General features: G+C 63.0%; 351 protein-coding genes and 3 riboswitches (2 of these 354 only partly in view). Of the genes, 192 read left to right on the forward strand and 159 right to left on the reverse strand.

Features of this window, described 5'->3' with window-relative positions; translation table 11 throughout:
- Positions 1-920 carry the 5' portion of an OmpA family protein gene (locus tag I6L33_RS06285; protein WP_302054594.1) on the reverse strand. 79 nt of this gene lie to the left of the window's left edge, so the window shows 920 of its 999 coding nt (coding positions 1-920); its start codon is at positions 918-920; the stop codon falls past the left edge of the window.
- A 364-nt stretch (positions 921-1284) separates the two neighbouring features.
- Here I6L33_RS06285 and I6L33_RS06290 point away from each other — a divergent pair, with 364 nt between their 5' ends.
- Entirely contained in the window at positions 1285-1896 is a 612-nt protein-coding gene (locus I6L33_RS06290; protein WP_254204961.1) for a fimbrial protein, read from the forward strand.
- Between the two features lie 37 nt (positions 1897-1933).
- On the opposite strand, the gene I6L33_RS06295 is transcribed toward I6L33_RS06290, so the two are convergent.
- The 9 genes from I6L33_RS06295 to I6L33_RS06335 form a co-directional block, all read right to left on the reverse strand.
- Complete coding sequence (locus tag I6L33_RS06295; RefSeq protein WP_216973726.1) at positions 1934-2296, reverse strand: 50S ribosome-binding protein YggL; 363 nt, start codon at positions 2294-2296, stop codon at positions 1934-1936.
- Between the two features lie 362 nt (positions 2297-2658).
- Positions 2659-3162, reverse strand: coding sequence for a hypothetical protein (locus tag I6L33_RS06300; RefSeq protein WP_216973727.1), 504 nt, complete (start codon positions 3160-3162; stop codon positions 2659-2661).
- A 3-nt stretch (positions 3163-3165) separates the two neighbouring features.
- Positions 3166-3636, reverse strand: a complete 471-nt coding sequence (locus I6L33_RS06305) for an inovirus-type Gp2 protein (protein ID WP_254204962.1) — start codon at positions 3634-3636, stop codon at positions 3166-3168.
- 275 nt (positions 3637-3911) lie between these two features.
- A complete protein-coding gene (locus I6L33_RS06310) occupies positions 3912-4136 on the reverse strand; it encodes an AlpA family transcriptional regulator (RefSeq protein ID WP_016349205.1) in 225 nt (74 codons plus the stop codon).
- Entirely contained in the window at positions 4136-4321 is a 186-nt protein-coding gene (locus I6L33_RS22185) for an AlpA family transcriptional regulator (RefSeq protein ID WP_016349206.1), read from the reverse strand. The genes I6L33_RS06310 and I6L33_RS22185 overlap by 1 nt, the downstream gene beginning before the upstream one ends.
- 113 nt (positions 4322-4434) lie before the next feature.
- A complete protein-coding gene (locus tag I6L33_RS06320; protein ID WP_216973729.1) occupies positions 4435-5469 on the reverse strand; it encodes a hypothetical protein in 1035 nt (344 codons plus the stop codon).
- 2 nt (positions 5470-5471) lie between these two features.
- Complete coding sequence (locus tag I6L33_RS06325; RefSeq protein ID WP_216973730.1) at positions 5472-6707, reverse strand: site-specific integrase; 1236 nt, start codon at positions 6705-6707, stop codon at positions 5472-5474.
- Between the two features lie 154 nt (positions 6708-6861).
- Positions 6862-7038, reverse strand: a complete 177-nt coding sequence (locus I6L33_RS06330) for a hypothetical protein (RefSeq protein ID WP_005308161.1) — start codon at positions 7036-7038, stop codon at positions 6862-6864.
- 471 nt (positions 7039-7509) lie between these two features.
- Positions 7510-8787, reverse strand: coding sequence for a sodium:proton antiporter (locus I6L33_RS06335; protein WP_017785993.1), 1278 nt, complete (start codon positions 8785-8787; stop codon positions 7510-7512).
- Positions 8788-8990: 203 nt separating this feature from the next.
- Between I6L33_RS06335 and metH the strand changes: the two genes are divergently transcribed.
- Positions 8991-12674 (forward strand): methionine synthase, encoded by a 3684-nt coding sequence (metH, locus tag I6L33_RS06340; protein ID WP_216973731.1) that lies wholly within the window; start codon positions 8991-8993, stop codon positions 12672-12674.
- Positions 12675-12899: 225 nt separating this feature from the next.
- The gene (gene rimK, locus I6L33_RS06345; RefSeq protein ID WP_016349212.1) at positions 12900-13796 is read left to right on the forward strand and encodes a 30S ribosomal protein S6--L-glutamate ligase; all 897 of its coding nucleotides are present in this window, start codon (positions 12900-12902) and stop codon (positions 13794-13796) included.
- 229 nt (positions 13797-14025) lie between these two features.
- Here the strand turns inward: rimK and I6L33_RS06350 are convergent, their stop codons facing one another.
- Together I6L33_RS06350 and I6L33_RS06355 are read right to left on the reverse strand one after the other, a co-directional pair.
- The gene (locus I6L33_RS06350; protein ID WP_216973732.1) at positions 14026-15261 is read right to left on the reverse strand and encodes a HAMP domain-containing sensor histidine kinase; all 1236 of its coding nucleotides are present in this window, start codon (positions 15259-15261) and stop codon (positions 14026-14028) included.
- A 43-nt stretch (positions 15262-15304) separates the two neighbouring features.
- A complete protein-coding gene (locus tag I6L33_RS06355) occupies positions 15305-15973 on the reverse strand; it encodes a response regulator transcription factor (protein ID WP_010635346.1) in 669 nt (222 codons plus the stop codon).
- Between the two features lie 90 nt (positions 15974-16063).
- Between I6L33_RS06355 and I6L33_RS06360 the strand changes: the two genes are divergently transcribed.
- The 3 genes from I6L33_RS06360 (at position 16064) to I6L33_RS06370 (ending at position 18762) form a co-directional block, all read left to right on the forward strand.
- A complete protein-coding gene (locus tag I6L33_RS06360; protein ID WP_010635345.1) occupies positions 16064-16480 on the forward strand; it encodes a hypothetical protein in 417 nt (138 codons plus the stop codon).
- Positions 16481-16565: 85 nt separating this feature from the next.
- The gene (locus I6L33_RS06365) at positions 16566-17039 is read left to right on the forward strand and encodes a hypothetical protein (RefSeq protein ID WP_216973733.1); all 474 of its coding nucleotides are present in this window, start codon (positions 16566-16568) and stop codon (positions 17037-17039) included.
- A gap of 259 nt (positions 17040-17298) precedes the next feature.
- On the forward strand, positions 17299-18762 hold the full coding sequence (locus I6L33_RS06370) for an aerolysin family beta-barrel pore-forming toxin (protein WP_201025869.1): 1464 nt from the start codon (positions 17299-17301) through the stop codon (positions 18760-18762).
- 258 nt (positions 18763-19020) lie between these two features.
- Here the strand turns inward: I6L33_RS06370 and I6L33_RS06375 are convergent, their stop codons facing one another.
- The gene (locus I6L33_RS06375; protein ID WP_216973734.1) at positions 19021-20544 is read right to left on the reverse strand and encodes an aryl-sulfate sulfotransferase; all 1524 of its coding nucleotides are present in this window, start codon (positions 20542-20544) and stop codon (positions 19021-19023) included.
- 93 nt (positions 20545-20637) lie between these two features.
- Positions 20638-20751: riboswitch (TPP riboswitch) on the forward strand.
- A 266-nt stretch (positions 20752-21017) separates the two neighbouring features.
- Here I6L33_RS06375 and thiC point away from each other — a divergent pair.
- The 6 genes from thiC to thiH all read left to right on the forward strand — a co-directional run bounded on the left by thiC (position 21018) and on the right by thiH (position 27760).
- Complete coding sequence (gene thiC / locus I6L33_RS06380) at positions 21018-23009, forward strand: phosphomethylpyrimidine synthase ThiC (protein ID WP_302054595.1); 1992 nt, start codon at positions 21018-21020, stop codon at positions 23007-23009.
- Complete coding sequence (thiE, locus tag I6L33_RS06385) at positions 23006-24613, forward strand: thiamine phosphate synthase (protein WP_216973735.1); 1608 nt, start codon at positions 23006-23008, stop codon at positions 24611-24613. Before thiC ends, thiE begins: the two co-directional genes overlap by 4 nt.
- On the forward strand, positions 24603-25397 hold the full coding sequence (locus tag I6L33_RS06390; protein ID WP_139433093.1) for a HesA/MoeB/ThiF family protein: 795 nt from the start codon (positions 24603-24605) through the stop codon (positions 25395-25397). The genes thiE and I6L33_RS06390 overlap by 11 nt, the downstream gene beginning before the upstream one ends.
- Entirely contained in the window at positions 25394-25600 is a 207-nt protein-coding gene (thiS, locus tag I6L33_RS06395) for a sulfur carrier protein ThiS (protein WP_042009043.1), read from the forward strand. Before I6L33_RS06390 ends, thiS begins: the two co-directional genes overlap by 4 nt.
- Positions 25601-25685: 85 nt before the next feature.
- Entirely contained in the window at positions 25686-26453 is a 768-nt protein-coding gene (locus I6L33_RS06400; RefSeq protein ID WP_216973736.1) for a thiazole synthase, read from the forward strand.
- Positions 26454-26488: 35 nt separating this feature from the next.
- Entirely contained in the window at positions 26489-27760 is a 1272-nt protein-coding gene (gene thiH, locus I6L33_RS06405; protein ID WP_216974105.1) for a 2-iminoacetate synthase ThiH, read from the forward strand.
- 429 nt (positions 27761-28189) lie between these two features.
- On the opposite strand, the gene I6L33_RS06410 is transcribed toward thiH, so the two are convergent.
- The 4 genes from I6L33_RS06410 to I6L33_RS06425 form a co-directional block, all read right to left on the reverse strand.
- Positions 28190-29230, reverse strand: a complete 1041-nt coding sequence (locus tag I6L33_RS06410; RefSeq protein WP_216973737.1) for an SH3 domain-containing protein — start codon at positions 29228-29230, stop codon at positions 28190-28192.
- A 225-nt stretch (positions 29231-29455) separates the two neighbouring features.
- Entirely contained in the window at positions 29456-29998 is a 543-nt protein-coding gene (locus I6L33_RS06415) for a GNAT family N-acetyltransferase (protein WP_216974106.1), read from the reverse strand.
- 32 nt (positions 29999-30030) lie between these two features.
- Positions 30031-30468, reverse strand: coding sequence for a GNAT family N-acetyltransferase (locus I6L33_RS06420; RefSeq protein WP_017787373.1), 438 nt, complete (start codon positions 30466-30468; stop codon positions 30031-30033).
- Between the two features lie 125 nt (positions 30469-30593).
- Positions 30594-31226, reverse strand: coding sequence for a Vat family streptogramin A O-acetyltransferase (locus I6L33_RS06425; RefSeq protein WP_216973738.1), 633 nt, complete (start codon positions 31224-31226; stop codon positions 30594-30596).
- Between the two features lie 221 nt (positions 31227-31447).
- Between I6L33_RS06425 and I6L33_RS06430 the strand changes: the two genes are divergently transcribed.
- Positions 31448-32029, forward strand: coding sequence for a penicillin-binding protein activator LpoB (locus I6L33_RS06430; RefSeq protein ID WP_139726122.1), 582 nt, complete (start codon positions 31448-31450; stop codon positions 32027-32029).
- 33 nt (positions 32030-32062) lie between these two features.
- On the opposite strand, the gene I6L33_RS06435 is transcribed toward I6L33_RS06430, so the two are convergent.
- From I6L33_RS06435 to I6L33_RS06445, 3 genes are all read right to left on the reverse strand, one after another.
- Entirely contained in the window at positions 32063-32578 is a 516-nt protein-coding gene (locus I6L33_RS06435; protein WP_216973739.1) for a hypothetical protein, read from the reverse strand.
- Positions 32575-32988 carry an N-acetyltransferase gene (locus I6L33_RS06440; RefSeq protein WP_216973740.1) on the reverse strand — a complete coding sequence of 138 codons (414 nt, stop codon included), beginning with the start codon at positions 32986-32988 and terminating at the stop codon, positions 32575-32577. The genes I6L33_RS06435 and I6L33_RS06440 overlap by 4 nt, the downstream gene beginning before the upstream one ends.
- Before the next feature lie 96 nt (positions 32989-33084).
- Positions 33085-33402 carry a hypothetical protein gene (locus I6L33_RS06445; RefSeq protein ID WP_005308203.1) on the reverse strand — a complete coding sequence of 106 codons (318 nt, stop codon included), beginning with the start codon at positions 33400-33402 and terminating at the stop codon, positions 33085-33087.
- 330 nt (positions 33403-33732) lie between these two features.
- Between I6L33_RS06445 and I6L33_RS06450 the strand changes: the two genes are divergently transcribed.
- Together I6L33_RS06450 and I6L33_RS06455 are read left to right on the forward strand one after the other, a co-directional pair.
- Complete coding sequence (locus tag I6L33_RS06450) at positions 33733-34662, forward strand: sensor domain-containing diguanylate cyclase (RefSeq protein WP_017786013.1); 930 nt, start codon at positions 33733-33735, stop codon at positions 34660-34662.
- Between the two features lie 436 nt (positions 34663-35098).
- On the forward strand, positions 35099-36373 hold the full coding sequence (locus I6L33_RS06455) for an amino acid permease (protein WP_216973741.1): 1275 nt from the start codon (positions 35099-35101) through the stop codon (positions 36371-36373).
- Positions 36374-36436: 63 nt separating this feature from the next.
- On the opposite strand, the gene I6L33_RS06460 is transcribed toward I6L33_RS06455, so the two are convergent.
- Positions 36437-37075 carry an exopolysaccharide biosynthesis protein gene (locus tag I6L33_RS06460; RefSeq protein ID WP_216973742.1) on the reverse strand — a complete coding sequence of 213 codons (639 nt, stop codon included), beginning with the start codon at positions 37073-37075 and terminating at the stop codon, positions 36437-36439.
- Between the two features lie 213 nt (positions 37076-37288).
- Between I6L33_RS06460 and I6L33_RS06465 the strand changes: the two genes are divergently transcribed.
- Entirely contained in the window at positions 37289-37909 is a 621-nt protein-coding gene (locus tag I6L33_RS06465) for an outer membrane beta-barrel protein (protein ID WP_017764633.1), read from the forward strand.
- A gap of 5 nt (positions 37910-37914) precedes the next feature.
- The gene (locus tag I6L33_RS06470) at positions 37915-38460 is read left to right on the forward strand and encodes a GNAT family N-acetyltransferase (RefSeq protein WP_216973743.1); all 546 of its coding nucleotides are present in this window, start codon (positions 37915-37917) and stop codon (positions 38458-38460) included.
- Here I6L33_RS06470 and I6L33_RS06475 read toward each other — a convergent pair.
- Positions 38441-38746, reverse strand: coding sequence for a monooxygenase (locus I6L33_RS06475; RefSeq protein ID WP_117405465.1), 306 nt, complete (start codon positions 38744-38746; stop codon positions 38441-38443). The two genes, I6L33_RS06470 and I6L33_RS06475, sit on opposite strands and share 20 nt — an antisense overlap.
- Positions 38747-38867: 121 nt before the next feature.
- On the opposite strand from I6L33_RS06475, the gene I6L33_RS06480 reads away from it, so the two are divergent.
- Entirely contained in the window at positions 38868-39233 is a 366-nt protein-coding gene (locus tag I6L33_RS06480) for a helix-turn-helix domain-containing protein (RefSeq protein WP_025202308.1), read from the forward strand.
- Here the strand turns inward: I6L33_RS06480 and I6L33_RS06485 are convergent.
- From I6L33_RS06485 to I6L33_RS06515, 7 genes are all read right to left on the reverse strand, one after another.
- Positions 39230-39664, reverse strand: coding sequence for an N-acetyltransferase (locus I6L33_RS06485; RefSeq protein WP_010635322.1), 435 nt, complete (start codon positions 39662-39664; stop codon positions 39230-39232). The two genes, I6L33_RS06480 and I6L33_RS06485, sit on opposite strands and share 4 nt — an antisense overlap.
- 125 nt (positions 39665-39789) lie before the next feature.
- Entirely contained in the window at positions 39790-40362 is a 573-nt protein-coding gene (locus I6L33_RS06490; RefSeq protein ID WP_010635321.1) for a hypothetical protein, read from the reverse strand.
- A 127-nt stretch (positions 40363-40489) separates the two neighbouring features.
- Positions 40490-41527 (reverse strand): acyltransferase, encoded by a 1038-nt coding sequence (locus tag I6L33_RS06495; protein WP_216973744.1) that lies wholly within the window; start codon positions 41525-41527, stop codon positions 40490-40492.
- 176 nt (positions 41528-41703) lie between these two features.
- On the reverse strand, positions 41704-42324 hold the full coding sequence (locus I6L33_RS06500) for a PepSY-associated TM helix domain-containing protein (protein ID WP_216973745.1): 621 nt from the start codon (positions 42322-42324) through the stop codon (positions 41704-41706).
- Positions 42325-42389: 65 nt separating this feature from the next.
- Positions 42390-44432 carry a TonB-dependent siderophore receptor gene (locus tag I6L33_RS06505; protein WP_216973746.1) on the reverse strand — a complete coding sequence of 681 codons (2043 nt, stop codon included), beginning with the start codon at positions 44430-44432 and terminating at the stop codon, positions 42390-42392.
- Between the two features lie 227 nt (positions 44433-44659).
- Entirely contained in the window at positions 44660-45571 is a 912-nt protein-coding gene (locus tag I6L33_RS06510) for an ABC transporter substrate-binding protein (protein ID WP_139726486.1), read from the reverse strand.
- A 117-nt stretch (positions 45572-45688) separates the two neighbouring features.
- The gene (locus tag I6L33_RS06515; protein ID WP_010635316.1) at positions 45689-46753 is read right to left on the reverse strand and encodes a porin; all 1065 of its coding nucleotides are present in this window, start codon (positions 46751-46753) and stop codon (positions 45689-45691) included.
- Between the two features lie 220 nt (positions 46754-46973).
- Between I6L33_RS06515 and glpX the strand changes: the two genes are divergently transcribed.
- Both glpX and I6L33_RS06525 read left to right on the forward strand, forming a co-directional pair.
- Entirely contained in the window at positions 46974-47984 is a 1011-nt protein-coding gene (gene glpX / locus I6L33_RS06520) for a class II fructose-bisphosphatase (protein ID WP_005308234.1), read from the forward strand.
- Between the two features lie 168 nt (positions 47985-48152).
- Positions 48153-48404, forward strand: a complete 252-nt coding sequence (locus I6L33_RS06525; RefSeq protein WP_005308237.1) for a YkgJ family cysteine cluster protein — start codon at positions 48153-48155, stop codon at positions 48402-48404.
- Positions 48405-48572: 168 nt separating this feature from the next.
- On the opposite strand, the gene I6L33_RS06530 is transcribed toward I6L33_RS06525, so the two are convergent.
- The 4 genes from I6L33_RS06530 to hemC are packed head-to-tail and all read right to left on the reverse strand — an operon-like array spanning position 48573 to position 52530.
- Positions 48573-49736, reverse strand: a complete 1164-nt coding sequence (locus I6L33_RS06530) for a heme biosynthesis HemY N-terminal domain-containing protein (protein WP_208200281.1) — start codon at positions 49734-49736, stop codon at positions 48573-48575.
- Positions 49737-49746: 10 nt separating this feature from the next.
- The gene (locus I6L33_RS06535) at positions 49747-50823 is read right to left on the reverse strand and encodes a uroporphyrinogen-III C-methyltransferase (protein WP_139396879.1); all 1077 of its coding nucleotides are present in this window, start codon (positions 50821-50823) and stop codon (positions 49747-49749) included.
- A complete protein-coding gene (locus I6L33_RS06540; RefSeq protein ID WP_216974107.1) occupies positions 50820-51554 on the reverse strand; it encodes a uroporphyrinogen-III synthase in 735 nt (244 codons plus the stop codon). The genes I6L33_RS06535 and I6L33_RS06540 overlap by 4 nt, the downstream gene beginning before the upstream one ends.
- Before the next feature lie 46 nt (positions 51555-51600).
- Positions 51601-52530, reverse strand: coding sequence for a hydroxymethylbilane synthase (hemC, locus tag I6L33_RS06545; RefSeq protein ID WP_216973747.1), 930 nt, complete (start codon positions 52528-52530; stop codon positions 51601-51603).
- 322 nt (positions 52531-52852) lie between these two features.
- Between hemC and I6L33_RS06550 the strand changes: the two genes are divergently transcribed.
- Positions 52853-55387 carry a class I adenylate cyclase gene (locus I6L33_RS06550; RefSeq protein WP_216973748.1) on the forward strand — a complete coding sequence of 845 codons (2535 nt, stop codon included), beginning with the start codon at positions 52853-52855 and terminating at the stop codon, positions 55385-55387.
- Between the two features lie 123 nt (positions 55388-55510).
- On the opposite strand, the gene I6L33_RS06555 is transcribed toward I6L33_RS06550, so the two are convergent.
- Positions 55511-56164 carry an alpha/beta hydrolase gene (locus I6L33_RS06555; RefSeq protein ID WP_216973749.1) on the reverse strand — a complete coding sequence of 218 codons (654 nt, stop codon included), beginning with the start codon at positions 56162-56164 and terminating at the stop codon, positions 55511-55513.
- On the reverse strand, positions 56161-56475 hold the full coding sequence (gene cyaY / locus I6L33_RS06560) for an iron donor protein CyaY (RefSeq protein ID WP_005308252.1): 315 nt from the start codon (positions 56473-56475) through the stop codon (positions 56161-56163). The genes I6L33_RS06555 and cyaY overlap by 4 nt, the downstream gene beginning before the upstream one ends.
- Positions 56476-56548: 73 nt before the next feature.
- Between cyaY and I6L33_RS06565 the strand changes: the two genes are divergently transcribed.
- The 6 genes from I6L33_RS06565 (at position 56549) to I6L33_RS06590 (ending at position 61371) form a co-directional block, all read left to right on the forward strand.
- Positions 56549-56725 (forward strand): lipoprotein, encoded by a 177-nt coding sequence (locus I6L33_RS06565; protein ID WP_017408874.1) that lies wholly within the window; start codon positions 56549-56551, stop codon positions 56723-56725.
- Positions 56726-56745: 20 nt separating this feature from the next.
- Positions 56746-57996, forward strand: a complete 1251-nt coding sequence (gene lysA, locus I6L33_RS06570; RefSeq protein WP_005308254.1) for a diaminopimelate decarboxylase — start codon at positions 56746-56748, stop codon at positions 57994-57996.
- 65 nt (positions 57997-58061) lie between these two features.
- A complete protein-coding gene (gene dapF, locus I6L33_RS06575; RefSeq protein ID WP_005308255.1) occupies positions 58062-58892 on the forward strand; it encodes a diaminopimelate epimerase in 831 nt (276 codons plus the stop codon).
- A gap of 79 nt (positions 58893-58971) precedes the next feature.
- Complete coding sequence (locus I6L33_RS06580) at positions 58972-59652, forward strand: DUF484 family protein (RefSeq protein ID WP_162518960.1); 681 nt, start codon at positions 58972-58974, stop codon at positions 59650-59652.
- Positions 59645-60622 carry a tyrosine recombinase XerC gene (xerC, locus tag I6L33_RS06585; protein WP_042051541.1) on the forward strand — a complete coding sequence of 326 codons (978 nt, stop codon included), beginning with the start codon at positions 59645-59647 and terminating at the stop codon, positions 60620-60622. The genes I6L33_RS06580 and xerC overlap by 8 nt, the downstream gene beginning before the upstream one ends.
- A gap of 38 nt (positions 60623-60660) precedes the next feature.
- Complete coding sequence (locus I6L33_RS06590; protein WP_216973750.1) at positions 60661-61371, forward strand: HAD-IA family hydrolase; 711 nt, start codon at positions 60661-60663, stop codon at positions 61369-61371.
- A 98-nt stretch (positions 61372-61469) separates the two neighbouring features.
- Here the strand turns inward: I6L33_RS06590 and I6L33_RS06595 are convergent, their stop codons facing one another.
- Together I6L33_RS06595 and I6L33_RS06600 are read right to left on the reverse strand one after the other, a co-directional pair.
- Positions 61470-61871 (reverse strand): STY0301 family protein, encoded by a 402-nt coding sequence (locus tag I6L33_RS06595; protein ID WP_216973751.1) that lies wholly within the window; start codon positions 61869-61871, stop codon positions 61470-61472.
- A 41-nt stretch (positions 61872-61912) separates the two neighbouring features.
- Complete coding sequence (locus I6L33_RS06600) at positions 61913-63439, reverse strand: mechanosensitive ion channel family protein (protein ID WP_216973752.1); 1527 nt, start codon at positions 63437-63439, stop codon at positions 61913-61915.
- Positions 63440-63554: 115 nt separating this feature from the next.
- Here I6L33_RS06600 and I6L33_RS06605 point away from each other — a divergent pair, with 115 nt between their 5' ends.
- On the forward strand, positions 63555-63968 hold the full coding sequence (locus I6L33_RS06605; protein ID WP_005308268.1) for a hypothetical protein: 414 nt from the start codon (positions 63555-63557) through the stop codon (positions 63966-63968).
- A gap of 9 nt (positions 63969-63977) precedes the next feature.
- Here I6L33_RS06605 and I6L33_RS06610 read toward each other — a convergent pair whose 3' ends face one another.
- The 3 genes from I6L33_RS06610 to I6L33_RS06620 all read right to left on the reverse strand — a co-directional run bounded on the left by I6L33_RS06610 (position 63978) and on the right by I6L33_RS06620 (position 67704).
- Positions 63978-64748, reverse strand: a complete 771-nt coding sequence (locus I6L33_RS06610; protein WP_216973753.1) for a gamma-glutamyl-gamma-aminobutyrate hydrolase family protein — start codon at positions 64746-64748, stop codon at positions 63978-63980.
- Between the two features lie 361 nt (positions 64749-65109).
- On the reverse strand, positions 65110-65919 hold the full coding sequence (yidA, locus tag I6L33_RS06615) for a sugar-phosphatase (protein WP_005308272.1): 810 nt from the start codon (positions 65917-65919) through the stop codon (positions 65110-65112).
- Between the two features lie 114 nt (positions 65920-66033).
- Entirely contained in the window at positions 66034-67704 is a 1671-nt protein-coding gene (locus tag I6L33_RS06620) for a FapA family protein (RefSeq protein WP_341536440.1), read from the reverse strand.
- 249 nt (positions 67705-67953) lie between these two features.
- On the opposite strand from I6L33_RS06620, the gene I6L33_RS06625 reads away from it, so the two are divergent.
- The 3 genes from I6L33_RS06625 to I6L33_RS06635 all read left to right on the forward strand — a co-directional run bounded on the left by I6L33_RS06625 (position 67954) and on the right by I6L33_RS06635 (position 71009).
- Positions 67954-68928 carry an HlyD family secretion protein gene (locus I6L33_RS06625; protein ID WP_126881006.1) on the forward strand — a complete coding sequence of 325 codons (975 nt, stop codon included), beginning with the start codon at positions 67954-67956 and terminating at the stop codon, positions 68926-68928.
- Positions 68921-69850 (forward strand): ABC transporter ATP-binding protein, encoded by a 930-nt coding sequence (locus I6L33_RS06630; protein ID WP_017787399.1) that lies wholly within the window; start codon positions 68921-68923, stop codon positions 69848-69850. The genes I6L33_RS06625 and I6L33_RS06630 overlap by 8 nt, the downstream gene beginning before the upstream one ends.
- 64 nt (positions 69851-69914) lie before the next feature.
- Positions 69915-71009, forward strand: a complete 1095-nt coding sequence (locus I6L33_RS06635) for an ABC transporter permease (RefSeq protein WP_099360393.1) — start codon at positions 69915-69917, stop codon at positions 71007-71009.
- A gap of 56 nt (positions 71010-71065) precedes the next feature.
- Here I6L33_RS06635 and I6L33_RS06640 read toward each other — a convergent pair whose 3' ends face one another.
- Both I6L33_RS06640 and I6L33_RS06645 read right to left on the reverse strand, forming a co-directional pair.
- The gene (locus tag I6L33_RS06640; RefSeq protein WP_216973754.1) at positions 71066-72211 is read right to left on the reverse strand and encodes a CinA family nicotinamide mononucleotide deamidase-related protein; all 1146 of its coding nucleotides are present in this window, start codon (positions 72209-72211) and stop codon (positions 71066-71068) included.
- Between the two features lie 58 nt (positions 72212-72269).
- Positions 72270-73508, reverse strand: coding sequence for an HD-GYP domain-containing protein (locus tag I6L33_RS06645; protein WP_005308285.1), 1239 nt, complete (start codon positions 73506-73508; stop codon positions 72270-72272).
- A gap of 144 nt (positions 73509-73652) precedes the next feature.
- Here I6L33_RS06645 and metA point away from each other — a divergent pair, with 144 nt between their 5' ends.
- Positions 73653-74600, forward strand: a complete 948-nt coding sequence (gene metA, locus I6L33_RS06650) for a homoserine O-succinyltransferase (protein ID WP_216973755.1) — start codon at positions 73653-73655, stop codon at positions 74598-74600.
- Here the strand turns inward: metA and I6L33_RS06655 are convergent, their stop codons facing one another.
- Positions 74601-75119: a cyclin-dependent kinase inhibitor 3 family protein gene (locus I6L33_RS06655; protein WP_206866309.1), complete on the reverse strand. Its 519-nt coding sequence runs from the start codon at positions 75117-75119 to the stop codon at positions 74601-74603.
- Between the two features lie 149 nt (positions 75120-75268).
- On the opposite strand from I6L33_RS06655, the gene I6L33_RS06660 reads away from it, so the two are divergent.
- A complete protein-coding gene (locus tag I6L33_RS06660; protein ID WP_005308292.1) occupies positions 75269-75739 on the forward strand; it encodes an Lrp/AsnC family transcriptional regulator in 471 nt (156 codons plus the stop codon).
- Between the two features lie 57 nt (positions 75740-75796).
- On the opposite strand, the gene I6L33_RS06665 is transcribed toward I6L33_RS06660, so the two are convergent.
- A complete protein-coding gene (locus I6L33_RS06665; RefSeq protein ID WP_216973756.1) occupies positions 75797-77761 on the reverse strand; it encodes an LTA synthase family protein in 1965 nt (654 codons plus the stop codon).
- Between the two features lie 259 nt (positions 77762-78020).
- Here I6L33_RS06665 and I6L33_RS06670 point away from each other — a divergent pair, with 259 nt between their 5' ends.
- From I6L33_RS06670 to I6L33_RS06680, 3 genes are all read left to right on the forward strand, one after another.
- Positions 78021-78278, forward strand: coding sequence for a DUF2442 domain-containing protein (locus tag I6L33_RS06670; protein ID WP_010635292.1), 258 nt, complete (start codon positions 78021-78023; stop codon positions 78276-78278).
- A 245-nt stretch (positions 78279-78523) separates the two neighbouring features.
- Positions 78524-80491: a TonB-dependent copper receptor gene (locus I6L33_RS06675; protein WP_216973757.1), complete on the forward strand. Its 1968-nt coding sequence runs from the start codon at positions 78524-78526 to the stop codon at positions 80489-80491.
- Between the two features lie 125 nt (positions 80492-80616).
- Positions 80617-82233 carry an alpha-amylase family protein gene (locus I6L33_RS06680; protein ID WP_216973758.1) on the forward strand — a complete coding sequence of 539 codons (1617 nt, stop codon included), beginning with the start codon at positions 80617-80619 and terminating at the stop codon, positions 82231-82233.
- 50 nt (positions 82234-82283) lie between these two features.
- Here I6L33_RS06680 and I6L33_RS06685 read toward each other — a convergent pair whose 3' ends face one another.
- Both I6L33_RS06685 and I6L33_RS06690 read right to left on the reverse strand, forming a co-directional pair.
- Positions 82284-82811 (reverse strand): MgtC/SapB family protein, encoded by a 528-nt coding sequence (locus I6L33_RS06685; RefSeq protein WP_216973759.1) that lies wholly within the window; start codon positions 82809-82811, stop codon positions 82284-82286.
- A gap of 24 nt (positions 82812-82835) precedes the next feature.
- Complete coding sequence (locus tag I6L33_RS06690) at positions 82836-84278, reverse strand: RimK family protein (RefSeq protein WP_216973760.1); 1443 nt, start codon at positions 84276-84278, stop codon at positions 82836-82838.
- Positions 84279-84464: 186 nt separating this feature from the next.
- Between I6L33_RS06690 and I6L33_RS06695 the strand changes: the two genes are divergently transcribed.
- The 3 genes from I6L33_RS06695 to I6L33_RS06705 are packed head-to-tail and all read left to right on the forward strand — an operon-like array spanning position 84465 to position 85989.
- Positions 84465-84944: a GNAT family N-acetyltransferase gene (locus I6L33_RS06695; RefSeq protein WP_042051521.1), complete on the forward strand. Its 480-nt coding sequence runs from the start codon at positions 84465-84467 to the stop codon at positions 84942-84944.
- Positions 84941-85186 (forward strand): DUF3624 domain-containing protein, encoded by a 246-nt coding sequence (locus I6L33_RS06700; RefSeq protein ID WP_005308310.1) that lies wholly within the window; start codon positions 84941-84943, stop codon positions 85184-85186. The genes I6L33_RS06695 and I6L33_RS06700 overlap by 4 nt, the downstream gene beginning before the upstream one ends.
- Positions 85187-85242: 56 nt before the next feature.
- On the forward strand, positions 85243-85989 hold the full coding sequence (locus I6L33_RS06705; protein ID WP_017764599.1) for an SDR family oxidoreductase: 747 nt from the start codon (positions 85243-85245) through the stop codon (positions 85987-85989).
- A gap of 61 nt (positions 85990-86050) precedes the next feature.
- Here I6L33_RS06705 and I6L33_RS06710 read toward each other — a convergent pair whose 3' ends face one another.
- The gene (locus I6L33_RS06710) at positions 86051-87523 is read right to left on the reverse strand and encodes a C69 family dipeptidase (RefSeq protein WP_216973761.1); all 1473 of its coding nucleotides are present in this window, start codon (positions 87521-87523) and stop codon (positions 86051-86053) included.
- Between the two features lie 465 nt (positions 87524-87988).
- Between I6L33_RS06710 and I6L33_RS06715 the strand changes: the two genes are divergently transcribed.
- Together I6L33_RS06715 and I6L33_RS06720 are read left to right on the forward strand one after the other, a co-directional pair.
- Complete coding sequence (locus tag I6L33_RS06715) at positions 87989-88441, forward strand: hypothetical protein (RefSeq protein ID WP_005308316.1); 453 nt, start codon at positions 87989-87991, stop codon at positions 88439-88441.
- Between the two features lie 167 nt (positions 88442-88608).
- The gene (locus I6L33_RS06720) at positions 88609-89784 is read left to right on the forward strand and encodes an iron-containing alcohol dehydrogenase (RefSeq protein WP_082038613.1); all 1176 of its coding nucleotides are present in this window, start codon (positions 88609-88611) and stop codon (positions 89782-89784) included.
- 139 nt (positions 89785-89923) lie between these two features.
- Here I6L33_RS06720 and I6L33_RS06725 read toward each other — a convergent pair whose 3' ends face one another.
- From I6L33_RS06725 to I6L33_RS06735, 3 genes are all read right to left on the reverse strand, one after another.
- Positions 89924-90553: a glutathione S-transferase family protein gene (locus I6L33_RS06725; protein ID WP_162518696.1), complete on the reverse strand. Its 630-nt coding sequence runs from the start codon at positions 90551-90553 to the stop codon at positions 89924-89926.
- Positions 90554-90662: 109 nt separating this feature from the next.
- On the reverse strand, positions 90663-91931 hold the full coding sequence (locus I6L33_RS06730) for an O-acetylhomoserine aminocarboxypropyltransferase/cysteine synthase family protein (RefSeq protein ID WP_216973762.1): 1269 nt from the start codon (positions 91929-91931) through the stop codon (positions 90663-90665).
- 130 nt (positions 91932-92061) lie between these two features.
- Positions 92062-92238 (reverse strand): hypothetical protein, encoded by a 177-nt coding sequence (locus tag I6L33_RS06735; protein ID WP_216973763.1) that lies wholly within the window; start codon positions 92236-92238, stop codon positions 92062-92064.
- Positions 92239-92338: 100 nt separating this feature from the next.
- Here I6L33_RS06735 and sgrR point away from each other — a divergent pair, with 100 nt between their 5' ends.
- From sgrR to I6L33_RS06750, 3 genes are read left to right on the forward strand one after another with little or no spacing between them, the layout of a single operon-like run.
- Entirely contained in the window at positions 92339-94072 is a 1734-nt protein-coding gene (gene sgrR, locus I6L33_RS06740; RefSeq protein WP_216973764.1) for an HTH-type transcriptional regulator SgrR, read from the forward strand.
- A gap of 35 nt (positions 94073-94107) precedes the next feature.
- Positions 94108-94503: a thioesterase family protein gene (locus I6L33_RS06745; RefSeq protein ID WP_010635278.1), complete on the forward strand. Its 396-nt coding sequence runs from the start codon at positions 94108-94110 to the stop codon at positions 94501-94503.
- Positions 94504-94534: 31 nt separating this feature from the next.
- A complete protein-coding gene (locus I6L33_RS06750; RefSeq protein ID WP_025202290.1) occupies positions 94535-95248 on the forward strand; it encodes a hypothetical protein in 714 nt (237 codons plus the stop codon).
- 64 nt (positions 95249-95312) lie between these two features.
- Here I6L33_RS06750 and I6L33_RS06755 read toward each other — a convergent pair whose 3' ends face one another.
- Both I6L33_RS06755 and I6L33_RS06760 read right to left on the reverse strand, forming a co-directional pair.
- Positions 95313-96056: a lipase secretion chaperone gene (locus I6L33_RS06755; RefSeq protein ID WP_216973765.1), complete on the reverse strand. Its 744-nt coding sequence runs from the start codon at positions 96054-96056 to the stop codon at positions 95313-95315.
- A complete protein-coding gene (locus I6L33_RS06760) occupies positions 96053-96964 on the reverse strand; it encodes a triacylglycerol lipase (RefSeq protein ID WP_005308335.1) in 912 nt (303 codons plus the stop codon). Before I6L33_RS06760 ends, I6L33_RS06755 begins: the two co-directional genes overlap by 4 nt.
- Before the next feature lie 291 nt (positions 96965-97255).
- Between I6L33_RS06760 and I6L33_RS06765 the strand changes: the two genes are divergently transcribed.
- Together I6L33_RS06765 and I6L33_RS06770 are read left to right on the forward strand one after the other, a co-directional pair.
- Positions 97256-97681, forward strand: coding sequence for a hypothetical protein (locus I6L33_RS06765; protein ID WP_216973766.1), 426 nt, complete (start codon positions 97256-97258; stop codon positions 97679-97681).
- A gap of 21 nt (positions 97682-97702) precedes the next feature.
- The gene (locus tag I6L33_RS06770) at positions 97703-98317 is read left to right on the forward strand and encodes a superoxide dismutase (RefSeq protein ID WP_216973767.1); all 615 of its coding nucleotides are present in this window, start codon (positions 97703-97705) and stop codon (positions 98315-98317) included.
- 53 nt (positions 98318-98370) lie between these two features.
- On the opposite strand, the gene I6L33_RS06775 is transcribed toward I6L33_RS06770, so the two are convergent.
- The 3 genes from I6L33_RS06775 to I6L33_RS06785 form a co-directional block, all read right to left on the reverse strand.
- Positions 98371-99351 carry a vancomycin high temperature exclusion protein gene (locus I6L33_RS06775; RefSeq protein ID WP_216973768.1) on the reverse strand — a complete coding sequence of 327 codons (981 nt, stop codon included), beginning with the start codon at positions 99349-99351 and terminating at the stop codon, positions 98371-98373.
- A gap of 211 nt (positions 99352-99562) precedes the next feature.
- The gene (locus I6L33_RS06780; protein WP_216973769.1) at positions 99563-102310 is read right to left on the reverse strand and encodes a collagenase; all 2748 of its coding nucleotides are present in this window, start codon (positions 102308-102310) and stop codon (positions 99563-99565) included.
- 493 nt (positions 102311-102803) lie between these two features.
- Positions 102804-103127: a fimbrial protein gene (locus tag I6L33_RS06785; RefSeq protein ID WP_211049410.1), complete on the reverse strand. Its 324-nt coding sequence runs from the start codon at positions 103125-103127 to the stop codon at positions 102804-102806.
- Between the two features lie 93 nt (positions 103128-103220).
- Positions 103221-103306, reverse strand: a riboswitch (cyclic di-GMP riboswitch).
- A 1311-nt stretch (positions 103307-104617) separates the two neighbouring features.
- Here I6L33_RS06785 and I6L33_RS06790 point away from each other — a divergent pair.
- From I6L33_RS06790 to I6L33_RS06815, 6 genes are all read left to right on the forward strand, one after another.
- Positions 104618-105160: a fimbrial protein gene (locus tag I6L33_RS06790; RefSeq protein ID WP_054543989.1), complete on the forward strand. Its 543-nt coding sequence runs from the start codon at positions 104618-104620 to the stop codon at positions 105158-105160.
- A gap of 99 nt (positions 105161-105259) precedes the next feature.
- Positions 105260-105649, forward strand: coding sequence for a hypothetical protein (locus I6L33_RS06795; RefSeq protein ID WP_010635268.1), 390 nt, complete (start codon positions 105260-105262; stop codon positions 105647-105649).
- 67 nt (positions 105650-105716) lie between these two features.
- Positions 105717-108251: a fimbria/pilus outer membrane usher protein gene (locus I6L33_RS06800; RefSeq protein ID WP_211027944.1), complete on the forward strand. Its 2535-nt coding sequence runs from the start codon at positions 105717-105719 to the stop codon at positions 108249-108251.
- A gap of 10 nt (positions 108252-108261) precedes the next feature.
- Positions 108262-108993 (forward strand): molecular chaperone, encoded by a 732-nt coding sequence (locus I6L33_RS06805; protein WP_017785836.1) that lies wholly within the window; start codon positions 108262-108264, stop codon positions 108991-108993.
- A gap of 5 nt (positions 108994-108998) precedes the next feature.
- On the forward strand, positions 108999-110027 hold the full coding sequence (locus tag I6L33_RS06810) for a fimbrial protein (protein ID WP_042051507.1): 1029 nt from the start codon (positions 108999-109001) through the stop codon (positions 110025-110027).
- Between the two features lie 11 nt (positions 110028-110038).
- Positions 110039-110590 (forward strand): fimbrial protein, encoded by a 552-nt coding sequence (locus I6L33_RS06815; RefSeq protein WP_017783618.1) that lies wholly within the window; start codon positions 110039-110041, stop codon positions 110588-110590.
- 2 nt (positions 110591-110592) lie between these two features.
- Here I6L33_RS06815 and I6L33_RS06820 read toward each other — a convergent pair whose 3' ends face one another.
- The 7 genes from I6L33_RS06820 to I6L33_RS06850 all read right to left on the reverse strand — a co-directional run bounded on the left by I6L33_RS06820 (position 110593) and on the right by I6L33_RS06850 (position 119199).
- Positions 110593-111828 carry a winged helix-turn-helix domain-containing protein gene (locus I6L33_RS06820; RefSeq protein ID WP_216973770.1) on the reverse strand — a complete coding sequence of 412 codons (1236 nt, stop codon included), beginning with the start codon at positions 111826-111828 and terminating at the stop codon, positions 110593-110595.
- Positions 111829-112129: 301 nt separating this feature from the next.
- Positions 112130-113536, reverse strand: coding sequence for an AMP-binding protein (locus I6L33_RS06825; RefSeq protein WP_216973771.1), 1407 nt, complete (start codon positions 113534-113536; stop codon positions 112130-112132).
- A gap of 10 nt (positions 113537-113546) precedes the next feature.
- Positions 113547-114476, reverse strand: coding sequence for an o-succinylbenzoate synthase (gene menC, locus I6L33_RS06830; RefSeq protein ID WP_206219358.1), 930 nt, complete (start codon positions 114474-114476; stop codon positions 113547-113549).
- On the reverse strand, positions 114476-115324 hold the full coding sequence (gene menB / locus I6L33_RS06835; RefSeq protein WP_019841092.1) for a 1,4-dihydroxy-2-naphthoyl-CoA synthase: 849 nt from the start codon (positions 115322-115324) through the stop codon (positions 114476-114478). Before menB ends, menC begins: the two co-directional genes overlap by 1 nt.
- Positions 115325-115328: 4 nt before the next feature.
- Positions 115329-116099, reverse strand: coding sequence for a 2-succinyl-6-hydroxy-2,4-cyclohexadiene-1-carboxylate synthase (gene menH / locus I6L33_RS06840; protein WP_216973772.1), 771 nt, complete (start codon positions 116097-116099; stop codon positions 115329-115331).
- The gene (gene menD, locus I6L33_RS06845; RefSeq protein ID WP_216973773.1) at positions 116089-117819 is read right to left on the reverse strand and encodes a 2-succinyl-5-enolpyruvyl-6-hydroxy-3-cyclohexene-1-carboxylic-acid synthase; all 1731 of its coding nucleotides are present in this window, start codon (positions 117817-117819) and stop codon (positions 116089-116091) included. Before menD ends, menH begins: the two co-directional genes overlap by 11 nt.
- 33 nt (positions 117820-117852) lie before the next feature.
- Positions 117853-119199, reverse strand: coding sequence for an isochorismate synthase MenF (locus I6L33_RS06850; protein WP_216973774.1), 1347 nt, complete (start codon positions 119197-119199; stop codon positions 117853-117855).
- A gap of 207 nt (positions 119200-119406) precedes the next feature.
- Here I6L33_RS06850 and I6L33_RS06855 point away from each other — a divergent pair, with 207 nt between their 5' ends.
- Together I6L33_RS06855 and I6L33_RS06860 are read left to right on the forward strand one after the other, a co-directional pair.
- Positions 119407-120312 carry a 1,4-dihydroxy-2-naphthoate polyprenyltransferase gene (locus I6L33_RS06855; RefSeq protein ID WP_005308387.1) on the forward strand — a complete coding sequence of 302 codons (906 nt, stop codon included), beginning with the start codon at positions 119407-119409 and terminating at the stop codon, positions 120310-120312.
- 103 nt (positions 120313-120415) lie between these two features.
- Entirely contained in the window at positions 120416-120631 is a 216-nt protein-coding gene (locus I6L33_RS06860) for a DUF6500 family protein (RefSeq protein WP_042051499.1), read from the forward strand.
- Between the two features lie 68 nt (positions 120632-120699).
- Here I6L33_RS06860 and I6L33_RS06865 read toward each other — a convergent pair whose 3' ends face one another.
- A complete protein-coding gene (locus I6L33_RS06865) occupies positions 120700-122097 on the reverse strand; it encodes a PepSY domain-containing protein (protein WP_216973775.1) in 1398 nt (465 codons plus the stop codon).
- Positions 122098-122371: 274 nt separating this feature from the next.
- On the opposite strand from I6L33_RS06865, the gene I6L33_RS06870 reads away from it, so the two are divergent.
- The gene (locus I6L33_RS06870; RefSeq protein ID WP_216973776.1) at positions 122372-122767 is read left to right on the forward strand and encodes a hypothetical protein; all 396 of its coding nucleotides are present in this window, start codon (positions 122372-122374) and stop codon (positions 122765-122767) included.
- A 37-nt stretch (positions 122768-122804) separates the two neighbouring features.
- On the opposite strand, the gene I6L33_RS06875 is transcribed toward I6L33_RS06870, so the two are convergent.
- The 3 genes from I6L33_RS06875 to dbpA all read right to left on the reverse strand — a co-directional run bounded on the left by I6L33_RS06875 (position 122805) and on the right by dbpA (position 124803).
- Positions 122805-122942 carry a hypothetical protein gene (locus I6L33_RS06875; RefSeq protein ID WP_185450643.1) on the reverse strand — a complete coding sequence of 46 codons (138 nt, stop codon included), beginning with the start codon at positions 122940-122942 and terminating at the stop codon, positions 122805-122807.
- 130 nt (positions 122943-123072) lie between these two features.
- The gene (locus tag I6L33_RS06880; protein ID WP_216973777.1) at positions 123073-123354 is read right to left on the reverse strand and encodes a YkgJ family cysteine cluster protein; all 282 of its coding nucleotides are present in this window, start codon (positions 123352-123354) and stop codon (positions 123073-123075) included.
- Between the two features lie 72 nt (positions 123355-123426).
- The gene (dbpA, locus tag I6L33_RS06885) at positions 123427-124803 is read right to left on the reverse strand and encodes an ATP-dependent RNA helicase DbpA (protein ID WP_017787432.1); all 1377 of its coding nucleotides are present in this window, start codon (positions 124801-124803) and stop codon (positions 123427-123429) included.
- 564 nt (positions 124804-125367) lie between these two features.
- On the opposite strand from dbpA, the gene I6L33_RS06890 reads away from it, so the two are divergent.
- On the forward strand, positions 125368-126573 hold the full coding sequence (locus tag I6L33_RS06890) for a NupC/NupG family nucleoside CNT transporter (protein ID WP_005308404.1): 1206 nt from the start codon (positions 125368-125370) through the stop codon (positions 126571-126573).
- Between the two features lie 68 nt (positions 126574-126641).
- Here the strand turns inward: I6L33_RS06890 and I6L33_RS06895 are convergent, their stop codons facing one another.
- The 4 genes from I6L33_RS06895 to I6L33_RS06910 form a co-directional block, all read right to left on the reverse strand.
- A complete protein-coding gene (locus tag I6L33_RS06895; RefSeq protein WP_042051494.1) occupies positions 126642-127142 on the reverse strand; it encodes a metal-dependent hydrolase in 501 nt (166 codons plus the stop codon).
- 91 nt (positions 127143-127233) lie between these two features.
- Positions 127234-127791: a cytochrome b/b6 domain-containing protein gene (locus I6L33_RS06900; protein ID WP_201971546.1), complete on the reverse strand. Its 558-nt coding sequence runs from the start codon at positions 127789-127791 to the stop codon at positions 127234-127236.
- A gap of 48 nt (positions 127792-127839) precedes the next feature.
- Positions 127840-128109 carry a PepSY domain-containing protein gene (locus I6L33_RS06905; protein WP_005308413.1) on the reverse strand — a complete coding sequence of 90 codons (270 nt, stop codon included), beginning with the start codon at positions 128107-128109 and terminating at the stop codon, positions 127840-127842.
- Positions 128110-128228: 119 nt separating this feature from the next.
- Positions 128229-128681 carry a YaiI/YqxD family protein gene (locus tag I6L33_RS06910; RefSeq protein ID WP_005308419.1) on the reverse strand — a complete coding sequence of 151 codons (453 nt, stop codon included), beginning with the start codon at positions 128679-128681 and terminating at the stop codon, positions 128229-128231.
- Between the two features lie 105 nt (positions 128682-128786).
- Here I6L33_RS06910 and zntB point away from each other — a divergent pair, with 105 nt between their 5' ends.
- Both zntB and I6L33_RS06920 read left to right on the forward strand, forming a co-directional pair.
- Positions 128787-129779 carry a zinc transporter ZntB gene (zntB, locus tag I6L33_RS06915; RefSeq protein ID WP_010635250.1) on the forward strand — a complete coding sequence of 331 codons (993 nt, stop codon included), beginning with the start codon at positions 128787-128789 and terminating at the stop codon, positions 129777-129779.
- A 9-nt stretch (positions 129780-129788) separates the two neighbouring features.
- Positions 129789-130307, forward strand: coding sequence for a mechanosensitive ion channel domain-containing protein (locus I6L33_RS06920; RefSeq protein ID WP_005308424.1), 519 nt, complete (start codon positions 129789-129791; stop codon positions 130305-130307).
- A 42-nt stretch (positions 130308-130349) separates the two neighbouring features.
- On the opposite strand, the gene I6L33_RS06925 is transcribed toward I6L33_RS06920, so the two are convergent.
- From I6L33_RS06925 to I6L33_RS06975, 11 genes are all read right to left on the reverse strand, one after another.
- The gene (locus I6L33_RS06925; RefSeq protein ID WP_005308429.1) at positions 130350-130598 is read right to left on the reverse strand and encodes a hypothetical protein; all 249 of its coding nucleotides are present in this window, start codon (positions 130596-130598) and stop codon (positions 130350-130352) included.
- A 63-nt stretch (positions 130599-130661) separates the two neighbouring features.
- Entirely contained in the window at positions 130662-131255 is a 594-nt protein-coding gene (locus I6L33_RS06930) for a DNA-J related domain-containing protein (protein ID WP_139752165.1), read from the reverse strand.
- Positions 131252-133039, reverse strand: a complete 1788-nt coding sequence (locus I6L33_RS06935; protein WP_216973778.1) for a sodium:proton antiporter — start codon at positions 133037-133039, stop codon at positions 131252-131254. The genes I6L33_RS06930 and I6L33_RS06935 overlap by 4 nt, the downstream gene beginning before the upstream one ends.
- Before the next feature lie 168 nt (positions 133040-133207).
- Entirely contained in the window at positions 133208-133729 is a 522-nt protein-coding gene (locus tag I6L33_RS06940; RefSeq protein WP_005308438.1) for an MltR family transcriptional regulator, read from the reverse strand.
- 113 nt (positions 133730-133842) lie between these two features.
- Complete coding sequence (locus tag I6L33_RS06945) at positions 133843-134988, reverse strand: mannitol-1-phosphate 5-dehydrogenase (protein ID WP_042008625.1); 1146 nt, start codon at positions 134986-134988, stop codon at positions 133843-133845.
- Positions 134989-135025: 37 nt separating this feature from the next.
- Positions 135026-136948, reverse strand: a complete 1923-nt coding sequence (locus I6L33_RS06950) for a PTS mannitol transporter subunit IICBA (protein ID WP_213344033.1) — start codon at positions 136946-136948, stop codon at positions 135026-135028.
- Between the two features lie 454 nt (positions 136949-137402).
- A complete protein-coding gene (locus I6L33_RS06955; protein ID WP_216973779.1) occupies positions 137403-138449 on the reverse strand; it encodes a DUF418 domain-containing protein in 1047 nt (348 codons plus the stop codon).
- 21 nt (positions 138450-138470) lie between these two features.
- Positions 138471-139064, reverse strand: coding sequence for a TetR/AcrR family transcriptional regulator (locus I6L33_RS06960; RefSeq protein ID WP_216973780.1), 594 nt, complete (start codon positions 139062-139064; stop codon positions 138471-138473).
- A gap of 188 nt (positions 139065-139252) precedes the next feature.
- Positions 139253-141274 carry an exoribonuclease II gene (locus I6L33_RS06965; protein ID WP_216973781.1) on the reverse strand — a complete coding sequence of 674 codons (2022 nt, stop codon included), beginning with the start codon at positions 141272-141274 and terminating at the stop codon, positions 139253-139255.
- 86 nt (positions 141275-141360) lie between these two features.
- Positions 141361-142260, reverse strand: coding sequence for a LysR family transcriptional regulator ArgP (locus I6L33_RS06970; RefSeq protein ID WP_216973782.1), 900 nt, complete (start codon positions 142258-142260; stop codon positions 141361-141363).
- 266 nt (positions 142261-142526) lie between these two features.
- Complete coding sequence (locus I6L33_RS06975) at positions 142527-143150, reverse strand: acyl-homoserine-lactone synthase (protein ID WP_019841081.1); 624 nt, start codon at positions 143148-143150, stop codon at positions 142527-142529.
- 62 nt (positions 143151-143212) lie between these two features.
- Between I6L33_RS06975 and I6L33_RS06980 the strand changes: the two genes are divergently transcribed.
- From I6L33_RS06980 to I6L33_RS06990, 3 genes are all read left to right on the forward strand, one after another.
- Positions 143213-143995, forward strand: coding sequence for a LuxR family transcriptional regulator (locus tag I6L33_RS06980; protein WP_005308457.1), 783 nt, complete (start codon positions 143213-143215; stop codon positions 143993-143995).
- A 213-nt stretch (positions 143996-144208) separates the two neighbouring features.
- Entirely contained in the window at positions 144209-144829 is a 621-nt protein-coding gene (gene lysE / locus I6L33_RS06985) for an L-lysine exporter (RefSeq protein ID WP_005308459.1), read from the forward strand.
- A 126-nt stretch (positions 144830-144955) separates the two neighbouring features.
- The gene (locus tag I6L33_RS06990) at positions 144956-146935 is read left to right on the forward strand and encodes a bifunctional 2',3'-cyclic-nucleotide 2'-phosphodiesterase/3'-nucleotidase (protein ID WP_216973783.1); all 1980 of its coding nucleotides are present in this window, start codon (positions 144956-144958) and stop codon (positions 146933-146935) included.
- Between the two features lie 65 nt (positions 146936-147000).
- Here the strand turns inward: I6L33_RS06990 and I6L33_RS06995 are convergent, their stop codons facing one another.
- The 8 genes from I6L33_RS06995 to hslR all read right to left on the reverse strand — a co-directional run bounded on the left by I6L33_RS06995 (position 147001) and on the right by hslR (position 154536).
- A complete protein-coding gene (locus tag I6L33_RS06995) occupies positions 147001-147474 on the reverse strand; it encodes a glycine zipper 2TM domain-containing protein (RefSeq protein WP_216973784.1) in 474 nt (157 codons plus the stop codon).
- A 137-nt stretch (positions 147475-147611) separates the two neighbouring features.
- Positions 147612-148064, reverse strand: coding sequence for an N-acetyltransferase (locus I6L33_RS07000; RefSeq protein ID WP_017765217.1), 453 nt, complete (start codon positions 148062-148064; stop codon positions 147612-147614).
- A 120-nt stretch (positions 148065-148184) separates the two neighbouring features.
- Positions 148185-148580, reverse strand: a complete 396-nt coding sequence (locus I6L33_RS07005; RefSeq protein ID WP_216973785.1) for a nitrous oxide-stimulated promoter family protein — start codon at positions 148578-148580, stop codon at positions 148185-148187.
- Between the two features lie 112 nt (positions 148581-148692).
- Positions 148693-150495, reverse strand: a complete 1803-nt coding sequence (locus tag I6L33_RS07010; protein WP_216973786.1) for an aminopeptidase P family protein — start codon at positions 150493-150495, stop codon at positions 148693-148695.
- A gap of 33 nt (positions 150496-150528) precedes the next feature.
- Entirely contained in the window at positions 150529-151194 is a 666-nt protein-coding gene (locus tag I6L33_RS07015; RefSeq protein WP_017783592.1) for a GntR family transcriptional regulator, read from the reverse strand.
- A 175-nt stretch (positions 151195-151369) separates the two neighbouring features.
- Positions 151370-152995, reverse strand: a complete 1626-nt coding sequence (pckA, locus tag I6L33_RS07020) for a phosphoenolpyruvate carboxykinase (ATP) (protein WP_216973787.1) — start codon at positions 152993-152995, stop codon at positions 151370-151372.
- Positions 152996-153144: 149 nt separating this feature from the next.
- On the reverse strand, positions 153145-154029 hold the full coding sequence (gene hslO / locus I6L33_RS07025; protein ID WP_216973788.1) for an Hsp33 family molecular chaperone HslO: 885 nt from the start codon (positions 154027-154029) through the stop codon (positions 153145-153147).
- Between the two features lie 108 nt (positions 154030-154137).
- Positions 154138-154536, reverse strand: a complete 399-nt coding sequence (gene hslR / locus I6L33_RS07030) for a ribosome-associated heat shock protein Hsp15 (RefSeq protein WP_017783591.1) — start codon at positions 154534-154536, stop codon at positions 154138-154140.
- A 214-nt stretch (positions 154537-154750) separates the two neighbouring features.
- Here hslR and exeC point away from each other — a divergent pair, with 214 nt between their 5' ends.
- The 12 genes from exeC (at position 154751) to exeN (ending at position 166212) form a co-directional block, all read left to right on the forward strand.
- A complete protein-coding gene (gene exeC, locus I6L33_RS07035) occupies positions 154751-155599 on the forward strand; it encodes a GspC family type II secretion system variant ExeC (RefSeq protein WP_302054596.1) in 849 nt (282 codons plus the stop codon).
- 21 nt (positions 155600-155620) lie between these two features.
- The gene (gene exeD, locus I6L33_RS07040) at positions 155621-157654 is read left to right on the forward strand and encodes a GspD family T2SS secretin variant ExeD (RefSeq protein WP_216973789.1); all 2034 of its coding nucleotides are present in this window, start codon (positions 155621-155623) and stop codon (positions 157652-157654) included.
- Positions 157654-159159 (forward strand): GspE family T2SS ATPase variant ExeE, encoded by a 1506-nt coding sequence (gene exeE, locus I6L33_RS07045; protein ID WP_216973790.1) that lies wholly within the window; start codon positions 157654-157656, stop codon positions 159157-159159. The genes exeD and exeE overlap by 1 nt, the downstream gene beginning before the upstream one ends.
- 1 nt (position 159160) lies before the next feature.
- Positions 159161-160381 carry a GspF family T2SS innner membrane protein variant ExeF gene (gene exeF, locus I6L33_RS07050; protein ID WP_011704542.1) on the forward strand — a complete coding sequence of 407 codons (1221 nt, stop codon included), beginning with the start codon at positions 159161-159163 and terminating at the stop codon, positions 160379-160381.
- A 116-nt stretch (positions 160382-160497) separates the two neighbouring features.
- Positions 160498-160929: a GspG family T2SS major pseudopilin variant ExeG gene (gene exeG, locus I6L33_RS07055; protein WP_005308483.1), complete on the forward strand. Its 432-nt coding sequence runs from the start codon at positions 160498-160500 to the stop codon at positions 160927-160929.
- A gap of 47 nt (positions 160930-160976) precedes the next feature.
- On the forward strand, positions 160977-161540 hold the full coding sequence (gene exeH, locus I6L33_RS07060) for a GspH family T2SS minor pseudopilin variant ExeH (RefSeq protein WP_017765227.1): 564 nt from the start codon (positions 160977-160979) through the stop codon (positions 161538-161540).
- The gene (exeI, locus tag I6L33_RS07065; protein ID WP_216973791.1) at positions 161537-161896 is read left to right on the forward strand and encodes a type II secretion system minor pseudopilin GspI; all 360 of its coding nucleotides are present in this window, start codon (positions 161537-161539) and stop codon (positions 161894-161896) included. Before exeH ends, exeI begins: the two co-directional genes overlap by 4 nt.
- Positions 161897-161940: 44 nt before the next feature.
- Positions 161941-162588 carry a GspJ family T2SS minor pseudopilin variant ExeJ gene (exeJ, locus tag I6L33_RS07070; protein WP_095591953.1) on the forward strand — a complete coding sequence of 216 codons (648 nt, stop codon included), beginning with the start codon at positions 161941-161943 and terminating at the stop codon, positions 162586-162588.
- Positions 162578-163603 (forward strand): GspK family T2SS minor pseudopilin variant ExeK, encoded by a 1026-nt coding sequence (gene exeK, locus I6L33_RS07075; RefSeq protein ID WP_216973792.1) that lies wholly within the window; start codon positions 162578-162580, stop codon positions 163601-163603. The genes exeJ and exeK overlap by 11 nt, the downstream gene beginning before the upstream one ends.
- 119 nt (positions 163604-163722) lie before the next feature.
- Positions 163723-164907, forward strand: a complete 1185-nt coding sequence (exeL, locus tag I6L33_RS07080) for a GspL family type II secretion system protein ExeL (protein ID WP_017783585.1) — start codon at positions 163723-163725, stop codon at positions 164905-164907.
- Positions 164904-165395: a GspM family type II secretion system protein ExeM gene (exeM, locus tag I6L33_RS07085; protein WP_216973793.1), complete on the forward strand. Its 492-nt coding sequence runs from the start codon at positions 164904-164906 to the stop codon at positions 165393-165395. The genes exeL and exeM overlap by 4 nt, the downstream gene beginning before the upstream one ends.
- A gap of 61 nt (positions 165396-165456) precedes the next feature.
- On the forward strand, positions 165457-166212 hold the full coding sequence (exeN, locus tag I6L33_RS07090) for a GspN family type II secretion system protein ExeN (RefSeq protein ID WP_017783584.1): 756 nt from the start codon (positions 165457-165459) through the stop codon (positions 166210-166212).
- Positions 166213-166272: 60 nt separating this feature from the next.
- Here the strand turns inward: exeN and I6L33_RS07095 are convergent, their stop codons facing one another.
- Positions 166273-167088: a helix-turn-helix transcriptional regulator gene (locus I6L33_RS07095; RefSeq protein ID WP_216973794.1), complete on the reverse strand. Its 816-nt coding sequence runs from the start codon at positions 167086-167088 to the stop codon at positions 166273-166275.
- A 161-nt stretch (positions 167089-167249) separates the two neighbouring features.
- Between I6L33_RS07095 and tyrS the strand changes: the two genes are divergently transcribed.
- A complete protein-coding gene (tyrS, locus tag I6L33_RS07100; protein ID WP_216973795.1) occupies positions 167250-168515 on the forward strand; it encodes a tyrosine--tRNA ligase in 1266 nt (421 codons plus the stop codon).
- On the opposite strand, the gene I6L33_RS07105 is transcribed toward tyrS, so the two are convergent.
- Complete coding sequence (locus I6L33_RS07105; RefSeq protein WP_216973796.1) at positions 168510-169415, reverse strand: LysR family transcriptional regulator; 906 nt, start codon at positions 169413-169415, stop codon at positions 168510-168512. The two genes, tyrS and I6L33_RS07105, sit on opposite strands and share 6 nt — an antisense overlap.
- Positions 169416-169530: 115 nt before the next feature.
- Here I6L33_RS07105 and I6L33_RS07110 point away from each other — a divergent pair, with 115 nt between their 5' ends.
- Entirely contained in the window at positions 169531-170637 is a 1107-nt protein-coding gene (locus I6L33_RS07110; protein WP_216973797.1) for an NADH:flavin oxidoreductase, read from the forward strand.
- Between the two features lie 69 nt (positions 170638-170706).
- Here I6L33_RS07110 and yrfG read toward each other — a convergent pair whose 3' ends face one another.
- Positions 170707-171375 carry a GMP/IMP nucleotidase gene (gene yrfG / locus I6L33_RS07115; protein ID WP_139725798.1) on the reverse strand — a complete coding sequence of 223 codons (669 nt, stop codon included), beginning with the start codon at positions 171373-171375 and terminating at the stop codon, positions 170707-170709.
- A 138-nt stretch (positions 171376-171513) separates the two neighbouring features.
- Between yrfG and nudE the strand changes: the two genes are divergently transcribed.
- From nudE to I6L33_RS07130, 3 genes are all read left to right on the forward strand, one after another.
- Entirely contained in the window at positions 171514-172122 is a 609-nt protein-coding gene (gene nudE / locus I6L33_RS07120) for an ADP compounds hydrolase NudE (protein ID WP_017765235.1), read from the forward strand.
- 35 nt (positions 172123-172157) lie between these two features.
- On the forward strand, positions 172158-172970 hold the full coding sequence (gene cysQ, locus I6L33_RS07125) for a 3'(2'),5'-bisphosphate nucleotidase CysQ (RefSeq protein WP_005308514.1): 813 nt from the start codon (positions 172158-172160) through the stop codon (positions 172968-172970).
- A gap of 412 nt (positions 172971-173382) precedes the next feature.
- Positions 173383-174654 (forward strand): aromatic amino acid transport family protein, encoded by a 1272-nt coding sequence (locus tag I6L33_RS07130; RefSeq protein WP_216973798.1) that lies wholly within the window; start codon positions 173383-173385, stop codon positions 174652-174654.
- 72 nt (positions 174655-174726) lie between these two features.
- Here the strand turns inward: I6L33_RS07130 and I6L33_RS07135 are convergent, their stop codons facing one another.
- From I6L33_RS07135 to metJ, 3 genes are all read right to left on the reverse strand, one after another.
- Positions 174727-175065 carry a tRNA-binding protein gene (locus I6L33_RS07135; protein WP_021470244.1) on the reverse strand — a complete coding sequence of 113 codons (339 nt, stop codon included), beginning with the start codon at positions 175063-175065 and terminating at the stop codon, positions 174727-174729.
- Between the two features lie 84 nt (positions 175066-175149).
- The gene (locus I6L33_RS07140) at positions 175150-175902 is read right to left on the reverse strand and encodes an AraC family transcriptional regulator (protein ID WP_216973799.1); all 753 of its coding nucleotides are present in this window, start codon (positions 175900-175902) and stop codon (positions 175150-175152) included.
- Between the two features lie 35 nt (positions 175903-175937).
- Entirely contained in the window at positions 175938-176261 is a 324-nt protein-coding gene (metJ, locus tag I6L33_RS07145) for a met regulon transcriptional regulator MetJ (RefSeq protein WP_005308521.1), read from the reverse strand.
- Between the two features lie 205 nt (positions 176262-176466).
- Between metJ and metB the strand changes: the two genes are divergently transcribed.
- Complete coding sequence (gene metB, locus I6L33_RS07150; protein ID WP_216973800.1) at positions 176467-177630, forward strand: cystathionine gamma-synthase; 1164 nt, start codon at positions 176467-176469, stop codon at positions 177628-177630.
- Entirely contained in the window at positions 177630-180098 is a 2469-nt protein-coding gene (locus I6L33_RS07155; RefSeq protein ID WP_216973801.1) for a bifunctional aspartate kinase/homoserine dehydrogenase II, read from the forward strand. The genes metB and I6L33_RS07155 overlap by 1 nt, the downstream gene beginning before the upstream one ends.
- A gap of 653 nt (positions 180099-180751) precedes the next feature.
- Here the strand turns inward: I6L33_RS07155 and ppc are convergent.
- Together ppc and argE are read right to left on the reverse strand one after the other, a co-directional pair.
- Positions 180752-183385, reverse strand: coding sequence for a phosphoenolpyruvate carboxylase (gene ppc / locus I6L33_RS07160; RefSeq protein WP_010635208.1), 2634 nt, complete (start codon positions 183383-183385; stop codon positions 180752-180754).
- A 215-nt stretch (positions 183386-183600) separates the two neighbouring features.
- Positions 183601-184746, reverse strand: a complete 1146-nt coding sequence (gene argE, locus I6L33_RS07165; protein WP_017784641.1) for an acetylornithine deacetylase — start codon at positions 184744-184746, stop codon at positions 183601-183603.
- A gap of 268 nt (positions 184747-185014) precedes the next feature.
- Between argE and argC the strand changes: the two genes are divergently transcribed.
- From argC to I6L33_RS07200, 7 genes are all read left to right on the forward strand, one after another.
- Positions 185015-186022: an N-acetyl-gamma-glutamyl-phosphate reductase gene (gene argC / locus I6L33_RS07170; RefSeq protein WP_216973802.1), complete on the forward strand. Its 1008-nt coding sequence runs from the start codon at positions 185015-185017 to the stop codon at positions 186020-186022.
- A gap of 23 nt (positions 186023-186045) precedes the next feature.
- Complete coding sequence (gene argB, locus I6L33_RS07175; RefSeq protein ID WP_017765244.1) at positions 186046-186825, forward strand: acetylglutamate kinase; 780 nt, start codon at positions 186046-186048, stop codon at positions 186823-186825.
- A 25-nt stretch (positions 186826-186850) separates the two neighbouring features.
- Positions 186851-187762 carry an ornithine carbamoyltransferase gene (locus I6L33_RS07180; RefSeq protein WP_026139149.1) on the forward strand — a complete coding sequence of 304 codons (912 nt, stop codon included), beginning with the start codon at positions 186851-186853 and terminating at the stop codon, positions 187760-187762.
- A 54-nt stretch (positions 187763-187816) separates the two neighbouring features.
- Positions 187817-189052: an argininosuccinate synthase gene (locus I6L33_RS07185; RefSeq protein ID WP_010635203.1), complete on the forward strand. Its 1236-nt coding sequence runs from the start codon at positions 187817-187819 to the stop codon at positions 189050-189052.
- A gap of 56 nt (positions 189053-189108) precedes the next feature.
- Positions 189109-189399, forward strand: a complete 291-nt coding sequence (locus I6L33_RS07190; protein WP_216973803.1) for a hypothetical protein — start codon at positions 189109-189111, stop codon at positions 189397-189399.
- Between the two features lie 43 nt (positions 189400-189442).
- A complete protein-coding gene (gene argH, locus I6L33_RS07195; RefSeq protein WP_216973804.1) occupies positions 189443-190825 on the forward strand; it encodes an argininosuccinate lyase in 1383 nt (460 codons plus the stop codon).
- Between the two features lie 144 nt (positions 190826-190969).
- Positions 190970-191605 carry an FMN-binding negative transcriptional regulator gene (locus I6L33_RS07200; RefSeq protein ID WP_216973805.1) on the forward strand — a complete coding sequence of 212 codons (636 nt, stop codon included), beginning with the start codon at positions 190970-190972 and terminating at the stop codon, positions 191603-191605.
- 72 nt (positions 191606-191677) lie between these two features.
- Here I6L33_RS07200 and I6L33_RS07205 read toward each other — a convergent pair whose 3' ends face one another.
- The 5 genes from I6L33_RS07205 to I6L33_RS07225 all read right to left on the reverse strand — a co-directional run bounded on the left by I6L33_RS07205 (position 191678) and on the right by I6L33_RS07225 (position 194951).
- Positions 191678-192139, reverse strand: coding sequence for a hypothetical protein (locus I6L33_RS07205; RefSeq protein WP_216973806.1), 462 nt, complete (start codon positions 192137-192139; stop codon positions 191678-191680).
- 199 nt (positions 192140-192338) lie between these two features.
- Complete coding sequence (locus tag I6L33_RS07210) at positions 192339-192551, reverse strand: hypothetical protein (protein ID WP_005308557.1); 213 nt, start codon at positions 192549-192551, stop codon at positions 192339-192341.
- Positions 192552-192679: 128 nt separating this feature from the next.
- Positions 192680-193021 carry a DUF1294 domain-containing protein gene (locus tag I6L33_RS07215; protein WP_010635199.1) on the reverse strand — a complete coding sequence of 114 codons (342 nt, stop codon included), beginning with the start codon at positions 193019-193021 and terminating at the stop codon, positions 192680-192682.
- On the reverse strand, positions 193018-193608 hold the full coding sequence (locus I6L33_RS07220; RefSeq protein WP_017787465.1) for a sugar O-acetyltransferase: 591 nt from the start codon (positions 193606-193608) through the stop codon (positions 193018-193020). Before I6L33_RS07220 ends, I6L33_RS07215 begins: the two co-directional genes overlap by 4 nt.
- Before the next feature lie 80 nt (positions 193609-193688).
- Positions 193689-194951, reverse strand: a complete 1263-nt coding sequence (locus I6L33_RS07225) for an MgtC/SapB family protein (RefSeq protein ID WP_010635197.1) — start codon at positions 194949-194951, stop codon at positions 193689-193691.
- 209 nt (positions 194952-195160) lie between these two features.
- On the opposite strand from I6L33_RS07225, the gene I6L33_RS07230 reads away from it, so the two are divergent.
- The 6 genes from I6L33_RS07230 (at position 195161) to cbl (ending at position 201020) form a co-directional block, all read left to right on the forward strand.
- Positions 195161-196162, forward strand: coding sequence for a sulfate ABC transporter substrate-binding protein (locus I6L33_RS07230; RefSeq protein WP_216973807.1), 1002 nt, complete (start codon positions 195161-195163; stop codon positions 196160-196162).
- Between the two features lie 56 nt (positions 196163-196218).
- Positions 196219-196794, forward strand: a complete 576-nt coding sequence (locus tag I6L33_RS07235) for an alpha/beta hydrolase (RefSeq protein WP_216973808.1) — start codon at positions 196219-196221, stop codon at positions 196792-196794.
- Positions 196795-197073: 279 nt separating this feature from the next.
- Positions 197074-197913: a sulfate ABC transporter permease subunit CysT gene (gene cysT, locus I6L33_RS07240; protein WP_193558424.1), complete on the forward strand. Its 840-nt coding sequence runs from the start codon at positions 197074-197076 to the stop codon at positions 197911-197913.
- Positions 197910-198806: a sulfate ABC transporter permease subunit CysW gene (cysW, locus tag I6L33_RS07245; RefSeq protein WP_017782258.1), complete on the forward strand. Its 897-nt coding sequence runs from the start codon at positions 197910-197912 to the stop codon at positions 198804-198806. The genes cysT and cysW overlap by 4 nt, the downstream gene beginning before the upstream one ends.
- 22 nt (positions 198807-198828) lie before the next feature.
- A complete protein-coding gene (locus tag I6L33_RS07250) occupies positions 198829-199896 on the forward strand; it encodes a sulfate/molybdate ABC transporter ATP-binding protein (RefSeq protein ID WP_216973809.1) in 1068 nt (355 codons plus the stop codon).
- Between the two features lie 176 nt (positions 199897-200072).
- A complete protein-coding gene (cbl, locus tag I6L33_RS07255; protein WP_005308577.1) occupies positions 200073-201020 on the forward strand; it encodes an HTH-type transcriptional regulator Cbl in 948 nt (315 codons plus the stop codon).
- A 72-nt stretch (positions 201021-201092) separates the two neighbouring features.
- On the opposite strand, the gene gbpA is transcribed toward cbl, so the two are convergent.
- Together gbpA and I6L33_RS07265 are read right to left on the reverse strand one after the other, a co-directional pair.
- Positions 201093-202517, reverse strand: coding sequence for an N-acetylglucosamine-binding protein GbpA (gbpA, locus tag I6L33_RS07260; protein ID WP_216973810.1), 1425 nt, complete (start codon positions 202515-202517; stop codon positions 201093-201095).
- Positions 202518-202578: 61 nt separating this feature from the next.
- A riboswitch (cyclic di-GMP riboswitch) is annotated at positions 202579-202664 on the reverse strand.
- Between the two features lie 265 nt (positions 202665-202929).
- Entirely contained in the window at positions 202930-204621 is a 1692-nt protein-coding gene (locus I6L33_RS07265; RefSeq protein WP_216973811.1) for a methyl-accepting chemotaxis protein, read from the reverse strand.
- Between the two features lie 291 nt (positions 204622-204912).
- Here I6L33_RS07265 and I6L33_RS07270 point away from each other — a divergent pair, with 291 nt between their 5' ends.
- Both I6L33_RS07270 and I6L33_RS07275 read left to right on the forward strand, forming a co-directional pair.
- Positions 204913-206760, forward strand: coding sequence for a M3 family metallopeptidase (locus I6L33_RS07270; protein WP_216973812.1), 1848 nt, complete (start codon positions 204913-204915; stop codon positions 206758-206760).
- A gap of 77 nt (positions 206761-206837) precedes the next feature.
- A complete protein-coding gene (locus tag I6L33_RS07275; RefSeq protein WP_216973813.1) occupies positions 206838-207629 on the forward strand; it encodes an ABC transporter substrate-binding protein in 792 nt (263 codons plus the stop codon).
- A gap of 16 nt (positions 207630-207645) precedes the next feature.
- Here I6L33_RS07275 and I6L33_RS07280 read toward each other — a convergent pair whose 3' ends face one another.
- A complete protein-coding gene (locus I6L33_RS07280; RefSeq protein ID WP_216973814.1) occupies positions 207646-209841 on the reverse strand; it encodes a glycoside hydrolase in 2196 nt (731 codons plus the stop codon).
- A 332-nt stretch (positions 209842-210173) separates the two neighbouring features.
- Here I6L33_RS07280 and I6L33_RS07285 point away from each other — a divergent pair, with 332 nt between their 5' ends.
- Both I6L33_RS07285 and I6L33_RS07290 read left to right on the forward strand, forming a co-directional pair.
- Positions 210174-210836, forward strand: coding sequence for a hypothetical protein (locus tag I6L33_RS07285; protein ID WP_216973815.1), 663 nt, complete (start codon positions 210174-210176; stop codon positions 210834-210836).
- Between the two features lie 20 nt (positions 210837-210856).
- Entirely contained in the window at positions 210857-212200 is a 1344-nt protein-coding gene (locus I6L33_RS07290) for a zinc-dependent metalloprotease (protein WP_216973816.1), read from the forward strand.
- A 95-nt stretch (positions 212201-212295) separates the two neighbouring features.
- Here the strand turns inward: I6L33_RS07290 and I6L33_RS07295 are convergent, their stop codons facing one another.
- Positions 212296-215442 carry a S41 family peptidase gene (locus I6L33_RS07295; RefSeq protein ID WP_216973817.1) on the reverse strand — a complete coding sequence of 1049 codons (3147 nt, stop codon included), beginning with the start codon at positions 215440-215442 and terminating at the stop codon, positions 212296-212298.
- Positions 215443-215702: 260 nt separating this feature from the next.
- Between I6L33_RS07295 and I6L33_RS07300 the strand changes: the two genes are divergently transcribed.
- The 6 genes from I6L33_RS07300 (at position 215703) to I6L33_RS07325 (ending at position 220426) form a co-directional block, all read left to right on the forward strand.
- Positions 215703-216179, forward strand: coding sequence for a murein L,D-transpeptidase family protein (locus I6L33_RS07300; protein ID WP_005308598.1), 477 nt, complete (start codon positions 215703-215705; stop codon positions 216177-216179).
- A gap of 135 nt (positions 216180-216314) precedes the next feature.
- Positions 216315-217034, forward strand: a complete 720-nt coding sequence (locus I6L33_RS07305) for an AzlC family ABC transporter permease (RefSeq protein ID WP_017782247.1) — start codon at positions 216315-216317, stop codon at positions 217032-217034.
- Positions 217035-217036: 2 nt separating this feature from the next.
- Entirely contained in the window at positions 217037-217378 is a 342-nt protein-coding gene (locus tag I6L33_RS07310) for an AzlD domain-containing protein (protein WP_017780431.1), read from the forward strand.
- 116 nt (positions 217379-217494) lie between these two features.
- Positions 217495-219021, forward strand: a complete 1527-nt coding sequence (locus I6L33_RS07315) for a YjjI family glycine radical enzyme (RefSeq protein ID WP_216973818.1) — start codon at positions 217495-217497, stop codon at positions 219019-219021.
- Between the two features lie 37 nt (positions 219022-219058).
- On the forward strand, positions 219059-219910 hold the full coding sequence (locus I6L33_RS07320; RefSeq protein ID WP_216974109.1) for a YjjW family glycine radical enzyme activase: 852 nt from the start codon (positions 219059-219061) through the stop codon (positions 219908-219910).
- Positions 219911-220102: 192 nt separating this feature from the next.
- The gene (locus tag I6L33_RS07325) at positions 220103-220426 is read left to right on the forward strand and encodes a DUF1820 family protein (RefSeq protein WP_005308607.1); all 324 of its coding nucleotides are present in this window, start codon (positions 220103-220105) and stop codon (positions 220424-220426) included.
- Positions 220427-220469: 43 nt separating this feature from the next.
- Here the strand turns inward: I6L33_RS07325 and I6L33_RS07330 are convergent, their stop codons facing one another.
- The 3 genes from I6L33_RS07330 to I6L33_RS07340 form a co-directional block, all read right to left on the reverse strand.
- Positions 220470-221393 (reverse strand): LysR family transcriptional regulator, encoded by a 924-nt coding sequence (locus tag I6L33_RS07330; protein WP_216973819.1) that lies wholly within the window; start codon positions 221391-221393, stop codon positions 220470-220472.
- Between the two features lie 58 nt (positions 221394-221451).
- Positions 221452-222648 carry an amino acid aminotransferase gene (locus tag I6L33_RS07335; protein ID WP_216973820.1) on the reverse strand — a complete coding sequence of 399 codons (1197 nt, stop codon included), beginning with the start codon at positions 222646-222648 and terminating at the stop codon, positions 221452-221454.
- Positions 222649-222816: 168 nt separating this feature from the next.
- Positions 222817-223092, reverse strand: a complete 276-nt coding sequence (locus I6L33_RS07340; RefSeq protein ID WP_005308614.1) for a metal/formaldehyde-sensitive transcriptional repressor — start codon at positions 223090-223092, stop codon at positions 222817-222819.
- 71 nt (positions 223093-223163) lie between these two features.
- Here I6L33_RS07340 and dmeF point away from each other — a divergent pair, with 71 nt between their 5' ends.
- Entirely contained in the window at positions 223164-224123 is a 960-nt protein-coding gene (gene dmeF / locus I6L33_RS07345; protein WP_216973821.1) for a CDF family Co(II)/Ni(II) efflux transporter DmeF, read from the forward strand.
- Positions 224124-224181: 58 nt separating this feature from the next.
- Here dmeF and I6L33_RS07350 read toward each other — a convergent pair whose 3' ends face one another.
- Positions 224182-224592, reverse strand: coding sequence for a hypothetical protein (locus I6L33_RS07350; protein WP_017784615.1), 411 nt, complete (start codon positions 224590-224592; stop codon positions 224182-224184).
- Between the two features lie 280 nt (positions 224593-224872).
- Here I6L33_RS07350 and pulA point away from each other — a divergent pair, with 280 nt between their 5' ends.
- Entirely contained in the window at positions 224873-228907 is a 4035-nt protein-coding gene (pulA, locus tag I6L33_RS07355) for a pullulanase-type alpha-1,6-glucosidase (protein ID WP_216973822.1), read from the forward strand.
- A gap of 195 nt (positions 228908-229102) precedes the next feature.
- Here the strand turns inward: pulA and I6L33_RS07360 are convergent, their stop codons facing one another.
- On the reverse strand, positions 229103-231508 hold the full coding sequence (locus tag I6L33_RS07360; RefSeq protein ID WP_216973823.1) for a zinc/cadmium/mercury/lead-transporting ATPase: 2406 nt from the start codon (positions 231506-231508) through the stop codon (positions 229103-229105).
- Between the two features lie 216 nt (positions 231509-231724).
- Between I6L33_RS07360 and tpx the strand changes: the two genes are divergently transcribed.
- On the forward strand, positions 231725-232225 hold the full coding sequence (tpx, locus tag I6L33_RS07365; RefSeq protein WP_216973824.1) for a thiol peroxidase: 501 nt from the start codon (positions 231725-231727) through the stop codon (positions 232223-232225).
- A gap of 68 nt (positions 232226-232293) precedes the next feature.
- Here tpx and I6L33_RS07370 read toward each other — a convergent pair whose 3' ends face one another.
- Complete coding sequence (locus I6L33_RS07370) at positions 232294-233103, reverse strand: transporter substrate-binding domain-containing protein (protein WP_213344002.1); 810 nt, start codon at positions 233101-233103, stop codon at positions 232294-232296.
- Positions 233104-233250: 147 nt separating this feature from the next.
- Here I6L33_RS07370 and I6L33_RS07375 point away from each other — a divergent pair, with 147 nt between their 5' ends.
- Entirely contained in the window at positions 233251-234471 is a 1221-nt protein-coding gene (locus I6L33_RS07375; RefSeq protein WP_216973825.1) for a DEAD/DEAH box helicase, read from the forward strand.
- 160 nt (positions 234472-234631) lie between these two features.
- Positions 234632-236113 carry an alkaline phosphatase D family protein gene (locus I6L33_RS07380; RefSeq protein ID WP_216973826.1) on the forward strand — a complete coding sequence of 494 codons (1482 nt, stop codon included), beginning with the start codon at positions 234632-234634 and terminating at the stop codon, positions 236111-236113.
- A gap of 37 nt (positions 236114-236150) precedes the next feature.
- Here the strand turns inward: I6L33_RS07380 and I6L33_RS07385 are convergent, their stop codons facing one another.
- The 5 genes from I6L33_RS07385 to I6L33_RS07405 form a co-directional block, all read right to left on the reverse strand.
- On the reverse strand, positions 236151-236939 hold the full coding sequence (locus tag I6L33_RS07385) for a hypothetical protein (protein ID WP_216973827.1): 789 nt from the start codon (positions 236937-236939) through the stop codon (positions 236151-236153).
- On the reverse strand, positions 236936-238252 hold the full coding sequence (locus tag I6L33_RS07390; protein ID WP_216974110.1) for a sphingomyelin phosphodiesterase: 1317 nt from the start codon (positions 238250-238252) through the stop codon (positions 236936-236938). The genes I6L33_RS07385 and I6L33_RS07390 overlap by 4 nt, the downstream gene beginning before the upstream one ends.
- A 172-nt stretch (positions 238253-238424) precedes the next feature.
- Complete coding sequence (locus I6L33_RS07395; RefSeq protein WP_216973828.1) at positions 238425-239255, reverse strand: CPBP family intramembrane glutamic endopeptidase; 831 nt, start codon at positions 239253-239255, stop codon at positions 238425-238427.
- Positions 239256-239417: 162 nt separating this feature from the next.
- Entirely contained in the window at positions 239418-239711 is a 294-nt protein-coding gene (locus I6L33_RS07400; RefSeq protein ID WP_005308637.1) for a hypothetical protein, read from the reverse strand.
- A 62-nt stretch (positions 239712-239773) separates the two neighbouring features.
- A complete protein-coding gene (locus I6L33_RS07405; protein WP_005308639.1) occupies positions 239774-240148 on the reverse strand; it encodes a YacL family protein in 375 nt (124 codons plus the stop codon).
- 321 nt (positions 240149-240469) lie between these two features.
- Here I6L33_RS07405 and I6L33_RS07410 point away from each other — a divergent pair, with 321 nt between their 5' ends.
- From I6L33_RS07410 to I6L33_RS07440, 7 genes are all read left to right on the forward strand, one after another.
- Positions 240470-241585, forward strand: a complete 1116-nt coding sequence (locus I6L33_RS07410; protein WP_010635163.1) for a sugar diacid recognition domain-containing protein — start codon at positions 240470-240472, stop codon at positions 241583-241585.
- A 119-nt stretch (positions 241586-241704) separates the two neighbouring features.
- Entirely contained in the window at positions 241705-242967 is a 1263-nt protein-coding gene (locus I6L33_RS07415) for a GntP family permease (RefSeq protein WP_005308643.1), read from the forward strand.
- A gap of 9 nt (positions 242968-242976) precedes the next feature.
- A complete protein-coding gene (locus tag I6L33_RS07420; RefSeq protein WP_010635162.1) occupies positions 242977-244110 on the forward strand; it encodes a glycerate kinase in 1134 nt (377 codons plus the stop codon).
- 210 nt (positions 244111-244320) lie between these two features.
- On the forward strand, positions 244321-244884 hold the full coding sequence (locus tag I6L33_RS07425; protein WP_216973829.1) for an NnrU family protein: 564 nt from the start codon (positions 244321-244323) through the stop codon (positions 244882-244884).
- 62 nt (positions 244885-244946) lie between these two features.
- On the forward strand, positions 244947-245483 hold the full coding sequence (locus I6L33_RS07430; protein WP_017782231.1) for a glutathione peroxidase: 537 nt from the start codon (positions 244947-244949) through the stop codon (positions 245481-245483).
- A gap of 82 nt (positions 245484-245565) precedes the next feature.
- Positions 245566-246501 carry a LysR family transcriptional regulator gene (locus tag I6L33_RS07435; RefSeq protein ID WP_043169442.1) on the forward strand — a complete coding sequence of 312 codons (936 nt, stop codon included), beginning with the start codon at positions 245566-245568 and terminating at the stop codon, positions 246499-246501.
- Between the two features lie 182 nt (positions 246502-246683).
- Complete coding sequence (locus I6L33_RS07440; protein WP_005308649.1) at positions 246684-247880, forward strand: NupC/NupG family nucleoside CNT transporter; 1197 nt, start codon at positions 246684-246686, stop codon at positions 247878-247880.
- Between the two features lie 347 nt (positions 247881-248227).
- Here I6L33_RS07440 and I6L33_RS07445 read toward each other — a convergent pair whose 3' ends face one another.
- Together I6L33_RS07445 and arfB are read right to left on the reverse strand one after the other, a co-directional pair.
- Positions 248228-248722, reverse strand: a complete 495-nt coding sequence (locus I6L33_RS07445; RefSeq protein WP_211049603.1) for a methylated-DNA--[protein]-cysteine S-methyltransferase — start codon at positions 248720-248722, stop codon at positions 248228-248230.
- A gap of 33 nt (positions 248723-248755) precedes the next feature.
- Complete coding sequence (arfB, locus tag I6L33_RS07450) at positions 248756-249172, reverse strand: alternative ribosome rescue aminoacyl-tRNA hydrolase ArfB (RefSeq protein WP_005308653.1); 417 nt, start codon at positions 249170-249172, stop codon at positions 248756-248758.
- A 201-nt stretch (positions 249173-249373) separates the two neighbouring features.
- Between arfB and glnK the strand changes: the two genes are divergently transcribed.
- The 5 genes from glnK to I6L33_RS07475 all read left to right on the forward strand — a co-directional run bounded on the left by glnK (position 249374) and on the right by I6L33_RS07475 (position 254718).
- Positions 249374-249712, forward strand: a complete 339-nt coding sequence (gene glnK, locus I6L33_RS07455) for a P-II family nitrogen regulator (protein WP_005308655.1) — start codon at positions 249374-249376, stop codon at positions 249710-249712.
- A gap of 206 nt (positions 249713-249918) precedes the next feature.
- The gene (locus I6L33_RS07460) at positions 249919-250926 is read left to right on the forward strand and encodes a Fe(3+) ABC transporter substrate-binding protein (protein WP_216973830.1); all 1008 of its coding nucleotides are present in this window, start codon (positions 249919-249921) and stop codon (positions 250924-250926) included.
- 39 nt (positions 250927-250965) lie between these two features.
- Positions 250966-252591: an iron ABC transporter permease gene (locus I6L33_RS07465; RefSeq protein WP_211049605.1), complete on the forward strand. Its 1626-nt coding sequence runs from the start codon at positions 250966-250968 to the stop codon at positions 252589-252591.
- A gap of 83 nt (positions 252592-252674) precedes the next feature.
- On the forward strand, positions 252675-253709 hold the full coding sequence (locus tag I6L33_RS07470) for an ABC transporter ATP-binding protein (RefSeq protein WP_211049607.1): 1035 nt from the start codon (positions 252675-252677) through the stop codon (positions 253707-253709).
- Positions 253710-253812: 103 nt separating this feature from the next.
- On the forward strand, positions 253813-254718 hold the full coding sequence (locus I6L33_RS07475; protein WP_211049610.1) for a Dyp-type peroxidase: 906 nt from the start codon (positions 253813-253815) through the stop codon (positions 254716-254718).
- Between the two features lie 82 nt (positions 254719-254800).
- Here the strand turns inward: I6L33_RS07475 and argR are convergent, their stop codons facing one another.
- On the reverse strand, positions 254801-255271 hold the full coding sequence (argR, locus tag I6L33_RS07480) for a transcriptional regulator ArgR (protein ID WP_005308670.1): 471 nt from the start codon (positions 255269-255271) through the stop codon (positions 254801-254803).
- Between the two features lie 201 nt (positions 255272-255472).
- On the opposite strand from argR, the gene I6L33_RS07485 reads away from it, so the two are divergent.
- The 6 genes from I6L33_RS07485 (at position 255473) to I6L33_RS07510 (ending at position 260513) form a co-directional block, all read left to right on the forward strand.
- A complete protein-coding gene (locus I6L33_RS07485) occupies positions 255473-256213 on the forward strand; it encodes an ATP-binding cassette domain-containing protein (protein ID WP_005308671.1) in 741 nt (246 codons plus the stop codon).
- A gap of 25 nt (positions 256214-256238) precedes the next feature.
- On the forward strand, positions 256239-256976 hold the full coding sequence (locus I6L33_RS07490; RefSeq protein ID WP_005308673.1) for a transporter substrate-binding domain-containing protein: 738 nt from the start codon (positions 256239-256241) through the stop codon (positions 256974-256976).
- Between the two features lie 3 nt (positions 256977-256979).
- Positions 256980-257630 (forward strand): arginine ABC transporter permease ArtQ, encoded by a 651-nt coding sequence (artQ, locus tag I6L33_RS07495; RefSeq protein ID WP_211049613.1) that lies wholly within the window; start codon positions 256980-256982, stop codon positions 257628-257630.
- Between the two features lie 2 nt (positions 257631-257632).
- Positions 257633-258295 carry an arginine ABC transporter permease ArtM gene (gene artM / locus I6L33_RS07500; RefSeq protein ID WP_201989699.1) on the forward strand — a complete coding sequence of 221 codons (663 nt, stop codon included), beginning with the start codon at positions 257633-257635 and terminating at the stop codon, positions 258293-258295.
- A gap of 221 nt (positions 258296-258516) precedes the next feature.
- Positions 258517-259452, forward strand: a complete 936-nt coding sequence (gene mdh, locus I6L33_RS07505) for a malate dehydrogenase (RefSeq protein WP_201989701.1) — start codon at positions 258517-258519, stop codon at positions 259450-259452.
- Positions 259453-259919: 467 nt separating this feature from the next.
- Entirely contained in the window at positions 259920-260513 is a 594-nt protein-coding gene (locus I6L33_RS07510; RefSeq protein WP_005308682.1) for a tetratricopeptide repeat protein, read from the forward strand.
- A 102-nt stretch (positions 260514-260615) separates the two neighbouring features.
- Here the strand turns inward: I6L33_RS07510 and hmpA are convergent, their stop codons facing one another.
- Positions 260616-261809 carry an NO-inducible flavohemoprotein gene (gene hmpA, locus I6L33_RS07515; protein WP_139396711.1) on the reverse strand — a complete coding sequence of 398 codons (1194 nt, stop codon included), beginning with the start codon at positions 261807-261809 and terminating at the stop codon, positions 260616-260618.
- Positions 261810-261919: 110 nt separating this feature from the next.
- On the opposite strand from hmpA, the gene I6L33_RS07520 reads away from it, so the two are divergent.
- Positions 261920-262387 carry an Rrf2 family transcriptional regulator gene (locus I6L33_RS07520; RefSeq protein WP_005308686.1) on the forward strand — a complete coding sequence of 156 codons (468 nt, stop codon included), beginning with the start codon at positions 261920-261922 and terminating at the stop codon, positions 262385-262387.
- Between the two features lie 54 nt (positions 262388-262441).
- Here the strand turns inward: I6L33_RS07520 and I6L33_RS07525 are convergent, their stop codons facing one another.
- Both I6L33_RS07525 and ccsA read right to left on the reverse strand, forming a co-directional pair.
- Positions 262442-263722 (reverse strand): HlyC/CorC family transporter, encoded by a 1281-nt coding sequence (locus I6L33_RS07525; RefSeq protein ID WP_216973831.1) that lies wholly within the window; start codon positions 263720-263722, stop codon positions 262442-262444.
- 43 nt (positions 263723-263765) lie between these two features.
- The gene (gene ccsA / locus I6L33_RS07530) at positions 263766-264557 is read right to left on the reverse strand and encodes an inner membrane protein YpjD (protein ID WP_005308690.1); all 792 of its coding nucleotides are present in this window, start codon (positions 264555-264557) and stop codon (positions 263766-263768) included.
- Positions 264558-264778: 221 nt separating this feature from the next.
- Here ccsA and ffh point away from each other — a divergent pair, with 221 nt between their 5' ends.
- The 5 genes from ffh (at position 264779) to rplS (ending at position 268296) form a co-directional block, all read left to right on the forward strand.
- Positions 264779-266155, forward strand: coding sequence for a signal recognition particle protein (gene ffh, locus I6L33_RS07535; protein ID WP_005308693.1), 1377 nt, complete (start codon positions 264779-264781; stop codon positions 266153-266155).
- A 182-nt stretch (positions 266156-266337) separates the two neighbouring features.
- Positions 266338-266586 (forward strand): 30S ribosomal protein S16, encoded by a 249-nt coding sequence (gene rpsP / locus I6L33_RS07540; protein WP_005308695.1) that lies wholly within the window; start codon positions 266338-266340, stop codon positions 266584-266586.
- Between the two features lie 24 nt (positions 266587-266610).
- Positions 266611-267132, forward strand: coding sequence for a ribosome maturation factor RimM (gene rimM, locus I6L33_RS07545; protein WP_005308697.1), 522 nt, complete (start codon positions 266611-266613; stop codon positions 267130-267132).
- Positions 267133-267166: 34 nt separating this feature from the next.
- Positions 267167-267916, forward strand: coding sequence for a tRNA (guanosine(37)-N1)-methyltransferase TrmD (trmD, locus tag I6L33_RS07550; protein WP_005308699.1), 750 nt, complete (start codon positions 267167-267169; stop codon positions 267914-267916).
- Between the two features lie 32 nt (positions 267917-267948).
- Positions 267949-268296, forward strand: coding sequence for a 50S ribosomal protein L19 (gene rplS, locus I6L33_RS07555; RefSeq protein ID WP_005308701.1), 348 nt, complete (start codon positions 267949-267951; stop codon positions 268294-268296).
- A gap of 103 nt (positions 268297-268399) precedes the next feature.
- On the opposite strand, the gene I6L33_RS07560 is transcribed toward rplS, so the two are convergent.
- Positions 268400-268729 (reverse strand): isoamylase early set domain-containing protein, encoded by a 330-nt coding sequence (locus I6L33_RS07560; RefSeq protein WP_043169272.1) that lies wholly within the window; start codon positions 268727-268729, stop codon positions 268400-268402.
- Positions 268730-268810: 81 nt separating this feature from the next.
- Positions 268811-269485 carry a DNA mismatch repair endonuclease MutH gene (mutH, locus tag I6L33_RS07565; protein WP_201892539.1) on the reverse strand — a complete coding sequence of 225 codons (675 nt, stop codon included), beginning with the start codon at positions 269483-269485 and terminating at the stop codon, positions 268811-268813.
- Positions 269486-270218: 733 nt separating this feature from the next.
- Here mutH and rppH point away from each other — a divergent pair.
- From rppH to I6L33_RS07605, 8 genes are all read left to right on the forward strand, one after another.
- Positions 270219-270746: an RNA pyrophosphohydrolase gene (gene rppH, locus I6L33_RS07570; protein ID WP_005308708.1), complete on the forward strand. Its 528-nt coding sequence runs from the start codon at positions 270219-270221 to the stop codon at positions 270744-270746.
- A 14-nt stretch (positions 270747-270760) separates the two neighbouring features.
- Positions 270761-273040 carry a phosphoenolpyruvate--protein phosphotransferase gene (gene ptsP, locus I6L33_RS07575; protein WP_216973832.1) on the forward strand — a complete coding sequence of 760 codons (2280 nt, stop codon included), beginning with the start codon at positions 270761-270763 and terminating at the stop codon, positions 273038-273040.
- A 67-nt stretch (positions 273041-273107) separates the two neighbouring features.
- A complete protein-coding gene (lgt, locus tag I6L33_RS07580; RefSeq protein WP_017765294.1) occupies positions 273108-273935 on the forward strand; it encodes a prolipoprotein diacylglyceryl transferase in 828 nt (275 codons plus the stop codon).
- Entirely contained in the window at positions 273932-274726 is a 795-nt protein-coding gene (thyA, locus tag I6L33_RS07585; RefSeq protein WP_017780268.1) for a thymidylate synthase, read from the forward strand. The genes lgt and thyA overlap by 4 nt, the downstream gene beginning before the upstream one ends.
- Positions 274727-274952: 226 nt before the next feature.
- Positions 274953-276143, forward strand: coding sequence for a Na+/H+ antiporter NhaA (nhaA, locus tag I6L33_RS07590; protein ID WP_010635142.1), 1191 nt, complete (start codon positions 274953-274955; stop codon positions 276141-276143).
- A gap of 20 nt (positions 276144-276163) precedes the next feature.
- Positions 276164-276547, forward strand: coding sequence for a hypothetical protein (locus tag I6L33_RS07595; RefSeq protein WP_005308716.1), 384 nt, complete (start codon positions 276164-276166; stop codon positions 276545-276547).
- Positions 276534-277466, forward strand: a complete 933-nt coding sequence (gene nhaR, locus I6L33_RS07600; protein ID WP_005308802.1) for a transcriptional activator NhaR — start codon at positions 276534-276536, stop codon at positions 277464-277466. Before I6L33_RS07595 ends, nhaR begins: the two co-directional genes overlap by 14 nt.
- 49 nt (positions 277467-277515) lie before the next feature.
- The gene (locus I6L33_RS07605) at positions 277516-277818 is read left to right on the forward strand and encodes a metalloregulator ArsR/SmtB family transcription factor (protein WP_005308804.1); all 303 of its coding nucleotides are present in this window, start codon (positions 277516-277518) and stop codon (positions 277816-277818) included.
- Between the two features lie 48 nt (positions 277819-277866).
- Here the strand turns inward: I6L33_RS07605 and rpsT are convergent, their stop codons facing one another.
- Positions 277867-278130 (reverse strand): 30S ribosomal protein S20, encoded by a 264-nt coding sequence (gene rpsT / locus I6L33_RS07610; protein ID WP_005308808.1) that lies wholly within the window; start codon positions 278128-278130, stop codon positions 277867-277869.
- Positions 278131-278321: 191 nt separating this feature from the next.
- Here rpsT and murJ point away from each other — a divergent pair, with 191 nt between their 5' ends.
- The 12 genes from murJ (at position 278322) to tppA (ending at position 292275) form a co-directional block, all read left to right on the forward strand.
- Positions 278322-279887, forward strand: coding sequence for a murein biosynthesis integral membrane protein MurJ (gene murJ / locus I6L33_RS07615; RefSeq protein ID WP_024942021.1), 1566 nt, complete (start codon positions 278322-278324; stop codon positions 279885-279887).
- A 142-nt stretch (positions 279888-280029) separates the two neighbouring features.
- Complete coding sequence (ribF, locus tag I6L33_RS07620; protein WP_216973833.1) at positions 280030-281004, forward strand: bifunctional riboflavin kinase/FAD synthetase; 975 nt, start codon at positions 280030-280032, stop codon at positions 281002-281004.
- Positions 281004-283865 (forward strand): isoleucine--tRNA ligase, encoded by a 2862-nt coding sequence (ileS, locus tag I6L33_RS07625; protein ID WP_124249365.1) that lies wholly within the window; start codon positions 281004-281006, stop codon positions 283863-283865. The genes ribF and ileS overlap by 1 nt, the downstream gene beginning before the upstream one ends.
- Complete coding sequence (gene lspA / locus I6L33_RS07630) at positions 283865-284368, forward strand: signal peptidase II (protein WP_017763995.1); 504 nt, start codon at positions 283865-283867, stop codon at positions 284366-284368. The genes ileS and lspA overlap by 1 nt, the downstream gene beginning before the upstream one ends.
- Entirely contained in the window at positions 284365-284817 is a 453-nt protein-coding gene (fkpB, locus tag I6L33_RS07635) for an FKBP-type peptidyl-prolyl cis-trans isomerase (RefSeq protein WP_005308818.1), read from the forward strand. Before lspA ends, fkpB begins: the two co-directional genes overlap by 4 nt.
- A complete protein-coding gene (gene ispH, locus I6L33_RS07640) occupies positions 284817-285752 on the forward strand; it encodes a 4-hydroxy-3-methylbut-2-enyl diphosphate reductase (RefSeq protein ID WP_124249364.1) in 936 nt (311 codons plus the stop codon). Before fkpB ends, ispH begins: the two co-directional genes overlap by 1 nt.
- Before the next feature lie 258 nt (positions 285753-286010).
- Positions 286011-286514, forward strand: a complete 504-nt coding sequence (gene tppE / locus I6L33_RS07645) for a type IVa pilus pseudopilin TppE (protein WP_005308824.1) — start codon at positions 286011-286013, stop codon at positions 286512-286514.
- Positions 286511-286924 carry a type IVa pilus pseudopilin TppB gene (gene tppB / locus I6L33_RS07650; RefSeq protein WP_005308826.1) on the forward strand — a complete coding sequence of 138 codons (414 nt, stop codon included), beginning with the start codon at positions 286511-286513 and terminating at the stop codon, positions 286922-286924. Before tppE ends, tppB begins: the two co-directional genes overlap by 4 nt.
- The gene (locus tag I6L33_RS07655) at positions 286921-288015 is read left to right on the forward strand and encodes a PilW family protein (protein ID WP_124249363.1); all 1095 of its coding nucleotides are present in this window, start codon (positions 286921-286923) and stop codon (positions 288013-288015) included. The genes tppB and I6L33_RS07655 overlap by 4 nt, the downstream gene beginning before the upstream one ends.
- A gap of 10 nt (positions 288016-288025) precedes the next feature.
- A complete protein-coding gene (locus tag I6L33_RS07660) occupies positions 288026-288502 on the forward strand; it encodes a PilX N-terminal domain-containing pilus assembly protein (protein ID WP_005308830.1) in 477 nt (158 codons plus the stop codon).
- A 9-nt stretch (positions 288503-288511) separates the two neighbouring features.
- On the forward strand, positions 288512-291865 hold the full coding sequence (locus I6L33_RS07665) for a pilus assembly protein (protein WP_216973834.1): 3354 nt from the start codon (positions 288512-288514) through the stop codon (positions 291863-291865).
- Positions 291866-291873: 8 nt separating this feature from the next.
- Positions 291874-292275 (forward strand): type IVa pilus pseudopilin TppA, encoded by a 402-nt coding sequence (tppA, locus tag I6L33_RS07670; protein WP_216973835.1) that lies wholly within the window; start codon positions 291874-291876, stop codon positions 292273-292275.
- A gap of 4 nt (positions 292276-292279) precedes the next feature.
- On the opposite strand, the gene I6L33_RS07675 is transcribed toward tppA, so the two are convergent.
- Positions 292280-292666: a type IV pilin protein gene (locus tag I6L33_RS07675; RefSeq protein WP_005308836.1), complete on the reverse strand. Its 387-nt coding sequence runs from the start codon at positions 292664-292666 to the stop codon at positions 292280-292282.
- A gap of 93 nt (positions 292667-292759) precedes the next feature.
- Between I6L33_RS07675 and I6L33_RS07680 the strand changes: the two genes are divergently transcribed.
- The 8 genes from I6L33_RS07680 (at position 292760) to luxS (ending at position 300355) form a co-directional block, all read left to right on the forward strand.
- Positions 292760-293293, forward strand: coding sequence for a GspH/FimT family pseudopilin (locus I6L33_RS07680; RefSeq protein ID WP_005308838.1), 534 nt, complete (start codon positions 292760-292762; stop codon positions 293291-293293).
- A 20-nt stretch (positions 293294-293313) separates the two neighbouring features.
- A complete protein-coding gene (locus I6L33_RS07685) occupies positions 293314-293901 on the forward strand; it encodes a PilW family protein (RefSeq protein ID WP_017785588.1) in 588 nt (195 codons plus the stop codon).
- A gap of 4 nt (positions 293902-293905) precedes the next feature.
- Positions 293906-295012: a hypothetical protein gene (locus I6L33_RS07690; RefSeq protein WP_005308842.1), complete on the forward strand. Its 1107-nt coding sequence runs from the start codon at positions 293906-293908 to the stop codon at positions 295010-295012.
- A gap of 8 nt (positions 295013-295020) precedes the next feature.
- Positions 295021-297129, forward strand: a complete 2109-nt coding sequence (locus tag I6L33_RS07695) for a prepilin-type N-terminal cleavage/methylation domain-containing protein (RefSeq protein WP_216973836.1) — start codon at positions 295021-295023, stop codon at positions 297127-297129.
- A gap of 73 nt (positions 297130-297202) precedes the next feature.
- Positions 297203-298825, forward strand: a complete 1623-nt coding sequence (locus I6L33_RS07700) for an NAD+ synthase (protein WP_017787513.1) — start codon at positions 297203-297205, stop codon at positions 298823-298825.
- A 9-nt stretch (positions 298826-298834) separates the two neighbouring features.
- Positions 298835-299173: a nitrogen regulatory protein P-II gene (glnB, locus tag I6L33_RS07705; protein WP_005308848.1), complete on the forward strand. Its 339-nt coding sequence runs from the start codon at positions 298835-298837 to the stop codon at positions 299171-299173.
- A gap of 60 nt (positions 299174-299233) precedes the next feature.
- Positions 299234-299827 (forward strand): transglycosylase SLT domain-containing protein, encoded by a 594-nt coding sequence (locus tag I6L33_RS07710; RefSeq protein WP_272943021.1) that lies wholly within the window; start codon positions 299234-299236, stop codon positions 299825-299827.
- An 18-nt stretch (positions 299828-299845) separates the two neighbouring features.
- On the forward strand, positions 299846-300355 hold the full coding sequence (gene luxS / locus I6L33_RS07715; protein WP_005308851.1) for an S-ribosylhomocysteine lyase: 510 nt from the start codon (positions 299846-299848) through the stop codon (positions 300353-300355).
- A gap of 61 nt (positions 300356-300416) precedes the next feature.
- Here luxS and I6L33_RS07720 read toward each other — a convergent pair whose 3' ends face one another.
- A complete protein-coding gene (locus tag I6L33_RS07720; RefSeq protein ID WP_024942009.1) occupies positions 300417-301439 on the reverse strand; it encodes a GGDEF domain-containing protein in 1023 nt (340 codons plus the stop codon).
- Positions 301440-301573: 134 nt separating this feature from the next.
- Between I6L33_RS07720 and rnr the strand changes: the two genes are divergently transcribed.
- On the forward strand, positions 301574-303967 hold the full coding sequence (gene rnr / locus I6L33_RS07725) for a ribonuclease R (protein ID WP_216973837.1): 2394 nt from the start codon (positions 301574-301576) through the stop codon (positions 303965-303967).
- Positions 303968-304188: 221 nt separating this feature from the next.
- Here the strand turns inward: rnr and I6L33_RS07730 are convergent, their stop codons facing one another.
- The 3 genes from I6L33_RS07730 to I6L33_RS07740 all read right to left on the reverse strand — a co-directional run bounded on the left by I6L33_RS07730 (position 304189) and on the right by I6L33_RS07740 (position 306423).
- Positions 304189-305055 carry a hypothetical protein gene (locus I6L33_RS07730; RefSeq protein ID WP_005308857.1) on the reverse strand — a complete coding sequence of 289 codons (867 nt, stop codon included), beginning with the start codon at positions 305053-305055 and terminating at the stop codon, positions 304189-304191.
- 134 nt (positions 305056-305189) lie between these two features.
- Positions 305190-305609, reverse strand: a complete 420-nt coding sequence (locus I6L33_RS07735; RefSeq protein WP_216973838.1) for a GFA family protein — start codon at positions 305607-305609, stop codon at positions 305190-305192.
- Positions 305610-305682: 73 nt separating this feature from the next.
- Positions 305683-306423: a PhzF family phenazine biosynthesis protein gene (locus I6L33_RS07740; RefSeq protein WP_216973839.1), complete on the reverse strand. Its 741-nt coding sequence runs from the start codon at positions 306421-306423 to the stop codon at positions 305683-305685.
- Between the two features lie 932 nt (positions 306424-307355).
- Here I6L33_RS07740 and rlmB point away from each other — a divergent pair.
- The 5 genes from rlmB (at position 307356) to I6L33_RS07765 (ending at position 311221) form a co-directional block, all read left to right on the forward strand.
- Positions 307356-308105 carry a 23S rRNA (guanosine(2251)-2'-O)-methyltransferase RlmB gene (rlmB, locus tag I6L33_RS07745; protein ID WP_216973840.1) on the forward strand — a complete coding sequence of 250 codons (750 nt, stop codon included), beginning with the start codon at positions 307356-307358 and terminating at the stop codon, positions 308103-308105.
- 10 nt (positions 308106-308115) lie between these two features.
- Entirely contained in the window at positions 308116-308682 is a 567-nt protein-coding gene (locus I6L33_RS07750) for a Crp/Fnr family transcriptional regulator (RefSeq protein WP_216973841.1), read from the forward strand.
- Between the two features lie 57 nt (positions 308683-308739).
- The gene (locus tag I6L33_RS07755) at positions 308740-309189 is read left to right on the forward strand and encodes a GNAT family N-acetyltransferase (RefSeq protein WP_005308863.1); all 450 of its coding nucleotides are present in this window, start codon (positions 308740-308742) and stop codon (positions 309187-309189) included.
- Positions 309190-309407: 218 nt separating this feature from the next.
- A complete protein-coding gene (locus tag I6L33_RS07760; RefSeq protein ID WP_213344047.1) occupies positions 309408-310268 on the forward strand; it encodes a DMT family transporter in 861 nt (286 codons plus the stop codon).
- A 116-nt stretch (positions 310269-310384) separates the two neighbouring features.
- Positions 310385-311221, forward strand: a complete 837-nt coding sequence (locus I6L33_RS07765) for a DMT family transporter (RefSeq protein ID WP_216973842.1) — start codon at positions 310385-310387, stop codon at positions 311219-311221.
- Between the two features lie 58 nt (positions 311222-311279).
- On the opposite strand, the gene I6L33_RS07770 is transcribed toward I6L33_RS07765, so the two are convergent.
- From I6L33_RS07770 to I6L33_RS07785, 4 genes are read right to left on the reverse strand one after another with little or no spacing between them, the layout of a single operon-like run.
- Positions 311280-312131: a glycine betaine ABC transporter substrate-binding protein gene (locus I6L33_RS07770; protein ID WP_216974111.1), complete on the reverse strand. Its 852-nt coding sequence runs from the start codon at positions 312129-312131 to the stop codon at positions 311280-311282.
- Positions 312132-312162: 31 nt separating this feature from the next.
- Positions 312163-312612, reverse strand: coding sequence for a VOC family protein (locus tag I6L33_RS07775; protein ID WP_206866395.1), 450 nt, complete (start codon positions 312610-312612; stop codon positions 312163-312165).
- Positions 312613-312655: 43 nt separating this feature from the next.
- On the reverse strand, positions 312656-313831 hold the full coding sequence (locus tag I6L33_RS07780; protein WP_216973843.1) for an MFS transporter: 1176 nt from the start codon (positions 313829-313831) through the stop codon (positions 312656-312658).
- A 10-nt stretch (positions 313832-313841) separates the two neighbouring features.
- Entirely contained in the window at positions 313842-314513 is a 672-nt protein-coding gene (locus tag I6L33_RS07785; RefSeq protein ID WP_017764020.1) for an SDR family oxidoreductase, read from the reverse strand.
- A gap of 124 nt (positions 314514-314637) precedes the next feature.
- On the opposite strand from I6L33_RS07785, the gene I6L33_RS07790 reads away from it, so the two are divergent.
- A complete protein-coding gene (locus I6L33_RS07790) occupies positions 314638-315528 on the forward strand; it encodes a LysR family transcriptional regulator (RefSeq protein WP_211049657.1) in 891 nt (296 codons plus the stop codon).
- Here the strand turns inward: I6L33_RS07790 and I6L33_RS07795 are convergent.
- Together I6L33_RS07795 and I6L33_RS07800 are read right to left on the reverse strand one after the other, a co-directional pair.
- A complete protein-coding gene (locus I6L33_RS07795) occupies positions 315519-316409 on the reverse strand; it encodes a hypothetical protein (RefSeq protein ID WP_211049660.1) in 891 nt (296 codons plus the stop codon). The two genes, I6L33_RS07790 and I6L33_RS07795, sit on opposite strands and share 10 nt — an antisense overlap.
- A gap of 66 nt (positions 316410-316475) precedes the next feature.
- Positions 316476-317699, reverse strand: a complete 1224-nt coding sequence (locus tag I6L33_RS07800) for an Nramp family divalent metal transporter (protein WP_005308882.1) — start codon at positions 317697-317699, stop codon at positions 316476-316478.
- A gap of 237 nt (positions 317700-317936) precedes the next feature.
- Between I6L33_RS07800 and rpsF the strand changes: the two genes are divergently transcribed.
- The 4 genes from rpsF to I6L33_RS07820 all read left to right on the forward strand — a co-directional run bounded on the left by rpsF (position 317937) and on the right by I6L33_RS07820 (position 319925).
- Positions 317937-318323, forward strand: coding sequence for a 30S ribosomal protein S6 (gene rpsF, locus I6L33_RS07805; RefSeq protein WP_005308887.1), 387 nt, complete (start codon positions 317937-317939; stop codon positions 318321-318323).
- Between the two features lie 30 nt (positions 318324-318353).
- A complete protein-coding gene (rpsR, locus tag I6L33_RS07810; RefSeq protein WP_005308890.1) occupies positions 318354-318584 on the forward strand; it encodes a 30S ribosomal protein S18 in 231 nt (76 codons plus the stop codon).
- A 52-nt stretch (positions 318585-318636) separates the two neighbouring features.
- The gene (gene rplI, locus I6L33_RS07815) at positions 318637-319083 is read left to right on the forward strand and encodes a 50S ribosomal protein L9 (RefSeq protein ID WP_005308892.1); all 447 of its coding nucleotides are present in this window, start codon (positions 318637-318639) and stop codon (positions 319081-319083) included.
- Positions 319084-319184: 101 nt separating this feature from the next.
- Positions 319185-319925, forward strand: coding sequence for a ferredoxin--NADP reductase (locus I6L33_RS07820; protein ID WP_017787526.1), 741 nt, complete (start codon positions 319185-319187; stop codon positions 319923-319925).
- Positions 319926-319978: 53 nt separating this feature from the next.
- Here the strand turns inward: I6L33_RS07820 and I6L33_RS07825 are convergent, their stop codons facing one another.
- Both I6L33_RS07825 and I6L33_RS07830 read right to left on the reverse strand, forming a co-directional pair.
- Positions 319979-320326, reverse strand: coding sequence for a hypothetical protein (locus tag I6L33_RS07825; protein ID WP_026139015.1), 348 nt, complete (start codon positions 320324-320326; stop codon positions 319979-319981).
- A gap of 18 nt (positions 320327-320344) precedes the next feature.
- Positions 320345-320623: a hypothetical protein gene (locus tag I6L33_RS07830; RefSeq protein ID WP_010635109.1), complete on the reverse strand. Its 279-nt coding sequence runs from the start codon at positions 320621-320623 to the stop codon at positions 320345-320347.
- 274 nt (positions 320624-320897) lie between these two features.
- Between I6L33_RS07830 and I6L33_RS07835 the strand changes: the two genes are divergently transcribed.
- On the forward strand, positions 320898-321902 hold the full coding sequence (locus I6L33_RS07835; RefSeq protein ID WP_162518947.1) for a Preprotein translocase subunit SecY: 1005 nt from the start codon (positions 320898-320900) through the stop codon (positions 321900-321902).
- 48 nt (positions 321903-321950) lie between these two features.
- Here I6L33_RS07835 and I6L33_RS07840 read toward each other — a convergent pair whose 3' ends face one another.
- Positions 321951-322118, reverse strand: coding sequence for a hypothetical protein (locus I6L33_RS07840; RefSeq protein ID WP_005308905.1), 168 nt, complete (start codon positions 322116-322118; stop codon positions 321951-321953).
- A 56-nt stretch (positions 322119-322174) separates the two neighbouring features.
- Here I6L33_RS07840 and I6L33_RS07845 point away from each other — a divergent pair, with 56 nt between their 5' ends.
- The 4 genes from I6L33_RS07845 to gshA are packed head-to-tail and all read left to right on the forward strand — an operon-like array spanning position 322175 to position 328074.
- Entirely contained in the window at positions 322175-323149 is a 975-nt protein-coding gene (locus I6L33_RS07845; protein WP_213343972.1) for an NADP-dependent oxidoreductase, read from the forward strand.
- The gene (locus tag I6L33_RS07850; RefSeq protein WP_017785611.1) at positions 323146-323583 is read left to right on the forward strand and encodes a YqaA family protein; all 438 of its coding nucleotides are present in this window, start codon (positions 323146-323148) and stop codon (positions 323581-323583) included. Before I6L33_RS07845 ends, I6L33_RS07850 begins: the two co-directional genes overlap by 4 nt.
- Positions 323584-323602: 19 nt before the next feature.
- Positions 323603-326416, forward strand: coding sequence for a pitrilysin family protein (locus I6L33_RS07855; RefSeq protein WP_216973844.1), 2814 nt, complete (start codon positions 323603-323605; stop codon positions 326414-326416).
- Positions 326417-326475: 59 nt separating this feature from the next.
- On the forward strand, positions 326476-328074 hold the full coding sequence (gene gshA, locus I6L33_RS07860; protein ID WP_017780236.1) for a glutamate--cysteine ligase: 1599 nt from the start codon (positions 326476-326478) through the stop codon (positions 328072-328074).
- Positions 328075-328138: 64 nt separating this feature from the next.
- Here gshA and I6L33_RS07865 read toward each other — a convergent pair whose 3' ends face one another.
- Entirely contained in the window at positions 328139-329929 is a 1791-nt protein-coding gene (locus I6L33_RS07865) for a long-chain fatty acid--CoA ligase (RefSeq protein ID WP_042051405.1), read from the reverse strand.
- A 185-nt stretch (positions 329930-330114) separates the two neighbouring features.
- Between I6L33_RS07865 and I6L33_RS07870 the strand changes: the two genes are divergently transcribed.
- Positions 330115-330660: a hypothetical protein gene (locus I6L33_RS07870; RefSeq protein WP_017786141.1), complete on the forward strand. Its 546-nt coding sequence runs from the start codon at positions 330115-330117 to the stop codon at positions 330658-330660.
- Between the two features lie 23 nt (positions 330661-330683).
- Here I6L33_RS07870 and rimI read toward each other — a convergent pair whose 3' ends face one another.
- Both rimI and I6L33_RS07880 read right to left on the reverse strand, forming a co-directional pair.
- Entirely contained in the window at positions 330684-331133 is a 450-nt protein-coding gene (rimI, locus tag I6L33_RS07875; RefSeq protein WP_005308924.1) for a ribosomal protein S18-alanine N-acetyltransferase, read from the reverse strand.
- 54 nt (positions 331134-331187) lie between these two features.
- Positions 331188-331667: a DNA polymerase III subunit psi gene (locus I6L33_RS07880; protein WP_216973845.1), complete on the reverse strand. Its 480-nt coding sequence runs from the start codon at positions 331665-331667 to the stop codon at positions 331188-331190.
- Between the two features lie 238 nt (positions 331668-331905).
- On the opposite strand from I6L33_RS07880, the gene I6L33_RS07885 reads away from it, so the two are divergent.
- Both I6L33_RS07885 and viaA read left to right on the forward strand, forming a co-directional pair.
- The gene (locus tag I6L33_RS07885) at positions 331906-333513 is read left to right on the forward strand and encodes an ATPase RavA domain-containing protein (protein ID WP_162519908.1); all 1608 of its coding nucleotides are present in this window, start codon (positions 331906-331908) and stop codon (positions 333511-333513) included.
- Positions 333514-333565: 52 nt separating this feature from the next.
- Entirely contained in the window at positions 333566-335020 is a 1455-nt protein-coding gene (gene viaA / locus I6L33_RS07890) for an ATPase RavA stimulator ViaA (protein WP_216973846.1), read from the forward strand.
- Here the strand turns inward: viaA and I6L33_RS07895 are convergent.
- A complete protein-coding gene (locus tag I6L33_RS07895; RefSeq protein ID WP_017764040.1) occupies positions 334967-335890 on the reverse strand; it encodes a DMT family transporter in 924 nt (307 codons plus the stop codon). The genes viaA and I6L33_RS07895 overlap by 54 nt on opposite strands.
- A 137-nt stretch (positions 335891-336027) precedes the next feature.
- Between I6L33_RS07895 and I6L33_RS07900 the strand changes: the two genes are divergently transcribed.
- Positions 336028-336480, forward strand: coding sequence for an Lrp/AsnC family transcriptional regulator (locus I6L33_RS07900; RefSeq protein ID WP_017764041.1), 453 nt, complete (start codon positions 336028-336030; stop codon positions 336478-336480).
- A 6-nt stretch (positions 336481-336486) separates the two neighbouring features.
- Here the strand turns inward: I6L33_RS07900 and I6L33_RS07905 are convergent, their stop codons facing one another.
- Positions 336487-337491 carry a sensor domain-containing diguanylate cyclase gene (locus I6L33_RS07905; protein ID WP_017764042.1) on the reverse strand — a complete coding sequence of 335 codons (1005 nt, stop codon included), beginning with the start codon at positions 337489-337491 and terminating at the stop codon, positions 336487-336489.
- A gap of 223 nt (positions 337492-337714) precedes the next feature.
- Between I6L33_RS07905 and I6L33_RS07910 the strand changes: the two genes are divergently transcribed.
- From I6L33_RS07910 to I6L33_RS07920, 3 genes are all read left to right on the forward strand, one after another.
- Positions 337715-339577 carry a diguanylate cyclase gene (locus I6L33_RS07910; protein ID WP_017764043.1) on the forward strand — a complete coding sequence of 621 codons (1863 nt, stop codon included), beginning with the start codon at positions 337715-337717 and terminating at the stop codon, positions 339575-339577.
- Positions 339578-339818: 241 nt separating this feature from the next.
- Complete coding sequence (gene prfC, locus I6L33_RS07915) at positions 339819-341408, forward strand: peptide chain release factor 3 (RefSeq protein WP_025202215.1); 1590 nt, start codon at positions 339819-339821, stop codon at positions 341406-341408.
- Between the two features lie 167 nt (positions 341409-341575).
- On the forward strand, positions 341576-341914 hold the full coding sequence (locus I6L33_RS07920; RefSeq protein WP_017764044.1) for a nuclear transport factor 2 family protein: 339 nt from the start codon (positions 341576-341578) through the stop codon (positions 341912-341914).
- A gap of 175 nt (positions 341915-342089) precedes the next feature.
- On the opposite strand, the gene I6L33_RS07925 is transcribed toward I6L33_RS07920, so the two are convergent.
- Positions 342090-343028, reverse strand: coding sequence for a bifunctional helix-turn-helix transcriptional regulator/GNAT family N-acetyltransferase (locus tag I6L33_RS07925; RefSeq protein ID WP_041203432.1), 939 nt, complete (start codon positions 343026-343028; stop codon positions 342090-342092).
- A gap of 205 nt (positions 343029-343233) precedes the next feature.
- On the reverse strand, positions 343234-344271 hold the full coding sequence (locus I6L33_RS07930) for an alkene reductase (protein ID WP_181969452.1): 1038 nt from the start codon (positions 344269-344271) through the stop codon (positions 343234-343236).
- A gap of 188 nt (positions 344272-344459) precedes the next feature.
- Between I6L33_RS07930 and I6L33_RS07935 the strand changes: the two genes are divergently transcribed.
- Positions 344460-345026 carry a TetR/AcrR family transcriptional regulator gene (locus I6L33_RS07935; RefSeq protein WP_010635088.1) on the forward strand — a complete coding sequence of 189 codons (567 nt, stop codon included), beginning with the start codon at positions 344460-344462 and terminating at the stop codon, positions 345024-345026.
- A gap of 391 nt (positions 345027-345417) precedes the next feature.
- On the opposite strand, the gene I6L33_RS07940 is transcribed toward I6L33_RS07935, so the two are convergent.
- Positions 345418-345753, reverse strand: a complete 336-nt coding sequence (locus tag I6L33_RS07940; RefSeq protein ID WP_005308961.1) for an endonuclease domain-containing protein — start codon at positions 345751-345753, stop codon at positions 345418-345420.
- A gap of 338 nt (positions 345754-346091) precedes the next feature.
- On the reverse strand, positions 346092-347045 hold the full coding sequence (locus I6L33_RS07945) for a LysR family transcriptional regulator (protein WP_216974112.1): 954 nt from the start codon (positions 347043-347045) through the stop codon (positions 346092-346094).
- A gap of 153 nt (positions 347046-347198) precedes the next feature.
- Here I6L33_RS07945 and aguA point away from each other — a divergent pair, with 153 nt between their 5' ends.
- Positions 347199-348296, forward strand: a complete 1098-nt coding sequence (aguA, locus tag I6L33_RS07950; RefSeq protein WP_216973847.1) for an agmatine deiminase — start codon at positions 347199-347201, stop codon at positions 348294-348296.
- A 163-nt stretch (positions 348297-348459) separates the two neighbouring features.
- Entirely contained in the window at positions 348460-350163 is a 1704-nt protein-coding gene (locus I6L33_RS07955) for an amidase (RefSeq protein WP_216973848.1), read from the forward strand.
- 85 nt (positions 350164-350248) lie between these two features.
- Here I6L33_RS07955 and I6L33_RS07960 read toward each other — a convergent pair whose 3' ends face one another.
- Complete coding sequence (locus tag I6L33_RS07960; RefSeq protein WP_216973849.1) at positions 350249-351202, reverse strand: DUF2971 domain-containing protein; 954 nt, start codon at positions 351200-351202, stop codon at positions 350249-350251.
- A 694-nt stretch (positions 351203-351896) separates the two neighbouring features.
- Between I6L33_RS07960 and I6L33_RS07965 the strand changes: the two genes are divergently transcribed.
- Together I6L33_RS07965 and I6L33_RS07970 are read left to right on the forward strand one after the other, a co-directional pair.
- A complete protein-coding gene (locus I6L33_RS07965) occupies positions 351897-352658 on the forward strand; it encodes a CphA family subclass B2 metallo-beta-lactamase (RefSeq protein WP_254204964.1) in 762 nt (253 codons plus the stop codon).
- A gap of 165 nt (positions 352659-352823) precedes the next feature.
- Positions 352824-354116: a lipopolysaccharide biosynthesis protein gene (locus tag I6L33_RS07970; RefSeq protein ID WP_216973851.1), complete on the forward strand. Its 1293-nt coding sequence runs from the start codon at positions 352824-352826 to the stop codon at positions 354114-354116.
- A gap of 60 nt (positions 354117-354176) precedes the next feature.
- Here I6L33_RS07970 and I6L33_RS07975 read toward each other — a convergent pair whose 3' ends face one another.
- The 5 genes from I6L33_RS07975 to I6L33_RS07995 all read right to left on the reverse strand — a co-directional run bounded on the left by I6L33_RS07975 (position 354177) and on the right by I6L33_RS07995 (position 358020).
- Positions 354177-354608, reverse strand: a complete 432-nt coding sequence (locus I6L33_RS07975; protein ID WP_010635080.1) for a carboxymuconolactone decarboxylase family protein — start codon at positions 354606-354608, stop codon at positions 354177-354179.
- Positions 354605-355246, reverse strand: coding sequence for an FMN-dependent NADH-azoreductase (locus tag I6L33_RS07980; RefSeq protein WP_216973852.1), 642 nt, complete (start codon positions 355244-355246; stop codon positions 354605-354607). The genes I6L33_RS07975 and I6L33_RS07980 overlap by 4 nt, the downstream gene beginning before the upstream one ends.
- Positions 355243-355677: a GNAT family N-acetyltransferase gene (locus I6L33_RS07985; RefSeq protein WP_065017926.1), complete on the reverse strand. Its 435-nt coding sequence runs from the start codon at positions 355675-355677 to the stop codon at positions 355243-355245. Before I6L33_RS07985 ends, I6L33_RS07980 begins: the two co-directional genes overlap by 4 nt.
- 126 nt (positions 355678-355803) lie before the next feature.
- Positions 355804-357048 (reverse strand): DEAD/DEAH box helicase, encoded by a 1245-nt coding sequence (locus I6L33_RS07990; RefSeq protein WP_216973853.1) that lies wholly within the window; start codon positions 357046-357048, stop codon positions 355804-355806.
- Between the two features lie 102 nt (positions 357049-357150).
- Entirely contained in the window at positions 357151-358020 is an 870-nt protein-coding gene (locus tag I6L33_RS07995) for a LysR family transcriptional regulator (RefSeq protein ID WP_017787549.1), read from the reverse strand.
- 219 nt (positions 358021-358239) lie between these two features.
- On the opposite strand from I6L33_RS07995, the gene I6L33_RS08000 reads away from it, so the two are divergent.
- Positions 358240-359472 (forward strand): MFS transporter, encoded by a 1233-nt coding sequence (locus I6L33_RS08000; protein ID WP_216973854.1) that lies wholly within the window; start codon positions 358240-358242, stop codon positions 359470-359472.
- Between the two features lie 6 nt (positions 359473-359478).
- On the opposite strand, the gene I6L33_RS08005 is transcribed toward I6L33_RS08000, so the two are convergent.
- Together I6L33_RS08005 and I6L33_RS08010 are read right to left on the reverse strand one after the other, a co-directional pair.
- Positions 359479-359628, reverse strand: a complete 150-nt coding sequence (locus I6L33_RS08005) for a hypothetical protein (protein ID WP_216974158.1) — start codon at positions 359626-359628, stop codon at positions 359479-359481.
- Between the two features lie 58 nt (positions 359629-359686).
- Positions 359687-360142: a hypothetical protein gene (locus tag I6L33_RS08010; RefSeq protein WP_216973855.1), complete on the reverse strand. Its 456-nt coding sequence runs from the start codon at positions 360140-360142 to the stop codon at positions 359687-359689.
- A gap of 171 nt (positions 360143-360313) precedes the next feature.
- Here I6L33_RS08010 and I6L33_RS08015 point away from each other — a divergent pair, with 171 nt between their 5' ends.
- Positions 360314-361222 (forward strand): S-adenosyl-l-methionine hydroxide adenosyltransferase family protein, encoded by a 909-nt coding sequence (locus I6L33_RS08015; protein ID WP_017788712.1) that lies wholly within the window; start codon positions 360314-360316, stop codon positions 361220-361222.
- Between the two features lie 193 nt (positions 361223-361415).
- A complete protein-coding gene (locus I6L33_RS08020) occupies positions 361416-364466 on the forward strand; it encodes a cytochrome c peroxidase (protein ID WP_216973856.1) in 3051 nt (1016 codons plus the stop codon).
- 69 nt (positions 364467-364535) lie between these two features.
- On the opposite strand, the gene I6L33_RS08025 is transcribed toward I6L33_RS08020, so the two are convergent.
- Together I6L33_RS08025 and I6L33_RS08030 are read right to left on the reverse strand one after the other, a co-directional pair.
- Positions 364536-364829, reverse strand: coding sequence for a hypothetical protein (locus I6L33_RS08025; protein WP_216973857.1), 294 nt, complete (start codon positions 364827-364829; stop codon positions 364536-364538).
- 144 nt (positions 364830-364973) lie between these two features.
- On the reverse strand, positions 364974-365534 hold the full coding sequence (locus I6L33_RS08030) for a carbonic anhydrase (protein WP_005309014.1): 561 nt from the start codon (positions 365532-365534) through the stop codon (positions 364974-364976).
- 230 nt (positions 365535-365764) lie between these two features.
- Between I6L33_RS08030 and I6L33_RS08035 the strand changes: the two genes are divergently transcribed.
- A protein-coding gene (locus tag I6L33_RS08035) for a ribonuclease (RefSeq protein WP_019839879.1) crosses the window boundary here: on the forward strand, positions 365765-366086 show its start. Its footprint extends 326 nt past the window's final position; 322 of the gene's 648 nt are visible here — the first part of the coding sequence; it begins with the start codon at positions 365765-365767; its stop codon lies beyond the right edge, outside the window.

Genomic DNA, 366086 nt, shown 5'->3' on the forward strand with positions numbered 1-366086 from the left:
TTGGATTTGATGCCATCGCACTGAGTGCCGGTGAGCGAGTCATCGGCGCCACGTCCCTCAACCCGGATTTTGCTGGCCGGCAGCCCCTGGGAGACCAGGAAATCAGCCACTGCCCGGGCGCGGGCCTCGGAGAGGCGCTGGTTCACCTTGGCCGAGCCGATGCGGTCGGTATAGCCGATCACGATGGCTTCACCCTCTTTGGGACGGGCGTTGGCCAGGTCCTGGTAGAGCTTGTCCAGGGTCTGCAAGCCCTCTTCCTTCAGGTCTGCCTTGCCAAAGGCAAACAGCACGTCAGAGCTCAGTTCGAAGGTCTTGTCGACCATGACGGGTTCCGGCGCCGGAATGGGGCGCTCTACCGCGACCGGCTCAACATAGCTGGAGCGGAAGGGGTGGTAGACCAGCTCCAGCGTGGTCATGTTCTGGTTGGGTTTGGTGCTGGTGTGGTAGTCACTGCTGTGCAGGTCTGCGACATCAGTGATGTAACGCCAACGGGCCTGCAGATCCAGCGCATCGGTCAGTTGATAGGTCAGGCCGGCGCCAAACAGGGAGGAGACCTTGGTGTCCTTGGTACCCAGCCCGTCGGTGTGGGCCCAGTAACCACCGACCTCACCGAACAGACTCAGGTCTGTGGCCAGCGGAACACGGCCGATCAGGGAGAGAGAGCCGCCCTGATTTTCAAAGCGGTTGCCATCGGTGTTGCCACGGCCGGCGTAGATGTAGCCCAGTTCGGCACCCAGATAGTCGTTAAGGTTGTAACCCGCAAAGGCGTTGGCGGCAGTGGCATCTTCGGTGCCGTTTTCGACACCATTGATTTTGTTCAGGCCTTGAAAGTGGGTGAAGCCGGCACCGGCACCGAAATAGAGATCGGCCGAGTCACCGTTCTCGGCAGCATTGGCAGAACCGGTACCAAGACCCAGCATCAAACTGCTTACGACAATGGCAAGCCTCTTTTGTCCAAATATCATGGATGACATCCTCATATTTTAATTTCTGGTTTTATTGTTTTGTTGCAAGCTGGCGCCAAGCCAAAAGTGAGCCATTCAGTACGAAGCTCGGGTTAATAAGGCAGCTTGGAGAGCACGTGGAGAACAGTAGCCTGCAAGATGAGATAGTCAAATTATTTAAAATTAATATTTGTTATTTCACAAGGGTAGGGGCAAATCAGCGGGTTGGTTTTATATGGGCGGCTAGTATATGACTTTAAAGGTATTTTTTCATATTTGTCGGATTCCTTTGATTCTATATATGATCAATGCTCGATAATTGGAAAATGAGGTTTGCAGTATGAAGAAAATATCGAACTTGCGTTTGGTCACTGCCTTGACGGTGGCAATGGTATCGGGGGGTTATGCTGCTCTTGCCTGTGCAGAGGATGACGGTGGTTGGAGTGATTTGGGGCCATCCAGTCCAGCTGCGTCTTCTCCTCAGGATCAGGGCCATGGCACCATCAAGTTTGTGGGTGCCATTATCGACGCCCCCTGCTCCATCGCGCCTGAAAGCGTGGATCAGACCGTGCAGATGGGGGAGATCGCCAACTCGCTACTCAAAAAGCAGGGTTCCACCCCGCTGCGGCCGTTCGAGATCCACCTGGAAGCCTGCGATTTCACCACTGCAGCCAGTGCGACCGTGACCTTCTCCGGGATCCCGTCTGATGACACCAAGCATGCGCTGGCATTGAACGGTGGGGGGTCTGGTGGTGCGATTGCTCTGGTCAACAAGCAGTCAGGGGAAGAGATTGTATTGGGTACGCCGACCAAGGTGTCCAGTTTGGTCAATGGCGACAACCACCTGAAGTTTGGTGCCAAGGTGGTCAGTACCGTTGCCGCCGATGGCAGCAACCCGCCCGTGCCGGGTGAGTTTGATGCCGCGGCAGACTTTGTCATGAATTATCAGTAATCCATCACCTTCATCGGGCGGCCACGTGGCTGCCCGTTCACTCCTCCCAGGGGCCATACCAGGCATCGCTCAGTGGTGCCAGCCTATGTTCAATCACCCAAGGTTGGGCGGTCAGCCAATTGGCTACCTCTTTACGATCCGATTCAGTCAGTGAGCCTTTCGCCGATTGACAGAGATAGCCGCTGATCTCATGACCCGATAAAGAACCGCCACCACCAAATATCCAGCCCTGGGGCTCGATATACTCCAACCAACGATCCAGTGCCTCCTCAAAATCGACCTGTGATGGCTTTATGGTGAAAACGAGGTGTAAGCCCAACTCCTGAAATTCATCGAGATGCAGTTTCTTGCGTAAGCGGCGGGAGCGTTTTTTCCTCAACTCAGAGGGTTGAAATGTCATGTCGATCCTCGACTCATGGTGCCTGGCTCAGGAAACAGTTCCAAACTGTCCCCTGAGGTCAGTGGGGAGAAATGTCTGGAGTATCAAAGGACTACTCTACAGGAATGGCTATGATGCAATCCAGTGCCTGCTTGCCAGTGGGTCTGGGTTACCTGTCATCGGGCCCTGGGATTCGCAGGATCATTTTCCCTGGCCATTTCATATCTGGAAGGCAAAAGGATCATTGGTGTGTTTTTATGATGTTGATATTTAATGGTTTTTATTTGTTTGGTAATTTTTTACAGGTAGTTTCTGACCTTGGCTTCTGATCCAAAATGATCGCTTTCATATACGCAAGCCAGAGGGATGGACCTTTGGCATTTTCACAAGGTAGATGTGCCCGTTTTTCGTATGTAGCGACGCGCAGTCGAGGGATTCAGTCCGTGCTCTACTGCGTATTGAGCAATGGTTATGTGTTTACGTTCTGACTGCAATGCATAGCGTCGGCAGTGGGTCTTCCACTCTTCACTCATAGGCAGTCGCTTCAACTCCAGTCTTGCTGTCTTATGATGCAGCTTATGCGTTTTTATATAGGCCTCGACCGACAAGCCGTTTTCAGCCCGTTCTGATTGGTATTGTTGACGGTGCCGTTCCCAGAAGCGTCGTCTCAGATCTGCACTGCCCAGCTCCCGGAACTTTACATAGGCGAGTCTCAAATCAAGCCGATATAGCTCTGCATAGGCCTTGATGCTGATACCTTGTAGCAGCACCAGAGTGGCAAAGTTCTCCTGATGATGGCGCCAGAATCGCTTGCGCTCCAATAGTCCCATTTCATTCGGCTGCCTGATCCTGGTTGGTATGCTGGGTGCATAAATTCGGCTTTTCATCGTTCATTGCTTCCTGATACTGCGACTGATTTGGTAGTCCTTGACCGCTGCTGGCCGCTTTCCCTTGTCTTTGGTTTTGGCCAAATAGCTCAAGCGGTAGACAAGCAATCTATGTTCATCCAGGCGATCACGGTGGACGAAGTAAAAGGGATTCATCGGCAGGGCTAGGTAGCCATATGTCCATTCTGCTTTGGCTAACCGGTAGACATTGTCAGAGTGCTTGACCTTTTGTCCGTCCAGCAGCAGAGCCAAATGGTAGTGTTGGGCTGCGGATTTGGCTTTCTCTCTGACCCAGATGTAACCGTGATAACAGGGGCCGTAGTGCTGGATCAGTGTTGATTTGAACTGTCTGCAGAACCGACTGATGGGTTGATTGTTGTCTGTGCCCTGTTGCATCTTCAGCTCCAGGCGGATGGCCAGCAACTTGCTGGTCTTGCTAAAGAATCTTTCCAGTAATCGGAAGATGCCATCCATGATATCCCGCCTGATACGTATGTTGTTCATGACCGCCCAAGCATGGCCTTGGTACTCATAGTTCAGGGGAAGAGTCAAAGAAGAATCATTATTAATACCGGGCATATATTATCAATATCCTGAAGCAGTGATGGCGGCTGGGCGCAGTTAACCCCCGCCACTTGTGGGCGGGGTGCTCTGCAAGTAGAGACTAGGCCTTGGAGAAAATCGGGAATGATGTGCCAGTTTGTTACATTCGGTGCCAAATAAAGGAGGCTGCTGCCCCCATTTATTCTTCAATCCACTGTTAACAGTGCTTCAATTTGCTGCCTTGTCCACCCCATGATCCGTCCGTTGCTATGTTTGAGCGGTGCCGGGAGCTTGGCCAAAGCGAGCCACCGGTAGATCGTCGTTCTGGAGCACCCCAGCACTCGCTGCAGGTCTTTGTGTTTGAGAATGGGTTGCAGCGTTCCGCTGTCTGCCGCCGCCAACGAACGATAGCTGAAGGGAGATTTGGCCATCACTTGCTCTCCATCAACTCTGCGAGCCATTGTTGGTATACCGACTCTGGCCAGCCGACTGTTTTGCCATGGATCTTGATGGGTTCGGGAAAAACCCCGTCACGAACCCATGCCCACAGAGTGCGGCGATTACGTCCGACAAGATCACAAACTGTTGTAATGGAAAGTATTTTTTGAGAAGTCATGGTTCACCTCGTCTCATTGGATTTGATGAGTGCATCTTCCCGGATTTATTCTGAGATGTGAGGTGAGCAAAGGCTAAATCACGGTGAGTTAGGTTAACTCACCGTGTTCGGCGTTAATTTAGCCAATTCTGGATGGTATTTTTGTCGACATTAGCCAACTGGCTCTGTATTTGGTCCCGCGACCTTGAGCACATCAGCGTTTGAATCGCTTCTGCAATTGCGGTATTCGACCACTCCTCGAACGGCTTGTTAGTCAGAAAGAGAAAACCTGCCGAGGTGTGAGCACACCGTTTTATAAGCTGCCGGATCAGTTCCTTATCAGGGCACTGCAGGGCCTGACAGAGTTTAATGACAAGTTGGTGATAGTGAGAGGATGTGAGGTTATTGCGTTCAACGGCGATGGTTGCCAGCGCGTCATCATGCTCCACCAGCAATTCCGTCAGGAAGATGAGCATGGCATGTTTTTTGGTGGAATATCTTGGGGACTTTTCGAGGGCGCTAGAGCCCGAACTGGATGAATGCCGGGCCGTGTTGCGTACTAGTTGCTTCATGCTCTCCTGAGTCAACCACAAGTGCTCGGGCAATACACGGCAATCTGGTACCTCGGGGTTCTTGGCAGAGGTCACTGGCACAATGGAGACTTGAAAGCCATCAATGGGATTGTCGAGGGTGAGCAGATAACCGTGCGCCACAAAGAAGGAGCGAAACTCCACCACCCCATGAGTTTCCAACTGCTTGGCAAAACTGTGGCCCACAGTCCAGAGTCCGGATGCTTTGGCCATCAAGGTCAATGGATAGGTAACCCCACCGTAACTGAAGCGGTAAAACATGGGGACGCCACCAAACAGTTTGCCTGGACGCACATCATTAAAGTGGAGTCGTGCCAGCCCAAATTCACCCTGAGTGATCTTCAACGTCGCATTGACCAACCGGTCCTGAGCTCCCACCTGCTTGTCGAAAGCATCATTTGGCTGTGCTGGGGTCAGGTTGCGTATGATAACGGCACATTCTGACTCTTCTAGCATCAAATAGAGCGTGGTCTTTTGATTGGCAGCCCAATGGATTATGTCTTCCACCTTGCAACCCAGTTCGCTGGCTGCCTTGGTAATCTTGAGGTAGTCGGTGTCCGGTAAATCGCATCTCTTCATAGCTATTGATGTCGCCCTGCAGCCTTATTTAAGTGGATGATATTGCTGCTGGCGGTGGAGTTCCAGATTATTGACTGCCAGAGCTCAAGGGTGGCTTTTTGTTCTGATAGCCGGTGGTCGTGAATATAATGACTCATGACTCCCTTTAGACTATGGCCGGCAATGATTTCGATCACATGTGGGGCGATCCCAGCAGTTGTGAGATGGGTTGCAAGAGAGCGTCGTAAATCGTGGAAGGTCCAGAAAGGGCTATGTCCAAGTCTTACTGACAACTTGTGGCCGTAGGTCGCCACCGTGCTCACTTTCTTTAGCTGGCCGAGAAGATAGGACGTTTTGTTCTTTTTTGCGGTTGCGATAAGTTCGGCGAGCATCGGTTTGAGTCGCTCAGGTATGGCGCGGACAATTTTGTGGTCCGTTTTTGAATGTTCGATAGGAACGGTCCATATCCCTGCGGCTAGATCCCACTCTGTTATATGGGATTCCCGCACTTCACGTGTTCTTGCTCCGAAAGATAGTAGCAAGAGAGATAGTGCACGATAGTAGGTGTTGGAGGAGGGGCTTTGGATCCATTCCATCAGAGCGTGGATTTCTGCAAGACTCAGAACGCGATCCCTTTTTCCACCCCGTTTACCTACATCTGCAATAGTCAGGTCATTGAGTACATTCGAGACGGCATAGCATCGAACACGGCAATACTTCAGCGCCTGTTTGGAGATCTGGAAGAGCATGCCAGCGGTAACAGGTACCTGCTTGTTGCATTCATCAAAAGCCACCAGCCAGTGTCTGGTCTCACAATCGATGAGTGGGAGATAGCCTATCTTGGGAAAGATCCATTTTTGGAATTGTTGCCGGATCTTTGGGGCATTCTTTCTGTTTTTAGCTGCGTAGTTATCCAGCCAATAACAAATCGCATCTTCTACCGTGACTGGTTTCAGTCGTTCTTCTTTGGCCAGTTTGAGCATCAACGCTGGATTGTGGCCGGCCGCTAGCCATCCTTTACATTGCTCGGTTTTCCTGCGGGCTTCTTCAATATCGATCCCTGCGCTGTTGTTGGTGAACTTCCCCAAGGTCACTTCCAGATTTTTCCCATTAAAGCGATAGCGGAAAACAAAGCTGACTGACCCGCTTGGATGCCAGAAGGCATTCAGTCCATCGCCGCGATCCACTTTACGGATGGGCTTCTTGCCGCCGTGGGGGGTGCCAAGCATTTTCCTGAGTGCAGTGACCACTAATGCCATTTTATACCCCCACAAAACCCCATAAAAAACCCCACATATGTATCCCTAACTGGTATCACCTCCCATCACCTGATGGGACATGAATTCTCAGTGGGCCTTATATATCATGGGGCTTTTGTAGGCAAGGCGGGTTTTAATTGGACGTAACGAAACGTCAGTTGAGTTCTTCGATGGAGAACTCGCCGGCAATGCCGTCACAGGAGACGGCGAAGCCGCCGCTGAAACGGGTGCTGAACTGGATCAGAAACGCATCATAGTCGTGCTCTTGCACGGGCAGGTTGATGGGCTTGCTGCGACGCAGGGGTTTGCGAGTTTGTACGCTTTTCATCATGGTATTTCTCTATATAAATTAAGTTTTTGCTCCTTGTATTGGCAAATGTCAGGTCGATGGGCGCGGCCAGCTGTAAGCTGACGGGCGCGCAGGAATACCCAGCCCGGTTCAGGGGCGTCTGCACTTTCAAGGAATGCGCCAAGGACCACGCGGATGCATGATGCTACTTGGGAGTGGGCAGATCGGGTCTGCACCGTGAGAGCCGGGCAACGCAGGCGGACAGCCTGAACGGTTCTCAGGGCGAGTAAATCAGAAGAAGGTTATGCGGGTACTGACAGGATTCATCGTGAGGTGAAGCATTGCAGGGCAAACATAAACAGGGCTGATTAACTAGCCGGCGCGCATTCTCTCCTCGTTATGGGTAAAAAGCAAACAGTTATTTGCAGTTTTTCTTTCACGGCCGTCTGGCGGCCACAAAAAGGGCTCCCGAAGGAGCCCTTTTTTCATCATCCGTTGACCTCAACCGACGGCTCAGTAGTCGCCGCAGGCCTTCTTGGCTGCGGTGATCATCGGGGTGATGGTCATGCCCTGCACCACGATGGAGAACATCACCACCGAGTAGGTCATCACCAGGATGACCTGGCGCAGGTCGACGCCGTGCTCCGGCAGCATCATGACGCCGGACGGCAGTGCCAGCGCCATGGCCATGGCCAGACCGCCGCGCAGACCGCCCCAGGTGAGGATCCGCACCGAGAAGGTGTTGTAGCTGCGGAACTTGCGGAAGGCCACATAGGGCAGCGACACGCTGATGAAGCGGGCGGCCAGGCAGAGCGGCACCGCGATGACCAGCAGGATCCAGTCTTGCCAGGCCAGATCCAGCAGCACCAGCGCCAGACCGATCAGCAGGAACAGCAGGGCGTTGAGGAACTGGTCCATCAACTCCCAGAAGTGATCCAGGTGATGGCTGCTCTGTTCGGAGAAGCCGCTGTGACGGGTCCAGTTGCCGATCATGATGCCGGTCACCACCATGGCCAGAGCGCCGGAGACGCCGATCATGTTGGCGAAGGCGAAACCGGCAGTCGGGATGCAGAGGGTCAGCAGCAGCTCCAGCGAGCCGTCATCGGTGGCGCTGATCATCACGTGAGCGATGAGACCCAGCACGGCACCGAACAGGATGCCGCCGAGGGCCTCATGCAGGAACAGGCCGGCCACGCTGCCGAAGGTGGGCTCGACGCCGCCAAAGGCCACGGCAAACACGGTGGCGAAGATCACCAGCCCGACACCGTCGTTGAACAGCGACTCCCCCTCGATCTGGATGGCGATCTGGGGTGGTGCCTTCATCTTCTTGACGATGGCCAGCACGGCGATGGGGTCGGTGGGGGAGATCAGGGCACCGAACAACATGCAGTAGACCAGCGGCACGTCCCAACCCAGCAGCTTGGCGATGAACCAGAAGCCATAGCCGATGAGGAAGGTGGAGAGCAGGGTCGCCAATATGGCCAGAATGGTGATTTCCCACTTCTGGCTGCGCAGGGCTTTCAGGTTGATCCCGAGACCACCGGCGAACAGCAGGAAGCCCAGGATCCCCTTCAGCAGGAAATTCTGGAAGTCGATGCTCTCCATGGTCTTGACGGCCAGGGGTTCCAGATTGAACCAGCCCAGCTTACCGAACAGCACCATCAGCGCGGAGATCAGCATGGAGCCCGCAGTGATGGCGATGGTGGTCTGGATCTTCACAACATACTGATTGGCAAAGGCGATAAAGATCGCCAACGCTGCCAGGAAGCAGAGTGTGTAGTAGACGCTCATAGTTATTTTTCTCTTTAGTAAACAGCAAGCACGTATCCCTATTGAGGACGGGCATAGGGTACTCTTGGGTCACATGTTACTCATTACCCATTTGTGAGTATATAGAGCGCCAATATAGACAGATAGACGGCTAGATTTCCATTTGATTTGTTTGCTGTTAGGATGCTGGTTACGCAGTTGCATGGATGTAAGAGGAACGAGCGGTGTCGAACAAAAAGTCGGATGTGACAAACAAGCTGGAAGCCTGTCTCAGGGAGCGGATCCTGATCATCGACGGGGCCATGGGCACCATGATCCAGGGCTACAAGCTCGGTGAGGCGGACTACCGGGGGGAGCGGTTTGCCGACTGGCACACCGACATCAAGGGCAACAACGATCTGCTGGTGCTGAGTCGCCCCTCTGTCATTCGCGAGATCCACGACCAGTACTGTGCCGCCGGCGCCGACATCCTCGAGACCAACACCTTCAACGCCACCCGCATCGCCATGGCCGACTACGAGATGGAAGATCTCTCGGCCGAGATCAACCGCGAGGCGGCCCGGCTGGCCCGCACCGTGGCGGACGAGTGGACCGCCAAAGAGCCCCACAAGCCGCGCTTCGTGGCCGGGGTGCTGGGGCCCACCAACCGTACCGCCTCCATCTCGCCGGACGTGAACGATCCGGGCAAGCGCAACGTTACCTATGACCAGCTGGTGGCCGCCTACACCGAATCGACCCATGCCCTGATCGAGGGCGGCGCCGACATCATCCTCATCGAGACCATCTTCGATACCCTCAACGCCAAGGCGGCCGCCTTCGCGGTGGATCTGGTGTTCGAGGAGCTGGGCTACAGCCTGCCGGTGATGATCTCCGGCACCATCACGGACGCCTCCGGCCGCACTCTCTCGGGCCAGACTACCGAGGCCTTCTACCATTCGCTGCGCCACGTCAAACCGGTCTCCTTCGGCCTCAACTGCGCGCTGGGCCCGGACGAGCTGCGCCAGTACGTGGAGGAGCTCTCCCGCATCAGCGAATCCTGTGTCAGCGCCCACCCGAACGCCGGCCTGCCGAATGCGTTCGGCGAGTACGACCTCGACGCCGCCGAGATGGCGGAGCATATCCGCGAGTGGGCGCAAAGCGGCTTTCTCAACCTGGTGGGCGGCTGCTGCGGCACCACCCCGGCCCACATCCGCGCCATGGCGGATGCGGTGGCGGGCATCAAGCCCCGCGCCCTGCCGGATCTGCCGGTAGCCTGCCGGTTGTCGGGCCTGGAGCCCCTCATCATTACCCCTGAATCCATGTTCGTGAACGTGGGGGAACGCACCAACGTCACCGGCTCGGCCAAGTTCAAGCGGCTCATCAAGGAGGGGCTCTACGACGAGGCCCTGGATGTCGCCAAGCAGCAGGTGGAAAACGGCGCCCAGATCATCGACATCAACATGGATGAGGGGATGCTGGATGCCGAGGCGGCCATGGTGCGCTTCCTGAACCTCATCGCTGGCGAGCCGGACATCGCCCGGGTGCCGGTGATGATCGACTCCTCCAAGTGGGAGGTGCTGGAGGCGGGCCTCAAGTGCGTGCAGGGCAAGCCGGTGGTCAACTCCATCTCCATGAAGGAGGGGGTGGACAAGTTCATCGAGCAGGCGAAACTGCTGCGCCGCTACGGCGCCGCCGTCATCGTGATGGCGTTCGACGAGGTGGGCCAGGCGGATACCCGCGCCCGCAAGTTCGAAATCTGTCAGCGCGCCTACCGCATCCTGGTGGATCAGGTGGGCTTCCCGCCGGAAGACATCATCTTCGACCCCAACATCTTCGCGGTGGCGACCGGCATCGACGAGCACAACAACTACGCGGTGGACTTCATCGATGCGGTGAAGGACATCAAGGATAACCTGCCCCACGCCATGATCTCCGGTGGCGTCTCCAACGTCTCCTTCTCGTTTAGGGGCAACGAGCCGGTGCGCGAGGCGATCCACGCCGTCTTCCTCTACCACGCCATCAAGAACGGCATGGACATGGGGATCGTCAACGCCGGCCAGCTCGCCATCTATGAAGACATCCCGGCCGAGCTGAAAGAGAAGGTCGAGGCGGTGGTGCTCAACCTCAACGACAACGCCACCGAAGAGCTGCTGGCCATCGCCGAGAAGTACCGTGGTGCCGGCGCTCAGGCGGAAGATCCGCGGGAGCAGGAGTGGCGCAGCTGGCCGGTGGGCAAGCGGCTGGAACACGCTCTGGTCAAGGGCATCACCGACTTTATAGAGGAGGACACCGAAGAGGCGCGCGCCGGGGCCGAGCGGCCGCTGCACGTCATCGAGGGGCCGCTGATGGACGGCATGAACGTGGTGGGTGATCTGTTCGGCGCCGGCAAGATGTTCCTGCCCCAGGTGGTGAAATCGGCGCGGGTGATGAAGCGGGCGGTGGCCTATCTGCAGCCCTACATCGAGGCGGAGAAGTCCGGCGGCTCCAGCAACGGCAAAATCGTGCTGGCCACCGTCAAGGGGGACGTGCACGACATCGGTAAGAACATCGTCGGCGTGGTGCTGCAGTGCAACAACTTCGAGATCATCGATCTCGGGGTCATGGTGCCTTGCGAGACCATCCTCAAGACGGCGCGGGAGGTAGGGGCTGACATTATAGGCCTGTCGGGCCTCATCACCCCGTCGCTGGACGAGATGGTGCATGTGGCGAAAGAGATGGAGCGCCAGGGCTTCAAGCTGCCGCTGCTCATCGGCGGCGCCACCACCTCCAAGGCCCACACCGCGGTGAAGATAGAGCAGAACTACTCCGAGCCCGTGGTCTATGTCTCCAACGCCTCCCGCGCCGTGGGGGTGGCCCAGAGCCTATTAAGTGCGGATCTCAAGGAGGCGTTTGTCGCCCGCATCGACAAGGAGTACGAGATTGCCCGCGAGCAGCACGCCCGCAAGCAGCCGCGCTCGCGCCCCATCACGCTGGCGGAGGCCCGCGCCAACCGCCATCAGCTGGACTGGGTGGGGTATGAGCCGCCCAAGCCTCGTGAGCCGGGCGTGCAGAAGTTCGAGAACGTGCCCATCTCGGTGCTGCGCCCCTACATCGACTGGACGCCATTTTTCCTCAGCTGGGAGCTGGCGGGCAAGTTCCCCCGCATTCTGGAAGATGAAGTGGTGGGGGAGGAGGCGACGCGCCTCTTTGCCGACGCCAACGCCATGCTGGACCAGCTGGAGAAAGATCAGAGCGTGCGCTGCGCCGGCATCATTGGCCTGTTCCCGGCCAACGCCGTGGGGGACAGCATCGAGGTCTACACCGACGAGTCGCGCACTGAAGTGAAAAGAGTGCTGCACCACCTGCGCCAGCAGAGCGAGAAGCAGGGTTTCCCCAACTACTGTCTGGCGGACTATGTGGCGCCGAAAGAGAGCGGCAAGCCCGACTGGATCGGCGCTTTCGCGGTGACCGGCGGCATCGGTGAAGAAGCCATCGCCAAAGCCTACAAGGCCGAGCACGACGACTACAACGCCATCCTCATTCAGGCGGTGTGCGACCGTCTGGCAGAGGCGTTCGCCGAGTACCTGCACGAGCAGGTGCGCAAAGTGCACTGGGGCTATGCCCCGGACGAGGCGCTCTCCAACGAGGAGCTGATCCGCGAGAACTATCGTGGCATCCGCCCGGCGCCGGGTTACCCGGCCTGCCCGGAGCACACCGAGAAGGGGAGCATCTGGGAGCTGCTGGACGTGGAACAGGCCATCGGCATGCAGCTCACCGAGTCCTACGCCATGTGGCCGGGGGCAGCGGTGTCCGGCTGGTACTTCTCCCACCCCGACAGCAAGTACTTCGCGGTGGCCCAGATCCAGCGGGACCAGGTGGAGGACTACGCCGTGCGCAAAGGGATGACCCTGGCAGAGGCCGAACGCTGGCTGGGGCCGAACCTGCACTGAGGCGTCGGCCCGATTGATCCTCGCTGAAGGAGGCGGCATCCAGACCCGGGAGACAGACCAGTCTGGTGCCGTCGTTTGACAAGCGGGTGACAGCGGGATGGCAGCGCACGTTTCTGTGTGGTTTGTCTTGTTGTCAGGAGAAACAATTGGCGTTGTCTTGGCGCTGTGGCACCTTATACTCTCCCGCCCCATCCTGCCCAGGCACTGCCTTCTAGCGGAATTGTCATGAAGATCGCCATTTTATCCCGTGAGCCCAACAACTACTCCACCCGCCGTCTGGTCGAGGTGGCGCAGGCGCGCGGTCATCAGGTCGAGGTGCTCGACACCCTGCGCTGTTACATGAACATCGCCTCCCACAACCCCTCCATCCACTACGAAGGACGGGAACTGGAGAGCTATGATGCGGTGATCCCGCGCATCGGGGCCAGCATCACCTTCTACGGCACCGCCGTGCTGCGCCAATTCGAGATGATGAACACCATGGCACTCAACAGCTCGGTGGCCATCTCTCGCTCCCGCGACAAGCTGCGGGCCATGCAGCTGCTCTCCCGCCACGGCATCGGCTTGCCGGTGACCGGCTATGCCCACAGTACCCACGACGTGCCCGACCTCATTACCATGGTGGGCGGTGCGCCGCTGGTGGTGAAGCTGCTGGAGGGAACCCAGGGGATCGGCGTGGTGTTGTGCGAGACCCAGAAGGCCGCCGAGAGCGTGATCGAGGCCTTCATCCAGACCAACAACAACATCCTGGTGCAGGAGTACATCCGCGAGGCCAACGGCGCCGACATCCGCTGTCTGGTGGTCAACGGCAAGGTGGTGGCCGCCATGCGCCGCCAGGCCCAGCCGGGGGAGTTTCGCTCCAACCTGCATCGGGGCGGCACCGCCGAGGCGATCAAGATAAGCCCGGAAGAGCGGGCCACCGCGGTGCAGGCCGCCAAGATCATGGGGCTGGACGTGGCCGGGGTGGATATCCTGCGCAGTGCCCGCGGCCCGCTGGTGCTGGAGGTCAATTCCTCCCCCGGCCTGCAAGGGGTGGAGGCTGCCTCCGGCAAGGACGTGGCCGGCAAGATCATCGAGTTTCTCGAGCTCAAGGCGAGTCGCAAGCACAAGCCGGCGGAGTGACGCCAAGCCTGCCGCCAACGCATTGCAAACAGGGCGCCTTCGGGCGCCCTGTTGTTATCTGGCGGGTGCCACAGCGCCCTCATCCTAAGGGAGAGGGAACAGTTCGGTGGTGCTGGGTCATCGTCGCTGGCCTGCGGTTGTCACCGCGAGCTGCGATGGCTTGCCAGGGGGAGCCTCCCTTCTCCCACCATTTTGAATAGACGGGGAGAAGGGCTGGGGATGAGGAGCGCTATGCCTTACCTTGCGCGGGGTCGTTGGTGATCATCGCCAATCGGGCACTGAAGATGCCCTCTTCCAGCCGGGTCTCTATCTGCCAGCCCAGCTTCTCGCAGATGCGCTGGATGATGGTGAGGCCGCAGCCGTAACCGAGGATCTGATCCGGCGCGGCGGCGGTGGGGTTGCTGATGGTGAGCAGGGGGCCGGCCAGCTCGATGTCGATGTGCCCCTCGGCGTAGCTGAGGGCATTCTTCAGCAGGTTGCCGAGCGCAATGGCGAGCAGAGAGAGGGGGGCCAGCGCCTCGCTCTCATCGTCCAGCTGCAGCCGGATATCCAGCTCCTCCCGCTGCAGCAGCGGGGCGAGGCGGGCCAGCTCCCGGCGTATGAGCGGCGCCACCTGCTGGGGCGGGCGCTCCACCTCTTCCTTGCGGCCCAGCAGCAGAAAGGTCTCGGTGAGCAGCGCCATCTCGTCGGCGGCGGCGCGAATGCGGGTGGTGGCGCGGGCGGCGGGGGCGGGCAGATCGCTCACCTTGCCGAGCAGGGCAGCCGAGCCCTGGATCACCATGTTGGGGGTGCGCAGCTCGTGGCTGGCGAAGCGGCTGAACTCCTGTTCGCGGGCAAACACGGCAGCCACCTCCTGCTTGCCGGCCAGCAGCGCCAGCTCGATGTCCCTGAGCTCCTGCCAGGGGGCATCGGGTACGAAGTCCGCCTGATCCGGGGTGAGGTGGGCAACCCGCTGCTGCAGCCGCTGCAGCGGCCGGGTGATGTGGCGCACCAGCCAGATGCCGAAGCCGATGCAGCCGAGCAGCAGGGCCAGCCCGATCAGCCGGGTCGCCAGGTGCAGCTGATCCTCGTAGGGATCCAGGTAGTCGTCGGCGTCGTCGTTGAACACCAGATAGAGCAGCCCCTTACCGGACGGATGGGGCCGCACCAGGAAGTGTTTGTCCTCGTCCCCCAGCACGTGTTCGTAGAAGCCCGGGCTCTGGTAGGGCTTGAGCCAGACCGGCAGGCGGCCGGCCTCGGTCCAGTAGCTGGAGAACTGGCGCGGGCTGGGGGCGGGGGCCGCCATGCCGAGCCGCAACCAGTCGTCGCTGTAGCGGGTCACCTCCGCCTCCAGCCAGTGGCGCAGGCTGAGCTCCTCCATCTTGTCCTCGGCCACCACCATCAGCAGGCTGATGATGATCAGCAGCAGCAGGCCGGCACCGCTCAGGGTGAGGATCAGGCGACGGCGCAGGCTGGGCAGGCTCATGACTGCCTCCCTGCGGGCAGGTTCAGGCAGCGCTGGCGGCCCATCATGGGGTCACCAGTCGATAGCCCTGGCCGTGCAGGGTTTCCAGCATGGGAGCAGGGAAGGGCTTGTCGAGGGCATTGCGCAGGGCATAGATGTGGCTGCGCAGGGCGTCGGAGTCGGGCTCCTCGTCGCCCCAGACGGTGTCGAGCACCTCCTGGCGGGTGACCAGGGCGGGGGCCCGGCGGGCCAGCAGGGTGAGGATCTGGAACGGGATCTTGCCGAGCTTGAGCTCGACCCCGGCCCGGGTGGCACGGCCGCTGGCGGGATCCAGGGTCAGCTCGCCCACGCACAGGGCCCCCATGTCGCTGCGGGGGCCACGCAGGGCCAGCGCCTGCAGCCGCACCTCCAGCTCCTCCATGGCGAACGGTTTGACCAGGTAGTCGTCGCCGCCAGCCTTGAAGCCCGCCAGCTTGTCATCCAGGCTGTCGCGGGCGGTGAGAAACAGCACCGGGGTCGGGATCCCCTGCTCCCGCAGGCGGGCCACCGTGCTGAGGCCGTCGAGGCGCGGCATCATGACGTCCATGATGATGACGTCGAAGCGCTGCTCGGCCAGCAACTGTAGGGCCGCCTGGCCGTGATAGGCGCAGTCCAGCCGGTGGCCCGCCAGCTCCAGATAATCCATGATGGTTTCCGCGACCTGGGGATTGTCTTCCACCACCAGTATTTTCATGCTTTGATCTCCTGGTCCTGACCGCCATTTCACGGTCATCTCACACCGGATGAGGCATCCTGTGTGGCAGTGTAACCCCGAGGATCCCCGATGAAGAAGTCTCTCTGCACTCTCCTGCTGCTGATCTTGTTGCCATTCGGCGCTGCGCAGTCGGCGGAGTTCAAATTGACCGGCCGCACCACCTGGCAGTTGGGCCAGCTGATGGTCAACGGCATTCCCTTTGTGCTCGACGAGCAGACCCGTTTCAAGGACGGGCTGAGAGAGGACGATCTCGGCGGCACCTGGGTCGACCTGGAAGGGGTGGTCGAGGGTGAACTGCGGCTTATTCGGGAGGTCGAGAAGCTGGAAGAGGATGACGAGATGGATCTGGAAGGGCCGGTGGAACAGGGGCGGATCTGGGGTTATGTCACCTCGGACGACAGCCTGGCCCCGTTCGAAGGACGCTGGCTGGAGCTGGAGTGCAAGTTTGACGGCATGCGCCTGAGCCGCTGCCGCGAGGATGATTGACGCACGACAAGACGAACCGGGCGGAAAAAACCACTCCCCGGGCCCATAGTTAAACCTCGCACGGTTTGACCATGGGCCTTTTGCTATGACACGCACCTCCCTCCTGCTGCTGGCACTGCCGCTCTGCGCTCTGGCCGCCGATGGTGAACTCTGGCTGGTGGAGCTGGAACACAACGATGGCCTGCGCCTGCAGTTTCAGGGGGCTGAGGTGGAGCTGGGGAGCGCCCCGGTCTGGCGGCTTGGTGAGCCGTGGCAGCACCCCTTGCGGCCGGGTGATCACCTGGCCCTGCAGGTGACTGATGGGGTGGCTACCCGGATTGAGCTGTTGGCGGCCGGATCTCCGGCGATATCAGGCCATTGGCAGCGGGCAGAGGATCGTTTGCGATCCTTCGATGGTCGGCACCTGGTGCTGGCTACACTCGGCACCTTGTCGCTCGACCGAAATGTGCGTTGGGTCAACGGTTCGGCTACCGACTTGCACGAGGGTAGTGCGCTGGTGCTGCTGCGTTCTGCAGATGGAATTTTACGTGAGATAACCATAATTAATCCGGAAGAGTAATTCAGGAACTTCTTATTTAATAAACGCCGTCATGTCCTGATTGATATTAAATTATCCTACCAGAACAATTATGATTAATCCCTCAATAAAGTTGCCGCTCTAATTATTTTCCCGCCTTATATATATTTTGTTTGTCATTGATGAATTTTGGTGGTTTATTTTGTCTGTGGCGGGGCTCATTGGAGTTCATGCCTGTCAAAATGAAAGGTGTTATTTCTGCATAATAAAAACTATCGTCTGTCTGAAAGAGGAATAAATGATGAATAAAATAATAACAGCCAATCTGGCGCTGTTGGCATCTTCATTGATGCTCGTCCAGGCCCAGGCGGCTGAGCCAGTCTATCCTGACCAGGTCAAATGGTTCGGTCTGGGGGAGGGGGTCTGTGCCAGCGGCTATCGCCCCCTTACCCGTGATGAAGCCATGAGCATCAAGGGCAATCTGGTCAGCCGTATGGGACAGTGGCAGATTACCGGGCTGGCCAATCGCTGGGTGATCATGGGACCTGGATATAATGGAGAAATAAAACAGGGAACGGCGGGTGAAACATGGTGTTACCCCAACTCCCCTATCTCTGGAGAAATTCCTTCCCTCTCCGCATGGAATATTCCGGCAGGTGATGAAGTCGATGTGCAATGGCGAATGGTGCATGACAAAGATTATTTCATCAAACCTGTGAGTTATCTTGCCCACTATTTGGGATACGCCTGGGTGGGCGGGAATCATAGCCCCTATGTCGGGGAGGATATGGATGTGACCAGGCTCAGCGATGGCTGGTTGATAAAGGGAAATAATGATGGTGGTTGCTCTGGATACCGTTGTGGGGAGAAAAGTTCCATCAAGGTGAGCAACTTCTCGTACACGCTGGAGCCGGATTCCTTCAGTCATGGCCAGGTTACCGAGAGTGGCAAACAGCTGATCAAGACCATCACCGCCAATGCGACCAACTACACGGATCTGCCTCAGCAGGTGGTAGTTACCCTTAAGTATGACAAGGCCACCAACTGGTCCAAGACGGATACCTACAGTCTCAGCGAGAAGGTCGGCATCAAGAAGACGTTCCAGATCCCGCAGGTTTCCAGCACTGAATACTCGGTCGAGATTTCTTCAACCCAGAGCTGGGCCGAGCAGAAGGGGGGAGCGACCACCGAGACCGTGTCGGTCGAGGCTCGTCCCACTGTGCCACCCCACTCCAGCGTGCCGGTGCGCGTCGCTCTCTACAAGTCCAACATCTCCTACCCCTATGAGTTCAAGGCCGAGGTGAATTATGACCTGACCATGAAGGGGTTCCTGCGCTGGGGAGGCAATGCCTGGTACACCCATCCGACCAATCGTCCAACCTGGGAGCATACCTTTGCCGTTGGCCCGTTCCGCGACAAGGCCAGCAGCATCCGTTATCAGTGGGACAAACGCTACATCCCGGGTGAAGTGAAGTGGTGGGACTGGAACTGGACCATCGGCGAGTATGGCCTGTCGACCATGCAGAACAACCTTGGCCGCGTGCTGCGTCCGACCCGGTCGGCCGTGACCGGCGACTTCTATGCCGAAAGCCAGTTTGCCGGCGATATCGAGATTGGGCAGCCCCAGACTCGCGCCGCAGCGGCTGTTCAGCAACGAAGCGCTTCTGCCGAAGGGGTGGCTCTCACCGCTCTGGAACTGGATCAGGATACGCTTGCCAGCGAAGGCTTTGGCAATGTGACCCTGACCATTACTCCAGCTCAATAATCCTCTTTAGCAGGCCACTTCATGGGGTCTGCTGCTGACGCTTGCGGTGAACCATTTTTCCATTGGGGAGACCTGGGCTCTTGCTATCTATGTCGCCCGGTTTTCTTGGCCTTCGATGATGCGACTTGCTGACGGAATGATTGCGGGTTGAGCTTCAGCCGGACTGAAAACGGGGACAGAGTGGTAGCGAATAGTGTCGTCTGACCGGGTGGAGATGCATAGCTAAAGCAGCGCCACTGAGTGGCGCTGCTTTTCCTGTCACTGAAAGTGCATGTTTTCGAGAGGGATCTGGATGGCGTTCCAGGAGGTGGCACAGGGGATTGCACTTGGATAGGTAAACTCGAAGAGTTTCTGCTTCTCCTTGTTTATGCCTTGAATGATAACCCTGGTCCGGTTGTCGGCTGCTGCATAGTTGATGAGATAATCCCCTTGAGCTGCCAGCTTGTCTTCATAGATGCTGGAACAGATATCGGAATAGATGCCATCGTCAAAACTCCAGACCACTTGAGCCGTCTTGCTCTGGCTGTCGATAGCAAAGATGGCGGTCTGGCTGGTGGCCAGATCTATGCCGCTCGGGGTGCCGATAGGGTTGTTGAAACTCCTTCGCCCGTTGTTGAACAACATCAGTTTGCCATCCTTGGTCATGGAGATGGCATGCTGTCCTACCGGCGTCTGTCCGGAGGAGAGCGACAACGCCAGCTTCTGCAGGGAAGGATAGGAGTACCAGTGTTTGGTTTCATCACCAAGCAACCAGATCAGCTTGCCGGTGTTGTAGTCCAGTTTGACGACAAAATTTTCCCGGCTGGAGACTACCAAAGTGTCATCGGACGGGTCATAGGTAGCTGCGTTCATGTGGAACCAGTCAGCACCGTTTCTGACAAAATTGCTGGGGTCGTCCCCCTCTTGCAACATGTATTCAGAAAATATCTTGCCGAGATCCCACTCCTTGATGACCTTGCCGTCAGTATCTATTTCACTGAGGAAAGATTCTAATTTCAGTGCACCATCAGTGGTTCCATCCAGTTCAATCAATATTCCATGCTTGCCCTGATCAATATTATGATGGAAATAGGCGTCACTTCCCATTTGGGTTCCATTGATTGATATCGGAGATGTTTTTCCATAAAGTGATAACGAATTTATACTTATGTTTTTTACATGCCCTGTAATGAACTTACCTTCTTTGAAAATAGTTGACATAGAGTCATCTTTTACATCGGCATCCCAGCGAACATTACCATCAATATCCATGATAATGGGGTTTTTAAGGCGACTTTTTAAATAAAAGTAGCTATAGGTCGGTGTGGCAGAGGGTTTGATACTGATGCCTACATTGTCATAGACACCTGCGCTGTCGACATAGGTATCGGTGGCAATTGTCTTTTGAAATGCATAGTTACTGGCATCAACAAACTGAATGTTGACCGTCACTTCATTGGTATAGGCGCTGTATAAACCAAATATGGGAAGCTGAACTCTGTTGCTGGATGCATCATACAGCCCATTGGTTAAAATATATTGCCAATCATAAGTGGCTGTTATCGGTTTGGCATAGCTGCCTATTTTTTGATTGATGGTGAAAGAGATGCTTTTAATTTTACTGTTATCCAACCCTGACAAGTCCAGTGCCGAAATAAAAACGGAGTCATGAATGTCATTTTCAACAACTTGGGTTGCAGGATCATACTTGAATTGTTCCGCCAGTGTTTTACTGTTGTCACTTCCTCCGTTACAACCATATAGTCCGAAACATACGAGGCTGAACAAAAATGACTTTTTCATGTACATAGCAAACACCATCCCTGTGTTAATGAACTGTCCCCAGTGTAGCGAAAAAATCATGGTTGAGTAAAAAAATAAGCCATATATACTGGCGCCATCTTGTCGGAGTGCTGACCGTCGAACGACGCTAAGCTGAGACCGTTAATTCGGGATCCGTGGAACCTGATCAGGTTAAGACCTGCGAAGGGAAACAAGGGTAACTTGCGGGTTACCGCGCCGGGGAAGGAGCACCTTCCCGCCAGCCAGAGGCAGACCGCATCTGACTGGTACAGGCGCACAGGGGGAGGCTGTCCCATCCGGTCGTCCATCAGGCGCCGGCTCTCCTGTCAGGGAGAGAGGGTCAGCAGGGTTGGACTGGGAAGAGAGACCCCATCGTCCACTCCCCCCAGCACACCCCGCCGCAAGTTCATCTTCTCCTCGAACTCCAGACAAGCAAACACCCATAACTTCAACCGGTTAATGTGAGTTTTGCTATGTCTACTTCCGTATCCGATACCACCAAATCCAGCCGCCGCGAGCAGCGCTCCAGCGCCCAGACCTTTATCGACAACCTCAAGGGGATGGCTCACCCCAATTCCCGCCGCATCTTTATTGAAGGCTCCCGCGCCGACATCCGGGTGCCCCTGCGGGAGATCCAGCTGGCCGATACCTTCGTCGGCGGCACCAAGGAAGCCCCCCAGTTCGAGCCCAACGAGCCGGTACCGGTTTACGACACCTCGGGCCCCTATGGGGAAGAGGCTGCCCCCATCGATGTGCGCCGCGGCCTGCCGCGCCTGCGCGAGGAGTGGGTGCTGGAGCGCGCTGACACCGAAGCGCTGGAAGGGCTGAGCTCCACTTTCACTCAGGAGCGCCTGGCCGACGAGGGGCTGGATCACCTGCGGTTCGAACACCTGCCGAGCGCTCGCCGCGCCAAGCCGGGCCGCCGGGTCACCCAGCTGCACTACGCCCGCGCCGGCATCGTCACCCCCGAGATGGAATTTATCGCCCTGCGCGAGAACATGGGCCGCGAGCGGGTTCGCTCAGAACTCTTGCGCACCCAGCATCCGGGTCAGGGCTTTGGCGCCAGACTGCCCCAGAACATCACCCCTGAGTTCGTGCGGGGTGAAGTGGCCGCCGGCCGCGCCATCATCCCCAGCAACATCAACCACCCGGAAGCGGAGCCCATGATCATCGGCCGCAACTTCCTGGTGAAGATCAACGCCAACATCGGCAACTCGGCGGTCACCTCCAGCATCGAGGAGGAAGTGGAGAAGCTGGTGTGGTCGACCCGCTGGGGCGCCGACACCGTGATGGATCTCTCCACCGGCCGCTACATCCACGAGACCCGCGAGTGGATCCTGCGCAACAGCCCGGTGCCCATCGGTACCGTGCCCATCTACCAGGCGCTGGAGAAGACGGGCGGCATCGCCGAGGATCTCACCTGGGAGCTGTTCCGCGACACCCTGCTCGAACAAGCCGAGCAGGGGGTGGACTACTTCACCATCCATGCCGGCGTCTTGCTGCGCTTCGTGCCCATGACCGCCAAGCGCCTCACCGGCATCGTCTCCCGCGGCGGCAGCATCATGGCCAAGTGGTGCCTCTCCCACCACAAGGAGAACTTCCTCTACGAGCACTTCCGCGAGATCTGCGAGATCTGCGCCGCCTACGACGTCAGCCTGTCGCTGGGTGACGGCCTGCGTCCGGGCTCCGTCTATGACGCCAACGACGAGGCCCAGTTCGCCGAGCTGCGCACCCTGGGCGAGCTCACCAAAATTGCCTGGGAATACGACGTGCAGGTGATGATCGAGGGCCCCGGCCACGTGCCCATGCACATGATCGAGCGCAACATGACCGAGCAGCTTGAGCACTGCCACGAGGCCCCCTTCTATACCCTGGGCCCGCTCACCACCGATATCGCCCCGGGCTACGATCACTTCACCTCCGGCATCGGCGCCGCGCTTATCGGCTGGTACGGCTGCGCCATGCTCTGCTACGTGACCCCCAAGGAGCACCTGGGCCTGCCCAATAAAGAAGACGTGAAGCAGGGGCTCATCACCTACAAGATCGCCGCCCACGCCGCCGATCTGGCCAAGGGCCACCCGGGCGCCCAGATCCGCGACAACGCCATGTCCAAGGCGCGCTTCGAGTTCCGCTGGGAGGATCAGTTCAACCTGGCGCTGGATCCCGACACCGCCCGCGCCTACCACGACGAGACCCTGCCCCAGGAGTCCGGCAAGGTGGCCCACTTCTGCTCCATGTGCGGCCCCAAGTTCTGCTCCATGAAGATCACTCAGGACGTGCGCGACTACGCCGCCAAGCTGGAAGCCGTAGAGATCAAGATGGTGGGCATGGATGGCCAGCAGGAGCGGGTCGTCGCCGAGGTGGAGAGCGGCATGGCGCGGATGGCGGAGACCTTCAAGGAGACCGGCGGCGAGATCTACCACCAGGCGGCGACCCTGAAGCAGGCCGCAGGGGAGGAGGCGTGAGCAGCGAGCGCGGGGCTGTCAGCCCCGCCGACCTGTCCGCCGTGACGCAGGCCCGCCCCGTGGTCTGGACCATCGCCGGGTCCGATTCCGGCGGTGGCGCCGGCATTCAGGCCGACCTGCACACGATGCACGACCTTGGCGTGCACGGCTGCTCCGTCATCTCCGCCATCACGGCCCAGAACTCGGTGGCGGTGAAGATGGTCGACCCCGTGCTGATGCAGACCCTCACCGCCCAGATCGATGCCCTGGGGCTGGATCTGCCGCCCGCCGCCATCAAGATAGGTCTGCTGCCGACCCGGCTGCACGTGGAGGTGCTGGCCCGCAGGTTGTCGACTGTCGATGCTCCCTTCGTGGTCTACGACCCGGTGGCCATCGCCAGCACAGGCACCCCCATGGCGGAGCCCGGCATGCTGGCGGCGGTGCGTGAGCACCTGCTGCCGCGCCTCTCTTTGATCACCCCCAACGGCCCCGAGCTGGAAGCCCTGACCGGTCTGCCCGCCACCAGTCCCGAGCTGGTGCGCCTCGCCGCACGGCGGCTGCGCGAACTCGGCGCTCGCGCCGTACTGATCAAGGGGGGCCACCTGGAATGGGGTGGCGATCTCTGCCTCGACTACTACCAGGACGAGACCCGCGAATTCTGGCTCGCCGCGCCGCGCCTCGATACCCGCCACGGCCACGGCACCGGCTGCTGCTACGCCAGCGCCATCGCCGCCGTGGTGGCGCAGGACTACCCGGTGGAAGACGCCATCACCCTGGCGCGTGCCTATCTGCAACAAGGCTTGGCAGCGGCGCAGGGGGTGGGGGCGGGCCCCGGCCCCATCGCCCATCTGGGCTGGCCAGACAATCTCGCCCACTTCCCCCGTGCCGTGCTGGCAGATTCAAAGCTCGATCGCCGCTTCGGCCTGTATGAAGCAAGCAGCGCCCGCTTGCCGGATGGCCCCTTCGCGCCGACCGAACACAACCTCGGCCTCTATCCGGTGGTCGATTCGGTCAAGTGGCTCAAGCGTCTGCTGGGGGCTGGGGTCAAGACCATCCAGCTGCGCATCAAGGACCTGCCCGCCGCCCAGGTGGTGCCGGCCATTCGTGATGCTGTGGCGCTCGGTCGCCGTCATGGGGCACGGCTCTTTATCAACGACTACTGGCAGCAAGCCATCGAGGCGGGCGCCTGGGGCGTGCACCTGGGGCAGGAGGACATGGAGACCGCCGATCTCGCCGCCATTCAGGCGGCGGGGCTGCGCCTTGGCATCTCCACCCACGGCTACTTCGAGCTGATGCGGGCCCGCGAGCTGGCCCCCTCCTATATCGCGCTCGGCCATATCTTCCCGACCAACACCAAGGCGATGCCTTCGCGCCCCCAGGGGCTGGAGCGGCTGCACTACTACCGTGCCCTGATGGCGGATTGGCCGACGGTCGCCATCGGCGGCATCAGCGAGGAGCGGGTCGCGGCGGTCAAGGGGAGCGGGGTCGGCAGCATCGCGCTGGTCTCGGCCATCACGGCGAGCGACGACTGGCAGGGAGCGACCGAGCGGCTGCTCGCCGCCGTAGGCGCGGGGGACGAGCCACGCTCGGCCACTGACATAAGAGAGGTGGAACATGCGCTCTGATGCCGCTTCTCTCAGTGACCAAGAGTATTTGCGATACGGCCGCCAGCTGATGCTGGCGGAAGTGGGCGAGGAAGGGCAGGCGCGGCTGAAAGGCAAATCCGTGCTGATCGTGGGCCTCGGCGGGCTCGGCTCGCCGCTCGCCCTCTATCTGGCGGGGGCCGGGGTGGGCACCTTGTGGCTGGCCGATGGCGATACGGTCGATTCCAGCAACTTGCCGCGCCAGATCCTGTTCGATAGCGAGGCGGTCAACCACTCCAAGGCGGAGCTGGCCCGCGAGCGCTTGGCCGCCCACAACCCGCTGGTGGAGCTGATCGCCATCAACCAGCGGCTCGATGCCGCCAGCCTGCCCGGCTTTGTGGAAGAGGTGGATCTGGTTGTCGACTGCTGCGACAACCTGGCCACCCGCCAGGCCATCAACGCCGCCTGCGTGGCTCAGGGCAAGCCCTGGATCTCTGCCGCCGCAGTGGGTTGGCAGGGGCAGCTGATGGCGCGCACAAGTACGGAGCACGCCTGTTACGCCTGCCTCTATCCGTTGGATACCAAGGTGAGCCAGAGCTGCGAGACCAGCGGCGTCACCGGCCCGCTGGTCGGGGTGATGGGCTCTTTGCAGGCGCTGGAGGCATTGAAACTGCTGTTCGGGATGCAAAGCCCGGTCGCCGGCACATTGCGCCGTTTCGACGCGCTGGCCCATCAGTGGCAGACCCTCACCCTGGCCCCCGATCCCGATTGCCCGGTTTGCGGGCAGCGCCGATGCCCGACAAACGATAAGGAAATCACCCCATGACCTTGACCATTCGACTCAACGATAAAGCCCAGCCGCTGGCGGCAGGGCAGAGCGTGGCCGACCTGCTGGCCGCCCAGGACGTCCATCCCCAGGGGGTGGCGGTGGCCCTTAACGGCGCCGTGCTGCCCCGTGGCCGCTGGGCCGAAACCCGTCTCAATGACGGGGACGAACTTCACCTCTTTACCGCCATTGCGGGAGGCTGACCCATGATGCTCACAGTCCCATCTTCGAGCGTTCTGCCTTGCGGCGGGGCCTCATCTCCTCTTATCGCAGTGGCCGGAGGCTGACATGCTGACAATTGCCGATCACACCTTCTCGTCGCGCCTCTTCACCGGCACCGGCAAGTTTGCCCGCCCGGAACTGATGGCCGCCGCCATTGAGGCGAGCGGCTCCCAGCTCGTCACCATGGCCATCAAGCGGCTCGAACCGGGCAAGGCCCACGACGATATCCTGAGCCCCTTGCTGCAACTCGGGGTCAAGCTGCTGCCCAATACTTCTGGTGCCAAGACCGCCGCCGAAGCGGTGTTTGCCGCCCACCTGGCCCGCGAGGCGCTGGGGACGAACTGGCTCAAGCTGGAGATCCATCCCGACCCGCGCTATCTGCTGCCCGATCCCATCGAGACGCTGAAAGCCGCCGAGCAGCTGGTGAAAGAGGGCTTCGTGGTGTTGCCTTACTGTGGCGCCGACCCCGTGCTGTGCAAGCGGCTGGAAGAGGTGGGCTGCGCCGCCGTGATGCCGCTCGGTGCGCCCATCGGCTCGAACCAGGGGCTGGTGACCCGGGAGTTTCTCTCCATCATCGTCGAGCAGGCGAACGTGCCAGTGGTGGTGGATGCGGGGATCGGTGCGCCAAGCCACGCGGCCGCCGCCTTTGAGCTGGGTGCCGACGCCGTGCTGGTCAACACCGCCATCGCGGTGAGCGGCGACCCGGTCGCCATGGGCCGCGCCTTCGCGTTGGCCTGTGAGGCAGGACGTAGCGCCTATAAGGCGGGCCTGGGGGCGCGCGGCGTGCAGGCCCAGGCCTCCAGCCCGCTGACCGATTTTCTGGGGGCGCTATGAGTCATGATGTGGGCTCAGGGCGAGAGCCAATGGCAATGGCCTCTTCCTCGGTTTCTCCCGAGGCTGATGTGTTTAGCCCCCCTCTCCCTCTGGGAGAGGGGCTGGGGGTGAGGGCAGAGGCTGATTCGGTGCTTGAAGGAGGCGAGTTCTGCGCTCCTCCCCCTCCCAAGGGGGAGGTCGGGAGGGGGTTGGATTTTGCCAATCGTTGGCAGGAGCTTGATTGGGACGATATCGGCATGCAGATCCGCGGCAAGACGGCCGCGGATGTGGCACGCGCCCTGAGCGCACCCCGCCGCACCCTGACGGACTTTATGGCGCTGATCTCGCCGGCCGCCGAGGCGTTTTTGCCGCAGATGGCGGCCGAGGCCGAGCGGCTGACTCGCCAGCGCTTCGGCAACACCATCGGCTTCTATGTACCGCTCTATCTGTCGAACCTGTGCGCCAACGACTGCACCTACTGCGGCTTCTCCATGAGCAACCGCCTCAAGCGCAAGACCCTGAATGCAGAGGAGATTGAGCGCGAGTGTCTGGCCATCAAGGCGCGCGGCTTCGACAGCGTGCTGCTGGTGACCGGCGAGCACGAGCACAAGGTGGGGCTCGGCTATTTTCGCGAAGTGATGCCCATCATTCGCCGCCACTTCAGCACGGTGGCGATGGAGGTGCAGCCCCTCTCGCAAGACGAATATGCCGAGCTGAAGAGCCTCGGCCTCGATTCGGTCATGGTCTATCAGGAGACCTACCACGCTCCCACCTACGCCCGCCACCACCTGCGCGGCAACAAGCGGGACATCGCATGGCGCCTCGCCACGCCGGATCGGCTCGGCCGCGCCGGTATCGACAAAATAGGGTTGGGGGCGCTGATCGGTCTCTCATCGGACTGGCGCGCCGACAGCTACTTTGTCGCCGAACACCTCGCCTGGCTTGAGCGCCACCACTGGCAGAGCCGCTATTCGCTCTCCTTCCCGCGTCTGCGCCCCTGTACCGGCGGGTTGGAGCCTGCCGTGGTCATGTCGGATCGCCAGCTGGCCCAGCTTATCTGCGCCTGGCGTCTCTTCTCGCCGACCCTGGACTTGTCCCTCTCGACCCGTGAATCGCCGGCGTTTCGCAACGGCGCGGTGCGCCTTGGCATCACCCAGATGTCGGCCGAGTCGCGCACCCAGCCGGGTGGCTATGCCGAGGGGGATAAAGAGGAGCTGGAGCAGTTCGCCATCCACGACGACAGACCGGTGGGGGAGGTGGCCGCCGCCGTGCGGCAGGCGGGGTTGCAGCCGGTGTTCAAGGACTGGGAACCCTTCCTGGGCCGATAGGGGGAGGAGTTAGGCCAAACTCCGTGCCTGTGGCATGCAGGCACGGCTGCGCCGTGCAATCGTAGGGGCGATTAGCCGGTAGGCGTAATCGTCCGCTTTGTGGTGTGTCTGATGGATGGCACGGCTGCGCCGAGCAGGACGCGAGGCTGTTGGCCTCGACGGGGTTTCGCCCGCCCTTCGGGCTTGGGCGAGTAACTTTTCTTTGCGTGGCCAAAGAAAAGTCACCAAAAGAAAGGCCACCCCCGCTTATTCGCCCGACTTACGTCGGGTTCCTTCGGCTCACCCACTTGTCCGACGGCACGCGCCGACGGGCCATCCATGGCCCGGCGCCGCTCGCTCGACATCCTGTCTCGCGGCCTGGACAAGCGGGCTCGCCTCTGCGAATAAGAGGGGGATCTAAGCTTCAGCCTAGTGGGTCATGCTCCCGGCTCAGATGTGCGATTTAAGCTCAAACTTCCGTAAGTATCTAGAAAATACCCAACCTATTTTACGCTCACCGGTCTCGTCACATATAAATTCAATCTGAGTCCAGCGTTTTGATTTGGTGACGAATTTAACTACCATCCCATTTTTCAATTCGTCAACAACCTCTGCTTTTGTTGATGGTTCTGCTCTAACATTTAAAATTGAAACCAAAACAAAACGATAATTACTTAATTCATAAATATCGTACTCTTTATTGGCAGATTGGGTAATTAATTTGGTTGCGACCCTTGGCGTTTCTCTTTCAAACAGATACTCCCAGTTTTTATATAGAGGCATAGATAAATTACTAAATACATTAAGGAAGTAACTTAAAAATAGGGTTACAATCAGTTGTATCGATGAGGGCTGATTGTCATACCAACTTAGAAACCCTTCATTACTATTTGATGATGTTACTTGAGCAAGCTTTACAAAGGTTTGTTCTACAGAATCATCTTTTATCTCTATACTGTCCGAACTTTCGGACAGTAATTTATTGATCTGCTCCGTAATTACAGATAAATCCTGTGCTGCGAACAGCAATGTCATTTCTCTTGCTGCTTTCATTGCAGGCGATTCTGGGAGTGCAAATGATTGAACAATTTCTCTTGCAGCTTTCATCGTAGGCGATTCTGGGATCGCAAATGATTGAACAATTTCTCTTGCAGCTTTCATCGCAGGCGATTCTGGGATCGCAAATGATTGAACAATTTCTCTTGCAGTTTTCATTGCAGGCGATTCTGGAATCGCAAATGACTGGGCAATCTCTCTTGCAGCTTTCATCGCAGGCGATTCTGGGATCGCAAATGACTGAGCAATCTCTCTTGCAGCTTTCATCGAAGGCGATTCTGGTATCGAATATGATTGAGCAATTTCTCTTGCAGCCTTCATCGCAGGTGATTCTAGTATCTCAAATAATTGAGACATCTCTTTTGATATTTTTAGAGCTGCTAATCCATGTGATGTTTTCATGTGTAGGTGATTTATTTTCCTAAGTTCTTTCATGAAGCACGTCCCTAAAAATATCTAAGTACTCATCTTAACTGGTAGAGCAGTGTACCTTTTCTTAGGGCTTGTATGAAGCCATTAAAACCTAGGCATAATTCATGAACACCACCCTTTTGGCAAGGGGCTGAGTTCTTTAACTAAAGGCTTACTGGAAGGGCAGTTGCCATGACCGTATTCCTTTGTCTCTCAAATAAGCCTGCGAGATACGCCCTGCTACAGAAATCAGTCTAAGGGAATAAGCGAATAGACATTCGCATCGAGGGGCTGCCCATGAAGAAAGATGCGGTTTTTTGCCCGGCACTCGAAGGTGGCGCCGGCTGCGATGGCAACGGCTTCGCTGGCGGTGTTGCCGACCCCCATCACGATCTCCAGCCGAAATAGCCCCAACTGCTGAAAGCCAAAGTCACGGAGCAGGGCGACAGCCTGCCGGGCGATGCCGCAGCCTTGGCGGGACTGGCGCACCCAATAACCGATATTGCCGTAGCGATGATGGGGCGACAGCTGGTTGATTCCGGCGCCACCCAAGAGCTGGCCGGTGGTGGCGCAGAAAAGGCCCATATCAAAGGCACGTCCCGCCTCGCGATCCTGATCGCAGGTGACAAACCAGGCCAGCGCCTGCTCCCGGTTGAACGAGGGAGTGCACCAGCTCATCCAGCTGCCGACCGTTTCGATGGATTCGTGGGCTGCGCGGACAAACTCGTCGGCATCGCCCGGTTCGAAGGGGCGAATAACGAGTGTGGCGTTGGCAAGGGGCTGGAATGTTATTGGCTGTCCTGCTTTTTCATCTGGATGATTGGTCAGGACTTTACGACGGCAACCCGCTTAAGCCCCATACCAACACTGGCAGGAGCCGTGAGCGAGAAACCGAATTGTTGATAGAGTCGGTAAGCCTCCCCATCTGCCAGCAAGCTGACATAGCCTGACTCCGGTACTTCGCGGGCGATATAGTCCGCGATCTCCGCCATGATCTTTTTGCCTACCCCCTGACCCTGATATTCAGGCAGTACTGCAATATCAACGACTTGATAAAATGTCCCGCCATCTCCGATGATGCGACCCATGCCGATGGCGGTCTGACCGCAAAATATCTGGACGGCAAACAGCGTATTGGGCAGACCAAGCTCTGCGGCTTCAAGCGTCTTTGGGCTGAGTCCGGCAGCGGTTCGAAGATAGCGATAGGTTTCGACGGGCGGCGTTGAGTGGACGACAGTGAAAACGGGTGTTGGTGCGGTCATTCGGGTAACTCCATGTAGGGCCTGATTGTTTTAAATGCCCATGTAACGCACTGATCTGGTGATGGATCCGTGCTCTCCAGGGCTGTAGGGGGAGGTTCTTATCAATGTCTCTAGGTGGGCAGCTATCACCCCACCCTCTCCAACTCGCCAATTTCCCCGCCGCCGATCAAGTTCAAATTCCGGCTGATCCTCTCCACCGGCCAGTCCCACCAAGCGAGGGCGTTGAGACGGGCGATGGTGTCGTCGTCGAAGCGGTAGCGGATCACCTTGGCGGGGTTGCCACCGACCACGGCATAGTCGGGCACGTTGCCGGTGACCACTGAGCGGGTGGCGATGATGGCACCGTTGCCGACCTTGACCCCCGGCATGATCAGGGCCTCGACGCCGATCCAGACATCGTTGCCGATGACGGTATCCCCCTTGTAGGGGAGGCTGCCCGGGGCGGGGGCGGCATGCTCCCAGCCGTTGCCGAAGATAAAGAAGGGGTAGGTAGAGACGCCGGAGGTCTGGTGGTTGGCGCCGTTCATGATGAACTTCACCCCGCGGGCGATGGCGCAGAACTTGCCGATGATCAGCTTGTCGCCGATGAAGGGGAAGTGGTAGAGGACGTTGCGTTCAAAGCCCGCAGAATCCTCCGGGTCGTCGTAATAGGTGTAGTCACCCACCTCGATATTGGGCCCCTTGATGGTGTTCTTTATAAAGCACACCTGGGGGAAGCCCGCCATGGGGTGCGGGTTGGCGGGGTCGGGTCCGTGCATGGGGGCACCTCTGGCGTCTGGGCTCAGGCTACCCTAACGGAATCGGGTGAAGCCTGGCCACCCTTTTGTGCCCTCCGCTTCGCCAGTCTCTGTCGCCCTGTGGTGGTGGGTGCATCGACCCCGCCTGGGTTTGTCTCTAGCATAAGGAGGATGCGGGGCAGGGGCTCCGCCATGCGGGTGGTGGTTGATGCCCGTTTACGGACTTCTGGCGGAGAGAAAAGATGAAGCTGCGTTCCTTGTTGATGGTGGGTGCCCTGCTGCTGGGCGGTTGTGCGGTCAATCCCTACGGCGGCACTCAGGCCCCGGTGAGCGAGCCGGATGCCCCCGTGGTGCAGCCGGACAAACCGGTAACCAAGCCGGATGCCGGGGCGCCGCTGCCCAAGTCGGTGGCGCCGACCGGGCTGGCGCTGGCCATGGCCGACGCGTTTGTGCAGGCACCCGAGGTGCGGGAGCTGGCGCAAACGGGCCAGCCGGTGCTGCTGCTCACCCCGCCCCAGAATGGCACCGGCGAGCCGGTGGACACCCGCGCCATGGCGGCGGCCATGAGCAAGCGCATCCAGAGCAAGAGCGGTTTTCGCTTTGTCGACCCGGGTCAGGTGGCGGCCATCACCGGCCAGCTGGAGTATCAGCAGGGCAGGATGAACCCGGCCTCCCTGGTGCGGCTCGGTCGCCAGACCGGCGCCGGTTACATGCTGTATGGGGATCTGGTGGCCGAGGGCAGCCGCTATCGGTTGTCGATGACTCTGATGGAGCTGCGCAGCGGCGAGCTGCTCTGGAGCGGCAGTCGCTCCGCCAGCCACTGAGGATGCCGAAGGGCTGACAAGTTTGTCAGCCCTTCACGCTTTGGACGGTGCCAGCAGGTTGAGGTAATCGAGCAGCGAGAAAGGGTACGCAAAGCCCGTCAGCTTGGCCAGTCTGTCCAGCTCTGTCTGTCCAACTTGCTGTAACTGTGCCTGCTGAGCCGGCGTGAGCGTCGTGTATCTTGCCTTGATCAGGGCATCGAGCAAGGCGCGGTCTCCGGCGACTGCCTGATGGAACGCCTTGATCGCCAGTGCCTCTACCTCTGCTGCTGTGCAGCGTTCCATGCTCTTCTCATGCAGGTAGACAAGCACAGTCACCTGCTGCTCTCTTTCCAGCAACCAGAAGCGATCCTCTTTGGGAGGCAACGCGGGTTTGTGGCGGGCCTTGCTTGCCTCACAACGCGCAAACGCCGGATCCAGATCGTGCAACGACAGGGCCATGGCGTTCTGGCTTGTGGTCAGCAACAGACACAGTGCACCCAAGGCCGAGCTGAGGAGCGTGGGTTTGGCCTTGCCCTTGCCCTTGGTGGTGAGTGGCGACAGCGACCTCATACCTGCTTTTTCAGAAAATAGGTGGTATGCCCGGGCGGCATGTCCGGCAGCTCGCCAAAGACCTTGTAACCCTGCTTCTGGTAGAAGGGCAGCGCCTGGAAGCTGGTGGTTTCCAGATGAAAGTTGCTGATGCCCTTGCTTCTGGCGTACTGCTCCATGGTAGTGAGCAGGCGGCCGCCCCAACCATCCTGGCGGATGCGCTCGTCAATCCAGAGCCAGTCCACGTGCAGCCAACCCCACTTGAGGTCGGCGGTGATGCCGCCGTGCACCTTGCCCGCTTCGTCCTTGATAAAGCTGGCGATGTGCTCGCGCAGGTGGGTGCCGGCCTGGTTGATGTTGTAACCCGACAGGCCGATACGCAGCGCGTCGACATCCTGCTCGGCAGGGGGGTGGGGTTGGGTCAGGTACATGGTCTCTCCAGAGCCGGGTAAAGGGCCTCTATCAATAACCGTTCAGACTCAATCTGGTCAAGCTATTGCCCCTTTTCGGCTGCCGCCGGCCCGGCGTCACAGCTGCGGGAAGTAGCAGGCGGCCATGTCGACCGGGTGATCGGGGCTGCCGGGCAGGTAGAAGTGCCAACCCGCATCGGTGAAGGCGCGCAGCTCGCTCTCCACGAACTTGAGGGCGAGGCTGAGGGCCTGCAGGGCATCGACGCCATAGATGAAGGTCTTGTTGCCAAGGCCGTCCAGCTTCACCTTGCAGCGCCAGTCACCGCCGGCGGACTTGGGATCCGGCTCGGGGGCTCCGATGGCAATCTTCACGGTCAGCTGTTCTCCCTCGATGCTGATGGCATCGAAGCGCGCTTTCACTATGGCTCTCTTCATCTGGACGATCCTTTTCCGGGGCCGGCGTCTGCCTGGCCGGGCTGATGGGGGGTGAGTCGGCCGGGAGGGCAGACTCAGGAAGGTCAGCCTAATGGATGCGGGCACCGCAGACAACGGGCATCGAGGCGGCTTGTGAGGTGGCTTGAAGATCCATGATTGCTGCTCTTTTGATCAGCGGGTGGCGGGGCAAGCGCTATTTTCCCGCATTGCTTGATGCGCATCCATGAATGGCCGGATTCGCTGCTGGTTTGGCGCCGCACCCGGCATGATAATTGGGGCAGGCGGCCAGCCCGGCGTGCGCCTCTCGTCCCCCGGATCCAAGGAAACCGCATGGCACTTTCGGTCGAGCAATTATATGAAGTGATGGCCCAGCTGCCCGATCCCGTCTTCATCCTGAGCGAAGACGGCTACTACATCGAATACATCGGCGGGGTGGAGCAGCAATCCTATCAGGATGGCAACCCGCTGGCGGGCAAGCGACTGGCCGATGTGCTGCCCGCCGACATGACCCGCTGGGTGATGGATCAGGTGACCCTGGCGCTGGATTCGGGCCAGGTGCAGGTGGTGGAGTACGAGCTGGCAGCGGTGGAGGTGGAGGGGATCGACGCCTCGGTCGGGCCGCAGGGGATGCAGCGCTTCGAGGGCAAGATTGCGCCGCTGCCCTCTCGCTACGACGGCAAGCGGGCGGTGGCCTGGGTGACCCGTAACATTACCGGCCAGCACGAGCTGCAGCAGCGGCTCAAGCTGCAGAGCGAAACCGACCAGCTGACCGGCCTCTACAACCGCCGCTATTTCTTCGAGCACTGCCGGCAGCGGCGGGAGAGAGAGGCCCCCTGCAGTCTGGTGATGCTGGACATAGACCACTTCAAGCAGATCAACGATCGCTTCGGCCATCAGCAGGGCGACCGGGCGCTGCAGCGCTTCTGCGACTGCGTGGCCGCCCAGCTGCGGGCGGACGATCTGTTCGTGCGCAGCGGCGGCGAGGAGTTTCTGATCCTGCTGCCCGGCATGAGTGAAATGGATCTGCAGGCGCTGGCGGAGCGGATCCGGGCCGCCGTGGCGGCGCTGCCGGCGGATCCGGTGGCCTTTACCGTCAGTCTGGGCACCACCCTGGTGCAGCCGGGGGAGGAGATCAACCAGGCGCTGGCCCGCGCCGACGAGTGGCTCTATCGGGCCAAGCGGGCGGGTCGCAACCGGGTCGCTCACTGCCCTGCGGGTGGCCAGCGCAAGGGGGCAAAACAGGGGAAGCCAACCCCCTGATATATGGCGGCAGGACCGGCACCAATATATTGGCGGCGGCCTGGGCCATTCATCGCATAATTGGCTGATATTGCCGGGCTGATGCTGTTAATATTAACGGGCCACTCTCTGGCCTTATTCAAGTTGTTGAGCAACTCATCGAGGTTTTGTCGTTATGTTATCAGACGGAGCTGAATTGATTATCTTGAGGCCAAAATGACACATCTTATTTCCTTTTGAAACAAGCTGATTCAAACAGTCATGAATTATTAACCTTGACCTTTATGGCGATTTCAACGATGGTAGCGTGGCATCCCCGTTTCCTCTTGGTGATCATGTTGATCGCAGGCGGGCTTGTTTTTTCTACGATCCGGTCGATATGCCGCGGCATGTCGCCACGCCTAATTACACGGGCCAATAAAATATAAGATGACAGATTAATAAGGTGTATATCGCAATGAGTGTTGCTATTGCTGAGAAGAGTAATTCCACATCAAAGTTGAAATGGGAGAAAAGTGATTCGGTATGGACCATGGGATTATATGCCACTGCAGTCGGTGCCGGTACACTGTTTCTCCCAATTACCGTTGGCAGTAATTCGCCGGTTATTTTGCTGTTTATATTATTGATGGCATTTCCGCTTTCTTATTATTCCCATCGGGCATTGAGTCGTTTCGTATTATCCAGCTCCCACCGGGAAGGGGATATTACCCACGTGGTGGAAGAGCACTTCGGTGCGCGGGCAGGCAAGCTGCTGATGCTGGTCTATCTGATGGCCTTCTACCCCATCATTCTGGTCTACAGCATCTCCATCACCAACGCGATCCAGAGTTTTGTGGTGCACCAGCTGGGCAATGCCGAGATCCCGCGCGGCCTGCTGGTGCTGGGGGTGATGCTGGGGCTGCACCTGGTGCTGCTGGCGGGCAAGCAGATCGTGGTGTCGGCCATCAGCGTGCTGGCCCTGCCCATGGTTGCCTTTCTCATCGGCCTCTCCATCTATCTGCTGCCCCAGTGGAGCCTCTCCTACTTCAGCGAGAGTCAGGGGGTGGACTGGCGCGACCCGGCGTTCTGGAAATCCCTCTGGCTGATCGTGCCGGTGATGGTGTTCTCGTTCAGCCACGCCCCCATCATCTCCTCCTTCAGTGCGGCGCAGAAGAAGCGCTGTCAGGCGAGCGCCGACCAGCGCGCCAAACGGATCATCAAGTGCAGCAGCCTGCTGATTTGCGGCAGCGTGCTGTTCTTCGTGGTGAGCTGCGTGATGAGCCTGAGTCAGGCCGAGATGGCGCAGGCCCGCATCGACAATATTTCGGTGCTGTCGGCGCTGGCGAACAAGTTCTCCAATCCGTTGATCGCCTACGTGGGGCCGCTCATCGCCATTCTGGCCATGTCCAAATCCTTCCTCGGCACCTCCATGGGGGTGAGCGAGGGGACGGTGAGCATGGTGAACGGTGCCTGCCAGGGGCTGGGGCTGTCGCTGCGTGAAGCGACCATAGCGCGGGTCTCGTCGGTCATCCTGTTCGTGGTGACCGGGGTCATCACCTACTTGAACCCGAACGTGCTGGAGATCATCGAGAAGGTGAGCGGGCCGCTCATCGCGGTGATCCTGTTCCTGCTGCCGGCCTGCTCCATCTATCGTCTGCCCGCCCTCAAGCGTTATCGCGGGGCGAGTACCCTCTTCGTGCTGGTGATCGGGCTGCTGGCCATCTCGGCCCTTATCTACGATCTGCTGTGACGGCGGATCCCGCACAAGTCAAAAAGGGCGACCCATGGGTCGCCCTTTTTCTTGGTGTTGCCGTTAGCCAAGCAGGGGGGAGACGCTCTGGCCGGCCATCAGCAGGCCGATGGCCAGCGCGCTGAACCAGACCAGGGTGGCGCTCACCAGCAGGTAGCCGCTGGCGACGAACAGGCCGTCGCGCTGCAGCATGCCGATGGCCAGCAGCAGGATGGCCCAGGCCGGCATGGCGTTGGTGAAGGGAATAGCGCCCAGCGGCAGCATCAGCAGCAGGGCCGCCAGCATGATCAGCAGGCCGTTGCAGCGGTTGATGGTGCTGCTGCCGGTCAGCAACAGCAGACGCGGGCGGATGAAGCGGTCGATGCGGGCCAGCAGGTCCGCCCCCTTGTGCAGGGTAGGCTTGAGCTGATCGGCGGCGAAGCGGCGCTCCATCAGGATGGCGGGCAGCCAGGGCACCCGGTTGAGGGTGATGCCGATGCCGATAAACAGGATCAACAGGCCAAACGGAGTGCTGACGCCGGGGATGGAGACCGGCAGCAGGAAGGGCACGGTGAGCAGCACGCAAAACAGCAGCATGCCCTGCTCGCCGACCAGGGCCAGCATCTGGCGCAGGCTGATATGGCTATCCTCGATGGCGTGGGCGGTGGCCCGCAGGGTGTCGGAGAGCTTGTTCTGGGGGTCGTTGAGTTGCGCGGCAACCATTCCCTGTGTCCTTCTGGTGAGTGGCACCGGCCCACCATGAGCCAGCTGCCGGCCAGCATACGGGGCAGAGGTTAATCGGGGATGAATAACGGGCGGGACGGCCGAGTGTGATCCTTGCGGCGAAAACGGCGCGATACAGGCTGGGTTTAGGATAGGGGCCAGGGGGCTCTGATATGCTTGACGGGCACTGGTGCAGCGCACGGAGGAGCCGTGATGAAACGAGCAGGGATCATGATGATGGGGCTGTTGTTGCCGCTGGGGCAGGCCTGGAGCGCCGAGGGAGAGGCCGCCCCCGGCTGGCAGGTGACGCCGTTCTTCGGTTACAGCTCGGCCATCGACTTCGAGGCCAATGACGACCCCCAACCGACGCCTGTCGCCACCCGGCTGGAGTCCTTGCAGGGGGAGCGCTCCGGCAGTTGGGGCCTGTTCATCAGCAGGGAGGTGGACGACCCCGGCATGATAGAGCTGCTCTACAGCCACCAGTCCACCCACCTCTCCCCCGATCAGCCGGAGCGGTTGACGGTGGATACCCTCCACTTCGCCGGGGCGCTCACCCTGTCGGACAACCTGATGGCCCCCTATATCGGCGCCGGGATCGGGGCGACCCGCTTCGCCGCCTACGACAGCGACGTCGCCCCCTCCATGTCGCTGGCGCTCGGGGTGCAGCCGCGCCTGACCGAACATCTGGCGCTGCGGGCCGAGGTGCGCGGTTATGGCGCCCTGGTCAACGACAACAGCCAGTTTCTCTGCAACCCGGACCAGTGCGTGTTCAAGGTGCGCGGCGAGCTGGTGACCCAGTGGCAGGCCAATATCGGCCTGACCCTGCGCTTTTGAGCCTGATGCACCGCAGCGCCCTGCCGCCCCTGCCCCGTACACTGCCTTCGTTGTCGACCCCGCGGCTGCTGTTGCGGGCGTTTGATGCCAAAGACAGCGCCGATCTGTTCGCCATCTACGGGGATCCTCTGGTGATGCGCTTCGTCGGCGAGCCGCCGTTTCCCTCCCTCGCCACCGTGGCGCAGATGCTGGCGAGCGTGGAGCGGTTGCTGGCCGCCGGCGAGTCGCTGGAGTGGGGGCTGGTGGCGCGCGACAGCGAGCGCCTTATCGGCACCTGCGGCCTGCACAGCTTTGCAAACGAGGCCGGTCTGCGCCAGGCAGAGGTGGGCTGCATGCTGGCTCGCCGACATTGGGGAGAGGGATGGATGGCAGAGGCGCTGACGGCCCTGATCGCCTATGCCCGCCAGCTCGGCCTTGCCACGCTGGTGGCGGATATCGAGCCGGACAATCTGCCCAGCCAGCGGCTGTTTGAGCGGCTGGGCTTTGTCTGGCAGCAGGATGGCTGCTACCGCCTGGTGCTGGGCAAGGGGATCACAGCAGACCACGGGTAAGGCGGCTGAGGGGCTCGTTGACGTCGAACAGCTTGAACTGCACCGCGCTGGCGCCCATGGCGAGCACCCGCTGCTCGTGCATGGTGGCGTAGGCGAGGGCGCTCGCCTCATCCTCGAACAGATAGATGCCGCCCGCCTCGCCGGTGCGCGGGTTTTCGGTCCAGATCTTGGAGATGAAGCCCGGCTCCCGGGTGATGGACTCGGCCAGCGGCATGGCCGCGCTCGTGAGGGCCGGCCCCATCAGCTCGGTGGGGAAGTTGAAATGGATCTGCAGCAGGCTGGGCATGGTGCACCTCTCGTGGGCGTTGATTGACGGAATCCGCATCATAGGAAGCCGGCAACTTGGCTGCAAGAAGGCACATTTTCGTGGCATAGTTACCGCAAAGTAACCACTCGCGAGCCATCCCTTGTCCTCATTGCCCTGTCCCGCCTATCGGGTGCTGCGCCTGCTGGCCGGCAAATGGAAACCGGCCATCCTGTTTCATCTGTGCGCGCAGACCCTGCGCTTTGGCGACCTGCGTCGCAGCCTGCCCGAGGTGAGCCAGAAGGTGCTCACCGCCCAGCTCAAGGAGCTGGAGAGCGACGGCGTCATCATCCGCACCCTCTACCCGGACGTGCCGCCCCGGGTGGAGTACAGCCTGAGTCCGCTCGGGGTCGCCTTGACCCCCCTGCTCCAGCAGATGCACGACTTCGCGCTGAGCCACGGCGATCTGCTGGCGCTGAGTGAAGCGGAGGCGGCCCGCGAGGAGCCCCATCCCGCCAAGCGCCGTTAAGCCTGCGCCGGCCAGACCATTACCCACTCGGCGCAGCCGGTGTGGGGATCCACGGCGTCGGCCGCCACCTGAAATCCTTGCGCGCGATAGAAGTCGCACGCGGTCCGGTTCTGCTGATAGACCTGCAGCCGCAGGGTCGGCAACTGCCCCTTGGCGTGCTCGAGCAGGGCCTTGCCCAACCCTTTCCCTTGCTGCGCGGGGGCCACGAAGAGGGCGGCCAGGGATCCCTCGTGCAGGGAGTAGAAGCCCAGTACCTGCCGATCCCGACAGATCAGCTGGCTGTCGGCGGCGGGCAGATAGATCTCCCGCATCGGCGCCAGGTTGGCGTGCCAGTAAGCGGGCTCGATGAAGTGGTGGGCCTGCAGGGAGGCCTCCAGCCAGATGGCGAGGACGGCCTCGGTGTCGGCCGGGGTGAAGGGGCGTATCTGCATGAGTGTCTCGTCTGGATTCGTCAAAAGAGGGGCATGGTAGCAGCACAGGCTCTGCCGTCACCCGCCAGCGGGCAAAAGTGGAGCCCTCGTAACAAAAAAGGCGACCCGCAGGCCGCCTGTTGCCGTTAGCCGGCGTAGGGGAGGGAGGAGTGGTGCAGCACGATGCGCACCTTGCCGTCGTCCCCCTTCTTGAAGCCCCAGGTCTTGTCGACCGTGGTCTGCTTGTTGTCTCGGTCGGTCAGGTGCACCTTGCCCATGGTGAGGGCCATGTCGCCGTTGATGTAGACGGCGGCATTGCTGTAGTCGTAGCTCTGCCAGTTCTTGAGGGCGAAGCCGCTGTCGGCGGGATAGGCCTTGTTGTTGCCGACGAAGTAGGCCAGCGCCCCCTCCCGGTTGATGCGAAAGGTCTGCTCGCCGCCGGCCAGGGTCGGCTTGAACAGTACCGGCCCCTGAGCGTAGCCGTAGGCACTGTCGAGCACGGCGCCGGCGGTGGCCCTGGCCTTGTCGATGCCGCCGCTGCGGTAGTCGTCGCTGATCTGGATCAGGGCCTTGCCCCAGGCATCCTGGGCGGCCTTGATCTCGGCTTCGGTGATGTTGTTGTTGGCGATTTCGGCGGCGCTGAGGGAGCCGCTGGCGGCGAGCAGAACGAGGACAAGGCCGGCTCGCTTGGTAAACAGGGTCTTGGTGAACAACGTCATGGGATGATGACTCCTGGGTTCGCGTTTAAGGAGTCCCGGAGTTTATCTATCCGCGATGAATAAAAATTGAACCCATCATTCAGCCTCGAGTGGGGAGGGATCTGCCTCCCTCCCATCCTCATCCCCCTCAGCGGGCCCGCAGCAGCCAGCGACTGGCCGGGATCGCCGCCAACAGCCGATAGCCGAGCAGGGTGAGCGCCAGCAGCGCCGGCACCTTCAGCAGCTCCCACCACAGCTGCTTGCCCTGCGGGCCGAAGATCATCAGCCACACCACCAGCATCATGTGCAGGCAGTAGAGGCCCAGCACCTTGGGGGCTTGGCGTTCGAGCCAGCTGCCCTTGCCCCAGCCCGGGTTGGCCAGCAGCAGGCCGAACAGCCCCAGCGCCCAGGGAAGCGAACCCAGCAGGAAGTCGTGGCGGTTGAGGGGCACGGCGGCCAGGTGCAGCAGGCCCCAAGCCTCCAGGGCGTAGAGCCCCATCCCGGCCGCCATCAGCAGGGCGCAGCGCCTGGCATCCGGCTGCCAGGCGCGCAGGCGCAGCTCGGTGCCAAGGGCCACGAACAGCAGGGAGAAGAAGGGGCCGTTGCGGGTCAGCAGGGCCCACTCGCCCCCCAGCAGCAGCGGGCCATAGGAGCCGCCGAGCAGGGCCAGCCCGTAGAGCAGAGCACCCAGCAGCGGGGCTAGCCTTGGCAGGCGGACCTGCTGGCAGAGCGCCAGGATCAGCACCGCCAGCATCAGGGCGGGCAGGAACCAGAGGTGGATCATGCCGCCCACCCACCAGACGTTGAGCGGATCCCCCAGCTGCATCTGCCACTGGCCTGCCATGGCTGGCAGGTAGCCCTCGCTCACCGCCGCGAGTGGGTTGAAGGGGATCAGCAGGTAGAGCAGGCTCCACGCCAGCCAGAGCCCCAGCAGGGGGCGGCAGTAGCGCAGCGCCACCGTCAGGGGGTGGCCTGCTGCGAGGGCGGGTTGCAGAAAGTAGCCGGCGCAGAGGAAGAACAGCGGCACCGCGAAGCGGCAGAGCTGGTTGATGATGGCCCCGAGCAGGGGGTAGGGCGTGCCGTCCCACAGGGTGGGATCGAAGGGGTTGCTGAAGGGGGAGAGGTGAATGGTCATCACCGCCAGGATGGCCACTACCCGTCCGCATTCGATGCTGGAGATGCGCATGCTGCCTCTTGCCGCAGGGATTGAGGGCGCACCCTAGCAGCTGCGGGCGGCCCCCATCCAGCCGCCAGGCCGGCAACTGTGAACCCCATCGGCGGCCGGTTACCCTTTGTTACCCGAGGTGCAGGCAAGGTTACCGCCGCCGAGAGGCCGATCCCGTTTTGTCGTCGGTAAACGCCCTAGAGCAGGGCCACCAGCACTGTGACCAGGGCGCCCAGCAGCAGCAGGGCGATGCCGCGCGCGGCCGGGCCATGCAGCTTGTTCCACATCAGCAGGCTGGTGAGGGCCAGCAGCAGCATGGCCAGCGCCGCCAGATCCCCCACCAGCTGCCACGGCAGGCCGGTGCCCATGCCACGGTGCAGCCGGTTGAGGCTGGCGGCGAAGTTGGCCTGTTGCAGTTCGGTGCGCACCAGCAGGGTGCCTTCCACATAGCTGGCGGCCACGCTTTCGCTCAGGGTGACGCCGCGCATCTCCCAGCGGGCCGGCAGGGTGAGCGGGCCGTCGGGGGTGGGCAGGGTCTGGGGCGGGCTGAGCTGGACGCGCCCCTCCTCGAACCCTGCTGGATAGCGTTGTTGCAGCAGGCTTTTCAGCTCATCCGGGCTGGTCAGCGGCGCGCTCAGTACTATCTCTTCACTGGATTTCTCGGTGTGGGGGCCGGGCAGCGGCAGCACGGCCCTGTGTTGCAGCCAGAGGCCGGTGAGGCCGTAGAGCAGCATCAGGGTGAGGGTGGCAAAGCCGGCCCAGGCGTGGATGCGGCGCACCCACTTGTTGTTGTGCAGGGGGAGTTTTCTGCGTCTCATTGCTCGGTGCTTCATAAAAATCTGGCCAGCAGGAGCTGGCCAGAGGGATCGGGAAAAGGGAGGGATCAGAAGCGGTAGGCGGCGCTCAGATGCAGCTGACGGGGTGTGCCCGGCATGATCTGGGAGGCGCTGGTGGCGCTGACGAAGTAGTCGTGATCGGTCAGGTTCTCCACGCTCAGCTGGGCTTCCCACTGCTGCCAGCGGTAGCCGGCACGGGCGTCGAAGCGGGCGTAGCCGGGCAGGGTGGTGGTGTTGGCGTTGTCGGCGAAGCGATCGCCCACCGCGGTCACCCCGGTCTCGCCGAACCAGCCCTGCTTGCCGCTCTGATAGCCGGCGAACAGCTCGCCGTTCTGGCGAGAGACGTTCATCGGCCGCTTGCCTTGCAGATCGGCGTCGGCCTTGACCTGCTCGGCATCCTGGATGGCGATGCCGCCGCGCAGGTAGATCTCGTCGGTCAGCTGGGCGCGGGCGCTCAGCTCGATCCCCTCGGTGCGCTGCAGACCGGTGAGGATCACCTTGGTGGGATCCAGCGGATCCTTGCTGCGCTTGTTGTACATCTCCAGCCGGTAGAGGGAGAGGGTGGTCGCCAGGCGGCCATCCAGCCAGTCGCTCTTCACGCCGCCCTCGTACAGCCGGGTGTGCTGGGGATCCAGGTTGTTGTTCTTGTCGCCCGGGGTGATGCCGATAAGTTCCCCGCCCACCGGGGTGAAGGTCTTGCTGTAGGAGGCGTAGAAGGCGTGCTCCTCGATCGGGTTCCACACCAGACCCAGACGCGGGCTCAGGCTGGTGACCGAGACGGTCTCCTCCTTGTTGAGGTCGTTGCGGCGGCTGGTGACGGTGAAGTCGTCGCGGCGCAGACCTGCCAGCAGGTGCCAGTCGCCCAGACTGAGCTGATCCTGCACATAGAGGCCGTAGCCGCGCACCTTGTGATTGGCGTCGCTGGAGAGTTTCATGGCGCCGTCGTAGGTGGGCAGGGAGCCCGGATCATAGAGGTTGCCGGCCGGGATCTCGGTGGCGTTCTGGTAGAGCTTGGGGGTGCGCTCCTGCCAGTTCTGCTCGAAGCCCACCAGCAGGCGGTGCTCGACGGGGCCGGTCTGCAGCTGGCCTTCGACCTCGGTGTTGCTGATCAGGCTGTTGGCCTTGAGATCCTGCTGCCAGCGGGCGCGGGTCACCTTGTCACCCTTGACGCTGGTGACATAGGTGTTGTCGAACTGGCTGTCGAGGCTGGTGTAGCCCAGCTGCTGGCGCAGTTGCCACTGATCGTTGATGTCCCAGCTGAGGCGCGAGCGGGTGGACTGGGCCACATCGTCGATGAAGTCGCGGCGGGTATCGCTGTAGACATACTCCTTGGGCACGTCGGCCGGGCGGCCGTTGACGCCGGGGATGCCGCGATCCGGGGTGCGGTCGTGCTCGTTGCGCTCGTACTGCAGCAGCCAGTTCAGCTTGTCGTTGATCTCCCAGTTGACGGAGGGGGCCAGCAGGGTGCGTTTGCTGGTCACGCCGTTGCGAAAGCTGTCCTTGTCTTCCTGAGCCAGGTTGAGGCGCACCTGCACCTGCTCACCCGCTTCACCGTTCAGGTCGGCAGCCAGCCGGCGACTGTCGAAGCTGCCGACCTGGGCGCTGACGCTGGACTCCAGCCCTTTCTGTGGCTTCTTGCTGACCCGGTTGACGATGCCGCCGGTGCTGCCACGGCCATAGAGCACCGCCGCCGGCCCCTTGAGCACTTCGACCCGCTCGGTGTTGCCAAGGTCGCGGGTGTACTGCATGTCGTCGCGAAAACCGTCCAGATAGAAGTCGTTGCTGGCGCTGAAGCCGCGGATGTTGACCCCGTCGAAGCGGGTGTCACCGCTGGCGTTGACGCCGGGGATGCCGGTCAGCGCCTCACTCAGGGTGGGCTGGCCGAAGGCGGTCAGCTCGCTGGCCTTGACGCTGTCGATGGCCTGCGGCACCAGCTTGGCCGGGGTGTTGGTACGGGTCGCGGTGGCGACCTCTTCATGTTGGCTGCGTTTGCCGACCACTGTCATGGTCTCGTCTTCGGCGTGCGCGCCGGCACTCAGGGCCAGCAGGGCGACACTCAGCAGAGTGCGCGGGTGGTGAGGTGTGTGCATGTTGCGTGTTGACTCTTGAAGAAGCGACCTGATGGTCTGAACTTGTTGATTTATTTGTAATTATTTTGTTCTCTCTCATTTGAGAGGATGCTAATGATATTGATTTTCATTAGCTGTGCAATAGAAACATGTTTTGATGATGGGGCTGGGTATCGGATGGCTCGCCCTGCCGGCAGGAGGCCCTGTCGGCAAGGTGACGGGAGGAGAGAAGAAGGGGGATGAGGGGCTCAGTGGTCGGCGGCGGCGGGGGCGATCCCGGCCAGCTGCTTGCCCAGCACCAGCCGCGGCGCCGGGTCGGTCTGCAGCGGGATATCCTGCAGCGGGGTGCCCTGCAGGTTGCGGTGGATGATGTTGGCCGCCATCCGGCCGAGGGCCTGATAGCTGCTGATGGTGCCGATGGTGCAGCCGTGCTCCACATAGAGCTCGGCGCTGCAGATGGTGGGGATGCCCGCCTCGTTGAGGGCGGCCAGTAGCTCGGGGGCGATGGAGAGCAGGTAGCTGTCGGCGGCGAGAAACACGATGCTCTCTTTGGCGTCGCGCTGCAGCCGCTTGAGCTCGTTGGCCAGTCGCCGCTTGTCCGGTGCGATGCGCCAGGTGGTGAGTTCCCACTGGTAGCGACGGGCCTCGCGCAGCAGCATCTCGCCGGTCAGCAGGGTGTTCTGCTCGCGCGGGTTGAATGGCAGCAGCAGCCCCTTGCTGGCGGGCAGATAGCGGCGGGCGTTGGCGAGCTGCAGCGCCATCGGCACCATGTTGCTGGTGCCGGCCACCATCCGGTTTTCCGTCTTGTCGTCGGACAGGAAGCCGGCCCCGACGGGGTCGGACACTATGCTGAAAATCAGCGGCTTGCGGTTGCCCACCAGGCTCTTGACCATGGCCGTGGCGGTGGTGCCGAAGCAGTAGATGTAGTCGTAATCGGCGAGGGAGGGCAGCAGCTGCTGGCGCAGCAGGGTGGCCAGCGCGGTTCTGTCCTGATTAGCGTTGAAGGTGACGAAGATGGGGTGATGGCCGAGCCGGTTGAGCTCGTCGCGAAAGCCGCGCTCGGCGTCCGTTTCGCCGCGCCACAGCACCATGGCGATGGTCAGCGCCTGAACGGGCAGGGCGCAGAGCAGGCAGCAGCAGATGAGCAGGCGTAGCGGCATGATGATCTCCTCGTCTTGGCTCTGTTGAGCCTAGATCATGGAGGGCCGGGCGCGTCGGGGCGGACCAAAAAGAGCGCGCCGGCATCAGCCGGCGCGCGCAGTGCAGAGGGGCCCGACTTAGAAGTCGTAGCGGGCCGCCAGCTGGAAGTCATCCTTGACGTTGAGCTTGCCGCTCTCTTTGCTGTCGAGATTGTTGATGCGGTACTCGCCGATGACACGCAGGTTCTTGTTGAACTTGTACTGGGCGCCCAGGGTGTAGTAGTCGATGGAGTCGTAGTCAGCCTTGCCGGACTGCTCCACCTTCTGCTTGTTCCACAGCGCCATCAGGCCGAAGCCGTTCTCGAAGTTGTAGCCGAGCGCCCCTTCCCAGCCGGTGTGATCCTTGCCGGTGGCCAGGAAGTCGCTGCCGTCCGCATAGCTCAGGGCGGCGTAGACGGCCTTGTTGTCGTACTTGGCGGAGAGCAGCCACAGCTTGGCATCCTCTTCTCCGTTCTTGTCGCGGATACCCACGTTATAGGCGGTACCCAGCGCCAGATTGAACGGGAAGGTGTAGGCCACGGCGGCGCCGTAGGCGGCATCGCTGTCCTTGCTGGTGGTCTCTTCGGTGTCACCGCCGTCGAACTTGTAGCTGGTATCGATCTGGAAGCCGTTGAACAGACCAGAGTACTTCAGCACGGAACCGGCGCGGTTGGTGGCGAAGGTGTCGGTCTTGGCGCCGAGGGCCTCGTTGCCGTAGCCGTCGGAGAGGGAGACGTCAGTCCAGTCGGCCAGGAAGCCAGGGGCCCCCTTCTGGCGACCGAAGGTGATGTTGCCCCAGTCGGCGCCGACACCGGCGAACGCCAGGCGGGTGCGCAGGTTGTCGGAGTTCTCGCTGATGGTCTTCTCGCTGTCGTTGATGTACATCTGCACTTCGTACTGGGCCAGCGCCTTCAGTTGGCTGTTGATCTGGCTGTCGACCTTGGCGCCGAAGCGGACGAACTGGTTGGCGCCCTGCTTGTCGCTGTACTCCTGGGTTCCGTTCGGATGGGTGCTGTCGACCCCTTCCTTCTTGTCACCGAAGAACTGGCCGGCGTAGATGCGGCCGTACAGATCCAGGGTGGTGGTGTCATTCTTGTAAACTTCAACGGCTTGAGCCTGGAAGGCCGCGGTGAGAGCCAGTGCCACTACAGTCAGCTTTTTCATCTTAATCCCTTGTGTTGCAAGCTTTGTTGTAAAAGACGGGGGCCATGCTAGGCAGGGGGGATGACAGCGGGGTGACACTCTCGTGAAGTGTCGGTGGCGGTTTGATGTCAAATTGGTGAAAGGGCCGTGTTTTGTGTGACGAACCGCCACTTTTGCGCGCAAAGGTTTGCCCTTGTGGTAGAATGCCGCCCGTTTTCGAGCTCCAAAGGTTGGATATGCGATGAGACGTGAACTGGCAATCGAGTTTTCCCGAGTGACGGAAGCGGCTGCACTGGCTGGCTACAAGTGGCTCGGACGTGGTGACAAGAATATCGCCGATGGGGCGGCCGTTGCGGCCATGCGCCATATCCTCAATCAGATCCAGATCGATGGTGAGATTGTGATCGGCGAGGGTGAAATTGACGAAGCCCCCATGCTCTACATCGGCGAGAAGGTGGGGACCGGCATGGGCGACGCGGTGGACATCGCGGTCGATCCCATCGAGGGTACCCGCATGACCGCCATGGGTCAGGCCAATGCCCTGGCCGTGCTGGCCGTTGGCGACAAGGGCTCCTTCCTCAAGGCCCCCGACATGTACATGGAGAAGCTGATCGTGGGTCCCAAGGCCAAGGGTGCCATCGACCTCGATCAGGCCCTCGAGCTGAACCTCAAGGCCGTGGCCAAGGCGCTCGGCAAGCCGCTCTCCCGCCTGACCGTGATCACTCTGGCCAAGCCGCGTCACGACAAGGCGATCAAGGAGATGCAGGGGCTGGGCGTGCGGGTGTTCGCCATTCCCGACGGCGACGTGGCCGCCTCCATCCTCACCTGTCTGCCGGACAGCGAAGTGGACATGCTGTACGGCATCGGCGGCGCACCGGAAGGGGTGATCTCGGCGGCGGTGATCCGTGCGCTGGACGGTGACATGCAGGCCCGCCTGGTGCCCCGTCATCAGGTCAAGGGCGACAGCCCGGAAGTGCGTGCGCTGGGCGAGCAGGAAATTGCCCGCTGCGAGGCGCTCGGCATCGACGTGAGCAAGGTGCTCAAGCTGGAAGACCTGGCCAAGAATGACAACGTCATCTTCTCGGCCACCGGCATCACCAAGGGTGATCTGCTGGACGGCATCACCAGCGACGGCGTCATGGCGACCACCGAGACCCTGCTGATCCGTGGCAAGTCGCGGACCATCCGTCGCATCAAGTCGATCCACTTCCTGGACCGCAAAGACAGCGTGGTGCGCGACATCATCCTGTAAGCCGGATGAGCGTGGGGCAACCCTCATGGTACCGCCTGAAAAGCCCGACGCTGTCGGGCTTTTTGTTGTCTGTTGGCAAGGGCACTATTTCATGGCAGGGCCGGGATAACAGTGAGGAAAATCCCCGCCCTTTGCTACACTGGCGCACCCTGCCGAGGAAAGCATTACATGGAATGTCGTCAAGGTTGCGGTGCCTGCTGCATCGCCCCCAGTATCAGCAGCGCCATTCCCGGCATGCCCGACGGCAAACCGGCTGGCGTGCCCTGCGTGCAGCTCGATGCGCGGCTGGGCTGCAAGATCTTCGGCCAGCCCGAGCGCCCGGCGGTGTGCAGCGGTTTTCGCCCCATGCAGGACGTGTGCGGCTACCACAGGGAAGAGGCCATCTGGCTTATCGGTGAGCTGGAGCGCATGACGGCCTGAGTCTCACCCTCTTCTTCAGGGAGAGGGTGGTTGCTGGTTTCCCCTCATCCCCGACCCTTCTCCCGCGAGGGGAGCAGGGAGTGCAGCCATCCGAAGCAATCCCAATAATCCCAATAGATAGAAAGAGGCCGCAACTGCGGCCTCTTTTTGTTTCGCGACGAACGGGTGTCAGACGTCGGCCAGCTGCAATGCCTGGCGGTAGTACTCGTTGGCCTTGTTGGTGAGGCGGCGCTTGTCCATCACCTGGCCGAGGGCGTGGTAGACGGCGGCATTCGGCGCCTTTGCCACCTCCTGCTCCAGCAGACGCTGGGCCTCGTCCAGCTGACCGGCCAGCAGGTAGACCTGGGCCAGCGCCGCGTCGACGCCCGGCTGATCCTGGATCTTCTGCAGCAGGGTCAGCAGGGGCTGGTAGCTGTCGAGCTTGAGCTTGGGCAGGCGGGCCAGCAACTGGGGCGAGACCTGCTTGCGCAGTGCATCCAGCCACAGCTCGGCGGCTTCATTGTCGGCCCCCAGCTGGCGCAGGCGATCACCATAGGCGGCCAGCAGCTCGGGATCCTGGCGCAGCTTGCGCGGCAGCGCCTGCCACACCGGGCGCAGGGTATCGAGGGCGCCGCTGGCTGCGCTGAGGCGGCCGCGCCAGGCCTGTTGCAGCAGATCCTCTTCCTGTTTGGGAGTGAGCTTGCCCACCTTGTGCAGCGCCGGAATGAGGTCGATGAGGGCGGTCCAGTCCTCGCGGGCCAGGTGTACCTGGCGCAGCTGGTCCAGCACCATGGGATGGCGCGGGTTGAGGGAGTAGACGGATTCCAGCATGGCCAGCGCGGTGTCGTACTGGCCCTGCTCGATCTGCAGCTGGGTCTGAGTCAGGGTCAGCGCCAGCTCGGCCTTGGGATTCTCCTCCTGCGCCTTTTGCAGGTATTGATCCCGGCGCACGTCATCGCCGCGGGCCTGGGCCGCCTTGGCGGCGCTCAGGTAGTTGAGCAGCGGGGTGTCGCTGTTGCTGGCGCCCTTGAGCATCAGCTTCTCGGCCTGGCTGTAGTGCCCCTCGGCCATGGCCAGAGTGGCGGCCACGGTCTGCTGGTTGGCCTTGCGGCGCCGGCGCGAGCCATACCAGCCCAGCGTCTTGCGGCGCAGGCCGAATACCCGGCCCAGCACCCACTCGACAATGAGCAGCAGACCGTAAAACAGCACCGCCAGGATCACCGCGCTGGTGACCGAGGACTCCACCGTGTAGTTGCCCAGCGAGATCAGCACATAGCCCTTGTTGCCGGAGGCCTGCGGGCCGAAGATGAGGCCGGCCACCATCACGGCCACCAGTACAATCAGACGAATCATGGTGCCCTCCTCAGTTGCTGGCCAGAATGCGCTGCAGGCGCTCGGTCAGCACCTCTTCCAGCATGGCCTGGGTCTTGAAGCGATCCGGATAGTTGAACTGGATCTGCTCCCCCTTGAGCTTGTCCAGCTCGGACTGCATGTAGTGGGTGGCGCTGTTGTCGGTGTCGAAATACTGAGTCAGCCAGCGCTGGGCCTTGTCCAGGCTGTCGTCATAGAGGGCCTGCTGCTCACGGTAGACGGCGAGCTGGGCCTGCAGCAGCTTGGTCTTGAGGTTCTCGCGCAGGAAGATCTCCTGCTGCGGGGAGAGCAGGGCCTCCACCGCGCCGTCACGACGGCGGATGGTGATGAAGTTCTCGGTGAATTTGACCCAGTTCTTCTTGAGATTGCTCTCCCACTCGTCCGGGTTGGTGCTGACGGCCTGATCGGGCTCGCTCTTGGCTTCCGGCATGCTGACGGTAGAGAGCGGCAGCAGCTCGATCTGATCGGAGAGGGCGGCCAGCTTCAGGGTCAGCCCTTCGCGGTCGATGCGCGGCATCCCCTTGAGCTGGGCGATGTCTTCGGCCAGCGCCTTGCGGATGGGCATCAGGCTGGGATCGTTGAGCGCCTTGATGCGCTCGTCGGCATTGCCGAGCAATGTGATGGCGGAGACGAGGTCGTGTTCCAGCCACAGCTTGCGACCGGCCATCCGCACCAGGTATTCGGATTCGGCCAGCATCCAGTCGTTGGGGCGCTTGTCGTTGAGATCCAGCACCCGGGTCTGCAGACCCTTGAGCTCGTCCTGCAGCAGTTGTTGCTGCTTGCCGAGGGCGGCCAGCTGTTCGCCATCCTTGTTGTTGCTCTGATCCAGTTTGGCCATGGCGTCAGCCAGCTGCTGCTTGAGGGCGCCAAGTTCGGCCTGCTGGGCCACCGCGTTCTGGTGGCCGTGCAGATAGAGTCCGCCGGTCAGGCCGAGAGCCAGCAGGATGGCGATACCGCCGAGCACTGCACCCGAGCCGCCCTTCTTGTTGTTGCTGACCTGTTGGCCGGGTTGCTTGTTGTCGGCCACGGAGGCCGCGGCACTCGGCTGGACTTCTTGCTGTTCAGTCATTCCATCTTCCTCAGTTCCAGAGCGGCCGTCAGGGCCTGGTTGGATGCACCCTGGGCAATCGTGATATGGGTAAAGCCCGCCGCCGCGGCCAGTTCGGCCACCCGCGGGCTGGGGACCACCAGCAGGCGGTCGTGCAGCCAGGGCTGCTGTTGGTCCGGGACCAGTTCCAGCAGCCGTTGCAGCAGTTCGCCACTGGTAACGAGCAGGCTGTCGAGCCCGGCCGCCTGCCAGTGGCGGGTCAATGCGTCCCCGTCCAGAGCGGGGTAGTGGCGCTCATAGGCCGCACAATAGTGCACCAGTGCGCCGCGTGAGGCCAGCGTCCGGGCGATGAGATCCCGGCCGCCATTGCCGCGCAGGATCAGCACCCGCTTGCCGTTCACCTGTTGCAGACCGGGCAGGGCCAGCAGCCCCTCGCTGCGCGGATCCTCCGGGCAGGCTGCCGTGATGCCGACGGCCGAAAAGGCGTCCGCGCTGGCCTGGCCGACTGCAAAGTAGTCAATATTTGGCCAGGTCTGACCAGTTTGCAACAGAAAATGATGAGTGAAATTAACTGCATGCATGCTGACGGCGATGACGATGTCGGCCTGGGGCAGCAGTTCGGGCAGGCGCTGCAGCTCGCCGCCCGCCACGGTTTCCAGCAGCGGGCAGCAGAGCGGTGCGTGGCCGTGCTGGCGCAGCAGCGCCACCAGCTCGGCGGCCTGGGCGGCCGTGCGCACCACCAGCGGGACCATCAGGGTTGGGTCCGGCATGGCGGCCATGCTTCGACCAGGCCCGCACTCATGCCCGGTAGACCTCGGCCAGGATGGCATCGGCACCATCGGCCAGCAGGCGCTGGGCCAGGGTATGGCCGAGGGCCTCGCCGTCGGCCAGTGGGCCGCGGATCTCGTCGCGGATGACGCGGCTGCCATCCGGGCTGCCCACCAGGCCGCGCAGCCACACTTCTTCTCCCTCTACCAGGGCGTAGGCCCCGATGGGGACCTGACACCCCCCCTGCAGGGCGCGGTTCATGGCGCGCTCGGTCAGCACCCGGATCCGGGTCTCGGGGTGCTCGAGCGGTGCCAGCAGGGCGTGCAGCTCGTGATCGTCGAGGCGGCACTCGATGCCGACCGCGCCCTGGCCGTTGGCAGGCAGGCTCTGTTCTGGCTCGATGAAGGCGGTGATGCGGTGCGCCATCTCCAGCCGTTTCAGGCCGGCGGCGGCGAGGATGATGGCGTCATATTCACCGGTGTCCAGCTTGGCGAGACGGGTGTTGACGTTGCCGCGCAGGTCGCGAATGACCAGATCCGGGCGTGCCGCTCGCAGCTGGCACTGGCGACGCAGGCTGGAGGTGCCGACCACGGCGCCTTGCGGCAGCTCGTCAATGGCGGTGAAGCGGTTGGAGACGAAGGCATCGCGCGGATCTTCGCGCTCGCAGATGGTGTGCAGGCCGAGCCCCTCGGGGAACTCCACCGGCACGTCTTTCATGGAGTGCACGGCGATGTCGGCCCGTCCCTCCAGCATGGCCGTTTCCAGCTCCTTGACGAACAACCCCTTGCCGCCGACCTTGGCGAGCGGGGTATCCAGGATCTTGTCACCCTGAGTGCTCATGGGGACCAGCTCGACCTGCAACTCGGGGTACAGGGCTTCCAGCCGGTCTTTGACGAAGTTGGCCTGCCACATGGCCAGGGGGCTCTTGCGAGTGGCAATTTTCAGGGTTCGGGCTGCCATATCAATCAATTGTTTCATCTTTAGAAGGAAAACGATCTTACCACCCTTTGCAGGGGCTTTCATGGCACAGCCGGCAAAAGCGGGGCCAAGCTCAAAAACAGCGGCTGAAAATGATTTTCATTAAACTAAAATGCAAGGTTAATTGATTGAAATTTAAAAAAATTATTGCTTTCCAATGATACTGTTTAGTGACTTGTCATAAATAATCCGGCGATTGTGTGCGGGCTTGTTTACCACCGCTGTTTGCATTGTTAACATGATCACACTTTTTTGACGTCTCCCCGTTTTGGTGCGTCATTTATCACCTCGTATAGGCAGGGCATTGCTGGTAAAACTCGACACGCTGGTGGCGCGCTACGACGACATCAATCGTCTCAAGACGCAGCGGGCGTTAGGTCTCATGAGTCGCTACGGGCAGCAGGTCTTCCAGCTGTTACCCGTCATGCTGCACTTCAATCACCCCCTGCTGCCCGGTTATGTGGCGGGGGATGTGCCGCACGGCATCTGGAGTTTTACCGCCAACGACGCCCAGCAGGCCTTCATCGAGGATCTCTGCCAGAACGCCAACTGCCAGAACGGCCTCACCACCCATGACAAGTCGATCCAGGGGCTCTACTCCATGGGCAGCACCTCGTCCATCGGTCAGTGCTGCCACTCGGATCTCGACATCTGGGTCTGCCACGTGGCCGGTCTGTCGCAGGAGCGGCTCGCGCTGCTGGATCTCAAGTGTCAGCAACTCTCCAAGTGGGCCGAGCAGCGGGGGGTCGATCTCAACTTCTTCCTGATCCCCGAGGACAAGTTCCGCCAGCGCAACGACGCCCAGATGCAGGGTGAGAGCTGCGGCAGCGCCCAGCACCTGCTGCTGCTCGACGAGTTCTACCGCAGCGCCATGCACATCGCCGGCAAGCGGCTGCTCTGGTATCTGGTGCCTGCCGAGTATGACGATCACTACGACGACTACGTCAACGGCCTGTTTGCCCACGGCAAGCTGAGCCAGGATGACTGGCTCGATCTGGGGGGCTTCAACCGCATTCCGGCCGAGGAGTATTTTGGCTCCGCCCTCTGGCAGCTCTACAAGGGGATCGACTCCCCCTACAAGGCAGTGCTCAAGTCGGTGCTGATGGAGGCCTACTCCCACGAGTACCCCAACACCCGCCTGCTGTCGGTGACCAGCCGCGACTGGTTCCAGCACAATGAGGGAATGCACTACCGGCTCGACAACTACTGCCTGATGCTGGACAAGGTGACCAATTACCTCAAGTCCATCGGCGACATGCAGCGGCTCGATCTGGTGCGCCGCTGTTTCTATCTCAAGGTGTGTGACGGCCTGAGCCATCCGAAAGAGGACCACTCCCCGGCCTGGCGCCGCGAGCTCATGACCCAGCTGGTGGACTACTGGGGCTGGAGCCGGGAGCGGCTGCAGCATCTGGATCACCGCCAGGAGTGGAAGGTGGAGGACGTCAAGGTGGCCTACGCCGAGCTGCTGGAGGCCCTGATGCAGAGCTACCGCAACCTCATCCAGTTTGCCCGGCGCAACAACATCAGCGAGTCCATCAACCCGGAAGACATCGGCATACTGTCGCGCAAGCTCTATGCCGCGTTCGAGAGCCTGCCGGGCAAGGTGCAGCGGATCAACCTCAAGATAGCGCCGGACCTGAGCGAGCCTGATCTCAGCTTCGTGCAGGTGCCGCACGGTCGCCTGAACCGCGCCGGCTGGTATCTCTACAAGCATTCGCTGGAGCCGGTGGATATCATCGGCCGGGCGCCGCTCGAATATAACGGTTACATCAGCAAGCTGGTCTCCTGGGCCTACTTCAACGGCCTGCTGACGTCCCAGTCCCGGGTGCACCTGTTCAACCAGGGCTCGGATCTGCACATCGACAACCTGCACCAGTTCTGTCGCGATCTCTCCGGCACCTTCCCGGTCAAGTATCCCCGTGCCACCAACCTGGCGCTGAGCCGGCCGTGCGAAATTCGCCAGCTCTCCATCTTCCTCAACCTGGAGACGGACCCGACCAGTCACTGGGTGGGCCAGGTGATCGAATTCGACGCCAACGCCGCCGACGTCTTCTCGTTCGGCCGCAACCTGGAGTGCCTGGTAGGCTCGGTGGATCTGGTCTATCGCAACTCCTGGAGCGAGATCCGTACCCTCCACTTCCAGGGGGACGAAGCCGTGGTAGACGCCCTCACCACCATACTCGGCAAGATGCACCAGGATGCCGCCGCTCCCGAGATGATCGAGGTGTTCTGCTACAGCCAGCACTTCCGCTCCCTGGTGCGCAGCCGCTTCCAGCAGTTGGTGGCCGAGTGCATCGAGCTACGTCTGGCCCGCGACAAGCAGCAGCTGGTCAAGACGCTGGCGCTCGGCAAGGAGAAGTACGGCATCTTCTTCGAGCGGCGCGGGGTGTCGGTCAAGAAACTGGAGAATGCGGTCGACTTCTACCGCCACATCTCCCACAACAAGCTGGATCACCTGCCGCTGCGGCTCGACAAGACCCACAGCCAGCACCTGCCCGGCATCGTCGACGCCTACGCCAGCGAGGGGCTGGTGCAGTTCTTCTTCGATACCCGGGACGCGGGCACCAACATCTATATCCTGGACGAGGCGAACCGGGTGGAGATCTACCAGCACTTCGCCGGCAACAAGGATGAGCTGGTGCAGGGGGTGAACCGTTTCTACACCTCCAGCCACGAGCGCTTCAGCGACGCGGGCCAGTTCAGCAACTTCAACCTGCCCCAGTACTACGAGATAGTGCAGATCAATGGCGAGCTGGAGGTGATCCCCTACCGCAGCCAGGGTCAGTTGCGTGACGGTGGCCAAGGGCGCGAGCTCGGGTCCGCCGCAGGCGCGGGGTAGGGCAGGGGCCGGTCCGGCGTGCGCGCAAGCGCCCTGGTCTAGGCCCCCTGCTGCACAGGATCATCGCCCATATCGAATGAAAACGGCCTGCATCTGCAGGCCGTTTGGCTATCCGCGGTTGACTCAGCCCGCGAGGCGGGCCAGCAGCCACTGGCGGATGTCGCCCAGCTGTGGGCGGCAGATCTCGTGGCGCATGGGGTACTCGTGCCACTCGGGGGAGAGCCCGGCCGCTTCCAGCCGGTTCTTGGCGTTCCAGCCCATGGAGAGGCTCACCACATCGTCATAGATGCCGTGCATATAGCAGATGGGCAGGTCGCGAGAGGCTTCGCTCATCTCGCCAAGCAGGGCGTCGGGCGCCGCCAGGTAGGTGGACATGCAGAGCAGGCCCGCCAGGCGCTGCGGCAGGCGCAGGGCGGTGAAGGAGGCAATCACGCCCCCTTGGGAGAAGCCGGCCAGCACGATGCATTCGGGGGCGAAGCCCTCGGCCACCAGTTGCTCGATCAGCGCGGCGATGCGGGCCGCAGACTCCCTGACGTGGGACTCCACGGCGCGATCCGCCGGATCCTCGAAGCTTCTGATGTCGTACCAGCCGCGCATCTTGTAGCCCATGTTGATGGTGATGGGCCGCTCGGGTGCATCGGGCAGCAGGTGACGCACCGGCAGGTCGGCGGGCAGGGCCAGCGCATCCACCAAGGGGGCCAGGCCGGCGCCGGAATCCCCCAGCCCGTGCAGCCAGATCACCGCATGACGGGCATCGGCAGGGTGCAGGTCGATCATGGGAACTGGACGGGCTCGCCCGCCTGGGAGCTACAGGCCTGGCTCAGCAGGGTCTTGAGCTCGTGGCCGAAGCGGTTGTCGATCCAGCTTTCCCCTTGCAGCTCGAAGTGGAAGCCGTTCTCGCGGGTGGCGACCCAGATCTGGTGCAGGGGCTCCTGCTTGTTGATGATGACCTTGGTCTTGTTCTCGAAGCTCAGGGTCAAGACCCCGCCAGCGCGTTCGCAGTCGATATCCGGATACCCCTCGTCGATGGTGTCTTCCACATACTGGAAAAAGGCGTCGGTCAGGGCGTGATACTCGTGATCCTTCATCGGTTTATCCTGTTGCTTTTAACAATGTGAGTGCGATTATAGAGGGCCAAAAATTTTTTCGCAGCGAACCATTATGATTACCCAGCTTACCAAGTGTCTGCTTGCCACTCTTCTGTCTCTTGGTTTGGCCGCGTGTGGCCTGACGGGACCGCTCTATATGCCACCCCCCGAGCAGCCCCAGACCCAGAGTACACCGCAAGCACAGACGCCTGCGACCGCCGAGGCAGCCCCAGAGGCCGCGCCGCAATAATTTAGGAAGGAACCGCCCCCTTGGATCACTTTAACTACGACGCCGACGGCCAGCTTCAGGCCGAACACACCTCGCTGCAACAACTTGCCGAGCAGTATGGCACTCCGCTGTACGTCTACTCCCGCGCCACCCTGGAACGTCACTGGCACGCCTTCGACAAGGCGGCGGGCGACATCCCCCATCTGATCTGCTACGCGGTCAAGGCCAACTCCAACCTGGCGCTGCTCAACCTGCTGGCCCGCCTGGGTTCGGGTTTTGACATCGTCTCCGGCGGCGAGCTGTCGCGGGTGCTGGCGGCGGGCGGCGATCCGGCCAAGGTGGTCTTCTCCGGCGTCGCCAAGAGCGAGGCCGAGATGCGCCTCGCGCTGGATAAAGAGATCCTCTGCTTCAACCTGGAGTCGGAAGCCGAACTGGAGCGTCTGAACCGGGTGGCGGGCAGCATGGGCAAGAAGGCCCGGGTCTCGGTGCGGGTCAACCCCGACATCGACGCCGGTACTCATCCCTATATCTCCACCGGCCTCAAGCAGAACAAGTTCGGCATTCCCATCGAGCTGGCACCCGCCATCTACCGCAAGGCGGCGGCCATGGCCAACATCGAGATCGTCGGGGTGGATTGCCATATCGGCTCGCAACTCACTGAATTGAATCCCTTCATGGAGGCGGCCGACAAGCTGCTGCGGCTGATCGACGGCCTGGCGGCGGAAGGCATCCACATCCACCACCTGGACGTGGGCGGGGGCCTGGGGGTCAACTATGGCGCCGAACAGCCACCCCATCCCAGCGAATATGCCGAGGCGCTCAAGCAGAAGCTGGCGGGCCGGGATCTGACCCTGCTGTTCGAGCCGGGCCGTGCCATCGTCGCCAATGCCGGCGTGCTGCTGACCCGGGTCGAGTACCTCAAGCCGGGCGAGAGCCGCAACTTCGCCCTGATCGATGCCGGCATGAACGATCTGCTGCGCCCCTCGCTCTACGGCGCCTGGATGAACATCATCGAGGTGGACAGCCGCGCGAGCCACGAGCAGGCGGTTTACGACGTGGTCGGCCCGGTCTGCGAGACCGGTGACTTCCTCGGCAAGGAGCGCACCCTGGCGATCGCCGAGGGCTCCTTGCTGGCGGTGCGTTCCGCCGGTGCCTACGGCTTTACCATGTCCTCCAACTACAACACCCGTCCTCGCGCCGCCGAAGTGCTGGTGGACGGAGCGCAGTCGTTCCTCATCAGAGAGCGCGAGCAGTTGGCGGATCTCTGGCGCGGTGAGCATTTGCTGCCCTGATGGTTGATGGATTTCTCTAAGCGTTCCTCCGGGTGAGAGCGTGAACAAGGGTACAGGAACGCACGATGTTGATAGATTTTTCCAAGATGCACGGCCTCGGGAACGACTTCATGGTGGTGGATGGCGTCACCCAGAAGGTGTTTTTCAGCAATGACGTCATCAAGAAGCTGGCGGATCGCCACTTCGGCATCGGCTTCGACCAGCTGCTGCTGGTGGAGCCGCCCTATGATCCCGAGCTCGACTTTCACTACCGCATCTTCAATGCCGATGGCAGCGAGGTGGAGCAGTGCGGCAACGGTGCTCGCTGTTTCGCCCGCTTCGTCCGCCTCAAGGGGCTGATCAACCGGGATCGCATCGCGGTGAGCACGGCGCGTGGCCGCATCGTGCTGCAGCTGGAGGGGGAGAACCAGGTCACGGTCAACATGGGGGTGCCCCAGTTCGAGCCGGGCAAGATCCCGTTTCGGGCCCAGAAGGCGGAAAAAACCTACCTGCTGCGGGCCCAGGAGCATACTGTGATGTGTGGGGCCGTCTCCATGGGCAATCCCCACTGCGTCATCGAGGTGCCCTCGGTGGCCGATGCGCCGGTGGAGACCCTGGGTCCCATCATGGAGCGTCATGAACGCTTTCCCGAGCGGGTCAACGTCGGCTTCATGGAGACGGTCAACGCCAGCGAGATCAAGCTGCGGGTGTTCGAGCGCGGGGTGGGCGAGACGCTCGCCTGCGGCACCGGCGCCTGCGCCGCCGTGGTGATCGGCATCAGCCAGGGCAAGCTCAAGGAGCGGGTCACCGTCACCCTGCCGGGGGGCAAGTTGACCATCGCCTGGAAGGGGCCGGGTCAGCCGGTCTACATGACAGGGCCGGCCGAGCACGTGTTTGACGGCCAGATAGAGTTATAGGCACGGGCGGGGAGCCCCCGCACTGCCAAGCACTAATGTCGGGGCCCTTGGCCCCTTTTTCGGATGGACCAACCAAGTTATGAGCGAACTCAAACGGCAGGAACCACTGGTGGATGAAGCCACAGTGCTGGAGTACCTGGCCCGTTATCCCGAGTTTTTCCAGCGCCACGCGGCCATGCTGGACCGGATCCGTATTCCCCATGAGCAAAAGGGCACCGTCTCGCTGGTGGAGCGCCAGCTTGACCGCCAGCGCGAACGCATCGAGCAGCTGGAGCAGGAGATCACCGAGCTGATGGGGATCGCCAGCGAGAACGAGCGGATCTTCCGGGTCTATGCCGATCTCTACGGCGAGCTGTACGGCTGTCGGAGCCTGTTCGAGGTGAGCGCGGTGATGGGCAAGGCGTTCGTGCAGCGGCTGCGACTGACCGGCCTGCGGCTCTGGCTCAGCCCGAAAAAATTCCAGTTGAGCGGCCCCGAGCAGAAGTTCATGGCGGAGGGCAAACAGCTCGAGCAACTGCTGGGTCAGCGCCTGCCCGGGCAGGATTATTACTTCGGCCGGCTCAACCAGAGCGAGAAGCAGGCGCTGTTCGGTCACGACGTGCTGGTCAACTCGGTGGCCCTGATGCGGCTCGGCGATCTCGGCGTGCTGGCCTTCGCCAGCTCGGACCCGAGCCACTTCACTCCCCACAACGACACCCTGCTGCTGGGTCAGCTCGGCCGCCTGCTGCAGCTGCGCCTGCCCGAGCTGGCCCGTGGCTAAGGCGCCGGCCAGCCCCTCCACCAAGGCGGCGCCTGCCGCCGAGCTCCTGCCGGCCGCGCTGGCGGGGGAGCTTGCGGCCTTCATCGAATACCTGCGGGTCGAGCGCCAGCTCAGCCCCCACACCCGCAGCAACTACCAGGCCCATCTGGAAGCCATGACCGCCGAGCTGGTGAAGCTCGGGGTCGATGACTGGGCCCGACTCGAGGCGAGCCAGGTGCGCAGCCTGGTGACCCGGATGCACAAGGCCGGGCTCGCGCCCCGCTCGCTCGCCACCAAGGTTTCCGCCCTGCGCAGCTTCTGTGACTGGCAGGTGCGCCAGGGGCGGCTGGTCGCCAATCCGGCCCGCGGCATCGTCACCCCCAAGCAGGGGCGGCCGCTGCCAAAGAACCTGGACGTGGACGAGATGTACCAGCTGCTCAACATCACCGACGAGCAGGATCCGCTGGCGGTACGGGATCGCGCCATCATGGAGCTGATGTACTCCTCCGGCCTGCGCCTCGCCGAGCTGGTGGGGCTCAATCTGGCGGACGTGAAGCTCGACGAGCGCCAGCTCAGGGTGACCGGCAAGGGCTCGCGGGAGCGGGTGCTGCCGGTGGGGCGGATGGCGGTGGAGTGGCTGCAAAAATGGCTCAAGCTGCGCCCGCTGCTGGCCGGCGACGAGCAGGAGGCTCTGTTCGTCTCCAAACGCCGGCAGCGCCTGTCGGCCCGCTCGGTGCAGGAGCGGCTCGACGGCTGGGGCAACAAGCAGGCGCTCAACGCCCACGTCCATCCCCACAAGCTGCGCCACAGCTTCGCCACCCACATGCTGGAGTCCTCCGGCGATCTGCGGGCGGTGCAGGAGCTGCTGGGGCACGCCGATCTCTCTACCACCCAGATCTACACCCACCTCGACTTCCAGCACCTGGCCAAGGTGTATGACAGCGCCCATCCAAGGGCGAAGCGGGATCCCGCTACCCCGGACGACGAATGACGGGGGCCGGGTAGCCGGCCCCGACAAGAGGAGAGACCATGCAGTTCTATCGCCGCTGGCAGCCGGTGGCCGCCATCTCGTTTGACCTCGACGACACCCTCTATGACAACGGCCCGGCCATCGAGCGAGCCGAGCAGTGGATGCTGGCCCACCTGCGCAGCGAATACCTGGCCACCGCCATGCTGGACAAGCCGCGCTGGCTGGAGCTCAAGCGCAACCTGCTGCTGGAACAACCGGCGCTGCGCGACGACGTCAGCCTGGCGCGCCGGCACGGCATCCAGGCCGCGCTGATGGCCGGAGGCATGGCCGAGACCCGGGCCGCGCAGGAGGCGGAGTCGGTGTTCGCCGCGTTTCTGGCCGAGCGCTCGAAGATCGAGGTAAGTGACGAGACCCATGCCCTGCTGGCCCGGCTGGCGGCACGCTACCCGCTGGCGGTGATCACCAACGGCAACCTGGATCTGGCCCAGGCTGGCCTCGCGGATTACTTCACCCTGGTCTGCAAGGCTGGTCTTGGCAGCAGAATGAAGCCGGCACCGGACATGTTCGTGCAGGTGCAAAAGGCCCTGGGGCTCGCCCCCGACCGCATTTTGCACGTGGGGGACCACCCGCAGACCGACGTGCTGGGAGCCCGGCTGCACGGCTTCAAGGCCGCCTGGCTCAACGAGCATCAGCAACCCGGAGAGCGGCTGCAACTGCTGCCGGACGTGGAGCTGGCCGCGCTGGGCGAGCTGGCCGACCTGCTGCTCTAGTCAGACCTCAACAGGCGCCATTTCGCAGCCGACATGCATCCATGTCGGCCGCTCATTCACCGCAGGCTGCCGCCGTCACAAGGGTCATGCCGAAGCCGTCACTCGCTGCGGCAAATCAGACCGCGGAGATCGTAAGGGGAGGGCTGGTTGACCCGACAGTAGCCTAGCCCGGCGGGCAGCGCCTGTTGCAGGGTGATGGCGGTCTCCCGGTAGTGGCAGACCAGATAGAAGAGGCGCGGATTGTGGCGATCCAGGCTCCAGTAGTGGATGGCGTGGCTGTCGCCGTTGTCCGGCTTGAGCTGGGCGCGCTCGTCGGGGTCGCCGTCGAACAGGGCCAGGTTCTCCAGCCGGTGGCGAAGAGGCTGGTGCTGCTCCCCCAGCTCGTTGCGGGTGACGGCCTGCCACTCCTGGGTCGTGTCCAGCGGTTGTTGGCGGGTCTCGATGGTGGCGGGGCAGTCAAATTGCAGGGTGGCGCTCAGGGCCAGCGCGGTCAGCAGCATGAAACACGTCTCGAATGGAAAGTATGGGCTCCCATGCTACGTCATCGCCCGCCAAACAGCGCCATCAGTTTGTCCAGCAGATCCCGTGGCGGGGCTATCTGCTTCATGGCCTCCGCCTCCCGTGCCAGCAGCTCCTGCTGCTCCTGCTGACGGGCACTCAACACCTTGTAGAGCGGCTCGAGCAGGGAGCCACGCTGGGTCACCAGCTCCTGGAACATGGCCTGATTGATGCGATAGGTTTCGACGGTCCCCTGGGCCCGCACCGTGAACGGACTGGGCTCGCCGGTGAGCAGGCTCAACTCGCCGAAAAAGTCGCCGGCATTGAGGGTGCCGAGCGGCAGCTCGCGGCCTTCCACCTCCACCAGCATCTGGGCATCCCCCTTCACCAGCACGAACAGCCAGCCGGAGATCTCCCCCTGGCTCAGCATCCGATCGCCGTTGACGAAGGGGGCGAATTTGACCTGATCCGCCAACCTCAGCAGCTCCTCCTCCTGCAGCATGGCGAACAGCGGCAAGCGGCGCAGGGTGTCGGTCCGCTCGGCGGTATGGCGCTTGTGGCGCTGATCCTTGTGATCCTGATCCGAGGTCATGAAGACGTTGAAGATGGGCGGGGTGAGGCGCCGGTCGTTGCGGCGCAGGGCGGCATCGATCAGGGTGCGCACCGCAGAGTCGGTGGGATCGTCCACCGCCAGATCGGTGAGCCAGTAGCGCACCGCGTAGCGGGCGATGCCGTTCTCCACGTTCATCAGCAGGCAGTCCGGCTGCGGGCTGGCGGAGACGTTGCGGATGCGGGTCTCCCGCAGTGAGTGTTCCACCAGGGCGATGATCTGGGTGGGCAGGGTGTCCAGGGTGATGTCGAACCAGACCCAGCGGCGCCACTGCAGGGGGGCGTCGCGGCGCCGCCCGAGCACGGTGAAGCGCTGCTTGAGCAGGTGGCTGTTGGGGATCACCACAGTCTCCCAGTTGCGGGTCTCTATGGTGGTGGCGCGCCAGTTGATCTCCACCACCCGGCCCTGGGTGGTCTCTACTTGCAGCCAGTCGCCGATGGCGATGGAGTTGTCGAGCTGGATCGAGACCCCGGCCAGCAGGTTGCCCAGGGTGTCCTGCATGGAGAAGGCGATGACGGCGGTGATGACGGCGGAGGTGGTGACGATCTCGCCGAGGGCCATGCCGGAGGCGTAGAGGCGGAACAGGCACCAGCCGATGTAGCCGACCGTGATGACGATGTCGGCGATGATGCGCGGGATGCGGATCTGGCACAGGGGCAGCAGAAACTGGAACAGCAGGATCCCCCAGATCTTCACCAGCACCAGCCCGGCCAGCAGGCTGGAGATCTCCACCAGCCAGTGGCGGGGCAGGGGCAGGCGAAACCAGCCGCCTTCTAGCTGGATCAGCAGGATCACCACCAGGCTTATCATCACGAAGCCGAGCTCGCTCACCAGCTCACGGCGGCGACCGGGGCTGCGCAGGAAATGGGTGAAGAGCAGGAACAGGGTCAGCAGGGTCCAGAACGGGTGGTCGCCAATCCACAGCAGGGTAGGTAGCGCAACGAGGTTATCGCCAAACATAGCAGCCCCTTATCATTGGTTATTTCCAGCATAGTTGGTTTCAATCCGCTAAATGGATGCGGGGTCGAGGCAATTTCTTTATGCTGGGCACCTGTCTGACAAGGGAGTGGAGCGCGTGCGCAAGTGGAGCAAGGTGGCCTGGATTGCCGGGGCCTGGCTGCTGGTGGGTTGTGATCAGCTGGCCGACAAGTATCGGGTCGAGTTTCGTGATGGATCCTGGCGCGAGATCGCCATCACCCCCTTTTCAGACGAGGCGCGCTGGCGCGAGGGGTGCGCCACCGGCGAAGTGCTGAGCGACATGACGCTGCCGCTCAAGCGCGGCAAGACGGTCAACGGCCGCGAGCAGCTGCTGATCGGCGGCGAGCTGTTCGAGCTGGACGACAACGCCCTCTACCGCAGCAACGGCATGGTGTTCGGCCACACGCCGGATCACATCCAGCGCGGGCTCAAGGGGATGGAGGTGTGCCGTACCCTGCGCCCGTCTCGCGGTGCGCTGCCCAAGCTCAAGGCGCGCGGGTTCGGCGACTAGCCGGCGGCGTCAGAGGCCGCTCAGACGGGCCCGGCAGGCGTCGCCAAAGGCCTCGAAAATCTTGATGGAGTGAGGGTTCTGGCTCGCCTTCCACTCCGGATGCCACTGCACCGCCAGCAGGAAGGGGGAGAGGGCGGGGGCGTGGATCGCCTCGATCAGCCCGTCTTCGGCATGGGCCAGCGGCACCAGTCCCTTGGCCAGGGTCTTGATCCCCTGCCCGTGCAGCGAGTTGACCGGGATCGACGGCTGTCCCATCAGCTCCGCCAGCCAGCTGTCCGGCACCAGTGCCACCTGATGGCTCTCACCATACTGGTCGTCCACCGGATCGTCCGCATCCTCCCGATGATCGTCATAACCCGGTTCGCTGTAGACCTTCTGGTAGATGTCTCCCCCCAGCGCCACGTTGATCTCCTGCATGCCGCGGCAGATGCCGAGGATCGGCAGGCCGCGGTCGAGGGCGGCGCGAACCAGCGCCATGTCGAACAGATCCCTGTCTCTGTCTTGCTGCTTCTCCGGGGTGAGGTTCTCCTGGCCGTAGAGGGTTGGATCTATGTTGGATCCGGCGCCGCTCAGATAGACCCCATCCGCCAGATCCAGATATTGCGCCAGATCCTCGGTGCCGCAGCAGGTGGGCACCAGCAGGGGGACGCAGCCGCTGATCTCCACCAGCGGCTGAATGTATTTGTGGGTCATCACCTGATAGGCGTGACCATTGCGGGGCTGAGCGCCCATGGTCATCAGTACGACGGGTTTACGCGGGGTGTGGGTGCTGCGAGTCATGATTCACCTTGGCTGTCCTTAGCGGTCCTGCGCCTTGGGCAGACCCTTGCCGGCGCAAGGGCATGCCTCAAGGCATGGTCGTGGGATCGGGGTCGTGCCGCAGTACCAGAATCGTCGGTCAGCCTGGGCAACGACAGCCTGGATCCTGATCCCAGTCTGCCAAGGCCGTTCAATATGTCAAACGAAATGATGCCAAAATGTTAAATATATTCTGCGCTCGGCTGGCTTGAGTCCCATTAAAAGGGGGCTGTAGCGAAGGGGAAGTAAGGGGAGGGTATTGTCGTGGTGGATATATTAAACATGTGGCCTCGTAGCCAGACAGACCCAGACAGCAAAAGGGGCCCGCAGGCCCCTTGTCGACTCAGGCGTTCAGGATGAAATGCTCGATCACCTGGGCGACCCCGTCTTCATCGTTGCGCCCCGTGGTGTGCTGGGCCAGCGCCTTGATGTCGTCGGTGGCGTTACCCATGGCCACCCCCAGCCCAGCGTACTCGATCATGTGGTGATCGTTGCCTGCATCCCCCACCGCGATGACCTGGGAGGCATCCAGCCCCAGGTGCTCGGCCAGAGCGGCAACGCCGGTCCCCTTGTTGCTCCGCTTGTTCATGAACTCGAGGAAGTAGGGGGCGCTGCGCACCACGGTATAGCGCTGGTAGAGCTCGGCCGGCAGCTTGGCGATGGCGGGGGAGAGCAGCGGCTCGGGATCGATCATCATCACCTTGAGGATCTGCTCGTCGGCGGGCAGGGTGGCGAAGTCCAGCAGCTTGATGGGCATGTCGATGAGGCGGGATTCGTGCTCGGTGTAGGGGCTGACCCTGGGGCTGATGAGCCCCTGGCTGACCGAGAAGCCGTGCACGTTGACGCCCAGCTCGTCGGCCAGGGCGGCGATGGCGCTGGCGTCGCTGCCGGTGAGCAGCTGGCTGCGGATGATGCGCTGATCGGCCACCTGCTGCACCAGGGCGCCGTTGTAGCAGATGACGTAATCATCCTGGCCGGTGAGGCCGAGCTCGGCCAGATAGCGGCTCATCCCCTCCAGCGGGCGGCCGGAGGCCAGCACGACCGTGACTCCCCGGGCGCGGGCGGCGGCGATGGCCGCATGGGTGCGGGGGGAAATCTGGCCCTGGGAGTTCAACAGGGTGCCATCCATATCCAATGCGATCAGCTTGTACATCTCTCACTATCCTGCAGTCTGGCTGGCCCGCACTATGGGGCCAATGGGAGAGGGAGTGTAGCGAAATTCACCGTCCGGATCACGGCCGGAGGTGTGCGACGGGGGCGGCGGCACTCACTTGTGGGGTTCGTAAGGGGTCAGCTGCAGCTGATCCTCGCGGATGGCGAAGTGGATGGGGCCGTGCTCTATGTCGACCCGGTAGTGGTGGTGGGCCATCTCCACCTCGACCCCGGGGAAGGCGTGCTGGGTGGCGATGATGTCCATCTCCGCCATCAGTTTCTGCAGCTCCTCTTGGGCCGCCTCCAGCTGCTCGTCGAGCTGCTTGCTCTCCTCGAGGCGCTGGACCCGGATCAGTTTGATCTTCTGCAGGGTCTGGGGATTGCGCTTGTCGCTCGGCAGCTGCAAGAGCTTGAGCAGCAGATCCTGCAGCTTGTCCAGCTGTTCCCGGCACTCCTGCTTGCGCTGGCGCAGCGCCTGCTCCTGCTCCTTGTGGGTGAAGTAGCCACCGAGGATCTGCAACCGGGTCTGGTTGTGGGCCGAGGCCCCCAGGATCGGCGCCATGATGAGGCGGTTGGCAATGCTGATGCCCCCCAGCAGGTGGCCCTTGCGCATGGCGCTGTCGCCCACCTTGAGGTCCTGGCCGCTGCGGCTGTAGCTGTGGCTGAGCTGGGTCAGGATGTGGATGTCGCCGCCGGCCTCCAGCTTGGCGTACTGGGCATAGCTGGCGTGGATCTCCCCCTGGGCGTTGAGGTGGCAGAGGTACTCGTTGCTCTGCTCCAGCTTGCGGCCGATGACGCCGTTGCGCACCGTGATGGTGCCGCCCGATTCGATGTAGCCCCCCTCCACGAAGCCGCCGATCACCACGTCGCCGCTGGTCTTGACCTTCATGCCGGGGGTAACGTCCCCCGCCACGATCAGCGCCCCCTCGAAGATGATGTGGCCGTGGCGGATATCCACCTGCTTGACGCTCAGCACGTCGTCCACCTTCATGCCGCTCTTCTCCTGGCGGGGCAGGCCCGGGCGGCTGGCCAGCAGCAGATTGGGGTCATCCGGCGAGATGAAGGTGCCTTCGCCGGCCACCATGGGGCTCTCCTTGCCATGCTTGGCGGGCAGCTCCTGGCCGGTGACGGTGAAGCCTGGCACGCCGGTGGTGGCCGGGTGGCGGCGCATCAGCTGGGCGCCGGCCTTGACGGTGAGCATGGTGCCGAGGTCGCGCATGTCGACCCGGCCGTGATCCAGCTCCTGGGGCTTGAGAATACGCTCGGCCGGGGTCTCCACCAGCCGCTCGAAGCGGGTGTCCTGACCGTTGACGGCGGCCTTGCCCTGCGCCACCGGCAACCTGAGCAGGGTGCCTGGCGTCGCCTCCTTGGCCGCCAGCACGGCGGCGGCGATGAGCTGGGGCTGCACCCCCTGCTTGATCTCGCTGGCCTGGATCGCCTGCTCCAGCTGTTCGCTGGTGAGGTATTTGCCGCCCCAGTCGGCGGTGATCTGGGCGGTGGCGCTCATCCGATCCTTCTCCACCAGCAGCAGGACGTTGGCATCGTGGCGCTGGGCGATGGGCACCGGGTTGCCGGGCAGGGGGGCGGCAGGATCATTGAACAGGGTGTTGAGCAGGCTGATGGCCTGCTTGATCCCCTCCGCCAGCGGCTGATAGCGGCGGCAGTTGGAGGCCAGCAGCAGGGCCTGGATATCGTTTTCCGAGATGGGTTTGGTCAGTCCCGGCGCAATGCGCAGGCAGGCGTATTCCATATCGGCTGACAACAGTAACCACTCTGTGCTTAACACCGGATCCCTTCCCTCGCTGGCATCCCTGTCGGGACGGCTGCCTGTTTCCAGTTAATCGGCATCTTGTTAAAAATGCTAATCATCAACATAGTGCTGGTCTGCAGTATCCAGACATTTCTCCTTTTTGGTCAATGAGCTAAGCACAAATGGGTGAACTGGAGCGAGGAAATGAAAAGTAACAGCGAGTATGCTGACGGCACCGGGAGTCCGTCTGCAGGCCACCACTGGCCGTCGCCCACCGCGAAAGGAGTGTCAACCTTGCGTCATTGTCTGCTGCCCCTGGCCCTGACGGGCCTGCTCAGTGCCTGCCAGCCGCAGGCCCCCGCCACCGCCCTCGGCACCCTGGAGCGGGATCGGGTGCTGCTCACCGCCACCGCCGGCGAGATCATCCGCGCCCTGCCGGTGGCAGAGGGCAGCCAGGTGCAGGAGGGCACCCTGCTGGCCCGCCTCGATGACAGGCGCCAGCAGGCGGTGCTGGCCCAGGCGCGGGCGCGGGAGGCCCAGGCACGGGCCGCCCTCGCCCGGTTGACCAATGGCGAGCGGCCGGAAGACATCGCCGCCGCCCGGGCCAGCCTCGACAAGGCGCAGGCCGCCGTCAGGGAGAGCGAGCGCAACTTCGAGCGCGTTGACCGGCTGGTGCGCCAGAAGCTGGTGAGCCCGGCGGATCTCGACAAGGCCCGTGCCCAGCGCGACAGCGCCCTGGCCGAGCAGGATGGCGCACACCAGCAGCTCGACAAGCTGACGCGGGGCGTGCGACGCGAAGATATCGACGAGGCGCAGGCCGCCCTGCAGGCCGCCGGTGCCGAAGTGGCGCTGGCCGAGCGGGAACTGGCGGATCTCTCCATCGTCGCCACCCGCAGCGGCCGGCTCGACAGCCTGCCCTATCACCTCGGCGAGCGGGTGGCGGTCGGTGCCGTGCTGGCCGCGATCCAGGCGGACCAGGCCCCCTATGCCAGGGTCTATGTGCCCGAGCCCTCCCTGGCCGGCTATGGCGTCGGCCAGCCGGTGCGGGTGCAGGTGGACGGGGTGGCCGAGCCCTTCACCGGCCGGCTGCGCTGGATCTCGAAAGAGCCAGCCTTTACCCCCTATTACGCCCTCAACGAACGGGATCGGGCCCGGCTGGTCTACCTGGCAGAGATCGATCTGCCGGCGACGGCGCAGGATCTGCCGAGCGGTCTGCCGCTGCAGGCCGAGCCTGCCGGTGCAGGGGCCGGCCATGAGTGAGCTGGCGATCCGGGCGCTGGGGGTGAGCCGCCGCTTCGGTAATTTTCTGGCGGTGGACGGGCTGGATCTCTGTGTGCCCAAGGGGCAGATCCACGGCTTTCTCGGCCCCAACGGCTGTGGCAAGTCCACCACCCTGCGCATGCTGACCGGCCTGCTCACCCCTTCGGCGGGGGAGGTGGAGGTGCTGGGGCTGAGCATCCCCCGCGAAGCTGAGACTCTGCGCCGGCGGATCGGCTACATGACCCAGAAGTTTTCCCTCTATGACGAACTGACCGCCTGGGAGAACCTGGAGTTCATGGGGCGGATCCACGGCATGGGGGGCGCCGGGCTGGCCGCCCGTCTGCACGAGCTGCTCGCCACCTATGAGCTGGCGCCGCTGGCACGGCAGCGGGCCGGTGCCATGAGCGGCGGCCAGAAGCAGCGGTTGGCGCTGGCGGCGGCGGTGATCCACCAGCCGGCGCTGCTGCTGCTCGATGAGCCCACCTCGGCGGTGGATCCGCAGAACCGGCGCGATTTCTGGGAGAAGCTGTTCGACCTGAGCGAAGGGGGTACCACCATTCTGGTCACCACCCACTATATGGACGAGGCGGAACGCTGCCACCAGCTGGCCATCATGGAGGCGGGCCGGGTGCGGGCCCAGGGGGCGCCACAGGCGCTGATGGATGCCATGAGCACCCGGGTGGTGGAGGTGCAGGCTGCCGATCTGCGGCTGCTCAAGCAGCAACTGGTGCAGCTGGCGCCGGTGCGCTCCGCCGCCCAGCTCGGCCAGCGCCTGCGGGTGCTGGTGGACAAGGAGCTGGCGGAGCCGGTGGCCTGGTTGCAGCAGGCCTGTCCGGCGCTGGCTGGCGCCACCTTGGCGCTGGTCAGGCCGAGCCTCGAGGATGTGTTCGTCAGCTGCACCGGTCAGGAGCCGAGGGCATGAACGGCTGGCAAGGGCTCTGGGCCATGACCCGGCAAGTACTTCGCCAGCTTGCAGGAGCGAATCGATGAACAGTCTGCGACGGCTCTGGGCCATTACCCAGAAAGAACTGCGCCAGCTGGCCAGAGACAGACTGACCTTTGGCATGGTGGTGATGATCCCGTTGATCCAGCTGCTGCTGTTCGGCTACGCCATCAACACCGACGTGCGCCAGATCCCGGTGGGACTGGTAGACATGAGCCAGAGTGTGCCGGGCCGGCTGCTGGTGGAGGCGGTGAAGGCGAGCCAGGTGGTGCACATCAAGCAGCAATATGTCGGGGTGCAGCAGGCCGAGGCGGCGTTGACCCGGGGCGAGGTGCGCGCCGTGCTGGTGCTGCCCGCCGATCTGAGTCGTCGGCTCAGCGCAGGCGAGACGGCGGGCCAGTGGCTGGTGGATGGCTCGGATACCATGATCGCCGGCGCCCTGCTCGGCCTTCGCAACATGCCGCTCTCCGATCTGAAACCCGACCTCAAGCCGGTACCGCCCACCTTCGAGACCGTGCTCTACTTCAACCCGGCGCGCCGCTCGGCGGTCAACATAGTGCCCGGCCTGCTCGGGGTGATCCTCACCATGACCATGATCATGTTCACCTCGGCGGCCATAGTGCGGGAGCGGGAGCGCGGCAATCTGGAGCTGCTCATCACCACCCCGGTCAGCTCGATGGAGCTGATGCTGGGCAAGATCCTGCCCTATATCGGAGTGGGGCTGATCCAGGTGGCCATCATCCTTGGCCTCGGCCACTTCATCTTCGCGGTGCCCATCAACGGCGCCCTGAGCCAGGTGCTGCTGGCGACCCTGCTGTTCATCGCCGCCAGCCTGACCCTGGGGCTGCTCATCTCCACCCTGGCGCAGACCCAGTTGCAGGCGATGCAGATGACGGTGTTCATCCTGCTGCCCTCAATCCTGCTGTCGGGCTTCATGTTCCCCTACGAGGGGATGCCGCTGCCGGCCCAGTGGATTGCCGAGGTGCTGCCGGCCACCCACTTCATGCGGCTGATCCGGGGCATAGTGCTGCGCGGTGGCGAGCTTTCCGAGCTGCTGCCGGACGTGCTCTGGCTGGCGGGGTTCACCCTGCTGGTGCTGACCCTGGCCGCCCATCGCTTCAAGAAGAGTCTGGATTGATGCCCCGCGAGGAGTGAGAGCCTGGCTGCCGGCTGCCGGCTGCCGGCTGCTGGCTGTTAACGGCTGGCGGTGCGGGTCAGGGTGCGGTAGTCGCCGAGCACCGGCAGCCCCAGCAGGTGGCGGCGCAGCATGTCGAGGGCGGCGAAGGCGAGGATCCGGCGGCCGCTGTCGGGATCCGGGTGGCTGACCTTGAGGGTCTGGCCGTGCAGTTGCCCGTCGGCGCAGAGCAGCAGCGGCACGCCGTCCGGGCCTGCCCGGCCCAGGGTCAGGCTCAAAGGGGCCGCAGGCGCCGCCAGTTGCATCAGGTCACTGCTCAGGGTGTGGCTGAAGCCGGCCGCCAGGGCCGGGTGCTCGTGACACATGGCCAGCAGGGCGCCCCGGCTCTCCCCCTCCAGCAGCGTCAGCGGTCTCTCTCCCAACAGATCCAGGATCTGCCGCGCCGGCTCCTCGTCTCCCCGTCCCACCAGCCAGGGCTCGATGGCCGTTAGCAGCCGCACCTCGGCGGCGTCCATGTCCGCCGTGCTGGCGTCGTGGCCGATGAGCTTGAGCTCGATGAGCGGCATGGAGGAGCGGTAGCCCAGCTCGATGCCGGTGGGCCAGGGGGCCGCATCCAGCATGTCGCTGAGGGCCGACTCCGAGACGCCAAACGTGTAGAAGCGGCGCAGCTCGGTGTCACTCTCTGCGCCGGCCAGCGCCTTGAGGCGCGGCAAGATCTGTTCGCGCACCATCTGCTTGAACTCGAACGGCACGCCCGGGGTGAAGAAGAGCCGGCTTGGGCCCGCCTGCACCAGGAAGCCACAGGCGGTACCCACCGGGTTGTCGAGGATCTCGCACCCCTGCGGCAGCCAGGCCTGCTTGGCGTTGCTGGCGGGCATGGGCCGGCCGCGGCTGGCGTAGCGCGCTTCGATAGTGGCGAGCCAGTCAGGGAACAGGGTGAGCGGCTGGTCAAAGGCCTCGGCGGCGGCCTGGGCGGTGAGATCGTCGGCGGTGGGGCCGAGCCCGCCGCACACCAGCACCACCTCGGCGCGGCTCGCGCTTTCCAAGAGTGCGGTTTTCAGATCGGCGAGGTTGTCCCCGACCGTGACGCGGCGGCGCACCTGCCAGCCCTGCTCCAGCAGGAGGGCGCTGAGCCAGGCGGCGTTGGTGTCCACCACCAGGCCCGTCACTATTTCGTCGCCGGTGCTGATGATTTCGATGCGCATGAAGGGCTCCTCGGGGCTGGCGGTGGGGCTGGGGCGGCCACCTGGGTGGCCGGGTCAATCAGGGCTTGTTGTGTTCGAAGTAGTAGCTGATACGGGTGCGCGGATTGAGGTACTCAAACACCGCTGGCGGCAGTCGCTTGGGGTGGATCACCTTGGCGATGGAGAGCTCGGCCTGCTGCAGGTCGATGATGGCCGCCTCCTGGCGCGGAATGCGCGGATCGTACACCAGCACCGAGGGGTAGAGCAGGCGGGAGGTGTTGACCGACATCACCAGCCCCACCTGCCCGTTGGAGAGCTGCACCACGCTGCCCGGCGGGTAGATCCCCATCAGCCGGATCAGCATGCCGAGGTAGTCCGGGTTGAACTGAGCCTTGCGCTGCTTGTAGAGGCCGCTCAGGGCGGAGTAGGGCACCTTGGCCTGCATGTGGCAGAGGTTATCGTACTCGTTGATCAGCGACACAATCTGGGTTAGCGGGTCGAGCTGCCCCTTCTTGAGCCCCTCCGGCCCGCTGCCGTCCAGGTATTCGTGGTGGTGCAGCACTATCCCCTTCGCCTCGGCCGGGAAGTCCTTGGCCAGGTTGAGCAGATCCAGCCCGTAGCGCGGGTGCTGGGCCATCAGGTTCCGTTCCGGCTTGGTGAGAGGCTCGGTCTTGCGCAGGATCTGGCTCGGGATCTTCAGCTTGCCGATGTCGTGGAACAGGGCCCCCATGCCGACCCGGCGGATCTCGTCGGCCGACATGTTGCACTCCTTGGCCAGCAGCATGCTGAGCACGCTGACGTTGAGGGAGTGGAAGTAGAGGTTGTTGCCATCCTCGCTGTCGGACACCAGGTGCAGCACCATCTCGTCCACCGACAGCAGCTGCTCGGTCATGGCGTTGATCAGCTCCTGCGCCTCGCCGATGGCGTTGAGGGGGCGGGACTGGATCTTGCCCATCACGTTGCGCACCTGGGCCAGCGACTGCTGGAACTGCTTCTCGCACTGCTGCAGGTCGCGGCGATACTGCTGCAACTGCTCGATGCGGCGCTCCTTCTCCTGCTGCATCTCGGCCTGACGCTGGGCCGTGTCTGGCGCCTCCTGCGGCTGGGCCTGAACCTGGTTCAGCGGCTTGGGCGGGGCGTCGCTCTTGTCCGGGATGATGGTCACGAGCTTGAGACCGAGCCGGCGAATGAGCTCGATCTCCTCTTCGTTCTTGAGTTTGAAGCTGGAAAACAGGAAGGGGTGTTCGCGCCAGCCAAGTGGCAGAGAGACGTAATTGCCGACTTGCAGCCGGTCTACTGAAATCTTGATACCTGTCATTGTCTTGGATGCGAGAGACACATTGAGCCGTATGCTAGTCAAAGGTGGGGGTGAATACAAAAGGTATCTGATGACAGGGTAGTCGCTTTATTATAGGCTTCTGGATGTCCAGACATATTTACCGATGCAGTACAGGGAGTAAGCATGCCGATCAAGATCCCGGATCAGTTACCCGCCGCCGAAGTGCTGGGGCAGGAGAACATCTTCGTGATGACGGAGTCCCGGGCCGTCACCCAGAACATCCGCCCGCTGCGGGTGCTCATCCTCAACCTGATGCCCAAGAAGATAGAGACCGAGATCCAGCTGATGCGGATGCTCTCCAACTCGCCGTTGCAGGTGGACGTGGATCTGCTGCGCATCGACGATAGGGAGTCGAAGAACACCCCCCAGGCACACCTGGAAAACTTCTATCACGACTTCGAACAGGTGCGGGGCAACAACTACGACGGCATGATCATCACGGGGGCGCCGCTCGGGCTGGTGGAGTTCGAGGAGGTGGTCTATTGGCCGCGTGTCGTCGAGATCATCGAGTGGTCCCATCAGCACGTCACCTCCACCCTGTTCCTCTGCTGGGCGGTGCAGGCGGCGCTGAAGGCTCTGTACGGCATGGAGAAGCAGACCCACGGCGAGAAGCTCTCCGGGGTCTATCGTCACCACCGGCTCGATGAACACGAGCCGCTGCTGCGCGGTTTCGATGACGAGTTTGTGGCGCCTCACTCCCGTTATGCGGCGTTTGACGGAGATCTTATCCGTGCCAACACAGATCTGCAGATTTTTGCCGAATCGGCAGAGGCGGGGGTCTATCTGGCGGCTACCAAGGATTGTCGCCAGGTGTTTGTCACCGGCCATCCCGAATACGACGCCCTGACCCTGGATGGCGAATACCAGCGGGATCTGGCCGCCGGGCTTGCGCCCGTCATTCCGGTGAATTACTACCCGAACAACGACCCGAGCCAGACCCCGCGCGCCAGCTGGCGCAGCCACGGCCACCTGCTGTTTGCCAACTGGCTCAACTACTACGTCTACCAGCTCACCAGCTATCGGGTGGAGGATATCGGCAAGGTCTTCACCTACGACCAGGGTGGCAAGTAATCAGGCGTACTGATCCAGCCGCTCGGCCAGCTGGTCGAGCCATTGGCGGTGGCAGGCCAGGCTGAACGCCTTGGGTCTGTGAGCCTTGATGGCGGCCATCGCCTCCTGTCGGGGCTGGCCCAGGCTCATCAGCAGGGCGGCGGCCACCAGCCCGGTGCGACCGCTGCCGCCCTTGCAGTGGATGGCCAGGTGCTGCCCCTCGCGCAGCAGGGCCAGCAGCTGTGGCAGCGTCTGTTGCCAGGCAAGCTCGAAGGTGGCGTCGGGGGCCTGGTCATCCTCGATGGGCAGGTGAAACCAGCGCAATCCCTCGCGCTCGACCGTTTCGCCAAGGTGGGCCAGCTCGAGGCGGGCCAGTTCGGCGTCAGTCATCAGCGTGATGACTGCGCGGGCGCCGGCCAGCCTGAGCTGATCGAAGGTCAGCGGCAACGCGACCTGCTGGGTGCCGGGGCAGGGGGTCAGCAGCAGCTGGCCGTCGAGGCGAGGCACCTCCTGGCTCCAGAAGGGGTGGGAGGGGTGCATAAAGCTCCTTATGAAGCCAGTGACGGCGGGCGTGAGCCGGTTTTTGAGTGCGCCAAAGCATAGGGGGCGCGGCCCCGATGTCAATCTGCGTTGTGTTCAGCCCGGTTTACGGGCAGAGTCTAAAAAATTGAGCGGTTCAAGGAGTAAAGATGAGAAACCTGGATCAACTGGATTTGGATATCCTGGCCCATCTGTTTCGCGATGCGGGCATGACCAACAAGGATCTGGCCGCGCTGGTCGGGGTGGCACCGTCCACCTGTCTGGAGCGGGTGCGCAAGCTGCAGCAGGATGGGGTGCTCAAGGGCGCCCACTGCGAGGTGGATTACCAGGCCCTCGGCGGTCACATCCAGGCCATGGTGTCGCTGCAGCTGGCCCGCCACAGTCGCCAGATCATCGATGCGTTTCGCGATGCCATCCTGGCGCTGCCCGAGGTGATCAGCCTGTTCCACATGGGGGGCAAGGATGATTTCCTGGTGCATCTGTGCGTCTCTGACACCGAACACCTGCGCAACTTCGTGTTCGATCACTTCACCTCCCGCGAGGAGGTAGTGCACCTCGAGACCTCGCTGGTGTTCGAGCACAAGTTCAGCCGTTCGCTGCCCTGCTTCCTCAACACCTGATGCCCCGCCTGCCTCCTACAAAAAACCCGCCAATCGGCGGGTTTTGTTTTATGGCGCTCAGTTCAGCACGGTGCGGGTGTCCGGCGCCGTCCGGTAGAGCCCCTGTTGATAGGCGAGGCTGCCCCAGAGCGCGAGGCCGAGGGCCGCGTCCTTCATGGTGGCCGGCTGCGGCGCCGGGGTGAGCGTCTCTGTCGCATCCTCATAGATGAAGCCTTCTGGCGCCCGCTCCGGCTGCAGGATCACCACGTCCTTGCCGCGCATCAGGGCGAAGTTCTTGTCGTACTGCATGATGGCGCGGCCCGGCCAGTCGGCAGGCATGCGGGTCAGATCCTTGCCGAGCATGGGATAGTCGGCGCTGATCCCCATCAGGGAGAGCAGGGTCGGCGCCATGTCGATCTGGCTGACGATGCGGGGATCCTGTCTCGGCGCTATGCCGTCACCCACGATGACGCCCGGAATGTGGAAGCGGGGGATGGGCACCAGGCTGGCGCCGCTGACCCGGCTGTCGTGATCGGCGATGACCAGGAACAGAGTGTCCTGCCAGTAGTCCGACCGCTTTGCCTTCTTGAAGAACTCGCCGATGGCGTAGTCCGCATACTTGGCTGCGTTGTTGCGGGTCTGCTTGGGCTGCTCATAGAGGGCGATGCGATCGTCGGGAAACTCGAACGGATCGTGGTTGCTCGAGCTGAACACCAGGCTGAAGAAGGGTTTTCCCTGTTTGTGCAGGGCCTGGAAGGTCTGGTCTGCCTTGGCCATCAGATCTTCGTCAGAGGCGCCCCAGGAGCCCTCGAACACCGGGTTCTTGAAGTCCTTCTGCTCGACTATGGTGGTGAAGCCGTTGCCGAGGAAGAAGCTGCGCATGTTGTCGAAGTGGCTCTCGCCGCCGTAGATGAAGCTGGTGTCGTAGCCCCGCTGTTTGAGCAGATCGGCGATGGTGAAGAAGTTGGTCTGGCTCTTGCCAAGCTTGACCACGGCCTGGGCCGGGGTCGGCGTGAAGCCGGTCAGCACCGCCTCGATGCCGCGCACCGAACGGGTGCCGGTGGCGTAGAGTTGCTCGAACGCCCAACCCTGTTTCGACAAGGCATCGATGTTGGGAGTGAGCGGCAGGCCGCCGAGGGAGCCGACGAACTGGGCCCCCAGGCTCTCCTGCAGCAGGATCACCAGGTTCTTCGGCTTGCCGCCGTAGCTGGCCTCGTTGAAGGTCTGGCTGGGCAGGGTGTCGGAGCTGAACTCATGGGATTCGCGGCCGCTCTCCTGGCGTACCAGGTCCAGGATGCGCTGGCGCGGCAACTCGCCGTAGAACTGGCCGGCATCCTCCTCGGCCCGCATCTGCTTGATGGCGAAGAAGAGGGAGTAGGAGGAGTTGACGGTGAGCGCATTGACCAGGGGATCGCTGGCAAATGCCACCATGGCCGGGTTGAGGGCGCGGTGGCCCAGGCTGGAGCGGGCACCGAGAAAACCTATGGCCAGGATCAGCAGGGCAAACGCCGGACGCAGATACCAGCGCGGAAAGCTGATGCCGCGCAGCAGGCGGCCGCTCAGCCACCAGCCGCCCGCCAGCACGGCGCAGCTGAACACCAGTGCCAGCAGCAGCTCGTCCTTGCGGCCGGCCCACAGCATGGCGAACACCTCTTTGGGATAGATGAGGTACTCCACGTAGAGGCGGTTGGGCCGCACCCCGTACTCGGTTACGAAGGAGGGGGTGGAGATCTCCAGGAAGAGCAGCAGCCAGAGCCCCAGGGTCAGCCAGACCCGGATGAACTGCAGCCAGGCACGGCCCACGGCATGGGGGCCAGCCAGCAGCAGGGTGAACACGGCGGGTACGCCCCACAGCCAGCAGAGGGTGGCGAAGTCGACCCGCACGCCCTGCAGCAGCATCTCCTGCCAGCCGGCGACGGCGTCGACCCGCTCCAGTTGCCAGAGGCCGAGGGCGAGCCGGCTGATGGAGAGAGAGACGAGCGCGATCAATGAAAAAACGGCGATGGGCCAAAACGGTCCCAGCCATCGTCTGATAGTGGTCATTGTTGTTCCTACAAGCCTGTTTGCACCCGTCCACGGGCGCATTGTTTTTATATTGCAGGGTTATGACAGTGGTGGCGGGCAAAGGTTGCGTCGGGATCGTGCGAAAGCGCAACTTTTGGCACGTTTTATGATATTTCTGTGATGGCGGACAAGGGTTGTAGACAGCAGAAACGACTGGAAAAACTGTGATCCTGCCTGCAAAGCGAGGGCGGGGGCTTATCTATAATGGCGCCGATTTTTCTCAATCGGAGCCGAAGGGATGCCGGTCTTTATCGATGTGGAATATTTGCAGGGGTGGAGCCTGTTCGTGGTGCTCTCGGATGGTACCACGGGGGCGCTGGATCTCGCCCCCTGGCGCACCCAGCCGCTGTTCGCGGCGCTGGATTCGGAGCGGCGCTTCGCCCGGGTCTTCATCAATCGTCACCATCAGCTGGAGTGGCCCGCCGGCTGTACTCTGTCGGCTCACGAGGTCTACCACCTGATCAAGCCCATCGACGAGCGGGAAGCTTTCAGTTAACTCCCTGTTTTTGTGAGCCATCACAAGATTCCTGTAACGGGAATGTTTGAGCGTTTGCCTTCCTCACCCAATTTGGGTAAAACCTGCGCAACATTTTGCCAACCCTAGCCTGGTTTCGCTTCTCAGGGCTTGCCGCCACCGCGCCGCAGGCCTTTTTTGCAGCCTGACGGCAAACCTTCCAGCAACTGAATGGTTTGGCAGTTGGAATTAAAACAACAAAATAAACAGAGAGATAAGGAAAGAGTATGGCTTGTCATATGCGCACCCCGCTGGCCCTGCTGGTGGGTGGCCTCGCCTGTCACGGCGCCGCCGGTCAGGAGAGCGTTCAGCAACTGGAACCCATGGTGGTGGTCGCTAGTCGCCCCGCCAGCACCCTGGAGGTGACCCTGGATCCCAAGAAACCTGGCTCCCCCATGCCGGCGGCCGATGGCGCCGGTTACCTCAAGAACGTCACCGGCATGAGCATGGTGCGCAAGGGGGGCCTGGGCGGCGATCCCGTGCTGCGGGGGATGGGCATGTCCCGCCTCAACGTGCAGATGGATGGCGGCATGCTGGCCGGTGGCTGCGGCGGCCGGATGGATCCGCCCACCGCCTACGTCTTTCCTCAATCTTTCGACCGGATCCGGGTGCTGAAGGGGCCGCAATCCCTCGAGCAGGGGGCGACGCTGGCGGGGACCGTGCTGTTCGAGCGGGACAGGCCCGAGTTCACTGCCCCCGGCGTCAAGGCCGAGGCGTCGGCGCTCTATGGCAGCTTCGGGCGCGACGACCAGATGCTGGATGCCACCGTGGGGGCACCGCAGGGTTATCTGCGCGGCCAGTTCACCCACTCCGACAGCGATGACTACCGCGACGGCCACGGCGACAAGGTGCGCTCCTTCTACCGGCGTGAGAACGGCACCGCCCAGCTCGGCTGGACGCCCAGCGAGCACACCTGGCTCGAACTCACCGCCGAGCGCAGCAACGCCCGCGCCGCCTATGCGGATCGCACCATGGACGGCCCCATGTTCGACCGCGAGTCCTTCGGCCTCAAGCTCAGGCAGGAGCAGATCACCACCCACTGGCAGCGCAGCGAGCTGACCCTGTGGGACAACGACATCGACCACATCATGGACAACTTCAGCCTGCGCCCGAACAGCGGCATGAAGATGCTCTCCAACCCGGACCGGCGCAACACCGGCGGGCGCTGGGCCAACGACATAGCCCTGCCGGCCGACTGGCTGCTGACCGCCGGGTTCGATGCCAACCGGGATCAGCACAGGGCCCGCAGCGGGGTGGATTACGCCAGCCAGCCGCGCCAGCGCACCCTGCGCTTCGAGCAGCAGGGGGGCTTTGCCGAGCTGGGCCGTCAGCAGGGGGCCCACAGCTACAAGGGGGGCTACCGGCAGGACAGGGTCGAGACCACCCGTTACGGCGCGGGGGATCAGACCCTCTACAGCGATACCCTGACCCTGGACAGCGGCTTTGGCCGCTACGAATACCAGTGGTCGCCGGCCTGGTCGAGCTACCTGGCCTGGGGTCAGGCCAAGCGGGCGCCGGATTACTGGGAGCGCAGCAAGGACAGCGTGCCCTTCACCCTCAACCCGGAGCGCAGCCGCCAGTGGGATGCGGGGCTGGCCCTGCGCAGCCGCGATCTGGATCTGACCCTCTCCCTGTTCAGCGCCGACATTCAGGACTACCTGCTCTACAACAACAAGTCGAACAAGGTGCGCAACATCGACGCCCAGACCCGTGGCGGCGAGCTGGAGGGGCGCTGGCAGTTTGCCGAGCAGTGGCGCCTCGATGGCGGCCTGGCGGTGGTCTACGGTGAAAACCGCAGCGACAACAAGCCGCTGGCCCAGATGCCGCCCCTCGATGGCAAGCTGGCGCTGGGCTGGCAGCCAGCCGAGGCGTGGAACCTGACCCTGCTGGGCCGCGCCGTGACCGCCCAGGATCGGGTGGATGTGGGTTCCGGCACCGTGGCTGGCCAGGATCAGGGGGAGACCCCGGGCTTCTTCACCATGAACCTGAGCGCCGCCTGGCAGTTCCACCCAGGCTGGCAGCTGTCGGCCGGGGTGGACAACCTGTTCGACACCTTCTACTACGAGCACCTCTCCAAGTCGGTGCACGCCAGTCAGGCCGGGCTGGGCTACGAGCAGGTGGGGCGCATCCCGGAGCCGGGTCGCGCCTACTGGCTCTCCCTCAGCTATCGCTTCGCCTCTGCCGGCGTGCTCTGAGCGGGGATTGGGTAACCGGCTGAATCGGGTAACGTTTTCAGTCACAGACCCGTGCGGGCTGGGCCGCTATCATGGCCCCAGTGCGACGCTTTGGGCGTCGATACCACCACAGCGGGAACATAACAATGAAACAAGGAACGTTGCGTCGTGGCGGCCTCATCGGGGCCGCCCTGTTACTGACGGCTTGCGGCAGCGGAGGCGGGAGCGGTTCCAGCGAGCCCCAGCCCCCGGTCATCAACCCGCCGCCGGTCACCGCCAGCCGCGCCTGCTACGGCAATGATCAGCCGGCCTGCAACCTGCGCACCTACCAGGTGATGGTGGAGTCCTTCGTCGATGGCGACGGCAGCGCCAACTACGGCGTCGGCTACGGCCCCTCCCAGCACAACGGCGATCTGCAGGGGATCATCGACAGCCTGGATCATATCAAGAGCCTCAACGTCAACGCCATCTGGCTGACTCCGGTGTTCGACTCCTGCGCCGGTCAGGGCGGGGACGACAGGCTGGACGCCACCGGCTACTTCGCCTGCGACTTCTTCAACGTGGACCCCAACTTCGGCAGCAACGCCCAGCTTAAAAAATTGGTGGACGGGGCGCATCAGCGCGGCCTCTACGTCTTCCTCGACGGGGTGTTCGGCCACGTCAACAGGGTGGGGGTGAGCAAACCCTCGCCCGCGGGACGGCTGCCCGCCCTCAAGAGCGGCGGCGCCGGCTACCCGGGCCAGCTGGTGGATTACAGCCAGCCCGAGAGCCTGGCCTACTTCAAGGAGGTGGCCCGCTACTGGGTCGAGCAGTACGGCATCGACGGCTGGCGCCTCGATCAGGCCTATCAGCTCGATCTTGACGACTGGCGCGCCATTCGCAGCGAGGTGGAGCGGGCGAGCGCGGCGCGCAAGGCCGCCGGCCAGCAGTGGGGCACCCTCGGCTATATGGTCGGGGAAGTGTGGAAAGGGGCCGACGAGATCCGCGCCCAGGCGTACGGGCCGAGCGACAACCCGGCGCTCTCCTCGGCGTTCGATTTCCCGCTGCGCTACGGCCTGGTGCAGGCGCTGGCGGTGGAGGAGTCCGGCAAGGGCGGGCAGGGGGCCAGCGTGCTCGACGCCAGCTGGAACAAGGTGGAGAACTACCCGGACCACGCCATGCCCAACCTGATGCTGGGCAACCACGATCTGGTACGCTTCGGCGATCTGCTGGAGCGCGGCAACTTCAATCCGGCGGATTACTGGCAGCGTCACAAGGCGGCTTTCAGCTTCCTGGCGGCCCGCTCCGGCCCCATCACCCTCTACTACGGCGAGGAGTTTGGCGACGAGGTGCCGGGCTTTGCCAATCAGGTGGGTGGCGACTGCGCCGCGCAGGGGCTCTGTGACGATCACGTGGCCCGCAGCGATGGCAAGGTGCCGGGTGCCACCGGTTTTGTGCCGAGCAGCGAGCAGAGCGAGCTGAAACAGTGGCTCAGCCAGTTGCTGGCCCTGCGTGCCGCCCACCCAGCCCTCTATCAGGGGGAGCGGGTCAAGCTGGTGGCCGAGGGCAGCGTTTATGGCGACATCAAGCAGACGGCGGCGGAGCAAGTAGTCTACCTGCTCAACGTCTCCGGCACGCCCCAGAGCTACGCGGTGCCGGTCGGCAAGCTGCGCAGTGGCAGCGCCCTGGTGGATCTGCAGAGCGGCGAGAGCCTGGCCATCGGCGGCAGCAGCGTGACGGTGGACTTGCCGCCGCTCACCGGTCGCTTCCTGCTGGTGCGCTGAGGCTGGTAAACAACAAGGGCTCCGTGATGGAGCCCTTGTTCATTGGGACGCTACTTCTCGATGCCGCTGCCGAGCTCGTCCTGATGGGGATCGGCCCGGTCGTTGCCGTGCCGCCAGCTCTCCAGCCGGTTGTGTACCCCGCGGCGCAGGCCTTTGAAGCTGGTCTCCAGGTAGTCCACCCCCACCAGGATGGAGAGGGTGACGCCGGTGAGCAGCAGCGCCTGGTGCAGCATCTGCATGCCGATGAGGGCGCCGAGGGCGGCCAGCATCCAGACGGTGGCGGCGGAGGTGACCCCCAGTACCTGGCCATCCCGGGTCATCATCACCCCGGCGCCGAGAAAGCCGATGCCGGTGATGAGCTGGCCCAGTACCCGCGCCTGATCGGCGCTCTGGGGGCTGACGGCGGCACCGATGGCGAGAAAACAGTAGGTGCCGAGGATGATGAGCGAGGAGGTGCGGATGCCGACCGGCTTGCCGCGCAACTGCCGCTCCAGCCCCACCAGGGTGCCGCACACCAGACAGACCAGGATGTTCTCCCAGCCAAGGGGCGCTATGTCCCACCAATCAGTCGTCATCATATCCACCTCTGCTCTCGATGCTTGTTATCCGGCCGCGCTCTGCCCCCGGTTCTCCAGCCGCTGGCGGAAGGCCCGGGCGAGGCGCTCGTAGAGGTCCTTTGCCTCTCTGTCCTCAATATCGCCACGTATCCAGGGATTGTCGATGATTTCCAGCAGCACGCAGTCACGCCCCTGCTGGCGCAGATCGACCCCGAACAGGCCGTTGCCGAGCTGATGAACGGCGCGGCGGGCGGTCTGCAACACCCGCTCCGGCACCTCGTTGAGCGGCAACGCCTCGATGCGGCTCATGTCGAGGGGGTGTTTGCGGCGGCGGATGCGGTTGCCGGGCTCGGGGCGGAAGCGGCGGCAGGCAAACAGCGGCGAGCCGTCGAGAAAGCCGATGCGCCAGTCAAACTCGGCGGGGATCCGGCTCTGCACCAGCAGCAGGGCGGAGCGGCCCAACCCCTCGTCCAGCAGGCGGGCCAGCTGCTGCTCGTCGCTGGCCATGGCCAGATCGCGCCCCTGCGCCCCGTCGGGCACCTTCACCATCAGCGGCAGGCCGAGCCGCTGCACCAGTTCATCTACGTGGTGGCGGCCGCGGCGGGTCACCACCATGGTGGGCGGCATGGGCACGCCGCTGCGCACCATCAGCTCGTAGAGGTAGAGCTTGTTGCTGCAGGCGAGGATGGCGCGGGAGCTGTCGATCACCGGCATCTTGAGCTGCTCGGCGCGGCGGGCAAATTCGAAGGTGTAGTGGCCGACCGCGGTCTCGGAGCGCAGCCAGAGGGTGTCGAACTCCGGCAGCCGCTCGATGGCGGACGGCGCCAGGATCTCGGCCCGGATCCCCTGGGCCGCGGCCGCCTGGATGAAGCGATCCAGCGCCAGCGCATCGCTGCTGGCACGGCCGTCGTTGGGGTCGACCAGGATGGCGAGCTGGTAGAGCGGCGCCGCCTGCTCCTCGTCACCCGTGCCCACCAGCGCCTGGGCGTGGTGCAGCATCAGCGTCTGCTCGCTTGGGCTCAGTGCCAGCGGCGACAGGCTCTGCTGCTGGCGCACCGACCAGCCGTGACGGCCGCGCTTGAGGGTCAGCTCCTGCAGCGGCAGCTGGCTGAGGCCGTAGTAGTAGCGGGCCAGGCCGGCCAGCTCGCTCTGCTCGCACTGACCGAAGATGGCGCGCACCCGGATCCGATCCTCGCTCTGCTGGGCCAGCCAGCCCTGCAGCTTGCGCCACAGCTTGGCCGGCGGCTGCTGGGGTTGCAGCTGGCTGATGGCCTGCAGGCCCGGCAGGCAGTGGTGACCGCGGGCCTGGGCCAGCAGCGAGCAGTAGTAGCCGGCGCCGAGGTGCTCCAGATTGCGGCAGAGGTTGATGATGCGGGGACGGCCGCCGGTGGTGGGCACCCCGTGTTGCAGGTAGGTGCGGGCGGTCAGCAGATAATCGGCATGGCAAGGCCAGTCGCCCAGCTCTTCGACGATGACGTAGGTACTCATATTTTCGGCTCCACAGATGAAACTGCCTTAAGCGGCAGGATCCCCAGTGGGCTTCGATGCACCGACAAGCACGACAATGGCGCGAGGGGAAACAAGAGGTTACAGTGCCTAATATGCCGCCTTGGTAACTTGTGATACAAGTCGCATTTTTGGTGATGAAGATAAATAACCGAACAAGGATTCCCCGTGTTGACCGTGCGCGCGGCCCGGACCGATGATCTGGGCGCCATCGTTAAGCTGGAACGCTACTGTTTTCCCCCCGAAGTCGCCTTTGGCCGCAGCCGCTGGCACTATCTGCTGACCCAGGCCAAGGGGCGCACCCTGCTGGTGCTGGACCAGCAGGAGCAGCTGATGGGCTACCTCTGTTTGCTGGAGCACAGGGGCTGGGATCGGCTGATCATCCAGACCCTCGCCATCCGCTGGACCATCCGCCGCCAGGGTTGGGCCCGCCGCCTGCTGGAGCAGGTTATTCAGGAGGGCAAAGAGGCCGGCTGGGGGGCGATCCGGCTGGAGGTGGGCGATGCCAATGAAGAGGCGCAGGCGCTCTATCGCGGGCTGGGTTTTCGGCCAAGGCAGAAGCTGCTGGATTATTATGGCCACGGTCAGCATGCCCACCGGCTGGTGCTGAAGCTGGCCGGAGAGAGGAGAGAAGAGGAGAGGGGATGAGCTGCGACAACTGCCTCGCCACCGCCATCAGGGCCAAGTTGGGGCGCTGCCCGGTCTGTGCCGGCCAGACCTTCGCCATCGGCCTGGTCGGCTGGCTGGTCTGGTGGTGGTGTGGCGCCGACACCTCGGTCAATGCCCTCACCGGCCTGCTGTTCGCGTTGGGGGGCTCGGGCCTGTTCCTGCTCCACCTGCTGGTGTTCATCTGGCGCAAGGCGAGCGGGCGTGAATTGAGCGACGAATAGATCAGATTGATTTCAAACAGATAAATAACAATAGCGCTGTAGAAATGGAGGTTCAGATGATTGCAATGGTAACGGGCGCCTCGTCCGGGTTTGGTGAATCCATCAGCCGTCAGCTGGTGCAGGCGGGCTACAAGGTGATCGGCACCGGCCGCCGCGCCGAACGGCTGGCCGCGCTGGCCGACGAGCTGGGCGCCCAGTTCCTGCCGCTGGTGTTCGACGTGCAGGACAAGGCGGCCACCCGCGCCGCCATCGACGGGCTGCCGGCCGAGTGGCGCGAGGTGGATCTGCTGGTCAACAACGCCGGGTTGGCGCTGGGGCTGGAGCCGGCCCACAAGGCAGACCTAGAAGACTGGGAGCAGATGATCGCCACCAACATCAGCGGTCTGACCCTGCTCACCCGCCTGCTGCTGCCGGGCATGGTGACGCGCAATCGCGGCCACGTCATCAACATCGGCTCCATCGCCGGCACCTACCCCTATCCGGGCGGCAACGTCTACGGCGCCACCAAGGCGTTCGTGAAGCAGTTCAGCCTCAACCTGCGCGCCGATCTGGCGGGCACCGCCATCCGCGTCACCAACGTGGAGCCGGGTCTGTGCGGCGGCACCGAGTTCTCCAACGTGCGCTTCCACGGTGACGACGCCAAGGCGGCCACCGTCTATCAGGGGGTGCAGGCGATCCAGCCGGAAGACATCGCCAATACCGTGCTCTGGATCAGCCAGCAGCCGGCTCACGTCAACATCAACAGCATCGAGATCATGCCGGTGGCGCAGACCTTCGGCCCGCTCCATATCAGCCGTCGCTGATCGCTGCTGCGGATGAAACAAGAGAGGCTCCCCCGGGAGCCTCTCTGTTTTGGTGGCCGGTTTACAGGCTCATGATCTTCTTGAACTCCTCCGGCGAATACTTCTGCTCGGTGCGCTTGGTGAGATCCGTCATCAGCTTGTAGCGCAACTCTTTGGCCATCTGATAGCTCTTCTCCAGCTGGCCATAGGAGTAGTCGGATGCCAGCCCGATGGCGGTGGCCTTGTCGCCGGCATAGGCCTGCTTCAGGCTCTGGTCGAGCAGGGCCACCTCCTTGTAGAGCTTGCTGCTCTCCTTGCTCCAGACGCCGCGCAGCAGCGGCAGGTATTTGTCCGGATCGGCGCTGGCCAGCGCGGTCAGGCTGCGGAACTGCCAGTAGGCGGAATCATCGGAGTAGCTGTCGCTGCCGGTGCGGTAGGGCAGGGGATAGGACTCCAGGGTGTTGTAGAGCGGCACCATCACGGATTCGGCCAGCACGCCGTAGCTCTGCCAGATCAATCCCTGCAGCTCTTTGGGCATCTCCTTGCGCAGCTGGATGACGTGGGATTCGAGCTGGCGATCGATGCGGATCGGCCGCTCTGCCTTGCCCGCCAGTGGGGTGCCCTCATAGGTGGCGCTCAGCAGCCTGGCCACGTCCGGCACGGCGATGGGAGTATCTGGCTTCATGAAGAGCGGGTACTGCGCCTGCCGGGTTGGCTGCTTGTGAGAGGCCGTCAGCATCTTCTGGCCGAGCCACTCCCGATCCACGTTGTAGGGGTCGGCGATGACCCCGAACGCCTTGGCGAAGTTGAACTCTTTCGGGTCGGCGTTATCCAGCAGTTTGTGTTCGCGCACGAACTCCAGCAGCTTGGGCGAATGCAGCACGTCGGCGCCGTCGAGATCGACGCCGTGGATGCGCAGGCCGTTGGCCACCATGGCATAGCTGTCGTCCGGCACCCGTACCGCTATCCAGTGGTGGCCGGAGCCGATCTCCATCAGCCAGGCCTCGTTCACATCCGCCAGATAGAGGCTGTTGCCCTCACCGGCGCCATATTGCTCCACATAGCGGCCGAGCAGCTCGACCCCCTCTTTGGCCGTCCTGGCCTGCGGCAGGATCAGGGTCGGGATGATGGCCTCGATGACCCCCTTCTCGATCAACGGATCGGCCTTCTGGGCCTTGTCGTTGACCTCGGCACTGGTGGTGGCCGAGATGGCGACGTTGGCTTCGTTGATGCCGCGCTCCTCGTAATACTTGCCGTCCGGGTCGCTGCCGGCGGCATCCCAGTCACGGATGGCGGAGTAGGCGAGGAAGGCCTTTGGCATGGGCACTTCCAGCCCGTTGCCCAGTTTCCAGACTTTGCCCTCGTTCTGCTGTGCGGGCCGGAAGGCGAGGTACTTGTTCCAGTTGTTGACGCCAAAATCCTCGTTTCTGGCGATCATCACGCTACCATCGGCACTGGCGCCCTTGCCGACGATGAGGCCGGTACAGGCGTCGGCACTGGTGCCAAGCAGGGTGAGCAGGGTGGCGGAGAGAAGACTCAAGGTGTGTTTTTTCATAGTTATGCCCGAAAGGTTGCGGTGGATGCGCGTCAGGGGGCGGGAGAAGCGGCCGGGAGTGACCGGACTGGGTCGGGGATCCGACGGTAGACAGGTCTGCATCTGGTTGATTTCGCAAACATATCATCCATAACGCTGCTTGCTTGCCCGATGGTGCGCCAAAATTGTATGCCTCACTGGTTGTTTATTTTGTGATCGGCAAGGCGTTCCTGCTGTTTATGTGGCGCGGAGTTTTTGAGGTAGTTGTATGTGTCGGAAATCGGGATAAAAGCAGCGGATGAGTCATGATTATGACGCTGTGTCTGGGCCGTGACCGGCTGCGGGCTCGCCACGGTGGGGATCTCGCCCAGCCTGACAAGTTGGCCTGCAACTTGCTGGTTTTATTGCCAATGATGGGGCCAGGCGCCTCATACCATCGAATCAGCGACCTCGTCATGCCGGTTTGGCATGCAGACTGGAGCCCCCATGGATATCAAACCCTACAGCCAGCAGCTTGCCCAGAGCGCCTCCAACAATCGCGCCCTCGCGACCCTCAGCAGCGCCGACAGCGGTCAGGGTGGCGGCGGTTGGGAAGATCTGGTCAACCTCTCCTCCCAACGGATAACCGGCCAGGCCCAGCAGGCGCTGACCTATGAACACCTGGCCAAGAACAGCAAGCTGCCGCCGGCGCTCGACATGAGTTCCGACAAGGGGGGCGTGCTGCAGCAGCTGGTGGACAAGGCGCTCGGCTTTGATCGCAAGCAGTTCAACGAGATAGAAGAGAAGCTCAAGGCGATTGCCGACAACAAGCAGCTGAGCGCCGAGGAGCGGGCGGAGCAGAGCAAGCCGTTGAACGAGCAGCGGGACGCCATGCTGCAAGACGCCATGGACCGCCTCACCGGCAAGAAGAGCAGCAAGGAAGAGAGCAAGAGCGCCTGAGCAGCGGAATGACTCGAACGGCAATCCATGGTCAGCGGGGGCAAGCCCTTGCCCCCGCTGACCACAGTGGATGAGCGGCCCTGCCGGCAACCCGCATCCGCGGTGCAATGTGAGGGCGTGCCCGCGTTCTTTGACCTGTGGGGGCCACAGGCGCACAATCCCTCTGCATGCATTCAACCGAGGGCTCTGCCGTGTACAACTTCCAATATGCCAATCCCACCCGCGTCTGTTTCGGTGAAGGCCAGATCGCCAAACTGCCCGAACTGATCCCGGCCGGCAGCCGCCTGCTGGTGCTCTACGGCGGCGGCAGCATCAAGCAGAACGGGGTCTATGACCAGTTGACCCAGGCGCTGGCAGGCCGGGAGTGGCTGGAGTTCCCCGGCATCGGCGCCAATCCCCAGTACGACCAGCTGATGGAGGCGGTGGATCTGGTCAAGCGCGAGCGCATCGACTTCCTGCTGGCGGTGGGTGGCGGCTCAGTGGTGGACGGCAGCAAGTTCGTGGCCGCCGCGGCCCGCTTCGAGGGGGACGATCCCTGGGAGATCCTGCTGCACAAGGCCCCCATCAAGGCGGCGCTGCCGCTCGGCTGCGTGCTGACCCTGCCGGCCACCGGTTCGGAGAGCAACCCGGCCGCCGTGGTGAGCCGGGGGGAGGCGAAGCTCTCCTTCATGAACCCGCTGGTGCAGCCGGTGTTTGCGGTGCTGGATCCCACCACCACCTACAGCCTGCCGCCGCGCCAGGTGGGCAACGGGGTGGTGGATGCCTTCGTCCACATCCTCGAGCAGTACCTCACCTTCCCGGTGGGGGGCGAGGTGCAGGACCGGTTGGCGGAAGGCCTGCTGCAGGTGCTGGTGGACAACGGCCCGCGGGCGCTGGCGGAGCCCACCAACTACCAGGTGCGCGCCAACCTGATGTGGGCGGCCAGCCTGGCCCTCAACGGCCTCATCGGCCGTGGCGTGCCGCAGGACTGGTCCACCCACGCCATCGGTCACCAGCTCACCGCCCTGCACGGGCTGGATCATGCCCAGAGCCTGGCGGTGGTGTTGCCCTCCCTGCTGCGGGAGCAAGCGGCCCAGAAGCAGGAGAAGCTGGCCCAGTTCGCCGAGCGGGTGTGGCACTCCAGCCGCGAGGACAAGGCGCTGCGCATCGAGGAGGCGATCATCCGCACCGAGCAGTTCTTCCAGCAGATGGGGGTGGGTACCCGCCTCGCCGACTATGGCCTGGATGCGCGCTGCATCCCGGGGATCTGCTCCAACCTCAAGCTGTTCGGCCTGACCGCCCTCGGGGAGCAGCAGGACATAGATCCCGACAAGGTGGCGCGGATCCTCTCTCACGCCCTCTAGGCCTGAGGCCCTTGGCCAAGGGGCGATCCGGACAACAAGTGCAGCCAGGATCCTCTCTCACGCCCTCTGCTCACCGGCTGACCTACGGAAAAGAAAACGCCCCGATCATAGGGGCGTTTTGCATGGTGGCGACGAACGCTTACTCGGCGCTGCGGTCCAGCTCGCGCTCCAGCGCCGCCGCCTTCTGGCGGGCCGGATGAGTGTTGAGCCGCTGCCAGTAAGCCTGCAGGTGCGGGAACTGAGCCAGCTGGCCGCTCTGGGCCAGCAGATCCACCAGGAAGGAGTTCAGGATGTCGGCGCCGGTGAGGCGATCGGCCACCAGGTAGCGGCGGCTTGCCAGCACCTCGTTGAGATAACCCAGCACCTTGGCGCACTCGGCTTTGGCGTAGTCCGGCAGGAAGCGCATCGGGCTGCCGTCCTTGCGCACGAACATGTCGAGCAGCAGCGGCAGAATGCCCGAGCTCTCGGCGAAGTGGAGCCACTGCAGGTACTCGGCATAGTCCGGGCTGTCAGCGGCCGGCGCCAGCCGGTCCGGGGCGTGGCGGGCGATCAGGTATTCGGTGATGGCACCGGATTCTGCCAGTACCCGGCCGTCAAACTCGATGACCGGCGACTTGCCGAGGGGGTGGACGGCCTTGAGCTCGGGGGGCGCCAGAAAAGTGGCGGCATCGCGCTGGTAGGCCTTGATCTCATAGGGCAGGCCCAGCTCTTCGAGCAGCCAGATGATGCGCTGGGAGCGGGATTTGTTCAGGTGGTGCAGGACTATCATGAATACCTCGACGCAGTGACAAGAAGCGGTAGTACGCAGCGGCGCGGCGACGGGTTTACCGCTGCAGCTAAAAAAAAGCGGGCTGATGCCCGCTCGTTCAACGCCTGACTCAGGCCTCCAGCGCCTGATCCAGATCCGCCAGTATGTCCTCGATCGCCTCGATCCCTACCGACAGCCGGATCATCTCAGGTTTCACCCCGGCCTTGGCCTGCTCCTCTTCGCTGAGCTGGCGGTGGGTGGTGGAGGCGGGGTGGCAGGCCAGCGACTTGGTGTCGCCGATGTTGACCAGCCGCTTGAAGATCTTGAGCGCATCGTAGAAGCGCACCCCCGCCTCGTAGCCCTCTTTCAGGCCGAACGAGAGGATGGCGGAGGGGCGGCCGGCCATGTACTTCTCCGCCAGCAGGTAGTGGGGGTGACCCGGTAGCCCGGCGTAGCTGACCCAGGCTACCTTGGGATGGTGCTTGAGGTGGTGGGCCACCTGCAGGGCGTTGTCCACGTGGCGCTCCATGCGCAGGCTCAGGGTCTCCAGCCCCTGCAGCAGCAGGAAGGCGTTCATGGGGGCCAGCGCCGCGCCGGTATTGCGCAGCGGCACGGTGCGCACCCGCCCGATGAAGGCGGCCGGGCCGAAGGCCTCGGTGTAGACCACCCCGTGATAGGAGGGCTCAGGCTGGGTCAATTGGGGGAAACGCTCGGCATGATCCGCCCAGGGGAACTTGCCCGAGTCGACCACCACGCCCCCCAGAGAGTTGCCGTGGCCGCCGACATATTTGGTCAGGCTGTGCACCACGATGTCGGCGCCGTGCTCGATGGGTTTGCACAAGACCGGGGTGGCGACCGTGTTGTCGACGATGAGCGGCACGCCGCGGGCGTGGGCCACCTTGGCCAGGGCGGCTATGTCCACTATGTTGCCGGCCGGGTTGCCGATGCTCTCGCAGTAGACCGCCTTGGTCTTGTCGTCGATGAGGGCGGCGATGGCCTCGGCGCTGTCATCCTTGGCGAAGCGCACCTCGACCCCGAAGCTTGGCAGCATGTGGGCGAACAGGGTGTAGGTGCCGCCATAGAGCTGGGGGGTGGAGACGATGTTGTCGCCGGCGGCGGTCAGCGCCTGGATGGCGTAGGTGATGGCGGCGGAACCCGCCGAGACCACTAGGCCGGCAATGCCCCCTTCCAGCGCGGCCATGCGCTGCTCCAGCACATCGTTGGTGGGGTTCATGATGCGGGTGTAGATGTTGCCAGGCACCGCCAGGTTGAACAGATCCGCCCCGTGCTGGGCGCTCTCGAACTCGTAGGCCACCGTCTGGTAGATGGGCACGGCAACGGCCTTGGTGGTGGGGTCGTTGGCAAAGCCGTGGTGCAGGGCCAGGGTCGCATCTTTCATCACACACTCCTTGTTGGATGTTGCTGGATAGCAGTCATAGATGGATAGACGTCCAATCTATCAGGCCCTTGGCCGATGTAAACCATCAGATCCGGCAAAGCAATCTCGTCGGGGCGTGAGGGAGGCCGGCTCAGAGGCGGCGGCGATACTCCTTGTCGTCGATCTGGTGCATGTCCCACTGCATCAGACGGTTGAGCTGGATCATGGGATCCTCGATGAGCGGCAGCGGGCGGGGCAGGATCCGCTTGAAGTAACGGCGCAGGATCTGCTGGATCCGGTTCGGTTTGATGGGGTTGGCGTGGCTCATGATGGGGCTCCTGTGCTGTGGTTCTCACGTTCGCCAGCAGTATTGAGCTAAAATGCGGAAGTAAAAACTGATGATTTTCAGCACAAGGATTTCCTCTTTTATGCCCACCAGCCGCCTCTATCAGCAATTCCAACGGCTCGCCCAGCAGCTTGGCTGCGACGAGCGGGAAATAAGCCTCGCCGAGGTGGCGGATCTGCTCTGCTGCACCCCGCGCAACGCCCGCCTGCTGCTGCGCCGCATGCAGGAGCAGGGCTGGCTCGGCTGGTCCGCCGAGGCCGGGCGGGGGCGGCGCTCCCGCCTCACCCTGCTGGACAACCAGGAGAGCCTGACCCGGCGCCGACTGCGGGAGCTGCTGAGCCAGGGCCAGCTGGCGCAGGCGGTGCGACTGGCGGAAGATCGCCTCGATCTGCTCACCCCGCTGCTGATCGAACAGCTCGGCCAGGCCACCCGGGCAGGGCGCCAGATCCTGCGGGTGCCCTACTACCGGCCACTGCCCCAACTGCTGCCCACCGGCCCGCTGCGCCGCTCCGAAATCCACCTTAGCCGCCAGATCTTCAACGGCCTGACCCGGCGAAATGAGGAAAATGGGGAAATCGAGGGGGATCTCGCCCACCACTGGGAGTGCCTCGGCCCCTGTCACTGGCGCTTCTACCTGAGGCCGGCGGTGCGCTTTCACCACGGCCGCGAGCTGGTGGTGGAGGACGTGACGGAGAGCCTGCAGAGCCTGCGGGATCGTCCGCTGTTCGCCCATCTGGCGCGGCTGGAGAGCCCCTGGCCGCGCACCCTGGATCTGCACCTCGACAGCCCGGATCCCCTGCTGCCTCACCTGCTGGCCGAGCCGGTGGCCGTCATCCTGCCGCGCGAGCTCAAGGGGGAGGCGGGCTTTGCCCTGCAGCCGGTGGGCACCGGCCCCTATCGGGTGACCGCCAACGATCCCATGCACCTGTGCCTGGAGGCATTCGACGACTACTTCGGTCTGCGCGCCCTGCTCGACGAGATCGACATCTGGATGCTGCCAGAGCTGGCGGAGCGGCTGGAGAGCCACCTGCAGCTGGGGCGTGACAGCCCGGAGCTCGGTACCATGCGTGGCGAGTCCGAGCTGGAATCCGGCTGCTATTTCCTGCTGCAGGATGAGCGCTCCGGCGCCCTGCAGGATCCCGCCCTGCGCCAGTGGCTGGCCGGCCTGCTCAACCCCATCGCCCTGATGGCGCGGGTCGCCCCCGAACTGCAGCGGGGCTGGACCAGTGCGCTGGGTCTCTTGCCCCACTGGCGGGAGGCGCAGCCGGTCCCGTTGCCGGCGCCGGCCGGGCGGCCGCGTCAACTGGTGCTGGCCTGCTTCAACCAGCACCTGGAGTTCAACGAGTGTGCCAACGCCATGAGCAGCCTGCTGGCCGAGCAGGGCATCGCACTCGAGGTACGCACCCTGGATTACGGCCGCTGGGTGAGCGGGGCGGACGAGGACGTGGATCTCTGGCTTGGCACCCTCAACCTGGAGCACGAACACGCCTTCGCCCCCTACGCCTGGCTGCAGGGGACCCCGCTGCTGCGCAAGGTGTGGGGCGGCCAGCATGGCCTGTGGCAGGGGCTGACGCAGTGGCGTGCCAGCGGCGAGGAGCCGGGGCCGCGGGCGCTGCTGGCCAGCGTGCAGCGGCAGGGCTGGTTCGTGCCGCTGTTTCACCACTGGCTGGAGCTGGAGAGCCGGGTCGGCGTGCACGGGGTGCGGATGACGGCGCTCGGCTGGTTCGATTTTCGCAGCGCCTGGCTGCGCCCGGAGCTGGCCGTCGGTGCCGGGGAGGAGATGGGGGAGCTTGAGTCCAGAGGCGGGCCGCGTTAGCCTGAGCGCGGTCCAACGACAAGGAGTCGATATCCATGCTGGAAATGCAGATCCAACCCCGTTTTCAAGAGACAGATGCCCTCGGCCACATCAACAACACGGTGCCGGCGGTCTGGTTCGAGTCGGCCCGCGACCCGCTGTTTCGCATCTTCTCCCCCGAGCTGGATGTGCACAACTGGCATCTGATCATCGCGGGCTACACGGTGCAGTTCAAACGGGAGCTGTTCTACGGCCAGCAGGTATTGATCAAAACCGGGGTACGCCGCATCGGCTCCAGCTCCTTCACGCTCTGGCAGGAGGCCTGGCAGGAGGGCGAGCTGGCGGTGACCGCCGAAACCACCCTGATCCATTTTGACTACCAGTCCCGCCAGTCCATTCCCCTGGGCGATCGCCACCGGGAGGAGCTGCGGGTCTGGCTGATAGAAAGCTAACCTTGGCCCTTCGGCCAATCACAGGACACTTATGCGCAATACCGTGATCGCCCTGAGCCTCGGCCTGGGACTGGGGCTCTGCTCCCTGCCTTCGATGGCGGCCTCCCTCGCCGAGCAGTTCTCCCTGATGGAAAAGGGGGCCGAGAGCGCCCTCGATACCCGTCTGTTCAGCCACGACGGCATAGACATCAAGGCCTGGGTGGATGGCGCTCCCGTCATCATCGCCGTGCCCATCATGAACGAGCAGGGCAAGCAGGAAGGGGAGAGCCGTTACTACTTCAAGGGCGGCAAGTTGTTCGGGGTGAAGGAGCCCGCCGCCCAGTTTGCCTTTGACGACGGCGGCAAGCTGACCCGGTGGCTGGACGAGAAGGGACAGCCCGCCGAGTTCGTCAGCAAGATGAGCATGCAGCAGCGGGAAGTCTGGCTCACCAAACGGGCGGCCGAGCTGGGCCAACTGTTTGCACCGAGCGCCGCCGAACAGAAGGCGGCCAAGGGGGGCGTCAAGCTCAAGGGGGCGGAACTGGCCCACTGGCTCTGCAACGGCAAGCTGATGGCGCTGGCCGGGGGGGACAAGGTGACCTTCGAGCCGGCCAAGCTCAAGAGCCGTGCCGAGGGCATCGAGGGGGAGGTCTCCCTGCGCCAGGATAAGGGGTGGCAGGATCTGAGCCTCAAGTGCGAGGTGCAGGGTCCCCAGGTGACCCGCCTCACCTGGCAGCCGCTGCCGGGTGCCAACAAGCCGCAGTAAGCACGGCAGTATCAAAGCAAGGGGCTCGGATGTGGGCCCCTTTTTATTTTGGTTATTGTGGCGGTCACTCGCCCAGCCTGAGCCGGGTGAGGGCTTCCACCCGTCGCCACTGGCCGGGCTCGAACCAGCGCGCCAGGATCTCCGGCTGCTGTTCGGCCCGTCGCTCAGCGGGCAGGGGCTTGAGTTCGGCCAGATAGCCGGCCAGCTGCTGCTCGAACCCCTGCTGACTCTCCGCCAGCTGGTGCAGCCGGTCCGCCGCCTCCGGCCCCAGCTGCTCGCGCAGCATTGTGTCGCGCTCGGCCGCCGGCAGTCGCTCCAGACTCTGCAGGTCACCGAGCAGGCGGCTGTTGGCCTCCGCCTCCCGAAACCACTGGGGCTGCTCCGCCAGCCAGAGCTCGAGCTCGCTCGCCAGCAGCGGCTTGTCGGCATCGCTGGCCTCCGCCAGCGCCTTGCGGCGCAGGGTCCACTGCTCCATCAGCCGATCCTCGGCAAACAGCTGCTCCTGCTCGGCCGGGGTGAAGCTCTGCTGGCGCAACTGCTCGCGCTCGTCGAACAGCACCTGCAGGCTGGCCAGGCCCGGGTCGGTCGGCACCGTCAGGCTGCTTTCGGCGGCAAGAAAGGCCTCATAGCGAGCCTGCAGCGAGTGCTCATCGGATGAGGAGGCGGTCTGCCGGGCCAGGGGGGAGGCCGGCCCTGCCTCGTCCACCGGGGGCGCGGCCGAGGTGGGGCGCGGGGCGGGCCACAGCTGCCAGCCCCCCAGCAGCAGGGCCGCCCCCAGCGGAGCGGCCATCAGCCAGGCCTTGTTCATAGCCCCAGTCTCTGCAGGCGGTTGGCGTGCTGGCGATAGAGGCCGACCGGGTCGGTTTCGAACAGGTGGCGAATGCCGAACGACTGGTTCACCTCGTCCAGATGGTTCATCCGGTAGTCGGTGCCGATCACCTTGCCGAGGTGGCTGCTGCACACTCCGACCAGGCCGTCGTTGGGCTCCTTGAAGAAGCTGCCGGTCAGCGCCAGTGCCGGATCCACCGGATCCAGGATGTTGGTCATGGTGCCGCGCCCGCTCCAGGAGAAGTAGTAGACCCCGTTGGCGGCCTGCATGGGCCCTTCGCCGCAATACTGGCTGGGCAGCCCTTCCGGATAGCGCTGGTTGAAGCGCTGGGCGCCGGCGCTGGTGAGGGCGTCGAGGGCGGCGAGGGGATCCTGCGGCAGCTGGCTGCCCCCGGAGAGCAGCGAGATAACTCCGGACAGGGCCGAGGCGGCGGCCACCGCCAGCTTCTCGGCCACCGAGCCCGGTGCCACGTTGGCGCGCACCAGATCGGCGATCTCCGAGCCGTAGTTGACCCCGCCCACGCTGGTGGCGGAGGCGACCAGCTCGGGAGCGACCGAGGCGACGTAGCGAATGGTGGGGCCGCCGTGGGAGTGGCCGATGAGGTTCACCTTCTCAGCCCCGGTGATGGCGAGCACCTGCTGTACCTGCTTGAGCAGCTGCTCACCGCGCAGTTCCGAGCTCTGGGTGGCGGAGACCTGGGCCACGTAGACCCTGGCGCCGTCCCGGGTCAGCGCCTGGGGAATGCCGTAGAAGTAGTCGACCCCGAGCAGCTTGTCGAAGCCGAACAGGCCGTGCACCAGCACTATGGGGTAGCGGGTCTGGGTATAACCTGCCGCCTGGCCCAGCATGGGCAGGGCGCACAGCAGCACCAATAGCCATTTTTTCATCTTGTCCATCCTTGTGAAGAGAGACTGCCGCAGCGGCAGCCACCGGCATCATGCCGATACCGACCAGCATGGCGGAACGGGACGTTTGCATCTGTGCAAATGATCACCAAATAGACAGATTCAAAAAAGCCCTACCCATATGGGCAGGGCTGTTGGCTGTGCCGGCACAACTATCCCTTGTGTTCGCCCCTTACATAAGTTAAATAATAATTATTATCATTTATGGTGTTGGAGCCTATGTCGGCAAGCTGGGTAAGAGGTTGGGTAGGGACGGGGGAGAGCGACAGCAGCATGGTGCACTGGAAGGTGCAGACCATGAGCGGCAACCGCCATTTCGATGCCGGTGAGCACGCCAAGGCGCTCTCTTGCTATCAGCAGGCGCTGTGGCTGGCCCGCCAGCAGTTTGCCGACTGGCACGATGTGGACGAGGCGGTGGCCGCGCTGGTGGTGGCCCACCACAACCTGGCGGATCTGCTGGTGGCGATGGCGCTGCCGGAGCGGGCCGCCGACCTGCTGTGTCACATCCACGACTGCCTGCTCGCCACCAGCCAGTCCCCCACCAGCTCCGCTGCCCTGCGGGATGCCGCTCTGCGCCACACCCGCAGCACCCATACCGAGTTGCTCGCCTTCGTGCGCAAGCACGGCAGCCACGACGGCATCCGCCGCTGCCTCGGCCAGTGTCTGTGCCAGACCGAGCCAGCCCCGCAACTGCATTAATCACAATAAACAGAGGTGACCATGAGCCATACCCTGCCTGCCCTTGCCTATGCCTACGACGCACTGGAACCCCATATCGACGCGCTGACCATGGAGATCCATCACAGTCGCCATCACCAGACTTACATCAACAACCTCAATGCGGCGCTGGCCGATCACCCCGAACTGGCGGCGTTGCCGGTGGAGGAGCTGCTTGCCCGCTTCGACAGCCTGCCTGCCAAAGTGCAGGGGGCGGTGCGCAATCACGGTGGCGGTCACGCCAACCACAGCCTGTTCTGGCGGGTGATGAGTCCCCAGGGCGGTGGCGAGCCGGCCGGCGAGCTGGCTGCGGCGATCGAACGGGATCTGGGCGGGTTTGAGGCCTTCAAACAGGCCTTTACCCAGGCCGCCCTGAGCCGTTTTGGCAGCGGCTGGGCCTGGCTGGTGGTCGATGGCAGCGGCAAGCTGCAGGTAGTGAGCAGCGCCAACCAGGACAGCCCCCTGCAGGATGGGCTGGTGCCCATCTTGGGGCTGGATGTCTGGGAGCACGCCTACTACCTCAAGTACCAGAACAAGCGCCCCGACTACATAGCCGCGTTTTACAAGGTGATCGACTGGAACGAGGTGGCACGGCGCTACGCCGAGGCGCTGGCCTGATTGCTGGAAATACCAAGTCCAATAAAAGAGACCCGCCGGATGGCGGGTCTCTTTTATTGAGGGGTCAGCACACTGCTGGTTGGCGTGGCCGCGCTGGCGGCAGCCGGAGTTTCTAAGGGAGTGGCTTCGCTCGGTACGGCTGCACTGGTGGCCTGGGCACTGCTGGTTGGCGTTGCTGCACTGGTGATGGCTGGTTTGTCCGCAGTGGTGACTTCGCTCGGCACGGCTGCGCTGGTGGCCAAGGCACCGCTGGTTGCGCCCGCCGCACTGGTGGCGGTTGCTGCACTCACCATCGCTGCCGGCTTGGCCTTCGGCTGATGAGAGGGCGGCTTGATGGGCAGGCAGGGTTGGCTAGCGCCTATGGTGCTCAACGCCTGGCAGGGAACCGGGCCGCCGATGACGATGGGCTCGCCGAGGAACTTGGGCCCCTTGTCCAGCACGTAGAGGTCGAGCAGCCCCATCAGGCGGGCGAACACCTCGCGTACCCGGGTCTTGATGCCCTGATAGGCGCTGGGATCCACGGCGTTGAAGCCGACCGCCTCGATACCGAAATGGCGGGCGATGAAGATGGCGCGCTCGTTGTGAAAGGCCTGCGAGACCACGGTGAAGTGGGCCTGGCCGAACACCTCCTTGGCCCGCACGATGGAATCCAGAGTCCGGAAACCGGCGTAGTCGCTATAGATGGCGCTGGCCGGAATGCCGGCCTGGATCAGGGCCCGCCGCATCTGGCGCGGTTCATTGTACTGCACGGTGGCGTTGTCGCCGGAGACCAGGATGTAGTCCACCTTGCCGTTGTTGTAGAGCTCGGCGGCGGCCTTGATCCGGTATTTGAAGTAGTGGTTCGGGCTGCCGCCAATCAGGTATTTGGAGGTGCCGAGCACCAGGGCGACCCGGTTGTAGGGCACCGCATTGACGTCGTCATAGGTGTAGTGACGGGCGTCCGAGACGGTCCACTCGCTGTAGCCAAGCAGGGCGGCGGCAGAGGCCAGCAACAGGCAGAGGCAGGCGAGCAGGATCTTGGCAAACTTCTTCATGCGCGGTGCGGTTCGGGTCTGAAGTAAGAGATGACAGGGGGTCATTCTATTACAAGTTGCCGCCGCGCGTCAGGCTTGATGACCGCAGATGGCGTCACTCGGGCAGAGGTTGTCGCATGGCGGGAGTGGCTAACTGATTGATCCTGTGCCGCTTATCATCTTCCAATAAAAAGGGCGGCCATGGCCGCCCTTGAGTATTGATGCCAGCGTCTCAGTGGGAAGAGTCGTTGGCCTTGCACTCGTCGGAGTCCTTGTTGGCCTCCCACCAGGGCAGCAGCTCTCGGCCGAGCCACTGCTGGTAGGCCTCGCTGTCATTGGCAATCAGCTGGTCCAGCTCGGCTTCGAAGGCGCTCATCGCCTGCTGTTGATCCGGGTTGCGCAGGGCCTGGGCCATGGCCAGCCAGCTGGCGCCGCGACCGGTCTCGTTCAGGAAACGATGCACCGTGTAGGACCAGGAGTAGACCATCTCGCCGCCCTTGTCGTAATCCAGGTGCAGGATGTCGGCCAGGGCCGGACGATCCCCTGCCGGGCGGCCGGCGACGTTGTCCAGACCGCGGGCGAAGCACTGGCCGTGGGCGATGAATTCCGCCAGCCCTTCCGACCACCAGGTGGTGCGGTTGAGCGGGTAGTGGCCGAAGCTGCCGTACTGGTTGAAGCGGCCGTCCAGGTAGTGCACGTACTCGTGGCGCAGGTTCCACACCTGGAACGCAGGACGCTTCCACTCCGCCTCGTAGGCGAAGAAGCGGGCCTGGTTGCCGGGGCGAGCCGGATCTCCCTCAATGTAGATACCGCCGTTGTCGGTGGAGACGCCACCAAACAGGGCGCTGCCGTAGCGTTTCCAGTCGGCGGAGGAGTCGAAGATCACCAGCTCCAGTGCCTCGTTGTGATCGTCCGCCACCGGTTGCCAGCCGGTTTCCATCTGCTGGTGGAACTGCTGCTCTTCGGCGCCCAGTTCACGGCAGATCCCCTCGGCCTGATCCATGGTCAGATCCTGGGCTCGCAGGCGCAGGGTCGGCGAGCAGGTGTGCTCGAACGGCAGCACGTCCTCCACCCGGATCGGGGTGCAGAGCCCGGCGAAGTCACCGCTGATGCAGGCTTCGCTGGTGCGGTCCGTGTAGGTCAGGTAGTAGGTGGAGAGGGTCAGCGACATGTCTTCCAGCAGATCCTGGCTCTGCTGACCACCGGGGATCAGGTCGTGGTGGCGAACAAGGGTGATGACGGAGTCATCCAGCAGCTTGCGGTAGCCGTCGAGCTCGTCCGGGCGGGTATAGCGGGCGACCCGGTAGAGGCGGGTGTAGGCATCCAGCACGTTGTTGAGCAAGAACAGATCGGCGCCATCCCGCCCTTTCCACAACGCGAGTTCGCTCATGCCGAGGGCGTGCAGCTGCTTGCGCAGCTCGCCATCCTGCTGGCGGAAGTCGTTGGCGAAGGGATCGCTGTAGTCGCTGGCGAAGTCGAGGAAGTTGAGCAGATCGAACAGGCCGGCCGCCCAGGCGTGCTGGCCGTTGATCTCGCTGGCATGGCGGGTGCTGTAGGCCAGCATCTGGTTGAACTCGCCGAGCAGGGTACCAAAGCGGCTCTGCACTGCCGGGCTCTTGAACTGACCGTGCAGGGCGATGCTCCAGGCACCTATGACGGCACCTACCTCGTCGCTGGCCTGCTCCGGGAAGAGCAGCGGATGGGCACCGAGCGCGGTCAGCGCCTCGGCCAGCGCCTCGGCGGCGGCCGGACCATCTTCCTTGTGCTTGCCGTAGTTGTGGTAGTTGTGGGCACGCACGTATTCCAGCAGCAGCTTCATGGCCGGATGGGCCGGCTGATTGGCCGCCAGCAGGCTCTGGATGCCGCGGGACACGGCCAGCAGTTTGGCATCGTCGTGACCATAGTTCTCCTGCCAGACCGGGGCGGGCTGGCCACTGGCATCCTGCACTATCCTGGCCGCTTCGGCGTCCAGCAGATCGGTATCGGGCAGATCCGGCTCGGAGCAGGCGCGGCCGTCGGCACGGCGGCAGTCGAGCTGCTCCTCCTTGCTGGCCAGCATGATGGGGCGATTGAGCACCCGGCTCTCCTGCCATTCGGTTGTTTCCGGCAGGGTCTGCCATTCGCTGCCCCCCACTGGGTATTGATAGCCGGTGTCCTTCAACACCACCTGTACCTCGCTGCCGGCGGGCAGGGTCTGACGGCACACCCGGTAGCTGATGGTCTTGTCCCCTTCCTGACGAGTCTGGGGTTCATCGCACTCCTGCTGGGTCTTGGCCTGTTCCAGCAACCAGGTGTACTGGCGCCAGACGTGCAGCTCGCTCACCTGACGGGCGGCCTGGCTGCCCGCAATCGGCTGCAGGCGGAAGAAGATCTGCTCGAGGCGACCATCCCGCTCGTTGGGGGTCTCCTCCAGCATCTTCAGCTGCTGCCAGTTTTGCGGCTGGTACTGCCATGCCTGCTCGGCGCAGCGCCCCTCGGCGTTGAGTTCGCAGCGATCCAGCTCCTGCTCGCTGTGACCCAGGATGACCCGCTCCGCCAGCGGCAGACGATCCTGACGCGGCGCGGTCGGGGTGCCTGCCAGGGGCTCCCAGCGGCCCTGCTTCATGCCGTAGCCAAAGTCATAGCTGCTGGCCGGGACAGCCTTGCCGGCCGGTACCACCTCTTCACAGCTGAGGTAGCGGATCTGCCAGCCCTGCTCGATCTTGAGCTGGGGTTCGCCGCACTGCTGTTCTGCCAGTGCGGCCAGGTTGGCTTCGCTCCAGTCGAAGCGACGATACACCCTCAGCTGTTGATAGGGGGCGTCGCCACTGCGGGCGCTCAGCTCGTAGGTCACTTCGGTGAGCTGATCCCCCAGCTGACGGCTGGATTCACCTTTGAGTTGATACTGTTGCCAGTCGGAGGGGGAGTAGTTGGCCAGCGCCGAAGTGGCAAGCAGGCCCGGTGCTGCCAGCAGCAGCAACCTGGTACCCAGATTGTTCATTTTTATCCCTTTGCTTGATTGTCTGCGTGATTGACGCGTGCAATCTATTCAGCTCCAAAAGGATATCAACCCACCAATCAGGCCATATAAATCATTTATTTAGATTGAATCAAACCAAAGTGAGCCCCATTGGGGGCCTGGTTGATAGCAAGGACTCATCTGCCATCTGGGGGGGGTCTCAGTCTGAGGCTGGCAACTGTGATCAAAGTCTCGTTTGAGATGTGCTGGTCATGTGGCGTCGCGACAATGCGAAGCCGGCAAACCCGCAGAAAAAGCGCTGACTTGTCTGAGCAGAAAGTTGGGGGCGTAGTGAGAAGGCCGCTGGCTGCGCTCGGTATGGACGCAGAAAAAATAGGAGGAAAAGTGATGGAGAGTGGCGAGCAGGCGTTAACAGCCGCTGCCTGAGCATGGCAGTGGGTGCTCACCCTTCACGGAGCGAGCAGATCCGCCCGAGGCAATGAACAACCTCGGGCGGGTGATGGAAGTGACGGGCTCAGAGGTAGCTGACGGTCACTATGGCCATGTTGCTGCTGCCGGCAGACAGCTTGTACTGCATGGTGCTGCTGATGGTATTGAGGCTGCCGGCTTGCTGCAGGCTGGCCAGATCCATGGTCTGACGCTGGGTGCCCGAGTAGCAGGTCACGCTGTTGTCGGCGAAGTCACAGGGGGCTTCGTAGATGGTACCGGTGAAGGTGACGCTGCCATCGTAGGCGGAGGCAGTAGCTGGCAACAAAGCGGCACCCAGCAGCATGGCTGCGGCGGCAGAAGAGGCAAAACGGATGGCGCTGTTGCGAACGGAAGTGGTGGAAGTGTTCATTTTTATGTCCTTTTCGTCACATGTCGTTGTACGAAAAGGGCAACGCAATCAAAGAGAATGACACAGATACAGCTGATGACATCGCTCTTCTCAGATGGCAGCTCCGCTGTCTTAGGTTATGAACCCTTAGACCGGTGGCTTTGCGTCCCGACCTTTCGATCGGTTTGCCCTTTACTCTATGTCTAGATGATAACATCGCACTTTGAGAAATCAATCACCATAAAAAAGTGTGAGGTATCGGTCACAAATAGTTTTTTATTCTCCGCGGTTCAGGATAAACGGCTGGTTTTCCTTAATGTTTTTTTGAATGAATATTCTGAAAAATTCATTCTTATCTCCCTTGCCATTATGAATAACGGGCGAGCTCAGTAGTTCTATGTCGATCACAAATATGGTTCAGCATGACCTTTGGATTGAACAGGGGGATAATAAAAGGAAGCTTATTGGTGTTTCCCTTCACAAGCGGAACCTGGTTAGAATGATTACCTGATTACCTGATTACCTGATTACCTGATTACCTGATTACCTGATTACCTGATTACCTGATTACCTGATTACCTGATTACCTGATTACCTGATTACCTGATTACCTGATTACCTGATTACCTGATTACCTGATTACCTGATTACCTGATTACCTGATTACCTGATTACCTGATTACCTGATTACCTGATTACCTGATTACCTGATTACCTGATTACCTGATTACCTGATTACCTGATTACCTGATTACCTGATTACCTGATTACCTGATTACCTGATTACCTGATTACCTGATTACCTGATTACCTGATTACCTGATTACCTGATTACCTGATTACCTGATTACCTGATTACCTGATTACCTGATTACCTGATTACCTGATTACCTGATTACCTGATTACCTGATTACCTGATTACCTGATTACCTGATTACCTGATTACCTGATTACCTGAGCTGTTTTATGTATGACGTCAGGGGTATTAAAGAAACAAAAAACGTGATCTGGAATTATTTTGTTGTTGTGTTTTTGTTAATTGCTGTTAAGTGGTTGAGGTTGTCTGATTTAAAATAATCCAATCCGTGTTTGCTATATGAACGATATTTATTTTACGGCATTCATAAATGTGTTTTTATGTCTTTAAGTGATTGTTTTTTATGTGTTTATAAAAGAATTTATAAAAATCAAAATGTATTTGATGTGCATCATATGAGTCGTTAATTTGTTCATCAAGCAAAAGCGGAGCACGGCTTTCTGCACAGACGACAAGGATGTATGTAGTTGTGCAGTTGAGGTGTAGCGGGAACTGCTCCTTATGCGGTGAGCTGCTTTTGCTTATTTAGATAAACCATAAAGGCACAGCAAGTTATTGATGCCGCCTCTCACCGGCTTAATGAGAGAAAAGGCATCGGCATGCTGTGCAGTATATCGCAGCATCACTGAAGATCGTGACTCCAGCATGATTGGAGTGATGCAGTACAACACACGTTAATGTAGGTATAAACGAATGAAAGCTAACAAAATTCTGGTTGCTATGGGTGTTGGTTCCATGTTGCTGTGCGGCACCGCTTTTGCTGCTGGCAACACCGGTTCAGGTAAAGTCACCTTCAACGGTGAAATCATCAACGCTCCTTGCTCCGTTGCTCCTGAGTCTGTTGACCAGGTAGTTGAAATGGGTCAGATCAGCACCAAAGAGCTGGCCAACGGTGGCGAGTCCAACTCCAAGCCGTTCAGCATCAAGCTGCTGAACTGTGAAATCTCCGACAAGGAAGATGCCGTCAAGGTTACCTTCAGCGGTGCCAAAGATCCGGTAGATTCCAGCCTGCTGGTTATCGGTGGTGGTGACGCCGCTGGTGCCGGTATCAAGATGACCGCTCCGGGTGGTGCCGCTATCGTACTGGGTACCCCGACTGCCGCCTTCGGCCTGGTCAACGGTGACAACGAGCTGCCCTTCAGTGCCGTGCTGAAAGGTTATGCCGATCAGACCGCCAACCCGCTGAAAGCCGGCGCTTTCACTGCAGTGACCAACTTTACTCTCTCCTACGAGTAATCGACTGCCTTAACGTGTGACCAGGGTTGTGGTGGTTGATGCCACCACAACTTCACACCTTCTGTCTCCTCACATCGAACCTTGATCATGAAAACTTCAATGATGGCAGCCATGGTGCTGCAGCTGGTGATGATGGCGGGATCAGTCCACGCCAACGAGATTTCGGATGGGCTGGCCGAGTCGGGCTGTACGCTGGACGTGCAGCGCAGTATTCCTTTGCAGGCCAGGCAACCGGGCACGTTGAAAATCAGCGGCTGTCAGGTTGAAGGAGCAGCAGAGGCATCACTGCCTTTTATTTCCATGTCCGTGCGCGGTGCCATGAGCGATGAGCTTGGCATTCTCAACAACGGCCAATATCACAAGGTGTCCGGCGAGAGCTTTATTATTTCGGATATCGTCAACAGTGATCTGGAATTCAATTTGGGTCTGACCAGCAGTCAACTGTTTTTTCCGGACAGTACGACGCTGTTTGAACTCAATTATATGTAAGCAAGCCAATTGCTTAGTGTAGATACCTCATTACGTGAGACCGTTATGCAATTCCTAGAGTAAATATATGAGCGTTTCAACATCAGACTCTGTGAGAAAAAAACATTATTCCAAAATGGCTTTTATGCTGTGCGTGCCCGGCCTGATGGCGGTGGCGAATCATGCATGGGCAGAGACGGAGTTTAATATTGATGCGCTCGATCTGGACGAACGAACCAAGATCGACCTCTCCCAGTTTGCCGACGAAGGCTACATCCTGCCCGGCGACTACTACCTCGAGATCGAGGTCAACAAGAACAAGCTGCCCTTGCAGAAAATCCCCTTCTACGAGACCGACACCGGCAAGGGGAAGGGCGGGGTGGCCTGCCTGCCGCAAGAGGTGATCCCCAAGCTGGCGCTGACCGACGAGGCCATCGCCAAGATCGACAGCTGGCACGACGGTCAGTGTGCCAACCTGCTGGCGCTGGACGGTGTGGTGATCGCCAACGACATCGGCAACGGCCTGCTGCGCATCGCCGTACCCCAGGCGTGGATGAAGTACAGCGATCCCAACTGGATTCCGCCCGAGCAGTGGGATGAAGGGATCCCGGGGATGATGCTGGACTACAACATCAACGCCCAGATCAACGAGGGTGATGGCTACTCCAACCGCAACATCAGCAGCTACGGCACCCTGGGGTTCAACTACGGCGCCTGGCGCCTGCGCGGTGACTATCAGGCCAATGCCTACTGGGGCGACAACGATCGGACCACTTCCGAGCTGAACCGCATCTACGCCTATCGTCCGCTGCCGAACATGGCCGCCAAGCTGACGGTGGGTGAGCAGCAGCTCAACTCCCAGCTGATCGACGGTTTTCGCTATACCGGCGTCAACCTGGCCAATGACGAGCGCATGCTGCCGCCGAGCCTGCAGGGCTATGCGCCGGAAGTGAGCGGCATCGCCAAGACCAATGCCAAGGTGACCGTCTCCCAGTCCGGTCGCATCCTCTATGAGACCAACGTACCGGCCGGTCCGTTTCGCATCCAGGGGCTGGACAGCTCGGTGCGCGGCCGTCTCGATGTGCGGGTGGAAGAGCAGGATGGCAGCGTCAACTCGTTCCAGGTCGACACGGCAACCGTGCCCTATCTGACCCGTCCCGGTTATGTCAGATACAACCTGGCGGTCGGCGCCCCTTCCGAACAGACGGACTCGGTGCACGACGTGCACGGCCCTGCCTTCGTCACCGGTGATTTCTCCTGGGGGGTGGCAAACTCCTGGTCGCTCTATGGCGGCAGTCTGGTTGCGGGTGAATACAACTCCATGGGGCTGGGTATCGGTCGCGATCTCTATGCCTTCGGTGCCATTTCCGCCGACCTGACCCAATCCATTTCCAAGCTGCCCGGCCTGTCGACCAAGATTGGCCAGTCGGTGCGGGTGAACTACGCCAAGCAGTTCGATGAATACAACAGCTCGATCACCTTCGCCGGCTATCGCTTCTCCCAGCATGACTTCATGACCATGTCGCAGTTCCTCAATAACAAGGATCGGCTGGAGAAGAACGAGAACACCTCGAGCGATGACTACAACAACTGGGGTGACAAGGAGCTCTACACCATCACCGCCAACAAGACCTTCTGGGCGGACGATGCGGCCAAGGCGCTGACCGTCTACCTGGACTACACCCACAGAACCTATTGGGAACATGACGCCGAGGATCGCTACGGCCTCACCATCAACAAGAACGTGAACATCGGCAGCTTCAAGGATGTCTCCGTCTATGTGTCGGCCTACAAGACCAAGACCGAGAACTACGAGGATGACAAGAGCGTCATGCTGACCCTGAGCATGCCGATCGGAGACCGAAAGAGCGCGGGATACAGCGTGCAGTCCTCCAACGGCAAGGTGACCCACCTGGCCACCTATCAGGACTACAGCCGGCCGGATGATACCTATCAGCTGGGGGCGGGCGTGCAAAGCAATGGTCACGCCGTGGCGCGGGGTTACTACAACCACAACAGCGACATCGGGGCGGTCAGCCTCAATGCCTACAGCGTGCAGAGCGAGTACACCTCGGTCGGTGCCAGCCTGCGCGGCGGCCTGACGGCGACCGAGCACGGGGCGGCCCTGCATCAGGCGACCCGTCGTGGCGGCACCCGCATGATGGTGGATACCGACAAGACCTCCGGCGTCTCCTTCAACAACGGCCGCGCCGTGACCAACCGCTTTGGCGTCGCGGTGATCAGCGACATGACCGACTATCGCAAGAGCGATACCCGGGTCGACGTGGATCAGCTGAGCGACGACATCGATGCGATGAACGCCATCAAGCAGGGGACCCTGACCGAGGGGGCAATTGGGTATAATGCCTTCGAAATCGCCGAAGGATTCAAGCTGCTGGCCAACGTCAAGCTGTCCGATGGCTCAGTGCCGCCGTTTGGTGCCACCGTCGTCAGGGATTCCGGCCGGGTGCTCTCGGTGGTGGATGAAGATGGCCTGGTCTATCTGACCGGGGTGAAACCGAATGAAGCGTTTGAACTCTCCTGGGGCGGCGCCCGCCAGTGCAAGATAGTGGCACCGCAACAAGTAACCGATCTGTCGATGAAGACTCTCACTTGCAAGTAATGGGATACCGATGAAAAAGCTGCTCTCTTATACCTGTCTGGCCGTGCTGGGCATGACCTCGCTCAACGTCAGCGCTGCCATCGTGCTGGACCGTACTCGCGCCGTCTATCCGGGTGGTGCCAAGTCCATCAGCCTCAACATCAAGAACGAGAACCAGAAGCTGCCCTATCTGGCGCAGTCCTGGATTGAAGATGCCCAGGGGCAGAAGATCTCTTCACCCTTCGTGGTGCTGCCGCCGGTACAGCGGGTGGATGCCAACCAGAAGTCCATCGTGCGGATCGCTAGCGTGCCGGCCATCGACAGCCTGCCCAAGGATCGCGAGTCGATCTACTACTTCAACCTGCGCGAGATCCCGCCCAAGAGCGAGAAGAGCAACGTGATGCAGATTGCCGTGCAGTCCAAGATCAAGCTGTTCTACCGCCCCGAGGCCATTTTGCCCGAGCGCGGCGCCATCTGGCAGGATCAGGTGCTGATCACCAAGCAGGGCAAGGCTCTGCAGGTGAACAACCCCACCCCTTACTACATCACCTACGTGGGTCTCGGTCATCCGCAGGGCAAGGGGAGAACCGCCATCAAGGGCTTCTCCGCCTTTATGGTGGCACCCAAGTCCGAGCAGACGGTCAACATCCCGGAAGCGCTGGGCAATGAATTTGTGATCAGCTACGTCAATGACTACGGCGGATATATGGATATCAAATACCAGTGCACAGGCAATGCCTGTAAAGCCGTGAAGAGCGAGTAAGGCCTATGCTACGTTCCATCTTCTGTTCAAGCCTTATGCTGTTTGCAGGAACGGCATTGGCAAATGGCTATGTGACGCCCAACCCAACCCATGATTACTATATATCGTTGGATAAGGCTGATATTCAAAACAAACCTGATTTTACTACCAAGGCGTTTGAGTGGAACTTGGGGGGGCAATATTCGGGTATCGTTACCTGCCCGGATAGAAGCATTCCACAATCTCCAGTGTACTATAAGGCGACCATGACGGATGGCTTGCCTCAAGCCGGTGATGGTTTTGTAAAACTAAATGACTTTCTGGATATGAAGGTCGAAATTTGGATAGCTGGTTGGAAGAAAAAGTTTGTTACGGCCCCATTTCCTAATGAAAGTAATGATTACCCAAATTACTCTTGTACTAAAGGAAAAGAGACAAGAATAAATAATTTCGAAAGTGGTAGCCGTGGGCGAGTAACCTTCCGTGTAAGAAAACAAATAATTAATGGTGTGCAAATATCGGATCGTCAAGTCGTAGAGATGTATGGCCGCTTAGGCTCTACTACTACAGATTTCAATAATTTGCCAATGTCTCGAATTACGATTACATCTGCAATTTTATATGTGCCGGAAGAATGCGTGATTAACGGTGGGCAGACTATTGAAGTGGAATTTGGTGATTTGCCAGGCTCGGGATTGGATGGGAATAATTTTGAAAAGACGGTCCCTCTGACATTTCAATGTCGCGGTGGTGTTTTCGAAGGGGATGCCTTGAAGATCAATCTTGGTATTTCTGGAAAACCAACCTCTTTCAATCAAGACTATCTGCGGACAACTCGGGATGGCTATCAGGGTGGAAATGTCATTTCCGATTTGGGCATAAAGTTCAAGCAGCTGGATGGTTCTCAGCTGAATTTAAATACATTTTATCCGGTTTCCATGCAAGGAAACATTGGTGACTGGGGCTTTATCGCCGCGCCGATAACACCGGTAGGTGCTGATATTCCTGCGGGTGACTTCTACGCCACCGCCACCATAGTTGCCGAATTTCAGTGAGGAGTTGTCATATGTTGCGGACATTGTGGATAGGCCTGGCGCTGTGCCCGCTGCTGGCTGTGACGGCGGCTCCCCGTGCCGGCGATGACTTGGAGTTGCTTGGCAACACGGTCCACCTCCATGGCCGGATCATCGATCAGCCGTGCGAGATTGCTCCCGAATCCATCGAGCAGGAGGTCGAGATGGGGGTGGTCGACGTGAAGGAGCTCTATGCCAACGGGGCCGGGGTCCAGGTGCCTTTCTCCATCCGGCTGACCAACTGCAAGCCGGGGATCTTTCGTATGGCCAAGGTGACCTTTACCGGCTCGCAGGATCCCCAGCTCAGCGGCGGGCTGGCGTTTACCGCAGGGATGGCCAAGGGCGCCGGGATCCGCCTCTATGACGTGACCCAGTCACCGCTGGATCTGGGCACCCCCTCCCGCGGTTATCTGCTTGGCGGCGCGGCAGACAATGAGCTGCAGTTCTTTGCCCGGGTGGAAGCGCATCCGGACGCGCTGGCTGCCAAGACCATCCAGCCCGGGGATTATTCCGCCGTGGCCAACTTTATCGTTGCCTATGAATAAGGTCAGAAGTCATTGCGCTGAATGACCTTTGAATTACCCAGACTGGGCCAGTTGATAACGCCACCCAGATAACTGGAGAGGTAAATGCCCCCCGGCAACTGCACAAACTGTGCTTTCTGTTTAGGGGGGGTCAAGGCGGCCACCAGGGTTGCCACCATGCCGTTATTGGTCAGTGCCTTTTGATCAATGTAATTGACGATGGTATTTTTTACCTCTACCGAAATATCGCCATCATCCCGCTCCAGATCCCCGACGGAATCCAGATTGAACAGCGTCTGACCCTGGCTGTCGGTAGCTATAATGGTTGCCACGACTATTTCACGGCTCAGTGTAACAATGAACTTGTTCTTTCTGGTCAGCTCAACCCAGTTGTCCGGCGCCTGGCAATTGCTGTGATATCGAACTGTGGTATCGGTATTGTTGTAATAGTTGTGGGAAACATTCTTTCCCTGCTGGGCCATGGTGGAAATAACGCATTGCACCTCTTCGGCAAGCGGATGACCATTGCGCAATAAAAAGACATTTTCTGACAGCTGGCGACTGTTGTTGTCGATGGAGAAATAGCTGATGGCTTCTTTTCCGACCAGCAGGGATACCTGCTCATCATCCTTGCGCGAAATTTTCTGGACCAGCGGTGAGAGCGCATCTATCTTTACCTTCAATGCTTGCTCGGTATCACTGGTCATATAAAGAGAAACATGGCCAAGATTGATGGTGCGCAGCGTATTGGCCGTTGCATAGTGATATATGCTGATGACCAGCGCGGTCAGCGATACCAGCAAGAGTACAACCAGCAAAATACGCTGCGGGCTGAAATAGCGATCATATTTACGGCGGGTATATTGCCGTCTGACCTGGGGCACATTGGCGGTTGCGACCGTCTGAATTTCTTCATTCGGCACTGCCTCCTCGGTCTCTCCGGCCACTTCAATGGGGGCGCAGAAGATATATCCCACCCGCGGGATAGTATCGATCGCATCCATCAAACCGAATGATTCCAGCTTTCGTCTCAACGAGAGGATCTGCCGGTTCAGGTTGGTGTCGGTATTGTCCTGGTTCGGCCACAAGGCATCCTGCAGCTTGCTTCTGGCAATGACACTGCCTGCCTCATCACACAGCATCTCGAGCAGCTCGGCTTCCTTGTTGCTGAGCTTGATGTCCTTGTCTCCTTTCGAGAGTCGGAATATTGCAGCGGAGAAAAAGATATCCTCTGCAATTTTATAATTTTTGTTACTCATGTGTGACTCGTCTTACTGCCAAGGAGAGCATTTTACCACCATGCAGTCTTTGTTCAAATAATGGGAAATTAGCAATATCTTTAACTATCAACTAGTTACCTTTGCGTTTAAATGCATGGCGGGGAATATGGTACTACAGGCGGCTCGTTCAGTTCAAAAAACACGCAAAAAGAGGGTCGTGTATGTAATCGTTCTCACTTCCCCCTGCCTGTGAGGGGTATTTTGACGCCCCCAGCATTTTCTTTCGAATAAAGTGTGTATTTGGATGGCTCCACCATGTCTGAAATTGTCGCATGGCTGATCATTGTTCCTGCAGCATGCGCTGATATTGCCTGCGCTGCGGCTTGAGCTGCCCCCCGAGATCGGGCCAGGGATGCCACTGGTCCGGTACCATGAAGCCGGGCAGGGTCTGCCGGATCCAGGTCGCCAGCTCGGCATAAGGCCGCGGCTCGCCATGCCAGTCGATAAAGGCCGCCGGCCTCTGCCCCCACTCGTCGCTCGGCACCGGCACCACCAGCGCCTGCGCCACGGCGGGGTGATCCACCAGCCGCTGCTCTATGGTTTCGGGCTGGATGTTTTCCCCCCCCGAGATGAAGAGGTTGTCGAGCCGCCCTTCCACCACCAGTTCGCCATCCGCGGTGAAATGCCCCTTGTCGCGGGTGTGGAACCAGCCGTCCTCGTCGAGCGGCCGCGCCAGCCCCCCTTCCTTGAAGTAGCCCGCAAACAGCGTCTCGCCGCGCACGCAGATCTCCCCCTGGCGGATGCAGACCTCCCGCCCCGGCAGCGCCTTGCCCACCACGCCAGCGGCGGCTGGCCGGCCGGTGCAGACCTGGCTGCCCATCTCGGAGAGGCCATAGCTCACCTTGGGCACCAGTCCCATGGCGGTGAGCCTGTGCACCAGCGGCTGGGGGATGGCGGCGCCGCCGAGCAACAGCTCGCGCAGCCGGGTGCGAGCGGGATCGAAGCCCTGCGCCAGCAGTCGCCAGAGCTGGGTCGGCACCAGGGATAGATGGGTGATGGGTTGTTGTTCGAGCCGCTCCCTGAGCGGGCGGGCGCGATCGTCCAGCACCAGGGCTGCGCCCGCCAGAAAGACCCGAAACAGGATGGCGTAGCCGCCGACATGAAACAGCGGCAGGGAGAGCAGCCAGCCACAACGCTCATCGAGCGGGATCTGGCTGGTGGAGCCTCGCGCCGAGGCCAGGTGGTTGGCCAGCCGGTGCACCACCGCCTTGGGCGTGCCGCTGGAACCCGAGGTGAGGATCATGTTGTTGAGCCGGGCCGGCGCCAGCATGCAGTCGCCTTCGTCCGCCGCCAGCTCACGGGTGAAGTCGAGTCGTAGCGGTTGCCAGCCGCCGGTCGGGATCTCGCCCGCCGACCAGCAGGCCCTGACGTCGAGCAGGGTCGCCAGCTCCGTTTGCCGAGTCAGCGGAAAGGCGGGGTTGAGCGGGCAGAAGACGATGGCGCTGCGCACGCAGGCCCAGGCCAGCAGCACATCTTCCAGCGCACCGCGTACCACGGCAGCGAGGCGATCTCCCGGTTGCAGGCCGGCCATGGCCAGCTGCTGGCACAGGCTGTTGAGCCTGGCGTCCAGTTGCCGGTAGGTGAGCGGGACGGCGGCGTGAATGGCGATGCGAGCGGGAGCGGATCGCGCCCAGTGACGCACCGGGCAGGGTTCGGGATGGGAGTGATGGTCAGACAAGGGTGGCATGCAGGCCCCTTCAATCGTGGTGAAACAGGGGCTCCAGCAGGCTTGGATCGGGTTTGCCGGCGGCGTCCAGCAGATCGGCGGCCAGCCAGCGCCGGGTATCCAGGCCGGGGGCCTGTTCCGGTGCCCATTCGCCGGCCAGATGGAACAGCTGGTTCAGACCGACGCCGGATTCGAAACAGGAAGAGACGATCACCTTGAGGCGCAGCTCGTGGGCCCGGGCCACCAGCGCCTCGCAATGGGTCAGCGAACCGAGCAGGGTCGGCTTGAGCACCAGAGCGCGCAGCTGGGGAATGGGTTCCCACGGCTTGCCCTGGGCCAGCAGTTCGTCGATGGCCACCGGCATGCCGGTGCGATTGGCCACGAAGGCGATGTCGGCAAAGTCGGCGCAGGGGTCTTCCAGATATTCGATCCGGTTTGGATCCAGATGACCGCAGAAGGCCCAGGCCTCCTCGCGGGTCCAGCCCTGGTTGGCGTCCAGCACCAGCTTGAGGGTGGGGATGCGGTCGCACAGCAGGCGGATCAGCGCCAGCTCGTCGCGCATGGGGTAACGGGCCACCTTCAGCTTGGCCTTGTTCGGGGTCTTGTGCAGCCAGTTCTTCCAGTTCTTCAGCAGCTCCTGGGGGGAGCCCTGAATAAGGGGATAGGGTTCGGGCAGCGGGGCTGTCTGGGCAGGCCAGCAGCGGCGGGCGCAGTCCAGCCCGAATTGCACCGAAGGGAGCTGCGGGGCTATCTCCTGCCCCGCCGCCAGCTGTTCCAGACAGACGATGGCTTCGGCTTGTGCCTCGGCCAGACTCTCGCGGGAGAAGCCGGGCAGGGGGGCGATTTCCCCCCAGCCGTCGTCAACGCGGACCAGCAGGCCCTCTCGCGCCACCTCCACCTTGCCGTGAAAGGTCAGGGGCTGGGTAAAAGGCAGTTGGTAGCGATAGAGAGCGAGTGTCATCAGGGATTCCGCTTGTATTTGGAGAAGTCGGGACGGCGTTTCTCGTTGAATGCGTTGCGCCCTTCCTGACCCTCTTCGGTCATGTAGAACAGCATGGTGGCATTCCCCGCCAGCTCCTGCAAGCCGGCCTGGCCGTCGCAGTCGGCGTTGAGGGCGGCCTTCAGGCAGCGCAGCGCCATCGGGCTGTTCTGCAGCATCTCGCGGCACCAGCGCACGGTTTCACGCTCCAGCTCCGCCAGCGGCACGACGGTATTGACCAGCCCCATGTCGAGGGCTTGCTTGGCATCGTACATGCGGCAGAGGAACCAGATTTCGCGGGCCTTCTTCTGGCCGACGATGCGCGCCATGTAGGAGGCACCCCAGCCGCCGTCGAAGGAGCCCACTTTCGGGCCGGTCTGGCCAAACTGGGCGTTGTCGGCGGCGATGGTCAGATCGCACATCATGTGCAGCACGTGGCCGCCGCCGACCGCGTAGCCGGCCACCATGGCAACGACCGGTTTCGGGCAGGTGCGGATGTCGCGCTGGAAGTCGAGCACGTTGAGGTGATGGGTGCCCTCGTCATCGCGGTAGCCACCGTAGTCGCCACGGATCTTCTGGTCGCCACCGGCGCAGAAGGCTTTTTCACCGAAGCCGGTCAGGATGATGGTGCCGACCTGATCGTCGTAGCGGGCATCGGCCAGCGCCTGCAGCATCTCTTTGACGGTGCGGGGGCGGAAGGCGTTGCGCACCTGGGGGCGGTTGATGGTGATCTTGGCAATGCCATCGCCGGACTTGTGATAGAGGATGTCCTCGTAACCGGCGGAGCAATCACGCCACTCGACGGGGGCATAGAGTTCCGCTTCAGTCATTGCTTCAATCATGACGCTTCTCTTCTTGTTGTTGGTTGACCCACTCCGCGAGGAGGCGGGCAAAGGCCTCAGGCTGGTGGGCATGCAGGTTGTGGCCGCCATCCAGCTCCAAGTGGTTGATTTTGCTCTGCTGACTCGCCATGAGGCAAGCCAGCTGATGGAATTTGTGATCCCGCTTGCCGCTCACCCAGGTGACCGGCAGCGTGCCTTGCGCCAGCCAGGGGGCCAGGTTCGGCTGCTTGCCAAGGGAGGTGGCACGCAGCATGGCGGCCACAGCCTTGCCGTCGTTGCCAAGGCGGCGGGCTATCTGGCGGGCGCGGGCATCCTCGTCCAGATCGGCGAAAACCCCCTGCCGATACCAGTCGGCCAGCACGCTGGCCAGGGGCTCCTGCTCGAAGCGCCGGGCCCAGCTTTCGTCGTGGGTCAGGCGCGCAGCGCGCTCTTCGGCGGGCAGGCCCGGGTGGCAGTTCTCCAGCAGCAGGGCCTGCAGCCCCACCGGCGACTGGCTGGCGTGATAGAGGGCGAGTCGCCCCCCCAGTGAATAGCCCGCCAACCGGTAGTGGTCGATGCCGCGCGCGGCCAGCTCGTCGCAGAGCCAGCGGTGAGCCTGGTCAAAACCGCTCACCCGCACAGCGTGATTGCTGCCGTGGCCCGGCAGATCCAGCGCCAGGCTGGGGAGGTCGGCCAGGGCTGCCTGCACGGGCTGCCAGTCGTTGGCATCCCCGAGCAGGCCGTGCAGCAGCACCAGCGTCGGCTGGTCGGCACTAGCTGCCACGGATCGCGCTTCCCAGTGCCTTCAGATCCTCGGCGACTTCGCTGCTGGGGACCTTGATTTCAATCAGCGTTACCCCCTTTTCCAGCGCGGCGGCGTAGTCCCGCTCAAAGTCGGCGAGGGTGGCCGGCGCCCGGTAGTGGAGGCCGAACATGGCGGCGGCGTGCTCGAAGTGCAGGCCGTGGGGCAGGCAGTAGTAGGTCTCCAGCAGTGCGTCCTGGGTCGGCACCGGCAGCATGCGAAAGATGCTGCCGCCGTCGTTGTTGAGCAGGATCACCACCAGCGGCCGGCTCGCCTTGCCAAGCAGCGCCAGGCTGTTGAGATCGTGCAGGGCGCTGAGATCGCCGAGCAGCAGGGTGGTGGGCTCGTCGCTGTCCGGCTCGATCGATTGTGCAAAGCCGTAGGCGGTGGCGATAAGGCCGTCGATGCCGGAGGCGCCGCGGTTGGTCATCACCCGGCTGGGGCCCTTGCCCGCTTCGCCGAGCATGTCCATCAGCCGGGCCGGCATGCTGTTGCCAACAAACAGCTGGCCCCTGATCAGCTGGTTCAGGCGGTGGCACACCCCGAGCTCGGAGAAACGCTCGCAGGTGCTGCGCACCTGCTGGCTCACGGACTGCTGGCGCTCCGCCAGCCGGTGCCAGGGCAGGTGCGAATGCGCCACCGGATGGGCGGCGGCAAAGGCGTCGGGTTCGCACAGCAGGCGGCGGCGCAGCCGGTAGTCCGGGTCGAGCCGGGCCGGCTGCGGATCCACCAGCCAGTAATCCTGCCAGGAGTGCTGCTTGATAAACTGACCGAGCCGCTTGGAGATGAGGCGGGCGCCAAATTGCAGCAGCACCTCGGCGCGGGCCAGTTCGGCTACGAAGCCGCTGTGTTGCAGGGCGAGATCTGCGTGCACCAGATTGCGGCCATCGAAGCGCAGCTGGCTCTGCAGGTCAGCCAGCAGGGGCCAGCCGAGCCGCTCGGCCAGAGCGGCAACCGCCTTGGCCTGGGCGGGATCCTGAATGCGGCCGGCGATGATGAGGCCGCGCTTGCCCTGCAGCTCGTCCCAGTCGGGTTGACGGGGGCAGGGGGCCTCGGCCTGCTGCCAGGGGCTCCAGGGCTCGGACGAGTGAAGCCAGTCGCCGAGGGGGGCCAGGTAGGCCGAGAAATCCAGGTACTCATCGCCCGGATAGAGGGGCTCCGGGTACATGCAGTTGAAGTGCACCGGCCCCGGCGTGCGTGCCTGCTGGGCCAGCGCCTGATCCACCGAGCTCAGCACGAAGGCGGCCGGGATGGTGGCGGTGGGGCTCGGCAGGTTCTGCTGATAGATGGGGTAGCGGCCGAAGATCCCCTGCTGGTTGATGGCCTGGTTGGCCCCGTTGTCGATGAGCTCGGGCGGCCGGTCGGCCGAGAGAATGATGAGCGGCACGCCGGTGAGCTGGGCCTCGGCCACCGCCGGCCAGAGGTTGGCCACTGCGGTGCCCGAGGTCATGATCACCGCCACCGGGCGGCCACTGCCCTTGGCCAGCCCCAGTGCCATGAAGCCGAGGCCGCGCTCGTCAAAGTGCAGATGGCGGCGAAAGCCGGGGTGGGCGGCGGCAGCCATGGTGAGCGGTGCCGAGCGGGAGCCGGAGGCCAGTGCGATATCGCGCACACCGAGGCGAAAGAGCTCCTCCAGCAAGAGGGAAGACCAGACGTGGTTGAAGGTGGCATGGTGACTGGCGAACGCTTGGCTGGCAGACATGAGGCTCTCGTGGTGAGGAGTCGATGAGAAACGCTATCCCAGCAGGGAGAGCACATTGGCGATCTTGTTGTCGAGTTCGGCCCACTCGGCGGCAGGCTCGGATCCCGCGACGATACCGGCGCCGGCAAATAGGGTGATGGCCTGCGCCGTGATGCGGGCGCTGCGGATGGCGACCGAGAACTCGGAGGTCTCCCGGCTCAGCATGCCGCAGGCGCCGGCATACCAGCCGCGATCATAGGGCTCGCGTTCGCGGATGAAGGCCAGCGCGGCCTCGCGCGGAGCGCCGCCCACCGCCGGGGTGGGGTGCAGCGCCTCCAGCAGTTGCCAGTCGCAGACGCCGGGCTTGAGTTCGGCCTCGATGTCGCACTTGAGGTGCTGCAGCAGCCGCAGTTTGAGAATGCGCGGCTCGGTCAGGCTGGCATCCGTGGTGAGCGGCGCCAGCCGGCTGAGGATGTCGGCGTGCACCAGCCGGTTTTCCAGCCGGTTCTTGCTGTCGGCCAGCAGCTCGGCGGCCAGTGCCGCGTCGGTTGCCTCGTCGCCGGAGCGGCGAATGGTGCCCGCCAGCGCCTCGGTGAAGAGGTGCTGATGTTCGCGGCGATAGAGCCGCTCGGGGGAGCAGGCGATAAAGCTCTGCTCGGGGGAAAACTGGAAGCCGAAGTGAAAGCAGTCCTGACCGTGCTGTGCCCAGCGTGCCAGCAGCGACCAGGGGGCGACGGCCTGCGGCTCGGTGGCATTCGTCGTACCCTCATGGGTGAGCCGGCTCTGGCGCGACAGCACCACCTTGGGGGTGTGGGCCTGGAAGTCGGGGGCGGTCACCTGCTCGACCAGCGTCTGCCACTGGGGTTGGCTCGGGCAATCTTCCCGCTGCCACGGGTAGCGGGTCAGCGGGGGCAGGGGGGCCTCCGGCTGGAGGGCGTCAAGGGCGGCGGCGGCGGCCTGCAGTTCGGCCTCGAAGGCGTCGCTATCGGTCTGCTCCGGCAGCCAGAGGTTGAGGCAGAGGGTGACGCACTCGCCACGGCGCACCAGCTCGATGCGGGGCAGCACGAAGCGACAGGGGCCGAACCCTTGCCAGCCGGGCTGGGTCGGGTCGAATGCCAGTCCGCCATAGTAGCGGGGGCTGTCGTCATGGGGCTGGCTGGTGTGCTCGCAGACCTGGCGGATCGCCCTGGGCTCGGTCAGCTCGCGCAGGCAGCCCAGTGCCACGTATTCGGGTTTGTCCTGTCCTCTGGCATGCCAATAGATGCGGGGATAGAGAGTCTGCGCCGCCAGCCAGCCCAGGAAGGAGCGAACCTCGATCGCGACGCGCAGTCGCACGAAGCCGCTGGCATTGCCATGACGCAGGGCGTCCAGTTGTTGCTTGATATGGGTCTGAGCCAACATGGATTTCGTCTATGAGCCGATAGTGACGGTCCATCCTGCAGAAGGATGCCGTTGGTTTATGCCAAAGGAGCGATTATTCCTATATATTATCTGCCCATTCGTCCATGTAAATCGCCCGGGGAGCCAACTCCCGAGGGGCCAAGTATACCGAAATCCGGTTCGATAACCCTTAACACGATCAATATCTGATTGTTTGGCCATCACAATATGACAAATACCTTATCTATTTGGTTGTTGGCGGCGCGTTTGCGAACGTTGCCGCTGGCGTGCTCCTCCATTTTGCTGGGATCTGGGCTGGCGGCCAGCCGCGGCGCCTTCGACGGCACCATCATGGCGCTCTCCCTGCTGACCGCCATTCTGCTGCAGATCCTCTCCAATCTGGCCAACGATTATGGGGATGCGGTATCCGGGGCGGACAATGGCGAGCGGATCGGCCCCCAGCGCGCCGTGGTTTCCGGCCTCATCACCCGCAAACAGATGTGCGTGGCCATGGCGCTGACCGCCCTGGCCGCCGTGGTCAGCGGCCTCGCCCTGCTGGGCTGTGCCTTCGGCGATCAGTGGTTGCAGATCCTCACCTTCGTGCTGCTGGGCGGTGCCGCCATCGTGGCCGCAGTTACCTACACAGTGGGCAAGACTCCCTACGGCTATCGCGGCTTCGGCGACATCTCGGTGTTCCTCTTCTTCGGTCTGCTGGGGGTTCTCGGCTCCTACTACCTGTTCACCAAGACCCTGCAGTGGGATCTGCTGCTGCCGGCCACCGCCTGCGGCCTGCTGGCCACCGCGGTGCTCAACATCAACAATGTGCGCGACATCGAGACCGATGCCGCCAGCGGCAAGATCACCCTGGCGGTGCGGCTCGGCCGCAACCGGGCCATCGCCTATCACTGGGTGCTGCTGGGAGCGGCGCTGCTGGCGACTATCGCCTTCATCCTGACCCAGCCTGCCAGCTTCTGGCCCTGGATCTTCCTGCCTGCCATGAAGCCGCTCACCGATGCCGCCAGAACCCTGCGCCAGAGCTTCGATGGCGAGGTGCTGACCGGTTCGCTCAAGAAGACCGCCATCAGCGCCTTCCTCTACAGCCTGCTGCTTTCCATCGGGCTGGCGCTCTCCTGAGCCGCGACCTTGTCTGGCAATGAAGAAAGGCTCCCGCAGGGGAGCCTTTTTGCTGGCTGAGGTATGCTGTCCGGCCATTCACTCATCGGCCAGGAGGGCCGCCATGCGCGACTCGCTCAAGCAGAAGATTATTCAGGTGTGCCAGCAGAAAATCGCGCAGAAGGGGGAGACTGTCGGGGTCTCCTTCTATGCGTTTTTTGCCAACCGCAATGACGACCCCGAGCTGCTGATGGAGGCGGCGACCTGGTGGATCCAGACCCAGCGCCTCGATCACTTCGAGAAGGCGAGGAAGATCCTCCAGCTGGTGAAGCTGGAGTAAAGATGGGTTGAAAACCAGCGGGCTCCCATTCGGGAGCCCACTGGCTGGTGCGTCAGATTGAGGTAACGCTAGCTGGCCCGTGCCAGTCGGGGAGCCCGACGGCGGGCGAAGAGCAGGCTGTCCAGCAGCCAGATCACCAGCATGGAGCCGCCCACCAGCGGGAAGCAGATGCCGAGCAGGATCATCAGGGCAAGGGCGCCGCGCATGGGGGGAAGGGTGGCCGGCAGCGGCGGGGCGGCGAGGCGGCCCTGCGGACGACGGCTCCACCAGATCCAGAGCCCGCTCACCGAGCTCAGCAACACCAGCAGGCAGATGAGCAGCATGGCGAGCTGATGGGGCCAGCCGTAGAGCTTGCCCATGTGCAGCATGACGCCGGTTTCCACCGTCTTGGCGACCGGGCCGTAGTCCTGCCAGCGCACGTCCGCTAGCACCTTGCCGCTGTATTGATCGATGTGCAGGGTGGCGTCGTTGCGCGGATCATCGGCAAAGATGGCGATGGTGTAGACACCGCTCGCCCCGGCCGGCGGCGTGATGCTGTAGCCCGGCGTGACCCGGCGCGCGGCGGCGATCTCCACCACCTGCTGCAGCGGGATGCGGTGCTCCGCCATCACCATGCCGTCGTGCTCGCCACCGTGTCCCATGGCGCTGTGGTCGTGGGCCTTGGGCTCGGCCGAGCTGGGGATGGGGGTGTTCTCCACCGCCCAGGGCACGGTCTGCTGGTGGGCATGGTTGAGGCTGCGGGCCAGGGGCGCCGACTTGGGCACCTCGTTCCACATGGCGGCCGGGAAGCGGTTCCAGACGGCGGCAAACTGATCGCCCCAGAAACCGGTCCAGGTCATGCCGCTCAAGAGCAGCAGCAGCAGGAAACCGGCGCCCCAGAAGCCGACCACGGCGTGCAGGTCGCGCCACCAGAGCCGGCCACGCTGGCTCCAGCGCGGCCACAGGATGCCGCCAACCCCTGGCCCCTTGCGTGGCCACCAGAGATAGAGCCCGCTCAGGAGCAGCACTATGCCCCAGCCGGCGGCCAGCTCGATCAGCCGATCTCCGGTGGTGCCGAGCAGCAGATCGGCGTGCAGGGAGCGCGCCACCGCCTGCAGATTCCACTTGTTGTCCATGGTGCCGAGCAGGGCGCCGCTGGCGGGATCGAGGAACAGGGTCAGCTCGCTGCCCCCCTGGCGGACGATGAACTGGGCGCTGGCCTCCGGGCCTGTGGGGGGCAGGTATTTGCTCAGGCTGGCGTCCGGCATGGCGGTCCGTGCCTTGTTCCACAGCGCATCGGCGCTGAGCGGTTGGTTGACGGGGGCGACCTTCATCAGCTCGGGATACATGAGGTTGTCGAGCTGGGGCTTGAACAGATAGACGCTCCCGGTGAGCGAGAGCAGGATCAGGAAGGGGGCGACGAAGAGACCCGCATAGAAGTGCCAGCGCCAGATGCGCTGATAGTGGTTAGCGTCCCGATTTTTCATCTCTGTTCCTTGCGCCTTGGGTTAACGTTTCAGTTGGTGGAATGTTGGTGGCGGCGCGGATGATAACAGCAACGTTTTGTTAACTGCAACAGAACATGATGGCTGGCCGAGGGGGTCGCCGAGTGCACGCCGGACCGGTTTGCCGGCGGTCAGAAGGTGGCGCAATCCCCTCTGGGCGAACCTTGTCAAAATGGACTTTTGGCAGAGAGATCATTACCTTGTTGCAACATAAGAGAGTGCTTGCACGGCGAAGAATCCAGGGAAGGAGGCAGACGTGAAGTTGCGACCCCACGGCCATTTCGAGATGCAGCGACAGGGCCAGGTGCTGATCTGTCGGCCGAGCGGCCCCTTCAATCTGGCGGGGGCCATGGCCTATGAGGCGCAGTTCAGCCAGCAGATCGCCAGCCTAAGTGCCGGGCCCTGGGGCATAGTCGAGGTGGCGACCGAATTCGAGGCGGCCGGGCCCGAGGTGCTTGCCCGTTTTCGCCGTCAGTTCGAGTGGTGCGCCAACAACGGCTGTGCCTTTCTGGCGGTGGTGCTGGCGGGCAGTTTCAAGCAGTATCTGGCGGATCAGGTGTTCAGCGGGTTGCCGTTTCAGGGGATCCGTTACTTCGAGCAGACCGACGAGGCACTGCAATGGCTGGAGCAGCAACTGGCCGGGCTAGTCTGACCGCACATCATCGCGGTGAGTGCGATCGAGGGGCGGCTCAATCGAGCTTGATAAACCACTTGTCCCGCTCGTCGATACAGTCCGGCTCACCCATTTCAAACTCACGGCAGATCAGGGGGCGCACCTCATGGATGCGGCACATCATCACGGTGAGTGCGATCGAGGGGCGGCTCAATCGAGCTTGATAAACCACTTGTCCCGCTCGTCGATACAGTCTGGTTCACCCATCTCGAGCTCACGACAGATCAGGGGGCGTACCTCATGGATGCGGCACATCATCGCGGTGAGTGCGATCGAGGGGCGGCTCAATCGAGCTTGATAAACCACTTGTCCCGTTCGTCGATACAGTCCGGTTCACCCATCTCGAACTCATGACAGATCAGGGGGCGTACCTCGTAGATGCGGCACATCATGGTGTTGCGATCGAGCGCCGCGCACCAGCCATCTTCCAGCCGGTGCATTACCGGCACCTCGCCTTCCCGCTCTTCCACATAGCGATCCGGTACGCCGGTATCGGTAAACAGCATCACCTCGAGGCGGCAGCAGCAGGCCTCGCAGTTCTGGCAGCTCACATCTGGGGTCGTCATGGCACCTGCCTTGTTCTCATGGGCACGGATAAATATGAAACAGGCGCCGCTGGGGCGCCTGTGGTCTGAACCTTAGCCCAGTTTGCGGGCACGGTAGCTGCGACCCTTGATCTTGCCTTCCTGCAGTCGCTTGAGCGCCGCCTTGGCCACGCCCTGCTTGACCGCCACGTAGGAGTACTGCTCGGCGATCTGGATCTTGCCAACATCGGCCCCGGCAATGCCGCCTTCACCGGTCAGGGCGCCGAGGATGTCACCGGCGCGCACCTTGCTCTTGCGGCCCGCATCGATGGAGAGGGTCACCATCTGCGGGGCTATGGGTTTGATGGCGCGGCCGATGGCATCGAGATCCCCCAGCGGCAGCGGGGCCTGCTGGTACTCCTCGATGATGTTGACGCGCTGGGCCTCGTTCGGCTGATAGAGGCTCAGGGCCAGACCTTGCTGGCCGGCGCGGCCGGTCCGACCGATGCGGTGCACGTGCACCTCGGGGTCGTAGGTGAGCTCGTAGTTGATGACGGCGCCCAGCTCCTTGATATCCAGCCCGCGGGCCGCCACGTCGGTGGCAACCAGTATGGTGGCGCTGCCGTTGGCGAAGCGCACCAGCACCTGATCCCGCTCGCGCTGCTCCAGATCGCCGTTCAGCGCCAGCGCCGAAAAGCCCTTGGCGGCCAGATGATCGGCTACGTCATTGCAGGCGCGCTTGGTGTTGCAGAACACCACGCAGGAGCCCGGCTGATAGTGGCTGAGCAGCCAGCCGAGGGCCTCGAGGCGCTGACCGGCCGGCACTTCATACAGCTTCTGCTCGATGGCGCTCTCCTCGTGCAGGGACTCCACGCTCACCTCCACCGGGTTGCGCTGCACGCCGCGGCTCATCTGGGCGATCCCCTCCGGATAGGTGGCGGAGAAGAGCAGGGTTTGCCGGTCGCGCGGGGCGTGGCTGATGACCCGGCTGATGTCTTCGCCAAAGCCCATGTCCAGCATGCGATCCGCTTCGTCCAGCACCAGCGTCTTGAGGCTGTCGAGCGCCAGGGTGCCCTGCTCCAGGTGCTTGAGGATCCGGCCCGGGGTGCCGACGGCGATGTGGGCACCGAAGCTCAGGGTGGCCGATTGCGGTGCGGTCGGGGTGCCGCCGCACAGGGTCACCAGCTTGACGTTGGGCAGGGTACGGGCGAGACGACGGATCTCGGTGGCAACCTGATCCGCCAGCTCGCGAGTCGGGCAGAGCACCAGCGCCTGTACCTCGAGCCGGTTGACGTCGAGGCGGGAGAGCAGGCCGAGGCCGAAGGCCGCAGTCTTGCCGCTGCCGGTTTTTGCCTTGGCGATCAAGTCTTTGCCGTCGAGTACCAGGGGCAGGCTCTGGGCCTGGATCGGGGTCATCTGCAGATAACCCAGGCTGGCGAGGTTCTCGAGCAGGGCGGGGGAGAGGTTCAGGCTGCTAAATTCGTTGTTCACAAAAGGACTCTATATGGGAGAAAACGGGCTGCGCCGGGCGCAAGGGCGAGCATTGTACCAGAATCCGCCGTTGGATGTGCTGCAAATTTGAGCGACTGCTTCTGTTCGTGACTGTCAGCTCGACGGCAAGGGGTCGGCTCATCGACTGCCCCCTGGCAATCCGGAGCAGCGGTTCGCGGTCGCGGAAATATGTATTTGGCACTGTCTACATTCATCGCAAATAAGATAAACGTTTTTCATCCTGCCTTGATTAAATAAATTTGTCGTAAATTTGTTCTGACCACTTCTGCGCGGCCTTGCGAGTATTAAGTGAATGTAATTAAGCTGTGAAAACAGGACTTCACAAATACCTGATTTATTTTTAAGTGATTGTTTATATTGTGTTTTGTTATTTATTGAACAATGATTGGATGCTTGTGTGAGCGTTTAATTAATTTAAAAACGTTTGTATTATCCAACATGCATATTTTTACCGCAGATTGTGATGGCTATCTGAATTTTTAAATATGCAAATGTCTATGATGGCGCCGGTCAAAAATTACAATTCACTCAGGTGCTACAGGTATGGAATACGTTCACTTTGTGCTCGGACTCGTCATGGTCCTCGCTCTGGCGTTGCTGGCAAACCGCCGCAACTGGAAACTGATCAAGCCGCGCTATATCGGCCAACTGCTGGTGGTCGAACTGGCGCTGGCCTGGTTCATGCTGAACTCCGAAGTGGGTCTGGCGGTAGTGGGTGGCTTTGCCGCCGGCTTCACCAAGCTGATGGAGTTTGCCAAGCAGGGGACCGACTTCGTGTTCGGCGGCCTGGTCAATGAAGGGGCCTTCTCCTTCTTCCTGATGGTGCTGATGCCCATCGTCTTCATCTCTGTGCTGATCGGCATCCTGCAGTACATCCGTCTGCTGCCGCTGGTGATCCGCGGCATCGGTACCGTGCTGGCCAAGATCAACGGCATGGGCAAGCTGGAATCCTTCAACGCCATCAGCTCCATGATCGTCGGCCAGTCCGAGAACTTCATCGCGCTCAAGAACATACTGCCGCACCTGAACGAGAAGCAGATGTACACCCTGGCCGCCACCGCCATGTCCACCGTCTCCATGTCCATCGTCGGTGCCTACATGCAGCTGATCGAGCCGCGTTACGTGGTGGCCGCGCTGGTGCTCAACATGTTCAGCACCTTCGTCGTGCTGTCGCTTATCAACCCCTACGAGCCGGACAATACCGTGACCGACGCCAAGGCGCTGTCCGAGGGTGACGAGCACCACACCCCGAAGAAAGAGAACTTCTTCGAGATGCTGGGCGAGTACATCATGGCCGGTTTCACCGTGGCGGTGATCGTGGGTGCCATGCTGGTGGGCTTCATCGCCCTGATCGCCCTCATCAACTACCTGTTCGAGATGGCGTTCGGCGTCAACTTCCAGCACGTCATGGGCTACATCTTCTACCCCATCGCCTGGATCCTGGGCATCCCGGGCAGTGAAGCGCTGCAGGCCGGTTCCATCATGGCGACCAAGCTGGTGACCAACGAATTCGTGGCCATGATGGATCTGGGCAAGATAGCGGCCCAGCTCTCTCCGCGCACCGTCGGCATCCTCTCCATCTTCATGGTGTCGTTCGCCAACTTCAGCTCCATCGGCATCATCGCCGGTGCGGTGAAGGCGCTGAACGAAGAGAAGGGCAACATGGTCTCCCGCTTCGGTCTGAAGCTGGTGTACGGTTCTACCCTGGTGAGCCTGCTCTCCGCCGTGATCGCCGGTGTGATGCTGTAAGTTATCCACCCGCTCTACCACGACAAACCCCTGCCTCGGCAGGGGTTTGTTTTTTGGCGGCCGACTACCTAGCCGGGCCAGTGGGCCCAGTAACCGGCGGCCAGCAGGGTAAGGGTGCAAAAGCCGGTCTCGAGGGCGCCGCCGCTTCTGAGCGGCCAGCCCGGCAGCCGGTAGCGGCGCTTGCTGGGCCAGAAGAGCGGGATGCCGGCCGGGGTGAGCCAGTCCCCCAGCAGGTGGCTGAGGTAGCCGATGATGAGGGCGTCTTTGACCCCGACCGGCAGGGTATCGGGCGGCAACTGCTGGTTGAGCCCCCAGATGGCGACCGCCACCGCCAGCAGGCTGTGGGTGAAGCCGCGATGACCGAACAGGCGAGAGAGGGGTTTCGAGATCCAGGGCAGCCGCTGCCCCAATACCGACTTGGGGTGGTCGAGGTCGGGCAGCAGGGCGCTGGCCAGGGCGGCGGGCACGGTCTGCCACAGGCTGGTGTCGGCCAGGGCCGGCGTCAGCTGGAGTTTGTGGGCGATCAGGGTGCAGGTAACGGAAAACAGCAGGTGCCCTTGGGCGGTCATGATGGCTACGACATGGGAAAATGGCGGCGCATCTTACCAGTGTCGCGGGCCATTGCAGCAAAAAACCGGGGCCCGGCGGGCGGCCCGGTCATTAACTGCGCGGATCTTCCACCTTGGTGTCGGCGGGCACCCGTTTCTTGCCCAGCACCATGGCGCGTACCAGGTCGCTGCGGGTGAGGCGATCGGTCAGGATCACCACGGCCGCATGGACACCGACGGCGGCCATCAGGGTGTTGGCGAGGATGCCGTGCAGCTCCTCCAGCCAGTCCTCGCCCCAGAAGGCATCCCAGGTGGTGAGCCAGCCGGTGACCACGGTGCCGACCAGCGACAGCAGCAGCAGCCAGATCATCAGGGCGCCGACCGGGTTGTGGCCGAGGTAGTAGGGGTGACGGCCCTGGGCCAGCTGGCGCAGGTAGTAGCGCACCCGGGCCGGGGTCGGCCACCACTGGCCGAAGCGGGCGTAATGAGGGCCGATCAGTCCCCACAGCAGGCGGATGATGAGCAGGATGCCCACCGCGTAGCCGGCGTACTTGTGGAGCTTGCTCCCCTCTTCCAGGATGAAGAAGTTGAGCAGGCAGAGGGTGACGGTGGCCCAGTGAAACACCCGGATGAGGGGATCCCAGACTTTCACTTCAGAGGTAGGGGTCATGGCAAGGCTCCAAGGTTGGGGCCGGCGCATTGCCGGCCCAACGCGGCGTTATTCGTCGATCTCTTCTTTCACTTTCTTCAGATCGGTCGGGTCGAAGTAGATCTCGACCTTGCGCTTCTCCTTGTCCCAACCGTAAATCTCGTAGCAATTGGTCTCGGTGACCTTGAACTTCTTGATGTCATAGCCCATCGCCTTGATCTGCTGCTGGGCGTCGGCTTCGCTCATCCACTTGCTCTTGTCGGCCTGGGTACATTGGGGATCGGCCAGGGCTGCGCCGCTCAACAGAGGGATCAGTAACAACAGGGGGGTCAGTTTCATTGCTTGCTCCTTGCGGGTGGTTGGGTCAACAGCCACAAGGTTAGTTCAGCTCCCTTAAGAAAGAATTAAGCGCAGAAGGGGATGAACGGGTCTCCCCGGCAGGGCGCCGGGGAGCGGGCTCAGCTCAGCTTGCCCCTGACCAGCCACTTGTCCAGCGCGTTGGCGAAGCGCTGCTTGTCGGCCGCGTTGAGGGGGGCCGGGCCACCGGTCTGGACCCCGGCCGAGCGCAGCTCTTCCATGAAGTTGCGCATGCCGAGCCGCGCCTTGATGGTCTCGCGGGTGTAGATCTCGCCGCGGGGGTTGAGCGCCTCGCCGCCGGCATCGATCACCAGGGCGGCGAGGGGGATGTCACCGGTGATCACCAGATCGCCGGGTTTGACCTGCTGGGCGATGACATGATCTGCCACATCGAAGCCCTTCTCCACCTGCTGGGTCTTGATGAAGGGGGAGGGGGGCACACGCAGCCCCTGATTGGCCACTAGCGTGGTCACCACCTGGGCGCGGTGGGCGGCACGGTAGAGGATCTCCTTGACCGGAATGGGGCAGGCATCGGCATCGACCCAGATGGGCATGGCATGGTTTCCTGTGTCTGAAACGAGTGGCGCATCTTAGCACGGCCGGGGGCGGCCGGCTGCCCCGGGGCTGAGTCGGGTCCGGCTTTGGTGTAAGCTGGGCCGATGAACATGAGTGAGAAGGACGAGCAGATGGATCGGGTGCCCAGTGACGTGATTTATGGCCTGACCCTGGATGGCAGGGGGGGCATGCAGCCGCTGGCGGCGGGCAGCGAGATACCGGCAGCGCAGCCGGGCTGGCTGCATCTGGACTATGGCAACCCGGAGGCGGCGCGCTGGCTGTTGCAGACGCCACTGCTGGGTGACGCGGCACGCGAATCCCTGCTCGGCCAGAGCAATCGCCCCAAACTGGTGCGGATGGGGGAGACGGTGCTGCTGATCCTGCGCGGCATCAACCACAACAAGGATCACAGGCCCGAAGAGATGGTGGCGCTGCGGATCTTCATCACGCCGGATCTCATCATCAGCAGCCGGCGCCGGCCACTGCTGTCGGAAAAAGATGTCTTCGAGCAGCTGAAGCAGGGGGGCGGTGCGGACACCCCGGCCGACTGGCTGGTGGAGATCTGCGACGCCCTGACCGATCGGGCTGGGGAGTTCGTCGAGGAGCTGCACGACCAGATCCTGGATCTGGAAGAGCAGGTGCTGATGCGCGACCTGCCTGCCAACGGCCGGCTGGCGCTGATCCGCAAGCAGCTCATCATGATCCGCCGCTACCTCTCCCCCCAGCGGGATCTGGTGGCGCGCCTCGCCAACGAGAAGATCAGCTGGCTGGACGAGGACGACCGGCGCCGCCTGCTCGACATCGCCGACCGGCTGCGGCGCTGGCTCGACGATCTGGATGCCGGGGTGGCGCGCACCGCCGTGCTGGCGGACGAGATCAACAACCTGATGGCGGAGGCGACCAACCGCCGCGCCTACCAGATGTCGGTGATGGCGCTGCTGTTTCTGCCCGCCAGCTTCCTGACCGGCCTGTTCGGCATCAACCTGGGAGGCATCCCCGGAGCCGAGAGCCCGACCGCCTTCTGGATCTTCTGCGGATCCCTGGTGGCGCTGGCCGCCGGGCTGGCGGTCTGGCTCAAACACAGACGCTGGTGGTAAGGAGCCGACATGACCACATGGGAATCTTTTGGCGTGACCCTGCTGCTGTTGCTGGGCCACACCCTCATTCGCGGCCTCATTCACAAGAGCCTGATGGCCCTCGGCCAGAGCCGGCAGGTGAGCGAGAACCGGGTGCTCTACGTGGAGCACGTGTTCCACTTCCTGCTCGGTTGCGCCACCCTGCTGATCCTGGCAGGGGTGTGGGGGCTCGACTTCTCGCGGCTGGTGGTGCTGGCCTCCTCCTTCTTCGCTGTGCTGGGGGTCGCCATGGTGGCGCAGTGGTCGATCCTCTCCAACATCACCGCCAGCATCACCATCTTCTTCGCCTTCCCCTACCGGATTGGCGATCGGATCCGGATCCTCGACAAGGATGATTCCGTCACCGGGGTCATCACCGAGATCGGTCTCTTCTACGTGCGGGTGCGCGATGACAACGGCGATCTGGTCACCTATCCCGCCAACCTGATCCTGCAAAAGCCGGTCAGACGGCTGGAGGGCAAGGGGGCTGACCCCCTGCAACCGGAATGAGAAAAGGCTCCCGTGGGAGCCTTTTTTGCGCCTGCCAGCTTCTCAGCGTTCGAAGAAGCGGTAGAGGTGCTCGATCTGGATCGGGCAGTCCGCCACCAGATGCACATGCTGGCGGGCCTCTTCGACCGAGCCGAAGCTGAGGGGGCAACCCAGGGTGTCGGTCATCTCGTACAGTTTGCCGTCCTGTCCCCTGAACTCCACGATCCAGCCGGGCAGGATGGCATCCTGCAGGATCTCGGCTTCCTTGAAGGCTTGTTGCTGGTAGAGCAGACGAAGTTCATTGACTGTCATGACATCCTCCCGTGACGCTTGATGCCACTTCAAGTCTAGTGGTTGCGGCCGCAATCAGGCGGCTCATTTGGCCGTCTTGAGGTGTTCCCAGGCCCAGCGCAGGCGGATGAAGGTGTCGGCGTCGCCCCCCCGATCCGGATGGTGTTGCAGTGCCAGCTCACGCCAGCGGCGGCGAATGGCGTCAGGCCCCGCCCCGGCCGGCAGGGCGAACAGGGTCAGCGCCTCGGCCCTGTGTTCATCCCGTGCGTAGGCCCGCCAGAAGCTGCCGAGCAGGGCCTCCACCTCCTCCCGGTCGGTCTGCCAGAACACCTGCCAGTCGAGGTAGTAACTGCGCAGCGCCTCGCCCTGGGCGAGGGCGCTTCCCGCGTTGCGAGGGGCGAGCGGTTCGAGCCGGATATCCAGGGTGCTAATCAGCAGCCACCACCCTTCGCCATGGAGCTCGGCCTGCAGCTGATAGAGGGCGTTCATGATGAGAAAATTGAGCCGAAACAGCTGCTGCTGCTCGTCCCCCGGCAGAGGCGGGATGAGCTCCTGGCGGCGCAGCTCGGCCAGCAGCTCGTGCACCTTGTAGCTGCCGCTGGCCTGCCTGAGCAGTGCCAGCAGCGGGGCGAGCAGCGGGTTGGCGGTCGGCTCGGCGGTCGATTCGGCAGAGTTCACTGGCCGGCCCCCTCTTTGGGGGGCTGCAGGGCGATCAGCAGCTCCCCGGCCAGCGGCTCGACGGGGCCGGTGACGATGCGAGGCCGCCCCTTGCCGTCCAGCACGAACAGCGGGATGGCGCCCGGGTTGGCCTCCTGATACTGGGCCCAGTCGAACGCCTCGCTCAGGCGGGTCGCCTTGATCTGGCCGCCCCGGCTCAGCAGGCCGCTCAGCCTGGCGTAGTTGATGTCTGGGCCGAACAGGTTCTGACGGGCGCGGAAGGTGGCGCTCTCCCGGTTGGCTTTGCCGTGCTGCTCGCTGGAGCGCAACGAGTAGACCTTCTCCTCGCCGTAGAGGTGGGCGAAGTGCAGCACGCCGAGGGCGTTGTTGTGGCGGTTGGGGGAGAGCGCCAGCACGGTACTGATGCTGGTGAGCGGCAGGTGCAGCTCGGCGTGTTCGGATTGCGGGTTGCCGAAGTAGCAGGGCAGGTTGCTCATCCGCGCCTGTCGGCAGAACTCCCAGGCTGGATCGCAGAGCTGGACCGGTACCCCCTGATCCGCCAGTGCCCGGCCGATGGCCCGCGCCACCGAGTTGGCCCCGATGATGAGCCAGGTGTTGGGGGCGCTCTGGCGCATCTTGAGCAACCCGGCCAGCGGCGCCGAGGTGAGGCTCTGCAGCACCACGGTAGAGATGATCACCGCAAACACCAGCGGCACCAGCTTGTCGGCATCGGCAATGCCGGCCTCATGCAGGCTGATGGCGAAGGAGGCGCTGACCGCCGCCGCCACTATGCCGCGCGGCGCGATCCAGCCGAGCAGGGCGCGGGCCCGCCAGGAGAGATCGGATCCCCAGGTGGAGACCAGGATGCAGAGCGGACGCGCCACGAACTGCACCACGCACAGCAGCGCCAGCACCATGGGGCCGAGCTGCCAGAGCTGGGCCAGATCGAGGCGGGCCGCCAGCAGGATGAAGAGGGAGGAGATGAGGATGACGGCGAGATCCTCCTTGAAGGCCAGCACCTCCTCCAGATCCAGCCCCTCCTGATTGGCGAGCCAGATGCCGAACACGGTCACCGCCAGCAGGCCGGATTCGTGGCTGAGCCAGTTGGAGAGGCTGAAGGTGACCAGCACCAGCGCCAGTACGCCGAACTTGTGCAGACTGACCGGCAGCCAGTCCTTGCGGATCAGCAGGGTGGTGAGCCAGCCGGCACCGACCCCGATGAGCGAGCCCACCCCCACCGTCTTGGCCAGCGCCAGCAGGGTGTGGCCGACCAGATCCCCCTGGCTGCCGAGGCGCACTGCCTCGAACACCAGCACCGCAAACAGGGCGCCGATGGGATCGATGACGATCCCCTCCCAGCGCAGGATGCGGTCCACCTCCCGGGTCGGGCGGATCACGTTGAGCATGGGGGCGACCACGGTAGGGCCGGTCACCACCAGCACGGCGCCGAGTACCATGGCGACCCGCCAGTCCAGCCCCAGCAGGAAGTAACCGGCGCTGCCGATGACGGCGAAGCTCACCAGCATGCCGGTGGAGCAGAGGTTGCGCACCACCTTGCCGATCCCCTTGAGCTCGGCCAGGTGCAGGGTCAGTGCCCCCTCGAACAAGATGATGGCGACCGACAGAGAGACCAGCGGAAACAGCAGGTCGCCGAGCAGGGCATCGGGGTCGAGCAGGCCGCCGACCGGCCCCAGCAGCAGGCCGGTGAGCAACAGAAACAGGATGGCGGGTACCCGCAGCGACCAGGCGAGCCACTGGGCCAGCACTGAGACCAGGGCGATCCCGGCCAGGGAGAGAGCGATCATGCAGACCTCGGTTGGGGCAATGGACCTGGAGGAAGTGTAGTGGGGAAGATGGTCAGATTGACACCAGCCGGCGGTGGGAGCAAGGGGGGACGCGGGTCGCGCGACAGCAGGCGTCACGGTTGCGGGGAAGGTGAGGCAGGGGGCCGCAGGCTGCGGCCACCAGCCGGATTAGATGGGGCTCTCTTTGTGGAGCTCGGTGACGCAGTCGGCCACCGCCAGCACCAGCGCCGAGCGCACCACCTGATCGAGCCGGTTCAGCTGCATCTGGTAGAAGGGCCAGTCCTCCTCGTTGGCGGGGGCCTCCTGCGGCATCATGCCGCCCTGGCTGACGCCGTGCAGACGTGCCAGCAGATCGCGGATCGGCTTGTCGCTGAAGCGGTAATCCTTGGGGTCGCGCACCAGAAAATCGCGGATCTTCAGGTAAGCCTCGAGATCCTGATAGCGCTCGAGGGAGATGAGGCCGAGGGCGAAGATGAGCTTGAGGCGTACCTCCAGCTGGCCGAGGGGGCCGCTCTGGTTGAGCAAAGGTTCGATGGCGTATTTGACGGCATACTCCTCCTGACGGAACGCGCGTCGCATCAGGGAGTCGACCGCCTCTTCCAGGATGGTCACGACTTCGAGAAAGAAGCCGCGGGGGCCATCCTGCTCGTTCAGTCGTTCCAGTACTTCATCTTCCTGGTGTGTGGTCATAAGTGCATTGGGTCCAGCTGACAGGGAGAGAGTGAGCCTCTCTCCCGGTTTTTATCGTATGAGGCGCTTTGGTGGCCGGCCTGCGCGGGCCGGCACGGTGGCGCCTCATCAGGTCACTTCAAATTGCCATAACGGGTGACGATGGCGCTGACGATGTCGCTGTCGGCGGCCAGGCCAGTGATGCGCGCCAGGGCCTGGGCCGGGCCCAGCTCCGCCAGCAGCTGTTGCAGCTCCACCGCCTGCGGGTCATCGGCATTGCGATAGTGCAGCGCAGCGGCGATCCCCTCCTGCAGGTGATCGCTGGGCAGGCCGTACTCCAGGGTGCCGAGCAACGGCTTCACCAGCCGATCCCCCGCCGCCAGCTTGCGCAGCGGCTGACGGCCGACCCGGTCAATCTCGTCCACCAGATAGGGGTTGGCGAAGCGGGCCAGGATCTTCTCGATGTAGGCGGCGTGCAGGCGCGGGTCGAAACCGTAGCGTTGCACCAGCACGGCGCCGCTCTCCTCCATGGCGCGGCGTACCTTGCTGCGGATCAGCGGATCCTCGATCGCCTCGCGAATGGTGCGATAGCCCCTCAGCTTGCCGAGGTAGGCAGTGACGATGTGGCCGGTGTTGAGGGTGAACAGCTTGCGCTCGACGAAGGCCATCAGGTTGTCGGTGGGCTCCATGCCCGCCACCTGGGGCAGCTCGCCCTTGAACTGGGTCTGGTCGACGATCCATTCGCTGAAGCTCTCCACCGTCACTTCCAGCGGATCATCGTTGGCCGCGGCCGGCGGGACGATGCGGTCCACCGCCGAGTCGACGAAGCCGATGCAGGCGTCGAGGGTGGCATGATACGCGACCGGCAGGTACTTGAGTACCTCCTGCTTGAGGTGGCTGGTGCCGCGCACCATGTTCTCGCAGGCGATGACGTTGAGCGGCGTCAGATTGCCGGCATCGAAGCGGGCCTGCAGCCCCTGGGCCAGGGTGCTGGCAATCTTGTCCAGAATGTTGGGGCCGACCGCGGTGGTGACCAGATCGGCGGTGATGATGCGGGCGATCACCTCGTGGCCGGCGGAGCTCACCGCCGCCACGTTGCGCACCACGTCCAGCTTCTGATCCGCTCCCACCACGTGCACCTTGTACTCCTGGCGGTGGTTGAGCTGGTCGATCAGGGTCTCGTTGACGTCGGCGAAAGTGACCTGGTGGCTGGCGTCAGCCAGCAGTTTGCCGATGAAGCCTCGACCTATGTTGCCGGCACCAAAATGCAATGTTTTCATGATATTAACCTCTTGAACCAAAGACGATGAAGGACGATCAGGCAGCCTGTTCGGCACCCAGCAGATCCAGGAACTCTTGGGGATCCTGGGTGCTGGCCAGCCGGTCGATGAGGCCGGGTTCGTCCAGTGCATTGGTCAGGCGGGTTATCACCTGCATGTGTTCGTCGTTGCGGGCGGCGATGCCGATCACCAGCCGCGCCACTTCATCGGCCGCCTCGCCGAAGGCGACCCCGGCCGGGTATTGGCAGATGACGATGCCGGTGCGCTTCACAAACTCCTTGGCGGCGATGGTGCCGTGCGGCACGGCGATGGATTCGCCGAGGTAGGTGGAGACCAGCTGTTCGCGCTCCAGCATGGCGTTGACGTAGTCGGGCGCTACGTAGCCCCGCTCCGCCAGCAGCTTGCCGGCAGCCCGGATGGCGGCCTCCTTGTTGTCGGCCTTGAGCCCCAGGTGCACGTCATGCCGGCTCAGGGTGAACACTTCGGCGGCCTGCGGCTCGTAGTTGTCGTCGTTGGCAGCCACCAGCAGCTGCGGGTTGGCGACGTCATCGTTGGCGGCCTGGGTCAGGCTCTGTACCAGCTCCTGATAGAGACCGTTGTCGAGGAAGTTGGTGAGCGAGATGTGGTGAGCGTGCGGCGCGTGGCGACGGGCCCGCTCGGTCAGATCCTTGTGGGTGATGACCCAGTCCACCTGATCGTCGAGCTGATCGATGGCACGGTTGGTGACGCTGATGTCGAGGCCGGCGGCCTGCACCCGCTTGCGCAGCAGGCCGGCGCCCATGGCGCTGGAGCCCATGCCCGCATCGCAGGCGACGACGATGTTGCGCACCGCCATCAGTTCACCGCCCGGCTTCTTGGCTGCTGCGGTCTCGGGCTTGGCACCCTTCATGGCTTTCATCTTGCGAGTGGCTTCACCCAATGCATCGGCCTCGTCGGCTTCCGGCTGCTGGGCACGGACGAACACGGCGGCGACCAGGAAGGAGACCAGGGTGGCGCTGATGATGGAGAGGGCGACCCCTATGAGGGAGGCTTTCGGTGTCATCAACAGCACGGCGAAGATGGAACCCGGTGAGGCGGGGGAGACCAGACCTGCGTTGAACAGGGTCAGGGTGAACACCCCGGTCATGCCGCCGGCGATCACCGCCAGGATGAGGCGCGGGTTCATCAGCACGTACGGGAAGTAGATCTCGTGGATGCCGCCGAAGAAGTGGATGATGGAGGCACCGGCAGCGGACTGCTTGGCGGCGCCGCGACCGAACACCATGTAGGCCAGCAGCACGCCCATGCCCGGGCCCGGGTTCGCTTCAATCAGGAAGAAGATGGAGCGGCCGTGCTCGGTGGCCTGCTGGATCCCCAGCGGCGAGAAGATGCCGTGGTTGATGGCGTTGTTGAGGAACAGGATCTTGGCCGGCTCGACGAAGATGGAGGTGAGCGGCAGCAGGTTGTTGTCCACCAGGAAGCCGACGCCACCGGCCAGCACGCCGGAGAGCACCTTGACGAAGGGGCCGATCACGAAGAAGGCGAGGATCGCCAGCAGCATGCCGATGAGGCCGGCGGAGAAGTTGTTGACCAGCATCTCGAAGCCGCTCTTGACGCGACCTTCCATCGCCTTGTCGAAACGCTTGATGGCCCAGCCACCGAGCGGGCCAACCATCATGGCGCCCATGAACATGGGAATGTCGGTCCCCACGATGACGCCCATGGTGGTGATGGCACCGACCACGCCGCCGCGCTCACCGCCCATCAGCTTGCCGCCGGTATAGCCAATCAGCAGCGGCAGCAGGTAGGTGATCATGGGGCCGACCAGCTTGGCCAAGGTTTCGCTCGGCAGCCAGCCGGTGGGAATGAAGAGGGCGGTAATAAAGCCCCAGGCGATGAAGGCGCCTATGTTGGGCATGACCATATTGGACAGGAAGCGTCCAAAATTCTGTATCTTGACTTTGGTATCCGGTGATAACATGTCGGGACCCCGTTTTAAGCCTGTTTGATTAAAAGTGGTAGTCGGGCTGGCCGGTTTTGCCGAACCGCCATCCCTGTCGTCTAAGCAACTTCAATCTACCAGCTTGTGATCAAATTAGGCTGAAAACGGGGTGTCTTGTGACGCAGGTCTCAAATACCCCAACTTCCCCCCTCCCTTCATAGTGACGTCGATCACATTCACTCTCTGTATTTCGGCTACATTTCGATCTTTGCTGCCACCAGTATCGTTTTTATGTGACGCGAATCACTGTTCGCTGTTTGCGCAAACCCAGTGTCAATGTGATCTATTTCTCATTTCCATTATTTGTATTCAATTGGAGCAATTCACCCGACCTGAAAACTGAGGCTGTTGACGATTGATTGGTTGAGTTCATATTCAAATAACCAATGAATCAATTATTTTGTAACCCACTTTCAGTTTTTCATGATCTCCTTCAGCCGCAGAGCCGACGCATCAGCCACTCCAGCGGGCCTCGCTCGAAGCGCATATTCCAGAGATTGGCAAACAGCAGCGCCGCCAGGGCGAAGAGGCCGGCGGCCAGCACCACCTCGGGCAGATCCTGCCCCTGTAGCCAGCCGATCGCCTCCAGTACCCCCATGCCGAGCATGATGTGGGCCAGATAGAGGGTCAGGGTCTGCCGGCCGACCGGCAGCCACACTCGCCACCAGCGAGCCTCGGGCAGGGCGCGTCCCAGCCAGAGGCAGAGGGCGATCAGGGTGCTGGCCGCGCCCATGCCGAACAGCAGGTAGAGCGGCGCCGGGGGAATGGGCTGGGTCGCCAGCAGTGGCGCCAGTTCGGGGTTCGGCAAGAGGGTCGGCAACCAGAGCGACAGCCCTTTGGCCAGCGCCATGGCACTCACCCCGCCGGCCAGCAGCCAGCGCTGGGTGACCGGATTGGCCAGAGACTGACGGCTCAGCCAGAGGCCGTAGAGCAGAAAGCCCAGCCAGGGCACCACCGGGTGCCAGCCGTTGAACAGCAGATTGCGGATGAAGCCGGTCAGGGTCCAGAACTCGGGATAGCTGAAGCTGTGCCACTGCCAGCCCCGATCGTAATCGAGCAGGAACAGCAGGCCGACGAAGCTTGCCGCCAGCAGCGGGATCAGGGCCAGTAGCCAGGGGGAGGGAAGCCGGAGACAGCAGGCTCCCAGCAGAAAGTAGACGGCGTAGTAGTGGATGATGTCGGCCGGAAACACCAGGTAGTTGAGCAGCCCCACGATCAGCAGGAACAGGGCCCGCCTGGCGGTATGGCTCATGGCCGCCGACCACGCCAGCTTGCGGGTTGACAGCCCCAGCCCGATGCCGGCCAGTACCACGAAGCTGGCGGCGGAGCGCCCCTCCAGTGCATCCAGCAGGGGCTTGAGCCAGGTCGGCCCCCCCGCCAACACCCCCATGGCGATGCGAAAATTCACCAGCACCATGCCGATAAGCGCCATGGCACGGGCCAGATCCAGTCCTTCCAGTCGATTGTGCGGGGTCGTCATGGTGGTGACTCCTTGGGGTGATCAGCGGGCCGGGCCCAGCAGCTGGTCCAGCAGGGACGGCAACCTTTGTTCCACCGGTGCCTGCTCTGGATGCAGGGCCAGGGCGTGGCGCACCGCCTGCCCCTCCAGTGCGTCCAGCAGCAGCTGGGCCGTGAGATCCGGCAGCAGGTGTGCGGCCAGCTCCCCCGCCTGCTGGCCACGGCGCACCGTCGCCGCCAGGGCATCGCACAGCTGGCGCTGGTTGCTGGCGAAGGTGGCGGCCATTTCCGGATGGCGGGTCAGCTCGGCCAGGATCTCGGTGCCGAGCAGCAGGTTCTCCGGGGTCAGCGACCAGGCGAGGTAGCCGACGGCGAAGCGGGCCAGCGCCGCCCGGGCCGGCCCCTGGACCAGCTCATCCAGCAAGGGTTGCAGCTCGGCCGCCTCCAGCGAGGCGATGTGGGCGATCAGCTCCTCCTTGCGGGCGAAGTGGTTGTAGAGGTTGCCGAGGCTCACCCCGGCGGCGGCGGCGATGTCGCGCATGCCGGTCTGGTGGAAGCCCCGCTCGATGAAGCAGCCGAGCGCCGCCTGGATGATCTGCTCGCGCCGCTGCTCCAGCCGCAGGTTGTTGGTGGTCATGGGGATGCCTCTTGCCTGAAAACCTTTCATGAGCGAACGTTCGTTCATTTGTAGATTCACTCTATGCCCGTGACGAGCCACTGGCAAGCCAGGGGCGTACAAAAAGTGATCTACTGACCAGGCGGGCGGCATGACCCAATAAAAAAGCCCGCAGGGTGCGGGCTTTTGCAAGGAGGGAAGGCCTTGGCTTATTCGGCCTTGGGGGCCTCGTCGGCAGGCGCGGCATCGGCTTCGCTGGCCGGGGCGACCGGCGCCGGGCCCGGCACCAGCTCTACCGCCGGCTTGGCGATGAGGGAGCGGGTCTCTTCCACCGCTTCGGTCAGCTTGACCTCGATGATCTGGCCGAGCTCGTAGACCACCTCGGTCTTGTCCAGATAGACGCGGCCGTTGTCCCAGTTGCACTCCAGCCGCTCCTTGTTGTCGAGGATGTGGCGGGCGGGCATGAATACCACGGCACCGTTCTCCTGCAGGCGCAGCTTGAGGCCGGCACGCATCACGTCGATGATCTCGGCGTTGAACACCTTGTCGGTACCGGCATCGGCCTTCAGGTAGCGGACATAGAGCCAGTCGCCGATGTCGCGCTCCACCATGCGGTGCAGGCGACGGCAGGCGGTCAGGTGCTCGGTCAGCTCCAGGCTCGGGCGCTCACCCGGGGTCTTGCCGGCGATGACGGCCTTGAGCAGGCGATGGTTGACCATGTCGCCGTACTTGCGGATCGGTGAGGTCCAGGTGGCGTAGGCATCCAGCCCCAGGCCGTAGTGGGCACCCGGTTCGGCGGACATCAGCGCATAGCTCTGGAAGCGGCGGATCTTGCCGTCCAGCCAGCGGGTGTCCAGGCTGTCGATCCAGCGGCGCAGGGCGCAGAAGCCGGACAGACTGGCGATATCGATCTTCTCGAACGGGGCCTCGGCGCTTTTCAGCAGATCGATGGCACCGTCGAGGGACTCTTCATCAAAGCCGGTGTGGACGTTGAAGATGCCGTAGCCGACCTGCTTGCCCAGCACGCGGCCGGCGCAGATGTTGGCGGCGATCATCGACTCTTCCACCATGCGGTTGGCGATGCGGCGCGGCTCGACGTGGATGGCCAGCACAGCGCCGTTCTCGCCCAGCTCGAAGTCGTAGTCGGGGCGATCCGGGAACACCAGGGCGTGTTCGGTGCGCCACTTGATGCGCGCCTCGGTCATCGCCTTCATCAGCGGCAGCTGGGCCAGCACGCCTGCGTCGATATCCAGCGCTTTGCCGTGTTCGGCCCAGTCGGAGACGTCGTCATAGTTGAGGCGGGCGTGAGAGCAGATGCGGGCGGCGAAGAACTCGGTCTCCTCCAGCAGCAGGCCATCCTCGGCGATCAGCAGGCGGGCGCACAGGGTGTTGCGCTCCTCGCCCTCTTTCAGGGAGCAGAGCTCGTCGGAGAGGGTGCGCGGGATCATCGGCACGTTGCGGCCCGGCATGTAGACGGTGAAGGCGCGTTGGGCGGCCTCCTTGTCCAGCTCGCTCCCTTCGGCCACATAGGCGGTCGGGTCGGCTATGGCGACCAGCAGCTCCCAGCCGTTGTCCAGCTTGCGGATGGCCAGGGCATCGTCCATGTCCTTGGTCTTGGCGCCGTCGATGGTGAAGAAGGGGGTCGCGGTCAGATCGGTGCGGGGCAGCTCTTCCTCTTCGATCACCTTCCACTCCGGCAGATCCGCCGGCTCGACCTGGGCCAGGTTGTGGCGCGCCAGCACCACCCACCAGGGCACGTTGTGATCTTCCTGGGCGGCGATCTTCTGGGTGATCTCGGCGGAGAAGTTGCCATCCACCAGGGCGTGACGCTTGAGGGTGGCGACCACCCAGTCCCCTTCCTTGAACTCTTTCTCGTCCAGACCCTTCTTGACGCGGGCCTTGATGGCATCCTTGATCAGCGGATGATCGGCCACCACGTTGAGGCGGTCGCGGAACATCTTGACCCGGGCCACGAAGCGGGTGACGGACTGCTCCAGCAACTCATCCGGCTCGGCCACTTCCTTCTCTTTCTCGGTGCGGATCAGGGCGGTCACCCGGTCACCGTGCATCACCTTTTTCATGTAGGGAGGCGGCACGAAATAGCTGGTCTTCTCATCGACCTCCAGGAAGCCGAAGCCCCGATCGGAGGCGCGGATCACACCCTCTTTCTTGGGGATGTTTTCGCGGATTTGTTGCTTGAGCTGGGCCAGCAGCGGATTGTCTTGGAACATAAATGGGGAACCTGAGTGGAGACCTGGTGGTTAATCGCCCAGCACTATACGTTTTTACCCCTCCAAAGCCAAGGTGAATGGCCCTGTCAGGGGCGTTGCAGCGCCTGGCGACCCTGCTCGATCAGGCGCTGGGATATCTGTTTGTGCAGCCCGCGCTCCAGCACCCAGCGGTGCCAGTAGAGTCGTTCGACCAGGTGCTGATCCGGGTTGAGATCGAGCAATGACCCCTCCGCCAGCTGGCGACGGATCTGCAGTTCCGGGATGAGGCAGCAGGCCAGCCCCTGTTCGGCCATGGCGACGAAGGCCTCCGACGAGCGCACCGTGTGGCAGGGGTAGCCGCCGGGCTCCAGCCCGAAGTGGCGGGCCATGTAGCTGACGTGCATGTCGTCGCGCTGATCGAAGGCCACCGCCGGCGCCTTGGCCAGCGCCGCCAGGGTCAACCCCTGCGGGAAGTGGCGCTCGACGAAGGCAGGGCTGGCGGTGAGCAGGTAACACATCTCGCCGAGCTCGTCGACGCAGCAGCCCGCCAGTGGCTGGCCGTGCAGGCTGACGGCACCGAACGCCTGCCCCTCGCGCACCCGATCCAGGGTGCGGCTCTCGTCATCTACCAGCAGGTTGAGCTCGATGGGGTGCTGTTCCAGCAGCGGAGCCAGGGCGGGCAGAAACCAGGTGGCCAGGCTGTCGGCATTGACGGCAATGCTGACCCGGATCGGCGCCTGGGGCTCGGCGGGAGAGAGCTCGCCGGCCAGCTCCAGTTCCAGCTGGCGTACCTGGCGGTAGTGGGCCAGCAGCTTCTGCCCGAGCGGGGTGGCCTGCAGCGGCTGGCCGCGAATGATCAGCGGCTCGGCAAACTGCTGCTCCAGCTGCTTGATGCGCTGGGAGATGGCGGACTGGGTGATGTGCAGGCGCTGGGCGGCCCGCTCGAAGTTCTGCTCCTGCATCACCGCATCCAGCGCCAGCAGCAGCTTGTAGTCCAACGCCTTCATCAGCATTCCTTATCAGCAGGGAGATTGAGAAGGGATGCTACTCAAGTGGTGGCGAGAGAACAACCTGAGAGCGCTGAAAATGTCGGCAGCGCAGGCGGGACAAGGGCTGTGGGGTCAAAGCGGGTTTGTCACTGTGAGATGTGACAGTGGTGGTCAAAAGGTATTCAGTGGATACTCTTTTGCGTCCGTTTTTGCATGGGGTGGAAACGGGCCATAGCGAGAACTTTTAATCCCGGGTCTTACCCCGGGATTTTTTTGCGTCACCCTTATTCGGTGACCAGCTCGCGGGCTTCGTCATAGGCACCCTGCAGGGGCTGACCGACGGCACGGGCGAAACGCTCGTCCAGATGGAAGCGGATCCCCACCCCGCGCACGGCGCCCAGATCCACCGCCTGGCGGTGACCGAGCCGCTCGATGGGCAGGCCGAGGCGGCGGAAGATGCGCTCCACCGGCAGGCTGACCACGGCAACCAGCTCGCGGATCCCCTTCGCCCTGGCGAAGGCATAGACCTCGCGGAAGATGACGCAGGTCAGCTCGCTGACCCCGTTGCCCAGGCGCGGCGCCCGTTCGGCATCGATGGCGAGGCGGGTCAGTTCCCACACGTCGTTGCTGCGCGGCGGGGCTTCGCCGGCGAGGGCGGTGGGGAATATGCTGGGCAGCATGTAATCCTGGGCACAACTGAGCAGACGAATGCAGCCGCACAGGCCTGCATCATCCTCAATCAGAACCCAGTGGGTGTCCGGGGTATCGAAACTGTCCTGCTCCAGACCACGGTGAGATTCCACATCCCAGCCGAGGCGATCGGAGAAGACGCGATTGCGAAAGCGATAAAGCTCGTTTTCTACCTCCCATCTGGGGTGTTCTTTTAATTTTCCTTTGAAAACAAGCATTCAGATGTCTCCATTTCAGTGTTCGGCGCTATAATCGAGGCCCTGGCCAGGGGGGCTAGCCTATGAAACAAGACCAACTGCTTGAGTACCTCGAACATTTCACTTCGGTAACGGACGGGGATCGTCTGGCCGAGTTGATCGGTCGGTTCACGCTCGGTATGGGTTACGACTACTACCGGTTTGCGCTGATCATTCCCATGTCGATGCAAAGACCCAAGGTGGTGCTGTTCAATCAGTGCCCCGACTCCTGGGTGCAGGCCTATACGGCAAACCATATGCTGGCCTGTGATCCCATCATTCAATTGGCCCGCAAGCAGACCTTGCCCATTTACTGGAACCGGCTGGATGAGCGAGCACGTTTTCTGCAAGAGGGCAGTCTGGACGTGATGGGGTTGGCGGCGGAGTTCGGGCTGCGCAACGGCATCTCGTTTCCGTTGCACGGGGCGGCGGGGGAAAACGGCATACTGTCGTTCATCACCGCCGAGCGGGCATCGAGCGATCTGCTGCTGGAGTCCTCGCCCGTCCTCTCCTGGATGTCCAACTACATCTTCGAGGCGGCGATCCGGATTGTGCGGGTCAGTCTGCGGGACGATGACCCTCAGGAGGCCCTGACTGACCGGGAGACCGAATGCCTGTTCTGGGCCAGTGAAGGGAAAACGTCGAGTGAAATCGCCTGCATCCTGGGGATCACGGAGCGAACCGTGAACTACCACCTCAATCAGGTCACCCGTAAAACGGGGTCGATGAATCGCTACCAGGCCATCGCCAAGGGGGTGAGCAGTGGCATCTTGCTGCCCAATCTCGAGCAGGTCGTGGTCACCAACTTCCCCAAGCTGATGCAATAAAACCCGATGATTCTCGGGGCAGAGTGACTGGCTAACAATTGTCAGATCCTGCAATTGACAGCCATGAACGGGTCTAGCCCCTTCTACCTCGAAGGGGTTGGGTCGAGCCCTTTGTCATTAGCAAAACAAATTGCTCAGCAGATTAATGAATTTCTCTAAACGTCTGGCCGCCCCTTATAGTGCCGTCCAATCACTCTGCTGGACGGTTCATCCATGTTTGCAACTACCCTGCAAGGCTTCACCCTCGGCCTTGCCATGATCATCCCCATCGGTGCCCAGAATGCCTTCGTGCTGAGCCGGGGCATCCACCGCAACCACCATCTGCTGACGGCGACCCTCTGCTGCCTGTGCGATCTCGTGCTGATCGGCATCGGGGTGTTCGGCGGTGCCAACCTGCTGGCGGCCAGCCCGATCGGACTGGCCCTGCTGACCTGGGGCGGGGTGCTGTTCCTCGGCTGGTTCGGTATCCGTTCCCTGCGCAGCGCCTGGCGCGGGCAGGGGGCTGCACTTGCTGACTCGCCCCAGCTGATGGGGGTCAAGAGCGTGCTGGCCATGACGCTCGGGGTGACCCTGCTCAACCCCCACGTCTACCTGGACACCCTGATGCTGCTCGGCTCCTTCGGCAGCCAGTTTGCCGAAGAGTTGCGGCCGGCCTTTGCGGCGGGGGCCATGCTGGCCTCGCTGGTCTGGTTCTACAGCCTGGCGTTCGGGGCGGCGGCCCTCTCGCCCTGGCTCGCTCGCGGTAGGGTTCAGCAAGCTATTGATACTATTGTTGGTTTCATCATGCTGGGGTTGGCGCTGCAGCTGGCGAGCGGGGCTTTGCTGGCGTCATAAGGCTATTTTTGTGCCGCACCTCATAAAAATTCACCCCGGCTTCATCCGCTGACATATTCGTCTGTTAAATTCCCGTCGCTGGTAAAGCGACACTCTAATAAAAGGGACAAGACAGTGAATAAATCCATGAAGCTGGGTGCTATTGCAGCCATCGTGCTGTTATCTGCCTGTAGCAATGACAACGACAGCAAGGCGCAACCGGGTGAGGTTGCCCTGCGTCTGATCCAGACCTCCGACATCCACTCCAACGTGCTGGGGTATGACTACTACCAGAACAAGGAGGATCGCAAGTTCGGCCTCTCCCGCACCGCGCTGCTGATCCGCGCGGCCCGCGCCGAAAACCCCAACAACCTGCTGCTCGACAACGGCGACCTGATCCAGGGCACGCCGCTGGCTGACTACATCTTTGAGCAGTCCGGTGCCGGCTACCTCGACAAGCAGGCCCACCCGGTGTTCAAGGCGATGAACGAGCTCGGCTACGACGCCGGCAACCTGGGCAACCACGAATTCAACTACGGTCTGGATTACCTCACCAAGACCCTGCAGGGAGCCAAGTTCCCCTATGTGAACGCCAACGTGTTCGAGGCGGGCGCCTTCAAGCGCGATGCCAAGGGGCAAATAGACTGGAGTGGCAACAAGTTCACCCCCTACCTGCTGCTGGAGCGCAAGGTGAAGGATGACAAGGGCCAACTGCAGACCGTCAAGGTCGGCATCCTGGGGCTGACCCCGCCGCAGGTGCTGCAGTGGGACAAGCGTCATCTGGAAGGCAAGGTGGTGGTGGCCGACATGGTCGAGACCGCCAACCACTATGTGCCCGAGCTGCGTGCCAAGGGCGCCGACGTGGTCGTCGTTGTTGCCCACACCGGCATCAACGCCAGCAGCTACGAGGCCATGATGGAGAACTCCGCCTGGCACCTGGCCAAGGTGAAGGGGGTGGATGCCCTGATGCTGGGCCACGCCCACAAGAACTTCCCGGGTGACTTCCCGGATCTGCCGGAGGTGGACAACAAGGCCGGTACCCTGAGCGGCATTCCGACCGTGATGCCGGGTTACTGGGGCAACCACCTCGGCATCATCGACCTCAAGCTGGAGCAGGTGGACGGCAAGTGGCAGGTGAAACAGAGCCAGGCCAGCCTGCGCAAGATCGACTCCAGCGAAGGCAGCGCGGTGGATCAACGGGTGGTGGACCTGGTACAGGCCGATCACGACGCCACCAACCAGTGGCTGGACGAGCCGCTCGGCAAGATCACCTCCTCCATCCACAGCTTCTTCGCCCTGGTGCAGGATGATCCCTCGGTACAGCTGGTGAGCGATGCCCAGCGCCGCTACGCCGAACAGCTGCAAAAAGACGGTCTGCTCAAGGAGTCCTACCCCATCCTGTCGGTGGCGGCACCGTTCCGTGGCGGTCGCAACGGCATCAATGACTTCACCTACGTGGCCCAGGGCGACATCTCCCTGCGCAACGTCTCCGACCTCTACATCTATCCGAACACCCTGCAGGTGGTCGAGGTGAACGGGGCCACCGTCAAGGAGTGGCTGGAGATGAGTGCCGGCCAGTTCAACCAGATCGACACCGGCAAGACCGAGGTGCAGTGGCTGGTGAACGAGAAGTTCCCCACCTACAACTTCGACGTGATCGACGGGGTCAACTACGAGGTGGATATCACCCAGCCGGCCCGTTACAACAAGGAAGGGGCCAAGGTCAGCGACGGCCAGCGTATCAGCAGTCTCACCTTCAATGGTCAGCCCATCGATCCGGCCCAGAAGTTCTACGTGGTGACCAACAACTACCGCGCCAGCGGCGGCGGCCACTTCCCGGGTATCGACGGCAGCAACATCGTCCATGAAGATCCCTACGAGACGCGAGAGATCATCGCCCAGTACCTGAAGGCCCAGTCTGCCGACAACCCGGCCGGCTTCAGCCCGGCGGCCAACAACAACTGGCACATGAAGGCCCTGCCGGCCAACGTGGACGTGCGACTCTACTCCTCGCCCCGCGAGGAGGCCAAACAGCTGGCCGGTGCGGATCTGGAATACAAGTCCACCCTGCCGATGGATGACGCCCAGCACCCTGGCTACGCCATCTTCCGGCTAATCCGTCAGTAATTTCCGGCCGACATGGCAATAAAAAAAGCCCTCGCACTGCGAGGGCTTTTTCATGGAAGGAGGGCTTAGTTGACCACGGCCACGTTGATGGTGCCGTTGCCCTGGGTCATGCGTACCCGGGCACCCGGTACGAAGGTGGGGCTGGCCTTTTGCACCACCACGATGGATTCGCCGTTCTCTTTCTTGATCTCGAGCTCGACGCCATCCACCTGGTTGAGCTTGTCACCGGCCGCCTTGCCGGCTGCTGCACCCGCGATGGCGCCACCGGCCGCGGCGATGTCGCTGCCGCGCCCGCCGCCGATGGTGCTGCCGAGCAGGCCGCCGACCACGGCGCCGCCGATGGTGCCGATCAGCGAGTTCTCATCGGCCTGGATCTTGACCGGGCGGGTGGAGAGGATGGTGCCGTAGCTGACGGTCTGTACCTGCTTGGCGCGATCCTTGGTGTAGACATCGCCGGAGTAGACGTCGCTGTTGGCACAGCCGCTGAGGGTGGTGGCGGTGGTGGCCAACAGGGCGATGAGGGTAATGCGTTTCAACATGATGGGCCTCCTGGGCTGGCATCTAATCTGGTTTGTTCGGTCAGTGATTCAACTCTACGCCAACCGGATTGAGCATGAAACCAGCAAAGTGTAACCAATTATAAGGCCCGGGCCCCGCAAACCCCGTCACCACCGGCTCAGTCGAGCCGTTTTTCCAGCAGCAGGCGATCCTCGCCTTGGCCGAAATAGTCGCGCTCCTCGGCCAGTTGCTGATAACCGAGTCGAAAGTAGAGGCGCTGGGCCGGATTGGCCGGATCCACCGTCAGTCTGACCCGCTCGATCCCCAGTGTCAGCAGTGACTGCTCCACCTGCAGCATCATGCGTTCGGCCAGGCCGAAGCCGCGCGCCTCCGGCAGCACCGCCAGCGACAGCAGCCAGCCCTGCGACCGATCCTGTCCCAGTCCACCCAGGGCATAGCCCAGCAGCCTGCCGTCCAGCTCGGCCACCAGCAGCAGCTCGGGCCACAGATCCATGGCCTGGCGGAAGAAGAAGCCGGGATAGACATCCTCCCCGAATACATTGACGTCGATCTGCCAGATGGCGTGCATGTCGGTGTGGCGCGCCACTCTCAAAACGGGGGGCTGGTGCATCCGGGCTCCTGTAGTGTCGTACGTGCTGCCGGGCGGCAGTCAAAAAGGAGCCACAGGGTAGTGGGCCCGCCGGACTGATGCAAGCGGGTCTGGGGTTCTGAGCGTCAGGGCGGCCCCGGCTCAGGGCGGCAGGGGGCGGCTGCCCGGTCGCTTGGGGGCCTTGCGGCGGCTGTCCAGCAGGTGGCACAGGGCCAGCCAGGGGTGATGCCAGAGCATGCGCGGGCCGCTCCACTTCATCACCAGCTGGATCTGCTTGCGCATGGCCGGGGCATAGCAGTGGATGTGGCAGTTGGCACAGGTGGGCTTGTGGCCGTGACCATAGCGGCAGCGGCGCAGCCGCTGGTGGGCGAACTCCTGCAACTGCTGGCAGTGCCGGCAGGCGGGGTCCTGGTGATGGTGGTCGCAGTAGAGGCGGATCATGGCGCTGACCGTCTGCTGCTCCCGCTTGAGCCTGGGGTGCATGGGCACCTGGTCGGCGCGGGCCGAGCGCGCGGGGTGGGAGTGATGGGTCGTCATGAGGGGCATTGTCCTGACCTGGGGCGGCGGGGCCTTGATACAGGTCAAACCGGTGGGCAAAAAAACAGGGCCCGTGGGCCCTGTTTCATCAGACAACTCTGCTGGTCTGCGCTTAGATGAGGCTGGTCGCCTGCTCCAGCCAGGCGAGATCCTCACCCTCCAGCAGAGGGCTGAGACGGCGGTAGACCTCGACGTGGTACTCGTTGATCCAGCGGAACTCGGCCGGGCTCAGCAGGCTGCGATCGATGAGGCGGGTATCGAACGGTACATAGGTCAGCCGCTCGAAGCCCAGCATCGGCAGCTCGCCGACCTGCTCCTGTTCGGTGACCACCACCAGGTTCTCGCAGCGGATGCCGAAGGCATCTTCCCGGTAGTAGCCGGGTTCGTTGGAGAGCACCATGCCCGGCTGCAGGGCTACCAGGCTGCCCTTGGGGGCGATGCGCTGCGGGCCTTCGTGCACGCTGAGGAAGTGGCCGACGCCGTGGCCGGTGCCGTGGTCGTAGTTGTAACCGGCCTGCCACAGCGGCATGCGGGCCAGCACGTCGAGCTGGATGCCGGCGGTGCCGCGCGGGAAGCGGGCCTGATCCAGGGCGATGTGACCCTGCAGTACCCGGGTGAACATCGCCTTGTGCTCGTCGGTCAGCTCACCCACCTTGATGGTGCGGGTGATGTCGGTGGTGCCGTCCAGATACTGGGCGCCGGAGTCCACCAGATAGATGCTGTCCTGACCAAAGGTACGCGGGGTGCCGTTGGTGTGGCGGTAGTGGCACATGGCGGCGTTGGGGCCGAGCGCCGAGATGGTGTCGAAGCTCGGCTCGACGTAGTGCTCCTGCTCGCGGCGGAAGGCTTCCAGCTGGTCGGCCAGAGTGCCTTCATCCACCCCGTCGAACTCGCCGCTGGCGATCAGCCGATCCAGCCAGGCCAGGAAGCGGGTGACGGCGACACCGTCGCGCAGATGGGCGGCACGCATGCCGGCCAGCTCCACTTCGTTCTTGCACGCCTTCGGCAGCATGGTCGGATCCTGACCGGCCACCAGGATGGCGCCCGCCTCTTCCATGACCAGCTGGGTCCAGGCGTTGGCGGTGTTGGGATCGGCCAGCACCTTCTGCTGATCTTCGCCGATGCGCTTGAGCACGTCACCCAGCTTGTCGATGGGGTAGACGGAGACATCCTGCCCCACGTGCTGGCTGAAGGCGAAGCAGTCGATCTTGTCGGTGTCGACGAAGAAATCCATGGTGGCGTTGGCGTAGAGCACCGCAAAGCCCAGCACCACCGGCAGCCGCTCCACGTCGCGACCACGCAGGTTGAGCAGCCAGTTGATGGGCTCGGCCTGGGTCAGCAGCACCGCATCCAGCCCGCGCTTGCGCAGATCGCTGGCCAGCAGCTCGCGCTTGGCCTGGCTGGACTGGCCCGCCAGCGCCTCGCTGTAGAGAATGGCCGGATTCTTGGTGGGAGCGGGGCGATCGCTCCAGTGCAGATCGATGGGGTTCTGATCAACACGCACCAGCTCGATGCCGCGCTCGGTCAGGATCTCTTTGGCGTGTCGATACCAGGCCAGGCTGTGCAGGCGGGCATCGAAGCCGACCCGGGAACCGGCAGGCAGCTGCTCGGCCAGCCACTGCACGTGGGGATCTTCGTTCAGATGGAGAAACTCGAAGAGCTCGGCCGGTGCCTGCATGCGGGCCTGCACCGTGTAACGACCGTCGATGAACAGGGCCGCCCGCTGCGCCAGTATGATGGCGAGGCCGGCGGAGCCGTTGAAACCCGTGATCCAGTCCAGTCGCTCGGCGTAGGCGGGAATGTACTCCCCCAGGTGCTCGTCGTCATGGGGGACGATGAAGGCGTCCAGCTCCATCATGGCCAGTTCGGCCCTGACCTGGGCGACGCGGGTTTCAATAATCTCGAAATGATTCATGTCGTTAATGCCAGATTGTAGTGATGTGAGTGTTCAGTGGTTGTGGCCGCTGTCCAGGATCCGCTTGATTGACTGGCCAGCCGCCTCGATATGTTGCTTGAGCAGTACCACCGCCTCGTGTTTGCGGCGGGCGCGGCACAGCTCCAGCAGCTGGGCGTGCTCCCGCTCCGCCTTGTCGACGCCATCGCTGGCGAACAGCAGCTCGAAGCGCACATAGCGGTCACAGCTCAGATTGATCTGGGCGATCAGCTCCAGTGCCTGGGGGCGGCCGGCGGCCTGATAGAGGGTGGCGTGAAAACTGTGGTTCAGTTCGGCCCAGTGTTCGATCTGGGTGCCCGACTCGAGGGCCTGGTCGAACTGGGCGAGGATCGCCTGCGCCTTGGCGAAGGTCTCCTCCGTCATCAGGTCGACGGCGTGGAACAGGGTATCGGCTTCCAGCAGGGCTCGCAAATAAAAGAGCTCCTCGATGGCTGCGGCGTCCAGCATGGTGACCACGGCGCCGCGATGGGCCTCGAATTTCACCAGTCCCTGAGCTTCCAGCTGCATCAGGGCCTCCCGCACCGGAATGCGGCTCACCGCCAGCTCCTTGGCGATGGCGTCCTGGCGCAGGGGGGCGCCGGCGGGAAACTCACCGCGCAGGATCCGGCCACGGAGGTTTTCCATCACCATTTGGGTACGGGTCTTGTAGGGTGGGGTCATGATCGGGTCACAGGGGAATCGTTACAAAATTGTATATTGTATAAAGTTGGGCTGAATCTAACGCGCAAGGGCCCACAAGGCAAGGTTTGGCGGGAGTCAAACGCCGCGCTCTGCTCAAAAAAATACCGGTCAGCTGGGCTGACCGGTATGAGATGGGTTGTGAACGGGGTCGCTGTTACAGCTGCGGACCCGCTGCGACCAGACGCTTGCCTTCGTCGTTGTCGGTGAAGCGCTCGAAGTTCTTGATGAAACGCTGGGCCAGATCCTGCGCCTTGGCATCCCACTCGGCCCTGTTGGCGTAAGTGTCGCGCGGGTCGAGGATCGCCGGGTTCACGTCGTGCAGGGCGGTCGGTACTTCCAGATTGAAGATCGGCAGCACCTTGGTCTCGGCCTTCTCGATGGAGCCATCCAGGATGGCGTCGATGATGGCGCGGGTATCCTTGATGGAGATGCGCTTGCCGGTGCCGTTCCAGCCGGTGTTGACCAGATAGGCCTCTGCACCTGCCGCTTCCATCCGTTTCACCAGCTCCTGACCGTACTTGGTCGGGTGCAGGGAGAGGAAGGCCGCGCCGAAGCAGGAGGAGAAGGTCGGGGTCGGCTCTGTGATGCCGCGCTCGGTACCGGCCAGCTTGGCGGTGAAGCCAGACAGGAAGTGGTACTTGGTCTGCTCCTTGGTCAGCTTGGAGACCGGGGGCAGCACGCCGAAGGCGTCGGCGGTCAGGAAGATCACCTTGGTGGCGTGACCCGCCTTGGAGACCGGCTTGACGATGTTCTCGATGTGATAGATGGGGTAGGAGACCCGGGTGTTCTCGGTCTTGGAGCCATCATCGAAGTCGATGGTGCCGTCGGCCGCCACGGTCACGTTCTCCAGCAGCGCATCGCGACGGATGGCGTTGTAGATGTCCGGCTCGGCTTCCTTGGAGAGCTTGATGGTCTTGGCGTAGCAGCCCCCTTCGAAGTTGAACACGCCGTCGTCGTCCCAGCCGTGCTCGTCATCGCCGATCAGCTGACGCTTGGGATCGGTGGAGAGGGTGGTCTTGCCGGTGCCGGAGAGGCCGAAGAAGATGGCCACGTCGCCGTCCTGACCCACGTTGGCGGAGCAGTGCATGGAGGCGATGCCGCGCAGGGGCAGGAAGTAGTTCATCATGGAGAACATCCCCTTCTTCATCTCGCCACCGTACCAGGTGCCGCCGATGAGCTGGATCTTCTCGGTCAGGTTGAAGGCGACGAAGTTCTCGGAGTTGAGACCCTGCTCCTTCCAGTTCGGGTTGGTGCACTTGGCACCGTTCATCACCACGAAGTCCGGTTTGAAGGTTTTCAGCTCTTCATCGCTCGGGCGAATGAACATGTTTTTCACGAAGTGAGCCTGCCAGGCCACCTCGGTGATGATGCGCACGGCCAGGCGGGTGTCCGGGTTGGCACCGCAGAAGCCGTCCACCACGAACAGGCGCTTGCCGGAGAGCTGCTTGGTCACCAGGGATTTCAGATGTGACCACACTTCCGGGCTGATGGCTTTGTTATCGTTTTTACCCTGGTCAGACCACCACACAGTATTCTGGGTAGTGGCGTCTTTGACGATATATTTATCTTTCGGGGAGCGGCCGGTGAAGATGCCGGTATTGACATTGACGGCCCCCAGTTCGGTCACCACGCCGCGCTCGAACCCTTCCAGGTCGGCACGAGTCTCTTCCGCGAACAGCTGGTCGTAGGAAGGGTTGCGCAGGATTTCAGTGGAGTTCTTGATACCGTACTGGTCCAGTCCTAATTGTTGGGCCAGGGTGGGTTCTGCCACGATTGTCATTGTATTCTCCTGGGTTCAGAGGTTGGTAGGGTTCTATCTGGCGTTCATCCTATCACTTAGGTGGTAGAGTTTAGCGATCGCCATCAAACTTTATAAAATAGGGTATTTTTTTGTTATTTAAGTTAAAGGCGGGTTTTGCCCGCCTTCAATTAGTGTAACTTGTTTGCATCATTACCGGGAGCCCCGCTGAACAGGGTTTCGACATCGATCCCGTCAAATTCGTACTGGGCGCCACAATAATCACAGTGCATGTCGATCTTGCCGAGCTCCTGCACCATCTCCATTACCTCTTCCTTCTCGATCTGCAACAGGGCCCCTTCGCAACGCTCGCGGGAGCAGGTGCAGCGGAATTCGACCGCCTGCGGATCGAACACCCGCACCTTGTCCTGGTGGTAGAGACGGTAGAGGATCTCTTCCGCTTCCAGACCGAACAGCTCTTCATCCTTGATGGTGCTGGTGAGCTGGGTCAGGTGCTCGAAGTCGTCGCCGTGATCCTCGCTCTGGGCGGGCAGCTCCTGCAGCAGGATGCCGGCAGCGCGCGGCGCACCTTCGTGGTAGCCGGTGCGGATCCAGAGCTTGGTCGCCAGCTGTTCGGACTGGGTAAAGTACTGCTCCAGGCAGCCGGCCAGGGTGTCGGCGTCCAGCGCTATGATGCCCTGATAGCGTTCACCCTGCTCCGGGGTGATGGTGATGACCAGCTGGCCTTCCCCGATCAGGCTCTGCAGCTTGCCGTCGCTCGGCAGTTCACCCTCGTAGCGGGCCACGCCGCGCAGCTGCTGGTTGTTGTCGCCGTTGATGACGGCCAGCCGTACCGGGCCGTTGCCCTGCAGCTGTACCGTGATGGAGCCTTCGAACTTGAGGGTGGCGGTCAGCAGGCTGGTGGCGACCAGCAGTTCACCCAGCAGTTTTTGCACCTGTACCGGGTAGTTCTGAGCCTCCACCACGTGGCGGTAGGTGTGGTCCAGCTGGACCAGTTCGCCCCGGACTTCGTACTCTTCGAACAGATAGCGATACAGGAGATCTTGGTTACTCATCATGCATTCCTGGGTTCTTCGGTGGGGTAAATAGATAAAAACATTAATAAACAGGTGGTTAGGAACTTATTCCGCCATCTGTCGTCATAAAAGGGCCATCTTGGCGGGTCAATATTGCTTGACCTTGATCAGCTGGCGCCGCTCCTGCTTGTCGGGGCGACGCTCGGGGCTCGGGGCAAACTGGCTGTTGAAGCGGCGTGCCTCGCTGTTTTCCGCCCGTCGTTTCAGGCTGGCCTCGGTCTCTTCATAGAGCTGCTGGGCCAGCGGGGCGGATTTGCGCTGCTCGCTCACCTCGACCACCCGCACCTCCCGCTCGTCCTGGCCCTGCCAGAAACGAATGAGGGCGCCGACCTCGACATGCTTGCCTGGCTTGCTGCGCTGGCCGTTGTAGTGCACCTTGCCCCCTTCAATCTGGTCACGGGCCAGGCTGCGGGTCTTGTAAAAACGTGCCGCCCACAACCACTTGTCGAGACGGACCTGGGTTGGGATTTCTGCGGGGTTCGGCATGAATCGACTCCGGAATGGCTGAAAGGGGTGCCTGATTATACCAGAGGCGGGCCCCGGGATAGAAACAGGGGGCCCAAGGGTGTGACGGAATGTCAATTTTCGCAGCTTACTCCCATCCGGTCGGTTGTCTCTGGGTCCATTGCCGTACACAATAGCCAACCGATTTGGATGCCAGAAAATATTGATAAACATGACGCTACCGTTCAGGGATGACTTGTTGAGCTCCCTTCTGGCCCGTTGTAAAACCGTGCCACTCTCCCGTTTCAGCCAGCCTCTGTTCTGGCTTCTGCTGCTGTTGCTGGCCCACCAGTGTGCCGGTCTCACCTGGCGTCTGCTGGATCTCGGCAGCCGGCCCGTCAGCCAGTCCTGGCAACCATCGGTGGTCGCCAATCAGAGCCAGGGTGCAAACCGGCTCGACCTGAGCGGCGTCAGCCGGCTGGCGCTGTTCGGCAAGGCCAAACAGCAGGCCCAGGCGGCCGATGTTGTCGCAGCCGATGCTCCCAAGACCCAGCTCAACGCCCAGCTGAACGGCGTGCTGGCGAGCTCGGATCCCGCCAAATCCATTGCCATCATCGCCCACAACGGGCTGCAGAACTCCTACGGCATCGGTGATCTCATCGATGGTACCCAGGCCAAGATCCGCCAGGTGTTCCCGGATCGGGTCATCATCGAGCGGGACGGCCGTGATGAGACCCTGATGCTGGACGGGGAGGAGTACGGCAAGCCGCTGCCCAAGCCGGGCAACCAGGACAGCAAGCTCTCCTCGGTACGCAACGAGCTGATGGGCAACCCCGGCAAGATCACCGATTACCTCAATATTTCCCCGGTCCGGGTCGATGGCCGCATGGTCGGCTATCGCCTCAATCCGGGCAGCAATCCGGAACTGTTCAATCAACTGGGGCTGGTCGCCAACGATATGGCGGTCAGCATCAACGGGCTGGATCTGCGGGATAACGCTCAGGCCATGCAGGCGATGCAGCAGGTGGCTGGCGCAACGGAAATGACCGTCACCGTCGAGCGGCAAGGACAGCTCTACGACGTTTATGTCGGCTTGTCAGAATAATGATTTGGAGTAGCACCAAGAATGAGAAATAAAGGGAAGGGCTGGCGTCTGGCCACCGTGGCTGCGGCGCTGATGATGGCAGGCTCTGCCTGGGCCACCGAATATTCCGCCAGCTTCAAGAATGCCGACATCGAAGAGTTCATCAACACGGTCGGCAAGAACCTGAACAAGACCATCATCATCGAGCCTTCGGTGCGCGGCAAGATCAACGTCCGCAGCTATGACCTGCTCAACGAAGACCAGTACTACCAGTTCTTCCTGAGCGTGCTCGACGTCTATGGCTTCGCCGTGGTCCCGATGGACAACGGCGTGCTCAAGGTGGTGCGCTCCAAGGATGCCAAGACCTCCGCCATCCCGGTGGTGGACGAGAGCAACCCCGGCAGCGGTGACGAGATGGTGACCCGGGTCGTGCCGGTGCGCAACGTCTCGGTGCGCGAACTGGCGCCGCTGCTGCGCCAGCTCAACGACAACGCCGGCGGCGGCAACGTGGTCCATTACGACCCCTCCAACGTGTTGCTGATCACCGGCCGCGCCGCCGTGGTCAACCGGCTGGTGGAAGTGGTGCGCCGGGTCGACAAGGCGGGCGACCAGGAAGTGGACATCGTCAAGCTCAAGTACGCCTCCGCCGGCGAGATGGTGCGGCTGGTGACCAACCTCAACAAGGACGGCAACAACCAGGGCGGCAACACCTCCCTGCTGCTGGCCCCCAAGGTGGTGGCCGATGAGCGCACCAACTCGGTGGTGGTGAGCGGCGAGCCCAAGGCGCGCGCCCGCATCATCCAGATGGTGCACCAGCTCGACCGTGACCTGCAGAGCCAGGGCAACACCCGGGTCTTCTATCTGAAGTACGGCAAGGCCAAGGATCTGGTGGAGGTGCTCAAAGGCGTCAGCTCCAGCATCGAGGCGGACAAGAAGGGCGGCGCGGCCACCACCACAGGCGGTGGCGGTGCCAGCATCGGCGGTGGCAAACTGGCCATCTCCGCCGACGAGACCACCAATGCGCTGGTGATCACCGCCCAGCCGGACGTGATGGCCGAGCTGGAGCAGGTGGTCGCCAAGCTCGACATTCGCCGTGCCCAGGTGCTGGTGGAGGCGATCATCGTCGAGATCGCCGATGGCGACGGCCTCAACCTCGGGGTTCAGTGGGCCAACACCAATGGCGGCGGCACCCAGTTTACCGACACCAAACTGCCCATCGGCTCGGTGGCCATCGCCGCCAAGGATTACAAGGATAACGGGACCACCACCGGCCTGGCCTCGCTGGCCAAGGATTTCAACGGTATGGCGGCCGGCTTCTACAAGGGTAACTGGGCCGCGCTGGTGACGGCCCTGTCGACCGATACCAAGAACGATATTCTCTCCACGCCGAGTATCGTCACCATGGACAACAAGGAAGCCTCATTCAACGTCGGCCAGGAAGTGCCGGTGCAGAGCGGCTCCCAGAGCTCCACCACCAGCGATCAGGTGTTCAACACCATCGAGCGCAAGACGGTGGGTACCAAGCTGGTAGTGACGCCGCAGATCAACGAGGGGGATTCCGTGCTGCTCAACATCGAGCAGGAGGTCTCCAGTGTGGCGCAGACCCAGGCTCCCGGCACCAGCACGCTGGGCCCGACCTTCGATACCCGTACCATCAAGAACGCGGTGCTGGTGAAGAGCGGCGAGACAGTAGTGCTGGGTGGCTTGATGGACGAGAAGACCCAGGAGAAGGTCTCCAAGGTGCCGCTGCTCGGCGACATCCCGGTGCTGGGTTATCTGTTCCGCTCTACCTCCAACTCGACCTCCAAGCGCAATCTGATGGTCTTTATCCGACCCACCATTTTGCGTGATGCCGATGTCTACAGCGGTATCTCCAGCAACAAGTACTCCCAGTTCCGCTCCGAGCAGCAGGAGGCGGCGGCGCAGGAGGGGTATCTGACCTCGCCCAAGCGCCAGGTGCTGCCCCAGTACGGCCAGGACGTGACCATGTCGCCCGAGGCGCAGAAGCAGATCCAGCAGATGCAGTCGGCCCCGCAGACGAGCGGCGGGTCCCAGCCATTCGTGGGTAACAAGTAATGGCAGCATACCAGCTGGATGGCGTCGACATGCCGGCAGCCCTGCCCGAGCTGCCGTTTGCCTTCGCCCGCAACTTCGGCGTGATCCTGACCGAGCGGCAGGGGGCCCCGGTGCTGCTCTGCCGCCAGGGCGTGACGCCGCAAACCCTGCTGGAAGTACGGCGGGTGGCGGGTTGCGCCTTCACGGTGGAGCAGATGGACGGCGAGACCTTCGAAGAGCTGCTGATGGCCCACTACCAGCGCGACTCCTCCGAGGCGCGCCAGCTGATGGAGGATCTCGGCAACGAGATGGACTTCTTCGCGCTGGCCGAAGAGCTGCCCCAGAGCGAAGACCTGCTGGACGCCGACGACGACGCCCCCATCATTCGCCTCATCAACGCCATGCTGAGTGAGGCGATAAAAGAAGAGGCGTCCGACATCCACATCGAGACCTTTGAGCGGGCCCTGGTGATCCGGTTTCGCATCGATGGGGTGCTGCGGGAGATCCTGCGCCCCCATCGCAAGCTCGCCTCCCTGCTGGTGTCGCGCATCAAGGTGATGTCGCGCATGGACATCGCCGAGAAGCGGGTGCCGCAGGATGGTCGCATCTCGTTGCGCATCGGCGGCCGGGCGGTGGACGTGCGGGTCTCCACCATGCCGTCCAGCTATGGCGAGCGGGTGGTATTGCGACTGCTCGACAAGAACAACGTGCGCCTGGAGCTCAAGCAGCTTGGCATGACGCTGGCCAACCGCAACATCATCAGCGAACTTATTCGCAAGCCTCACGGCATCATTCTGGTGACGGGCCCGACCGGTTCGGGCAAGTCGACCACCCTCTACGCGGCCCTCTCCGAGATCAACTCGCGGGATCGCAACATCCTGACCGTCGAAGACCCCATCGAATATGACCTCGAAGGGGTGGGCCAGACCCAGGTCAACAGCAAGGTGGACATGACCTTCGCCCGCGGCCTGCGCGCCATCCTGCGTCAGGATCCGGACGTGGTGATGGTGGGGGAAATCCGTGACCTCGAGACCGCCCAGATCGCGGTGCAGGCGTCGCTGACCGGTCACCTGGTGATGTCGACCCTGCACACCAACACCGCCATCGGCGCCATCACCCGGATGCGGGACATGGGCATCGAGCCCTTCCTGCTCTCCTCGTCACTGCTGGCGGTACTGGCCCAGCGGCTGGTGCGCACCCTCTGCCCCGATTGCCGCGCCCCGCGCCCCATCACCGAGCAGGAGCGTCTGGCCATGGGCATCGAACTGGCGCCGGATCAGCAGGTGTGGCGGCCGGTGGGCTGCGAGCAGTGCAACCACACCGGCTATCGCGGCCGGACCGGCATCCACGAGCTGGTGGTGATCGACGAAGCGGTGCGCGAGGCGATCCACAGCGCCAGCGGCGAGCTGGCCATCGAGCGGCTGATCCGGGGTCACACCCCCAGCATCCGCCGCGACGGCATCGACAAGGTACTCAAGGGGCAGACCAGCCTCGAAGAGGTGCTGCGCGTGACCCGGGAAGACTGAGATGGCAGCATTCGAATACAAGGCCCTCGACGGTAAGGGACGCAACAAGAGCGGCGTGCTGGAGGGGGATTCCGCCCGCCAGGTACGCCAGCTGTTGCGCGAGCAGGGGCTGACCCCGCTCGAGGTGAACGAGACCACCGAGAAGGCCAAGCGCGAGGCTAACCGCTTCGTGTTGTTCCGCCGTGGTGCCAGCACCGCCGAGCTTGCGATGATCACCCGCCAGCTGGCGACCCTGGTGGGGGCCGGCCTTACCATCGAAGAGGCGCTCAAGGCCGTCGCCGAGCAGTGCGAGAAGGCTCATCTGCGCAGCATGGTAGCCACGGTGCGCAGCAAGGTGGTGGAGGGCTATTCGCTGGCCGATTCGCTGGCGGCCTTCCCCCATGTGTTCGATCAGCTGTTCCGCTCCATGGTGGCGGCCGGCGAGAAGTCCGGTCACCTGGAGAAGGTGCTCAACCGCCTCGCCGACTACACCGAGCAGCGTCAGCACATGCGCACCAAGCTGCTGCAGGCGATGATCTACCCCATCGTACTGACCTGCGTCGCCATCGGCGTCATCTCCATCCTGCTCACCGCCGTGGTGCCCAAGGTGGTGGCCCAGTTCGAACACATGGGCCAGCAACTGCCGGCCACCACCCGCTTCCTCATCGGTACCAGCGAGCTGATGCAGCACTACGGCCTCTGGTTCCTGTTGCTGCTGCTGGTGGGCGGCTTTGTCTGGCGCTGGTGGCTGACCGACGACAAGCGTCGCCGTCACTGGCACCAGCTGATCCTGCGCCTGCCGGTGATCGGTCGGGTCAGCCGCGGTCTCAACACCGCCCGTTTCGCCCGCACCCTGAGCATCCTCAACGCCAGCGCCGTGCCGCTGCTGGAGGGGATGAAGATCTCTGGCGAAGTGCTCTCCAACGACTTTGCCCGCATGCGCATCGGTGAGGCCACCGAGCGGGTGCGGGAGGGGACCAGCCTGCGCAAGTCGCTGGATGAAACCAAAATTTTTCCGCCCATGATGCTGCACATGATCGCCTCCGGCGAGCAGAGCGGCGAGCTCGACAACATGCTGGAGCGGGCGGCAGACAACCAGGATCGGGAGTTCGAAACCCAGGTGAACATCGCCCTCGGGGTGTTCGAACCCATGCTGGTGGTCTCCATGGCCGGGGTGGTGCTGTTTATCGTGATGTCGATCCTGCAGCCGATCCTGGAGCTCAACAACATGGTGAATCTGTAAGGTTCGGACGTTCGAATACGCTTCGCTATTCGAACCTACCCATCCAATCGAGCGATCGTGGTTTAACAGTTAATCGTTGATGGTTCATGCCATCTCATTTCGTGAGGGAGTAAGTCATGCAAAAGCGTCGTCAATCGGGTTTTACCCTGCTGGAAGTGATGGTGGTCATCGTGATCCTGGGGATCCTGGCCAGCCTGGTGGTGCCCAACCTGATGGGCAACAAGGAGAAGGCCGACCAGCAGAAAGCGGTCTCCGACATAGTGGCGCTGGAAAACGCCCTCGACATGTACAAGCTGGACAACAACCGCTACCCGACCACAGAGCAGGGGCTGGACGCGCTGGTCAACAAGCCGACCGCCGCACCTGAGCCGCGCAGCTACCGGGAAGGGGGCTACATCAAGCGCCTGCCGCAGGATCCCTGGGGCAACCCGTACCAGATGCTGAGCCCGGGCCAGTTCGGCAAGATCGACATCTTCTCCATGGGGCTGGATGGCGAAGCCGGTACCGATGACGACATCGGCAACTGGAACCTGAAGGACTTCCAATAAGTGATCCCGCCGCGTCGCGCTCACCGAGACATGCCGAGGCTGCCTGAATGAAGGTGGCCTCTTCTGCCCGTCGCCAGGCCGGTTTTACCCTGCTGGAAGTGTTGCTGGTCGCCATGCTGATGGGGCTGGTTGCCACTGCCGTCACCCTCAGCATGGGCGGCGCCAGGGGGGATAGAGAGCTCGACAAGCAGGCGCGCCGCTTCATGGCCGTGCTGCAGCAGGCGCAGGAGTACTCGGTGATGGATGGGCGGCTGGTGGGCCTGCGGGTGGAGGACAACGGCTGGCAGTTCATGCAGCGCGCGGCCAAGGATCGCAAGTGGCAGGTGATGAGCGGCGACAAGCTGCTGGATCGGGTCGAGCTGCCCGACAACATGCAGCTGGCCATCGAGCTCGAGGGCTTCAGCTGGCGGACCGACTCCGACGAGAAGTACGAGAAGGGGCGCGACGAGAAGGAGCGCACGCCCCAGGTGTTCATCTTTCCCGGTGGCGAGCTGACCCCCTTCGTGCTGACCCTGACCCAGCAGGACGACGATCAGCGCTATGTGCGCACCGTCAAGGCGGACGAGTTCGGCCGCCTGCGCCTGCTGCAGGACGAGGAGGAAGAGGAATGAACGCCCGCGGCATGACCCTGCTGGAAGTCATGGTGGCGCTGGCGGTGTTCGCCATCGCCGGGCTGGCGGTGATGAAGACCGCCAGCGAGCACCTCTCCGGCCTCAACTATCTGGAACAGAAGACCCTGGCGACCTGGGTGGTGGAGAACCAGCTGGTGCAGCAGAAGCTCGAAGCCAAGTGGCCCGGTGACAGCTGGGTGGAGGGGGACGAGCAGATGGCGGGCCAGACCTGGTACTGGCGCTATCGCGGCGTCGCCACCGCCGACAGCAACTTCAAGGCGCTGGACATGGAAGTGCGCTCTGCGCCCAAGGCCGACAGCCCGGTGGCCATGATCCGGACTTATATCAGCCGATGAACCTGCATCAAGGTGTCTCCATAAGCCGGAGCCGGCATCAGCCGATGAACATTCACCAACGTCTCTCCATTAGCCGGCGTCAGACGGGGTTTACCCTGCTGGAGATGCTGGTGGCCATCGCCATCTTCGCCGGCCTGAGCCTGGGCGCCTATCAGGTGCTGCAAGGAGTGCTCACCAGCGACGAGGTGGCCAAGCGCAAGGAGGCACGTCTCTCCGAACTGCAGCTGGCCTTCTCCGTGCTGGAGCGGGACGTCACCCAGATGGTGCCGCGCAGCGGCCGCATCGACGGCGAGAGCAACAAGGTGCTGCTGGCGGCCTCCCGCTTCGGCCAGCAGAGCGACGACTGGGGCATGGCCTTCATGCGCGGCGGCTGGCTCAACCCCGATGGCATGCTGCCGCGCTCCGGCCTGCAGCGGGTCGGCTGGCGGCTCAAGGATCACAAGCTGGAGCGGCTGAGCTACCTCTACCCGGATCCGGTGATCGGCACCGAGCCGCGCATTCAGCCGATGCTGGATCGGGTGACGGCGCTGCGACTCTACTTCTACGACAAGGGCAGCTGGAAAGAGGAGTGGACCCAGCGCAACGTGCTGCCCTACGGGTTGGCGGTGGAGCTGGATCTTGAAGACTACGGTACCATTCGCCGCCAGTTCCTGATCGGCGCCGGCGGCCAGCGAGCGGACAATGGCAATTAAGCGCGGCCGGGGCCGATCCCGCACCACTCCGGGCCGCCAGGGGGGCATGGCCCTGCTGGTGGTGCTGCTCATCCTGTCGGTGATGGTGATCATCGCCAGCAACATGAGCGGCCGGTTGCAGCTGGAGCTGCGCCGCACCGCCAATCTCACCGCCGGCAAGCAGGCCTGGTGGTATGCCATGTCGGCGGAGGCGCTGGTGAGCAAGGTGCTGGCCCAGGATTTCAAGGATGACCCCAACGTGGTCAGCCTGGGGCAGAACTGGGCGCGCCAGGATGCGGTCTTCCCGGTGGATGACGGCAAGCTCACCGGCAGGGTGCGAGACCTGCAATCCTGCTTCAACCTCAACAGCCTGAGCGTGCCGTTGAAGGACGGGATCAGCGGCGACGATCTGGAGAAGCAGCCCTATCCGGTCAAGGTGTTCAAGGCGCTGCTCAAGCAGCTCGAGGTGGAAGATTACGAGGCGGTGCAGCTGACCGATGCCATCCGCGACTGGACCGACAAGGATACCGTGCTGGTGTCGAGCTACGGCGCCGAGGATGCCTATTACGAAGGGCTCACCCCCCCTTATCTGACCGCCAACCAGTGGATGCTCGGCACCGACGAGCTGCGAGCGGTGCGCGGGGTGAGCGCCAAACTGTATGCCCGGCTGGCGCCCTATGTGTGCGCCCTGCCCAACGACAAGCTGGTGGTGAACGTCAACACCATCCGGCCGGAGCAGTCGGCCCTGCTGGTGGCACTCTATCTGGACAAGGTGGGGCTGGACGATGCCAAGCGGGTGCTGGCCAGCCGTCCCCAGAAGGGGTGGAAGAACAAGAAGGAGATGACGGACCAGATGCCGGTGCAGGTGAGCTCCATTCCGGGGCTGGATGCGGCGCTGGACGTCAAGAGCAGCTATTTCGAGGCCAGGCTGCTTGCCGAGGTGGGTGACACCCGGGCCAGGCTGGAGAGCGTCTTCGTGCGCGGCAAGGACAACAAGCTGGTGATGCTGCGCCGTCTGAACGGCGGCGCCGAATAACAAGGGAGGCGGGTGACGGTCGTTGGCCGGCCCGCGCCATCCCCCGATTGGACTGCAGCCCATGGCTGCGCGCCCGCCCATCCAGAGGGATGCGAGCGAGCATGGCAGGAGAGACATTAGTGAGCGAGAGTCTGGTCATCCGTCTGGGGACCAATGCGCAGCAGCCGGTCGAGTGGCTGGTGTGGTCGGGCGGGGAGGAGGAGGTGATCGCCTCCGGTACCCTGGCCTCGGCCCATGCCCTTGGCGAACTGCAGGAGCGGGCCGGTGGCCGCCCGGCGGTGGTGCTGGTGCCCGGCAGCGATCTTATCTTCCGGCGGGTGAGCCTGCCGGGCAAATACAGCCGCCAGAGTGCGGCAGCGCTTCCCTATCTGCTAGAGGAGCAAATCGCCTCCGACGTGGATGAGCTGCACCTGGTGGTGCTGGGCCATCAGGGTCACGAGGTGGACCTGATGGCGGTCGACAAGGAGAAGATGCAGACCTGGCTTGGCTGGCTGGATCAGGCCGGTCTCAAGAGCCGGCAGCTGCTGCCGGACGTGCTGGCGCTGCCGCAGGCGACCGACGGCTGGTCGGCGCTGCAGCTGGGCAAGGAGTGGCTGCTGCGCCAGGGGCCCTGTCAGGGCATCGTCGCCGACGAGCCGCTGCTGGCCATGTTGCTGGCGGCGGAGCCGGCGCCGGTGACCATTCACAGCCATACCCCGCCGCCGGCCATTGCGGCGGCCAGCTGGCAGGCGGCCGATCCCGAGCTGCCCATGCTGCTGCTGGCCCGGGGCGCGCTCGCCAGTCAGGCCAACCTGCTGCAGGGGCCCTACCGGCCGCAGACCGAATACTCCCGCTACTGGCAGCAGTGGCGCAAGGTAGCGGTGGTGGCCGGGGCGCTGCTGGTGGTGGCGTTTGCCCAGCGCGGCGTGCAGCTCTACCAGCTGGCGGAGCAGGACAAGGCGCTCAAGGCGGAGATCCGGCAGGTCTACACCCGGATCTTCCCGGGGGAGAGCCGCATCGTCAACGTGCGCAGCCAGATGACCCAGCACCTCCAGCAACTGGGGCAGACGCCCCAGGACGGGGTGTTGATGGTGCTGACCGAGCTGGCCCCCACCTTTGCCGAAGTGCCCGGCCTCAAGCCCGAGGTGCTGCGTTTTGACGCGGCTCGCGGCGAGCTCAGGCTGCAGGTGACGGCCCCCGGTTTTGCCGAGATCGAGCGTTTTCGCGAGCTGGCCGGCAAGCGCTTCGAGGTGCAGCAGGGAGAGGTGCGCAGCACCGAAGGCAAGGTTGAAGGGGCACTGGTGCTGAAGGGTAAATCATCATGATGGACAAACTACAAGGCTGGTGGCGGAGCATCAGCGTCCGCGAGCAGCGGCTGGTGGCGGTGGGTGGCAGCGTACTTTTGATCGGCTTCTGCTACTGGGTCATCTGGCAGCCCATCGGCAACCGCATCGACGAGCGCGAGCGGCAGGTATTGAGCCAGCAGCAGACTCTCGCCTGGCTGAAAGAGAAGGGTGAAGAGGTGCTGGCGCTGCAGGGTGGCCAGGGCCGCCAGCTCGATACCAGTGGCACCCTGGAAGGGGTGGTCAACCGCACCGCCTTCAACCAGAAGATCAAGATTGCCCGGCTGCAGCCCCAGGGCCAGGAGCTGCAGGTATGGATCGACACGGTGGCGTTCGATGATCTGCTGATCTGGCTGGCGACCCTGGCGGATCGCCATGGCGTGCAGGTACAGGTGATCGAGCTGGCCAGCGAGAATCTGGCGCCCGGTCTGGTCAAGGTACGCCGCTTGCAACTGAGCCGTCCCCAATGAAACCACGCGTCCCGAGCAGGGCCATGCGCCTGAACGGGCGTTTGTAGTCGAGTCGTTTTCTATGAAGCAAAGAGTGCTGATTGCCGTGCTGTTTCTGGCGGCCTATCTGGTTTTCCTGTTGGCCAAGCTGCCGGCCTCTCTGGTAGTGCGCCACCTGCCGCTGCCGCCCCTGGTGCAGCTGGAAGGGGTGAGCGGCACCCTCTGGAGCGGCCAGGTTGCCCGCCTGCAATACGCCAGCGAGTCGCTGACCCAGCTGCGCTGGGAGCTCAACGGCTGGTCGCTGCTGCGTTTTGCCCCTGAGGTCTCCCTGCGCTTTGGTGAGCGCAGCGGCCTCAACGGGCAGGGGGTGGTCGGCTGGAGCGGCGCCGCCTTTGGCCGCGACATCACCCTCAACGTGCCGGCCCCCTGGCTGCTGGCGCGGGTGCCGATGCAGCTGCCCGTGCCGGTGACGGTGGCTGGCCAGTTGCAGCTCAAGCTCGATCAGTTTGCCCAGGGCAACCCCTGGTGCGACAACCTCTACGGCAACCTCTACTGGTACGGGGCCGATGCCGATACCCCGGCCGGCAAGCTGGTGCTGGGGGATCCCGAGATCAAGCTGACCTGCATCGACTCCCGGCTGGTGGCCGAGCTCAAGCAGGGCTCGGAGGCGGTACAGGTGCAGGGCAAGCTGGAGCTGCAGGCCAATCGCCAGTACCTGTTCCAGGGCACGTTGAAACCCGGGCCTGAACTGCCTGAGCAGATGAAGCAGGGGCTGCCCTTCCTCGGCCAGCCCGATGGGCAGGGGCGCTTCCCGCTGCGCTACCAGGGCCGTATCTGACGGCGTTGCCGTCTGAGCTGGCAAGCATCAACACCACCCCGCCCCGGCGGGGTGGTGTCGTTATGGGGCCGCGGCGGCCGGCGCCGTGATGAGGTGATTGAGAAAGAAGCGGAACAGCTCGGCCCGCGAGCGCAGGTGCAGCTTGGCGTAGAGGTGCTTGCGATGATTCTTCACCGTGCCGCTGCCGATGCCAAGCGCTCCGGCAATGGCCTCGGTATCCAGCCCCTGCAACAGCAATCCCGCCACCTGACGCTCGCGGCGGGTGAGGCTTGCGCCCCCCACGCTGGCGATGGCCTGCTCCACGGTCGCCTTGAGATCGGCGCCACCCGGTAGCGCCGGACTCTGGGCCAGCAACGCGGCTCCCTCCCGCCAGTGCTGGCGGCACAGCGAATGGACCAGTGGAAACAGCGCCTCCAGCCTAGCCAGCTCGTCACGGCTGAGGGAACTGCGCTTGTCGAGTCGCCCGAGAAACAGCATCAGGGTGAGGCCGCCGCGCACCGGCAGGATCAGCCCCACCTCCTCCTGCCAGCCGGTGGCCTGATAGAAGTGGTGGCGATACTCGGGATCGAGCCGCCCGCGCGACACCTGCGCCAGCGTCCAGACCCCGGCCCCTAGACCCTGCTCCAGCGCCTGCATAAAGGGATCCTGACTGAAGTGGCGGGTGAGGTAGCGATCGAACAGCAGGGCCCGCTGGTGGTGCAGGTTGTCATAGAGGTAAACGGGTCGCTGCCCCACCCCGAGCAGCAGGGCGCAGTCGAACGCCACCTGCTGCTGGATAAGGTGCACCAGGGCTGCCGGGAAGGCGCTGCCGTGCAGGGCATCGACGACGGCGGTGAGGTTCGTGGTCAGCGAATATGCGGTGAGGCGTTGGGTCATGGCGATAAGTTCCGGGTGGCGGGCTTCCCGCGATGGTCGTGCGATGGCCACACTATGGCCGGATGCTAGCACGAGAGTGGCAAAACTGTCCCCTGGGGGACATATTCGGCGCGCGCCGGAGCGGCGAGGATGTGGGCTTTTCCCCTGCTGTTGGAGAACCCATGATCAACCCCCACCTGCTCGATGAGCTGACCCAACGCGGCCTGGTGGCCCAGAATTCCGACCCGGTGGCGCTGCGCGATCATCTAGCCACCCCGCGCACCGTCTACTGCGGCTTCGATCCCACCGCTGGCAGCCTGCATATCGGCCATCTGGTGCCACTGCTGATGCTGCGCCGCTTCCAGCTCGCCGGCCACACCCCGGTGGCGCTGGTGGGGGGGGCCACCGGCCTTATCGGCGATCCCAGCTTCAAGGCGAGCGAGCGTAACCTCAACAGCGCCGAGACGGTGCAGGGCTGGGTAGCCAGCCTGTCGGCCCAGATAAAAGCGCTGCTGCCGGCCAGCGACGGGCTGGCGGCGCCGCTGCTGGTCAACAACGCCGACTGGATGGGGCAGATGTCCGCCCTCGATTTTCTGCGGGACATCGGCAAGCACTTCTCGGTCAACGCCATGCTGGCCCGCGAATCGGTGCGCCAGCGCCTCGCCCGCCCGGATCAGGGGATCTCGTTTACCGAGTTCTCCTACGCCCTGCTGCAATCCCAGGACTTCGCGGTGCTATACCAGCGCCTCGGCTGCACCCTGCAGATCGGCGGCAACGACCAGTGGGGCAACATCACCAGCGGCATGGATCTCACCCGTCGGCTCAATCAGGCCCAGGTCTATGGCATGACCCTGCCGCTCATCACCAAGGCCGATGGCACCAAGTTCGGCAAGACCGAGGGGGGCGCAATCTGGCTCGATCCGGCGCTCACCTCGCCCTACGCCTTCTACCAGTTCTGGCTCGGCACTGCGGACGAGGATGTCTACCGCTTCCTGCGCTACTACAGCTTTATGGCGCTGGCCGAGATTGAGGCGCTGGAGGCGGAGGATGCGAAGCGGCAGGGGCGCAAGCTGGCCCAGCAGGTGCTGGCGGACGAGCTGACCGAGCTGGTGCACGGCAAGGGGGCGCTGGCGGCGGCGCGGCGCATCAGCGAGCTCTTGTTCAGCGGTGACGTGGCGCGCCTCGGCGAGAGCGATCTGGCCCAGCTGGCCCAGGATGGCCTGCCGAGCAGCCCCATCGAGGGGGAAATGGATCTGGTGACCCTGTTGGTGGAGTGCGGCCTGGCGAATTCCAGGCGCATCGCCCGCGAGCTGCTGGCGGCGGGGGCGGTCAGCCTCAACGGTGCGATCCGCCAGGATGAGCCAGTGACCGACGGCGACTGGCTGTTTGGCCGCTATCTGCTGCTGCGCCGGGGCAAGAAGCAGTACCACCTGGTGATCCGCTCATGAGGGGGTGAGCGCCTCGATGACGTAGTCGAGGAAGTGGCCGACCAGGGCCGACTCGGCTCGGCGCTGGGTGTAGAGGGCATAGAAATGGGCCCCCTTGGGACGGAAGTCGGGCAGCACCTCGCGCACCACCCCCTCGGCCAGCTCGGCCGCCACCAGGTAGCGCGGCAGGCGGGCTATCCCCAGCCCCTGGCGCATCGCCTGGTGAATCGCCTTCTTGCTGCTGAAGGCCAGCTCGCCCGCCACTTCCAGCGGGATCTCGCGTCCCTGGGCAAGCAGGGTCCAGCGCTCGTGGCGGCTGTACTCCTGGCAGCGGGTGATGAGGGGGTGCTGCTGCAGATCCTGCGGCTCGCGCAAGGGCGGGTGGCGGTCCAGGTAGTCGGCGCTGGCGCAGAGCACCAGATCGTCCACCACGATGGGGCGCGCCAGATAGGGCTGAGTGCCGAGCTCGGTGCTGCGAAACGCCACATGCAAATTGTCGCGCAGCAGGTCGGCCGGGGTATTGCTGAAGTCGGCGATGATCCGCACCTCGGGGTTGTCGGCGCGAAAGCACAGCAGCACCGGGGTCAGCACCACCTCGCCCCACAGATCCGGCGCCGTGATGCGCAGCTCCCCGCACAGGGCCGAGCGGCGGCGCTGCAGGCCGTCCAGCAACTGCTCGTGCAGGGCGATCATCTGGTCGGCCTGGCGGTAGGCGAGCTCCCCCGCGTCGGTCAGCTGCACCCGGCGGGTGGTGCGGCTCAGGAGCGTGTTGCCGAGGCTCTGCTCCAGGTGGCGCAGATCCTTGGAGGCCTTGCTCGGGGTGATGCCGAGCTGGGCCGCCGCCGCGGCGAAGGATCCGCAGCGGACGATGGCGACCAGCAGGCGCATCAGGTAGAGGGTGTCGAGCTTGTGGTGACGCATGAGGGGTGACCTATTGTGTCTTGCTGGGAATGAATGCCTTGCTTGTGTGCCTGATTATATCCTGATTGTCCCGGTTTATAGTGGCGGCATTCCATTGCGATCCCGGGAGAGGGCGATGAACAAGGCACTTGGCGACAGCTTCCACTTCGAGCGAGCCGGATTGCGGCTCAAAAACCGGGCCGTGCTGGCCCCTTTGACCCACAACATGAGCGGGGCCGGCGGCGATCCCGCTCAGGCCGAGCTCGACTGGCTGGCGCGCTGCGCCCGGGGCGGTTTCGGCCTGCTCATCGCCGCCGCTACCCAGGTGCAGCCTGGCGGACGCTGCTGGGCGGGACAGCCGGCCCTGATGACCGACACCCAGCAGCAGGCCTTCACGGCCCTGGCCGACAGTGCGCGGCAGGCCGGGGCGCTGGCGGTGGTGCAGCTGCATCACGGCGGGATGCGGGCCTTGCCCGAGCTGAACGGCGGGGCGCCGGTCGGCCCGTGCGAGCTGGCGCCGGGTGGGCGCTACCCCCTCGGGGTCAAGGAGCTGAGCGAGGAGGGGATTCTTACGCTCATTGAAGCCTTCGTGCGCGCCGCCGAACGGGCTCATGGCGCCGGCCTGCACGGGGTCGAGCTGCACGGGGCCCACAACTTCCTGCTCTGCAACTTCCTCAACCCCCTGCACAACCGGCGTACCGACCGCTGGGGTGGCAGCATCGCCAACCGGGCGCGGATCCTGGTGGAGATAGTGCGCGGCATCCGCGCCCGCCTGCCCCAGGGCTTCCTGATCGGGGTGCGCCTCTCCCCCGAGAGCTATGCCCATATCCAGGGCATCGAACTGCCCCATCAGCTGGCGGTGGCGCTCCTGCTGGCGGACGAGGGGATCGACTACCTGCACTTCTCCATGGGGGACAGCTTCAAGGCGGTGGCGGGGGATCCCGACGGCGGCGCCCTGCTGGAGGCGGTGCGGGTCGGGTTGGCCGGGCGGGTGCCGCTCATGGTGGCGGGCAAGATTAGCGACGCCGCCTCGGCCGAGCTGGCTCTGGCCGGCGGCGCCGATCTGGTGGCGGTGGGCACGGCAGCGATCGGCAATCCGGACTGGATGGAACGGGTGAGCCGCGGCCTGCCCCTGCTGCGCGCACCCTTCACGGCGGCGCACCTCGCCGAGATCGGCTTCACCCCAAACGCCCTCGACTACCTGGCCGGCATGGGGGTACTGGCCCCGCGCGATGCAGCTTGAGGGCTTTAATAAGCAGATTGGCCGCTGAGCCGATATGACAAGGCCCTCGCGATGAGGGCCTTGAGCGTGTCAGGTGCCGAGGGGCAACAGCTCGGCGTAGTCGCGGATCGCCGGGAAGGCGGTGATGCTTTGCTCGGGCTGCCGGCTGTCCGGGTTCTGGATGGCGAGCTGGTAGCCGATGCCGTAATCGGCGGCGGCGCGCAGGATCCGCTCGCTATCATCCACGAACAGGGTGCGGGCCGGGTCGAACGCCAGCCGCTCGGCCAGTGCCTGCCAGCAGTGCTGGCTCTCCTTCGACCAGCCCAGCTCGTGGGTGCTCACCATCAGATCGAGGTGCTCGGCGAGGCCGAGGTGCGCATCCTTCACCGACAGGCTGGCGGGGTGGGCATTGGTGAAGAGCACCAGCTGCTTGCCGGCGGCCTTGAGAGCGGCCAGGAAGGGGATGACGTTGGGGCGCCACTGGATCTTCTCCAGGATCTCCTGCTTGAAGGCGCGGATGTCGAGCCCGAGCGTCTCGCTCCAGTAATCCACGCAGTACCAGTCGAGGGTGCCGCTGACGGCCTGGTAGTGCGCCTCGATCTGCACTCTGGCCTCGGCCAGCGGCAGGCCGAGTCGCTCGGCATAGCGCTCGGGGACCAGCTGTTGCCAGAGGTGGTTGTCAAAATGGAGGTCGATCAGGGTGCCATCCATATCGAGCAGGACAGTATCTATCTGGTGCCAGGGCAGTGGGGTCGGCATGGGGCCTCGGTGGTCGGGTCGAAACGGGCGGGCATTATAACGGATTTTTCCCGCCGCTTTCCCACCCTTGCCCCGTGGTGTTCGAGAGGGGAGTCGTTTACTCTTGAAACACGATTTTTTAACGAGCAGCCAGCCCCGATGAGTGATCACCACCAACGCAAACCCGTCCACCTCAGCGTCGACACCATGGCGCACGACAAGAGCAAGCCGGAGATCCTCAAGGCCGAGATCGTGGCCGAGAGCCGGCTGTTCAAGGTGGAGTCGCTCCACCTCAAGTTTTCCAACGGCGAGGAGCGGGTCTACGAGCGGATGCGTGGCGGCAACCGGGGCGCCGTCATGGTGGTGCCGCTGTTTGATGCCCACACCCTGCTGCTGGTGCGCGAGTACGCGGCGGGCACCCACTCCTACGAGCTGGGCTTTCCCAAGGGACTGATCGACCCGGGCGAAGATGCCTTCGAGGCGGGCAACCGGGAGCTGATGGAGGAGGCGGGCTTCGGGGCCAACAGCCTGACCCTGCTCAAGCAGGTGTCGCTGGCGCCGGGCTACTTCTCCAGCCGGATGGACATCTTGCTGGCGCGAGATCTCTTCCCCGAGCAGCGGGTGGGGGACGAGCCCGAGCCCCTCGAGGTGATCCCCTGGCCGCTGAACCGGATCGACGAATTGCTGGCGCGCCCCGACTTCACGGAGTCGCGCAGCATCAGTGCGCTGCTGCTGGCCCAACGCTGGCTGGCGGAGCAGGCAGAGTAGCCCGCAGGGGCAGTTTGAATACAGAGGATGACAAGATGCAGGAGTTGTTGGCCTGGGTGCCGGGGGTCAAGGAGATCGCGCGCGAAGCGGGCAGGATCCTTCACGAAATCTATCACGGCGGTCAGTTCGAGCGTCAGCTGAAGGAGGATGCGACCCCGGTCACCAGTGCCGATCTTGCTGCCGATGCCTACCTCAAACAGGCGCTGTCGGCGCTCACTCCCCATGTTCCCGTGCTGACCGAAGAGGCGGCCGACATCCCCTTCAGTCAGCGCGCCAACTGGCGTCAGTACTGGCTGGTGGATCCCCTCGATGGCACCGGCGAATTCATCGCCGGCAGCGGTGACTTCGCCACCCTGATCGCCCTGGTACAGGACAATGTGCCGGTACTCGGTGTCATCTATGCCCCCGAGTCGGACGTGCTCTACTGGGCGGTGCGCGGCCATGGCGCCTTCAAGGAGGCGAACGGCGAGGTGCACCCCATCAGCGCCATGCACCACGAGCACGATCAGCCCGATTCGCTGGTGGTGGCCATCAGCCGCCGCCAGAAGCTGGAGAACCTGACCCGCCGCCTCAACCCGGCCATCAACTACGAGCTGATCCCGCTCGGCTCCAGCTCCCTCAAGTCCTGTCTGGTGGCGGAAGGGGCGGCCGACTGCTACGTGCGGCTCGGCCCCACCGGCGAGTGGGACACCGCCGCCGCCCAGTGCATCGTCGAGGCGGCCGGTGGCCGCATCCTCAGCCTGGCGCTGCAGCCGCTGCGCTACAACGAGACGGAGTCGCTGGAAAACCCGGACTTCATCGTGATGGGGGATCCTGATCTCGCCTGGGGCAGCATTCTGGCGCACTGAGTGGGTGAACAGGTCATCATTGACGGCAATCAGGCGGCCCCATGGCCGCTTGATTGCTTGGTGTGATCCGCTGGTTTCATCGGGAATGAACAGAAATATCCGCTGGCAAAGCGTGGGAATGATAGTGAATCATCACAAGAGAGAGCGGTGGAATGGCACGATTTTTCAGGTAATTCTGCAAACGATCATTTGGCCAAAATAAAAAATTGACCATGAATGAAAATTTGGTTTTAAATTTCGTAAATTTAACAATATTTAGTTTTACTCATTTATGTGATCTCGATTCCATTCCCAATCTCACTGGCTGAAGCCCGTAATGGTAGTGATATGTTTCAGGGTGGACTTTTGAGAATTAAATCCCGATAAACCACAATGAACTCAGATTAAAACACTGACAAAAAGTGAATTAGTAATGAGTTTATCTGTAGACGTCACCAAGGAGCTGTCCGGTTCCTGCTCCACCACCGTCAGCGCCACCCCCTGGCGTCGCCACGACACCCACTGGGTCATCAGCCTGTTTGGCACCGCCGTCGGCGCCGGCATCTTGTTCCTGCCCATCAATCTGGGTCTGGGCGGGATCTGGCCTCTCATCATAGTCGCCGTGCTGGCCGGCCCCATGACCTTCCTGGCCCACCGCGGGCTGGCGCGCTTCGTACTCTCCTCGTCGCGCCCCCACGCCGACTTCACCGAGGTGGCCCAGGAGCACTTCGGCAAGATGGCCGGCCGCCTCATCTCGGCGCTCTATTTCCTCTCTATCTTCCCGATCCTGCTCATCTACGGGGTCGGGCTGACCAACACGGTGGAGAGTTTCATGATCAATCAGCTCGGCATGGATGCCCCGAACCGGGTGATGCTCTCCGGCCTGCTGGTGTTCGCCATGATCGCCGTGATGCTGGCCGGCGAGAAGGCGATGCTGCGCGCCTTTGCCGTCATGGTCTATCCGCTGGCGGCCATCCTGGCGGCGCTCTCCTGCTACCTGATCCCCCAGTGGCAGTGGCCGCAGCTGGGCAGCCTGGAGGGCGGCAGCTTCCTCAACACCGTCTGGCTGGCGCTGCCGGTCACCGTGTTCGCCTTCAGCCACGCCGCCGCAATCTCCGGTTTTGCCAACGTGCAGCGCCGGGAGTACGGCGAGCAGGCGGAAGCCAAGAGCAGCCTGATCCTGCGCAACACCACCGTCATGCTGGTGGGCTTCGTGCTGTTCTTCGTCTTCTCCTGCGTGCTGAGCCTCTCTCCGGCCCAGCTGGCCGAGGCCAAGGCCCAGAACGTCTCCGTGCTCTCCTATCTCGCCAACATCACCGACAACCCGGTGATCGTGACCCTGGGGCCACTCATCGCCTTCATCGCCATCAGCTCCTCCTTCCTCGGCCACTTCCTCGGTGCCCGCGAGAGTCTGAAAAGCCTGATCGCCAAGCCCACCGGCCTGTCGTTGGTCAAGGCAGACCGGCTCGGCATCGCCCTGATGTTCTTCTCCATCTGGGGCGCCGCCATCATCAACCCGGGGATCCTGGGGCTGATGGAGACCCTCTCTGGCCCGGTGATCGCCATGATCCTGTTCATCATGCCGGTGGTGGCCATCTACAAGGTGGAGGCGCTGGCCCGCTTCCGCCACCGCTGGGCCAACGGCTTCATCCTGCTGACCGGTTCATTGGCGGTGTCGGCGCTGATCTTCAGCCTGCTGAAGTAACGGCGAGCAACCAGCCGCAAAAGAGAGAGGCGACCCCAGGGTCGCCTCTCTTGTATCGGTCCGGTGGTGGCGTCAGCCCAGCTTGGCGCCGTTCTCCACCGCCTGCTCGGGGATGGCGATCACCACGGCGCCGTCCGGCCGGTAGAAGCCGGTCAGCAGAAACTCCGACTGGATCGGGCCTATCTGTTTGGGGGGGAAGTTCACCACGGCGACGATCTGGCGGCCCACCAGCGCCTCCGGTTGATAGAGGTCGGTGATCTGGGCGCTGCTCTTGCGCACCCCGAGCTCGGGGCCGAAATCCGCCCACACCTTGTAGGCCGGGCGGCGCGCCTCGGGGAAGGGCTCGACCCGCACCAGGGTGCCCACCCTGAGCTCCACCATCTCGAAATCCTGCCAGCTTATGGTCTGCATCTTGGCTCCTCGTTGCCCATACCTTGCATGAGCCTCAGCATGCCTCGAAACGACCTGCGCCGTCTTCGGCAAACGGCCGCCCGGTTACGGCAAGCGGCCGTTTTGTTGGCGCCAGAGGGAAGGGGTCAGTCCGGTTTCGGCCAGGAAGCGCTCGCCGAAGGCCCCCTGATTCTGGTAACCGCAGCGGCTGGCCACGTCGCCGACGGGCAGGGCGGTGTGGGCGAGCAGGGTACGCGCCAGTGCCATGCGCCGCGCCCGGATGTAGTGGGAGACGCTCATCCCCACCTGCTGCTGGAAGGCGTGCTTGAACTGGCTCTGGCCGAGGCAGGCGATGGCGGCCAGCCGCTCGTTGCTGAGAGGTTCGGCGAGATGCGCCTCGATATGACGCTGCACCTTGCCGATGCGCGGGGCGAGGCGGGCACGGCCGCGCGAGCCTGCCTGCTGCGCGTCTGCCAGCAGACCCAGCCACACCTGCTCCATGCCGGCCACGTGGCGCCCCTCGGCCACCATGCGGTGCAGGAAGGCGAGGTAGTGGCGCTGGGCCTCGTCCAGCTCGATGAAGGGGCGCTCGCCCAGCTCTCCGGGCAGCCAGTGACTCTCCTGCACCAGAAACGAGAGCGCCGGATCGGCGGCGTAGTCGTGCCGCTCACCGGGGGCGATGATGCAGGCAAAACCGGGTGCGAGCCGCCGCCCCTGGCCCTGCACCTCGATCTCGATGGGACCGTCGAGGGGGATCACCAGCTGGGCATGGTCGTGGCTGTGGCTGCAGACGTCGCTCTGGTAGCGACGCAGGCTGAAAGGGGCGGATAGCGATGACGCGGCCAGGGGCCGCGTCATCGAAGGGGGTTTGCTGTCTGGCATCTGCTGCTGGATTACTCGGCGTCGAAATCTTCGATCTCTTTGCCCAGCGCTTCCATGATGGCACGCGCCTCGGCAGGGACGCTGTCCGGATGATCCTTGCGCAGATCTTCGTCGCAGGGCAGCGGCTGACCGGTGAAGGCGTGCAGGAAGGCTTCGCAGAGCAGCTCGCTGTTGGTCGCATGACGCAGGTTGTTCACCTGACGGCGGGTGCGCTCATCGGTCAACACCTTCAGCACCTTGAGCGGGATCGAGACGGTAATCTTCTTGACCTGTTCGCTCTTCTTGCCGTGTTCCGCGTAGGGGCTGACGTAGTCGCCGTTCCACTCTGTACCCATGATCCACCTGTTCTCGTTTAGCCGTGAGCGCGGATTTTAACCCTTAAGGAATTTAATGGCAATCCAACAGCAAAGCCATTTAGACGTCTGGAAGTGTTGACGGCCTTTTTAAGCTGGCGTAGTGTGGTTCACCATGAGCCTGCAATGGCGGGATGACGCGTGGCAGCAAGATGCCAGCGTGTGAAGAGACATCAAGGAGAGTGACATGACCCACAAGGCCACCCAGGCAGTGCGCACCGGGATTGAGACTGATCAGCAACACGGTGCCGTGGTGCCGCCCATCTACCTCTCCAGCAACTACACCTTTGCCGACTTTGGCGAGCCCCGTCAATACGATTATGCCCGCTCCGGCAACCCGACCCGCACCAATCTGGCGGACGCGCTGGCGGCGCTGGAAGGGGGGGCCGGCGCCGTGGTGACCGGCACCGGCATGGGGGCTGTCCATCTGGTCACCACCGCCCTGCTCAAGGCGGGGGATCTGCTGATCGCCCCCCACGACTGCTACGGCGGCACCTGGCGCCTGTTCGAGTACCTGGCGGCCAAGGGCCACTACCGGGTGCAGTTCGTCGATCAGGGGGATGCGGCGGCACTGGCCGAAGCGCTGGCCCAGCAGCCCGCGCTGGTATGGGTGGAGACCCCCTCCAACCCGCTGCTGCGGGTGGTGGACATCGCCGCCATCGCCGAGGCGTCCCACGCGGCGGGCGCCAAGGTAGCGGTGGACAACACCTTCCTCTCGCCACTGCTGCAACAGCCGCTGGCGCTGGGGGCCGACCTGGTTGTGCACTCCACCACCAAGTACATCAACGGCCACTCCGACGTGGTGGGCGGGGTGGCGATCGCCAAGGAGCCCGAGCTGGCCGAGTCGCTGGTGTGGTGGGCCAACTGTCTGGGGCTCACCTCCGGGGCGTTCGACTCCTACCTCACCCTGCGCGGTCTGCGCACCCTGGCCCCCAGATTGCGCGCCCATCAGGAGAACACCGACCGCATCCTTGCCTTCCTGCAGCAGCAACCGCTGGTCAAACGCATCTATCACCCCAGCCTACCGAGCCATCCGGGCCACGATATTGCGCGCCGTCAACAGTCCGGTTTCGGCGCCATGCTAAGTTTTGAGCTCGATTGTAGCGAGGCGGGCATTCGCGCCTTCCTGGCGGCCCTCACCCTCTTCTCGGTGGCCGAATCCCTCGGCGGGGTGGAGAGTCTGGTGGCCCATCCGGCCAGCATGACCCACAGGGCCATGACCCCGGCCGCCCAGCAGGCGGCAGGCATCAGCAGCCAGCTGCTGCGCCTGTCGGTCGGTATCGAACACGGTGAGGATCTGGTGGCCGATCTGGCCCAGGCGTTTGCACAAGCACAGCAGGTGGCGAAGTAATGGAACAGCAGCAACAAGGAGAGATCGCGGTGGCAACAGAAGCAGGCTTGAAGCGACGTCACGTCCACAAATTCGGTGGCAGCAGCCTGGCGGATCCGGTCTGTTACCGCCGGGTCGCCAGCATTCTCGAACAACAAGCCGAGCAGCAGGGGGGCGGGCGAGAGCTGGTGGTGGTCTCCGCCGCCGGCAAGACCACCAACCGGCTGATCCAGCTGGTGGAGCTGGCCGAAGCCGGGGATGAAGCGGCCGGCGAGGCCATCTCGGCCCTGCAGGCCTACCAGCAGAGCCTGATCGACGGCCTGCTGGAGGGGGAATTGCACCTCGAGCTGAGCCAGCAGCTGGCCGACGACATGCAGCTCATCGCCAAGACCCTGGAGGGGCAGTTTGACCGCTTCGAGCGCAACGGCCTGCTCGCCTTTGGCGAGGTGTGGTCGGCGCGCCTGCTGGCGGCCCTGCTCACCAGTCGCGGCGACAAGGCCATCTGGCTCGATGCCCGCAGCTTCCTGCGCGCTGAGGATGGCGCCCTGGTCAAGGTGGATACCGCGCTCTCCAGCGAACTGCTCAAGGCGCGGCTGTCGGAACACGCCGGGCGCATCGTGGTGACCGGCTTTATCGCCGCCGACATGGAGGGACGCTCCCTGCTGCTCGGCCGTAACGGCTCCGACTACAGCGCCAGCCTGTTGGCCCTGCTGGCGGACGGCGAATCCACCACCATCTGGAGCGACGTGGCCGGGGTCTACAGCGCCGACCCGCGCCGGGTCAAGGAGGCGCGCCTGCTGGAGCGCCTGAGCCTCGCCGAGGCCAACGAGCTGGCCCGCCTCGGCTCCTCGGTGCTGCACTCGCGCACCCTGCAGCCGGTGGCCGACAGCCGCCAGCGCCTCACTTTGCGCTGCAGCTACAACCCGGACGAGGGCTGCACCCACATTCTGCGCCGCGCTCCCCGCTCCGGCGGCGCCCGCATCGTCTCCTCGGTGGATCAGATCGCCCTCATCGAGCTCAAGGTGCTGCCGCAGACTGATTTTGAGCAGACAGTGGCGGCCATCGAGGCTTATCTGGCCCGCCATCGCCTCAACCCGCTCACCCTGCAGCGCCAGCCGGATCGCCGGATCCTGCGCCTCGCCTACACCCTCGAGGTGGCACAGGGCGCGTTCGAGCTGCTGCGCGACTTCCAGCTGCAGGGCAGCTTTACCGCTCTTATCCAGCGCGAAGGCTACAGCCTGGTGGCGCTGGTGGGGGCCGGCGTCACCGACAACGCCGAGCAGTGTCACCGCTTCTACCAGCTGCTGGCGGATCAGCCGCTGGAGTTCGTGCAGGTGGCCAAAGATGGCCTGAGCCTGGTGGCCGTGCTGCGCCAGGTGGTGCTGGAGCCGCTGCTGATCGCCCTGCACAGCGCCCTGTTCAGCCGCCCGAACCGGGTCGGCCTGGTGGTGTTCGGCAAGGGCAACATCGGCGGCCACTGGCTGAACCTCTATGCCCGCGAGAAGGCGCGGCTCGAGCATGAACTGAACCTGGCGCTCACCCTCTACGGGGTGTTCAGCTCGGAGGGGGGCCTGCTCGATGAAGAGGGGCTGGATCCGCTCAAGGTGCAGGACAACTTCAATCCCAAGCCGCTGATCTGGCCCGAGCTGTTGGCCCAGCTGGAGCAGCACGGCTTCGATACCCTGATTGCGCTGGACATGACCGCCAGCGAGACGGTGAGCCGCTACTATCCGGACTTTGCCCAGCTCGGCATTCACATCATCGCCGCCAACAAGTTTGCCGGCGCCGCCGACAGCGAGTTCTACCAGCGCATCAAGCAGACCTGCCGCGACCATCAGGTGCAGTGGCGCTACAACGCCACCGTGGGCGCCGGGCTGCCGATCCAGTCCAGCATCCAGATGCTGCGCCAGAGCGGCGATCGCATCCAGGGGGTCTCCGGCATCTTCTCCGGCACTCTCTCCTGGCTGTTCCAGCAGTATGACGGCAGTCGCCCCTTCTCCGAGCTGGTGGACGAGGCGTGGCAGCACGGCCTGACCGAGCCGGATCCCCGCGAGGATCTCTCCGGCCAGGATGTGCGCCGCAAGCTGCTTATTCTGGCGCGGGAGGCGGGCTTCGAGCTCGACTCCGCCGACATCGAGCTGGAGAACCTGGTGCCCGTCTCCCTGCGCAAGGTGAGCACGGATCAGTTCATGGACAGGCTGAAAGAGCTGGATGACCCGATCCAGACCGCCTTCGAGGGGGCGCGCCGGGTCGGCAAGGTGCTGCGCTACGTCGCCCGTTTCGAGCACGACGGCAAGGCGCGGGTTGGGCTGGAGGCGCTGGAGCCGCACCACCCGTTCGCTAACCTGCTGCCGTGCGACAACGTGTTTGCCATCGAGAGCGACAGCTATCGCACCAATCCGCTGGTCATCCAGGGGCCGGGCGCCGGCCGGGAAGTGACGGCCGCCGCCATCCAGTACGACCTCTGGCAGATTTGTGCCAGCCTGTAACAGCGGACAAGTCGTTCAGTCAAAGAGGCGCCAGTGGCGCCTCTTTTTATTGTTTAGCGGCAGGTTTTTAGGTCTACGGGCTGATTTCCCTATCCCGTAAGCGGCCCGTTTTTGAGCTTCTTCAACAGGTTGCTGTCAGGAGTCAGGTAATAACCGGACTTGCACAGGTAGCATGAACGGGCACTACTCCCGCACAGACTGGCCAAGAATGGGCACGGTATTGGTTCCCCCTCTTATTCGCTGAGGTGAGCCCGCTTGTCCAGGCTGCGAGACAGGATGTCGAGCGAGCGGCGCCGGGCCATGGACGGCCCGTCGGTGCGTGCCGTCGGACAAGCGGGTGAGACGAAGGAACCCGACGTAGTCGGGCGAAGAAGCGGGGGAGAAGACCTTTGGTGACTTTGGGTCTTTCCAAAGTCACTCGCCCCAGCCCGAAGGGCGGGCGAAACCCCTTCAAGACCGGCAGGCTTGCATCCACCATCCTCTAAAGCTGTAAAGCGGGCGATTGCCCCTGATAGTTAATCGACCCTGCGATTCCATGGCAACGCCTAACGACCAAGGATTCTCCGGCAACATGGCTCCAGCGGGCCCTGTCGATATGACAAAGGGCGCCGAGGCGCCCTTTGTCATGGAGGGGAGCTTGATAGCCCCGACTATCAACCTGTGTTGCGCATGCCTGCGGCGATGCCGGCGATGGTGACCATCAGCGCCTGATCCAGCTCGGGATGCAGGGTCTCCGGGTGGTTGCGTGAGCGGCCCAGCAGCTCGACCTGCAGCACGTTGAGCGGGTCTGTGTAGGGGTTGCGCAGCTTGATGGACTCCTTGATCCAGGGCTGGTCGTCGAGCAAGTCGCCCTGCGGGCGCAGCTCCAGCACCACCTGGATGGAGTCGGCAAGCTCCTGACGCAGCTGTTTGCCGAGGCCCCACAGCTCTTTGGGCACCAGCCGGGTGTCGTAGTACTCGGCCAGCCAGACGTCAGCCTTGAGGAACACCATCTCCAGCATCTCGAGGCGGGTGCGGAAGAAGGGCCACTGACGGCTCATCTCTTCCAGCACGCCCTTCTGACCGTCGGCGATGGCTTGCTGCAGTCCCTTGTGGGCACCGAGCCAGGCCGGCAGCATCAGCCGGTTCTGGGTCCAGGCGAAGATCCAGGGGATGGCGCGCAGGCTCTCGACCCCACCGTTGGGTTTGCGCTTGGAGGGGCGTGAGCCGAGCGGCAGCTTGCCGAGCTCCATCTCAGGGGTGGCGGCGCGGAAGTAGGGCACGAAGTCCGGATGGCCGCGCACGATACTGCGGTAGTGATCGCAGGAGACAGAGGCCAGCTGCTCCATCACGGCGCGCCAGCACTCCTTGGGCTTGGGCGGCGGCAGCAGGTTCCCCTCCAGCACGGCGCTGGTGTAGAGGTTGAGGCTCTGGATGGCCACCTTCGGCAGGCCGAACTTGAAGCGGATCATCTCGCCCTGTTCGGTCACCCGCAGGCCACCGCGCAGGGATCCCGGCGGTTGCGACAGAATGGCCTGATGGGCAGGCGCGCCACCGCGGCCGACGGTACCGCCACGGCCATGGAACAGAGTGAGGCGCAGGTTGTTGGCCTCGGCCAGCGCTACCAGGGATTCCATGGCGGCGTACTGGGCCCAGCCGGCGGCCATCATGCCCGCGTCCTTGGCGGAGTCGGAGTAGCCGATCATCACGTACTGACGGCCCTGGATGTAGCCGCGATACCAGTCTACCGACAGCAGGCGCTCCATCACGGCGGTACCCGCCATCAGGTCTTCCTGGGTCTCGAACAGCGGGGCGACCGGCATGCGGAACTTGCAACCGGCCTCTTTCAGCAACAGCTGTACCGCCAGCACGTCGGACGGTGCGCCAGCCATGGAGATGATGTAGATGCCGAAGGCATCGGGATCGTGCTGGGCAATGACCTTGCAGGTATCCAGGGTCTCGCGGGTCTCGTCGCTCGGCGCCCAGTCGCTCGGGATGAGCGGACGGCGGGAGTTGAGTTCGTTGAGCAGGAAGGCCTGCTTGTCATCCTCGCTCCACTCGGCGTAGTCACCCATGCCGAGGTAGCGGGTCAGCTCGGAGAAGACCTGGCCGTGACGCTCGCCATCCTGGCGGATGTCCAGCTTGACCAGATGGATGCCGAAACAGGCCAGCTTGCGCAGCACGTCCAGCAGCATGCCATCGGCGATGTTGCCCATGCCGCAGGCGTGCAGAGAGTGGTAGCAGAGCTCCAGCGGCTCGCGCAGCTGGGCGGTGGTCTTGACCAGATCCCGGCTCTCGCTCGCCTGGCCCTGCACCTTGGCGGTGAGAAACTCCTGGGTCTCGCGCAGCTGTTCGCGCAGCTCGCGTACCAGGGCGCGGTAGGGCTCAGGGTGATCGCCGACCCGCTCGCGCACGGCGTCGGTGCAGTCGGACATGGAGAGCTCGGAGGTGAGCTCCTTGATGTCCTTGTAAAACAGGCTCACCGCCATCCAGCGGCCCAGCTCCAGCACCTCGGCGGTCACCTTGGCGGTGACGAAGGGGTTGCCGTCGCGGTCACCACCCATCCAGGAGGTGAACTTGACCGGCGCGGCATCCAGCGGCAGCCGCACACCCAGGTGGTGTTGCAGCCGCTCGTCCAGATTGCGCATGAATTCGGGGATGGCCGGCCACAGGCTGTTCTCCACCACGGCGAAGCCCCACTTGGCCTCGTCCACCGGGGTCGGGCGCTGTTCGCGGATCTCGTTGGTGTGCCAGGCCTGGTTGACCAGCTGTTCGATGCGATTGAGGATCTTGTCCCGCTCGCGGGGCAGCAGATCGGACAGCTCCAGCGCCTCGAGGCAGTCGTTGAGCTGCACGTGCTTGTGGATCAGGGTGCGACGGGTCACCTCGGTGGGGTGGGCGGTCAGTACCAGATCGATGTCCAGCTCGCGCACGGCCTGGATGATGGCCTCCTGCGACAGGTTGGAGGCTTTCAGCTTGTCGAACATCTGCTCGAGCGGATCCGGGGTACAGACCTGCTCTTCGCAGCGACGGGAGATGGTGTGGAACTGTTCGGCCACGTTGGCCAGGTTGAGGAACTGGCTGAAGGCGCGGGCCACCGGCAGCAGCTCGTCGTCGCTCAGGTTGCGCAGGGTGTCGAGCAGACGTTCCCGGTCCGTCTCATTGCCTTTGCGGGAGGATTTGGCCAGCTGGCGAATGGTTTCGATCTTGTCGAGGAAGGCCTGTCCCTGATGATCCTTGATGGACTTGCCCAGCAGTTGACCCAGCATGCCTACGTTGGCGCGTAGTGCGGCGTACTTTTCGTTCATTCCACATCCTTATCTTGTTGGTGCCTGACACCCATCCGGGGTGCGAGACGACCTCACTTATTGTTGTGCGATTACAACATATGCTCCGTCATCTTAGGGTGACAATCTACCCAGATTGTCTGCGCAAGGTCAAATAACAGGCCGATTCAGAACATGTATTTCCATCACCTGTCCCGAGGTGCGATGTCATGTAACTTACTTACATTCCCGTCAGTTCAGAGGCAGAAACGGCGGATCAGGTGCTGCAATACGCTGGTGGTCGGTTTGACGAACGACAGATCGAGATATTCGTCCGGCTGGTGGGCCTGGGCGATATGGCCGGGGCCCAGCACTATGGTTTCACAACCGAGCTGCTGGATGAAGGGGGCCTCGGTGCAATAGTTCACGGATTCGGCGGCCCGACCGCTGGCCCGTTCGGCCTCGCGCACCAGCTCCGAGTCATCGGCGCAGGCATAGGCGGGGATGGGTTCGTGCAGGTGCTGCAGGTGCAGGCAGCCCGGCTGGTGGATCTCGATGGGGGAGAGCGCTTCTTTGAGCATGCCCATCAGCTCGTCGGGGCCCACCTGCGGGGTGGGCCGCATGTCGATGTGCAGTTCGCAGCAACCGCAGATGCGGTTCGGGCTGTCGCCCCCCTGGATGTAGCCGAGGTTCAGGGTCGGCTGCGGCACGGCGAATCTGTGGTCGGCGTACTTCTCCTTCAGGCTGTGCTGCAGCTTGAGTACCTGACCCATGGCCTGGTGCATGATCTCCAGCGCGTTGACGCCGTTGGCGGGATCCGAGCTGTGACCGCTCTTGCCGGTAATGCGGATGGCTTCCGACATGTGCCCCTTGTGGGCCACCACAGGCACCAGCCCGGTCGGCTCGCCGATCACCGCATAGTCGGGTTTCAGCTCAGCCGCAGCGGCGATAGCGCGGGCCCCCGCCATGGTGGTCTCTTCATCGGCGGTGGCCAGGATGCGCAGCGGCTTGCTGAGCGTCTTGAGGTCGATCTCCTTGAGCGCCTCGACGATAAAGGCGAAGAAGCCCTTCATATCGATGGTACCGAGGCCATATAGGCGGTTGCCCTCTTCGGTCACCTTGAAGGGATCCTTGCGCCAGGCGCCCTCGTCGAACGGCACCGTATCTGTGTGGCCCGCCAGCAGCAGCCCCCCTTCGCCTTGACCTATCGTCGCCACCAGATTGAACTTGCCCGGCAGATCGGGCAGGGCGGTCACCTCGCATTGAAAGCCGAGCTGACCGAACCAGTCGGCCAGCAGCCGGATCACCGCCTCATTGCTCTGATCCCAGCGGGGATCCGTGCTGCTGATGGACGGAATCGCAATAATATTCTTGTAGAGTGAAAAAAAATCCAGATTGGCCACCTGCTCCTCCTTGCTTCCCCGGAATGTTTCTGTTAGAAAATACAAATGCAAAGTGAGTGCATGAATATTCTGTAAGTTTGCCTGAATACGTGGCTCATCGACAAGGCTTCTAGTTGTAAGGGAAAGTTAATGTTCTGTCACCTGATCTATAACCGACGACACACACCCGCCTGAATTGCCCCTCCGCACTCGTGCATGGGGCATCGAACCCCCTTGTGCACCGCAGCACCATGCTGTGAATCTCGAACTCTGACTTGGAATACTCAACATGCTTAACACCGTTATCGTCGGTGCCAGTGGCTACGCGGGAGCCGAGCTGGCCGCCCTGGTCCAGAACCATCCACAACTCAAGCTGTTCGGCCTCTATGTTTCCGCCGGCAGCCAGGACGCCCACAAGCGTTTCTCTTCTCTGCATCCCCAGTGGGTCGGCGCCCTCGATCAGCCGCTGCTGCCGCTGGACGAAGATGGCATGACCCGGATCCTGACCCAGGCCGATCTGGTGTTGCTGGCCACCGCCCACGAGGTGAGCGCCGAGCTTGCACCCAAGTTCCTGGCCAAGGGGCTGCCGGTGTTCGATCTCTCCGGGGCCTTCCGGGTCAGGGATCAGCAGTTCTACGCCTCCTACTACGGCTTCACCCATGAGAGTGAGCAGTGGCTGGATCAGGCCGCCTACGGCCTGGCCGAGTGGAATGCCGAAGCGGTCAAGGCGGCCCAGCTGATTGCCGTGCCCGGTTGCTACCCGACCGCCTCCCTCTGCGCCCTCAAGCCGCTGCAGCAGGCCGGTCTTATCACCAAGGGGTGGCAGCCCATCATCAACGCCGTCTCCGGGGTTTCCGGTGCCGGTCGCAAGGCGGCCATCAACACCAGCTTCTGCGAGGTGAGCCTCAACCCCTACGGCACCTTCAATCACAGACATCAGCCGGAGATCAGCCACCACCTCGGCAAGGAGGTGCTGTTCCAGCCTCACCTTGGCAACTATGTGCGCGGCATCCTGGCCACCATCTATGTGCAGCTAGCGGATGGCGTGACGCCGACCCAGGTGGATCAGGCCTACCTCAAGGCTTACGAGGGCAAACCGCTGGTGCGTCTGACCGGTCAGATGCCCTCCATCCGCGGGGTGGCGGGCACCCCTTACTGCGACCTCGCCTGGCAACAGCAGGGCAACATGCTGGTGGTGGTATCCGCCATCGACAACCTGCTCAAGGGCGCCGCCTCCCAGGCCATGCAATGCATAAATATCAAATTCGGATTTGAACCGGCCACCGGCCTGATTTAAGGACTCAAGGAAGGATTGCAACGATGAACAAGCAGACTCTGGTAATCAAGCTGGGTGGTGCACTGATCGAGAACGACGAGGCGCTGACCGCCCTCTTCGCCACCCTCAAAAGCTTTCTTGACGAGCAGCACAGACCCCTGGTGCTGGTGCACGGCGGCGGCTGCCTGGTGGATGACCTGCTCAAGGGGCTGGGTCTCACCTCCACCAAGAAGAACGGTCTGCGGGTGACCCCGTTCGAGCAGATCCCCTTCATTGCTGGCGCGCTGGCCGGCACCGCCAACAAACAGATGATGGCCAAGGCCATCGCCACCGGCATCCCGGCGGTGGGGCTCTGTCTGGCGGATGGCGGTCTGTGCCAGGTGACCCAGCTCGATCCGGCACTCGGCGCGGTCGGTGACTGCCAGCCGGGCAACTCGGCACTGGTGGCGGGGATCCTCGCTCAGGGCTTCCTGCCGGTGGTGAGCTCCATCGGCATCACCGCAGACGGGCAGCTGATGAACGTCAACGCGGATCAGGCGGCTACCGCCATTGCCGAGGCGCTCGGCGCCGACCTGGTGATGCTCTCCGATGTGAGCGGCATCCTGGATGGCAAGGGCAAGCTGGTGCCCCAGCTCGACAAAGTGACCGCGCTGGATCTGATGGAGAAGGGGGTGATCAGCGACGGCATGGCGGTCAAGGTGAAAGCCGCCCTGCATGCCGCCGAGACCCTGGGCAAACCGGTCTGTGTCGCCAGCTGGCGCTACCCGGATCAGCTGCTCAAGCTGCTGGCTGGCGGTGCGGTTGGCACCCAGGTCTCTCTCTGATCTCCACCGGAACAAGGAACATCCGATGCAACATCTTCTGAAAGACAGCGACTTGAGCAAGGCCCAGATCGAGGCGCTGATCGCCCTGGGAAAATCGGTCAAGGCCGATCCGAAAAAGTACGGCCAGGCACTGGCGGGCAAGAGCGTGGTCACCCTGTTCGAGAAACCCTCCCTGCGCACCCGGGTCACCTTCGACATCGGCATCGCCAAGCTGGGTGGTCACAGCGTCTATCTGGACCAGCAGAACGGTGCGCTCGGCAAGCGGGAATCGGTGAAGGATTTCGCCGCCAACCTGTCGCGCTGGTGTGATGCCATCGTCGCCCGGGTGTTCGATCACCAGACTCTGGTCGAGCTGGCGGAGCACGGCACAGTGCCTGTGGTGAACAGTCTGTGCAACCTCTACCACCCCTGCCAGGGGTTGGCGGACTTCATGACCATCAGCGAGCACTACGGCGATCTGTCGAAGGTGAAGCTGGCCTATCTCGGCGATGGCAACAACGTCAGCCACTCCCTGCTGCTGCTGGGGGCGACGCTGGGCACCGACGTGACCCTGGTCTGCCCGAAAGGCCACGGCCCGGATACCCAGATCTTCCTGCAGGCCCAGGCGCTGGCGGCCCAGTCCGGTGCGACCATCCACATCAGCGACGACGTGGCCGCCATCGAAGGGTTTGATGTGGCCTACACGGATACCTGGGTCTCCATGGGTGACAACACGCCAATGGAGCAGGTAAAAGATATCTTTATGCCTTATCAGATCAACCAGGCCCTGCTCGACCGCACCGGCATCCAGCATGTGCTGCACTGCCAGCCGGCGCACCGGGAGCTGGAGATCACCTCTCAGGTCATGGACGGGCCTGGCTCCCTCATCATGGACGAGGCTGAAAACCGGATGCATATCCAGAACGCCGTGCTGCTGACCCTGCTTGGGCACAAATAACGGCAACCGACCCCAAATCACACCCTTTTATCGAATCATCATGGAGAGAAGTAAATGAGCGGAATCAACAAGATCGTACTGGCTTACTCGGGCGGACTGGATACCTCGGCCATCATTCCCTGGCTGAAGGAAAACTATGACGCGGAGATCATCGCCTTCGTCGCCGACGTCGGTCAGGAGCGTGACGATCTGGAAGGGATCGAGCAAAAAGCCATCGCCTCCGGCGCCACCAAGTGCATCGTCAAGGATCTGCGGGAAGAGTTCGTCAAAGAGTACGTCTACCCGACCCTGAAGACCGGCGCTGTCTATGAGGGCACCTACCTGCTGGGGACCTCCATGGCCCGTCCGGTGATCGCCAAGGCGATGGTCGAAGCTGCGCTGGCGGAAGGGGCCGACGCCATCTCCCACGGTTGCACCGGCAAGGGCAACGATCAGGTGCGTTTCGAAGGTGCGGTGGCCGCGCTGGCGCCCCAGCTGAAAGTGATCGCCCCCTGGCGTCTGTGGGACATGCGTTCCCGGGAAGATCTGCTGGCCTACCTGGAAGCCCGTCAGATCCCCTGCAAGGCGACCCTGAAGAAGATCTACAGTCGCGATGCCAACGCCTGGCACATCTCCACCGAGGGTGGCGAGCTGGAGAGCACCTGGAACGAGCCGTCCGAAGCGGTCTGGCAGTGGACCGTTTCCGCCGAACAGGCACCGGATCAGCCGGAGTACGTCAAGCTGACCGTGGCCCAGGGTGAAGTGGTGGCCGTTGACGACCAGCCGCTTAGCCCGCACCAGATCCTGATGACCCTGAACGAGCGTGCTGGCAAGCACGGCGTGGGCCGTATCGACATCACCGAAAACCGGATGGTGGGCATGAAGTCCCGTGGTTGCTACGAGACCCCGGGCGGTACCGTGATGGTCGCCGCGCTGCGCGCGGTAGAGGAGCTGGTCTTGGATCGCCCGACCCGCGCCTGGCGCGAGAAGCTGGGTGCCGAGTTCTCCCACCTGGTCTATGACGGTCGCTGGTTCACCCCGCTGTGCAAGGCCATCGTTGCCTCTGCCAACGCCATCGCCGAAGATCTCGACGGTGAAGTGGTGCTGAAGATGTACAAGGGTCAGGTCACCGCGGTACAGAAGAAGTCGCCGAACAGCCTCTACTCCGAAGACTTCGCCACCTTCGGCGCCGACGAAGTGTACGACCAGAGCCATGCCGAAGGCTTTATCCGTCTCTACACCCTGGCGAGCCGGATCCGCGCCATGAAAGAGCAGCATCAGGCGATCGGTGGTGACCACACTCACGGTTAATTCATGAATAGAGGGGGAGAAATCCCCCTTAATTCTTTGATACGGGGGGGGACTCGATGACTGAAGAGAAATTCAAGACTGTTAGTGATTATCTGCAAGATAGCTTTCCTGGGTTTGATGAGTCGCTCCGTGACCAGGTTAACAACACTGGAAACTATTTGTTCAAAATCAAGTCGGGAAAGAAAAGTCTTCTATTGGAGATTTCTGAGTGTTGGTTAGAAGATCATCCAGCACTCAACATACGGGAACTTCTCGAGTTGAACAGAATTGCAGATATGATGCTTGCGCATCCCGACAAAAGTGTTGTGATTAGAACTACTGGGATCACAACTAGAGACAAGCAATAAGCAAGCTGTATGTAAACAGCCGCAGTAATTCAAGGAGAGCAGTATGGCACTTTGGGGTGGACGCTTCAGTCAGGGAGCCGATAGCCGGTTCAAGCAGTTCAACGATTCGCTGCGGTTCGATTACCGGCTGGCGGAGCAGGATATTCAGGGCTCCATGGCCTGGGCCCGCGCGCTGGTGAAAGTGGGTGTATTGACTGCCGATGAGCAGGGCAAACTGCAACAGGCGATGGAAGTGCTGCTCGCCTCTGTGCAGCAGGATCCCCAGCAGATCCTGAGCTCGGACGCCGAAGACATTCACTCCTGGGTCGAGAGCCAGCTTATCGCCGCTGTCGGCGATCTTGGCAAGAAGCTGCACACCGGCCGCTCGCGCAACGATCAGGTCGCCACCGACCTGAAACTCTGGTGCAAGGCGCAGGGTGAGCTGCTGCTCGGCTCCATCACCGCCCTGCAACAGGGGCTGGTGGCCTCTGCCCGTGCCAATCAGGCCGCCGTGCTGCCGGGTTACACCCACCTGCAGCGCGCCCAGCCGGTCACCTACGCCCACTGGGCGCTGGCCTATGTAGAGATGCTGGAGCGGGATTACTCCCGGCTGCAGGATGCCCTCAAGCGCCTCGACACCAGCCCGCTCGGCTGCGGCGCGCTGGCGGGCACCGCCTACGCCATCGACCGCGAAGCCTTGGCGCTGGACATGGGCTTTAGCGGTGCCACCCGCAACAGCCTGGATTCGGTCTCCGATCGGGATCACGTGGTGGAGCTTATGCACGTGGCGTCCCTCTCCATGACCCACCTGTCGCGCTTTGCCGAAGACCTCATCTTCTACAACACCGGCGAGGCGGGCTTTGTCGAGCTCTCCGATGCAGTCACCTCCGGCTCGTCGCTGATGCCGCAGAAGAAGAACCCGGATGCGCTGGAGCTGATCCGTGGCAAGACCGGCCGGGTGGTCGGCGCCCAGCTGGGCATGCTGATGAGCCTGAAGGCGCTGCCACTGGCCTACAACAAGGACATGCAGGAAGACAAAGAGGGGCTGTTCGATGCCCTCGACACCTGGCACGACTGCCTCGACATGGCTGCGCTGGTGCTGATCGATCTGAAGGTCAATGGCGAGCGCACCATGGCGGCGGCCCAGGGCGGCTACGCCAACGCCACCGAGCTGGCAGATTATCTGGTGGCCAAGGGGATTCCGTTCCGTGAGGCGCATCATATCGTCGGTGAAACCGTGGTCTACGCGATCCAGGTGAAGAAGCCGCTGGAAGAGCTCTCCCTCCCTGAGTTCCAGCGCTTCAGCCCCGTGGTGGGGGAGGATGTCTATCCGAACCTGGAGCTGGAAGCGACCCTGGCCAAGCGGGTTGCCAAGGGCGGCGTCGCCCGCGAGCAGATCGAATCGGCCCTCACCGCCGCCGAACAGTGGCTGGCCAAACGCGTCTAAGCGCACAGGAACATCAAGAGAGGGCGTCAGCCCTCTTTTTTATGTCGGCTTATCAGCCTGTTTCGCTTGCCCCGAGGGCGGCAAAGCGGGCATAAATCCCTGACCAGGCTGAATGGAACTCAGCGCCAACCAGAAGGAACCTGCATGTACTTGCCACCCCATTTTGCCGTCACCGACTCCGAGACCCTGCACCAGCTGATCCGAGCATATCCGCTGGGGGCTCTGATCACCCATGGTGAAGGGGGGCTGGATGCTAACCACCTGCCGTTCGAATTCGATGCTGGAGCAGGGGAACATGGCGTCCTGCGTGCCCATGTTGCCCGCAACAATCCACTCTGGCAGGAGGTGAAAGACGGCGACGAGGTGCTGGTGATCTTCAAGGCTGCAGATGGCTACATCTCTCCCAGCTGGTATCCGGGCAAGCAGGAGCATCACAAGCTGGTGCCGACCTGGAACTACAGCGTGGTGCATGCTCACGGTCGCATCCAGATCCGTGACGATGCCCGCTTCGTGCGCCGGCTGCTGGCAAATCTGACCCGCACCCATGAAGCCGCAGAGCCAACCCCCTGGAAGATGGCGGATGCGCCGCGAGACTATCTCGAGGCCATGGTGCAGGCGGTCGTCGGCATTGAAATCGAGATAACCGGGCTGGTCGGCAAGTTCAAGCTGGGTCAGAACAAGGAGGCGGCGGATCGCCTGGGGGCGGCCAATGCCTTGCAGGATCGCGGGCAGAGCACGCTGGCAGAGGCGATGCTGAGTCCACCTTCCTCACTACCCTAGCGTGGCATCATGGGATCCGGCCCGGCAAAAACGGCAACCAGGAGGTTGCCGTTTTTTATTGCTCACCGCCGTTCACACACTGGCATTGAGCAGCTTGCCGACGCCTTCCCCCTTGCCATTGGGCAGGGTCTGCTTGAAGGCGAAGAGCAGCTGATCGAGGCTGAGGTCGCTGTTGCCAAGGGAGCCCTTGAGGGTGTCGAGTTCGCCCTGCAGGGCGTCGAGGCGGGTGCTCTGGGTGCCGTTTGCCAGCTGGGTGCGGGCGGCGTCGATGGCCTGGGGCAGCGACTGGCCCGAGTACTCTTGGCCCAGGGTCTGCATCAGCGCCCCCATGAAGTGGTTGATGGCGGGGCGGTTTTGCTCGCTGTTTGCCTCCTTGACGTCGAGGCGCTGGAACAGGCTCTGCACCGTGGGGGCGAGCCGCTCTTCCTGCACGGGGGGCTCGGTCTGGGCCGGTGGCGTGCTGTCCCCAAGCAGCTTGCTGCCGAGCTTGAGGGCGAGGGAGGCGAGGGGAAGCAGGGTGCCGATGGCGATCATGATGTCACTCTCCGTACTACTGATGTCATGACGGAGCAGGGAACGGGCCAATTTGGCGAAAATTTAGTCTTAGAGTGGCAGGGGACTGATCCTGCGGTGAATTTAGTTTTGGCCAGGCAGAGGGCGGGCGAGAGCGAGAGAGGGCGGCGGCAAACCCTTGCAGCCCGGGGGCTGGCGGTTTGCCGCCCGGCTTGCCGGATCAGAGCTCCTTGAACGGGCGGCGCTTCTCCTCCTCGATGACGATGGCTTCCAGATTGGCGATGCGCTCCTGCAGCTCGTTGATGAGCATGTCCTGCTTGCCGAGACGATCGGTGATGCGGGCATCCCCCAACTGGTAGCGGGCCCGCTTGCTGAGAAAGCCGAACAGAGCGCTGATGAAGACGATCAGCACGATACCGGTCCACATGGTCATGAATGACTCCTTGCCGATGAATAAACGAGAAAACAGCCTTGTTGCCATCTGTTGTCTCATACCCGATTGCCGGCTGCAATGGCCGGCAAGGGGGTGGACGGGAATGTCGAGGGGCTGTTTTGCCCGCGTCAGACCGTCTGCCAGAGCGGACGGCCGAGCCAGAGCCCCCACAGGGTCAGGTGCAGCAGCACGATGAACCAGAATACCCTGCGATAACTCCCCTTCTGGGTCTTGTGGCGCAGCCAGTGGCGGGCCAGCAGGGCGCCGGGCCAGCCGCCGAACAGCTCGAGCAGATGGAGCCGGGACTCGGGGATGCGCCAGCCGCCGCGCACCGCCTGGCGCTTGTCGTGGGCGTAGGCCAGCATCGTCAGCAGACTCATGGAGGTGATTATGGCCAGCGGCCACCAGTTGGCGTCGGCCAGGCCGAGCCAGGCCGTCCACAGCAGGGGGAGCAGGGCGAGCCAGATCACAGGGCCAGCTCCCAGCCGCGGGGGGCGTCCGGGCTCAGGCTGCGGATCACGCGCGCCGGGTTGCCCACCGCCACCGAGTCGGCCGGAATGTCGCGGGTGACCACGGCGCCGGCCCCTATGATGGATCGCGGCCCTATGGTGACGCCGGGGCAGATGATGGCGCCACCGCCAATCCAGCAGTCATCGCCGATCCGCACCGGCTTGTTGTAGGCGGTCCAGTTGCGTCGCTCCAGATAGTCCATGGTGTGGGTGGCGGTGTAGATCTGCACGTTGGGTGCCAGCAGCACATGGCTGCCGATGTGCACCTCGCCCACGTCGAGAATGGTGATGTTGAAGTTGAAGAAGCTCTTCTCGCCGATGTGGATGTTGCGGCCGAATTCGCAGGTGAAGGGAGTGCTGATCCAGCAGGAGTCGGGGCAGTGGCCGAACAGCTCGCCGCACAGGCGCTGGCGCAGGGCTTGGTCACCGGCCGGGGAGGCGTTGAGTTGTGCCAGCAGCGCCTGACCGCGGATCCGGTCGTTCGCTATCTCCTCGCTCTGGCTGTCCAGGGCGCCGCCCGCCAGAACCTTGTCCCAATCGCTTGCCATGCTACCGCTCCTCTCATGTGCCAAGAGGAGCCAGTATACGCGAGCACTTTGGCGGCGTCAGGCTGTCACTTGCTGCAACCTCAGGCGCCCGGCCAGATCAGCGGCAGGATCAGCAGGGCCGAGACGAAGTAGGGCAGCAGCACCCGCAGCCCCAGCCGGCGGCCGCCGATCCCCAGGGCCAGCAGCCCCTTCACCAGCGAGTTGACCAGCCCGGCCAACAGGATGCCGCGGGCCGCCACCTCCAGCGCCAGCTCCTTGTGGGAGAGCTGGGAGAGCGACAAGGTGATGGCGTCCACGTCGGTGATGCCGGAGACCAGCGACAGCAGATAGACCCCGGAGTTGCCCACCTTGCTCTGCAACAGGGTGGCCATGAAGCCGATCAGCGCTAGCAGCAGGCCGAACTTGATGGCGGTGGCGAGATCGAGCGGGTTGCTGGTCTGGGGTTGCACCGGGCCGTCGGTCAGCTCCTCGCGCTGGCGCCAGAACCAGAAGGCGAAGCCGTAGACGGTGGCTGCCAGCAGCAGCAGGGGCGCCGCCAGGCGCATCGCCAGCTCGTTGTGGATGAGCAGCACCAGCACCAGCAGTCGCAGCCACATGGTGGCTCCTGCCAGCAGGATGCCGGTGGCCAGCAGCCGCTCCAGCCCGCCCTGCTCCTTGTTGAGGCGGGCAAACTGCAGGGTGAGGGCGGTGGAGGAGGCGAGCCCGGCCAGCATGCTGGTGAGCACCAGCCCGGCGCGGGTGCCGAGCAGGCGTACCGCGAAGTGACCGCAAAACGAGATGCCGGCGATCACCACCACCATCAGCCAGATCTTGAAGGGGTTGAAGGCATCGAGCGGGCCCATCTCCTCATTGGGCAGCACCGGCAGCAGCACCAGCGAGATGAGTAAAAAGCGCAGGGTGGCGTGAAATTCGGTCTCGCTCAGAAACAGCATCCCCTGCTGGATCTTGCCCTTGAGCCCCATCAGCAGCGCCGCCAGCACGGCGCAGGCCACTGCCTCGCTCGGGCTCAGCAGCACCGACATCAGCCCCAGCAGATAGGTGAGCAGCATGGCCACCGAGCTGGTGAGGCCGAACTCCCCCTGCCAGCGCTGGGCCAGCCAGACCGAGAGGCCGCAACCAATCACCACCGCCAGCAGGCCGAGCAGCGGCAGCCAGGGGCCCAGGGTGGGCAGCAGCAGGGCGCAGACCCCGCCGAGCAGGCCGATGAGGCCGTAGGTCCGCATCCCGGCGATGCGTTGGTTGTCCCCCAGCTGGCGCACCTGCCAGCCGCGCTCCAGCCCTATGATGAGGCCGATGGCCAGCGACACCAGGGCGCCATTGACGGGTTCTGCATTGATCCACATAACGACTTCCTGTTCGTCATCAGCCTGCCTTGTTTCCATGATGGCACAGCCGGCATCGGGCCAGCGCGGCCTGGCTCACAGAGTGCGCGAATGGCGCCTGCGCCCTCCTGATATGAGCAAATGAGATAAGCAAAGCGTTATTTCTTGGTTCTCGGCATAACAAGCCCACGGCATGCTGAACTCAACCCAACGAGATATGGAGTATCCCCATGAAACTGCGAACGACCGCCCTGACCCTGCTCTCCCTGCTGGCCCTCGGTCAGGCCAATGCCGCCGAGATCCACCTGCTCAACGTCTCCTACGATCCGACCCGCGAACTGTTCCAGGAGTACAACGGCGCCTTCGCCAGGGAGTGGAAGGCGAAGACCGGCAACGATGTTGTGGTCAGCCAGTCCCATGGTGGCTCCGGCAAGCAGGCGCGCGCCGTGGTGGACGGGCTGGAGGCGGACGTGGTGTCGCTGGCGCTGGCCTACGACGTCAATGCCGTGGCCAGGCAGGGGCTGATTGGCGCCGACTGGCAGAGCCGGCTGGCCAACAATGCGGCGCCCTACACCTCCACCATCGTCTTCCTGGTGCGCAAGGACAATCCCAAGCAGATCAAGGACTGGGATGATCTGGTGCGCAAGGACGTGGCCATCGTCACCCCCAACCCCAAGACCTCCGGCGGGGCGCGCTGGAACTACCTGGCTGCCTGGGGCTACGCCCTGAAGAAGAGTGGCAGCGAGGAGGGGGCCAAGCAGTTCGTCGGTGATCTCTACAAGAACGTGAAGGTGCTGGACTCCGGCGCCCGTGGTGCCACCACCAGTTTCATCGAGCGCGGCCTCGGCGATGTGCTGCTGGCCTGGGAGAACGAAGCCCTGCTGGTGCTGGGTCAGCCCGGCAATCGCGACAAGTTCGAGCTGGTGGTGCCGTCGGTCTCCATCCTGGCCGAGCCGCCGGTGGCGGTGGTGGACAAGGTGGCCAGGAAGCACGGCACCGAGGCGGTGGCCAAGGCTTACCTCGACTACCTCTACTCCGACGAGGGGCAGCGCATCGTCGCCAAATATCACTATCGCCCCAGCAACCCGGCGATCCTGAAGGAGACCGCAGCCCAGTTCCCGCAGCTGACTCTGTTCACCGTCAAGGATCTGGAAGGGGACTGGGACAAGGCGCAGAAGAAGCACTTCGCCCAGGGCGCCCTGTTTGACCAGATCTATCAGCCGGGTCACTGAGCGGCCGGCTATCGTCAACTGAACTGGCCCCTGTGCCAGCTGATAGGAGCACCAAGATGAACAAGATCCTCCTGGTTCCCGGTCTGCACAACAGCGGGCCGGATCACTGGCAGAGCCGCTGGCACCAACAATTCCCCCACTGGCAGCGGATGGTGGGGCTGCCGTGGGATCGGCCCGACCTCACGGTCTGGAGCGCCAAGCTGGCGAGCAAGCTCAAAAGCCGGCGCGGGCGGGCTCACCTGGTGGCCCACTCCTTCGGCGCGCTGGCGGCCATCACGGCGGCGCGCCGGCAGCCCGACAAGGTGGCCTCGCTGTTTATCGTGGCGCCGGCGGATCCGGCCCGCTTCGGCTTGCCAGACGAGCTGCTGGCAGGCTCGCTCACGGTGTCGGCCCAGCTGGTGGCCAGCCGCAACGATCCCTGGATGAGCTTCGAGCGGGCCGAATACTGGAGCCGCCAGTGGCAGGTGCCGCTGTTTGATGCTGGCGAGGTGGGCCACCTCAATGCCCAGTCAGGCCACGGCGAGTGGCACCAGGGGCTCAACCTGCTCGGCACCCTCTATCGGCGGGCCGAGATGGTGGTGGCGCCGACGCCGGCGGTGTGGGAGCGGCGGGCGGCCTTGAGTTTTCGCTAAGCGGCGAGCGTTGAACACACAGATTTGAAATAGAGAAGGAGGGCAGGCAGCCGATACCACGACAGTTTGATTTGGATAGCTTGGTACATTGCACGACGCTCCATTTTTAGGTCTTTTATTTATATAAAAGACCTTTTTTTCATTTTATGGCTCTAAAAGCCTTGTATGTCGTTGTTAGATAAAAAAGTGCTTAGCAAAGGCGTTATTGGTGTTTGTTGCCCCTGACAGGAGTGCGCAGAATCGCTGTATCTAATGTTTTTCATAACAAACGGATGCGTTATGCGATTTGGTTCTTACTCCGTGCTGCCGGGCTTCGGCCCGACCCTCGGCTTCAGCCTGCTCTATCTGGGCGTGCTGGTGCTGCTACCGCTCTCGGCGCTGGTGCTGTTCGCGCTGAACAATCTGACCCTGGCCGAGTTCTGGCAGGTGATAGGTTCGCCGCGGGTGCTCGCCTCCTTTCGGCTGAGCTTCGGGGCCGCCCTGGTGGCGGCGCTGCTCAACGCCCTGTTCGGCCTGATCCTGGCCTGGGTGCTGGTGCGCTACACCTTCCCCGGCCGCCGACTGGTGGATGCCCTGATCGACCTGCCGTTCGCCATGCCCACCGCCGTCTCCGGCATCGCCCTGTGCGCCATCTTCGCCCCTAACGGCTGGATCGGGCAGTGGGTCGCCCCGTTTGGCATCGAGCTCGCCTACAACCCCATCGGGGTGGTCATCGCGCTCACCTTCATCGGGCTGCCGTTCGTGGTGCGCACCCTGCAGCCGGTGCTGCGGGAAGCCGAGACCGAGCAGGAGGAGGCCGCCGCCAGCCTGGGCGCCGATCGCTGGCAGACCTTCATCCGGGTGCTGTGGCCGACCCTGGTGCCGGCCCTGCTGACCGGCTTTGCCCTGGCCTTCGCGCGGGCGGTGGGGGAGTACGGCTCCGTCATCTTCATCGCCGGCAACCTGCCGATGGTGTCGGAGATCGCGCCGCTGATGATCATGAGCCACCTGGAGGAGTACGACTACGCCGGCGCCTCCGCCATCGCCGTGGTCATGCTGCTGATCTCTTTCATTTTGTTACTGCTTATCAACAAGTTGCAGGCCTGGAGCTGGGCCCGTATCGGAGGGAGCCGGATATGAACGCATCCAACGCAAGCCTGGCGCTGGCCACGGGCGAGGCGGCGCCGACCACCTCGGTGCGCCAGCCCCCCGTCATCCGCGAGCCGGTCTGGGTCAAGTGGCTGCTGATCACGGTCGGCCTCGGCTGGTTTGCCGCCCTGCTGCTGCTGCCGCTGGCCACCGTCTTTATCCAGGCCTTGTCCCCCGGATTGAACTTCTTCTGGCACGCCATCAGCGAGCCGGACGCCCTCAGCGCCCTCGGCCTCACCGCCCTGGTGACCCTCTGCTCGGTGCCCCTCAACCTGCTGTTCGGGATCGCCGCCGCCTGGGCCATTGCCCGCTTCCGCTTCCCAGGCCGGCAACTGCTCATCACCCTCATCGATCTGCCGTTCTCCGTGTCGCCGGTGATCGCTGGCCTGATGTTCGTGCTGATGTTCGGCAGCCGCGGCTGGTTCGGCGAATGGCTGAGCGAGCACGACATCAAGGTGATCTTCGCCACTCCCGGCATCATCCTGGCCACCACCTTCATCACCGTGCCCTTCGTGGTGCGCGAGCTGCTGCCCCAGATGGAGGCGCGCGGCCCGGAAGAAGAAGAGGCGGCCATCATGCTGGGGGCTAGCGGCCTGCAGATGTTCTGGCGGGTCACCCTGCCCGGCATCCGCTGGAGCCTGATGTACGGCCTGCTGCTCTGCACTGCCCGAGCGGTGGGGGAGTTCGGCGCCGTGTCTGTGGTCTCCGGCCACATTCGCGGCCAGACCAACACCCTGCCGCTGCACATCGAGATCCTCTACAACGAGTACCAGACCGGCGCCGCCTTCGCGGTGGCCAGCCTGTTGGCCCTGTTCGGGATCTTCACCCTGCTGGGGGAAACCCTGCTGGCCCGGCTGCGTGCCCAGCCAGTTCACTCTCACTGATCACCGAATTCAAGAGGCTGCCATGAGCATTCAGGTACAAGGACTCAACAAGCATTTCAACCAGTACGCGGCGCTGGCCGACATCAACCTCGACTTTCACGACGGTGAGCTGGTGGCGCTGCTCGGCCCCTCCGGCTGCGGCAAGACCACCCTGCTGCGGATCATCGCCGGGCTGGAGCAGGCCGACAGCGGCAGCGTGATCATCCGCGGCGAGGATGCCTCGGATCTGCACGTGCGCGAGCGCAACGTCGGTTTCGTGTTCCAGCACTACGCCCTGTTTCGCCACATGACGGTGTTCGAGAACGTGGCGTTTGGCCTTAGGGTCAAGCCGCGCCGCGAGCGACCGGCCGAGGCGGCGATCCGCGCCCGGGTCAAGGAGCTGCTGGAACTGGTGCAGCTCAGCCACGTGGCCGCGCGCTACCCGACCCAGCTCTCCGGCGGTCAGCGCCAGCGGGTGGCGCTGGCCCGCGCGCTGGCGGTGCAGCCCAAGGTGCTACTGCTGGACGAGCCCTTCGGCGCCCTCGACGCCCAGGTGCGCAAGGAGCTGCGCCGCTGGCTGCGCGAGCTGCACGACGAGCTGCACGTTACCAGCCTGTTCGTCACCCACGATCAGGAGGAGGCGCTGGAGGTGGCGGATCGGGTGGTGCTGATGAACGCCGGCAGGGTCGAGCAGATCGGCACCCCGGCCGAGGTCTACGACCAGCCCGTCAGCTCCTTCGTGCACAGCTTCCTCGGCAGCGTGAACCTGTTTCGCGGGCGGGTAGCCGGACAGGGGCTCGGCATCGGCGAGCAGCTGCTGGGTGGGCCCATCAGCTCCCAGCTGGCGGAGGGCAGCGCGGCCGTCGCCTATGTGCGTCCCCACGAGCTGGAGATAGTGCCGGCGGATGCGCCGAGCGGCATCAGCGCCACCATCACCCGATTGCTGCCCATGGGGCCGCGCATCCGGGTGGAACTGCGTGGCAATGGGGATACAAACGGTGCACACTTCGAGGCCGAGCTGAGCAAGGAGGCGGCCCGCGCCTTCCACCCGGGCCAGGGGGTGCGGCTGGTGGCCAGACAGGCTCAGCTCTACCCGGATTACCAGATTTAAGTGGCAGGCCCCTGGGGGGCCGCGCAGGCAAGCAGCGTGACCAGGGCGGAGTCTGCCCGCCTGGGATGCAACAGGGTCAGTATGGCGGCCAGAGTTCAGGCTCGGGCAGCCAGACAAGATAACAACAAGGCGGCGGGGAGGGCCCCGACCGGCCGGTCAGCGCAGGAGGCGATGACGTGAATTTTCAGCAGTTGCGAATCATTCGGGAGGCGGCACGGCGGGATTACAACCTGACCGAGGTGGCCAATGCCCTGTTTACCTCCCAGTCCGGGGTCAGCCGCCATATCCGCGAGCTGGAAGAGGAGCTGGGGATCGAGTTGTTCATCCGCTACGGCAAGCGGCTGCTCGGCATGACAGAGCCGGGCAAGGAGCTGCTGGTGATCGCCGAGCGCATCCTCGGGGATGCCGAGAACATCCGCAAGCTGGCCAGCACCTTCGCCAACCGCGACTCGGGCCGGCTGCTGGTGGCGACCACCCATACCCAGGCCCGCTACGCCCTGCCGCGGGTGGTGAAGGCGTTTCGCGAGCAGTTCCCGCTGGTGCAGCTGGAGCTGCGCCAGGGCGGTCCGGAGGAGATAGTGCGGCTGGTGCAGACCGGCGAGGTGGACATCGGCATCAGCAGCGAGCAGCTCGACAAGAGCGAAGGGGTGGTGGCGTTTCCCTACTACCGCTGGCACCACAACATAGTGGTGCCGGAGCAGCATCCGCTCAGTGCCGAGCAGGAGCTGACCCTGGCGGCGCTGGCCCAGTGGCCCATCATCACCTATCAGGCTGGGCTGACCGGGCGGGCGCGGGTGGACGAGGCGTTTGCCGAGGCCGGCATCGCCCCGCAGATCCTGCTGACCGCGCAGGACTCCGACGTCATCAAGACCTATGTCGAGCTGGAGATGGGGGTGGGCATTCTGGCGGACATGGCGTTCGACACCCAGCGCGACAAGGGACTGGTGCAGCTGGACGGCAGCCGGCTGTTTGCGCCCCACACCGCCTGGATCGGTCTCAAGCAGGGGCAGTTCCAGCACAACTTCGCCTGGCAGTTCATCCAGCTCTGCAACCCTGAGCTGGCGCTGGCGGACATTCAGGCCCGCGCCATGGGGGGCGAGCCCGCCATCGACTTCCAGATCTGAGCGGTCACAGCAGAGAAAACGGGGAGCCAGTGGCTCCCCGTTTTGTTGATGGCGTCATGCTGTGCCTGCGGGTCAGTTGACCAGGATCCAGGCATCCTGCCAATTGCTACCGACCCCGGGTTCATACTGGGTGGCGCTGGCCGACCACTGGCTGCACCAGCCGCGATAGGGGAAGGGCTTGCACTGGTAGATCTTGCCGTTCTTGGGCTGCAGCACCCTGGTGCCGTCGGTGTAGGACTTGAGCCCCTCCGGGAAGGTGAACTGGTAGTCACCGCCGGCGGCCGGATCCTTGAGCATCAGGTCCAGGGTCTGCTGCACCGCCTCGCCACCGGCCCTGGGTTTGCCCTCGATCACCAGCTGGTGGTGACCGGCGCTGAGCCCGGTGAGCGGCATGGTGAAGCTGTGGCTGCTGTCCTTGATGTCGGCGCTGGTCTGTCCCTTGGCGGCCCCATCGTGATCATACAGGGTGTTGGTGACGGTCAGATCGCCCTCGGCGGCCACGGTAAAGTTGAGGGTCAGCTTGCCCTCGTCGAGCAGGTAGTCGCTCTCCAGGCCGCTCACGCTGACGCCGTTGCTCACCGGTGGCTGCTGCTGTTCGAGCTGGATCTCGACTCGCTCCAGCGCGCTGCCGGCCTTGAAGTAGACCGGGTTCTGGCCGTAGACGGGGTTGAACTGGCCTTCACCGCTCTGCTGGCCGGCGCGGATCTGGTTCTGCTCTGCATTGATCTTGCTCGCCAGGGCGTGGGTCCAGTTGTTCTTCTGGCCCTGCTCCGGGCTGGCGATGGTCAGCTCGGTCTGCAGATCGGGGCGCACGCCGTTGGCATCGAACACCAGAGTTCTGGCCTTGTCGCCGACCGCCAGCTCGGTGGAGGGGTAGATGGTGCCGCCCTGGCTCCATTCCAGCGGTGGCTGGGTGCCGCCCTTGAAGTTGGCGTCGATCACGTTATAGAAGCTGTTGCTGGTGTCACCCACTTCCCACACCCCCAGGATCACCTGATAGCCGGTGCGCTCGGGCAGGTTGCACTGGTGGGTGACCTGCTTGGGCGGCTGGGTCATGTTGCCGTCCACCACGCAGAAGGGGGTGAGCTCGAAGGAGGCGCGAGTCAGCGGCTGGTTCGGGTTCCAGTCCTGCTTGGTGAGGTAGTAGCGCCAGTTGCGGGTGACGTGGTTGGCGGTGAAGGTCCAGCTGATGGCGAAGGGGCCGGCCTGTACCTCGCGGCGGGTCCAGCGGTCGCTGGTCTGGGCGTTCAGCTCGCCCCAGCTGGCGCTGCCGGCCGAGGCGATCTGGCCGTCGGCAGGGCCACCATTCGGGAAGCCGGAGGGGCCTTCCACGCTCTGGGGTTCCCATTGCACCGCGCCGCACTGGCTGTTGCCGCCGGTCTTGCACAGGTAGTTGCGCGATTCCGGCTGGCTGATGTAGCCGTGGGCGAGCACGCTGCCACTGACCAGCAGGGCCAGGGTTGCAGCGACGTGATTGAGTTGGATTTTTGCTGCCATACATTCCTCTGTTCGACAGATGTGGGCAGTCAAGTTGGCAGGGGCGTTCCCCGAAACACTGTGTGGCAACCCCGCTATCCTGGACGACATGTCTTTAGACCGGAGGCTTTGCGTCCTGGCCTTTCAACCAGTTTGCCAAATGACTACATAAAGGGTCATGGTGTCGCGTTTGGCGACAACTCATCATGACTATTTTTGATTAAATAATTAAGTGTAAATCTTTACAGCTTGACCTCATCGGAGTAGAGCAAACACTTAACTTTATGTTTTTAAATGGCTATTAACTCGGCGCCACGGCATCAAGTTCGTCGAACAGGTCGACAAGATGCAAATATTTGGCATTTTTTCGCAATGAAAAACGCCCCCGCCAGCCGATCTGGCGGGGGCGTGCGCTGCGACAAGCCAGGACGGATCAGTGGCGGATGCGCGGGCGATCCTCCTGCCGCGGCGGTTGCGGCATCCGTGGCTGGGTTGCCGGCTGGTGGCTGGCCGAGCCCAGTTTGAACAGGGCCAGCCGCTCGTCCAGGCTGCGGGAGAGTCCGGCCAGCAGCTCGCTCTCCTGAGCCAGCTGGGAGGCGGACTGGGACATCTCCAGCGCCGAGTCGTTGATGCCGCTGACGTTGCGATTCATATCCTCCGCCACCATGCTCTGCTGCTCCGCCGCGGTGGCGATCTGGGTCGCCATGTCGCTGACGTGCTGGATGTGGTTGACGATGAGGGAGAGATCCTGGCCCGCCTTCTCGGACTGGCCGACGCTGCTCTCCGCCAGCTTGCGGCTGGCGTCCATGGCGTCGGCCGCACTCACCGCCCGCTGCTGCAGCTGGGCTATGGTGCTCTGGATCTCCTCGGTGGACTGGCGGGTGCGGCTCGCCAGCTGGCGAACCTCGTCGGCCACCACGGCAAAGCCGCGGCCCTGCTCGCCGGCGCGGGCCGCCTCGATGGCGGCGTTGAGGGCCAGCAGGTTGGTCTGCTCCGAGATGGCGCTGATGACCGCCGTCACCTCGCTTATCTGCATCACCCCCTCCTTGAGCTGGTTGACCTGCAGGGTGGCCTGCTCCACCTCGCTGGCCAGCGCCTGGATGCCGTGCACGCTGGCGTGCACGTCCCGGTTGCCGAGGCCGGCCTCGCTGGTGGCATCCTGGGTGTCGCGGGCGGTGTTCTCGGCGTGGCCGGCCACGTCGGCGATGGTGGCGCTCATCTCGTTCATGGCGGTGGCGAGCTGGGCCAGCTGATCCCGCTGGCTGTTGACCGCCTGGTTGGTCTGCTCGGCGGAGGCGGCGATGCGCAGGGCGGCATCCGCCACGTTGCCGGCCCCCTGGCTTGCCTCCAGCAGGGCGTGCCGGATGGCGCTGAGCCCCTGGTTGGTGCAGCTGGCGACGGCCCCCAGCTCGTCCTTGCCGTGCACCGGGATGCTCACCACCAGATCGCCGGCGGCCACCTGCTGCATGGCCCGGTTGATCTCGGCCAGCGGGTTGACGATGGAGCGGCTGATGGCAAAGCCCAGCAGCCCCATCAGCAGGGTCACCAGCAGGGTGGCGCCCCCCATCAGCTGGTACTGGGACCAGATGGTGGCCTGGATGTCCTGCAGCAGCACGCCGGAGCCGAGGATCCAGCCCCAGGGCTGATAGCCGGCCACCAGCGACAGTTTCTGGGCCGATTCGCCGGAGGGGGAGACCCACTGGTACTCCAGCCGACCCTGCTGACCCCCTCTGCCGAGATCCACCATCCGCTGCCAGTGCGCGCCGGCGGTGGCGGATCCGCTCTCGCCCATCTGCTGGCCGACCAGCTCGGGCCGGACGGGGTGCACCAGCATCCGGCGGTTCTCGTCCAGCACGAACAGGTAGTTGTCACCGTCAAAGCGCATGCTGTTGAGCATGGCCCTGGCCTCGGCCTGCGCCTGGAGGGCGGGCAGGGTGGCGGCCAGCGCCTGGATCCGGCTCATGGCCAGATCCAGCACGGCCTGCAGCCTGGCTTCCCGTTCACTCATCAGATTGCGCTGCAGGGCACTGGCGGAGATGAGCAGCAGTGCGATGAAGCCGACCAGCGCCAGTGAGAGCAACAGCATCAATTTGCGGCTCACGGCAATATCACCGAGCTTGAACATAGTCTCTTCCTTAACTTTCCCATGCGGGTCTGGTGGTGACCAGTCTGTCGGCTGGCCCTGATTATTTTTCATTTAACATTTAATTAACTTTCAACGGCTTGGCGCGACAGCACGCCAATTGAGAAGTTTGACACCAGTATAGCCAGCAGACAGAAACCCTCGCTTTTGGTAGCGTGTTCGCGCGCATCCCGGCGCACCATTTGCCGGATTATTTGCAGAAAATGTGAATGAGTCGGCATTTCACTAAAAAGGAGTGGGCACCCCGTGCTGCCCCATAACAAGAGGGAATTTATGAGTTCCATTGCCAGGAATTATCTCAACCAGCTCAACGCCGATTACCTGCAGGTGCACAGGCGCAAGGAGGATCTGTTCTGGTCCACCTACATGGGCACCAGTGACGATCAGGCCGGTTTCACCGCCGCCGAGCAGGCCTACAAGGCCTTCTGCGCCGACCCGGCGCGCTTGCCGGTGCTGCGGGAGATGCATGCCATGGCCGAGGAGACCGAGCTCAAGCGCGGTCTGGCAGGCTGGATCGCCTTTTTCGAATGCAACGTCATCGAGGCGCCGGCCGCTGCCGCCCTGATGGACGAGCTGGTGGCCGCCGAGGCGGCGCTGTTTGCCCGCCGTCGGGAGCTGAAGCTGACCTTGCTGGACGAGCAGGGCCGCGAGGTGGCAGGCAGTCTGCCCGCCGCCAGCACGGCATTGGCCGCCAGTAGCGACGAGGCGGTGCGCCAGAGCGCGCTCGCCATGTTCCACACCCTGGAAAACTGGGTGGTCGACAACGGCTATCTGGCCATAGTCGCGCTGCGCAACCGCTTCGCCCGGGCCATGGGCCATCGCGACTACTTCGACTACAAGGTGCACAAGAACGAGCAGATGAGCCCGGCGCAGCTGTTCGCCATCCTCGACGACTTCATCGCCGGCACCGAGCAGCGGCTGCACCAGAGCCTGGCCGAGCTGAAAGCGGCCAAGGGGGAGGCGGCTCTGTTGCCCCACAACCTGCGTTACAGCGTGAGCGGCGACGTGACTCGCCAGCTCGACCCCTACGTACCCTTCTCCCGCGCTTTGCAGGATTGGGTCGAGAGCTTCCGCCGCCTCGGCATCCAGTACCGCGGCGCCAGCCTCACCCTGGATCTGCTGACCCGGGAGGGGAAATACGAGAACGGCTTCTGCCACGGCCCGGTGCCGAGCTTCTGGCAGGAGGGGGAGTGGGTGCCGGCGGTGGTCAACTTCACCAGCCTGGCCGACCCGGCCCAGGTGGGCAGCGGCTGGAGCGGGCTCAACACCCTGTTCCACGAGGGGGGACATGCGGCGCACTTTGCCAACGTCACCGGCAACGCCCCCTGCTTCTCCCAGGAGTTCCCGCCCACCTCCATGGCCTACGCCGAGACCCAGTCCATGTTCTGCGACAGCCTGCTGGATGACGCGGACTGGCTCAAGCGCTACGCCAGAAATGCGGCGGGGGAGCCGATCCCGGATGCGCTGATCAAGGCGATGATCGAGGCGCGCCAGCCGTTTCGTGCCTTCAACGAGCGCCAGATCGCGCTGGTGGCCTACTTCGAGCGGGATCTCTACGCCATGGACGAGGCCGAACGTACCCCGGCTGCCGTGCTGGCGCTGGCCCGCCGCTGGGAGCGCCAGATCCTGGGGGTGGAGAGCCCGCGCCCGCTGCTGGCCATCCCGCACCTGCTCAACCAGGAGTCGGCCTGTGCCTATCACGGCTACCTGCTGGCGCTGATGGCGGTGGAGCAGACCCGCGCCTACTTCCTGAAGCGCGACGGCTACCTCACCGACAACCCGCGCATCGGGCCGGATCTGGCCGCCCACTACTGGGGGCCGGGCAACGGCATGACCCATGACGAGACCCTGCGTAGCCTCACCGGCAAGGGCTTCAGCGCCGGCCCGCTGGCCGCGGTGTGCAACCAGAGCGTGGCCGAGGCGTGGCAACAGGCCGAGGCTTGCATGGCGGCGGCCCGTCAGCGTCCGCCGGCCGGCGAGGGGGCACCGCTCGATGCCCGCATCCGGGTAGTTCACGGCGACCAGCTTATCGCCGACAATAGCGACTCAGAGGAAGCCATGTTGGCCGGCTTCGAACGCTGGATCCGCCACCACTACCAGGAGGCGGCCACCAGTCACTGAGGCGCAAGCCGGTGAACATGCGTTATGTCAGACCCCTGCCACGGCAGGGGTCTGTTTTTCATGGGAAGGAGTCGAGGGTGGGAACAAGATCGCGGTGGAGGTGGCTGCTGGCCACGCTGCTGCTGACGGGGTCGCTGGCGCAGCCGGCCCGGGCACTGCAGGCGCTGACCGAGCAGATGCCCCCTTACAACTACCAGCTGGCCGGCCAGCCGGTGAGCGGTTTCTCGGTGGATCTGCTGCACGCCCTGCTGGCGCGCAGCGGCCTGGCGCTGCGCGGAGACATTCAGCTGCTGCCCTGGGCGCGGGCCTATCAGAATGCCCGCTATCGGGCGGGCAGCATCCTCTTCTCGGTGGCGCGCACCCCGGAGCGGGAGCACCAGTTCCAGTGGGTGGGGCCGGTCGGGCCGCGCACCATCAGGGTGTGGCGGCTGAGCTCGCGCACCGATATCCAGCCCCGCAGCCTGCAGGAGGCGAGCGACTACCGGATCGCCGTGGTACGCAACTCGGCCTCGGCCCAGCAGCTGGTCCGCCAGGGGCTGGCGCCGGTCAGCGTCAACAGCGAGGAGGACAAGTTTCGCATGCTGCTGCGCGGCCGGGTGGAGCTGGTGACGGCGCTGGATCTGGGGGCGGCCTTCCACATGCACCAGCTGGGGCACGGCTTCGAGGCGCTCACCCCGCTGTTCGTCTATGACGACAGCGAGCAGTATTACTTCGCCCTCAACCTGGCGACGGAGCCGGCCAAGGTGCAGGCCCTGCAGCAGGCCCTCGACCAGATGCGCCAGGATGGTTCGCTGGAGACCCTGCGCCGGCGCTGGCTCAACCTCCATGCGCAGCCCACCGTCTCGCTCGGCGGGGCCGCCCCCTTCTGATCCCCCCCCGCCGGGCCTAGCCCTGGATCTTCAGCACGCTGACCGGTTTGCCCTTGAGCGCCACCAGCAGCTGCCGGCCCGCCAGCTTGTGGCCGTCGATCATGATGGAGTTGTGGCTGAAGTTGGCCACCAGCCGGCTGCCGTCGGAGAAGCGGGTCTCCTGCACCCGGCCCACCCCGTCACGCCAGCGAAAGCCCACCAGAGCCTTGTCCCATAGCGCCTCGTGCAGCGGGCCGAACTGCTCGCTCAGCCGGGTCAACTCCGGCAGGCGACTGGCCAGCGTGCTGCGACTCAGGTTGACCAGCGGCGGCGTGTTGTAGAGCAGGCCGAGCAGGGCGCGCTCCTCCTTGATGCCCGGGAATTTCAGGTTGTCCAGCAGCCAGTGGTGGCTGTTGAGCACGGAGTCGTGGAATACCGCCTGATAGAGGGGCAGCCGATCCGCCGGATTGAACACCGTCTTCAGGTAGCGTGGCTTGAGCCGGGCGGGCTGGAAGAAGACCTGCGGCGCCTCGTCCGGCCACCACTTGCCGAGGTAGTAGGGGGACTTGGCCTGCTTGCGCATGGCGGCATCCTCCCAGCCAAAGCCCCAGCTCTGGATGCCGTGGGCAAACAGCAGCGGCTTGCTGGTGAGGGCGTTGCCATCCTCCGAGCCCAGCACCAGGCCGAGGTGATCCCCCACCCAGCTCATGCGGGCGTTGCGGTCGGCGACCATGGCCTGGCTACCCTGCTGGTGGGCCGGGTTGTAGTCGTTGGAGGCCATGGCGGTGCCATCCACGTCGAGGAACAGGCTGTTGATGCCGCTGGCCTTGGCCAGCTCGCTCATGCGGCTCTTGGCAAAGGGCAGGGTGCAGCCGGGGTTGAGATAGACCCCTTCGCCGCCAAAGCCCGGTTTGGGCTTGCCATTGGCCTCGACGATGGCGCAGCGCTTGCCGATCTCCGGCGGCAGCTGGGCGGTGAGCCAGCTGTCGTTGGTGCCGGGTGGGATGGCGGTGTCGTAGGAGTCATAGCTGCCCACCAGATAGCCCTGGCGCTGGGCGGCGGTGAGGGCATAGCCCTGCTGCAGGGCCGCCGTCCACTGCGGAGTGCCGAGCCACAGCTTGCGCAGTCCCGCCTGCTGCAGCGCCTCGATCACCGGCAGCGACAGCCCCTGGCCCCAGCGCTCCTGAGGCACCAGCAGATCCCCCAGCTGACCCTTGACCCACTGCTGGCGCAGGGCCAGCACCTTGCTCTGGGCCTGCGGGCCCTGCTGGGCAGGCAGCGGCAGCTGGCTGGCAATCAGCCGGTTGAGGCCGGCCATGATCAGGCTCTGCTGCCAGACCTCGGGATGGGCGGCGGCCAGCGCCTCCCGCTCCTCGGCATTGAAGGTCTGCAGCCACTCCGGCTTTTGTTGCAATCTGGCCTGCAGAGCGGGCCACGCCTTCACGTCCTGCCGATCGAGCAGGGCATCCCCCCACAGGTAGACATGGCTGGCGCCGATCAGTCGCCGGCCGGCCGGGACGCGGGCAATCTTGTCGGCCAGGGATTGCCAGGCCCCCTCGCTCTGCAACCACGCCCGGTAGCGGCGCGCCCCTGCCAGCCAGTCATCCCCCACGCTCAGCCGCACCACCATGGGCGCCTGAGCGTTGAAGCTGCTGAACTCGTGGCTGGCGCTCAGCTGCAGCCGGCCCCCCTGGCGGCTGAACTTGAGCCGGTTGTCGTAGGGGCTCTGCAGGATCCAGCTGTAGGTCTGCTTGCCCGCATCCTGGCTCCAGAGCGGCAGCTTGAGGTCGTAGTGGGTGTTGAGCTCGGCCAGCTCGTCGCCGACATAGCCGAGCCAGTCGCTGTCGCGCACCGAGAAGCGGCTGCCCTCGCCGATGGCGAGGGAGAGATGGGTCTGGTTTCTCGGCAGGCTGTACCAGGTCAGCTGACGGGGACTGTCGCTGGCAAGCGTCAGCAGCAGGTCGTCGCCATCCAGCCTGACCTCCACCCTGGCCTCCTGGGCGGGCCAGCGCCAGCTGGCCTGCTGGTCATCCTGCTGCAGCTGATCGACCTGGCGGGCGGGCTGGCCCGCGCTGACCGGGATCCGGTTCACCGCAATGGCCAGGGTATCGGGATCGATGCTGTAACTTTGAGTCCCTCCCTGCAGGGTCAGGGGGGCGGCGGCCAGCGGCGCCGCCAGCCATGAAATTGCCAGCCAGCCCAGTGCTGGCGCCGTTATCCGCAAACCGTTCATGCAACATCCTTGACCTGATCAATGCCATCAGGGTACGCCGCAGCCCACCTCCCGGTACAGCCAAATTTGTTTAACCCATATGGGGTGAAGGGAGTCATGCCGGTCGCTTTCACGGACGTTTTATCGCAGCAAAAAAGCATCATTCGAACCCTTCCTCAGCCCCCGCCAGCGCTGGCTTTGTCGACTCAAATGGATGTGCGCAAACACCAGCGTCGATTTTTCAGACGCCCCATATAGGGGGGTGCCAGCCTTGTTGCCAGTTTCTAGCATGCCCCCTCACTTTGAATGCAATTCATTGTTTTATAAGGATTGTTTTTGACTGGAGTATCAGTATGAAGAGAGCGAAATGGGGGCTTGGGCTGGCATTGTGCACCCTCTTGGCCGGGGTGATCGGCTGGTGGCTGTGGTCGCAGCCGGTGGCGCCCGGCGCAATGACGGCCGGGGATGAGGCGCGTGCGGCAGAGTCGGCCCCGCTGGCGGAGCTGACGCCGCTCGCCGCCATTCCGGTACCCGCGATCAAGCCGGCGCCGGTCACGCCCCCCGCCAAGCCGGATCGGCTGCGGGAAGATGGCAGCCAGCAGCTGGAGACCCCCTGGCAGGCGGCCGAGGTGGATGCGGACTTTCCGCTGGCGGAGCCCGGCGATGCGGTCGAGCAACCCCAGCCGATCGCCCTGCAGGGCAGCGATCTGGAGCGGGCCCAGGTGGGCGACAGCGTGGCGTTGCCGCTGCCAGACGGCAGCACCCTGCAGGCCAGGGTGACCAAGGTCGAGCTGCAGCGGGGCGGGGAGCGCAACTGGCAAGGGGAGATTCGGGTCGACGGTGACAGCTATCCGGTCAATTTCACCGTCGGCAAGCAAGCGACTTTCGGGTTCATCGGCACGCCGCAAGGCAGTTACTCCGTCGAGACCCTGGGAGGCAAGGGCTGGGTTTACAAGAACCCGCCGCTGGATCTGGGTCATGGCGGCGATGACGCCCTGATCCCGACTCACCAATAACAACAGAAAAGGAAGATCACATGCAGAAAACTACCTTGGGGATCATGATTGCGGGATTGCTCGGGGCGACCCCCGTGCTGGCGGAAACCATCGACCTGATGGTGCTGCACAGCCCGGGGCTGGCGGCCCGCTATCAGGGGGATGCGCAGACCCGGATCCAGCACATGATCAACGTCACCAACCAGATCTATGCTGCCAGCGGCCTGGATCTGACGGTGCGGAGCGTGCACGACCAGCAGGTCAATTACCCGGATGGCGGCACCGACGAATCCGCGCTCAACGCGGTGACCTACCAGCAGGATCCGGCTTTCAAGCAAGTACCGACCCTGCGCACCCGTTATGGCGCCGACATGGTGGTGCTGATGCGCCCCCAGACCGGTGACCACGGCAGTTGCGGGCTGGCCTGGGTTGGTGGTTCCGCGACCTATAGCGATGGCCGCAAGGCGTATGCCGACGGGGATGTCTCCCAGGATGCCGGCAGCATGTTCAGTCATGTCACGGCCACCGGCTGTGGCGACGTGGTGCTGGCGCACGAGCTGGGTCACAACATGGGGCTCAACCACTCCCGCCTGCAAGATGGCACGGGGGGCACTTATCACTATGCGCTGGGGCACGGGGTGCGGGGTTCCTTCGCCACCGTGATGGCCTATCCCTCCAGCTTCGGGGTCTACAGCCACGAGTACAAGTTCTCCAGCCCGGACCTGGTCTGCAAGGGGCAGCCGTGCGGCGTGGATTACCGGGATCAGGCCAACGGGGCCGATGCGGTGCGGGCGCTGAAGGTGACCACGCCGCAGATCGCCGCCTTCTACCCCACCATGGTAACGGAAGCGCTGCCGGATCTGGGCGAGCTGGAACGCTCCCTCGAAACCCGGCGCCAGGACTTGGCGGCGGCCCAGGAGCACTACAGCCAGCAGGTGGCGGCCAGAACCGCCCTGCAGGATCGCCAGCAGACGCTCAAGGGCAACTTTGATCGCTACCAGCGCGAGCTGAACCAGCTGAACCAGCGCAACCGCCAGACGGTGCAGGAGATCAACCGGCTGGTGCGCGAGCACAACAGCTACAACGGCAGCTACGGCCCGGAAGAGTATCGCCGGATCCGCGCCATCCAGGCGGGCCTGAGCACCCGCATCGATCAGCTGCACGATGAGAACAACGCCATCATTCGCCAGTCCAACGAGATCAGCCAGCGCTACCAGGCCGAGGTGAAGGAGTACAACGGCAGCTGGGATCGCTACAACCAGCTGGTGGCAGCGGTGAAGAGTGCCGACGGCAAGGTGGACGAGGCGCGCCGTGAGCTGGAGCTGGCCGAGCACAGGTATCAGCTGGCGCTGGCCCGCCAGCCGGCCGAGACGCAGCCGGCCTGATGCAACAAGGGCGCCCCGCAACAGGCGGGCGCCCTTGATGTCTGTCATAGGAGTCGACCGGGCAAGCCCGGTCGCCTCCTCTTTTTATGGCGGACTTATCTGGCCGCCGGTAGCTGGGCGAGGGCGGCCTGCACCGCGGCTGCCAGCTGGGGATCGCGCCCCGCCACCATGTCGGCCGGGGTCAGTGCCACCTGCACGTCCGGGATCAGCTCCTGGTTCTCGTACAGGGTGCCGTCGGGGTTGCGCAGCCCCAGGGTCGGGATGCCGTAGGCAAGGCCCGGGATCAGCCTGGAGGTGTGGCCGTACACCATGGTGCCGGTGCCCGGCACCGGCTCACCGACGATGGGGCCCACCTTGAGGGTGCGGTAGTACTGGGGAAAGGCCGAGCCTTCCGAGTAGCTGCCCGCATTGACCAGCACCACCGAGGGCTTGGTCCACTGGCGGGTGGCGGCGTCCGTCTCACCCTTGCCAAGGCGCGGCCAGCTGCTGGCCATGCCCTGGGCGCTGCCGCTGCCGGTCAGGAACTCCACTAGGGTGTTGGCCAGATAGCCCCCCTTGTTGAAGCGCACGTCGACGATCAGCGCCTCGCGGTTGCGCTGGCGACCGAGGGCGTCGGCCACCACCTCTTCATAGACGGCGCTGCTCATCTCCGGCAGATAGACGTAGCCGACCCGCCCCTGACTCAACTGTTCCACCTGGTTGCGGCGCTTGGCGATCCAGCCGTCGAGCTGCAGCTGATACTCCTGCTGCTGGTCGATGGCGGTGACCTCCAGCTGGTGCGGCTCCTTGGCCCCCTTGGGCAACAGGGTGAGGGCCAGCCGCTGGCCGGCCTGATGGTTGAGCAGGGCATCCAGCTCGTTGAGGCTGTGCAGCTCGGTGCCGTTGATGGCCAGCAGGCGGGCGCCCGGCGCCAGATCCGTCTCCTGCTCCAGCGGGCCGCCGGCCAGCAGGGCGGTCAGCTCGACCGCTCCCTGCCGCTCGTGCCAGTAGCCGCCAAGGCTGGCGGTGTCGTCCGGCATGCGTTGGGAGGAGTCCGGGACGCTGCCCCAGGTGTGAGAAACATTGAGCTCGCCGGCCAGCTCCGCCAGCAGGTTGCCGAAGTCACGCTCGTTGCTGATGCCGGGCAGCAGGCGGCGATAGGCGGCCACGTAGCCGTCCCAGTCCACCCCGTTCATGTCGGCCCGGTAGAATTCGTCCCGGGTGAGGCGGGTGATCTGGTCGAAGGCGGCGCTCATCCGATCCTGCCAGCTGGCGGTGATCAGCAGATTGAAGGGGTGGCTGCTGGCCTCGCCGGAGCGGGTATCGATGAGGGCGATCTCCCCCTCCCGCACCAGGGTGGCGAGGCTGGCATCCTGGTTGAGGCTGGCCAGCGCCGGCCCCGGCTGCTCGGCAAACAGCAGCTTGGTCTCGCCCTTGCGCAGATCCTGGGCGTAACCCTTGATCTCGCTCTCGCCGTTGGCCCCGCTGGTCTCCACCAGATAGACCAGGTGATCGTCGACGATGCGACTGGCGAGAACGGTGCCTTCTGGCTGCAACTGCAGCGCCTCGCGGTGGGCCAGCCGGTCGGTTTCGAAGCCGTAACCCGTCTTGGGCGGCGCCTGTTCGGCAAGGAAGTCGCTTCTGGCGGCGCGGCTGCTGTAGAGGCCGAGCAGGCTGCCGCCGAGGGGCTCGCCATCGGCGCCCAGCACCCCGTACTTGGTGGACTGCCAGTAGAGGATGCCGCCGTCCTGACTCCAGGCAGGATCGCCATCCCGATAGCCGTTGAGGCTAACGTTGACCGGTTTGGCCTTGGCATCCCGGGTGTCGATGACGGCGATCTCCTGCTGGGCGGAGTCGGGCTGGATGGTCAGCGCCAGGTGACGCGAATCGGGGGCAAAGGCCAGCTCCACCGCGTGGCGGGAGGGGTTGAACTCGGCAGCGACCAGCTGGCGCTGCTTGCCGCTGGCCAGATCCAGCAGGTGCACGGCCTGGCCGTCCACCACGAAGGCGAGCTGTTTGCCGTCGGGGGAGAGGGTCGGCACGCTGATGGCGGCGCCCGGGATGGCCAGCAGCTTCTCTTCTATCAGGGTGCCGGGGGCGCTGAACAGGGTGTCAGGTTGCTCCTTCTTGAGGCGATACAGCGCCGCCGGCCCCTCCTGTTCGGAGAGGTAGATGAGCGTCTGCTCCTTATCGAGATAACGTGGCGCCGACTGCTCGCTGGGGTGGCGGGTGAGCTGGCGTACCCGCTCGCGCCGGGTGTCGACCGCGTAGAGATCCCCCTGGCTGACCAGGATCACCTCTTCTCCGTCCTGGCGGGCGATGGCCTCGTCGATGGGGCCGGGCTGCCAGCTCTGTTCGGCCGGCACCTTGGCGAACAGCGGCTGGATGGCGAGCTTGTGCGGGGTGTCGCTGCCGGCATCGAGGCGGTAGAGCTCCCCCTGCCAGGACCAGACCAGATCCCCCTGGCGGGAGGCACTGAGGCCGCGCACCGGGTGACCCTTGAAGTGGGTGAGCTGGCGATCCTGGCCGCTGGCCAGATCCCGTTGCCAGACGTTGAAGTCGCCGCTGCGCTCGCTCAGGTAGTAGAGCTGCTTGCCCTGCTCATCCCAGACCGGATCGCTGGCGGCTACCCTGTCTTCGGTCAGCTGGCGATGCTGCTTGCCGTCAAACAGCCAGAGGCGGGAGACGGCGAACGAGTGCTGATGCTTGCGAAACGGCTGATCCATGCCCGGCATCTGGTAGGCCAGCTGGTTGCCGTGAGGGCGGGCCAGGGTGGCCGGCAGGGGCTGGGCCGGCGTCAGCGGGCCGCCGGCGACCGGTGTCCAGTAGAGGTTGCTGGCCCGATACCCCTCAGCCACGAAGTGATCGGCGTCGGGGTTGGTCAGGCGCTGGCTGCTCAGCAGCAGCTGTTTGCCGTCGGCGCTGAAGGCCTGGGGCAGATCGGGGCGCGAATCGCGGGTCAGCCGCACCATCTCGCCGCCGCGGCTCGGCACCACGAACACGTCCTCGTTGCCGTAGAGGTTGGCGGCAAAGGCTATGAGCTTGCCATCCGGCGACCAGAGCGGGCGCTGGCTCAGATAGCTGCCGTCGGTGAGGGGCACGGCGGGGCCGCCATCCCCCGCGCTCAGGTAGATGCGACCCTGCCAGGTGAAGGCAAGCTGCTTGCCGTCGGGGGAGAGGGCGGGCTCGCGCAGCCAGAGTGGCTCGGCCGCCTGCAGGGGGGAGCAGATCAGCAAGAGCAGCAGGGATAGTCGGTATCGCATCGTGAGGTTCCTGAGAGGTGAAAAGCGCCTTATCTTCCCCCAATGTCCCGCCCGGGACTATCCCGAGATAGGGGGGTTATCCCGTTGTTTTGGCAGTTAATTGTAACAATCTATAAAAGATGGCGCGGGATATGTTTCTCTGGATATATTGAGTATTGATGGCGATCCAATATGATGGCGCTCGCCCGCCACACCAGGCGGTGCAGTTCAGATGATTTGGTAACAGAAAAGCCCTTACCAGAGGCTTGCCGAGGGATGGAATGAGAGCCGTATTACTGTGTTTGCTGGGGCTGTGGCCCGCATTGAGTTTTGCCACCCTGTCCGCCGATATGGTGGTGGTGAAGAAATCGAGTTATAGCCTGACCCTGATGAAGGATGGCAAGGAGGTCAAACGCTACTGGATCGCTCTGGGTCCGGCTCCCAAGGGGCACAAGCAGCGGGAAGGGGATCAGCGCACGCCGGAAGGCCGTTACATCCTCGACTACAAGAAGACCAACTCCAACTATTACAAGGCCATCCACATCAACTACCCGAATCTGGACGACATCAAGGCGGCCAACGAGATGGGTGTGCGACCGGGCGGCATGATCATGATCCACGGTCAGCGCAACAGCATAGGCAACACCCGTTTGCAGCCGTCCAACTGGACCAATGGCTGCATCGCCATGCTCAACAAGGATCTGGACGAAGTGTGGAACGCCATCGAACCCGGCACCCCCATCATCATTCAGCCCTGATTCTCAGCAGCGCGCCACCTTCGGGTGGCGTTCTGTTTTTTGGCTCCCTCCTTTCTTTACCCGCAGCCTCTTGGTATCCGTCCCCGTGCTGTGCTAGTTTTTCCGGCTCGCCGTGGCCGCAACAAGGATGATCCCATGCCGTCAGCAACCCTCTCTCCACCCGTCGGGGCCGAGAGTACCCGCGCGCTCTGGTGGCGCGCCTCCATCGATATTCTGCCGCTCTCCATCTCGGTGATCCCCTGGGGGATCCTGTGTGGCGCCCTGGCGCTGCAGGTTGGACTGAGCCCGCTGCAGGCCCAGCTGATGTCGCTGCTGGTCTATGCCGGCGCCGCCCAGCTCTCGGCCACCACCCTGTTCGGGGCAGGCACGCCGCTGCTGCCCATCATGGGCTCCACCTTCGTCATCACCTCCCAGCACCTGCTCTACGGCTTTACCTTTCGCCGCGACGTGCTGCCGCTCTCCCTGCGCTGGCGCGCCAGTCTCGCCTTCTTCCTGACCGACGAGATGTTCGCGGTGGCGCTCAAAGATAGGGAGCGCAGCGGCCGTTTCGATCCGGCCTACGCGCTCATCGCCGGCTTCGTCTTCTATCTGTTCTGGAATGTGGCGACCCTGCTCGGCATCGCCGCCGGCCAGTACATCGACGGGCTGGATCAGATGGGGCTGGACTTCGCCATCGCCGCCACCTTTATCGCCATGACCATTCCCGCCATGAAGAACCTGCCCATGGTGGCGGCCACCCTGGTGAGCGGGGCTATGGCGCTGCTCACCAAGCCGCTGCTGGCGGAGGTCTACATCATCATCTCGGCGCTCTCCGGCATGTTGGTGGGTTATGTGCTGCACCGGATGAGGAGGTAATCATGAGCTGGCTGATGATAGGCCTGCTGGCCCTGATCACCTTCTTCAACCGCTTCGCCTTCTTCTCGCGGCTGACCCGCTATCAGCCGGGCGCCGAAATGGGGGCTTTCCTCAGCTTCTCGGCCCAGTCGGTGCTGACCGCCATCTGGCTACCCATCGTCTTCAGCTACCAGCCGGGCGCTGGGCTGAGCTGGGATCCGGACTATCTGGTTGCCACCCTGTTGGTGACGGCGCTGACCCTGCTGCGGCTGCCGACCCTGCTGGTGGTGGTAGTCGGCATGGGGGGCTTCTTCCTGCTGCGCTGGCAGGGGGGCGTGGCACAGCTGCTGCCCTGGCTGGGCTAGGCCCGTGATCCTGCATGGCGGATGTCTTCATTGGATATCCGCCATGTTGTGAATGTCACTTCAAAAAACACCTCCCAAGTGTGAGGATTTAGCTCCCATCCGTCGAGGAGCGAGCCATGTCCTTCACCGAAACCTGCCAGCGCATCGTGCGCGATCCCCTGTTGTCACCGGCCCAGAAGAGCCATGCCCTGGCGCTGGCCGCCGAGAATGCGCTGCCCTATCCCGCGCTGCCCGCCGAGGTGAGCGAGGCGATGGCCAAGGGCTTTGTCTGCGACATGTTCGAGGGACACGCTCCCTACAAGCCGCGCTATGTGCTGCCGGATTACGAGAAGTTTCTGCGCCAGGGCTCGGCCTGGCTGGAGTTGGCACCGCCGCAGGATTTTGACGAGGCGCTCGATGCTCTGCGCATCCTCTACCACCACGTGCCCTCCGTCACCGGCATGCCGGTCTGGCTGGGTCGGCTCGATCAGCTGCTGCTGCCCTTCGTCGGTGAGCTGGATGACGAGGCGCTCTATCGCAAGCTGAGGGGGTTCTGGATCTATCTGGACCGGGTACTGCCGGATGCCTTCATGCACGTCAACATAGGGCCGGACGACAACCGTCTCTGCCGGCTGATCCTGCGCATCGACGGCGAGCTCAAACAGGTGGCCCCCAACCTCACCCTGTTCCACGATCCGGCGCAGACCCCGGACAGCCTACTGCTGCAGGGGGTTAAGAACATCGCGGCCTGCAGCAAGCCCCACATCGCCAACTACCCGCTGCATCGCAACACCTTCGACGAGCGCGGCTTCGGCATCGTCAGCTGCTACAACGCCCTGCCCCAGGCGGGCGGTGCCAACACCCTGGTGCGGGTCTCCCTCAAGCGGGTGGCCGAGCAGGCCCACGGCATCGACGACTTCCTGGGCTGCCTGTTGCCCCACTACTGCCGCCTCGCCTCCCGCCTGATCGAGGCGCGTGCCGCCTTCCTGCACCAGGAGTCCGGCTTCTTCGACAGCTTCCTGGTGCAGGAGGGGTTGCTGGAGGAGGGGCGCTTCGTGCCCATGTTCGGCATCTACGGCATGGCCGAGGCGGTCAACCTTCTGATGGACAAGGAGAATCTGCCGGAACGCTACGGCCGTGATGAGGAGGCGAACCAGCTGGGCTATCGCATCTCGGCCCAGCTCGCCCGCCACGTGAGCGACACGCCACAGCGCCACGCCTGGGGCGGCCGCGCCCTGCTCCACTCCCAGGGCGGGCTCAGCGTGGATCGCGGGGTGACCCCCGGGGTGCGCATTCCCTATGGCGAGGAGCCGGATCCCGCCAGCCATGTGCTGGCGCTGGCCCCTCACCACGGCTTCTATCACTCCGGGATCAGCGAGATCCTCACCCTGGATCCCACCATCCGCCAGAACCCGCAGGCGCTGCTGCAGCTCTGCAAGGGGGCGCTCGCCATCGGCATGCGCGAGTTCACCGCCAACGTGGCGGACAGCGATCTGGTGCGGGTGACCGGCTACATGATCCGCAAGAGCGACGTGACCCGCTTCGCGACCGAGGGCTCTCGGCTGCAGACCACCTGCCTCGGCGCCGAGGCGAGCGATCTGACCGGGATCCGCCAGCGGGCGCCGCGGGTGGTGGGACGCGAGGCGGCCCTGTGTGACTACTGAGTGCGGCAGGCGGGCAGGGGCGGCGCGCACCGCGACGGTGAGCCGCTGGTTGCCCTTCTCCTGCGTGGACGGCCCCGGCAACCGGCTGGTGCTGTTTCTGCAGGGCTGCAACTTCGCCTGCCCCGGCTGTCACAACCCGCACACCATCGGCCTCTGCGATCACTGCGGTGACTGCGTGCCCGGCTGCCCGAGCGGGGCGCTGACCCTGCACGAGGGGCGGGTGAGCTGGCAGGCGGCGCGCTGCACCGACTGCGATGCCTGTCTCGATGTCTGCCCCCGCAGCGCCAGCCCCAAGACCGCCACCATGACGGTGGCCGAGGTGCTGGCCCTGCTGCGCCGCTACGGCCCGCTGCTGACCGGCATTACCGTCTCCGGCGGTGAGGCCACCACCCAGTTGCCGTTCGTGATCGCGTTGTTCACGGCCATCAAGGGGGCGCCGGATCTGGCCCATCTCGACTGCCTGCTCGACAGCAACGGTTCGCTCGCCGAGGCCGGCTGGCAGCGGCTGCTGCCGGTGCTGGACGGCGCCATGATCGATCTCAAGGGGTGGCGCGACTCTGTGCATCACACGTTGACCGGCTATGGCCGCGAGCGGGTGCTGGCGTCGCTGCAACTGCTGGCGCGGGCGGGCAAGCTGGCGGAGGTGCGCCTGCTGCAGGTGCCGGGGCAGAGCGATTATCTCGCCGCCGACGGCGCGCTGGATGGCGGACTCGCCGCCTTCTTGCGCGCCCTCGGGCCCGTGCCCATCCGCCTCAACGGCTTTCGCCATCACGGCGTGCGCGGGACGGTGCAGGGCTGGCCACAGGCGACGCGAGAGGAGTTGGAGCAGCTGGCCGCGGCGCTGGCGGCGGCGGGGCTTGGCCCCGTCACTCTGCCGCCGCAGCTCTGAATAGCTGGATGCTAATCAACTGATCGCAAAGGGATTTAATACGACAAGGCAAAATTGGGCGGCGAACCGAGCGGTTCGGCGTGGCTTTTATGCTGCCTGAGTCTTGAGATGACGTAACTGTGATTGCTGTCTATTTGAGCTCTGCGAGGGGGCGGCTAGAATGGGTCAATCGCCCACCATCAACAGACGAACATGAGTGAATCCAACGCCTTATATCGAGTGCAGTTCATTTGTCACAACGAGCGTTACGAAGTCTATGTCAGGGAAGTGAGCCAGGGTCAGCTGTTCGGCTTTATCGAGATCGCCAACTTCGTGTGGGACAACCACACGGCGCTTATCGTCGACCCCAGCCACGAGAAGTTGAAGAGTGAGTTTGCCGACGTCAATCGCACCATGATCCCCATGCACCACGTGCTGCGGGTCGATCAGGTGCGCAAGCAGGGGGCTGCCCGCATCACCGAGCTGGGCAACAACGTCTCTCCTTTCCCCGGCCCCATCTACACCAAGAAACCCTGAGCACAGTCGTGCCTGGCACAGCCTGTGCCGGGCACGGCCCCCATCATGCCAGCGCGCGGGCCAGCTGCAGGATCCGCTGGCGAAACCAGCGCCGCGCCGGCTCTTCTCCTGCCGGGCCGTACCACACCAGGCTGTGGGTGACGGCGCCGTAATCAAACGGTACCGGCCGGCTCACCAGATCGTGGGGGGCCGCCTGCTCGGCCCAGCCGTTGACGGCGGTGAGGATCAGATCGCTCTGGCGCAGCAGGGTCGCCGCACTGCCAAAATCGGGCAGGATGGCGGCGATCTGCCGGCGTACCTGCAACTGGGCCAGGCTCTGCTCGAAGAAGGGGTTGGCCAGCTCCTGATCGCGAATGGCGATATGGCGCCAGCTCAGGTAGGCATCGAGATCCCAGGGCCGCGCCAGCGCCGGATGATCCGCGCGCAGCAGGCAGACCAGCTTGTCCTCTCGCAATGTCTCCCACACCAGCCCTTGCTGGCGGGGCAAGGGCTGGCTCTGATCGTGGGGCAGGATCACGAAGTCGAGCTTGCCCGCCGCCAGCGCCGCCAGCCCCTGCTCATCCTTGTTGCGAATGTCGGGCACCAGGCCCGGCACCTCGCGCATCAGCTGCGCCAGAATGGGCCCCATGGGCCAGATCATGCCGCTCTCGCGCAGGGCAAATTTCAGCTGCCCCTGCCAGCTGGCGGGATCGAACCCGCCCTGGCCGGTGAGGCCGTTGAGCTCGCTCAGTAGCCGGTGCAGGGTGGGGCCGAGCCGCTCGGCGAACGGGGTCAGCAACAGCTGGTTGCCCTGGCGGTAGAGCAGCTGATCGCCGAGCAGATCCCGCAACTGGTTGAGGGTCTTGCTGACGGTGGAGGGGGTGGTGCAGAGCCGCTCGGCGGTGCGGGTGACGCTCTGGCTGTCGAGCAGCAGGTGCAGGGTAACCAGGTGGCGGCCGCCGAGGCGGGAGAGGGCAATGAGATCCATAACGGTTCCACGAGCAAACGGGACAAACAAAAAGCCCCGCCTGAGCGGGGCTGCGGGCTTAGCCCTTGAGCACGGCGGCCATGGCGTCGGCCACGTAGTCGACGTTGCGGCTGTTGAGACCCGCCACGCACATGCGACCGGAGCGCACCAGATAGACGGCGAACTCTTCTCGCAGGCGGTCCACCTGCTCCGGGGTGAAGCCGGTGTAGCTGAACATGCCGCGCTGGTTGATGAAGTAGCCAAAATCGCGGCCCGGCACTTTGGCGCTCAGCACCTCGAACAGCTTCTGGCGCATGGCCTTGATGCGGGTGCGCATCTCGGTCACTTCATCGACCCACATGGCGTGCAGCTCGGGCTGGCTCATCACGGCCGCGGTGATCTGGCCGCCGTGGGTGGGGGGGCTGGAGTAGTTGCGGCGCACGGTGGCCTTCATCTGGCCCAGTACCCGACCCGCCTCTTCGGCATCCTGGCAGATGACCGACAGGCCGCCACAGCGCTCGCCGTAGAAGGAGAGGTTCTTGGAGAAGGAGTTGCTGACGAAGAAGCTGACGCCGGCGGCCACCATGGCGCGAATGGCGTAGGCATCCTCTTCCAGCCCGTCGCCAAAGCCCTGGTAGGCGATATCCATAAAGGGGATCAGCTGGCGTTCAACCACGAGTGTAATGACTTGGTCCCACTGGGCGCGGGAGAGATCCACCCCGGTCGGGTTGTGGCAGCAGGGGTGCAGCAGCACGATGCTCTTGGCCGGCAGGCTGCTCAGGCAGTCGATCATGGCGTCGAACTGCACGCCGCCGGTGGCCGCATCGTAGTAGGGATAGTCGTGCACCTTGATGCCGGCCCCCTCGAACATCGCCTTGTGGTTGTCCCAGGTGGGATTGCTGACCCACACCTCTGAGGTCGGGAAGTAGCGCTTGAGCAGATCGGCGCCGATCTTCAGCGCGCCTGAGCCGCCGATGGTCTGGATGGTGGCGATGCGACCCGCCTTGACCGCTTCGTGGTCGGCACCGAACAGCAGGTGCTGCACCGCGGTGCGGTAGTTGGCGGCGCCTTCCATCGGCTGGTAGGGGCGCGGGGCCGGGGTGGCGGCGCGCTGGGCTTCGGCCTGCTGGACCGAGGCCAGCAGAGGAATGCGGCCCTGCTCGTCGTAATAGAGGCCGATCCCCAGGTTCACCTTCTGCTCGCGGGTGTCTTTGTGGAAGGTCTCGACCAAGGTCAGGATGGGGTCGCCAGCATAGGCATCGACGTGTTCAAACATGGGGGGTCCTTGCGAAATGGAATCCAGGGTATGGCGATCAATGATCGGCGGTCATCATGGCGTAAAGCCGGCGAGGGCTCAAGTCTGAAAGGGGCGCGGGCTGGCGGAGCGATGCCGCCCAGCCGTAAACGGGATGATGCGGGCCGCTCGCGGCCCCCTCCACCGGCTCTACTTCAGATAGGATCGCAACACCCGTACCACCTGATCCAGATCCTCCAGCCGCTCGGCCGGGGTCGCCTCTTCGGCGCCGAGATGCTCGCGCATGTGGCCCTCCAGCACCTCCAGCATCAGGCCGTTTACGGCGCCGCGAATGGCGGCGATCTGCTGCAAGATGGCAGCGCAGTCGCTCTCCTGCTCCAGCGCGCTCTCCAGTGCCCCTGCCTGCCCCTTGATGCGGCGCACCCGCGCCAGCAGCTTCTTCTTGCCGTGAATGGTGTGTGACATGCAGGATCCTCTCGATCAATAAAACTATACTGGGGTATAGTATATTGCATCCTCGTCCTCAGGAGAAATCCATGTCATCCCTCGCCTCATCCCACTGCCACCAACCCGTCGTTCACGAAGGGAATCCGCTGGCCGAACAGAAGACCCGCTGGGCCGTGCTGCTGACCGTCGTCATGATGGTGGCGGAGATCGGTGGCGGCTGGTTCTACAACTCCATGGCGCTGCTGGCCGACGGCTGGCACATGAGTTCCCATGCTTTGGCGCTCGGCCTGTCGGTGCTGGCCTACCGCGCCGCCCGCCACTTCGCCCGCGACCACAGATTCAGCTTCGGCACCTGGAAGATCGAGGTGCTGGGGGGCTTTACCAGCGCCCTCTTGTTGGTGGGGGTGGCCGGTATGATGCTGTTCGAGTCGGTGTTCCGGCTGCTGGATCCCAGCCCGATCCACTACCAGCAGGCCATCGCCATCGCCCTCGTCGGCCTGCTGGTGAACCTGGCTTGCGCCTGGCTGCTCAAGGACGATCACGGTCATCACCATGGCCACGGTCACGACCATCATCATGATCATCACGACCACACTCACACGCACGATCATGGCCAGCATCACGGCCATCAGGATCTCAACCTGCGCGCCGCCTACATCCACGTGCTGGCGGATGCGGCCACCTCGGTGCTGGCGATTCTGGCGCTGGTGGGGGGCATGCTGTGGGGCGCTGACTGGCTCGACCCCCTGATGGGCATAGTGGGTGCCGGACTGGTCGCTGTATGGGCATGGGGGCTGCTGCGCGACTCCGGCCGGGTGCTGCTGGATGCCGAGATGGATGCCCCGCTGGTGGCAGAGATCCGCGAGGTGATAGCCGAGCTGCCACAGACCGAGATCCGCGATCTGCACGTCTGGCGGGTAGGGCAGCAGCAGTATGCCTGCGTGCTCTCCCTGCTGATGGCGGCGCCGCTCTCCGCCAGCGAGATCCGCGCCCGGCTCGCCATCCACGAGGAGCTGGTGCACGTCACCATAGAGGTGGGCACCCCCTGATCCTGGCCGGTTGGCCGCAACAGCAGGAAGGGGCCAAGGCCCCTTCCTGTTTTCTGGCTCAGTGCGGCGGGCCCTGCACATCGTCCGGTTTGTGCTGCCAGATGGCGCCGAGCAGCAGCTTGAGCAGCAGCCCGGGCGGATTGTCCAGCAGCCGGCCCGACTCCAGCTGCAGCTGGCCGTCGGGATGAAAGCCGAGGCTGGCGTGGATGGTGCCATCCTCGCCGCACACCTGGATGAGACCGCTCAAACTGCCGCGCTCCCCCGGCTGGCAGCGCAGCCGCAGCTCCCGTGGCTCCCCCAGCAGGGTGAAGGCGCGGGCGAGGGGCGGGGTATCCTCGTAATCCGGCCAGTTGAAGAAGTGGTACTGCTCGGCCAGGGTGCCCGCCTGCTGGCAGAACTGGTCGAACAGCTGGGCAATCCCCTGATACTCCTGATCCAGCCGCCTGGCCTGCTCCTCAATCCGTTTCATCTCCGGTTGCTCCTTTGCTCGCTCTTGTTCACTTATCCATTTGATCGGAAATCCTTTTTTCCGAAATTGGACGCGCCTTCCGCTGGTATGGGCCGAAACGGACGACGGGTCTGTGAGCCCGATCCGATTTTCGTTATGAAAACGTTATCTTGTTGAAAGAGGTTAACTTTTTTGCCTTCCTGCTCACATTTGAAACGATTTCAGCTGATTAATATGGCCCCGCTCGGCAATGACCGGGTACTCGAATATCGAGACTAACTACAGCGGGAATTATAAAAAAATGGATATGAAAAAGACCAAGGTGGCGCTGGTAACAGCCTCACTGCTCGCGCTTTTGTCCGGCTGCAATGACAACAGCACTTCCCCCACCCCGGAACCCTCGGACGGCCCAGTCGCCCGTCTGCCCAATGTACAACCCCCGGCCGAACAGCTGGTGGCCGGGCCCGATAAGGCGGTGATCGCTCTGGTGGATACCCAGACCAGCGCCGCCCGCGGGGTCACTGGCCCCTTCGCCAACTACAGCCTGCACCTGTGGAACAACGACGCCTGCAACGCCACCGCCGAGAGCGGCCTCAACGCGGGCTGGGACGACAGGGCCAACACCCCGGCCGCGGTCGACGGCTTCGGCCCGAGCTGGGTGGTGCCCCTCAGCAAGGTGGAAGGGTGCATCAACTTCATCGCCCGTAACGGTGATCTGGCCAACCTGACCGGCAGCGACATGAAGGTGGTCTTCAGTGATCATCCGGATCGCACCGTGGCCATCGTCGCCGGCAAGAACGAGATCTTCGGCAGCCGGGCCGAGGCCTTCACCGCCGCCTTCGGCGTGGCGGGGGCCAGTGCCCACCTGATCGACGGCAACACCCTGATCTGGCAAGGGGGCAAGGACAAGCCCCATGTCCGCCTCTACTACACCGACTCCGGCACCATCAAGGCCAATGCGGAAGGGGTGTTCGACTTCCCCTACATCACCCTTACTCCGACCAGCCTGACTGCCGAGCAGCAGGCCAAGTATCCGCATCTCAAGGATGCCGCCGCCTTCGCCCTGCCGGCCGGGAAAGATCTCAAGCCGCTGCTCAAGGGTGAGCTGGTGGCCATCGGTACCGACGCCGACGGCATTCTGCAGGGGGCGACCCTGGTACAGAGCGCCGGCGCCCTCGATGCCCTCTACAGCGAGGCGGCCACCAAGCTGAGCTATGGCGCCGTGGTGGAGGGGGGCAATGTCACCTTCCGGCTGTGGGCGCCGACCGCAAGATCGGTCAAGCTGGCGCTGTTCGACGAGCAGCACAAGTCGCTCGGCGAGCGCACCATGACCCTGGACGAGGCCAGCGGCAGCTGGAGCGTGCAGGGGGGCAGCGAGCTGGTGGGCAAGTTCTACCGCTACGACATCCAGGTCTATCACCCGGTCAGCCGCAAGCTGGAATCCTATCAGGTGACCGACCCCTACTCCCTGAGCCTGGCGATGAACTCCGAGTTCAGCCAGGTGGTGGATCTCAACGATCCGGCCCTCAAGCCGGAAGGGTGGGACAGCCTGAAGGCGCCCCATAGCCAGCAGAACCCGGCCGACATCACCATCTATGAGGCCCATGTCCGCGATCTGACCGGCAACGACGACTCCACCCCGGCCGAGCACCGCGGCAAGTTCCTCGGTCTGACCGATACCGACACGGCGCCGGTCAAGCACCTGCAGGCGTTGGCCAAGAGCGGCGTCAGCCACCTGCACCTGCTGCCGGTGTTCGACATCGCCACCGTCAACGAAGACCCGGCCAAGGTCGCCAACATCAGCGACGACTTCGGCAAGCTGTGCCAGGTCAACCCCGAGGTACAGAACTCCAAGTTTGCCGGCTACTGCAGCAGCGGCCAGACCATCGAGGCCGTGCTCGGCGATCTGCAAGGGGGCGACAGCAAGGAGAACCCACAGGTGCAGGAGCTCTACGGCTACCTGCGCGGCGTCGACTCCTTCAACTGGGGTTATGACCCCTACCACTACACCACCCCGGAAGGCTCCTACGCCACCAACGCCGAGGGCAGCCAGCGCATCCTGGAGTTCCGCGAAATGGTCAAGGCCATCAAGCAGAACATCGGCATGAACGTGGTGATGGACGTGGTCTACAACCACACCAACGAGGCGGGCCTGGGGCCCAAGTCGGTGCTCGACAAGATAGTGCCCTGGTACTATCAGCGCCTCAATCCGGAGACCGGCTCGGTGGAGAACTCCACCTGCTGCTCCAACACGGCGCCGGAACACGCCATGTTCGCCAAGCTGATGGATGACTCCCTGGTCACCTGGGCCCGCGACTACAAGATCGACGCCTTCCGCTTCGACCTGATGGGCCACCACCCGAAAGATCAGATGGTGCAGGCGCTGGCCGCGGTGAAGCAGGTCAACCCCGAGATGTACTTCTACGGCGAGGGCTGGAACTTCGGCGAGGTGCAGGATGACAAGCGCTTCGTGCAGGCGACCCAGAAACACCTGGCCGGCACCGGCATCGGCTCCTTCTCCGACCGGCTGCGGGATGCGGTGCGCGGTGGCAGTCCGTTCGACGGCGGCGACACCATTCGCAAGACCCAGGGCTTTGGCAACGGCGCCCTGGTGGATGCCAACGAGATGGACGGCGTCGATCGCGCCACCGCCCTGCATCAGAGCGACCTGGTGCGCCTCGGCATGGCCGGCAACCTGAAGGAGTTCATCCTGACCGACAAGGACGGGATGCCGAAGAAGGGGGCCGACATCGACTACAACGGTCAGCCGGCGGGCTATGCCCAGGATCCGACCGAAATCCAGAACTACGTCGACAAGCACGACAACCAGACCCTGTTCGACAACCTGATCTACAAGGCGCCGCAAGGGGCCGATCTGGTGCGGATGCAGGGGGTATCGCTCGCCACCGCCATGCTGGGGCAGGGCATTCCCTTCACCCACGCCGGTGTCGAGCTGCTGCGCTCCAAGTCCATGGAGCGGGACAGCTACGACTCGGGTGACTGGTACAACCGGGTCGACTACACCCTGGCCGACAACAACTTCGACAAGGGGCTGCCGCGCAAGGACAAGGATGGCGACAACTATCCGCTGATCGAGCAGGTGCTCGGCAAGCACGTCAAGCCGAGCGGTGCCGACATGGCGACCATGGTGGGCTTCTATCAGGAGCTGGCCGAGCTGCGTCAATCCTCCCGTCTGCTGCGTCTGGGCAGTGGCGCCGAGGTGATCAAGCGGGTCGATTTTCGCAATACCGGCCCGGATCAGGTGCCCGGCCTCATCGTGATGACGGTGGATGACGGTGTCAATGCGGGGGCGGATCTGGATCCGGCCATCGACGGCCTGGTGGTGATGATCAACGCCACCAATGCTCCCCAGAGCATCGGCGACTTCCGTGACGGCAACGATCAGCCCATCGACCTGACCAGCCTGCAGCTGAGCCCGGCCCACCACGGCGGCGAGAGCATCGCTCGCGATGCCGCCGTCAATGGCGGTACCCTGACCCTGGGGGCCTGGTCGGCGGCAGTGTTCGTCAAGCCGCAGAGCGGTGCCCAGGGCAGCGGCCTGCCGGTCGGCAAGAAGACTGACCTGAGTACGGTACCGCCGTTCGGTGACACCGCCGTCTATCTGAAGGGGTTCCTCGATGAGTGGGGCAACACCAACCAGATGACCTTCACCAGCAACTTCATGTACGAGTTCACCACCGAGGTGAGCAGCGACAAGCTGGGCACCACCAACGTCAAGATCGCGGATGCCAGCTGGGGTCCCCTCAACTACGGCAGCTGCAACGCCGGTGACAAGCTGGTGGTCGGCACCCCGCTGACCCTCTGCAAGGGTGGCGATACCGGCAACATCGGGCTCGATCTGGCCAAGGCGGGCAGCTACAAGTTCGTCTTTACTGCCATGAACAAGGACAAGCCCACCCTGAGCGTCAGCTTTACCGAGCCGGTGCAGAGCTGCAAGGTGCTGGACACGGTGGCGGGCAATCCGCTCGGCTACAACCTGTTCGTCAAGGGTGAGCTCTCCGGCTGGAATGCTCAGCCCCAGTACCAGTTGAGCTACAAGGGAATGGATGGCGATCTCGCCATCTATCAGGCGGCCTTCAACTACACCGGCAGCACCGAGTTCAAGGTGGCCAACGAGGACTGGAGCAAGGAGTACCTGCTCAACGGTGGCGGTGCGCTGAAGGCGGAGACCGGTTACCCGTTCGCCTTCTCCCAGGCGGGCAGCGCCAACAACAGCATCACCTTGCCGCAAGGGCTGTGGAGCGTGCTGGTGAAAGTTGACCCGGCCGGTGCCAAGGCGGGTACCGCGGTGATCCAGGAGTGCAGCGCCAAGTAGTCATTCCCATCGAGCCCGGGGCTGGCTCGGCAGCCCAGGGTTGAATTCCACCTCGCCAAGGGTGGGATAACACCGAGAGAGTAAGCAAAGCGCGACTGCCGACCGGCAGCCGCGCTTTTTCTTTGTCGTCGAAGGCGGTGCAATAAAAAAGCCGTCCCGTTGGGGCGGCTTTAAGTTGTGCCGTTAACGGCCGGCTTAGCGCTTGCGCAGCAGGCGCAGGGCGTTGGCGGTGACCAGGGCGGTGGCGCCGGTATCGGCCAGCACCGCAATCCACAGGCCGGTGATGCCGAGCAGGCTGGTGACCAGGAAGATGGCCTTGAGCCCCAGCGCCAGCGCTATGTTCTGGTGGATGTTGGCCAGTGCCGCGCGGGAGAGCCGGATCATGGCGGCGACCCCGCCGAGCTGGTTGTGGGTCAGCGCCGCATCGGCGGTCTCCAGCGCCACGTCGGTGCCGCCCCCCATGGCGATGCCGATGCTGGCCCGTTTCATGGCCGGCGCGTCGTTGATGCCGTCGCCGATCATCGCGACCTTCTGCGTCAGACCGAGCTTGGCGATCTCATCGACCTTGCCCTCCGGCAGCAGGCCGGCGCGCCAGCCCATGCCGAGCTCGCCGGCGATGGCCTCGGCGGCGCGGGGGTTGTCACCGGTCAGCATGATGCTTTGCAGGCCAAGCTCGCTCAGTTCGCGCAGGGCCGGGGCCGCCTCGGGGCGGATCTGGTCGCGCAGGGCCAGCAGGGCCGCTGGAGCGGCGTCAGGCTGACCGAGCACCACCACCGTCTTGCCTTGCTGCTCCAGGGTGGCGACCCGGGCCTGCATCGCCGCATCCAGGGTGGCGACCCGGCTCGGTGCCAGCAACTGCCAGAGGGTGCCGTCGATGCGACCCTCCACCCCCATGCCGGGCAGGGCGCGCAGCTCCTGGGCCGCAGCGGGGCTGAGGCCCCGTTCGCTGGCCGCCATCACCACGGCGCGGGCCAGCGGGTGGTGGGAGCCCTGCTCGATGGCCGCCGCCAGTGCCAACAGCTCGGCCTCAGGCTGGCCATTGAGGCTCACCAGTTCGGTCAGCTGCGGCTTGCCCAGAGTCAGGGTGCCGGTCTTGTCAAAGGCCAGGGTATCGATGTGGGCGAGGCGCTCCAGCGCGGCGCCCCCCTTGATGAGGGCCCCCTGCCGGGTGGCTGCCGCCAGCGCCGAGGTGACCGCCGCCGGGGTGGAGATGACCAGGGCGCAGGGGCAGCCGATCAGCAGCAGCGCCAGCCCGCGATAGACCCACTCGTCCCAGCTCTGGCCGAAGGCGAGCGGCGGTACCAGCACCACCAACAGGGCGACCAGCATCATGGCCGGGGTATACCAGCGGCTGAAACGGTCGATGAAGCGCTCGATGGGGGCGCGCTGGGTCTCGGCCTCCTCGATGAGATGCAGGATGCGGTCGATGGCGTTGTTGCCGGGCTCTGACACCACCTCGAGGCGCAGCACCCGATCCGCCGCCAGACTGCCGGCGGGGACCTTGTCACCCTGGCGGCGCTCCACCGGGATGGATTCGCCGGTCAGGGCGCTCTCGTCAAAGGCGCCGAGGGCGTCGAGCAGGCGGGCATCGGCCGGCAGACGGGCGCCCGGGGCGATTTCGATGATGTCGCCTGGACGCAGTTCATCGGCAGCCACCTCTTCCCGCACCTCGCCCTCGGCAGTGGTGCGGATGCGCAGCGCCTTGTCGGGCACCAGCGCCATCAGGGCGGTGACCCCGGCGCGGGCGCGGCCGGCGGCGTAGGCCTCCAGGTGTTCGCCCAGCATGAACAGCAGCAGCACCATAGCCGCTTCGGCGGTTTCACCGAGGAACAGGGCCCCCACGGCGGCGACCGTCATCAGGGTCTCGATGGCGAAGGGGGAGCCGCTTTTGGTCAGCGCCCACGCCTTGCGAGAGATGGGCCACAGCCCCCAGAGGGTGGCCAGGGTAAACAGTGGCTGACCGATCTGGCTCGGCAGCAGGGCCGCCACCAACATCAGGCCGGCCAGCGACAGCGGTTGCCAATATTTGCCGAGCAGGGTCTGCAGCGGGCCGCGTTCGCGGCCGGACTCCGGCTTGGCGGCGCGCTCGCCCTTGAGCTGGAAGCCGGCGGCCAGCACGGCGGCGGTGACGGGATCGGGGGAGAGGCCGGGGGCCAGATCCACCACCAGCTTCTCGGTGGCAAACAGCACGCGGGCCTGCTGCACGCCGCTCACCCGGCCGACGGCCGTCTCTATCTTGCGGGCACAGCTGGGGCAATCCATCCCCAGCACCTGCCAGCTGTGGCGGCGGCTGTTCTGCTCGGGGGCGTCCAGCGGCGGTTCGTCCGCGGCGGAGGCGTGATCGTGCGCATGACCCTGCTCATGGTGATGGTCGTGTTTGGTGTCGGTGCAGCAGCCCCCTCTGGGGGGCTCTTCGTCACCGGGGACGTCGGCGACCCCGCGCGCCTGATGATCGTGGGGAGCCGGGGTGGCCGCGCAACTGGCCGTTGCCGTGTTGTCACAGCAGTGGCTGGTGTGGCTGTGCTCGGCCTGGGAGGCGGCCGCCTTGCTGACGGCCTTGATGGGGGCGGCGTGCTGATGGCTGCAGCAGGATTTGCTCATGGTGCGTTCCTCTTGAGGGACCCCGCCCTGCGGGATCCTGGATGACTGAGCCGAGTGTAAACCTTGGTGTTAAGTCCAAGGTCAACCCCCTTTCTTTCTGCTCCTCCAGACGGGTGCTTTGGCGATCCTATATCCCTGTGATTGGCGGGTGTTTGTCCCCGCCCGGCGGGCCTATACTGGAGGCCCTGATCCTCCCTCGATAATCAAGGACATAACATGAGCAATACCGTTACTCTGCAAGGCAACCCGGTTTCCGTCGCCGGTCACTTCCCGGTTGTTGGCGAACAGGCCAAGCCCTTCTCCCTGGTGGCCAAGGATCTCTCCGACGTGACCCTGGCGAGCTTCGCCGGTCAGCGCAAAATCCTGAACATCTTCCCGAGCGTCGATACCCCGACCTGCGCCACCTCAGTGCGCAAGTTCAACGAGCAGGCAAGCAGCCTGAACAACGCCGTGGTGCTGTGCATCTCCGCCGACCTGCCGTTCGCCCAGGCCCGTTTCTGCGGCGCCGAGGGTCTGGACAAGGTGGTGAACCTGTCCACCCTGCGTGGCGTCTCCTTCCTGCAGGACTACGGCGTGGCCTTCTCCTCCGGCCCGCTGGTGGGTCTGGCTGCCCGCGCCATCGTGGTGCTGGATGAGCACGACAAGGTGCTGCACAGCGAGCTGGTGGCCGAAGTCGCCGACGAGCCGAACTACGCCGCCGCCCTGGCCGTGCTGTAATCGCGTCGGCTCGACAAAAATCCCGCCGGGGCCATGCCCCGGCGGGATTTTTTTATGGGCGGCTGCCGTCAGGGGGACGTGGCGACCGGCTGCGATGGGGGCTTGGGTTGCCACTCCACATAGGGGCGGTGCAGCCTGGCGTAGATCTCGGCCAGCTTGCCGGAGGCGGCGAGCCGGTCAATCGCCTCGCCGAGGAAGCGATCCATCTCGTCGCCGGCGGGCCCTTTGGCGATGATGAAGACATCCTCGAAATCCCCCAGGTGTTCCCTATGGATGTTGGTGAGCTTGAGCCGGCGCAACATCAGGTCGGCCTCCTCCTGGGCCCAGATGAAGGCATCGATGCGACCGCGGGATAGCTTGCGCAGGGACTGCTCTATGCTCATCGACCGCTGCAGCGGAATGGGCAGAAAGCCGGGGGTGGCCTCGATCAGCAGATCCCGCTTGGTGGGCACTATGCCGTAGGCCATGTCGGGGGTGATGATGTGGTCGGTATTGCTGTAGAGCACGTGGGTCACCTTGCCGAAACTGCGGGTGCTGAAGCGATAGGGCAGCAGGTCGGCATCCTGCAGGTTGCGGATGGCGGGCAGGCTGAAGTCGGCGGTGCCGGCGATCACCCCGGCCATGGCCCGGGCGAGGGGATAGATGGTGATCCGGATGCTGATATCCGGATAGAGATCGTCGATGGCGCGTACCAGATCCACGAAGGGACCTGTCTTGTCGGCATTGATCAGGCCCGGCAGCTCGCCGAGGTGGGCGTTGATGATGCGCACCGGTTTGGCGGCGGGGGTGGCCTGGGGATCGGCACGGGAGAGCCCCAGGCTGGTCAGCCCCAGCAGGGCGAGCAGCAGCAAGAGGGGCAGGGTGGGGGATCGGGTCATGGTCGGGTAGCTCCGCCTTGAGAGGTTTTCTGAAGTGTAGCCAGCGGCACCCTGGCGCGGCGGCCCGGCACCTGAGCGGATTGGGTTTTACTTATGGGCCCCCGCTCACTAGACTTCGCCCTCCCACTTGCTTATCCGTACCGTGCCATGACCTTTGACCAACTCGCCCTTGCCCCCGCCCTGCTGGCGGCCCTGCCAACCAATCTTCAGCACCCGACCCGGGTACAACAACTGGCCATCCCGGCCGCGCTGGCGGGACGGGATCTGCTGGCGCTGGCCCGCACCGGCAGCGGCAAGACCCTGGCGTTCGGCTTGCCGCTGCTGCAGCGGCTGGATCCCGCCCTGGCAGAGGTGCAGGGGCTGGTGCTGGTGCCGACCCGCGAGCTGGCGGTGCAGGTGAGCGAGGCGTTGCAGGGGCCGGCCGCCGGGCTGGGTCTGCGGCTGGTGACCCTGTGCGGCGGGGTGGAACAAGCGCGGCAACAGGCCGAGCTGGCGCTGGGGCCGCAACTGCTGGTGGCGACCCCGGGGCGGCTGCGGGATCTGCTGGGCCAGCAGTTGCTGACCCTGGCCGGCCTGCGCACTCTGGTGCTGGACGAGGCGGACCGCCTGCTGGAGATGGGGTTCTGGCCCGATATTCAGTGGCTGATGAAGGCGATGCCGGACGCGCGGCAGCAGATGCTCTTCTCCGCCACCCTGCCTGCCGAGCTGGAGGCGCTGGCTACCGGTCTGCTGAAAGAGCCCGCTCGGGTGGAGGCGGATCCTCGCAACAGCGTGGCCGACGACATCGAGGAGCGGCTCTATCTGGTCAACAAGAGCAGCAAGGTGCCGGCGCTCATCAGCCTGCTCAAGGCCCACGAGTGGCCGCAGGTGCTGGTCTTCATCAGTGCTCGCGACGACGCCGACGGGGTGGCCCGCAAGCTGGCCAAGGCGGGCATCGCGGTGGCGGCCCTGCACGGTGAGAAGGAGCAGGCGGTGCGCGAACAGGCGCTTGGCGACTTCAAGGTGGGCAAGGTGCGGGTGCTGGTGGCCACCGATCTGATGGCGCGCGGCATTCACGTGGAGGCGCTGCCGCTGGTGATCAACCTGGACTTGCCCGCCAGCGCCTCCGTCTACGTGCACCGCATCGGCCGCACCGCCCGGGCAGGGCGCAGCGGGCTCGCCATCTCGCTCACCTGCCATGGCGAGGCCGACACCCTGGCGGCGATCCGCACCCTGACCGGGCGCGAGTTGCCGCTGGCGGCGCTCGCCGGCTTCCCGGTGACCGACAAGCCAGCCAGCGGGGAGGGCAAGCGTGCGCCGCGGGACAAGCAGGCGAACCGCCGCACCCAGGCCAAGCGCAGCGTCAAGCAGTTCAAGAGCAAGGCGTAGCGCCCCCCGCCATGGCCGGTGTGACAGGCCGGTTCATCGCAGCACCAAACAGTGAAAGGGTCGGGGCCAAACCCTGGCCCTTTCTGTTTGCCCACCTGGTCACTATCAAATAGCGGTCGCTTCGCTATGCTCCATGGGTTTCACCATGGAGGGATGACGAATGACCAGTCTGGTAATGGGCCCCCTGCTGGGCCTCGAGTCAGAGACCGAGTACAGCATCTGTTTTATGGCGCAGGCCAGTTGCAAGAGTGCAGCCGTGCGGATCAACGGCGAGCTGCTGGCTGCCAGCAAGCAGGCGGATACCCCGAGAGGCGGCTTCTGGCGGCTGGTCTGGCAGGCCAGCCCCAAGAGCAAGGCCGGCACCCCTGTCGATTACGAGATCCTGCTGGACAACAAGCCGGCGCAGGATCTGGCGGGATACGACAAGTGGCAGTTCCATCTGCCGGGCAAGAAGGAGCCGGTGCGGATAGGCTACGCCTCCTGCAACGGCTTCTCCGACTTCAAGCTGCTCACCTCCACCCCGGCCCCCTACGTCATGTGGGACAAGCTGGCCGCGGAGCACAAGGCCCATCCCTTCTCCCTGTTGCTGATGGGAGGAGATCAGATCTATGCGGACTCCCTCTGGACGAGCGTGCCGACCCTCAAGGCCTGGAACGAGCTGGACCGGGCAGAGAAGGTCAAGCGCAAGGCGACCCGGGCCATGGTGGAGCAGCTCGACCGCTTCTATTGCGATCTCTACTGCAAACAGTGGGGCCGCCTCGAGGTCGCCTTCATGCTGGCCCGGGTACCGAGCGCCATGATGTGGGACGACCACGACATCTTCGATGGCTGGGGCAGCTACCCCGAGGATCTGCAGCGCTGCGAGGTCTATCAGGCCATCTATGCCGCCGCCACCAAGTACTTCCGGCTGTTCCAGCTGCGCACCGGTGCCAACGGGGCGTTGCTGGACAAGGGGTTGAATCACCACTCCTGGCGGCTCGGTTTCAGGGGCTACCAGATCCTGGCGCTGGACAACCGGGCCAATCGCACCCGCGACCAGGTGATGAGCCCGTCCCAGTGGGATCAGGTCAACGCCGCGCTGGCGGCCTGCGACACGGGCCACCTGCTGGTGCTGGCGGGGGTGCCCGTGGTCTATCGCGACTTCTCCTTCACCGAGGCGGCGTTCGATGCCACCCCCTGGGAGGAGGAGCTGACCGACGATCTCAAGGATCACTGGCGGGCCAAGGCCCATCAGGGGGAGCGGGCTCGCCTCATCATGCGACTGCTGGACAATGCCAGGCAGCGGCGCCAGAAGGAGCCTGGCTGCAAGACCCTGATCCTCTCAGGCGACGTGCACGTGGGGTGCCTCGGGGTCATTCAGGACAAGCGGGAGGGGCTCAACGTGCACCAGCTGGTCTCCTCCGGCATCGTCCACCCCTGTCCCACCCAGTTCCAGTGGATGGGGATCCTCGCCATGACCAACGACGATCCCGAATACCTCGACGAGAGCCGGCTGATCCGCGCCGAGCTTATCAAGCCGTTCGGCGCCCCCGTCTACCTGCGTACCCGCAACTTCGCCACCCTGCTGATGGGCAGTGATGACAAGCTGTGGGCCAACTGGCATTGCGAGAACGGGGTGGCGGCCAGCTACCCGCTGGCCTGATGGCCAGAAAATGCGAAGGGCCCCGACGGGCCCTTTTTCATTGCGTTGGTGTGGCGGTGTCACGGGCGAAGAAGTCGCGCCGGAACTGGCCGAGCACCGCCTCCCTGTGCTGCTGCCAGCTCGCCTCGTCCATGTTGCCCCGGCTGGCCGCCAGCTGCTGTTCGAGCTCGGTCAACTGTTGCTGGTAGCGGCTGCGCTGATCCAGCTGTTGCTGACGGCTGGCGGCGAACTGCAGGGTCGCCTCTGCCTGTGCAGCCGGCAGGAAGTGGTGGGCCAGGGTGGCGAGCTCCTCGTCCCCCCACAGCTGGCGTGCCTGCTGCAGCCGGGCCGCCGGGTTGAACAGTTCAGTCGCCAGATCCGGGTGCTCCGCCACCCACTCATCCTGCAAGCGGGTGAGGGCATCCAGCCGCTCGGCCAGCGGCAGCTGCTCGCTCTCCTGCGCCAGCTGCTCGAGCGCCAGGGCGTAGCGCCCCTGCAGCCGAAACAGGCTCTCCCCCTCGCCAAGCCAGCTGGCCTCTGCACCTTCCAGATTGGCCAGCCGCTCGGCCAGCGGCAGATCGCTGTCGCTTACCTCGCTGGCGAGCTGCTGGCTCAGCGCCTCCGGCATGGCCCGCCAGCTGGCGGGAGGTGGCTCGGAGCCGGCCTGTGTGGCGGCAACCGGCGAGGCGAGCGCCGGGGAGTCCGGCAGCTGTGCCGGCACGGGCGCAGCGGCGCCCGATGGGGGCTGGCTGGTGGAGGCCGGGCGCGCCTGCTCCTCCTGTGCGCCCAGGTTGAGCAGCAACAAGGCCAGCAGCGCCAGCGCCAGCAAGCCGTAACGGCGCTTCATCGGCTGATCTCTCCCTTGACCGGAAAGTGATCGGAGAGGTTGCTGGCGGGCCAGAGGCTGCCGTCGCTGCTGCGCGGGATCCAGACACTGTTGAGGTTGTGGCTTGCGGCGCCGTACTCCCGGCTCACCACCAGATAGTCGAGGTACTCCACGTTGGCACCGCCGGAGAGCGGACCGCCGGCATAGGGGTTGATCCTGGGATCGAAGGTGGCCTCGGTGTAGCCGCCGTAGGCCGGCTCGTCGGCGTCGAGATTGGCCAGCATGCCGGCGTAGTCATCGGCAAACTTGCGCTTGTTGACGTTGAAGTCGCCGCCGTAGATGACGGTGTCGCTGGCGGGAATATTGAGGCTGGCGGCCAGGGTGCGCATCTGGCCGAACTGGATCTGGCGCAGGCGGCGCGCCTCGTCGGTGTCGAAGCTGGCGGTGTGGGTGGCGAACAGGTGCCAGGCCTTGCCCCCCTTGATCACCTCCGCATACATCACCCCCTTGTCGGCGAAGCAGTCGGTGCCGGTGCACTGGGGATAGACCAGCTGGGCCTCGCGCACTATGGGGTAGCGGCTGACGATCACCACGCCACCGTCGTGGATGTTGACCCCTGGCTTGTCGAGCACCTTGGTCTGGTAGGGGTACTCTTTGGCCAGGGCTTGCAGGAAGCCCTCGCGGCGGCCGTCGAACACCTCCTGCAGCAGCAGGGCGTCATATCCCTTGAGGTGTTCGGGCAGCAGCGCCAGCCGCTCGCCGATGCTGGAGGCGATCACCGGCAGCGCCCAGACGTTGTAGCTGGCCACCTTCAACCTGGCTTCGGCAGGTTCGGGTTGCTCCACCTGTTTGGGCGGGGTCAGCATGTAGTGCAGATCGTCGTAGCGGCCGGTGAACTTGGCGGCGAAGGCCAGCTCCTGCGGCCCGCTCAGGCGATGGATGGCGCGATCGCTCTGCCAGCCTGAGTTGTCTGCCGGCGTCTCGCCGCCGTGTTGCAGGGTGCTGTTCCACCAGGTGCCCTCCATCCGCTGGTTGAGGCGATAGGTGTCGCCGCTGGGGGTGGTGACCCGGGTTTCGAACAGATAGCTCTTGCCCGCCTTCACCCCCTCGTAGCGGTTGAAGCTGAGCACCATGGCGCTCTCCCAGGGGCCCAGCTCAGTCCTGTGCTGGATCCACTGGCTGCCGGCCTGCAGCTCGCCGGAGCCGCTCTGGCGGATCTCCAGCTGGACCGGCTCCGGGCTGTTGTTGGTGAGGTAGACATCGGTATCGGCCAGCGCCTGCAGCGGAAACTGGCTGGCCAGCAGCAGGGCGGCATAACTGACGGGCTTGTGCATCATGAAGTCCTTTTGGTTGAGACACGCAGGAAAGTGACTGTTATGGCGGGCACAGAGGTCATTTCATTTACATTTTTGTTACAAATAAATGAAAGGCCCCATATGGGGAGGCAGGGCAAGCGGACAGGTAGGCGAAGAGGTGGGGCGTGCCGGTTGGCACGCCCAGAGGGGATCAGCGGCTGGCCAGCGGGTAGGTGAAGAGGGCCAGGTGGGCGAAGTTGAACAGGAAGTGGAGCGCGATGGCGACGCTGAGGCGCCCGCTCAGCAGGAAGGCCAGACCATAGCAGGCCCCCGCCAGCGCGGCGAACAGCACCAGCAGCGGGCCACCGGCCAGGTGGGCGGCGCCGAACAGCAGGCTGGCTACCAGCACCCCAAGCCAGCGCCGGCTGCGCTCGGCGATCCCCTGCTGCAGGAAGCCGCGAAACAGTGCCTCTTCCGCCACGCAGGTGAACAGCAGGTTGTTGATGGCAAACAGCCACCACCAGCCGGGCAGTCCTACCTCGGGCTTGAGGGCTCCCAGCTGCCAGGCGGCGATCAGCAGGGCCGCCAGCGGCACCAGCAGCAGCGCCAGCCTGCGCCACTGAATGGCGCCGCCCGGGCCCAGCAAGGCGGGCCAGGCCAGCAGCAGGCCGAAGAAGACCAGCGGCTTGTCGAGGTTGAGGTACATGTTGAAGGGCACGCTGGCGGGGCCGGCCTGCACCTGATCCAGCACCTTCAGGTTGGTGAAGCCGGGGATGAGGTGCAGCATCAGCGCCACCGCCCACAGCAGTACGGCGCCCAGAGCGACGGCGCGCCAGGGCTGGGGCAGGGTGGGGGTACGCCAGGCCAGCAGCAGACCTGCTGCGCTGGCCAGCAGGGCGATGGGGCTCAGGTGGCCGAGGCCGAGAGCCGCCAGCAGGGCGACCGCCAGCATGATGAAGCCGGGCAGACGCTGCCGGGCCAGACAGAGCAAGACGGCCAGCGCCAGTGCTCCCCAGATGAGTGAATCAGGTAGAGGTAACATTGAGTCTCCAGGGCCGATGAAAGTGCCGCACCTTAACAATGGGACATCCCATAAGACAAGGCTCAATAAGCTGGTCGGATCCCCGCGCGGCAGGAGGGAGCAGGCGCTCGGCCATAAAAAAAACCGGAGCTGGGCTCCGGTTTTGGCAAGGATGCGACGCTATCAGCGGCCGGATTCGGCGATCACCCGGGCGATGATGTCGGCCCGCAGGTTGGCGTCCAGCTCGCCCAGGGCGATCAGGCCGGCCTTGAAGATCACGTTCTTCGGCAGGCTGACGTCGTCCAGGGTGGTGATGGCCTCCACGTGCAGGCCATTCAGGCGGCTGGCATCGCGCGGGCTCAGGTTGACCTGGGTGTTCAGCACCTGCTTGCCCTTCTTCTTGGGCTGGGCGGGTTTCTTCGGCTGCTCTTCCAGCTCGTCTTCCGGCAGTTCGTCATCAAAATCGTAAATAGACATAGTCAATCCTGTTGGTTGGGCGAGGGGCCGTGAGCCCGACGTGGTTGTTCCGATGGGGTCAATCAGCCCATATCCTCGTTGCGGATAAAGGCGCGCCAGGAGACGAGCACCTGGGCAAAATCTTCCAGCCCGCACATGGCCAGCTGTTCATCATCGTAGTAGGCGAGATCGTCGAGATCTTCATCCTGCTCGATATTGAGGACGTTGGCCTTCACCTCGGCCTCCTCGTGGGTCAGCAGCAGGGAGTAGTCGCCGCCAAGCAGCCGGTATTCGGTGCGGGCCCGGCTGGAGAGCTGATCGATGATGGCGAACAGCTCGTCGAGTTTCTCCTCGTCCTTGCCCACTTCGTCGATCAGCCACTGACCGATGGCCTCGTGGCCCATGGAGAACCGGGCGCGATAACCGCCGAACGGATCGCGGCGAAATTCATAATCCATAGTTCAGTCCATAGCGGAAGGGTGAGTCGTCATGGGCAGGGGAAAATCCTGCTCCATGGCGGGGCGCATATAGCGTAAAGTGGCCTATTCTAGCGAGCCCCCCCTCGCTTGTCTTGAAGATGTGGCATCTTTGCCCCGGTGCAGGCGCTTTGTGGCCACCCGGCCCCCGCTTTGGAGATGTGATGCAGCTAAACGATACCCTCGCACGCCAGAGAGTCAGTCGGGCGATACAGATCCTCTCTGTTTCGGTCAAGGTGATGGACGAGCCACAAAGACTCATCATCGCCTCAAGCTATGCCCGGTTCGTTCAGCGGAGTACCTATGCAGCTCAATGACACCCTCGCACGGCAGATTGTCAGCCGGGCCATGAAGATCCTCTCTTTCTCGGTCAACGTGATGGACGAGCACGGCCTTATCATCGCGTCCGGCAACCCGGAGCGGCTCCATCAGCGTCATGAGGGGGCCGTGCTGGCGCTGACCGAGAACCGGGTGGTGGAGATCAGCGAAGCGACCGCCCGCGAGCTCAAGGGGGTGCGCCCCGGCATCAACCTGCCCATCGCCTATCAGGGGGAGCTGCTCGGGGTCATCGGCATCTCGGGCGATCCGGACGAAGTGCGCGCTTACGCCGAGCTGGTGAGAATGACCGCCGAGCTCATTCTGGAGCAGGCGGCGCTCACCGAACAGCTGCAGTGGGACAAGCGCCACAAGGAGGAGCTGGTGCTGCAGCTCATCCGTGGTGAAGGGCGCGAAGATCAGCTGCAGCAGGCGGCCCGTTTTCTCGGGCTGGATCTGGCCCAGCCGCGGGTGGTGGCGGTGCTGGCGCTGGAGGAGGCCGACCCGGCCCGGCTGCGGGAGCTGGTACACCTGCTGGAAAACCCGGAGCGGGACAACCTGGTGGCCATCAACGGCCTGGACGAGATAGTGGTGCTCAAGCCCGCCCAGCTCAGTGACGGCATCTGGCAGTCAGAGCAGGAGCGCAGTCGCATCAAGCAGTTGCTGGCCCGTATCCCCCACTTTCGGGTGCGCATCGGGGTGGGTGATTACTTCGCCGGCACCGGCGGGCTGGCACGCTCCTACCAGACGGCGCGGGACACCTTGCGTCGCGGCATGCGGCAGGCGCCGCGCAAGCAGGTCTATTTCTTCGAGGATTACCGGTTGCCGGTGCTGCTCGGCAGTCTGGCGGACTCCTGGCAGGCGGATCAGCTGCGGGCCCCGCTGCACAAGCTGGCACAGGAGGATACAAAGGGAACACTGCAGAAGACGCTGCGCCAATATTTCTTGCAGGATTGTGATCTGCATCCCTGTGCCGAAGCCCTGTTCATCCACCCCAATACCCTGCGCTATCGGCTGACCCGGATCGAGCAGATAACCGGGTTGAATTTCAACAAGTTAGATGACAAGTTCCTGCTCTATCTCGGGCTCAATCTAGATAGCTGATTTGTTCATTCATACATAAAATTACGTTTTAAAAAGCTGATATTTGGTTTTTTGACCAAAGCATTCCGATCCCGGATCACCATAATGGCCACCATTCACTCACTAGAAAGGTGCCCGTCATGACCCCGGTTACAGCCCTTGGCGCCCTCGCGGCGCTCTCCATCGCCATCTTCCTGATCCTGAAGAAGGTGCCACCCGCTTACGGCATGATCGTCGGCGCCCTGGCCGGCGGCCTGATCGGCGGCGCCGATCTGACCCAGACCGTCGCCCTGATGATCGGCGGTGCCCAGGGGATCACCACGGCGGTGATGCGGATCCTGGCGGCGGGCGTATTGGCCGGCGTGCTGATCGAATCGGGCGCCGCCACCACCATCGCCGAGACCATCGTCAAGAAGCTGGGCGAGACCCGCGCCCTGCTGGCGCTGGCGCTGGCCACCCTGATCCTGACCGCGGTCGGCGTGTTCGTGGACGTGGCCGTCATCACGGTCGCCCCCATTGCGCTGGCCATCGCCCGCCGTGCCGATCTCTCCAAGGCGGCCATCCTGCTGGCGATGATCGGCGGCGGCAAGGCGGGCAACGTCATGTCGCCCAACCCCAACGCCATCGCGGCGGCGGACGCCTTCCATCTGCCCCTCACCTCTGTGATGGCGGCCGGCATCATCCCGGGCCTGTTCGGGCTGGTGATGGCCTACTGGCTGGCCAAGCGCCTCAACAACAAGGGCAGCAAGGTGGCCGCCGACGAGGTGGTGAGCTTCGATGGCAGCAAGCTGCCGGGCTTTGCCGCCGCCATCAGTGCGCCGCTGGTGGCCATCCTGCTGCTGGCCCTGCGCCCCATCGCCGGCATCGTTGTGGATCCGCTCATCGCACTGCCTCTCGGTGGCCTGGTCGGTGCCCTGATGATGGGCAAGTTCGGCAAGGTGAACCAGTTTGCCGTTTCGGGTCTCGCCCGCATGGCGCCGGTGGCCATCATGCTGCTGGGTACCGGTACCCTGGCGGGCATCATCGCCAACTCCGGCCTCAAGGATGTGCTGATCAGCGGCCTGACCGCCTCCGGCCTGCCCTCCTACCTGCTGGCCCCCATTTCCGGTGCCCTGATGTCGCTGGCGACCGCCTCGACCACCGCCGGTACCGTGGTAGCCTCCAACGTGTTCAGCTCCACCCTGCTCGAGCTTGGCATCAGCAGCCTGGCGGGGGCCGCCATGATCCACGCCGGTGCCACCGTGTTCGACCACATGCCCCACGGCTCCTTCTTCCATGCCACCGGCGGCAGCGTCCACATGGGCGTGGGTGAGCGGCTCAAGCTCATCCCCTACGAAACCGCGGTCGGTCTGACCATCGCCGTTGTCTCCACCCTGATGTTCGGCGTGTTTGGCCTCGCCTAAGGAATTGATATGAAAATTGTTATCGCCCCCGATTCATTCAAGGAGAGCCTCAGCGCCATGGCGGTGGCCGATGCCATCGAGGCCGGTTTCAAGCAGGTGCTGCCGGATGCCACCTACGTCAAATTGCCGATGGCAGATGGCGGCGAGGGGACTGTGCAGTCCCTGGTGGACGCCACCGGCGGTCGCATTCTGCCCTTCCATGTGACCGCCCCCCTCGGCAACCAGATAGAGGGCTTCGTCGGTCTGCTGGGGGATGGCGAGCGCGCCGTCATCGAGATGGCGGCGGCCTCCGGCCTGCATCTGGTGGCGCCTGAGCTGCGCAATCCGCTGCACACCTCGAGCAGTGGCACCGGCGAACTGATCCTGGCTGCTCTCGACATGGGAGTGAAGCACCTGATCCTCGGCATCGGCGGCAGCGCCACCAATGACGGCGGTGCCGGCATGATCCAGGCGCTTGGCGGCAAGCTGCTCAAACGCGACGGCAGCCCCATCGCGCCGGGCGGCGCCGGTCTGGCCGAGCTGGCCACCATCGATCTGAGCGGGCTGGACTCGCGCCTCGCCAAGATCACCATCGAAGTGGCCTGCGATGTGGACAACCCGCTGTGCGGGCCGAAAGGGGCCTCCGCCGTGTTCGGTCCGCAGAAGGGGGCGACCCCCGCGATGGTGGCGCAGTTGGATGCCAACCTGGCCCACTATGCCGACTGCATCGAGCAGGCCCTCGGCAAGCAGGTGAAGGAGATCCCGGGGGCGGGTGCCGCCGGTGGCATGGGGGCGGCCCTGGTGGGCCTGCTCGGCGCCGAGCTCAAACCCGGCATCCAGATCGTCATCGAGGCGTTGAAGTTGGCCGAGGCGGTGGCCGACGCGGATCTGGTCATCACCGGCGAGGGGCGCATCGACAGCCAGACCATTCACGGCAAGACGCCAATCGGTGTCGCACGTTGTGCCAAGCGGTTCGGCAAGCCGGTGATCGGTATCGCGGGTTGTCTGACCGACGACTGCGGCGTGGTGCACGAGCACGGGCTGGATGCGGTGTTTGCCGTGGTCAACCGCGCCATGTCCCTGCCGGAGGCGCTGGCCACCGCCACCACCAACCTGCAGCTCACGGCCCGCAACGTGGCAGCGCTCTACCTGCTGCGGCCCTGACCCTCTTCTGGCCGGTGCCTGGCGCCGGCCAACCCCGCCCCGTGTCGCGGTGACGACCCGCTCAACTGCGGGTCAGCCCGAAACACCTTGCCGATCAGTCGATCGGCTTTTTTCATTATCCCGCTGTATCCCCAGTGCTTTTCTGCGGTTTCTGTATTCTGGTCGCCGACTTTGCGGCATAGTGATCCCCCATAGTACAAGGAGCGACCCATGATCTTGCTGACCCTGGGGGTACTGCTGTTTACCCTGACTCACCTCTATCCCTGCTTCGCGCCCGACCACAGGATCCGGCTGCGCGAGCGGTTGGGGGAGCATCGCTACAAGGGACTCTTCTCGCTGGTGCTGTTTATCGGCATCGCCTGCATCATTGCCGGCTGGCGTACCTCCAGCCCCTTGCCGCTCTATTTTCTGCCCGCCTGGGGACCGACCCTGATGATGGCGGTGATGCCCATCGCCCTGATCCTGTTCTGCTCCGGTCAGGGCCCCAACCACCTGCGGCGCTGGCTGGTGCATCCCCAACTGCTCGGCACCCTGCTCTGGGCCGGTGCCCATCTGGCGGTCAACAGCGAGGCCCGCTCCCTGGTGCTGTTTGGCGGCATCGGCCTGTGGGCACTGGTGAGCATCGTCTGGATTTCGGTGCGGGACTGGCAGCGCCATCCCCGTCCTGCGGCCAACTGGTACGGCACCGGGCTCAGCGTGGGGGCCGGGCTGGCGCTCACCGCCCTGCTGATCTTCTGGGGGCACGGCATGCTCATCGGCATCCCGCTCTATTGAGCCGGTGAACCGGCCGGCGTGTTCGCGCGTATGTCACTCATCTGCCTGACAGGAGTCACTCGATGAAAAGGATTGTCTTGTTGCTGACGCTGGCATCCGGCATGGCCGGCGCCGCCTGCCCTGACTACTTCAACGTGGAGATGCGGGAGCTCAACAGCACCCAGCGCCACAACCTCTGCCAGCTGACCGAGGGCAAGGTGGTGCTGGTGGTCAACACCGCCTCTTATTGTGGCTACAGCGGCCAGTTTCGGGATCTGGAGCGGCTCTATCAGGGCTACAAGGAGCAGGGACTGGTGGTGCTGGGCTTCCCCTCCAACGACTTCAGACAGGAGGCGGGCAACGAGAATAAGACCGCCGAGGTGTGCCGCCGCGACTATGGTGTCACCTTCCCCATGTTCAACCGGGTGGCGGTGCGGGGCTCGGATGCGGTACCCCTGTTCAAGGGGCTGGCGGCGGCAGCCGATGGCGATGCCCCCAACTGGAATTTCCACAAATACCTGGTGGGGCGCGACGGCAAGCTCATCGGCAGCTACGGTGCCAACCAGAATCCGGCGGACGATCCCCTGCAACAAGAGGTCAAACGGGCGCTCGGCCTTTAGCGCTACCCCGCTGCGGGCCGCTCTGGAATAATGGGGGCCCGCTCTTCTCTCTGGTAATCCCGTGCTGCAACGTCTGCCCCAAATGGTGATCTTCGATGCCCTGGTCCGTGAACAGGGGATCTCTGCCGCCGCCCGGCGGCTCGGCGTCTCCAAATCCCACATCAGCAAGCAGCTGGCCCAGCTGGAGACCGAACTCGGTGCCCAGCTGGTGCAGCGCACCACCCGCCGCTTCTCCCTCACTGAACTCGGCCAGGAGTATGCCCGCCACTGCCGTGCCCTGGTGGCGGTGGCGCTGGAGGCGGACTCCATGGTGGCGGAGCGGCGCGGCAAGGTGAGCGGCGTGCTCCATCTGGGGGTTGGTCAATCCTTCGGCCGGCTGCACGTGATCCCGCGCCTCAAGGCGTTTCAGGATCGCTACCCCGAGCTGGAGCTGGAAGTCTCATTGTTCGATCACCGCACCAACCTGGTGGATGAGGGGCTGGATCTCTGGATCACCACCTACGAGGACAAACCCGAGGCCCTGGTGGGGCAGCGGCTGGCGGACATCGGCTTCGTGCTGGTGGCTTCGCCGGACTATCTCTTGAGCCACGGCACCCCGCTGCACCCCAGAGATCTGGCCCAGCACAACTGCATCACCTACCAGAGCCGGGAGCGGCGCTACCACGAGTGGTCGTTTCGCCAGGGCAAGGAGCGCCAGACGGTGCAGGTGGCCGGCAACTATCGGGTGGATCTGGCGGAGGCGGTGCGCGACGCCGCCCTGGCCGGGCTCGGCATCGCCTACGTAGCCAACTACCTGCTGGACAAGGAGCTGCAGTCCGGCCAGCTGATCCCGCTGTTGCCCCAGTGGCGACCTAACCAGAAGATGGCGGTACACGCCGTCTATGCCAGGCGCGAGCACCTGGATCCCAAGATCCGGCTGTTCATCGATTTCCTCAAGGAGGGTTTCGGCCCCCATCCCTACTGGGAACAGCGGCTGGCCCCCTGGCTCGGCGGCAAATTGTCCGGCACAGAGGAATGATCGTTTCCATATAAGAACACTGGCTTTCGCTTGATACCAAAATCGAGCCAAATCAGCCAGTTGCCGCAACCGGTATCGTGAAAACGTTTTTGCTAACAGGGTTGTAACCAACTGGACTTGCAGTGGCGAGGCTGGGAGAGCAGAATCCGCGCCCATCTTTCGCCCCACCTGATGGAGTCCCTATGATTGCCCTGCTCGGCATCCTGAGCATCCTGGCCCTGGCCACGCTCTGCTCTGATAATCGTCGTCGTATCCCGTTGCGAACAGTGGGCTTGGCCCTCTGCCTGCAGATCCTCTTCGCCGGCCTGGTGCTCTGGCTGCCCGCCGGTCAGCACGTGCTGAACGGGGTGAGCGAGAGCGTGAGCAGCGTGATCGGTTACGGTCAGGAGGGGATCGCCTTCCTGTTCGGCGATCTGGCCAAGTTCAAGCTGGGCTTCATCTTTGCCTTCAACGTGCTGCCGGTCATCATCTTCTTCTCCGCGGTGATCGCCATCCTCTACCACATCGGCCTGATGCCGAAAGTGATCGCCCTGCTCGGTGGCGGCCTGCAGAAGCTGCTGGGCACCGGCCGCGCCGAGAGCCTCTCCGCCACCGCCAACATCTTCGTCGGCATGGTGGAGGCGCCGCTGGTGGTCAAACCCTATCTCTCCAAGATGTCCGATTCCCAGTTCTTCGCGGTGATGAGCTGCGGCCTCGCCTCCGTGGCGGGCGGTACCCTGGTGGGTTACGCCAGCATCGGGGTCGAGCTGAAATACCTGATCGCGGCGGCCTTCATGTCGGCGCCGGCCGGTCTGGCCATGGCCAAGATCCTGGTGCCGCCTGCCGCCGAAGAAGAGGACCATCATCAGGACGTGGTGATCCCGCGTGCCACCAACGTGATTGAAGCGGCCGCCGATGGTGCCATGTCCGGTCTCAACATCGCGGTCGCCGTGGGTGCCACCCTGCTGGCCTTCGTTGGCGTGATCGCCATGCTCAACGGCCTGCTGGGCTGGGCCGGTGACCTGGTGGGGCTGGAGCTGAGCTTCCAGATCATCCTGGGCTGGTTGTTCGCTCCCGTCTCCTGGCTGATCGGCATCCCCTGGGAGCAGGCTCAGGCCGCCGGCGCCCTGATCGGCACCAAGATAGTGGTGAACGAGTTCGTTGCCTTCATCGCCCTGGTGCAGGACCAGACCCTGAGCGAATCGAGCAAGGCCATAGTCACCTTCGCCCTGTGCGGTTTCGCCAACATCTCCTCCATGGCGATCCTGATTGGCGGCCTGGGTGCCATGGTGCCCGAGCGCAAATCCTTCATCGCCCGTTACGGCATGCGCGCCATCCTGGCGGGGGTGCTGGCGAACCTGATGAGCGCCTCGCTGGCCGGCCTGTTCCTCGCCCTCTGATTGACCCCAGAAGTTAGCACCTTCCGGTCAGAGCCCGCTTCGGCGGGCTTTTTTGCGCCCGTCTGCCGGCAAAAAAAAGCGCCTCAGGGAGGCGCGGGGGAAAAAGACAGATTGGAAGCGTCACATGGGTGCCACTTGAATGAGGGATGAGCCATGCCATCCAAGTGTGAAGCCATGATGCCTGAGGCTGTCTGAAGCCCTTCTGAGGCGATTCTTCATACTATGTTCATTTTGCTAAACGCAATGCGGGCTGGCTGGTCAGTGGCTCAGGGAGGCAGCGCGACGTCGTCTGCGGTCTGCTGTTCCAGCGCCGGCAACCAGATTGCTAACGGGATGCCGGCTGCGGCTCAGGGGGTCAGCACAAAGTGATCGGCACTCTGCTGTTCCAGTGCCAGCAACCAGCGCTTGATGGGGATGCCGCCGGCATAACCGGTCAGCTCGCCGCTGCGGCCGATCACCCGGTGGCAGGGCACTATGATGCTGAGCGGATTGCGGCCGTTGGCGGCCCCCACCGCCCGCACCGCCTTGGGATTGCCGATGGTCTGGGCTATCTCGAGGTAGCTGACGGTCTCACCGTAGGGAATGTCGCCCAGGGCGCGCCATACCGATTGCTGAAAAGGGGTGCCCCGGGCGGCCATGGGCAGATCGAAGCGCCTCAGCCGGCCGGCGAAGTAGGCGTCGAACTGCTCAACGAAAGGGGCGAGCGCCTGATCGTCCCGCTGCCACTGGTCGGTCGGGGTCACCGGCTGCTCGCCTCGTACGAACTCCACGTAGCGCAGTCCGTCCCGATCGATGGCGATGAGCAGGGGGCCGTGGGTGCTGTCGCAAAAACTGTATTGCATGTCGTCATCCTCGGGTGTCGGGCAAGGGCCCGGTTAGTCCACGACCGGCTTGCCGCGGGTCGATTTGATCTCCCCCTTGCGCTTCTTGGCATCGACCCGCTTGCGCTGGGAGCTGCGGGTCGGCTTGGTGGCGTGGCGCGCCTTGGGGCGCCATGCTGCTTTTTTCAGCAGTTCCACCAGGCGGTTCATCGCCTCCTTGCGGTTCATGTCCTGACTGCGATGGGTCTCGACCCGGATCAGGATGAAGCCGTCGTGAACCCGGCTGTCGCTCAGCTTGTCGAGCCCCTCCTTGTAGAGCGGGGTGAGGCTGGGGGAGCTGCGGTAATCGAAGCGCAACCAGACGGCGGAGTCGGTCTTGTTGACGTGCTGGCCGCCGTTGCCCTGTGCCCGCATGGTCTGGAATTGCAGCTCATGCCAGGGCAGGGTGACGCTGTTGGAGATGACTAACATACTGCAGTGCTCTTGTTTGGTGCAGCGGCGCAGGCTGGTTCAGCTTGGTGCCTCATAATGGGGCGAGCTGCGCTCCCTTGGTGATGTCGGGAGAGTCCTGCTCCAGACGTAAATGCTATCTTTTTGAAATTAAACAATAAAAAGACTTGGCACAAGAATTGATTCCCCATTCATGACATACCATGGATTGGGAGCAACCAGATGAAGCTGATTACTGCGATTATCAAACCCTTCAAGTTGGATGACGTGCGCGAGGCCGTCGCCATCTTGGGGGTCGAGGGTCTGACCGTGTCCGAGGTCAAAGGGTTTGGCCGCCAGAAGGGGCACACCGAATTATACCGGGGAGCCGAGTATCAGGTCGACTTCCTGCCCAAGGTCAAGCTGGAGATCGCCACCGCCGATGACAACGTCGAAGGGGTGATCGAGGCGATCTGCAAGGCTGCCTACACCGGCAAGATAGGTGACGGCAAGATCTTCGTCTATGACCTGCTGCAGGCCGTGCGCATTCGGACCGGCGAGAACGACGACGAGGCGCTCTGACGGCCCTGACGGGGCTGGTGGTCGATGGGGTGTCGCTGATTGACTCCATGGTGGGGCTGGATAGGATTCTATCCGGCCCCTTTGTTTGAACGGCGTTTAAATATGTGATCCCGCAACGTCAGGATTTCTTGATCCTGCTGTCGAGCTCAATGCAAAATGCAAACAGCAATGGTTCTCACTCGATATAGCAACTCAAGGAATGGATGATGAAAATGAAGATGTTGGCACTGGCTTTCTCTGCGTTGGCGGCTCAGTCGGCGTTTGCAGCAGGGGAAGTGAATGTCTACTCCAACCGCCAGGATGAGCTGATCAAGCCCATCATCCAGCAGTTCGAGAAAGAGTCTGGCATCAAGGTCAACGTGGTGTTCGCCAAAGAGGGTCTGAACGAGCGTCTGGAGCGGGAAGGCAAGCTCTCCCCGGCGGATCTGATGCTGACCGTCGACATCAGCCGGCTGACCGATCTGGTGGACAAGGGGCTGGTGCAGCCGGTGGACAGCAAGATCCTGCAGGAGAACATCCCCGCCATCTATCGCGATCCGGACAACCGCTGGTTCGCCCTGACCACCCGCGTGCGCGCCATCTATTCCAGCAAGGATCGCCTCGGCAAGCTGGACACCATCAGCTACGAAGATCTGGCCAAGCCTGAATTCAAAGGAAAAATCTGCACCCGCAGCGGCAAGCATGAGTACAATGTGGCGCTGGTCTCCTCCATGATCGCTCATCACGGCATGGCGGATGCAAAAACCTGGCTGGAAGGGGTCAAGGCCAACCTGGCGCGCAAGCCGCAGGGCAACGACCGGGATCAGGTCAAGGCGATCAAGGATGGTATCTGTGACGTGTCGCTCGGCAACAGCTACTACCTGGGCGCCATGCTGAAGGATCCGGCGCAGAAGTCCTGGGCCGATGCCGTCTACATCAACTTCCCGAACCAGGGGGATCGCGGTGCCCACGTCAACGTGAGCGGCGTGGCCATGACCAAGTATGCCAAGAACAAGGCCGAGGCCCAGAAGCTGATGGAGTTTCTGGCCGGCGACACCGCCCAGCACATGTATGCGGACGTGAATGCCGAGTATCCGGTCAAGGCCGGGGTCGAGCCTTCCGCCATGGTCAAGTCCTGGGGCAGTTTCAAGTCTGACCCCATGCCGGTCAGCGGTTACGCCAAGCACCGCAAGGACGCCTTGCAGCTGCTGGATGAAGTGAAATTCGACTTGTAATCAGATGGGGCCAACGGCCCCATCAACCTCTGTGGTCTCATGAAAAATTTTGGATGGATTACCGGCAGCTGGGCCAGCGCCCTGCTGCTGGCCTTGCCGGTGCTTGCCCTGGTCTTCTCCGCCTTCTCGGCCGACGGAGATCTGTTTAGCCACCTCGCCGATACCGTGCTGTTCGACTATCTGGCCAACACCCTGGGGCTGGTGGTTGGGGTCGTGCTGCTCAGCCTGCTGTTCGGCGTGCCGACCGCCTGGCTGGTGGCCATGTGTCAGGTGCCGGGGCGCCGTGCCCTGCAGTGGGCGCTGATGCTGCCCATGGCCATGCCCTCCTACATAGTCGCCTACGTCTACACGGATCTGCTCGACTACTCGGGCCCGCTGCAGGCGGGGCTGCGGCAGCTGTTTGGCTGGAGCAGTCCGGCCGATTACTGGTTTCCGGCCATCCGCTCCCTTGGCGGCGCCGCCTGGGTGCTGGCGCTGGTACTGTTTCCCTACGTCTATCTGCTGACCCGCGCCTCCTTTCTGGAGCAGTCGGTCAGCCTCATTCACTCCAGCCGCCTGCTGGGTTGCAGCCCTTGGCAGAGCTTTCGCCGCCTCAGCCTGCCGCTGGCACGTCCCGCCATCATGGTGGCGGTATCCCTGGTGGCGATGGAGACGTTGGCGGACTTTGCCACCGTCCACTTCTTTGCCATCAACACCCTGACCACGGCGGTCTACGATACCTGGCTCGGCTACGGCAGTCTGGCCACCGCCGCCAAGCTCTCCTGTCTGATGCTGCTGGCGGTGGTGTTGCTGATCGCGCTGGAGCGCCGCTCCCGCAGTCGGCAGCAGGTGTTCCAGAAGTCCATGGGCCACGAACAGCCGCTGCGCTACCCGCTCAAGGGGGCGCGGCGCTGGCTGGCCGGTCTCTGGTGCTGGGGACTGGTGCTGGCCGGCTTCGGTCTGCCGTTCGTCATCCTGCTGGATTACGGCGTGCGCTACTTCGAATTGTCGTGGACGCCGGAGTTTGTCCGCTTCGCTGGCAACAGTCTGGTCATCTCGGCGCTGACCGCTCTGCTGGCCATGGGCATCGCCCTGTTGCTCGGCTTCTGCCGTCGCCTCGATGGCGGGCCCAAGAGCCTGTTGCCGCTGCGCATCGCTGCCATGGGTTACGCCATGCCGGGTACCGTGCTCGCCATCGGGGTGCTGGTGCCGCTCACCGCCCTCGACTTTGCCATCAACGATTTGGCCGAGTGGCTGGGGCGCCAGGGGCCTGGGCTGCTGCTGACCGGCACCCTCACCGCCATCGTGTTCGGCTATCTGGTGCGCTTCGTGGCCATCGCCATCGGCTCGGTGGAGAGCAGCATGGGCAAGATCTCCCCCAGTCTCGACATGGCGGCCCGCTCCCTGGGGCAGGGGGATGGCGCCATGCTGCGGCGGGTGCACCTGCCGCTGGTGCGGCGCGGCCTGTTTGCCGGTGCCATGCTGGTGTTCATCGAATCCATGAAGGAGCTGCCCGCCGCCCTGCTGCTGCGGCCGTTCAACTTCGATACCCTGGCGACCCACGTCTACCAGTTCGTGTCGGACGAGATGCTGGAGCGCGGCGCGCTCGGCGCCATCGTCATCGTGCTGGTAGGGTTGTTGCCGCTCATCTGGGTCAACCGCAACCTGGATGGGGCGGGGCACTGAGTTCGCCACGTCGGCCAATGAAATTGCATGCGGTGTGCTGAGCCGAAAGGCAGCACACCGCCAGAAATGAGAGGAAGTCAGCCTTGTCCTGTTTGCAGGTTGAAAATGTCAGTTGCCGTTACAACGGCCGCAATGTGCTGGAACAGCTCTCCCTGACGGTGGCCGACAACGAGATCGTCTGCCTGCTGGGGGCGAGCGGTTGCGGCAAGACCACGCTGCTCAAGGCCATCGCTGGCCTGCTGCCGCTGGCGGAGGGCACGATTCGCCTCGGCGATACCCTGCTCGACGGGCCGGGTGCCAGCGTGCCGCCCGAGGCGCGCAACATCGGCATGATCTTTCAGGATTACGCCCTCTTCCCCCACCTGACGGTGGCGGACAACGTCGGTTTCGGTCTGACCCGGCTCGATCGCCGTGTCCGCCAGCAGCAGGTGGACGAGGCGCTGGCGCTGGTCAATCTGCAGGGGCTGGGGGATCGCTATCCGCACCAGCTTTCCGGCGGCCAGCAGCAGCGGGTGGCCATCGCCCGCGCCCTGGTGTGCAAGCCGCGGCTGATGCTGCTGGACGAGCCCTTCTCCAACATCGACACCCAGGTGCGGATGAAGCTGATCCTCGAGATCCGCGCCCTGCTCAAGCAGCAGGGGATCGGCGCCATCTTCGTTAGCCACAGCAAGGAGGAGGCCTTTGCCTTCGCCGATCGGCTGGCGCTGTTTCGCGCGGGTCACATTGAGCAGGTGGGCCAGCCTGAGCAGCTCTATCGTCGCCCCCAGAATCGCTTCGTGGCGGAGTTTCTCGGCGGGGTCAACTACCTGGCGGCCGAGGTGGTGGACAGCCACTGCGTGCGCACGGCGCTCGGGGTCATCTGCGGCAGCGAGCCTCACGGCCGGGAAGCGGGTGAGCTGCTGCAACTGATGCTCAGGCCCCAGCAGCTGCTGCTGGAGAGCGCCGCGGATGGCGAGCTCAAGGTGGTGGAGCAGCAGTTCTTAGGCCACCACTGCCGGGTGTTGTTCGAGAGCGGCGAGCTGCGGCTGGAGGCGAGCATCGGCGAGCCGCTGGAGGGTGCGCGGGCGCGGGTCAGGGTGACCCCTCACGCCCTGGTGTTGTTTGACCCTTTACCCTGAACGCGTGATATCGTCGTGAAATCAATGAACTGGAACCGCGCTGGTTTATAATCGCGCAACGCCAATTGCCCATATCGCCAATGTCTGTTCAGGGGAGAGATATATGAAAGCCCAAGCCGGGATCTGCGCAGAGCCCAATCTGCACGCCCTCTATCTGATGTTCAACCGCACCGGTGACGCCGCCGAGCTGGTGGCCCGTCTGGCCAGGTTGCCGGCCCTGTGGGAGGCGGTGGCCGCCGATTTCCCCGCTGCCGGCTTCAGCGGTCTGGTGGCCGTCGGTGCCGACGCCTGGGATGGCCTCTATCCTGCCGCCCGTCCGCCCCAGTTCCGCAGCTTTATGGCGCAATCCGCCAACGGTCAGGAGGCCCCCAATACCCCGTTCGATCTGTTCGTGCAGTTGCGCGCCGATCGGGTGGATGTGCTGCATCACGCCGGTCAGCGCGTGATGGCCCTGCTGGCCGGGCTGGTAGAACTGGCGGAAGAGGTGCGCGGTTTTCGCAACCTCGACTGCCGCGATCTGACCGGTTTCGTCGACGGCACCGAGAACCCGCAGGATGAGCACCGCGCCGAAGTGGCGCTGCTGGCCGATGGCGAGTTTGCCGGTGGCTCCTACATCCACGTGCAGCGCTGGGTCCACGCCATGAGCGACTGGGAGAAGCTGGCGCTGAAGGAGCAGGAGGACATCATAGGTCGCACCAAGGTCGACAACATCGAGTACGAGTCGGCAGACAAGCCGCTGACTGCCCACATCAAGCGGGTCAACCTCAAGACGCCGAAGGGGGAGTCCATGGAGATCCTGCGCCAGAGCATGCCCTGGGGCACCATGACCGAGCAGGGGCTCTACTTCATCTCCTGCTGTCATACCCCGCTGCACTTCAACGCCATGCTGGCCAGCATGTACAAGGGGGAGGGCAGCCACTTCGATCACCTGCTGCGCTTCACCAGGGCGGTGACCGGGGCGGCCTTCTTCGCCCCTTCCGAAGATTTTCTGCTGGGGCAGGGCAAATAAGCTCGACCCGCAGATAACAAAAATCCCGGCCTTGGCCGGGATTTTGCGTTCTGGAGCAACCGCCACGGGGCGGTTGCCACCCTTACGGCGTCTGCTCGAACAGCTCGAGGGCGGAGAGGTAGAGCTCCTCGATGTCGGTGTCGCTGGTCGGGGTGATGAAGATTGTGTCGTCACCGGCGATGGTGCCGAGGATCCCTTCGGCCTTGCCGAGGGAGTCGAGCAGGCGGGCGATCAGCTGGGCCGCACCCGGGCTGGTGTGGATCACCACCAGGGCACCGTTGTGGTCGACATCCAGCACCAGATTCTTGAGCGGGCTGGAGGTGGTGGGCACGCCCAGTTCCACCGGCAGGCAGTAGACCATCTCCATCTTGGCATTGCGGGTGCGAACGGCGCCGAAGCGGCTCAGCATGCGCGATACCTTAGACTGGTTGATGTTTTCGAAGCCCATCTCTTGCAGGGCAGTCACTATCTCTGCCTGGGAGCCAAATCGTTCTTCTTTCAGCAAGGCTTTAAAGGCCTTGGCCAGTTTTTCTTGCTTGTCGTTATGCTTCATCTTGGACTCACGAATGAGGAGGTTTGGCTGCCTGTCACGCTCAGGCGGCAGATATGAACAGCGTGCCCATTTTGCATTCATATGCCTATTTTTGCAAGGAAGCGGCGCTTGTTCTGCATATTGATTCAAATATAGCTTGCATCCACCCATGCCAGCGTTAGAATCAGGACGAAATTTTGAAAACTTATTCAATTGGGCTGTATGGGTATTGAATTAATCGGAATCGAAAAATCCTGGCACAAGGTGCCGGTACTGCAACAGGTCAGCTTTCGGACCGCACCCGGTGAAACCCTGGTGCTGCTGGGTCCGAGCGGTGCCGGCAAGAGTTCTCTGCTGCGCATGATGAACCTGCTGGACACCCCGGATGCCGGTGTCCTGCGCATCGGTGAAAGTGAATTTTCTTTCCCCTCCAGCCTCTCCACCGCCGAGTTCAACCGCCAGACCCAGGCGCTGCGGCGCAAGGTGGGCATGGTGTTCCAGCAGTACAATCTGTGGCCCCATCTCACCGTGATGGAGAACCTCATCGAGGCGCCGGTCAAGCTGCTCGGCATGAGCAAGGCGGCGGCCATGGAGAAGGGGGGCTATCTGCTGGCCCAGCTGCAACTGGCCGACAAGCGCGATGCCTGGCCGGCGCGGCTGTCTGGCGGTCAGCAGCAGCGGGTGGCCATCGCCCGTACCCTGATGATGGATCCCCAGGTGCTGCTGTTTGACGAGCCGACGGCGGCCCTCGACCCCGAGATCACCAAGGAAGTGGCGGAGATCATCCGCAACCTTGGCCAGACCGGCATTACCCAGGTGGTGGTGACCCACGAGGTGGAGTTCGCCCGCAAGGTGGCCAGCCAGGTGATCTATCTGGAGAAGGGGCGGATCATCGAAGCGGGCTCCGCCGCCATTTTCCAAGCCCCGCAAACCAGCCGGTTTGCCGAATTCTTGATGCATTGATATTCAAATCGATAAGGAAGCTGTCATGAAAAAGAGTCTGTTGCTGATCGCGGCCATGGGCCTGCTGAGCACCCAGGTGCTGGCGAAAGAGATCAAGTTCGCCACCGAGGCCACCTACGCACCGTTCGAATACCTGGACGACAAGAACGAGTTCCAGGGGTTTGACATCGATCTGGCCCGCGCCATCTGTGAACAGGCCAAGCTGGAGTGCAGCTTCCACAACCAGGCTTTTGACAGCCTGATCCCCAGCCTGAAATTCCGTCGCTACGATGCCGCCATCGCCGCCATGGACGTGACCCCGGAGCGGGCCGCCCAGGTCGACTTCTCTGACATCTATTACCAGAACTCCGCCGTGTTCGTGACCAAGAAGGACGCCTTCAAGGGGCCGGAAGATCTGGTGGACAAGACTGTCGGCGTGCAGAACGGCAGCTCCCACCAGTCCTATCTGGTGGACAACTGGGTGAGCAAGGGGCTGCTGACCGTGCCCTACGCCAGCTACCAGAGTGCCTTCCTCGACATGATGAACGGCCGCACCGACGGCGTGTTTGCCGATACTGCGGTCGCCGCCGACTGGCTCAAGCAGCACAAAGAGTATGCCGTGATCGGCACGCCGGTGACTGACGCCAAGTACTTCGGTACCGGTTTTGGCATCGCGGTGGCCAAGGGCAATCAGGAACTGCTGACCCAGCTGAACAAGGGGCTGGCTGACATCAAGGCCAACGGCACCTATCAGAAGATCTACGACAAATATTTCGCGCACTAAGCCATGTTGAGCCTGTTGTTGGATGCAGCCTGGATGACCCTCGGGCTGGCCCTGGCCTCCCTGGTCGGGGGCATGGTGCTGGCACTGGCGTTCAGCGCCGCCGAGCTGAGCAAGCAGCGGTGGCTGGTGTGGCCGGTGGCCACCCTCACCACGCTTATTCGCGGGTTGCCCGAGCTGCTGGTGGTGCTGTTCATCTACTTCGGCTCGACCCAGGTGCTGTTCCTCATCACCGGCGAGTACGTGGAGTTCAGCCCGTTCGCCTGCGGCGTGCTGGCGCTCTCCCTGCTGTTTGCCAGCTACGCCACCCAGACCCTGCGAGCCGCCCTCAATGCGGTGCCCGCCGGGCAGCGGCTGGCGGCGCTGGCGCTCGGCCTTGGCAAGCGTCACATCTTCTTTCGCATCGTGCTGCCCCAGGCCTGGCGTCAGGCCCTGCCAGGGCTCGGCAACCAGTGGCTGGTGCTGCTCAAGGACACCGCACTGGTGTCGCTCATCGGGGTGAACGAGATGATGCGCCAGGCCCAGATGGCCTCGGCCAGTACCTATCAACCCTTCACCTGGTATGCCGCAGCGGCCCTCATCTACCTGGCCATCAGCCTGGTGAGTGAGTTCGGCTTGAAGCAGGCGTCCCGTTATACCCGCCGTTACGGAGGCTGATCATGCAGGATTACCTGATGACCCTGCTGGGTGGCCTGGCGATTACCCTGCAACTGACCGCTGGCAGTCTGCTGCTGGGCGTGCTGATGGCGGCCGGCATGACCTGGGTGCTGGAGCGCCGCATCCCGGTGGCGACCCAGCTGGTGCAGCTGTGGGTGCTGATCTTCACCGGCACGCCGCTGCTGATCCAGATCTTCCTCATCTACTACGGGCCGGGCCAGTTTGCCTGGCTCAAAGAGGGGCCGCTCTGGCCGCTGCTCAAGCAGCCCTGGTTCTGCGCCGTGCTGGCGCTCGGTTTCAATACCGCCGCCTACTCTACCCGGCTGTTCAAGGGGGCGCTCGACGCCATCCCGGCCGGCGAGGTAGAGGCCTGCCGCGCGCTCGGCTTCTCCGCCAGCCAGACCCTGTGGATGAAGGTACGCCACGCCGCCCGGCGACTGGTACCCGCCTATTCCAACGAGGTGATCCTGGTGCTCAAGGGGAGTTCGCTCGCCAGTACCATCACCATCATGGATGTGATGGGGCTGGCCCAGCGCCTCAATGCCCAGACCTATGACACCCTGGCGGTGTTCACCGTGGCCGGTGCCCTCTACCTGACCATGAACGGATTGTTAACAATTGGTTTTCGTTGGTGTGAACGCCGGGCGTTGGCCTTCCAGGGCTGAAGTCGGCAGATCTACCTATTAATGGTGAGGGGAAGTGCAGGAAATCTGTGCTTCCCCTCCAATTTTTTGCATTTTCCCCCATTTTTATTCGCCGCCTGTTTATTGGCTCACAGAACCTGTGATTACAACTGTTATCAGATTGTTTTTTAGGGGGGGATCCTTTAAGGTTGGGCGCACAACAAGAAACAACCTTAAACCTACGCTTAAACATGGAGTTGATCATGAAAGTTGCCGTTCTGGGTGCCGCCGGTGGCATCGGCCAAGCCCTCGCTCTGCTGTTGAAAAACCGTCTGCCTGCTGGTTCCGAATTGAGCCTGTATGACATCGCTCCGGTGACCCCGGGCGTGGCGGTCGATCTGAGCCATATCCCGACTGACGTGAAAGTAAAAGGTTTCTGCGGTGAAGACCCGAGCCCGGCTCTGGTCGGCGCCGATGTCGTGCTGATCTCCGCCGGCGTGGCGCGCAAGCCCGGCATGGATCGTTCCGACCTGTTCAACATCAACGCCGGCATCGTCAAGAATCTGGTGGAAAAGTGCGCCGCCTCCTGCCCGAAAGCGCTGATCGGCATCATCACCAACCCGGTCAACACCACGGTCGCCATCGCCGCCGAAGTGCTGAAGAAAGCCGGTGTCTATGACAAGCGTCGCCTGTTCGGCGTCACCACCCTGGACGTGATCCGTGCCGAGACCTTCGTGGCCGAGGCCAAGGGTCTGAACGTCGACAAGGTGCGCGTCAACGTGATCGGTGGCCACAGTGGCGTGACCATTCTGCCGCTGCTCTCCCAGATTGAAGGTGCCAGCTTCACCGCCGACGAAGTGGCCGCCATGACCAAGCGTATCCAGAACGCCGGTACCGAAGTGGTGGAAGCCAAGGCCGGTGGCGGTTCCGCCACTCTCTCCATGGGCCAGGCTGCCTGCCGTTTCGGTCTGTCGCTGCTCAAGGGTCTGCAGGGTGAAGCCAACGTCATCGAGTGCGCCTACGTGGAAGGCGACGGCAAGCACGCCACCTTCTTCGCGCAGCCCATCCTGCTTGGCAAGAACGGCGTCGAAACCGTGCTGGACTACGGCAAGCTGAGCGCCTTCGAACAAGAGGCGATGGATGGCATGCTGGCCACCCTGAAAGCCGATATCCAGCTGGGTGTCGACTTCGTCAAGTAAGGCGTCCGGATGGACAGCAAGGGGAGCTTCGGCTCCCCTTTGTCGTTATGGGCAGGTGGTGCCGGACTAAGGGGATGCCGCCGGCTGCCGATAACAGGGTGCTGCAGGAGATCCTTATGATGAAACCCATTACCCTTGTCGGCCTGCTCTGTTTGCTGACGCCCCCATTGCTGACGGGCCAAGCGCAGGGGGCCGAGCCTTCCACCTCTGCCGCCGCCGCGACGAGCGGGGCCACGCCGGCGACCAGTGCGCCGGCGCAGCCGGAGGTTGCCGCTCAGCCCTCTGCGGCTGCCCCGTCCTCTGCTGCGGCTCCCGCACCGGCTGCCGTGCAAACTACGGCAACGCCATCCGCCAACCCCTCTGCACCGGTTGCGGCAACGAGTACAACACCCGCCGCTGCGCCAGCGGCAGCCCCCATTCCCGCGCCTGTCGCTGCAGAGGGCGAGCGTTCGCCGAACAATCGTCCCATGACCAGCACCCCGGCCAGCGGCCTGACCGTGGACAGCGGCGCGCTGCAGGCGGTGCCGCTCTATCGCCAGGACGAGCTGCTCAACTGGATTGAGCAGGGCCGCCACCTGCAGCAGGTCAAGCAGGACAGGTGCCAGCTCACCCAGGATATCGAGGTGCGGGCCGAGGTGATGAAGATCCCCTCTTATCAGTTTCTGTGGGGGGACATGCTGGCCTGGGGGGTCTGCATCAAGCCCAATGCGGAGCTGGGGGTGAAATTCATGTGGGATGCGGCCAACCAGGGGCTGGCGCCGGCGCTGGAACAGCTGGGTCGCTACTACTGGAAGGGCACCCTGGTGCAAAAGGACCTGCTCAAGGCCGAGACCCTGATGCGGGAGGCCGCCAGCCTGGGCTTCCAGCGGGCGCAGATCGAGTGGGTGGAGATGCTGTTGCAGGGGATGGGCAGCCCGCTCGACTATGAAGAGGCCTACCACTGGCTGCACAGCACGGTGATCGGCGACAAGGCGCTGCACCAGAAGGCGACCGGTCTGTTGAGCCGGCTTGGCAACCGGATGCCGGCCAACGCCATCGCCCGTGCCAAGGCGATGCACTGATCCCAAAAAATGACCCACGGATCTGCATCCGTGGGCCGGGAGGGGCCAGCCGCCGTGCCGTGACAGGCTGGCCCCTCATAAGGTTATAGTGATCCGCCCGCCTTACAGATCTTGGTGGGGACCAAAAACTTCGTAATGGAGCTGGCCGGCCGGAATGCCCGCCGCGATCAGCTGCTGCTTGACGGCCTGCATGAAGCCAAGAGGGCCACAGAAGTAGTAGTGGGCCTGCGGCGTGATGCGCTCCTGCACGGCACTCAGATCCATGGTGCCGACAAAATCGTAATCTTTGCCTTGCACGTCACTGGCCTGTGGCTCCCGATACCAGACCCGGCTCAGCAGGTTGGCGTTTTGGCGGGATTTTTGCTGAATATCCTCCCTGAAGGCATGCACGGCGCCCTGTTCGCAGGCGTGCAGCCAGGTGATGTCGGCCTGATGGCTGTTCGCCAGCAGTTGGTTGAGCATGCTCATCATCGGCGTGATACCCACACCGGCCGAGAGCAGTACCACCGGGGTACGGTTATCGGCTTTCAGGTAGAAATCGCCAGCGGGCGGCATCAGCTCCACTTGATCGCCCTCCTGCAGATGATCGTGCAGCAGGTTGGAAACCTGGCCCTGCGGCTCGCGCTTGACGCTGATGCGGTAGTGCTGGCCGTTGGGGGCATCTGAGAGGGAGTACTGGCGGATCTCCTGATACTCGAGCTCGGGATGGACCAGCTTGATGCTGAGATACTGACCCGGCTTGAAGTCCAGCACCGGCTTGCCATCCACCGGCGCCAGCAGGAAGGAGGTGATGAGCTCGCTCTCGACCCGCTTCTCCTTGATCAGGAAGGGGCGGGGGCCTTGCCAGCCACCGATCTCGTTCGCCTTCTCCTGATAAATCTCGCTCTCGCGGCCGATGAAGATGCTGGCGAGCACGCCGTAAGCCTTGCCCCAGGCATCCAGCACCTCGTCGGTGACCGCACTTCCACCCAATTCTTTGAGCGTGGCCAAGAGATGACTACCTACAATGTGATATTGTTCTGGCTGGATCAGGAAACCTGTGTGCTTGTGGGCGATGCGTTCCACGGCACCGGCCAGTGCCCCCAGGTTGTCGATGTTCTTGGCGTAGGCCGCCACCGCATTGAACAGCGCCAGCGGCTGACCGCCGCTGCGCTGGTGCGCCAGGTTGAAAATGTCCTTCAGCTCTGGGTTATGGCTGAACATGCGTTGGTAGAAATGCTGGGTGAGCGCGGGGCCCGCCGATTCGAGCAAAGGGATGGTGCTTTTGATGACGGCGATGGTGGCTTGGTCTAACATAGGGGTTCCTTGCTAATTGAACATCTAGAATGTCACTTAATAAGCTGCATCCTAGATGTTTATTTGATCTGAATCAATAATCAATTTCCGCGTGATGCGACACAGGCACTATGAGACTAACTAGCTATACCGATTTTGGATTGAGAGCCCTGCTCTATCTGGCGACCCTGCCGGAGGGCGAATTGTCTAGCGTGGCCAAGGTCTCCGCCTTGTATGACGTCTCCCGCAACCACATGGTGAAGGTGGTGAACCAGCTGGTGAAACTGGGTTACCTGCAGTCCCAGCGCGGCAAGAATGGCGGCATTCGCATGGCCTGCGCGCCGGAGAGCATCAACATCGGCCAGGTGATCCGGGCGCTGGAAGGGAACCTGGACGGCATCGACTGCAACTCGCCGGCCTGCCACATCGTCTCTGTCTGTTTGCTGAAGAGTGCCCTGAAAGAGGCGATGAATGCGTTTCTGGCGGTGATGGACAGCTACACGCTGCAGGATCTGCTGGCCAATCGCGACGAGCTGCAGCAGGTATTCGGCGAGTTGATCCCGACTCTGGTGCTGGAGCCTGGCGACGAAGATGAGTGAGCCGATCGCCGGCCAATGACGCAATAGAAAAAGGCTGCCATCGGCAGCCTTTTTTCAATCTTCCAGTCCCGGCTCGTTTCGGTACAACGCCGGCATGATCCGCGCCATCTTCACCATGTTGTTCTCCACTTCCAGGATCTCGATGGGGTAGCCGGCCAGCCGCAGGCTGATGTTGGGCTGGGGGATCTCCTCCAGATATTCGAGGATGACGCCGTTGAGGGTACGGGGCCCGTCGATGGGCAGTTGCCAGTTCATCTCCTTGTTGAGCTCGCGGATGCTGGCCGAGCCCTCCACCAGGAAGGAGCCATCCGGCTGGGGATGGATCTCGTCGCTGGGAGCCGGGGTCATGGAGGTGGTGAAGTCGCCCACTATCTCTTCCAGGATGTCGTCCAGGGTGATCAACCCCTGAATGTCGCCATACTCGTCGACGATGAGACCAATCCGCTCCTTGTTGCGCTGGAACTTGGCCAGTTGCACGTTGAGGGGCGTCCCTTCCGGAATGAAGTAAATCTCGTCCACTTCCCGCAGCAGGCTCGACTTGTTGAACTGATCCTTGGCCATCAGGCGCAGCGCGTCGCGGGCGTGCAGAAAACCCACCACGTCGTCGATGTTGTCGCGATAGAGCAGGATCTTGGTGTGGGCGCAGTGGGCCAGCTGGCGCAGTATGGTCTTCCAATCATCGTTGATGTCGATGGCGTAGATCTCGCTGCGTGGCACCATGATGTGTTCCACCGTCATCTTGTCCAGATCCAGGATGCTGAGCAGCATCTCCTGATGGCGCTGGGGGATCAGACTGCCCGCCTCGTTGACGATGGTGCGCAGCTCCTCGGTATTGAGGGAGTCATCCTTGTTCGGATTGATCTTCAGCAATTTGAGCAGGCCGCTGGTGATGCCATTGATCATCCAGACGAAGGGGGCAAGCGGCACCATCAGCCCCTTGAGCACCCAGGAGGCGGGATAGGCGACTTTCTCCGGGAACATGGCCGCCAGGGTCTTGGGAGTCACTTCACCAAACACCAGCACGATCAGGGTCAGGCCGAAAGTGGCGATGGCCACACCGAGATCCCCGAACAGACGAATACAGACGATGGTGGCGATGGCTGACGCCAGGATGTTGACCAGGTTGTTGCCGATCAGGATCAGCCCCAGCAGGCGGTCTGGTCGGGAGAGCAGTTTCTCCACCCGACGGGCAGCCTTGTGCTTGGTCTGGGCCAGATGCCGCAGCTTGTAGCGGTTGAGCGACATCATGCCGGTTTCAGAACTTGAGAAGAAGGCAGACATGAGGATCAAGATAACGAGAACAATCAGCAATGTACTCGTTGAGATACTGTCCAAGAAGGGCTCCTGTGGGACTGGGTGATGAAGAAGTAGTGGGCGATCAGCTCAGCAGCACTTCTTTGACGAAGCGACTGCCGAAGTAGGCCAGGGTCAGAATGAAGCTGCCGATCAGGCTCAAGGTGATCACCTTGCGACCGCGCCAGCCACGGGTATGGTGGCCCCACAGCAGCAGCACGTAGACGCACCAGGCCAGGATCGAGAGGATGGCCTTGTGGGATTTGCCCTGGGCGAACATGTCTTCGAGGAAGAAGAGGCCGGAGGCAATGGAGAGGGTCAGCAACAGGACGCCGGCCGAGATGAGCTGGAACAGACGCTTCTCGACCGTCATCAGGGGCGGCATGGCCGGCAGCTGGCTGATCTTGCGCGTCTTTAGTTGCCGGTCCAGACAGGCAAGTTGCAGCGCAAACAGGCAGGCGATCATCAATACCGAGTAGGCCATCAGCGCGAGGCCGATATGCAGCAGCAGCTGGGGATGGGCCTCCAGGTGGGTGATGTAGCGACCGGGAATGAGGGCGCTGGCGGCCAGCAACAGGGCCGAGAAGCTGTAGACCACCGGCAGCAGGATCCAGCCGTTGAAGCGGCGGGTGACGCAGGTCATGAAGCAGCTGATGATGAGACTGACCAGCGAGGCCACGTTGAGCATGCTCAGATTCTGCCCTGAGTGGGTCACCAGCACCTCGCCGGAGAGGGCGGCGCCATGGGCGATCAGGGCCAGTCCGATGCAGGCAAACAGGGGAGCTTGTCCCACTGGTTTGGCACTGAGCAGCAGGTGCAGAGAGGCGATGATGGCCAGCAGATAGAACGCCAGGGCCAGAACAGAGATCACGATCATAACCGGGTCGTTGTCGAGCAAGCGATTGGGAATAGGAAGGGCAGTATACCTTGCACAAGATGTGCTCGCCAGTTGTGCTGCCGCCGATCTGCCCATATATAGGCAGCATGTTGGGTCAGCCGCACAGGGCTGACCGCAGCCGAGTGCGGCGAATAATCGTCCTCATCGTGCGAGTGAGGTATAATGCCTCCCATTTGTTACGCCAAGAACCGGAATGCGTCATGTTTGAGAATTTGACTGAACGACTCTCGCGCACCCTGCGCAACGTCAGCGGCCGTGGCCGCCTGACCGAAGAGAACATCAAGGATACCTTGCGCGAAGTTCGCATGGCGCTGCTCGAGGCGGACGTCGCCCTGCCGGTGGTGCGTGATTTCGTCGCTCGTGTCAAGGAGCGGGCGGTGGGCCAGGAAGTGGCCAAGTCCCTGAGCCCGGGCCAGGCCTTCATCAAGATTGTGCACGGCGAACTGGTCTCCGTGATGGGGGAGGCCAACGAGCAGCTCAATCTGGCGGCCCAGCCGCCGGCCATCATCCTGATGGCGGGTCTGCAGGGTGCCGGTAAGACCACCACGGTCGGCAAGCTGGCCAAGCTGCTCAAGGAGCGCAACAAGAAGAAGGTGCTGGTGGTCAGTGCGGACGTCTACCGCCCGGCGGCCATCAAGCAGCTGGAGACCCTGGCCGGCGACATCGGCGTCGACTTCTTCCCGAGCGATGCCAGCCAGAAGCCGGTGGACATCGCCAACGCGGCCATCGATCAGGCACGCAAGAAGTTCTATGACGTGGTGATCGTCGATACCGCCGGTCGTCTGCACGTCGATGGCGAGATGATGGAGGAGATCAAACACCTTCATGCCACCATCAAGCCGGTGGAGACCCTGTTCGTGGTCGACGCCATGACCGGTCAGGATGCCGCCAACACCGCCAAGGCGTTCAACGAGGCGCTGCCGCTCACCGGCGTGATCCTCACCAAGGCGGACGGCGATGCCCGCGGCGGCGCCGCCCTGTCGGTGCGCCACATCACCGGCAAGCCGGTCAAGTTCATCGGTATGGGCGAGAAGACCGACGCGCTTGAGCCGTTCCACCCGGATCGTCTCGCCTCCCGCATCCTCGGCATGGGCGATGTGCTCTCTCTCATCGAGGAGGTGGAGCGTACCGTCGATAAAGAGAAGGCAGCCAAGCTGGCCAGCAAGGTCAAGAGTGGCAAGGGCTTCGATCTGGAAGACTTCCGCGAGCAACTGGCCCAGATGCGCAACATGGGCGGCATGATGGGGATGCTCGACAAGCTGCCGGGCATGTCCGGCCTGCCTGACAACGTCAAGGATCAAATGGATGACAAGCTCACCGTGCGGATGGAGGCCATCATCAGCTCCATGACTCCCAAGGAGCGTGCCCATCCCGATCTTATCAAGGGCTCTCGCAAGCGCCGTATCGCCGCGGGTTCCGGCATGCAGGTGCAGGACGTCAACAAGCTGCTCAAACAGTTCACCGAGATGCAGCGCATGATGAAGAAAATGTCCGGCAAGGGTGGCATGCGCAAGATGATGAGCCAGATGAAGAACATGCTGCCTCCCGGCTTCGGTGGCGGCCGCGGTCCGTTCTGATTATTCGGGCTGACGTAGAGTGCGAGGGTCTGCCATTGGCAGACCCTTTTCATTGCGGCTCTGCGCAAAAAATGGCTGGCTTGGTTGCAATTATTACGAATCCAAGTAGAATTATGCGGCTTATTTTAAGCTAGGGTCCGCGTGTTTGCGGGCCTTGTTCATTAGATGTTAATGAGGACGATATGGTAACCATTCGTTTACAACGTGGTGGCGCGAAAAAGCGTCCGTTCTACCAGGTAGTAGTTGCTGACAGCCGTAACGCCCGCGACGGTCGTTTCATCGAGCGCGTTGGTTTCTTCAACCCGGTTGCTTCTGGTAACGCTGAAAAGCTGAACCTGGACCTGGCTCGTATCGAGCATTGGGTTGCTACTGGTGCCGCTGTTTCTGACCGCGTTGCCAAGCTGATCAAAGACGCTGCCAAAGCTGCTTAATCAGCCAAACGGTAAGGAGTTAAGGTGGAAAAACCTGTAGTTCTGGGCACCCTGGGTACCGTTTACGGCATCAAGGGCTGGCTTAAAGTGAACTCCTTCACCGATGTTGCCGAAGCGATTTTCGATTACAACCCCTGGCTGATCAATCAGAACGGGGTGTGGCGTGAAATTCAGGTTTCATCCTGGAAGCGTCACAACAAGGGTCTGATCTGCAAACTCGATGGTATCGACGTGCGCGAGGATGCCCTGGCATTGACCAATGTCGAGATTGGCGTAGCCGCCGATCTGTTGCCTGCGTTGCCTGAGGGCGAGTTCTACTGGCGTGACCTGATTGGTTGCTCCGTAGTGACCACCAAGGGATACGACATGGGCAAGGTGACCGAATTGATGGAAACCGGCTCCAACGATGTGTTGGTGGTTGAGGCCAATGTAAAAGATGCCTTTGGTGCAAAGGAGCGGTTGATTCCGTTCCTGGAAGAGCAGGTGATCAAGAATATTGATCTGACTGCTCGAACAATCGAAGTTGATTGGGATCCTGGTTTCTAGTTTCCCGCGGTAACACGAGTGCCGGAGGTTTCTTATGTGGATTGGGGTGATTAGCCTCTTCCCTGAAATGTTCCGAGCCATTACCGAGCACGGGGTAACGGGTCGGGCCGTCAAGAGTGGCCTGCTGCAGATTGAGTGCTGGAACCCCCGGGACTTTACCCACGACAAACACCGTACGGTCGATGATCGTCCTTATGGTGGTGGGCCCGGCATGCTAATGATGGTTCAGCCGCTGCGTGACGCGATTCATGCAGCCAAGCAAGCGGCGGGAGACGGGGCGAAAGTCATCTATCTCTCCCCTCAGGGGCGCAAGCTGACTCAAGCGGGCGTGACCGAGTTGGCGACGAATCAGAAACTGATTCTGGTAGCCGGTCGATACGAAGGTATCGATGAACGCGTGATACAAACCGAAGTCGACGAAGAGTGGTCTATCGGGGATTACGTGTTAAGTGGTGGCGAGTTGCCTGCCATGACCCTGATCGATGCGGTTTCGCGTCTGGTTCCAGGTGTCTTGGGTGATCAGGCCAGTGCCGAGCAGGACTCCTTCACGGATGGCTTGCTGGATCATCCCCACTATACTCGGCCGGAGGTGTTGGATGGGCTGGCGGTGCCCGAGGCGCTGACAAGCGGCAATCACGAAGTGATTCGGCGCTGGCGTCTCAAGCAGTCGCTCGGACGAACCTGGCAAAGAAGGCCGGAACTTATTAACAACCTAGCTCTGACTGACGAGCAAGAATCACTTCTTGCCGAGTATGTCCGCGAAGTGCGTGACAGCGTTAAGTAGAGTTTTCAGTTTATCCTAGGTAAGGAAAGACAATGAGCAAGATTATTCAGCAGCTTGAACAAGAGCAAATGCGTACCGACATCCCGGCTTTTGCCCAGGGCGACACCGTACGTGTTCAAGTTCGTGTTAAAGAAGGTGGTAAAGAGCGTCTGCAGGCTTTCGAAGGCATCGTGATTGCCAAGCGTAACCGCGGTCTGCACTCTGCTTTCACCGTTCGCAAGATCTCCAACGGCGAAGGTGTTGAGCGTGTATTCCAGACTCACTCTCCGCTGATCCACAGTGTAGAACTGAAGCGTCGTGGTGATGTTCGCCGCGCCAAACTGTACTACCTGCGCAACCTGTCCGGTAAAGCTGCTCGTATCAAAGAGAAGCTCAACTAATTCGATTCGAATTGGTGTCGATATGTCGGCGAAATGCTCGACAGGTAGTGAAAAGGCTCGCCAATGGCGAGCCTTTTTTGTATCCACTTTCGGGTGTGCCGACTCAACCTGGTTGGCTGACCCGCACCACAGAGTTGTCTCGCCCGAAGGGGCCGGGTACGTAGTCATCCGCCGCCCAGTCGTTGTCGTAGTGGGTCTCCCCGTTCGGCTGAACCAGCTGATAGCAGTACTCGAAATGGCTGGGGCCATCGGTCGGCAGGTTGAGGGTGGTCTTGAACTCACCGCTCTTCATCCGCTTGAGCTCGATGGGTTGCCACTGGCTGAACTCTCCCAGCAACAACACCTGCTCGGCCTCTCCTGCGGCCTCCCTTTCCACGGCAAAGGTCACCTTGACCTCGGGGCGGGACTTGAGAAATTGCTTGTTGATCGGCATGACGCCTCCTTGTCCTGATTGCGAAAAATAGCGGCTGTCTATTTTTATATCACTTTATGACAAGGATGTTGATAACAGAGATCAAGCGGGCAGGGCAAAGTAGCGCTGCAGCAGGCCGTGGGTGAAACCTATCTTGAGGTAAAAGCCGCGGGGCAGGGTCAGGATCGGCTGGCCATTGCGGCCGATGGCCCGGGTCAGCGCCTTGTTGTTGGCCGCTTTGGGACGCAGTTGCAGCACCTGGCCGTGGCGGGCACTGATCTGCTCCACCTCTCCCAGCACTATCATGTCCATCAGCTCTTCCCAGTCCTGGCGCAGCAGCATCTCCTCCTCTTCATTCGGGCTCCACAGCAGCGGCATGCCGATCCGGCGCTCGCCGATGGGGATCTCTCGGCTGCCCTCCACCGGGATCCAGAGCACGCGGGAGAGCTTGTTGCGCACGTTGGACTCCTCCCAGCGCTGGCCGCTGACACCGATCAGCGGTGCCACGCAGACGAAGGTGGTTTCCAGCGGCTTGCCCTGAGGATCGATGGGGATCGTCTTGAGCTCGATGCCGAGATCCGGGAAGTCCTGCTCCGGCTTGCTGCCGGCGCTCGCTCCCAGCTGCCACTCGATCAGCTGGCCGACCCAGCCCTTGTCCCGACGCAGATCCGCCGGCACGGCGATGTTGGCGTCGGCGGCCAGCTGGGCCAGGGTGAAGCCGGCCATGGCGTAGGCGCGGGCCAGCAGTTCCTGTTCGGAGCGGGGGTTGGCGGGCATGAGTGACTCCTGCAAAGAGGGATTATTCTAGCAACTCTGATCCTCCCTGAGGATCGCTGTTTTTATAACCGATCCTGGCAGGGGTATGCACAGGGGGGGCAGTTTTGTGTGTAAGTGTTTATCGTAATGATTTTAAAGGGATTTGTCTCCAATTTATCGATGGGCGTCGCACTGGATCCTGCCTTGAAATAGTTGTCCAAGGGTTTGTTCGCGCTGTTTCACACAGTTATCCACAGAAATCTTGGATAACTGCTTAAAAGTAGGAATAGTCACCCTGTTGTTACAAAAAAATGTGAAACGGCACCGATTTTTGCGGCGATATCGGGGCAGATAGTGTGCCACTCCTGTGGATAAAATAGCCGTGGTGGATCTTTGAACAGTCGAACTTGTTCACAATCCGGATCCCGGATCGCCGGCGGTAAAAGACATGGATCTTGATCCAGCATTCTTTGTTTAACACCATGTATTTAAATACATATTTTGTTTTATATTGCATCCTGTATGCTGTGGGGCAGTTTGGAGCAGATAAATAAAACTACTGTATATACCCGCTTGCTCACAGGCTTATGCACAGTCTGGGTGGGCAACTTGCAGGATCTGATCCTTTAATTTGTTTATAAGTTTGCTTGAAATCGAAAGTTATTCATGAATGGGGGATTGCAGTCCTTGTTTGCTGCCACGAGGTGAATGTGGAACAATCCCCTTATAGATTCAGCCTTTATAAGGTGATCACGTGATAGATGGCGACGGGTTTCGTCCCAATGTCGGAATCGTGATCTGTAACCGTGACGGACAAGTATTGTGGGCCAAGCGTTATGGGCAGCACTCCTGGCAGTTTCCGCAGGGAGGAGTTGATGACGGTGAGACGCCAGAGCAGGCCATGTATCGTGAGCTGTATGAGGAGATAGGCCTCAAGCCCGAGGATGTGACCATCATGGCGACCAGTCGCAACTGGTTGAAGTATCGCTTGCCAAAACGCCTCGTTCGTTGGGACAGTTCACCGGTCTGTATTGGCCAAAAACAAAAATGGTTTCTGCTGCAGCTGGATCCGGGCAGGGAGTCCAGGATCCAGTTCGGTTGTCATGGTCATCCGGAGTTTGATGACTGGCGTTGGGTCAGCTTCTGGTACCCGGTGCGTCAGGTGGTTTCCTTCAAGCGGGAAGTCTATCGCCGGGTGATGAAGGAGTTTGCCCCGCTGGCGATGCCGGTGCCGGCAGTGCAGGTCAACAAGAAGGATGGGCGGCGTAATCGCGCCCGCTAAGGAGCACAGATTAGTTGTTAACGGAACTCAGACGCATCGTCGAAAGCATGGCCGAAGCCAATACCCTCGAGCTGGCCTTGCAGGCACTGGTCAGCCAGACCCGGCTGGCCATGTCGGTGGACTGCTGTTCCGTTTACGTCTCCGAACCTGAAATGCGCCGCTACCGGCTGGCTGCGACCGACGGTCTGGCCGAGTCGGCGGTGGGCAAGGCCACCCTTCCGTTCGAGCAGGGTATCGTCGGCCTGGTGGGTCAGCGTGAAGAGCTGATCAACCTGGCCGATGCCCCATCCCACCCCAGTTTCAAATTCCTGCCCGATGTGGCCGAAGAGGCGTTTCGCTCCTTCCTCGGCGCCCCCATCATGCATCAGCGCCAGGTGGTGGGCATTCTGGTGGTGCAGCAGAAGGAGAGCCGTCTCTTCGATGAGGGGGAGGAGTCCTTCATGGTCACCCTGGCGGCCCAGCTGGCGGCGCGCATCGCCCAAGCCCAAGCTAAAGGCTGGCTGCAGAAGACCGACTGGAGCAAGCCGCTGCGCGGCATTGCTGGTGCCAGCGGCATCGCCATGGCCAAGGCCTGGGTGTGGCGGCCACGCAAGGAGCTGCGCTCCATCACCCCGCGCAAAGATGAGGATCACGCCAGCCAGCTGGCGCGGCTGAACGTGGCGGTGGAAGAGGTGCGTCACGATCTGGAGAGCCTGGCCCTGCGTTTTCGCGAGAGCTACAGCCAGGACTCGGTGGCCATCTTCGACATCTATTTGCATCTGCTGGACGATCCCGGCTACATCAAGCCGATCCGCAACAAGGTGAGCAAGGAGCACTGGACGGCGGTCTCGGCGGTCAAGCTCATCAGCGATCGTCTCATCGAGCAGTTCAAGGGGATGAAGGATCCCTATCTGCAGGAGCGCTCCACCGATGTGAAGGACATCGCTCAGCGGCTCATCAGCCGACTGGTGCAAAACGAGCCCGAGCACATCGCTATCGGCGAGCCTGTAGTGCTGGTCGCCGACGAGGTGACGGCCACCATCCTCGCCGAGGTGCCCCGCGAGTTCCTGACCGGGGTGGTGTCGCTCAAGGGGGGCACCAACTCCCACGCCGCCATCCTGGCCCGCGCCATGGGGGTGGCGGCCATCATGGGGGTGGATCTGCCGCTCGGCGACATCGGTGGTCGCATGCTGGTGGTCGACGGCTACAGCGGCGATCTCTTCATCGAGCCCAATCAGGTGATCCTCACCGAGTATCGCCAGCTGCTCAATGAGGAGCGGGCGCTCGATACCCTGGTGCGCAGTGTCGACAGCCAGCCCTCCGAGACCGCCGATGGCGTGCCTGTCTCCCTGCTGCTCAACGCCGGCCTCAGCGCCGACACCGAGATCTCTCTCAATCAGCTGGCGGACGGGGTCGGCCTCTATCGCACCGAGATCCCCTTCATGCTGCAGGACAGCTTCCCGTCCGAGTGGGAGCAGACCGCCCGCTATCGCGGCATTCTGGAGACCTATCGCAACCGGCCGGTCTGCATGCGGACCCTGGATGTGGGGGGTGACAAGCAGTTGCCCTATTTCCCCATCGTCGAGGAAAATCCCTTCCTTGGCTGGCGGGGGATCCGGCTCACCCTGGATCACCCCGAACTGTTCCTGGTGCAGCTCAAGGCGATGCTGCGGGCCAGCGAAGGGCTGGACAATCTGGCCATCATGCTGCCGATGATCAGCAGCGTCAGCGAAATCAAGGCCTCCCGCCGCCTGCTGGATCAGGCCTGGCGCGAGGTGTCGGAAGAGGCGGCCAGCCGTGGGGCGGTGATCCGCTACCCGAGCCTCGGGGTGATGATCGAGGTGCCTTCCGCCCTCTACATCCTGCCTGAGATGGCGCCGCTCATCGACTTCTGGTCGGTGGGCAGCAACGACCTGACCCAGTACCTGCTGGCGGTGGATCGCAACAACGCTCGGGTCGCCAACATCTACGACGCCTTCCATCCGGCGGTGATCCGCGCCCTGCAGCTGCTGGTTGACGCCTCCCATCGCTATCAGAAGCCAGTGTCGGTGTGTGGCGAGCTGGCCGGTGATCCGGTCGGGGTGTTGCTGCTGCTGGCCATGGGCTATCGCCGCTTCAGCATGAACACCCACAACATCGCACGCATCAAGTACGTACTGCGCCAGGCCAACCTGAGCGAACTGACTGTGCTGCTGACCGACGGCCTCAAGCACGACAATCCCCATGTGCTGCGCGGCCTGTTTGCCCGCTATCTGGAAGAGCACGGTCTGGGCGGTTTGCTGCGCGCCGGTCACAAAGCGAAACAGATTGATTGATAATCATGCCTTGTCCCTGCTGACGAATGATCGGAAAATGCGGCTTTTCTTATGACTGGGGCCGCTTATGCAGCACGATGGATATTGGGTTTTCTCGCAGATTGATCCCGTAGCATTCAGTTTGGGACCACTATCGGTACGCTGGTATGGTCTCATGTACCTGTTTGGTTTCGCCTTTGCCATGTGGCTGGCGGGGCGCCGCGCCGATGCGCCGAACAGCGGCTGGACCCGCAACGAGGTGTCCGACCTGCTGTTTTACGGCTTCCTCGGGGTGATCCTGGGTGGTCGGGTCGGTTACGTGCTGTTCTACAACTTCGACATGTTCCTGGCCGATCCCCTCTACCTGTTCAAGATCTGGACCGGTGGCATGTCGTTCCACGGCGGCCTGATCGGGGTCATCACCGCCATGGTCTGGTTTGCCCACAAGACCAAGCGCCACTTCTTTACCGTGGCTGATTTCGTGGCACCGCTCATTCCGTTTGGCCTCGGCGTCGGCCGCATCGGCAACTTCCTCAACGGCGAGCTGTGGGGTCGGGTCACCGATGTGCCCTGGGCCATCATCTTCCCGGAGGCGGGCCCCGAGCCGCGCCACCCCTCCCAGCTCTACCAGTTCGCACTGGAAGGGGTGGTACTGTTCATCATCCTCAACCTGTTCTGGCGCAAGAACCCGCCCCGCGGCGCCATCTCCGGCATGTTCCTGCTGTTCTACGGCCTGTTCCGCTTCCTGGTGGAGTTCGTACGCCAGCCTGACAGCCAGCTGGGGCTCTACTTCAACGAGATCAGCATGGGCCAGATCCTCTCTACTCCGATGATCCTCATCGGTGCCCTGATGATCTGGGCCGCCTACAAGCGCCCGCAGCTGTTCGGCAACGCCGTGAAGGAGGCAAAACAATGAGAGCCTATCTCGACTTGATGCAGAAGATCCTGGATGAGGGGACCGTCAAGTCCGACCGTACCGGCACCGGCACCGTCTCCCTGTTCGGCCATCAGATGCGCTTCAACCTGGCCGAAGGCTTCCCGCTGGTGACCACCAAGAAGTGCCACCTGCGCTCCATCATTCACGAGCTGCTCTGGTTCCTCAACGGCGACACCAATACCGCCTATCTGAAAGAAAATGGTGTCAGTATCTGGGACGAGTGGGCCGACGAGAACGGCGATCTTGGCCCGGTCTACGGCGCCCAGTGGCGCTCCTGGCCAGCGGCTGACGGGTCTGTCATCGACCAGATCCAGAAGGCGGTGGACGACATCAAGCACAACCCGGATTCCCGTCGCATCATCGTCTCCGCCTGGAACGTGGGCGAGCTGGACAAGATGGCGCTGGCCCCCTGCCACGCCTTTTTCCAGTTCTACGTGGCGGACGGCAAACTCTCCTGCCAGCTCTATCAGCGCAGCTGTGACGTCTTCCTCGGCCTGCCGTTCAACATCGCCAGCTATGCTTTGCTGACCCACATGATGGCCCAGCAGTGCGACCTGGAGGTGGGGGACTTCGTCTGGACCGGTGGTGACGTGCACCTCTACTCCAACCACATGGAGCAGACCGCGCTGCAGCTCTCCCGCGAGCCGCGCCCGCTGCCGACCCTGCTGATCAAACGCAAGCCGGACTCCATCTTCGACTACCAGTTCGAGGATTTCGAGATCGAGGGTTACGACCCCCATCCCGGCATCAAGGCGCCCGTCGCCATCTGATGTGAAAGGCGCCCATGAGGCGCCTTTTTCATGCATAAAAACCACAGAATATTCATTCTTATGGGGGAGTTTCGAGTGATATCCGCCCGAGAGATAACCTGCTTATAGCAGGCATGTTTGATTTTGCCTTCGGTTTTTTCGTTGTATCTCGCAGTAAGAAACGATTTTTCACGGATTGTTATCGGATATAGACTCAAATCAAAGTAAGACTGTGGATATTTTAACCATGAGCGACGTAATCAAGAAGTTCCTCAAGCTGGAGGCCGCCTCCGGAATAATTCTGATCATGGCAGCCATGCTGGCCATGATCCTGGCCAACAGCGGCCTGGCCGGCAGCTATCAGGCTTTCCTCGATACCCAGGTGCAGGTGCGCATTGCCGCCCTCGACATCAACAAGCCGCTGCTGCTCTGGATCAACGACGGCTTCATGGCTGTCTTCTTCCTGCTGGTCGGCCTCGAGGTGAAACGCGAGATGCTGGAAGGGGCCCTCTCTTCCCGGGTGCAGGCCACCTTCCCGGCCATCGCGGCGGTGGGTGGCATGCTGGCGCCGGCCCTGATCTATGCCTTCTTCAATTACTCGGACGAAGTGGCGCGTGCCGGCTGGGCCATTCCCGCCGCTACCGACATCGCCTTTGCCCTCGGGGTGATGGCGCTGCTGGGCAAGCGGGTGCCGGTGAGCCTCAAGGTGTTTCTGCTGGCGCTGGCCATCATGGATGACCTGGGGGTCATCATCATCATCGCCCTGTTCTACACCCAGCAGTTGTCGCTGACGGCGCTGGCGATCGGCATCCTGGCGACCCTGACCCTGCTGTGGATGAATCGCCGCGGCGAGGATCGGATCAGCCTCTACATGCTGGTCGGGCTGGTGCTCTGGGTGGCGGTGCTGAAGTCGGGCGTCCATGCGACCCTGGCCGGCGTGGTGGTGGGCTTCATGATCCCGCTCAACGGCAAGCGTTATGCCTCGCCACTCAAGCATCTGGAGCATGCCCTGCACCCCTGGAGTGCCTACCTGATCCTGCCGCTGTTCGCCTTTGCCAACGCCGGGGTGTCGCTGGAGGGGATAGGTCTCTCCTCCCTGCTGAGCCCGGTGCCCATGGGCATCATGCTGGGGCTGTTCATCGGCAAGCCGCTCGGGGTGTTCACCATCAGCTGGCTGTCGGTCAAGCTGGGCATTGCCCAACTGCCACCCGGGGTCAACTTCAGACAGATCTTTGCGGTCAGCATTCTGTGCGGCATCGGCTTTACCATGTCGATGTTCATCGCCTCGCTGGCCTTCGAGCACGGCGGATTGGATTACGGCAGCTACTCTCGCCTCGGGATCCTGGTGGGATCCACCCTGGCGGCGATCGTCGGTTATCTCGCCCTGCGCATGGCGCTCCCTAACCGGGAGGCCGATCAAAGCACGGAGGGGTTATGAAAAGAGTAGGATGGTTGGCCATGCTGGCGCTGAGCCAGGCGGCCTGGGCCGGCAGTCTGCAGGATTGCCAGCAGGATGCAGCCTCGGCCAGCTGCTCGGCCTACCTCAGCGGCGTGGTCGACAGCGCCCTGCTGCTGGGGGACAAGCAGGCCAAGGCGCAGTTTGGCGAGACCTTCGCCGAGCGGGCGCTGAGCAGCCGGGCCGGCGAGCGGGTCAAGCAGTCCAACAAGCGCTACTGCGGGGAACGGATGCCGGATCCGGTCAGCCTCAAGGCCCACCTGCAGGAGCAGTTCGGCGCGAACAAGGTTGACTCGATCAGCGACATGTATGACATTCTGGCGGCTGAACTCAGTTGCTACCGGAGCCCGCGCCAGGCGGGAACCCCATCGGATGTCACACCTTAACTACAACCATCTCTATTATTTTTGGATGACCCAGAAGAAGGGCTCCGTCACGCAAGCGGCGGAAGCCCTCTTTTTGACCCCGCAGACCGTCACCGGCCAGATCAAGCTGCTGGAGCAGCGCCTCGGCGGCAAATTGCTGATAAGAAAGGGGCGCTCCCTGGAGGCGACCGAGCTGGGCCAGCTGGTGTTCCGCTATGCCGACAAGATGTTCAGCCTCTCCTACGAAATGCTGGATATCGTCAACTACCGCAAGGAGAGCCAGATCCTGTTCGACGTCGGCATCGCCGACGCTCTCTCCAAACGCCTCGCCAGCCGGGTGTTGCTCTCCGTCATCCCCAATGATGGCTCCATCCACCTGCGCTGCTTCGAATCGACCCACGAGCTGCTGCTGGAGCAGCTGAGTGAGCACAAGCTCGACATGATCCTCTCCGACTGCCCGGTGGACTCCAGCCAGCACGCCGGCCTGCTCTCCAAGCGGCTCGGTGGTTGCGGGGTCAGCTTCTTCTGCAAGGCGCCGCTACCATCGCTGCCGTTTCCCGCCTGTCTGGAGGAGCGCAAGCTGCTGATCCCCGGCCGGCGTACCGCAATGGGTCGCCAGCTGACCCAGTGGTTCGAGCAGCAGGGGGTCTCCCCCAGCATTCTCGGCGAGTTTGACGATGCGGCTCTGATGAAGGCGTTCGGCTTCTTCAACCAAGGCATCTTCATGGCGCCCACCATCTACCGGGAGGAGATCCTGGAAGGGGAGGGGGTGATGCTGCTGGGCGAGACCCAGGATCTGATGGAGGAGTACTACGTCATCTTCGCCGAGCGGATGATCCAGCACCCGGCGGTAAAACGGGTGTGCGAGAGTGATTTCTCCTTCCTGTTTGCCGGCCAGGAGGACTTTGCCATGATTCAACCGGCAACCCTGTCATTTTAAATTGACGGGCCACAGAGTATGATTCTTGCCTCGAACGAGAGGGAATGAGATGCAACTGGAAGAGATGGAGGCCAATGCGAGCCGGGCGGTGGCACTGCTCAAGGCGCTGGCCAATGAACGGCGGCTGTTTATCCTGTGTCAGCTGCTGGAGCGGGAGCTGTCGGTGGGGGAGCTCAACGAGCGGCTTGGTCTGAGTCAGTCGGCGTTGTCACAACACCTGGCCGTGCTGCGACGGGATGAACTGGTGGAGACGCGCAAGGAGGCCCAGACGGTCTACTATTCGCTGCGCAGCTACGAGGTGCGCGAGATGATAGGGTTGCTGCACAAGTTGTACTGCAGCGAACAGAAATAAAAAACCGGCACAAAGGCCGGTTTTTTCAGCTTTATCAGCAGACGCTGATTAAGCCATAGCTTTGATCTGGGCAGACAGGCGGCTCTTGTGACGAGCAGCTTTGTTCTTGTGGATCAGGCCTTTGGTCGCCATACGATCCATGATCGGCTGAGCAACAGCGAAAGCGGCAGTCGCAGCAGCCTTGTCGCCAGAGGCGATGGCAGCGATGACTTTCTTCAGGTAGGTACGGGTCATGGAACGACGGCTGGCGTTGTGCTGACGACGTTTCTCTGACTGAAGAGCGCGCTTCTTAGCAGATTTGATGTTAGCCAAGGTAAAACTCCTAAAACTGTCTTAGCGAGTGTATTGAAAAGGCCCGGAAATATGCCTTCTCAACCACATATTGTCAAATGATTTGTGCAAATAAACACCGCCCCCCGGTGGTGTGTCAGGTGGGAGACGGTTAAACTGTCGGCCGATTCTATCAGCATTCTTTTCATTCCGACAGTTCCAGAGGCCTCGTCTTGAGTAAGAAATTGATCAAATCCGGCATGATAGTGTCCGGAATGACGTTGGCGTCCCGCGTGATGGGCTTGGTTCGCGATGTGGTCATCGCCAATCTGCTTGGCGCCGGGGTGGCCGCAGACGTCTTCTTCTTTGCCAACCGCATTCCCAACTTTCTGCGCCGCCTGTTCGCCGAAGGTGCCTTCAACCAGGCCTTTGTTCCCGTGATGACGGAGTACAAGAAAAAGGGCGACGAGAGCGAAGTGCGCGAGTTGCTGGCTGCGGTAGCGGGCACCCTGGGGGGGATCGTTACCGTGGTCACCCTGCTTGGGGTGCTGGGGTCAGGCGTGCTGACCGCCCTGTTTGGCTGGGGCTGGTTCTGGGACTGGCTGCACGGCGGGCCGGCGGCCGAGAAGTTCGAGATGGCGAGCCTGATGCTCAAGATCACCTTCCCCTACCTCTGGTTCATCACCTTCACCGCTATGGCGGGGGCCATTCTCAACACCTTCGGCCGCTTCGGGGTCTCCTCCTTTACCCCCATCTTCCTCAACATCACCATGATTGCCGCCGCCTGGTGGATTTCTCCCTGGCTCGACAATCCCGAGCTGGCGCTGGCCATCGGTGTTTTCCTCGGCGGTCTGGTGCAGTTCCTGTTCCAGTTCCCTTTCCTGCGCCAGCTCAACATGCTGGTGTGGCCCAAGTGGGGTTGGCACCACCCGGGTGTGGTGAAGATCCGCACCCTGATGATCCCGGCCCTGTTCGGGGTCTCGGTCAGCCAGATCAACCTGCTGGTCAACACCATGCTCGCCTCCTTCCTGGCGACCGGTGCCATCAGCTACCTCTATTACTCGGATCGGCTGCTGGAGTTCCCGCTCGGCATGTTCGGCGTCGCCATCAGCACCGTCATTCTGCCGGCGTTGGCCAAGAAGCACGTGGATGCCGACCCGGCCGACTTCTCCCGCACCATGGACTGGGGGGTGCGGATGGTGATGCTGCTCGGCCTGCCGGCCATGGTGGGCATCGCCGTGCTGCGCGAGCCCATCCTGCGGGTGCTGTTCATGCGCGGCGAGTTCGGTCTGCACGAGGTGAGCATGTCGAGTGCCAGTTTGCTGGCCTCCACCACGGGTTTGCTGTCGCTGATGCTGATCAAGGTGCTGGCACCGGGCTACTACGCCCGCCAGGATACCCGCACGCCGGTGCGGATCGGGATGATCTCGATGGCGGCCAACATGGTCTGCAACCTGCTCTTCATCTATCCGCTCGGCTACGTGGGGCTGGCCCTCTCGACCGCCTGCTCGGGCACGCTGAACGCGGCTTTGCTGTTCAGGGGGCTCCATCAGCAGAGCGTCTACCGCCCGTCCCGTCACACCGGGGTATTCTGTCTCAAGCTGCTGACCGCCAGCCTGCTGATGGGGGGCGTGCTCTTGTACCTCTCGCCGGATCTGGCCCAGTGGGGCGCCTGGCACATGAGCAAGGCGTCCATGCAGCTGGCCATGCTGCTGGTCGTGGGGGGCGCCATCTATGCCGGTGTCCTGCTGGCGCTTGGGATCCGGCCAAGAGATCTGAGAGCGGGGCGGGACGACTGAGTCAGCCCCTGCGGCGAGATAGCCCCACCTGAACCTGTTGTCGGGGCGGAGCGGCTGAAATCGGGTCAGCAACAGGGCTGACCCGGCGTGCCGCCTGATATATAATCCGGCGATTTTCATAGCAGCAAAGCACAAGGCACTGATGGAGCTTATCCGCGGTATTCACAATATCAAGCCCCGTCACCGGGGGTGTGTATTGACCATTGGCAACTTTGATGGGGTCCATCAGGGTCATCATGCCGTGCTGGCTCGCTTGCAGGAAAAGGCCTCCCAGCTCGGCCTGCCGGCCTGCGTCATGCTGTTCGAACCCCAGCCGCTGGAGCTGTTTGCCGGGGCCGCGGCGCCGGCCCGCCTCAGCCGCCTGCGGGAAAAGTACGAGGCGCTCAAGGGGATGCAGATCGATCGCATGCTCTGCGTGCGCTTCAACCACCGCTTTGCCGAGCAGTCCGCCACCACCTTCATCGAGCAGCTGCTGGTGGAGAAACTCGGCGTGCACTATCTGGTGGTCGGCGACGATTTTCGCTTCGGCAAGGGGCGGGAAGGGGACTTCCACCTGCTGGAGGAGGCCGGCCGGCGCTTTGGCTTCGAGGTGATCAGCACCCAGAGTTTCCAGTTGTCCCGTCAGCGAGTCAGCAGCACGCTAGTGCGCGAGGCCCTCGCGGCCGGCCGGATGGCGGAGGTGGAGCTGATGCTTGGCCGTCCCTATACCATCAGCGGTCGAGTGGCCCACGGTGAAAAGCTGGGCCGCACCATAGGTTTTCCCACCGCCAATCTGGCCCTCAAGCGTCAGGTGATCCCGGTCGGTGGCGTGTTCGCGGTGGAAGTGATATGTTCCGGCAAGACCTTCCCCGGTGTCGCCAATGTGGGTGTACGGCCGACCTTGAGCGGTACACAAGCCAGATTGGAAGTACATCTATTTGATTTTTCTGGCGACCTTTATGGTCAACAGGTCAAGGTGCTGCTTCGCCACAAGCTGCGCGAAGAGCAGAAGTTTGCCTCTTTCACCGCCTTGAAAGAGCAGATCGAACGAGATGCCCTGGCGGCCCGAGCCTGGTTCGGGCTGCCACAATTTCATTTACCCAGCACTCTTTTAGAAAAGAAGGGAACCCAGGACTGATGAGCGACTATAAACACACCCTGAATCTTCCGGAAACCGAGTTTCCGATGCGTGGCGATCTGGCCAAGCGCGAACCCAACATGCTGAAACGTTGGTACGATCAGGATCTTTACGGCGCCATTCGCCGCGCCAAAGCGGGCAAGCCTTCGTTCATTCTGCACGATGGCCCCCCCTATGCGAACGGCAGCATTCACATCGGTCACTCGGTCAACAAGATCCTCAAAGACATCATCATCAAGTCCAAGGGCCTCTCCGGTTTCGACTCCCCCTACGTGCCGGGCTGGGACTGCCACGGTCTGCCCATCGAACTGAAAGTGGAAGGCATGGTCGGCAAGCCGGGCGAGAAGGTTTCCGCCGCCGAATTCCGCGCCGAGTGCCGCAAATACGCCAAGACCCAGATCGAAGCGCAGAAGACCGACTTCATCCGTCTGGGCGTGCTGGGTGACTGGGAACACCCCTACCTGACCATGGATTTTGGCACCGAAGCCAACATCATCCGCTCCATGGCCAAGATCGTTGAAAACGGCCACCTGCACAAAGGCTCCAAGCCGGTGCACTGGTGTACCGATTGCGGCTCCGCGCTGGCTGAAGCCGAGGTGGAGTACTACGACAAGAACTCCCCCTCCATCGACGTGCGCTTCAAGGCCGTCGACGAGGCTGCCGTGGCCGCCAAGTTTGACTGCGCCGAAGGCCACACCGGCAAGGGGCCCCTCTCTGCCGTGATCTGGACCACCACCCCGTGGACCCTGCCGGCCAACCGCGCCATCGCCATGCACGCCGATCTCGACTATGCGCTGGTGCAGGTCGAGGGTGACAATCCCGAGCGTCTGATCCTGGCCGCCGAGCTGGTGAAGGACGTGATGGATCGTGCCGGCATCGAGCACTTCCACAACCTGGGCTACGCCAAGGGCGCGGCGCTCGAGCTGCTGCGCTTCAACCACCCCTTCTACAGCTTCGACGTGCCTGTGGTGCTGGGTGATCACGTCACCCTGGACGCCGGTACCGGCGCGGTGCACACCGCCCCTGGCCACGGTCAGGAAGACTTCGTGGTCGGTCAGAAGTACGGTCTGGAAGTGGCCAACCCGGTTGGCAGCAACGGCGTCTATCTGCCGGATACCGAACTGTTTGCCGGCCAGCACGTGTTCAAGGCCAATGCGGCCGTGGTCGAGGTGCTGACCGAGCGTGGCGCCCTGCTGCACCACAAGGTGTTCAACCACTCCTACCCGCACTGCTGGCGTCACAAGACCCCGATCATCTTCCGTGCCACCCCCCAGTGGTTCATCAGCATGGAGCAGAAGGGTCTGCGCAAGCGTGCTCTTGAAGAGATCGAGCGCATCGAGAAAGAGGGCATTGCCCAGCACGGTCAGAGCGGCTGGGTCCCGGCCTGGGGCAAGAACCGCATTCAGGCGATGGTCGAGAACCGTCCTGACTGGTGTATCTCCCGTCAGCGTACCTGGGGCGTGCCCATCTCCCTGTTCGTCCACAAGGATACCCAGGCGCTGCACCCGGAGTCCGTGCGCCTGATGGAAGAGGTGGCCAAGCGGGTCGAGCAGTCCGGCATCCAGGCCTGGTGGGATCTGGACAAGGCCGAGCTGCTGGGCGCCGATGCCGACAACTACGAGAAGGTGCCTGATACCCTGGACGTCTGGTTTGACTCCGGCTCTACCCACGCCTCCGTGGTCGACGCACGTCCCGAGTTCAACGGCAAGCCGGCCGACATGTATCTGGAAGGCTCTGACCAGCACCGTGGCTGGTTCATGTCATCCTTGATGATCGGCGTCGCCATGAAGGACAAGGCTCCCTACAACCAGGTGCTGACTCACGGCTTCACCGTGGACGGTCAGGGCCGCAAGATGTCCAAGTCCATCGGCAACGTGGTGAGCCCGCAGGACGTGATGAACAAGCTGGGTGCCGACATCCTGCGTCTGTGGGTCGCCAGCACCGACTACACCGGCGAGATGACCGTCTCCGACGAGATCCTCAAGCGCTCCGCCGACGCCTATCGCCGTATCCGCAACACCGCCCGCTTCCTGCTGGCCAACCTGAACGGCTTCAATCCGGCGACCGACATGGTGGCACCGGCCGACATGGTAGTGGTGGATCGCTGGGCCGTGGGCCGTGCCAAGGCGGTACAGGCCGAGATCGTGGCGGCGTTCGACGAGTACAACTTCCACGGTGTGACCCAGAAGCTGATGCAGTTCTGCTCCATCGAGATGGGTTCCTTCTATCTGGACGTCATCAAGGATCGTCAGTACACCGCCAAGGCTGACAGCCTGGCCCGTCGCTCCTGCCAGACCGCTCTCTATCACATCGCCGAGGCCATGGTGCGCTGGATGGCGCCCATCATGAGCTTCACCGCCGACGAGATCTGGGCTCTGCTGCCGGGTGAGCGCGGCGAGTTCGTGTTCACCGAGGAGTGGTACGACGGCCTGTTCGGGCTGGAAGCGGGCGAAGTGCTGAACGACGAGTTCTGGGCCGAGATCCTCACCGTGCGCGGTGAAGTGAACAAGGCGCTGGAAGTGGCCCGTGGCGAGAAGCGCATCGGTGGTTCTCTGCAGGCCGAGCTGACCCTGTTCGCCAAGCCTGAGCTGGCTGCGCGTCTGAACGCCCTGGCCGATGAGCTGCGCTTCGTGCTGCTCACCTCCAAGGCCAAGGTGGTCAGCGTCGATGCCGCACCGGCAGAGGCCGTGGCAACCGAGCGTGACGACCTGTGGCTGAGCGTGGCCCAGTCTGCCGCCGCCAAGTGCGACCGCTGCTGGCACCATGTGGAAGACGTGGGCACCATCGCGGGCCATGAAGAGATCTGTGGCCGCTGCGTCACCAACGTCGAGGGTGACGGCGAAACTCGTCAATTTGCCTGATGAACATGACTCAACATAAAAGCGGCCTGCGTTGGCTGTGGCTGGCGGTGCTGGCCTTCGTACTGGACCAGGCGAGCAAGCTCGCCGTGGTCAAGCTGCTGCCGTTTGGCTACCCGGGGGTGGAGATCACCCCCTTCTTCAACCTGGTCCACGTCTACAACAAGGGGGCGGCTTTCAGCTTCCTGGCGGATCAGGGGGGCTGGCAGCGCTGGTTCTTCGCCGTACTGGCGTTCGCCATCTGCGGCCTGCTGATCCACTGGCTGCGCAAGCAGTCGGTCACCCAGCGCTGGAGCGGCATCGCCTACAGCCTGATCATCGGCGGGGCGCTCGGCAACGTGTTTGACCGGCTGGTGCTGGGTCATGTGGTCGACTTCCTCGACTTCTACTGGCAGCGCGCCCACTGGCCGGCGTTCAACCTGGCCGACAGCTTCATCTTCATCGGTGCCGCCATGATCGTGCTGGACGGCTTGCGTGGCGAGAAAAAACAGGACGCGAACTCATGAGCCAGCTGATTGCTGCGGACAGCAGCGTACTGTTCCATTTCGCCATCAAGCTGGAAGATGGCTCGGTGGCCGACAGCACGGCGCTGCACGGCAAGCCGGCCCGTCTGCGGATGGGCGACGGCAGCCTGACGCCGAGCTTCGAGCAGTGCTTGCTGGGGCTGCGCGAAGGGGAGAGCAAGAGCTTCACCCTGGCGCCGGAAGAGGCCTTTGGCCTCTCCAACCCCGACAACATCTACCATCTGGACCGCGCCAAGTTCGGCGCCGATGTGGAGCCGAAAGTCGGCACCATCATACTGTTCGACCAGCCCAACGGCAGCGAGCTGCCGGGTATCGTCCGGGCGGTGGCAGGTATGTCGGTGACGGTCGATTTCAACCACCCCCTGGCCGGTCACACCGTCACCTTCGAGGTGGAGATCCTGGGGGTTGATGACGAGGAGAAGGTGCACTGATGGATATCCTGCTCGCAAATCCCCGCGGCTTCTGTGCCGGTGTCGACCGCGCCATCAGCATCGTCGAGAGCGCGCTGGAGAAGTTCGGTGCCCCCATCTATGTCCGCCATGAAGTGGTGCACAACCGCTACGTGGTGAACAAGCTCAAGGAGGCGGGCGCCGTCTTCGTCGAGGAGCTGGATGAGGTGCCGGACGACAGCATCGTCATCTTCTCCGCCCACGGCGTCTCCAAGGCGGTGCGCGAGATGGCCAAGTCCCGCGCTCTCAAGGTGTTCGATGCCACCTGTCCGCTGGTGACCAAGGTGCACATGGAGGTCCATCGCGCCAGTCGCAAGGGCTCCGAAGCCGTGCTCATCGGTCATGCCGGCCACCCCGAGGTGATCGGTACCATGGGGCAGTACGAGAATCGTGAGGGCGGCATGTATCTGGTGGAGACGCCGGCAGACGTGGCCAGGCTCAAGGTGAAGAACCCGGACGATCTCTGCTTCGTCACCCAGACCACCCTCAGCGTGGACGAGACCTCGGACGTGATCGATGCGTTGCGTGCCTACTTCCCCAAGATCCAGGGGCCGCGCAAGGATGACATCTGCTACGCCACCCAGAACCGCCAGGATGCGGTGCGGGAGATGGCCGGGCTGGTGGACGCCATGCTGGTGGTGGGATCGCGCAACTCCTCCAACTCCAACCGCCTGCGGGAGCTGGCCGAGAAGGTGGGCGCCAGGGCCTACCTCATCGACGACGCCTCCATGATCGAGGCCGGTTGGCTGGCGGGAGTCAAGGCGATCGGTGTCACCGCCGGTGCCTCCGCCCCCGAGGTGCTGGTGCAGTCCGTCATCACCCGTCTGCGCGAGCTGGGCGGCAAGGTGGTGGCCGAACACCCCGGTCGTGAAGAGAACGTGGTGTTTGAAGTGCCGCCGGAACTGCGCATCCTGTGAGTGATGCGTCCCTTGCGGGACTACACAGTCTCTGATTGAGCCACCTCCAGCGAGGTGGCTTTTTCATGGGTGATTCTTATGGCTCTTGTTGGCCGCTTTGCCGTGAGATCGCAGCGAAATTTGATGATGTATGTCCAAGATTTGAGTAGATTGAATTGCAAGCGAAGGTTCGCGGCCTAGACTGCTGATGAACTTATCACCGGCTTGATGGCAGATGGATGTGCAGCCGGCCCCCCGACAAAATCAGAGCGAAACAGGATGTTTTTGCGTTCAGGTTTTAGCCTCATCGAGCTGATGGTCACCATTGCGCTCGTCTCTATCCTGCTGACGCTGGGAGTCCCCTCCTTCAGCGCGATAATGCGCAACATGACGTTGACCAGCCAGGCCAACAACTTCGTGGCCGCCATCAACCTTGCCCGCTCCGAAGCCATTCGCCGCAATACGGCGGTCACTCTCTCCGCCTCCACCAGCAATCTGACCCAGAACCACTGGGAATCGGGTTGGCAGATCTGGGTCGACAGCAACGGCAACGGCACCCTGGACAACGGCGAGTTGCTGCGACTCTTTCCCGACATGGGGGCCGGCACCCTGGTCAGCAATACCTCGCTGGTACGTTTCAGTGGCAATGGCTTTCTCGATGGTCGCGCCCAGGCGGCGCTGGTGTTTTCCCTGCAGCCGCCCGACTGCGCGCAGGAGGCATCGCGCGACATCACGATCACCCCGGCCGGCCGCCCTTCAATCACGGAGACCAGCTGCATATGAAGCACCAGCAAGGCGTCTCGCTGCTTGAAATCATGATCGCCGTGCTGGTGCTGTCGATCGGCATCCTCGGCATGGCGACCTTGCAGTTGCAGGCACTCAAGAGCAATCAGTCGGCCCTGACCCGGACCGAGGCGACCCAGTTTGCCTACATGATCACCGACATGATGCGGGCCAACCGCAGCGCGGCTCTGCTCGGCCAGTACAACGTCGGCCTGGGGGAGGCGGTCTCCGGCAGCTCGATGGCGATACAGGACGTGCAGTACTGGAAACAGGCGCTCGGCGGCCTGCCCGGCGGTGATGGGGCCATTGCCGTGAGTGCCGGACAGGCGACTATCACCATCCAGTGGGATGCCAGCCGGCTGGCCACCGAGCCTGCGCTGCGCAGCATGACCTTGAGGACCGATCTGTGAACGGGCGGCGCACCTTGCTGCGCCAGGCCGGTGTCGGTCTGGTGGAGGTGATGATCGCCCTGCTGCTGTCGCTGCTGACGGTCGGGGTCATCATCCAGGTGCTGCTTGGCAACCACAAAACCTACCTGACCGGTGAGGCCATCGCCCGGGTGCAGGAGGACAGCCGGTTTGCCGTCAACCTGCTGCAACAAGAGCTGCGGATGGTGGGCTACCAGGGCTGCCTCAGCAAGCAGGGGGTCAACATCACCAATACCCTCAACGGGGCGACGACGCTGCCCTACAACTTCACCGTCTATCTGCGCGGCTATGACAATGTCACGGCGACGCTGCCTGCGCCGTTGTCGGCCCTGTTTACCGCGGCCGAGCCCAAACCCAAGCCGGGAACCGACGTGCTGCTGGTGCAGGGGCCTACCGGCAGCGGTGTGCCGGTGACCCGCAACAACAGTGCGGCCCAGCTGTTCGTGCAGCAACTCTCCAGCAAGGCCAACTACTGCGGCACCGGCAAGCAGGGCTACAGCGACCTGTGCGAGGGGGACATCGTCATGGTTTCCGATTGCCAGAAGGCGCGGATCTTCCAGATCACCCAGACCCAGGTGGTGGGAGGGGGCAGCGAGGTCAACATCGGCCACTCCAATGACAACAAATACACCCCAGGCAATGCCGTCAGCTCCTGGGGTGGGGCCAGCAGCCCGGTCGAGGAGCGCTTCGGCGCCGGTTCGGTATTGAGCCGGATGGAAACCCGGGTCTATTACATCGCCCGTCCCTCGGCCGGCGCACCTTATGCCCTCTATCGCAAGAGCGGGCTGGGGGCGGGCATGCTGCTGGCGGACGGGGTCACCGACATCCAGCTGACCTTCGGTGAGGATCAGAACCGGGATCGGGCGGCGGATCGTTACGTGAGTGCCGCCAGCAACCCGAACTGGGACAACGTGCTGGGGATCGGCGTTCAGCTGTTGATGCGCAGCAACCAGGGCAATGTGGTGTCGGATCCGCAGGCCATCAGCTTCGCCGGGGCTACCTTCCAGGCAACCGACAGCCACTGGTACTGGGTGGCCGAAACCACGGTCGCCTTGCGCAACCGGCTGCCATGAGGAGGGAGGCATGATGGGGCGACAAGGGGGAATGGCACTGGTGATCAGCCTGATTTTTCTCGCGGTAGTGAGCCTGCTGGCGATGGCCAGCATGCAGAGCGCCCTGCTGCAGGAGAAAATGGCGGGCAACCAGAAGGAGTCGCAACAGGCGCTGCAGGCGGCGGAGGCGGCACTGCGCGCTGCCGAGCGCTATCTGGAGGCGGGCAACTCAGGCCCCTACGACAACAGCGCCGGCCTCTATGAGTTCGTCAGCGTGGCGGTGGATCCCGCTTCTCCCTCCACGGCCTGGCGGACCTATGCCAATAGCGGGCTGGCGGGACGGGCCCCAGAGTACTTCATCGAGCGGCTGCCCTACACCCAGAGCAGCAACGAGAGCCTGGCGGTGGACGAGCCCATCAGCGAGCGCCGTCTTTATCGCATCACGGCTCGGGGATTTGGCCTCTCGGACGAGAGCCGGGTGCTGTTGCAATCGACCTACAGCCGCTAGGAGGGAACCATGCGTGCATCTGGCTACGGATTTTGTGCCCTGTTGCTCTGCACCCAGGTGCAGGCGGCGCTCGACATCGCCCAGGTTCCCCTCTATCTCGGCACCCGGGCCGAACCCAACATCATGTTCAGTCTGGATGACTCAGGTTCGATGCACTTCGAGCTGATGCCGGAGGATTTGATCGAAAACAGCGCTCGCTACGTCTATCCCCGTGCCGACAACGTCTATGGCAGCGAGGACTATGACAACCGGACCGTGACCTTCACCAGCAACAACGATCGCAACGCCTACACCCGCTCGAGCAACAACAACAAGCTCTACTACAACCCCTTGCTGAGCTACCGCCCCTGGGCCAAGGCGGACGGTACCCTGATGGCGAATGCCAGCATCAGCTGCGCGCCGCACAACCCCTTCAACATCGCCGCCGGCTGTCGCGACCTGACCAAGAACAACCGCTCGAAGTCGTTGCGCTACTACACCGGGTTCTCCTCCAGCGACTACAACGATGACGAGACCTTCTGGCCCGCCGTCTATTTCGCCTACAAGGGCAGCGGTGACGTAAAGAGGGCGAGCAGTTATACCCGGGTCGAGATAAAGTCGGGCAGCACCTATGGCGGGCGTCCCAATCGCAGCGACTGCAAGAGTGCTCCTGTCTGTACCTATGAGGAGGAGATTCAGAACTTCGCCAACTGGTACACCTACTATCGCTCCCGGATCCTGGCTGCCCGGGCCGGGGTCGGTCGTGCCTTCGCCAGTCAGGGACAGGCCCTGCGGGTGGGGTTTGCCACCATCAATGCCAGCGGCAGCGTGATCCGCGGGGTGGCGCCCTTCTCCGGCACCGATCGCAGTGCCTTTTTCAGCGACCTCTACAGCCGCGACATTCCGGCCGCCGGCACGCCGCTGCGCACCAGCCTGAAGGATGTGGGGGAGTATTTCTCCCGCACCGACAACAATGGCCCCTGGGCGGCCAGCGCCGGCAGCACCTTGCCCCACCTCACCTGCCGGCAGAGCTACAACATCCTGATGACCGACGGCTACTGGAACGGGGATACCCCCTCTGTGGGGGATCTGGACAAGGATGGCTACAGCAATACCTTGGCCGACGTGGCCTACAAGTACTGGAAAACAGACCTGCGTGCCGATCTGGCCGACAAGGTGCCGACCAGCACGGCAGATCCCGCCAACTGGCAGCATCTGGTCAACTTTACCGTGGGGCTCGGGGTCAACGGGTCGCTCAATCCGGCCAACGGCATCCCGAACAGCTGGCCCAATCCCCATGATCCGGATGACAAGGAGTACAAGAACGCGACCTACATTCCGGAGTACAAGATCGATGACCTGTGGCACGCGGCGCTCAACAGCAAGGGCAGCTTCTTCAGCGCGGGTGACCCCGACGTCTTTGCTGCGGCCCTGAGCAGCACTCTGGCCCAGATTGCGGCACGCAACAGCTCCGCCAGTTCGGTGACCGCCAATGCCACCCGGCTGGACAGCAATACCCACATCTATCAGGCCCGCTACAACAGTGGCGACTGGTCCGGGCAGCTCATCTCCATTCCGCTCAACAGCGACGGCTCGCTGGGCAACATGGCCTGGGATGCCGCAACCCAGATCCCTGCCCATACCGCCCGCAGCCTCTTCACTCGCCAGAACGGGGTCGGCATTCCCTTCACCTGGGCCGATCTCAACGCCACCAATCGCGCCCTGTTCAACCTCGCCGGTGACAACCAGGGGGAAAACCGGGTCGCCTACTTGCGCGGTGATCGCAGCCGTGAGCAGAGCAATGGCGGCCTGTTTCGCAGCCGCAGCGACCTGCTGGGGGACATCATCAACTCGGATCCCGTCTATGTCGGTAACCGGGATTACGGCTATGGCAGCGCCACCGGCCTGATCCAGGCCGAGCGGGAGGGCTACCAGAGTTTCCTCGGCTCGACGGCCATCAGTCGCCGTACTCCCATGCTCTACGTGGGGGCCAACGACGGCATGCTGCACGGTTTTCGGGTCGCCAACGGGGTGGAGACGCTGGGCTATATCCCGGCCAGCCTGCTGGGGGATCTGAGCCTGCTGACCAAGCCGGATTACAGCCACCGCTACTATGTGGACGGTACGCCCAAGGTGGGGGATGCCTATCTTGGCAGCAGCTGGAAAACCGTGCTGCTGGGGTCGACCGGCGCCGGAGGCAAGGCGGTCTTTGCCATCGACGTGACGGCTCCCGACAACTTCACCGCCGACAAGATGTTGTGGGAGTTTACCAACGCCGAGATGGGGGTAGCGCTGGCTGCGCCGACCCTGGTCCGGGTGAAGTCTGGCAACAAATGGGTGGCGCTGGTGGCCAACGGCTACAACAGCACCAGCCAGACTGCCCGGCTGTTTGTGCTGGATCTGGCGACCGGCGCCGTGATCAAGGAGATAGATACCCAGGTGGGCTCGGCCAGCGAACCCAATGGCCTCTCATCCCCCCTGCCGGTAGACGAGGACGGCGATCGGGTGGCGGACTATGTCTATGCCGGCGATCTGCAGGGCAATCTGTGGAAATTCGACCTGACCGACAACAACAGCGCCCAGTGGGGGAGTGCCTTCAAGACCGGCAACAAGCCAAAACCGCTGTTTCAGGCGTGCAACGGGACCTGCTCTGCCAGCACGCGCCAGCCCATCACCATGCGCCCGTTGGCTATCCGCCATCCCAAGGGGGGCATCATGGTGCTGATGGGAACCGGCAGCTATTTCACCAATGACGACAAGCTGTTGCCGGCAACCCCCAGGCTGGAGGCCGTCTATGGCATCTGGGATACCGGGGCGACCGTGCTTGCCAGCCAGTTGCAGCAGCAGAGCATCACTCACGAATACTCCGCCAATGGCACCACCATCAAGTTCAACGTGAGGGTGGTCTCCAACACGGCAGTCAACTACACCAGCCAGAAAGGATGGTATCTGGTGCTCAAATCCCCTGCGTTGAGCAAGGGAGTAGGGGAGCGAGCCGTTTCGGAGATGCTCTACCGCAACAAACGTCTGATCTTCAATACCCTGATCCCCTCGGCGGATGCCTGTGACTTTGGTGGACGCTCCTGGCTGATGGAGCTGGATCCTGTCTCGGGGGCGCGTCTGAGCTACTCGGTGTTCGACGTCAATGGCGATGGGGCCGTCAACGATGACGACTATGTGGGGATCAAGGACGGCAGCGGCAACGACATCAAGGTGCCGGTCAGCGGCAAGCAGTTTGACGAGCTCACCACGACGCCGAGCGTGGTGGAGGATGCCGACATGGAGCGCAAGTACATCAGCGGTTCCAGCGGCAATATCTCGGTCACGCTGGAAGAGGGGGCGGGTGACCTTGGGGGGCGCCAGTCCTGGTTGCAACTGGAGTAGAGGTGGAGATGGCGCGTGGATTTTCCCTGCTGGAGCTGATGATTGCTGTAGCCGTGATGGCGATTCTGACCCTGATTGCCTACCCCAGCTACAACAGCTACATGGCGTCGGCCAAGCGGGCCGAGGCCAAGGCGGCGCTGCTCGAGGCGGCGCAATACATGGAGCGGCAGTTTACCGCCGATGGCAACTATGATGGCGGCAATCTGGCCTCAGCCGGACTGGCCACCTTGCCCAGGGATGGCGGAGCTGCCTATTACAATCTGGCGCTCAATGCCAGCGGTGCCCGCTATACCCTGACGGCGATCCCGACCGGAGTGATGAATGGCGACTCCTGCGGCTTGCTGACCCTGGATCAGGGGGGGCAACAGGGGGTGTCGATGGCCAGCATGACGGCCGCCGAGTGCTGGTAATACGTTACCAGCAGGCGGCCGGGGTCTTGATGTCAGCCTTGTTGAGGGTGAGGGTATCGCAGGCGGTGCTGCCGCTCTTGTCACCCACCTGCGCTCCCTTGCTGGTGGCGATCAGGGTGTAGGTGGTTGCGGTAGCCCCGGAGATGGTGAAGTCATAGTAGCTGCTGGTGGGGTTGCCCACCTGGGACGGGGTCGTGCCGTAGCTGGTGTTGGAGACTCTGAACTCTTCCTGTTTCAGCTGCATGCTGAGCAGGCCCTTGAACGCCTCGGCTCGACGGGATTTGCGCAAACCGTCGCTGAAACTGGGGTAGGCGATGGATGCAATGATGGCGACGATGGCGACTGCAACGAGCAGTTCCAGCAGCGTGATTCCGGACTGTTTGGCTTTCATGGGGCGGCATGCTTCGTGAAACAGGTTGATACTATAGGATAGTACTGACGGTGTGCTCTACTGGCATGTGCAAAAAGAAAGGAGTCTTGAACGATGGAAGGCAGAAAGGGCAGATCCGCCGGTTTTACCCTGATAGAGCTGATGGTTGCCCTGTCTCTGGTCGCTCTGCTGCTGACCGTTGCGATTCCCAGTTATCAATCACTGCGCCAGGAGCAGATGGTCAAGGCCGCCACCCAGGCGGTGTATACGGATGTGATGTTGCTGAAGTCCGAGGCGATCAAGCGTAACCGCACCCTGCAATTCATCATCTTCAACAGCGGCACCAGCAATTGGTGTTATCGCATTTTTATTGATGGCAGCTGCAACAGTTGTAGCGATCACTGTTCCAGTATTGAGGGGCGCAAGGGGGGCGATGCCAGTGAATATCCCGGTATCAGCCTGGTTGCCAGCTACAGTGAATCGTCGAGCAACATCAGGCCCCTGAGTATCTCTCCCAGAAGGTCTTCCTTGACGGCGGGGAATATTGCCATCTCATCCGGTACCTATTCCATGCAGGTCAAGACCAACAATGTCGGGCGTGTGCGTACCTGTGGTGTCAGCAATGTCAGTGGGGTGCCTGCATGTTGAGAGCGCCAAGGGGATTCAACGTGGTGGAGCTGATGGTTGCCATGGTCGCAGGCCTGCTGCTGGTCGCCGCGGTGACATCCCTGTTCGCCACCATCCTCAGGGTCAATCAGACCTCCATGCAGGTGAGCCGCCTCAATCAGGAGCTGCAGAGCGTCACCGATATGATCGCTCGTGACGTGCAGCGCACCGGTTATGATCAGGGGGCGACAGCCTTTCTCGGCGCGGCATCGGGAGCCAGATCTCCTTTCTATTTCGATACCAGCAGCGATCTGCTGAATGAGACGGTCACTGGCTCCAAGATTTATCGCTGCATCCGGCTGAAATACGATGATGATAACAACGGCGTGCTTGGGGCTGATGAAACCTATATCTACAGCTACGACAGTGCCGACAAAGGGGTGCAGCTTGGCACCACTTGCAGCACCGGCAGCCTGCTGAGTACCGACAATACCATCGAAATTACGGATCTCACCTTCTCGCTGTTGAGTGGCAGCGTCTCGTCAGGTGCACGGACGGTGCGGCTGAACATATCGGGCCAGTTCAAGGCCAACACCGCACTCAAACTCACTCTGCAGCGTGATATCAAGCTGCGCAACGACGGGTATTGATGTCATGCAACGTCATCTTGGTTTTACCACCTTCACCGTTACCTTGCTGCTTACTGTGATGTTGCTGAGTATCTCGCTGCTGGTGGGCAAGCTGATGGTGTCTGACCGCCGTGTCAGCCTCAACGAAGTGCAGTATCGACAGGCGCTGGCCCTGGCCGAACTGGGTTTGTCCGACGGGGTCGGCCGCTTGGCGCAGGACGCAAGTTGGCGTAGCGCCAGCAGTGGCGTGTCGGTCACTGTGTCGGCCGGTACCTATACCCTGTTTGCGCTGGACGACACAGCCGTGACCGTGGGCGGGGCGAGCGTGACGCCGGTCAGGGTGCGTGCTCAGGCTACCCTGGTTGACAGTACTGCCAATGCCGATGTGGAGATCAAGACCATCAAGGTCAGCGTATTGGCTGGCACCCCGGCTGCCCCTCTGACGGTTGCCGGTGGTATGGCCGTTTCCGGCAACTTTACCGTGGTGGCCAATCCCAACGGGGGCGGGCCTGGCGTGCCGCTCTCCATCTGGACCAACGGTAATGTGGATCTGACCAATGGCTCCGGTCAGACCTGCCATCAGGGGGATTACAGCGGAGGGTGCAGTGCCTACATCAGCCAGAAGGGGGACAAGCAGTCGGACATCAAGGACAACGATACCGCCTTCCCAAGCGACCTGGTCTGGTATCTGTTCAACGAGAATGACGATGCAACAGGATGGGCCAATCTGGAGTCGCGGGCTGTGCAGATGCTGACCAATTGCGATTCGTTGTCGACCGCCTCCCGTGGACTCATCATCGTCGATGGGGACTGCAAGCCGGGCGGTTCGATCGGTTCGGTTGCCGCACCTGTGGTACTTATCGTGCGCAACGGGGATCTGATGGTCAACGGCAACGCCACCCTCTATGGGCTGGTGTTCGCCTACTCCTCCACACCCGCCACGACTACCAACGATATCAGCTTGAAGGGGGGCGCCATCGTCAATGGCGCAGTGGTTGCCAACTACCAACTGGGCAAGACCGCCAACGGGACCTTCGACGCCAAGTACGACCAAGCGGTGCTGAGCAATATCGAGAATGGAGCCGCATTTCAGATCATTAACCTAGTGCCCGGTAGCTGGCGGGACTGGTAGGAGCGAACATGAAACCGCACAAGGGATTCGGGCTGTTGGAGATCTTGATCACCCTGGTTCTGCTCGGGGTGGGGGTGGCCGGGTTGGTGGCCATGTCGCGCGGGATCCTCGGGGCCTCCCAGGACGGTCGGCGCTATGAGGTGGCGATGCGGCTGGCCGAGTCGAAACTCGATGATTTTCGTACCTTCAACGGCGTAGTGAGTGCCGTCTCTCCTCTCACGGCCTATAACAGCATTGCGGCGGGCACCAGTACGGTCACCCCCGCCGACGGCGGCGGGACCTATACCCTGAGCTGGACCGTCAACAACCAGTACTGGAATGGTACGGCCTGGCAGACCACGGCCCCGGCGGGATACCTGCAGTCCTACCCGGGTCGCAAGGTCGTCAACGTAACCGTCAGCTGGAGCGACAATGACGGGAATCCAGTCTCGTTGTTATTGGCCGGTGCAGTGTCGCCGGCAGAGTCACTGGCCCAGAACCAGTTGAATGGCGGGCTCGATACCAGTCGCGAGCCACCCCAGGTGGTCTATACCCCGGGGGTGGCGCCGGACGTCATCTCCATCCAAATCGATCAGGAAGGGCGCAAGCAGGAGACCAGCAAACCGCTGCCGACGGTGACCTCCAAGGATGGCACCGTCGGCAAGCTGGTGCAGTTCGAGACGGTCACCTACAAGCCCGACAACGGCGGCAACACCCAGCAGGTGCTGCAGGATCTGGCCTCGGTCTCCTGCTCTTGCAGTTACGGCTCGAGCGTCAATGCCTACCTGCCGGGCCAGGCGATCCTGACCGACAGCAATCTTCTCTACTGGAGCGTGGGCTCCCAGGTCACCAAGCAGACCGGCATCCTCAACAGCAGCGTCAAGGATCAACCCACCCTCTGCACCAGTTGCTGCAAGAACCACTTCGATGGCAGTGGCAGCAGCTTTGATCAGTTCTACTCCCCGCTGCACACCAACAGGCAGCGCTATAACAGCTCGCTCACCTCGGTCAACAGTGGCGACTATGTGGATGCCTGCCGCTTCGTCCGGCTCGATGGCTATTATCGCCCTCTGCCCGAGTGGAACCTGATCAAGGTGGTGGTGGCCAGCGCCGACTTCCTCGCCAAGACGGCCAATCAGACCAGCTACCAGAATTACATCAAGTACGTGGTCACCACCTACATCACCTGGCAGAAGAACACCCTCAACTGGACAGCGAACCCCACCGCCACGCCACCGACCATCACCGAGTTTGCCGACTGGTTGCCTGCCAACGCGGCGGCGGGGGGAGACACCACGACCAAGGTCACCATGAGCACGGGCACGGCCCAGCTGATCGCGCGCGGCATTTATGTGGATGTGCTCTCGCCCACCTATCTGGCCGCACTCGACCTGACCTCGCAGGATCTGCTGGCCAGAGTGCCATTCCAGGATATCAACCTGACCATGCTGGCCGAGTGGAGTCTGGTGCCCTTGAGTGGCCAGCTGACCGGCAGTGTCTCCGACTATGTAGGGGTGACCAACGAGACGGTCAAGACGGTGGTCGATCTCAACAACTACTACTTCGGCAGCTACAGTCGCGGCTACCTGTCGGCCAAGAAGAGCACCAAGGATGCCTCCAACGTGTTGCAGAGCGCGTCGATCAAGGTGACCGCCTATCAAGGCAACTCGGGGATCACCGCCTCGCTCATCTCGCCAGTGGATCAGAGTGAAGCCAAGAGCGCCAGCATGCCGGTGGCGATCGATACCAGTTCCCAGACGGTGCCGACCATCACTGTATCGGGACGGATCGAATGTCTGGAAAAAGGTAACGGTAACAATACGGATCCTGTTTCATGCAACAAGAACACCTTCAACGGGTTGAGCGTGACCACCACCACCACGGGGGCCACATGCCGCATCGACAAGCCCCAGGCCAACAACCAGCCGGCCACCTATGTCTGCACGGCGGCGCAAAACAGCAGCCTGGTGGTGAGTTTCTCCTACAGTGCCCAGGGCAACACCACCTATCTGCTGAAGCCGGCGTCGTTGAGCATCGCCATGACACCGCCCGCCAGCGGTCAGGTGATCACCGGGCCCTGTGGCCTGCTGGTGGACAACGGCGTGACCAACGCGAGCAGCCTGACTTGTACCCCCTGAGTCTTGGGCGCTGGCACAGCCAGCGCCTTTTCTTTATCATTCCCCATCATTTTCGAATTCAAGATGCATCGCCATGGCAAAAGCCCTCTCTCTGATGCTTGCCCAGTTGAATCTGACGGTAGGCGCCATCGAAGATAACTGTGACAAGGTGCTGGCGGCAGCCGCCGAAGCCGATCGGCAAGGCGCCGATCTGCTGGTCTGCTCCGAACTGGCCCTGACCGGCTACCCGCCGGAAGATCTGCTGCTGCGCGCCGATCTGATGATCCGGGTGGAGGCCGCGCTGACCCGCATCGCGGCATGGCAGGGGGCTTGCGCCATTCTGGTGGGTCACCCCTGGCGTGAAGGGGAGGCGCTCTACAACGCCGCCTCCCTCTATGAGCAGGGGCAGCTGGTCGCACGCTACTTCAAGCAGGATCTGCCCAACTACGGGGTCTTCGACGAGAAGCGCTACTTCACCGCGGCAACCGAGACCTGCGTGGTCCCCTTCCGTGGTCATCAGCTGGGCTTGCTCATCTGCGAAGATCTCTGGCAGCCGGGGCCGGCGCTGGCCGCCAAGGCCGCCGGAGCCGAGCTGCTGCTCACTATCAATGCCTCGCCCTACGATCAGGAAAAACCCTGGATCCGCCGTGAGCTGATGGCCGAGCGCTGCGATCAGACCGGTCTGCCGCTGGTCTACCTCAACCAGGTATGCGGTCAGGACGAGCTGATCTTCGACGGCTGCTCCAAGGTGTTCAACAGCCAGGGCGAGCTGACCCACAAGCTGGCCCCCTTTGCCGAAGAGCTGGCGCTGGTGCACTTTGCCGATGGTCAGCCGGTGAAGGAGCGGGAACCCGCCGCACCACTGGAACCCTTGGCCGAGACCTATCAGGCACTGGTACTGGCGGTGCGCGACTACGTCACCAAGAACGGCTTCCACGGCGCCGTGCTGGGCCTCTCCGGCGGCATCGACTCGGCGCTGACCTTGGCCATCGCGGCCGATGCCATCGGCGCCGACAAGGTGCAGGCGGTGATGATGCCATTCCGCTACACCGCCCAGATGAGCGTGGAAGATGCCAAGGAGCAGGCCGAACGGATGGGGGTGGAGTTCAACATCATTTCCATCGAGCCAATGTTCGAAGGCTTTATGGCCCAGCTGGCGCCGCTGTTTGAAGGGACCGCCCGCGACACCACCGAAGAGAACCTGCAGGCTCGCTGCCGTGGTGTGTTGTTGATGGCGCTCTCCAACAAGCGTCGTCGCATCGTGCTGACCACCGGCAACAAGAGCGAGATGGCGGTGGGCTATGCCACCCTGTACGGCGACATGGCCGGCGGTTTCGACGTGCTCAAGGACGTTCCCAAGACGCTGGTCTTCAAGCTGTGCGAATACCGCAATTCCGTCGATTATGTGATCCCGCAGCGGGTCATCGACCGTCCTCCTTCGGCAGAATTGGCACCGGACCAGGTGGATCAGGACAGCCTGCCCCCCTATGACATCCTGGATGCCATCCTCAAGCGCTATGTGGAAGAAGATGCCTCCGTGGCTGACATGGTGGCGGAAGGCTTCGAGGAGGCGGTGGTGCGCAAGGTGATCCGCCTCGTGGATCTCAACGAATACAAGCGCCGTCAGGCTGCGGTCGGGCCCCGCATCACGGCCCGCAACTTTGGTAAGGATCGCCGTTACCCCATCACGTCCGGGTTTGGCAAACAAAACTGGTAAGGAGTCACCATGAAGAAGATTGAAGCCATCATCAAACCGTTCAAGCTGGACGATGTGCGCGAGGCCCTGGCCGAGATCGGCATCAACGGCATGACGGTATCCGAGGTCAAGGGCTTCGGCCGCCAGAAGGGCCACACCGAGCTATATCGCGGCGCCGAGTACATGGTCGACTTCCTGCCCAAGGTGAAGGTGGAGCTGGTGGTGCAGGACGAGGATCTCGATGCCTGCCTGGAAGCGATCCAGAACACCGCCCGCACCGGCAAGATTGGTGACGGCAAGATCTTCGTCTGCGAGGTGGAGCGGGTCATCCGCATCCGTACCGGCGAAGAGAACGAAGACGCCATCTGACGGATGGCTGAGCCTTGTGATGAGCCAACGAATGGAGACTCGAGCCCGCTGATGTCCTGGATGCGCCTCGTTGCGGTGGCCGGCCTGCTGGCCGGTCTGACCGCCTGCAGTACCCGGCCGCCGGCCCAGCCGGAAAACCTGTGCCAGATCTTTCGTGAGAAGCCGGACTGGCACAAGGCGGCGCTCAAGATGAACGAGAAGTGGGGAACGCCTGTGCAGGTGGTGATGGCCATGATGTATCAGGAGTCCTCCTTCGTGCACGATGCCCAGCCGCCGATGCAGTATTTCCTCTTCATCCCGACCGGGCGGGCCAGCTCCGCCTACGGCTATGCCCAGGTCAAAGATGAAACCTGGGCCGACTATCAGCGGGAGACCGGCAACAGCTGGAGCGATCGCGATGACTTTGCCGACGCCATCGACTTCATGGGCTGGTACACTCACAAGGCCCAGCGGCTGAACGGCACCTCCAAGTGGGATGCGTATGGCCAGTATCTCAACTATCACGAAGGGTGGGGTGGCTATCGGCGTGGCAGCTACCGCAGCAAGGGATGGCTGATGAAGACATCCCGCAAGGTGGAGGCTCGCGCCCAGCGCTACGGCGCCCAGTATCGACAATGCAAGGATCAGCTCTCCAGCGGGGGCTGGTTCTGGTAACCAAATCAGGAGTCAGAAATGCCGTTATTGGACAGTTTTACCGTTGACCACACCCGCATGGCCGCGCCGGCGGTACGTGTGGCTAAGACCATGCAGACCCCGAACAAGGACACCATTACCGTGTTCGACCTGCGTTTCTGCGTGCCGAACCAGGAGATCCTCTCCGAGCGCGGCATCCACACCCTCGAGCACCTGTTTGCCGGCTTTATGCGTGACCATCTCAATGGGGATGGGGTTGAGATCATCGACATCTCCCCCATGGGTTGCCGCACCGGTTTCTACATGAGCCTGATCGGTGCACCGGACGAAGCCCGGGTTGGCGCTGCCTGGCAGGCAGCCATGAGCGACGTGCTGACCGTGCAGGAACAGGGCAAGATCCCCGAGCTGAACGAATATCAGTGCGGTACCTACAGCATGCACTCGCTGGAAGAGGCCCATGCCATCGCCCGCCACGTGCTGGAGCGCGGCATCGGCGTCAACCGCAATGACGAACTGGCCCTGCCGGAAGAGAAGCTGAAAAGCCTCTGAACCCGGGATGGCAAACATGAAAAAGGCCGGTCAATGACCGGCCTTTTTGCGTTTGGCGAGTTCAGGATGGCAGCGGCATCACCCGGTTGCGGCCCAGCTCCTTGGCCTTGTAGAGCAGCTTGTCGGTGCGCTCGACCAGGCTGTCGCCCGTCTCCTGACCATTGTATTCGCCAACGCCAAACGAGGCGGTGATGTGGTCGATGCGCCGGCCCGACTTGCGGTCCAGGATCGACATCTTCTCGATGGCCCGGCGCAGGCTCTCAGCCATCTGGCGGCTCAGCGCCAGGTTGCGCATGGGAAGCAGCAGGGCAAACTCCTCGCCGCCGAGGCGGTAGGCGGTGACGCCCTCCTTGCAGGTCTCCCGCAGTCGCTTGCTGAAGGCGCGCAGCACCTGATCTCCCAGCAGGTGGCCATATTCGTCGTTGAAACTCTTGAAGCGGTCGATATCGGCGAGGATCAGCGAGAAGGGCTGCTTGCTGCGCAGCAGGCTGTCTATCTCCAGATCGAAGGCGCGCCGGTTGAGCAGGCTGGTGAGGGCATCCTCGTTGGCCAGCTTGCGGGTCTCGTTGAGCGCCTCGCGCAGTTCCTTGATCTCCTTCTCGGCGCTGCTGAGCTGGTTGCGAAAGTGCATGGTCGACATGCGCACGTCCCGCGACTCGCGCACCAGATCTCGCAGGATCCCCATGGTGTCCTCCAGGCTCAGCCCCTCGTCATCGATGAGGCTCAGCCGGTCGAAACTTTTGTCGAGCATCTCCTGGAACATGCCGGTATCCGAGATGGCATCCTGCATGGTGTGGCCGAGCTCGTTGGCCATGGCGGCCAGGTTGAGCTTCATCGCCTCCATCTGCTGCTCATCCTGGGCGGCGAGGTGCTGGTGATAGAGGCGTTCGCAGGTGGTGAGAGAGCAGGTGCCCTGCAGCTTGATGGCCTGATCGATGGCCTGATTGAGCTCGGGCATGCTGGCCGCCACATAGTTATACCAAAGGGTGTAATTATCCGGCGTGGTGGGGATTTGATACTTGATCATCAGGGGAACCGCCTGCTTGAGATAGGCGGCGGATTGGGCGAACGAATCCTTGCTCATGAGTTCCATGTCTCATCATGACTGCAAACTGTGCATAGTATGACAGAGAGATTGGCCAAAAGGCAGTCGATGGATGCCATTCGCCCCCCCCTCCGATATAATGTCGCCGTTACCACCTACCCTAAGGCCTGCTTATGTCTCAAAAAGATCCTTTCCTCGAACGCGAGGCCGAAAAATACGAGAATCCGATCGCCAGTCGCGAGCTGATCCTCGACCTCATCAAGGGCCATGAAAAGCCCATGTCCCGTGAAGAGTTGGCCAAGGTCCTCAAGCTGACCGAAGAAGAGCCGCTGGAAGCCTTGCGTCGTCGTCTGCGCGCCATGGAGCGCGACGGTCAACTGGTCTTCACCCGCAACCAGTGTTACGCCCTGCCGGATCGCCTGAATCTGGTCAAAGGCTATGTGCTCGGCCACAAGGATGGCTTCGGTTTCCTGCGTCCCGAGGGTGGTGGCCCGGATCTGTTCCTGAACAACCGCGAGATGCAGCGCCTGATGCACGGCGACTACGCCCTGGTGCAGCCCACCGAGATCGACCGCAAGGGTCGCCAGGAGGCGCGTCTGGTGCGTTTGCTCAAGGCCCGCGAGGCGGACATCGTCGGTCGCTATTTCGTCGAGAACGGCGTCGGTTTCGTGGTACCCGACGACAGCCGTATCGGCCAGGATATCATCATCCCGGAAGGGGAGAACAAGGGGGCTCGCCAGAGCCAGGTGGTGGTCGTGCGCATCAACCAGCGCGCCACTGCCCGCTTCAACGCGGTCGGCACCGTGCTGGAAGTGCTGGGTGAAAACATGGCACCCGGCATGGAGATCGAGATTGCCCTGCGTACCCACGGCATCCCGCACACCTGGCCCGAGGAGGTGACCAAAGAGGTCGCAGGTCTAGGCGAACAGGTGCCGGAGAAGGCCAAAGAGGGTCGCATCGACCTGCGTGCCCTGCCGCTGGTCACCATCGATGGGGAAGATGCCCGCGACTTCGACGACGCCGTCTTCTGTGAAGCCAAGCGCGGCGGCGGCTGGCGCCTGTGGGTCGCCATTGCCGACGTCTCCGCTTACGTGAAACCGGGCACAGCCCTCGACACCGAGGCCTACCAGCGCGGCAACTCCGTCTACTTCCCCGAATTCGTGGTGCCCATGCTGCCGGAGGTGCTCTCCAACGGCCTCTGCTCGCTCAACCCGCAGGTTGACCGGCTCTGCATGGTGTGCGAGATGACCATCTCCGCCGCCGGCCGCATGTCCGGCTACAAGTTCTACGAAGCGGTGATGAACTCCCACGCCCGCATGACCTACACCAAGGTGGCGGCGATCCTGGATGGCGATCCCAAGCTGCGCCAGCAATACGAGCCGCTGGTGGGCCACATCGAGGAGCTCAACAACCTCTACAAGGCGCTCAAGCATGCCCGCCATCAGCGCGGTGCGGTGGAGTTCGAGAGCGAAGAGACCCGCTTCATCTTCAACGCCCAGCGCAAGATCGACCGCATCGTGCCGCTGGTGCGCAACGACGCCCACAAGATCATCGAAGAGTGCATGATCCAGGCGAACGTGGCTGCCGCCCGTTACATCGAGAAGAACGAGGCTGCAGCCCTGTTCCGGGTGCACGACCGCCCGGGCGAAGAGCGTCTGACCGGCTTCCGTGACTTCCTGGCCGAGCTGGGCCTGGAGCTCAAGGGGGGCCTCGAGCCTGAGCCGAAAGACTTTGCCGACCTGGCCGCCAAGTTTGAAGGGCGCCCGGATGCGGAGCTGCTCTCCACCATGTTGCTGCGCTCCATGCGTCAGGCCATCTATCAGGCCGACAACATCGGCCACTTCGGTCTGGCCTTGAAGTCTTACGCGCACTTCACCTCGCCGATCCGTCGCTATCCCGACCTCATCCTGCACCGGGCGATCAAGTATCAGACCGCCAAGGAGCAGCAGGGCAACCTGCGCCACAAGTGGACTCCGAGCGGTGGCTACCACTACCAGCTGGAAGAAGTGGATCCGATGGGCGAGCACTGCTCCATGACCGAGCGCCGCGCCGATGACGCCACCCGCGACGTGGCTGACTGGCTCAAGTGCGAGTACATGCTGGATCACGTGGGTGACGAGTTCGACGGTGTCATCGCCAGCGTCACCGGTTTCGGCTTCTTCGTGCGTCTGGCCGAGATCCACATCGACGGTCTGGTGCACGTCAGCACCCTCACCAACGACTACTACCAGTTCGACCCGTTGCATCAGCAGCTGATCGGCGAGAACTTCCGCCGCCGCTACCGTCTGGGTGACAAGGTGCGGGTCAAGGTGATGGGCGTGAACCTGGACGATCGCAAGATCGACTTCGTGATGGTGGAAGAGCCGCTCAAGGCAACCGGCAAGAACGCCAAAGAGATGGCGCGCAAGCAGGCCGAGATCAAGAAAGAGAAGGCCAAGAGCGCCGAGCGCCACGACAAACGCAAAGAGAAAGAGGGCAAGGACCACGGCAAATCCGCCAAGGGCGGCCGTGCCAAACCCAGCAACAGACGACCGAGCAAAAAAGCGCGCGATAAGGCCAAGGGGTAAGCCCTCGGCCTATGGCTTGGGTCTGGCGACCCGGGCTGAGATCGTAAGGGGCTGATGGCCCCCGGGTATCTTCGCCAGCGCCGATAGTCCTGGCGATGAAAAAAATCCGAACCCTGTTACCGGGGTTCGGATTTTTTATGGTCATCGAAGTGGGGGAGGGGCTGCCACTACTGTTTATGTACTCTTCCTGTGTAGCGTTTTCTCACCTCCGCCACGTTTTTTTATGCGGTGGTTTTGGCATAGGCAGCGGCCTTTAGCTCTAAGTATTTGGCGACCACCGCTACCAGCGGTATCCAATTCTTATTTGGCTGGCAATCTGAATACTTGTAGTGATCTCGGGTCTCTAACATTTTTAGGTCGGTATTGGCGAGCGCACTCAGACCACCGATGAAACCAATATACTGGTAACCCGCTTCCAGCAATGTAGGTGCTTTTGCTACGAGCGCTTGAATGGTTGGTTCACGGCCTGTTTCGGTTGCTGATGTGTTGGCTTCGCTGGTGCTCCGTTCAATGGCTGCCCGTATGGTGGACAGGGCATAGTGTTTATCTGTGCTCGGTGGCTCGGTTACCACTGGCTCTATGGTGTGTAGCATATCGGTCCATGTCATTCGACGATAGTTTGAAGGCCAATCACCAATGTTATCCAAGGGAAGGACGGTCAGTGCCAAGTAATGGAATTGGCACGTCCCATAAACAGTATTCGGCAGGGCGCGTCGAATTGCGATCTCTTGTTCCTGCAACTGTTCGGCAAGTGCGCTACTAGAGGGATGTGTAAAGAATTTTGCCTCTATCACTAGTGCGGTGTCACCGTGTCGAAAAAAGAGATCTGGCACAACAGCCCTTGCCTTTTGAGCTGATTCAATATCATCTGCCCAGCCAGGCTGGTTTGGTTTAACCACATCTCGAATCGGGTTCAGTTCGGCAACAGCCTCAGTGTCGCTTAATCGTTTCGATGCACACCAAGGTAGACCCAGTTGTTTAAAAAGGGCTCCTAAGCCAGCAAAATCATCTGCCATAAGCAAATGTGGTAACAACATTGTCGCGTATTGGCGTTCACTGCGGGCTGTATCCGAGAAGAAGTAAGGCATCTTGTGATCCTGTGACGGGATGAAGCGGGAGTTAGGGGGACAACATAGTGCCTATCCGCTTCAGGTGGTCAATCGTCGAGTTGTTGACTCCTACATGGCACTCAAAATGATGGCTATCTCTCTAGACTGCAGTGTCAGGGTGTTTTTCCATATTTTCGATCAGAGATATGGTTAATACCATCAGATGTGGGTACTTCTCCAAGAGCAAATGGATTGACACCTTCAAGGCAGCCGACGTTGTAGGCGAAAACGCTTGGATCGGAGCGACGCTGATGGTGGGTATATATGCCGCAGACTTTGCAGAAATAGTGTTTGGCCGTATGTGTATTGAATTGATACAGGGTAAGCAACTCTTCACCTTGAAGGATGCGCAGACTGGCGACAGGAACAGAAGAGCAAATGGCACCACGACGACGGCAGATAGAACAATTGCAACGCCTCGGGTTTTCGACTCCGTTCGGCAAGCTCAGTTCAATAACAACCCCGCCACAATGGCAAATTACTCTGTGGATCGGACTGATTTGAACGTTCCCGATAGCTTTGAAAGCTGCCATTTTTCAGTAAACCCCAATGCTTGGCTTAGGGACTGGACACATAGTGCGTTGACAGCCCATCTTGAGTCGTTTGTTAAATTGCAATAGCACGTAGCTTTGCTTGAGCACACACCGTGATTAAACTCTCTGTCGTGCGCTCTACTTCAAAATAACCACCAGACACTGAAAGTTGATGCACATTCAATGAATCTGAACCAAGTTTTTTAAACCAATAAGGAGCAAGCGAGCATTGTGCTGAGCCCGTTGCCAAATCTTCAGATATGCCAATTTTAGGGGCGAAGTATCTTAGAACATAACCACTCTTTCCATTTGCGGCTGTCACGATTAGAGCATGATAGCCATTGAGTTTCTTCAATCGTTCATCGTCTGGCTGGAAATTCATTACCCTCTCTACAGAGGGTAAAACCAAAACTAAATCTCGAGTAGAAAAAACGTCAATGGCATCGGCAGCTAAGTCAGATATCTCTACTGGAGCAGGACAAGGCTGGCCCTCCCAACTCGGCAGCAAAAGTGTATATAGGCTATTTCTTTTAGCAATAACCACTTCACCGTGTCTGCTACTGAAGACCACCTCATCCAGTGAGTACTTGGAAATAATAGCAGCGCCAGCTCCCAAACTACCGTGACCGCAAAGATTAATTTCACCATCCAATGCAAACCAGCGAATATGAAATTGTCCGTCAACTTTAGTAATGAAGGAAGTCACTGGCAGCCCAATGTCACGGGTGATTTGATGCAACTCGTTATCGGGAAACCAGTTTTTTAGCTCTAATACACCACAAGGATTGCCAAAGGCCGATTCACCGATAAACACATCATAAATATCAATTTTGATAATCCACCATCCTTGACTGAAACTTAATTAAAATTAGATGAAAGACGGTACTAACACATTGGTGCCGCCCTCCATCTAGCCCTGCTTCGCTCTGATATCAATAATTAGTAATATCATTAAAAAACCACTTATTAATATCTTGCCTCTGAAGCTGAATGTGTTCGCATGACTTCCGTATTTTTCTCGCGCATTACCGTTGTGAGGAAAAACCGTGGCGGTGTTTGCTATGGCATGTGGCGGTAAGGCTACCGCCCCTGAATTCCAGCCTCCAGTCTGCTGCTTTTTACCTGCGTGGTTTCGCTGGTCTGGCTCATGGGTAACTCCGACGAGAAGGTTGCCAAACGGCTATGGTAGCGAGTGCCGCCGGGGAGAAAAGAGGGGAGTAATGATTTCCTGAGCAGGATCAACAAATTAATTGGCATGGGGGGGCGTAGTGCGCCAATACGGTGAGTTTCAGGTAACAGCAAGTGCATCAGAGGGGCGGGGTATTGGCTCCCCCTGTGATCCGCCGAGGGGAGGGCGCAAGGTCAGGATCGCCCTCAGGATGATGGCGCAGCCGCAGCGTGGCATGGATGCCCCATCTGCGGCGGCCCGTCCGACCTTGTGCTTGACCCGAGGGAAACCGCGCAGCGGTCGAATTGGCGTGGGAAGGCCTTCTTGGGCCAGCAAGAAGTCACTCGCCGCAGCCCGCAGGGCGGGCGAAACCCCGCATAGTGGCAATCCCGCAGGGATTGGGATGCTTGGCATAGGCGAAGGCGTTTGGCTGAACTCCCTAGGGAGCGGAGTCTCTGGTATGATGCGCCATCATTTAGCGACCGGTGCCGACGCCAGCATCATGGTGGTCAGGCTGCCGGTAGGGCCATTTTTCTTTGGGGCGCACTGGGTGCGACCCGACACCACGGATCTTGAACATGAGCAGTGAACTGATTTACGGCATCCACGCCGTGGCCGCCCTTCTTGAGCGCGAGCCGGAGCGTTTCATCGAAGTGTGGGCCCTCAAGGGCCGCGATGACGACCGGCTGCAGCCCCTGCTGGCGGAGCTGGATGCGCTCGGCCTCAAGGTGCAGAGCGTGAACCGCAAGACGCTCGACGACAAAGCGGAGGGCAACAATCACCAGGGCATCATGGCCCGGCTGAAGGAGGCGCCCAAGCTGGCCGAGCACGATCTGGCCAGCCTGCTGGACAAGCTGGCCGAGCAAGAAACCGCCCCCTTCCTGCTGGTGCTGGACGGAGTGACCGATCCGCACAACCTGGGTGCCTGCCTGCGCAGCGCCGATGCGGCCGGGGTGCATGCGGTGATCGTGCCGCGCGACAAGGCCACCGGCCTGACCCCGATCGTGCGCAAGGTCGCCTGTGGCGCCGCCGAAGTGGTGCCGCTCATTCAGGTCACCAACCTGGCGCGCACCCTGCGCGAGCTGCAGGAGCGCAATGTCTGGATCGTCGGCACTGCTGGCGAGGCGGATCATGACCTCTATCAGGCGAAACTCACCGGCCCGATGGCGCTGGTAATGGGTGCCGAAGGCAAGGGGATGCGCCGCCTGACCCGCGAGCACTGCGACGAGCTGGTGAGCATCCCGATGGCGGGGGCGGTATCCAGCCTCAACGTCTCGGTGGCGACCGGCGTCTGCCTGTTTGAAGCCGTGCGCCAGCGTCGTGCCTGAGGCAAGCTGAATGGACAGACCCCCGTTTTGCCGGGATCGGGTCACGGATGAGCAGGAGGCCGCGCGCCTCCTCTCTTTTGCCCGGCCGCTGACTCTGAGCCCCCGTGCCTGCCTCTGGCATGCCGGCGATCGACCCGATCTGCTGGTGATGGTGGAGCAGGGGCTGTTGCGGGCCAAGGTGGTGCTGGCAGATGGCCGCGAGTACATCAAGGAGTTTTACTGGGAGGGTGACGAGTTTCTCGACTTTCACCACCTGCTCAGCGGCGAGCCGGCCCGCTACAGCGTGGAGGCGCTGGAGCCCTGTCGGCTCTTGCTGTTCAATCTGGCCGACCTGCGCACTCTCTCCTGCTGGCCCGCCTGGTATCAGCATCTGCTGGCGGTGCAGCTGCGCATCAAGGAGGAGAAGGAGCTGCTGCTCTTGACCGAGAGCCCGCAGGCCCGCTATCAGCACTTTTTGCGCAGTTTTCCCTCGCTGGAGGCCAGGGTGCCCGATCACCAGATCGCCGCCTATCTCGGCATCACCCCCATCAGCCTGAGCCGCATTCGCAAACGGCTGAAGGATCTTAACAAAGGTTAATGCCGGCCTGCGTGCGGCTGGCTATGCTGCCCTTCTCATCATGAGCAAGGAATCCCCATGAACTGGTCTCTCAAATCTTTCGAACAACTCGACGTCAACGAACTCTATGAACTGCTCACCCTGAGATCCCGGGTCTTCGTGGTGGAGCAGACCTGCGTCTTTCTCGATCTGGACGGTGTCGACAAGCGCCCCGACGTACTGCACCTGCTCGGCTGGCAGGATGGGGCACTGGTGGCCTATGCCAGGCTGATGGCGCCCGGGGTGGCCAAGAGTGAGCAGGTGGTGATCGGCCGGGTGGTGACCGCCCCCGAGGCGAGAGGCGATGGCCTGGGCCACCGGCTGATGCAGCAGGCGTTGCAGGAGTGTGCCCGGCTGTGGCCCGGGGTCAGCATCTATCTCGGGGCGCAGGCGCACCTGCAGGGCTTCTACGGCCGTCACGGCTTCACCGCCGTGGGGGAACCCTATCTGGAAGATGACATTCCCCACATCGGCATGAGCTCCTCTTAATGCCTTTTAGGCATAACAATGAAATTATTATGTCTTGAGGTAGTAAAGAAAACGGGTGCCTGGCGCCATGTTAGTGGGTACCCTCTGAGTGATTAATCGGCAACAGTTGATGGATAGGTTTTAAAAATGGTCTTTTACCCCATTAATACAGAACAAGATTCAGCGATTGAGCCGTTGAGCCATTTTATTTGCGTTCGTCACACGAGCGGTTGTCGCTGATGGAGTTGTTGCGCAAGCGGTTCGCACTGGACCTGCAAACCTTCGCCATCATCACCCTGGTGCTGGGCAATCTGGCCCAGGCCTTCTCCGACGTGCTGGTCAAGCTGATCGGCCCCGGCTTCAGCCCCTTCCAATACATGTTCCTGCGCCAGCTGCTGACCCTGCTGGTGCTGCTGCCCTTCATGCTGCGGGTGCCGCGCCCGGCCTGGGGGCTGGGTGCCTGGAAGTGGCACCTGCTGCGCGGCCACCTCTGCCTGCTCGGCGGCGGTGGCATGATGCTGGCTCTGACCCAGCTGCCGCTGGCCACGGCCAACGCCATCTTCTATGTCTCCCCGCTGCTGACGTTGCCACTGGCAGCCTGGCTGCTCAAGGAGAAGATCCACCCCAGAGTCTGGCTGCTGAGCGGCATGGGGCTGCTCGGGGTTGTGTTCGTGCTGCGGCCGGGGGATTTCCATCTGGCCGGGCTGGGCGCCCTGGTGACCGCTTTCACCCTGGCGCTGTTCAACATCACGGGACGCAAGTTGCCGGCAGGGATCTCGGTGGTGGCGACCCTGTTCTGGGCCAACCTGCTGGCCATGCCGCTGACCGCGGGTCTGGCGGTGGGTCAGTGGCAGCCGGTGGACTGGCGGCTGCTGGTGCTGATCGGCGGCAGCGGCGTCATGCAGCTGCTCTATCACGCCAGCTGCTTCTATTCCTATCGTCAGGTGGAGGCCAACCGCATCGCGGCGACCGAGTACTCGGGCCTGATGTTCGTGGTGCTGCTGGGGGTCTGGCTGTTTGGCGAGATCCCGGCGTGGAACCTCTGGGTCGGGGTGAGCTTCATCCTGCTGGCAATTCACTGGCAGCGCCGGTTGCGCTGAGGCCAGACCGGCAGCAGGCTGCCGGATGAGAAAAACAGGCATCTTATGAGGCCGCTCTCTGTCATGGCCGGGCAAACCGGGTATGCTGGGCGGCCTGTTGCTATCGGAACCCTGTCGTGACTCCAACCATCTTTGCCGCCATCCTGCTGGCTGCCTTGCTGCACGCGCTCTGGAATGCGCTGGCCAAGCGCCAGGCCGAGGGGCGTGTCAGCGTCCTGCAGGTCTCCCTCTGCTCTGGTCTGTTTGCCGCCCCCTTTCTCCCCTTGGTGGGCTGGCCGGTGGCGGCCGAATATCCCTGGCTGGCACTCTCCATCCTGCTGCACTGTGGCTACTGCCTGTTTCTCGGTCGGGCCTACCGGCTGGGTGAGTTCGGCCAGATTTACCCGCTGGCCCGGGGCAGTGCCCCGCTGGTGACCCTGCTGTTCGGTGCCCTGCTGCTGGGTGAAGTGCCGGGGATGGTGGCAGTGACAGGAGCCGTGGTGCTGGTGAGCGGCGTGCTGCTGATGGCGTGGCGCGGCGGCCTGCGGCTGGCACCGGCCGCGCTGCAGGCGGTGCTTGTCACGGCGCTGTTTACCGCCTCGTACACCCTGTCCGATGGGGCGGGGGCCCGCTCGGCCGGCGAGCCGATACGTTACACCCTCTGGCTGTTCGCCCTCACCGCGCTGATGATGCCGCTGCTGATGCGCTGGCAGAGTCGCACCGCCTGGCGCGAGCTGGGGCCTGCGGCGTGGCGCAGCGGCGCCATCGGGGGCGCCCTGTCGCTGTTGGCCTACGGGATCGTCATCTGGGCCATGACCAGGGCGCCCATCGGCTTGGTGGCGGCCCTGCGCGAGAGCAGCGTGCTGTTTGCGGTGCTGCTCTCCTGGGGTTGGCTGGGGGAGACGCTGGGGCGGGTCAGGTTGCTGGCCGCCCTGGTGATCCTGGGCGGGATCCTGCTGATCCGCCTCGGCTAGGGGCGTGCCCCCTCGGTGTTGACGGCCGCCCCCGACCTGGATGCCGGCGGCGGCAACATCAGGCTGGTTGCTGCAAGGCGGCAATGGCTTCCCGGGCGACCCGGTCGAGGGGCTCGCCGAGCCGGCTGACCCGATAGTCGAGGCGCTCTATCAGCTCGTTGCCAAAGCGCAGCTTGTCCAGCGCTGTGAGGGTGGCGCCGTCCAGTCTGTCCAGGCGATCCTCCCGTATCAGCAGCACGGCCCTGTCGACCCCGCCCAGCAGCCCTCCGGGTTCTTTCAACTCACGGATGGGATGGATGGCGTGCAGGAACTGGGGGCGCCACAGGGGCACTATGACCCAGCGTTGCTCGGCCACGGCTTGCTCAAAGGCGGCCAGACACTGCTCCTGTGTCCCGTTCAGGAAGCGGTAACCCGCCTGCTCGAGCCCGTACACCTGCATGATCTCCCGCGAGAAGCGGCTGATGCCAGCCCCCGGCCCGATCCCCTGGATCTGCGGGGTCATGCGCCGTCTCACCTCGGGGCGCAGCAGGTCGGCGACCTCGGCCACCTGATCGACGGGAACATACTCCGGGACGCCCCACAGGGCATAGGGCTGGTAGTGCAGCCCCAGCTCACGCACGGCCACCCGCTTCTCGACCTCGGCTTTGTAGATGCCGTGGCTGGCAGGCAGCCAGGCGGAGGCCAGCAGATCGATCTCGCCGCTGGCGAGTCGTTCAAAATTGGCCTCATGGGGGGCGTGGCTGCGGGTGACCCGGTAGCCCCGCTGCTCCAGAACGGCGGTCACCAGGGCCCCGGCCATGCGGTGGAATGAGAGATCCGTGATGCCGAGCCTGAGCTGGGTGCCAGCGCCCTGCTCTGAGGGGGAGCGGGGGCTTGCCAAGGCCCGCCCCGCCACTGCCAGGGTGCCCATGGCAATCGCGCTTTTGATGAAATGTCGTCTGTTACTCATCCCTATCTCCCCCGGTCGACGGGTTGTCGTGCTGGTCTATGTCCGTCTGGGTGAAGAGCAACTCGACCGGCACCCCGTTGTTATCCCTTAGAAAGAGCTGCAGCTCGTTGCGCTCCGGGATGACCCGGCTGACGAAGGGCACCTCCAGTCGCAGCAGGCGAGCCTGCGTCTCTACAGGATCCGAGGCACTCAGCGAGATGTGATCGATGCAGCCGCTGCCTTGCTCCGTCTCCCGTTTCCCCAGATAGTCGGTCAGTCCTTGGCCCTGGGTGTTGGCAACGATGTGCAGCAGGGGGCGCCCTCCTGCATAGAGCCAGCAACCCGGAAAAGGAAAGGGGGGCCGCCCCCCTTCCTGCAGGCCGATGGCATCGCGATAAAACGCTATGGTCTGCTCCAGCTGATCCGTGCGAAGCGTGACGTGGTCGATGGCATGTATGGTCATATGGCCTCCTGTCGGCTCGGAATGCGGGTGAAGGGGTCGTTGCCTAGCAGGCCAGGGCCTTTGGCCGGCCTCTTCGCTCCTGGGTCAGAATGAACAGCAGCCCCAGAGCCGGTACCAGCGCCGCGAAGAAGGGGAGGGCTGCCGGTCCCAGCTGACTGTCGACGACGGCGCCACCGATCACTCCGCCCAAGGCGTTGGCGATGTTGAATGCCGAGATGTTGGCGGTGGCCGCCAGCTCCGGGGCCTGCCGGCCATATTTCATCACCCGCATCTGCATGGCGGGCAGATTGGCGAAGGTGGCCACACCAAACAGGAAGGTGGCGATCAGGAAAGGCCATGTGTAGTGCTCCAGCACGCCGACCAGCAGCAGGGCCAGAATGGTCAGCAGTGGCCACACCAGCAGGGAGCGCCGCAGATTGCGGTCGGCGCTGTGCCCGCCGATGTTGTTGCCCAGCACCAGGCCCAGCCCGACGACCACCAGCACGCCTGTGATGGCGGAACGTTCGAAGCCCGCCACCTCTTCTGCCAGCGGCGCTATGTAGCCATAGAGGGTCATGAAGCCGGCCCAGCCCAGTACGGTAAAGAGCAGGCTGGCCAGCAGGTTCCAACTGCGGAAGGCGGCGAGCTGCTGGCTGATGGAGGCGGCGTTCTCCCTGGGTTGGCGCTCGATGACGAGGGCGATGGCCAGCATGGAGAGCAGACCCAGCCCGGCGACCACCAGGAAGGTGGTATGCCAGTCGAAGGCGTTGCCTATCCAGGCACCCGCCGGCACGCCCAGCACGTTGGCCAGGGTCAGGCCCGCAAACATCTGGCCGACGGCGCGGCCCGCCATCTTGTCGCTCACCATGCGGGTGGCGACCACGGCACCTATGCCATAGAAGGGGCCCTGGGTCAGGCCGGCCAGGATACGGCTCACGATCAGGGTGACGTAGTCGGTGCTGAAGGTCGCGATCAGGTTGGCGACCACAAACAGCACCATCAGTGCCAGCAGGACGCGACGTTTCTCGAAGCGGGCCAGCCAGAGGGTGAGCAGCGGGCCGCCAAAGACGATGGCCAGGGCATAGGCGGTGATGAGGTTGCCCGCCTGGCCCGTGGTGACCCCCAGCGATTCAGCCACCTGGGGCAGGATGCCGGCGATCAGGAACTCCGCGGTGCCGATGGCAAAGGCACTCAGGGTCAGGATCCAGATCCGGGCCGGGAGCGTGTTGGCCTCTTTCATGCTCATCTCCTCAGTTGATCAGGGCGCCGCCATCGATATCTATGGTGGCGCCGGTCATGAAGGGGTTGTCGATGGCCAGCAGATAGCCGGCGGCAAGATCTTCGGCGCGGCCGTACCGACCGGCCGGCAGGCTGGCGGCCGCCCGGCCCAGCATGGCCTCTCGCGCCTCGGGTGCCATGGCGGCGTAGGCCTCGGTATCGGTCAGCCCCGGACTGACCACGTTGACCCGGATGGGGGCCAGCTCACGGGCGAGCAGCCTGGCGGCGGCCTCGAGCGCGGCATTCATGGTGGTCTTGACCAGGGTGCCGGGCACTGTCTTGCGGGCCAGGAACCCTGTGGTCAGGGTGATGGTGCCGCCGGGGGCCATATACGGGGCAAGGCTGCGAATGACCGCCAGAGTGCCCCAGAACTTGGTGTCGAAGGCCGCCTTGGCCGCCGTGAGATCCAGCTCGAGCAGCGACCCACCAGGCGCCTGGGAACCGGCGGTGATGACCAGGTGATCCAGCTGGCCCAGATCGGTCAAGAGGTTATCGATGGAGGTCTGGTCCGTAATATCCAGGCCGCTCTTGCGGCTGGCGACGATGACCTGACCGGGGCGCTGGCGCAGGGCGTCGGCGACGGCGCGGCCGATACCTGTGTGGCCACCGATGACAAGGGACAGGGTGTGTTGATGAAATGCCATGGCAATGTTCCTCTCTGAGACGGCGGGGGATCCGCGCCTGTGTCTGCTGGAGAAGATAGATGTGACGGTGTATTTTGATAATTGCCGCAAAATCTAAAACATAATTCGGATTATCAATACAATCATGCTCGAGAACCTCAATCTGTTCCTGGTCATAGTGGAAAAAGGGGGGCTGGCCGCCGCGGGGCGTGAGCTGGGCTTCTCCCCGGCAACCGTCTCGGAGCGGCTGGCCTCCCTGGAGCGCTACTACGGCACGACCCTGCTCAGCAGAACCACTCGCTCCATCAGCCTCACCGAAGAGGGGCGCCTGTTGCTGGAGGAGGGGCGCCATCTGCTGGCCCAGGCCGAGGGGCTCAAGCGCCGTCTGCGCGATGGCGGGGACGAAATGAACGGGTTGCTGCGCATCAGCGCCCCTCATGATCTGGGGATCAGCCGGCTGGTGCCGCTGCTCGATCGCTTCATGGCGCAACACCCGGGGATCACGCTGGATCTCAACCTGACCGACGGCTATCTGGATCTGGTGGGGCAGGGGATCGATCTGGCCCTGCGCTACGGTGAGCTGGCCGACAGCACACTGCGCACCCTCTCGCTGGGGGAGAACCGCCGGATCGTCTGCGCCTCACCCGCCTACCTGGCGCGCAAGGGAGTGCCCCGCCATCCGGGGGAGCTTGCCGATCATGATTGCCTATTGATGCGTTTCGGAGAACATCCGGAGCGCTGGTGGTCTTTTCAGGTCGAGGGCGTGGTGAAGCGGGTGATGGTGCAGGGGCGGCGCATCAGTAACAACGGTTATCTGGTGCGCCAGTGGTGCCTGCAGGGGGAGGGGATCTGCCTCAAGTCCCGCTGGGATGTGGGGGAGGATCTGACCCGTGGCCGCCTGGTGGAGATCCTGCCCGAGTTCGCCGCCCCGGCGTCACGGCTGCAGATCGTCTACCCCTCCGGGCGGCATCAGCCGCGCCGGGTGCGCGCCCTGATCGACGCGCTGGTCGCCGAGTTCGGACGCCCTCAGGGGTAGACCCGGGTCATCATGACAAACCCCTCTGCATCGGCGGTGAGGACTGTCTCGATCCGTCCCAGCTCGGCCAGCGTGGCCACATGGGTGCCGCCGCAGGGAATGGTCACTTCCCGTCCTTCCAGCGGGCAGTGCCAGTAACGGGAGTCGATGATCGACTCGCCGGCCCGGCTGCGGCGGATCTCGCCTCCGGTTGCCAGCCAGTCGGCCAGCTGGCGATTGATGTGCGCTTCAATCTGCGCCAGATCCGCCAGCAGGGCCTCACTGTTGACCCCCTTCTTGCGCAGGCTCTTGCCGATCCGGTACTGCTCGCGCGAGCCATTGGGCTCGACCCGCGAGGTCTGGATGGCGAGGCGGTCGAAATCGGGCTGCTCCAGCGCATCCCGCTCGCTCACCTCCTTGCGCCAGTAAGGCATCAACGCCCGGTTGAGCGCCAGTGCCGCCAGGTGGCAGCCGCTGTGACCCAGGCTCAGGGCGTGGCGGGCCTCGGCATCCACTTGCAGTGTCACCTGACTGCCCACCGGTAGCGCACAGTGGCCAGCCAGCGGGTGCACCACCACGAAACGCCACCCTTCCGCGCCCCGCTTGACCGGGATCGCCTGGTCGACGAACAGCTCCCCATCCGGACTGATGGCCCCCATGCGGCAGGGGCCGACGGCCGCTTCGCCACCCTCCCAGCGCACTGTGCCCACGTCACCCGGCTGATCGGGCCAGAGGTGGCTCTGGGGATGAAAGGGGGTGAGGTCGGTGACCAGCAGGCTGGTATCGCCGCTCTGGCAGCAGATGACGCTGGCCTGCTCCTGGTGGTGGCCCAGCACGAAGCTGGCTCGGGTATGTGACATGGATAGCTCCCGCAGATCGAAGAGGAAGAGAGCCGCCAGCATACGTCAAAGCGCAGACCGGCTCATTAACCTCGGTTAATGAGCCGGTCTGGAGGCGGATGATGAGCGCTAGATCATGGCGACCAGCAGGTAGGCGTTGAGCCCGATCACCAGGGCGACGATGAGGCGGCCGAGCGCCTGGGTCACCGGGTGGTTGCGATACTCCCCCATCAGGGCGCGATCGCCGGTCAATATCAGCAGTGGGATGAGCGCCAGCGCGATGCCGAAGCTCAGCACCACCTGGCTCAACACCAGAATCTCGGTGGTGTTGAGGCCCATGGCGATCACCACGAAGGCAGGGGCCATGGTGATGGCGCGACGCAGCCAGAGCGGGATGGTGAAGCGCACGAAGCCCTGCATCACCACTTGGCCGGCCAGCGTGCCCACCACGGTGGAGCTGATGCCTGAGGCGACCAGCGAGAGGCCGAACAGGGTGGCAGCCGCCTGGCCCAGCAACGGGGTCAGGGTCTGGTAGGCCGACTCCAGTTCGGCCACCTGCTGGTTGCCGGAGCTGTGGAAGGCGGCCGCGGCCATGGCCATCATGGCCAGGTTGACGAAGCCGGCGATGGTCATGGCGATGGCCACGTCGACCCGGGTGGTGTGCAGCCGCTGGGGGACCGAGCCCTGATCCTGGGTGTGTTGGGTCAGTGCCGAATGCAGGTAGATAACGTGAGGCATCACGGTGGCGCCGAGCACCCCGGCCGCCAGATAGACGGCGTCGCTGTTGGGCAGGCCGGGGAAGAGGGCGCCCTCCAGCAGGCTCGGCAGATGAGGGCGGGAGAACACCAGCTCGACGATGTAGGCCGCTGCCACGAACAGCAGCAGGCCGCCTACCACGAACTCCAGCGGTTTCTGGCCGCGGGACTGCAGCATCAGAATGCCCCAGGTGACCACGGCGGTGATGCCGGCCCCTTCCAGCAGGGTGACGCCGAGCAGCAGCTTGAAGCCGACCGCGGCCCCGATGAATTCGGCCAGATCGGTGGCCATGGCGATGATCTCCGCCTGCACCCAGTAGGCCCAGACCGCCGGCTTGGGCAGTCGGTCGCGAATGTGTTCCGCCAAGTTCTTGCCGGTGACGATGCCGAGCTTGGCCGAGAGAGTCTGCACCAGCATGGCCATCAGGTTGGCCCACACCACCACCCACAGCAACTGGTAGCCAAAGGTGGAGCCGGCCTGAATGTTGGTGGCGAAGTTGCCCGGATCTATGTAGCCGATGGCGGCGATAAAGGCCGGCCCGAGCAGGGTCAGCTTGAATTTGCGGGCCGGGATGGCCGTGGTCAGCGCGGGTTGCATGGTATCAGCCTCCATAAGTGCATGGAGATAGAATAGATTTAAATGATAATTATTATCAATTGAAGTTTTGTATTGTTCCCATAGATAAAAACATCGGCGGTGGCTGGTTGCAGTGAGGGATGGGATTTCGTACAATACGCCGCCCTAGAAAAGCAGCGTCTAAACACCATTATGTTCCTTGCCTCCGAGGTCTGGCTGCACCTGGGCGGAGGCTGAATTAATCCGTAAGGAGCTAAAATGCGTCATTACGAAATCGTCTTCATGGTTCATCCGGACCAGAGCGAGCAAGTACCTGGCATGATCGAGCGTTACACCGGCGCCATCACCACCTCCGGTGGTACCATTCATCGCCTGGAAGATTGGGGCCGTCGTCAGCTGGCTTACCCGATCGACAAACTGCACAAAGCCCACTACGTTCTGATGAACGTAGAAGCAGAGCAAGCCGTTATCGATGAGCTGGAAACCAACTTCCGCTTCAACGATGCCGTTATCCGCAACATGATCATGCGCACCAAGCACGCCGTGACTGAAGTTTCTCCGATGGCCAAGGCCAAGGAAGAGCGCTTCACCCGTCGTGACGACGAGCGCCGCGAAGAAGCTACTGAAGCTGCTTCCGAAGAGTAATTCTGGATCACTGACTAGAGGATAAAGGCCATGGCACGTTATTTCCGTCGTCGTAAGTTCTGCCGCTTCACCGCCGAGAACGTTACCGAGATCGACTACAAAGATATCGTTACTCTGAAAAACTACATCACTGAATCTGGCAAGATCGTACCGAGCCGTATCACCGGTACCCGCGCCAAGTATCAGCGTCAGCTGGCACGCGCCATCAAGCGTGCTCGTTACCTGGCTCTGCTGCCGTACACCGATCTGCACAACAAGTAAGAATCGGTCCGGCACTTAAGCCTAACTCAACGAAATTTATAGAGGAAAGGTAATGCAAGTTATCCTGCTCGACAAAATCGCCAAACTGGGCGGTCTGGGTGACCAAGTTTCCGTGAAAGCTGGTTACGCCCGTAACTTCCTGATCCCGCAAGGCAAAGCTGTTATGGCCACCAAGGCCAACATCGAAGCTTTCGGTGCTCGTCGCGCTGAGCTGGAAGCCAAACTGGCTGCCAACAAAGCTGCTGCTGAAGAGCGTGCTGCCAAGCTGGCCGAACTGGCTACCGTGGTTATCGCTTCCAAGTCTGGCGACGAAGGCAAGCTGTTCGGTTCCATCGGTACCCGTGACGTGGCTGAAGCCATCACTGCTGCCGGCGTAGCCGTTGCCAAGAGCGAAGTCCGCATGGGCAACGTTCTGCGTAACACCGGTGACTACGAAGTTGCTGTTCAGCTGCACGCTGACGTTAAAGCAACCGTACAGATCCAGGTTGTTGCCCTGTAATAGCGATTCGCTTTTGCAGAAAAAACCCGCGCACTTGCGCGGGTTTTTTATTTTCAGGCCCGGGGGTAGAGTAAAGACCTGTTCCTCTGGAGGAGATCACTATGGCCTGGGTCGAAGGTCGCGTCCTTGAACGCATCGAGTGGACGCCCACCCTGTTCTCCCTGCGTGTGGCGGCTGAGCTGGCCCCCTACAAGGCGGGGCAATTCACCAAACTGGCCCTCGAGCAGGGTGATCGCCGCGTCCAGCGGGCCTACTCCTTCGTCAATCCCCCGTCTGCCCCCTATCACGAGTTCTATTTCGTCGAGATCCCCGATGGGGAACTGACACCGTCCCTGGGTTCCCTGCGGACGGGCGACAGCCTGCTGGTGCAATCCCTGGCGACCGGTTTTCTCACCCTGGACGAGGTGCCGGCCGGGCGCGATCTCTGGCTGCTCTCCACCGGGACCGCCATCGGCCCCTTCCTCTCCATGCTGGCGGACGGTGAAGCCTTTGCCCGTTTCGAGAATCTGGTGCTGGTGCACGGGGTGCGCAAGGGGGAGGAGCTGAGCTATCGGGAGCTGATAGCGAGCTTTGCAAAGCGTCATGGCGAGCGTTTTCGCTACGTCCCCTTCGTCAGCCGTGAAAGCTGGCCCGAGGCGATGGAGGGGCGGATCCCGGCGGCCATCGCCGATGGTCGCCTGCAGGCGCGAGTGGGGCTGGAATTTGCTCCCGCGCTGAGCCAGGTGCTGATCTGCGGCAACCCGGCCATGGTGAAGGAGACCCAGCAGACCCTGTTGTCATTGGGATTGGCCAAGAACCTGCGGCGGGCCCCCGGCAACATCAGTGCGGAGAATTACTGGTAGGAAAAGCGAACAAGGGGCCATGGGCCCCTTGTTCATGCACGCCGGCAGTCAGATCAGTGCTTCTTGTTGCCGTGGCCCTTGTCCTTCTCTTTGAACTTGTCATGTCCCTGACCCGGGTTGTTGCCGCTATGGATGCTGCGGTTGTAGTGATCCCGGTACTTGCCGTCGATCTTGTCGCAGTTGAGCTTGATGCGGCTGTCACCGATGCCGAGATCCAGGCAGTTGTGCTGCCACCAGTCGTACTCCTTGTCATCCCAGTCGACGTTCAGCTTGATGTTGTCGGTGGAGAGGCGGATGCCATCGCCATCCTTGGAGTGGGGCGGGGCGGCAAAGGCAACCCCGTTGGTCAGCAACAGGGAGAGCAGCAGGGCGCCTTTGTTGAACATGGTTGAATGAGTCATGACGAAAGTTCTCCTTGGTTACTGGCCGGTGCCCTGGGTGGCGGGCATCTGGTTGCTGCCGGGGGGATCATTGCGGTGCTCTTCATCGTCGAAGCTGACCCTGCTTTCCCGACATGGCGTCTGGGTGCCATCGTTCATTCCCGGCTCGAAGCAGTTGGTCGATGACCAGCCAAATTGCTTGTCATCCCAGTCCAGGTTGAAGGTTAGTGCATCGACGGAAAATGCCGTACCACCTTCCTCCTCATACTGCGGTGCAGCCAGCGCGGCGCCGGCAACCAGAAGCAGGGGCAGTAACAAGCTAGTCGTTCGGTTCATTGTGGCCTCGGTGGTTGGTTGTTGCGGGTCAGTGTATGCCAGTCTTGCTGAATCCGGGCAGAATCAGGCTCAATCTCCCATGCTACGAGAGTCGGCAGTGAGTGTATCGACTTTTTGCTGCCGATTTGTCCGTTTTGGTCGCACTCTGGGCAGCTGACCAAGGATCTGGTGCAATTATGGTGATTGTCCTTCTCTCGAGGAGCCTGCTGACTATAATCGGCAGCCAACTTTTCCTGCATATCGCGCCCGCTTTCTCATGACCACACAGGCTTCTGCCGTGCTGCGCTACCCCAAGGGGTGGTTCGCACTGACCACGGTGTACAGTTTTACCGGCTTGGCCATTCTGGCCTCCATCGTCTTCTCCCTGCTGCTGTTTCTCTCCATCGACGAGAACCCCCTGATGAAGTGGCTGTTCGGTGGCCTGGCCATCATCTTCGAACTGGGCAAGTTCTACGTCTGGTATGAATACGGGGAGTGCAAGGCGCGTCGCGATCTGAGCGGGGCCTTCTGGTCGCTGCTGTTTTACAGCGTGCTGGCCGCCATCTCCATCGGCGGCAGCATAGGCGGCATCAACAGCGCCACCAACACCATCCTCAACCAGCAGGCGCGCCATGAGCGGGAGATCGCCCGCTTCGACGAGCAGATCGCCAGCATAGAGCGGCAGATCCAGCTCAACGAGGAGGCGGCCCGCAAGTACATCGAGATGGCGCGCATCTCCAGCGGCGTCAGCGGCCTGCAACAGGCCAACACCAAGCTCAGGCTGCGCCAGGACGAGCTGCGCCAGGAGCGCGACGCCAAGCCCGTCAACGAACAATCCTCCATGCTGGGGCTGATGAGCAGCCTGGCGGACGGGGTGGGCATGAGCATCAGCCAGGTGCAGTTTCTGCTGGTCTGCTTCCTCTCGGTGCTGCTCGACGTGTTCGGCGCCTTCTTCGTCAGTTTGATCGGTGAGGAGAACCGCTTTCGCCGCAGCTGGCTGTGGCAGCGGGATCGCGAGCGGGAACAGATCGTGCTGCAGCAGGCGGAGGCCGCTGCCATGGCACAGCAGTTGCCCGGCCGGCCGGAGCCCGAGCCAGAGGTGGTGGAGCAGGTGCGCAGCGCGCTGGAGAGCGGCGAGCTCAAGTGCAGCAAGCGCAGCGTCGCACAGGCGCTGTCGCTGTCGCTGGAGGAGGTGGACCGGGTGTTCCAGCATCTGCTGGCCCAGGGCGTGCTGGGGCAGGGCAGCAACCGCCACTACCATCTCAGTTCGCAAGGAAGTTGATCATCAGGCCACCTCGGGGTGGCCTTTTTATTGCGCGCGGGCGCTGTGCTAGTGGGTCAGCACCATCATCAGGCTGAGGAAGGCGGCCAGTCCGCCACCGATGCCGATGATCCAGTAAAACCCCTTGGCCCCCTGCTTGAGCGGGATGCGGAAGTAGAGCAGAAACGCCCACCACCCCAGGGCCAGCAACAGAGGAATAAGAAACATTCGAGCCATGGTGTCCTCGCTGTTATTCTGTTGACCCTTGATCAATCAACAGGATGGATTGTGCAATGACGCAGCTACAGATTACCGCATTCGGCGCCCCCTCGGTACTCAGGCTCAACCCTTCCCAGGACAAGGTGCCTGCCGAGGGCGAAGTGCGGGTGCGCATCTGCTTTGCGGGGGTCAACCCCATCGATGCCAAGACCCGGGCAGGCCTCGGCTGGGCGGCGGCGCAAAACAAGGAGAAGCTGCCCTGGACACCGGGCTATGACGTGGCCGGCGTGGTCGAGAAGGTCGGCCCTGGTGTCGGCTCGCTGGCCGAGGGGGACAGGGTATGCGGCATGGTGGGCTTTCCCCTCGCCGCCGGCGGCTACGGCGAGTCCGTGGTGGCGCGCGAGGAGGAGCTGGTCAAGCTGGAGGAGCTGGCTCTGAGGCAGGGGGCGGCGCTGCCGCTGGCCGGCCTCACCGCCTGGCAGGGGCTGTTCGAACACGGCGCCCTCAAGGCGGGGCAACGGGTGCTGATCCTGGCCGGGGCCGGCGGCGTCGGCCATCTGGCGGTGCAGTTTGCCAGCGCCTATGGCGCCGAGGTGGTGGCGACGGCGAGCGGTGACAACCACAGCTTCCTGCACGCGCTGGGGGCCAGCAAGATGGTGGATTACCACGATGCAGACTGGGCCGCCCAGGTGGTGGCTGACGGTCCGGTCGATCTGGTGCTGGATCTGGTGGGTGGCGAGAGCGGCAAGGCGGCGCTGGCCTGCGTCAAGCCGGGTGGCCGGCTGGTGACGGTACCCACCATCACCGCCCAGCAGATCAAGGATGCCGCGGCCGGCAGCGCCATCGAGGTGCTTGGCATGCTGGTACATCCTGACCGCCAGCAGTTGAGCCAGATGCTGATCCTGCTGCGTCAGGGGGAGGTGCAGATCACCGTCTCCGGCGAATTCCCGCTGGCGGAAGGGGCCCTGGCCCATCAGGCCATCGAGCAGGGCCACGTGCGTGGCAAGCTGCTGCTGCGCATGCCCGCCGCGGATGAGCTGGCCGGATGAACGGCATCACCGAGCTGGGGCTCGGCTGGCTGTTTCTGAGCGCTTTCACCTCCGCCACCCTGCTGCCCGGCAGCTCGGAAGTGCTGCTGGGGGCCATGGCGACCAAGGGGGAGTGGAGCATGGCCAGCCTGCTGCTGTGGGCGACGCTGGGCAACACCCTCGGCTCCATGACCACCTGGTGGCTCGGCTGGCTCGCCACCTTCAAGAAAAAACCGGAAGATTTTCAAGGCCGTGGGGAACAAAAAGCCCTCGGCTGGCTCAAACAACATGGCCACTGGTGTCTGCTGCTGGCCTGGACGCCGGTGGTCGGCGATGGTCTCTGTCTGCTGGCCGGCTGGCTGCGCCTCTCCTTCTGGCGCTCTCTCATTCTCATCGGGCTCGGCAAATTGTTGCGTTATGCCCTGGTCTTTCTGCTGGCCAGGCAGATCTTCTAGCTTCACTCACGAGGTAACCGTGAACAAACTCATTCCATTAAGCATGCTTCTGGGCCTCTCTCTGCCCGTGCTGGCGGCACCCACCCTGGTGTCGGAACAGGTCAAGGAAGAGGGCAAACTCGGCATTCCCTATCAGATGTACAAGCTGGACAACGGCCTGACCGTCATTCTGGCGCCCGACCGATCCGATCCTCTGGTGCACCTGGACGTCACCTATCACGTGGGCTCGGCCCGCGAGCAGGTGGGCAAGTCCGGGTTCGCCCACTTCTTCGAGCACATGATGTTCCAGGGCTCCAAGCACGTGGGGGATCAGGAGCACATGCGGATCATCAACGAGGCCGGTGGCGACATGAACGGCACCACCAACAAGGACCGCACCAACTACTACGAGACCGTGCCGGCCAACCAGCTGGAGAAGGTGCTGTGGCTGGAGGCCGATCGCATGGGCTTCTTGCTCGATGCGGTGAGCCAGAAGAAGTTCGAAATCCAGCGCGCCACCGTCAAGAACGAGCGGGCCCAGCGCATCGACAACCAGCCTTACGGTCTGGTGAGCGAGAAGGTGGGCGAGGCGCTCTATCCGCGCACCCACCCCTACTCCTGGCAGCCCATCGGCTATGTGGAGGATCTCGACCGGGTCGACGTCAACGACCTCAAGCAGTTCTTCCTGCGCTGGTACGGCCCCAACAACGCCACCCTCACCTTGGGCGGCGACTTCGACACCAAGCAGGCGCTGGCCTGGATTGAGAAGTACTTCGGCCCGATCCCGCGTGGACCCGAGGTGGCCGAGCCGACCCCCGAGCCGGTGACTCTGCCCGAGACCCGCTACGTGACGCTCGAGGACAAGGTGCACCTGCCGCTGCTCTACATCAGCTACCCGACCGTGTCCCTTGGAGATGCGCAGGAGCCGGCCCTCGACATGTTCGCCGACGTGCTGGGCGGCTCCGCCAGCTCCATGCTCTACCAGTCGCTGGTCAAAAGCGGCAAGGCGATCGATGCGGGGGCCTCCCACTACTGCGAGGAGCTGGCCTGTACCCTGACCGTCTACGCCTATCCCAACCCGGCGGTGGATGGCAGCCTGAAGACCCTCAAGAGCGAGGTGGACAAGGTGATCGGCGAGTTCGCCGGTCGCGGCCTCAAGCCGGAGGATCTGGAGAAGGCGATCAACAGCTATCGTGCCTCGGCCATCTGGGGTCTGGACAGCGTCTCCGGCAAGGTGAGCCAGCTCGCCATGGGCCAGGTGTTCGCCCAGGATCCCAACTATGTGTTCAAGAGCCTGGACGCCATCGGCAAGGTGACGCCGGAGCAGGTCAAGGCCGCCTACGACAAGTTCATCCTGAACAAGCCGGCGGTGGTGCTGAGCGTGGTGCCCAAGGGCAAGAACGACTGGCAGGCCGCCAAGCCCAACTTCACCCCGGCCAAGCGCGAGCTGCCGGATTACGCCAAGCATGACAAGGTGCTGGCCGAGCGGCCGGTGAAAGACGACTTCGATCGCAGCGTGCAGCCCAAGGCGGCCGATGCGGTGAGCGTCAAGGTGCCGGCCATCTGGCACGGCAAGCTCGACAAGGGGATCGAGATCATCGGCACTCAGAGCGATGAGATCCCGGCGGTTTCCATCATGGTCGCCCTGCCGGGCGGCATGCGGGCCGAAGGCAAGGGCGAGCTGGGGCTGGCCAGCCTCACCGCCAGCATGATGGGGCAGGGCTCGGTGCGTCTGACCGAGGCCCAGCTCAGCGACGAGCTGCAAAAGCTCGGCTCCAGCGTCAGCGTCTCCAGCGCCCAGTACAACAACCTGGTCACCATCAGCAGCCTGGCCGACAAGCTGCCGCAGACCCTGGCGCTGGTGCGCGAGGTGTATGAGCGGCCCGGCATGCGCGAGGCCGACTTCGAGCGGGTCAAGGCGCAGATGCTGCAGGGGATGAAACAGAGCGAGCAGCAGCCCGAGTGGCTGGCCGGTCAGGCCTTCCGCGAGCTGATCTACGGCAAGCAGAACCGTCTCGGTCAGCCGGGTGACGGCGTGCTGGCCGATGTGGAGAAGCTGACCCTGGCGGACGTGAAGCGCTTCTACCAAAACTACTACAACCCGACCAACGCCAAGGTGGTAGTGGTGGGTGACGTGACCCAGTCCCAGGTGGAGGATCAACTCGGCTTCCTGACCCAGTGGAAGGGGGCGGCGCCCTCCCTTGGCAGCCTCAAGCCCGAAGGCGAGCAGGCCAAGCCGGGTATCTATCTGGTGGACAAGCCGGGGGCGCCCCAGTCGGTGATCCGCATCGGCCGCCGCGCCATGCCGTTCGATACCACGGGTGACTACTTCACCGCCGGGCTGATGAATTTCAACCTGGGCGGCAACTTCAACAGCCGTATCAACCTCAACCTGCGGGAAGACAAGGGCTATACCTATGGGGCCAGCTCGGGCTTCTCCGCCAACCGGGAGGTGGGTACCTTCGCCACCGGTGCCAACGTGCGGGCCGATGCGACCGTGGATGCCATCCGCCAGTTCCTCAAGGAGATGGACAACTACCGCAAGAGCGGCCCGACCCCGGTCGAGCTCGCCTACATGCGCAGTGCCGTCTCCCAGCAGGATGCGCTCTCTTACGAGACGCTTGGCCAGAAGGCGGGCTTCCTGCTGCAGATGATCATGTACGACCTGAAGCCGGACTATGTGCAGGCCCAGAACAACCTGATCAAGACGGTGTCGGCCGAGACGCTCAAGGCCAGTGCGGCACGCTGGCTTGACCCGGCCGAGATGGTGATTGTGGTGGTGGGGGACAAGCAAAAGCTTGAAAAACCCCTGCAGGAGCTTCATCTTCCCATCTATCCGCTGCAGCTGCCCTGAGGGCGCTACATAAAAATAGTGCCGCCCCCCTGTGGGGCGGCCACACATGAGCCGTGAATATGACTACGACAAGCTTGTCACTCACCGAGTTGTTGACCGCCCTGGGTTCGCCGGAACGGCTGACCGCCCTCAAGGGGATCCGGCGCGGGATCGAACGTGAATGTCTGCGCATCACCCCACAGGGGACCCTGGCCCAGACCGATCACCCCAGAAGTCTGGGCTCGGCACTGACCCATGCCAACATCACCACCGACTACTCGGAGAGCCTGCTGGAGTTCATCACGCCGGCCACCGACTCCATCGACAGCCTGCTGGAACAGCTTGGCGACATCCACCGTCACACCATTCATCACCTGGGTGATGAGCGGATCTGGCCGCTCTCCATGCCCTGCTTCGTCGGCGACGAGGAGAACATCCGGCTGGCCCAGTACGGCAGCTCCAACATCGGCCGGATGAAGACCCTCTACCGGCAGGGGCTGAAGAACCGCTACGGCAGCCTGATGCAGGTGATCGCCGGGGTGCACTTCAACTTCTCCATGCCGGACAGCTTCTGGTGCGAGTGGCAGGAGTTGGTGTGCGAGGGGTGCTGCAGCCAGCGCTTCATCTCCGACAAGTACATGGGGCTTATCCGCAACGTCTACCGCTTCGGCTGGCTGGTGCCCTACCTGTTCGGCGCCTCGCCGGCCATCTGCGAATCCTTCCTCAAGGGGCGCAAGAGCAACCTGCCGTTCCAGAAGACCGGCAAGGGCACCCTCTACCTGCCTTATGCCACCGCCCTGCGGCTGTCGGATCTGGGTTACACCAACAGCGCCCAGGCGGGGCTCAAGATCAGCCACGACAACCTGCCGGCCTATGTGAGTAGCCTGCGCCGCGCCATCAATACCCATGATCCCGACTTCGCCAGGATCGGCGTCAAGGTGAATGGCGAGTACCGCCAGCTCAACGACAATGTGCTGCAGCTGGAGAACGAGTTGTACGCCCCGATCCGCCCCAAGCGCACCCCGCGCAGCGGCGAGAAGCCGTCCGACGCGCTGGAGCAGCGTGGCATCGAATACATCGAGCTGCGCACTGTGGACGTCAACCCCTTTACCCCGTATGGCATCGAGGTGGATCAGATCCGCTTCTTCGACCTGTTCCTGGTCTGGTGCCTGCTGCGCCCGTCCCCTGTGCTGGGTGACGAGGAGATCGCCCGCAATCGCCGCAACCAGACCAAGGTGGTGCTGGAGGGGCGCCGTCCCGGCCTCGAGCTGGAGGACGAACAGGGCAACCCCATCGGCCTCAAGGAGTTCGGCCTCAAGCTGTTCGACGAGCTGGCCGAGGTCGCCGCGCTGCTGGATCGCTGCTGCGGCCGCAACCGCTACCGCGAGACTCTGGCGATGCACCGCGAGAAGCTGCTCAACCCCGAGCTCACCTACTCCGCCCGCCTGCTCAAGCAGCTGCTGGAGAGCGGCAAGGACAACGGCGCTTTTGCCGACGAGCTGGCGAGCCGCTACCGGGAAGAGATGCTGGCTGGCGAGCTGCAGTACTGGGACGAAGCCTATTTTGCCGGCGAGGCACGGGAGTCCCTGGCCAAGCAGCGGGAGCGGGAGCGCAGCGACAGCCTGTCGTTCGACGACTTCCTGGCCGACTACTTCGGGACCAGCAAGACCCCGGCCTGATGACAGGCAACAAAAAAAGCCGCTCTTGAAGCGGCTTTTTTATTTCCGGAAATCCGAGCGGTAATCAGACGTGGTTATACATGGCCTCGATTTCGCTCTGGTACTTGGACTCGATGATCTTGCGGCGCAGCTTCATGGTCGGGGTCAGCTCTCCCAGCTCCATGGAGAAGGCGCTCGGCAACAGGGTGAACTTCTTCACCTGCTCGAACTTGGCCAGCTCCTTTTGCAGATCCTGGATGCGCGCCTCGAAGAACTCCACCACCTTGGAGTGGCGCAGCAGCTCGGTCTTGCACTGGTACTGCAGGTTGATGGAGCGGGCGTACTCCTCCAGCGACTCGAAGCAGGGCACGATCAGAGCGGAGACGAAGTGGCGGGCATCGGCTACGATGGCGATCTGCTCGATGAAGCGATCCTTGCCGAGGGTCCCCTCCACCAGTTGCGGCGCCACGTACTTGCCGTTGGAGGTCTTCATCAGCTCCTTGAGGCGCTCGGTGAAGTAGATGTTGCCTTCGCCGTCGAGCTCGCCGGCATCGCCGGTGCGCAGGAAGCCATCCTCGGTCATCACCTCGGCGGTGGCCTCGGGCTTGTTGTAGTAGCCGCGCATCACGGTGGGGGAGCGCACCAGCAGCTCGTTGTTCTCACCCAGCTTCACCTCGATGCCGCTGAGCGCCGTGCCGATGGAGCCCAGCTTGAACTGGCTGTCCTCGTAGCAGCAGACGGTGGCGGTGGTCTCGGTCATGCCGTAACCGTACTTGAGGTTGAGCCCCATGGCCTGGAAGAAGAAGTTCACCTCGTCGGCGAGGCGGGCGCCGGCCACCGGTAGGAAGCGGGTGCGGCCGCCGAAACGGGCGCGCAGCTTGCGAAACACCAGCCGCTCGGCGAGCCAGAGCTGGCCGTAGAGCAGAGGAGAGGCGGCTTTACCCGCCTGGCGGGTGGCAACCATCTGCTTGCCGACCCGGGTGGCCCAGCCGAACAGGGCCTGGCGCAGGCGTGGGGCCTGGGCGACGCGAGCCTGGATCATGGCGTAGGCCTTCTCGTAGAGGCGCGGTACGGCGCACATCACGGTCGGCTGCACCTCGCCGATGACATCCATCACCTTCTGCGGATCGCGGATGTAGACGTTCTCGGCGCCGCAATAGAGCACGTAGTAGGTCCAGGCGCGCTCGAACACATGGCTGAGCGGCAGCATGCAGAGCGAAACATCCTGCTCGTTCAGATCGAGGCGGCTGTTGTGCATCTCGAAGCAGGCGGCGATGTTGGCGAAATCGAGCATCACCCCCTTGGGCTCGCCGGTGGTGCCCGAGGTGTAGATCAGGGTCAGCAGGTCGTCCATCCGGTACTGGCCCTCGCGCTCGCGCAGTACCTGTTCGCTGGGCTGGTGATTGCCGGAAGAGAGGAACTCCTGGAAGTGGCTCGCCTGCGGGCAGCCGCGCAGGTTGACGCTGCCGTCGAGGGCGATGAGCTGCTGAATCTCGCCGCTTTCAATGAGTTGCAGTGCTTGGTCGAACTGGGGCTGTTCGCCGACGAACAGCACCTTGATGCCGGCATCTTTGACGATGTAGCGCAGCTGATCCAGAGTGCTGGTGGGGTAGATAGGGACGCTGACGCCGCGGGCGGCCAGGATGCCGAGATCGGCCTGGGTCCACTCCGGCATGTTGCGGGCATAGATGCCGACCATCTCGGTAGGCTGGTGGCCGGCGCGGATCAGCGCCTGGGCACAGTAGTCCATGGCCTGCCCCAGGGTACGCCAGCCGATGGCACGCCACTGGCCATCCTGTTGTACGCGCAGGGCGGCCTTGTTGCCAAGCCGGGCGATACGTTCCCGCATCAGTCGAACCAGGTGGTGTTTCGGCATCAGTCAGACATCCTCAAGTAACAGTTGTACGCCCTAAGGGGCACTGAAAAATCGCGCTGGAGTTTAAACTCTAAGATTACAGCTTACAAGTGTTCGCCATTTGTCTTGGATCACAAAGTCGTCAATTAGGGGGGCTTGAGGCATGATGGTGGCTGACGTGTGGATCCATTCAGGGAGGGAGCATAATGAGTGTCGGTATCAAGGGGGTGGTGACCGGGGTATTGCTGTTGCTGGCGGGGGCCGGCGGGCTCTGGTTTACGCTGGGAGGAACGGGTGGCGAGGAGGACAACCCCTGGCTGAGCGGCGCCGAAGGCTACGCCCAGGCACAGCAGCTGGCCCTGCAGAAGGGCTATCCGCTGCTCTATGTGATCGAACGCGCCAAATGCCGGCGCTGCAAGCTGCTGGATACCACCCTGTGGCAGACGGAGGAGATGGCGCCTGTGCTGGCCCGGCTGGTCAAGGTGCGCCTCAACCCGAATGCCGGGGATGGCAGCGAGCAGATACTGCGCCGCTTCCCGCAGGTGGCAACGCCGCCCGGCATCTATGTGCAGCAGCCGGGCGAGCAGCTCAAGCCCATCAAGATAGTGGTGGATATCCAGCAGATCTGGATGCCCGGGGTGACCTGGCAGCGCGGCTTCTTCATGCCGCTCTCCGCCGCCGGCTTCGAGGCGGTGCTGCACACCACCCAAAGCCTGCAGGATCCGGCCCTCGACAACGCGCCGCTGCTGTAGTGCTGCAGATGTAGCGCGGCGGCTTAGCCGAAGTCAAACAGGCGGGACATCAATACGGCATCTTCCCGATCCTGACCGGTGCCGTAGTAGTCGGCGCGCCGGCAGTACTCGGCAAACCCCTCGCTCTCGTAGAGGCTGATGGCGGTGCTGTTGCCGGCCCGTACCTCGAGGAACCAGGCCTCGGCCTTGTTGGCCTTGCTGCGGCTCAGGTACTCCCTGAGCAGCGCCCGCCCCAGCCCCTTGCCCTGAAAGTCAGGGTGCACGCAGATGTTCATCAGCGAGCTGTCGCCCGCCACCAGATCCGAGATATAGAAACCGGCCGGCTGGCCGTCGACCAGCAGCAGGCCGTTGAGATAGCGTGGCCCGAAGCAGGATAGCAGGTTGGCCTGACTCCAGGGCTCCTTGTGGGCAGCCTGTTCTATGGGGTAGACGAGCTCGAAGTCGGTCTCGAGCAGGGGACGAAATTGCACCATGGTGGCTCCGGGTCGGGGCGGCTGAACGAAGAGAGATGCGGGGCGCACGGCTGGTCAGCCGAGGCGCCCCTTGAGCTGCTGCCACAGCGCCCGTTTCTGGGCCGGGCTGGGGGGGAGCGGGCAGATCAGGGCCTCTGGCCAGGCGGGATCGGCCGCCTCCAGCCAGAGCAGGGGCGGGGTGTGGCCGGCGGGCAGGCTGCTCAGCAGGCTGACCTCGTCGCTGCCGATGCCGAGCAACTGGCAGAGATCCGCCAGCAGACCGGGGGCGGGCAGCCGGCTCGCCAGGATCCAGAGCTTGCCGCTCGGCGGCTCGCTCGGCACGGCCGGGGCGGGGGCCGCCTCCTGCTGATTTGCCTGGGTCTCATTGGCCGGCGCGGGCGCAGCTTGATAGCCCGCCAGCAGGGCCGGCCGGCGCAGTTGCCAGTTCGGGATACCCATCCGGGCCAGCAGGTGTTGCCGCAGGCGACCGGATGCCTGGTCGGGTTGCTCGGGGACGGGCTCCCGCGCCGTGGTCAGCTGCACTGGATCTTGCATGGGCGATGACTCAGTCTTGATCTGCATTGATGAAAAAAGCTCTGCGCAGGGTACACTCGAACGCGTTTTGCTGCATCTTTTGCGGTATGTTTTAGCCAGGAGAGGCGCTCCGGCGCCCGGCAACCGGCCGGTGCGAGCCTGAGGCGACCTCCCGACAATACAACAAGCAGGACAGGGAACCTTCGATCGCGTCGCGGGTGTGCCGGTTCCAGACAACCCCAGTATCGGAAGTGCGCCTATGCCACCTTTAGCATCACAGAATCTTCGTCTCGCCCCCATTCACGAACGGCTGCCACGCCTGCTGTCGGCCCTCGGCGAGGGGCTTTACGAGCGCCAGGATGCCCTGCGGCTTGGTCTGCTGGCGGCCTTGTCCGGCGAGAGCGTGTTTCTGCTGGGCCCGCCCGGCATCGCCAAGAGCCTGATTGCGCGGCGCCTCAAGCTGGCCTTTCATGAAGCGCGCCACTTCGAGTACCTGATGACCCGTTTCAGCACGCCGGAGGAGGTGTTCGGCCCCCTCTCCATCCAGGCGCTGAAGGAGGACGGCAAGTACCTGCGGCTCACTGCCGGCTACCTGCCGGAGGCCGAGGTGGTGTTCCTCGACGAGATCTGGAAGGCGGGCCCCGCCATCCTCAACACGTTGCTCACCGCCATCAACGAGCGGCAGTTTCGCAACGGCGACAGCCAGCACCCCATCCCCATGCGGCTGCTGGTGACCGCCTCCAACGAGCTGCCGGCCCCCGACAGCGGGCTGGAAGCGCTCTACGACCGCATGCTGGTGCGGATCTGGATGGACCGGGTGCAGGAGAAGGCCAACTTCCAGGCCATGCTGGCCAGCGACGGCCAGTCCCACCAGAATCTGCCGCCCTCGGTGCAGATCCATGGCGACGAGTATCTGGAGTGGCAGGAGCAGATCGACCGGGTTCGGCTGCCGGACGACTGCTTCGAGCTCATCTATCAGTTGCGCCAGCAGCTCGACAGCCAGCTGGCACACAGCTGCTACGTGTCGGATCGGCGCTGGAAGAAGGCCGTCAGGCTCATCAAGGCGAGCGCGTTTTTCAACGGCCGCGACGAGGTGGCCCCGCTCGATCTGCTGCTGTTCAAGGATTGCCTCTGGCATGACGAGGCCTCGCGCACCGCCCTGCTGGAGATGATGACCGAATTCTCCCGCCTCTACGGCTATCAGCAGCTGACCATGACCCGTCAGCTGATGGGGCTGCGGGACAAGTTCAAGCAGCTCAAACAGAGCGTGGCCCAGCGCCTGTGCTGCAAGGCCAGAAAGCGCCAGCAGTGGTTCGGGCGCCGCGCCCGCGGCATCCAGATCCCGCTGGCCAACGCCCGCCCGTTCGGCAAGCTGGTGCACTTCCACCTGCTCACCCAGGCGGCGCTGGATGGCGACGATCCGGAGCGGCTGGTGGAGACGCTGGTGTTCGACCGGACCCTGCTCTCCCACTGGCATCCCACCGGCGAGTCGCTGGTGGGCTGGCCGCTTGGCAACCCCAAGGAGGGTCACTACGAGCTGGTGCTGGACGACGAGCTGCGGCTGCACGTGCTGGATCTGCAGCGCCAGCAGATCCCGCTGGTGCTGGTGGAGCGCACCCCCATTCCCGAGGTGGTGATCACCCCCTGGCAGGCGGCCCTGACCGAGCTGCTGGCGGAGGCCGGCGTGCTGGCGCAGGAGCTCAAGCGCCAGCGCAACCTGTTCGAGCGTCATCAGCAGCACCTCTTCATCGGTCGTCACTGGTTGCAGCAGGTGGAGGACAGCTTCTTCGTGCTGAACCGGGATCTGGATCAGCTGCGCACCGACATCAGCCAGTGGCACGACCGGCTGCCGCAGCTGGACGCCTGAACCATGGCGAGCGCGAAAGGGACTGTGGTGAGCCTGGTCGGCGGAGGTCGCCATGCTTGAGATCGGCATGATGGATCTGGGGCTGCTCATGGGCGAGGGGGAGCTGGCGGGCGAAATGGCGCTCTTGCTGGCCTCCACCCCCAAGATCTCCGAGTTCATCAAACGCTCCCCGCTGCAGGGCAAACTGCTGCAAAAGCGCATCCGCCGCTGGAGCGATCAGCTGGGGGAGGAGATGCGCCACAAGCCGGTGCCGGTGGCGCTGGAGCAGGAGTATCGCCTCTATCAGGCCCACAAGGGGTTGCCGCTGGCCGAGCTGATGGGGCGCCTGCCGGCCCTGCTGGACGGGCTTGAGCAGTACAGCCCTTTCGCCGGCGAGGCGCGCAGCCTGGTGCGCCAGCTGATGGCTCACCCCACCGACAGCCAGCGCCAGCTGCTAATCGAGAAGTGGCGCACCAGCCTGGTGGGCAGCCTGCTGCAGCTGCAGCAGCAGATCGCCGAGGCGGAGCGGGAGAAGCAGCGCCAGGAGATCGAAGATCAGCTGCTGGCGAGCCGTACCCTGGCCGATGCGCTCGATCCCAACCAGATCTCCGCCGGCGGGCTCTGGGATTTGGCGCAGGGGAGCTGGCACAAGCGCAGCCTGGTGCTGGTCAAGCAGTACGCTCGCATGCTGCAGCGCGAGCCACTGCTGGCGGAGATCGCCAACCTGCTGGGACGCAGCGAGCAGGACAACCGGGCCAACGACTCGCCGGTGCCGCCGGTGCAGGTGCACGAACTGGAAGAGGTGCAGACCGACGACGTGCCGGACGATCTGGTGGGCATCCACCCGGCCAGCGACCTGATGCGACTCTTGCCGAGCGAGGCGGTGATGCTGGCGCTGCCGGAGCTGGAGCTGGAGTTCTACCGCCGCTATCTGGAGCGGCGCCTGCTCAGCTACCAGTCGCGCGGCACCCTGCCGCGCCAGCGCATCATGCTGCGCACCCCTGAGCTTGGCGGGCGGCAACTGCAGCAGCGGGGGCCCTTCATCGTCTGCATCGACACTTCGGGCTCCATGGGGGGATATCCGGAGGAGTGCGCCAAGGCACTGTTTCTGGCGCTGCTCAAGGTGGCGATGGACGAGAAGCGGGGCTGCTACCTGATGCTCTTCTCCACCGAGGTGGCGACCCTGGAGATCACCGCCGACACCGGGCTCGACAAGGCGGAGCGCTTCCTCTCCATGAGTTTTCACGGCGGCACCGATCTGGTGCCCTGCCTCGAGAAGGCCCTGATCAAGCTGGAGGACCCCGCCTTTGCCAAAGCGGACGTGCTGGTGGTCTCCGACTTTATCGCCCAGAGCCTGCCCCACAGCCTGCTGGATCGGATGAACCGCCAGCGCAAGCAGCAGACCCGCTTCCACGCGGTGGCCATGTCCCGCCACGCCAAACCGGCGCTGCTGCGGGTGTTCGACAACAGCTGGCTACTCGACTGCGGCCTGCGCGGTCGCCTGCTGCGCCGCTGGCAGCGCAGCTGACACCCGCCGTGCCGGCAGACTGGCCAGCACCACCCCGACACACAAGAGGCCAAGCGCCAGCCACACCGGCGGCGTGACGCTCTCCCCCAGCAGCCACCAGGCCAGCATGGCCGCCATCACGGGCGTGAGCGAGCCCAGCGCCGAGCTGACCTCGGCGCCCAGGGTGCGGATGGCGTGGGCGTAACAGAGTGCCGCCAGCAAGCCGGCGCCTATCCCTTGCAGCAGACCCTGCCAGAGCCAGACGCTGGTATGGCTCACGGTGGGCAAGGGGCTCCACAGGAGCGTCGGCAGCAGCAACAGGGCCGATGGCACCGCCACCAGCGCGGCCGCATCCAGTGCCGCCAGTCCGCTGCGTCTGACCGCCAGGGTAAACAGGGCCCACAGCAGGGCCGCCCCCAGAAAGCAGAGCTGCCCTTGCCATAATCCCGGTTCTCCGCCCAGCAACAGGATGGCGGTGGCCAGGGTGATGAGGGCGAGCCCCCAGCGCCGCTGCAGGGGGCAGGGGGCGCGCCACAGCAACAGGCCGAGCAGGCTGACCATGAGGGGGACCGTGCCCGGGATCAGGGCGCTGCCCTGGGCCACCGGGGCCAGCTGCATGCCGGTGGCGCCGAGCCAGAAGAAGGGCAGGCCGGCCCCCGCCAGCATGGCCAGCTGCCAGCGCAGGGGCGTGCGGCGCAGACGGATGCGGTGACGCCAGTAATAGGGGAGCAGCAGCAGGGCCGGGATGCCGAAGCGCAGCAGCGCCAGCGCCTGTGGCGGGAATTTCTCCTCGGCGCCCAGACGCAGGGAGAGAAAGAAACCGGACCAGAGCAGCACGGTGGCGAGGGCGGCGGCCCAGCCGCTGCAACGGGGTGATGGTGTAAATGACATCGGGCTCCCTCCATGGCGTGTCCCGGCTCATTATCACGCCAGGGGGGAGGGTGTTGCAGGGCAAACTGTTTGAGATATTCGGGGGGAGTTGATAGTTTCAGCCAATCCAAAAGGGATTTTTACCGGATATCACCAAGATGCTCGACAGGATTGATTTACATCTGCTGCGCTTGCTGCAACAGGATGGACGCCTCACGACCGTGGAGCTGGCGGAGCAGGTCGGCTTGTCCGCCTCCCCCTGTGCCCGGCGCCTGAAGCGGCTGGAGGGGGAGGGCCATATACGGGGGTATCGCGCCGTGCTGGCGCGGGAGAAGCTCGGGCTGGGCATCACCATCTTCGTCAACGTGCGGCTCAGTCAGCACAGGGAGCCGCTGGTGGAGGCCTTCGAGCAGGAGGTGGCGGCCATGGCGGAGGTGATCAGCTGCCACACCGTCTCCGGCAACTACGACTACCTGCTGGAGGTAGTGGTACCCGACCTGCCCGCCTACGAGCAATGGATCAGGCGGTTGCAGTCTCAGGACATGGTCAACGACATCAGCAGCCACTTCGCCATTCGGGCGGTCAAGGTGATGGGGCCGCTGCCCATCTGACCCTGTTCAGGGGCAGGGCTGGTGACCGAGCCCGTGCTCGTTGACCTGCTCCTGATCCAGCAGTGGCTGGCCACTCGGCCGGGCGACATGAAAGCCCCGCTTGCCGCCGCGCTTGACCCGATACATGGCCTGATCGGCCCGGGCCAGCGCCGTACTGAAATCATCCTGCGGCCGGATTGCCGCAATCCCCATGCTCAAGCCCACCGAGGCGTCACCGTTGGGCAGCTCGAACGGGGTGGCGATGGCGTCGATGCACTGGCTGGCCAGCTGGCTGGTGCGGGGATCGTCGCTGGCCCAGGGCAGCAGCAGCACGAATTCGTCGCCGCCGAGCCGGCCTATCTTCACCCCCTCCTCGCAACAGTTGCGCAGCCGGCGGGTGAGGGCGATCAGCAGCTCGTCACCGGCGCGGTGGCCCAGGTTGTCGTTGACCTGCTTGAAGTCGTCCAGATCGATGAAGCAGATGGCTTTGAAACCCTGGTTGAACTTGCGTTGCAGGGCGGTGCGGTTGGCAAGGCCGGTGAGGGGATCCCGGTGGGCGAGCCGGGCCAGCTGCTGCTCGTACTCCTTCTCGTGGGTGATGTCGATGTGGGTGCCCATCACCCGAACGGGGTTGCCCTGTGCGTCCCGCTCCACCACCCGGCCCCGGTCCAGCACCCAGGTGGTCTTGCCGTCCTTGGCGATCATCCGGTGCATCACCTGATAAAACGGGCTCTTGCCGCTCAGGTGATCGAAGAAGGCCTGCAGCACCCGCTCCCTGTCTTCCGGATGCAGATGCTCGCGCCAGACGTCGAAGTGGGCCGACAGCTCCTTGGGCTGGTAGCCGAGCATGGAACCCCAGCGCCGGTTGAAGATGATGAGCTTGCCGGTGGGCACATGGTTCTGCCAGATGCACAGGCCGGTGCCGTCCATGGCGGCTTCCAGCTTCTCCCGCGCATCGTCGGCGACCCGCCTGAGCCGTTCGTTCTCCTGCAGCAGCTTGTCGTAGGCCGCCTGCAGCTCCTGATATGTCATCAACCTGCGCTTCCCTGTGTTGGATGGCGCCTATAGTCGATGCTGATTTTCCATCTGTAAAGGGGCGCGTTCGGTCAGCGTGAGAGCCTGCCGGATCTGGCCTATCTCCTCTCTTTTTCCATGGTTGCTGTGTGTTGCTGCAAGGCGAGATATGATGGGGGGAGTGAGCATATTCGTGTACTAGCACCACCTGAGGGGAAACCGAACCGGCATGAAACGCATCATGACCCTGATCCTGTTGACGGGATTGTGTACGCCCCTCGCCTGGGCGGCCCGGGCGCCGCTGACCGAGCCCCAGCTCTCCCGCGAGTTGCAGCTGCTGGAGGAGGGGTTCCAGCCCGATCGCATGTTCCGGCTGCGCATCGCCGCCCTGGTGGCGAGCAAGGAGGCCTATCCCCCCGACGTGCAGGGGCGCATCGTGCGGCTGCAGTGCTGGGCCATGCCTTCCGAGTGGGACGACGAGTACCGTGCCGTGGTGAACTTTGCCGACCAGGAACTGGCCGGTGCCCGGGCCCGCAAGGACAGGATCACCGAGACAGGTCTGCTGGCCTGCCGCGCCTTTCATCAGCAGATGCTTGGCAACATGGAGCAGGCCAAGGAGGACTACCAGCAGGCGCTGGTGCTGGCCCGCCGGCTCGGCGATCGGGTGCAGGAGGCGGACATCCTCAGCTTGCGCGGCGACATGTACGCCTATCAGGGGGAGCTGGCGGAGGGGCTGATGGAGCTCATCGAGGCGCACAAGCGCTTCGAGTCGCTGGGGCTGGATGGCAAGGCGCGGGAGGTGCTGGCCCAGATCGCCAACGCCTATCGGCGGATGGGGCTCTATGAGCGGGCCGAGGGGTATTTCGAAGAGCTGGCCCATGACTACAGTGCCCTGCGCGCCCAGGAGCCGCTGGTGAGGATCCGCTCCCAGCAGGGGCTGCTCTACTCCGAGATGGGGGAGTATGACCGGGCGCTGCCGCTGATGAAGATGGCCGAGCAGTTCTATCGCTCGCAGCAGAAAGAGGGGCTGCTGGCCTGGGTCCGGATCGAGATCGCCACCATACTGCTCAATCAGGGCAAGGTGACCGAGGCGGTGAGCAAGCTGCGCCAGGCTGACGCCATTTTGCAGGGGCGCGAGAGCTCCGACAGCGTCACCCTGGGTCACTGGCAACTGGTGATGGGGATGGCGGAGGCGGCGCAGGGCAACCCGACCAAGGCGCTCTACTACCTGGCCCACGCCGAACCCATTTTCGTCAAGGAGAAGAACCAGCGCTTCCTGGCGCGGGTTTACGAGGTGCGGGCGCGGATCCTGGAGCAGCAGGGCCAGATCAGCGCCGCCCTCAGCAACCTCAAGCTGTTTGTCGAGACCAAGCACTCGCTGGAACGGGTGCTCAGGGAGCAGCGCTCGTTGCAGATGCGCTTCGAGTTCGATCTGGCTCGCAAGGAGCTGGAGAACCAGGCCCTCAAGACCAAGCAGCTGCTGCAGGAGGCCAAGCTCAAGCAACTGCAGGAGCGGCGCCACTGGCAGTACGTGGTGGTGGCCCTGTTGTTGCTGGTGATGGGCATGCTGGCGCTGCACCAGTTCAATCGCTCCCGCCAGATGCGCCGGCTCGCCATGACCGACGATCTGACCGGGCTGCACAACCGCCGCCAGATCCAGAACAAGGGCCAGCACTGGTTCAGACAGGCGCGGGAGCAGGGCAAGCCCTTCTCGGTGCTGCTGCTGGACATCGATCACTTCAAGCTGGTCAATGACCAGCTGGGCCACCACGTGGGGGATCTGGTGCTGGCCGCCGTGGCCAAGTGCATCGCCGCCCAGCTGCGTTCGCTGGACAGAGTGGGGCGCAACGGTGGCGAAGAGTTTCTGGTGCTGCTGCCCGACACCTGTCTGGACGAGGCGATGGAAGTGGCGGAGCGGATCCGTCATCGCGTCTCCCAGCTGCGTATCGAGGGGATGCCGGAGGGGCGTTTTGTCAACGTCAGCATCGGTTGTGCCCAGCAGGGTCCTCTCGACGAGAGCCTGGGGGGGCTGGTGCAGCGGGCCGACGAGGCCATGTACCGGGCCAAGCAGGCCGGCCGCAACCAGGTGATGCGGGCCGAATAGGGTGCACCACCCTGCAAAGCCGGGCTGGGTATTTTTCACTCGCGCGGGTATAATGTCGCGCAATTTTGCTTTGGCTCAGGTGAGAAGACCCATGTAACGCAACCCTCTTCCTCTCTCCACCGGCGGGTCTGATGCCCGCCCGAGTGGCCCGTTGCGTATCCATGCCGGACCGTGAGTCAATGCGGCATCCCGGAATTATTCCCACGGTGGCCAAGGCCGCCGCCCAATAGAAGAACGTTGAATTATGTCAGCTGAATTTCTGAGTGAAGTCTCCAAGAGACGCACTTTTGCGATCATCTCGCACCCGGATGCGGGTAAAACCACCATCACCGAAAAGGTACTGCTGTTCGGACAGGCCATTCAGCGCGCCGGTACCGTCAAGGGCCGTGGCTCGGGCCAGCACGCCAAATCCGACTGGATGGAGATGGAGAAGCAGCGTGGTATCTCCATCACCACTTCCGTGATGCAGTTCCCCTACGCCGACTGCTTGGTCAACCTGCTCGATACCCCGGGTCACGAGGACTTCTCCGAAGATACCTACCGTACCCTGACGGCGGTCGACTGTTGCCTGATGGTCATCGACGCCGCCAAGGGTGTTGAAGACCGGACCCGCAAGCTGATGGAAGTGACCCGGCTGCGCGACACCCCCATCCTCACCTTCATGAACAAGCTGGACCGCGAAGTGCGCGATCCCATGGAGGTGATGGACGAGGTGGAGCGTGAGCTCAACATCATGTGCGCCCCCATCACCTGGCCCATCGGTTGCGGCAAATCCTTCAAGGGTGTCTACCACCTCTACAAGGACGAGACCTATCTGTATCAGAGCGGTCAGGGCCACACCATCCAGGAGAAGCGGGTGGTCAAGGGGCTGAACAACCCCGAGCTGGACGCCGCCATCGGCGAGGATCTCGCGGCCCAGCTGCGGGGAGAACTGGAGCTGGTGCAGGGCGCCTCCCCCGAGTTCGATCACGACGCCTTCATCGCCGGCGAGATGACCCCGGTCTTCTTCGGTACCGCACTCGGCAACTTCGGTGTCGACCACATGCTGGACGGCCTGACCGACTGGGCGCCGGCCCCCATGCCGCGCAAGGCCGAGAGCCGCGAAGTGGTGGCGACCGAGGAGAAGTTCTCCGGCTTCGTGTTCAAGATCCAGGCGAACATGGACCCGAAACACCGCGACCGTATCGCCTTTATGCGCATCGTCTCCGGCACCTATTCCAAGGGCATGAAGATGCGCCACGTGCGCATCGGCAAGGACGTGAACATCTCCGACGCCGTCACCTTCATGGCCGGTGACCGGGAGCAGGCGGAAGACGCCTTCGCCGGCGACATCATAGGTCTGCACAACCACGGCACCATCCAGATCGGCGACACCTTCACCCAGGGTGAGGATCTGAAGTTCACCGGCATCCCGAACTTCGCGCCGGAACTGTTCCGCCGCATCCGCCTGCGCGACCCGCTCAAGCAGAAGCAGCTGCTCAAGGGGCTGGTGCAGCTCTCCGAAGAGGGGGCGGTGCAGGTGTTCCGTCCGCTCATCAGCAACGATCTCATCGTCGGTGCGGTCGGTGTGCTGCAGTTCGACGTAGTGGTCTCGCGCCTGAAGAGCGAGTACAACGTCGAGGCCATCTACGAGGCGGTCAACGTCGCCACTGCCCGCTGGGTGGAAGGGACCGACGTCAAGAAGTTCGAGGAGTTCAAGCGCAAGAACGAGGTCAACCTGGCCCTCGATGGCGGTGACAACCTCACCTACATCGCGCCGACCATGGTCAACCTGCGCCTGGCCCAGGAGCGTCACCCTGACGTCCAGTTCCGCCAGACCCGCGAGCACTGACAAGGGCTTGCCGACAGGCAGACAGGATAAAAAGAGACCCCGCTTCGGCGGGGTCTCTTTTTGGATGGCGAACAGGGCGCGGATGGGGGGAGCGCCGCCGTCACCGGTCGACAAGGGGAGCAATGCCCCCTATAAAGGGGGCTTACACATGATTCAGGGAGTGATGCATGTCGGTCGAACTGCCCGTCGAGGCACAATTTAACGCTTACAACGCCCATGATCTCGAGGCCTTCCTGGCCTGCTTCTCCGATGCGTTCAAGGGGTACCGGATGCCGACGGAGAGCCCGAGCACAGTGGGCAAGGAGGCGCTCAGCGCCTTCTATGCCGAACATCGTTTCAACAACCCGGCCCTGCGGGCCGAGCTGCTGGCGCGCACCGTCATCGGCAACAAGGTGTTCGATCACGAGTTGATCTATGGCCTCTCCCCCGAGCCGCTGGAGAGCATGGCGGTGTTTGAGGTGGAGGCCGGCCTTATCAAAACGGCCTGGTTCTACTTTCCCACCTGACAGGCGCCCAGCGCCCCAGTCTGCCTTGGCCTGACTGTAAACACCGTCCGGCAACTCCGGCTGACGTCAGGCCTCACCCTTCATGCCATATTGCGTTACCTGCCGTCTGGCCCTGAGCAACAGGCAAACAAAAGGGCGGTACCAGGGCCGCCCTTGTTCATCCAGTCTTTATGCTTCACGCCACAGGCAGGGTCTCGTTGGCGGCGAGCGCCAGCACCATGCAGATCTCGCAGGCATCGTGGCCGGTGCTGCCGAGCGGCCCCGGCAGGTGCTCGAAGCCCAGAGACTCGTAGAGCGCGGTGGCCTCGCGCAGCACGGCGGTGGTCTCCAGGTAGCAGCGCTGATAGCCGAGCGCGCGCGCCTCGTCCAGTGCCTGCAGCACCAGCCGCCGCCCCAGTCCCAGCCCGCGCAGGGAGGGCATGAAGTACATCTTCTGCAGCTCGCAGACTTGCCCCTCTTCCCCCGCCAGCGGCGCTATGCCGCCCCCGCCCAGAATGGAGCCATCGGGTCCCTCGATCACCCAGTAGCGGCTGCGCTCACCCAGGTAGGTTTCATGGAGAAAGTCGAGATTGGGATCCGCTACGCCGTAGCCCTTGTCGGCGGTGAGGCCGTATTCGGCGGAGACGGCGCGCACCACGGCAGCGATGGCAGGGTTATCGGCCTGGGTGATGGGGCGAATGCGATAGCCCTGCTGGCGACGGGCGCGGGAGAGGGCGCTGCGATAGAGGCGCAGGCCTTCCCACAGCTGCTCGCGCTCGGTGAGGGTGAGCTGGGCCAGGGTCTCCTCCATGGCGCTGTCCATCTCCTGATGCAGATCCAGCAGCTGAGCCTGGCCGGCGATGGTGAGGCGTGCCTCCTTGCTGCGACCATCGGACGGATGGGGATGCCAGCTGATGAGCTCGCGCTCGGCCAGGCGGGCCAGCGGGCGGCTGGCGTTGGACTTGTCGATGCGCAGCCGCTCCGCCAGTTGCTGATTGGTGGCGGGGCCGCTCTCCAGCTCGATCAGCAGATGGGCTTCGAGCGGGCTGAGCGCCAGTTCGCCACACTGTTGGGAGAGCATGCCGAGTTCGCGAACCAGATCGCGCGACAGGGCGCGCAGGGGGCGGGGATCCATATCAGGGCTTCCTATTTGGTTGTCATCAACAACCAATATAGTCAACTAGTTGTTACTAGCAACTTTTTATTGGGTCAGAGAGGGATCACGGAACTGGCGGGCATGACGAGCGGGCACAAAAAAGGGCCCGGGAGGGGGCCCAAACATTGGAAACCCGCGCGAGGGCGCGGATCCCATCCTTGGTCAGGCAAGGTGCCGGCGAGCGTTAGACCAGCTCGGCCAGCATGGTGTCGGCATAGGGAACCAGGGCGTCGCCCTGCTTCACCTTGGCGAGGTAGTCCGGGTTGGCGATGAGCGGGCGACCGATGGCGACCAGGTCGAAGCGGTCGGCCTTGATGGCCTCGGCTGCGGTCTCGGCGCTGTAGTTGCCCACCCCCACCAGATGACCGTCGTAGCGGGCGCGCAGGTAGTCGGAGGCGCGGCCGTCCAGGTAGTCGAAGGTGAGGCTGTCATCGAAGATGCCGAGGTGCACATAGGCCAGGTTGCGCTGGTTCAGCTCGGCTAGCAGGTGGTCGAACACGGCGCGATCCCGCGCATCCCCTTCGAGGTGCACATAGGCGCCGGGGGAGAGGCGCAGGCCCACCCGATCCCCGCCGATGCGGGCATTGATGGCATCCACCACCTCCAGCGCGAAGCGGCTCATGTTCTCGGGGCTGCCACCGTAGTTGTCGGTGCGCAGGTTGCTGGCGTGGTGCAGGAACTGATCGATGAGGTAGCCGTTGGCACCGTGGATCTCCACCCCGTCAAAGCCCGCTTCGATGGCGTTGGCGGCGGCCTGGGCGTAATCCTCGACCAGCTGGGCGATTTCGCGCTCGGTCAGGGCGCGCGGCACCTGATAGACCAGCTCGCGCATGCGCGGCACCGTGCCCTCATGGGCGACGGCAGAGGGGGCCAGCACTTCGGCGTGGTGGAAGAAGGGGTGGGAGAGACGACCCACGTGCCACAGCTGGGCGAAGATCTTGCCGCCGTTGGCATGTACGGCGCCGGTCACTTTCTTCCAGCCGGCGATCTGCTCGGCGCTGTAGAGCCCAGGAGTATTGGGGTAGCCCTGACCGTCCGGCCGGATGATGGTGGCTTCGGAGATGATAAGGCCGATGTCGGCGCGGCGCGCATAATAGGCGGCCATCTGCTCGGTGGGCACCAGGCCCGGGCCTGCCATGCAGCGGGTGAGGGGAGCCATCATGAAACGGTTGGCGAGGGTGAGGGTGTCGTTGAGGCGATAGGGCTGAAACAGGGTATTCATGATCGTCTGTCCTGAGGGAGTGATTCTTGAACGTGCATTCAAGACGTTTTTTGTTTTGTGTGCAAGTCTTTTTTGAACGAGCATTCAACATGGGTTGGTGTTGCCAGCCCGCTGGGGTAAACTTGCCGCCCTCTTATTTCCTCTCACCGGCCCCAGGCCGGTGAATCCGCTTTTTCAACGGAGAAACCATGCGCAGCGCCGAGTTCAACCGGGACGACGTCTTGCGAAATGCCATGGAGGCATTTCGGGCCAAGGGTTACGCCAAGACCACCATGCAGGAGCTGGTGGCGGCGACCGGGTTGCATCCGGGCAGCCTCTACGCGGCGTTTGGCAACAAGCGCGGCCTGCTGCTGGCGGCGGTCGACCACTATGTGCAGGAGAAGAGCGCCCTGCGGCGCAGCTTCTTCGCCGCCGCGAGCCCGCTGGCGGGGGTGCAGGCCTACCTCGAGCAGGTGGTGAACGACGCCCTCTGCGGCACCTGTCTGGTGACCCGCACCCTGATGGAGCTGGCGGAGCAGGACGAGGAGCTGCACCTGAAGCTCAAGGCCATCTATGGCGAGCTGGATGCGGATCTGGCGGCGGTGCTGACGCTGGCCCTCGAGCGCGGCGAGCTGGCGGCCGGGCGCGACATCCCGACCCTGACCGCCTTTTTGCTCATCAACATCCAGGGCCTGGTCACCTTCGCCCAGTGCCGCCCCGACCCCGTCCTGCTGGGTGGCGTGGTCACCCAGCTGATGACGGCCCTGCGGGCGTAATGCCTCGCCCATAAACAACCATGGCTCCCGCGGGAGCCATGGTTGTTTATGGGGAGGTCACACGCCGCCGGGTTGTTTGCTCCCTTCTCCCCTCGCGGTAGCCATGGTTGTTTCTGGGTATGTCACGCACAGCTGGGTTGTTTGCTCCCTTCTCCCCTCGCGGTAGCCATGGTGGTTTCTGGGGATGCCACACGCAGCCGGGTTGTTTGCTCCCTTCTCCCCTTGTGGGAGCCATGGCTGTTTCTGGGGATGTCACACGCCGCCGGGGTGTTTGCTCCCTTCTCCCCTTGTGGGAGCCATGGCTGTTTCTGGGGATGTCACACGCCGCCGGGGTGTTTGCTCCCTTCTCCCCTCGCGGGAGAAGGGTTGGGGATGAGGGGGAGGGCTCTGCTCAGCGCAATGAGAGCAAAAGAAGTTCCAGTACGGCCTCCATCCGACTCAACACATCGTTATTCCACACCCTGATCACCCGAAAGCCCTGCTGATTGAGGTAGGCCGTTCTTGCGCCATCATATTGCCGCCCCGCCGGTTCGTTGTGCTGTGACCCGTCTACCTCGATGATCAACCTCTGTTCAAGAGAGATGAAATCGACAATGTAGGGCCCGATGGGCATCTGGCGACGGAATTTCACCCCAGCCAGACGGCGGTCGCGCAATTGCAGCCACAGCTTCTGTTCGGCAAGGGTGGCTTCTCGCCTCATGCGCTTGGCAAACGGATGGGTTCTCATGGTGCCTATCCAGAGCTATTTGACCCTAATAGATATAGCCATTCTCCTGTCTGGTGACTGAGTGGGTGGCGTCCCCTCACCCTGACCCTCTCCCAGAGGGAGAGGGGACAGATCGAGTGACAGTTGTCATTTTGTCGATCATCTCGGGGCCTTAGTGGAGTTTTGGGATCATGAACTGGTGAACTGATGGGTCGATCGTTGTGGGATGGATATGCTTCACCCCGGCAGGCAGGCAAGTAGGCAGGCTGTCAGCCATGTCACGAGTGGCACGGAACCAGCCCCCTTCTCCCCTCGTGGGAGAAGGGTTGGGGATGAGGGGGATGTCACTCGCTGCCGGGTTACTCCGGATTCACCAACTCCTTCATTAGCGCCTTCAACCAGATCAACGCCGGTTGCTGCGCATGCACCGGATGCCAGACGCAGTTGAGGTGATAATCGGGCACATCTTCGGGCAGCGGCAGGCTTTTCAGCGGCCAGTGGTTGGCGAGCAGCTCGGCCACCATGCTGGGCAACACCAGCAGGTGATCGCTCTGGCTCACGATGGCGGCGGCGGACATATAGCTCTGGCTGTTGACCGAGATGGTGCGACTGAACCCCAGCGTCTTCAGATAGCGATCCAGACTCGCCTCCGAGGTGCCAAGGGGCGAGTGGAACACGTGGGGCATCTCGATCAGCTGCGCCAAGCTGATGCGCTCGCCCGGCAGCGCCGAGTTATCCCCACTCTCTGCGAGCGCCGGGGCGGCCATCGGCAGATCGGCGCGCACCAGCCCGGCCAGCGGCTCGGTGAGCCAGGTCTCCTTGCCGAGGTACCCAGGCACCTGCATGTATTCGTCAAAGCCGAGCACCAGATCGATTTCGCCGCTCGCCAGCTCGGCTTCGGGCAGGGTGTCGCGCAGGATGCGGATCTCGATGGTGACTCCGGGCGCCAGCCGTTTGAGACGCTGGATAAGCGGCGGGATGAGCACGCACTCCACGTAATCCGTGGTGCAGAGCACGAAGCGGCGCTTCGACTGGCTCGGCTCGAACACCTCCTCGTCGCTGAGCTGCTGCTCCAGCAGCCGCAGCGCCTGCTGGACTCCCAGATGCAGCCGCTGGGCGCGAGGGGTCGGCAGCATCCCCTGCGGGGTGCGCACCAAGAGCGGATCGCCAAAGAAGGTGCGCAGACGATTGAGCGCATGGCTCATGGCGGGTTGGCTGATAAAGAGGGTTTCGGCGGCGCGGGTGACGCTGCCCTGCGCCATCAGGGCGTCAAAGGCGAGCAGCAGATTGAGGTCGAGCTGGTGCAGTTTCATCAAGATTATTTGCCAGGCTTATGGGACAATCCATCCTATTCATTTGATGGATGTGAGCGCAACTTCTTACACTGCGACCACTGTTATTTTTCCAGGATCCCCGCGCCGCGTTTTCACGCCTGCGGGGTCTCAATCCATGCAAGGAGCCTTGCGATGAGCATCAAGACCATGAACACCACGCCGGCCGCCGACGGCTTCACCATGCCCGCCGAGTGGGCACACCAGCAGGCCGTCTGGATGATCTGGCCGTTTCGCCCGGACAACTGGCGTGAGGCCGGTCGCTTCGCGCAAGCCACCTTCGCCAAGGTGGCGGATGCCATCGGGCAAGCCACCCCGGTCTTTATGGGGGTGCCGGCCCGGTTTATGGAGCAGGCCCGCGCCATCATGCCCAGCCATGTCACCCTGGTCGAGATGAACAGCGATGACTGCTGGGCCCGCGACAGCGGCCCCACCATCGTCACCAACGCAACCGGCGAGTGCCGTGGCGTGGATTGGGGCTTCAACGCCTGGGGCGGCCACAAGGGCGGTCTCTACTACCCCTGGGATCAAGATGAGCAAGTGGCGGCCCAGATGCTGGCACAGCACGGCATGGATCGTTACGACGCGCCGCTCATTCTGGAAGGGGGCTCCATCCACGTCGACGGCGAAGGCACCTGCCTGACCACCGCCGAGTGCCTGCTCAACGAAAACCGCAACCCGCATTTGAGCAAAGAGCAGATCGAAGCTCACCTGCGCGACTATCTGGGCGTGCAGAGCTTTATCTGGCTGGACGAAGGCGTCTACATGGACGAGACCGACGGCCACATCGACAACATGTGCTGCTTCGTGCGTCCGGGTGAAGTGGCCCTGCACTGGACTGACGACCAGAACGATCCCCAGTACGAGCGCTCCGTGGCCGCCCTCAAGGTGCTGGAAGCGGCGGTCGACGCCAAGGGTCGCAAGCTGAAAGTGTGGAAGCTGCCCCAGCCGGGCCCGCTCTACTGCACCCAGGAAGAGTCTGCCGGTGTCGAGAGCGGTACCGGTGTGCCGCGCGAGGCAGAAGGCCGTCTGGCCGGTTCCTACGTGAACTTCCTCATCACCAACGATCGCATCGTTTACCCGCTGCTGGATGCCGCCACCGACGGGCAGGCCCAGCGCATCCTGGAAGAAATTTTCCCGCAGCATAAGGTCGTCGGCGTGCCGGCTCGCGAGATCCTGCTGGGCGGTGGCAATATTCACTGCATTACTCAGCAAATCCCCTCCGGGAAATAAGCAGCAGGCTCGACTAACTCGACAAAACCCCACATCGTGGGGTTTTGTCTCTTGATATACGGGGGTCGGGAGCTGTAGCGGCCGCGACCCCCCTGAAGCGATTCGCTGCGATATTGCCGCGTTAGCCGATATCGCACACCGTCACCCTTTACAGGAGATCCAAATGATCGAAGTGACCGAGGTTTCCATTGCCGAGCTGCGCGGTGCGCTCGAAGCAGGCCGCACCACAGCGGTCGAACTGGTCAAGGCCTATCTGGCCCGGATCGAGGCCTACAACGGCCCCGAGACTGCTACCAAGCTCAACGCTTTGGTAGTCCCCAACCCCGATGCACTGAAAGAGGCGCAAGCGTCTGATGCGCGCCGCGCCCGTGGCGAAACTCTGGGCCCGCTGGACGGCATCCCCTACACCGCCAAAGACAGCTATCTGGTCAAGGGGCTGACCGCCGCCTCCGGCAGCCCGGCCTTCAAGGATCTGGTGGCCCAGCGCGATGCCTTTACCGTTGAGCGCCTGCGCGCCGCCGGTGCCATCTGCCTTGGCAAGACCAATATGCCGCCGATGGCCAATGGCGGCATGCAGCGCGGCGTCTATGGCCGTGCCGAGAGCCCCTACAACGCCGACTACCTGACCGCGCCGTTTGCCTCCGGCTCCTCCAACGGCGCCGGTACCGCCACCGCCGCCAGCTTCTCCGCCTTCGGCCTGGCTGAAGAGACCTGGTCGAGCGGCCGTGGCCCCGCTTCCAACAACGGTCTGTGCGCCTACACTCCGTCCCGTGGTGTCATCTCGGTGCGCGGCAACTGGCCGCTGACTCCGACCATGGATGTGGTGGTGCCTTATGCCCGCACCATGGCTGATCTCTTGGAAGTGCTGGATGTGGTAGTGGCTGACGATGCCGATACCCGTGGCGATCTCTGGCGCATGCAGCCCTGGGTGCAACTGCCCAAGGCCTCCGAAGTGCGTCCGGCTTCCTATCTGGAGCTGGCTGCCAAGGCCGATGCCCTCAAGGGCAAGCGCCTCGGCGTGCCGCGCATGTTTATCAACAAGGATGAACTGGCCGGCACCAGCGAAAACCCCGGTATCGGCGGCCCGACCGGTCAGCGCATCCATACCCGCGACTCCGTGATTGCCCTGTGGGAGCAGGCCCGTCAGGCGCTGGAAGCCGCTGGCGCCGAGGTCATCGAAGTGGACTTCCCGCTGGTCTCCAACTGCGAAGGGGACCGACCAGGCGCGCCGACCGTGTTCAATCGCGGCATCGTGAGCCCGGAGTTTCTCAACGACGAGCTGTGGGAGCTCTCCGGCTGGGCGTTCGACGACTTCCTGCGCGCCAACGGCGATCCCAAACTCAACAAGTTGGCCGATGTCGATGGGCCGAAGATCTTCCCCCACGATCCGGGCACCCTGCCGAACCGCGAGGGCGATCTGGCGGCGGGCATGGACGAGTACGTCAATATGGCCAAGCGCGGCCTGAAATCCTGGGACGAGATCGCCACAGTGCCGGACGGCCTGCGTGGTCTGGAGAAGACCCGCAAGCTGGATCTGGAAGACTGGATGGACGGTCTCAAGCTCGACGCCGTGCTGTTCCCCACCGTCGCCGACGTCGCCCCGGCTGACGCGGATGTGAATCCGGCCTCCGCCGATATCGCCTGGAGCAACGGCATCTGGGTTGCCAACGGAAACCTCGCCATTCGCCACCTCGGCGTGCCGACCGTCACCGTCCCGATGGGCGTGATGGCCGATATCGGTATGCCGGTGGGCCTGACCTTCGCCGGTCGCGCCTATGACGACAACAACCTGCTGCGCTTCGCCTCGGCCTTCGAGTCCACCGGCAGCAAGCGCATGGTGCCGCCACGGACGCCGCCGTTGGCTTGATTTGTGTGGTGAGTTAAATCTATCTGGTTTATCCGAAGATAATGAAAAAACCACCCGTTATGCGGGTGGTTTTTATTTAAATGTGTTATTGGTTCGGTATTTCCATCTTATGTTCACCAAAAATTTCCACGCCTGAATATGCTACCTTGGGTAAGTGGACGCTCCACTCGCAATTTTCGTTGTAAGGTTGTTTAATTAGGTCTGCATTTTTGTTTGTTAATACCATTTCATAGTACTTTATACTTGGTTGTCGATCTTCCATCATTTTTATAATCGTATGCCTTATTTCAGCTGGGCATCGGAGACCAAACGTGATTTCCTCTAACATTAGGGGCGAGTTTTGAAGACCAATGTTACTTATCAGTCTGTATTCTTTTTCATATTTCCATGTTCTGCTTTTCTTTAAGAGGATTTCATTTTCTATGATGGTTTGTTCATCTTTATCATTTTTAACAAATGCATTGTAAAGTGATGATGTTTTTATCACGCCATGCTTGCCATATATCACAGGCTTGATATCAGGAACAGGCTTTCTATTATCGCTATATCCAATACAGATACCTTTATGTTCATCACCATAATGGCTCCACATTAGCATGTTTTTCCCATCTTTAGAAAAACAGAAAACACCTCTACTGTAATGTTCCCTTAACTCTGAAAGTATATTTGAAGTTAATATTCCAGTTTCAGCATCCTCCGGTGTACAGGTATACTCTGGATCGGTTGAGTTATAACTCATTCTATTTAAGTCATCTATTACTATAGATTTTGCCATTTCTTCTAGTAAGGGTTTTATTTTTGCTTCAATGTCTTTACCTCTAATGTTCTGTTCTGCATTTTTAAGTGTTCTAGGAAACTTTAGCCTAGCATATATCTGTCTTAGCTCTTCAATTGAAGAATTATTCTCAATGGAGAACATTTTGCAGTCAAGTGGGTCATTAAAGGTCGCGGGTGAAGCATAAAATATTTTATCCCAACAAAGAGATTCTATTAGGTTAGTATTCATCGCCCTGTATTTGTAGGAAATTTCTTTCTTCATCACCGTACCTGCACGTTTTAGTGAGTAATTTCATGCATCATAATATGATTTCATATTTGTTTTCTAATCTATTGTCGGGATAGATTGAGCATTGTTTAGCTTGCATGATTGTCTTCACAGTTAGTGCCATGGGTTCGAATAGTGAATCGTATTCAGACGATCGCGGACAGGCCGTGGCCGAGAAGCAGGTGATATTCAGAGTTTTCTGTTGGCCTTGCCATGACTCGATGCGTGGCGATAAACGGACGATTACGCTGCGCTAATCGACCCTACATTATGGGACTTATTGTTACCTCCCCCTCATCCCCAGCCCTTCTCCCGCAAGGGGAGAAGGGGGAAAATATGCTCCGCTGATTGTGTGTTGGCTCTGTGGTGCGGGTGAATATCAATGGGTTGGAATTGGCACGGACCATCCCCTCTCCCTCGGGAGAGGGTTAGGGTGAGGGGTTGCTATCTGTGTTGTCGTTTCGTTTTGAGCCTTTACCTCTCTCCACTTCCCGCACCGTCAATCGCCATATTGGCGTGGCTCGCCGCCGATTCCCCCTGATTTTTTTCTGACTTCCCCCGACTTCACCCTCCCTTCACTCAAGCCCATTTTCCCTTCACAAATCCCCCGTATTTTCTGCCCACTGATAAATAGGCCCGACTTGTCACAGGGGTGGCGAGGGGGCGGTTGGTTCGAGGGAGCAAGATGATGAAAGGTTGGATAAAGTGCGGGCTGGCCGGGGCCCTGGTGCTGATGGCGAGTTTCTGGGGCGGCAGCGTGCGGGCGGCGGGGATGTCGCTGACGCAGGTGAGCGGCCCTGTCTACGTTGTCGAGGACAACTACTACATACAGGAAAACTCCATGGTCTATTTCGGGGCCAAGGGCGTGACGGTGGTGGGAGCGACCTGGACGCCGGATACCGCCCGCGAGCTGCACAAGCTGATCAAACGGGTCAGCCGCCAGCCGGTGCTGGAGGTGATCAACACCAACTACCACACCGACCGGGCAGGCGGTAACGCCTACTGGAAGTCCATCGGGGCCAAGGTGGTATCGACCCGCCAGACCCGGGATCTGATGAAGAGCGACTGGGCCGAGATTGTCGCCTTTACCCGCAAGGGGCTGCCGGAGTACCCGGACTTGCCGCTGGTGCTGCCAAACGTGGTGCACGATGGCGACTTCACGCTGCAAGAGGGCAAGCTGCGTGCCTTCTACGCGGGCCCGGCCCATACGCCGGACGGCATCTTTGTCTACTTCCCCGATGAGCAGGTGCTCTATGGCAACTGCATCCTCAAGGAGAAGCTGGGCAACCTGAGCTTTGCCAATGTGAAGGAGTATCCGCAGACCATCGAGCGGCTGAAAGCGATGAAGCTGCCGATCAAGACGGTGATCGGCGGTCACGACTCACCGCTGCACGGGCCTGAGCTTATCGATCAATACGAGGCGCTGATCAAGGCCGCGCCCCAGTCATAAGCCGGCGCGGCGGCAGCCGAATGACGCGCTGGATGCACTAAAGAAGGCGCCCCGACCGGGGCGTTTCTGGCAAGGTGACGCCCTTGCCCCCTGTTTCGGGCTGTTCAAGGGCGGCCCCCTTTCATAAGATGGGCCTCTCCTCACGCAGTTAGCGGGCCTTTCGTGATGCACGCAATTCAAGACGAACAACCCGATTCACTTGGCCGCCTCAAGCAGGCTTTCATCACCGGCATGTGGGCGTCCCTTGCCAGCATCATCATCGGCTTCGCCTTCAAGGTGTGGCTGGCGCAGTGGGTGGCCAAGGGGGATCTGGCGCTGTTCAACAGCGTGGTGGATTTGATCTCGCTGTCCCTCATCCTGATGACCGGCTTTCGCTCCTCCATGGTGGTGAGCTACTCCCAGACCAGGAACGATCGGGATATCATCAATATCTTCCGCTACTTCCTCATCGGCATGGTGCTGCTCACCTGGGGGCTGGTGATCCCCTACATCAAGCACGGGCTCCATATCCGGGCCGAATATCTGCAACTGGTGGGGGTCATCTTCGGGCTGGGGCTCAAGGTCTACTTCACCAATCTGGTGGCCATGTACCGGATGTACGGGATCTCCAACCGGGTCACCTGGCTGGAGCCGCTGGCCAACGGTCTGCTGTTTATGGCCTGTTATTTCGCACTTGGCCTGGATGCCCTTGCTTCGCTCTTCTACGGGCTGACGTTCTCTTCGCTCGGTATCGCCGGCTACATGTATCTGTACCGGCGTAGGGCCATCGCCACCCGGCCGCTGGCCAGGGTCGAGCTTGGCCCCGAGATGCGCAGCTATGTGAAGAAGAGCTTTACCGCATCCCTCGAGGCGGGGGCCAGCATCCTGATGATCTACATCACGGTACTGCTCACCATCCGCCACTTCAGCCTCGACGAGCTGGGGGATTTTCAGGTGGTGGTGCGCCCCATCTTCACCTACATGACCACCCTGTTCGTCTTCCCCATCTACCGCTTCGTGCTGCCGGAGCTGGCAGTCAATCTGCGCAGCGGTGATCACCGCCAGATCCGCCTGATCCGGCGCTGGATCTTCCGCCTCAGCGCCATCGTCAGCCTGGTCTTCTTCCTGGTGATGCTGCTGGCGGGCAAGCCGCTGGTGTCGCTGCTGTTCCCGGCCGACTATCTGGGGGCCGTGCCGGTGCTGCTGCACTTCTCCCTCTTCTTCATCTTCATGATGCTCAATGGCTACCAGCTTGCCTACATCAAGGCCCACGGCCACTTCACCCAGAGTCTGCTGATCCGCGCGGTGGGCATAGTGGCGCTGGTGGCGGCCTACTACCTGGTGGCCCGCTTCACCACCAACGTGGTGGCCATTATCGTGGCGCTGGGCCTCGGTTATCTGGTGATGTTTGTGCTCTCCACCCTGGCCGAGCAGCGCATCCTGCGGGCCCTGCCGCTCGTGCTGGCCAGCCACGGGTAGCCGCCGGCCAGCCAATAAAAAACGCCCGCTTGGGCGTTTTTTATTGGGTCGCGCTGCGGGTTACAGCAGCATGCCAACGGCCAGCCGGTTGAAGGCATTCATCAGGGCGGCCGCCAGAGTCAGGTCCGAGATCTCGCGATCGGAAAAATGGGCCTTGAGCGGTGCGTAGCGCTCGTCCGGTGCGCCTGCCTCATGGACATAAGTGAGCGTCTCGGCCCAGGCCAGGGCGGCGCGCTCGCGTTCGCTGAACAGGTCGCTGACCCGCCATCCCGCCAGACAATCGAGTTTTTGCTGCGACACCTCGCACTCGCGCAGCGCCTTGGCGTGCATCCCTAGGCAGAAGGCGCAGCCGTTGATCTGCGAGATGCGCAGATAGACCAGCTCCAGCAAGGGGGCGCCGAGGGGGCCTGCGGCCAGGGCGTCGCTGGTGGCGCGCAGCCCTTGATAGGCCTCGGCTGACAGGGTGGAAAAGGGAAGTCTTGGCTGAGTCATGGCAGTACTCCAAGGTGGTGTGGATCGGCAAGCCGGCTAAACAGGGGCTGCTGCGCCAGCAGCGCGCGGTTGGCGTCGATGGTCTGGCGCACTGCCTCGTCACCGAACACCAGTCCCTGCAGATAGAAGAAATGGATGTTGAACAGCCCCAGGGTGTTGAGCGCGTGGCGCAGGTAGGGGGTCAGGAAATCGGGTTGCCCGGCTCGCGGGCCCTGATGAAAGCCGCCCGATCCCACCAGGACGTAGACGGGGCGGTCGGCCAGCAGCCCCAGCTTGCCCTCGGCACTCGACTGGAAGGTGCGATGGATGCGCAGCACATAGTCAATCCACAGTTTGAGGGCGGCCGGCAGGGTGAAGTTGTGCAGCGGGGTGGCGATAAGCAGGGCATCGCTCTGCTCCAGCTCCCGGATCAGCGTCTCGGAGAGGGCCAGCTCGGGGGCGTCAAAGGGGGTGGCCGTGGTCAGCGCCTGCACATAGGCCTGGCTCAGGGTCGGCAGGGGGTCAGTGCCAACAGGGCGTTCGACCAGCGCGAGGGCCGGGTGCGCTTGCCGCAGACAGGCCACCAGATCCAGCGCCAACCGGTTGGCGTGAGAGGCAGCTCCCTGGGCGCTGGCATTGATCAGCAGTACCTGGTTCATGGGCGCAGATCCTCGCAAAAGTGCATCCCGCGGGAGAGCAACCCGCAGCGAAAGTAGAAGCGCTGGGCCAGCGCATTGTGCAGGCCGGTATCGAGCACCAGGTGATCGCACCCCAGCCGCAGGGCTTCGGCGCGCACGGCGTCCAGAAGCTGCGCCCCCAGGCCGCTGCGCTGCAGGTCGGGACTGACGACGAGGTCGTCGATATAGACAAAGCGCCCGTAGATGAGATTTTCCTGCAGGCGATAGCCAGCCAGGCCGACGATGCGTTCGGCGTCCCGTGCACCCAGCAGGCGATAGCCTTGTTGCGTCTGCCTGGTGAGCTGCGCCACATAGCGCTCCGGGCAGCTGAGGTGGGGGCGCAGCTGCTGCATCAGGGCGAAGCTGGCGGCAAAGGCCGCTTCGTCGTCGAGGGGGTGGAGAGTGTGTGCCACATCGGGTGTCCATGCTGGGGTGATGAGGCACTGTATGCCCGCCATGGACCCGCTCACAGGGCCAAAAACGGTGTAAATGAGTAGGCCATGTGGCCGTGCGGAGGGAGCCTGGGCCCCCTCACCGGATTAGCGGCGGGCCTTGCTCTTGTTGCCAGCGAGCGCCTGCTTTCGGGCGCGCTGCTTTTGGGCCGCCTTGCTGCTGCGGCGTGGCTCGGGCTCGAAGCGGGTGAGATCCGGCTCAAAGCCCGGGAACCACTGCTGGGGCAAACGGGTGTCGAGCACCGCCTCCACCTTCTCCAGCAGCGGCGCATCTTCCGGGCTGAAGAGTGTGATGGCGAGCCCCTTGTTGCCGGCGCGACCGGTGCGACCGATGCGGTGCACGTAATCCTCCGCCACAAACGGGAACTCCATATTGATCACGTAGTTGAGATCCGTGATATCGAGGCCGCGGGCCGCTACATCGGTGGCCACCAGTGCCTGCAGGGTGCCGGCGCGAAACTCCAGCAGCACCTTCTCCCGCGCCCCTTGTGACAGATCACCGTGGAAGGCCAGCGCATTGATACCGGTCTTGCCGAGCTGCTGGGCCAGCTTGTCGGCCCCCTGGCGGGTGCGGCTGAAGATCAGCGCCGGCGCCCAGCCCTTTACCTTCAACATGTGCTCGACCAGCGCCAGCTTGCGATCGCCATCCACGGTATAGACCCGCTGCTCCACCTCGGCCGCCGTGGTGTTGCGTGGGGCCACTTCAATCAGCGCCGGGTCGCGCAGCAGCACTTTGCTCAAGGCAAACAGGTTGTCATCGCAGGTGGCCGAAAAGAGCAGGGTCTGACGATCCGCCGGGATTTGCTTCAGCAGCGCCTTGATCTCGTCCATAAAGCCCATGTCGAGCATGCGGTCCGCCTCGTCAAACACCAGATGGCGCAGCGCCGCCAGACTTAAGGCCCCTTGCCGCAGGTGGTCGAGCAGCCGGCCCGGGGTAGCGATCAGGATATCCACCCCGGCTTTCAACGCCTCCACCTGTGCGGCTATGCTCACCCCGCCGTAGACCAGCGTGCTGGTGAGGTCGGTGCCCTTGGCGTAGCGCGTGACGCTCTCATGTACCTGCACCGCCAGCTCGCGGGTCGGCACCAGCACCAGGGCGCGGATGGGGCGGGGCTCTGCCTGTGGCTGCTGTAGCAGCTGTTCCAGCAGTGGCAGCACGAAGGCGGCGGTCTTGCCGGTGCCGGTCTGGGCACCCGCCATCAGATCGCGCCCCGTCAGAATGACCGGGATGGCGCTGGCCTGCACCGGGGTCGGCGCGGCGTAGCCAAGCTCGGTCAGGGTCTGCTGCAGGCGGGGGGAGAGCGCCAGATCGGCGAAGGAGGCAATGGACATAAGGGTACCCGTCGGGATGGGCGCGGCCACGCCGCGCTGGAAACAGTCTTGATGGCCGGCATGGTAACAGATGCGGGGCCGCGGGCAGAAGGCGCCGCCGGCTCAGCGACAGTGAAACACCTCCTCCAGCGCGTCCACCACGGCGCGCACCCGGCTGGCTTTTTGCAAGTCGGGGTGGAGCACCAGCCAGATGTCGACCGGATCGCACAGGGTGGGCAGCACGCGCACCAGTTCCGGCTCCTTGTCCGCCAGAAAGGTGGAGAGCAGGGCGATGCCGAGCCCCTGGCGGGCCGCCGCCAGCAACAGCAGCTGGGCGTTGCACTGCAGCACCACGTTGGGCTCGTGCAGCGGCTCCCCGCACAGACTGTGCCAGTGGCGGGAGACCAGCTCCCTGGCAAACAGCAGCAGGGCGTGCTGGCTGAGGCCGTGGCCGCTCTTGGGCGTGCCGTGGCGGGCCAGATAGTCGCGAGAGGCATAGAGCCCCATCTCTATGGTGGTGAGGCGTTTGATCACCAGCTCGTCGTTGTCCGGGCGCAGCCCGCGGATGGCGAGATCGGCCTCCCGGTAGGCGATGTCGCTGACGCTGACCGCGGTCTGCAGGCTGAGCCGGATACCGGGGTGGCGCTCGCGCAGTAAGGTGAGGGCGGGCAGCACGAAGGCCTGGGCCAGGGTGTCGGTGGTGGCGATGCGCACCTCGCCGCACAGGCTCTGGTCACCGGCGCTCGCCTTGCGTTCGATGGCCTTGATGGCCTGCTCCATGGCGCTGGCATCCGCCAGCATGGCCTCGCCGAGGGGACTGAGATCATAGAGCTTGGGGGTGCGGATAAAGAGCTTGGAGCCGAGGTTCTGCTCCAGCGCCGTGATGCGGCGCCCCACGGTGGCCTGATCGACCCCCAGTACGCCGGCAGCGCCGCGCAGGGTGCCCTGCCGTGCCAGTGCCAGAAAAAACCGCGCGTCGTCCCAGTTGATCATCGAGCCTCCCGTTTGTCAGCCCCTGTTGGAGCTTGCTCATTAGAAGCCAGCGCTGGCGGGATCACAAGGCAAGAGTACCCTTGTCGACATGCAGATAGATGCCACTGACATGCATTATTGAAGCAGGCTGATGCATTTGTGTCGCTGTCGAGGGGCCGCGACGGGCGCTATCATGACGCCTCTCGTCAGCGGCCTTGCCCGCCCTCATCGGAGCCTTGCATGTCATCATATCTTTGTGCCGCCGCCCCCTCTGCGGCGGCCACCTCCCATCGCGCCATCCTGCTGTTTCTGCCGCTGGCGCTGATGTCGGCGCTGCTCAACAGCAGCGTACCCACTCCCCTCTATCCCCATTATCAGCAGGCGCTGGCCCTGAGCGATGTCAGCCTCACCCTCATCTACGGCGGCTATGCGGGCGGGGTGCTGATCTCCCTGTTCGGGGTGGGCAATCTGGCGGGCAGGGTGAGCGATCTGCGCGCCATGATCCTGCCAGCCCTGCTGGCGGTACTGGGGGGCGCCCTGCTGTTCTCTCTGGCGGACTCCTTCTGGTCGCTGTTGCTGGCGCGGGTGCTGGCCGGGATCGGCACCGGCGCCCTGACCGGCGCCGCCAACGTGGCTCTGCTGCGCTTTGGCCCGCGCGATGGCGGCAAGCGGGCCGCCCTCAGCGCGACCCTCTCCTTCACCGCCGGGTTGGCGCTCGGCCCGGTGTTCAGCGGGTTGGCGCTGCAGCTGGAGTGCTATCCGACCCAACTGCCCTTCCTGCTCATCATGGGGCTGGCGGCCTGCGCCATGGCGGGGGTGGCGTTGAGCTGGCCCGCCAGCGCGCAAGGGGCGCCGACTGCGGCAACGCAGCAGGGCAGGGGATCGCTGGGGGAGGGGCTCAAGGCCACCGGGGCGGCTTTCTTTATTTGTGCACTGGCGCTGTTTACCGCCTGGGCGGTGGCGGCCAGCCTGCTGGCCATCGGTCCCAAGGTGGCGAGCCAGCTGCTGGGGCTGCGGGATCTGGGTCTGTTCGGCTATCTCATCGCGGCCTACATGGTGCTCTCCGGCCTGTGCCAGCTCTGGGCCCGCCGGCTCGATGCCCGTCACACCCTGCAAAGCGGCGCCCTGGCGCTAGCGCTCTGCATGTTGCTGTTTGCCGGCGCCGTGCATGTCCAGTCGTGGTGGCTGGCGGTGCTCGGTTTGCTGGTGGCCGGTTACGCCCAGGGTGCGGTGTTCGTTGGCAGTGCGACCCTGGTCAACCGCATCGCGCCGGCTGCCAGCCACGCCCGACTGGTGTCGCTCTTCTACGTGATCGCCTATGTGGCGAACTGGGTGCCTGTGCTGCTGGGCTGGGTCAGCGACGGGGCCGGCGTGCAGGCGGCGGTGGATCTGCTCAGCGTCGGCAGCGTGCTGATCAGCCTGGGGCTGGCCTGGGCGGCCTGGCGCACCCGCTTCGAGCCGGCTGCCGGCTAGCGTGACTCAGTCGGCCAGCACCACCCGCTCGGCTGACAGATGGTGCATCCATTCGCGCAGGATCAAGAGGGCAGTGGCAAAGCGCCGGGTCTTGGGCAGGCTGGTGTGACTCAGTCGGCCAGCACCACCCGCTCGGCCGACAAATGGTGCATCCATTCGCGCAGGATCAAGAGGGCGGCGGCAAAGCGCCGGGTCTTGGGCAGGTTAGTGTGGCTCAGTCGGCCAGCACTACTCGCTCGGCTGACAGATGGTGCATCCATTCACGCAGGATCAAGAGGGCAGCGGCAAAGCGCCGGGTCTTGGGCAGATTGGCTGCGGCCAGCGGGTCACCCTCCACCATGGCGGCAAACTGGCCGAACAGCTGCTCCAGGCTCTCCCGGCTCAGTTCACGACTGCCGAGCACCTCGGCCAGCGGCAGCGGCGCCTGCAGGGTCACCACCTCATGGGGCGGTACCTCGGCGGCCAGCGGCATCAGCACGTCCTCCACCACCATGATGGCCTGCTCCAGCTCCAGCGCGCTCGGCGGATCCCGGCGAAATGGGCCCGGCGTCATGGCGTCGAGGCCAAAGCCCAAGTCACGGGTGAAGCGGGTGCCGTCGGCCCGGGTCAGCTGCAGCTGGCTGCTGTGCTCCCCCAGGCTGAGCAGGATGGCGGTCTGGTGGCGGGTCATGGGGTCTCCTTAGTGGCGGTCGCGACTCAGCCCTATCCATACACCCGCCGCGACCGGCTGGCGAGGGCTTTCGGCGCCCCCCATCCGGGGAATACGGCTTGCAATATGTGGCAGTGATGGCATTCTGGATGTCTAGATGGTTGTTTTGTCGTTACCTTCAGGAGTTCAGATATGGATATTCGTACCGCCCCCCGTGCGCTTGCGCTCGCCCTGTTGCTGGCCAGCGGCCTTGCCACCGCCAACGAGGCGTTGGTGATCCAGACCGACTTCGGTCTCAAGGATGGTGCCGTTTCGGCCATGAAGGGGGTCGCCTTCGGGGTGGATCGCACCCTGCCACTCTATGACCTGACCCACGAGATCCCGGCCTACAACATCTGGGAAGCCTCCTACCGTCTCTATCAGACCCTGCAGTACTGGCCCAAGGGGACTGTGTTCGTCAGCGTGGTGGATCCGGGGGTCGGCACCGATCGCAAGTCGGTGGTGCTCAAGACCAAGAGCGGCCACTACATCGTCAGCCCGGACAACGGCACCCTGACCCTGGTGGCGGAGCACTTCGGCATCGACACGGTGCGTCAGATCGACGAGAAGACCAACCGCCTCAAGGGCTCCGAGAAGTCCTACACCTTCCACGGTCGCGACGTCTACGCCTACACCGGCGCCCGGCTCGCCTCCGGTGCCATCAGCTATGAGCAGGTGGGCCCGAAACTGCCTGCCGAGGTGGTGAAGATCCCCTATCAGCCGGCAGTGGCCGAGCAGGATGGCACTCTCAGGGGCACCATTCCGATCCTGGACGTGCAGTACGGCAACGTCTGGACCAACATCGACGACAGCCTGCTGACCAAGGCGGGGATCAACAAGGGCGACAACGCCTGCATCAAGATCAGCGAAGGGGATGCGTTGAAATACGAGGGCAAGGCCCCCTATGTCAGCAGCTTTGGCGATGTGCCGGAAGGCCAGCCGCTGGTCTACCTCAACAGCCTGCTGCAGGTGTCGGTGGCGCTGAACATGGACAGCTTCGCCGCCCAGCATCAGGTGCAATCCGGCGCCAACTGGCATATCAGCCTGAAGAAGTGCTCCTGACGACAAGCTGAGGTCACCGGGTGGCCGGTACACGGAGATAAAGAGGGCAGGCATCGACGGATGCCTGCCCTCTTGTCATGGCGTCCGAGGCAGGATGGTTGTTGTCAAAACACATATTTGCAAGGTGATATTGATAATGATTGTCATTTGGCTGGATAATCGCCGACTCCTCAGACCACTCACCCTTTGCACGATGAAAACCAGCCTCTTACTGGTCAGCCTGCTGATCCTGACCGCCTGCAATGACAACCATAGCCAGGCGCCCGTTCCCTCTGTGCCGGTGGTTACACCGCCCGTGGTAGAGCCGCCGGTAGAACCTCCGGTGGTGACGCCACCCACAGAGCCGCCGGTTGAGCCGGTACCGACCCATACCCGCAGCGAGTTGACCGTGCGGCTCGATGTGACGACCCGCCTGGGGCTGGGGGCCACCCTGCTGCTGCGCCAGGCCGCTACCGGCATCGCGGTGAGCGGAGAGGTGGGGGAGGAGCGCCCCTTGGTCATGACGCTGCCGGCCGGTTTGCTGCTGGATCAGCCGCTGGAGCTGGTGGGGAGCGACGGCAGCTATATTCTGCGCGCCGCGACGGCCCGAGTGGCCGATCTCGGTGCCACGGCACTGTCGGCCCGCCGCGCTGACGCACCTTCCTTGCGACTGGATGAAGAGGAGACGGCGCTGTTCCTGCTGGCCGACCGCAATGGAGACGGCACCCTCGATCAGAGCGAGTGGGGGCAACTGGCAGAGATCCGTCTGCAACAGCAAACACTCATCCAGGACTATGCAGCCCTGTTGCTGGCCCAGCGCCAGCCGGGGGCCGAGCTCAACTATCCGGACAGCTGGCAGATGCTGCTGGCCCTGCGTGCCGATCAGGGGGAGCGTAGCTGGTATCGGCGCAGCAACAGCAGCCCCATCGAGGCGGCGAGGCAGCTGCTCTATCCCGCCCAACCCAGCCAGCCCGACGAGCCGGAGACGGCCGAGCTGCTGCGCCTTGATGAGCAGGGCCGGCTGACGAGCGGCACTGACTGGCGTTGCCTGCACGATGTGCGCAGCCCCGCCGGGGTCAAGGGCAGTCAGTACTGGTTGCACGCCAGCGGCAGCAGCATCTTGCCGCAGAGCAGCCGTGCCGGGCTGGGAGTGGTGCCGACCGGCTGCGGACGCGGTGACTGGCGACTGCCTGGCCTGGCCGAATTTGAACGGCTGCTGGCGGCGGACAAGCAGAGTTGGCGCTACCCCCACACCTTTGCTCTGGCAGTGCCGACCCGGATCTGGCTGCAGGACGGCGCCGGCCGCCCCGCTCTTTACCAACCCGCCACGGGCAGCTGGCTCGAGGAGGGGGAGGGCAGCGTGCTCTGGTATGCGCTGGCGCCCTATCCGGTACGCCCTTCGGTCATCCGTGACGACAGCATGCCCGACATGGCCGCCCTGCGCGCCCAGTATGCCGGCCCTGCCACCCAATGGCCGGCCGCCAGGGTCGATGAGGGGGTCGAGTGGCAGGAGCTGGGGCCGCTGCCGGCGGTCCCCTTCCCGGCCGACAACCCTTACAGCCGGGCCAAGGTGGTGCTGGGCCAACAACTGTTCTTCGACAAGCGGCTCTCCCGGGCGCAAGACATCAGCTGTGCCAGCTGCCACGATCCGCAAAAGGGGTGGAGCGACGGGCTGAGCGTCTCGGTGGGCCATCAGGGGCAGAAGGGGACCCGCAACGCTCCCTCCATCCTCAACAGTGCTTTCAGCAGCAGCCAGTTCTGGGATGGCCGGGTCGGTTCCCTTGAAGAGCAGTCGCTGCACCCCATCCAGAATCCGGTGGAGATGGCGCTGGATCACGACGAACTGCTGGCGCGTCTGCGGGCCAGCCGCGACTACCCGGCGGCCTTTGCCACGGCGTTCGGTGACGAGGGGATCAGCCTGGAGCGGATCGCCAAGGCGATCGCCACCTTCGAGCGCACCATCATCAGCCGCGACAGCGACTTCGAGCGCTTCGTCCAAGGCGACGGGCAGGCCCTAAGCGACAAGGCGCTGTGGGGGATGCACCTCTATCGCACCGATGGCCGCTGCATGAACTGCCACTCCGGGCCGTTGCTGAGCCAGTACCGGTTCGAGAGCGTGGGGCTGGCCTACTATGGTCGCAATCTGGAAGACCGTGGCCGTTTCCTGCACACCCGCCAAAAGGCAGACATGGGGCGCTTCAAGACCCCCAGCCTGCGGGATGTGGCATTTACCGCACCTTATATGCACAACGGGGTCTTCCCCATCCTGGCGCAGCGTATCGGCAGTTCCGTGCAGGGGGTGGTGGCCATGTACAACTTCGGGGTGACCAAGTGGAGCAGCGGGGTGGGCTTCCCGACCGGGGTTGCGCAGTACGATCCCTTCTTCCCGCAAGCCTCCGATCACCTGCATGCGCTCGGTCTCTCCAACGACGAGCTGGATGCCATCGGTGAGTTCCTGCGTAGCGTGTCTGCCGAGCCGAGGCGCACTCCGGCCACGGTCGCCGAGCTCGGATTGAGCGGGGTGGCTGACGAGGCGCCGGTGTCTGCCATCGTGATCGATCTGCAGGTGACGCCGGCAGCCCCCCGGCTGGAAGTGGGCCAGGCGCTGGCTCTGCAGGCCGAACTGCGGCTGAGCGATGGCACGCGCAATCCGGCGCAGGGCCCCTTGCAGTGGCGCAGCATGACGCCGGAGCGGGTCAGCATCGACGGCGATGGAGTGCTGCGCGCTCTGGCGGTGGGGCCGGCCCGGGTGCAGGTGAGCACGGGCGAGCGGATGCTGGAACTGGCGGTGCAGGTGGTGGATGCCCAGCCCGATTTCAGCCAGGGTTGCCGTCATCCCGAGCTGGTGGCGGGCGAGCTGATCTTCGTCTGCCCCCTGACTCGCGCGGAAGCGGACCGGCTGGAGCTGGCCTACGACGGCAGTGCCAGGGATGAGGATGGGGATTACAACCCCTTCCCCCACGACTACGTGGTGATGAGCCAGGAGCGGGCTCGCGACTACTGCCAGCAGCTGGTGGCGCGTGGCCACGATGATTGGCGCCTGCCGGCGGCCAGGGAGCTGACGGCGCTGTTTGCCGCCTATCATCAGGTCGGTGAGGAGATGAAGCTGCTGACGGAGCAGGGCTGGCCGCTCTACAGCCGGCTCTGGAGTAGCGATGCCCCCAACGACGACGGGGAGGCCCCTCTGCTCGATCCGGGCAGCGGCGAGCTCATCACGGATCTGCCGCAAGAGGCTCACGGCGTCGCCTGCGTGCGGGCACGTTAGAGGAACTCGAGTCATGATCTCGACAAGGGCGCTGCGGCGCCCTTTTCATGGCCGGTTCTGCGGTGAGCCTTACTGCCCCTTGAGTGGTGCGGCTGCGGGTTGAAGCCGGATGGGCTGGGGTGGCAGCTCGCGCACGCTTACCACCACCTCATAGCGTTTGTCGGCTTCGGCCGGCGGAATGTTCTTGAACAGCGCCTGGGCGGTGGCCTGAGGATCCTGGCCCAGCTTGCTGGCGTGATAGAGGGAGGCGGGTAACGCCGGCGGGCGCGTGTCGGGACGACCGGCTGGCGGGGCTGGCAGCTCGCAGGCCTGGGCCGACAGGCTGGCAAGCAGCAGGGTAAGTGCGAGGGTGTAACGTGACATGGGATGACTCCATCCAGGGAAGATGGCCCATCAAACGCCAGGCGAGCCGCTATCTCAACGGCTTTTACGCTCCCTTTTCACCCTCTTTACAGTCATGACAACGGGCGCCTGGGCGCCCGTTGTGGATCCTGGCAACAGCGGGACTCAGAACTCGTTGGAGAGCGCCTTGTACCCCTTGACCAGATCGATGTTGGTGTGGGCCACGTCCTCGGAGAACTCGGCGGCATCCACCGAGACTCGAGGGATATGGTCCAGATCGCTCTGCTGGTTGATGCGGGTGGTGGAGGGGACGTAGAACTCCGGCGGCAGATCGCAGCCGTCCACCACCGAGTTGTGACGCACCACGGCGCCGTCACCTATGTGGCAGTTGAAGAGCACGCTGTTGAAGCCGATGAACACCCGGTTACCCACTTCGCACGGGCCGTGGACTATGCTGCGGTGGGCGATGGAGGTGTACTCGCCGATGGTGACCGCCGCGCCGGACTTGGAGTGGATGACGACCCCGTCCTGAATGTTGGAGTTGGCGCCGATGACGATGGGCTCCATGTCGCCGCTGGCATCCACCTCGTCGGCGCGGATCACCGCATAGGGGCCGACAAACACGTTCTCCTTGATGATCACCTTGCCACAGATGATGGCTGTCTTGTCGATATAGGCTGACTCGTCGATGACCGGCAGATGGCCGGAGGGATTCTTGCGGATCATGTTACATCCTGTTGAAGAGGAAAGCGGACGGGAAACAGGCCGGACGTGCGGGCCCGCCGGAGAGTCAGCTTACGCCTCGGTGCCGGGAGGGGAAACCCTTTACTGGTCTGACCCCGACATTGGCCGGCGCCCCGGCAGGGTGTTCCCTTTGGGCAAAATATGGGAGCATGGCCGTTCCCGAGGGCGAAACGGCCCGCTCGACACTATTTGCATAACCCTGGATATCCAAGATGAAGAAGATTGTTGTGCTGCTCGGCATGCTGCTGGCCCCCTGGTTCTCCTCTGCCGTTCAGGCCAAAGGGGAGGCCGGCGAGTTTGATTATTACGCCATGGCGCTCTCCTGGTCACCAGAGCACTGCGCCATCAAGCCGGCCGACCGGGACCAATGTTCCCGCCAGCTGGGATTCGTGCTACACGGGCTCTGGCCCCAGTACCAGCGCGGCTACCCGAGCAGCTGTACCCGCGAGCGGCTGGATCCTGCGATGGAGCAGCAATTTGCCGGCCTCTATCCCAGCCGCTTTCTCTATCGCCATGAGTGGGAGAAGCACGGCA

Origin of the sequence: Aeromonas sp. FDAARGOS 1403, assembly GCF_019047325.1 — a bacterium.
GTDB classification, from domain to species: domain Bacteria; phylum Pseudomonadota; class Gammaproteobacteria; order Enterobacterales; family Aeromonadaceae; genus Aeromonas; species Aeromonas dhakensis.

Coding starts and splice junctions, on each gene's coding strand:
- I6L33_RS06290 (WP_254204961.1), top strand. CDS start 1,285: ATGAAGAAAATATCGAACTTGCGTTTGGTCACTGCCTTGACGGTGGCA.
- I6L33_RS06295 (WP_216973726.1), bottom strand. CDS start 2,296: ATGACATTTCAACCCTCTGAGTTGAGGAAAAAACGCTCCCGCCGCTTA.
- I6L33_RS06300 (WP_216973727.1), bottom strand. CDS start 3,162: ATGAAAAGCCGAATTTATGCACCCAGCATACCAACCAGGATCAGGCAG.
- I6L33_RS06305 (WP_254204962.1), bottom strand. CDS start 3,636: ATGGATGGCATCTTCCGATTACTGGAAAGATTCTTTAGCAAGACCAGC.
- I6L33_RS06310 (WP_016349205.1), bottom strand. CDS start 4,136: ATGGCCAAATCTCCCTTCAGCTATCGTTCGTTGGCGGCGGCAGACAGC.
- I6L33_RS22185 (WP_016349206.1), bottom strand. CDS start 4,321: ATGACTTCTCAAAAAATACTTTCCATTACAACAGTTTGTGATCTTGTC.
- I6L33_RS06320 (WP_216973729.1), bottom strand. CDS start 5,469: ATGAAGAGATGCGATTTACCGGACACCGACTACCTCAAGATTACCAAG.
- I6L33_RS06325 (WP_216973730.1), bottom strand. CDS start 6,707: ATGGCATTAGTGGTCACTGCACTCAGGAAAATGCTTGGCACCCCCCAC.
- I6L33_RS06330 (WP_005308161.1), bottom strand. CDS start 7,038: ATGATGAAAAGCGTACAAACTCGCAAACCCCTGCGTCGCAGCAAGCCC.
- I6L33_RS06335 (WP_017785993.1), bottom strand. CDS start 8,787: ATGAGCGTCTACTACACACTCTGCTTCCTGGCAGCGTTGGCGATCTTT.
- rimK (WP_016349212.1), top strand. CDS start 12,900: ATGAAGATCGCCATTTTATCCCGTGAGCCCAACAACTACTCCACCCGC.
- I6L33_RS06350 (WP_216973732.1), bottom strand. CDS start 15,261: ATGAGCCTGCCCAGCCTGCGCCGTCGCCTGATCCTCACCCTGAGCGGT.
- I6L33_RS06355 (WP_010635346.1), bottom strand. CDS start 15,973: ATGAAAATACTGGTGGTGGAAGACAATCCCCAGGTCGCGGAAACCATC.
- I6L33_RS06360 (WP_010635345.1), top strand. CDS start 16,064: ATGAAGAAGTCTCTCTGCACTCTCCTGCTGCTGATCTTGTTGCCATTC.
- I6L33_RS06365 (WP_216973733.1), top strand. CDS start 16,566: ATGACACGCACCTCCCTCCTGCTGCTGGCACTGCCGCTCTGCGCTCTG.
- I6L33_RS06370 (WP_201025869.1), top strand. CDS start 17,299: ATGAATAAAATAATAACAGCCAATCTGGCGCTGTTGGCATCTTCATTG.
- I6L33_RS06375 (WP_216973734.1), bottom strand. CDS start 20,544: ATGAAAAAGTCATTTTTGTTCAGCCTCGTATGTTTCGGACTATATGGT.
- thiC (WP_302054595.1), top strand. CDS start 21,018: ATGTCTACTTCCGTATCCGATACCACCAAATCCAGCCGCCGCGAGCAG.
- I6L33_RS06390 (WP_139433093.1), top strand. CDS start 24,603: ATGCGCTCTGATGCCGCTTCTCTCAGTGACCAAGAGTATTTGCGATAC.
- thiS (WP_042009043.1), top strand. CDS start 25,394: ATGACCTTGACCATTCGACTCAACGATAAAGCCCAGCCGCTGGCGGCA.
- I6L33_RS06400 (WP_216973736.1), top strand. CDS start 25,686: ATGCTGACAATTGCCGATCACACCTTCTCGTCGCGCCTCTTCACCGGC.
- thiH (WP_216974105.1), top strand. CDS start 26,489: ATGGCCTCTTCCTCGGTTTCTCCCGAGGCTGATGTGTTTAGCCCCCCT.
- I6L33_RS06410 (WP_216973737.1), bottom strand. CDS start 29,230: ATGAAAGAACTTAGGAAAATAAATCACCTACACATGAAAACATCACAT.
- I6L33_RS06420 (WP_017787373.1), bottom strand. CDS start 30,468: ATGACCGCACCAACACCCGTTTTCACTGTCGTCCACTCAACGCCGCCC.
- I6L33_RS06425 (WP_216973738.1), bottom strand. CDS start 31,226: ATGCACGGACCCGACCCCGCCAACCCGCACCCCATGGCGGGCTTCCCC.
- I6L33_RS06430 (WP_139726122.1), top strand. CDS start 31,448: ATGAAGCTGCGTTCCTTGTTGATGGTGGGTGCCCTGCTGCTGGGCGGT.
- I6L33_RS06435 (WP_216973739.1), bottom strand. CDS start 32,578: ATGAGGTCGCTGTCGCCACTCACCACCAAGGGCAAGGGCAAGGCCAAA.
- I6L33_RS06440 (WP_216973740.1), bottom strand. CDS start 32,988: ATGTACCTGACCCAACCCCACCCCCCTGCCGAGCAGGATGTCGACGCG.
- I6L33_RS06445 (WP_005308203.1), bottom strand. CDS start 33,402: ATGAAGAGAGCCATAGTGAAAGCGCGCTTCGATGCCATCAGCATCGAG.
- I6L33_RS06450 (WP_017786013.1), top strand. CDS start 33,733: ATGGCACTTTCGGTCGAGCAATTATATGAAGTGATGGCCCAGCTGCCC.
- I6L33_RS06455 (WP_216973741.1), top strand. CDS start 35,099: ATGAGTGTTGCTATTGCTGAGAAGAGTAATTCCACATCAAAGTTGAAA.
- I6L33_RS06460 (WP_216973742.1), bottom strand. CDS start 37,075: ATGGTTGCCGCGCAACTCAACGACCCCCAGAACAAGCTCTCCGACACC.
- I6L33_RS06465 (WP_017764633.1), top strand. CDS start 37,289: ATGAAACGAGCAGGGATCATGATGATGGGGCTGTTGTTGCCGCTGGGG.
- I6L33_RS06470 (WP_216973743.1), top strand. CDS start 37,915: ATGCACCGCAGCGCCCTGCCGCCCCTGCCCCGTACACTGCCTTCGTTG.
- I6L33_RS06475 (WP_117405465.1), bottom strand. CDS start 38,746: ATGCCCAGCCTGCTGCAGATCCATTTCAACTTCCCCACCGAGCTGATG.
- I6L33_RS06485 (WP_010635322.1), bottom strand. CDS start 39,664: ATGCAGATACGCCCCTTCACCCCGGCCGACACCGAGGCCGTCCTCGCC.
- I6L33_RS06490 (WP_010635321.1), bottom strand. CDS start 40,362: ATGACGTTGTTCACCAAGACCCTGTTTACCAAGCGAGCCGGCCTTGTC.
- I6L33_RS06495 (WP_216973744.1), bottom strand. CDS start 41,527: ATGCGCATCTCCAGCATCGAATGCGGACGGGTAGTGGCCATCCTGGCG.
- I6L33_RS06500 (WP_216973745.1), bottom strand. CDS start 42,324: ATGAGACGCAGAAAACTCCCCCTGCACAACAACAAGTGGGTGCGCCGC.
- I6L33_RS06505 (WP_216973746.1), bottom strand. CDS start 44,432: ATGCACACACCTCACCACCCGCGCACTCTGCTGAGTGTCGCCCTGCTG.
- I6L33_RS06510 (WP_139726486.1), bottom strand. CDS start 45,571: ATGCCGCTACGCCTGCTCATCTGCTGCTGCCTGCTCTGCGCCCTGCCC.
- I6L33_RS06515 (WP_010635316.1), bottom strand. CDS start 46,753: ATGAAAAAGCTGACTGTAGTGGCACTGGCTCTCACCGCGGCCTTCCAG.
- glpX (WP_005308234.1), top strand. CDS start 46,974: ATGAGACGTGAACTGGCAATCGAGTTTTCCCGAGTGACGGAAGCGGCT.
- I6L33_RS06525 (WP_005308237.1), top strand. CDS start 48,153: ATGGAATGTCGTCAAGGTTGCGGTGCCTGCTGCATCGCCCCCAGTATC.
- I6L33_RS06530 (WP_208200281.1), bottom strand. CDS start 49,736: ATGATTCGTCTGATTGTACTGGTGGCCGTGATGGTGGCCGGCCTCATC.
- I6L33_RS06535 (WP_139396879.1), bottom strand. CDS start 50,823: ATGACTGAACAGCAAGAAGTCCAGCCGAGTGCCGCGGCCTCCGTGGCC.
- I6L33_RS06540 (WP_216974107.1), bottom strand. CDS start 51,554: ATGGTCCCGCTGGTGGTGCGCACGGCCGCCCAGGCCGCCGAGCTGGTG.
- hemC (WP_216973747.1), bottom strand. CDS start 52,530: ATGGCAGCCCGAACCCTGAAAATTGCCACTCGCAAGAGCCCCCTGGCC.
- I6L33_RS06555 (WP_216973749.1), bottom strand. CDS start 56,164: ATGATCGACCTGCACCCTGCCGATGCCCGTCATGCGGTGATCTGGCTG.
- cyaY (WP_005308252.1), bottom strand. CDS start 56,475: ATGAAGGATCACGAGTATCACGCCCTGACCGACGCCTTTTTCCAGTAT.
- I6L33_RS06565 (WP_017408874.1), top strand. CDS start 56,549: ATGATTACCCAGCTTACCAAGTGTCTGCTTGCCACTCTTCTGTCTCTT.
- dapF (WP_005308255.1), top strand. CDS start 58,062: ATGTTGATAGATTTTTCCAAGATGCACGGCCTCGGGAACGACTTCATG.
- I6L33_RS06580 (WP_162518960.1), top strand. CDS start 58,972: ATGAGCGAACTCAAACGGCAGGAACCACTGGTGGATGAAGCCACAGTG.
- I6L33_RS06590 (WP_216973750.1), top strand. CDS start 60,661: ATGCAGTTCTATCGCCGCTGGCAGCCGGTGGCCGCCATCTCGTTTGAC.
- I6L33_RS06595 (WP_216973751.1), bottom strand. CDS start 61,871: ATGCTGCTGACCGCGCTGGCCCTGAGCGCCACCCTGCAATTTGACTGC.
- I6L33_RS06600 (WP_216973752.1), bottom strand. CDS start 63,439: ATGTTTGGCGATAACCTCGTTGCGCTACCTACCCTGCTGTGGATTGGC.
- I6L33_RS06610 (WP_216973753.1), bottom strand. CDS start 64,748: ATGACTCGCAGCACCCACACCCCGCGTAAACCCGTCGTACTGATGACC.
- yidA (WP_005308272.1), bottom strand. CDS start 65,919: ATGTACAAGCTGATCGCATTGGATATGGATGGCACCCTGTTGAACTCC.
- I6L33_RS06630 (WP_017787399.1), top strand. CDS start 68,921: ATGAGTGAGCTGGCGATCCGGGCGCTGGGGGTGAGCCGCCGCTTCGGT.
- I6L33_RS06635 (WP_099360393.1), top strand. CDS start 69,915: ATGAACAGTCTGCGACGGCTCTGGGCCATTACCCAGAAAGAACTGCGC.
- I6L33_RS06640 (WP_216973754.1), bottom strand. CDS start 72,211: ATGCGCATCGAAATCATCAGCACCGGCGACGAAATAGTGACGGGCCTG.
- I6L33_RS06645 (WP_005308285.1), bottom strand. CDS start 73,508: ATGACAGGTATCAAGATTTCAGTAGACCGGCTGCAAGTCGGCAATTAC.
- metA (WP_216973755.1), top strand. CDS start 73,653: ATGCCGATCAAGATCCCGGATCAGTTACCCGCCGCCGAAGTGCTGGGG.
- I6L33_RS06655 (WP_206866309.1), bottom strand. CDS start 75,119: ATGCACCCCTCCCACCCCTTCTGGAGCCAGGAGGTGCCTCGCCTCGAC.
- I6L33_RS06660 (WP_005308292.1), top strand. CDS start 75,269: ATGAGAAACCTGGATCAACTGGATTTGGATATCCTGGCCCATCTGTTT.
- I6L33_RS06665 (WP_216973756.1), bottom strand. CDS start 77,761: ATGACCACTATCAGACGATGGCTGGGACCGTTTTGGCCCATCGCCGTT.
- I6L33_RS06670 (WP_010635292.1), top strand. CDS start 78,021: ATGCCGGTCTTTATCGATGTGGAATATTTGCAGGGGTGGAGCCTGTTC.
- I6L33_RS06675 (WP_216973757.1), top strand. CDS start 78,524: ATGGCTTGTCATATGCGCACCCCGCTGGCCCTGCTGGTGGGTGGCCTC.
- I6L33_RS06680 (WP_216973758.1), top strand. CDS start 80,617: ATGAAACAAGGAACGTTGCGTCGTGGCGGCCTCATCGGGGCCGCCCTG.
- I6L33_RS06685 (WP_216973759.1), bottom strand. CDS start 82,811: ATGATGACGACTGATTGGTGGGACATAGCGCCCCTTGGCTGGGAGAAC.
- I6L33_RS06690 (WP_216973760.1), bottom strand. CDS start 84,278: ATGAGTACCTACGTCATCGTCGAAGAGCTGGGCGACTGGCCTTGCCAT.
- I6L33_RS06700 (WP_005308310.1), top strand. CDS start 84,941: ATGAGCTGCGACAACTGCCTCGCCACCGCCATCAGGGCCAAGTTGGGG.
- I6L33_RS06705 (WP_017764599.1), top strand. CDS start 85,243: ATGATTGCAATGGTAACGGGCGCCTCGTCCGGGTTTGGTGAATCCATC.
- I6L33_RS06710 (WP_216973761.1), bottom strand. CDS start 87,523: ATGAAAAAACACACCTTGAGTCTTCTCTCCGCCACCCTGCTCACCCTG.
- I6L33_RS06715 (WP_005308316.1), top strand. CDS start 87,989: ATGGATATCAAACCCTACAGCCAGCAGCTTGCCCAGAGCGCCTCCAAC.
- I6L33_RS06720 (WP_082038613.1), top strand. CDS start 88,609: ATGCATTCAACCGAGGGCTCTGCCGTGTACAACTTCCAATATGCCAAT.
- I6L33_RS06725 (WP_162518696.1), bottom strand. CDS start 90,553: ATGATAGTCCTGCACCACCTGAACAAATCCCGCTCCCAGCGCATCATC.
- I6L33_RS06730 (WP_216973762.1), bottom strand. CDS start 91,931: ATGAAAGATGCGACCCTGGCCCTGCACCACGGCTTTGCCAACGACCCC.
- I6L33_RS06735 (WP_216973763.1), bottom strand. CDS start 92,238: ATGAGCCACGCCAACCCCATCAAACCGAACCGGATCCAGCAGATCCTG.
- sgrR (WP_216973764.1), top strand. CDS start 92,339: ATGCCCACCAGCCGCCTCTATCAGCAATTCCAACGGCTCGCCCAGCAG.
- I6L33_RS06745 (WP_010635278.1), top strand. CDS start 94,108: ATGCTGGAAATGCAGATCCAACCCCGTTTTCAAGAGACAGATGCCCTC.
- I6L33_RS06750 (WP_025202290.1), top strand. CDS start 94,535: ATGCGCAATACCGTGATCGCCCTGAGCCTCGGCCTGGGACTGGGGCTC.
- I6L33_RS06755 (WP_216973765.1), bottom strand. CDS start 96,056: ATGAACAAGGCCTGGCTGATGGCCGCTCCGCTGGGGGCGGCCCTGCTG.
- I6L33_RS06760 (WP_005308335.1), bottom strand. CDS start 96,964: ATGAAAAAATGGCTATTGGTGCTGCTGTGCGCCCTGCCCATGCTGGGC.
- I6L33_RS06765 (WP_216973766.1), top strand. CDS start 97,256: ATGGTGCACTGGAAGGTGCAGACCATGAGCGGCAACCGCCATTTCGAT.
- I6L33_RS06770 (WP_216973767.1), top strand. CDS start 97,703: ATGAGCCATACCCTGCCTGCCCTTGCCTATGCCTACGACGCACTGGAA.
- I6L33_RS06775 (WP_216973768.1), bottom strand. CDS start 99,351: ATGAAGAAGTTTGCCAAGATCCTGCTCGCCTGCCTCTGCCTGTTGCTG.
- I6L33_RS06780 (WP_216973769.1), bottom strand. CDS start 102,310: ATGAACAATCTGGGTACCAGGTTGCTGCTGCTGGCAGCACCGGGCCTG.
- I6L33_RS06785 (WP_211049410.1), bottom strand. CDS start 103,127: ATGAACACTTCCACCACTTCCGTTCGCAACAGCGCCATCCGTTTTGCC.
- I6L33_RS06790 (WP_054543989.1), top strand. CDS start 104,618: ATGAAAGCTAACAAAATTCTGGTTGCTATGGGTGTTGGTTCCATGTTG.
- I6L33_RS06795 (WP_010635268.1), top strand. CDS start 105,260: ATGATGGCAGCCATGGTGCTGCAGCTGGTGATGATGGCGGGATCAGTC.
- I6L33_RS06800 (WP_211027944.1), top strand. CDS start 105,717: ATGAGCGTTTCAACATCAGACTCTGTGAGAAAAAAACATTATTCCAAA.
- I6L33_RS06805 (WP_017785836.1), top strand. CDS start 108,262: ATGAAAAAGCTGCTCTCTTATACCTGTCTGGCCGTGCTGGGCATGACC.
- I6L33_RS06810 (WP_042051507.1), top strand. CDS start 108,999: ATGCTACGTTCCATCTTCTGTTCAAGCCTTATGCTGTTTGCAGGAACG.
- I6L33_RS06815 (WP_017783618.1), top strand. CDS start 110,039: ATGTTGCGGACATTGTGGATAGGCCTGGCGCTGTGCCCGCTGCTGGCT.
- I6L33_RS06820 (WP_216973770.1), bottom strand. CDS start 111,828: ATGAGTAACAAAAATTATAAAATTGCAGAGGATATCTTTTTCTCCGCT.
- I6L33_RS06825 (WP_216973771.1), bottom strand. CDS start 113,536: ATGCCACCCTTGTCTGACCATCACTCCCATCCCGAACCCTGCCCGGTG.
- menC (WP_206219358.1), bottom strand. CDS start 114,476: ATGACACTCGCTCTCTATCGCTACCAACTGCCTTTTACCCAGCCCCTG.
- menB (WP_019841092.1), bottom strand. CDS start 115,324: ATGACTGAAGCGGAACTCTATGCCCCCGTCGAGTGGCGTGATTGCTCC.
- menD (WP_216973773.1), bottom strand. CDS start 117,819: ATGTCTGCCAGCCAAGCGTTCGCCAGTCACCATGCCACCTTCAACCAC.
- I6L33_RS06850 (WP_216973774.1), bottom strand. CDS start 119,199: ATGTTGGCTCAGACCCATATCAAGCAACAACTGGACGCCCTGCGTCAT.
- I6L33_RS06855 (WP_005308387.1), top strand. CDS start 119,407: ATGACAAATACCTTATCTATTTGGTTGTTGGCGGCGCGTTTGCGAACG.
- I6L33_RS06860 (WP_042051499.1), top strand. CDS start 120,416: ATGCGCGACTCGCTCAAGCAGAAGATTATTCAGGTGTGCCAGCAGAAA.
- I6L33_RS06865 (WP_216973775.1), bottom strand. CDS start 122,097: ATGAAAAATCGGGACGCTAACCACTATCAGCGCATCTGGCGCTGGCAC.
- I6L33_RS06880 (WP_216973777.1), bottom strand. CDS start 123,354: ATGACGACCCCAGATGTGAGCTGCCAGAACTGCGAGGCCTGCTGCTGC.
- I6L33_RS06890 (WP_005308404.1), top strand. CDS start 125,368: ATGGAATACGTTCACTTTGTGCTCGGACTCGTCATGGTCCTCGCTCTG.
- I6L33_RS06895 (WP_042051494.1), bottom strand. CDS start 127,142: ATGACCGCCCAAGGGCACCTGCTGTTTTCCGTTACCTGCACCCTGATC.
- I6L33_RS06900 (WP_201971546.1), bottom strand. CDS start 127,791: ATGACCCCTACCTCTGAAGTGAAAGTCTGGGATCCCCTCATCCGGGTG.
- I6L33_RS06905 (WP_005308413.1), bottom strand. CDS start 128,109: ATGAAACTGACCCCCCTGTTGTTACTGATCCCTCTGTTGAGCGGCGCA.
- I6L33_RS06910 (WP_005308419.1), bottom strand. CDS start 128,681: ATGCCCATCTGGGTCGATGCCGATGCCTGCCCCATTCCGGTCAAGGAG.
- zntB (WP_010635250.1), top strand. CDS start 128,787: ATGAACATGAGTGAGAAGGACGAGCAGATGGATCGGGTGCCCAGTGAC.
- I6L33_RS06920 (WP_005308424.1), top strand. CDS start 129,789: ATGACCACATGGGAATCTTTTGGCGTGACCCTGCTGCTGTTGCTGGGC.
- I6L33_RS06925 (WP_005308429.1), bottom strand. CDS start 130,598: ATGACAGTCAATGAACTTCGTCTGCTCTACCAGCAACAAGCCTTCAAG.
- I6L33_RS06935 (WP_216973778.1), bottom strand. CDS start 133,039: ATGATCGCTCTCTCCCTGGCCGGGATCGCCCTGGTCTCAGTGCTGGCC.
- I6L33_RS06940 (WP_005308438.1), bottom strand. CDS start 133,729: ATGACCACACACCAGGAAGATGAAGTACTGGAACGACTGAACGAGCAG.
- I6L33_RS06945 (WP_042008625.1), bottom strand. CDS start 134,988: ATGAAAACATTGCATTTTGGTGCCGGCAACATAGGTCGAGGCTTCATC.
- I6L33_RS06950 (WP_213344033.1), bottom strand. CDS start 136,948: ATGTTATCACCGGATACCAAAGTCAAGATACAGAATTTTGGACGCTTC.
- I6L33_RS06955 (WP_216973779.1), bottom strand. CDS start 138,449: ATGACGACCCCGCACAATCGACTGGAAGGACTGGATCTGGCCCGTGCC.
- I6L33_RS06960 (WP_216973780.1), bottom strand. CDS start 139,064: ATGACCACCAACAACCTGCGGCTGGAGCAGCGGCGCGAGCAGATCATC.
- I6L33_RS06965 (WP_216973781.1), bottom strand. CDS start 141,274: ATGTTCCAAGACAATCCGCTGCTGGCCCAGCTCAAGCAACAAATCCGC.
- I6L33_RS06970 (WP_216973782.1), bottom strand. CDS start 142,260: ATGAAGGCGTTGGACTACAAGCTGCTGCTGGCGCTGGATGCGGTGATG.
- I6L33_RS06975 (WP_019841081.1), bottom strand. CDS start 143,150: ATGCTTGTTTTCAAAGGAAAATTAAAAGAACACCCCAGATGGGAGGTA.
- I6L33_RS06980 (WP_005308457.1), top strand. CDS start 143,213: ATGAAACAAGACCAACTGCTTGAGTACCTCGAACATTTCACTTCGGTA.
- lysE (WP_005308459.1), top strand. CDS start 144,209: ATGTTTGCAACTACCCTGCAAGGCTTCACCCTCGGCCTTGCCATGATC.
- I6L33_RS06990 (WP_216973783.1), top strand. CDS start 144,956: ATGAAGCTGGGTGCTATTGCAGCCATCGTGCTGTTATCTGCCTGTAGC.
- I6L33_RS06995 (WP_216973784.1), bottom strand. CDS start 147,474: ATGTTGAAACGCATTACCCTCATCGCCCTGTTGGCCACCACCGCCACC.
- I6L33_RS07000 (WP_017765217.1), bottom strand. CDS start 148,064: ATGCACCAGCCCCCCGTTTTGAGAGTGGCGCGCCACACCGACATGCAC.
- I6L33_RS07005 (WP_216973785.1), bottom strand. CDS start 148,580: ATGACGACCCATCACTCCCACCCCGCGCGCTCGGCCCGCGCCGACCAG.
- I6L33_RS07010 (WP_216973786.1), bottom strand. CDS start 150,495: ATGAATCATTTCGAGATTATTGAAACCCGCGTCGCCCAGGTCAGGGCC.
- I6L33_RS07015 (WP_017783592.1), bottom strand. CDS start 151,194: ATGACCCCACCCTACAAGACCCGTACCCAAATGGTGATGGAAAACCTC.
- pckA (WP_216973787.1), bottom strand. CDS start 152,995: ATGACAATCGTGGCAGAACCCACCCTGGCCCAACAATTAGGACTGGAC.
- hslO (WP_216973788.1), bottom strand. CDS start 154,029: ATGAGTAACCAAGATCTCCTGTATCGCTATCTGTTCGAAGAGTACGAA.
- hslR (WP_017783591.1), bottom strand. CDS start 154,536: ATGCCGAACCCCGCAGAAATCCCAACCCAGGTCCGTCTCGACAAGTGG.
- exeD (WP_216973789.1), top strand. CDS start 155,621: ATGAGAAATAAAGGGAAGGGCTGGCGTCTGGCCACCGTGGCTGCGGCG.
- exeE (WP_216973790.1), top strand. CDS start 157,654: ATGGCAGCATACCAGCTGGATGGCGTCGACATGCCGGCAGCCCTGCCC.
- exeF (WP_011704542.1), top strand. CDS start 159,161: ATGGCAGCATTCGAATACAAGGCCCTCGACGGTAAGGGACGCAACAAG.
- exeG (WP_005308483.1), top strand. CDS start 160,498: ATGCAAAAGCGTCGTCAATCGGGTTTTACCCTGCTGGAAGTGATGGTG.
- exeH (WP_017765227.1), top strand. CDS start 160,977: ATGAAGGTGGCCTCTTCTGCCCGTCGCCAGGCCGGTTTTACCCTGCTG.
- exeI (WP_216973791.1), top strand. CDS start 161,537: ATGAACGCCCGCGGCATGACCCTGCTGGAAGTCATGGTGGCGCTGGCG.
- exeJ (WP_095591953.1), top strand. CDS start 161,941: ATGAACATTCACCAACGTCTCTCCATTAGCCGGCGTCAGACGGGGTTT.
- exeK (WP_216973792.1), top strand. CDS start 162,578: ATGGCAATTAAGCGCGGCCGGGGCCGATCCCGCACCACTCCGGGCCGC.
- exeM (WP_216973793.1), top strand. CDS start 164,904: ATGATGGACAAACTACAAGGCTGGTGGCGGAGCATCAGCGTCCGCGAG.
- exeN (WP_017783584.1), top strand. CDS start 165,457: ATGAAGCAAAGAGTGCTGATTGCCGTGCTGTTTCTGGCGGCCTATCTG.
- I6L33_RS07095 (WP_216973794.1), bottom strand. CDS start 167,088: ATGACCCAACGCCTCACCGCATATTCGCTGACCACGAACCTCACCGCC.
- tyrS (WP_216973795.1), top strand. CDS start 167,250: ATGATCAACCCCCACCTGCTCGATGAGCTGACCCAACGCGGCCTGGTG.
- I6L33_RS07105 (WP_216973796.1), bottom strand. CDS start 169,415: ATGCGTCACCACAAGCTCGACACCCTCTACCTGATGCGCCTGCTGGTC.
- I6L33_RS07110 (WP_216973797.1), top strand. CDS start 169,531: ATGAACAAGGCACTTGGCGACAGCTTCCACTTCGAGCGAGCCGGATTG.
- yrfG (WP_139725798.1), bottom strand. CDS start 171,375: ATGCCGACCCCACTGCCCTGGCACCAGATAGATACTGTCCTGCTCGAT.
- nudE (WP_017765235.1), top strand. CDS start 171,514: ATGAGTGATCACCACCAACGCAAACCCGTCCACCTCAGCGTCGACACC.
- cysQ (WP_005308514.1), top strand. CDS start 172,158: ATGCAGGAGTTGTTGGCCTGGGTGCCGGGGGTCAAGGAGATCGCGCGC.
- I6L33_RS07130 (WP_216973798.1), top strand. CDS start 173,383: ATGAGTTTATCTGTAGACGTCACCAAGGAGCTGTCCGGTTCCTGCTCC.
- I6L33_RS07135 (WP_021470244.1), bottom strand. CDS start 175,065: ATGCAGACCATAAGCTGGCAGGATTTCGAGATGGTGGAGCTCAGGGTG.
- I6L33_RS07140 (WP_216973799.1), bottom strand. CDS start 175,902: ATGACGCGGCCCCTGGCCGCGTCATCGCTATCCGCCCCTTTCAGCCTG.
- metJ (WP_005308521.1), bottom strand. CDS start 176,261: ATGGGTACAGAGTGGAACGGCGACTACGTCAGCCCCTACGCGGAACAC.
- metB (WP_216973800.1), top strand. CDS start 176,467: ATGACCCACAAGGCCACCCAGGCAGTGCGCACCGGGATTGAGACTGAT.
- I6L33_RS07155 (WP_216973801.1), top strand. CDS start 177,630: ATGGAACAGCAGCAACAAGGAGAGATCGCGGTGGCAACAGAAGCAGGC.
- ppc (WP_010635208.1), bottom strand. CDS start 183,385: ATGAACGAAAAGTACGCCGCACTACGCGCCAACGTAGGCATGCTGGGT.
- argC (WP_216973802.1), top strand. CDS start 185,015: ATGCTTAACACCGTTATCGTCGGTGCCAGTGGCTACGCGGGAGCCGAG.
- argB (WP_017765244.1), top strand. CDS start 186,046: ATGAACAAGCAGACTCTGGTAATCAAGCTGGGTGGTGCACTGATCGAG.
- I6L33_RS07180 (WP_026139149.1), top strand. CDS start 186,851: ATGCAACATCTTCTGAAAGACAGCGACTTGAGCAAGGCCCAGATCGAG.
- I6L33_RS07185 (WP_010635203.1), top strand. CDS start 187,817: ATGAGCGGAATCAACAAGATCGTACTGGCTTACTCGGGCGGACTGGAT.
- I6L33_RS07190 (WP_216973803.1), top strand. CDS start 189,109: ATGACTGAAGAGAAATTCAAGACTGTTAGTGATTATCTGCAAGATAGC.
- argH (WP_216973804.1), top strand. CDS start 189,443: ATGGCACTTTGGGGTGGACGCTTCAGTCAGGGAGCCGATAGCCGGTTC.
- I6L33_RS07200 (WP_216973805.1), top strand. CDS start 190,970: ATGTACTTGCCACCCCATTTTGCCGTCACCGACTCCGAGACCCTGCAC.
- I6L33_RS07205 (WP_216973806.1), bottom strand. CDS start 192,139: ATGATCGCCATCGGCACCCTGCTTCCCCTCGCCTCCCTCGCCCTCAAG.
- I6L33_RS07210 (WP_005308557.1), bottom strand. CDS start 192,551: ATGACCATGTGGACCGGTATCGTGCTGATCGTCTTCATCAGCGCTCTG.
- I6L33_RS07220 (WP_017787465.1), bottom strand. CDS start 193,608: ATGGCAAGCGATTGGGACAAGGTTCTGGCGGGCGGCGCCCTGGACAGC.
- I6L33_RS07225 (WP_010635197.1), bottom strand. CDS start 194,951: ATGTGGATCAATGCAGAACCCGTCAATGGCGCCCTGGTGTCGCTGGCC.
- I6L33_RS07230 (WP_216973807.1), top strand. CDS start 195,161: ATGAAACTGCGAACGACCGCCCTGACCCTGCTCTCCCTGCTGGCCCTC.
- I6L33_RS07235 (WP_216973808.1), top strand. CDS start 196,219: ATGAACAAGATCCTCCTGGTTCCCGGTCTGCACAACAGCGGGCCGGAT.
- cysT (WP_193558424.1), top strand. CDS start 197,074: ATGCGATTTGGTTCTTACTCCGTGCTGCCGGGCTTCGGCCCGACCCTC.
- cysW (WP_017782258.1), top strand. CDS start 197,910: ATGAACGCATCCAACGCAAGCCTGGCGCTGGCCACGGGCGAGGCGGCG.
- I6L33_RS07250 (WP_216973809.1), top strand. CDS start 198,829: ATGAGCATTCAGGTACAAGGACTCAACAAGCATTTCAACCAGTACGCG.
- gbpA (WP_216973810.1), bottom strand. CDS start 202,517: ATGGCAGCAAAAATCCAACTCAATCACGTCGCTGCAACCCTGGCCCTG.
- I6L33_RS07265 (WP_216973811.1), bottom strand. CDS start 204,621: ATGTTCAAGCTCGGTGATATTGCCGTGAGCCGCAAATTGATGCTGTTG.
- I6L33_RS07270 (WP_216973812.1), top strand. CDS start 204,913: ATGAGTTCCATTGCCAGGAATTATCTCAACCAGCTCAACGCCGATTAC.
- I6L33_RS07280 (WP_216973814.1), bottom strand. CDS start 209,841: ATGAACGGTTTGCGGATAACGGCGCCAGCACTGGGCTGGCTGGCAATT.
- I6L33_RS07285 (WP_216973815.1), top strand. CDS start 210,174: ATGAAGAGAGCGAAATGGGGGCTTGGGCTGGCATTGTGCACCCTCTTG.
- I6L33_RS07290 (WP_216973816.1), top strand. CDS start 210,857: ATGCAGAAAACTACCTTGGGGATCATGATTGCGGGATTGCTCGGGGCG.
- I6L33_RS07295 (WP_216973817.1), bottom strand. CDS start 215,442: ATGCGATACCGACTATCCCTGCTGCTCTTGCTGATCTGCTCCCCCCTG.
- I6L33_RS07300 (WP_005308598.1), top strand. CDS start 215,703: ATGAGAGCCGTATTACTGTGTTTGCTGGGGCTGTGGCCCGCATTGAGT.
- I6L33_RS07305 (WP_017782247.1), top strand. CDS start 216,315: ATGCCGTCAGCAACCCTCTCTCCACCCGTCGGGGCCGAGAGTACCCGC.
- I6L33_RS07310 (WP_017780431.1), top strand. CDS start 217,037: ATGAGCTGGCTGATGATAGGCCTGCTGGCCCTGATCACCTTCTTCAAC.
- I6L33_RS07315 (WP_216973818.1), top strand. CDS start 217,495: ATGTCCTTCACCGAAACCTGCCAGCGCATCGTGCGCGATCCCCTGTTG.
- I6L33_RS07325 (WP_005308607.1), top strand. CDS start 220,103: ATGAGTGAATCCAACGCCTTATATCGAGTGCAGTTCATTTGTCACAAC.
- I6L33_RS07330 (WP_216973819.1), bottom strand. CDS start 221,393: ATGGATCTCATTGCCCTCTCCCGCCTCGGCGGCCGCCACCTGGTTACC.
- I6L33_RS07335 (WP_216973820.1), bottom strand. CDS start 222,648: ATGTTTGAACACGTCGATGCCTATGCTGGCGACCCCATCCTGACCTTG.
- I6L33_RS07340 (WP_005308614.1), bottom strand. CDS start 223,092: ATGTCACACACCATTCACGGCAAGAAGAAGCTGCTGGCGCGGGTGCGC.
- dmeF (WP_216973821.1), top strand. CDS start 223,164: ATGTCATCCCTCGCCTCATCCCACTGCCACCAACCCGTCGTTCACGAA.
- I6L33_RS07350 (WP_017784615.1), bottom strand. CDS start 224,592: ATGAAACGGATTGAGGAGCAGGCCAGGCGGCTGGATCAGGAGTATCAG.
- pulA (WP_216973822.1), top strand. CDS start 224,873: ATGGATATGAAAAAGACCAAGGTGGCGCTGGTAACAGCCTCACTGCTC.
- I6L33_RS07360 (WP_216973823.1), bottom strand. CDS start 231,508: ATGAGCAAATCCTGCTGCAGCCATCAGCACGCCGCCCCCATCAAGGCC.
- tpx (WP_216973824.1), top strand. CDS start 231,725: ATGAGCAATACCGTTACTCTGCAAGGCAACCCGGTTTCCGTCGCCGGT.
- I6L33_RS07370 (WP_213344002.1), bottom strand. CDS start 233,103: ATGACCCGATCCCCCACCCTGCCCCTCTTGCTGCTGCTCGCCCTGCTG.
- I6L33_RS07375 (WP_216973825.1), top strand. CDS start 233,251: ATGACCTTTGACCAACTCGCCCTTGCCCCCGCCCTGCTGGCGGCCCTG.
- I6L33_RS07380 (WP_216973826.1), top strand. CDS start 234,632: ATGACCAGTCTGGTAATGGGCCCCCTGCTGGGCCTCGAGTCAGAGACC.
- I6L33_RS07385 (WP_216973827.1), bottom strand. CDS start 236,939: ATGAAGCGCCGTTACGGCTTGCTGGCGCTGGCGCTGCTGGCCTTGTTG.
- I6L33_RS07390 (WP_216974110.1), bottom strand. CDS start 238,252: ATGCACAAGCCCGTCAGTTATGCCGCCCTGCTGCTGGCCAGCCAGTTT.
- I6L33_RS07395 (WP_216973828.1), bottom strand. CDS start 239,255: ATGTTACCTCTACCTGATTCACTCATCTGGGGAGCACTGGCGCTGGCC.
- I6L33_RS07400 (WP_005308637.1), bottom strand. CDS start 239,711: ATGTCTATTTACGATTTTGATGACGAACTGCCGGAAGACGAGCTGGAA.
- I6L33_RS07405 (WP_005308639.1), bottom strand. CDS start 240,148: ATGGATTATGAATTTCGCCGCGATCCGTTCGGCGGTTATCGCGCCCGG.
- I6L33_RS07410 (WP_010635163.1), top strand. CDS start 240,470: ATGCAGCTCAATGACACCCTCGCACGGCAGATTGTCAGCCGGGCCATG.
- I6L33_RS07415 (WP_005308643.1), top strand. CDS start 241,705: ATGACCCCGGTTACAGCCCTTGGCGCCCTCGCGGCGCTCTCCATCGCC.
- I6L33_RS07420 (WP_010635162.1), top strand. CDS start 242,977: ATGAAAATTGTTATCGCCCCCGATTCATTCAAGGAGAGCCTCAGCGCC.
- I6L33_RS07425 (WP_216973829.1), top strand. CDS start 244,321: ATGATCTTGCTGACCCTGGGGGTACTGCTGTTTACCCTGACTCACCTC.
- I6L33_RS07430 (WP_017782231.1), top strand. CDS start 244,947: ATGAAAAGGATTGTCTTGTTGCTGACGCTGGCATCCGGCATGGCCGGC.
- I6L33_RS07435 (WP_043169442.1), top strand. CDS start 245,566: ATGGTGATCTTCGATGCCCTGGTCCGTGAACAGGGGATCTCTGCCGCC.
- I6L33_RS07440 (WP_005308649.1), top strand. CDS start 246,684: ATGATTGCCCTGCTCGGCATCCTGAGCATCCTGGCCCTGGCCACGCTC.
- I6L33_RS07445 (WP_211049603.1), bottom strand. CDS start 248,722: ATGCAATACAGTTTTTGCGACAGCACCCACGGCCCCCTGCTCATCGCC.
- arfB (WP_005308653.1), bottom strand. CDS start 249,172: ATGTTAGTCATCTCCAACAGCGTCACCCTGCCCTGGCATGAGCTGCAA.
- glnK (WP_005308655.1), top strand. CDS start 249,374: ATGAAGCTGATTACTGCGATTATCAAACCCTTCAAGTTGGATGACGTG.
- I6L33_RS07460 (WP_216973830.1), top strand. CDS start 249,919: ATGAAAATGAAGATGTTGGCACTGGCTTTCTCTGCGTTGGCGGCTCAG.
- I6L33_RS07465 (WP_211049605.1), top strand. CDS start 250,966: ATGAAAAATTTTGGATGGATTACCGGCAGCTGGGCCAGCGCCCTGCTG.
- I6L33_RS07475 (WP_211049610.1), top strand. CDS start 253,813: ATGAAAGCCCAAGCCGGGATCTGCGCAGAGCCCAATCTGCACGCCCTC.
- argR (WP_005308670.1), bottom strand. CDS start 255,271: ATGAAGCATAACGACAAGCAAGAAAAACTGGCCAAGGCCTTTAAAGCC.
- I6L33_RS07485 (WP_005308671.1), top strand. CDS start 255,473: ATGGGTATTGAATTAATCGGAATCGAAAAATCCTGGCACAAGGTGCCG.
- I6L33_RS07490 (WP_005308673.1), top strand. CDS start 256,239: ATGAAAAAGAGTCTGTTGCTGATCGCGGCCATGGGCCTGCTGAGCACC.
- artQ (WP_211049613.1), top strand. CDS start 256,980: ATGTTGAGCCTGTTGTTGGATGCAGCCTGGATGACCCTCGGGCTGGCC.
- artM (WP_201989699.1), top strand. CDS start 257,633: ATGCAGGATTACCTGATGACCCTGCTGGGTGGCCTGGCGATTACCCTG.
- mdh (WP_201989701.1), top strand. CDS start 258,517: ATGAAAGTTGCCGTTCTGGGTGCCGCCGGTGGCATCGGCCAAGCCCTC.
- I6L33_RS07510 (WP_005308682.1), top strand. CDS start 259,920: ATGACCAGCACCCCGGCCAGCGGCCTGACCGTGGACAGCGGCGCGCTG.
- hmpA (WP_139396711.1), bottom strand. CDS start 261,809: ATGTTAGACCAAGCCACCATCGCCGTCATCAAAAGCACCATCCCTTTG.
- I6L33_RS07520 (WP_005308686.1), top strand. CDS start 261,920: ATGAGACTAACTAGCTATACCGATTTTGGATTGAGAGCCCTGCTCTAT.
- ccsA (WP_005308690.1), bottom strand. CDS start 264,557: ATGATCGTGATCTCTGTTCTGGCCCTGGCGTTCTATCTGCTGGCCATC.
- ffh (WP_005308693.1), top strand. CDS start 264,779: ATGTTTGAGAATTTGACTGAACGACTCTCGCGCACCCTGCGCAACGTC.
- rpsP (WP_005308695.1), top strand. CDS start 266,338: ATGGTAACCATTCGTTTACAACGTGGTGGCGCGAAAAAGCGTCCGTTC.
- trmD (WP_005308699.1), top strand. CDS start 267,167: ATGTGGATTGGGGTGATTAGCCTCTTCCCTGAAATGTTCCGAGCCATT.
- rplS (WP_005308701.1), top strand. CDS start 267,949: ATGAGCAAGATTATTCAGCAGCTTGAACAAGAGCAAATGCGTACCGAC.
- I6L33_RS07560 (WP_043169272.1), bottom strand. CDS start 268,729: ATGCCGATCAACAAGCAATTTCTCAAGTCCCGCCCCGAGGTCAAGGTG.
- mutH (WP_201892539.1), bottom strand. CDS start 269,485: ATGCCCGCCAACCCCCGCTCCGAACAGGAACTGCTGGCCCGCGCCTAC.
- lgt (WP_017765294.1), top strand. CDS start 273,108: ATGCAGCACGATGGATATTGGGTTTTCTCGCAGATTGATCCCGTAGCA.
- thyA (WP_017780268.1), top strand. CDS start 273,932: ATGAGAGCCTATCTCGACTTGATGCAGAAGATCCTGGATGAGGGGACC.
- nhaA (WP_010635142.1), top strand. CDS start 274,953: ATGAGCGACGTAATCAAGAAGTTCCTCAAGCTGGAGGCCGCCTCCGGA.
- I6L33_RS07595 (WP_005308716.1), top strand. CDS start 276,164: ATGCTGGCGCTGAGCCAGGCGGCCTGGGCCGGCAGTCTGCAGGATTGC.
- nhaR (WP_005308802.1), top strand. CDS start 276,534: ATGTCACACCTTAACTACAACCATCTCTATTATTTTTGGATGACCCAG.
- I6L33_RS07605 (WP_005308804.1), top strand. CDS start 277,516: ATGCAACTGGAAGAGATGGAGGCCAATGCGAGCCGGGCGGTGGCACTG.
- ribF (WP_216973833.1), top strand. CDS start 280,030: ATGGAGCTTATCCGCGGTATTCACAATATCAAGCCCCGTCACCGGGGG.
- ileS (WP_124249365.1), top strand. CDS start 281,004: ATGAGCGACTATAAACACACCCTGAATCTTCCGGAAACCGAGTTTCCG.
- lspA (WP_017763995.1), top strand. CDS start 283,865: ATGAACATGACTCAACATAAAAGCGGCCTGCGTTGGCTGTGGCTGGCG.
- fkpB (WP_005308818.1), top strand. CDS start 284,365: ATGAGCCAGCTGATTGCTGCGGACAGCAGCGTACTGTTCCATTTCGCC.
- ispH (WP_124249364.1), top strand. CDS start 284,817: ATGGATATCCTGCTCGCAAATCCCCGCGGCTTCTGTGCCGGTGTCGAC.
- tppE (WP_005308824.1), top strand. CDS start 286,011: ATGTTTTTGCGTTCAGGTTTTAGCCTCATCGAGCTGATGGTCACCATT.
- tppB (WP_005308826.1), top strand. CDS start 286,511: ATGAAGCACCAGCAAGGCGTCTCGCTGCTTGAAATCATGATCGCCGTG.
- I6L33_RS07660 (WP_005308830.1), top strand. CDS start 288,026: ATGATGGGGCGACAAGGGGGAATGGCACTGGTGATCAGCCTGATTTTT.
- I6L33_RS07665 (WP_216973834.1), top strand. CDS start 288,512: ATGCGTGCATCTGGCTACGGATTTTGTGCCCTGTTGCTCTGCACCCAG.
- tppA (WP_216973835.1), top strand. CDS start 291,874: ATGGCGCGTGGATTTTCCCTGCTGGAGCTGATGATTGCTGTAGCCGTG.
- I6L33_RS07675 (WP_005308836.1), bottom strand. CDS start 292,666: ATGAAAGCCAAACAGTCCGGAATCACGCTGCTGGAACTGCTCGTTGCA.
- I6L33_RS07680 (WP_005308838.1), top strand. CDS start 292,760: ATGGAAGGCAGAAAGGGCAGATCCGCCGGTTTTACCCTGATAGAGCTG.
- I6L33_RS07690 (WP_005308842.1), top strand. CDS start 293,906: ATGCAACGTCATCTTGGTTTTACCACCTTCACCGTTACCTTGCTGCTT.
- I6L33_RS07695 (WP_216973836.1), top strand. CDS start 295,021: ATGAAACCGCACAAGGGATTCGGGCTGTTGGAGATCTTGATCACCCTG.
- I6L33_RS07700 (WP_017787513.1), top strand. CDS start 297,203: ATGGCAAAAGCCCTCTCTCTGATGCTTGCCCAGTTGAATCTGACGGTA.
- glnB (WP_005308848.1), top strand. CDS start 298,835: ATGAAGAAGATTGAAGCCATCATCAAACCGTTCAAGCTGGACGATGTG.
- I6L33_RS07710 (WP_272943021.1), top strand. CDS start 299,234: ATGCGCCTCGTTGCGGTGGCCGGCCTGCTGGCCGGTCTGACCGCCTGC.
- luxS (WP_005308851.1), top strand. CDS start 299,846: ATGCCGTTATTGGACAGTTTTACCGTTGACCACACCCGCATGGCCGCG.
- I6L33_RS07720 (WP_024942009.1), bottom strand. CDS start 301,439: ATGAGCAAGGATTCGTTCGCCCAATCCGCCGCCTATCTCAAGCAGGCG.
- rnr (WP_216973837.1), top strand. CDS start 301,574: ATGTCTCAAAAAGATCCTTTCCTCGAACGCGAGGCCGAAAAATACGAG.
- I6L33_RS07730 (WP_005308857.1), bottom strand. CDS start 305,055: ATGCCTTACTTCTTCTCGGATACAGCCCGCAGTGAACGCCAATACGCG.
- I6L33_RS07735 (WP_216973838.1), bottom strand. CDS start 305,609: ATGGCAGCTTTCAAAGCTATCGGGAACGTTCAAATCAGTCCGATCCAC.
- rlmB (WP_216973840.1), top strand. CDS start 307,356: ATGAGCAGTGAACTGATTTACGGCATCCACGCCGTGGCCGCCCTTCTT.
- I6L33_RS07750 (WP_216973841.1), top strand. CDS start 308,116: ATGGACAGACCCCCGTTTTGCCGGGATCGGGTCACGGATGAGCAGGAG.
- I6L33_RS07755 (WP_005308863.1), top strand. CDS start 308,740: ATGAACTGGTCTCTCAAATCTTTCGAACAACTCGACGTCAACGAACTC.
- I6L33_RS07760 (WP_213344047.1), top strand. CDS start 309,408: ATGGAGTTGTTGCGCAAGCGGTTCGCACTGGACCTGCAAACCTTCGCC.
- I6L33_RS07770 (WP_216974111.1), bottom strand. CDS start 312,131: ATGGGCACCCTGGCAGTGGCGGGGCGGGCCTTGGCAAGCCCCCGCTCC.
- I6L33_RS07775 (WP_206866395.1), bottom strand. CDS start 312,612: ATGACCATACATGCCATCGACCACGTCACGCTTCGCACGGATCAGCTG.
- I6L33_RS07780 (WP_216973843.1), bottom strand. CDS start 313,831: ATGAAAGAGGCCAACACGCTCCCGGCCCGGATCTGGATCCTGACCCTG.
- I6L33_RS07785 (WP_017764020.1), bottom strand. CDS start 314,513: ATGGCATTTCATCAACACACCCTGTCCCTTGTCATCGGTGGCCACACA.
- I6L33_RS07790 (WP_211049657.1), top strand. CDS start 314,638: ATGCTCGAGAACCTCAATCTGTTCCTGGTCATAGTGGAAAAAGGGGGG.
- I6L33_RS07795 (WP_211049660.1), bottom strand. CDS start 316,409: ATGCTGGCGGCTCTCTTCCTCTTCGATCTGCGGGAGCTATCCATGTCA.
- I6L33_RS07800 (WP_005308882.1), bottom strand. CDS start 317,699: ATGCAACCCGCGCTGACCACGGCCATCCCGGCCCGCAAATTCAAGCTG.
- rpsF (WP_005308887.1), top strand. CDS start 317,937: ATGCGTCATTACGAAATCGTCTTCATGGTTCATCCGGACCAGAGCGAG.
- rpsR (WP_005308890.1), top strand. CDS start 318,354: ATGGCACGTTATTTCCGTCGTCGTAAGTTCTGCCGCTTCACCGCCGAG.
- rplI (WP_005308892.1), top strand. CDS start 318,637: ATGCAAGTTATCCTGCTCGACAAAATCGCCAAACTGGGCGGTCTGGGT.
- I6L33_RS07820 (WP_017787526.1), top strand. CDS start 319,185: ATGGCCTGGGTCGAAGGTCGCGTCCTTGAACGCATCGAGTGGACGCCC.
- I6L33_RS07825 (WP_026139015.1), bottom strand. CDS start 320,326: ATGACTCATTCAACCATGTTCAACAAAGGCGCCCTGCTGCTCTCCCTG.
- I6L33_RS07835 (WP_162518947.1), top strand. CDS start 320,898: ATGACCACACAGGCTTCTGCCGTGCTGCGCTACCCCAAGGGGTGGTTC.
- I6L33_RS07840 (WP_005308905.1), bottom strand. CDS start 322,118: ATGGCTCGAATGTTTCTTATTCCTCTGTTGCTGGCCCTGGGGTGGTGG.
- I6L33_RS07845 (WP_213343972.1), top strand. CDS start 322,175: ATGACGCAGCTACAGATTACCGCATTCGGCGCCCCCTCGGTACTCAGG.
- I6L33_RS07850 (WP_017785611.1), top strand. CDS start 323,146: ATGAACGGCATCACCGAGCTGGGGCTCGGCTGGCTGTTTCTGAGCGCT.
- gshA (WP_017780236.1), top strand. CDS start 326,476: ATGACTACGACAAGCTTGTCACTCACCGAGTTGTTGACCGCCCTGGGT.
- I6L33_RS07865 (WP_042051405.1), bottom strand. CDS start 329,929: ATGCCGAAACACCACCTGGTTCGACTGATGCGGGAACGTATCGCCCGG.
- I6L33_RS07870 (WP_017786141.1), top strand. CDS start 330,115: ATGAGTGTCGGTATCAAGGGGGTGGTGACCGGGGTATTGCTGTTGCTG.
- rimI (WP_005308924.1), bottom strand. CDS start 331,133: ATGGTGCAATTTCGTCCCCTGCTCGAGACCGACTTCGAGCTCGTCTAC.
- I6L33_RS07880 (WP_216973845.1), bottom strand. CDS start 331,667: ATGCAAGATCCAGTGCAGCTGACCACGGCGCGGGAGCCCGTCCCCGAG.
- I6L33_RS07885 (WP_162519908.1), top strand. CDS start 331,906: ATGCCACCTTTAGCATCACAGAATCTTCGTCTCGCCCCCATTCACGAA.
- viaA (WP_216973846.1), top strand. CDS start 333,566: ATGCTTGAGATCGGCATGATGGATCTGGGGCTGCTCATGGGCGAGGGG.
- I6L33_RS07895 (WP_017764040.1), bottom strand. CDS start 335,890: ATGTCATTTACACCATCACCCCGTTGCAGCGGCTGGGCCGCCGCCCTC.
- I6L33_RS07900 (WP_017764041.1), top strand. CDS start 336,028: ATGCTCGACAGGATTGATTTACATCTGCTGCGCTTGCTGCAACAGGAT.
- I6L33_RS07905 (WP_017764042.1), bottom strand. CDS start 337,491: ATGACATATCAGGAGCTGCAGGCGGCCTACGACAAGCTGCTGCAGGAG.
- I6L33_RS07910 (WP_017764043.1), top strand. CDS start 337,715: ATGACCCTGATCCTGTTGACGGGATTGTGTACGCCCCTCGCCTGGGCG.
- I6L33_RS07920 (WP_017764044.1), top strand. CDS start 341,576: ATGTCGGTCGAACTGCCCGTCGAGGCACAATTTAACGCTTACAACGCC.
- I6L33_RS07925 (WP_041203432.1), bottom strand. CDS start 343,028: ATGGATCCCCGCCCCCTGCGCGCCCTGTCGCGCGATCTGGTTCGCGAA.
- I6L33_RS07930 (WP_181969452.1), bottom strand. CDS start 344,271: ATGAATACCCTGTTTCAGCCCTATCGCCTCAACGACACCCTCACCCTC.
- I6L33_RS07935 (WP_010635088.1), top strand. CDS start 344,460: ATGCGCAGCGCCGAGTTCAACCGGGACGACGTCTTGCGAAATGCCATG.
- I6L33_RS07940 (WP_005308961.1), bottom strand. CDS start 345,753: ATGAGAACCCATCCGTTTGCCAAGCGCATGAGGCGAGAAGCCACCCTT.
- I6L33_RS07945 (WP_216974112.1), bottom strand. CDS start 347,045: ATGAAACTGCACCAGCTCGACCTCAATCTGCTGCTCGCCTTTGACGCC.
- aguA (WP_216973847.1), top strand. CDS start 347,199: ATGAGCATCAAGACCATGAACACCACGCCGGCCGCCGACGGCTTCACC.
- I6L33_RS07955 (WP_216973848.1), top strand. CDS start 348,460: ATGATCGAAGTGACCGAGGTTTCCATTGCCGAGCTGCGCGGTGCGCTC.
- I6L33_RS07960 (WP_216973849.1), bottom strand. CDS start 351,202: ATGAAGAAAGAAATTTCCTACAAATACAGGGCGATGAATACTAACCTA.
- I6L33_RS07965 (WP_254204964.1), top strand. CDS start 351,897: ATGAAAGGTTGGATAAAGTGCGGGCTGGCCGGGGCCCTGGTGCTGATG.
- I6L33_RS07970 (WP_216973851.1), top strand. CDS start 352,824: ATGCACGCAATTCAAGACGAACAACCCGATTCACTTGGCCGCCTCAAG.
- I6L33_RS07975 (WP_010635080.1), bottom strand. CDS start 354,608: ATGACTCAGCCAAGACTTCCCTTTTCCACCCTGTCAGCCGAGGCCTAT.
- I6L33_RS07980 (WP_216973852.1), bottom strand. CDS start 355,246: ATGAACCAGGTACTGCTGATCAATGCCAGCGCCCAGGGAGCTGCCTCT.
- I6L33_RS07990 (WP_216973853.1), bottom strand. CDS start 357,048: ATGTCCATTGCCTCCTTCGCCGATCTGGCGCTCTCCCCCCGCCTGCAG.
- I6L33_RS07995 (WP_017787549.1), bottom strand. CDS start 358,020: ATGATCAACTGGGACGACGCGCGGTTTTTTCTGGCACTGGCACGGCAG.
- I6L33_RS08000 (WP_216973854.1), top strand. CDS start 358,240: ATGTCATCATATCTTTGTGCCGCCGCCCCCTCTGCGGCGGCCACCTCC.
- I6L33_RS08005 (WP_216974158.1), bottom strand. CDS start 359,628: ATGGATGCACCATTTGTCGGCCGAGCGGGTGGTGCTGGCCGACTGAGT.
- I6L33_RS08010 (WP_216973855.1), bottom strand. CDS start 360,142: ATGACCCGCCACCAGACCGCCATCCTGCTCAGCCTGGGGGAGCACAGC.
- I6L33_RS08015 (WP_017788712.1), top strand. CDS start 360,314: ATGGATATTCGTACCGCCCCCCGTGCGCTTGCGCTCGCCCTGTTGCTG.
- I6L33_RS08020 (WP_216973856.1), top strand. CDS start 361,416: ATGAAAACCAGCCTCTTACTGGTCAGCCTGCTGATCCTGACCGCCTGC.
- I6L33_RS08025 (WP_216973857.1), bottom strand. CDS start 364,829: ATGTCACGTTACACCCTCGCACTTACCCTGCTGCTTGCCAGCCTGTCG.
- I6L33_RS08030 (WP_005309014.1), bottom strand. CDS start 365,534: ATGATCCGCAAGAATCCCTCCGGCCATCTGCCGGTCATCGACGAGTCA.